General features: G+C 71.1%; 334 protein-coding genes and 20 pseudogenes. 184 read left to right on the plus strand and 170 right to left on the minus strand.

Features of this window, described 5'->3' with window-relative positions:
• From ACZ4UU_RS26555 to ACZ4UU_RS26565, 3 genes and pseudogenes are all read right to left on the minus strand, one after another.
• Window positions 1–104, minus strand: a pseudogene (locus tag ACZ4UU_RS26555) (MarR family transcriptional regulator); the annotation flags it as partial.
• A gap of 124 nt (window positions 105–228) precedes the next feature.
• Complete coding sequence (locus ACZ4UU_RS26560; RefSeq protein ID WP_471905867.1) at window positions 229–1,233, minus strand: helix-turn-helix domain-containing protein; 1,005 nt, start codon at window positions 1,231–1,233, stop codon at window positions 229–231.
• A gap of 85 nt (window positions 1,234–1,318) precedes the next feature.
• A complete protein-coding gene (locus ACZ4UU_RS26565; protein ID WP_471905868.1) occupies window positions 1,319–2,296 on the minus strand; it encodes an alpha/beta hydrolase in 978 nt (325 codons plus the stop codon).
• 234 nt (window positions 2,297–2,530) lie between these two features.
• Here ACZ4UU_RS26565 and ACZ4UU_RS26570 point away from each other — a divergent pair, with 234 nt between their 5' ends.
• Both ACZ4UU_RS26570 and ACZ4UU_RS26575 read left to right on the plus strand, forming a co-directional pair.
• The gene (locus ACZ4UU_RS26570; protein ID WP_471905869.1) at window positions 2,531–3,499 is read left to right on the plus strand and encodes a TerC family protein; all 969 of its coding nucleotides are present in this window, start codon (window positions 2,531–2,533) and stop codon (window positions 3,497–3,499) included.
• Window positions 3,500–3,588: 89 nt separating this feature from the next.
• Window positions 3,589–4,470: an LLM class F420-dependent oxidoreductase gene (locus ACZ4UU_RS26575; RefSeq protein WP_471905870.1), complete on the plus strand. Its 882-nt coding sequence runs from the start codon at window positions 3,589–3,591 to the stop codon at window positions 4,468–4,470.
• Between the two features lie 21 nt (window positions 4,471–4,491).
• Here the strand turns inward: ACZ4UU_RS26575 and ACZ4UU_RS26580 are convergent, their stop codons facing one another.
• Window positions 4,492–4,722 carry a hypothetical protein gene (locus ACZ4UU_RS26580; protein ID WP_471905871.1) on the minus strand — a complete coding sequence of 77 codons (231 nt, stop codon included), beginning with the start codon at window positions 4,720–4,722 and terminating at the stop codon, window positions 4,492–4,494.
• 129 nt (window positions 4,723–4,851) lie between these two features.
• Between ACZ4UU_RS26580 and ACZ4UU_RS26585 the strand changes: the two genes are divergently transcribed.
• The gene (locus ACZ4UU_RS26585; protein WP_471905872.1) at window positions 4,852–5,757 is read left to right on the plus strand and encodes a LysR family transcriptional regulator; all 906 of its coding nucleotides are present in this window, start codon (window positions 4,852–4,854) and stop codon (window positions 5,755–5,757) included.
• Window positions 5,758–5,841: 84 nt separating this feature from the next.
• On the opposite strand, the gene ACZ4UU_RS26590 is transcribed toward ACZ4UU_RS26585, so the two are convergent.
• On the minus strand, window positions 5,842–6,405 hold the full coding sequence (locus ACZ4UU_RS26590; RefSeq protein WP_471905873.1) for an NADPH-dependent FMN reductase: 564 nt from the start codon (window positions 6,403–6,405) through the stop codon (window positions 5,842–5,844).
• A gap of 98 nt (window positions 6,406–6,503) precedes the next feature.
• Between ACZ4UU_RS26590 and ACZ4UU_RS26595 the strand changes: the two genes are divergently transcribed.
• The 4 genes from ACZ4UU_RS26595 (at window position 6,504) to ACZ4UU_RS26610 (ending at window position 10,986) form a co-directional block, all read left to right on the plus strand.
• Window positions 6,504–7,178, plus strand: coding sequence for a TetR/AcrR family transcriptional regulator (locus ACZ4UU_RS26595; RefSeq protein WP_471905874.1), 675 nt, complete (start codon window positions 6,504–6,506; stop codon window positions 7,176–7,178).
• Between the two features lie 45 nt (window positions 7,179–7,223).
• The gene (locus ACZ4UU_RS26600; RefSeq protein ID WP_471905875.1) at window positions 7,224–8,270 is read left to right on the plus strand and encodes a LacI family DNA-binding transcriptional regulator; all 1,047 of its coding nucleotides are present in this window, start codon (window positions 7,224–7,226) and stop codon (window positions 8,268–8,270) included.
• Between the two features lie 69 nt (window positions 8,271–8,339).
• Window positions 8,340–9,518: a 4-hydroxybenzoate 3-monooxygenase gene (locus tag ACZ4UU_RS26605; protein ID WP_471905876.1), complete on the plus strand. Its 1,179-nt coding sequence runs from the start codon at window positions 8,340–8,342 to the stop codon at window positions 9,516–9,518.
• A gap of 31 nt (window positions 9,519–9,549) precedes the next feature.
• Window positions 9,550–10,986, plus strand: a complete 1,437-nt coding sequence (locus ACZ4UU_RS26610) for an aldehyde dehydrogenase family protein (protein WP_471905877.1) — start codon at window positions 9,550–9,552, stop codon at window positions 10,984–10,986.
• A 78-nt stretch (window positions 10,987–11,064) separates the two neighbouring features.
• On the opposite strand, the gene trxA is transcribed toward ACZ4UU_RS26610, so the two are convergent.
• Window positions 11,065–11,451 carry a thioredoxin gene (gene trxA / locus ACZ4UU_RS26615; protein WP_062715917.1) on the minus strand — a complete coding sequence of 129 codons (387 nt, stop codon included), beginning with the start codon at window positions 11,449–11,451 and terminating at the stop codon, window positions 11,065–11,067.
• A 131-nt stretch (window positions 11,452–11,582) separates the two neighbouring features.
• Between trxA and ACZ4UU_RS26620 the strand changes: the two genes are divergently transcribed.
• Entirely contained in the window at window positions 11,583–13,016 is a 1,434-nt protein-coding gene (locus ACZ4UU_RS26620; RefSeq protein WP_471905878.1) for a dihydrolipoyl dehydrogenase family protein, read from the plus strand.
• A gap of 7 nt (window positions 13,017–13,023) precedes the next feature.
• Here ACZ4UU_RS26620 and ACZ4UU_RS26625 read toward each other — a convergent pair whose 3' ends face one another.
• The 4 genes from ACZ4UU_RS26625 to ACZ4UU_RS26640 all read right to left on the minus strand — a co-directional run bounded on the left by ACZ4UU_RS26625 (window position 13,024) and on the right by ACZ4UU_RS26640 (window position 21,057).
• On the minus strand, window positions 13,024–17,709 hold the full coding sequence (locus tag ACZ4UU_RS26625; protein ID WP_471905879.1) for a caspase family protein: 4,686 nt from the start codon (window positions 17,707–17,709) through the stop codon (window positions 13,024–13,026).
• On the minus strand, window positions 17,706–18,611 hold the full coding sequence (locus ACZ4UU_RS26630) for an antibiotic ABC transporter ATP-binding protein (RefSeq protein ID WP_471905880.1): 906 nt from the start codon (window positions 18,609–18,611) through the stop codon (window positions 17,706–17,708). Before ACZ4UU_RS26630 ends, ACZ4UU_RS26625 begins: the two co-directional genes overlap by 4 nt.
• Before the next feature lie 45 nt (window positions 18,612–18,656).
• Window positions 18,657–20,249, minus strand: coding sequence for an ABC-F family ATP-binding cassette domain-containing protein (locus ACZ4UU_RS26635; protein WP_471905881.1), 1,593 nt, complete (start codon window positions 20,247–20,249; stop codon window positions 18,657–18,659).
• Between the two features lie 163 nt (window positions 20,250–20,412).
• On the minus strand, window positions 20,413–21,057 hold the full coding sequence (locus ACZ4UU_RS26640) for a peptide deformylase (protein WP_471905882.1): 645 nt from the start codon (window positions 21,055–21,057) through the stop codon (window positions 20,413–20,415).
• A 153-nt stretch (window positions 21,058–21,210) separates the two neighbouring features.
• Between ACZ4UU_RS26640 and ACZ4UU_RS26645 the strand changes: the two genes are divergently transcribed.
• Window positions 21,211–22,608, plus strand: coding sequence for a PepSY-associated TM helix domain-containing protein (locus ACZ4UU_RS26645; RefSeq protein WP_471905883.1), 1,398 nt, complete (start codon window positions 21,211–21,213; stop codon window positions 22,606–22,608).
• A 25-nt stretch (window positions 22,609–22,633) separates the two neighbouring features.
• Here ACZ4UU_RS26645 and ACZ4UU_RS26650 read toward each other — a convergent pair whose 3' ends face one another.
• Window positions 22,634–23,080, minus strand: a complete 447-nt coding sequence (locus ACZ4UU_RS26650; protein WP_471905884.1) for a MarR family transcriptional regulator — start codon at window positions 23,078–23,080, stop codon at window positions 22,634–22,636.
• The gene (locus ACZ4UU_RS26655) at window positions 23,077–23,586 is read right to left on the minus strand and encodes a MarR family winged helix-turn-helix transcriptional regulator (protein ID WP_471905885.1); all 510 of its coding nucleotides are present in this window, start codon (window positions 23,584–23,586) and stop codon (window positions 23,077–23,079) included. Before ACZ4UU_RS26655 ends, ACZ4UU_RS26650 begins: the two co-directional genes overlap by 4 nt.
• A 113-nt stretch (window positions 23,587–23,699) precedes the next feature.
• On the opposite strand from ACZ4UU_RS26655, the gene ACZ4UU_RS26660 reads away from it, so the two are divergent.
• The 4 genes and pseudogenes from ACZ4UU_RS26660 (at window position 23,700) to ACZ4UU_RS26675 (ending at window position 28,500) form a co-directional block, all read left to right on the plus strand.
• The gene (locus ACZ4UU_RS26660; RefSeq protein WP_471905886.1) at window positions 23,700–24,665 is read left to right on the plus strand and encodes a pirin family protein; all 966 of its coding nucleotides are present in this window, start codon (window positions 23,700–23,702) and stop codon (window positions 24,663–24,665) included.
• Between the two features lie 971 nt (window positions 24,666–25,636).
• Window positions 25,637–26,234: pseudogene (locus ACZ4UU_RS26665) on the plus strand (transposase); the annotation flags it as partial.
• A gap of 437 nt (window positions 26,235–26,671) precedes the next feature.
• Window positions 26,672–27,886, plus strand: a complete 1,215-nt coding sequence (locus tag ACZ4UU_RS26670; protein WP_471905887.1) for a tyrosine-type recombinase/integrase — start codon at window positions 26,672–26,674, stop codon at window positions 27,884–27,886.
• 125 nt (window positions 27,887–28,011) lie between these two features.
• Window positions 28,012–28,500 carry a hypothetical protein gene (locus tag ACZ4UU_RS26675; RefSeq protein WP_471905888.1) on the plus strand — a complete coding sequence of 163 codons (489 nt, stop codon included), beginning with the start codon at window positions 28,012–28,014 and terminating at the stop codon, window positions 28,498–28,500.
• A gap of 46 nt (window positions 28,501–28,546) precedes the next feature.
• Here the strand turns inward: ACZ4UU_RS26675 and ACZ4UU_RS26680 are convergent.
• Window positions 28,547–28,678 (minus strand): annotated as a pseudogene (locus tag ACZ4UU_RS26680) (ATP-binding protein); the annotation flags it as partial.
• A gap of 133 nt (window positions 28,679–28,811) precedes the next feature.
• Between ACZ4UU_RS26680 and ACZ4UU_RS26685 the strand changes: the two are divergent.
• Both ACZ4UU_RS26685 and ACZ4UU_RS26690 read left to right on the plus strand, forming a co-directional pair.
• Complete coding sequence (locus ACZ4UU_RS26685) at window positions 28,812–30,410, plus strand: TIGR03086 family metal-binding protein (RefSeq protein WP_471905889.1); 1,599 nt, start codon at window positions 28,812–28,814, stop codon at window positions 30,408–30,410.
• 64 nt (window positions 30,411–30,474) lie between these two features.
• Window positions 30,475–30,699: pseudogene (locus tag ACZ4UU_RS26690) on the plus strand (ATP-binding protein); the annotation flags it as partial.
• 17 nt (window positions 30,700–30,716) lie between these two features.
• On the opposite strand, the gene ACZ4UU_RS26695 reads toward ACZ4UU_RS26690, so the two are convergent.
• Entirely contained in the window at window positions 30,717–31,172 is a 456-nt protein-coding gene (locus ACZ4UU_RS26695) for a 2'-5' RNA ligase family protein (RefSeq protein ID WP_471906175.1), read from the minus strand.
• Here ACZ4UU_RS26695 and ACZ4UU_RS26700 point away from each other — a divergent pair.
• Window positions 31,055–31,558, plus strand: a complete 504-nt coding sequence (locus ACZ4UU_RS26700; protein ID WP_471905890.1) for a hypothetical protein — start codon at window positions 31,055–31,057, stop codon at window positions 31,556–31,558. The two genes, ACZ4UU_RS26695 and ACZ4UU_RS26700, sit on opposite strands and share 118 nt — an antisense overlap.
• Here the strand turns inward: ACZ4UU_RS26700 and ACZ4UU_RS26705 are convergent.
• Window positions 31,515–32,012 (minus strand): transposase, encoded by a 498-nt coding sequence (locus ACZ4UU_RS26705; protein WP_471905891.1) that lies wholly within the window; start codon window positions 32,010–32,012, stop codon window positions 31,515–31,517. The two genes, ACZ4UU_RS26700 and ACZ4UU_RS26705, sit on opposite strands and share 44 nt — an antisense overlap.
• Window positions 32,005–32,304: a transposase gene (locus ACZ4UU_RS26710; RefSeq protein ID WP_471905892.1), complete on the minus strand. Its 300-nt coding sequence runs from the start codon at window positions 32,302–32,304 to the stop codon at window positions 32,005–32,007. Before ACZ4UU_RS26710 ends, ACZ4UU_RS26705 begins: the two co-directional genes overlap by 8 nt.
• Before the next feature lie 580 nt (window positions 32,305–32,884).
• On the opposite strand from ACZ4UU_RS26710, the gene ACZ4UU_RS26715 reads away from it, so the two are divergent.
• The 6 genes and pseudogenes from ACZ4UU_RS26715 to ACZ4UU_RS26740 all read left to right on the plus strand — a co-directional run bounded on the left by ACZ4UU_RS26715 (window position 32,885) and on the right by ACZ4UU_RS26740 (window position 39,601).
• Window positions 32,885–33,337, plus strand: coding sequence for a peptidoglycan-binding domain-containing protein (locus ACZ4UU_RS26715; protein ID WP_471905893.1), 453 nt, complete (start codon window positions 32,885–32,887; stop codon window positions 33,335–33,337).
• 84 nt (window positions 33,338–33,421) lie between these two features.
• On the plus strand, window positions 33,422–35,860 hold the full coding sequence (locus tag ACZ4UU_RS26720; protein ID WP_471905894.1) for a glycoside hydrolase domain-containing protein: 2,439 nt from the start codon (window positions 33,422–33,424) through the stop codon (window positions 35,858–35,860).
• Window position 35,861: 1 nt separating this feature from the next.
• A complete protein-coding gene (locus ACZ4UU_RS26725) occupies window positions 35,862–36,548 on the plus strand; it encodes a hypothetical protein (RefSeq protein ID WP_471905895.1) in 687 nt (228 codons plus the stop codon).
• A gap of 96 nt (window positions 36,549–36,644) precedes the next feature.
• Window positions 36,645–37,847 (plus strand): annotated as a pseudogene (locus tag ACZ4UU_RS26730) (IS3 family transposase).
• 204 nt (window positions 37,848–38,051) lie between these two features.
• Window positions 38,052–38,216, plus strand: a pseudogene (locus ACZ4UU_RS26735) (pirin family protein); the annotation flags it as partial.
• Between the two features lie 785 nt (window positions 38,217–39,001).
• Entirely contained in the window at window positions 39,002–39,601 is a 600-nt protein-coding gene (locus ACZ4UU_RS26740; RefSeq protein WP_471905896.1) for a GOLPH3/VPS74 family protein, read from the plus strand.
• A 74-nt stretch (window positions 39,602–39,675) separates the two neighbouring features.
• Here ACZ4UU_RS26740 and ACZ4UU_RS26745 read toward each other — a convergent pair.
• Window positions 39,676–40,041: pseudogene (locus tag ACZ4UU_RS26745) on the minus strand (DsbA family protein); the annotation flags it as partial.
• A gap of 114 nt (window positions 40,042–40,155) precedes the next feature.
• Window positions 40,156–42,387 (minus strand): alpha-L-fucosidase, encoded by a 2,232-nt coding sequence (locus ACZ4UU_RS26750; protein WP_471905897.1) that lies wholly within the window; start codon window positions 42,385–42,387, stop codon window positions 40,156–40,158.
• A 455-nt stretch (window positions 42,388–42,842) separates the two neighbouring features.
• Between ACZ4UU_RS26750 and ACZ4UU_RS26755 the strand changes: the two genes are divergently transcribed.
• The 12 genes from ACZ4UU_RS26755 to ACZ4UU_RS26810 all read left to right on the plus strand — a co-directional run bounded on the left by ACZ4UU_RS26755 (window position 42,843) and on the right by ACZ4UU_RS26810 (window position 54,524).
• On the plus strand, window positions 42,843–43,907 hold the full coding sequence (locus ACZ4UU_RS26755; RefSeq protein WP_471905898.1) for a sugar ABC transporter substrate-binding protein: 1,065 nt from the start codon (window positions 42,843–42,845) through the stop codon (window positions 43,905–43,907).
• A 48-nt stretch (window positions 43,908–43,955) separates the two neighbouring features.
• Entirely contained in the window at window positions 43,956–45,521 is a 1,566-nt protein-coding gene (locus ACZ4UU_RS26760) for a sugar ABC transporter ATP-binding protein (RefSeq protein WP_471905899.1), read from the plus strand.
• Window positions 45,514–46,557 carry an ABC transporter permease gene (locus ACZ4UU_RS26765; protein WP_471905900.1) on the plus strand — a complete coding sequence of 348 codons (1,044 nt, stop codon included), beginning with the start codon at window positions 45,514–45,516 and terminating at the stop codon, window positions 46,555–46,557. The genes ACZ4UU_RS26760 and ACZ4UU_RS26765 overlap by 8 nt, the downstream gene beginning before the upstream one ends.
• A 94-nt stretch (window positions 46,558–46,651) precedes the next feature.
• Window positions 46,652–47,977: an L-fuconate dehydratase gene (locus tag ACZ4UU_RS26770; RefSeq protein WP_471905901.1), complete on the plus strand. Its 1,326-nt coding sequence runs from the start codon at window positions 46,652–46,654 to the stop codon at window positions 47,975–47,977.
• Window positions 47,970–48,872 (plus strand): amidohydrolase family protein, encoded by a 903-nt coding sequence (locus tag ACZ4UU_RS26775; RefSeq protein ID WP_471905902.1) that lies wholly within the window; start codon window positions 47,970–47,972, stop codon window positions 48,870–48,872. The genes ACZ4UU_RS26770 and ACZ4UU_RS26775 overlap by 8 nt, the downstream gene beginning before the upstream one ends.
• Window positions 48,863–49,300, plus strand: coding sequence for an RbsD/FucU domain-containing protein (locus ACZ4UU_RS26780; protein WP_471905903.1), 438 nt, complete (start codon window positions 48,863–48,865; stop codon window positions 49,298–49,300). The genes ACZ4UU_RS26775 and ACZ4UU_RS26780 overlap by 10 nt, the downstream gene beginning before the upstream one ends.
• Window positions 49,297–50,340 (plus strand): zinc-dependent alcohol dehydrogenase, encoded by a 1,044-nt coding sequence (locus ACZ4UU_RS26785; RefSeq protein ID WP_471905904.1) that lies wholly within the window; start codon window positions 49,297–49,299, stop codon window positions 50,338–50,340. The genes ACZ4UU_RS26780 and ACZ4UU_RS26785 overlap by 4 nt, the downstream gene beginning before the upstream one ends.
• Window positions 50,337–51,098, plus strand: coding sequence for an SDR family oxidoreductase (locus ACZ4UU_RS26790; protein ID WP_471905905.1), 762 nt, complete (start codon window positions 50,337–50,339; stop codon window positions 51,096–51,098). The genes ACZ4UU_RS26785 and ACZ4UU_RS26790 overlap by 4 nt, the downstream gene beginning before the upstream one ends.
• Window positions 51,095–51,727, plus strand: a complete 633-nt coding sequence (locus ACZ4UU_RS26795) for a bifunctional 4-hydroxy-2-oxoglutarate aldolase/2-dehydro-3-deoxy-phosphogluconate aldolase (RefSeq protein WP_471905906.1) — start codon at window positions 51,095–51,097, stop codon at window positions 51,725–51,727. The genes ACZ4UU_RS26790 and ACZ4UU_RS26795 overlap by 4 nt, the downstream gene beginning before the upstream one ends.
• Complete coding sequence (locus ACZ4UU_RS26800; RefSeq protein WP_471905907.1) at window positions 51,724–52,761, plus strand: PfkB family carbohydrate kinase; 1,038 nt, start codon at window positions 51,724–51,726, stop codon at window positions 52,759–52,761. Before ACZ4UU_RS26795 ends, ACZ4UU_RS26800 begins: the two co-directional genes overlap by 4 nt.
• A 36-nt stretch (window positions 52,762–52,797) precedes the next feature.
• Window positions 52,798–53,811 (plus strand): aldo/keto reductase, encoded by a 1,014-nt coding sequence (locus ACZ4UU_RS26805; protein WP_471905908.1) that lies wholly within the window; start codon window positions 52,798–52,800, stop codon window positions 53,809–53,811.
• Window positions 53,802–54,524, plus strand: a complete 723-nt coding sequence (locus ACZ4UU_RS26810; RefSeq protein WP_471905909.1) for a FadR/GntR family transcriptional regulator — start codon at window positions 53,802–53,804, stop codon at window positions 54,522–54,524. Before ACZ4UU_RS26805 ends, ACZ4UU_RS26810 begins: the two co-directional genes overlap by 10 nt.
• A gap of 77 nt (window positions 54,525–54,601) precedes the next feature.
• Here the strand turns inward: ACZ4UU_RS26810 and ACZ4UU_RS26815 are convergent, their stop codons facing one another.
• Window positions 54,602–55,708 carry a ricin-type beta-trefoil lectin domain protein gene (locus ACZ4UU_RS26815; protein ID WP_471905910.1) on the minus strand — a complete coding sequence of 369 codons (1,107 nt, stop codon included), beginning with the start codon at window positions 55,706–55,708 and terminating at the stop codon, window positions 54,602–54,604.
• A gap of 376 nt (window positions 55,709–56,084) precedes the next feature.
• Between ACZ4UU_RS26815 and ACZ4UU_RS26820 the strand changes: the two are divergent.
• Window positions 56,085–56,309: pseudogene (locus ACZ4UU_RS26820) on the plus strand (oxidoreductase); the annotation flags it as partial.
• Between the two features lie 140 nt (window positions 56,310–56,449).
• On the opposite strand, the gene ACZ4UU_RS26825 reads toward ACZ4UU_RS26820, so the two are convergent.
• From ACZ4UU_RS26825 to ACZ4UU_RS26835, 3 genes and pseudogenes are all read right to left on the minus strand, one after another.
• Entirely contained in the window at window positions 56,450–57,865 is a 1,416-nt protein-coding gene (locus ACZ4UU_RS26825) for a non-reducing end alpha-L-arabinofuranosidase family hydrolase (protein ID WP_471905911.1), read from the minus strand.
• 160 nt (window positions 57,866–58,025) lie between these two features.
• A complete protein-coding gene (locus tag ACZ4UU_RS26830) occupies window positions 58,026–60,332 on the minus strand; it encodes a beta-L-arabinofuranosidase domain-containing protein (RefSeq protein WP_471905912.1) in 2,307 nt (768 codons plus the stop codon).
• A gap of 408 nt (window positions 60,333–60,740) precedes the next feature.
• Window positions 60,741–61,046 (minus strand): annotated as a pseudogene (locus tag ACZ4UU_RS26835) (non-reducing end alpha-L-arabinofuranosidase family hydrolase); the annotation flags it as partial.
• Between the two features lie 43 nt (window positions 61,047–61,089).
• On the opposite strand from ACZ4UU_RS26835, the gene ACZ4UU_RS26840 reads away from it, so the two are divergent.
• From ACZ4UU_RS26840 to ACZ4UU_RS26855, 4 genes are all read left to right on the plus strand, one after another.
• Complete coding sequence (locus ACZ4UU_RS26840) at window positions 61,090–61,404, plus strand: glycosyltransferase (RefSeq protein ID WP_471906176.1); 315 nt, start codon at window positions 61,090–61,092, stop codon at window positions 61,402–61,404.
• A 235-nt stretch (window positions 61,405–61,639) separates the two neighbouring features.
• The gene (locus ACZ4UU_RS26845; protein WP_471905913.1) at window positions 61,640–62,956 is read left to right on the plus strand and encodes a ferredoxin reductase family protein; all 1,317 of its coding nucleotides are present in this window, start codon (window positions 61,640–61,642) and stop codon (window positions 62,954–62,956) included.
• A gap of 183 nt (window positions 62,957–63,139) precedes the next feature.
• Window positions 63,140–63,925, plus strand: coding sequence for an indole-3-glycerol phosphate synthase TrpC (gene trpC / locus ACZ4UU_RS26850; protein ID WP_471905914.1), 786 nt, complete (start codon window positions 63,140–63,142; stop codon window positions 63,923–63,925).
• A gap of 476 nt (window positions 63,926–64,401) precedes the next feature.
• Window positions 64,402–65,412, plus strand: a complete 1,011-nt coding sequence (locus ACZ4UU_RS26855) for a LacI family DNA-binding transcriptional regulator (RefSeq protein WP_471905915.1) — start codon at window positions 64,402–64,404, stop codon at window positions 65,410–65,412.
• Window positions 65,413–65,479: 67 nt separating this feature from the next.
• Here ACZ4UU_RS26855 and ACZ4UU_RS26860 read toward each other — a convergent pair.
• From ACZ4UU_RS26860 to ACZ4UU_RS26870, 3 genes and pseudogenes are all read right to left on the minus strand, one after another.
• Window positions 65,480–65,596, minus strand: a pseudogene (locus ACZ4UU_RS26860) (RICIN domain-containing protein); the annotation flags it as partial.
• 12 nt (window positions 65,597–65,608) lie between these two features.
• Complete coding sequence (locus tag ACZ4UU_RS26865) at window positions 65,609–66,013, minus strand: RICIN domain-containing protein (RefSeq protein ID WP_471905916.1); 405 nt, start codon at window positions 66,011–66,013, stop codon at window positions 65,609–65,611.
• Between the two features lie 81 nt (window positions 66,014–66,094).
• Window positions 66,095–68,548, minus strand: a complete 2,454-nt coding sequence (locus tag ACZ4UU_RS26870; protein WP_471906177.1) for a SpoIIE family protein phosphatase — start codon at window positions 68,546–68,548, stop codon at window positions 66,095–66,097.
• A gap of 618 nt (window positions 68,549–69,166) precedes the next feature.
• Here ACZ4UU_RS26870 and ACZ4UU_RS26875 point away from each other — a divergent pair.
• The gene (locus ACZ4UU_RS26875) at window positions 69,167–70,846 is read left to right on the plus strand and encodes an extracellular solute-binding protein (RefSeq protein ID WP_471905917.1); all 1,680 of its coding nucleotides are present in this window, start codon (window positions 69,167–69,169) and stop codon (window positions 70,844–70,846) included.
• 44 nt (window positions 70,847–70,890) lie between these two features.
• Complete coding sequence (locus ACZ4UU_RS26880; protein ID WP_471905918.1) at window positions 70,891–71,157, plus strand: hypothetical protein; 267 nt, start codon at window positions 70,891–70,893, stop codon at window positions 71,155–71,157.
• Here ACZ4UU_RS26880 and ACZ4UU_RS26885 read toward each other — a convergent pair.
• Window positions 71,109–73,760: an RICIN domain-containing protein gene (locus tag ACZ4UU_RS26885; protein WP_471905919.1), complete on the minus strand. Its 2,652-nt coding sequence runs from the start codon at window positions 73,758–73,760 to the stop codon at window positions 71,109–71,111. The genes ACZ4UU_RS26880 and ACZ4UU_RS26885 overlap by 49 nt on opposite strands.
• 166 nt (window positions 73,761–73,926) lie before the next feature.
• Window positions 73,927–74,892, minus strand: a complete 966-nt coding sequence (locus ACZ4UU_RS26890; protein WP_471905920.1) for a glycoside hydrolase family 6 protein — start codon at window positions 74,890–74,892, stop codon at window positions 73,927–73,929.
• A 108-nt stretch (window positions 74,893–75,000) separates the two neighbouring features.
• On the opposite strand from ACZ4UU_RS26890, the pseudogene ACZ4UU_RS26895 reads away from it, so the two are divergent.
• Window positions 75,001–75,183, plus strand: a pseudogene (locus ACZ4UU_RS26895) (cellulose binding domain-containing protein); the annotation flags it as partial.
• Window positions 75,184–75,336: 153 nt separating this feature from the next.
• On the opposite strand, the gene ACZ4UU_RS26900 reads toward ACZ4UU_RS26895, so the two are convergent.
• Genes ACZ4UU_RS26900 through ACZ4UU_RS26915 form a run of 4 tightly spaced genes read right to left on the minus strand, consistent with a single transcriptional unit; the run spans window position 75,337 to window position 81,939 of the window.
• Window positions 75,337–77,112, minus strand: a complete 1,776-nt coding sequence (locus ACZ4UU_RS26900; RefSeq protein WP_471905921.1) for a cellulase family glycosylhydrolase — start codon at window positions 77,110–77,112, stop codon at window positions 75,337–75,339.
• Window positions 77,113–77,167: 55 nt separating this feature from the next.
• The gene (locus ACZ4UU_RS26905) at window positions 77,168–78,685 is read right to left on the minus strand and encodes a glycoside hydrolase family 43 protein (RefSeq protein ID WP_471905922.1); all 1,518 of its coding nucleotides are present in this window, start codon (window positions 78,683–78,685) and stop codon (window positions 77,168–77,170) included.
• Between the two features lie 40 nt (window positions 78,686–78,725).
• The gene (locus ACZ4UU_RS26910; RefSeq protein WP_471905923.1) at window positions 78,726–80,858 is read right to left on the minus strand and encodes an alpha-galactosidase; all 2,133 of its coding nucleotides are present in this window, start codon (window positions 80,856–80,858) and stop codon (window positions 78,726–78,728) included.
• A gap of 16 nt (window positions 80,859–80,874) precedes the next feature.
• Window positions 80,875–81,939, minus strand: a complete 1,065-nt coding sequence (locus tag ACZ4UU_RS26915) for a beta-galactosidase (protein ID WP_471905924.1) — start codon at window positions 81,937–81,939, stop codon at window positions 80,875–80,877.
• A gap of 855 nt (window positions 81,940–82,794) precedes the next feature.
• On the opposite strand from ACZ4UU_RS26915, the gene ACZ4UU_RS26920 reads away from it, so the two are divergent.
• The 6 genes and pseudogenes from ACZ4UU_RS26920 (at window position 82,795) to ACZ4UU_RS26945 (ending at window position 88,519) form a co-directional block, all read left to right on the plus strand.
• Window positions 82,795–83,199, plus strand: coding sequence for a hypothetical protein (locus ACZ4UU_RS26920; RefSeq protein ID WP_471905925.1), 405 nt, complete (start codon window positions 82,795–82,797; stop codon window positions 83,197–83,199).
• 68 nt (window positions 83,200–83,267) lie between these two features.
• Window positions 83,268–84,314 (plus strand): LacI family DNA-binding transcriptional regulator, encoded by a 1,047-nt coding sequence (locus tag ACZ4UU_RS26925; protein ID WP_471905926.1) that lies wholly within the window; start codon window positions 83,268–83,270, stop codon window positions 84,312–84,314.
• Window positions 84,315–84,502: 188 nt separating this feature from the next.
• Window positions 84,503–84,676, plus strand: a pseudogene (locus ACZ4UU_RS26930) (pirin family protein); the annotation flags it as partial.
• 776 nt (window positions 84,677–85,452) lie between these two features.
• Entirely contained in the window at window positions 85,453–86,409 is a 957-nt protein-coding gene (locus ACZ4UU_RS26935) for an acyl-ACP desaturase (RefSeq protein WP_471905927.1), read from the plus strand.
• Between the two features lie 264 nt (window positions 86,410–86,673).
• Window positions 86,674–87,735, plus strand: a complete 1,062-nt coding sequence (locus ACZ4UU_RS26940) for an NAD-dependent epimerase/dehydratase family protein (RefSeq protein WP_471905928.1) — start codon at window positions 86,674–86,676, stop codon at window positions 87,733–87,735.
• Window positions 87,728–88,519 carry a methyltransferase gene (locus ACZ4UU_RS26945; RefSeq protein WP_471905929.1) on the plus strand — a complete coding sequence of 264 codons (792 nt, stop codon included), beginning with the start codon at window positions 87,728–87,730 and terminating at the stop codon, window positions 88,517–88,519. The genes ACZ4UU_RS26940 and ACZ4UU_RS26945 overlap by 8 nt, the downstream gene beginning before the upstream one ends.
• A gap of 84 nt (window positions 88,520–88,603) precedes the next feature.
• On the opposite strand, the gene ACZ4UU_RS26950 is transcribed toward ACZ4UU_RS26945, so the two are convergent.
• The 4 genes from ACZ4UU_RS26950 to ACZ4UU_RS26965 are packed head-to-tail and all read right to left on the minus strand — an operon-like array spanning window position 88,604 to window position 92,394.
• Window positions 88,604–89,830: a beta-ketoacyl-[acyl-carrier-protein] synthase family protein gene (locus ACZ4UU_RS26950; RefSeq protein ID WP_471905930.1), complete on the minus strand. Its 1,227-nt coding sequence runs from the start codon at window positions 89,828–89,830 to the stop codon at window positions 88,604–88,606.
• Entirely contained in the window at window positions 89,827–90,099 is a 273-nt protein-coding gene (locus tag ACZ4UU_RS26955; RefSeq protein WP_471905931.1) for an acyl carrier protein, read from the minus strand. The genes ACZ4UU_RS26950 and ACZ4UU_RS26955 overlap by 4 nt, the downstream gene beginning before the upstream one ends.
• Window positions 90,083–91,312 carry a hypothetical protein gene (locus tag ACZ4UU_RS26960; protein WP_471905932.1) on the minus strand — a complete coding sequence of 410 codons (1,230 nt, stop codon included), beginning with the start codon at window positions 91,310–91,312 and terminating at the stop codon, window positions 90,083–90,085. The genes ACZ4UU_RS26955 and ACZ4UU_RS26960 overlap by 17 nt, the downstream gene beginning before the upstream one ends.
• On the minus strand, window positions 91,300–92,394 hold the full coding sequence (locus ACZ4UU_RS26965) for an aminotransferase class I/II-fold pyridoxal phosphate-dependent enzyme (protein WP_471905933.1): 1,095 nt from the start codon (window positions 92,392–92,394) through the stop codon (window positions 91,300–91,302). Before ACZ4UU_RS26965 ends, ACZ4UU_RS26960 begins: the two co-directional genes overlap by 13 nt.
• 444 nt (window positions 92,395–92,838) lie before the next feature.
• Here ACZ4UU_RS26965 and ACZ4UU_RS26970 point away from each other — a divergent pair, with 444 nt between their 5' ends.
• Window positions 92,839–93,681 (plus strand): phosphatase PAP2 family protein, encoded by an 843-nt coding sequence (locus ACZ4UU_RS26970; RefSeq protein ID WP_471905934.1) that lies wholly within the window; start codon window positions 92,839–92,841, stop codon window positions 93,679–93,681.
• Between the two features lie 17 nt (window positions 93,682–93,698).
• Here ACZ4UU_RS26970 and ACZ4UU_RS26975 read toward each other — a convergent pair whose 3' ends face one another.
• Window positions 93,699–95,843 carry an MMPL family transporter gene (locus ACZ4UU_RS26975; protein WP_471905935.1) on the minus strand — a complete coding sequence of 715 codons (2,145 nt, stop codon included), beginning with the start codon at window positions 95,841–95,843 and terminating at the stop codon, window positions 93,699–93,701.
• Between the two features lie 877 nt (window positions 95,844–96,720).
• Here ACZ4UU_RS26975 and ACZ4UU_RS26980 point away from each other — a divergent pair.
• The gene (locus ACZ4UU_RS26980) at window positions 96,721–97,140 is read left to right on the plus strand and encodes a hypothetical protein (RefSeq protein WP_471905936.1); all 420 of its coding nucleotides are present in this window, start codon (window positions 96,721–96,723) and stop codon (window positions 97,138–97,140) included.
• A 319-nt stretch (window positions 97,141–97,459) separates the two neighbouring features.
• Here the strand turns inward: ACZ4UU_RS26980 and ACZ4UU_RS26985 are convergent, their stop codons facing one another.
• Entirely contained in the window at window positions 97,460–97,756 is a 297-nt protein-coding gene (locus tag ACZ4UU_RS26985; RefSeq protein ID WP_471905937.1) for an ATP-binding protein, read from the minus strand.
• Window positions 97,757–98,305: 549 nt separating this feature from the next.
• Between ACZ4UU_RS26985 and ACZ4UU_RS26990 the strand changes: the two genes are divergently transcribed.
• The 5 genes from ACZ4UU_RS26990 (at window position 98,306) to ACZ4UU_RS27010 (ending at window position 103,152) form a co-directional block, all read left to right on the plus strand.
• Entirely contained in the window at window positions 98,306–98,740 is a 435-nt protein-coding gene (locus ACZ4UU_RS26990; protein WP_471905938.1) for a hypothetical protein, read from the plus strand.
• A gap of 56 nt (window positions 98,741–98,796) precedes the next feature.
• Entirely contained in the window at window positions 98,797–100,032 is a 1,236-nt protein-coding gene (locus ACZ4UU_RS26995) for a CaiB/BaiF CoA transferase family protein (RefSeq protein ID WP_471905939.1), read from the plus strand.
• An 89-nt stretch (window positions 100,033–100,121) separates the two neighbouring features.
• Window positions 100,122–101,297: an acyl-CoA dehydrogenase family protein gene (locus ACZ4UU_RS27000; protein WP_471905940.1), complete on the plus strand. Its 1,176-nt coding sequence runs from the start codon at window positions 100,122–100,124 to the stop codon at window positions 101,295–101,297.
• Window positions 101,298–101,323: 26 nt separating this feature from the next.
• Entirely contained in the window at window positions 101,324–102,106 is a 783-nt protein-coding gene (locus ACZ4UU_RS27005) for an electron transfer flavoprotein subunit beta/FixA family protein (protein WP_471905941.1), read from the plus strand.
• Between the two features lie 38 nt (window positions 102,107–102,144).
• Window positions 102,145–103,152 carry an electron transfer flavoprotein subunit alpha/FixB family protein gene (locus tag ACZ4UU_RS27010; protein WP_471905942.1) on the plus strand — a complete coding sequence of 336 codons (1,008 nt, stop codon included), beginning with the start codon at window positions 102,145–102,147 and terminating at the stop codon, window positions 103,150–103,152.
• A gap of 264 nt (window positions 103,153–103,416) precedes the next feature.
• Here ACZ4UU_RS27010 and ACZ4UU_RS27015 read toward each other — a convergent pair whose 3' ends face one another.
• From ACZ4UU_RS27015 to eno, 6 genes are all read right to left on the minus strand, one after another.
• Window positions 103,417–104,298 carry a 3-hydroxybutyryl-CoA dehydrogenase gene (locus tag ACZ4UU_RS27015; protein WP_471905943.1) on the minus strand — a complete coding sequence of 294 codons (882 nt, stop codon included), beginning with the start codon at window positions 104,296–104,298 and terminating at the stop codon, window positions 103,417–103,419.
• Between the two features lie 219 nt (window positions 104,299–104,517).
• On the minus strand, window positions 104,518–105,447 hold the full coding sequence (locus tag ACZ4UU_RS27020) for a LysR substrate-binding domain-containing protein (protein ID WP_471905944.1): 930 nt from the start codon (window positions 105,445–105,447) through the stop codon (window positions 104,518–104,520).
• Window positions 105,448–105,510: 63 nt separating this feature from the next.
• Entirely contained in the window at window positions 105,511–106,611 is a 1,101-nt protein-coding gene (locus tag ACZ4UU_RS27025) for an alcohol dehydrogenase catalytic domain-containing protein (RefSeq protein WP_471905945.1), read from the minus strand.
• Window positions 106,612–106,659: 48 nt separating this feature from the next.
• Window positions 106,660–107,211 (minus strand): carboxymuconolactone decarboxylase family protein, encoded by a 552-nt coding sequence (locus ACZ4UU_RS27030; RefSeq protein WP_471905946.1) that lies wholly within the window; start codon window positions 107,209–107,211, stop codon window positions 106,660–106,662.
• Window positions 107,212–107,243: 32 nt separating this feature from the next.
• Window positions 107,244–108,248, minus strand: a complete 1,005-nt coding sequence (locus tag ACZ4UU_RS27035) for a VOC family protein (RefSeq protein WP_471905947.1) — start codon at window positions 108,246–108,248, stop codon at window positions 107,244–107,246.
• Window positions 108,249–108,308: 60 nt separating this feature from the next.
• A complete protein-coding gene (gene eno, locus ACZ4UU_RS27040) occupies window positions 108,309–109,619 on the minus strand; it encodes a phosphopyruvate hydratase (RefSeq protein WP_471905948.1) in 1,311 nt (436 codons plus the stop codon).
• 505 nt (window positions 109,620–110,124) lie between these two features.
• On the opposite strand from eno, the gene ACZ4UU_RS27045 reads away from it, so the two are divergent.
• Window positions 110,125–110,691 carry an NADPH-dependent FMN reductase gene (locus tag ACZ4UU_RS27045; protein ID WP_471905949.1) on the plus strand — a complete coding sequence of 189 codons (567 nt, stop codon included), beginning with the start codon at window positions 110,125–110,127 and terminating at the stop codon, window positions 110,689–110,691.
• An 89-nt stretch (window positions 110,692–110,780) separates the two neighbouring features.
• Here ACZ4UU_RS27045 and ACZ4UU_RS27050 read toward each other — a convergent pair whose 3' ends face one another.
• Entirely contained in the window at window positions 110,781–111,812 is a 1,032-nt protein-coding gene (locus ACZ4UU_RS27050) for a LacI family DNA-binding transcriptional regulator (RefSeq protein ID WP_471905950.1), read from the minus strand.
• A gap of 184 nt (window positions 111,813–111,996) precedes the next feature.
• On the opposite strand from ACZ4UU_RS27050, the gene ACZ4UU_RS27055 reads away from it, so the two are divergent.
• A complete protein-coding gene (locus tag ACZ4UU_RS27055) occupies window positions 111,997–112,776 on the plus strand; it encodes a fumarylacetoacetate hydrolase family protein (RefSeq protein WP_471905951.1) in 780 nt (259 codons plus the stop codon).
• An 89-nt stretch (window positions 112,777–112,865) separates the two neighbouring features.
• On the opposite strand, the gene ACZ4UU_RS27060 is transcribed toward ACZ4UU_RS27055, so the two are convergent.
• Entirely contained in the window at window positions 112,866–114,050 is a 1,185-nt protein-coding gene (locus tag ACZ4UU_RS27060; RefSeq protein ID WP_471905952.1) for an MFS transporter, read from the minus strand.
• An 833-nt stretch (window positions 114,051–114,883) separates the two neighbouring features.
• On the opposite strand from ACZ4UU_RS27060, the gene ACZ4UU_RS27065 reads away from it, so the two are divergent.
• The 3 genes from ACZ4UU_RS27065 to ACZ4UU_RS27075 are packed head-to-tail and all read left to right on the plus strand — an operon-like array spanning window position 114,884 to window position 117,526.
• Window positions 114,884–115,888, plus strand: coding sequence for a C-terminal binding protein (locus ACZ4UU_RS27065; protein WP_471905953.1), 1,005 nt, complete (start codon window positions 114,884–114,886; stop codon window positions 115,886–115,888).
• A complete protein-coding gene (locus ACZ4UU_RS27070) occupies window positions 115,885–116,949 on the plus strand; it encodes a phosphotransferase family protein (RefSeq protein ID WP_471905954.1) in 1,065 nt (354 codons plus the stop codon). Before ACZ4UU_RS27065 ends, ACZ4UU_RS27070 begins: the two co-directional genes overlap by 4 nt.
• A gap of 46 nt (window positions 116,950–116,995) precedes the next feature.
• Window positions 116,996–117,526, plus strand: a complete 531-nt coding sequence (locus ACZ4UU_RS27075; RefSeq protein WP_471905955.1) for a cupin domain-containing protein — start codon at window positions 116,996–116,998, stop codon at window positions 117,524–117,526.
• A 67-nt stretch (window positions 117,527–117,593) separates the two neighbouring features.
• Here the strand turns inward: ACZ4UU_RS27075 and ACZ4UU_RS27080 are convergent, their stop codons facing one another.
• From ACZ4UU_RS27080 to ACZ4UU_RS27090, 3 genes and pseudogenes are all read right to left on the minus strand, one after another.
• On the minus strand, window positions 117,594–118,721 hold the full coding sequence (locus ACZ4UU_RS27080; RefSeq protein ID WP_471905956.1) for an alpha/beta hydrolase family protein: 1,128 nt from the start codon (window positions 118,719–118,721) through the stop codon (window positions 117,594–117,596).
• A 162-nt stretch (window positions 118,722–118,883) separates the two neighbouring features.
• Window positions 118,884–121,872, minus strand: a pseudogene (locus tag ACZ4UU_RS27085) (carbohydrate binding domain-containing protein).
• Between the two features lie 212 nt (window positions 121,873–122,084).
• On the minus strand, window positions 122,085–122,444 hold the full coding sequence (locus ACZ4UU_RS27090) for a hypothetical protein (RefSeq protein WP_471905957.1): 360 nt from the start codon (window positions 122,442–122,444) through the stop codon (window positions 122,085–122,087).
• Window positions 122,445–122,564: 120 nt separating this feature from the next.
• Here ACZ4UU_RS27090 and ACZ4UU_RS27095 point away from each other — a divergent pair, with 120 nt between their 5' ends.
• From ACZ4UU_RS27095 to ACZ4UU_RS27115, 5 genes are all read left to right on the plus strand, one after another.
• Window positions 122,565–122,813, plus strand: coding sequence for a hypothetical protein (locus ACZ4UU_RS27095; RefSeq protein WP_471905958.1), 249 nt, complete (start codon window positions 122,565–122,567; stop codon window positions 122,811–122,813).
• 257 nt (window positions 122,814–123,070) lie between these two features.
• Complete coding sequence (locus tag ACZ4UU_RS27100; protein WP_471905959.1) at window positions 123,071–124,273, plus strand: carboxylate-amine ligase; 1,203 nt, start codon at window positions 123,071–123,073, stop codon at window positions 124,271–124,273.
• A gap of 150 nt (window positions 124,274–124,423) precedes the next feature.
• On the plus strand, window positions 124,424–126,208 hold the full coding sequence (locus ACZ4UU_RS27105) for an N-acetylglutaminylglutamine amidotransferase (RefSeq protein ID WP_471905960.1): 1,785 nt from the start codon (window positions 124,424–124,426) through the stop codon (window positions 126,206–126,208).
• Window positions 126,181–128,427 (plus strand): S9 family peptidase, encoded by a 2,247-nt coding sequence (locus ACZ4UU_RS27110; protein WP_471905961.1) that lies wholly within the window; start codon window positions 126,181–126,183, stop codon window positions 128,425–128,427. The genes ACZ4UU_RS27105 and ACZ4UU_RS27110 overlap by 28 nt, the downstream gene beginning before the upstream one ends.
• Before the next feature lie 89 nt (window positions 128,428–128,516).
• Window positions 128,517–130,646 (plus strand): SpoIIE family protein phosphatase, encoded by a 2,130-nt coding sequence (locus tag ACZ4UU_RS27115; protein ID WP_471905962.1) that lies wholly within the window; start codon window positions 128,517–128,519, stop codon window positions 130,644–130,646.
• Between the two features lie 41 nt (window positions 130,647–130,687).
• On the opposite strand, the gene ACZ4UU_RS27120 is transcribed toward ACZ4UU_RS27115, so the two are convergent.
• Window positions 130,688–130,909 carry a DUF6480 family protein gene (locus ACZ4UU_RS27120; protein ID WP_471905963.1) on the minus strand — a complete coding sequence of 74 codons (222 nt, stop codon included), beginning with the start codon at window positions 130,907–130,909 and terminating at the stop codon, window positions 130,688–130,690.
• 35 nt (window positions 130,910–130,944) lie between these two features.
• Window positions 130,945–131,367 (minus strand): CBS domain-containing protein, encoded by a 423-nt coding sequence (locus ACZ4UU_RS27125; RefSeq protein ID WP_471905964.1) that lies wholly within the window; start codon window positions 131,365–131,367, stop codon window positions 130,945–130,947.
• A gap of 220 nt (window positions 131,368–131,587) precedes the next feature.
• Here ACZ4UU_RS27125 and ACZ4UU_RS27130 point away from each other — a divergent pair, with 220 nt between their 5' ends.
• The 10 genes from ACZ4UU_RS27130 to ACZ4UU_RS27175 all read left to right on the plus strand — a co-directional run bounded on the left by ACZ4UU_RS27130 (window position 131,588) and on the right by ACZ4UU_RS27175 (window position 142,309).
• Complete coding sequence (locus tag ACZ4UU_RS27130) at window positions 131,588–131,956, plus strand: hypothetical protein (RefSeq protein ID WP_471905965.1); 369 nt, start codon at window positions 131,588–131,590, stop codon at window positions 131,954–131,956.
• An 89-nt stretch (window positions 131,957–132,045) separates the two neighbouring features.
• Window positions 132,046–132,726 (plus strand): DUF6766 family protein, encoded by a 681-nt coding sequence (locus tag ACZ4UU_RS27135; protein ID WP_471905966.1) that lies wholly within the window; start codon window positions 132,046–132,048, stop codon window positions 132,724–132,726.
• A gap of 89 nt (window positions 132,727–132,815) precedes the next feature.
• Window positions 132,816–135,275 carry a molybdopterin oxidoreductase family protein gene (locus tag ACZ4UU_RS27140; protein ID WP_471905967.1) on the plus strand — a complete coding sequence of 820 codons (2,460 nt, stop codon included), beginning with the start codon at window positions 132,816–132,818 and terminating at the stop codon, window positions 135,273–135,275.
• Window positions 135,272–135,763, plus strand: coding sequence for a hypothetical protein (locus tag ACZ4UU_RS27145; protein WP_471905968.1), 492 nt, complete (start codon window positions 135,272–135,274; stop codon window positions 135,761–135,763). The genes ACZ4UU_RS27140 and ACZ4UU_RS27145 overlap by 4 nt, the downstream gene beginning before the upstream one ends.
• Window positions 135,764–135,797: 34 nt before the next feature.
• Entirely contained in the window at window positions 135,798–136,544 is a 747-nt protein-coding gene (locus ACZ4UU_RS27150) for an SOS response-associated peptidase (protein ID WP_471905969.1), read from the plus strand.
• Window positions 136,545–136,691: 147 nt separating this feature from the next.
• On the plus strand, window positions 136,692–137,645 hold the full coding sequence (locus ACZ4UU_RS27155; RefSeq protein ID WP_471905970.1) for a metal ABC transporter solute-binding protein, Zn/Mn family: 954 nt from the start codon (window positions 136,692–136,694) through the stop codon (window positions 137,643–137,645).
• A complete protein-coding gene (locus tag ACZ4UU_RS27160; protein WP_471905971.1) occupies window positions 137,642–138,481 on the plus strand; it encodes a metal ABC transporter ATP-binding protein in 840 nt (279 codons plus the stop codon). The genes ACZ4UU_RS27155 and ACZ4UU_RS27160 overlap by 4 nt, the downstream gene beginning before the upstream one ends.
• Complete coding sequence (locus tag ACZ4UU_RS27165; RefSeq protein WP_471905972.1) at window positions 138,478–139,350, plus strand: metal ABC transporter permease; 873 nt, start codon at window positions 138,478–138,480, stop codon at window positions 139,348–139,350. Before ACZ4UU_RS27160 ends, ACZ4UU_RS27165 begins: the two co-directional genes overlap by 4 nt.
• Before the next feature lie 46 nt (window positions 139,351–139,396).
• Window positions 139,397–141,376 (plus strand): heavy metal translocating P-type ATPase, encoded by a 1,980-nt coding sequence (locus tag ACZ4UU_RS27170; protein WP_471905973.1) that lies wholly within the window; start codon window positions 139,397–139,399, stop codon window positions 141,374–141,376.
• A 93-nt stretch (window positions 141,377–141,469) separates the two neighbouring features.
• The gene (locus tag ACZ4UU_RS27175; protein ID WP_471905974.1) at window positions 141,470–142,309 is read left to right on the plus strand and encodes a class I SAM-dependent methyltransferase; all 840 of its coding nucleotides are present in this window, start codon (window positions 141,470–141,472) and stop codon (window positions 142,307–142,309) included.
• A gap of 32 nt (window positions 142,310–142,341) precedes the next feature.
• Here ACZ4UU_RS27175 and ACZ4UU_RS27180 read toward each other — a convergent pair whose 3' ends face one another.
• From ACZ4UU_RS27180 to ACZ4UU_RS27195, 4 genes are all read right to left on the minus strand, one after another.
• Entirely contained in the window at window positions 142,342–143,409 is a 1,068-nt protein-coding gene (locus ACZ4UU_RS27180) for a LacI family DNA-binding transcriptional regulator (protein WP_471905975.1), read from the minus strand.
• A 100-nt stretch (window positions 143,410–143,509) separates the two neighbouring features.
• Window positions 143,510–145,879: a beta-galactosidase gene (locus ACZ4UU_RS27185; RefSeq protein ID WP_471905976.1), complete on the minus strand. Its 2,370-nt coding sequence runs from the start codon at window positions 145,877–145,879 to the stop codon at window positions 143,510–143,512.
• Window positions 145,876–147,642: a beta-galactosidase gene (locus tag ACZ4UU_RS27190; protein WP_471905977.1), complete on the minus strand. Its 1,767-nt coding sequence runs from the start codon at window positions 147,640–147,642 to the stop codon at window positions 145,876–145,878. The genes ACZ4UU_RS27185 and ACZ4UU_RS27190 overlap by 4 nt, the downstream gene beginning before the upstream one ends.
• Window positions 147,643–147,679: 37 nt before the next feature.
• A complete protein-coding gene (locus ACZ4UU_RS27195; RefSeq protein WP_471905978.1) occupies window positions 147,680–148,852 on the minus strand; it encodes an MFS transporter in 1,173 nt (390 codons plus the stop codon).
• A gap of 142 nt (window positions 148,853–148,994) precedes the next feature.
• Here ACZ4UU_RS27195 and ACZ4UU_RS27200 point away from each other — a divergent pair, with 142 nt between their 5' ends.
• From ACZ4UU_RS27200 to ACZ4UU_RS27210, 3 genes are all read left to right on the plus strand, one after another.
• Window positions 148,995–149,723, plus strand: coding sequence for a helix-turn-helix transcriptional regulator (locus tag ACZ4UU_RS27200; RefSeq protein ID WP_471905979.1), 729 nt, complete (start codon window positions 148,995–148,997; stop codon window positions 149,721–149,723).
• Window positions 149,720–150,697 carry a pyridoxal-phosphate dependent enzyme gene (locus ACZ4UU_RS27205; protein WP_471905980.1) on the plus strand — a complete coding sequence of 326 codons (978 nt, stop codon included), beginning with the start codon at window positions 149,720–149,722 and terminating at the stop codon, window positions 150,695–150,697. Before ACZ4UU_RS27200 ends, ACZ4UU_RS27205 begins: the two co-directional genes overlap by 4 nt.
• A 157-nt stretch (window positions 150,698–150,854) precedes the next feature.
• The gene (locus ACZ4UU_RS27210; RefSeq protein WP_217215213.1) at window positions 150,855–151,217 is read left to right on the plus strand and encodes a cupin domain-containing protein; all 363 of its coding nucleotides are present in this window, start codon (window positions 150,855–150,857) and stop codon (window positions 151,215–151,217) included.
• Between the two features lie 24 nt (window positions 151,218–151,241).
• Here ACZ4UU_RS27210 and ACZ4UU_RS27215 read toward each other — a convergent pair whose 3' ends face one another.
• Window positions 151,242–152,216, minus strand: coding sequence for an NAD(P)-dependent alcohol dehydrogenase (locus tag ACZ4UU_RS27215; protein WP_471905981.1), 975 nt, complete (start codon window positions 152,214–152,216; stop codon window positions 151,242–151,244).
• Window positions 152,217–152,397: 181 nt separating this feature from the next.
• Between ACZ4UU_RS27215 and ACZ4UU_RS27220 the strand changes: the two are divergent.
• Window positions 152,398–152,611: pseudogene (locus ACZ4UU_RS27220) on the plus strand (SDR family NAD(P)-dependent oxidoreductase); the annotation flags it as partial.
• A gap of 100 nt (window positions 152,612–152,711) precedes the next feature.
• Here the strand turns inward: ACZ4UU_RS27220 and ACZ4UU_RS27225 are convergent.
• Window positions 152,712–154,076 (minus strand): vWA domain-containing protein, encoded by a 1,365-nt coding sequence (locus ACZ4UU_RS27225; RefSeq protein WP_471905982.1) that lies wholly within the window; start codon window positions 154,074–154,076, stop codon window positions 152,712–152,714.
• Window positions 154,073–154,930 (minus strand): AAA family ATPase, encoded by an 858-nt coding sequence (locus tag ACZ4UU_RS27230; RefSeq protein ID WP_471905983.1) that lies wholly within the window; start codon window positions 154,928–154,930, stop codon window positions 154,073–154,075. Before ACZ4UU_RS27230 ends, ACZ4UU_RS27225 begins: the two co-directional genes overlap by 4 nt.
• A gap of 245 nt (window positions 154,931–155,175) precedes the next feature.
• Between ACZ4UU_RS27230 and ACZ4UU_RS27235 the strand changes: the two are divergent.
• Window positions 155,176–155,367: pseudogene (locus ACZ4UU_RS27235) on the plus strand (hypothetical protein); the annotation flags it as partial.
• A gap of 260 nt (window positions 155,368–155,627) precedes the next feature.
• On the opposite strand, the gene ACZ4UU_RS27240 reads toward ACZ4UU_RS27235, so the two are convergent.
• Window positions 155,628–156,938 carry an FtsX-like permease family protein gene (locus ACZ4UU_RS27240; RefSeq protein ID WP_471905984.1) on the minus strand — a complete coding sequence of 437 codons (1,311 nt, stop codon included), beginning with the start codon at window positions 156,936–156,938 and terminating at the stop codon, window positions 155,628–155,630.
• A 3-nt stretch (window positions 156,939–156,941) separates the two neighbouring features.
• On the minus strand, window positions 156,942–157,733 hold the full coding sequence (locus ACZ4UU_RS27245) for an ABC transporter ATP-binding protein (protein WP_471905985.1): 792 nt from the start codon (window positions 157,731–157,733) through the stop codon (window positions 156,942–156,944).
• 82 nt (window positions 157,734–157,815) lie between these two features.
• Between ACZ4UU_RS27245 and ACZ4UU_RS27250 the strand changes: the two genes are divergently transcribed.
• The gene (locus ACZ4UU_RS27250; protein WP_471905986.1) at window positions 157,816–157,956 is read left to right on the plus strand and encodes a hypothetical protein; all 141 of its coding nucleotides are present in this window, start codon (window positions 157,816–157,818) and stop codon (window positions 157,954–157,956) included.
• A 287-nt stretch (window positions 157,957–158,243) separates the two neighbouring features.
• Window positions 158,244–159,782: an FAD-dependent oxidoreductase gene (locus ACZ4UU_RS27255; RefSeq protein ID WP_471905987.1), complete on the plus strand. Its 1,539-nt coding sequence runs from the start codon at window positions 158,244–158,246 to the stop codon at window positions 159,780–159,782.
• A 10-nt stretch (window positions 159,783–159,792) separates the two neighbouring features.
• Here ACZ4UU_RS27255 and ACZ4UU_RS27260 read toward each other — a convergent pair whose 3' ends face one another.
• The 6 genes from ACZ4UU_RS27260 to rhaI all read right to left on the minus strand — a co-directional run bounded on the left by ACZ4UU_RS27260 (window position 159,793) and on the right by rhaI (window position 167,558).
• Entirely contained in the window at window positions 159,793–160,446 is a 654-nt protein-coding gene (locus ACZ4UU_RS27260) for a LutC/YkgG family protein (RefSeq protein ID WP_471905988.1), read from the minus strand.
• A complete protein-coding gene (locus tag ACZ4UU_RS27265) occupies window positions 160,443–161,921 on the minus strand; it encodes a LutB/LldF family L-lactate oxidation iron-sulfur protein (RefSeq protein ID WP_471905989.1) in 1,479 nt (492 codons plus the stop codon). Before ACZ4UU_RS27265 ends, ACZ4UU_RS27260 begins: the two co-directional genes overlap by 4 nt.
• Window positions 161,918–162,673 (minus strand): (Fe-S)-binding protein, encoded by a 756-nt coding sequence (locus ACZ4UU_RS27270; RefSeq protein ID WP_471905990.1) that lies wholly within the window; start codon window positions 162,671–162,673, stop codon window positions 161,918–161,920. Before ACZ4UU_RS27270 ends, ACZ4UU_RS27265 begins: the two co-directional genes overlap by 4 nt.
• A gap of 88 nt (window positions 162,674–162,761) precedes the next feature.
• A complete protein-coding gene (locus tag ACZ4UU_RS27275; RefSeq protein WP_471905991.1) occupies window positions 162,762–164,225 on the minus strand; it encodes a rhamnulokinase in 1,464 nt (487 codons plus the stop codon).
• Window positions 164,222–166,261, minus strand: a complete 2,040-nt coding sequence (locus tag ACZ4UU_RS27280) for a bifunctional aldolase/short-chain dehydrogenase (RefSeq protein WP_471905992.1) — start codon at window positions 166,259–166,261, stop codon at window positions 164,222–164,224. Before ACZ4UU_RS27280 ends, ACZ4UU_RS27275 begins: the two co-directional genes overlap by 4 nt.
• 136 nt (window positions 166,262–166,397) lie before the next feature.
• Window positions 166,398–167,558, minus strand: coding sequence for an L-rhamnose isomerase (rhaI, locus tag ACZ4UU_RS27285; RefSeq protein WP_471905993.1), 1,161 nt, complete (start codon window positions 167,556–167,558; stop codon window positions 166,398–166,400).
• A gap of 293 nt (window positions 167,559–167,851) precedes the next feature.
• Between rhaI and ACZ4UU_RS27290 the strand changes: the two genes are divergently transcribed.
• From ACZ4UU_RS27290 to ACZ4UU_RS27325, 8 genes are all read left to right on the plus strand, one after another.
• The gene (locus tag ACZ4UU_RS27290) at window positions 167,852–169,369 is read left to right on the plus strand and encodes a sugar ABC transporter ATP-binding protein (protein WP_471905994.1); all 1,518 of its coding nucleotides are present in this window, start codon (window positions 167,852–167,854) and stop codon (window positions 169,367–169,369) included.
• Window positions 169,366–170,406: an ABC transporter permease gene (locus ACZ4UU_RS27295; protein WP_471905995.1), complete on the plus strand. Its 1,041-nt coding sequence runs from the start codon at window positions 169,366–169,368 to the stop codon at window positions 170,404–170,406. The genes ACZ4UU_RS27290 and ACZ4UU_RS27295 overlap by 4 nt, the downstream gene beginning before the upstream one ends.
• Complete coding sequence (locus ACZ4UU_RS27300; RefSeq protein ID WP_471905996.1) at window positions 170,399–171,385, plus strand: ABC transporter permease; 987 nt, start codon at window positions 170,399–170,401, stop codon at window positions 171,383–171,385. Before ACZ4UU_RS27295 ends, ACZ4UU_RS27300 begins: the two co-directional genes overlap by 8 nt.
• A gap of 126 nt (window positions 171,386–171,511) precedes the next feature.
• A complete protein-coding gene (gene rhaS, locus ACZ4UU_RS27305; RefSeq protein WP_471905997.1) occupies window positions 171,512–172,594 on the plus strand; it encodes a rhamnose ABC transporter substrate-binding protein in 1,083 nt (360 codons plus the stop codon).
• 17 nt (window positions 172,595–172,611) lie between these two features.
• Entirely contained in the window at window positions 172,612–172,932 is a 321-nt protein-coding gene (locus ACZ4UU_RS27310) for an L-rhamnose mutarotase (protein WP_217215229.1), read from the plus strand.
• 49 nt (window positions 172,933–172,981) lie between these two features.
• Complete coding sequence (locus ACZ4UU_RS27315; RefSeq protein ID WP_471905998.1) at window positions 172,982–174,412, plus strand: BNR repeat-containing protein; 1,431 nt, start codon at window positions 172,982–172,984, stop codon at window positions 174,410–174,412.
• A gap of 74 nt (window positions 174,413–174,486) precedes the next feature.
• Window positions 174,487–175,512 carry a LacI family DNA-binding transcriptional regulator gene (locus ACZ4UU_RS27320; RefSeq protein WP_471905999.1) on the plus strand — a complete coding sequence of 342 codons (1,026 nt, stop codon included), beginning with the start codon at window positions 174,487–174,489 and terminating at the stop codon, window positions 175,510–175,512.
• Between the two features lie 101 nt (window positions 175,513–175,613).
• Window positions 175,614–176,915: an alpha/beta fold hydrolase gene (locus ACZ4UU_RS27325; protein ID WP_471906000.1), complete on the plus strand. Its 1,302-nt coding sequence runs from the start codon at window positions 175,614–175,616 to the stop codon at window positions 176,913–176,915.
• 38 nt (window positions 176,916–176,953) lie between these two features.
• Here the strand turns inward: ACZ4UU_RS27325 and ACZ4UU_RS27330 are convergent, their stop codons facing one another.
• Window positions 176,954–178,057 carry a tryptophan 2,3-dioxygenase family protein gene (locus ACZ4UU_RS27330; RefSeq protein WP_471906001.1) on the minus strand — a complete coding sequence of 368 codons (1,104 nt, stop codon included), beginning with the start codon at window positions 178,055–178,057 and terminating at the stop codon, window positions 176,954–176,956.
• Between the two features lie 189 nt (window positions 178,058–178,246).
• On the opposite strand from ACZ4UU_RS27330, the gene ACZ4UU_RS27335 reads away from it, so the two are divergent.
• From ACZ4UU_RS27335 to ACZ4UU_RS27345, 3 genes are all read left to right on the plus strand, one after another.
• A complete protein-coding gene (locus tag ACZ4UU_RS27335) occupies window positions 178,247–178,990 on the plus strand; it encodes a PIG-L deacetylase family protein (protein ID WP_471906002.1) in 744 nt (247 codons plus the stop codon).
• The gene (locus ACZ4UU_RS27340) at window positions 178,987–179,880 is read left to right on the plus strand and encodes a sigma-70 family RNA polymerase sigma factor (RefSeq protein ID WP_471906003.1); all 894 of its coding nucleotides are present in this window, start codon (window positions 178,987–178,989) and stop codon (window positions 179,878–179,880) included. The genes ACZ4UU_RS27335 and ACZ4UU_RS27340 overlap by 4 nt, the downstream gene beginning before the upstream one ends.
• A 73-nt stretch (window positions 179,881–179,953) precedes the next feature.
• Entirely contained in the window at window positions 179,954–180,784 is an 831-nt protein-coding gene (locus tag ACZ4UU_RS27345; RefSeq protein ID WP_471906004.1) for a pentapeptide repeat-containing protein, read from the plus strand.
• Here the strand turns inward: ACZ4UU_RS27345 and ACZ4UU_RS27350 are convergent.
• Entirely contained in the window at window positions 180,746–182,269 is a 1,524-nt protein-coding gene (locus tag ACZ4UU_RS27350) for a cytochrome P450 (RefSeq protein ID WP_471906005.1), read from the minus strand. The two genes, ACZ4UU_RS27345 and ACZ4UU_RS27350, sit on opposite strands and share 39 nt — an antisense overlap.
• A 108-nt stretch (window positions 182,270–182,377) precedes the next feature.
• Between ACZ4UU_RS27350 and ACZ4UU_RS27355 the strand changes: the two genes are divergently transcribed.
• Together ACZ4UU_RS27355 and ACZ4UU_RS27360 are read left to right on the plus strand one after the other, a co-directional pair.
• Complete coding sequence (locus tag ACZ4UU_RS27355; protein ID WP_471906006.1) at window positions 182,378–182,986, plus strand: TetR/AcrR family transcriptional regulator; 609 nt, start codon at window positions 182,378–182,380, stop codon at window positions 182,984–182,986.
• Window positions 182,987–183,088: 102 nt separating this feature from the next.
• Complete coding sequence (locus tag ACZ4UU_RS27360; RefSeq protein WP_471906007.1) at window positions 183,089–183,814, plus strand: DUF2470 domain-containing protein; 726 nt, start codon at window positions 183,089–183,091, stop codon at window positions 183,812–183,814.
• On the opposite strand, the gene ACZ4UU_RS27365 is transcribed toward ACZ4UU_RS27360, so the two are convergent.
• The 3 genes from ACZ4UU_RS27365 to ACZ4UU_RS27375 form a co-directional block, all read right to left on the minus strand.
• Complete coding sequence (locus ACZ4UU_RS27365) at window positions 183,782–184,999, minus strand: lactonase family protein (protein WP_471906008.1); 1,218 nt, start codon at window positions 184,997–184,999, stop codon at window positions 183,782–183,784. The genes ACZ4UU_RS27360 and ACZ4UU_RS27365 overlap by 33 nt on opposite strands.
• 112 nt (window positions 185,000–185,111) lie before the next feature.
• The gene (locus ACZ4UU_RS27370; protein WP_471906009.1) at window positions 185,112–186,170 is read right to left on the minus strand and encodes a hypothetical protein; all 1,059 of its coding nucleotides are present in this window, start codon (window positions 186,168–186,170) and stop codon (window positions 185,112–185,114) included.
• A gap of 45 nt (window positions 186,171–186,215) precedes the next feature.
• The gene (locus ACZ4UU_RS27375) at window positions 186,216–187,469 is read right to left on the minus strand and encodes an FUSC family protein (RefSeq protein ID WP_471906010.1); all 1,254 of its coding nucleotides are present in this window, start codon (window positions 187,467–187,469) and stop codon (window positions 186,216–186,218) included.
• 269 nt (window positions 187,470–187,738) lie between these two features.
• On the opposite strand from ACZ4UU_RS27375, the gene ACZ4UU_RS27380 reads away from it, so the two are divergent.
• Window positions 187,739–189,073: an erythromycin esterase family protein gene (locus ACZ4UU_RS27380; protein ID WP_471906011.1), complete on the plus strand. Its 1,335-nt coding sequence runs from the start codon at window positions 187,739–187,741 to the stop codon at window positions 189,071–189,073.
• Between the two features lie 8 nt (window positions 189,074–189,081).
• Here ACZ4UU_RS27380 and ACZ4UU_RS27385 read toward each other — a convergent pair whose 3' ends face one another.
• Window positions 189,082–189,576: an FBP domain-containing protein gene (locus ACZ4UU_RS27385; protein ID WP_471906012.1), complete on the minus strand. Its 495-nt coding sequence runs from the start codon at window positions 189,574–189,576 to the stop codon at window positions 189,082–189,084.
• An 84-nt stretch (window positions 189,577–189,660) separates the two neighbouring features.
• Here ACZ4UU_RS27385 and ACZ4UU_RS27390 point away from each other — a divergent pair, with 84 nt between their 5' ends.
• Window positions 189,661–190,581 (plus strand): DUF3626 domain-containing protein, encoded by a 921-nt coding sequence (locus ACZ4UU_RS27390; protein ID WP_471906013.1) that lies wholly within the window; start codon window positions 189,661–189,663, stop codon window positions 190,579–190,581.
• Here ACZ4UU_RS27390 and ACZ4UU_RS27395 read toward each other — a convergent pair.
• Window positions 190,512–191,108 carry a PAS domain S-box protein gene (locus tag ACZ4UU_RS27395; RefSeq protein WP_471906178.1) on the minus strand — a complete coding sequence of 199 codons (597 nt, stop codon included), beginning with the start codon at window positions 191,106–191,108 and terminating at the stop codon, window positions 190,512–190,514. The two genes, ACZ4UU_RS27390 and ACZ4UU_RS27395, sit on opposite strands and share 70 nt — an antisense overlap.
• 189 nt (window positions 191,109–191,297) lie before the next feature.
• On the opposite strand from ACZ4UU_RS27395, the gene ACZ4UU_RS27400 reads away from it, so the two are divergent.
• The 4 genes from ACZ4UU_RS27400 (at window position 191,298) to ACZ4UU_RS27415 (ending at window position 197,193) form a co-directional block, all read left to right on the plus strand.
• Window positions 191,298–194,471, plus strand: coding sequence for a cytochrome P450 (locus ACZ4UU_RS27400; protein ID WP_471906014.1), 3,174 nt, complete (start codon window positions 191,298–191,300; stop codon window positions 194,469–194,471).
• A gap of 34 nt (window positions 194,472–194,505) precedes the next feature.
• Window positions 194,506–195,468, plus strand: coding sequence for a phosphotransferase family protein (locus ACZ4UU_RS27405; protein ID WP_471906015.1), 963 nt, complete (start codon window positions 194,506–194,508; stop codon window positions 195,466–195,468).
• A gap of 68 nt (window positions 195,469–195,536) precedes the next feature.
• Window positions 195,537–196,826, plus strand: a complete 1,290-nt coding sequence (locus ACZ4UU_RS27410; protein ID WP_471906016.1) for an ROK family protein — start codon at window positions 195,537–195,539, stop codon at window positions 196,824–196,826.
• A 127-nt stretch (window positions 196,827–196,953) separates the two neighbouring features.
• Window positions 196,954–197,193: a hypothetical protein gene (locus tag ACZ4UU_RS27415; RefSeq protein ID WP_471906017.1), complete on the plus strand. Its 240-nt coding sequence runs from the start codon at window positions 196,954–196,956 to the stop codon at window positions 197,191–197,193.
• A 7-nt stretch (window positions 197,194–197,200) separates the two neighbouring features.
• Here the strand turns inward: ACZ4UU_RS27415 and ACZ4UU_RS27420 are convergent, their stop codons facing one another.
• The 5 genes from ACZ4UU_RS27420 to ACZ4UU_RS27440 all read right to left on the minus strand — a co-directional run bounded on the left by ACZ4UU_RS27420 (window position 197,201) and on the right by ACZ4UU_RS27440 (window position 202,610).
• Entirely contained in the window at window positions 197,201–198,229 is a 1,029-nt protein-coding gene (locus ACZ4UU_RS27420; RefSeq protein WP_471906018.1) for an SDR family oxidoreductase, read from the minus strand.
• Between the two features lie 80 nt (window positions 198,230–198,309).
• Window positions 198,310–199,272 (minus strand): SDR family NAD(P)-dependent oxidoreductase, encoded by a 963-nt coding sequence (locus ACZ4UU_RS27425; protein ID WP_471906019.1) that lies wholly within the window; start codon window positions 199,270–199,272, stop codon window positions 198,310–198,312.
• A gap of 310 nt (window positions 199,273–199,582) precedes the next feature.
• The gene (locus ACZ4UU_RS27430) at window positions 199,583–200,815 is read right to left on the minus strand and encodes an aromatic acid exporter family protein (RefSeq protein WP_471906020.1); all 1,233 of its coding nucleotides are present in this window, start codon (window positions 200,813–200,815) and stop codon (window positions 199,583–199,585) included.
• Complete coding sequence (locus ACZ4UU_RS27435) at window positions 200,812–201,513, minus strand: HAD family hydrolase (RefSeq protein WP_471906021.1); 702 nt, start codon at window positions 201,511–201,513, stop codon at window positions 200,812–200,814. The genes ACZ4UU_RS27430 and ACZ4UU_RS27435 overlap by 4 nt, the downstream gene beginning before the upstream one ends.
• A gap of 50 nt (window positions 201,514–201,563) precedes the next feature.
• Complete coding sequence (locus ACZ4UU_RS27440) at window positions 201,564–202,610, minus strand: PHP domain-containing protein (RefSeq protein ID WP_471906022.1); 1,047 nt, start codon at window positions 202,608–202,610, stop codon at window positions 201,564–201,566.
• 141 nt (window positions 202,611–202,751) lie between these two features.
• On the opposite strand from ACZ4UU_RS27440, the gene ACZ4UU_RS27445 reads away from it, so the two are divergent.
• On the plus strand, window positions 202,752–202,991 hold the full coding sequence (locus ACZ4UU_RS27445) for a hypothetical protein (protein WP_471906023.1): 240 nt from the start codon (window positions 202,752–202,754) through the stop codon (window positions 202,989–202,991).
• A 29-nt stretch (window positions 202,992–203,020) separates the two neighbouring features.
• Here ACZ4UU_RS27445 and ACZ4UU_RS27450 read toward each other — a convergent pair whose 3' ends face one another.
• Complete coding sequence (locus ACZ4UU_RS27450) at window positions 203,021–204,253, minus strand: RICIN domain-containing protein (protein WP_471906024.1); 1,233 nt, start codon at window positions 204,251–204,253, stop codon at window positions 203,021–203,023.
• Between the two features lie 174 nt (window positions 204,254–204,427).
• On the opposite strand from ACZ4UU_RS27450, the gene ACZ4UU_RS27455 reads away from it, so the two are divergent.
• Window positions 204,428–205,207: a sulfite exporter TauE/SafE family protein gene (locus ACZ4UU_RS27455; protein WP_471906025.1), complete on the plus strand. Its 780-nt coding sequence runs from the start codon at window positions 204,428–204,430 to the stop codon at window positions 205,205–205,207.
• Here ACZ4UU_RS27455 and ACZ4UU_RS27460 read toward each other — a convergent pair.
• Window positions 205,204–205,833 carry a VanZ family protein gene (locus ACZ4UU_RS27460; protein WP_471906026.1) on the minus strand — a complete coding sequence of 210 codons (630 nt, stop codon included), beginning with the start codon at window positions 205,831–205,833 and terminating at the stop codon, window positions 205,204–205,206. The two genes, ACZ4UU_RS27455 and ACZ4UU_RS27460, sit on opposite strands and share 4 nt — an antisense overlap.
• A 227-nt stretch (window positions 205,834–206,060) precedes the next feature.
• Here ACZ4UU_RS27460 and ACZ4UU_RS27465 point away from each other — a divergent pair, with 227 nt between their 5' ends.
• From ACZ4UU_RS27465 to ACZ4UU_RS27490, 6 genes are read left to right on the plus strand one after another with little or no spacing between them, the layout of a single operon-like run.
• Window positions 206,061–206,243 (plus strand): hypothetical protein, encoded by a 183-nt coding sequence (locus ACZ4UU_RS27465; protein WP_471906027.1) that lies wholly within the window; start codon window positions 206,061–206,063, stop codon window positions 206,241–206,243.
• Entirely contained in the window at window positions 206,240–206,692 is a 453-nt protein-coding gene (locus tag ACZ4UU_RS27470; RefSeq protein WP_471906028.1) for a monovalent cation/H+ antiporter complex subunit F, read from the plus strand. Before ACZ4UU_RS27465 ends, ACZ4UU_RS27470 begins: the two co-directional genes overlap by 4 nt.
• Entirely contained in the window at window positions 206,685–206,936 is a 252-nt protein-coding gene (locus ACZ4UU_RS27475) for a hydrogenase subunit MbhD domain-containing protein (RefSeq protein ID WP_062715839.1), read from the plus strand. Before ACZ4UU_RS27470 ends, ACZ4UU_RS27475 begins: the two co-directional genes overlap by 8 nt.
• On the plus strand, window positions 206,933–207,673 hold the full coding sequence (locus ACZ4UU_RS27480; protein ID WP_471906029.1) for an MnhB domain-containing protein: 741 nt from the start codon (window positions 206,933–206,935) through the stop codon (window positions 207,671–207,673). The genes ACZ4UU_RS27475 and ACZ4UU_RS27480 overlap by 4 nt, the downstream gene beginning before the upstream one ends.
• A gap of 7 nt (window positions 207,674–207,680) precedes the next feature.
• A complete protein-coding gene (locus ACZ4UU_RS27485) occupies window positions 207,681–208,031 on the plus strand; it encodes a sodium:proton antiporter (RefSeq protein WP_471906030.1) in 351 nt (116 codons plus the stop codon).
• The gene (locus ACZ4UU_RS27490; protein WP_471906031.1) at window positions 208,031–209,791 is read left to right on the plus strand and encodes a complex I subunit 5 family protein; all 1,761 of its coding nucleotides are present in this window, start codon (window positions 208,031–208,033) and stop codon (window positions 209,789–209,791) included. Before ACZ4UU_RS27485 ends, ACZ4UU_RS27490 begins: the two co-directional genes overlap by 1 nt.
• 15 nt (window positions 209,792–209,806) lie before the next feature.
• Here ACZ4UU_RS27490 and ACZ4UU_RS27495 read toward each other — a convergent pair whose 3' ends face one another.
• Together ACZ4UU_RS27495 and otr(A) are read right to left on the minus strand one after the other, a co-directional pair.
• Window positions 209,807–210,469 carry a DUF4230 domain-containing protein gene (locus tag ACZ4UU_RS27495; protein WP_471906032.1) on the minus strand — a complete coding sequence of 221 codons (663 nt, stop codon included), beginning with the start codon at window positions 210,467–210,469 and terminating at the stop codon, window positions 209,807–209,809.
• Between the two features lie 72 nt (window positions 210,470–210,541).
• Complete coding sequence (gene otr(A), locus ACZ4UU_RS27500; protein WP_471906033.1) at window positions 210,542–212,443, minus strand: tetracycline resistance ribosomal protection protein Otr(A); 1,902 nt, start codon at window positions 212,441–212,443, stop codon at window positions 210,542–210,544.
• A gap of 197 nt (window positions 212,444–212,640) precedes the next feature.
• Here otr(A) and ACZ4UU_RS27505 point away from each other — a divergent pair, with 197 nt between their 5' ends.
• Complete coding sequence (locus ACZ4UU_RS27505) at window positions 212,641–213,594, plus strand: ribose-phosphate diphosphokinase (RefSeq protein WP_471906034.1); 954 nt, start codon at window positions 212,641–212,643, stop codon at window positions 213,592–213,594.
• Window positions 213,595–213,699: 105 nt separating this feature from the next.
• Here the strand turns inward: ACZ4UU_RS27505 and ACZ4UU_RS27510 are convergent, their stop codons facing one another.
• Together ACZ4UU_RS27510 and ACZ4UU_RS27515 are read right to left on the minus strand one after the other, a co-directional pair.
• Window positions 213,700–214,080: an anti-sigma factor antagonist gene (locus ACZ4UU_RS27510; protein WP_471906035.1), complete on the minus strand. Its 381-nt coding sequence runs from the start codon at window positions 214,078–214,080 to the stop codon at window positions 213,700–213,702.
• 175 nt (window positions 214,081–214,255) lie between these two features.
• Window positions 214,256–214,693 (minus strand): MarR family winged helix-turn-helix transcriptional regulator, encoded by a 438-nt coding sequence (locus tag ACZ4UU_RS27515; protein WP_471906036.1) that lies wholly within the window; start codon window positions 214,691–214,693, stop codon window positions 214,256–214,258.
• A gap of 103 nt (window positions 214,694–214,796) precedes the next feature.
• Between ACZ4UU_RS27515 and ACZ4UU_RS27520 the strand changes: the two genes are divergently transcribed.
• Window positions 214,797–216,248 carry an aldehyde dehydrogenase family protein gene (locus ACZ4UU_RS27520; protein ID WP_471906037.1) on the plus strand — a complete coding sequence of 484 codons (1,452 nt, stop codon included), beginning with the start codon at window positions 214,797–214,799 and terminating at the stop codon, window positions 216,246–216,248.
• A gap of 25 nt (window positions 216,249–216,273) precedes the next feature.
• Window positions 216,274–217,380, plus strand: a complete 1,107-nt coding sequence (locus tag ACZ4UU_RS27525; protein WP_471906038.1) for an NAD(P)-dependent alcohol dehydrogenase — start codon at window positions 216,274–216,276, stop codon at window positions 217,378–217,380.
• Window positions 217,381–217,402: 22 nt separating this feature from the next.
• Here ACZ4UU_RS27525 and ACZ4UU_RS27530 read toward each other — a convergent pair whose 3' ends face one another.
• The gene (locus tag ACZ4UU_RS27530; RefSeq protein WP_471906039.1) at window positions 217,403–218,353 is read right to left on the minus strand and encodes an NADP-dependent oxidoreductase; all 951 of its coding nucleotides are present in this window, start codon (window positions 218,351–218,353) and stop codon (window positions 217,403–217,405) included.
• 72 nt (window positions 218,354–218,425) lie between these two features.
• Here ACZ4UU_RS27530 and ACZ4UU_RS27535 point away from each other — a divergent pair, with 72 nt between their 5' ends.
• Window positions 218,426–219,466 (plus strand): GlxA family transcriptional regulator, encoded by a 1,041-nt coding sequence (locus tag ACZ4UU_RS27535; protein WP_471906040.1) that lies wholly within the window; start codon window positions 218,426–218,428, stop codon window positions 219,464–219,466.
• On the opposite strand, the gene ACZ4UU_RS27540 is transcribed toward ACZ4UU_RS27535, so the two are convergent.
• Both ACZ4UU_RS27540 and ACZ4UU_RS27545 read right to left on the minus strand, forming a co-directional pair.
• Entirely contained in the window at window positions 219,424–221,058 is a 1,635-nt protein-coding gene (locus ACZ4UU_RS27540; protein ID WP_471906041.1) for an amidohydrolase, read from the minus strand. The genes ACZ4UU_RS27535 and ACZ4UU_RS27540 overlap by 43 nt on opposite strands.
• Window positions 221,059–221,076: 18 nt before the next feature.
• On the minus strand, window positions 221,077–222,582 hold the full coding sequence (locus ACZ4UU_RS27545) for an APC family permease (protein WP_471906042.1): 1,506 nt from the start codon (window positions 222,580–222,582) through the stop codon (window positions 221,077–221,079).
• A gap of 140 nt (window positions 222,583–222,722) precedes the next feature.
• On the opposite strand from ACZ4UU_RS27545, the gene ACZ4UU_RS27550 reads away from it, so the two are divergent.
• From ACZ4UU_RS27550 to ACZ4UU_RS27560, 3 genes are all read left to right on the plus strand, one after another.
• Window positions 222,723–223,481 (plus strand): TetR/AcrR family transcriptional regulator, encoded by a 759-nt coding sequence (locus ACZ4UU_RS27550; RefSeq protein ID WP_471906043.1) that lies wholly within the window; start codon window positions 222,723–222,725, stop codon window positions 223,479–223,481.
• Window positions 223,482–223,496: 15 nt separating this feature from the next.
• Window positions 223,497–223,961 (plus strand): pyridoxamine 5'-phosphate oxidase family protein, encoded by a 465-nt coding sequence (locus ACZ4UU_RS27555; protein WP_471906044.1) that lies wholly within the window; start codon window positions 223,497–223,499, stop codon window positions 223,959–223,961.
• A gap of 77 nt (window positions 223,962–224,038) precedes the next feature.
• Complete coding sequence (locus tag ACZ4UU_RS27560) at window positions 224,039–224,431, plus strand: VOC family protein (RefSeq protein WP_471906045.1); 393 nt, start codon at window positions 224,039–224,041, stop codon at window positions 224,429–224,431.
• A 37-nt stretch (window positions 224,432–224,468) separates the two neighbouring features.
• On the opposite strand, the gene ACZ4UU_RS27565 is transcribed toward ACZ4UU_RS27560, so the two are convergent.
• Window positions 224,469–224,774, minus strand: a complete 306-nt coding sequence (locus tag ACZ4UU_RS27565) for a DUF4235 domain-containing protein (RefSeq protein ID WP_471906046.1) — start codon at window positions 224,772–224,774, stop codon at window positions 224,469–224,471.
• Between the two features lie 22 nt (window positions 224,775–224,796).
• Window positions 224,797–225,810 carry a glutathione S-transferase family protein gene (locus ACZ4UU_RS27570; protein WP_471906047.1) on the minus strand — a complete coding sequence of 338 codons (1,014 nt, stop codon included), beginning with the start codon at window positions 225,808–225,810 and terminating at the stop codon, window positions 224,797–224,799.
• A gap of 120 nt (window positions 225,811–225,930) precedes the next feature.
• On the opposite strand from ACZ4UU_RS27570, the gene ACZ4UU_RS27575 reads away from it, so the two are divergent.
• Window positions 225,931–226,902 carry a cation diffusion facilitator family transporter gene (locus ACZ4UU_RS27575; protein WP_471906048.1) on the plus strand — a complete coding sequence of 324 codons (972 nt, stop codon included), beginning with the start codon at window positions 225,931–225,933 and terminating at the stop codon, window positions 226,900–226,902.
• A 77-nt stretch (window positions 226,903–226,979) separates the two neighbouring features.
• Here ACZ4UU_RS27575 and ACZ4UU_RS27580 read toward each other — a convergent pair whose 3' ends face one another.
• On the minus strand, window positions 226,980–227,429 hold the full coding sequence (locus tag ACZ4UU_RS27580; RefSeq protein WP_471906049.1) for a nitroreductase family deazaflavin-dependent oxidoreductase: 450 nt from the start codon (window positions 227,427–227,429) through the stop codon (window positions 226,980–226,982).
• 80 nt (window positions 227,430–227,509) lie between these two features.
• The gene (locus tag ACZ4UU_RS27585; RefSeq protein WP_471906050.1) at window positions 227,510–228,136 is read right to left on the minus strand and encodes a LysE family transporter; all 627 of its coding nucleotides are present in this window, start codon (window positions 228,134–228,136) and stop codon (window positions 227,510–227,512) included.
• Window positions 228,137–228,465: 329 nt separating this feature from the next.
• Between ACZ4UU_RS27585 and ACZ4UU_RS27590 the strand changes: the two genes are divergently transcribed.
• A complete protein-coding gene (locus ACZ4UU_RS27590) occupies window positions 228,466–229,674 on the plus strand; it encodes a cytochrome P450 (RefSeq protein WP_471906051.1) in 1,209 nt (402 codons plus the stop codon).
• 12 nt (window positions 229,675–229,686) lie between these two features.
• Window positions 229,687–229,917, plus strand: coding sequence for a ferredoxin (locus ACZ4UU_RS27595; protein WP_471906052.1), 231 nt, complete (start codon window positions 229,687–229,689; stop codon window positions 229,915–229,917).
• A 76-nt stretch (window positions 229,918–229,993) separates the two neighbouring features.
• Here ACZ4UU_RS27595 and ACZ4UU_RS27600 read toward each other — a convergent pair whose 3' ends face one another.
• The gene (locus ACZ4UU_RS27600) at window positions 229,994–230,545 is read right to left on the minus strand and encodes a TetR/AcrR family transcriptional regulator (RefSeq protein WP_471906053.1); all 552 of its coding nucleotides are present in this window, start codon (window positions 230,543–230,545) and stop codon (window positions 229,994–229,996) included.
• A gap of 109 nt (window positions 230,546–230,654) precedes the next feature.
• Here ACZ4UU_RS27600 and ACZ4UU_RS27605 point away from each other — a divergent pair, with 109 nt between their 5' ends.
• The 3 genes from ACZ4UU_RS27605 (at window position 230,655) to ACZ4UU_RS27615 (ending at window position 232,723) form a co-directional block, all read left to right on the plus strand.
• On the plus strand, window positions 230,655–231,113 hold the full coding sequence (locus ACZ4UU_RS27605) for a nuclear transport factor 2 family protein (RefSeq protein ID WP_471906054.1): 459 nt from the start codon (window positions 230,655–230,657) through the stop codon (window positions 231,111–231,113).
• Between the two features lie 22 nt (window positions 231,114–231,135).
• Window positions 231,136–231,681, plus strand: coding sequence for a flavoprotein (locus ACZ4UU_RS27610; RefSeq protein ID WP_471906055.1), 546 nt, complete (start codon window positions 231,136–231,138; stop codon window positions 231,679–231,681).
• Between the two features lie 73 nt (window positions 231,682–231,754).
• Window positions 231,755–232,723, plus strand: coding sequence for an aldo/keto reductase (locus ACZ4UU_RS27615; RefSeq protein ID WP_471906056.1), 969 nt, complete (start codon window positions 231,755–231,757; stop codon window positions 232,721–232,723).
• Window positions 232,724–232,740: 17 nt separating this feature from the next.
• On the opposite strand, the gene ACZ4UU_RS27620 is transcribed toward ACZ4UU_RS27615, so the two are convergent.
• Entirely contained in the window at window positions 232,741–233,547 is an 807-nt protein-coding gene (locus tag ACZ4UU_RS27620; protein ID WP_471906179.1) for a phytanoyl-CoA dioxygenase family protein, read from the minus strand.
• Between the two features lie 90 nt (window positions 233,548–233,637).
• On the opposite strand from ACZ4UU_RS27620, the gene ACZ4UU_RS27625 reads away from it, so the two are divergent.
• Both ACZ4UU_RS27625 and ACZ4UU_RS27630 read left to right on the plus strand, forming a co-directional pair.
• On the plus strand, window positions 233,638–234,570 hold the full coding sequence (locus tag ACZ4UU_RS27625; RefSeq protein ID WP_471906057.1) for a helix-turn-helix domain-containing protein: 933 nt from the start codon (window positions 233,638–233,640) through the stop codon (window positions 234,568–234,570).
• A 343-nt stretch (window positions 234,571–234,913) separates the two neighbouring features.
• Window positions 234,914–237,055, plus strand: coding sequence for a ricin-type beta-trefoil lectin domain protein (locus tag ACZ4UU_RS27630; protein WP_471906058.1), 2,142 nt, complete (start codon window positions 234,914–234,916; stop codon window positions 237,053–237,055).
• Window positions 237,056–237,063: 8 nt separating this feature from the next.
• Here the strand turns inward: ACZ4UU_RS27630 and ACZ4UU_RS27635 are convergent, their stop codons facing one another.
• Window positions 237,064–237,735 (minus strand): DUF4232 domain-containing protein, encoded by a 672-nt coding sequence (locus ACZ4UU_RS27635; RefSeq protein ID WP_471906059.1) that lies wholly within the window; start codon window positions 237,733–237,735, stop codon window positions 237,064–237,066.
• Window positions 237,736–237,782: 47 nt separating this feature from the next.
• On the minus strand, window positions 237,783–240,161 hold the full coding sequence (locus ACZ4UU_RS27640; RefSeq protein ID WP_471906060.1) for a SpoIIE family protein phosphatase: 2,379 nt from the start codon (window positions 240,159–240,161) through the stop codon (window positions 237,783–237,785).
• A 188-nt stretch (window positions 240,162–240,349) separates the two neighbouring features.
• On the opposite strand from ACZ4UU_RS27640, the gene ACZ4UU_RS27645 reads away from it, so the two are divergent.
• Window positions 240,350–243,457 (plus strand): glycoside hydrolase family 2 TIM barrel-domain containing protein, encoded by a 3,108-nt coding sequence (locus ACZ4UU_RS27645; RefSeq protein WP_471906061.1) that lies wholly within the window; start codon window positions 240,350–240,352, stop codon window positions 243,455–243,457.
• Between the two features lie 219 nt (window positions 243,458–243,676).
• The gene (locus ACZ4UU_RS27650) at window positions 243,677–245,920 is read left to right on the plus strand and encodes a glycoside hydrolase family 9 protein (RefSeq protein WP_471906062.1); all 2,244 of its coding nucleotides are present in this window, start codon (window positions 243,677–243,679) and stop codon (window positions 245,918–245,920) included.
• A 51-nt stretch (window positions 245,921–245,971) separates the two neighbouring features.
• Here ACZ4UU_RS27650 and ACZ4UU_RS27655 read toward each other — a convergent pair whose 3' ends face one another.
• From ACZ4UU_RS27655 to sigJ, 3 genes are all read right to left on the minus strand, one after another.
• Window positions 245,972–246,751, minus strand: a complete 780-nt coding sequence (locus tag ACZ4UU_RS27655; protein ID WP_471906063.1) for an acyl carrier protein — start codon at window positions 246,749–246,751, stop codon at window positions 245,972–245,974.
• Between the two features lie 154 nt (window positions 246,752–246,905).
• Window positions 246,906–248,387, minus strand: coding sequence for a cytochrome bc1 complex cytochrome b subunit (gene qcrB / locus ACZ4UU_RS27660; protein WP_471906064.1), 1,482 nt, complete (start codon window positions 248,385–248,387; stop codon window positions 246,906–246,908).
• Window positions 248,384–249,313 carry an RNA polymerase sigma factor SigJ gene (gene sigJ, locus ACZ4UU_RS27665; RefSeq protein ID WP_471906065.1) on the minus strand — a complete coding sequence of 310 codons (930 nt, stop codon included), beginning with the start codon at window positions 249,311–249,313 and terminating at the stop codon, window positions 248,384–248,386. Before sigJ ends, qcrB begins: the two co-directional genes overlap by 4 nt.
• A gap of 208 nt (window positions 249,314–249,521) precedes the next feature.
• Between sigJ and ACZ4UU_RS27670 the strand changes: the two genes are divergently transcribed.
• The 3 genes from ACZ4UU_RS27670 to ACZ4UU_RS27680 all read left to right on the plus strand — a co-directional run bounded on the left by ACZ4UU_RS27670 (window position 249,522) and on the right by ACZ4UU_RS27680 (window position 252,287).
• Complete coding sequence (locus tag ACZ4UU_RS27670) at window positions 249,522–249,767, plus strand: hypothetical protein (protein ID WP_048578995.1); 246 nt, start codon at window positions 249,522–249,524, stop codon at window positions 249,765–249,767.
• A 3-nt stretch (window positions 249,768–249,770) separates the two neighbouring features.
• Window positions 249,771–250,148, plus strand: coding sequence for a toxin Doc (locus ACZ4UU_RS27675; RefSeq protein ID WP_128435748.1), 378 nt, complete (start codon window positions 249,771–249,773; stop codon window positions 250,146–250,148).
• Between the two features lie 522 nt (window positions 250,149–250,670).
• Window positions 250,671–252,287 (plus strand): ricin-type beta-trefoil lectin domain protein, encoded by a 1,617-nt coding sequence (locus tag ACZ4UU_RS27680; RefSeq protein ID WP_471906066.1) that lies wholly within the window; start codon window positions 250,671–250,673, stop codon window positions 252,285–252,287.
• Between the two features lie 87 nt (window positions 252,288–252,374).
• Here the strand turns inward: ACZ4UU_RS27680 and ACZ4UU_RS27685 are convergent, their stop codons facing one another.
• From ACZ4UU_RS27685 to ACZ4UU_RS27700, 4 genes are all read right to left on the minus strand, one after another.
• Window positions 252,375–253,385 (minus strand): 2-hydroxyacid dehydrogenase, encoded by a 1,011-nt coding sequence (locus tag ACZ4UU_RS27685; RefSeq protein WP_471906067.1) that lies wholly within the window; start codon window positions 253,383–253,385, stop codon window positions 252,375–252,377.
• Window positions 253,382–254,551, minus strand: coding sequence for a lactate 2-monooxygenase (locus ACZ4UU_RS27690; protein WP_471906068.1), 1,170 nt, complete (start codon window positions 254,549–254,551; stop codon window positions 253,382–253,384). The genes ACZ4UU_RS27685 and ACZ4UU_RS27690 overlap by 4 nt, the downstream gene beginning before the upstream one ends.
• Before the next feature lie 73 nt (window positions 254,552–254,624).
• On the minus strand, window positions 254,625–255,320 hold the full coding sequence (locus ACZ4UU_RS27695; protein ID WP_471906069.1) for an alpha/beta fold hydrolase: 696 nt from the start codon (window positions 255,318–255,320) through the stop codon (window positions 254,625–254,627).
• Window positions 255,321–255,419: 99 nt separating this feature from the next.
• Window positions 255,420–255,971, minus strand: a complete 552-nt coding sequence (locus ACZ4UU_RS27700) for a hypothetical protein (protein ID WP_471906070.1) — start codon at window positions 255,969–255,971, stop codon at window positions 255,420–255,422.
• A gap of 324 nt (window positions 255,972–256,295) precedes the next feature.
• On the opposite strand from ACZ4UU_RS27700, the gene ACZ4UU_RS27705 reads away from it, so the two are divergent.
• On the plus strand, window positions 256,296–256,730 hold the full coding sequence (locus ACZ4UU_RS27705) for a subtilase-type protease inhibitor (RefSeq protein WP_471906071.1): 435 nt from the start codon (window positions 256,296–256,298) through the stop codon (window positions 256,728–256,730).
• Between the two features lie 181 nt (window positions 256,731–256,911).
• On the opposite strand, the gene ACZ4UU_RS27710 is transcribed toward ACZ4UU_RS27705, so the two are convergent.
• The 6 genes from ACZ4UU_RS27710 to ACZ4UU_RS27735 form a co-directional block, all read right to left on the minus strand.
• Window positions 256,912–257,163, minus strand: a complete 252-nt coding sequence (locus ACZ4UU_RS27710; protein WP_471906072.1) for a CDGSH iron-sulfur domain-containing protein — start codon at window positions 257,161–257,163, stop codon at window positions 256,912–256,914.
• Window positions 257,144–257,821 (minus strand): HemK2/MTQ2 family protein methyltransferase, encoded by a 678-nt coding sequence (locus tag ACZ4UU_RS27715; RefSeq protein WP_471906073.1) that lies wholly within the window; start codon window positions 257,819–257,821, stop codon window positions 257,144–257,146. The genes ACZ4UU_RS27710 and ACZ4UU_RS27715 overlap by 20 nt, the downstream gene beginning before the upstream one ends.
• Window positions 257,822–258,853 carry an iron-containing redox enzyme family protein gene (locus ACZ4UU_RS27720; RefSeq protein ID WP_471906074.1) on the minus strand — a complete coding sequence of 344 codons (1,032 nt, stop codon included), beginning with the start codon at window positions 258,851–258,853 and terminating at the stop codon, window positions 257,822–257,824.
• Window positions 258,854–258,919: 66 nt separating this feature from the next.
• The gene (locus ACZ4UU_RS27725) at window positions 258,920–259,102 is read right to left on the minus strand and encodes a hypothetical protein (RefSeq protein WP_471906075.1); all 183 of its coding nucleotides are present in this window, start codon (window positions 259,100–259,102) and stop codon (window positions 258,920–258,922) included.
• A gap of 77 nt (window positions 259,103–259,179) precedes the next feature.
• Window positions 259,180–260,187: a Ppx/GppA family phosphatase gene (locus ACZ4UU_RS27730; protein ID WP_471906076.1), complete on the minus strand. Its 1,008-nt coding sequence runs from the start codon at window positions 260,185–260,187 to the stop codon at window positions 259,180–259,182.
• Window positions 260,188–260,342: 155 nt separating this feature from the next.
• The gene (locus tag ACZ4UU_RS27735) at window positions 260,343–261,848 is read right to left on the minus strand and encodes an MFS transporter (RefSeq protein WP_471906077.1); all 1,506 of its coding nucleotides are present in this window, start codon (window positions 261,846–261,848) and stop codon (window positions 260,343–260,345) included.
• Window positions 261,849–262,016: 168 nt separating this feature from the next.
• Here ACZ4UU_RS27735 and ACZ4UU_RS27740 point away from each other — a divergent pair, with 168 nt between their 5' ends.
• The gene (locus tag ACZ4UU_RS27740; protein WP_471906078.1) at window positions 262,017–262,358 is read left to right on the plus strand and encodes an ArsR/SmtB family transcription factor; all 342 of its coding nucleotides are present in this window, start codon (window positions 262,017–262,019) and stop codon (window positions 262,356–262,358) included.
• A gap of 5 nt (window positions 262,359–262,363) precedes the next feature.
• Window positions 262,364–262,894 (plus strand): SRPBCC family protein, encoded by a 531-nt coding sequence (locus ACZ4UU_RS27745; protein ID WP_471906079.1) that lies wholly within the window; start codon window positions 262,364–262,366, stop codon window positions 262,892–262,894.
• 16 nt (window positions 262,895–262,910) lie between these two features.
• On the opposite strand, the gene ACZ4UU_RS27750 is transcribed toward ACZ4UU_RS27745, so the two are convergent.
• The 5 genes from ACZ4UU_RS27750 to ACZ4UU_RS27770 all read right to left on the minus strand — a co-directional run bounded on the left by ACZ4UU_RS27750 (window position 262,911) and on the right by ACZ4UU_RS27770 (window position 270,007).
• A complete protein-coding gene (locus ACZ4UU_RS27750) occupies window positions 262,911–265,727 on the minus strand; it encodes an NHLP bacteriocin export ABC transporter permease/ATPase subunit (RefSeq protein WP_471906080.1) in 2,817 nt (938 codons plus the stop codon).
• A 1-nt stretch (window position 265,728) separates the two neighbouring features.
• The gene (locus tag ACZ4UU_RS27755; RefSeq protein WP_471906081.1) at window positions 265,729–267,954 is read right to left on the minus strand and encodes an NHLP family bacteriocin export ABC transporter peptidase/permease/ATPase subunit; all 2,226 of its coding nucleotides are present in this window, start codon (window positions 267,952–267,954) and stop codon (window positions 265,729–265,731) included.
• Window positions 267,951–268,757, minus strand: coding sequence for a hypothetical protein (locus ACZ4UU_RS27760; protein WP_471906082.1), 807 nt, complete (start codon window positions 268,755–268,757; stop codon window positions 267,951–267,953). Before ACZ4UU_RS27760 ends, ACZ4UU_RS27755 begins: the two co-directional genes overlap by 4 nt.
• 144 nt (window positions 268,758–268,901) lie before the next feature.
• Window positions 268,902–269,117 (minus strand): type A2 lantipeptide, encoded by a 216-nt coding sequence (locus tag ACZ4UU_RS27765; RefSeq protein WP_383442906.1) that lies wholly within the window; start codon window positions 269,115–269,117, stop codon window positions 268,902–268,904.
• Window positions 269,118–269,593: 476 nt separating this feature from the next.
• A complete protein-coding gene (locus tag ACZ4UU_RS27770; RefSeq protein ID WP_471906083.1) occupies window positions 269,594–270,007 on the minus strand; it encodes a PaaI family thioesterase in 414 nt (137 codons plus the stop codon).
• A 188-nt stretch (window positions 270,008–270,195) separates the two neighbouring features.
• Here ACZ4UU_RS27770 and ACZ4UU_RS27775 point away from each other — a divergent pair, with 188 nt between their 5' ends.
• A complete protein-coding gene (locus ACZ4UU_RS27775) occupies window positions 270,196–271,611 on the plus strand; it encodes a S1 family peptidase (RefSeq protein WP_471906084.1) in 1,416 nt (471 codons plus the stop codon).
• A 98-nt stretch (window positions 271,612–271,709) separates the two neighbouring features.
• Here ACZ4UU_RS27775 and ACZ4UU_RS27780 read toward each other — a convergent pair whose 3' ends face one another.
• Entirely contained in the window at window positions 271,710–273,860 is a 2,151-nt protein-coding gene (locus tag ACZ4UU_RS27780; protein WP_471906085.1) for a SpoIIE family protein phosphatase, read from the minus strand.
• A gap of 204 nt (window positions 273,861–274,064) precedes the next feature.
• On the opposite strand from ACZ4UU_RS27780, the pseudogene ACZ4UU_RS27785 reads away from it, so the two are divergent.
• Window positions 274,065–274,688, plus strand: a pseudogene (locus ACZ4UU_RS27785) (LuxR C-terminal-related transcriptional regulator); the annotation flags it as partial.
• On the opposite strand, the gene ACZ4UU_RS27790 reads toward ACZ4UU_RS27785, so the two are convergent.
• The 4 genes from ACZ4UU_RS27790 to lanKC all read right to left on the minus strand — a co-directional run bounded on the left by ACZ4UU_RS27790 (window position 274,611) and on the right by lanKC (window position 281,223).
• Window positions 274,611–276,581 (minus strand): ATP-binding cassette domain-containing protein, encoded by a 1,971-nt coding sequence (locus tag ACZ4UU_RS27790; protein WP_471906086.1) that lies wholly within the window; start codon window positions 276,579–276,581, stop codon window positions 274,611–274,613. The pseudogene ACZ4UU_RS27785 and the gene ACZ4UU_RS27790 overlap by 78 nt on opposite strands.
• Entirely contained in the window at window positions 276,578–278,311 is a 1,734-nt protein-coding gene (locus tag ACZ4UU_RS27795) for an ABC transporter ATP-binding protein (protein WP_471906087.1), read from the minus strand. Before ACZ4UU_RS27795 ends, ACZ4UU_RS27790 begins: the two co-directional genes overlap by 4 nt.
• Window positions 278,312–278,405: 94 nt before the next feature.
• Window positions 278,406–278,516: a SapB/AmfS family lanthipeptide gene (locus ACZ4UU_RS27800; protein WP_217206794.1), complete on the minus strand. Its 111-nt coding sequence runs from the start codon at window positions 278,514–278,516 to the stop codon at window positions 278,406–278,408.
• 46 nt (window positions 278,517–278,562) lie between these two features.
• Complete coding sequence (lanKC, locus tag ACZ4UU_RS27805; protein ID WP_471906088.1) at window positions 278,563–281,223, minus strand: class III lanthionine synthetase LanKC; 2,661 nt, start codon at window positions 281,221–281,223, stop codon at window positions 278,563–278,565.
• Window positions 281,224–281,411: 188 nt separating this feature from the next.
• Here lanKC and ACZ4UU_RS27810 point away from each other — a divergent pair, with 188 nt between their 5' ends.
• The 5 genes and pseudogenes from ACZ4UU_RS27810 (at window position 281,412) to ACZ4UU_RS27830 (ending at window position 286,660) form a co-directional block, all read left to right on the plus strand.
• Window positions 281,412–283,868: a SpoIIE family protein phosphatase gene (locus ACZ4UU_RS27810; RefSeq protein WP_471906089.1), complete on the plus strand. Its 2,457-nt coding sequence runs from the start codon at window positions 281,412–281,414 to the stop codon at window positions 283,866–283,868.
• Between the two features lie 264 nt (window positions 283,869–284,132).
• Window positions 284,133–284,259, plus strand: a pseudogene (locus ACZ4UU_RS27815) (glucose-1-phosphate thymidylyltransferase); the annotation flags it as partial.
• On the plus strand, window positions 284,256–285,245 hold the full coding sequence (gene rfbB / locus ACZ4UU_RS27820; RefSeq protein WP_471906090.1) for a dTDP-glucose 4,6-dehydratase: 990 nt from the start codon (window positions 284,256–284,258) through the stop codon (window positions 285,243–285,245). The pseudogene ACZ4UU_RS27815 and the gene rfbB, both read left to right, overlap by 4 nt.
• Window positions 285,242–286,126 (plus strand): dTDP-4-dehydrorhamnose reductase, encoded by an 885-nt coding sequence (rfbD, locus tag ACZ4UU_RS27825; RefSeq protein WP_471906091.1) that lies wholly within the window; start codon window positions 285,242–285,244, stop codon window positions 286,124–286,126. The genes rfbB and rfbD overlap by 4 nt, the downstream gene beginning before the upstream one ends.
• Window positions 286,127–286,135: 9 nt before the next feature.
• Window positions 286,136–286,660 carry a metallophosphoesterase family protein gene (locus ACZ4UU_RS27830; protein WP_471906092.1) on the plus strand — a complete coding sequence of 175 codons (525 nt, stop codon included), beginning with the start codon at window positions 286,136–286,138 and terminating at the stop codon, window positions 286,658–286,660.
• A gap of 19 nt (window positions 286,661–286,679) precedes the next feature.
• Here ACZ4UU_RS27830 and ACZ4UU_RS27835 read toward each other — a convergent pair whose 3' ends face one another.
• Window positions 286,680–287,804: an XdhC family protein gene (locus tag ACZ4UU_RS27835; protein WP_471906093.1), complete on the minus strand. Its 1,125-nt coding sequence runs from the start codon at window positions 287,802–287,804 to the stop codon at window positions 286,680–286,682.
• A gap of 357 nt (window positions 287,805–288,161) precedes the next feature.
• Here ACZ4UU_RS27835 and ACZ4UU_RS27840 point away from each other — a divergent pair, with 357 nt between their 5' ends.
• On the plus strand, window positions 288,162–288,515 hold the full coding sequence (locus ACZ4UU_RS27840) for a hypothetical protein (RefSeq protein WP_471906094.1): 354 nt from the start codon (window positions 288,162–288,164) through the stop codon (window positions 288,513–288,515).
• A gap of 55 nt (window positions 288,516–288,570) precedes the next feature.
• Here the strand turns inward: ACZ4UU_RS27840 and ACZ4UU_RS27845 are convergent, their stop codons facing one another.
• Both ACZ4UU_RS27845 and ACZ4UU_RS27850 read right to left on the minus strand, forming a co-directional pair.
• On the minus strand, window positions 288,571–289,281 hold the full coding sequence (locus ACZ4UU_RS27845) for a cation diffusion facilitator family transporter (protein ID WP_471906095.1): 711 nt from the start codon (window positions 289,279–289,281) through the stop codon (window positions 288,571–288,573).
• Window positions 289,281–289,616, minus strand: coding sequence for an ArsR/SmtB family transcription factor (locus tag ACZ4UU_RS27850; protein ID WP_471906096.1), 336 nt, complete (start codon window positions 289,614–289,616; stop codon window positions 289,281–289,283). Before ACZ4UU_RS27850 ends, ACZ4UU_RS27845 begins: the two co-directional genes overlap by 1 nt.
• A 369-nt stretch (window positions 289,617–289,985) precedes the next feature.
• On the opposite strand from ACZ4UU_RS27850, the gene ACZ4UU_RS27855 reads away from it, so the two are divergent.
• The 5 genes from ACZ4UU_RS27855 to ACZ4UU_RS27875 all read left to right on the plus strand — a co-directional run bounded on the left by ACZ4UU_RS27855 (window position 289,986) and on the right by ACZ4UU_RS27875 (window position 302,779).
• Window positions 289,986–290,669 carry a nucleoside deaminase gene (locus tag ACZ4UU_RS27855; protein ID WP_471906097.1) on the plus strand — a complete coding sequence of 228 codons (684 nt, stop codon included), beginning with the start codon at window positions 289,986–289,988 and terminating at the stop codon, window positions 290,667–290,669.
• Between the two features lie 71 nt (window positions 290,670–290,740).
• Window positions 290,741–298,795: an SDR family NAD(P)-dependent oxidoreductase gene (locus ACZ4UU_RS27860; RefSeq protein WP_471906098.1), complete on the plus strand. Its 8,055-nt coding sequence runs from the start codon at window positions 290,741–290,743 to the stop codon at window positions 298,793–298,795.
• Between the two features lie 57 nt (window positions 298,796–298,852).
• On the plus strand, window positions 298,853–300,715 hold the full coding sequence (locus ACZ4UU_RS27865; protein ID WP_471906099.1) for a cellulase family glycosylhydrolase: 1,863 nt from the start codon (window positions 298,853–298,855) through the stop codon (window positions 300,713–300,715).
• Window positions 300,716–300,788: 73 nt separating this feature from the next.
• A complete protein-coding gene (locus ACZ4UU_RS27870) occupies window positions 300,789–301,577 on the plus strand; it encodes a MerR family transcriptional regulator (protein WP_471906100.1) in 789 nt (262 codons plus the stop codon).
• On the plus strand, window positions 301,574–302,779 hold the full coding sequence (locus ACZ4UU_RS27875; RefSeq protein ID WP_471906101.1) for a glycosyltransferase: 1,206 nt from the start codon (window positions 301,574–301,576) through the stop codon (window positions 302,777–302,779). The genes ACZ4UU_RS27870 and ACZ4UU_RS27875 overlap by 4 nt, the downstream gene beginning before the upstream one ends.
• Here the strand turns inward: ACZ4UU_RS27875 and ACZ4UU_RS27880 are convergent, their stop codons facing one another.
• A complete protein-coding gene (locus ACZ4UU_RS27880) occupies window positions 302,780–304,033 on the minus strand; it encodes a YncE family protein (protein ID WP_471906102.1) in 1,254 nt (417 codons plus the stop codon). It lies immediately after the preceding gene.
• A gap of 169 nt (window positions 304,034–304,202) precedes the next feature.
• On the opposite strand from ACZ4UU_RS27880, the gene ACZ4UU_RS27885 reads away from it, so the two are divergent.
• Window positions 304,203–304,865 (plus strand): TetR/AcrR family transcriptional regulator, encoded by a 663-nt coding sequence (locus ACZ4UU_RS27885; protein WP_471906103.1) that lies wholly within the window; start codon window positions 304,203–304,205, stop codon window positions 304,863–304,865.
• Window positions 304,866–304,901: 36 nt separating this feature from the next.
• Here the strand turns inward: ACZ4UU_RS27885 and ACZ4UU_RS27890 are convergent, their stop codons facing one another.
• Complete coding sequence (locus ACZ4UU_RS27890; RefSeq protein WP_471906180.1) at window positions 304,902–306,113, minus strand: glycosyltransferase; 1,212 nt, start codon at window positions 306,111–306,113, stop codon at window positions 304,902–304,904.
• Window positions 306,114–306,310: 197 nt separating this feature from the next.
• Between ACZ4UU_RS27890 and ACZ4UU_RS27895 the strand changes: the two genes are divergently transcribed.
• Window positions 306,311–308,272 carry a ricin-type beta-trefoil lectin domain protein gene (locus tag ACZ4UU_RS27895; RefSeq protein ID WP_471906104.1) on the plus strand — a complete coding sequence of 654 codons (1,962 nt, stop codon included), beginning with the start codon at window positions 306,311–306,313 and terminating at the stop codon, window positions 308,270–308,272.
• Between the two features lie 146 nt (window positions 308,273–308,418).
• Here ACZ4UU_RS27895 and ACZ4UU_RS27900 read toward each other — a convergent pair.
• The 3 genes and pseudogenes from ACZ4UU_RS27900 to ACZ4UU_RS27910 all read right to left on the minus strand — a co-directional run.
• Window positions 308,419–308,530, minus strand: a pseudogene (locus ACZ4UU_RS27900) (hypothetical protein); the annotation flags it as partial.
• A complete protein-coding gene (locus tag ACZ4UU_RS27905) occupies window positions 308,517–308,648 on the minus strand; it encodes a hypothetical protein (protein ID WP_471906105.1) in 132 nt (43 codons plus the stop codon). The pseudogene ACZ4UU_RS27900 and the gene ACZ4UU_RS27905, both read right to left, overlap by 14 nt.
• Window positions 308,645–309,691, minus strand: a complete 1,047-nt coding sequence (locus ACZ4UU_RS27910) for a YihY/virulence factor BrkB family protein (RefSeq protein WP_471906106.1) — start codon at window positions 309,689–309,691, stop codon at window positions 308,645–308,647. The genes ACZ4UU_RS27905 and ACZ4UU_RS27910 overlap by 4 nt, the downstream gene beginning before the upstream one ends.
• Window positions 309,692–309,998: 307 nt before the next feature.
• On the opposite strand from ACZ4UU_RS27910, the gene ACZ4UU_RS27915 reads away from it, so the two are divergent.
• A complete protein-coding gene (locus tag ACZ4UU_RS27915; protein ID WP_471906181.1) occupies window positions 309,999–311,174 on the plus strand; it encodes an alanine--tRNA ligase-related protein in 1,176 nt (391 codons plus the stop codon).
• Between the two features lie 92 nt (window positions 311,175–311,266).
• On the opposite strand, the gene ACZ4UU_RS27920 is transcribed toward ACZ4UU_RS27915, so the two are convergent.
• Complete coding sequence (locus ACZ4UU_RS27920; protein WP_471906107.1) at window positions 311,267–311,632, minus strand: nuclear transport factor 2 family protein; 366 nt, start codon at window positions 311,630–311,632, stop codon at window positions 311,267–311,269.
• 169 nt (window positions 311,633–311,801) lie between these two features.
• Between ACZ4UU_RS27920 and ACZ4UU_RS27925 the strand changes: the two genes are divergently transcribed.
• Window positions 311,802–312,044: a hypothetical protein gene (locus ACZ4UU_RS27925; RefSeq protein ID WP_471906108.1), complete on the plus strand. Its 243-nt coding sequence runs from the start codon at window positions 311,802–311,804 to the stop codon at window positions 312,042–312,044.
• Between the two features lie 89 nt (window positions 312,045–312,133).
• On the opposite strand, the gene ACZ4UU_RS27930 is transcribed toward ACZ4UU_RS27925, so the two are convergent.
• The 9 genes from ACZ4UU_RS27930 to ACZ4UU_RS27970 form a co-directional block, all read right to left on the minus strand.
• A complete protein-coding gene (locus ACZ4UU_RS27930; RefSeq protein WP_471906109.1) occupies window positions 312,134–313,333 on the minus strand; it encodes a type III PLP-dependent enzyme in 1,200 nt (399 codons plus the stop codon).
• A complete protein-coding gene (locus tag ACZ4UU_RS27935) occupies window positions 313,330–315,075 on the minus strand; it encodes an IucA/IucC family protein (protein ID WP_471906110.1) in 1,746 nt (581 codons plus the stop codon). Before ACZ4UU_RS27935 ends, ACZ4UU_RS27930 begins: the two co-directional genes overlap by 4 nt.
• Window positions 315,075–316,268: an MFS transporter gene (locus ACZ4UU_RS27940; RefSeq protein ID WP_471906111.1), complete on the minus strand. Its 1,194-nt coding sequence runs from the start codon at window positions 316,266–316,268 to the stop codon at window positions 315,075–315,077. The genes ACZ4UU_RS27935 and ACZ4UU_RS27940 overlap by 1 nt, the downstream gene beginning before the upstream one ends.
• On the minus strand, window positions 316,265–317,917 hold the full coding sequence (locus tag ACZ4UU_RS27945; RefSeq protein ID WP_471906112.1) for an IucA/IucC family protein: 1,653 nt from the start codon (window positions 317,915–317,917) through the stop codon (window positions 316,265–316,267). Before ACZ4UU_RS27945 ends, ACZ4UU_RS27940 begins: the two co-directional genes overlap by 4 nt.
• Window positions 317,914–319,089, minus strand: a complete 1,176-nt coding sequence (locus ACZ4UU_RS27950; RefSeq protein ID WP_471906113.1) for an ATP-grasp domain-containing protein — start codon at window positions 319,087–319,089, stop codon at window positions 317,914–317,916. Before ACZ4UU_RS27950 ends, ACZ4UU_RS27945 begins: the two co-directional genes overlap by 4 nt.
• Window positions 319,090–319,180: 91 nt before the next feature.
• Window positions 319,181–320,203 (minus strand): ABC transporter substrate-binding protein, encoded by a 1,023-nt coding sequence (locus ACZ4UU_RS27955; RefSeq protein ID WP_471906114.1) that lies wholly within the window; start codon window positions 320,201–320,203, stop codon window positions 319,181–319,183.
• Window positions 320,204–320,231: 28 nt separating this feature from the next.
• Entirely contained in the window at window positions 320,232–321,053 is an 822-nt protein-coding gene (locus ACZ4UU_RS27960) for an ABC transporter ATP-binding protein (RefSeq protein WP_471906115.1), read from the minus strand.
• A 196-nt stretch (window positions 321,054–321,249) separates the two neighbouring features.
• A complete protein-coding gene (locus ACZ4UU_RS27965; protein WP_471906116.1) occupies window positions 321,250–322,299 on the minus strand; it encodes a FecCD family ABC transporter permease in 1,050 nt (349 codons plus the stop codon).
• Window positions 322,296–323,288, minus strand: a complete 993-nt coding sequence (locus tag ACZ4UU_RS27970) for a FecCD family ABC transporter permease (RefSeq protein WP_471906182.1) — start codon at window positions 323,286–323,288, stop codon at window positions 322,296–322,298. The genes ACZ4UU_RS27965 and ACZ4UU_RS27970 overlap by 4 nt, the downstream gene beginning before the upstream one ends.
• Before the next feature lie 206 nt (window positions 323,289–323,494).
• Between ACZ4UU_RS27970 and ACZ4UU_RS27975 the strand changes: the two genes are divergently transcribed.
• On the plus strand, window positions 323,495–324,340 hold the full coding sequence (locus ACZ4UU_RS27975) for a (2Fe-2S)-binding protein (RefSeq protein ID WP_471906117.1): 846 nt from the start codon (window positions 323,495–323,497) through the stop codon (window positions 324,338–324,340).
• A gap of 132 nt (window positions 324,341–324,472) precedes the next feature.
• Here ACZ4UU_RS27975 and ACZ4UU_RS27980 read toward each other — a convergent pair whose 3' ends face one another.
• Window positions 324,473–326,227, minus strand: a complete 1,755-nt coding sequence (locus tag ACZ4UU_RS27980) for an ABC transporter ATP-binding protein (RefSeq protein WP_471906118.1) — start codon at window positions 326,225–326,227, stop codon at window positions 324,473–324,475.
• Window positions 326,228–326,255: 28 nt separating this feature from the next.
• Entirely contained in the window at window positions 326,256–326,387 is a 132-nt protein-coding gene (locus ACZ4UU_RS27985) for a hypothetical protein (RefSeq protein WP_471906119.1), read from the minus strand.
• Between the two features lie 38 nt (window positions 326,388–326,425).
• On the opposite strand from ACZ4UU_RS27985, the gene ACZ4UU_RS27990 reads away from it, so the two are divergent.
• Window positions 326,426–327,025 carry a transketolase gene (locus ACZ4UU_RS27990; RefSeq protein ID WP_471906120.1) on the plus strand — a complete coding sequence of 200 codons (600 nt, stop codon included), beginning with the start codon at window positions 326,426–326,428 and terminating at the stop codon, window positions 327,023–327,025.
• On the opposite strand, the gene ACZ4UU_RS27995 is transcribed toward ACZ4UU_RS27990, so the two are convergent.
• The gene (locus ACZ4UU_RS27995) at window positions 327,018–327,650 is read right to left on the minus strand and encodes a rhodanese-like domain-containing protein (RefSeq protein WP_471906121.1); all 633 of its coding nucleotides are present in this window, start codon (window positions 327,648–327,650) and stop codon (window positions 327,018–327,020) included. The two genes, ACZ4UU_RS27990 and ACZ4UU_RS27995, sit on opposite strands and share 8 nt — an antisense overlap.
• A gap of 82 nt (window positions 327,651–327,732) precedes the next feature.
• Here ACZ4UU_RS27995 and ACZ4UU_RS28000 point away from each other — a divergent pair, with 82 nt between their 5' ends.
• Window positions 327,733–328,020: a metal-sensitive transcriptional regulator gene (locus tag ACZ4UU_RS28000; RefSeq protein WP_217206829.1), complete on the plus strand. Its 288-nt coding sequence runs from the start codon at window positions 327,733–327,735 to the stop codon at window positions 328,018–328,020.
• Window positions 328,021–328,055: 35 nt separating this feature from the next.
• On the opposite strand, the gene ACZ4UU_RS28005 is transcribed toward ACZ4UU_RS28000, so the two are convergent.
• Complete coding sequence (locus ACZ4UU_RS28005; RefSeq protein WP_471906122.1) at window positions 328,056–328,805, minus strand: TSUP family transporter; 750 nt, start codon at window positions 328,803–328,805, stop codon at window positions 328,056–328,058.
• Entirely contained in the window at window positions 328,802–330,481 is a 1,680-nt protein-coding gene (locus tag ACZ4UU_RS28010; protein ID WP_471906123.1) for an MBL fold metallo-hydrolase, read from the minus strand. The genes ACZ4UU_RS28005 and ACZ4UU_RS28010 overlap by 4 nt, the downstream gene beginning before the upstream one ends.
• Before the next feature lie 208 nt (window positions 330,482–330,689).
• Between ACZ4UU_RS28010 and ACZ4UU_RS28015 the strand changes: the two genes are divergently transcribed.
• The 3 genes from ACZ4UU_RS28015 (at window position 330,690) to ACZ4UU_RS28025 (ending at window position 333,431) form a co-directional block, all read left to right on the plus strand.
• The gene (locus ACZ4UU_RS28015; protein WP_471906124.1) at window positions 330,690–331,778 is read left to right on the plus strand and encodes an S-(hydroxymethyl)mycothiol dehydrogenase; all 1,089 of its coding nucleotides are present in this window, start codon (window positions 330,690–330,692) and stop codon (window positions 331,776–331,778) included.
• Entirely contained in the window at window positions 331,778–332,407 is a 630-nt protein-coding gene (locus tag ACZ4UU_RS28020; protein ID WP_471906125.1) for an MBL fold metallo-hydrolase, read from the plus strand. The genes ACZ4UU_RS28015 and ACZ4UU_RS28020 overlap by 1 nt, the downstream gene beginning before the upstream one ends.
• Window positions 332,408–332,516: 109 nt before the next feature.
• Window positions 332,517–333,431 (plus strand): SDR family oxidoreductase, encoded by a 915-nt coding sequence (locus ACZ4UU_RS28025; RefSeq protein WP_471906126.1) that lies wholly within the window; start codon window positions 332,517–332,519, stop codon window positions 333,429–333,431.
• Here ACZ4UU_RS28025 and ACZ4UU_RS28030 read toward each other — a convergent pair.
• Window positions 333,422–333,970: a hypothetical protein gene (locus tag ACZ4UU_RS28030; RefSeq protein WP_471906127.1), complete on the minus strand. Its 549-nt coding sequence runs from the start codon at window positions 333,968–333,970 to the stop codon at window positions 333,422–333,424. The two genes, ACZ4UU_RS28025 and ACZ4UU_RS28030, sit on opposite strands and share 10 nt — an antisense overlap.
• 50 nt (window positions 333,971–334,020) lie before the next feature.
• Between ACZ4UU_RS28030 and ACZ4UU_RS28035 the strand changes: the two genes are divergently transcribed.
• Entirely contained in the window at window positions 334,021–334,818 is a 798-nt protein-coding gene (locus tag ACZ4UU_RS28035) for an SDR family NAD(P)-dependent oxidoreductase (protein WP_471906128.1), read from the plus strand.
• Between the two features lie 73 nt (window positions 334,819–334,891).
• Here the strand turns inward: ACZ4UU_RS28035 and ACZ4UU_RS28040 are convergent, their stop codons facing one another.
• From ACZ4UU_RS28040 to ACZ4UU_RS28050, 3 genes are all read right to left on the minus strand, one after another.
• Window positions 334,892–336,352, minus strand: coding sequence for an amino acid permease (locus ACZ4UU_RS28040; RefSeq protein WP_471906129.1), 1,461 nt, complete (start codon window positions 336,350–336,352; stop codon window positions 334,892–334,894).
• A 226-nt stretch (window positions 336,353–336,578) separates the two neighbouring features.
• A complete protein-coding gene (locus tag ACZ4UU_RS28045; RefSeq protein ID WP_471906130.1) occupies window positions 336,579–338,237 on the minus strand; it encodes a PucR family transcriptional regulator in 1,659 nt (552 codons plus the stop codon).
• A gap of 74 nt (window positions 338,238–338,311) precedes the next feature.
• Window positions 338,312–339,724: a pyridoxal phosphate-dependent decarboxylase family protein gene (locus tag ACZ4UU_RS28050; RefSeq protein ID WP_471906131.1), complete on the minus strand. Its 1,413-nt coding sequence runs from the start codon at window positions 339,722–339,724 to the stop codon at window positions 338,312–338,314.
• A 121-nt stretch (window positions 339,725–339,845) separates the two neighbouring features.
• Here ACZ4UU_RS28050 and ACZ4UU_RS28055 point away from each other — a divergent pair, with 121 nt between their 5' ends.
• On the plus strand, window positions 339,846–340,547 hold the full coding sequence (locus ACZ4UU_RS28055; RefSeq protein ID WP_471906132.1) for a L,D-transpeptidase family protein: 702 nt from the start codon (window positions 339,846–339,848) through the stop codon (window positions 340,545–340,547).
• Window positions 340,548–340,590: 43 nt separating this feature from the next.
• On the opposite strand, the gene ACZ4UU_RS28060 is transcribed toward ACZ4UU_RS28055, so the two are convergent.
• From ACZ4UU_RS28060 to ACZ4UU_RS28075, 4 genes are read right to left on the minus strand one after another with little or no spacing between them, the layout of a single operon-like run.
• Window positions 340,591–341,793: a Gfo/Idh/MocA family protein gene (locus ACZ4UU_RS28060; RefSeq protein WP_471906183.1), complete on the minus strand. Its 1,203-nt coding sequence runs from the start codon at window positions 341,791–341,793 to the stop codon at window positions 340,591–340,593.
• A gap of 14 nt (window positions 341,794–341,807) precedes the next feature.
• A complete protein-coding gene (locus ACZ4UU_RS28065; protein WP_471906133.1) occupies window positions 341,808–343,151 on the minus strand; it encodes an ABC transporter substrate-binding protein in 1,344 nt (447 codons plus the stop codon).
• Window positions 343,152–343,161: 10 nt separating this feature from the next.
• On the minus strand, window positions 343,162–344,112 hold the full coding sequence (locus tag ACZ4UU_RS28070; RefSeq protein WP_471906134.1) for a carbohydrate ABC transporter permease: 951 nt from the start codon (window positions 344,110–344,112) through the stop codon (window positions 343,162–343,164).
• Window positions 344,113–344,130: 18 nt separating this feature from the next.
• On the minus strand, window positions 344,131–345,096 hold the full coding sequence (locus ACZ4UU_RS28075; protein WP_471906135.1) for a carbohydrate ABC transporter permease: 966 nt from the start codon (window positions 345,094–345,096) through the stop codon (window positions 344,131–344,133).
• A 168-nt stretch (window positions 345,097–345,264) separates the two neighbouring features.
• Between ACZ4UU_RS28075 and ACZ4UU_RS28080 the strand changes: the two genes are divergently transcribed.
• The gene (locus tag ACZ4UU_RS28080; protein WP_471906136.1) at window positions 345,265–346,425 is read left to right on the plus strand and encodes an ROK family protein; all 1,161 of its coding nucleotides are present in this window, start codon (window positions 345,265–345,267) and stop codon (window positions 346,423–346,425) included.
• 100 nt (window positions 346,426–346,525) lie between these two features.
• Entirely contained in the window at window positions 346,526–346,711 is a 186-nt protein-coding gene (locus ACZ4UU_RS28085) for a hypothetical protein (RefSeq protein WP_471906137.1), read from the plus strand.
• A gap of 116 nt (window positions 346,712–346,827) precedes the next feature.
• On the opposite strand, the gene ACZ4UU_RS28090 is transcribed toward ACZ4UU_RS28085, so the two are convergent.
• Entirely contained in the window at window positions 346,828–348,198 is a 1,371-nt protein-coding gene (locus tag ACZ4UU_RS28090) for a S1 family peptidase (RefSeq protein ID WP_471906138.1), read from the minus strand.
• A 177-nt stretch (window positions 348,199–348,375) separates the two neighbouring features.
• Here ACZ4UU_RS28090 and ACZ4UU_RS28095 point away from each other — a divergent pair, with 177 nt between their 5' ends.
• The 4 genes from ACZ4UU_RS28095 to ACZ4UU_RS28110 all read left to right on the plus strand — a co-directional run bounded on the left by ACZ4UU_RS28095 (window position 348,376) and on the right by ACZ4UU_RS28110 (window position 352,923).
• Complete coding sequence (locus ACZ4UU_RS28095; RefSeq protein WP_471906139.1) at window positions 348,376–349,554, plus strand: MalY/PatB family protein; 1,179 nt, start codon at window positions 348,376–348,378, stop codon at window positions 349,552–349,554.
• Window positions 349,555–349,611: 57 nt separating this feature from the next.
• A complete protein-coding gene (locus tag ACZ4UU_RS28100; RefSeq protein WP_471906140.1) occupies window positions 349,612–350,022 on the plus strand; it encodes a PPOX class F420-dependent oxidoreductase in 411 nt (136 codons plus the stop codon).
• Window positions 350,023–350,217: 195 nt separating this feature from the next.
• Window positions 350,218–352,041, plus strand: a complete 1,824-nt coding sequence (locus tag ACZ4UU_RS28105) for a serine/threonine-protein kinase (protein ID WP_471906141.1) — start codon at window positions 350,218–350,220, stop codon at window positions 352,039–352,041.
• 87 nt (window positions 352,042–352,128) lie between these two features.
• Window positions 352,129–352,923 carry an FHA domain-containing protein gene (locus ACZ4UU_RS28110; protein ID WP_471906142.1) on the plus strand — a complete coding sequence of 265 codons (795 nt, stop codon included), beginning with the start codon at window positions 352,129–352,131 and terminating at the stop codon, window positions 352,921–352,923.
• 74 nt (window positions 352,924–352,997) lie between these two features.
• Here ACZ4UU_RS28110 and ACZ4UU_RS28115 read toward each other — a convergent pair whose 3' ends face one another.
• The gene (locus ACZ4UU_RS28115; RefSeq protein ID WP_471906143.1) at window positions 352,998–355,766 is read right to left on the minus strand and encodes a hypothetical protein; all 2,769 of its coding nucleotides are present in this window, start codon (window positions 355,764–355,766) and stop codon (window positions 352,998–353,000) included.
• Window positions 355,767–355,922: 156 nt separating this feature from the next.
• Between ACZ4UU_RS28115 and ACZ4UU_RS28120 the strand changes: the two genes are divergently transcribed.
• A complete protein-coding gene (locus tag ACZ4UU_RS28120) occupies window positions 355,923–357,293 on the plus strand; it encodes a Gfo/Idh/MocA family protein (protein WP_471906144.1) in 1,371 nt (456 codons plus the stop codon).
• Here the strand turns inward: ACZ4UU_RS28120 and ACZ4UU_RS28125 are convergent.
• Together ACZ4UU_RS28125 and ACZ4UU_RS28130 are read right to left on the minus strand one after the other, a co-directional pair.
• Window positions 357,275–357,697: a Zn-ribbon domain-containing OB-fold protein gene (locus tag ACZ4UU_RS28125; RefSeq protein WP_471906184.1), complete on the minus strand. Its 423-nt coding sequence runs from the start codon at window positions 357,695–357,697 to the stop codon at window positions 357,275–357,277. The two genes, ACZ4UU_RS28120 and ACZ4UU_RS28125, sit on opposite strands and share 19 nt — an antisense overlap.
• Window positions 357,698–357,856: 159 nt before the next feature.
• The gene (locus ACZ4UU_RS28130) at window positions 357,857–358,663 is read right to left on the minus strand and encodes a TetR family transcriptional regulator (protein ID WP_471906145.1); all 807 of its coding nucleotides are present in this window, start codon (window positions 358,661–358,663) and stop codon (window positions 357,857–357,859) included.
• Window positions 358,664–358,904: 241 nt separating this feature from the next.
• Here ACZ4UU_RS28130 and ACZ4UU_RS28135 point away from each other — a divergent pair, with 241 nt between their 5' ends.
• The 3 genes from ACZ4UU_RS28135 (at window position 358,905) to ACZ4UU_RS28145 (ending at window position 362,066) form a co-directional block, all read left to right on the plus strand.
• Window positions 358,905–359,996 (plus strand): substrate-binding domain-containing protein, encoded by a 1,092-nt coding sequence (locus ACZ4UU_RS28135; protein ID WP_471906146.1) that lies wholly within the window; start codon window positions 358,905–358,907, stop codon window positions 359,994–359,996.
• Between the two features lie 100 nt (window positions 359,997–360,096).
• Complete coding sequence (locus ACZ4UU_RS28140; RefSeq protein ID WP_471906185.1) at window positions 360,097–361,155, plus strand: HAD family hydrolase; 1,059 nt, start codon at window positions 360,097–360,099, stop codon at window positions 361,153–361,155.
• A gap of 77 nt (window positions 361,156–361,232) precedes the next feature.
• Window positions 361,233–362,066 (plus strand): ATP-grasp domain-containing protein, encoded by an 834-nt coding sequence (locus ACZ4UU_RS28145; RefSeq protein ID WP_471906147.1) that lies wholly within the window; start codon window positions 361,233–361,235, stop codon window positions 362,064–362,066.
• Window positions 362,067–362,291: 225 nt separating this feature from the next.
• Here the strand turns inward: ACZ4UU_RS28145 and ACZ4UU_RS28150 are convergent.
• Window positions 362,292–363,976 (minus strand): annotated as a pseudogene (locus ACZ4UU_RS28150) (polysaccharide lyase family 8 super-sandwich domain-containing protein); the annotation flags it as partial.
• A 188-nt stretch (window positions 363,977–364,164) separates the two neighbouring features.
• Between ACZ4UU_RS28150 and ACZ4UU_RS28155 the strand changes: the two are divergent.
• On the plus strand, window positions 364,165–364,980 hold the full coding sequence (locus tag ACZ4UU_RS28155; protein ID WP_471906148.1) for a cellulose binding domain-containing protein: 816 nt from the start codon (window positions 364,165–364,167) through the stop codon (window positions 364,978–364,980).
• Between the two features lie 75 nt (window positions 364,981–365,055).
• Here the strand turns inward: ACZ4UU_RS28155 and ACZ4UU_RS28160 are convergent, their stop codons facing one another.
• The 5 genes from ACZ4UU_RS28160 to ACZ4UU_RS28180 form a co-directional block, all read right to left on the minus strand.
• Window positions 365,056–365,427 (minus strand): hypothetical protein, encoded by a 372-nt coding sequence (locus ACZ4UU_RS28160; protein ID WP_062720457.1) that lies wholly within the window; start codon window positions 365,425–365,427, stop codon window positions 365,056–365,058.
• 366 nt (window positions 365,428–365,793) lie between these two features.
• On the minus strand, window positions 365,794–366,717 hold the full coding sequence (locus ACZ4UU_RS28165; protein ID WP_471906186.1) for a MurR/RpiR family transcriptional regulator: 924 nt from the start codon (window positions 366,715–366,717) through the stop codon (window positions 365,794–365,796).
• A gap of 86 nt (window positions 366,718–366,803) precedes the next feature.
• The gene (locus ACZ4UU_RS28170; RefSeq protein WP_471906187.1) at window positions 366,804–368,561 is read right to left on the minus strand and encodes an ArnT family glycosyltransferase; all 1,758 of its coding nucleotides are present in this window, start codon (window positions 368,559–368,561) and stop codon (window positions 366,804–366,806) included.
• 94 nt (window positions 368,562–368,655) lie between these two features.
• Entirely contained in the window at window positions 368,656–370,575 is a 1,920-nt protein-coding gene (locus ACZ4UU_RS28175) for a phosphatase PAP2 family protein (protein WP_471906149.1), read from the minus strand.
• Window positions 370,576–370,764: 189 nt separating this feature from the next.
• Window positions 370,765–371,643 (minus strand): N-acetylglucosamine kinase, encoded by an 879-nt coding sequence (locus ACZ4UU_RS28180; RefSeq protein WP_471906188.1) that lies wholly within the window; start codon window positions 371,641–371,643, stop codon window positions 370,765–370,767.
• A gap of 342 nt (window positions 371,644–371,985) precedes the next feature.
• Here ACZ4UU_RS28180 and ACZ4UU_RS28185 point away from each other — a divergent pair, with 342 nt between their 5' ends.
• From ACZ4UU_RS28185 to ACZ4UU_RS28210, 6 genes and pseudogenes are all read left to right on the plus strand, one after another.
• Complete coding sequence (locus ACZ4UU_RS28185; protein ID WP_471906150.1) at window positions 371,986–373,113, plus strand: ROK family protein; 1,128 nt, start codon at window positions 371,986–371,988, stop codon at window positions 373,111–373,113.
• Between the two features lie 275 nt (window positions 373,114–373,388).
• A complete protein-coding gene (locus tag ACZ4UU_RS28190) occupies window positions 373,389–374,711 on the plus strand; it encodes an extracellular solute-binding protein (protein WP_471906151.1) in 1,323 nt (440 codons plus the stop codon).
• Window positions 374,712–374,833: 122 nt separating this feature from the next.
• On the plus strand, window positions 374,834–375,745 hold the full coding sequence (locus tag ACZ4UU_RS28195) for a carbohydrate ABC transporter permease (RefSeq protein ID WP_471906152.1): 912 nt from the start codon (window positions 374,834–374,836) through the stop codon (window positions 375,743–375,745).
• Entirely contained in the window at window positions 375,742–376,644 is a 903-nt protein-coding gene (locus ACZ4UU_RS28200) for a carbohydrate ABC transporter permease (RefSeq protein ID WP_471906153.1), read from the plus strand. Before ACZ4UU_RS28195 ends, ACZ4UU_RS28200 begins: the two co-directional genes overlap by 4 nt.
• A 2-nt stretch (window positions 376,645–376,646) precedes the next feature.
• Window positions 376,647–378,360: pseudogene (locus tag ACZ4UU_RS28205) on the plus strand (hypothetical protein); the annotation flags it as partial.
• Complete coding sequence (locus ACZ4UU_RS28210) at window positions 378,358–380,193, plus strand: hypothetical protein (RefSeq protein ID WP_471906189.1); 1,836 nt, start codon at window positions 378,358–378,360, stop codon at window positions 380,191–380,193. The pseudogene ACZ4UU_RS28205 and the gene ACZ4UU_RS28210, both read left to right, overlap by 3 nt.
• A 4-nt stretch (window positions 380,194–380,197) precedes the next feature.
• Here the strand turns inward: ACZ4UU_RS28210 and ACZ4UU_RS28215 are convergent, their stop codons facing one another.
• Window positions 380,198–380,956 (minus strand): nucleoside/nucleotide kinase family protein, encoded by a 759-nt coding sequence (locus ACZ4UU_RS28215; RefSeq protein WP_471906154.1) that lies wholly within the window; start codon window positions 380,954–380,956, stop codon window positions 380,198–380,200.
• A gap of 129 nt (window positions 380,957–381,085) precedes the next feature.
• Between ACZ4UU_RS28215 and ACZ4UU_RS28220 the strand changes: the two genes are divergently transcribed.
• The 3 genes from ACZ4UU_RS28220 to prcB all read left to right on the plus strand — a co-directional run bounded on the left by ACZ4UU_RS28220 (window position 381,086) and on the right by prcB (window position 384,453).
• Window positions 381,086–382,582 (plus strand): hypothetical protein, encoded by a 1,497-nt coding sequence (locus ACZ4UU_RS28220; RefSeq protein ID WP_471906155.1) that lies wholly within the window; start codon window positions 381,086–381,088, stop codon window positions 382,580–382,582.
• On the plus strand, window positions 382,579–383,523 hold the full coding sequence (locus tag ACZ4UU_RS28225; RefSeq protein ID WP_471906156.1) for a lysylphosphatidylglycerol synthase transmembrane domain-containing protein: 945 nt from the start codon (window positions 382,579–382,581) through the stop codon (window positions 383,521–383,523). Before ACZ4UU_RS28220 ends, ACZ4UU_RS28225 begins: the two co-directional genes overlap by 4 nt.
• Before the next feature lie 75 nt (window positions 383,524–383,598).
• Window positions 383,599–384,453 carry a proteasome subunit beta gene (prcB, locus tag ACZ4UU_RS28230; RefSeq protein WP_471906157.1) on the plus strand — a complete coding sequence of 285 codons (855 nt, stop codon included), beginning with the start codon at window positions 383,599–383,601 and terminating at the stop codon, window positions 384,451–384,453.
• On the opposite strand, the gene ACZ4UU_RS28235 is transcribed toward prcB, so the two are convergent.
• Together ACZ4UU_RS28235 and ACZ4UU_RS28240 are read right to left on the minus strand one after the other, a co-directional pair.
• The gene (locus ACZ4UU_RS28235; protein WP_471906158.1) at window positions 384,454–385,413 is read right to left on the minus strand and encodes a hypothetical protein; all 960 of its coding nucleotides are present in this window, start codon (window positions 385,411–385,413) and stop codon (window positions 384,454–384,456) included. It abuts the gene before it with no gap.
• An 11-nt stretch (window positions 385,414–385,424) separates the two neighbouring features.
• Window positions 385,425–386,897 (minus strand): APC family permease, encoded by a 1,473-nt coding sequence (locus ACZ4UU_RS28240; protein ID WP_471906159.1) that lies wholly within the window; start codon window positions 386,895–386,897, stop codon window positions 385,425–385,427.
• 312 nt (window positions 386,898–387,209) lie between these two features.
• Between ACZ4UU_RS28240 and ACZ4UU_RS28245 the strand changes: the two genes are divergently transcribed.
• Window positions 387,210–387,716, plus strand: coding sequence for a DUF5709 domain-containing protein (locus tag ACZ4UU_RS28245; protein ID WP_471906160.1), 507 nt, complete (start codon window positions 387,210–387,212; stop codon window positions 387,714–387,716).
• A gap of 24 nt (window positions 387,717–387,740) precedes the next feature.
• Here the strand turns inward: ACZ4UU_RS28245 and sthA are convergent, their stop codons facing one another.
• Entirely contained in the window at window positions 387,741–389,144 is a 1,404-nt protein-coding gene (gene sthA / locus ACZ4UU_RS28250; protein WP_471906161.1) for a Si-specific NAD(P)(+) transhydrogenase, read from the minus strand.
• A gap of 157 nt (window positions 389,145–389,301) precedes the next feature.
• On the opposite strand from sthA, the gene ACZ4UU_RS28255 reads away from it, so the two are divergent.
• Window positions 389,302–390,486, plus strand: a complete 1,185-nt coding sequence (locus ACZ4UU_RS28255; protein ID WP_471906162.1) for a sulfite oxidase — start codon at window positions 389,302–389,304, stop codon at window positions 390,484–390,486.
• Window positions 390,487–390,493: 7 nt separating this feature from the next.
• On the opposite strand, the gene ACZ4UU_RS28260 is transcribed toward ACZ4UU_RS28255, so the two are convergent.
• Window positions 390,494–390,700 carry a hypothetical protein gene (locus ACZ4UU_RS28260; RefSeq protein WP_383444094.1) on the minus strand — a complete coding sequence of 69 codons (207 nt, stop codon included), beginning with the start codon at window positions 390,698–390,700 and terminating at the stop codon, window positions 390,494–390,496.
• 208 nt (window positions 390,701–390,908) lie between these two features.
• Window positions 390,909–392,120, minus strand: coding sequence for a beta-1,3-glucanase family protein (locus ACZ4UU_RS28265; protein ID WP_471906163.1), 1,212 nt, complete (start codon window positions 392,118–392,120; stop codon window positions 390,909–390,911).
• A 471-nt stretch (window positions 392,121–392,591) separates the two neighbouring features.
• Between ACZ4UU_RS28265 and ACZ4UU_RS28270 the strand changes: the two genes are divergently transcribed.
• Together ACZ4UU_RS28270 and ACZ4UU_RS28275 are read left to right on the plus strand one after the other, a co-directional pair.
• Window positions 392,592–393,488: a GNAT family N-acetyltransferase gene (locus ACZ4UU_RS28270; protein WP_471906164.1), complete on the plus strand. Its 897-nt coding sequence runs from the start codon at window positions 392,592–392,594 to the stop codon at window positions 393,486–393,488.
• 125 nt (window positions 393,489–393,613) lie between these two features.
• Window positions 393,614–393,916, plus strand: a complete 303-nt coding sequence (locus tag ACZ4UU_RS28275; protein ID WP_471906165.1) for a hypothetical protein — start codon at window positions 393,614–393,616, stop codon at window positions 393,914–393,916.
• A 110-nt stretch (window positions 393,917–394,026) separates the two neighbouring features.
• Here ACZ4UU_RS28275 and ACZ4UU_RS28280 read toward each other — a convergent pair whose 3' ends face one another.
• Window positions 394,027–394,911 (minus strand): Gfo/Idh/MocA family protein, encoded by an 885-nt coding sequence (locus ACZ4UU_RS28280; protein WP_471906166.1) that lies wholly within the window; start codon window positions 394,909–394,911, stop codon window positions 394,027–394,029.
• A 277-nt stretch (window positions 394,912–395,188) separates the two neighbouring features.
• Here ACZ4UU_RS28280 and ACZ4UU_RS28285 point away from each other — a divergent pair, with 277 nt between their 5' ends.
• Window positions 395,189–396,046 carry an aldo/keto reductase gene (locus tag ACZ4UU_RS28285; RefSeq protein ID WP_471906167.1) on the plus strand — a complete coding sequence of 286 codons (858 nt, stop codon included), beginning with the start codon at window positions 395,189–395,191 and terminating at the stop codon, window positions 396,044–396,046.
• A 115-nt stretch (window positions 396,047–396,161) separates the two neighbouring features.
• On the plus strand, window positions 396,162–397,931 hold the full coding sequence (locus ACZ4UU_RS28290) for an ABC transporter ATP-binding protein (RefSeq protein ID WP_471906168.1): 1,770 nt from the start codon (window positions 396,162–396,164) through the stop codon (window positions 397,929–397,931).
• Between the two features lie 52 nt (window positions 397,932–397,983).
• On the opposite strand, the gene ACZ4UU_RS28295 is transcribed toward ACZ4UU_RS28290, so the two are convergent.
• From ACZ4UU_RS28295 to ACZ4UU_RS28315, 5 genes are all read right to left on the minus strand, one after another.
• A complete protein-coding gene (locus ACZ4UU_RS28295) occupies window positions 397,984–400,455 on the minus strand; it encodes a CBM35 domain-containing protein (protein ID WP_471906169.1) in 2,472 nt (823 codons plus the stop codon).
• A gap of 136 nt (window positions 400,456–400,591) precedes the next feature.
• Entirely contained in the window at window positions 400,592–401,422 is an 831-nt protein-coding gene (locus ACZ4UU_RS28300) for a carbohydrate ABC transporter permease (RefSeq protein WP_471906170.1), read from the minus strand.
• A complete protein-coding gene (locus tag ACZ4UU_RS28305) occupies window positions 401,419–402,339 on the minus strand; it encodes a carbohydrate ABC transporter permease (RefSeq protein WP_471906171.1) in 921 nt (306 codons plus the stop codon). The genes ACZ4UU_RS28300 and ACZ4UU_RS28305 overlap by 4 nt, the downstream gene beginning before the upstream one ends.
• Window positions 402,340–402,341: 2 nt before the next feature.
• The gene (locus ACZ4UU_RS28310; RefSeq protein ID WP_471906172.1) at window positions 402,342–403,673 is read right to left on the minus strand and encodes an ABC transporter substrate-binding protein; all 1,332 of its coding nucleotides are present in this window, start codon (window positions 403,671–403,673) and stop codon (window positions 402,342–402,344) included.
• 207 nt (window positions 403,674–403,880) lie between these two features.
• Window positions 403,881–404,918 (minus strand): LacI family DNA-binding transcriptional regulator, encoded by a 1,038-nt coding sequence (locus ACZ4UU_RS28315; protein ID WP_471906173.1) that lies wholly within the window; start codon window positions 404,916–404,918, stop codon window positions 403,881–403,883.
• 70 nt (window positions 404,919–404,988) lie between these two features.
• On the opposite strand from ACZ4UU_RS28315, the gene ACZ4UU_RS28320 reads away from it, so the two are divergent.
• Window positions 404,989–407,127: a glycoside hydrolase family 36 protein gene (locus tag ACZ4UU_RS28320; RefSeq protein ID WP_471906174.1), complete on the plus strand. Its 2,139-nt coding sequence runs from the start codon at window positions 404,989–404,991 to the stop codon at window positions 407,125–407,127.
• Window positions 407,128–407,259: the final 132 nt, after the last annotated feature.

The raw sequence follows: 407,259 nt of genomic DNA on the forward strand, positions 1-407,259 counted from the left end.
GCCTGGAGGGCGCGCTCGATGTGCGCCTCGATCCTCCCGTGCAGCAGGGAGAGAGCGCACCAGCCCTGCGCGAGGGCGGTGAGCGCGGGGTCCGTGGCGGTCATGGCGCCGGTGTCCTTCGTCCCGATGTGATGTGACATCCAGGATAGGCCATCCGCGAAATATACGGCTATGGCATGTATGGCGCGTCCGCAAGTAGTTGCTTCTTACCGAAGCCCGCCTTCCGGTCTACCGCTCTCCCTGGTTCCGCACCAGATGCCGCATCGCCAGGGCCAGACTCAGCCTGAACCGGCCTTGCGGAGTGCGCAGCGGCCAGCCCAGCAGGTGTTCGGCGTGGGCGAGACGTTCCTGGAGTGTGGAGTGGTGGACGTTGATCTCGGACGCCGCCGCCCGCAGGCTCACCGTCGTGGCGACGGCGTGCAGCGTGGTGAGCAGCCAGGGCGCGGCTGCCGCGGCGGCCTCCAGGGCCCGTACGTCGGGCGGCGGTTCGGCGCCCGGTGCGACGAGATGGGCGAGGAGAGCGACGTCGCCCAGTTCGTCGGCGTGCACGACACCGGGGCCGGGGTCCCGCGCGGTGCCCTCGGCGGTGAACCGGAGTGCGACGCGGGCCTGCTCCCAGGAGCGCGGCAGATCGAGCACGGGCACGACGGGGCCCACCCCCACGCGGCCGACCAGCGGTTCGGGGTCTCCCTGTGCGGGGGCGATGCGGGGGCGGCCGTCGAGCGGGGCGAGGACGCGGGCCGGTGCGGCGGGGTCGAGCCCCAGCCGACGGGCCGCGTGCAACCGTGCCGCCTGCGGGGCCGTGGCGTCGAGGGCGGTCTCGACGAGCGCCGGATCGTCGGCCGGCGCCCGCCCGCGCGTCCGGTCGAGAACGAGCCGTACGGCACCGGCGGCCCGCTCCAGGATCACCGCGTCCACGACGCTGGGCCGCGCCGCATGGGCCCGCTCCAGCCACAGCGCGGGAGCGCCGCCCGGCGTCAACGCCGTGTACGGCCAGCCGGGGTCGGGCGCCAGGTCGTTCTCCCGCCGGGTCCCGTCGGCCTCGACCCGCACCTGCACCCGCCGCTCCGCGTCCACCAGCCGCGCCGGTACCCCGGCCAGCACGGCGGCACCGCGCACCAGCGCCTCCAGCCCGGCCCGGCCCTCGGAGAGCCGGTCGAAGTAGGCGATGACGCGCACGGCGTCCCCGGCATCCGGATCCAGCGCGGTGAGACGTCCGGCCAGCTCTTTCATAGGTCAATGGTGCGGTACGCCGTCAAGGACCGGGGCTGTCGGCGCCACTTGCTCGTGAAACGCCGGGCAGGGCGGCTGCCCTCCGTCACCGGCTCAGCAACCGCCGCAGCCACTCCACATGTGCCGCCCGACAGGCCTGCGACAGCGCCGCCTGCGGAGCGAACCCGTCGAAGCCGTGGAAGCCGCCGGGCCACACATGCAGCTCGGCCACCCCGCCCGCCTGCCAGATCCGGGACGCATAGGCGACAACCTCGTCACGGAAGGTCTCCGCGGAGCCCACGTCCAGGAAGGCCGGGGGCAGCCCCGACAGGTCCTCGGCCCGGGCGGGCGCCGCGTACGCCGGGACGTCGGGTCCGCCACGGAGATCGCCGAGCAACGCCGTCCAGCCCGTCTCGTTCGCCGTACGGTCCCAGATGCCGAGGCCCGCCATCTGGTACGTGGACGGGCTGTCGTTGCGGTCGTCCAGCATCGGGCACATCAGCAGCTGGCCGATCAGCTGAGGGCCGCCGCGGTCCCGGGTGAGCAGGGCCAGCGCAGCGGACAGCCCGCCGCCGGCGCTCGCCCCGGCGACGACGATCCGCTGCGGGTCGGCGCCCAGCTCGGCGGCGTTCTTCGCCGTCCACTCCAGGCCGGCGTACACGTCCTCGATCGGCGCCGGGTGCGGGTGCTCGGGCGCGAGCCGGTACTCCACGGACACCACGACCGCGTCCAGCTCCTTCGCCCAGGCCAGGGCGGCGTCGACACCGACGCGGTTGTTGCCGATGACCATGCCGCCGCCGTGCACGTGGTAGATCACGGGCCGCGGGTCCGCCTGCGCGGGCCCGGCCGGCCGGCAGATCAGCAGGGAGATCTCGGGTGCCCCCTCGGGGCCCGGCACGGCACGGTCCTCGACCTCGAAGAACCCGTCCAGGGTCAGATCCAGCTCGGCCAGCATCTGGATGCCCGCACCCTGACGGACATCGGCTATCTCGTCCATCGTCAGGCCGGGGGAGATCACGTCCTTGATGAGCTCCAGCGCGGCGGCGAGCTCGGGATCGAACGGGGGCGGCGGGGCCTGGGTCATGGGTTCTCCTCACACAGGGGCACGCGAGTGCCCGGCGGCTCTGCGCTCATGATCCGCGCACCGGCCCCGGCCGGGGGGCCGCCGTCCGGCGGAACCTGCCCGCCGTCCGGCGGGTGGCCGGTTCGTGACCAGGAGCTTGCCAGGACATGACCGTTTGTTCACCTGCCGTGGGTGGAACGGAGGGCCGGTGGCGACGACGCTGGCCGGGCCCCACCTGCATCAGGAGTATCACCCGTGAACGTCTCCCTCTCCGTCTGGTCGCTGACCGTCGTCGCCCTGTGCGCGCTCGTCGCCGTGGACTTCTTCATCGGTCGCAAACCCCACGACGTCTCCCTCCGGGAAGCGGGGACGTGGACCATCGTCTGGGTCGTGCTGGCCTGTCTGTTCGGCGTCGGGCTCTACTTCTACGGCGGAGGCGGGCCCACGGGCGAGTTCTTCGCCGGCTACATCACCGAGAAGTCGCTCAGCGTCGACAACCTCTTCGTCTTCGTCCTGATCATGGCGAGGTTCGCGGTGCCCTCGCAGTACCAGCAGCGGGTCCTCATGGTCGGCGTGATCGTGGCGCTGGTGCTGCGCGCCGGGTTCATCGCGGCGGGTGCGGCGATCATCTCGGCGTTCTCCTGGGTGTTCTACCTCTTCGGCGCCTTCCTGATCTGGACGGCCTGGAAGCTGATCCAGGACGCCCGCAAGGAGGAGCACGAGGAGGAGTACCAGGAGAACAAGCTGCTGAAGATGGCGGAGGAGCGGTTCGGCGTGGCCGACCGGTACCACGGCACCAAGCTGTTCATCACCGAGAACGGCAAGCGGATCATGACGCCGATGCTCGTCGTGATGCTCGCGATCGGCTCCACCGACGTCCTCTTCGCCCTCGACTCCATCCCCGCCATCTACGGGCTCACCCAGGACCCGTACATCGTCTTCACCGCCAACGCCTTCGCGTTGATGGGCCTCAGGCAGCTGTACTTCCTCATCGGCGGTCTCCTCAAGAAGCTGGTCCACCTCAGCTACGGCCTGTCGATCATCCTCGGCTTCATCGGCGTCAAACTCGTCCTGCACGCCCTGCACGAGTCCGGCGTCCACGTCCCCGAGATCAGCATCCCCTTCTCCCTCGGCTTCATCGTGCTCGTCCTGGCCGTCACGACGTTGACGAGCCTGCGCGCTTCGAGGAAGCAGGAGCAGGCAGAGACGGAAGGCGTGGCGTAGTGGGCGACTCGCCGTCCCCTTGACTTCGAGAACGCTCGAAGACCTAGCGTCGCCAGGGTCGTTGAAGGTCCGGTGAACGGAGACGGGACATGCGGGTCGGCGTGCACATCAATCGGTTCGACCACCCCGGAGGGGGCCAGGTGCTCGGGGCCGAGCTCGCTGCCGCGGGTGCCGCGGCCGAGGCGGCCGGGGTGAGTTGGCTGTCGGTGATGGACCACTACTTCCAGATGGAGTTCAACGACCGCGCCGAGGACCCCATGCTGGAGGCCTACACGACCCTCGGCTACCTCGCCGCCCACACCTCCACGGTCCGACTCGGAGCCCTGGTCACCGGCGTGACCTACCGCCACCCCGGCCTGCTCGCCAAGATCGCCACGTCGCTCGACGTGCTGTCCGGCGGCCGGGCCACCCTCGGGATCGGTGCCGCCTGGTACGGGCGGGAGTACGAGGGCCTCGGTGTGCCGTTCCCGTCGGTCGCCGAGCGGTTCGAGCGACTGGAGGAGACCCTGCGGATCTGCCTGCGGATGTGGGACCCGGGGGCGAACGGCCCCTTCGAGGGCAAGCACTACCGGCTGGCCGAGACGCTCTGCGTGCCGGCGCCGATCAGTGCCCCGCACCCCGAGATCATGATCGGCGGGGGTGGGGAGAAGAAGACGCTGCGCCTGGTCGCCCGGTACGCCGACGCCTGCAACCTGTTCGCCACCTCGCCGGACGAGGTCCGCCACAAGCTGGATGTCCTGCGCGGCCACTGCGACACAGAGGGCCGCGACTACGACGAGATCCGCAGGACGGTCGTGTACACGGGTGAGGCGGTCGGCACGGGCGATCTCGACGCCTTCACCCGGGACGTCGCGGGCTACACCGGCCTCGGCATCGACACCGTGATCCTCGGCCCGGGCACGGGCGAACCGGCGGCGTTCATCGAGAACTTCGCCGCTCCGGCCGTGCGCCGCCTGGCCGGGCTCGACTGATCCGGACGGTCACGGTCACGGTCACCGGCAGGGCGAGTCGGCCGCCCTGCCGGTGTGCGTCGCGGAGGGCCGGCTGCGCGAGACGACCCGCATCCCGCGGGCGTCCACGCTGCGGACCTGGAGCGAGCCGCAGGCGCACCGCGTCCACACCGTGCTGCCCGCCGCCGTGCCGTGCCGGGACACCACCTGGTAGGGCTCGGCGCCGTCGGGCCACCCGCAGTGCGGGCAGACGGTACCGGTCATGCTGGTCATGGCGACTCCTCGTACGTCGATCGGGGGGCTCGTCGGGTTGTTCGACCGTCGCGACACAATCAAGGGTGCGGTGCAGCTTCGTACACGTCCAGGTTGACTTTCCGGACGTCACCTTGAAGCGTTGACTTCATGATTGATCTGCGCCGACTGCACGTACTGAGGGCCGTGGCGCACTACGGCACGGTCACCGCGGCCGCCCGCGCCCTGCACTTCACCCCGTCCGCCGCCTCCCAGCAGATCCGCCAGCTGGCCCGCGACCTGGGCGTCGACCTCCTCGAACCGCAGGGCCGCGGGGTACGTCTGACCGCGGCCGCCGAGAGTCTGCTCGCACACGCCGACGCGATCGCGGAGCGCTGGGAGGAGGCCGAGCTCGACCTGCGCGCCGAGTACAGCGCACCCGCCGGGCAACTGCGCGTCAGCGGCTTCCCGATGTCCGTGCCGGTACTGCTCGCGCCGATGGCCGTACGGCTGCGGGAAAAGCATCCGCGGCTGACCGTACGGATCCGGGAGACGGGTGTGCCGGAGAGCTTCGACCAGCTCTTCGAGGGGGAGGCCGACCTGGCCGTCGTGGAGGTCACGCCGTACAACCCGCCGCTCGGCGACGCGCGCTTCGACCAGCAGCCGCTGCTGGACGACCCCTACGACCTCGTCGTCCCCGACGACCATCCGCTGGCCGGTCGCGGGAGGATCGACCTCGCGGAGGCGGCGCACGAGGACTGGATCGCGCCGGTGCCGGACAGCCCCTGCCGGCCTCGTGTGATGTCGGCGTGCGGAGCGGCCGGGTTCACCCCCGACGTGATCCATCACGCTCTGGACTGGAACGTCATCGCCCACCTGGTCGCCCACCGGCTCGGCGTCGCCCTGGTCCCGAGGCTGGCCCAGCTGATGCCGCATCTGCCGATCACCCGGGTGCGCTGTGCGGGCGACCCGCACCGCAAGATCCTCACCTGCACCCGCCGGGGCTGCCGGGAGCGTCCGGCGGTGGCGGCGGCGCTGCGCGAGCTGCGGGAGCTGGCGCCGACGGCGGTGGCCTGACAAGTGGGGCGACAGGGTCGGCCCGACGCACGAGCAGGGGCCGGAGCGCTCGGCTCCGGCCCCTGCTGAGGGACTCGCGTCCAGTCAGGCCGCGACGGCCTCGCCCGCGTGCCCGTGGACGCGCGCGATGACCTCGGTCAGCTGCGCGGCGACCTCGGCGTCGTCGACCGGGTGTGTCTCGGCGAAACGAGTCACGGAGCCGGGGATGGACAGCTTGACGTCCTCCAGCACCTTGCCGCCGGCGATGCCGACGGCCTTGCGGGTCTCGTCCTGCGCCCACACGCCGCCGTACTGGCCGAAGGCGGTACCGACCACGGCGACCGGCTTGCCGCCGAAGGCACCGGAGCCGTACGGGCGGGACAGCCAGTCGATGGCGTTCTTCAGCACGGCCGGGATCGTGCCGTTGTACTCGGGGGAGAAGAGCAGGAACGCGTCGGCGGACTGCGCGGCCTCGCGGAGCTTGGCGGCGGTGGCCGGGACGCCACCCTCGACGTCGATGTCCTCGTTGTAGAAGGGGATCTCGGCCAGGCCCTCGAAGAGCACGACCTCGGCGCCCTCGGGGGCGAGCTTGACGGCCGCCTCGGCCAGCTGACGGTTGTGCGAACCGGCGCGAAGGCTGCCGACGAGCGCGAGGATGCGAACAGACATGCGAACTCCAAGATGCTGAAACACTGCCGTGACGATCCGGACCGGGGTCCGCTTAATTTCTAGCACCTTAACCGGACCGCGGTCCAGTTTCATTCCCGATGCTTTACGCTGGCCTCATGTCCGCCGTTCTGCCGCCCTTCCCACCGCCACCGGAGCCCGTCGACAAGCCACAGCTGCTGGAGGTCGGTTCCGCCGCCGACGCGCCCTGCCTGCGCGCCGACGCGGCCCGCAACCGGGCCCGGCTGCTGGAGGCCGCCGCCCGGCTGATCGCGGAGCACGGCGCGGCCGGGGTCACCATGGAGGCCGTGGCCGCGGAGGCCGGCGTGGGCAAGGGCACGGTGTTCCGCCGCTTCGGCGACCGCACCGGTCTGCTCACGGCGCTGCTGGACCACTCCGCGCGGGGGCTCCAGGCCGACTTCCTCGGCGGCCCGCCGCCGCTGGGCCCCGGAGCGCCCCCGGTCGACCGGCTCCGCGCGTTCGGCGTGGCGGTCCTGTACCGCTCCGCCGAGCAACTGGACCTTCAGCTCGCCGCCCAGCCGGACCCCACCCGCCGCTACGCCCACCCCTCGGTCCGGGCGCTCCACACCCACGTCACCATGCTGCTGCGCCAGATCCTGCCGGACGCCGACTGCGACCTCCTCGCCCAGCCGCTCCTGGCGTACCTCGACCCCGCTCTGATCAACCACCTGACCAGGCAGTGCGGGATGCCCATGGAGCGACTGGAGAAGGGCTGGCTCGACCTGGTCGAGCGCCTGACGCGCACCGCGGCGTGAGCGGGCGGGGACCCAACCCGAGCCAGGTTCACAGGTTCTGCAAAGATGCCGTACGTCATGGTGCAGATACCGAAAACGCCCGCGCCCGCTCTGCCCGCACAGCGCTCGGTACCGACGAGCGCCGATGTGGCCCGCCTGGCCGGCGTCTCGCGCGCGACCGTCTCCTACGTCCTCAACAACACCAGCGCCGTCCGGATCAGCGAGCCCACCCGCCGCCGTGTCCACGAGGCCGCCAAGGAGCTCGGGTACGTCCCGCACGCGGCGGCCCGCAGCCTGCGCGCCGGGCACAGCCGCATGGTCCTCATGCCCGCCCCGAGCTTCCCCGTCGGCCCGCTCTACAGCCGTTTCCTCAGCGACCTCCAGCTGGCGCTCGGCCGCCTCGACTACACCGTCGTACAGCACGGCAGCGTCGGTCTGCAGGGCGACGAGGCCGCCCGTGCCTGGGCCGAGCTGCGCCCCGTCGCCGTCCTGGTGTCCGGCTCCGGCCTCGGCCCGAAAGGCGTGACGGTGCTCAAGCGCTCCGGCGCCCGGGCCGTGGTCTCGCTCGGCCCCGACTCCGTCGAGGGCGCCCATGCCCTGCTGATGGACTACGAGGCCGTGGGGCACTGCGCGGGCCGCCATCTGTACGACCGCGGCCGGCGCCGGATCGGCGTGGTGGTGCCGCAGGAGTGCGGCCTGGAGTCCTTCTCCGCGCCCCGCCTCGAAGGCGTGCGCCGCGCCCTGCGCGGCACCGACGCCACCCTGACCGAGCTGCCGCTGGCCTACACGGAGGAGTCCGCCGCCCGGCTCGCCGCCCGCTGGCCCGACCTCGGCCTCGACGCCGTGTTCGCCTACAACGACGAGTACGCCATGCTGCTGATGCGCGCCCTGCAGGACGAGGGCGTCCGCGTCCCCGCCGACACGGCCGTCATCGGCGCCGACGACCTGATGCTCGGGCGCCTGCTGCGGCCCAGGCTGAGCACCGTCCACATCGAACTGCCGTCCGGCCGCGACCTCGCGGAGCTGGTCGACCGCGCGGTGCGCGACCCCGGCACCGCACCCGAGACCCACAAGGTGCTGGGAGCGACGGTGGTGCACCGCGAGTCCAGCTGAGGCGCGGCGCGGCCGTCCGAGGCGGCGCGCGTCCGGCCGACGTACCGTCGAAGCCAGGGAGGCGTGGACATGCGCACGACGGTCGGCATCATCGGCGGGGGTCCCGCCGGGCTGCTGCTCGCCCGGCTGCTGCACCGCGCGGGCATCGACTGCGTGGTCCTCGAGGCCCGGACGCGGGAGTACGTCGAGCAGCGGCAGCGGGCCGGGATGCTGGAGCAGGGCACGGTGCACGCGTTGCGCGAGGCCGGCGCCGCCGAGCGGCTGACGGCCGAGGGTCTGGTCCACCAGGGCGTCGAGCTGCGCTTCGACCGGGAACGCCACCACATCGACTTCCCGGGTCTCACCGGCGGCCGCACGGTGACGATCTACGCCCAGACCGAGATCGTCAAGGACCTGGTGGCGCTCCAACTCGCCGAAGGCCCACCGCTGTTGTTCGAGGCGGAGGCGCTGGCCGTAGAGAAGCCGGAGAGCGACCGGCCCGTCGTGCGGTTCCGGCACGAGGGCCGCGAGCAGACGCTGACCTGCGACTGGGTCACCGGCTGCGACGGCTTCCACGGCGTCTCCCGCGACGCCTTCCCGGTCGGGGCCGGCCGCTCGTACGGGCACGAGTACCCGTACTCCTGGCTCGGCGTGCTGGCCGAAGTGCCGCCGTCCTGCGACGAGTTGATCTACGCGCGCGGCGATGGCGGCTTCGCCCTGCACAGCATGCGCTCACCGGCTGTCTCCCGGCTCTACCTCCAGGTCCCCAACGGCACCGACCCGGACGACTGGCCCGACGACCGGGTCTGGGACGAACTCGCCGCCCGCTTCGCGATCGACGCCGACTGGACCCTGAACCGCGGACCCATCACCGCCAAGTCGGTGACCACGATGCGCGCCTACGTCCACGAACCGATGCGCCACGGCCGGCTCCTGCTCGCCGGCGACGCCGCCCACATCGTCCCGCCGACGGGCGCCAAGGGCCTCAACCTGGCCGTGTCCGACGTACGGGTCCTGGCCCGCGGCCTCGTCGAGCTGCACCGCACGGGGAGTACACAACTTCTCGACAGATACTCCGAGTTGTGCCTTCAACGTGTGTGGCAGGCGAGCCGTTTCTCGGATGACATGACTAAGATGTTGCACGCTCAACCAGATGGGGATGCGTTCGACCACCGGATGCAGCTCGCACGTCTGCGCCGCATCACCGCATCCCGTCACGCGGCCGCCGAACTGGCGGCGAACTACGCGGGACTCCCGCTCCCCCTGTGAGTCCCACCCGGTGATCGAACGGAGAGTCGCAATGCCGTTGCTCGACCCGAAGGCCTGGCAGTCCAGCTCCCTGTCGGGACAGGAGTACGCCGTCACCGAGCCCGCCACCGGCGACACGCTCGGCACCCTCACCCTGGCCGGCGCCGAGGACGTCGCCCCGGCCGCCGAGGCCGCCCGTGCCGCCCAGGCCGAGTGGGCGCGCGTCCCGCACTTCGTGCGGGCGGCGGTGCTGCGCAAGGCCGGTGACCTGTTCGCCGCGCACGCCGACGAGCTGCGCGAATGGCTCGTCCGCGAGTCCGGTTCGATACCCGGCAAGGCCGACTTCGAGCTGCACGTCGCCGCCCAGGAGTGCTACGAGGCCGCCGCCCTCGCCTCCCGCCCGGCCGGACACATCCTGCCCAGCGAGGCGCCCCGCCTGTCCTACACCCGCCGGGTCCCCGTCGGTGTCGTCGGCGTGATCGCCCCGTTCAACGCCCCGCTGATCCTCTCGATCCGCTCCGTCGCCCCGGCCCTCGCGCTCGGCAACGCGGTGATCCTCAAGCCGGACCCGCGCACCGCGGTCTGCGGTGGCCTGGCCCTCGCGGCGATCTTCGCCGAGGCCGGTCTACCCGAGGGGCTGCTGCACATCCTGCCGGGCGGCCCGGAAGCGGGGCAGGCACTGGTCGCCGACCCGCGCGTGCCGGTCATCTCCTTCACCGGGTCCACCGGCGCGGGCCGGGCCGTCGGCGAGGCCGCCGGACGCCATCTCAAGCGCGCGCACCTGGAGTTGGGCGGCAACTCCGCCCTGATCGTGCTGGAGGACGCCGACATCGACGCGGTGATCTCCACGGCCGCCTGGGGCTCCTTCTTCCACCAGGGCCAGATCTGCATGACGACCGGACGCCATCTCGTCCACCAGTCGCTCTACGAGGAGTACGTCGAACGCCTCGCCGCCAAGGCCGACTCCCTCGCCGTCGGCGACCCGCACCGCGCCGAGGTCCACCTCGGCCCGCTCATCGACTCCGGCCAGCTGGACAAGGTGCACGGCCTGGTGCAGGCCAGCCGGTCCGGGGGCGCCAAGCTCGCCGCGGGCGGCACCCACGAGCAGCTGTTCTACCGGCCGACCGTGCTCGCCGGCGTCGACGACCAGACCCCCGCGTACGCCGAGGAGGTCTTCGGCCCCGTCGCGCCGGTACGCCCCTTCGCCACCGCCGACGAGGCCGCCGTCCTCGCCGCCGCGAGCTCCTACGGCCTCTCCCTGGGCATCGTCACCGGGGACGCCGCCCGGGGCCTCGACCTGGCCGAGCGGATCCCGACCGGCATCGTGCACATCAACGACCAGACCGTCAACGACGAGGCCGTCGCGCCCTTCGGCGGCATCGCCGCCTCCGGCACCGGCGCCCGGTTCGGCGGCGAGTCCAACCTGGAGGCGTTCACCGACGTGCGCTGGACGACGGTGCGCGGCGACGTGGCGGCGTACCCCTTCTAGACCCTCCGGACCTTCGGGTTCTAGACCCTCCGGACCTTCGGGACCTCCAGGGTCTTCAGGATCCTCCGGATCCCGGCCCTACTGGCCGTTCTGCTCGGCCTGCGCCTGCTGAGCGGCCACGGCCTTGTGGACCTCGTCCATGTCCAGCTTCCGGGCCTGCCCGATGACGTCCGTGAGGGCGGCCTCGGGCAGGGCACCCGGCTGCGCGAACACGGCGACACGGTCCCGGACGATCATCAGCGTGGGGATCGACTGGATACCGAAGGCCTGGGCCAGTTCCGGCTGCGCCTCGGTGTCGACCTTGCCGAACACGAGGTCGGGGTTCTCCTCGGCGGCCTTCTCGTAGACCGGGGCGAACTGACGGCACGGCCCGCACCACGACGCCCAGAAGTCGATCAGGACGAACTCGTTGTCCGTGACCGTCTCATCGAAGTTCTCCTTGGTGAGCTCCACGGTGCTGCTCATGGCGAATTCCCTCTTCCTGGTGTCGGGGCGAAGCCGTCGGCGACAACACGACCGTACGACCGCGTATTCCGGCGTATCTCCGCGCGCGTACCCGTGTGGCCACGCCGCACACCACCCGTAAGACTGACCCCATGACGGAAACGGATTCCATCGCGTACGACGTCGTGGTGCTCGGGGCCGGGCCGGTCGGGGAGAACGTCGCGGACCGCACCCGTGCGGCCGGCCTCTCCACCGCGGTCGTGGAGAGCGAACTGGTCGGCGGCGAGTGCTCGTACTGGGCGTGCATGCCCAGCAAGGCCCTGCTGCGCCCGGCCATCGCCCAGGCCGACGCCCGCCGCCTGCCGGGCCTCGCCCAGGCCGTACAGGGCCCCCTCGACGCCGCCGCTGTCCTCGCCCGGCGCAACGACTTCACCTCCGACTGGCACGACGACGGCCAGGTCCAGTGGCTCACCGGCATCGGCGCCGACCTCTACCGCGGCCACGGCCGCCTCACCGGACCCCGCACCCTGGAGGTGACCGGCCCCGACGGCGAACGGCAGGTGCTGACCGCCCGGCACGCCGTCGCCGTCTGCACCGGCAGCCGGGCCGTCCTGCCCGACCTGCCCGGACTCGCCGAGATCAAGCCGTGGACCAGCCGCGAGGCCACCGGCGCCCAGTCCGTTCCCGGCCGGCTGGTCGTGGTCGGCGGGGGAGTGGTCGCCACCGAGATGGCCACGGCCTATCAGGCCCTCGGCTCCCGGGTCACGCTCCTGGTCCGCGGCAAGGGCCTGCTGAACCGCATGGAGCCGTTCGCCGGCGAACTGGTCGCCGAGGCCCTCACCGAGGCCGGCGCCGACGTCCGCACCGGCACCTCGGTCGAGTCGGTGACCAGGGAGAACGGCACGGTCGTGGTCGTCACCGACCACGGCGACCGGATCGAGGCCGACGAGATCCTCTTCGCGACCGGCCGCGCCCCGCGCACCGACGACATCGGCCTCGACACGGTCGGCCTCGCGCCGGGCTCCTGGCTGGAGGTCGACGACAGCCTCCGCGTCACCGGCAGCGGATGGCTGTACGCGGTCGGCGACGTCAACCACCGCGCCCTCCTCACCCACCAGGGCAAGTACCAGGCCCGCATCGCGGGCGCGGCCATCGCGGCCCGCGCCTCCGGCGTCCCCCTCCTGGAATCCGACCCCTGGGGTGCCCACGCCGCCACCGCCGACCACGCCGCCGTCCCCCAGGTCGTGTTCACCGACCCGGAGGCGGCTGCCGTCGGACTCTCCCTGGCCGAGGCGGAACAGGCCGGCCACCGCGTCCGGGCCGTCGACTACGACCTCGCCTCGGTCTCGGGCGCCTCCCTGTACGGCGACGGCTACCGCGGCCGCGCCCGCATGGTCGTCGACCTGGAACGCGAGATCCTCCTCGGCGTCACCTTCGTCGGCCCCGGCGTGGGCGAACTCATCCACTCGGCGACCGTCGCGGTCGCCGGACAGGTGCCGATCAGCAGGCTGTGGCACGCCGTCCCGTCGTATCCGACGATCAGCGAGGTGTGGCTGCGGCTGCTGGAGTCGTACCGCGACAACTGAGGTCCGCTCAGCCGAAGCCGAGGCTGTCCCGCCATGCCCGGGACAGCCTCGGACGCAGGAAGACCACGCCCTGCTGGGTGCCGACGGCGAGGTCGAGCACTGGGCTCGCGGGCAGGGCGGTGAGCGAGGTGACGAGCGCGGGCAGCGGGGCTGACCACACCTTCTCCCCGCTGGGCAGATGACACAGGGCCACGCCGTGCTCGTCACTGACCGCCACCAAGGCGTCGCCGCTCGGGGCGCGGCCTGTCCAGAGCAGGCGGCAGGCGGGGACGGAGAGGTGGCGCGTGGAGTCCGGGTCGGCGGCGTTCCAGACGGTGACCGGGGCCGCGTGGGCATCGTCGGAGGCTTCGGGGTCCAGGAGGAGCAGGACGGCGCTGCCGTCGGACAACTCGGTCCAGTGGATGAAGTAGTCGGTGCCCGATACGAGGGTGCGGAAGGGGGACCCAACGGGGTTCGTGGCCGGTCTGCGGCCCCGCACGACATGGTGGCGGGCGGTCGACAGATCGATGACCTCAGTAGTGCCGTCCCGGCCCTGCTGTGCAACCCATCGTGTTCCCGCGTCGGCGTGGTGAGGCCGCAGGAGCCAGACGTCGTCGAGGAGTTCCACCGGTGTGCCCTGACCGGGTGTACGCGTCGAGACATCCCACAGTCGACCGTCTGCGGCGCGTGGCGCTTCGTCCGCGGGGGGTCCGTCATCCTCAAGAAAGAGCCGGGGAGGACGGCCACCCACGCTGCCTTCCTGGAGCCGTGTTCCGCGAACGCCGGTCATGAGTACGGTACTTCCGGACGGCGTGGTGAACGCGGCCGAGCAGACCCAGTCCTCATCGGGATCGAGTGGCCAGGTCAGGTCCGTCCAGTCCAAGTCCGCGTCGGGTGTGGCCAGGAGTCCGACGCGGCCTCGGACGGCGTCCAGCCCCAGGATCCGGGTGTGCGGATGTGCGTCGGTCGGCGGCAGGAGATGCGCGTGTACTTCGAAGCGGGTGTCAGCGTGCAGCCCGGTCAGTTCGGTGGCCTCGGCGCGTCCTCCCGGAGAGATGCGGTGCCAGACCGGGTAGGAGAACGACGTGGACGAGAGCCGGTCCGGCAGGTCCGAGTGGCCGTCCTCGGGCCTCCTGAGGTGGGCGTACTCCCACAGGAGCAGGTGCAGGGTTCCGGCACGGTCGACGGAGCACCTCTGTTCGGTGATCCCGTCCGCTTTGAGTCCGTCGACCAGAGAGACCGTCGTGCCGTGATCCGGATCAGGGGCTGGAGCGACGTATCGGCAGACGCGGCCGGACACGGCGATGACCCCGACGGAGTCCTGAGGCCAGGGGACCAGCGCCTCGATCTCCGGGGCGGACAACTCCGCGAAGGGCGACCGCGGCTCTCCGGGCCGCTTGTGGTCGTCCCACCGCCACAGCCTTGCCGTTCCGTCGTTGCCGATGGCGAGGATGTCAGGTCCCGCGTCCCCTGACGAGGGCAGCAACTGCAGGCTGCACACCGCCCCTTCGTGCCCGTGCAGTGGCGAGCCCTCAACCTCCGCGGTTGCGCAGTCCATGACCCTTACGAGGCTTCCATAGCCGACCGTCGCCGCATACAGCCCGTGGGGCAGGAGGACGGGCGCCATGAAGCTCGCATGGCCGCCCGGCTTGCCGCGGGCGGCGATCCGCTGTGGCGGAGCGTCGAGACTCGCGACGAGCAGATCTTCACGGTCCTGCGCCACGAACACGGGAGACTCCTCGCTGCCCAGCGCGAAGCCGTTCTCCTGCCACGAGAAACCGCTGAACCCGATGGGTACGGTCCGCCCGGATCCGGGGTGCAGCAGGGTCAGGCTGGAGCGGGGCTCGTAGACCGCGGCGACGGTGCCTCTGCTGCCTCGGATGTGATCGGCCAGGACGGGCTGCGCCATGCCGTCGAGCAGCACGGTGACGTCGCCGTCCCCGTCGAGAGAGTGGAGGGTGACCCGGCCGCGAACGCCGTCACACAACAGGAGGCGAACCTGTCCGTTCTCGAAGTGGGCGAGGCAGGCGGACGGACCGACCTCGTCGAGGCCCTCCTGTGGGATCGTCGTGCAGGTCACCTCGACGAGCGGCTCCAGGAGCGGCAGGGTGCACACCATGACGCGTTCGGCGTCCCCGTACACGAGCAAGGGCGTGCCGTCGCCGCGGAACCCGGCATCCAAGAGCAGCGTGGCCCCGCTCGGAATCGTGTGCGTCAGCGTCTGGTCCGCCACGTCCCAGATCCGGATGTCGGCCTTGGCGTCAAGGGTGACGGCCCGCGCCCTGCCGGTGCCGTCGTCGAGCAACGCGAGGCCGACGACGCCCGCGGCGTGCGGCAGGATCGTCGACTGCGACGGATTGTCGAGGCGCCAGGCATGTACATGGGAGGCGAGTGGCTGGGCCGCCAGCACGACCCGGCCGCCGTCCGGCAGGACCGCGTGCTTGATCTTCCAGTTCCGGATGTACGAGCGTGTCGCATAGGCGTCCCCGTCGTGCCGCCCCACGACCCGGTGCGGCGTGATCTCACGGGGCTCCACGAGGATCCGTTCCAGCACACCCGACATCTCCTGAGCCTGCCGGGAGACCGCGTGCTCTCCGTACGTCCCCGCGACGAACGCGAGCAGCGCCGGCCGGTCGACCAGAGTGGCGTTGGTGTCCGTGACGAGGTACGCGTACCGTTCGACGGCCATGGCGAGCGTAGGACGGCGCAGCGCCTGGCGCACCGCCGGAAGCAGGGTCGCCGGCTCGGCGTGGACGACGAAGGACGCGTCCTCGATGAGGTCGTCCAGCTCTCCCGAGGCGGCCGCGTGTGTCGCCAGATGCGCGCGAACGTAGGGATGGGCGCGCGACCAGTCCCGCTCGGGCACGAGTTCTCCCAGCGCCTCGACAAAGCAGCCCTGAAGGTCAGCCAGGTCACGGTGGTTCAGTGCGCGCCACTTGAGATGGTCCGTCAGTTCCTGGTGGTACAACCGGAAGTGCTTCGTGCCGTCCGCTTCCGCCTGCGCCAGGTAGGAGCCGTCCTCGTCCAGCAGCAGATCGACGTCCGCCTGGACGAGAGCGATGCCTGACAACCGCGTCGCCACCCGCACCCACAACCTGCGCGGCAGGCCGTTGCCCTCTCCGAAGGCGACGGCGGTGAGCAGCGCCATGGTCTTCGCATGCCGTTCCTGCGGCAACCGCTGGAGGTAGACCTCGAAGGCGCCCCCCACATCCGAGGGCAGTTGTTCGGCCCAGCCGGCCGCAGCGGTGTCGACGACCGAGCCCCGCAGCAACGCGCTCGCCGTCATCCGCGCGACCAGGAAGCACCGCCCGGCCCGGCGGGCCACCTCGTGCGCGACCTGGCGGGCGACCTCGGGGCAGTGCTCGTACGGCGCCCCCGCGTCGCCGAGGATCTTCCGCACGTACTCGGCCGTGTCCGTGTCCCGCGCGTACGCGCTGTCGTCGAGGTCGACCACCGGCACCTGGCTGCCCAGATGGGGGAGCAGTTCCCGTCGGGAGCCGACCACGAGCCGGACGCAGGTCACGGCGGCGAGCGGACGCAGCAGTTCCCAGGCGATGCGCCGGGCCTCCGCCTTGTCACCGGCCGAGCCGGCCTCGTCCAGCGAGTCGACGACGATCCGGAACGGTCGTTCTCGGCCCGCGAGCGCCGTGCACAGGGCCACCGGCGTGGCGGCTCTGACGTCCGCCGCGGCCGCGATCCGGCCCACCAGCGCCTCCAGCGTCTGGTGGTGCGCGTTGACGGAGGCGTCGGCGCAGCCCTCCAGCACCAGCCTTCCCAGTACGGCGGACTTGCCCGAGCCCGGGTCGGCCGTCACCACCAGGACGCGTCCCTGTCCGGTGGCGTCGAGGTGCGCCCGGGCGGCCCGCAGGGCCCGCTCACGGCCGGTGAAGTACGAACCGGGATCGTGCACATGCTCCACGCCACGGCCGCGCGGCTCGAAATGCGACGAGACGTCCGACGCGTCGCCGCCGGCCAGGCCCTCGCCCGTGATCTCGGCGTGCGGCTCGAAGAAGGGGTTCCCGAAGAACGGGGGCCGCTCGGACTGGTCGACGGACGAGCACGCGGCGCGCTGGGCCAGTCCCGCCGCCACGAACGCACGGTTGATCCGCTCGGTGAGCGTGCTGGGCGCCAGTTGACGCTGTGACGGGCCGTCACCTTGGGCGCAGGCCTTGGCCAGTTCGGAGACGAAGGCCCCGTCCACGGCCAGATCGCGGTGGCGGGCCGAGGCCAGCAGCCAGGTGCCCCCGCCGAAGGCGTCGGCGCGCCCCCGGCCCGCGACGATGGTGTCGGTGATCGTGCCGATCTCCGCCGTGGCCGCCGCCGCGTGACAGGCGTCCACGACGAACAGGACGTTGCGGACCGGCGAGGTCGCCAGGATCTCGGCCAGGTTCGGCAGTGACAACCACGAGCGCGGACGCCCGGGTTCGCTGTCCGCCGCGGCCAACCTGTACTGACCGGCCGGCGACCGGTCCCCGTGCCCGGCGTAGTACACGACCACGACGTCGTCGGCGTCCAGTCCAGGGGTGCCGCACCAGTCCGCCAGGGCGTTCTCGAAGGACTCGGAGTCGGGGTCGTAGGACACGTCGGTCAGGACGCGTTCGTACCCCATCGACGTGAACAGCTCCGCCGCCCGTTCGACATCCTCGTGGGCCAAGGGGAGTTCGGCGGCCTCCCGGTAGTGACGCGTGCCGGCCGCGACGACGTAGCGCTTCATCCGGCCTCGGCCTCCGGCAGCAGCCCCGCCCCGATGGCACGGCCGGTCTCCACCGCCGTCAGATAGCGCGTCGCGTCGTGCATATGGCTGCCGTTGTGCACGGCCACGTCGGTCACCAGGTCGCCGAACGCGGGACGGAGTTCCCGCACCACGGAGACGATGTCCGTGGCGTCGGCGATGTTGGTCCACGACCGGAGAGTCTTCGGCCACACCGCCCGCCCGTGCTCGGCCGCGGGGTCGAGCCGGTCCAGGACGAGCGCGCGCATGCCCAGCGGGGACCCCAGCGTGACGAGTGCGCGGACGTCCCAGTCACCGTTCAGCGCGGGGTCGCAGAGGGTCTCGTAGGCGACGACGGAACCCAGCGAGTGCGCGACGACGACCCTCGTCGCGGGGCTCACGCGGGCGGCCAGCCTGGACCGGGCCGCGCGCCGGACGGTGTCGTCCGTGAGGTACCCGGTCAGCTGCTTGAGGCTGCCGATCAGCGCCCGGTCGAGGACGCCCCGCAGACAGCGGGCGCCGGTGAGGGCGTCCAGCGCGGCCCGCACGGTGTTCAGCCGCAGAGCGCGCGAGCCGGCCCAGCCCACCGGGCCACGGGTGCCGGCCTGGTCCGGTCCCGGCACCCCGGGGTCGACGCGCGCCGCCTGCGCCCACCACGCCATCAGCAGGGCGAACTCCTCGTCGGTCTCGATGTCGCCCTCGTCATACGGTGGTTCGATCCCGGCGCGCATGCCCTTGGGGCGGAACAGGTCGCCGTAGAACGCGACGCCGACCTCCTCGGGGGCGGGCACCGGACCGCCCGCGAGGCGTACACCGCCGAGGAGTTCGGGCACGACGTCCCGTCCCAGGGAGTCCTCGCTCAGATACTGCTTGCCGACGCCGTGCACGAAGACGACCTTGCTCAAGTGCCCCTCCCCGAATGAGAGAACAAGGTTACGCGCGCTGCGGCATCACAGGTGCGGGGAGGCGACCAGGTCCAGATACTCCTCGTCCCACAGGTCCTCGTCGGCCTCCGGCAGCAGCAGCACCCGGTCCGGTCGCAGCGCCGCGACGGCACCCGCGTCATGGGTGACCATGACGATCGCGCCGGGGTAGGTGCCCACCGAGGCCAGGACCTCGCCGCGGGAAGCCGGGTCGAGGTTGTTGGTCGGCTCGTCCAGGAGAAGGACGTTCGCGCCCGAGTGCACCAGGCCCGCGAGCGCGAGACGGGTCTTCTCGCCGCCGGACAGGGCACCGACGGGCTTGTCGGCGTCGTCGCCGGTGAACAGGAACGAGCCGAGCACGCGCCGTACTTCGCCGTGACCGAGATGCGGCGCGGCGCCGGCCAGGTGCGCGCCCACCGTCAGATCCGGGTCCAGGGTGTCGTGTTCCTGGGCGAAGTAGCCCAGCCGCAGCCCGTGTCCGTGCACCACCCGGCCATTGTCCGGCTCGTCCTGCCCGGCGAGGATGCGCAACAGGGTCGTCTTTCCCGCTCCGTTGGGGCCGAGCACGACCATACGGCTGCCCCGGTCGACCGCCAGGTCGACGCCCCGCAGGACCTGATGCCCGCCGTACGACTTGGTCAGGCTGACGGCGCCGAGCGGTATCCGGCCGCAGGGCCGGGGTTCGGGCAGCCGGATCCTGGCCACCTTGTCGGCGCGCCGGGCCGGTTCGAGGGCGGCGAGCATGCGGTCGGCGCGGCGGTCCATGTTCCGCGCGGCCACGGCCGTCGACACCCGGGCGCGCATCTTCTCGGCCTGGGCGCGCAGCGACGCCGCCTTGCGCTCGGCGCTCGCCCGCTCGCGAGTACGCCGCCGCTCGTCTGCCTCCCGCTGGACGAGATAGGCCTTCCAGCCGGTGTTGTGCACGTCGATCGTGGTGCGCCGCGGGTCCAGGTGGAACACCCGGTTCACCGTGGCGTCGAGCAGGGACGTGTCGTGGCTGATCAGCACGAGCCCGGCGTGATGGCTCGTCAGAAATGTGCGCAGCCAGGCGATCGAGTCCGCGTCCAGGTGGTTCGTCGGCTCGTCCAGCAGCAGGGTGCCGTGTTCCGCGAACAGGATCCGGGCCAGCTCCACCCGGCGGCGCTGCCCGCCCGACAGCGCGCCCAGCGGCTGGTCCGTCAGGTGGGCGGGAAGTCCGAGGCCGGCGGCCACCCGAGCCGCCTCGGCCTGCGCGGCGTACCCTCCGGCGGCCTGGAACCGGGCCTCGGCGCGCACGTAGGCGTCCATCGCCCGAGGCGTGCCGTCGGCCATGGCCTCCTCGGCACGTCGCAGGGCGCGTACGGCCCGGTCGAGGCCCCGCGCCGACAGGATGCGGTCGGTGACGGTGACCGTCGGGTCCGCCGCGCGGGAGTCCTGGGGCAGATGGCCGATCTGGCCGGTGCGGGTGACGGTCCCGGCGGCCGGAGGCAGCGTGCCCGCCAGGGTGTTCAACAGGGTGGTCTTGCCGGCGCCGTTGCGGCCGACCAGGCCGATGCGGTCGCCGGGGGAGATGTGGAAGGAGATGCCGGACAGCAGCAGACGCGCGCCGACGCGCACGTCGACACCAGTGACGGTGATCATGAGAAGACGCTCCGAACAGGCAAGAGGACACACGGGTGGCGTGGAAGCGGGTCCTCAGCTAGGAAATTCGGGGCGTCGACATACGGTCAGGGTAGCGAGGGTGCCATGTCGGGCGCCGCTGATTTATCGACGGCGCCGTCCGGCAGGGCGGCCGGACGCCGGGTCACGACAGATCGAAGCCGAGGGCCCTCGCCGCCTCGTCCGGTACCGGCTGGGCCCAGTACTCGGCGATGGCCTGGTTCGAGGAGAGGGAGCGCAGTTCGGCGCGGTCCAGGTAGAGCATGCCGTCGAGGTGGTCCGTCTCGTGCTGCACGATCCGGGCGGGCCACCCCGTGAAGACCTCGTCGACCGCGCGCCCCTGCTCGTCCTCACAGGTCAGCCGCACCTCGGCGGCCCGGGCCACCACCGCCTGATAGCCCGGGACGCTCAGACAGCCCTCGAAGAACGCGGCACGCTCGCCGCTCACCGCTTCGTACGACGGGTTCACCAGCACCCGGAACGGCAGCGGCACCCGTCCGCGAGCCAGCCGTACCTCCTCCGGCACCGGCGCGGGGTCCTCGATCACCGCGATCCGCAGCCCCACCCCGACCTGCGGCGCGGCGAGACCGACGCCGGGCGCCGCGTGCATCGTGATCCGGAGGGCCTCGACGAAGCGGGCCAGCAGCGCGGGCTCCAGCTGGCCGTCGAAGGGCTCCGTGCGGCGCCGGAGCACCGGGTCGCCGGCCGCCACGATGGGCAACGGGCCCTCGGTGGACAGGAGTTGCTCGACCTGTTCGGCCAGGGGCGCGCGATCGTTCGGGAGTGCCATCGCGCCAGGATGCCACGACCCCCGCACCACCGCCGGACTTCCTTGTGACGCACGTCACTTGAGATGACCGGAACTCGACGGCTGCTCCGTCCGACTACTGGACCGCTGCAGCACACAATCGTCCCCGCTCCCCACTCCCCGGAGAACCAGCCGATGTCGATCGCTCCCTCGACCACCCCGGAGGAGGCGACGCAGCCCGACGCCCCCGCGTCGCCCCGCAGATGGGCACCCCTGCGCCCGCTCGTCCTGCGTCTGCACTTCTACGCCGGGGTGCTCGTCGCGCCGTTCCTGCTGGTCGCCGCGGCCACCGGCTTCCTGTACGCCGGGGCGTTCCAGGCCGAGAAGCTCCTGTACTCCCACGAGCTGACCGTCCCGGTCGGCGACGCGAAGCTGCCGATATCCCAGCAGGTCGCCGCCGCACGCGAGGCCCACCCCGAGGGCACGGTCTCGGCCGTACGCCCCTCCCCGGAGGCCGGCGCGACGACCAGGGTGATGCTGTCCGGAGTCAAGGGCGTCGACGCCGACCACACACTGGCCGTGTTCGTCGACCCGTACACCGCGAAGGTGCGTGGCGCCCTCGAACAGTACGGCTCGACCGGCGCCCTGCCGCTGCGCACCTGGATCGACGAGTTCCACCGCGACCTGCACCTCGGCGAGAACGGCCGCCTCTACAGCGAGTTGGCGGCCAGCTGGCTCTGGGTGATCGCGGGCGGCGGCCTGGTGCTGTGGTTCTCCCGCCGCCGCGCTCTGCGCAAGGTGCGGGGCACCAGCGGGCGCCGCCGCACCCTGGGTCTGCACGGCACCGTCGGCGTCTGGGCCGCGATCGGCTTCTTCTTCCTCTCCGCGACGGGCCTGACCTGGTCCGCGTACGCCGGCGCCCACATCGACGAGCTGCGCACCTCCCTCGGCCAGGCCACCCCGTCCGTCTCGGCGTCGGCCGGCGGCGACCACGGAGGTCACGGCGGCGCCGTCGGCACGGGCGGGAGCGGCGAGCACGGCGTCGGCCTCGACAAGGTCCTGGCGGCCGCGCGCGTCGAGGGCCTGGGGGATCCCGTGGAGATCGTGCCGCCCACCGACTCCTCGTCCGCGTACGTGGTGCGTCAGGTGCAGCGCAGTTGGCCGTCGAAGCAGGACGCGGCAGCGATCGACCCGTCCACGGGCGCGGTCACCGACGTGGTGCGGTTCGAGGACTACCCGGTGCTCGCCAAGCTGACCCGCTGGGGCATCGACCTGCACACCGGTGTCCTCTTCGGCCTGGTCAACCAGATCGCCCTGATGCTGCTGGCGCTGTCGTTGATCGTGCTGATCGTGTGGGGCTACCGCATGTGGTGGCAGCGCGGCCGCGCCTCCGCCTTCGGCCGGCCCGTACCGCGCGGTGCCTGGCAGCAGGTGCCCCCGCAGATCCTGGTCCCGCTGGTGGCGGTCGTCGCCGTGGTCGGCTACTTCGTACCGCTCCTCGGCATCTCACTGGCCGCGTTCGTCGTCGTGGACGTGGTCCTCGGCGAGGTGGCCCATCGCAGGGGGCGGCGGAAGCCCGCGGAGGCGAGCTGACGGCTGCTCGGCCGCTCGCGTTCCGTCACTTGGTCAGGGCCGCGAACTCGGCGTCGGCCCGCTCGGTGATGAGGCTCAGCACGCGTCCGGCGACAGCGAGGTCCTCGGCGGGGATGCCGGCGTAGACCCGGGCGGTGATCGGGGCGGTCTCGGCGGACGTCCGCTCGTACAACTCCCGTCCGGCGTCCGTGATCCGCACCAGGGACGGTCCCTGAGCGGCCAGCGCCCCGGCGGTGATCAGCTCGTCGACCACGCGGTGCGCGTCCACCGCGTCGATCTTGAGCGCGCCGACGACACCGCCGACGAGCTGCTCCCGCTCGACCGGCTCGTCGGCGACGGCGACGAGCCGGAGAGTGACGGACTGCTGGAAGGTCGCGCCATGGCGGTCCAGCACGTTCTCCAGGAGCGCTCGGCTCGCGTAGTGGGCCAGGGCTATGACGCGGGGGTTGAGCGGGGGAGTAGTGGTGGTCATGACTGCTCCTTGTCGGACCCGCCGTCCGGGACGGACGGGTCGAGAGAGGCGGACGGGTCGAGGGACACGTCGAGCAAGGCGGCCAGCTCGCGCCGGAACTCCCGGGTACGCGCGCTGTCCAGGCCACCGAGCGGCGCCAGCAACTGCCCCAGCAGCCCTTGCACGACCTCGATCGCCTGCCGGGTCCGCTCTCGGCCCGGCTCGGTCAGCGCCAGCTGCACCGCGCGCGGGTCGCGGGGATCCCGGCTGCGCTCCAGGAGGCCGGCGCTCTCCAGGGCGCGCGCCAGCTTGGAGACGTACAGCGGTTCCAGCCCGGTGTGGTCGGCGAGGCGCCGCTGACTGGGGCGCTCTCCGCTGCGCTGCATGCCGTACAGCGAGGCCACCAGCGCGTATTGCGCGTGGGTGAGCCCCAGCGGGGCCACGGCGCGGTCGACCGCGACCCGCCACTTCGTCGACAGGCGCCACACCAGGAAGCCGGGTGAGGCGCTCTCGGAACCCTTGCTCATGATGAATACCGTACATGGCTACTATATACATGGCTACTATTTTCCGGTGCGCATCGAGACAGCCCCGGGTGACGGACTGACGTGGCGGCCCCGGCAGGGCTAGTTTGGGCGGCATGAGCAATCTTGATCGCGAGGCGGTGCCCGCCGTCTGCGGCGGCCGCGGGTTTGTCGTGGCAGAGCCCGTACGCGAACTCCTCAGCCCTCGCCGGGTCCAGCTCGGCGAATCCACCGAAGTCCGCCGCCTGCTGCCCAACCTGGGCCGGCGCATGGTCGGCGCCTGGTGCTTCGTCGATCACTACGGCCCCGACGACATCGCCGACGAGCCCGGCATGCAGGTGCCGCCGCACCCGCACATGGGCCTGCAGACGGTGAGCTGGCTGCACGAGGGCGAGGTGCTGCACCGGGACTCGACGGGCAGCCTCCAGACGATCCGTCCGCGCGAACTGGGCCTGATGACCTCCGGTCGCGCGATCAGCCACTCCGAGGAGAGCCCGAAGTCGCACGCCCGCTTCCTGCACGGCGCCCAGCTGTGGGTCGCCCTCCCGGACAGCCACCGTCACACCGACCCGCACTTCGAACACCACGCCGAGCTGCCGGTCGTCACGGCGCCGGGCCTGCGGGCCACGCTGATCCTGGGCGGCCTGGACGGCGCCGCCTCGCCCGGCACCACGTACACCCCGCTCGTCGGCGCCGACCTCTCCCTCACCCACGGCGCCGACGTACGCCTCCCACTGGACCCGGACTTCGAGTACGCCGTCCTGTCCATGTCCGGCGAGGCCCACGTGGACGGCGTACCGGTCCTGCCCGGCTCCATGCTCTACCTCGGCTGCGGCCGCACCGAACTCCCGCTGCGCGCCGACTCGGACGCCGGTCTGATGCTTCTCGGCGGCGAGCCGTTCGAGGAGGAGCTGATCATGTTCTGGAACTGGATCGGGCGGACCCAGGAAGAGATCGTGCAGGCTCGTCGGGACTGGATGGAAGGGGCGCGGTTCGGGGAGGTGAAGGGGTACGACGGGGCTCCGCTGCCGGCCCCAGGGCTGCCGGTGACCCCTCTGAAGCCACGAGGAAGAGTTCGCTGACCTGCGCAAACGGCTGGTTGGTTGGCGACGGATGGGCGAGTCGACCGCCTGTGTTGTCTGCCGCCCTTCCATCGCGTCGGGGAGGGCGGCTGGGGGTGCTGCATGCCCGGTGTGCGGTGCTGTGGCATCCCGGTATCTGTCCGTCTGTGGCTAGCTGTGGCAGGACTCTTGCTAACCCTTTGCTAACTCTACCGACGCGTCATCAGGTCGCGTGTGGGGGCTCGTGTCGCGCCTTCTTGGCGCTACAGCGGTCACTGCAGGTTGGGGGTCACCGGACGAGGCTGAGCTGGCGCGTGGCGGAGTTGCACGTTGGCGCAGGGACTCGGTACTCGCCCGGTGTCTTATGGGAATCCGACAAGGTGTAAATGGCCGTAGTGATGAGTGAGCCTGGTTCTGCCTCTTGGAGATGCCAAGTCGGAGTGGAGGCAGCAGGTTCTTCGTCTGCTGGTGGTCCACAGTTGATAGGGCTCTGAACAGTGCGCATACGTGCCAGGAAGGGCAAGTACTGAACTCTGGCCCGCGTATGGTCCGCATCTTGGTCGAAGGGCGAATCGGTCGGGCGGATGGCCGTAACAGGCCGATCGAGATTCGCGCAGGCAGAGGCGGAGAGATCTTCTTGAAGTCGTCTACCAGGCTGCCCTGGCCTGCGGTGATATGGCTGAACTGGTCTCCGACCTGGGCTGATACCTCTTTCTGGATCTTTCAGATTCCTGTCCTGTTGCGCAGTCGATTCCCCCCACGGGGTCCCCAACGCCGCTCGTACTCCCCAGATTCTCCCCAGAAATGGCGCGCGGCGTCCCGTTGCAGCGAGGGGGAGACTAACCCAATGGAGACACTGGAGCAGTCGCACTGAGCGAGCTCTTTCAGCGTGGCCACTGATCGGGTGACGGGATCGATGCCCGCAACGCACGAGGCTCCCGTGCCGTTGGGGGAGGTGTTCAAAGTCTCAGCCCACAGGCACAGGAGCCGCGTTGGTTCCGTATTCTGCCGCACTCGACCTGCCCCCGCCCTGGTCGAGTGGGTCACCATGCTCATCGTCACCCGCGAGGGTGACCGCCGCTGCAAGCTCCCGCCGCACCAGCGTGCCCTGGTCGGGCTGGTGTACCTGCGCCGGCACGACACCCTCGCCCAGCTCGCTGCCGGGTTCGGCATCTCCGTCGGCACCGCCCACGCCTACACGACAGCCGTCGTCGACCTGCTCGCCGACCGCGCACCTGGCCTGCTGCGCGCCCTGCGCGAAGCGGACCCGGACTACGTCCTGCTCGACGGCACCCTCGCGGAGTGCGACCGGGTCGGCGACAGCAGGGCCGACTTCTCCCACAACACCGCCGACACGGGGTAAACGTGCAGCTGGTGACCGACCCCGTTGGGCAGCTGCTGTGGATCTCGCCGACGCTGCCCGGCCGCGCGCACGACCTCACTGCGGCCCGCACCCACCGGATCATCCGGATCTGCGAACGCCAGAGCGTCCCGGGCCTCGCCGACCGCGCCTACATGGGAGCCGGCCCCTGGGTGACAACACCCCTCAGACGCCCGCCGGGCCGCGACCTCACACCGACCCAGCAAACCGATGCCACCTCTGTGACCAGCGGGCTGAGATGGGCAAGAAACAACGCGACTGCGTCACCTGCGGTGCCCCCGTCGGATATCTCGACCGCCAGCACTGCTGCCGTTGCTGGCGCCGGCTGAACGAGCAAGCCGCCAAGGCCGTTTGCCCCAGCTGCGGCCGCGACCGCGTCCTGCGGCAGGACACCGGCCGGTGCATCATCTGCTCACGCGTCTGCGAGGAATGCGGCCACCCCATCCGGTCATCGCAGAACCGACTTTGCCGCGACTGCTGGCGCAAGGCCGAACAGCGGGCGGCCCAACAGACCTGCCCGCGCTGCAGCAGGCCCGGCTATCTGCGCGAGACAACCGGCTGGTGCGGCCACTGCTCACGGCCCCGGCAGGAGAAACAGCCTCCGAGGACCTGCCGCGAGTGCGGCCGGGTGCGGCGACACGCCGGATTGGGACTGTGCTCGGCCTGCTGGCAAAAGCACCCCGGCCGTCCCTTCATCCGCGGGGAACACCTCCGCGACCGGCTCGACGATCCGCCCTCCTGGCTGGGGGACTTCGTCGCTCATGTCGCCGCCCGGCACTGCACCGCCAGAGCCTGCGGCTTCGTCACAGACCTCGGCCGACTGCTGGAAGACGGGCACTCCACCTCGCCCCAGGCCCTGCTGGAAAGATCCCGCAGGCCCGGACGGTCGATGGGCTCCTTCGCCCGCGCACTCGAGGACTTCTTCACCCTCCACCACCTGGCCTTGCCCACCGACCAGGCCGAACGGCTCGCCGCTGGCCGACGGCAACGACGCATTGAGGCAGTCCCCGAAGCGTTGCGGCAAGCCGTCGCCGCCTTCAATACCTCCCGGATGCGGGCCCAGGACCGAGCCCGCCGAGCGGGCACCCGTCCTCGCAGCAATCACACTCTGGAGACGGCCCTGGCCACCCTGCGTGACCTGGCTCTCTTCCTGGTCGACGAACGGGACAAGAACGACTGGGCACTCGTCGATGTGCACGACGTCGAAGCCTTCCTGTCCACCCTGCCCAAGGGACGCAAGCGGCGGATGACTGTGCTGCGGCAGTTCTTCCGCTTCGCGCGGTCCCAGAAGATGCTGCTGGTCGACCCCACCCGTCAGATGGGCGCGAAGGAGACGAACGGCTTCCGCGGCCAGACCCTCGCCCTCGACCAGCAACGTGAGCTGTTCCGGCGGTGGACAACCGACAAGCACGTGCACCCGCATGAAGCGGTGGTGGGCATGCTCGCTCTGCTGCATGGCGCCTCCAGCTCCGAGGTGCGGATGCTGAGGATCGACGACATCGACCAGCAGGCCCATACTGTCCGGCTGGGGAAGCGGCCCCATCCCGTCCCCCTGGACCCCGCTTCCTGGGCGGTGCTGCAGCGGTGCCTGGCCCACCGTGAAGAATGGCGGACGGACAACCCGCACGTCATGGTCACCAAAGGAACGAAGGCCGGGCGGAGCCCGGCCTCAACTGCCTATCTCTCCCACGTCCTTGACGACTGCGGCTTCCCACCCCGCATGATCCGCAGCACCCGTCTCGTCGACCTGGTGAACACCATGGACCCCAAACTCGTCGCCGCGGCCTTCGGCATGGACCCGCAAGCCACTTGGATCTATCTCGCCGATCATGTCGACCCCGGGCGCCTGCCTGATCGATGAGCGCTGGCCGGCGATCGCCAGAGAGTCCGCTGGTCAGCAGACTCGTCATCCCTCAGACTCGGATGTGTGCGAGGGGCCCTCGGCGATCAGTGCAGGGAACCCGTAACCGAAGGAAGGGAACGAGGATGGCCCACCTGCGACTCGCCTGGGTCCTGTCCGGACGTGGTTGGGCCGAATGCATCGTCAGCGACCACCAGGCGGAGGCCGAAGTCACGGCCTCCTATATCACCGCTGCCCCCGAAGATCTCTTGACGGCAGTGACACGTCTGATCGCCAGCGAGACCGAATGCCGAGCACAGTTCGAGGCCGAGCCCACCGCCTTCCGATGGATCTTCTACCGTGAAGGCACCAATGTGTGGATCCGCCTACTGGAGCTGGCCCACGGCAGTGACCACGACAACACTGGGACCGAGATCTGGTCCACCCAGCAGAACATTGACGTCGTTGCCCGAGCAGTGATCCGTTGCTTTGACGAGGTTGTGAGGGAGTACGGCGAGAGCGCATACCGCGGCAAGTGGGGTGAGCACTTCCCCCGCACCGAACTCGAAGCCCTCAGGACCGCGTGGCGCGAACATCGAGACGACTGGGAATCCTCAACACCATGGAACCCGTGAAGTTTCGGCAGCACCTGGCACGGGTTCGCCGGAACATGTGCGCTTTGCTGAAGGATTCGTTGGAAGCGATGGCGACGCTGTTCTTCTCCTCCCGCTCGGTCAGCACCTGAAACAGCAGCTCAGCGCCCCGCCGGTCGAGTTCCATGTAGCCGAGTTCGTCGATGCAGAGGAGGTCGACGAACTCGGCTACATGGAACTGGACCGCCGTGTCGGCGTACGACTGTTTGTGTCCAGCCGCGTACACCGAAACGTCCCCGTGGAATCCCGCGGCGAAGGGCGGCGGAAGCCGGGTGCCTGTTGACTCTCCCTCCATGGGAGACCCAAGGGTGGAGCGCATGCACGTCGGTGCCAACACGCTCTGGAGTATCGGGGAAGTCGCGCGGAAGACCGGGCTGTCGGTGAAGCTGATCCGGCACTGGTCGGACGCCGGGGTCGTTCACCCGGCACGTCGGACTCCGGCCGGCTACCGGCTGTACGGCACCGAGGCACTGGCCCGGCTGCAGCTGGCGCAGACACTGCGAGGGCTGGGCCTGGGGCTGGCGACGATCCGGGACGTACTGGAGTGCGAGAGCACTCTGTCAGGCGTGGCCGCGACGCACATCGACGCGCTGGAGAAGCAGATCCGCACGCTGCGAACGCAGCAGGCCGTGCTGCGCTCCGTCACCCGCCGCAACACCACTGCCGAGGGGCTCACCACCATGACCGAGCTGGCGCGCATGTCCGCCGCCGAACGCCGTGCCATCATTCAGGACTTCGTCACCGACACCCTGGGAGAACTGGACGTACCCACCTACCGACGGGGCCTGCTGGCGGCCACCCCTGACCTGCCCGCCGATCCCACCGACGAGCAGGTCGACGCCTGGCTTGAACTAGGCGAACTCGTCAGGAATCCGGCTCTGCGCGCCAGTGTGCGCCGTATGGCCCACTACGCCGCCGAACACCACCCAGGCGAGCACGACGACAGCGCGTTGCGGTACGCAGAGCAGGTGACAGACGACTGGCTGCGGCGAGTGGAGACAGCGACGGCGCAGGGAATTGCCCCGGACTCGCCGGCAGCCGATCCCGTCGTCACCGCCATCGTGGCGACCTGGATCCCCACGCAGTCTGCTCCGGACGGAAAGGAGCTCGTCGACAACGCGCAGGCCAGAGGTCTCCTCCTTGAACAGCTCGAAGTCGCCTCCGACACGCACGCGGAGCGGTACTGGCAGCTGCTGTGCATCATCAACGGCTGGCCCGTCCGGCCCAGCATGGCGGCAGCCGGCCGATGGCTGACCACGGCACTGCGGACGCATCCTGAACCCGGTGTGCGAGCTGCGCGACTCGGCGAGATGTACGACGCCGGGGAGGACGCGTGGGAACCGACCGGCGTGCTCCAGGCCTGTGAAGAGGTCCTGGACGCCGTCGGCATGCTCGTCTCCGCGGTGGAGCCGGGCCAGTTCGACCGGCCGACGCCCTGCGCCGACTGGGACGTTCGCGCCCTCCTCAACCATCTGGTCTGGGAGAACCTGCTGTGGGCCGGTCTGGCCAACGGAACTCCCCGCTCCGACTTCACCGCCGACCACATCGGGGACGATCATGTCGCGGCCTTCCGTACCGCAACCCGGGCCGTGCGGTCGGCCTTCGCGCGCCCCGGCATGCTCGAGCGGCGCTACGGGCCCGCCCCCGGTCGACGGCTCGTCGAGCAGTTGGTGATCGAGATGCTGGTCCACGGCTGGGACCTGGCCCAGGCCATCGGGCACCCCTACGACACCGTTCAGCACGTCGCTGAGACGGCGCTCCCCGTCGTACGCGAGATCTACGGCGATCTGCCCCGTACTGCCGCCGGTTCCTTCGCTCCGCCGCAGCCGGTCCCCGATGACGCCGACCCTCCCGACCGTCTGGCCGCCTACCTGGGCCGCACTGTCACGTGACGAACGGCCAGCGCGACCACATTCCCGTGTACCCGCTTGAGTACGTTCGCGTGTACGCCGACACCGCCGCGGGGCTGAACTGCTGGGCCAGGTGTTAACCGAGCGGGAGGAAAGGGCGTCCGTGGCCATCGCCTCGAACGAGTCGTTCGGCGGCTGGACGAAGACCTTCACCGATCCCCGACTCTGCGCGGCGATCGTGGACCGGCTCACCTTCGGCGGCAACATCGTCGAGACCGGGACTGACTCCTACCGGCTCGCACATGCCAAGACCCAGCAGGGCAGCAGCTGACCAGTCACCAACCGGGCCTACCCCAGCGGGAAAGAGGCCCGCTGCCGCCACCGCGTCCCGTCGTGGACCAGCAAGTCGACCGCCGAGACCTGCGCGACGATGGGAAGAGCGGTGAGCAAGTCGGCCTCAGCCTTCTCCACGACGGCCTCGTCCTGGCCCTGGGCGACGGTCAGATGCGGGGCAACGTCATCGAACTGCCCACCGAACGGCGGGTTTTCCGGCCATCGCTCCGCGATCGCCTCAGTAGCTGTTGTCGTTCCGAACCTGAGGGCGGTGTTGCCGCTGGTCAGGCATAGGGCGGGTGAATCGGTGGGAGTGGTGGCGTGTTGTGTCGTCGCTCCCCGGGAGGTTGTGGATGCCGTCGGTCGTCGGACTGCTGGAAGAGTACGTGCTCGCTGCTCGTCGTCGGGTCGACGGGTTGAGTGAGGATGCCGATCGCATCCAGGCCGAGTTGGCCGCGGCCGAGCAGGAATGGCAGGAGTGGGTGATCGCTCGCCGGCGAGTGGGCACGGTCCTGGCTCCGGACGGCGGCGGCATCGCTGATGAGAAGGCCGCGCCCGGACAGGCGGCGAAGGCGAAATCGCAGGTGCCGGTGTGGCGTGAGGGACTGGCCTGGTCGGTGCTGTCGGTGGACCATCAGCGCATCCTTGAGGCTCTGGCGGACCGACACCGGCTCCATCAAGGGCCGCTGACCTGCCAGGAGTTGGCCGTGATGTTCGGTCTGGACGCGGTGCCGGCCAAGGTGGAGGCGCTGCCATCGAAGGCGAAACGCCTGGTCGCGCGGGGCTGGTTGGCCGAGCGGCAGCCGGGCCGGTTCACCCTCGCCCAAGGTGTGGCCGGGCAAGGCGGCGCGTCATGAGCAGGGTCATCGACCAGTAGATCATCGCCTCGGCGCTGGTGGTGCGGCGCTCAAAGTCGCGTGCCAGGCGGCGGGTGCGCATCAGGTGGGCGAAAAGGCGCTCGACGATCCACCGCTTGGGCAGCACCACGAAGCCGCGCATGTCGTCGCTGCGTTTGACGATCGCGAGGACCAGGGCGAGCATGGCCAGGCAGTACTCGACGAGGGGGCCGGTGTAACCGCCGTCGGCCCAGACCAGCTCCAACTGGTACTGGGCGGCGGCGACCTGCCCGAGCAGGACCTGGGCGGCGGCGCGGTCGCCGGTGTCCGCGGCGGTGACCATCACGCCCAACAGCAGACCGAGGGTGTCGACCACGACGTGCCGCTTGCGCCCGTTGATCAGTTTGCCGCCGTCGAAGCCGCGACTGTCCGATCCGACGACGGCATCCGCTTTGACGGACTGCGAGTCAATCACGCCGGCCGTCGGCTCCGTGTCGCGCCCCTCTCTCGCGGATCCTTGCGCGCAGCCGGTCGTGGAACTCCTTGACCAGGGCGTGGTCACGCCAGCGGCGGAAGAATGCGTATGCCCGGTCCCACGGCGGGAAGTCGGCGGGCATCGCCCGCCACTTGATGCCGTTGTCGACGAGGTAGCGGATCGCGTCCAACATCTGCCGGTGGCAGTACGCCTCCGGCTGCCCGCCCCGGCCGCGCAGCCAGCCGGGCACCGGCAGCAGCGGCCGGACCACGGCCCACTCCGCGTCCGTCATGTCCGAGGGATACCGCCGACCACGTTCCGGGTGATCGGCTGCGTTTCCGAACCGGTGAGCGACACAATCACACGTCGGTGCAGCCGAGTTGAAGTCCACCGGCGCGAGCGCGTACAACTGCGGCAACAGGGTCTCCTGGATCTCGGTTGGCTTCGCAACCCCGAGCTACCAAGAGACCCTGCCTTCATGCCCGCGACCAGCTGCGATCACCCGATCGAGACTCCCGTTCGACACACATCCCTCAAGATCGGAACGACAACAGCTACTCAGGCGAACCGTCCCGACATCACCCAATCAAGTTCAGTAGCGAGGCCATGGCCCCTCCGTAGGGGTGGCGGTCAGCGGGATGATGGCGCCCCATTGGGTGGGGTAGGACGCGATGACCTTCCCGACGATCCGATCAGGCATGAACGAGTGACCTGGGAAGCGATCCAGGCGGGTGTGCACCGGTGATGTCGAGCAGTCCAGCATCACACCCTGAAAAGTTCGAGGTTCCGAGCAGTCAGCTTTGCCGCGACATTCGACAGGCATCAGCCGTCGGTGGCACGACAAGCGCACCGCTCTACGGGGAGGGACCTCCATGAACTTCCGTACCACGCGCGCCTGTTTCGCCACCGCCGTGATCGGCGCGCTCGCCGCCGGCACGCTGGCGATCGGCACGTCACCCGCCGCCGCGTCCACGAGCAGCTGCAACTCGACGTACACCAGCTCCAAGAGCTTCATCGAGTGGCGCGGCGAGGCGCGCATCCCCGCCTGGAGCAACGGTACCTATCTGAGCCTCAACTGCACGATGCAGCAGGGGTCCTCGGGCTCCGAGGTGAGAGCCCTGCAGACGACCCTCAACAAGTGCTACGGCCAGTCCCTGGACGTGGACGGGGAGTTCGGTGCTCTGACGCGGGACGCGCTCAAGCGGGCCCAGGACAGGGAGGACATCGGCGTGGACGGCATCTACGGTCCGCAGACGCGCAGCGCCCTCCTCTGGTACTACAAGCCCGTCACCGCCATGGGTTCAGACGAATGCAGCCGCCTCTGATGCGATAACGCTCCCCCGCCGACGACCCGTCGCCCACCGCCACACCCCGTGACGGTGGGCGACGCACCGAACCATGGAGGACGCATGTCGGACCCGAACATCCGGGCCGTCCAGGACTGGGTCAACGCGACCTACGCGAACGCGCCCGGCTATGTGCCGTGCACACCAAACGGCAGAACGGGCTGGGAGACGGTGGACTGCCTCACTCAGGCACTCCAACACGAACTGGGGATCTCCCCGACCGTGAAGAACTTCGGGCCGGGCACGCTCGCTGCGGTGCGCGAGCGCTACCGGTTCCCCGCCAAGGAGACCAACGCCAACATCGTCCGTATCTACAGCTCCGCCCTTTGGTGCAAGGGCTATTACGGCACGGTCGATCCCGCCGTGTGGGACGCGAGGGCCCAGGACTCCCTGTCCGACGCCCTGTTCGACCTGGGCATCATTTCGACCTTCGCGGACATCGACGCCGACCTGTGGGCTCGTTTCACCCGCTCGCTGCTGCGCATGGACCAGTTCCTCCTCGTGCCGGGCGGCAAGCTCATCACCAAGCAGATCCAGCAGTACCTGAACAGCAAATACGTCAAGGAGGAGCGCATTCCCGCGATGAACCTGGTGCCGTCCGACGGCATCTACTCGCGCGATGTGCAGCAAGGCCTGATGCTGGCCATCCAGTTCGAGCTCGGCCTGGACAAGAACACCATCAACGGACACTTCGGGGACGGCACGAAGGCGGCCCTCAAGTCCTATGGCACCGGCATCCGCCTGACGGAGCCGCTGGAGCTGCTGTTCCGCTTCGCGTGCTGGTTCAACTCCCCCACCTGGGACAGCGACGGCAACGCGGTCCATTTCAACGAAGACCACGTGTTCAGCAACCAGAACGCGGCGGTCCCCACGACCTGGGTAGACGCCTTCCAGGAGTTCTCACAGCTACCCACCGGGGGGCTCGCCGGCACATTCAACTACACGACCTGGGCCCAATTGCTCGTCTCCTGCGGCGACTCCACCCGCCCCGCGCAGGGCTGCGACACCGCCGCCTACACCAGCCCCGAGCGCGCCACGGCGCTGCGGGCCGCGGACTACCGGATCATCGGCCGGTACCTGGACGAGCATCTGGAGCCCGACGACCCGTACTACATCGGCAAGGCCCTCAAGCCCGGTGAGGCGCAGGCCATCATCGACAGCGGGATGCGCCTGTTCCCGCTGTTCCAGTACAACGGCACCGTGCTGGACAACTTCAACGAGGCCAAGGGGTACAACCAGGGGCTCAAGGCCGACGAGAAGGCCAGGGAGCACGGCCTCCCGCTCGGCACCTGCATCTACTTCGCCGTGGACTACGACGCCCAGGACGAACACATCACCTCGCACGTCGTGCCCTATTTCGACGGCGTCCGCAAAGCCCTCTCCCAGAGCGGCTCCCGCTATGTCTTCGGCGTGTACGGGACCCGCAATGTCTGCGAACGCGTCTCGCGCGAGGCCGGCGCCCGCTGGTCGTTCGTCGCGGGCATGTCCTGGGGGTACTCCGGGAACCTCGGCTTCCCGATGCCGCACAACTGGTCGCTCAACCAGATCCGCGAGTACCAGTTCCAGGAAGGCTACGGCCTCGACCACAACGTCTGGCGGATCAACAGCGACGAAGGGGTGTCCAGCCTCAACTGGACCGGCCCCAACGATGAGAGCCTGCAGAAGTACATCGACTACGTGAAGCGCGTCGAGGGCGCCATCTCCGCCATGGGATCCGGACCTCCCGGGCACGCAGTGATCGACAACACTCTCGCCTTCCTGCGCTGGGGCGAACCCAATTACCGCACAGCGATATGGCAGATCGTCCTCGGCGACCCCTGGCAGGAGGTCCTGGACGCCTGCGCGGCCGCGGGCCTCGAGCCGGGCGACATGCCCACCTACTACGACCCGCGGGCGAACCACCCCATCACCCTCGCGCACTTCGGCGCCGCCACCGAGGGCCACTACGCCTACCCCGGCGGCAGCGGCACCGACGTGACGATCGGAGAAGGCTGCGGATGGGCGGGGGACATCCTCAACGCCTACACGCAGTGGCGTGAGAACCACCGCTCGATGTCCGGCAAGGACTTCTGCATCCAGGTCGTCGGATCCGCCACGGTGGAATCCCGGTTCGGCAGTGACAACCTCATCGCCGACGTCGACGCCTACAACATCTCCCAGTATCTGCACGGCACGGACGGCGAGAACGGCAGCAACGACGACGACAGGCTGCTGTCCGACGCCCTGTTCACGTATCACTTCTGGGATGGACCGAACCGCTCGGCGAAACGGTTCACCCACTTCTTCGAGAACCGGTTCGGCAACAGCCCCAGCGCGTTCCGGACGACCGTGCGGAACATCCTGCTGGATTCCCGCTGGTCCGGGTCCGCGTTCGACTTGGGCAAGGGCAATTTCCTGCCCGCGGACAAAGAGCAGTGGCCGGACAAGATTCCCTCGGACGAGCTCACCTCGTTCATCGAGGGAATGCTCACCGTGTTCGTCAAGCGTATAGAAGGGGAATAGCATGCGCCGCACCCTCACCCGCCGGGGTGTCCTCGCCGCCGGCGCAGGCGCCGTCGCCGCTTGGATCGGACAGACCGCGTCGGCCGCCGCCGCGCCCCACGCGCCGTCCGCACAGCAGGCCGCGTGGACCAAGGAGAGATCCGCGAACGGCTGGACCATCGATCCCGGTGCCGTCAGCAGGCATCAGGTGGAGGGGTCGTCGGCTGCCGTGGAGCTGCGGGACGGGCCCGTGGCCGCTGTGCTGCTGCACGTAGCGCGCCGCTGGCACTACGAGATCGCGCCCCTCGACACCGGGGAGGGCGGCGGTGTCAGCGGGCACACCACACGGCGGGCAGTCGCCGCCGCGTATGAGTCGAACTATCTCTCAGGGACGGGCCTGTGCCTCCATCCCTCCGCGTACCCGCTCGGCGGGTCCGAAGGGCTGTGGCCGCACCACGAGTTGATCGTGCGGGACATTCTCCTGGACTGCGAAGGCACGGTCGTGTGGGGTGGGGACCTCTCCCCCGTGAAGCCGTCCCACTTCCACGTCGCCGTGGGGCCGAAGAGCCCGGAGCTTGCGCGGGTCGCCGAGCGGCTGTCGCCACCGCCCGGCGCCCTGCGGGCCGCTGTGGCGGGGGCGGCCGAAGATCCCGCCAAGCCCGCCCGGCGCGTCAAGGCACGCCGCCTTGAACGCGCCCAGAACAACTGACCCAAGCACGGGGGAGATCAGTCGGGCCATCACCCCTGATCTTGGACACTCGAGATAGTGGATCTTGAGGATCTGAGAGATGGACGTGTCGTGGTCATGAAGCACTACCCGCCGGAGTTCAAGGCGGACGCGGTCGCGCTGTACGAGTCGCGGCCCGAGGCGACGATCAAGCAGATCGCACCGCGGATCTGGGGGTCAATCTGGAGACGCTGCGGAACTGGATCCGGGCGGCCGGAGCCGGCCGCCCGCGGGGCCGTCGGGCGGCGGATCCGCCGGCAGTTCCGGTGGTCCTGTCGGCGCTGGAGGCCGAAGTCGCCGCCTTGCGGCGGGAGAACGCCGAGTTGAAGAAGGAACGCGAGGTCCTGCGCAAGGCGGCCCGGTATTTCGCCTCGGAGACGGGCTGGTGAACCGCTGCCAGTTCGTTGAGGATCATCAGCGTCGTTACGGCGTGAAGCGGTTGTGCCGCATCCTGGGAATCGCTCGCTCCAGCTTCTACTACTGGCGGCGGACCGCACCCGCCCGCGCGGCCCGCCGGGCAGCCGACACCCAGTTCGCCGCCCGGATACGCACGATCCACCGGGCTTCGGACGGCACTTACGGCGTTCCCAGGATCACCGCCGAACTCCGCGAGGACGGCGAGCGCGTGAACCACAAGCGCGTCGCCCGAGTCATGAAGGCGATCGGGCTGGCGGGGCTACGCCTGCGCAGGAAGCACCGCACCACCATCCCGGACCGCGCCGCGGCGAAGATGCCGGACCTGATCGGCCGCGACTTCACCGCGGCCCAGGTGAACCGCAAGTACGTTGGCGATATCACGTATCTGCCGCTGGCCGGTGGGAAGTTCCGTTATCTCGCGACCGTGATCGATCTCTGCTCGCGCCGCCTGGCGGGCTGGGCGATCGCCGACCACATGCGCGCTGACCTTGTCGTCGAGGCTCTGAACGCGGCGGAGCGGACCCGCGGCAGCCTCGTCGGCGCGATCATGCACACGACCACGGGGCCCAGTACTGCAGCCGGGCCTTTGCCGACGCCTGCCGCCGGGCGGGCGTTACCCAGTCCATGGGCACCGTCGGCAGCAGCGCGGACAACGCGCTCGCCGAGTCGTTCAACGCGACCTGCAAACGCGAGACCCTCCAGGGCCGCCGGGCCTGGGACACCGAGCGCGAGGCCCGCCTGGACCTCTTCCGCTGGCTGCACCGCTACAACACCGTCCGACGCCACTCACATCTCGGGCACCGCAGCCCCAGCGCCTACGAACGAGCACTCCGAACAACAACTACGCTGACCGAAGCCGCATAACCCGTGTTCAGGATCAGGGGTCAAGGCCCGACACCTCGACCACCGCGACCGCGGATGCTCACACTCCTTGAAAACGAACCCATCCCACGAACCAGGGCAGTGGAACTCACGGTTGCAGACTCCTTCAGGACCGATGCTGACAGTTTGCTAACCGTCAGCGGTCCGGAACGCTGCTGACCTGCGCTAATGTGCGCAGGATCCGCTATGTTCTGGAACTGGATCGGACGGACCCAGGAAGAGATCGTGCAGGCTCGTTGGGACTGGATGGAAGGGGCGCGGTTCGGGGAGGTGAAGGGGTACGACGGGGCTCCGCTGCCCGCACCGGAACTGCCGCCGGTGCCGTTGAAGCCACGGGGGAGAGTGCGCTGACCTGCGGAAACGCGTCAGTGTTGGTGGTCGCAGGGCGGAAGGTGGTCGGTAATTCTCACCGTCTTCCACCTGCTTGCCGGGAGGCGTCCAAAACGGCCGGCTGGCTCAGGCCGGTGCGGTTGGCAATTCCACGGTGTGGCTGTCTGTGGGCGGCTGTGGCAAGACTCTTGCTGACCTAATGCTGACTTTGCTGACACCTCGTCAGGCTCGGGTGAGGGGATCTTTTCCCAGCTTCGGCGCTTGCGCAGGCGTTTGCAGGTTCGGTGGTGCCGGGACCGATGCTGACCTGGCTGGCGGTGGAGTCAGGCGTTGCGGAGGGACGGCGTCGCTCACACTGCTGCCTTGTTGAGGTTCCACAAGATTCCGTTGTCGCCGCTGTCTCTCGGCAGCGCGGCAGCGGGCTGACGTCGAGTTGGTGCGGGCTGCTGAGCACTTTCCCGTTGCCGACGTTCGCCGTGACGTCGCCGCTGGGAAGTCGGTACGCACGACAAAGGCTTCCAACGTGCACGGGAGTTGGTCCATACGCGGACGGTGCCGCCCACCCGGTGACCGATCCGGCCCGGGCGCGGGGCCACCACCAAGGGCGTGTGCGCCTGCCGGTGGAAGGCGTACGCGTCCTGTCCGGACAGGGGCGGTCTCGGGCCCTGCGGGGAAGTCCGCGCCACGGCGGGCGTCCGGGCACCGGACGCCGTGGACGGGAGATACTCGTGCCGACGAGCCGCTCCCGGCCGCGAGCCCCGGCCGGCGGGCCGGGCCACAGTCGATATCTCCGAGGGGAGCCGTTCATGACAACGGCGAAAGACCTGTTCATCATCGCCATGGACCTGGAACGTTCCGTAGGACAGGGCGACCTGTCCCTCGCTCTCGCGGGAGCCGAGCTGATCGATCTCATCGGCGCGGGGACGGTCGCCGTGGATGGCGACCGCATCGTGCCCGGTGGACCACCGACACCGGACGACCGCCTCATGGGCGAGGCCGCCGCCGCGCTCACTCGGCAGGCGCCCTACGAGCGGATCGAGGACTGGCTGTGGCGCCGGGGCCGTAACCTCTCGGACGCGTACCAGGCCGCGCTGGAGGAGAACGGTGAGCTGAAGCCGCAGCGAAGCGGCCGGTTGTCCTTCGGTACGAAACGCGTGGAACCGGTCGACACACCCGCGCGCCGGCGTGCGGCCGAGCGCTGGGACCAGCAGGAACCCGTGCTGGCTGCCCTCGCCGCGGTCGTGGGCGTCGGCGAGGAAGAATCCGACGACGAGGCCGGCTTCGACGATGAGGCGGTGACGACCGTGGTCGCCGCCGTCCACGACGCGGTGATGGAACTGGAGGCCGTACGCCAGAGGCGGACCATCGAGAGCTCGGCCTTCGCCAATCTCTGGCGCGGACCGTGAGCCCGGCCCGTTCTCGTCTCGTGTCCTCATGGCGGAACGGCCTCGGGTTCTGACAGCGTCATACGGTCGTCGCCCTACTGTCGGCCACCCACCTGGGCCCGTTCGCGCGCGGCGCGCACCGAGGCGGAGAGGCTGTCGATGTCGTACGCGCCGTGGTGACGCCGCCCGTTGACGAAGAAGGTGGGCGTCCCCGCGACACCGCTGAGGTCGGCCGACTCGACGTTCTCGGCCAAGCCTGTCGCCCCGGTCCGGGCCCGCAGGTCCTGTTCGAAGCGCTCGACGTCCAGCCCGGCGCCGGCCGCGTAACGACGGAGGTCGGCAAGCAGCAGGGAGCCCTGGTGGGTGATGAGCAGATCGTGCATCGGCCAGAAGAGGCCCTGTGCGGCGGCCGCCTCGGCCGCCTCGGCGGCGAGCTGTGCGACCGCGTGGTCGACGAAAGGACATCGAGCACTGGGACGTCGTCGCCGACGGGCAGCAGCCCGGGCGGCAGGGTGACAGCGGCTGCGCCGGCGTACGAGGAGTGCGCCGACGCAGCCGCTCGCGCGTCCCCAGGGTCAGACGGCCGTGACGGTCCACAGCAGGTTGGTGCTGCTGCCGTACGTCCACTGCTTGGTGACGGAGCCCGAGTCGACGTTCCCTCCGCCGTCGAGGACGAGGCCGGTGGTGCGGTTGGCGATCGAGTAGCGGTCACCGCCCCGGTGGACAATGGTCCATTGCTGGTTGGTGCCGCCGTTCCAAGGGGCTTGTCGGGCCGGAGAGCCGTCGGAAGTGGCGCCCCAGCCGTCGGCGACCATGCCGTTCGTTCGGTTGACCAGCCTGTAGTAGCCGCCCCCGACCGCCTCCGCGTGCCACTGCAGGTTGGGGCTGCCGTCCCAGGTCCACTGCTTGAGGTTGGACCCGGAGTCCACGTTGCCGCCACTGTCCAGGGCGAGCCCGCTGGTGGCGTTGGTGATCCGGAAGTACGTCGCCGGGTTGAACTGGACCCTCAGCGACGTGATCCGGTCGTTGTTGCCGGTGACCCGCAGGTCGGGGTTCTCGGTGGTGAAGGTCCAGGAGGTGCCCGTGAAGTTGTCTCCGGAGTAGCCGATCAACTGGTAGCCGGGCGCCGGCCGCAGGGAGGAGAGCGTGCCCGCGCCCAGTCCGGCGGCGGTCAGGTCGGCCGCGGTGTGGTCGCCCACGGCGAACACGCCGGCGTTGCCGGTGTAGTTGACGTCCGTGAACGCGACGGCTCCCGCGAGCGGCCGCAGCGCCGGGATCGTGCCGGAGAAAGCCAGCTTCAGGACGTAGGCGTTCGCACTGTACGGCGCCGAGGAAGGCAGGGTGACCGTGAGGCCGGAGGAGTTCTGGGCCGGTGTGGGCAGGTCGATGTAGGTGCCGGCGGTGGTGCCGAGGAGCTTCACCGAGGTCAGCGAGGAGAGGTTGATCCGCTCTGAGCTCAGGGTCTTGATCGACAGCGAGCTGCCCGGCCAGCCCAGGACGGTGGCGTACAGGACGGTGTTCGCCTTGTCACGGGTGAAGCGGATGTCCTGCGCGGTGCCGGCCGTCGGATTGGTGAAGGAGCCGCCGCCCATCTTCGTCGGGCCCTCGCCGTACGCCGTCCAGGCGCGGGTCGAGTAGATCGACTCGCCGAAGCGCTTCAGGTGGTCCCCGATGCCGAGCAGGATGTCCTTCTGCGCCTGGGGGATGGTGCCGTCCGCCATCGGCGCGATGTTCAGCAGCACGTTGCCGTTCTTACTGACCCGGTCGATGAACGAGTGCAGCATCTGCTGGATGCTGTAGTAGCCGATGCCCTGGGTGTAGCACCAGCTGCTGTTGGAGATGCTGTCGTCGGTGAGCCAGTACGGGGTGGTGAGGTCGGCCGGGCCGCCGCGCTCGTAGTCGAAGACCTCGCCCTTGCCGTTCATGCCGTCCTTGTAGGTGGCGACGACCTCACGGCCCCAGGCATTGGCCTGGTTGTAGTAGTACGCCAGGAAGTTCAGGCGCTGTTGCTCGTCGACGGCGTCCAGGTTGAAGTCCTGCCACAGGATGTCGGGCTGGGCGCGGTCGACGACCTCCTTGAGCTTGTCGAACCAGAGCTGGTTCGCCGCGGTGGGCTCCAGCTGTCCGTAGAGTTTCTTGAGGCTCGGGTCCGTCTGGGCGGGGGCGTGTTCGTAGAAGCCGGTGAAGTTGTACGCGTGGTGCATGGCCACCAGCAGCTTCAGGCCCTTCGCGCGGATGGCCGTGGAGAAGAGCTTCAGCAGGTCAAGGCCTGGGCCCTTCTTGGCCGAGTTCCACTCGTTGACCTGGCTGTCCCACATGGAGAAGCCGTCATGGTGCTCGGCGACCGGGCCGGCGAACCTGGCGCCTGCGTCGACAAAGAGCTGCACCCACTCGTCGGGGTCGAACTTCCCGCCGGCCGACTTCAGCTTCGGCGCGAACTGCACGAAGTTGCCCGCCAGGTCCTGAGCGCCGTTGATGAAGTTGTGGTACGGCCATGCCGAGGGCTGGCCGTAGGTCGCGATGTGGTGCTGGTTGGCGTTGTTGCCTGCCTCGTACATGTTCCGCGGGTACCACTCGTTGCCGTAGGCGGGGACGCTGAAGACGCCCCAGTGGAAGTAGACGCCGAACTTGGCGTCCTGGAACCACTCCGGGGCCGGCGGGTGCTGGTCGACGGAGTTCCAGTCCGGCGTGTAGGTGCTGGGCGCCGCCTGGGCTAGGCCGGCGCCGAACCCACCTCCGGCAACGGCCGCCGCGGCGACGCAGGTGGCACTGGCCAGGAAGTGGCGTCTGTTGAACGAACTCGGCATGGAGACATCCCTGGTGCAGAAGGGGACAGGGGAGCGCGGGAGGACACGAGTCGGCGTGGCTGCTGTGCATGGGGCGCCGCTTGTTACGCATGAAGGTCCGCCATGTCTCCATGGGATGTCAACTGGTGCGCAGGGATGAAAAGCGTCGCTGGTTCAGGGAATTCATAAGGCTTTTAACCTATTTGTGACGGTTTTTGGCTAGCCAAACATGGCATGTCTGTCGAGTCCTCCTGGCTGATTACGTCTGTCCGGTGGCGATGATTGATGGGATGGATCTTGCCCGTGCCTGCCCTCGCTGGATGAAGCGAGCTGGTATTTCGTTGCGAGGTCCGGCAAAGGACTGGACAGTGTACTCGGATCGGGCCTATAAACATCCCATCTCTGCTGTGCGGCGATACGCAGATGTCGTCGAGGCGAAACATCTCCCTGTACGGGACCGGCGCGAGGAAGCACCGATGAGACTCAGAACCGCCCTCTGTTCCGTCGTCTCCACCCTGTCCGCTCTGGCGCTGGTCAGCGCGTGCGGTAGCGGCTCCACCACCGCGGGGTCATCGAGTGGCGCGCCGCTGGTCGGCGTCGACTACCCGCGCTCCGACACCGACTTCTGGAACTCCTACATCAAGTACACGCCCCAGTACGCCAAAGAGCTGGGCCTGGACCTGAAGACCACCAACTCGCAGAACGACGTCGCCAAGCTCACCGCCAACGCGCAGACTTTCATCAGCCAGGGCGTCAAGGGCCTCGCGATGGCCCCGCAGGACACCGCCGCCATCGCCCCGACCCTGGCGCAGCTGGAGGCGAAGAAGATCCCGGTCGTCACCGTCGACACCCGCCCTGACACGGGCAAGGTGTTCATGGTCGTACGCGCCGACAATCGCGCCTACGGTGAGAAGGCCTGCCAGTACCTCGGGACCAAGCTCGGCGGCAAGGGCAAGGTCGTCATGCTGCAGGGCGGCCTGGACTCCATCAACGGCCGTGACCGCACCGAGGCGTTCAGCGACTGCATGAAGAAGAACTATCCGGACATCAAGGTGTACGGCGAGGCCACCAACTGGGACGGCGCCGTCGCCGCGCAGAAGCTCCAGACGCGGCTGACCCAGCACCCGGACATCAAGGGCGTCTACATGCAGTCCAGCTTCGCCCTGTCCGGCACGCTGCAAGTCCTGAAGCAGAAGGGTCTGTTGGTGGACCCGAAGGACAAGAAGCACGTCTTCGTCGTGTCCAACGACGGCATCCCCGAGGAGCTGAAGTCCATCGCCGAGGGCAAGATCGACGCCACGGTGTCCCAGCCGGCCGACCTCTACGCCAAGTACGCCCTGTACTACCTGAAGGCCGCGATCGACGGGAAGACGTTCAAGCCCGGCAAGACGGACCATGACAGCACGATCATCCAGGTCCGCGACGGCCTGCTCGAGGACCAGCTCTCCGCCCCGCTCGTCACCGCCGACGGCGGCACTTACGGCGGCGTGCCCAGCGTCAAGAGCGACGACAAGTCGCTGTGGGGCAACAACCTCGGCTGACAGCCCTCGCCCCGGAACCCAACGGCTATCCAGCACAAGGCGGTTGAGATGAGCGACGGGGAGCGAACAGTCACCCCCGCGCCCGCCCCGGCGGACGACGGACGGGTCCACTCGGGCCTGCCCGTCGTCGAGGCGGCGGGCATAGTCAAACGATTCGGTCCGACGGTGGCCCTGAACGGCGCCCGGATCACCATCAGGCCCGGTGAGACCCACGCGCTCGTCGGCCGCAACGGCGCCGGCAAGTCGACCCTGGTGTCGGTCCTCACCGGCCTCCAGGCCGCCGACGAGGGAACGGTGACCTTCGACGGCAGCCCCGCACCACGACTCGCCGACCGCGACGCCTGGCGAGAGCGTGTGGCCTGCGTCTACCAGAAGTCGACGATCATCCCCACGCTGACCGTGGCCGAGAACCTCTTCCTGAACCGGCACGACCGCGGCCGCGGCCGGCTGATCAGCTGGCAGGGTGTGCGCCGGCGGGCACAGGAGTTGCTGTCGACGTGGTCGGTGAACGTGGATCCGCAGAGCCCGGCCGGTGATCTGAGCGTGGAGCAGCGGCAGTTCGTGGAGATCGCCCGGGCGCTGTCCTTCGGCGCCCGGTTCATCATCCTCGACGAGCCGACCGCCCAGCTCGACGGGGCGGCCATCAACCGCCTCTTCGACCGGATCCGCGACCTGCAGCGCCAGGGCGTGACCTTCCTGTTCATCAGCCACCACCTCCAGGAGGTCTACGAGATCTGCGACATGGTGACGGTGTTCCGGGATGCCCGGCACATCGTGACCGCCCCGGTCGCGGAACTGCCCCGCACCGAACTGGTCGCGGCGATGACCGGCGAGGCGGCGGCCGACCGGCTGCAGGAGCGGCCGAGTTCCCTCGACACCACCGTCATGCCCGTGCTCTCCGTGCGCGCGCTGGACAGTGGCGCCACCTACGGCGATGTCAGCTTCCAGGTGGGTGCCGGGGAGATCGTCGGCCTCGCGGGGGCCGCCGGCAGTGGGCGGACCGAGGTCGCCGAGACCGTCGTAGGGCTGCGGGCGGCAGTGGCGGGCGCCGTGGAGATCGCCGGCAACCGGCCCCGTCCCGGCAGCGTGCCCGCCGCGCTCGCCGCCGGCGCTGGATTCGTCCCCCAGGACCGGCACCACCAGGGCTTCGTCCCCGACATGTCGATCGCGGACAACGCCACCCTGTCGGTGCCGGGGCGGCTGGGCCCGAGCGGGTTCCTGAGCCGCAGCCGACGGGACCGGCTCGCCGAGGACATGATCGAGAACCTGGCGATCAAGACTCCCGGACCCGACCTGCCCGTCTCCGCCCTGTCCGGAGGCAACCAGCAGAAGGTCGTCATGGCCCGTGCCCTCGCCGACGACCCGAAGCTCTTGGTCCTGATCAACCCGACCGCGGGCGTGGACGTGCGCTCCAAGGAGTTCCTTCTCGGCAAGGTCGAGGAAATCGCGCAGACCGGCACCGGAGTGCTCATCGCCTCCGACGAACTCGACGACCTGCGCATGTGCGACCGGGTCCTGGTGATGTTCCAGGGCCGTGTGACATCGGAGATCGCCCGCGGCTGGCACGACCACGACCTCGTGGCCGCGATGGAAGGAGTGGACCTCGATGCCTGAAACCGCCCTCGCGGACACACCCGCCCTCAAGACGGAAGAGGCCGGCCCCAGGCGGACCGCTCTGCTCGGCGGCCGGATACCCCTGGCCCGGCTGCGCGACCTCGCGCTCGTCCCGGCCATCGTGGTCATCGCCGTCGTCGGACAGGTCGTCAACCCGGTCTTCCTGCAGGCGGACAACCTCATCAACGTCCTGCAGACCATGGCCGAGATAGCCTTGCTGGTCCTTGCCCAGACGATGGTCCTGATCGTCAAGAAGATGGACCTGTCGCTGGAGTCCACCATGGGCCTCGCGCCCGGCGTCGCGGCCTGGCTGGTGGTGCCGGTCGGCGCGGGCCACGGACTCGGACTGCTTCCCGGCGCGTGGGCCATCCCCGTCACCCTCATCGTGGGCGCGCTCGTCGGCGTGATCAACGCCCTGCTGATCATCCGGTTCGGGCTCAACGGCTTCATCGTCACCCTCGGCATGCTCATCGTGCTGCGCGGCGTCCTCACCGGCATCTCCGGCGGTCAGACGTTCTTCCAGCTGCCGCCGTCGATGCTCTACCTCGGCACCGCCGAGTGGCTCGGGATGCCCGCGTCGATCTGGATCTGTCTGGTGCTGTTCGCCGTCGCGATCGTGGTGCTCGGCTGGACCAGCTTCGGCCGCTCGCTGTACGCCATCGGCGGCAACGTCGACGCGGCGAAGGCGGCCGGTATCCGCACCGACCGGGTGCTGTGGATCGTCATCGTCCTCGGCAGCGTGCTCGCCGCGCTCGCCGGCCTGATGCTCTCCGGGCGCCTGGCCTCGGTCGCCTCGGCGCAGGGAAACGGCTACATCTTCACCGTCTTCGCCGCCGCCGTCATCGGCGGCATCAGCCTCAACGGCGGCAAGGGCACCATGTTCGGCGCGTTCTGCGGCATCCTGCTGCTGTTCATGATCCAGAACGTGCTCACGCTCGGCGGCGTCCCTGCCCAGTGGATCGGCGCCCTCAACGGCCTGATCATCCTGGTCGCGCTCGCCATTTCCCGCATCACCGGCGGCAAGGTCCAGGAGTGACCCGGGCGGCCGTCGCCGGCCGCCCGACCTCCGCCGCGTTCACGTCTCGTCGCAAGGGGCCGATCCCTCCTTGCCCCTCACAGGAGTTGCCGCCATGTCCTCCACCGTGCCCTCATCCGCCCGCATCACCGCCCTGGACGTCCTGGACGTGCGGTTCCCCACCTCCGAACACCTCGACGGCTCGGACGCCATGAACCCCGAACCCGACTACTCCGCCGCTTACGTCGTCCTGCGCACCGACGCAGGCGACGGACTGGAAGGCCATGCTCTCGCCTTCACCACCGGCCGTGGCAACGACGTGCAGGCCGCCGCCATCGCGGCCCTGTCTCCGCACGTGGTCGGCCTGTCCGTCGAGGAGATCTGCGCCGACCTGGGCGCGTTCTCCCGCTCCCTCGTGCACGATCCCCAACTGCGCTGGCTGGGACCGGAGAAGGGCGCCATCCACATGGCCACCGGCGCCGTCGTCAACGCCGCCTGGGACCTGGCGGCCAAGCGGGCCGGGAAGCCCGTGTGGCGCTTCCTCGGGGAGATGCCGCCCGAGGAGCTGGTCGCGCAGATCGACTTCCGCTGGCTCTCCGACGCCCTCACCCCCGAGGAGGCCCTGGAGATCCTGCGCCGCGCCGAGCCCGGCCGCGAGCACCGCACAGGGCGCCTGCTCGACCAGGGCTACCCCGCCTACACCACCACCCCCGGCTGGCTCGGCTACTCCGACGAGAAGCTGGCCCGCCTCGCCCGCGAGGCCGTCGCCGACGGCTTCACCCAGATCAAGCTGAAGGTCGGCGCGGACCTGGAGGACGACGTACGGCGCATGCGGACCGCCCGCGCGACGGTCGGCGACGGCATCCGCATCGCCGTGGACGCCAACCAGAGATGGGACATCCAGGAGGCGATCGACTGGATGAGCACCCTGGCCCCTTACCAGCCGTACTGGATCGAGGAACCCACGTCCCCCGACGACATCCTCGGTCACGCCGCCGTCCGCGAAGCGGTGGGTCCCATCAAGGTCGCCACCGGCGAACACATCGCCAACCGGGTCGTCTTCAAGCAGCTCCTCCAGGCCGGCGCGGTCGACATCGTGCAGATCGACTCCGCCCGGGTCGGCGGCGTCAATGAGAACATCGCGATCCTGCTGCTCGCCGCGAAGTTCAAAGTGCCGGTCTGCCCGCACGCAGGCGGGGTCGGCCTGTGCGAGATGGTCCAGCACCTGTCGATGTTCGACTACGTCGCGGTCTCCGGCACGACCGAGGACCGTGTCATCGAGTACGTCGACCACCTGCACGAGCACTTCGTCGACCCGGTGCGCATCGTCGACGGCCACTATCGGGCACCGACGTTGCCCGGGCTGAGCGCGCAGATGCACCCGGACTCGCTCAAGGAGTACGCCTACCCCGACGGCCCCGTCTGGAACGTTCGTGTCTGATGTCCAGAGCCTCGTCGACGCCCACCACCATGTGTGGGACCTGGACGTCCGGCCGCAGCCCTGGCTGGACGAACCGGGCCACGGGCCGATCCGCCGCAGCTTCAGCTCGCACGCCCTGCGATCGGCCGCGAACCGGCCGATCGCCGGTCGCCGACTGACGCGCACCGTCGTCGTCCAGTGCACCGCCTCCGTACCCGAGACCCGCGACCTCCTCGCCCTGGCCGGCAGCGACCCGCTGATCGGCGCCGTCGTCGGCTGGGCGGACCTGACGTCCCCCGCGATCGGGGACGTACTCGATGACCTGCGGACCGGGCCCGCAGGCCGCTACCTACGAGCCGTACGCCACGTCGTGCAGGGCGAGTCGGACCGGCACTGGCTCCAACGGCCCGACGTCGAGCGCGGGTTGCGGGCGGTCGGGCAGCGCGGGCTCGGATACGACGTGCTGATCCACAGCCACCAGCTCCCACAGGCGATCCGCCTCGCGGAACGCTTCCCCGAGCTGCCGCTCGTCCTGGACCACGCAGGCAAGCCCCCCATCGCGCGGCGGGAACTGACCGACTGGGCACAGCAGTTGCGGACGCTGGCCCGGCATTCCCAAGTCCGCTGCAAGGTTTCGGGTCTCGTCACCGAGGCCGACCACGAGAAGTGGACGGTCGACGACATCCGCCCGGTATGGGACGTCCTGCTCTCCACCTTCGGTCCCGACCGGCTGATGTACGGCTCCGACTGGCCGGTCTGCGTCCTCGCCGGCGGCTGGAACCGCTGGGCGGCAGCCGTCGCTGAACTCCTGGACGGCTGCTCCGGCTCCGAGATCCACGCGGTGCTCGCCGGCACCGCGACCACCTTCTACCGCCTGACCCCCGCCCCCACGAAGGAGGGGACAGCATGCTCCTGACAGAACTGCTCCACCCCGGCATTCTCGAATCCCTGGCCGGAGCCGGCCACGGCGCCCGAGTCCTGCTCGCCGACGGTCACTATCCCGCGAGCACCGCCACCGGCGAGCGCGCCAGGACCGTTCACCTCAACCTGACCCCTGGCCTACTGGACGTCACCACCGTGCTCGACGTCCTGCTGCGCGCCCTGCCACTCGAGGCAGCCCATGTGATGGTTCCGCCCGAGGGAGAACCAGAACCGCCCGCCATCGCTGAGTACCGCTCGATGCTGGCGCCCGTCCCGGTCGACACGCTCGGCCGCTTCGAGTTCTACGACGCCGCCCGCTCGCCCGACCTGGCGCTGGCGATCGTCACCGCCGACACGCGTACCTACGCCAACCTGCTGCTGACCATCGGCGTCCGCGCTGAAGGGACCCTGACGACACGATGACACTGGCCGTCCGTTACACAGCTGCCCGCACCCTGGACACGGCTCCCGCCGCGCCCTCCGCTCCCGGTCCCGGCGAGGTGGAGCTCGCCCCCGCCTTTGTCGGTATCTGCGGCACCGACCTGCACATCTTCCACGGCGACATGGACGCCCGGGTCGCCGCACCCGCCGTCCTGGGACACGAGATGTCCGGTCGCGTCGTACGCGTCGGCCCCGAGGTGGAGGGCTGGCAGCCCGGCGACGCGGTCACCGTGATGCCGCTGCGCTGGGACGACACCTGCCCGGCCTGTCAGGTCGGCCAGCAACACATCTGCCAGCACCTCGACTTCATCGGCATCGACTCTCCGGGTGCGATGCAGCAGCGCTGGACCGTGCCCGCCTCGACACTCGTCCGGCTGCCCGCCTCGCTTCCCCTGGACCGGGCTGCGCTCGTCGAGCCGACGGCGGTCGCGGTGCACGACGTGGGCCGGGCCGAGGTCGCCGAGGGCGAGAAGGTGGTCGTGGTCGGCGGCGGCCCGGTCGGCATCCTCATCGCGCTGGTCGCACGAGCCGCGGGCGCCGAGGTCCGGGTGGTGGAGCTGCGCGCCCACCGTCGGCTGCTCGCCGAGGAGTTGGGACTGACGGCGTGGAACCCGGCCGACGTCGACGTGCCGGCGCTGGTCACGCAGTGGACCGCGGACGCGGGTGCGGACGTCGCCTTCGAGGTGTCCGGCGCCGCGGGCGGCGTGAACACGGCGCTCGACGTGCTGGGTGTGCGCGGCCGTCTGTGCCTCGTCGCCATCCACCCCCACCCGCGCGAGGTCAACCTCCATCGCTTCTTCTGGCGCGAACTCACCCTGGTCGGTGCCCGGTTGTACGACCGCGGCGACTTCGAGCGCGCCGTGGCCCTGGTCGCGGACGGCACGATCCCGGCCGACCGGCTGATCAGCAAGGTCGTGCCGCTCACGCAGGCGCCGGCCGCCTTCGAGGCCTTGGAGGGCGGCGGCGACGTGATGAAGATCCTCGTGGACTGCACCGACGACGCCCAGGGAGCCACCGTATGAGCGCCTTCGATCTCACCGGCAAGCTGGCCGTCGTCACCGGTGCCCGCCGCGGTATCGGCCGGGCCATGGCACGCGCGCTCGCCGGGTCCGGCGCGGACGTCATCGGAGTCAGTGCGTCGTTGGAGGAGTCCGGCAGCGAGGTGGAGAAGGACGTTCTCGCCGTCGGCCGCACGTTCGAGGCGATCCGGACCGACTTCGCCGATGCCGAGGCCGTACGGGCTCTGGGCGCCGAGCTCGCCGGGCGCGAGCGGCCGGTGGACATCCTGGTCAACAACGCGGGCACGATCCGCCGTGCTCCGGCCGCAGAACACAGCGACGCAGACTGGGAGTTGGTGCTCCAGGTAAACCTCAACGCGCAGTTCGCGCTGACCCGTGCGGTGGGCGCGTCGATGGTGGCCCGCGGCCAGGGGAAGGTCATTTTCACGGCGTCACTGCTCAGCTTCCAGGGAGGCATCACCGTCCCGGGCTACACGGCCGCCAAGCATGGCATCGCCGGGCTGACCAAAGCGCTGGCCAACGAGTGGGCCTCACGTGGGGTGAACGTCAACGCCATCGCCCCCGGCTACATCGCCACCGACAACACCCAGGCACTGCAGGACGACCCCGTACGCAGCAAGGCGATCCTGGACCGCATACCGGCCGGACGCTGGGGTGATGCCGACGACCTGGCGGGCGCCACGGTGTTCCTGGCCTCGGACGCCGCCGCCTACGTCCACGGCGTCGTCCTGCCTGTCGACGGCGGATGGCTCGGCCGATGAACGCCACCGACCTGGCCTCCGTACTGGCCGGAGCCCGCGTGCTGCCGGTACTGACGGTTCGGCGCGTCTCGACCGCCGCCCCGCTGGCCGACGCGCTGGCGGCGGGTGGTGCCCGGTGCGCCGAGGTCACCTTCCGCACACCGGAGGCCGAGCAGGTGCTCAAGGAGATGGCCGCCCACGGGGGCCTGGCCGTCGGCGCCGGCACGGTCCTCACCCCCGAACAGGCAGAGCGGGCCGTGGCGGCCGGGGCTCGCTTCGTGGTCTCGCCCGGCTTCGACGAGGAGGTCGTCGCGAAGTGCCGCGAGCTGGGGGTGTCCGTGGTGCCCGGCATCGCCACCGCCACCGAGCTGATGCGCGCCCTGAAGGCAGGCCTCGACACCGTCAAGTTCTTCCCCGCCGAGCCGCTCGGCGGCCTGCGGATGCCGCGTGCGCTAGCGGCTCCCTTCCCCGGGGTGCGTTTCGTGCCGACCGGTGGGATCGACGCCTCCCACCTGGCCGCCTACCTCGCCCACCCGGCGGTCCTCGCCGTCGGCGGCAGCTGGATGGCCACCGCCGACCACCTGGAGCGCGGCGACTACGACGAGATCCGCCGACTGACCGCCGATGCGGTGGAGAGGAGCATGACGTGACCGACGTGGTGGCCCTCGGTGAGGTGATGCTCCGCTTCGACCCGGGCGAGGGACGCATCCGCACCACCCGTACCTTCCAGGTCTGGGAGGGCGGCGGCGAGTACAACGTCGTCCGCGGCCTGCGCCGCTGCTTCGGTCTGCGCACAGCCGTCGTGACCGCGCTCGCCGACAACGCGGTGGGCCGGCTCGTGGAGGACCTGATCCTCCAGGGAGGTGTCGACACCTCGCTGATCCGCTGGGTGCCCGACGACGGCATCGGCCGCGCCGCCCGCAACGGCCTGAACTTCGTCGAGCGCGGTTACGGCATCCGCGGCGCGCTGGGCGTCAGCGACCGCGCGCACACCGCCGTGTCCCAGCTGCGCAAGGGGGACGTCGACTGGGACGGCGTGTTCTCGGCCGGGGTGCGCTGGTTCCACACCGGCGGCATCTTCGCCGGCCTGTCCGACACCACGGTCGATGTCGCTGACGAAGCGATGGCCGCCGCCCGCCGCCACGGCGTCACCGTCTCCTACGACCCCAACTACCGCCCCAGCCTGTGGGTCGGCCGGGGCGGCGCCGAGGCGGCCCGCGAGGTCGACCTGCGGCTCGCCCGGCAGGCCGACGTGGTGGTGGGCGCCCTGGGCCTGGCCGGGATGTTCCCGGGCGACGTGCGGGTCAGTGCCGACGAGGTGCCCGACGCGCTCGCGTCCGTCGCTGTCCTGCTGCCCGACGCGAAGGTCCTGGCGACGACTCTGCGCGAGGTGCCCTCGGCCGGGGTCAACGACTGGTCCTCAGCCGCATGGTCCGCCGAAACGGGGTTCGTCACGGGCCCCCGCATGCCCGGCCTGCACGTCCTGGACCGCATCGGCTCCGGCGACGGGTTCGCCGTCGGCCTGGTCCACGGACTGCTCAGCGACGCCGGTCTGGAGCAGGCCCTGGCCTACGGAACCGCCCACGGCGCGCTCACCATGACCACGCCCGGAGACGTCTCCATGGCCTCGCTCGCCGAGGTCGAGGCACTCATCGCGGGCGGCTCGGCCCACGTCAGACGCTGACCGGCGCCCCCACCGCCCGTAGCCCAGGAGCACGACTTGCAGCAGCGGAAGATCCAGAACACGTCCGTCGCACTCACGGAGCTCGGCTTCGGGGCGTCCGTGATCGGCAACCTCTACCGCGTCACGCCGGTGGAGGACGCGACAGCCGCCGTCGATGCGGCCTGGGAGGCCGGCCTGCGGTATTTCGACACCGCACCGCACTACGGCCTCGGTCTCTCGGAGCGCCGTCTGGGTGCTGCCCTGCGAGGGCGCCCGCGTGACGAGTACGTCATCTCCTCCAAGGTGGGCAGGCTGCTGGTGCCCAACGAGGAACCGCGTGGAGTCGACACCTGGGGCTTCGTCGTACGGGACGACCTGCGCCGGCAGTGGGACTTCAGCCGCGACGGCGTGCTCCGTTCCATCGAGGACAGCCTGGAGCGCACCGGCCTGGACCGGCTGGACATCGTCTATCTGCACGATCCGGACGACCACTGGCGGCAGGCGGCCGAGGAGGCCATGCCCACGCTCGCGGAGTTGCGCGACCAGGGCGTGATCGGCGCGATCGGCGCCGGTATGAACCAGTCGGCCATGCTCGCCCGTTTCCTGCGCGAGACCGCCGCCGACGTGGTGATGCTGGCCGGGCGTTACACGCTCCTGGACCAGTCGGCGCTGGACGACGTCCTGCCCGCCGCGCGGGAACTCAGCAAGAGCGTGGTGGCGGTGGGTGTCTTCAACTCGGGACTGCTTTCCCTCGACCGGCCCGCCGAGGGCATGAAGTACGACTACCGGGACGCCCCGCCGGAACTGGTCGCCCGTGCCCGGGCGATCGCCGAGGTCTGCGCGGCGCACGGGACCACCTTGCCAGCCGCCGCGGTCGCCTTCCCGCGGACGCATCCCAGTATCATCAACGTCACCCTCGGCATGCGGACCCCGGAACAGGTCGTACGGAACGTGAAATTCCAAGATCAGCGCATACCTGACGGTCTCTGGCAAGATCTCCGCGCTCAGGGGCTGATCAGGTCGGACGTGCCCGCGGGGCACGGTGGGGGGAGGGAATCGCAGTGTCTCTGACGGACAAGGCCATCGAGCAGATCCGTGAGCTGATCCGGACCGGCGCCCTGCCGCCGGGCTCGAAGTTGCCGCCGGAGCCGGACCTGGCGGCCCAGCTGGGCCTGTCGCGCAATCTCGCCCGGGAAGCGGTCAAGGCACTGGCCGTCGCGCGGGTCCTGGAAGTCCGGCGAGGCGACGGCACATATGTGACCAGCCTCCAGCCGAGCCTGCTGTTGGAGGGGCTCGGCGGTGCGGTGGAGCTGTTGCAGGGCGACTCGGTCGCCCTGCAGGACCTCATGGAGGTACGGCGGCTCCTCGAACCGGTCGCCACGGCGCTTGCCGCCACCCGGATCTCCGATGAACAGCTGGCCGAGGTGAAGCGGCACCTGGACGCCATGCGCGAGGCCCGCGACGACGTGGAACGGCTCAACGCCCACGACGCCGCCTTCCATCGCGCCGTCGTTTCGGCCACGGGCAACGAAAGCCTCCTCACCCTCCTCGAAGGGATCTCCGGCCGCACCCTGCGCGCCCGCATCTGGCGCGGTCTGGTCGACGACAAGGCCGCGGGCCGCACCCTCGCAGAGCACGAGGCGATCTTCAACGCCCTGTCCACTCGCGACGCCGCCCTCAGCCAGGCCGCCGCGCTACTGCACGTGAGCAACACCGAGCAGTGGCTGAGGGAACACCTGCGCTCGGGCGATCCCCTGCCCTTCGGGACGACAGTGCAGAAGTGACGGGCGGGTGCCGCCCGTGCGGAAGGAGTCGGCGCACACGCGGGGCCTGAGCCGGGCTCGGGCCCCGGGCGCGGGGTTCATCCGGCGGTCAGAGTGGTCCACTTCTGGTTGGAGCCGCCGTTGCAGTCCCACAGCTGGAGTTGCGTGCCGTCGGCCGTGGAGAATCCCGGAACGTCGAGGCAGCGGCCGGAGGTGGGGTTGCGGTAGCCGCCGTTATAGGGCTGCCAGACCTGGTTGGCGCCGCCGTGGCAGGACCAGAGCTGCACCTTGGTGCCGTTGGCGGTGGCCCCACCGGCCGCGTCCAGGCACTTGCCCATGGAGCGCAGGGTGCCGTCGGTGTAGGCGGACCAGTACTGGTTGGCACTGTCGCCGCAGCTCCACGTCTGGACGGCGGTCCCGTCGGTGGTGCCGGCGCCGTTGACGTCCATGCATTTGCCGGCGATGCCGGACTGGACGTGTGCGGGGGCGGGGGCGGGGTTCCTCAGCCACCCTGCGCTGTCCGCGGCCTGGACGCCGCGGTGGAAGGCGTCGGCCATCTTCTGGTAGCCGGCGTCGTTGGGATGCAGGGGGTCGGCCAGGTCGGCCGTGGTCAAGCTGCTCATGTCGACGAATGCGACGCGTTTGCCCGCGGCCTGTGCGTCGCTGACGATTTGGCGGACGGCCTGGTTGTACGTGCCCCGGTGCTGCTCCTCCGAGGGGCTGGTGGACACGACCAGGGAGGCGACGAGGACGGTGGCGTCGGGGACGTCGGCGGTGATCTGGTTGACCAGCGACCTCAGCCGGGTGATGGCGGTGTTGGCCTCGGAGGCCCCTTGAAGGTCGTTGGTACCGATGTGCAGTGTCACGACGTTGGGCCGGTAGCGGGTCAGCGAGGCGTCGGCGAGGGCGGCGATCTGGTCGATACGGTATCCGGAGTGGCCTTCGTTGTCGGGGTCGGACATCGACCCGCCCCGCACCGTGCCGACGAAGTCCAGCGGATGGCCGTCCGCCGCAAGCTGGTTCCACAGCGGGGCCCGGTAGCCGTTGCCCGTACTGCTTCCCACACCCCAGGTTATGGAGTCACCCAACGGCATGACCCGCAAAGGGGTGTTGGGGGCGGCGGAGGCAGGGGCCTCACCCGCCGCTGTCACCCCGAGCGTGGCAGCGACAAGCGTGAACAGGGGCAGGATCCAGGACTTTCTCATGCAGGCGTCCTCTTTCTGCGAGTGGTGGCTGAATCAGCGGGCCTGATCGCCGTTCGTGTCAGCAGCTCGGTCGCAGCGCCTTCCTTCGGCTTGGCGGCCGCCTCACGTACTGGCAGAACGGGGTGGGGTGGGGGCACGCAGCGAGCGGGTCGGCTCGAACCCCTCTCGCAAGCGCATCCGTATAGATACCACGATCACGGCTGTAACATCCCATGAATGGCGGAAATCGGGGATCGTTGGCACAAGGCGGGTCCTGCGCACCTTCGGGCTGAGGGCGCTGCTGGGGCGGGCTTGCTCGCCGCTCCGTCCCGCGCTGATAGACCCGTGAACATCCCATGTCTGACATTGCCGGTGTTAGGTGAGCACGAACCAGATCAAGGCGGTCGGCAGCACCGGTGCCTGTCTGCGGCATGTCCCGGTCGGAAGCCGTGCGTGCGTCGAGGGGCCGTACGGGGCATTCACCTCGTTGCATCGAACGCGGCCCGGCGCACTGCTGATCGCCGGAGGGGTGGGGATCACGCCGGTTCGCGCCCTGCTGGAGGAGGAACCGGCCGGCGACGTCGTGCTCTACCGGGTGCGCAGCGAGAACGACGCCGTGCTGGCGTCAGTGCGGTGGCTGTGAGGAGACGCAGCAGTCGTCTGTGTACGAGGACCAGGGGGCTTCCTGGGAGACAAGGTGGAAGCCGCTTGTGATCGTGCCTGACAGGCACGATCACAAGCTTCTGGTCGTGTGCCCGCGGGTCAGCGCTGCAGGGTGAGCAGGCCCGGCCGGTACGGCAGTTGCACGTAGGGGGTGCCCGACGGTGTGTCGGGGGACAGGCCCTGGTACAGGAACTGCAGGTTGCAGGGGTCGATGGTCATGGTCTGGTCGGGGTTGTTGCGGACCAGGTCACCGTGGCTGATGTCGTTGGTCCAGGTGGCACCGCTGTTGGCCTTGCCTGCGAAGGGGTTGGACTCGGTGGCGGCCTGCGGGGTCCACGGACCGTTCAGACTGGAGGCCGTGAACGAGCGGAAGAAGCGGTGCTCATTCGCACCCCTAGCCTCAACGATCATGAGGTACTGATTCTGGCCCTGGACCTTGTAGACCTCCGGCGCCTCGAACAGGTTCTTCACCGTGTCGCTCATGATCGTCGTGTACGACGAGCCGAAGCTTGCCGGGAAGTTCCCGATCGGCATGGTCGACTTGTAGATCTTGCCGTTGTCACCGGCGAAGAACATGTGCATGGACTGGTCGTCGGCGATCAGGGTCGGGTCGATCGCGCTGCCGTCGGGGAGGCTGCCGGTGAACAGCGGCTGTGGCGAGGACCAGCCGTTGGGATCGGTGGGGTCGCTCGACGTGCGGTAGACGAAGGGCCATTGGGTACCCCACCCATTTGAGGCCAGCACCCAGATGTTCTTGGGTGCGAAGTAGAACAGTTTGGGAGCCACCGCGCCCTGGCTCATCTGGGTCTGGCCAGCCGACGCCATGTCCGACCAGTTCGTGAAGGGACTGAACGCCATCGATTTCCACGACGATCCGTCAGAGGCGGTCGCGTAGACGAGGTGCTTGCCGTTGTACGTCACGGTGGTGAAGTCCTTCAGCGAGGCCCACCCGTTCGCCGGCTGCGCCAGGGGACCGGTCGAGGACCACCGGTACGTCGACGGAAGAGAACACGTGTCGCCCGGCGGTGCGGACAGGCCGGTCCACTTCTGGTTGCTGCCGCCGTTGCAGTTCCACAGCTGCACCGCCGTGCCGTTGGCCGTGGCGCCGCCGCTGACATCCAGGCACAGCCCGGACTCCACGGCGACGATCGTGCCGTCGGCGTTCACTCGCCACTGCTGGTTGGTACCGCCGTTACAGGACCAGATCACCGGCCGGGTACCGGCCGTGGTGGCGTGGCCCGGTACATCCAGGCACTTGTTGCCGTACACGGTCAGCTGGTTGTTGTCCGTCAGCGTCCACTGCTGGTTGGTCCCGCCATGGCAGTCCCATATCTGCAGGTTCGTGCCGTCGGCCTGGTTGGCGTTCGGCACATCGAGGCACCGGCCGGAACCGACGCCGCGCAAGGCGCCGGTGGTGGCCGCCTGAGCCGGGTTGGCGACGAGCGTCGCCGCCGAAGCGACCAGAGCCGCGAGCACCACGGTCAGATGCCTGCGGCTGAAACTACCTCTGCGCATGGGGCCTCATTTCTTGAGTAAGCGGTTCCCGTTGCCCCGATCAGGGGCTGGCTGGACTGGTGATGCGCTGTGACCCGTGAGGTTCGTCATGTCGAACGAAGGTCGAAGTGACGAGCAAGCGGGAGAGTGGAGAGCGACCACAATCTGCTTCCGGGGGGCCTCAGTTCCTCACGATGCGCCATCGGCTGCCGGCGTTGCCGTTGTCCGACTCCTGGACGGCGAACGCGCCGACGGCGGTGGAGCTGTTCGCGATGGCGAGCAACTTGCCGCTGTTCACGTTGCGGATCTTGTAGGTGCCGTCTCCCTGGTCGAGCAGCGTCCATCGGTGGTCGGCGGTGCCGTTGTCCGTCCACTGCAGAACGGTCGCGCCGTCTGTCGTGGCCATGTTCAGGACGCCGAGCACCTTGCCGCTGTGGGCGTTACGGAAGCGGACCGCGTTTCCGTCGGTGATCATTTGCCAGTTGTGGTCGGCGGTGCCGTTGTCCGTCCACTGCAGAGCGCGGCCACCGTCGGCCGTGGACATGTTCTGGATCCCCAGCAGGAGACCGCTTCCCGCGTTGGCGAGACGGACGGTATTGCCGGAGGTGTTCCAGTAGACGGTGTAGTTGTGGCCGTGCGCGTCGTGGAACGGGCCGAGGTTGACGGTGGAGCCGTTGGCGGTGGCGGTGAAGGCGAGTGACGTGCTGCTGGTCCGTTTGATCGAGGACGTGTTCAGCGACGGGAGGGAGCTGAGCGAGGTGTCGCCGTAGTTGCCGGACAGGACCACCGGGCCGTAGGTGATCGCGGAGACGTTCGGGTTGTCGTTGGCCGGTCGCATGACGATCCGCATGGGCAGGCGGACGGTGACTGTGTCGCCGGAGGTCCAGGACCGGGTCAGGGTGGCGTAGCTGCCGGGCGTGGTGGTGATGTTCAGCGCCGTGCCGTTGACGCTGATGGTGGCCCCGGTGGTCCAGCTCGGGATGCGGATGCGCATCGCCCAGGTTCCGCTGACGTTGCCGGTGACCTGCAGGGTCGTGGTGTCGCCGGCGGGGTATGTCGTGGTCTGGGTGACCGTGATTCCGCGCTCCGACCAGTTGAGCACCGAGGGCACGAACATGTTCACGATCAGCGTGTCGTCACTGCGGAAGTAGATGGAGTCCATCAGCCTGGTGTGCATCTCCAGGCCCGTGCCCTGGCAGCACCAGAAGGTGCCGTAGTCGGTGCTCCAGGTGCCACCGCCCCACGCCGGGCCCACACCTCGCCGGCCTCCCGGGTTGAGCGAGGTGAAGTAGGTGACGTGGCCGTGGTCGTCGGCGGGGTTCTGCTGGCCGATCATCTGGTTCAGCCACGCCCGCTCGTAGTAGTCGAACAGCGCGACTCGGTTCGGGTCCAGGGCGAACAGTTCCCGGGTGAGGGTCAGCATGTTGAAGGTGTTGCAGCTTTCGCACGTGTCCTTGTTCAGGTAGGCGGCGATGGCGTTCGGGGCGCGGAAATGCTCCGCCTGGCTGTTGCCGCCCATGGCATAGGTGTGCGAGTTGACGGTGATGTTCCAGGCGTTGGTGGCGATGTCCCGGTAGCGGGTGGTGCCGGTGGCCTTGTACGCGCGGGCGGCCCCGATCCACTTGGGTACCTGGGTGTTGGCGTGCAGTCCGTTGAGCTGGTCCTGGCCGGACGCCAGGGGGTCGAACACCGCGGCGTGGTCGAACCGCTGGGCGACGGTGAGCCACCGCGCGTCGCCTGTCTGCTGGTAGAGGTCGGTCAGCACGGTGTTCATGCCGCCGAACTCGGTTTGCAGCATGGCCTGCATCTGCTGACCGGTCAGCCTGCCGGTTCGCCAGTCGACCCATCCCGCCAGGGCGAGCAGCATGTCCCGGGCCTGTGTGCTGCCGATGTGGCGCCATACGTCCAGCAGGCCGGCGAGGGTCTTGTGGATGGTGTAGTACGGCACGTTGCCGTTGTTCAGGGTCCGCTGCTCGAGGGCGGTGAAGTCGGACTCGGGGTAGCCGGAGAGGTACCCGGGGTTGAAGCCGGCGGCTCTGTTGTTGGCCTGGCATTTGGCCAGCTCCGCGACCATGTAGGTGGCCTTGTCACGGCAGGTGGTGTCCCCGGTGAGGGCGTACAGCTGTGCCCATGCCGTGAGGAAGTGCCCTTGGACGTGGGTGCGGAAGGGGAACGTCGGCGCGTCCCAGCCGCCCGTGGCGGCCGCGCCGTTGGTCGACAGCCGATGGTTCGCGCGGAAGTTGTACACCAGCCGGTCGACATCGACGAACCGCAGGTAGTTCCGCGTACGGTTCTGGTTGTCCAGCCACCGGCTCGCGGTGAGCCGGACCTGGCCGAGAGCGAACGGGTGCGCAGAGACCCCGATATCGGCCCTTGCGGGAGGGATGGCGGCGCGGGCGGGAGATGCGCCGATGAAGGATCCGGTGGCAGAAGCGGCGGCGGCCCCGACTACTTGCAGGAGGCGCCGTCTGCTGACGGAAGAGGACATCTTGCACCTTTCGTTGAGGAGAGAGAGCGACCGCGTGGTCGATGGTGTGTGGGTTCATATCTCCCGCGGTCGGCTGCAGCACGTCCCGGGCTTGTCTGCTGCCGAAGTGGCGCCATACGTCCCGCAGGGCGACGACATCGCAGCCTGGCTGCGCAAGGAGGCCCGGGGCGACAGGAATCTCGGTCCCTTCGAGTCTCGGCCCATCGGTCCTCTCCACTCATACATGGGATGGATTAACGGATATGAACGTTGCCTCTGTCTAGTCTTGCGACACGAAATGCTCGGCTGCTGCCGGATGTATGTCCGACCGGCGCCCTGACGTCGAGCCAGACATTGGATGTACGAGAGCGTCGTTGGCCGTCCTGTAGCCGCGTGCGGAGCGAGTGAAGGCCGAGCCGCCGCGGGTCGGTACGACGAGCCGAAACTGCCCGGGAAGTTCCCGATCGGCATGGTCGACTTGTAGATCTTGCCGTTGTCATCGGCGAAGAACAGGTGCATGTTCTGGTCGTCGGCGATCACGGTCGGGTCGATCGGGACGGACTCGGGGAGCCTGCCGGTGAACAGCGCCTGCGGTGCGGACCAGCCGTGGGGGTTGGTGGGGTCGCTGGACGTGCGGTAGGCGAAGGGCCAGGCGGTACCCCACCCATTGGAGACCAGCACCCAGATGTTCTTGGGTGCGAAGTAGAACAGTTTGGGCGCCACCGCGGCCCCGCTGTCCAGTAGCAGCGAACCGACCGGCATGTCCGTCGTGGAGGCCATGAGCTGCGGGCTCCCGGTGGTCAGCACCGACTGCGACCACGCGCCCCGCGAGATCATCACGCATGGCGAGGACGGGCTCCTGGTCCCGGACCATGGGCCGGGCGAGGACGCGCTCGCCGACGCGCTCTGCCGCCTGATCGAGAACGTTCGCGTCAAGTCCGCTGCACCTGCGGTCGGTTGGCTGCAGTCCCTGACGGGTACCGGCCCGCGGATCCGATGTCTGCCGCGGAGCCGAGCGTGGGATGCCGTCAGACACGCGAGCTGGTCATGTGGACCCCAACAGCCCTGTGATGGCTTGTGGTTAAGGCCTTAATCACTCAACCTACCCAGCGATGGCAGCCGGGACCGCCGCCGGTTGAGGAGTGATCAGATGCCGGATGGCCCCGGTCGACGCCCTATGCGTCAAGTTGGGTCGAGTTCCGAATTCTTGCCGCGACCGGGGCTCTCTCAGGTGAGGACGCTGGCAGACTCCTCGCGACCTCGCGGATGCCGAGCGCGAGTGCGTCACATGGACAAGAGGGGAAGCGGTGGAGGCGACGATTTCACAGGTGCGGCAAAGCACCATACCTCCAGTCGTCGCGGCGCGGTGGGCGCTGTGGACGTTTGTCATCGCCAACTTGGTGATCGTCGAGGTTCTGTTCCTCACCGCCGGGACCAGCAAGAACGGGGTGCTCGCGGTCGCCAAGTTCTTCGGCCTGCACGCCGCCGTGCTGATGCTGTTCCAGTTGCTGCTGGTGGCCCGGCTGCCGTGGCTCGACCGTCGTATCGGCATGGACCGGCTGACGGTGTGGCACCGGTGGGTCGGTTTCACCCTGCTGTGGACCATCCTCACCCACGCCCTGCTGGTGGTGCTGGGCTATGCGAGGCTCGATGACGCGTCGATGACGAAGACGTTCTTCGCGCTGGCCGGAGTGCCGGCCTCCCTGCTCGGGATGCTGGCCGCGGCGATCGTCGTCGTTGTCGCCGCGGTCTCCGCCCGGTATGTGAGGCAGCGGCTGCGATACGAGACCTGGCACGGCCTGCACCTGCTGCTGTACCTGGCGTTGGGGCTGGCGTTCGTCCACCAGTTGCAGGAGACCACGACCTTCAGCTCTTCCGCGGCCGGGATGATCTACTGGTGGGCCCTGTGGCTGTTCGCCTTCGGTGCCCTGGTCGCGGGCCGGATCGTCATGCCTCTGTGGCGCAACGCCTATCACGGATTCCGGGTCGCGGAGGTGGTGGCGGAATCTGACGACGTGGTGTCGGTGCGCGTCACCGGCCGCCACCTCGACAAGCTGCCGGCCCGGGCGGGCCAGTTCTGCATCTGGCGGTTCCCCGGACGCAACCACTGGTGGCAGGCGAATCCGTTCTCGCTGTCGGCGGCACCCGACGGCCGCACCTTGCGCCTGACCGCCAAGGCGGTCGGCAGCACCAGCGCCGGCCTGCGGCAGGTCCCGGTCGGGAGCCGCGCGTTCGTCGAGGGGCCCTATGGGGCGTTCACCTCGTTGCATCGCACGAGGCCCGGCGCCCTGCTGATCGCCGGAGGCGTGGGGATCACCCCGGTTCGAGCCCTGCTGGAGGAGGAACCGGCCGGCGATGTCGTCGTGCTGTACCGGGTACGCAGCGAGAACGACGCCGTGCTGGTCGACGAGGTGCGAGCCCTGGTCGCGGCCCGCGGCGGGCGGCTGCACCTGCTCACCGGCCGCACGGGGGAGGGGAACCCGCCGTTCGAGCCGGACAGCCTGCGTGCCCTCGTTCCCGACATGGCCGAACGCGACGTGTATGTCTGCGGCCCACCCGCGATGACCTCGGCCGTGCTCGACGCTCTGCGCAGGCTGAAGGTCCCTCGCCGGCAAGTGCACGCCGAGCGGTTCGGCCTGGCCTGATCCCCGCCTGCGGCGGTATCCGGCTCGAGAGCGAGGGGAGCGGGGAGGGCGTGGCCGGGCGAGCCCAGGGCTTCGCCGCCATGCTGCTGGTCGCGCCCGCGTCCGCACGGATGACCGCCAGCCGGCAGCCTAGGCCGTCCCGGACACGACACGTCATGGCAGACAATCGACAGGGAGACGACGATGAGCGTTCTTGACGGGATCCTCGCCGGAGTCCGCGAAGACTTGGAAGAGCGTAAGCGTGCGACGCCGCCCGCGGAACTGCGCTCCCGGGCAGCGGACGCGGCACCCGCGATCGACCCGCTGCCCGCGTTCCGGGCGCCCGGGGTGTCCGTCATCGCCGAGGTGAAGCGAAGGAGTCCCAGCAAGGGTGCGCTGGCAGAAATCCCCGACCCCGCGTCCCTCGCGGTCCAGTACGCGGCCGGCGGTGCCGCCGCGATCAGTGTGCTGACCGAGGGAAGGCGTTTCGGCGGCTCTCTCGCCGATCTGGACGCCGTACGCGCCCGGGTCGACGTGCCCGTCCTGCGCAAGGACTTCATCGTCGACCCCTATCAGCTGTGGGAAGCCCGCGCCCACGGCGCCGATCTTGCGCTTCTCATGGTCGTGTCGCTGGACGACGGCCAGCTCGCCGACCTGATGGGACTGTGCAAGGAGTTGGGTCTCACGCCGCTCGTGGAGGCGCACACGGCCGACGAGGTGCGGCGCGCCGCTGCCGCGGGAGCCGAGCTCCTCGGCATCAACGCGCGGGACCTGACAACGCTGGACGTGGACCGAGGTGTGTTCGCCGACCTCGTGACGGCCATCCCGGAAGGCACGGTCAGGGTCGCGGAATCGGGAGTGACGGGCCCGAAGGACGTGGCGGAGTACCACGGTTGGGGAGCCGACGTGGTCCTGGTCGGTGAGGCACTGGTCCGCTCGGGTCACCCGAGCACCGCCGTGCGCGAGTTCATCGAGGCTGCCGCGGCTTGACGGCGTCCGGCTCGGTCAGCCGCACGCGGGAGATGCCGAGCCGGGCCACCCGGCTGATTCGGCTCCGGTGGAAACCTCAGGCGGACGGCGTTCTGGGCTTGCTGCGGGTACCGGCCCGCGAGCCATGCGGTGTCCCTGGACGAACCCGCCGCCACAGCCCGTCGGCCGACGGTGAGCGGGCCATGACCTGCGCCTCGAACTGTTGGCTCACGGGGTGGGCCTGTTCCGCCTGGCTCCGCTCGGCATACTCGCCTGAGCCGGCTGACGAACGTTGCCCCCTTGCCCGGGCGTCTTGGTGGGCCCTACAAGGGTGTCGTCGATGACATCTGATATTGATCACCCTTCACCCGATGGCCGGTCCGCGCCGACGTCGACCGGTACGCTGGGTGATCGACTCCTCAACCACAAGCGACCACCTGGCAGTTGGGGTGCCCATGGCGAGTTCACGGGTCTGGCGGCGTCCCACACTCGGCGCCGTGGCCGAACGGGCAGCAGTGTCCACGGCCACGGTGTCGAATGCGCTCAACGGCACCGGACGGCTGTCCGAGGCGACCAGGCAGCGCGTCCTGGCCGCCGCACGCGAACTCGGTTATGCCCCGGCCAGTACGGCCCGTGCGCTGGCCCGCGGGGGCACCGGAGTACTCGGCCTGACCATGACGACGTACGGTGATCTACCCGTCCCGTACACCGCGATTCCGTACTACGCGGAGCTGACGCTGGGCGCCATGGCGGCGGCGCACGAGCGTGGCTGTCTTCTCCTGGCCATGCCGAGTTCCATGTCACCGTGGATGTGGCTCAACACGCCGATGGACGGCGTCATCCACGGCGGACCGCGCGCCGACGACCCGGTGCGTGCCATCCTGCGGGAGCGTGGGATACCGATGATCAGCGAAGGCAGGCCGCCCGAGCCGCATCGGTGCGACGCATGGGTGGACGCGGACCACGAAGCCGGCCTACGCCTGCTGCTCGACCACCTCGCCCAGTCCGGCGCCCGGCAGATCGGGCTCTCCCTGCCCCTCCACGACGACGCGTACCCGCGCCTGATCGCGCACGCCTATCGGTCCTGGTGCGACGAACACCGCATGCCCGCCCTCGTCGAGGAGTACGCCTCGCTGCCCGACTACTTCACGGCCGAACAGGACGCGGTCAGCCGGCTGCTCCACCACGAACCGCGACCGGACGCCGTCATCGGCGTCTACTCCGACTCCGGCCACAACATCCTCGCCGCCGCTCACCGCCAGGGCCTTCGGGTGCCGGAGGACCTGCTGGTGGCGTGCATCAGCGAGGATCCGGACTACGCGACGACGACCCCGCCCGTCACCACCGTCAGCCTCCGCCCGGACAGGGTGGGCGCCGAAGCGGTCGACCTGCTGATCGCCGTCATCAACGCCCGCGGCGGCGTGGACCGGCGTCGGCTCGTGCAACCGGTGCTGCTCCCTCGCCGGTCCACGCGGCGCGCGGTGCTGCGGAGGAACGGCAGACCGTGACCGCACGGCCCGGAACGCCGGACGATCCGGGCCGAACAACCTCTCCCTCACCGAGCGTCCCGGCGGCTCACACCGCTAGGATCCGCCAGTCCTGGTTGGACCCGCCTGTGGAGGGCCACTGTCTGACGGCGGCGCCGTCCGCGGTGGAGGCGCCCTTGACGTCGGCGCACCAGCCGTTGCGGACGTTGGCGAGCCGCTAGTAGCCGCTGGTCCGGGAGGGCACCAGTTTCCATGACTGCTTGTCGCCACCGTCGTCGGCCCACTGGGTCAGTCCGTCGCCCCGGGCGGAACCCCCCGGACTCTGCAGAACCTTGCCGCTGCGGGCGTTGGACGGCCGGTAGGAGCCGTCGGTGTTCGGCAGCAGCTTCCACTGCTGGTTGGTGCCACCGCTCCACGGCCACTGGATGACGGCGCCCCCGTCGGCGGTCGAGGCGTCACTGACGTCCAGCACCTTGCCGCTGTTGCGGTTCACCAGGCACACGGTGCCGGCGTCCGCGCTGAAGGGACGGTCGTAGACCTCCAGGCCGCGGATCGAGACGCAGGCGCCGGAGGGAAGTCCGGTGACCGTCACCCGTACATACCGGGCCTGAGCGCGGAACACGGAGACCTGCACCTGACTGGTAGGGCTGTGACCGTGCCCTGCCCCTGCCGCACGGCCGGCGACGGTCCGTGGGCTCGGATCTCAGTGCCGTTCGGTCTGGGGGAGGGGCTGCGCGCACCAGATGGTCTTGCCGTTGGTGGTGTGCCGGGTGCCCCACCCTTGGGTGAGCTGGGCGACGAGCAACAGGCCTCGGCCGCCCTCGTCGAAGGCGCGGGCCCGGCGCAGGTGCGGAGCGGTGCTGCTGGCGTCGGAGACCTCGCAGATCAGGGAGGTATCGCGAATCAGCCGCAGCTTGATCGGCGGCTCGCCGTATCTGATGGCGTTGGTCACCAGCTCGCTGACGACCAGTTCGGTGACGAACGCCGCCTCCTCCAGGCCCCAGCCGTCCACCTGGTCGACTGCGAACTTCCTGGCGCGCGGCACCTGCGCGGGGTCGGGCTCGACGTCCCAGTCGGCGACGTGGTGGGGGTCCAGCGCGTGAGTGCGCGCGAGCAGCAGGGCGGCGTCGTCGGTGCGGCGTTCGGAGAGCATGGCGTCCATCACCGTGTCGCACAGGGCCTCCAGTGAGGTGGCCGAGTGGTTCAGGACCAGCTGCAGTTCCGCGATCCGCTGGTCGACGTCGTGCTCGCGGCTTTCCACCAGTCCGTCGGTGTAGAGGGCGAGGAGGCTGCCCTCCGGCAGTTCGAGCTCGGTGGCCTCGAATGGCAGACCACCGATGCCAAGCGGCGGTCCCGGATGGACGGGTACCGGGGTCCTGGTGCCGTCCGGGGAGGTGATCAACGGCAGGGGATGGCCGGCACTTGCCAGCGTGAGGCGTCGGGAGACCGGATCGTAGACGGTGTACAGGCAGGTGGCGCCGGACTCGCCGGTCGGCTGGAAGTGGCCGGTGGGCTGGAGGTCGCTGGCGAGGTGCAGGACCAGGTCGTCCAGGTGGGTCAGCAGCTCGTCCGGTGGCAGGTCGACGTCGGCGAGGGTGCGTACGGCCGTACGCAGTCGGCCCATGCCGGCCGACGCGTGCAGGCCGTGGCCGACGACGTCGCCGACGACCAGGGCGACCCGGGCGCCGGAGAGCGGAATGACGTCGAACCAGTCGCCGCCCACTTCGGTGCCGGTCCCGCCGGGCAGGTAGCGGGATGCCACCTCGACCGCCTCCTGGGTCGGCAGCCCCTGCGGCAGCAGGCTGCGTTGCAGGGTCAGCGCGGTGGTGCGCTCGCGCGAGTACCGGCGGGCGTTGTCGATGGCGACGGCTGCCTTGGCGGTCAGCTCCTCGGCGAGGATCAGGTCGTCGGCGGTGAATGCCTCGGGCCGGTCGCGGCGGGAGAACACGACGACGCCGAGGAGCGCAGCGCGTGCCCGTAGCGGCACGGTGATCCGCCCCGTCAGCCCGTCCGCGGCGATGGACTCGTCGACCACCGGGTTGCCCGGTGGCCAGTGGGCCGGGTCGGCGGCGAGCCCGGGCCCGAAGGCCCACTCGCCGCCCTGTCCGGGCTCCGCGGCGAGCTCGACCGTGGACCTGCCGGTGGCCATGCAACGGGCGGCTACGGAGCCGGCAGGGTGACCGACCGGTGTCGCGGGCCCGGCAGCCGGGTCGGCGCCCTCCTTCGCGCTGTGCTGGGCGGCACGGCTGAGCGTGATCGTGTCGTCGGGGTTGAACGCGGAGACGGTGGGCGGTTCCTCTCCGCGCAGCACCTCGTCGAAGAGATCCACGCTGACGAGGTCGACGAATCCCGGCACCGGGGTCATGGCCAGTTCCTGGGCGGTGCCGATCACGTCGAGTGTCCGGCCGATGCCCGCGCTGGCCTTGTTGAGGATGAGCAGGCGCTGCCGAGCCCAGTACTCGGCGCTCATGTCGAATCCCCAGTTGGCGATCGCGCGCACCCTGCCCTCGGCATCCCGGACGGGCCAGATGCTGGTGGCCCAGGCGTTGGCGTAGTCGCTGCCGCGCGGGCGGAAGACGGTGATGAGACGCGTGGGCTCGCCCGTCCTCGCCACTTGGGCGAGCGCGTCGGTGTAGGGCTTGTCGTCCCTTTCGGGAAACAGCGTGCGGTCGTATTCGGGCAACACCTCGCGGTACTTCTTACCGAGCACCTGCTCCTCGGAGTGCGCGATCACCCGGCCCGAGGAGGCGTTGATCCACAGGAACCGCAGCTCAGGGTCGTAGACGCCCAGAGCGAAGGGGGACTGCTCGAAGGCCCGGTCGGCGATCACCGGGCGGCGTCCCCAGCGCTGGACGGTCACCACGTGGCCCAGCGCCCGCCCGTCGGGGCCGAGCAGCGGGTGAGTCGTGATCACGGCGTCCACCGTGGAACCGTCCCGGTGGCGCAGGGGGATGAACCCCGTGGGGTCGGGGCCGGCGCCGTAGCCCGCGGGGAAGCCGGGGGGCGGGGGATCGACCAGCAGGTCGGTCACGGGGCGCCCGACGGTGTCCTGCGCTGTCCAGCCCAGCAGCAGCCGTCCCCCCTCGCTCCAGCCGCTCACCATGCCGTCCGGGTCCACCACGGCAACGGCAGTGGGGGCGTCCTGCTTGTCGGCCATCTCCACGCGCCCTGCCTCCGTCCGGACGGCCGTGCCCGTCAGGGCTGGTTTCCAGCGGCTGCTTCCAGCCTAGATCGGCCCTTGCTCCACGGCGCTCCGGCCGTGCGTTCGAAGGTGCCAGGCGTGTCCGAGGGGGGAGGGGGCACTTCGCACACCGCTCGACGCCACCCGCGGCGGTCCGCCGGGTGGGCCCGGCTCCGTGCCTCACGGGGACTGGTCGGGGCTCGACGGCGGGCGCGAGCCGGTGCGGGAATCCGCTCTTCTCGTCGAGTGGGTGCGGTTTGCGTACTGATACATGGGATTCTTGGCGATGTTTCGATAAGAAACTTCGAAGCGCTTCGGTCCGCCGAGCGTCAGGGGAGTGCCAAGAGATCAGCCCGCGCTGCATCAAACAGTGTGGGGGAGTAGCCAGGCCCCTTCGGTGCGTCAAGGAATCTTGGAAGCGACCCTTGTGCCCCTATGGGCGCTCACCTAACCTCTCAGCACATCGAAGCGCTTCGACAGCACATCGCGTTGCAGTAATGGGATGTCTGCTTCCAGCTCAGCCAATTCCAGTTACGACACCGCAGCCGACGGCCCGCCGCCGGGTATCCAGGTGCGCCACGAAGGGTTGACGCCATGACACCGAACGCTGCCTCCACCTCCTCAGGACCCAGCCGGAGAAGCTTCCTAGCCTCCACTGCGGTCGCCACCGCAGCGGTGGCCGGTGGAATGCCGCTGATCACCGCCTGTGGCGGGTCGGACAGCGGGGCGCGCGAGGGGACCACCTCGGGCAAGGCCGCCGACAAGCTGCTGCCGACGTACGTCGCCAGCAAGGTGGCCCAGCCGGACCTTCCACCGAAGAACGGTTCGGCGGCCGGCTACACCGGCAAGGTCGATCTCGCCGCCCTCGCCGCCTCGGTCCCGGACAAGCTCGGCACCGGCGCTCCCTTCCGGATCATGTCCCCGTTCTGGGGCTCTCCGCCGAAGCCCGGGAACCCCTACTACACGGCGGTCGACGCCGCTGCCGGCACCAAGGTCACCTGGCAGAACCAGGACGGCAACACCTACGGCGAGAAGCTCGGCGCCGTCCTGGCCTCCAGCTCCATGCCCGACATGGTGGTGGTGCCGAGCTGGGAGCTGGTCGGCAAGATCGCGAACGCGCTGACCGCGAAGTTCATGGACCTCGGCCCCTACCTGGCGGGCGACAAGGTCAAGAAGTACCCGAACCTGGCCGCGATCCCCTCCGACGCCTGGCGCATGTCCATCTTCGGCGGCGCGCTGCGCGGCATCCCGATACCCTCCGCCGCCGCGACCACCATCGTGCCCTATTACCGCAAGGACGTCTTCGACGAGAAGGGCTGGTCCGTCCCCAAGTCACCCGAGGAGTTCCTCAGCTGGGCCAAGGACGTCACCAGCGCCAAGGCCAAGGTGTACGCCTGCGGTGACATGAGCTGGAGTTCACAGGCCATCTTCGGTGTCCGCCCGGCGGGGACGCTCGGCTGGAACATCGAGGACGACGGCAAGGTGACCTACCGCATCGAGCATCCCGAATTCCTCGAAGGGCTGGAGTGGGTCCGCAAGCTGTTCGCCGCCGGCGTGGTCCACCCCGACGACAAGGCGCGCTCCGGCGACGCGAGCCAGCGGTTCACCGCCGGACAGATCCTGGTCTACAACAGCGACATGTCCGCCTGGCACGGGAAGACCTCCGAACAGGCCCAGTCCAACCCGGACTTCCGGATCGAGGCCATGGACTACTTCGGTGCCGACGGCGGCAGCCCGACGCTGTACGCGTCCCAGCCCGCCACCATCTGGTCGCTGATCCGCAAGGGCGCCTCGAAGGAGACCGTGGAGAACGCGCTGGCCGCGGCGAACTTCGCGGCCGCGCCCTATGGCACCAAGGAGCGGATGCTCGTCGACTACGGCGTCGAGGGCACCCACTACACGGTCAAGGACGGTGTCCCGGTCAAGAACGACCTGGGCAACTCCCAGGTGGTCAACGCCTGGTCGATGCTGGCGGCCCCGGCTCCTTACTTCGCCCACCCGGACTTCCCCGACGTCGCCCGCAAGCAGGTGGAGTGGCAGCAGCGGATGGGTGCCTTCATGAAGAAGACGTCCACGTTCGGCATGAACATCGTCGAGCCGTCCCGCTACGCCGGCCTGGTCAGCCAGTTCGAGCAGCTGGAGATCGACTTCGTACGCGGCAACCGGAAGCTGTCCGACGTGCAGCAGGTCATCTCCACCTGGAAGTCCTCCGGCGGCGACAAGCTGCGCGACTGGTACAAGGAGCTCATCGACAAGAACGGCAGCGGCAACTGATGTCTCTCACGGCCGGGAGCAGGCCCGACGGGACTCGTCCCCCCGTGGCCGTCGAGGAACCGACGGCCGCGGTCGCCACCGCGGTGGCGAAGGACCGGGTGCCGCGCAAGGCGGGCAGGGCGGGCAGGATCGCCCAGGCCGGCGCGGTTCTCGTCGCTCAGGGCGGGTTCCTGGCCTGGCGCATGGCCTACGTCTCGGGCGAGGTCCCTCAGCCATGGCGGGGCCGCGGGCCGTTGTGGCTGCGGCCCCGCTCGGGTGTGGGTCAGGACGGGTCGCCGTACTGGAGGCCGCGTCCGTTGGTGCCGACGTAGACGCGGCCGTAGGTGTCGGGGTCGCCGGTGATGACGCCGACGCCGCCGATGGCGCCCCACTGGTGGGCCTTGTCGTTGACGCGGAGCCAGGTGGCGCCCTTGTCGGTGGAGCGGAAGACTCCGGTGACATCCTTGACGGTGCCGATCAGGTACAGCGCCTGGTAGCCGGTGCCCGGTTTGGCCTTGCCGAACCCGAGGGCGGAGGCGGACTGCACCGACCTGAGCGTGGTGAAGGTCCGGCCGCCGTCGGTGGAGTGCAGCAGTCCCTTGTCACCGCCGGCGATCCACAGGTCCCCGGCGATGCCGGGGACGGCCGTGAGCCGGCCGGCGGGCAGGTTGCCGGCGCGGGCGGTGAAGGTCGCGCCGCCGTCGGTGCTGGCGTAGAGCGTGCCGCCGGACAGGGAGTAGAAGGTCCTGGCCGAGGAGCGGTCGGCGACGACCACGGCGCCGGTGCCCAGGCCGCCGACCCTCGACCAGCTCGCCCCTTTGTCGGTCGAGCGGTACGGGGCCTGACCGGCCTGGGTCCAGACGATGGTGGAGCCGTCCGCCGAGAGCGCGATGTGGCCGTCCTGGGCACTGGCCACCGGCTCCGCCTTGAAGCCGTTCCAGCTGCTGCCGCCGTCGGTGGAGTAGGCGCCGTCCTGCGCGCCGCCACGGCCGGCGCGGACCATCATCGAGGGCTTCGACTGGGCGAAGTCGATGTCGGTGCTGTTGGACATCATCGGGTTCTTCAGCCGCCCGGAGGGCACCTTGGTCAGGGAGTCGTGCCGGAAGCCGCCCTGGTCGCCCATGGAGGTGATGACGGTGGCGCCGCCGGGCGGGGCGATCGCGTCCAGCAGCGCGGTCTCCTCCAGCCCTCGGGCGCCCATGCTCCAGTGGCTGGTGCCGCCGCTGTCGGAGGCGTTGGCGTCCTTGCTGCGCAGGATGCCGTTGCCGGTGCCGTACAGCACGTGCCCGGAGTTGAAGGGATCGATGGCCAGGGCGGTCATCCAGTGCCCGGTGTGGGTGCCGACGTAAGGAGCGGCGGAGGCGTTCCGCTTCGACTTGTCGGCCAGTGCCTTCCAGGTCGCGCCGCCGTCGGTGGTCCGGTAGATTTCGTCCTCGGGCCACCAGCGGCCGAGGGTGGTGACCATCACCGTGGAGGGCTTGCGTGGGTCGACGGCCAGACCGGAGAACCCGTAGTTGCCCTGGGACGGGGAGATGTTCTTCCACGCCCCGCGGGCCGGCGCGTACTTCCACACCGAGCCCGCCGTCACGCCGTTGGGTCCGAGGTTGTTGGTGTACGTCAGGTACAGCGACCCGTCACCGGAGAGGACGCCGTGCTGTGGCAGCTGGCCGGTGGGCTGCCCGGAGACGGCCTGCCAGGTGCTGCCGCCGTCGGTGGAGCGGTAGAGGGAGGTGGACCTGTCGGCGACGCCGACGTAGATCGTCTTGCTTCCGGCCGGGCCGTACGTCACGAAGGAGATGCCCGCGCCGCTGCTCGCGCCGTCCTTGACGGGGAACGAGGAGACCTGACGCCATGTCACGCCGTAGTCGGTGCTGCGCCACAGGCCGTTCTTGCGGGTGCCCAGGAGCAGGGTGCCGTTGTCCGCGGGGTTGATCGCCAGCCGCTCGCCCGCCCCGCGGCCGTCCTCGTTGCCGCCCAGCTTGAAGGGCAGATCGGTGCGCTTGAAGGTGCGGCCCCGGTCGGTGGAGCGCAGGATCGCGCCGTTGCCGGCCCACTCGTTGGTGTAGGTGCCCGCCCCGAGGTAGAGCCGCTTGGGGTCGACGGGGTCGGTGGCCACCGAGTCGATGCCCAGCAGGTTCCAGTCCTTCTCACCCAGCCAGTCGGTCAGCGGGATCCACTGCTCGGCCCCGGTGTCCCAGCGGTAGGCGCCGCCCATGTCGGTGCGCGCGTACAGCAGGCCCTTCTCCCGCGGGTTGAACACCAGCCCGGTGACGTAACCGCCGCCCACCACCTGGGCGTTCTTCCACACATACGGTCCGGCCGCGGCCGTGGTCCGCGTACCGCCGGTCCCGGACGCCTGGGTCTCGGCCGTCTTCACCAGTCTCCACTGCTGGTTGGTGCTGCCCCTGCCGGGGTACTGGATGACCGCCGCGCCCTGGGCCGTGAGGCCCCCGGAGACGTCCAGGACCTGGCCGCTCCCGCGGGAGGTGAGCGTGACGGCGTCGGAACCGCTCACCTCGTCGATCCGCCACTCCTGCGAGGTTGCGGAACTGTCGGTCTGCTGCTCGGCGGCGGCCCCCTGGGCGGTCGAGTTGCCCGCGATGCCCAGCACTTTGCCGCTGTTGCGGTTGACGAGCTCGTAGTAGCCGTCCCCGGCGGGCTTCAGCCGCCACTGCTGGTTGGCGGTGTTCTGGTCGGTCCACTGCTGGATACGGGTGCCGTCGGCGGTGGAGAAGCCGTCGACGTCCAGCACCTTGCCGCTGCGCACGGAAACCAGCCGATAATAGGCGTCGCCGTCGACCGTCGCGGCCTGCGAGTCCTCCTGCGCGTACAGGAGATACGGCACGAGAACGGCGGGCACGCCGAGCAGCAGACCGGTGGCGGTCCAGCGGCGGCGGTGACGCCCGCGGCGCCCGCCGTTCGTGGGGTTGTTCATGGGGAGGTGTTCTCCTTGCGTACTGCTCAACAACGGAAAGCAGGATCCCGGCCCCGGAACTGGCCGGATCCGCTTCCTTGTCGTCACAGGTTCCGCACAGGTTGCCGCGAGCCGGGACCTTTTTCGGATCACCTCGTGGCGCGGTAGGCGCTGATCAGCGTCTGGATCAGTAGCCGTAGATCATCTTGTAGGCGACCTCCGGGAGGAACTGTCCGGCCGTGGAGCCGGTGCCCACGCCGCAGTTGCCGTCGGACTCGCCCGGGACCTTGATCCACAAGAGCATCTCGGCACCTCCGCCCAGCTGGCTGGGGGTGCCGATACGGCGGCCCGAGGGATTGCACCACTGGCCGTTGGAGCCGTTGCCATTGCGGCTGGTGTCCACGACGAACGGCTTGGTGTAGCCGTACCGGGCACCGAGTTCCCGGTTGACGGCGTTGCCGTACGCGGTGTTCTCGGCCGTGGTCAGGTAGTTGGAGACGTTCAGCGAGAAACCGTGGGCCTGCCGCAGGCCCGCTTCGTGCAGGCGCCGGGCCATGGTCGCCGCGCTCGCCCAGGCCGGGTTGCCGGCGTCGAGATAGACCCAGGTGTTGGGGGCCTGACGGTTGAACTCGGCGAGCGCGTTGGTGAGCACGCCTTCGCGTTCGTCGATCTGGTCCTGGTTCATGCAGCCGTAGTCCCCGAGGGAGTCCGGTTCGAGGATGACGACGGCCGGGCGGCCCGCGATCCCACCCGCGAACTGGGCGATCCAGTTCGCGTAGGCGGACGGCGAGGAGGCTCCGCCCGCTGAGTGCCCGCCGCAGTAGTCGCGGTTGTAGATGTTGTAGGCGACAAGGATGGGCAGCTTGTCGCGGGCGTCCGCGGCGCCCACGTACGCGCCGGTGGCGGTGCCGATGGTGCCGCTCCAGGAGCCGAACCAGCGGGCCGTCGGTGTGTTGGTGATGGAGGCGTTGATCGATTGTGCCCGGCCGTCACCGGGGTTGGCGGCGACCCATCGTTTCGCGCTGGAGTCGGGGTCCACGTAGAACCCGTTGGTCATGGTCGTCGGGTCGGCCGCGTGGGCGGACGGCGCGGCGGCGAACGTCAGCGGCAGCGAGGAGAGCGCTGCCACCAGGGCGAGGAGTTTGCGGCGCATGACGGGTACCTCGGCTTTCCGGCAGGGGTGTGTCCGAAGGTTGGCGGTGAGGATGGGGAGTGCTCCCACCGGGAGGGCGCCTCTACCATCCGTGGCGCTGGGAGTTTCAAGGCGGACCTGTGCGTCGACACGACACAGCGCTTCGGCACGGGCTTCAGCTACGGCGGCGCCATGTCGTACGCGCTCGCGTGCTCCCGGGCGACGGTCTTCCGCGCGGTCGCGGTCCTGGGCGGCGGACAGCTCAGCGGATGCGGCGGCGACACCCAGCCGCTCGCCTACCTCGGCGTGCACGCCTCAGGGACAGGTCGACATCGGATTCCAGGCAGCCCGCACCGGCAATTTGGCGCCCCCCGAGCTCCTATCCGGGAGAGCCGCCGGCTGTTCGGCCCACCCGCCCGGCGCGGCGAAGGCGCCGCGCCGGGTGCCCTGGAATCCGAAAGTCGGTCAGGACGCGGGTGTGACGCGAGTGCCGGTGACCGAGTCTCCGGACTTCTTGACGTGATACATGAGCTTTTCGCCGCTGTAGAAGTGGAAGGTCAGTGTCACCGGTTCGCCGTCGCGCAGCGCGTCCAGGAACTCGGGGGTCAGGATGATCGTGTTGTTCGGGTAGTCCGGTTTGAAGGACTTGTTGAACTCCTGGTACGGAGTCCAGTCGGTCTGGCCGGCGTTGCTGCCGTCGCCGTACCTGGCCTCCATGGTTGCCAGCACGTCACCCTTGTACTGGGTGGGGATGGTGAACGCGTCGGTCGTGCCCGTGGCGTCGGACAGCACCGGTTCGTCGGAGGTGACCACCTCGATCTGCCAGGGCAGTCCGCGGGAGAACCGGGCCTGGAGCGTGGCGTTCACTCCGTACTCGCGGTCGCCCGTCAGCCGGGTCAGTGTGCCGGCCGTGAGGACGAGCCGCGTCTTGTCCCACAGGGTGTAGTCGCGTCCCTCGACGAGCTCCGTCTTGCCGTGCCACAGCCCCCGGAACTTGGTCCCGTTCAGATTCAGGGTGACCCCCTTGGCCGTGATCGGTTCCGACTTGGGCACGAAGACCTTGTCGAAGGAGGCCGTTCCCGAACGGGTGGTCCAGCTGGACTTGATCCAGGCGATCAGGGCCGGGTCCGTCCACTTCAGGGTCTCCCGGTTCAGGTAGGCCCAGGTTCCGGGGTCCCACAGCGCGGTGGTGACTCCGGCGAGGCGTGCCGCGTGTCCGAAGTGCTCGTAGTACTTCAGCGCCTCGCCCCGCTCGACACGGGCAGGATGGTTGTGGTCGGGGTAGCCGAGCAGGCCGTACTCACCGAGGTAGACGGGGATGTCCCTGGCGACGAAGGTGTCGCGCATGCGGGTGAAGGCGTCGTTGAGGTCGTTGCGGGCGACCTCGTCGTAGTGGGTCCCGCCCGCGATGTTGACGCTGAACGGATACCAGCTGTAGTAGTGCACGGTGGCGATCAGATGGCGGTCGTTCAGCGACTTGATCGTGGTGTGCAGGTCGTCCATGAATGTCTGGGAGGGCGTGCACCCGTCCGTGGGCAGCACGAGCAGGCGGTCGGTGTTCCCGCCGCCCGAGGAGCGGACGATCTTGTGGAACGAGGTGTTCAGCTCGTGCAGGAGCTCGGCCTTCCGCTCGGCCGTGGCGTTCTCGAACTGCGGCTCGTTGACGCTCTCGAAGAGCAGGGTGCGCGGCTCGTCGCGGAACGTTCTGGAGATCTGGGCCCAGGTGGAGTTGAAGCGGGCCAGCACTCCTTCGTGGTCGGCGGGCATCTTCTTGATCCACTGCCAGGAGTCGTGGTGGACGTTGAGCACGACGTACAGGCCCTCGTCGAGCGCCCAGTCGACGACCTCCTTGACGCGGCTCATGTAAGTGGCGTCGACGGTGTAGGGGGCGGTGGCGGACTGGTGGTCGGACCAGGTCACCGGGATCCGGACGCTGCGGAAACCCTCCCCGCGGATGGTGGTGAACAGGTCCCGGGTGACCTTCGGGTTGCCCCAGTTCTCCTCGTGGGGAATGGCGTCCAGGGTGTTGCCCAGGTTCCAGCTGGGCTGCATCGCCGCGACGGCGTCCATGGCGCGGGCCGGAACTCTGATGGCGGACCGTGTCGGCTCTGCCGTGTCGTCGGGCGCGGCGGTCGATGTGCCGCCGGCCAGACCCAGCATGACGGCGAGGACCAGGAACAGGGAGGCCAGGCGGCTGGGGCCGCGGCTGTGGCGGTGCGCGGGTTGCCGTAGGTCATGCATGTGTGGGCCCTTTCGGTTGGTCGTGCCCTTCGGTCGGTCGTGCCGTTCGGTCGGTTCAGCCTTCGAGGGGCTCGTAGTCGAACCAGTCGAAGTGGACGGTGCCTTCGGCGGCGTACACGCCGATGACGCGGCCGGTGAAGCCGCCGGCGACCTCGGTCGACACGTAGCGGCCGTCGAGGGCCGCGAGCTCGGTGAACGTGCCGTCGGGTTCTTCGATGCCGAGGGAGACGACATCGGGACCGGTGCAGGGTCCGTGCGGAGGCGGTGGGTCCGTGATCGTGATGGCGAGGACCAGTGGCCCGGCGGGTACGGAGTGTTCGGCCACGACCGTGCGCAGCGAGCCGACGCGCGCGATCACCCGTACCTCCGTACCGGACGCCTCGATCGCGTAGTGGTGCCGTTCGTCCAGCCGGACGGCGAGGCCGCCGCGCCCCTGCTCCGGGTCGACCAGAGTGCGGGCCCGGCAGGTGAGGTGCTGCTGGCGGCGGCCGGTGAACACCACGTCGGTCTCGTCCAGGGAGCCGCCCCGCGCGCGGAGCGTCAGCCATCCCGGGCGCTCCTTGGTGGTGCAGAGCTCGGCGGGGCGGTCCCGCACGGAGATCCAGGCCGGCCCGAGTTCGCTGTGCTCGAAGTCCTCGCGCGGTTCCTCGGCGGGAGCGGGGACGGGGGACAGCGGCCAGGGGAGAGCGGACAGGTCCAAGGCGACCTCGCCGACGTCCGGCCAGCCGTCCTCCCAGATCACCGGAGCCAGGAAGGTCTCCCGGCCCAGCACATGCCAGCCGGGCGTGCCGCCGCGCGGCCGTACGCCGAGGAAGACCATCCACCAGGAGCCGTCGGGGCCCTGGACCAGGTCCGCGTGCCCGGTGTTCTGCACGGGGTGGTCGGTGCCGCGGTGGGTGAGGATCGGGTTGGCCGGGCACGGCTCGAACGGGCCGGTCGGCGTGAGGCCGCGGGCGATCGACACGCCGTGGCCGCGCTCGGTGCCGCCCTCGGCGATCAGCAGGTACCAGTAGTCGCCTATCCGGTACAGGTGCGGCGCCTCCGGGGCCTTCGCGCCGGGGCCGCCGGACCAGAGCCTGTGCGGTGTCCCGTACGTCTCGCCGGTGGACGGGTCGAGGCGGACCTGCGAGACTCCCGCGACCGTGCTCCAGCAGGTGCCGTCCTCGTCCCAGGCCAGGTCGGGATCGATGCCGGGGACGCCTGGTGCCGGGATCGGATCCGACCATGGTCCGGCCGGGTCGGTGGCCGTGACGATCAAGTTGCCGCCGCCCTCGCTGCAGTTGGTGACGATCAACCAGAAACGGCCGTCGTGATGGCGCAGGGTGGGGGCGTAGATGCCGCCCGATGACGGCATGGAAGCCGGCAGGCGCAACTGCTCAGGCCGGTCCAGTGCGTTGCCGATCTGCCGCCAGTGCACCAGGTCACGGCTGTGGAAGAGGGGTACTCCGGGGAAGTACTCGAAGCTGGAGCAGGCGAGGTAGTAGTCGTCGCCGACCCGGCAGATGCTGGGGTCGGGATGGAACCCTGGGAGCACGGGGTTGGCGGCGCGGGCGGGCTGGTTCTGGGCGGGCACCCTGGTCGTCCTTTCGTCGGGCGGTCGGCAGGGCCGGCGCTCAGGGAGCGTCCGGCTCCGTGCGGGTGATGCGGAGCAGCGCCGCGGAGGGCGCGGTGGGCAGGGTCACGGTGAGGTCGGCCGTGTCCGGGTTCCAGGCGGCAACGGCCTGACTTGCGACGGGGTACAGCACCTCGACACGGGCCGCGCCGCCGTCCGCCCGTTCGGGCAGCCGGAGGGTGGTGGCCGCAGCGCCTGTGCGGCGCCAGACGGTGAGATAGGTGGTGGCGGGCGTCCGCAGGGCGAGAGCGATCCACGGGTCGTCCCAAGCGGGAAGGCCGAGCGGCCAGGAGGGCACGGCCCGGGGCAGGTCGGCGCGGATGGCCTTGTATACGGTGATCGCCTCGTGGACCAGGGCGCGGGCCTCGGGCCCGAGCTCGGGCAGGCGGCCGGAGAGGTGGATGCGGCCGAGGAGGGCGCCGGCCATGGTGAAGGCGACCTCGTCGAGGGAGTCCTCCGGTTGCGGGTAGGCCCAGACGGCGCCCTGCTCGGGAGTGACGGCGGTGGGCGCCGAGGCTGCGATGGGCGGGTAGAGGTGGAGGTTCTGCTGGTCGCTGGTGGACTGCAACTGCAGCCGGGACAGCAGGGCGTGGTCCCAGCGCATGCCGCCGGAGGCGCAGTTCTCCACCACCAGGTGCGGGTACCGGTCGAGGACGCCGTCGAGCCAGTCGAGGTGCGCCCGGTTGTGGCCGAGCAGTCCGGTGCCCGGGGTCTCGCCGGGGTGGGCGCTGGTGCCGGCGCCGGGGTCGATGTTGTGGTCGAGCTTGAGATAGCCGACGCCCCATTCGCCGACCAGGCGGTCCACGACCTGGTCCAGGTGGGCCCGGGCGGCGGAGTGGCGCAGGTCCAGGTGGTGCCGGCCGGTCTCCGTGACGCGGACGCCGTCGCGGCGGAAGAACGCCTCCTCGGGCAGGGACTTGGCCACGGGACTGTGGACGCCGACGACTTCCGGCTCCAGCCACAGGCCGGGCACCATGCCGCGTTCACGGATGCGGTCCAGCACCTCGTGGATCCCCTTCTCGCCGGGGAAGCGGGAGGCGGCCGGTTCCCAGGCGCCGACGCTGGTCCACCAGCCGTCACTGTCGTCGTACCAGCCCGCGTCGATGACGAAGTACTCGGCGCCGGCCTCGGCCGCCGCGTCGATCAGCGGCAGCAGCTTGTCGGTGCTGGGGTCTCCCATCAGGCAGTTCATGTAGTCGTTGAAGACGACGGGCAGACTTCGGTGGTCGGGATGCGGGCGGCGGTGGGCGCGCCGGTAGCGGGTCAGCGCGGCGAACGCGGCGTCGGGGCCGCCGTCGGAGCTGAAGGACAGAGCCACGGGTACGGTGCGGAACGCGGCGCCGGGTTCCAGGTGGTGCCGCCAGCCGTGGTGGGTGTCGGTGGGACCGAACAGTGCCACGTAGGCGGCCCGGTCGTGCTCTTGGCACTCCCAGCGCCAGCCTCCACCGTTGTGCTCGATCTGCCACACCCAGGTGCGGCCGGTGCGCCGGTCCGTCAGGCCGCCCATGGGCAGGTGTCCACAGCTGGACCAGGTGCCCCGTCCGGCCAGTTCGAAGCCGGCCTTGCCGTGCCCGTACTTCACGCGTCCGCTGTGGGCGGGTATGGCCCGGCGCATCGGCTGTCGCTGCCAGCGGCATTCGGCGAGCCAGTCGTTGTCCGCCCACAGCAGGTCGGCGGCGTCGAGGGCCGCCGTGTCCTGCGGGGTGAGGCAGCCCACCGCGAGCGAGCTGACCGACTCCAGGTGCACTGTGGTCCGGCCTTCGTTGCGCAGGGTCACTTCGCTGCGCAGCACGGGGATGCCGTCCGGCGACCGGTAGGTCACCTCCGCGACCAGCCCGGATTCCGGGTCCTGCAGGTGCACGGTCAGCGTGTGCCAGTCACCGTCGCGGGCCGCGCGGTGGGACCGGTGCCGCAGCCGCCCGCCGAGAGCGGTCCCGATCAGGCGGCTGCCCGACCAGTCGCGGCCGTGACCCGCGGCCGTCACCTCCACCAGAGGCAGGGAGGCGCCGGGTGCGCTGCCCGCTTCGCCGGGCGGTCCGAGATGCGTCAGGCGAGCGCTGCCGTCGTCGCCGAGGGCGAACTCCAGATGCAGGGCCTCGTGGCCCCAGCGCAAGCCACGCTGTTCGTTCTCCATGGTGTCCTTTCCCAGGTCAGTGACCGCGCAGGACCGCGCAGCCGCCGGGCGGCAGTTCGTGGGCCGTGGTGCTGGTGAGCAGGTCGTGGACGGGCTCCGGCAGGGGCACGGTGTCCGTGGTGTGGTTGATGAGGACGTCCCAGCGGCGGCCGTCGGCGGCCCGCCGGGTCACGGCTTCGACACCGGCGGGCAGGCCGGGTACGTCCCGTTCGACACCGGCTTCCTTCAGCAGGCGGCCGACGAGAGCGCCGTAGTCGGCTTCGTCCAGACGGGTGGAGACATACCAGCCCTGGCCGGGCTGAAGCGATGCCGGGTGAGCGCGGGGCTGTCCGAGAGCATTCCGTGGGCGTAGGCGGCGACGGTCTCCGCGCCCTCGGCGCGCAGGGACTCGCTCCAGACCGTGCCCTGCGTTCCGTCCGACAGAGCGATCCGTTCGTCCGTCCGCGGAGGCCGGTGCTCCTCGACGCGAATGCCCAACGCCTCGCGCAGCGGCCGCGTAACCGCCGAGCCGGGCGTGCATGAGGCCGTCGACGTATCCGGTGGCGTGCTGGACGAGGAGCGTCCCGCCGCCCTCGACGTAACGGCACAGATTCTTAGCGCCCTTGCCGGACAGCAGGAACAGGGACGGGGCGATGACCAGCCGGTAGCGGCTCAACTCGTGCTCGGGGTGGGCGAAGTCGACCGTGACACCCGCGTCCCGCAGCGCGCGGTGCGCCTCGGCGAGCGGTGCGTGGCAGTCGAGGCGGGCGGAGGGCAGGCAGTCCACTTCGAGCGCCCACATGCCGTCCGGGTCGTCGAGTACGGCCACCTGCGCGGTGACCGTCGACCCCGCCAACTCGCCGAGCCGGGCGACCGCCTCCCCGGTCCGCGTGACCTCGCGGAAGATACGGCTGTCGGGGCCCGCGTGCGGGAGCATCGCCGCGTGCCAGGTCTCGGCGCCGGCCCGGGACTGCCGCCACTGGAAGAACAGGGCGCCCTCCGAGCCGCGCGCGATGTGGCCGAGACTGTGGCGCGGGATCTCCCCGGGCCCCTTGCCGATCACCTGCTCGCCGTCGTAGACGGTGCTGGTGCCCTGCTCCATCACGCTCTGCTGTCATTGACGCTCCTTGGCGGAGAGAGCCGCGTTGCACTGCCCTGTCGGGCAGTCGGATCCGGTCGCGGACTGCCCTGTTCGTGCACATCCGACTCGTCCCGCCCCTGGGCGGTCAGCCGTCGGAGCACCGTGGTGCCGGGGCGGTCGGCGAAGATGCCGGTCAGGGTCGAGGCGGTGGCTTCGTACGCGTCCTGGCAGGGTTGGTGCAGGAAGGGCACCCGCCGCTGTGCGGCGCGCTCGCCGCCACGCGCCGCACTCCCTCGGGGCCTTCGTCGGTCACGAGCAGGACGTCGTAGCCTGCCGCCGGTTCTCGCCAGGTCCGGGTGCCGGGATCCGGCCAGCCTGCCGACATGGAGCCGGCTGTTCCACCAGGTCGGTAGCCGCACCCAGTCGGACGGACGCTTCGCCGCGCTCATCGTCGGGATGGTCGTGTGGTAGTCGTCGCGGCGCCGACGGCGGTGAGCTCCGCGGATCTGCGGTCCACAGAGGTACTCATGGCGATCAGTGACCCTTCTGTCACGCGGCGAACTCTGACAGGGAGACAGAGTCTCCAGCACGAATCGATGCGCTTCGACGAGCGTTAACGCTAACTCTGGGTTCCGCCCCCGACAAGTGGTCGGACGCGACTCCTCTTTCTTCTGCGTCACACCAGGTGCCGACCTGTCCAGTCATCAGCGTTACCCGATATACGGGCAGTTGAGGCGGACTGGGCGACGGCGCGATGATCGCTTGCTGATTGACAGTCGTTGACTGCATGTCGTTTTCGAAGCGCTTCGACAACCGTGCTGCCGCCACGCCTTGCGGACCGTTGGCGGAAGCCGTCCGGGGTACTCCGAGGACCCGATGCGCACCGCGCGGCTCGCCGAGGCGTACCGCCGCGGCCGGGCCGGGGACCACCCGAAGTCATTGCGCACCGCCACCGGCGCGACGGCCGCCTACGACCTGGTGAACGGGCTCCCCTGCGACGTCACTCCGTTGATCGAGGCGGAGCTGCGGCGCTGGGCGGAGCCAACGGGCAACGAACTCCCCGTGGGCAGCGAAGCCGAGGCGCAGTCCCATCTGGCCGACCTGGAGCCCCGCTTCGCCCACCACGCCGAGTCCCACGCCGCCGCGCCGCGGGCCGGGATCGACAGCTTCACCGACCGCGGATACATCGAAGGTGGCGTGCCTCTGCCCGGATGGTCGGCGCGCCGGCGCCCGGACGACCTGGAGCAGGCGATGGCCGTCATGTCGACAGGGCTAACCTGATCTGTCAGGCCTGATCTCATGGACGACAGGCTTGACCGCATGGATGAGATGACACCCGCGGGAGTGTGATGGACCCGACCGCCGATACCCAGGCGCGTCCGGTGGTGCTCAGCGACCTCGCCGAACGCCTCGGCGTCTCGACGATGACGGTGTCCCGGGCGCTCAATGACCAGCCCGGGGTCGGCGCGGTGACGCGCAGCAGGGTTCTGGCGCTGGCAGCCGAACTCGGGTATCGCCCCAATGCCTCGGCGCGCGCTCTGGTGACCGGTCGCAATTCGGTGGTGGGGATGATCGGTTCTGACATCCCCTACCACGGCCCCGGCTCCGTCCTTGACGGGGTGGGACAGGCCGCCCGACGACTCGGCTATTCGCTCCGTTTGGCGACATTGAACTCCAGCGACAGGGAATCTCCGGGCGAGCTGACGGAACAGCTGGTCAGTGAGGGCGTCGCCGGTCTGATCATCGCCGCCCCGCACCGGTGGACGGCGCTGGCGCTCAAGCGTGTGCCGCCACAGATGCCGACCGTCGCCATTGACGTCGAGCGCGCGCAGCGGCTCGCACCGGTCGTCGGGTTGGCGCAGGCTCCGGGCGCCAGGGCAGTGACCGAACACCTGCTCGCTCTCGGTCATGGAAGGGTCTGGCACCTTGCCGGGCCGGCCGACTGGGACTCCTCACACCTGCGCGAGCGAGGCTGGCGGGAAGCCCACACCAACGCCGGGCTCACACCGCCGCGGGTGATGAGGGGCGACTGGACTGCTCGTTCCGGCTACGAACTCGGCCGACGGCTCGCAGCGCGACCGGAGGTGACAGCCGTCTTCGCCGCCAACGACCAGATGGCCATCGGCGCCCTGCGCGCCCTGCGCGAAGCGGGCCGGGACGTGCCCGGTGACGTCAGCCTCGTCGGGTACGACGACATACCCGAAGCTGCCTACCTCTGGCCGCCGCTGACCACGGTACGCCAGGACTTCGGCGCAGCGGGCCGCCAATCCCTCGACCTGCTGGTGTCCCAGATGAGAGGAGCACTGCGCAACCCGCAAGTCACCCTCATCGACACTGAACTCGTCGTCCGGGAAAGCTCCGCGCCACCACCACCGGCACGGCCGGGCGCCGGTTGAGTGGCGGCACAGCGGGCGGCGACGCGATGAGGCATGGCGGGGGCTCGTCGTGCATCGGCCCGGTCCGGCGCGCCGCCGCAGCGGTTCGGCTCGGCGAAGCGACGGATCCTGGCGCTGTTCGCATCGTCTTGGGTCGCGAACCCGCGGATGCCCGCACTCCTTGTCGCTGCCGTGCGTAAAAGCGGGCAGAGTCAGCTACGTTCCGCAACTGGATCGGGCGATCTCAGGAAGAGATCGCACAGGCCCGTCAGGACTGGACGGAAGGCTCCCGGCTCGGAGAAGTGAAGGGGTACGACGGGGCTCCACTGCCCACACCCGAACTGCCGCCGGCACCGTTGAAACCGCGGGGAAGGGTGCGCTGACCTGAAGGAATTCCTGAAGTCACGCGGTTGGCGAGCGGGAAGCGGTCGGGCCCTGCTGCCCGCTCTTGGATCGCTGGCGGGAGCGCGGCAAAGCGGGTGTCGGAAGTGGTTCCGGGTGGTGAACGATTCCACGGTGTGGCTGTCTGTGGGCGGCTGTGGCAGGACGTTTTGCTGACCTGACACTGACTTTGGGAGTGGGTGTGGTCTCGCCTGGACGGAGGCGCGAGGCCCTCTCCGTGTGACGTTGTAGGGAGATGACGAGACTGCGCGATTGCCGTAGGGCGCTTCTCGAATGGACCGGTCAGTCTCCGAAGAGAAATAGGTCGCGAGACAACTCAAAGGCTTCCTGGATGTCAGGCGGCCAGAATGTGCATGATCACGTGCTGTGAGACAAGGGCGTCTGCGTGGGATCACCTCAAAGAGGCAAACCGTCGATCATGTTGTCCGCCTGTTGGTGGGCTACCGAGTGCGCATTGTCGGGGCACTGCGGTTCCCGCAGGTGAGGGCCCCGGGGAAGAGTCATTCGTCTGGGTGGTGATCGGGGCCTGAGCGGCCTTCGTTGCGCTGAACGGGGGATGCGCCCTCTAGCGTGCAGGCGTGACGACTTCCTACGGCGCCGCAGGTATCACGAGGCAGTCCGTCGGCTGACGCCTCGGTCACAGGGAGGCGGATCCAGCCCCGCCTGCCGGTCGACCAGTCCAGCCCCGAGCTCGAGGAGCCAGGACGGCTCTGCGATCAGCCCGAGACGGCGCCCAGCAACCCTCCAGGAGATCACTATGACTGACACCGTCCCAGTGACGAGTGACCACGAGCCTGGCTGGCTCATTGACTTGGAACCCGTTGTCGAGCAGTTGCTCGGCCGACACCTGCGCACTGCGCGGGAGTGGTTCCCGCATCAGTATGTGCCGTGGGGGCAAGGGCGGGACTTCGACGGCCCGCTTGACGGCATTCCCTGGCAGGAAGCCCACTCGGCACTGTCGCCCACCGCGCGGTCGGTCCTGATGCTCAGCATCCTCACCGAAGACAATCTTCCGTCCTATTTCCAAAGCCTGGGGTCGATCGGGCAGGCTCCGGCCTGGCGTGAATGGGCGCACCGGTGGGCGGCTGAGGAGGACCGGCACGCCACGGTCATGCGTGCGTACGCCCACGCCACCCGGGCACTCGACCCGGTGGTCCTGGAGCGTCTGCGCATGCAGCACATGGCGACCGTGGCACCGGAACGGCCGACACAGGAGGAGGGGCTGGCCTATGTGATGGTGCAAGAACTGGCGACCCGGGTGGCCCACCGCGCCACGGCAGCCAACTGCGGCGAGCCCGTCTGCGAGCGTCTCTTCACCAGAGTCGCCCAGGACGAGAACCTTCACATGCTGTTCTATCGCGACCTGTTCCGCGCACTTCTCGACTTCAGACCAGAAGCCGCGATGAACGCCCTGTCGCGCACCGTGCGGCACTTTGCCATGCCGGCGCGGAACCTTCCCGAGGTCGCGAGGCTGTCCAACGAGGTGGCTGCCGCAGGCTGGTACGACCTGAAGACTTACCGGGACGATGTTCTGAAGCCGCTCCTGCGATCGCTGGGCGTCATGGACCGCCCGAACCTCAGCTCGTCCGCCGAGCAGGCCAGAGAGCGCATTGCCTCGATGATGACGTTTCTGGATCGCACTGTCCGCCGTATGGAAGACCGCAGGGCAGCCGTGGACGAGGCGCGCCCTGACAGCCGAACTCCCTCGGTCTAGCGGCGTGTTCGGCAAGGCGCATGTACCAGTTGTCCGAACCGACCTGACGCGTGACGGCATCTCTGGTCCGGTGTCGTGTCCTGCTTCGGCCTCACTGGTGTGTTTCCACGTGGTGGGTTGTGGGTGCCATGCGGGCTGTGTGAGGCGCCTTCGGTGATCCTGGCTGGTCAGGACCCATGGATGGTGTCATTCGTCTGGGTGGAGATTGCGCTATAAGAAGCCTTTATTGCGCTGAATGGGGGATGTGCCCTCTAGCGTGCAGGCGTGACGATCTCGATCAACCCACCTTGCGAGGCAGAGCGGCCATTCGTGCGGCCGGACATGAGCGGAATATGCGTAGCGGTCACGGGGGCCACGGGGTTCGTTGGCCGACACCTGTGCCGGCGGATCGTTGAGTGCGGCGGCCGAGTCCAAGCACTGGTGCGGCCGCAGTCCGATCGCCGGGTGCTGGACGGCTGTCCGGTCGATTTTGCCGTGGCGGATCTGCTCACAGGCTCAGGGGTCGCGGGGGCGGTCTCGGACGCGGATGTGGTGATGCACCTGGCGGCGGCGGTACGGGCCGGATCACATGCCGGCTTCCGACTGGCCAACACGGTGGCAACGGGTGTGCTGGCAGGCGTTCTGGCGACGTCGGGAGCGCCGCCGCGGCTGGTCGTGTGCTCGTCGCTGGCGGCTGCTGGTCCGGTCCTCGGTCAGGGGCGGGCGCGGCGTGAGGAGGACCCGCCCTGCCCGGTGTCGTCGTACGGGGCCAGCAAGCTGGCCGGGGAGCGGGAGGCGCGGCGCTTCGCAGAGCGAGTGCCGACCGTCATCGTGCGCCCGCCGATCGTGTATGGGCCGGGTGATGTGGCGTTCGTACCGCATCTGGCTGCGACGGCCCGGTCGCGGGTGGCGGTGCGGCCAGGCCCGGCGGCCCGTGTCTACTCGGTGCTGTACGTGGACGATCTGTGCGACGCGCTGATCGCCGCGGGCCTGCAGGGGCGTACCGCCGGTCCCGATGAGCCCCACAGCGGTGTCTATCACCTGTGCGACGGCGTTGAGTACACCCTGGCTGACCTGGTGCGGACGGCTGGTGCGCTGCTGGGCGGCGGCAGGCCGCTGGTGCTGCCCGTGCCGTCGGCCGTGGTGCGGGCGGCCGGTGTGCTGAGCGAGGCGGTCGGACGGTTGCGGGGCGAGGTGCCGGTGTTCAACCGGGACAAGGCACGCGAGGCGGTGGCCGGGTCATGGACCGCCAGTTCGGACCGTGCGTACAGGGATTTCGGGTTCCGGGCCCGGGTGGGGCTCGAGGACGGACTGCGAGAGGCTTTCAAGGAGATGCTCCATGGCTGAGACCACCGAGCTGGCGCCGGCACCTGCGGGCGCGCCGTCGCTTCACGCGGCACGGAGAGGGCTGGGGCGGCTGGCGGTCGCGGTCATCGGTATGTCCGGGCTGCGCGTGGACCAGCCCGAACGCCGTGTGCTGCGCACCGCGGTGTGGGCGTGTGTGGTGGCTGCCGGGTTCGCGGCGGAGGAGCAGTTCCGCACAGCTGCGGGCAGCGGTGCGGTGCGATGGGCAGCGGTCGGGTACGCGGTGGTGATCGCGGTCCTGTACTACGGCGGCCTGATCGCTGTGCTGGACACGGCGGTTGCCCGCCGCTTCACCCATGCCGTCGGTGAGGCGCGGGCGGTGGGAAGGTTCGACTTCGTGCTGGGGCTGCTGTTTCTGCAGCAAGGCTTGTGCCAGGGGTTGCTGATGGCGGCCTTCCCCGGCCAGTTGCCCGAGGTGGGCGTCGACGGTCTGTGGGTGGTGCTGGGCGTGGTGCTGGGCATCGTGGGCTTCGGCACCAAGCTGTGGGCGACCTGGCTGACCGGCCTGAACACCTACTACTGCCGGGACATGTTCCTGGGCCGGGCCACCGCGTCGGACGGCTACGTCGTCCGCGGGCCCTACCGCTGGCTGCGTAACCCGATGTACGGGGTGGGCAATCTGCATGGCTACGGCGTGGCGCTGTGCTACCGGTCGGTGGCAGGACTGGTGTGCGTGGCCGTGTTCCAGGTACTGATCTACGTCTTCTACTTCGTGCGGGAGAAGCCGTTCATCGTCCGCACCTACCTCGGCGGCACCGCCGCCTGAAACACGTTGTGGGGCCGCCCCGCTGGCCGGGGCGGCCCCACAACGATTTTTCCCCTCTGGTGTGGACCAGACTGCGGTCGCGAGTCAGGGGGCCCGCAGGATGAGTGCGGCGTTGGCTCCGCCGAATCCGCTCGCCGTGGTCAGCACGGTACGCACCCGCGCGGACCTGGGGGCCTTGCGGACGATGTCGAGGTCGATGGCGTCGTCTTGATGGTCGAGGTTGGCTGTGGGTGGGATGGCCTGATGCTTGAGGGTGAGCAGGGCGCTGGCGGCCTGGATGGCGGCTGCCGCCCCCAGAGCGTGTCCGAGCGAGCCTTTCAGAGCCGTGACGGGCGGAGGCGCGGCGGAGAAGATGCTGTTCAGAGCGCGTGCTTCGGCGATGTCTCCGGCCGGAGTCGAGGTCGCGTGGGCACTGGCGTGATCGATGTCGGCCGGCGTCATGCGCGCATCGGACAGGGCTGTCCTGACGGCCTGTTGCAGGCCACCTCCATCGGGGTGCGGGTTGACAGGGTGGTGGGCGTCGGCAGAGGCGCCGTAGCCGGCGAGGATGCCTTGCAAGACGGCACCGCGGGCGCGGGCATGGTCGAGGTTCTCGAGCACCAGGACGGCGGCACCTTCGCCCAGGACGAAGCCGTCGCGGTCACGGTCGAAGGGGCGGGAGGCCCCGGCTGGATCGTGCAGGCGGGTGGACAGCGCCCCCATGCGGGCAAAGCTGATGGCAGTGACAGGGGAGCGGCCGGATTCCGCGCCGCCGGCCAGCACGATGTCGCAGGTACCTGAGCGGATGAGGTCACGAGCGACGCCGATGGCGTGGCCGCCGGAGGCGCAGGCACTGGTGACGGTGAAATTGGGGCCGCGGTAGTCAAGGTGAGCGGCAATCTCTCCGGCCGCCATGCTGGGCAGGATCCGCGGCAGGAACAACGGGGACACCAAGTGGTGTTCACCGTTCCGGAGACGGTCGCAGAGCTTGTCCATGCCAGTGAAACTGTTGGAGGCGACCCCCAGGACGACGCCGATGCGGGTGAGGTCAGCCGTCGTTGGTGTGAGGCCGGCGTCTGAGGCGGCCTCTTGGGCGGCGGCCAGCGCGAAGTGGGTGAAGGCATCGGTACGCCGCACCGTCCGCCGTGGTAGGTGATCGCAGGCGTCGAATTCACGAACGGGGCAGGAGAGGTCCACCGGCAGCCCTGTCAGGACCGGATCGTGGGCGGAGCTGAAGGACTGTCCTGAACACAGGCCCTGCCAGGTCGCGTTGGCGCCGACGCCGGCTGGCGTGATCATTCCGATGCCGGTGACGGCGACATCGCGGGTCACTGCGCGGCCGTGGTGGACGGGGTGGCCGCAGCGTTCGAGGATTGCTCGGCCAGTGCTTGCACGAGGTCGGCGATTGTGGAGTCCTGTGTGAGGTCCAGGTTGTCCGCCAGGTCGATTCCGTGGCGCTCTGCGAGGACGACGGCGAATTCGACCAGGAGCAGGGAGTCCATTTCGATGTCCAGCAGCGTGGTCTGCGGGGTGATTTGTTTCTCGTCCGTCCCGGTGACTTCGGCGAGGATCGAGATCACGGTGTCATGCGTGAGCGGCACGGGCAGCCTCCTGTGCAGTGTGGGTGAGAGCGGTCAGACATGAGCACGGTTCGCTGTGTCGCACGCAGCGCGCGTACAGGCGGTGGCGTTTGTGGACCGTGGCGCCGAGGGCGGCCAGCGGCTTGTTGGCGGCCTGGTTGTCCTCCAGGACCCAGGACACGTCGACCTCGTTCCAGCCGCGCGTGAGGGCGCTGGCCACCGCGTCGGCGACCAGGACGAATGTGGCTCCTTGGGCACGGCTGCCTTCGCGGACTCCCAGCGCCATCACGCGGCCCCGGGTGATGGCGCGTTGGCCCCGCCACACGCGCCAGGCTCCGACCGGCCAGCCATGACGGGTCAGGTGCCCCCGGGCGCACGCCAGCGCCTGGTTGAAATCGGGCAGCAGGATGCTGAAGCCGACGGGGGTTCCCTCGTGCTCGACGATGCGGACGCCCGATAGGGCGAGCAGCCGGATCTGTCGAGCCAGGTAGGTGAACTCCGCGTCGGTCGCCGGTGTGAAGCCCCAGTTGTCCTGCCAGGAGGCGTGATACAGCTCCCGCACGAGGTCGGACTCGCTGCGGAAGCGGCGCCGGTCTGCTGCTCGCACCGTCAGGCCGCGCTTGCGCCGCAGCATGTCACCGTAGCCGGCCCACTGCTTGAGCTTGGGGTTGGTCGGGGACAGCCGCCACGACAGCAGGTCCTTGACCGGGGTGAAGCCGCCCGCGGTGAACAGGTCCGAGTAGTAAGGAGGGTTGTAGGGCATGCCGATGCGGGGGGCGTCGTCGAAGCCGTCGACCAGCAGTCCGCACTCGTGGTGCATGTTCGGGTTCATCGGGCCCGTCACGGTCTGCACGTCCCGCTCCCGCAGCCAGGCAACCGCCTGTTCCCACAGGGCGCGGGCCACGGCAGGGTCTTCGGTGCACTCGAAGAAGCCCACGCAGCCCTGGCGTTGGCTGGCCGGGCCGTCCGGGCCGATGATGGTCGCGACCCGGCCCACAGGTACCCGGCCGCGGCGAGCCAGGAAGTAGCCGACGTCGCTCTGGCGCAGGTAGGGGTTGCGGCGCGGGTTGAGGAAGCGGCGCCGTTCCACTTCCAGCGGGGCGACCCAGTGCGGGTGCGCCCGGTACAGCTGGTAGGGCAGCCTGATGAAGTCATCCATGTCGGCGCGGCTGCGGACCGTCACGATGTCGGCAGCGCCTTGCGGGGGCCGGGGAGCGCGCATCAGGCGGGACATGGGATCGGCTCCGCTGTCACGCCAGTCGTGCCGACGGCCGGCAGGAGTTGGCCCACGACCTCCAGGATGTGGTCGATGTGTGCTTCAGTGTGGGCTGCGGTGACGGACAGCCGCAGCAGGGACTGTCCCGTCGGGGCGGCCGGCGGCACGAACGGTGCAGCGAACACACCGGCCTCCAGCATCGCCCGCCATGTGTGCAGGCACTGGTCGGCGTCGCCGGCCGGAAGCGTGACGATGGGGCTGGCCCAGTTGGGACGTGCGTATCCCAGCTCGGCCAGTCCGTCGTGCAGACGGCCGGCCAGGCGTGCCAGGACGGCGCGCTGTTCGGGCTCGTCCCGGATGATGCGCAGCGCGGTGAGCGCCGCTGCGGCGATCGGTGGTGGCATGGACGCCGAGTACATGGTGGCCCGTCCGACCAAGCGGCAGTACTCGATGAGTTCGGTGCTGCCGGCGATGTATCCGCCACCGGCCCCGAACGCCTTGGAGAAGGTCCCGGACAGTACGTCAATGTGCTGCTCGCAGCCGAGGTGCTCACCGGCTCCGCGCCCCGACGGTCCCAGGATGCCGATGTCGTGAGCCCCGTCGACGATGAGCATCCCCTCATGACGTCCGGCGAGATCGGCGATCTCCGGCAGTACGGCCAGCTCCCCGCCCAGCGAGAACGCTCCCTCGGTCAGGACCACCGGCGACAGGCCTTGTCCCGAAGCCTCCTCCAGCAGCCGCGCCAGGTGGCGGGGGGTGTTGTGCCGGAACCGGCGGTACTTGGCAAGGCCGAGCCGCAACGCATCGACGAGAGAGGCATGGATGTGCCGGTCCGCGATGACCGCACGGTCCCCGCCGAAAAGACAGGCCAGGGTGAGATTGGCCTGGTATCCCGTGGTGGCCAGCAGCACCGCTGGCCGGTGCAGGAAGTCCGCCAGTTCCTCAGCCAGTTGCGCGTGCACCGACCAGGTGCCGATCACTACGGGGGACCCCGAGCAGGAGGCGCCCAGCTCGCGCGCCGCAGCAGCCGCCGCCTCGCGTACTCGTGGATCCGCCGCCAGGCCCAGATAGTCACCGGAGGCCGCGTTGATCGCACGCATGCCCTCGACGAAGACTTCTCCCGGACCCGGCTGCCCCGTGATCCGGCGGAAATACGGATAACCACCCGTTAGCCGCGCCCTGTTGAGGGCGGCCAAGGTAGCGGCCGGCCCACTCACATCTGACATCGCTTACCTGCCCTGTCACGGTGTGCACTCCAAGATCGCGGCAACCGTAGCCCATTGGAGTCATGTGATGACAAGCTGTAATTGTGAGTGCCTCCTATCCGGAAACCTGACACTCAACGCAAGGACATACCAGGTCCCTTGACCACATCTGATCAGCGGAAACCGTCCCAGTGCCGAGGGCCTCACCAGGCGTCGGCACCCGCCCGCGCCGTGCGGGGAGGGCCCTCCATCCCCGCACAGCTATCACCCGTTCGGATCACATCGCGTCTCGTCCGCCACCCCCGCCCTCACCCTGCAGGCAGGCCCCTGCTGAGGGCCGTGGAGAAGGTGACCCTCGGGTACCTCTTCTTCGCTGCCACGGCAGTCGTCCTGAGTCGCGAGGCGGTACCGCACGCCGCGTGGCTGACGGGGACCTACGCGGTCCTGACCGGGTTCGTCCTCGGCTGCGCCGCGGCACACCGCCACTGGGCATCGCCGGCCCTGGCACACGTGCGCGCGCTGTACCCGCTGGCCTGCGCGCCGCTGCTGTTCTCCGCGTCCGGCCCCCAGTCGCTCGCCCTGCATGGCCGCCTGCTCGACGACACCATGCTGGCCTGGGAACAGCACCTGTTCGGCGCCTATCCCAACCTCCTGCTCGGCGCCCTCGCCTCCCGCCCCCTCACCGAGGTGCTCAGCCTCAGCTACAGCTCCTACTACCTGTACTTCGTGCTGCCCCCGGCCTACTTCCTCGCCAAAGGCATGCACCAGGCCCTGCACCGCTACGTCCTCGTCCTGTGCCTCGCCCTCTACCTGTGCTTCCTCGGCTTCATGCTGCTGCCCCTCGCCGGCCCCATCGCCGCGCTCGCCCCGGCGTTCACCCCCGGCCAGTTGCACGGCTACCTTGCCCAGCCCCTCCAGGCGCAACTGATGGCGAGCGCCGACCCACCCGGCACCTGCTTCCCCTCCTCCCACGTCGCAGGCGCCTGGGCAGCGGCGCTCTCGGTACGGGCCGCCCCCGTACCGCGCCCCGCGAAACGGCTGATGATCGCGGCCACCGTGCTGCTCACCGTGTCCGTGGTGTACTGCCGCTACCACTACGTCCTCGACGCTGCCGCGGGAATGGCCACCGCGGGACTGGCTCTCGCCCTCACCAGGTGGCTCACCCGCCACGACAGCAACTGACCGCTGCACCGCGGAGTTCAGCGAGCCGCAGACGCCTTCGTGGAAGTCTCAGCCACCATGTCCTGCCCCTGCTGCGGGGCATCGGCTCCCCGCGGGGCAGATCGTTTGACCCATGCCGGGGCCCACCAGTTGGCCCGCCCGGTCAGCTGCATGAAGGCCGGCACCAGGATGCCGCGCACGAGCGTGGCATCGATCAGGACCGCCACCCCCAGTCCCACGCCCATCATCTTCAGTGTCGTGATGGCGGAACTCGCCAGTCCGGCCATGCTGATCGCGAAGACTCCGGCAGCCACGGTGATGAGCCGGCCCGTGCGGGAGATGCCCTCGACGACCGCCTCCCGGTGATCCCCACCGGCGTCGTAGTGCTCCTTGACCCGGGCCAGCAGAAAGACCTCGTAGTCCAGCGACAGCGCGAACGCGATCGCACACAGCAGCGGCGGAATCGTCATGTCCAAGAAACCCGTGGTGGTGAAGTCCCCTACCAGCCACCGCAGATGGCCCTCCTGGAAGATGTAGACCATGCTGCCCAGGCTGGCCGTCAGGCTCAGCGCGGCCATCGCGACGGCCTTCAGCGGAATCAGCACCGACCTGGTGTACAGCAGCAGCGCGGCGAGCGTCGCGGCCGCCATGAGAAGTACGGCCCAGGGCACCCCGTCGGCCAGAGCTGTCTTCGCATCGACATGCCGGGCGGGCGAACCCCCCACCCAGTGCGGTCCGGGCGCGCGCAGCTCCCGCACCCGCTCCACCAGGCGTGCAGCCGCCGTCGACTGCGGATCCAGCCCCGTCGATGCCTTCAGCCACACTGCCTTCGCCCCATCCGGAACCGCCTGGACGACTGCGGTGCGATGGCGGTCGTGGTAGCGGCCCGTCGGGGCGGTGACCTGGACGACGCCGGGCACCGCACTGATGCGCCGCGCGTAGTCGTCCACCTTGCGGTCATCGGGCACCGGGGCCAGCACGACGATGAGCTCGCGGTCGGGCTGGGCAGGGAAATCGGCGCGGAGGCGTTCGGTGAACTCCCGGGCCTGTGAACCGGCGGGGAGCGCACGTTCGTCGGCGAAGCCCCACTGGGCCTGACCGAACGGCCACACCAGCGCGGCCATCAGCACCGCGCAGCAGACCGCCCACGGCCACGGTGCCCGGGTCACCCACCGGGCGAGCCGCCGCCAGGCAGGACTCGACGCCGCCCGGCGGTGCCCGATCCGGGAACCCAGCATCGCCAGCAGCGCCGGCAGCAGGACGACACTCGCCGTCGCCGCCAGCAGCACCACCGCGATCCCCGCCACGGCCATCGACCGCAGCCACGGGAACGGGAACACCCACAGCGCGGAGAACGCCAGTGCCACGACGCCGGCAGATACGAGCACGCTGCGCCCCGCAGCCCGGGCCGCCTCAACCGCGGCATCCGGCACCGCCAGCCCTCGCGCACCTTCCTCACGGAAGCGAGTCACCACCAGCAACGCATAGTCCACGGCCAGCCCGAAGCCCAGAGCGGTCGCGATGTTCAGCGACATCGCCGACACCTCCATCACACCACCCAGCAGACGCAGGAACGCCCACGCCCCCGCCACCGCCAATGCCCCCACCAGCAGCGGAAACAGCGCCGCAAGCCACGATCCGAAAGCGAGGACCAGGCACCCGAAGACGACCGGTGCGATCACCAATTCCGCCCGCACCAGGTCCCGTTCACCCAGTTCCGCCGCCTGGATCCCGCCCCAGATCCGGCCGCCCGGCGACACCCGCAGCACGCCCTGGCGACCCGTCACCCGGGGCACGAGCCGCGACGCGGCGCGCGCCTGCGCCGCCTCGTCACCCTTCAGCGCGACACCGATCAGCGCCGACCGTCCATCGTGCGCTCGCATCGCGGGCGAACGAGACGTCCAGTACGACTCCACCGCGGTCACTCCCGGCTGAGCAGCAACCCGCCGTGCCAGCGCCGCCCCGTCCGAACGCGCCTGAGCCGAGTCGACCGACTCCTCCGACCGGACCCGCAGTACCAGCCCCGGGTCAGCCCCCCTGAACTTCCGCAACAGCGCATCAGCATGCGCGGACTCCGTTCCCACGGAGTTGAATCCCCCCGTCGACAGGGCAGCCGTGGCGCCAAGCGCGGCCACACACACCACAGCCACAGCGCACAGCACCGCCGCCCACACGGTGCGCATCGGAGCCCTGACACTGCGACAGGCCAGTCGGCACAGCAATCCGCTTCTGCCGGCACCCACGCCCGCCTCCGGTCCGCCCCGCTCCGCTTCACGGCCAGTCGGTGCACGATCGTCCCGTGGCTTGCAAGTACCACGGCCATCGCGCGCGGAACTGATCGTCACGAGAGTCCCCCTGCGTCGGCGGGGGCTGGATGCACGGCAGCAGGAGCGATCAAAATGGCGGCTGTAGCGCCAACGGTGCGGGGCAGACACACGAGCGGGGTTCCCCTCGAAGATCACGGACAGGTCGGCGATCTTCGTATCGAGCGTCCCCTCTTGCAGTACGAGGATTGGCCGCCGCCTCACCCACTTGGGCGGTAATTCACATCATCGACAGGGATGGTTCGACCGGCTTTGACTAGGCTCGTACCTCGCCGTCAGCGGCGACAGGACCCTGCGTTGACACGGGGCCCATGGCGCCCAATTCAGCCGGGAGACCCCGCGTGCACCGGCAGCCTGAGCACTCGAAGCAAGGACGCTGTGACGACCCGAGTGCTACGGCCGATGCGCAGCACGCGACATGGGAAATCCCCGCGACGAACCAACTCGTAGCCCTTCGCTCGGGAAAACCCAAGTGCCCTGGAAGCGTCCTGGACGCTCCCCGTTCCGCTCCAGGTGGCGCTGCTCGGGGCAGTCGATTTGATTGAAACTGTGGGAGACATCTGGGCCTACCAGCGATGGAGGGTACGTGGGCCCCGGCGTCTCTCGCAGTCGGCCTCACCCAAGTCGTGACACGACTCGGCCGCCGGGGCATCAGTGAGCGAGCGGTCGCGCTGCGTATCTCGAAAGACCCGCAGCGCGACCGGGACCTATACCTCGGGGGCTGGAGCTGATCCCTGTGGCTGACGAAGACACGGTGATGCTCACCCCGCAGGCGCGCCGGGCCTGGCGTACTCATGCGCACGCCACCGGTCAGACGACCGCCGTCCGGCGAAGCAAGAATGTGCGCGCCATCGTCGAGCAGCTCGCCCACCTCGCGGCCAGCTTCAAGCAACGGCGCGCCGCTCAGCTCGTCCTCGAGGAAGGGGAGCGGACCGGGCGGATCGACGTGAACAGACTCATGTCCGTCCTCACGGAGTTGTCCTCGCCCTGGCCAGCCCAGCCCGGCGTGCCGATGATCGTACGGGCCCATCACCGTCCAGCACCACATCGCGATGTGGAAGGCCAGACGACAGACGATCCGCCGTCTTCGGCACGAGGAGGTCGACGAACCCGAGCCCGACCGGGTGTGCGCCGCCCATCGGTCGATGTGGGCTGACCACGAGGCCCAACGGTCCGTCGTGGCGGCTGGCGGCGCCGAAGAGTCCGCGTCGTACTTCGCTCGCCCGTCGCAAACTGGCGCGCTGGCGGCCCCGCCTACGCCCGACGCGGCCCCACGCCTGCTGCTGCAGGCTGGCCTATGGTGCGTTGACGGTCCGCAGGACATGCGATGCGCGGATGGATCTGGATCGTGGAGCGCTGCAGCGAGCGCGGGCGCCGGGATGGTAGATCCCCTGCAGCTCCGATGCTGACATTTTGGTGTGGCCACACTCGGCACCCTGTACCTCGCGCCTCGCGGCGTCGCGCACGGGTCGGACCTACGCCGCCGACGCTGTCCCCTCGTTCTCGGGACTGGTGTCGTCCCGAGCGGGCGTCGGCGGTCTGGTCAGCTCGAACCAGACCGACTTGCCCCGGCCGCCGGGGGAGTTGCCCCAGGATGTGGCAAGGGCATCGACGATGAGCAGTCCCCGGCCGTGTTCCGACTCGTTGTCCGTCTCTCCGGATGCGAACACGGGCGCTGGAACCGGTGGCCGCGGATCGGAGTCGCGGACGTCCACGCGCAGCCGGTCGGGGTACTCGCGGAGCCGGACCTCGACCTCGCTGTCGGCGTGCACCAGGCATACGGGAACGGCATGGCCGGGCGGACACCGCGGGGTGTCTCACCCCGGACACGGACACATTGGCGGCCGGTGCGATAGGCGACGGCTCCGGCGTATCGGTCGTCGTCGACCGGGTGGCGGTCCGCCACGGTGAAGACCGACAGAGGGCCCCCCACCACGACGACATTGGCCAGCGTCCGACCGTCCCGCAGAGGGACCATGGCGGTGGCCGTGGTCGCCTGAAGCTCGTGTACCGCGCGCTGGAGTGTCGCGGCGAGCGTTCTGTCCTCGGTGCCGAGAGCCGTCACGGGGCTGGCCGCTCTCACGAGATTTCCCTCGTCTCCCATTGCCGCTCCAGAGGGGCCGATCCGCTCGTTCGAGGCTATACCGCAATGCCAGCGTAGCGCCGAGCACCCGCTCTGACCTCGGTGGATGAATCGCTTTCCACGCACAAAGATGCGCGGACCCGTCGTTGACCGGCCCTCCGCGGCAGGGCCAGGGTGAAGAGGACATCGGATTCCGATCACCTGTTTCCGGTCACCGAACTGCGTGCAGGAGGCCGCGATGCTCCAGACAGAGAGCCGCGAACACAACGAGATCAGGCGGGACGCCGAGGCGGCTGCCGCCGACACCACACCGACGATTGCGCAGCCCCTGCCGGCGATCCACCGTGACGTCTTCTTCCAGCGGTGCCTCTGGTGCGGCACTCCGGCCTACCGGCGGTCGTTCTGCCGGGCTTGCGGGGCCAGTGCGTTCAAACGGGAGCGCAGCACCGGTGCCGGGGTGCTCGTTCGCCGTATCGGCCAGGTTCCGCTCAACACGTGGTACGTCGCGATGGACGAGGGCTTCAACCTGCTCTGCCAGGTCACCAGGACGGAGCCGGTCGTGGTCGCGGTCGGGGCGAGGGTACGAGTCGTGCGGGCCGTGCCTCCCCTCGACCAGGGGCTTCCCCTCGTCGAACTCACCTACCGGGCAACGTCCTTGGACCGCGGGTGGTGACAGCACCCGGCCCGGCCGGAGTCACGGTCGGCCGGGACGATCAAAGAGGAGAGTGCGTGAGCAACCAGCACGACGTGCCGGACGGACGGGCCGACGATCCCGATGCGTCGGGAAGGGGTGCGCTGGACGGTCTGCGCATCGCTGACTTCTCCCGGGTTCTCGCCGGGCCCTACGCCACCATGCTCCTCGCCGACCTGGGCGCCGACGTGGTGAAGGTCGAACGGCCGGGCATCGGGGATGAGACCCGGGCCTGGCACCCGCCGGCGGACCACGACGGTACGTCGACCTACTTCCTGAGCGTCAACCGCAACAAGAGGTCGGTCGTCCTCGACCTGAACACGGAGGCCGGCCGCGCGCGGGCACGCGCCCTGGTCGCCGAGTCCGACGTGCTGGTGGAGAACTTCCGACCCGGCACGATGGAGCGGCTGGGCCTTGGCCACAAGGAACTCCGTGCGCTGCACCCGGAGCTGATCTACTGCTCGATCAGCGGTTTCGGCAGCGGCGCGGGCGCGGCGATCCCGGGATACGACCTGCTGGTGCAGGCCGTCGGCGGCCTGATGAGTGTGACCGGGGAGGCGCACGGGGAGCCGGTGAAGGCCGGCGTGGCCCTCGTCGACGTGATCACCGGACTGCATGCCTCGACCGGCATCCTGGCGGCCCTCCGGCACCGGGACGCCACCGGCGAGGGGCAGCTCGTCGAGGTGAATCTGCTCGGGTCGCTGCTCTCGGCCATGGTCAACCAGGCGTCGGCGTTCGCCGTCGCCGGGGTCGTCCCGGGGCGTATGGGTAACGCGCACCCGAGCATCGCCCCGTACGAGACCCTTCCCACCGCCGACCGACCGCTCGCCCTCGCGGTGGGCAACGACCGGCAGTTCGCGGCGCTCGCCGAGGCCGTCGCAGACCCCGGCCTCGCTCTCGACGACCGTTTCCGCACCAACGCCGACCGAGTCGCCCACCGCACCGAGCTCCGGGCCATCCTGACCCAGCGGCTCGGCGTCGCGGGCGCCGACCATTGGTCGACCGTCCTGCTGGCCGCCGGGGTGCCCGCCGGACCTGTCAACACGCTCGACGAGGCCTTCGCCTTCGCCCACAGGCTCGGCCTGCCCGGCATCGTCGACCTCCCCACCGCATCGGACGACGGGGAGGAAGGCAGGCCCTCCCGCCAGGTCGCGCACCCCATCGCGCTGAGCAGGACTCCCGCGCAGTACCGCCTGCCCCCGCCCGCCCTGGGCCGGCACACCGCGGAGATCTTCCACGGCTCGTCCGAGGGGTCCGGTGACACCTCCGCGTGACGTGGCGTACTCACCCGACCGCTCGTAGCGCCGGCACCGTGACCGAACCGACCACCCGATTTCCCATCCCTGATGACAAGGAGCTCCCTATGAACGGCAAGCCGCTGAAGGATCCCCTCGACCTGCTCGACATCGACTCCGTCCTCACCGACGAGGAGCGCGAGATCAAGGCCACCGTCGCCAAGTTCCTCGCCGACCGAGTGCGCCCGCACATCGGCGAGTGGTTCGAGAACGCCCACTTCGCCCGTGAACTCGCCCCTGAGCTCGGCAAGTTGGGCGTGCTCGGCATGCATCTGGAAGGCTACGGCTGCGCCGGTACCAATGCCGTCAGCTATGGTCTGGCCTGCCTGGAGCTGGAGGCGGCCGACTCCGGTTTCCGCAGCTTCGTCTCCGTGCAGGGCTCGCTGTCGATGTTCTCCATCTGGAAGTGGGGCTCCGAGGAGCAGAAGGAGGAGTGGCTGCCCCGGCTGGCCGCCGGTGAGGCGATCGGCTGCTTCGGCCTGACCGAGCCCGACTTCGGCAGCAATCCCGCCGGCATGCGCACCAGGGCCGTCCGTGACGGTGACGACTGGATCCTGAACGGCTCCAAGATGTGGATCACCAATGGCGGCATCGCCGATGTGGCCACCGTCTGGGCGCAGACCGAGGACGGCATCCGCGGCTTCCTCGTGCCGAGCGGCACCCCCGGCTTCACCACACAGGACATCAAGCAGAAGATGTCGCTGCGTGCGTCCGTCACCTCGGAGCTGTACTTCGACAACGTCCGGCTGCCGGACTCCGCAAGGCTGCCGCTCGCCGAGGGCCTGCGCGGCCCCCTGTCCTGCCTCAACGAGGCGCGCTTCGGCATCCTGTTCGGCGCGGTCGGCGCCGCCCGCGACTCGCTCCAGGCGGCCATCGACTACGCCGACTCCCGTGTGCAGTTCGACAAGCCGATCAGCGCCTTCCAGCTCACCCAGAAGAAGCTCGCCGACATGACCGTCTCCCTGGGCGGCGCCGCACTGCTCGCCCTGCACCTGGGCCGTCTGAAGGACCAGCACCGCATCCGGCCCGAGCAGATCAGCGTCGGCAAGCTGAACAACGTCCGGGAGGCGATCGCGATCGCGAGGGAGTGCCGCACCATCCTCGGCGCCGGCGGCATCTCCCTGGAGTACTCGCCGCTGCGCCACGCCAACAACCTGGAGTCCGTCCTCACCTACGAAGGCACTGGCGAGATGCACACCCTGGTCGTCGGTCAGGCGATCACCGGCTATCCGGCGTTCCGCTGACCACCGAAGCACGAAGGAAGACGACCGTGAACATCGTCGTACTCGTCAAGCAGGTCCCGGACACCGCCGCCGAACGCACCCTGTCCGAGGCCGACCACGCCCTTGACCGTGAGAACGCCGATCTCGTCCTGGACGAGATCAACGAGCGGGCCGCGGAGGAGGCCCTCAGGCTCAAGGAGGCGGTGGGCGCCGAGATCACCGTCGTGTCCATGGGGCCCGACACCGCGCTCGACGCCATCCGCAAGGTCCTGGCCATGGGCGCCGATCGAGGCATCCACATCTGTGACGACAGGCTTCAGGGCGCCGATGTCGTAACCACCGCGAAGGTGCTGGCGGCCGCCGTGCGGACGGTGGAGGACGTCGCCCTGGTGCTCGCGGGCAACGCGACGACCGACGGACAGGCGAGCGCGGTCCCCGCCGTCGTCGCGGACCTGCTCGGCCTGCCGCAGCTGACGCACGCGCGGGAGCTGACCGTGGATACGGGACGGGTGCGTGCGGAGCGCGAGACCGACAACGGTGAGGCCACGCTCGACGCACCGCTGCCCGCGCTCGTAAGCGTCACCGAGAAGATCAACGAACCGCGCTACCCCTCCTTCAAGGGGATCATGGCCGCCAAGAAGAAGCCGGTCGAAACGGTCGACCTCGACGACCTGTTCCCCGACGCGGACGGTGCCGGGTTCCTCCTGACCCGCACCCGTGTGTTGGAGGCCGTGCCGCGTCCGGCGCGGGCCGCCGGGATCCGGGTCATGGACGACGGCTCGGCGGGCCGGCAGCTCGTCGAATACCTGATCGCCCAGAAGCTCGTCTGAACCGCCCCTCCCCAGCAGCACGACAGAAGCAGGCACCCATGCCCGATGTCCTCGTCCTCGTCGACCACGACGGGGAACGCGTCCACAAGTCCACCTACGAACTCCTCGCCGCCGCAAGCCGGTTGGGCGACCCGGCCGCAGTCGTCGTCGGAAGCCCCGGCACTGCGGCACGCCTCAAGCCGTCCCTCGCCCGCCATGGCGCCACGATCGTCTACGCGGCCGAATCCGCCGAAGCGGACGAGTTTCTCGCCACGCCGGCCGTCGACGCCTTGGAACTCGCGGTGCGGTCGGCCTCCCCGGCCGCCGTTCTCGTCTCCGCGACGCCCGACGGCAAGGAGGTGGCCGGGCGACTCGCCGCGCGGGTGGACGGCGGGCTGCTTGTCGACGCGGTCGACGTGGACTCGTCCGGCGTGGCCACCCAGGTCGTCTTCGGCGGTGCGTACACCGTGCGCGCCCAGGTCACCCACGGTCTGCCGGTGATCGCGGTGCGGCCGGGCTCCATCGAGCCGGGGGAGCGGCCCGTGGAGCCCGGGATGCGGGAGCTCGCCCTGCCGCCGGTCGACCCTGCGGCGTCCGCCCGCGTCACCGCCCGTCGCGCAGTGGTCGCGGGTGACCGGCCGGAGCTCACCGAGGCGACCGTCGTCGTCTCCGGCGGGCGCGGTGTCGGCGGGGCGGACGGCTTCAGGGTGGTCGAGGACCTGGCCGACGCCCTGGGTGCAGCGGTGGGTGCCTCACGCGCCGCGGTCGATGCCGGCTACTACCCGCACCAGTTCCAGGTGGGGCAGACCGGCAAGTCGGTCGCCCCGCAGCTGTACATCGCCCTGGGCATCTCAGGGGCCATCCAGCACCTCGCAGGGATGCAGACCTCCAAGACGATCATCGCGGTCAACAAGGACCCCGAGGCGCCGATCCTCGACCTCGCCGACTACGCAGTGGTGGGCGACCTGTTCGCCGTGGCCCCCCGGCTGACCCAGGAAGTGGCCGCCCGCCGGGCGTGCGGCAGTTCGTCAGGATCGGGCCGGGCCGTTTCCGGGATCAGTTCGTGATCGACCGCACTTCTGAGCTGGAGGAGGAGATCGTGGCCTCCCGGCTCGCCGAACTCCGTACGAACATCGAGGCCACCTTGCGTGGCATCAAGGCGCTTGCCGAACAAGCCGACTGAGCGCTCGGCCGACGCCGGGGACTACGACGCGGAAGCTCCCGACACCTGTCACAGACACAGAGGTGTCGGGAGCTTTCGCGTCGGCCGCCGAACAGTCACGGCCGGCTCAGCGATGAAACAGCGTGAGCTGGGCAGCTCCTGACGTGCCTCAGGCCGCCCGGTAGTCGGCCGCCCGGTACTCGAAGAACCCCTGCCCCGACTTACGGCCCAGCAGTCCCGATTCGACCATGCGGCGCAGCAGCGGGGGAGGGGCGTACAGCGGTTCCCGGTACTCCTCGTAGAGTGCCTCGCCGATCGCCGCCACGGTGTCCAGCCCGATGAGGTCGGCCAGGCGCAGCGGGCCCATGGGGTGAGCGCAGCCGGCGGTCATCCCCGTGTCGATGTCCTCCGCGGTCGCCGTGCCGGAGCCGACCATGCGTACGGCCGCCAACAGGTAGGGAACCAGCAGGGAGTTCACCACGAAACCGGCCCGGTCCTGCGCGACGATCGTCTGCTTGCCCAGGATCTCGCTCGCGAAGGCGCGCACACGCAGTTCCGTTGCCTTCGAGGTGTGCAGAGAGGGGACGACCTCGACGAGCGGCATAACGGGAACCGGGTTGAAGAAGTGCAGGCCGACCACCGCTTCCGGGCGCCCGGCCGCGGCGCCGAGCCGCGCGATGGGGATCGACGAAGTATTGCTCGCCAGCACGGAAGCCGGGTCCGTGACCACCTCGCCCAGTTGCCGGAACAGCGCCGTCTTGGCCCGCTCGTCCTCGACGGCCGCCTCGATGACCAGGTCGGCCCCGCACAGGCGGGAGAGGTCGTCGGTGACCGAGATCCCGGCAAGGGCGTGTGCGCGGTCCTCGGGCGCGATGGCGCCGCGCAGCTCCGCCTTCAGCAGGGAGTCCGCCACGCCCGTCAGACCGGCCCGGGCCCTGTCCTCGGTCACGTCGCACAACGTGACGTGCAGTCCTGCCCGGGCGCACACCTCGGTGATGCCCCGGCCCATCTGCCCCGCGCCTACGACGCCCACGTGTTTGATCGATGTCATGTGCTGTTCGCCTGCCTCTGCGTCGGGCGGCCGTCGACCGACGCCGCCGCGGTGGGTGCTGCCGCGTTGAGCGTAGGCCGGAAAACAGCCTCTGACCTGCTTGAACAGTGCGGAATCCGCGTACAAACCTGCGTCGGTTCGAGGCTGACCGGAGCAGGTGACGGACGGCATGCTGACGAGGCGTCAGGCTCGCGCCGGACGCCTGCCGCGGTCGGTGCTTCAGGTGGTGGCCGTGGCGGCGGCGGCTTCCCGGAGGCGGCGGATCACTCCGCGCACCGCGGGCGAGGCCTCCCCCTTGCGATAGGCGCCGACCAGCCGGGTCGTCAGCGCCACGTCCGCCAGCGGCCGGTACGCCACTCCCGGGATCCGTACGCGGCGCAGCGAATCGGGGACGAGGGCCACCGCGAGACCGCCGCCCACCAGCGTCAACGCCGCGATGAAGTCCCGCACCGGGGGAGCGCATCGCGGGCTGAAGCCCCCTTGCTCCGCCACTTCGAGGATCTGGTCACGGCAGCCGTACTCCTCGTCGAAGTGCGGGGCCACGAAGCACTCGTCGCGCAGCCGCGCCGCCGGTACCGCCTCGTACGCCGCCAGTGGCGCGGCGGCCGGCAGCGCGAGAACCACCTGCTCGGTGAGCAGACAGGTGGTCGCGACCTCTGGTGGGTACTCCGGTCGCCAGCGCAGGAAGCCGACGTCGATGTCCCCGCAGGACAGAGCCTCCAGCTGGGCCGGTGTCTCCAGCTCGCGGACCTGCACGGTGAGTTCGGTGCCGGGGGCCGCGCAGCGGGTCAGGACGTCGGTCAGTACGCCGGAGAAGGCGGCCGAGGCGACGTACGCGATCTGGGCGTGCCCCAGTTCCCCGCGCCCGGCACGCCGGCCCACCGCCTCGGCCCGTGCGGCCTGTGCGAGGGTGAGCCGCGCCTCTTCGAGGAAGAGGCGCCCGGCGCTGGTCAGGGAGGGCCGGGTGCGCCGTCCGCGGTCGACGAGCCGTACGCCCAGGTGTGACTCCAGGGCTCTGATCTGGGCGCTGAGCGCCGACGGTGCGAGATGCAGCCGGTCCGAGGCCCGCGCGAAGTGCAGTTCCTCCGCGACGACGACGAACGACTCCAGCCAGCGCAGTTCCATCGTCTCCTCCGTCTGCTGGGACACCCCGCGGCGGCGTCAGGGCAGAACAGGGCCGCCGCGGGGTGGGTGTGGGGTGGATCGGCGGGTTCAGGGGATCACGACGTAGTTGCCGAATCCGCCGTCGAGGTCGGCGGCGCGTCCCGAGATCGCCTCGTTGACCTCGGCCAGCGGGAAGGGCTTGGTGATCAGATACGACAGGTCCAGCGTCCCGGTCGCCACCATGTCGGCGACCTCCTGGCCCTGTGCGGTGGTGAACCAGTTGGAGCCGATCAGCTGGACCTGCTCGTCCATGAGCCACTTCACGTCAACGGGCAGCCGGTCGGCCACGCCGCCGACGTTGACCACCCTGCCGCCGCGGCGCACGCCCTGCATGGAGTCCAGCATCGTCTCCACCGGGGCTTTGGCACCGAGCGCGCTGATGACGAAGTCCGCCCCCTCGCCGCCGGTGCGGGACTTCGCCCACTCACCGGTGGACCCTTCGCCCAGCCGCATGACCTCGATCCGGTCCGGGGCCAACTCCTTGACACGCTTGAGGAGTTCCTCGTTGCGACCCGTGCCGAGGACCCGGGAGACACCGGAAGCCAGCGCGAGGAGCGTGGAGGCGACGCCGAGGGTGCCGGTGATCCCGTCGATCAGCGCGACCTGGCCGGGACCGGCCGCGGCGTGCTTGAGGGCTCCGTAGGAGGTGCCGATGTAGCCGAGCTTGCCGGCCTGCTCGAACGTCATGTTGTCGGGGATGTTGACGATCGAGTACTGCGGCGCCGTCATGTATTCGGCGAACCCGCCGTAGGGGTAGAGGTCGAAGATGCGCTGGCCGTCGCGTGACGTGCTGAAGTAGCCGTTCAGGGTGAAGTAGCGGCACCGGCTGAGCTCACCGCCCCGGCACACCTGGCAACTGCCGCAGGATCGCAACGGGCTCACGTAGACCCGGTCGCCGGGCTTGGTGTTGAGCACCGCCTCGCCGACCGCCTCGACCACGCCCGCCGGATCCAGACCGAAGATCGCGGGGAGCTCGGGCAGCGGCTGGTGCGGGTACCAGGTGGGCCAGTTGTTGATCACATTCGCCATGTTCGGCACGATTCCGCATGCCTTCACCCGCACCAGCACGTCGGTCGGCCGCGGCGCGGGCACGTCGATCGTGTCCACCGACATCGGCTCACCGAGTCGGTGCAGTCGAGCAGCGAGCATTTTCGCCATTGAAATACTCCTGAATTTATGGCCGTACGGTGCCGATGGCTACGAATTGATGAACGGGTTCGGGTAGTTGTCCTCAAGGTCGATGTCCAGCAGCCCCATGATGCGGACGCCGGAGTTGTACCAGGCGATGGACAACGACAGTTCGACCATCTGCCGGTCCGTCAGGTGGCGGGCGGCCTCGCGCCATGTCTCCTCGGAGACGTCGACCTGGAGCGTGGACTCCTGGGCGAGGCGCATGACCGCCTTCTCCGTTTCGTCGAACAGGTCGGACGCCTCGAAGTCGGCCACCGCCGCGAGCTGCTGCTCGGTGAGCCCGGCCCCCAGCCCGTGTGACTGGTGGTGCGCGACCTCGTACACGGACCGGGTGGCGTGACCCACGGTCAGGATCGCCAGCTCGCGCAACTTCGGACTGAGATCGGCGGCCCGCAGCGAGTTGGCGTAGGTGAGGAAGGCGTCCAGCTGGGTGGGCGCATTGGTGAGGGCGAGGAAGATGTTCGCCGTCGGTACCTTGCGTTCGGTCTCCAGCCGGTCGTACAGCGGCTTCAGCGACTCGTCCGCGTCCTCGCGGCTCAGATAGGGAACTCGTGCCATGACGTCTCCTTGGGGACGGGGTGAACGGAAGGTCAGGGGAGGGGCTGCTCGAGCAGGAACCGCTCCAGCGACATCGGCTTCGGCGGCTCGGCCGGCGGGATCCGCGGCGCGCCGACGAAGGGCGACGCCTCGAAGTACCACTTCTCCAGGGCCGGGAGGCCCCAGCGCGCGTTGGTGCTCAGCGATGCCGCGTCCCAGCGCACCGGCTCGATCTCGGTGTCGATCGTCTGGTAGTGACTGTTGAAGACCTCCACCCGGTGGCCGTCGGGGTCGCGGAGGTAGGCGAAGAGCATCCCGCCCGGACCGTGCCGTCCCGGGCCCCGCTCCACGCCGTCGCCGTAGCCGAGGATGCCCGCCCAGTCGCAGGCGCTGAAGATGTCACGGCTCTCGGAGACGGTGTAGGCGAAGTGGTGCAGGGCGGGCCCGGTGTTCTCGACGATCGCGAGGTCCAGGCAGGTGCCCTTGCGGTACATGAACGCGCCGAGCAGTTTGTCCCCGTGCTCCAGGTACTCCGAGTTGCGAAAGCCCAGCTCGCTGTAGAAGGCGCACAGCTCGTAGGTGTCGGGCGCGAAGATCTGGTAGTGGTCCAGCCGCTGTCCGTGGGCGCCCCGGTACTGCGCGAAGTCGATGTGCAGCCGTGGCCGGGTCTCCATGTGTGCGCACAGTTCGAGCGGCGTACCGATGGGGTCGCTCACATGCAGAGTGCGGCCCTGGTACGGGGCGTCGACCCACTCGGCGGGCAGGCCGCGCTCCCGGAACCAGGCGTATGCGAGGTCGAGGTCCTCGTCGAAGAACACCCGGAAGCCCATCCTCCGGCAGGTGCCCGCATTCTCCTCGTCGAGCTCCAGGACGAGGCTGTGGTGGCAGGCTTCGGCCAGGCCGCGAAGGTAGCAGGTGCGCTCGTCCTCGTCGCTGACGACGAGACCCAGCGCTTTCACGTAGAAGTTCCGGCTCTCGGCCAGGTCGGCGACGGTGAGCCGGACATGGCTGGAGCGGGTGATATTGAAACTCGGGCGCAGATTGACGGGTGGCAGCATGCTGGTCTCCGTGCTCCGATCGGCTCTCTATTTCGGTGACTTTAATACTTCGAGGTGGATTTACGGCTTGGTCGCGGAAGGCCCGGATTCGGGGAAAGTGAGGGCGGACCATCCGCTGAATTCCGCCGATCCACCGAGGGACTCCTCGATGCGCAGCACCTCGTTCCACTTGGCCATCCGCTCGGAGCGGGTGAACGAGCCGACCTTCAGCTGACCCGCGTCCCAACCGACGCTCAGGTGGGCAATGGTGATGTCCTCGGTCTCACCGGACCGGGCCGAGACGATGGTGCCGAAGCCGGCGTCCTTCCCGGTGCGCAGGGCCTGGAACGCCTCTGTGATCGTGCCGGCCTGGTTCGGCTTGACGAGGACGGCGTTCGCCGCCCCGCTGGTGGCCGCCGCCGCCACCCGCTTGGCGTTCGTGACCAGGTAGTCGTCGCCGATCACCTGACAGCGGTGCCCGTGACGCCGGGTGAACTCCACCATGCCGTCGGTGTCGTCCTCGCCCACCGGGTCCTCGACGGACAGGATCGGGTACTGCTCGATCCAGTCGCCCAGCATGTCGATCAGTGCCGCGGTGTCCAGCGTGCGGTCGTCCAGGGCCAGCCGGTACCGCCCTCCGGTGCCGAACTGCGAGGCCGCGACGTCCAGCGAGATGCCGACCTGGGTCGAGGGGGCGAAGCCCGCCGCCTCGATGGCCCGGGTCAGCGTCTCCAGCGCTTCCTCGTTGGAGTCGAACGCCGGCCAGAAGCCGCCCTCGTCGGCCACACCCTGGGCCTTCCCGGCCCGGCGCATCAGACTTCCCGCCGCCCGGTAGATCTCAGCGGTCCAGTCCAGGGCCTCGGAGAAACTGCCGGCCGCTGGGCACATCACCATGAAGTCCTGGACGTCGACGCGGCGGTCCGCGTGGGCGCCGCCGCCGAAGATCTGGATCTCCGGCAGCGGTATGCGGACCGGCCGGCCGCCCGCCAGGTGCCGCCACAGCGGGACGCCCGCAGACGCGGCGGCGGCGTGCAGGACAGCCATGGACGTGGCCACGATCGCGTTGCCGCCGAGACGGCCGCGGTCAGGGGTTCCGTCGAGGTGCACCAGGAGCCGGTCGACGGCCTCCTGGTCGGTCGCGTCGCGGCCCAGGAGGGCGGGCGCGATCTCCCGGTTCACCGAGCCGACCGCGCGGTGCACGTCGAGTCCGCCGAAACGGCTGCCGCCGTCGCGCAGGTCGAGGGCCTCGCCCTGCCCCGTCGACGCGCCCGCCGGTGCGATGGCCCGGCCGATCGCGCCGTCCGCGACATGGACCTCGACCTCCACGGTCGGTCGCCCGCGTGAGTCCCACACCCTGCGGCCGTGGAGCTTGGCGATCCGCGTGTCTGTCATGGCGGTGCAACCTTTCGGAGTTCGGGCGATCGGGGAGCCGCGCGGCGCCCGCGCCTGTCACCAGGGGAGGGGTGTCCCCCACAGCAGGAGGCGTACGGACGGTCCGCCGTGAACCGGAGCGGCGTCAGGTCGAGGGGCCGGTGCCCGAAGGGCGGCGGCGACCTGGGCGCGCGTGACATGGAGAGAGCCAGACACTCTCGTCCGTTGCGGCTCCCACAGTGCTAACGATAGCGCAATCGTGCGAGGGGATGGTGGTCCTGTCAAGGGGGAGCAGAGGGCTCCGGCTCCGGGTTGAGTTGCCTGTTTCGGCTCTTCTTGGTGTGCCGGAGCGCGAGTGCTATCGTTCGCACAATCCATAGCGCCACCTATGGCGCTATGGCAGGCACTCCGGCGAGCCCGTGCTTCCCTGGACGGACGGACAGCACAGGCAGCGTGGGTTCGCCGGGCCCGATCGCGGCCGACCGGAAAGCGAACCGACATGACACCCGAGCCCCCTGTGGCACCCATGACCCTCACGACAGTTGTGGCCAGCACTCGCCCTGGGCGCGTGGGCCGGTCCGTCGCGGACTGGTTCACCGCCCGGGTCGCGGAGCACGAGCAGTTCGAATCGCATCTGGTCGACCTGCGCGAACTCGCCCTCCCGTTCTTCGACGAGCCGAATCCGCCCGCTCAGCAGAGGTACACGAAGAGCCACACCCGAGCATGGAGCCGGATCGTCGACGCGTCGGACGCGTTCGTGTTCGTCACCCCCGAGTACAACGGAGGCTTCCCTGCCCCCCTGAAGAACGCGTGGGACTTTCTCGTCGTGGAGTGGCAGCACAAGCCGGCCGCGTTCGTCAGCTACGGGGGCGTCTCGGCGGGCACCCGCGCGGTGCAGATGGCGAAGCAGGTCGTGGCGAATCTGAGGATGCTTCCGATCGCTCCGACCGTGAGCATCCCGTTCGTCAACGAGCGCGTCGAGGACGGCGCCTTCCGGCCCGGCAAGATCCATGAGGCCGCGGCCGAGCAGATGCTCGACGAGCTCGTGCGCACCGCGGCCGTCATGCGTCGGCTGCGCGGTGAAACGTACTGACCCGGTAGCCCCGTGGCGGGAACGTGAAGGCGCCCGGAGCGTATGGCTCCGGGCGCCTTTTCGCTGTCGTGGCCGAGGTCGCCCATGCCTCAGGTGGACCTCGACTGAGCCTTTCCGTCAGGTGGCGCCGTGCTGCCGCGCAGGACCAGCGACCCGGGGGAGACCGACGTGTACGGGCCGTCGTTGGTCGGCTTGGTCTTGAGGCGACGCATCATCCACAGTGCGCAGCCGGTGGCCATCTCCTGGATGGGCAGGCCGATCGTGGTCAGTCCGGGCCCCCACCAGGAGAACCCGGGCTCGTCCCCGAAGCCGACCACGGACAGCTCCCCGGGCACCTTGACGCCCTGCTGGGACAACTCCTCCAGGACACCGAGGGTGAGCTGGATCGATCCGAGCACGAGCGCGGTGGGCGCATCCGGCCCGTTCAGTATCCGGCGCACCGTTTCGCGGCCGTGGTCGATCGACGAGGGCGGCCCCAGCTCCGCGCGTCCGGCATCGTCCGGCAGACCGCCCTCGCGCAGGGCGCTGCGGAAGCCGCGCAGACGCTCCGCGCCCGTGGGCAGCTCTTCGGGACCGCCGAGGTAGGCGATGCGGGTGTGGCCCTGCGCCACCAGGTGGGCCGTGGCCTGGCGCAGGGCCTCGTGGTCGTCCACACCGAACCACTGGGAGCCGAGCGACGCGTGGCGGCGCAGCAGCTGCAAGTGCGGCAGGGTGCGCAGGAGTTTGACGGACTCGCTGTGCGGGCGCGCGGTGGGCACGATGATCACGCCGGCCACCCGGTTCGCGGACAGCTCACGCAGATGGCGCAGTTCCGCCGTCCGGTCGTCGTCGGTTTCCGAGAGCATCAGCTGGAAGCCCTCGGCCTCCATGTTCTTGGACAGCTCGTGCGCGATCGTCGAGTAGAAGCTGTTGCGGATGTCCGGGATCACCAGCGCGACCACGTTGCTGGACGCTCCGCGCATCATCCGGGCCGCGCGATTGCCGACATACCCCATCTCGGAAGCGGCCTGCCTGACTCGGAACTTGGTCTCCTCGCTGATGCGCGGATCGTCGGCGAGCGCCCGTCCCACCGTCGACACGGAGACGCCGAGACGCTCGGCGATGTCCCTGGTCGTGATCACGTAAGGAATCCCCTCGACTGTCTGGTCCGGTGCCGTCACTTTCCGTGTGCCAACGATAGCACCGTCGTCGCGCTCCGTGGTCGGCGAGTGAATGGCGCCGGGCTTGATCATGGGTGTGTGCTAACGTTAGCACTGCTGAATGGGCCGTGCAGCCGCCCGTGGCTGCCCAGTTGCGGAGGTGTCCGTGCGGATCGTCAGGTATGCCGTCGGCGGTGTGCGTCACTACGGCGAACTCGAATACGGTGACGCAAGCATCGTCAGATTCGAGGGCGACCCCTTCACCGGGTTGTCCCCCACAGGGCGCATCGACCGGGTCGACGACGTCGTCATTCTCCCGCCGGTCGACCAACCCCGGATTTTCGGGTTCGCCTACAACTACGCCTCACATGTCGACGAGACCGACCGTGATATTCCCGAAGTTCCGGTGTGCTTCATGAAGCCGAGTACGGCGGTCGTGGGGCCGGGGGATTCAATCGTGTATCCGGCGGACGGTGAACTGATCCATTTCGAGGGTGAGTTGGTCGTCGTCATCGGAAAGGAAGCCCGCCATGTGAAGCCCTCGGCGGCCCATGAGTTCATCCTCGGATATACGTGCGGGAATGACGTCAGTGACCGCATCGTTCAGCGCAAGGAAAGCAAATACGGAACGCTTCTGATCGGGAAGGGCCAGGACACCTTCGCTCCTATCGGGCCGGTCGTCGCGACCGACCTCGACCCTTCGGGGCTGTCCCTGACGACCCGTGTGAATGGCGCCGTCCTGCAGTCGGCGAGCACGGCTGACCTGCTGCTTCCGGTTCCGGACATCGTCAGCTACCTCAGCCGTCATCTGACGCTGCTGCCCGGAGACGTGATCATGACCGGCACGCCTTCCGGTGTCGGGCCGATCCGCCCCGGGGACGAGGTGGAGGTGGAGATCGAGGGAATCGGCGTTCTGCGCAATCCGGTCGTGGCCGAGAGCCGTTGACCGGCGGACGGCCGCCGGCTTCCGCCCCGAAGGGGCCTGCCCACCGTACAGAGGTGGGCAGGCCCCTTTTCGGTGTCAGCGGTGTGCCGTCAGTGGGCCGCGTTGTTGAACAGTGCGGGACGGACGAAGGCCAGGGCGGCGACGCCGACCAGCGGGAGGAACGTGACCTGGAGCAGACCTGCCTGGCTCCAGCCGAAGGAGTCCACGAGGGCGGCGAAGAGCAGTCCCGAGAACGCCGCCGGTCCGTAGTAGCTCGTGACGAAGAGCCCTGAGGCGCGTCCGATCTGCCCGGGACGGACGGCCCGCTGCATCGCGCTGTTCGTGTTGGGGTAGACGAAGCCCAGCCCGAACGCGCCCATCAGGAAGGCGAACACGCACTGCACGCCGACCTGGGCCTGCGTCTCGTAGATGCACACGCTGATGGTGGAGACGGCCAGCAGGCTGATTATCAGCAGGTTGCGCTGGTTGACGCGGTCGCCGAGCCAGCCGCCGAGCACAGCCGTCATGCCGCCGAAGCCGAGGAAGCTCATCGCCAGCGCTGCCTGTTCGGCGGAGTAGTGGAGCGAGGTGATGAGGTACGTCGGGTAGAGCCCGAGGAACCCGTAGATGGCCACACCGCTGACGACGGCGTGGACGGTCAGGGCGACCGTGTTGCGGTTGTAGGCGGAGGCCGGCATCTGGTCGTAGGTCTTGGTCGAGACGACCTGCTCGGTGGAGTGCTCGGTCAGACCGGCCTTCACGAGGAACAGGCAGGCGGCGGCGATCAGAAGGCCCGCCGTGCCGAACAGGTAGAAGGGCGAGTGCCAGGTGCCGTGCAGGCCCATGAGGTGGACGCCGATCAGCGGGGCGATGAACACGCCGACGGAGTAGCCCATGCCGATGATGCCGAACGCGAGGCCGCGCCGCTGGACGAAGAAGGCGCCCATCGCCGCGAAGATGGCGGCGGACTGCATGCCCTCACCGAAGCCGGACACGACCCGGTACAGGGTCATGTCGGCGAAACCGGTGGCCAGCGGCGTGGCCATCGTGCCCAGGGAGTAGATCACGATGCTGGCCAGCAGTACCGTCTTGCGTCGGAATCGGTCCAGGAGATAGCCGGCAGGCAGCCCGGCCAGGGCCATGCCGAGGGTGAAGTTGGTCGCCAGCAGTCCGCCCTGTTCCAGCGAGAACCCGTACTCCTCACGGATGTTGGGCAGCAGGGGAGGGAAGACCTGGCGGTCCATCGCATTGACCATGTAGGAGAGGACGATCAGGAGGAATCCCACGCCGATCATGGGCCGGGAAACAGGCGGACGGGTGTTTTCCCGATGAGTTCCGTCGGCGGGAACTGCATTTGTGTCGACTTGCGCTGCGTGAGTCATAGCGGCTCCTGAGGAGGAATGGGCCACGGCAGGCCGCGGTGGAGGCATCGCCGGCACGGGGTCGTGCGGGCGGTGACGAGTGGCGGTGAGCTGAACACGGACTCGGTCGAGCCGTCGACGGCGATACGGCCGCCGACCGGCGGAAAGGGCGATGGGGTGCCGCGCGGTCGCATGCCGCATGCGGAACTCGGCCGTATGTCGCCCGTCGGGGACGTCCGTGGCTATGGCGTCTTCGACAGCCGGACCTCGTGCGGCCATTTCGTCGGGTCACACGGTCGGCGTTTGCCAGAACCATGAACGGAAGTCCGTGGCGCGTCAAGACGTGAACAACGGATTTCTTCGGTGGTCTTTGTTTTTCCCGTGGTGGGCGGGTCTCCTGGCCACCGACAGGGCCTTCCCGTGCGGGATCGACGGCCGGGCTGTTCGTCGCGCTCTTGACGGGTGCGAGCCCGTGAGTGCTATCGTTAGCATCACGTGGCTGTGACAGAGTGATTCGACGTGCCCCGGCGTCTCGTGACCCGTTCCAGGGGCCTGGCGCGGCGCCCGAACCGACCACAAGTCGGCGAGCGCCGACAGTCACCCCAGCCCAGTGACCCTCTCCGCCCACCCATGGCGGCCCCAGGACACGGTCGGACGTGACACGGCCGCCCGTTCTGGATGACGATCAAACCTGCTGACCGGATGCGACCCGGGCGGGACGCCCGGCCGTCCGCTGCGGCCGTACGATTCTGCGAGGACGACCTGCCATGAAACCACCGAGCCGCCCAGGCACCGTGCTGCTCACCGACCACGCCTGGCCCGACGACTCCGTCGAGCGATCGGTCATCGAGCAGGCGGGCCACACCCTGGTGACCGGCCCCGCCGAGCCCGCCTCCGCCGAGGTGATCGAGGAACTGGTCGCCGAGCACCGGCCCGCCGGGATCCTTACCTGTTGGGCGCCGGTCTCCGCCACCGCGATCGACAGCTCGCCGGCACTTCGCATCGTGGCCAGGCTCGGGGTCGGCCTGGACAACATCGCCGTGGACGCCGCCACCGAGCGGGGTGTGTGGGTCACCAATGTGCCGGACTACTGCGTCGAAGAGGTCTCCGACCATGCCGTCGGGATGGTGCTGGCCTGGACGCGGGGCCTGGCCGTGTTCGACCGGGAGGTCCGCGCGGGCCGGTGGGACCCCGCGAGCGCACGGCTGCGCCGACTGTCCGCGCTGACCTGCGGCGTAGTCGGTCTCGGGCGGATCGGACGCGCCACCGCGCGCAAGCTCGGCGCGTTCGGTTGCCGAATCCTGGCCCATGACCCGCACTCGCCGAGCGACGTCCCCGGGGTGGAGATGGTGGGTCTGGACGAACTCCTGCGCCACAGTGACGTGGTGATCCTTCACGTGCCGCTGACACCCGGCACACACCACATCATCGGGTCCGAGCAACTGGCGCAGATGCCGCCGGGCGGCCTGCTGGTGAACGTCAGCCGGGGCGGCCTGGTGGACACGGACGCCGTGATCAAGGCGCTCGACAGCGGGCACCTGGGCGGTGCCGCCTTCGACGTGCTGGAGTCGGAGCCCGAGGTCCCCGCCGGGCTGTCGGCCCAGCCGGGGGCGCTGCTCACCCCGCACGTCGCCTTCTCCTCCGACGCGTCGGTCACGGAGTTGCGCCGCCGTGCCGCCGAGGAAGTCGTACGGATCCTGGCCGGCGGGAGCCCGGCCCACGCGTGCAACAGCCCTCGTGGACTGTCCGCCGGGTCGGGTGACCAGCGATGAGCCCGACCTCGGCGCAGGCGGGCCCGGGCCCCACGCCCGACACCACGCTGACGGACTTCCTGATCGCGCAGGGGCTCGCCGAGCCCGCTGCGGCCGCTCGCTGGACGCCGCTGGCCGGCGGCGTCTCCTCGGACCTGTGGCGGGTGGACCTCCCAGGGCGCTCGCTCTGCGTCAAGCGCGCCTTGCCCAGACTGAAGGTCGCGGCCGACTGGCAGGCACCGGTGTCGCGCAACGCCTATGAATGGGCGTGGATGCGATTCGCGTCCCGGCACCGCCCGGACAGCGTGCCCGACCTGCTGGCCCACGACCCCGAAGCCGGCCTCTTCGCGATGGCGTACCTGCCCCCCGAGCGGTACCCGATGTGGAAGGCGCAGCTCCTCGACGGCGAAGTACGCGTGGCGACTGCCGCGGCCGTCGGCGAACTGCTCGGCGGGCTGCACGCGGCGAGCGCGGGTGACGCCGCCGTCGCCGAGGAGTTCGCCACGGACGACAACTTCCACGCGCTGCGCATCGAGCCGTACCTGTTGGCGACCGCAGCAGCACATCCAGGCCTGAGCGGCGTACTCCAGAGCCTGGCCGATCGCACGGCCACCACGCACCTGGCCCTGGTGCACGGTGATGTCAGCCCCAAGAACATCCTCGTCGGTCCGTCGGGGCCCGTGCTGCTGGACGCCGAGTGCGCCTGGTACGGGGACCCGGCTTTCGACCTGGCCTTCTGTGTCAACCATCTGCTGCTCAAGAGCCTCGTGGTGTCCGGACGCCGCTCCGAACTCCTGCGCTCCGCGCGGGTGCTGACCGGGGAATACGTGCGGCACGTCGACTGGGAGCCCCGGTCAGCCCTTGAGGAGCGGGCCGCGACCCTGCTGCCGGCGCTGCTGCTGGCCCGCGTGGACGGCAAGTCCCCGGTCGAGTACCTCACCGACCACCGGCACACGCTCTTCGTACGCACGGTGGCGACTGCCCTGCTGCGGGCGCCAGCTCCCACGGTTTGGGACGTCGTGGACGCCTGGGAAACCGCCCTCACTTCCCCGACCGAGCCCGGCAGCGTCCGGCCCTACTGATCCCACCGATGCGACGGTCCCGGCGGACCCGACCGAGGAGAGCCTCATGCGCAGAGTCGTCACCGGACATGACGAGAACGGCAAGTCGATCGTCGTCAGCGATGGCCCGATCCCGCGTAGCCGGGACTTCACCACTCTGCCCGGCTGGGTGTCCCGCCTGCCCTGGGCCACTGACCCCGGCGCACGGGTCGGCAGGACAGGGGAGGACCCCACACCGAAGGTCACCAGCCTGCTGCCGACGCCCGGCGGCACACGGTTCATCGTGCTGACCTTCCCGCCGGAATCCGCGATGGCCGACCCGGCGTTCGACCCTGTCGCCTTCGACCGGGAGCAGCGGGCCGACTCACCCGGCATCGCTGAGCTCATCGAGCCCGACGGCATGCACGCCACCCCGACCGTGGACTACTGCATCGTGCTGCACGGCGAGATCGTCCTGGAACTCGACGACGGCCATTGCACCCAGCTCTCGGCGGGGGACATCGTCATACAGAACGGTACCCGGCATGCCTGGCGCAACCGCAGTGGCCAAGCGGTCACCATGGCCTTCGTCCTCATCGGCGTGGAGCACGACGACTGAGGGGCTGGGGCCGTCTGGGAGAAGCGGTGAGCCCTTCCCGTCTCGTGCGGTGTGCCTGCCTGGTCTTCTACCGCAGATGAAAACGCACTTCCGGGAAGCGTGCCGACGGGCCGTTCATCAGGGGTGTGTTCCTGCCCCGTAGGTGTGTGTCGAGGAACGCGGCGACATAGGCGCGGGTTATGGCGTCGGCGCGATCACCGTCCAGGCTCTGGAGCGGGATGCCGAGTTGCTTGGCCAGGGGCGCCAGGTCGGTGAAGGAGAGGTGCTCGGTGCCGTCGACGCTGAACCAGCGCTTCCATCCGGTCAGTTCGCTCCAGGTCTCGTCCCATGTCGGGTCAGGGCCGGCGGGTACGTGGCTGGGCTTGCCCAGCATCATGACGGGTCGCTGCAAAGGGGTGTCGTTGGGGAACCGGAAATTGCCGTCCATGTTGGCCCCTGCCTTGATGCGCGGGTCCCGCAGCATGGCCGGAATCGTGCTGAACCCGCCGGCTGAGTGCCCGACCATCGCGATGCGGTCGGTGTCGATGAGCGCACCGTACTTCCAGGCAGGTCGTTCCGAGGTGAGTTCGTCGAGCAGAAAGGAGATGTCCTCGGCTCGGACGGCGCCGACCTTGGGGTAGTCCGTGTTCTCGCACGCGATGCACGGGGTCGTGCGCCCGTCGGGGAACGAGATGCCGTCGGCCTCGTAGTTGTGTCCTGTCCCGGCGACGGCGTAGCCACGGCTGGCGAGGTCCTCGGCAAGACCGGTGAGAGTGGCACGGGGCATGCCGAACCCGGGCGACAGCACGACCAGGGGAAGCCCGCCCCGGGCTCTCGCCGGCTCGGCGTCCACGGTGGAGTGGGTCGTCACTTTGCTGAACAGGTCCGGGGGCAGGGCCAGTTCGTTGGCCTCGACGTACTGCCTGGACTCTTCGGGAGTCATATAGGGCGCAGGTGTGTCCGAGGGCCGAGCGGCCGGGTACCACACGGAGACCATCAACTCCCGGTCGGTGGAGGGGACCCACGGATCGGGCCGTCCCTCGTCCTTGAGGTGCACAGTCGTCCTGCCGACCGGATGGTGCCCGGACGGCTTGGGCACCACTGGTTCCGCGCTGGTCGGTTGTACCGCGTGGGTGTCGGCATGGGCGGTCGCGGTGCAGAGAGTTCCTGCCAGAGCCATGGCGACGGCAGCACCCACCAGGGATATACGTCCCACCGGATTCCTTTCGCTGAAGTCTCGTCGCGACTGAATGCCACGAGCTCATTCCTCAACGCTATGAACGGTGGGTGCGTCTGCCATCAACCCGCGGATCCACATCCGCGCCCGCCATGCATCCCTCGGTTTACATCCCTGGGAGGAAATGCCCCCATGGCCCGCCTACTTCAGGTAGGGCCCGTCGGCTCCGATCTTTCCGGGTCCGTTCAGTACGTACACCCGCAGGTTGCCCTTGCCCGGCGCCGGCACGGAGAGCGTGCCGTTGGAGACGGCCTTCACGTCGCCGGTGACGGCGTCCCGGTAGGTGCCGTTCGGGATGCCCGTGTAGGTGGCGTCCCCGGTGACCGTGACGAGGGCGAAGCTGTCGGTGGTGCCGTTGGTGTAGCGGCGCTTGAAGGCCATCGAGCCGCTGATGCCGTCGGTCGAGTACTGGCCCGTCTGGAGGGCCGGGACGGCTCGGCGGATCTGGTTCAGGCGCTGGAGGTGCTTCACGAGCGGCTGGGCCAGGGTGGTGGCGACCGCGCCGGTGGCCGAGTCCGCCGTACCGAACTCGGAGGCCGTGACGGTGCCCTGGAGGTGGTCGCCGTAGTACGCGCGGCCCGTCGACGCGAGCGGGCAGCTGGGGCCGCAGTCGATCCGCCTGCCCTTCTGGAACTCGATCTCCGAGCCGTAGTACAGGGTGGGGATGCCGCGGAAGGTCCACATCAGGGACATGTTCTCGGCCCAGGCGTCGGTGCCGCCGGTGTTAGCGGGTGCTCGACTTGTTGGGGCCGTAGTCGTGGCTGTCGACGTAGACCACGTTGTACGTGGCGTCGTTGACGCTGTCGTCGGAGTCCTTGCCGTTGCCGAAGGCGTTCTGCGCGTCGCTGAAGTTCATGTGCATGCGCATGTCGATGATGTTCATGCCGGAGAACCGGCTGCGGTCAGGGGTGTGGTAGCTGTTGCCGTTCAGGAAGGCGTTGGTGGAGGTCGGCTGGTTGCCGGTGCCGAGGTTGTTCTCGTAGGTGAACTGCTCGATGGCCGCCGTCTCGTCGTCGGCGCTGTACTCCTTGCGTTCCTTCCAGGTGAAGAACTGCGCGGAGTGGTTCACCGACCCACGGTTCCACTTGTCGTTGACGAAGGCGCCGACCTCGCCGAAGACGAAGAAGTTCCGCGCCGCCGTGGCGCCGAACCTCTGGGCGACGCGGTCCTGGATCGCGGGCAGGAAACGACGGTTCCAGGTGACGCGCGGTATGTGTACGGCCGTGTCGACCCGGAAGCCGTCCACGCCCATGTCGATGTACTTGTTGTAGGCGCCGATCAGGTAGTTCTGCACGGGTGTCGACTCGGTGTCGAAGTCGGCCAGATCCTCGTGCAGCCAGCAGGAGCGGGAGTCCTCGCCCTCCCAGTTGCCGATCCAGCACTGGTGGTAGTAGGCCTTCGGGAACATGCCCGAAGTGGGGCTCGGCCACTGGCAGTTGTAGAGCGTGTAGCCCTCGGCGCTCTTGCCGCCCGTCGGCTTGCCCCAGTTGACGCAGGTGTTGCCGGTCGGCTCGGCCGTGGACCACAGGTCGCCGTTGTAGTACGACTTCCCCGACTTGGGCTCGACGGTGAGGCCGTCGTACTCGAAGCCCTCGTTCCGCTCGTCGTAGTACCAGCTCCACTGGGAGTCGCGGACGCCGTAGACGGTAGGCGTGTACAGGCCCTTGGCGCCCCAGCGGGAGCTGTGGTTGTACACGACGTCCTGGTAGATCTTCATGCCCTTGGCGTGCGCCGCGTTGATGAGGTCCTGGTAGGTGGCGCCGGCGGACTCCAGGCGCGGGTCGACCTTGTAGAAGTCATAGCCGTGGTAGCCGTGGTAGTCGTAGTCCGAGCGGTTGAGGACGACCGGGGTGATCCACACCGCGGAGAAGCCGAGCGCCTTGATGTAGTCGAGTTTCTCGACCAGGCCCTTGAAGTCACCCCGGAACATGGGGTCGTTGTTCGCCGCGTTCCCGGACTTGGTGTGCTGGCTGCCGCCGCGGTTGTTGGAGCTGTCGCCGTCGTGGAAGCGGGCGGTGAGGACGAAGTAGATCGGGTCCTTGCGGGGATCCGTGCCGAGCGGGCTGCCTGCGGCGGGCGCGGGGGCCGTGTCGCCGGTCGTCGCGGTCGCCTCGGCGGAGGCGGGCGAGGTGTTGCCGGCCGCGTCGACGGCCTTCACCGTGTACGTGTAGGCGGTCCTCTCCTCAAGCCCCGTGTCGGAGTACACGGTTGAGCCCACGTCCGTGACGACGGTGCCCTTGGTGCCGCCGGTGCGCGTGACCTGGTACTTCGCGACACCGACGTCGTCCGTGGCGGCGTCCCAGCTCACCACGATCGAGGTGTTGGTGGCGTCGGCGGTGACCCGGGCCGGAGCGGTCGGTGCCTCGGTGTCGGGTTCCTCGGTGGCGCAGGGGTCGGCGGCGTCGGTGGTGACCGTCTTGTCCTGCACGGTCGTGGTGCCGGTCGGGATCGTGTAGTCGGCGCTGTTGTTGTTGTCCCAGACGCCGTTGCCGTTGTTGAAGGCCGCCTTCAGGGAGGTGGCGGTGCCGATGTCGAGGGTCTTCTTCCACCAGCCGGTGCAGGCGGACTCCATGCCGACGCCGGGCGCGGTCGTCCATGATCCGCCCGTGGGGGCGTAGTGGATGTTCGCCGTGGTCCAGCCGGAGGTGGCGGTGGAGTAGTAGACGGTGGCCTGGTTGCCGCTGCCCGTGCCGGTGTCGGCGCACGGGTCGCTGTGGGCGATCACGCCGTCCTTCACGGTGATGGTGCCGGTGCCCAGCGCGTAGTCGTTGCCGCCGTTGTTGTCCCAGGTGCCGCTGCCGTTGTTGAAGGTGGCCCGCAGTCCCGCCGCCGAGCCGAGGTCGACCGTCTTCTTCACCCAGTCCGCGCAGGCGCTCTCCATCCGCGTGCCGGGCACGGTCGTCCAGGAGCCGCCGTCCGGCGCGTAGTGCAGGTATGTCGACGGCCAGTTCTTGGTCTTCGTGTAGTAGAAGACCGTCGCCGTGCCGGCCGTATCGGCCGTATCGGCCACGGGCTGGAGTGGAACGGCCGGGTCTGCGACCGAAGTTGTGGACACCAGCCCGAGCAGCCCGGCCGTAGCCACGAACGCCACGAGGTGGCGTCTCGGCCGGCGCGGAGGTGCGGATCTCATGGCGACTCCCTTACGGCGTGGATCCGGCGTGGATCGTGCGTGGTCCGAGTGCTCCGCGGCCTGCAAGCGCGGCCGGAAAGTTCCTGAAAGTTCTTGCAGCGCGGAAGCTACAGGGACATGTCAGTCGCGTAAAGGGGTTCCGGGGAAAGGGAGTCAGGGAGTGGTGGCCGGCTTCAGTCGACTACTCCCTGACGAGCGCCGTGCGTTGAGATCTACGAGGCCGCTACGGCCGCGCCGGGCACCGAGTCGCCCGACCTGGTGACGTGGTACGTCACCGCGGCGCCGCTCCAGAAGTGGAAGGTGAGCGTCACCCGGGAGCCGTCCCTGAGCGAGTTGACGAAGTCGGGGGTGAGCTTGATGGCGTCGTCGGTGTACGCCGTGAAGGAGGCGTCCCCTTGCTGGAAGTCGGCCCAGTCCGCCGGGCCGGCGTTGCTTCCGTCGTCGCACTTGGCCGCCGTCGTCGCCAGCATGTCCCCGCGGAACCGGGTGGGTATGGTCATGCCGTCGCTGCTCCCGGTGGTGCTCGACAGGGCCGGGGTGTCGTAGGTGATCACCTGGATACGCCACGGCACACCGCGGGAGAACCTGGCCTCCAGTGTCGCGTTGACCCCGTACGCCCGGTCACCGGCCAGTTCGGTGAGTGCGGCGGGTGTGATCGTGCATGTCCGGGACCAGGAGCGTGCGGCGCTCCTGTGCCCGCTGCTGGAACGGGGAGCGGCCCCGGTGCCGAGCTGAACGACGCGGAGCTGACGATCTTCGACGCCACGCCGACGGACTTCCCGTCCCCGAGACCCTGCGCCGACTCATCCACGCCGTTCTCGAGTACCACGAGCGTTCTCCGGGAGGATGTCACCGTCCTGCTCCGCGAATGGATCGGCCCGCGGATGGAACCCGCCCGGGCGGCGGCCGACCCGACCGGGCCGCTGCCGCGTCAGGGCTGATCCGGAGGGTGTCAACTGGCTGCTGCGCGGTCTCTCCCCCATCCTGGAGACGACGATCGTCCACGAGCAGGGCCGTGGCCCCGAGGCCGCGGCGGTCGGCCGGCCCGTCCTGCTCATCTGTGAGACCCGCGGCTCAAATGCGCAAATGGAGCTTACCTGTCCGAAAGGTGGGAACTCAGAAAGCACCACAAGCCGCCGCATCTCCCCGGGGCCGGGTGATCCCCACCCCGCGGGCTCTCGGATCCCTAGGAGCGATCGTGACCGTGTGCATCGGAGTGGAGGAGGAGTTCCACGTCCTGGAGGTGGAGAGCGGAAGGCTAGTCCCGCGTGCCGACGCGGTGCTGCGACGGCTTCCCAGACGCACCTTCACGACCGAACTGCATCAGTGCACGGTGGAGTCGAACAGCGCGGTGCACGCATCCCTGCACGACCTGTACACCGACCTCACCAGCACCCGACGGCAACTCGACGCGGCAGCCTCCTCGTTGGGCCTCGCCGTCGTGGCGGCCGGCACGGCCCCCCTGGCGCCCGCCGCGCTGGCACACCTCACCCCCGGGGCGCGCTACCGGCACATGGCCGACGAGTACCGGAAAGTCGCTGACGAACAGCTCATCTGCGGCGCCCAGGTCCATGTGGACGTACCCGACCGCGACACCGCCGTCCGCGTCATGTGCGAGGTCTCGCCCTGGCTGCCCGTGCTGCTGGCCATCTCCGCCAGCTCACCGTTCTGGCAGGGCGCCGACACGGGGTACGCCAGCTGGCGCACCCTGCTGTGGCAGCGCTGGCCCACTGCCGGACCGGTCGGCTGCTACCCGAACGCGGCCGAGTACGACGCGGCCGTGGACGAGCTCGTACGAGCCGGGGTCATCAGCGACGCGGGGATGATCTACTACGACGTCCGCCCCTCCGCCCATCTGCCGACCCTGGAACTGCGCACCTGCGACGCCTGCCCCCGGCCGGAGACCGTCGTCCTCCTCGCCGGGCTCTTCCGCGCCCTGGTCACCGAGGCCCGCGAGCGACTGCGCACGAGCGGATCCCCCGGGTGCGCGGGTCGGCACGATTGGCTGCGCGGCGCGTCATGGCGCGCCGCCCGCTCCGGGCTCGAAGGCACCCTGGTGGACCCCGAGACCCACCAGGAGGCGCCCGCCCACCAGGTCGTGCGCGAACTGCTCGTCCGGCTGCGGCCCGCGCTGGAGACCCACGGGGACTGGGACGCCGTACGGGAGCTGACCGAGGCGGCCCTCGCGGACGGCAGCGCCGCCCAGCGCATACGCCGGGCCGCGCAGAAAGAGGACCTGCTGGGCTGTGTCGACATGCTGATCGCCGAGACCCGCGGCGAACGCGGACACCGCAGGCCGGTACGGCGCCGTCGCCACGACCGTGTGCTCTCACCGGTCGTCGTCACGCGCCGTTCGCACGCCTCCGCCGACCCGGCCTCGCCGGACGGCATCGGAGGCTGATGTGCCGGTGAACATCACCGGGGCACCCGGAAGGGGCTTCGTGCTGTCTCGCACCACCGCCCGGATCCACACGAACCCGGCAGGCGGACGCGAGCCGGCACTCCCGTGGAGTTGCGTCAACGCAGAGGCGTGGAAGGGAGGCGGGCCGTCATGTGCGGTCTGACTGGGGAGATCCGCTTCGACGGTCGGCGAGCCGACCGGGCGGCGGTCGGCCGGATGACCGACCGGCTCGCCGACCGTGGGCCCGACGGCCAGGGCACCTGGGCACGGGGCCCGGTCGCGCTCGGCCACCGGCGACTGAAGATCATCGACCTGTCGGACCGCGGCGCCCAGCCGATGACCGACGCCCGCGCGGAGATCACCGGGGTCTTCAACGGCTGCGTGTACAACCATCCGGAGCTGCGCGAGGAGCTCCGCGGGCTCGGGCACCGGTTCGAGTCGACCTCCGACACCGAAGTGGTGCTCAAGGCCTACCAGCAGTGGGGCACCGCCTGTGTGGAGCACTTCCTCGGCATGTTCGCCTTCGCGATCGTCGAGCACCGCACCGGCCGGGTCGTCCTCGCCCGGGACCGGCTCGGCATCAAGCCCCTGTACCTGGCGCGGACACCCGGCCGGCTGCGGTTCGCCTCGACGCTGCCCGCGCTCCTCGCTGCCGGGGACATCGACACCTCACTCGACCCGGTGGCCCTCCACCAGTACCTGAGCTGGCACGCCACGGTCGCCGCACCGCACACCGTCCTCAACGGCGTGCGCAAGCTGCCGCCCGCCACCGTACGGGTCGTCGAACCGGACGGCACCCACCGCGACCACTGCTACTGGCAGCCCTCCTACACCCGCCGGGCCGAACGCGCCGGCATGGGCGCCGACGAATGGCGGGACGCCGTACTGGACGCCCTGCGCACCGCCGTACGCCGCAGGACGGTCTCCGACGTGGAGGTCGGCGTCCTGCTCTCCGGCGGCCTCGACTCCAGCCTGATCGTCGCGCTGCTGGCCGACGAGGGCCAGCGCGACCTGATGACGTTCAGTGTCGGATTCGAGACGGAGGGCGGCGAGAAGGGCGACGAGTTCCGGTACTCGGACCTGGTGGCCCGGGAGTTCGGGACCGTCCACCGGCAGCTGATGGTGCCCTCCGACCGGGTCTCCACGGCCCTGGACGGGGCGGTCGCGGCGATGAGCGAGCCCATGATCAGCCACGACGTGGTCGCCTTCTACCTGCTGTCCGAGCAGGTCTCCAAGGAGGTCAAGGTCGTCCAGTGCGGCCAGGGCGCCGACGAGGTCTTCGCCGGCTACCACTGGTACCCGCGGCTCGCGGAGGTCTCCCGCGAGGAGGAACCGGAGCGCTACGCCGCGACGTACTTCGACCGCTCGCACGCCGATCTCGCCCGGGTCCTGCGGCCGGACATGATCCCCCACGAGGACGTCTCCGGCCGCTTCGTCGACCGGCACATGGCCGTACCCGGAGCGCAGACCGCGCTGGACGCCGCCCTTCGGCTGGACACCCACGTCATGCTCGTCGACGACCCCGTCAAACGGGTCGACAACATGACCATGGCCTGGGGCCTGGAGGCCCGGGTGCCCTTCCTCGACCACGAACTGGTGGAGCTGGCGGCGGCCTGCCCGCCGGAACTGAAGCTGGCCGACGGCGGCAAGGGCGTACTGAAGGAGGCCGGCCGCAAGCTCCTGCCCCGCGACATCGTCGACCGGCCCAAGGGCTACTTCCCCGTCCCGGCGATCCGCCACATGGCGGGCCCCGTTCTGCAACGCGTGCGTACGGCACTCGAGGCACCGGAGGCCAGACGGCGCGGTCTGTTCCAGGAGTCGTACGTGTCCGAGCTCCTCGCGGCACCCGACGAGCACCGGACCAGGCGCGGCGCCAACGCCCTGTGGCAGATTGCTTTGCTGGAGATATGGCTGCAGACCCACGGCATCAAGTGACCGAGGACGGGGAGACGCGGGCGGCACACGCCCCCGCGCACGTGCTCGCTCGTCCCGGGGCCGTCGATCCGGCTCGCGCGCAGCCCCCCGACAGCCGGACGGGGGACCTGCACGACACTGCCCGCGCGGCCCCGGAACCGGTGCCGCTGCCCGAAGCGGGTGGCCCGCGCGACGCCGTGACACGGCTGCGCGCACACGGCTGCTGGTACCCCTCGGCCAACGCCGACGGCACCGAGACGGCCTTCATCTGCGACCGGGGCGGCGTGCCGCAGCTGTGGGCCGGCTCCGTCGGCACCGACGACGTACGGCTCCTCGACTCCTCACCGGATCCCGTCAAGGAGGTGCTCTGGTCACCGGACGGCCGCTGGATCGCGTACACCACCGCGCCGGGCGGCGGTGAGCACACGCGTGTGCTGTGCGTGCGGCCCGACGGCTCCGGCCGGCGTCTCCTGGCCGGCTCCGACCCGGCCAGCTCCGCCTATCTGGGGTGCTGGGCGCACGACAGCTCGGCCGTCGCCGTCACCTTCGCGGCGCCGCCCACCCCCCGGTTCGAGGGATTCGCCGGGCACGCCGTGCCGGACACGGACGTGGAACCCGTCGACGGCCACCCGCTCGGCACCCGCCTGACGGCCGACTGGGCGGACCGGGACGGTCATCCGACGCTCCTCGGCCCGGCCGCCCACGACGCGGCACCGGGAAGACAGCCCCTCGGCACGGCCATCGACGTCGCGGCTCCCGCGGCTCCCGTGGTCCGGCCCGACGGGGGGTTGTCGCTCTACCTGATCGACCCGGACGGTCTGGCGTCCCCCGTGCTGCTCACCACGGAGACCCACGCCGCCTCCCTGAGGTTGTGCGATCTCAGCCGCGACGGCGGCCTCGCGCTGCTGCGCCGGGGCCCGCGCGGCCGGCGCGAGGCGGTCGTCCGGCGCATCGCCGACGCGGAGAACACCTTCACCCTGCCGGTCGCCGACGGCGACCCGTGGATCGGCCGGTTCTCCCCGGACGGGCGGACCCTGTGGCTGCGCACCAACACCGCGCGGGAGTACGCGGCGCTCTTCGCGGTCGCCCTGGACGGCGGCGGCGAAGCACGCGCCGTGTCGGTCGTGGCGGAACGACAGGGCAGCGACCTCGAACTCCTCGCCCTCGCCCACGACGGCCGCACCGCCGCGCTGGCCTGGAACGTCCAGGGAGCCAGCGAGCTGGAACTCGTCGAGACCTTCCCGGCCCGGCGGGCCCCCGACCGCACCGGCCCCGCCCGGCCCGTCCCCCTGCCCCACGAGGTCGTCACCCGTATCACCGCCGCCGGCGCCGGACGACTGATGCTCGCCCTGTCCGGATCACAACGCCGACCCGGTATCTGGTGGGCCCACGAAGGCGTGTCCATGCTCCGCACCCCCTGGTCCTCCCAGGACGAGGACGCCGTCCCGCCCGGCCGCCCGCCGGTACGCCCCGTCCCGCTGCGTCTGACGGCGCGGGACGGGCTGCCCCTGAGCGGCTGGTACTACCGAGCGCCCGGCCGGGCCTACGACGAACCGGCACCTTGTGTGATCCATCTGCACGGCGGCCCCGAGGAACAGGAACGTCCGGTGTTCCACCCGCTCTACCACGAGCTGGTCGGACGGGGCCTGGACGTCTTCGCCCCCGACGTCAGGGGCTCCCTCGGGCACGGCCGTTCCTTCGTCGACGCCGACCTGGGCTCCGGTCGCTTCGCCGCGTTCGACGACGTCGCCGACTGCGCGGGCCACGCGGTCATGGCGGGCCCCGCCGACCCCACCCGGCTGGCGGTGATGGGGCGCTCCTACGGCGGCTATCTGACGTTCGCCTCCGTCGTATGGCACCCGGAGCTGTTCCGCACCGCGGTCGCGGTCTGCGGCATGTCGGACTTCCTCACCTTCTTCGCCGGTACGGAGCCCTGGATCGCGGAGTCGGCGGCGCACAAGTACGGCCACCCGGAACGCGACCGGGAGCTGCTGAACGCCCTGTCGCCGATGAGCCGCATCGACGCGCTGCGCGTCCCCCTGCTCGCCGTCCACGGCGAGCACGACACCAACGTGCCGCCGGGGGAGTCCCAGCAGTTCGTACGTGCCGCGCGGGAGCGGGGCATCGACGCCGAACTGCTCACGCTGCGCGACGAGGGCCACGACTTCCTGCGCGCGGAGAACCGGCGACTGTTCCGCCGGGCCGCCGCGGACTGGCTGGAGCGACACCTCCACCTGTGAGCCCGGGCCGACCCGGACCGGCCGACGGGCCGGGTCGCGGATGCGGTCGGCCACGTGCCAACCGCTCTCCTGGGGCGTAGCGTCCTGGTATGGGCGGCGTGACCGGTACGGGCGATCCGTCCCCGGACGCCGAGGCGCTGGACGCCGCGTTCGCGGAGACGGTGCGCCGGACCGGTGCGTCCATAGGCGCCCTGTACCTGCTCGCACCGGACGAGCGGCTGCTCCGGCTGGATCTGCTGTGCGGGGCTCCGGTCGAGTTCGCCGCACCGTGGACCGCGGTCCCGCTCGCCTCCCCGGCACCCGTCGCCGACGCCGTCCGCGAGGACCGGCTGGTGTGGGTCGGGAGTCAGGAGGAGCTGGTCCGCTCCTACCCGCGCACCGCGCTGGTCCTGCCCTACCCGTTGGCGCTGGTCGCCGCGCCGGTCGACGGCGTACGGCGGTGGGGGTCCCTGCTCCTGATGTGGCCTGCGACACGCCCGCCGTACATGACCCGACGGGAGCGGGGCAACATCACGTCGAGTTGCCGCCGGCTGGCCCGGCTGCTGGAGGAGACGGCCGGGACGACCGGCCTCCCCGCCCGGCGCGAACAGCCGCGTGCCGTCCCGGTCGGAACCGGCCGCCGCTCGGCGAGCCCGCAGACGGCGCTGTCCGACTTCGTCGAGCGGCTGCCCGGCGGCAGCTGCGCACTGGACCTGGAAGGCCGTTTCACCTACGTCAGCTCCGGCGCCTGTGAACTGCTGGGCCGTGATGCCGGTCAACTGCTGGGCACCCAGCCGTGGCAGTCCCTGCGCTGGCTGGACGACCCCAGCCACGAGGACCGCTACCGTGCGGCGGTGATCAGCCGGGAACCCGTCTCGTTCACCGCGTGCCGCCCGCCCGACCTGTGGCTGGACATTCAGCTGTACCCGGACGCCAGCGGCATCAGCGCCCGTATCGTCCCCAGCGGCGCGCACCCGCCGCCCTCACCGGCGCCCCGCCGACCCGCTCGCGCCCCCACCGCGGCCCGGACCGGTCGGCTCTACCAGCTCCTGCACCTGGCCGCCGCGCTCACCGAGGTCGTCGGGGTGCAGGATGTCGTCGATCTCGTCGCCGACCAGATCATGCCCGCCTTCGGCGCCCAGGGCCTGGTGCTGTCCACCGCCGACGCCGGCCGGTTGCGGATCACCGGCCACCGCGGTTACCCCTCGGAGACCATCAGACGCCTCGACGGCCTGCCCCTCGACACGACCTTCACCCCGGCCGGGCAGGCCCTCGGCAGCGGGATCCCCGCGTTCTTCGCCGACCCGGAGGAGATGCGGCGCAGCTATCCCGAGGCGCCGCTGATCAGCGGAAAGCAGGCCTGGGCCTTCCTCCCCCTGATCATCTCCGGCCGGCCCGTCGGCGTCTGCATCCTGTCCTACGACAGCCCCCACGCCTTCCCCGCCGAGGAACGCGCCGTCATGACGTCCCTCGCCGGACTCATCGCCCAGGCCTTCGACCGCGCCCGCCTCTACGACACAAAACACGCGCTCGCCCACGGCCTCCAGCAGGCACTGCTGCCACGCGGCCTGCCCCTGATCGCCGGGCTGCGGGTCGCCGCCCGCTATCTGCCCGCCACCCGGGGCATGGAGATCGGCGGCGACTTCTACGATCTGATCCGGCTCGGCGACACCGCCGCCGCGGCCGTCATCGGCGACGTCCAGGGCCACAACGTCGCGGCCGCAGCCCTCATGGGCCAGGTGCGCACCGGCGTCCATGCCCACGCCACCCTCGGTACACCCCCCGACCAGGTCCTGCACCGCACCAACCGGCTCCTCACCGACCTCGGCCCCGACCTGTTCACCAGCTGCCTCTACGCCCACCTCGACTTCGCCCGCGGACGCGTCGCCCTCGCCAGCGCCGGGCACCCGCCGCCCGTTCTGCGCCTCCCGGACGGGGGCACACGGCCCGTCGCCGTCCCGCCCGGCCCACTCCTGGGCATCGACCCCGACGCCGTGTTCCCCGTGACCGAGATCCCGCTCACCACCGGGACGCTGCTCGTCCTCTACACCGACGGCCTCGTCGAGAGCCCCGGCGCCGACCTCGACGACTCGATCGCCCAGCTCGCCCACCGTCTCGCCGGCGCCGACGACCGGGACCTGGACATACTCGTCGACACGCTGCTCGGGAAGGCCGCCACCACCGGCCAGCGCACCGACGACATCGCCCTGCTCGTACTGCAGCGCGCACCGCGCCCCTGAACGGCCGAGGGGTGCACGGCCGCCGCGGCGCCGCTACGCGATCAGAGAGCCACGACCATGGCGATCAGACCGATCGCCACCAGCGCCACCACCAGCATGATCAGGACGAGCGGAGCGGCTCCCCAGCCCCTGCGCAACTCGTTCTGCGGATAGGAGATACCGGCCGTGCTGTCCGCCTCGGCGGGCGGGGTCTCACCAGGTGGTACGCCGCTGCCGGGTTCGAGACCGGGAGCTCGGGTCGGCTCGGGATCGGGGTTCGTCATGGCGCACCCTCCTCTCCAGGACGGGTTGCCGCGGCTCACCTGTTGGGGCGCGCGGCACTGATGTCGCCGAGAGCGGACCCGGGGTCGCGTTCGATGGCCAGGTCACCGATGGAGATGATGCCCACCGCGTGATCTCCCTGGTCGACGACCGGCACCCGGCGAATGGAATGCTCGCGCATCACCCGCACCGCGAGCCCCAGGTCGTCGTCGGGCTTCACCGTGACCAGGTCCTCGCTGCACGCCTCGGCGACGGTCGTGCGGTCCGGGTCCCCGCCCTCGGCCATGGCGCGGATCACCAGGTCACGGTCGCTGACCAGGCCCCGCAGATGCTCGCCCTCGGTGACCAGTACGGCACCGATGTCCTCGTCGCGCATCATGCGCGCCACCGTCTGCACCGAGGTCAGCGGTTCGACGGTCATCGGGTCGGTCGTCATGACGTCGCGGACATGTTGAGTCATGGGAACGTCCCTCCGTGGAGTGGGGCGGTGCCGCTCACCGCCGTGCGGCCACCGAGTACCCGTGGACGCCCTTCTCCCACGTGACCCGAGTGGGTGTCTCCCACCGTGCGCCCCGTCGGCCCGTCGCCGATGCTGGTCCTCCACGCCACAGGGATCGGGACGTGAGCGGATGCGATGCGCGAGTGCGATCAGGAGAGCGTGCCGCGGTGTTGTGCCGGCCGTGCTCGCCGTGACGGCCGGCTGCGGTGCCGCCGACTCGCGCGAGGATGCCGCGTCCGCCGCCGCGACCGGGTTCACGGCCGCCCTGCAGCGGTCCGACGGCCGGCAGGCGTGCGCCCTGCTGGCGCCGAGAACGCTCGACGAACTGGAGCAGTCCGAGCAGACGTCCTGCGACCGTGCGGTGATCCAGGAGCGGCTGCCCGCCGGGGACAGGGTCCGCGACGTGGACGTGTACGGGGACCAGGCCCGGGTGGTCCTCACCGACGACACGCTGTTCCTGGCCCACTTCCCGACCGGCTGGAAGGTGACCGCCGCCGGGTGCGCGCCCCGTCCTGAACAGCCGTACGACTGCACGGTCAAGGGCGGGTGAGGGCGTCCGATGCGGACCATGTTCACCCTGTGCCTGGTGCTCGTGATCGGGGGACTCGCCTACTTCACTACGCTGGGACTGATGCACCGATGAGCCCGCGCCGCTTCCTGCGCGAGAACGGCCTGAGCCTCGCGTTCGGGATCGGCTTCCTGCTGGCGCTGTGCGGACAGGCCGTCGCGGGACACGCGGACTTCAACAACACGCTGGTCACCGACGGGATGCAGCCGATCGGCCTGGGCGCCTATCTGACCTCGTCGGACTTCGCCGTCGACGTGACGGAGAACTGGCAGTCCGAGTACCTCCAGTTCTTCCTGTACATCTTCGTCACCGTCTGGCTGCTCCAGCGCGGCTCGCCGGAGTCCAAGGAACTGGGCAAGGCGGGCCCCGAGTCCGACGAGGACCAACTCGTCGGGGAGCACGCCCCGGCCGACGCGCCCCGCTGGGCACGGGCCGGCGGCTGGCGCCGGGCGGTGTACTCCAGGTCCCTCGGCCTGGTGATGGGCGGCGTGTTCCTGCTGTGCTGGCTCGCCCAGTCCGTCACCGGCACCGCTGCCTACAACGAACAGCAACTGCGCGACCTCCAGGCGCCGGTCAGCTGGGCCGAGTACCTCACCGCCGCCGACTTCTGGAACCGCACCTTCCAGAACTGGCAGTCCGAGCTGCTGGCGGTGGCCTCGATGGTCGTCCTGTCGATCTACCTGCGCCAGCGCGGCTCCCCGGAGTCCAAGCCGGTCGGCGCCGCGCACACCGCGACGGGCGTGGAGGGCTGACTGTGGCACGGCGTTAGGCAGCAGTGGTCAGGGGTACCGGGGACGCACGGCGCGCCCCGGGCGTCGTCGCTGGTCTTCGGGAGGTGGGCGTGGACGCTTCGGTGGACAGGATCGCGCGGCCGTGGGGGAGCCGTACGCCGTACGGACGACACGAGGAGTGGCCCGAGCGGGTGGACACCTGTCTCGCGGACGGCGTCGACGCTGGCGGGGTGCAGCGGTGGGTGCAGGCCGCGTCGATCCTGCACTCCGACGGGGACGCCATGGACATCGCGGTCGCCGACGGACGCATGGTCGGGGTGCGCGGCCGGGCGCAGGACCGTGTCAACCGGGGCCGGCTGGAGCCGAAGGACCTCTTCGCCTGGCAGGCCAATGCCTCGCCCGACCGGCTGACGAGGCCGTTGGTACGTGAGGACGGGCACCTGGTGGAGTGCGACTGGCCGACCGCCATGGACCGGATCGTGGCTCGCTCCCGCGACCTGCTGGCGGACCGCGGGCCCGGGTCGATCGGCTTCTACACCAGTGGACAGCTCTTCCTGGAGGAGTACTACACCCTCGCCGTGCTCGCCCGGGCCGGCATCGGCACCAACCACCTGGACGGCAACACCCGGTTGTGCACCTCTACCGCCGCCGAGGCGCTGAAGGAGTCCTTCGGCTGCGACGGGCAGCCCGGCACCTACGACGACATCGACCACGCCGACGTCATCGCGCTGTTCGGCCACAACCTCGCCGAGACACAGCCCGTGCAGTGGATGCGGATCCTGGACCGGCTGGAGGGCGCCGCCCCGCCCCGCCTGTTGTGCGTCGACCCGCGCCCCACGCCGGTGGCCCGCAGGGCGACGGTGCACCTGGCGCCCCGCATCGGCACGAACGTGGCGCTGCTCAACGCCCTGCTGCACGAGATCATCCGTACCGACCGAGTCGACCACGACTACGTCGCCGCCCATACCGTCGGCTACGAGGAACTGGCGTCCCGGGTGAGGGACCGCACCCCGAAGTGGGCGGCGGCGATCTGTGACGTGCCCGCCGCCCGTATCGCCGAGGCCGCCGAACTCCTGGGCTCGGCCGACCGGTTGCTGTCCACGGTGCTCCAGGGCGTCTACCAGTCCCACCAGGCCACCGCGGCCGCCGTCCAGGTCAACAACCTCCATCTGATCCGCGGCATGCTCGGCCGACCCGGCGCCGGCGTCCTGCAGATGAACGGGCAGCCCACCGCCCAGAACACCCGCGAGTGCGGCGCCGACGGCGACCTGCCCGGCTTCCGCAACTGGCAGAACGACGCGCACGTCGCCGAACTCGCCGACGTGTGGAACGTCGACCCGAAGACGATCCCGCACTACGCGCCGCCCACCCACGCGATGCAGATGTTCCGCTACGCCGAACAGGGCTCGCTGCGCATGCTGTGGATCACCGGCACCAACCCCGCGGTATCGCTGCCCGAGCTGTCCCGGATCCGCTCGATCCTGGCCCAGGAACGCCTGTTCGTGGTCGTGCAGGACCTGTTCCTCACCGAGACCGCGCAGTTGGCGGACGTGGTTCTGCCCGCGGCGACCTGGGGCGAGAAGACCGGCACCTTCACCAACGCCGATCGCACCGTCCACCTGTCCGACAAGGCCGTCGAACCGCCCGGCGAGGCCAGGCCGGACCTGGACATCCTCCTCGACTACGCCGCCCGCATGGACTTCCGCGACAAGGACGGCGGCCCGCTCGTCACCTGGCACGACCCCGAGTCCGCGTTCGAGGCCTGGAAGCGGTGCAGCGCCGGGCGCCCCTGCGACTACACCGGCCTCACCCACGCCCGGCTGCGCGGCGGCACCGGCATCCAGTGGCCCTGCAACGACGAGGCCCCCCAGGGCACGCCACGTCTCTACACCGACGGCATCACCTGGGCCCACCCCGACGTCTGCGAGTCCTACGGCAAGGACCTGGTGACCGGCGCGACGGACGACGTCGTCGAGTACCGCTCGCTCAACCCCGACGGCAAGGCCGTCATCAGGGCGGCCGCCTATCTGCCGCCGCACGAACAGCCCGACGACGACCACCCGTTCCAGCTGACCACGGGCCGCACGATCTACCACTTCCACACCCGCACGAAGACCGGACGCGCCCCCCAGCTGAACGCAGCCGCCCCCGACGTTTGGGTGGAGGCCGCCGCATCCGACGCGTCCGCGCTGGGACTGGAGGAGGGCGACCTGGTGGACGTCACCACACCGCGCGGCGCGGTCCGCGGGCGGCTTCGGGTGACGGACATCCGGCCGGGGCTGCTGTTCATCCCGTTCCACTACGGCTACTGGGACACCAAGGCCGGGCACGCGCCGGACGGCGAGACGGCGGGCCGCGCCGCGAACGAGACGACCATCACCGACTGGGACCCGGTCTCCAAACAGCCCCTGTTCAAGACCGCCGCGGCCGCGCTGCACCGCGTCGAACGCGGAGACGGCCACCCCGCGCCCGCGCCGACGACCACCGCGTCCGCACCTGCCCGCCCCGACGCGGCACGGGGCACCGCCGGCGGCTCCGCTGCCCTCGTCCGTGAGGAGGTCGCCGAGTGAACGGCATCGAGCTCACCCTGCGCACCCTCCACCACGGCGAACAGCGCCTGGCCGACGAGCTGACGGCCGTCGCGGAACGCCACCGCACCGAGCACGAGGTCCACCACGTCGCCACCGACCTCGCCCAGTGGTCCCGCGACCACGTCCGACGCCTGGCCGACACCGGCCGCGACCACGGCCTGCACCTGGGCGCCCCGTCCGGGACCGGCACCCCCGGACTGCTGTCCACGCTCGGAAAGAAGGCGGTCGAGGCGGTCGGCCGGCGCCCGGAACCGGGCCTCCTCCTGCTGCGCGACCTGCGTGAACTGCACCTCGACGCCACGGAGAACTCGCTGTACTGGGAGATGCTCGCCCAGGCCGCACAGGCCACCAAGGACGACCGGCTGCTCGCTCTCGCCACCGGGTGCCATCCACAGACGCTGCGGCAGCTGCGCTGGACCAACACCATGATCAAGAATCTCTCGCCCCAGATCCTGGCCAGCCTGTGAGGACGTGCCCACCGCGCCGTGGCACAGTGGCCCCATGTGCGGCCGCTACGCCTCCACCCGCAGCCCCCAGGACCTCGCCCAGCTGTTCCAGGTTGCCGAGTGGCATCCGGAGGAAACCCTGGCGCCGAGCTGGAACGTGGCGCCGACCGACGAGGTGTGGGCCGTACTGGAGCGCGCCCCGCGCGGCGCCGACGAGGGCGAACCGGCCCGGCGCCGGCTGCGGCCGCTGCGCTGGGGCCTGGTGCCCTCGTGGGCCAAGGATGTCAAGATCGGCGCGCGTCTGATCAACGCCCGGGTGGAGACCGTGCACGAGAAGCCCGCCTTCCGTCAGGCCTTCGTCAAACGCCGCTGTCTGCTGCCGGCCGACGGCTTCTACGAGTGGGACGCGGTCAAGGACCGCACGTCGGGCAAGGTCCGCAAGCAGCCGTACTTCATCCACCCGGAGGACGGGCAGGTCCTGGCCCTGGCCGGGCTGTACGAGTTCTGGCGCGATCCGGAGATCAAGGATGCCGACGACCCCGCCGCCTGGCTGCTGACCTGCACCATCATCACCACCGAGGCCACCGACGCGGCCGGCCGCGTCCACCCCCGGATGCCGCTCGCCCTCACCCCCGAGCACTATGACGCCTGGCTCGACCCCGACCGCCGGTCCACCGACGACCTGCGCGCCCTGCTCACCCCGCCGGCCGACGGCCACCTGGCCGCGCGCCCGGTCTCCCCGGCCGTGAACAGCGTCCGCAACAACGGCCCGCAGCTGCTGGACGAGGTGCCCGCCCCCTGACCTGGCGGAAGGTGAGTTCTCGGTAAGGGTTGCCCTTACGGACGGCCGAAAGACGCTTTTGACATCCGTTTTCATCTAGCGTGGGCGTGGCGCCGGCCCGAACGGACCTCGGCGCACCATCCGCTTTCCCCTGCCCCGGAGGAACCCATGCCCGCGCCCTCGCCCCGACTCCTCGCCCCGCTGATAGCCGGCACCTGCCTCGTCCTCCTCACCGGCTGCGGCGGTTCGTCCGGCTCCGGAGACGGCTCCGGAAGTGCTGACAACGATGCCGCGCAGAGCCCCGCCGCGTCGTCCGTCATCCCGGTCGTCGCCTCGACGAACGTCTACGGCGACCTGGTCGAGCGGATAGGCGGCGGCAAGGTCCAGGTCACCTCGATCATCAGCGACCCCGACCAGGACCCGCACTCCTACGAGGCCAACACGCAGAATCAGTTGGCGCTCTCCAAGGCCAAGGTCGTCATCGAGAACGGCGGCGGCTACGACGACTTCGTCGACCGCATGCTGAAGAGCGGCGACTCCTCCGCCGAGGTGATCAACGCGGTCAAGGTCTCCGGCAAGACCGCCCCGGCGGGCGGGGAGCTCAACGAGCACGTCTGGTACGACTTCCCCACGGTCGCCAAGCTCGCCGACCGCATCGCCGCCGCCCTGGCCAAGGCCGACCCGGCCGACGCCGCCACCTTCACCGAGAACGCCAAGGACTTCGAGGACAAGCTGAAGCCGCTGGAGCAGAAGGAAGCCCGGATCAAGGCCGACCACGGCGGCGAGCAGGTGGCCATCACCGAGCCCGTGCCGCTGTACATGCTCCAGGCCGCGGGGCTGAAGAACGCGACGCCCGAGGAGTTCAGCGAGGCCATCGAGGAGGGTGACGACGTCTCCGCCCGGACCCTCCAGGAGACCCTGGCTCTCTTCACCGGCAAGAAGGTCAAGGCGCTGGTCTACAACGAGCAGACCTCCGGCCCGCAGACCGAGAAGGCCGAACAGGCGGCCAAGGCCGCCGGGATTCCCGTGGTTCCCGTGACCGAGACCCTGCCCCACGGCAAGGACTACCTCGGCTGGATGACCGCCAACGTCGACGCGCTCGCGAGCGCGCTGGCCAAGTGAGCCCGTCCACCGGGGCCGACGGCTCCGCGCTGATCAGCCTGCGCGGTGCGGCCCTGTCCTACGGCGAGCGCGTGCTGTGGCAGGGCCTCGACCTCGATGTGCGGCCGGGCGAGTTCCTGGCCGTGCTCGGCCCCAACGGGGCGGGCAAGACCAGCTTCGTGCGGGCTCTGCTCGGTCAACGGCAGCTGTCCGCGGGCACGTTGACGGTCCTCGGCCGTCCGCCCCACAAGGGCAGCCGGCACATCGGCTACGTCCCGCAGCAGGCCACCCTGTCCGCGCAGGCGCTGCTGCGCGCCCGCGACCTGGTCCGCTTCGGCATCGACGGGCACCGCTTCGGACCCAGGCCGCGCGGCGGCGCCGTACGCCGCCGCGTCGACGAGGTCCTCGCCTCGGTCGGGGCCACCGCCTACGCGGACGTCCCCGTCGGCCTGCTCTCCGGCGGCGAACGACAGCGCGTACGCATCGGACAGGCCCTCGTGACCGACCCGCGCATCCTGCTCTGCGACGAACCACTGCTCTCCCTCGACCTGCACCATCAACGGGCCGTCACGGAACTGGTCGACGCCCGGCGCCGCTCCCACGGCACCGCGGTGGTGTTCGTGACCCACGAGATCAACCCCGTGCTGGCACTGGTGGACCGAGTGCTGTACCTCGCCCGCGGCGGCTACCGCGTCGGCGCCCCCGACGAGGTGCTGACCTCCGAGGCCCTGTCGCGGCTGTACGGCACCCAGGTCGACGTCATTCGCGTCCGGGACCGTGTCACGGTCGTCGCCGTACCCGACGAGGCGGCACAGGAGCCGCACCACCCCGAACTGCCGCACGGAGTACGGCCATGACCCTCGCCGACGGGATCTGGCAGCAGATCTTCACCTTCGACCACTACGGCGAACTGCTCGCCCTGGTCCGCAACTCCCTCATCGCCGGCGCCGCGCTCGGTCTGGTCGGCGGCCTGGTCGGAGTGTTCGTGATCATGCGGGACCTGCCGTTCGCGGTGCACGGGATCAGCGAGTTGTCGTTCGCCGGCGCCTCGGCAGCGCTGCTGCTGGGCGTGAACATCGTGGCCGGCTCCATCGTCGGCTCGATCCTCGCGGCCGGGACGATCGGGCTGCTCGGCTCCCGCGCCCGGGACCGCAACTCCGTGATCGGCACCATCATGCCGTTCGGCCTCGGCCTCGGCGTGCTGTTCCTCGCCCTCTACAAGGGCCGGGCGGCGAACAAGTTCGGCATTCTCACCGGGCAGATCGTCGCCGTCGACACCCCGCAGATGTCCTGGCTGCTCGGCACGTCGGCCGTGGTGCTCGTGGCGCTGGCGGTGATGTGGCGGCCGCTCGCCTTCGCCAGCGCCGACCCGGAGGTGGCCGAGGCGCGGGGCGTGCCGGTGCGCGCGCTGTCCTTCGCCTTCATGATCGTGCTGGGCCTCGCGGTCGCGCTGTCCGTGCAGATCGTCGGCGCGCTGCTGGTCCTCACGCTCGTCGTCACCCCGGCGGCCGCCGCGGCCCGGATCACGGCCTCTCCGGTGCTGCTGCCCGTGCTGAGCGTGGTGTTCGCGGTGGTCTCCATCGAGGGCGGGATCCTGCTGGCCCTGGGCAGCTCCATCCCGATCAGCCCGTACGTCACCACGATCTCGTTCGCGATCTACCTCGTGTGCAGGGCGTTCGGTACCCGCCGGGCGCGGAAGTGGGGAGCCGTACGAGCGACCGCCTGACATGAAGGTATGAATGAGTCTTCATTCTTTCCTTTATCGTGGGGGCATGACTTCCACGCTCACCCCACCGTCGGCCGACGCCGCCGCGTCCGCGCGAGCCACGGCCGCTCCCCGGCGGCGCACCCGGCTGCTCGCGCTGCCGGAGGTCCGCTGGGCCGTCGCGGCCACCGCGCTGTTCCTGCTCGCGCTGCCCCTGCAACTCGCCGGAGCGCCCGCGTGGACATGGGGCCCGCTGTACGCGCTGGCCTACGCCACGGGCGGCTGGGAGCCGGGCTGGGAGGGACTCAAGGCCCTCAAGGACCGGACGCTCGACGTCGATCTGCTCATGGTCGTCGCCGCGCTGGGCGCCGCCTCCATCGGCCAGGTGATGGACGGCGCCCTGCTGATCGTCATCTTCGCGACCTCGGGCGCCCTGGAGGCCCTCGCCACCGCCCGCACCGCCGACTCCGTACGCGGTCTGCTCGACCTCGCCCCCGCCACGGCCACCCGGATCGCCGAGGACGGCACCGAACAGACCGTCCCCATCGAGGAGTTGACGATCGGCGACACGGTCCTCGTACGCCCCGGCGAACGCGTGGGCGCGGACGGCCGGGTGCTGGACGGCGCCAGTGAGGTGGACCAGGCGAGCATCACCGGCGAACCGCTCCCCGCCGCGAAGGAACCGGGCGACGAGGTCTTCGCAGGCACCCTCAACGGCACCGGCGCCCTGCGCGTCCGCGTCGAACGCGACGCCTCCGACTCCGTGATCGCCCGGATCGTACGGATGGTGGAGGAGGCGTCCGAGACCAAGGCGCCCACGCAACTGTTCATCGAGAAGGTCGAACAGCGCTACTCACTGGGCATGGTGGCCGCCACGCTCGCCGTGTTCGGCGTCCCGCTCGCCTTCGGCGAGGAGTTCTCCGAGGCGCTGCTGCGCGCCATGACCTTCATGATCGTGGCCTCGCCCTGCGCGGTCGTCCTGGCCACCATGCCGCCCCTGCTGTCCGCCATCGCCAACGCAGGCCGGCACGGCGTGCTGGTGAAGTCGGCCGTGGTGATGGAACGCCTCGGCCAGATCGACGCCGTCGCCCTGGACAAGACCGGCACCCTCACCGAGGGAACGCCACGGGTGGTGGACGTACGGCCGCTGCCCGGCTGCGGCCTCGGCGAGGACGCGTTGCTGAGGCTCGCCGCGGCGGCCGAGCACGCCAGCGAACACCCGCTGGCCCGAGCGGTGGTGGACGCCGCGCGGGACCGGCGCCTCGACCTGCCCACCGCGCAGGACTTCGGCTCCGCCCCCGGCGTCGGAGTGAAGGCCGTGGTCGACGGCCGCACCGTCGAGGTGGGCGCCCCGGCCCGCCTGCTCGACGACCCTGACGGCGAGGTCGTGGCGCTCGCCGAGGAACTGGAGGCGTCCGGCCGTACCGCCGTGGTCGTGGTCGTCGAGGGCACCCCCGCCGGACTGCTCGGCATCGCGGACCGTCTGCGCCCCGACGCCGCGGCCACCGTCGCCGCCCTCACCACCCTCACCGGCACCGCTCCGACCCTGCTCACCGGCGACAACCCGCGGGCCGCCGCCCACCTGGCCGCCGAGGCCGGCATCGAGGACGTGCGTGCCGGGCTGCTGCCCCAGGACAAGCTGGCCGCCGTCAAGGAACTGGAGTCGGCGGGCCGCAAGGCGATGGTCGTCGGGGACGGCGTCAACGACGCGCCCGCCCTGGCCGCCGCCCACATCGGCGTCGCCATGGGCCGGGCGGGCTCCGACCTCGCCCTGGAGACCGCCGACGCGGTCATCGTCCGCGACGAACTCGCCGCCGTCCCCACCACGGTCGCCCTCTCCCGCCGCGCCCGGAAACTGGTCGTGCAGAACCTCGTCATCGCCGGCGTGTTCATCACCGGCCTCGTCATCTGGGACCTCGTCGGCACGCTGCCGCTGCCGCTCGGCGTCGCGGGCCACGAGGGCTCCACGGTCCTGGTCGGCCTGAACGGCCTGCGGCTGCTGCGGGACACGGCGTGGGAGCGGGCGGCGGCGGACGGAACGGGCTGACCGCCGTGTGGTCGACGGGCGTGTGGAGGACGGGTGCCCGGCTCCACCGATATTCCCTCGCCGGTGCTGCCCACCGCGCCTAGCGTGCTCCACATGCCCGACGACACCACTCAAGCACAGCGCGACGACATGCCCGAGGAGTCCCGGCGGGTGCGCCTGAGCCGGACATTCGACGAGGACGCGGAGCTCTACGACCGGGTCAGGCCCGGATATCCGGCGGAGCTGTACGACGACCTCGCGGAACTTGCGGTGGCCGGCCCAGGCCGCCGGGTACTGGAGGTGGGCTGTGGGACCGGTCAGGCGACGGTGCCGCTGGCCGCGCGGGGCTGTCGGATCACGGCCGTCGAGGCGGGACCGAGCATGGCCGCGGTCGCCCGGCGCAACCTGGCCGGAGCCACGGCCGTGGACGTGGTGAGGGCGGAGTTCGAGAGCTGGCCGCTGCCGGAGGAGTCTTTCGACGCGGTTGTCTCGGCCACGGCGTTCCACTGGATCGACCCGGCGGTGCGGGTGTCCAAGGCCGCCGACGCGCTGCGTTTGGGCGGGGCGCTCGCCGTGGTGCGCACCCAGCATGTCAGGGGCGGCACCGAAGATTTCTTCATCGAGGTCCAGCACTGCTACGAGCGCTTCGACCCGGAGACCCCGCCCGGATCGCGGCCTCCCGCGGCCGCCGACATCGACGGGGCGGAGCACGCGCAGGAGGTGGCGCGAAGCGGCCGGTTCGGCCCCACGGTCTTTCGTCGATACGAGCGGGATCTCACCTACACCACGGCGGAGTATCTCGAGCTGTTGCGGACCTACTCCGGCCACCGAGCCCTTCCGGACGCCGCCAGGGACGGACTGCTGGGGTCCATCGGCGACCTGATCGACCGGCGGTACGGCGGCCGCGTGACCAAGCGCTACCTCAACGAGCTGGGAGTGTCGTACAAGCGGTGACGCCGGCGACGTGCCGTCGCGCCAACGGGGCGTCAGCGCCCGGGCGCCGGTCCGCTGCTGCGGCGCAGCACCAGGTCGACCGGGACCAGGGAGTCGACCGCGGGCGGCTCGGTGGCGCCGTCGAGGCGGTCCAGGAGCAGGCGCAGCGAACGGGTGCCGATCTCGGCGAAGTCCGTGCGGACGGTGGTCAGCGGGGGAAGGAAGTGCGCGGCCTCGGGGATGTCGTCGTACCCCACGACGCTCACCTCGTCGGGCACGCGACGGCCCGCTTCGTGCAGCGCGTGGAGCACGCCGAGGGCCATCTGGTCGTTGGAGGCGAACACCGCCGTGACATCCGCGCGCCGGGCGAGCTCCCGGCCGAGTTCGTAGCCCGAGTCGGCGCTCCAGTCGCCGATCAGCGGAGCCGGGGCCTCGGCGCCCGCCGCCTCCAGAGTGGCCTGCCAGCTGCCCAGGCGATGGTCGGCGGAGGTCCAGCCGGTCGGCCCCGCGATGTGCCACACGGTGCGGTGGCCCAGCCCCAGCAGATGCTCGGTGGCCTTGCGGGCACCGGTCCGGGAGTCGCCGGTGACCTGCTGGGTGTCGGCGTCGAGGCCGTTCTCCAGCACCACCAGCGGGGTGTCAAGCCGGGTGTCCGCCAGCGCCTTGCCCACCCACAGCTGCGGGGCGATGGCGATCACTCCGTCCGCGCCCTCCGCGGACAGGCGGTTCACCGCCTCCACGACCGTGTCCGGCTCGGCCGTGTCCAACGCGATCGAGCTCAGCAGATAGCCGGCCTCCTGCGCCGCCGTGTTGATCGCGGTCAGGATGGCGGCAGGCCCGTAGCGGGCGGCGTCGAACGAGATCACGCCGACCATCCGGGTTCTGCCGCTGGCCAGCGACCGGGCACTGCGGCTCGGCCGGTAGCCCAGCGTCCGCATCGCGGTCAGCACCGTCTCCCGGGTCTCGGGCCGCACCGACGGATGGTCGTTGAGGACACGGGAGACGGTCTGCTTGGAGACCCCGGCCAGCCGGGCCACGTCGTCCATCACCGGCCGCGCGCCCGCGAAGTTCCGTCTGCTGCGCCCCCTCGGAGCGTCGTCGTCGGCGGAGCTTGGGGTCATGGTGGCGGTTTCCTCGACGTCGTCACGGCGGTGGTGTCCCGCCCCGGCAGAACCCCAGCATAGGCAGGGACACGGAGCGGGAACCCCCGAGACCGGCGCCTCATGCCGACCGAACCGCCCAGGCACGGCGGACGACCCACTCGGCCCGCGTCACGGCCGCCGTGCGCGCCGCCTCACCCGCCCCGTCCGGCACATGGACCCGGGCCTGCGCGTGCAGCGGCAGCACCCGCACACACAGCGCCGCTCCCGTCGGCAGCCGGCCGATGTCCCAGGCCCGCCCCGCGAAGAACTGGTCGGCGACCAGCGCGTCTCCCACGTACGCCCGCCCCACGTCCCCGGTCCAGTGCAGCCGCAGCACGGCCCCGTCGGGGAGATCGTCGGGCACGTCGACGCGGTACTCGGCGGCCACCGTGTCGAAGTACTTGTCCGCAGGCACGCTCGCCCGCCCCAGCACCCCGGTCGCGGGCTCGGGCGCCGGACCGGCGGGCCGGACGAGGGTGAGCCGCGGAGCCGCTGGACCATCGTCGGCGCCGCTCACGATCCCGTAGCGGGTGAAGATCCCGTCCGCCTCGCCGGCCACCGTCTCCCCGTTCACCAGCAACGCCCGCTCCGGCGCGGGCAGCACGGCGAACGACGACTGCCCGGCCGTGCTGTGCACCCGCATCTTCTCGCCGCCGTCGAAGACGACCCCGTCCGCGCACAGCACCAGCCGCTCGGCGCCCCAGGCCTCGCCCCGGTAGACGGTCCGAGCCGTAGCCGCGTCCAGCACCAGCAGACCGACCCGCCCGCCGTCCGCCGTCTCCACCTCGACCAGCGCGTCGGTCCCGGGCCGCAGACCGGTCAGCAGGATCCGGCCGTCGACGTCGGTGACGTCCCCGGACGGCGCGCCGACGCACCGCACCGTGCCCGCGTCCAGGGCGACTTCGGGCGCGATGCCGTCGACAGCCGCGAGCACCAGGACCGTACGGCCGTCCAGGGCGACCGTGCACACCGGCTGCGCGGTCGCCCACTCCAGCCGCACACCGGCCACGTCGAGCCGCAGAGGCCAGCAGAAGTAGGCTCCGGCGGGCACGTTCACCGGGGAGCTGGGCAAGGCCAACTCGCAGCCCTCGCCCGGGAATTCGACCGTGAAGGAGCTGTCCGGGCGGTCGGGCAGCGGCTCGTGCGGCTGGTGGTTGTTGACGAAGAGGAAGCCCGAGGCGCCGTCCGTGCGGACCGCCCACCGCAGGCTGTCCCGGTCGTTCTGGCCTTGCGGCCGCTCCTCCGGCAGTACGGACTCCATCGGCGCGATCAGATGCCCGAAGTCGGCCAGCAGCAGATGCTGGAGGCGGAGTTCGTCGTACGAGGGCCGGTACTGGCCGTACTCGCCGAGCGGGGCCTGGAAGTCGTACGTCAGGACGGGCAGGTCGTTGGGGTAGCCGGTGGCGTGGGACTCCTGGAGCGTGGACAGCTCCCCGCGCGGATTCGTACCGCCGTGGAACATGTAGTAGCCCTGCCACACCGAGCCGCAGCCGATCTTGGTGAGCCCGAGGGCGCCGATGTCGGCGGCGTCGAGGCGTGGCCGCCGGTGGTAGGCCACCGCCATGCCGCCGCCCAACTCGCAGGTGGCCCAGGGGAACCGGTCCGCGAAGGCGTCCGGGTCACCGCCGCGGACGGTGGTCGGGCGCAGGTCGGCGCCGATGCCCTCGTCGTCGCGCTGGTGGGTGAAGAAGAAGTGCTTTCGGCAGGTGTCGGGCCAGCCGCCGTCGGCCTCCGTCCAGAACGCCTCCGGGTAGCCGCCGTACAGCGGGAACAGTTCGTCGCCGGGGAGCTGGACGCCGCCCCACGCGGTCGACGTCCACAAGGGCGCGTCCAGGCCGGCCTCCTGGGCCATCTGCTTCAAGGTCAGCAGATGGCCGGGCTGGTCGTAGAGCTCGTTCTCGATCTGGATCCCGATGACCGGGCCGCCCCGGGCGCGGTCGAGGCCGCGCAGCTGCTCGGCGACGGCCGCGAACCAGCCGCGTACGGGCTCCAGATACGCGGGGTCGTCGGTACGGGGCGTGCAGTCGCGGGCCAGGAGCCAGTCGGGCAGGCCGCCGCCCCGTACCTCGGCGTGGGACCACGGCCCGATACGGGGGATGAAGTCCAGGCCGTGGAGGGCGCACAGCTCGGCGAAGCGGCGCAGGTCGCGGTCGCCGTCGAAGCGGACGCGCCCCTCGATCTCCTCGTGGTGGATCCAGATCGCGTAGGACGCGACGGCGGTCACGCCGCCCGCCTTCATCTTCAGCAGTTCCTCCGCCCACTCCGCGGCCGGGTAGCGGGAGTAGTGGAACTCGCCGGAGACCGGGAACCAGGGGCGGCCGCCGCGGGTGAGCCAGCGGCTGGTCACCTCGACGGGGTCGGGTGCGTCCGGCGCGTCGGCGAAGGGGAGGTGGCCGGTCAGCGGGGGTGCGGCGGTCGCGGGGACGCGCAGGCGGTGCGAGCGGGTCACCAGGTGTTCTCCGGTCCGAGGTCGGCGGTGTCGGTGAGGTGGGCGCGGGTGCCGGTGGTGGCGTGCAGTTCCAGCACGACGAGGTCGTTGGCGCCCGGGCGCAGGATCGGCGCGGGGACGTACAGCGTGTGCTGCGGGCCGCGGTTCCAGTAGCGGCCGAGGTGGAAGCCGTTGATCCAGGCCTGGCCCTTGGTCCAGCCGGGCAGGGCGAGGAAGGTGTCCGCCGGGGTGGCCACCTCGAAGGTGCCCTGGTGGAAGGCCGGTCCGGCGGCCGTGGTCGCCTCGGACGGCTCGAACGGCACCGCGTCCAGGGTGTCGAGGGACAGTGGGTGGCAGTCCCAGCCGTGCAGCGGGGTGCCGTCGAGGGTGACGGGGCCGAGGAGGCCCTTGGGGGCCCCGATCCGGGGACCGTAGTTGACGCCGCCCATGTTCTCGACGAGGACGTCCAGCGTGGCGCCTTCACGGGGGACGCGGACGGGCAGGGTCTCGTCGTGGCGTTCGCGCTCCAGTACGCCGACGGGGGCGCCGTCGACGAATACCTGGGCGCGGTCGCCGACACCGCCCGCGAAGTGCAGCAGACCGTCACCCGCCGCATCGACGGTCGTGCGGTACAGGACGTAACCGGCGTGCAGGTCCAGGTCGTTCATGGTCGCCGGGTCCTCGGTGCGGACCGGCTCGGCGAGGGCGGACGCGTGGGGGAGGAGCGGGGCGCGACGGTCCAGCTCGACCGTGGTGACCGGCAGTTTGGGTGCCGGCGCGGGGGCGGGCTCGTCGGGGACCGGGGCATGGCGGGCGATGACCTCGCGGAAGGCGTGGTACTTCGGGCCGGGGTCGCCGCATTCGGTGAGCGCCGCGTCGTAGTCGTACGACGTGACCGTGGGCTCGTAGGCGTGCTTGTGGTTGGCGCCGTTGGTGAAGCCGAAGTTGGTGCCGCCGTGGAACATGTAGATGTTGACGGAGGCACCGCTCGACAGCAGCCGGTCCAGGTCGGCCGCGGCGTCGGCGGCGTCCCGCACATGGTGGGGACCGCCCCAGTGGTCGAACCAGCCGATCCAGAACTCCGCGCACATCAAGGGCCCCTCGGGCTGGTGCCGGCGCAGCTCCGCCAGGTTCTGCTCGACCCGGCTGCCGAAGGTCACCGTGGCCATGACACCGGGCAGGGAACCGGCCGCCAGGTGCTCGGGGTCGGCCTGGTCGCAGGTGAAGAGCAGTTCCTCGACGCCCCGGGAGCGGAAGGCCTGTTCGAGGTGCTTGAGGTAGGCGGAGTCGTCGCCGTACGCCCCGTACTCGTTCTCCACCTGTACGGCGATCACCGGGCCGCCCGCCGCGGCCATGTGCGGCAGCAGCGGGGGCAGCAGCGCGTCGAGGTAGCGGTCGACCGCTCCGGTGAAGCGGGGGTCGCTGGTGCGCAGCCGGATCTCGTGGTCCGAGATCAGCCACGCGGGCAGACCGCCGTCGTCCCACTCGGCGCAGATGAACGGACCCGGGCGCAGCAGGACGTGCAGGCCCTCGTCGCGGGCGAGGCTCAGATAGCGGGGCAGGTCGAGGAATCCGTCGAGGACGAGCGGTCCGGCGGGGTCGGGCTGGTGCAGGTTCCACGGCACATACGTCTCCACCGTGTTGAGCCCCATCAGCCGTGCCTTGCGCAGCCGGTCCGCCCACTGGTCGGGATGGATCCGGAAGTAGTGCATCGCACCGGAGATGATCCGCAGCGGCTCGCCGTGCAGCAGGAAACCGTCGGGGGACGTCGTCAGAGCGGACATGCGGAAGATTCCCTTCGCCAGGAGGTGGACGGCGCTTTCAGCGCGTGCGGGTGCTGCGGATCAGCCAGAGCGTGGCGGCCAGGCACAGCGCCGAGATGCCGGACAGCAGAAGCGGGACCGCGCGGATCCCGGACCACTCGATGGCCTTGCCCAGTGCCGGACCGGCCACCACGCCGCCGACCATGGACGCGGCGATGACCACCGCCCCCGCTCTGCGCGCCCGAGGGGCCGCCCGGTTGAGCCAGGGCAGCCCGGTCGGGAAGATCGGGGCGATGAACAGACCGACACCGGCGTACGCGTACGGGGCGAGCGCCGGGACCGAGGCGAGCAGCAGACAGACCGTCATGCCCGCGCACGAGACCGTGATGATGGCCTGGGCGGAGAAACGCAGTGCGATCGGGGCGACCAGGAAGCGGCCGACGGTCATCATCAGCCAGTACACGGACGTCGCCGTGGCCGCGAGTCCGGCGCCGTAGCCGACGGTCTCCAGATGCGTCGGCTCCCAGCCGCCGACGCCGGCCTCGATACCGACGTGCAGCACGTACAGGGCGACGAACACGGCGAGTACGGAGCCGAGACTGCGGGCGAGGACCTGCCCGTCGTAGGACTCACCGGCCGCGTCGGCCGGCTGCGGCGCCCGGTCGCGCACGCCGCGCAGACACAGCAGCAGCGGCAGGTTGGCCAGCGCGAAACCGAGGAACACCGCGGGGTAGTGGGCGGAACCGACGACGCCGATCAGGGCCGGTCCGAGGATCGCGCCGATGCCGAAGTGGGCGTGGAGGATGTTCAGCATGGCGGTCGAGCGCTGCCCGAAACCGACGGCGAACAACTGGTTGAGGCCGTAGTCGATCCCGCCGAAGCCGAGCCCGGCCAACAGGGCCATGGCCAGCGCGGCCGGCCAGTTCGGCGCCAGCGCGAATCCGGCCGCGCCGCCCGCCATCAGCAGATACGAGGCACCGAGGATGCGCCGGTTGCCGACCCGGCCGTAGAGCCGGTCGAAGAGCAGCACCCCGGCCACCCCTCCGACGAAGTGCGCACTCAGCCCGAGCCCGGCAGCCGACGGCGACAGCCCGAACTCCTCACGGAATGCCGGAATCGCCGGCCCGTACAGGGCTTGGAGGGCACCCATCAGCACGAAGCCCCCACAGGAGGCGACCACTGCGGCGGGGCTGAAGACCCGGGGGTGCGGGGGTGCCGACGTCACGGTCATGGCTGGATGTTACCGGTAACATCACGCGCGGCGTCAAGATCCGGGTCGCACTGTTCGAGGTCCCTCAGTCGCTTTGGACTGTCAGTACAGAATTTGGACCTGTAGTCTAGGGAGGGCCCAGTCCGGAGAGCGGGAGCAGGCGATGACGTCCGAGCACACCCTGCAGGCCGAGCGGGACGCAATCGTCACCGCCCTCAGACCCGTCGTCGACGGCCTCGCGGCCACGTTCGGCCCGATGTGCGAGGTGGTCCTGCACGACTACCGTCACCCCGACCGCTCCGTGGTCGCCGTGGCCGGCTCGGTGACCGGCCGGACCGTCGGCGGGGCGATGAGTGAGATCGGTATGCGGATCGTCGCGCGCGGCGACGACGCGGGCGACGAGCTGAACTACGTCACCCGCACCCACAACGGCCGCCTGGTCAAGGCGTCCACCATGGTGCTGCGGGACTCGACGGGCACCGTGTTCGGCGCTCTGTGCGTCAACCTGGACGTCACCGCCGTGAACGACGCCCAGGCGCTGCTCGGCGCCCTCGCCGGCGTCGGCGCTCCCGGAAGCAGCGGCAGCGCCGACGTGCCGGTCACCGCCTTCGGCAACGACATCGACTCCGTCGTCGACGCCATCCTCGACGCCCACCAGCTCCGGCAGAACGGGAGTTGGGCCGGGCTCGACCGCGCACAGCGCCTGGAGCTGTTCCGCGGCCTGGACGACCGGGGCGTGTTCGCCGTGCGCCGCGCGATCGAGCAGGTCGCGGCACGGCTCGGCATCTCCCGCGCGTCCGCCTACAGCTATCTCTCCCAGGCACGCGCCGGTACCGGATCGGCGAAGGACAAGGCCGCGACCGACACGACAGCCCCTGGAGGACACGCGTGACGACCACCACCCCGCCGGTCACCCTCGACGACGTCCGCGACGCCGCCGCACGGCTCAAGGGCGTCGCCCACCGCACCCCGGTGCTGCGCTCGCGCACGCTCGACGCCCTCGTCGGCGCCGAGGTCTTCCTCAAGTGCGAGAACTTCCAGCGCGTGGGCGCCTTCAAGTTCCGCGGAGCCTACAACGCTGCCTCCCGCCTCACCCCGGAGCAGCTCGCGCGCGGTATCGCCGCCTACTCGTCCGGGAACCACGCCCAGGCCGTCGCCCTGGCCGCCCGCGAACTCGGCACCACCGCGGTGATCGTCATGCCGGAGGACGCCCCGCCGTCGAAGCGCGCCGCCACCTACGGCTACGGCGCCGAGATCGTCACCTACGACCGCTTCACCGGCGACCGTGTCGCCATCGCCGCGGCCCTCGCCGCCGAACGGGGCCTCACCGTCATCCCGCCCTACGAGCACCCGCACATCATGGCCGGACAGGGCACGGCCGCCCTCGAACTTCTGGAAGAGGTAGGGGAGTTGGGCGCGATGCTGGCGCCCGTCGGCGGTGGCGGGCTCATCGCGGGGACCTCCACGGTGGCCAAGGGGCTGCACCCGGGCATCCGGGTGATCGGCGTCGAACCGGAGGCCGGGGACGACACCAAGCGGTCCCTGGAGGCGGGTCGGCGCATCAGCATCCCGGTGCCGCACACCATCGCCGACGGCCAGGCCTTGCACACTCCCGGCGAGCTGACCTTCTCGGTCAACCGGCGGCTCGTCGACGAGATCGCACTGGTCGGCGACGACGAGATCCGGGACGCGATGCGGTTCGCCTTCGAACGCCTGAAGATCGTCGTGGAGCCGAGCGGCGCCACCCCGTTGGCCGCCCTGCTCACCGGCCGAACGGGCGCGCTGCCCCGCCGGGTCGGCGTGATCGTCTCCGGCGGCAACATCGACGCGGAGCGCTTCGCCGAGCTCTGCGGGAAGCGGGACTGAGGATCGGTTCTCGGAGCGCGTTTCCCTCGGTTGGCGGCCCCGGGTGGACGGGCGGACGATTGAGTAGTAGGAGACCGGCCACCGACGGCGGTGTCCAGGGCCGCCGGGGCGACCGGCCCCCCGGCCGTGCTGAGGTGCGGCCGGAAGGGAGCGCGTCATGTTGGAAGTGAAGACGCTCGACAAGCCGGACGAGCGGCGTGATTTCCCCCACGGCCACATGGAAGCCGTCCACATGTCGGATCTCGACTTCGCCGTGGCAACCTTCGAGCCCGGCTGGCGCTGGACTCAGGACGTGGCCCCGATCGCGGGCACGGACACCTGTCAGATGCACCACAACGGCTACGTACTCCGAGGCCGTATGCGCATCCGCATGGACGACGGTGGTGAGAGCGAGGTCGGCCCCGGCGACGTCTTCGTCGTCTCACCCGGACACGACGCCTGGGTCCTGGGCGACGAGCCGGTCGTGGTCTGTGACTTCCAGGGGCAGACGGCGAGGGAGTTCGCGAAGAAGAACGACTAGCCCGGGCCGGCCCGCGCCGGCACCTCACACCGTGACGACGACCTTCGCGCGCGCGTGCTCCACCTCCACGTACCGGATCGCCTCGGCCGCCTCGCTCAGGGGATACGTCCGCTCGACGACCGGGGTGATCTTCCCGGACTCGGCCAGCTCGCGCAGCGCCGCGAGGTTCGCCCTGCTCTGCCGGGCCGGAAGTTCGAGCAGCCGCTGGCGGGCGAAGGGCGCTGCCAGCCGCCGCCTGAAGAACAGCCCCATCGGTCCGACGACGCTGCCGCCCTCGTACACGCCGCCACCGGAGAGCACGAGCGTGCCGGTGGGTGTGAGCGCGCGCCGGAACCCTGCCAGTGAGTGGTTGCCCACGAGGTCCAGTACGACGTCGTATCGGCGGCCACCGCGGGTGAAGTCCTCCACCTTGTAGTCGATGACCTGGTCCGCGCCGAGGGAGCGGACCAGGTCCACGTTCCGCGTGCCGCACACCGCCGTCGCCTGCGCGCCGTAGACCTTGGCGAGCTGCACGGCGAACGTGCCCACCCCGCCCGAGGCGCCGTTGACCAGGACCGTCTGGCCGCTCCGCACCCGGGCCACGTCCCGCAGGCCGATCAGTGCGGTGTTCCCCGCGAGGGGTATCGCGGCAGCCTGCTCGAAGGTCAGGTTGGCCGGCTTCGGGCCCACCATGCCGTCCTTGGCGCACACGTACTCCGCGAACGCGCCGTCGGCCTCGCCGTACACCTCGTCACCGGGCCCGATCCCCGTGACCCCGGCCCCCACCGCCTCCACCACCCCCGCGAAGTCCCGGCCCCGCACGGGCGCCTTGGGCCTGCGGAACCCCATCATGGTGCGCCCGATCACCGGGTCGCCGTGCATGAGGTGCCAGTCGTACGCGTTGACCGAGGCCGCGCGCACCCGCACCAGCACCTCGTCGGCCGCCGGCACCGGCCGGTCGATGTCCCTGAACTCCAGGACGTCCGCCGAGCCGTACCGATTCTGCATCACTGCCTTCATGGGATCCCCCTCCGCTCCCGCCGAGCGTAGGAAACCCACGTCCTGCCGACCATCGGGGACGAACCCTGATTTTCGCCGGGGTCCGGCCCTCCCCTCACCCTGAGGAGACCGATCGGTTCACCCCTCCGGTCGCGGGAAACCGATCAGTTTCCCGCGTGTCGGGCTGTGAGGGAGATCTGCCGTGAACGCCATCGAAGGTTCCGTCGCCCTGGTCACCGGCGGCAGCCGCGGCATCGGTCGCGCCCTGGTCGCCGCCCTGTACGAGGGGGGTGCGAAGAAGGTGTCCGCCGCCGCCCGCGACCCGCGCACCGTCACACACCCCGACGCCGTGCCGCTCGCCCTGGAGGTGACCGACCCCGCGTCCGTCCGCGGCGGCCGCCGAGCGTGCCCAGGACGCCGACGACCCCTCACGGCAGGTCAAGGCGGGGCTGGCGGCGGACCCGGCCGGCCTCTACCCGCAGGTCTCCGCCGCCTGACCACCTCGACGGCACACCGTCACACCGGCAACAGCCGCGCCACCAACGCACTGAGCTGCCGGGCCGTGCGGCACTCGTGCATCTCGACCAGCTCGGCGTAGTCGGGTGCGGCGGAGTCGCCCGTGCCCCAGCGCGAGCACTGCTCGGGGTTCAACCAGTAGACACGGCGGGCCCGTTCGGCGATCTGCCGCACGGCCGGCAGGTTCGGGTCGCTCATGTTGGTACGGGCGTCGCCGAGGACGAACACGGTCGTGCGCGGTCCGACGGCGTCGCCGTAGCGCTCGGCGAACTCGCCCAGTGCCATGCCGTAGTCGCTGCTGCCGTGATAGCCCGTGAGCGTGGCCTCCGCATCGATACGGGCGCCGAGCCCCTCCGGGTCGGCCGCGCCGTGTTCGAGCAGCTGGGTCACCTCGTCGATCCGGTTGACGAACGCGAACACCCGCACCTTGCTGAACTGGTCGTGCAGCGCCTGCACCAGCAACATCGTGAAGTCCGAGAACCCGGACACCGAGCCCGACACATCGCACAGCAACACCAGTTCGGGACGGACCGGACGACGGCGGCGCAGCACCGGCTTCATCGGCACCCCGCCCGTCGACAGCGACCCGCGCAGGGTCCGCCGTAGATCGATCGAGCCCCGGGAGGCACGGCGGCGACGGGCCGCGAGACGGGTCGCCAGCTTGCGGGCCAGCGGCGCCACGGTCCTGCGCAGCTCGGCCAGTTGAGCCTTCCCGGCGAACAGGAACTCCAGCCGGTCGGCGGTCGGCGCCACCGCCCGCCGGGCGATCTCGTCCCGGCCCCGCCGCTCGGCCACCCGACGCCGTGCCTCCGCCGCCACCAGCGTCCGGAACGTGTCGATACGCCGGCGGATCTCGTCCTCCAGCAGCCGGTCGGTGAACCCGGAACTGCCGCCCTGCCCACGGATGTTGTCGCGGACGCGGGCGAACAGGGTCTGCGGACGCAGCCGTTCGAGCGTCTGGTACGACGACCAGCCGTCCGACTCCGGCGAGGAGCCGTATCCCCCGAAACCGTCGACCGCCTCGACCGCCAGCCGCGCCATCGTCGCCCGGTCGTCGGCGCTCAGGGCGTCCGCCAGCCGGTCGCGGAGATCCTCCCGGCCGGCGCTCCCCCGCTCCGGACCGCCGACCCCGCGCGGAAAGTACAGGTCGAAGACCGGGTCGTACACCGGCCGTTGACCGGGGCCGTGCAACAGGGTCGCCGCCAGCCCTTCGCGCAGCAGCTCCCGGTCCGCGAGGCCGAGCGCCTCGACCGCCCGCGCCGCGTCCACCGTCTCGCCGGTACCGATCCGGACGCCGTGCGCGCGCAGGGCCGCGACGAACGACGTCAGCCGCTCGGCGACCCCCGCCTCCGCGGGCGTGGTCACAGGGCGTCCAGGTCGAGCTTGGCGGAAGCCTTGAGGACGTCGTCCTGGTGCTTGAGGAGGACGCCGAGCGTGTCCCGGACGACGGTCTCGTCCAGGGTGTCGGCGCCGAGCGCGAGCAGGGTGCGTGCCCAGTCGATGGTCTCGGCGACCGAGGGCACCTTGCGCAGGTCCATCGCCCGCAGCGCGCCCACGACCCGGACGACCGAGCGGGCCAGCGCCTCGTCGAGGCCCGGCACCTTCAGCCGTACTATCCGCCGCTCCAACTCCTCGTCCGGGAAGCCGATGTGCAGGAACAGACAGCGGCGGCGCAGCGCCTCGGACAGCTCCCGGCTCGCGTTGGAGGTGAGGACGACGAACGGGCGGCGCGTCGCGCTGATCGTGCCCAGCTCCGGCACGGTGACCTGGAAGTCGCTGAGCACCTCCAGGAGCAGGCCCTCCACCTCGACGTCCGCCTTGTCGGTCTCGTCGATCAGCAGCACCTTGGGGTCGTCGCCCCGGATGGCCGTCAGCAGTGGCCGCGTGAGCAGGAACTCCTCGCTGAAGATGTCCGTGCGCGTCTCGTCCCACGTCTCGTCGCGGCCCGCGCTGATCCGCAGCAGCTGCTTGGCGTGGTTCCACTCGTACAGCGCCCGGGACTCGTCGACTCCCTCGTAGCACTGCAGCCGTACCAGCTGTGCTTCCGCCACCTGGGCCACGGCCTTCGCGAGCTCCGTCTTGCCGACCCCGGCCGGGCCCTCCACCAGGAGCGGCTTGCCGAGGCGGTCCGCGAGGAAGACGGTCGTGGCGACGGCGGGCGAGGCGAGATAGCCGGTCTCGGCCAGACGTGCGGAGACGTCGTCGACGGAAGTGAACAACGGGGCCTCCAGCTCGGCGGCTACGGTCGGGCGCTCAGGACGCGTGCATGTCTAAGCGCTTGTTCACCGATGATGTCACGGAGGTTCCGTGGACCGGAAGGTGGTAGACCGATCGGTTTCCCCGCGGTCGCGGCGCGGGGAGCCTCGCGGGTACGGCCACCACAGGCAAGGCGTCCACCAGGGACCGGCTCCTCGACGCGGCCGGCGAGCTCTTCTACCGCGAGGGCGTCTGCGTCGGCGTCGAGGCGTTGTGCCGGACGGCCGGGGTCTCGAAGCGGGCCATGCACCAGCTCTTCGCGAGCAAGCGCGAGCAAGGACGAGGTCCTCGCGGCGAGCCTGGAGCGACGGCTGCCGGTCTACGAGGCCCGGACGGCGTCCGCAGCGCAGGGCGCCGGCACACCCCGCGAGCCGATCCTGCGCGTCTTCGAACGGCTTGAGCAGGCGTCCATCGAGCCCGCCTACCGGGGCTGCCCGTATCTCGCCGCGCTGGTCGAGCTGAAGGATCCGGACCACCCGGCGAGCGTGGTCGCCCGTATCGAGACCTTGGAGGGGCCGGCCACGGTGACGGTGACCGGGTTGTCGGATGTGGCAGGCGTGAAGTAGGGGTGGGGCCGTGGCGGAGGCCGTCGCTTGCCGCCGTCGCAACGACGGCGGGGAGCGGCCGCCGCAGCAACCGCCCCCGCCGTACCGGTCGTTCTCAGCTCGCCACCGCGACCGCCCCCACCGCCGGCGTCCGCAGCATCCGCCGTGCCGTGGCCAGGCTCGTCCCCAGCGTCACCGTCGCCGCCACCGCGATCACCGCGACCCCGATGCCGTAGACCTCGCCCGGGAGCACTCCGTCGGTGCGGACCGTCGTGAACGGGACGATGCCGGCCAGTGCGGCCGCCATGCCGAAGAGGACTCCGGTGACCGTCAGGACCAGTGTCTCGGTGCCCACCGTCCCGAGCACCTGACCGGGGGTCGCGCCCGCCAGGCGCTGTTGCCCGAACTCCCGCGCCCGGTAACTGGTCGCCGCGTACAGCGAGTTGATCAGCATCACGCAGACGAAGACCACGATGATGCCGACGACCGTGAAGTTGAGCGTCTCCAGGTTCCTGGCGTCGACCGACTTCTTCAGGCCCGAGGCGGCCACGGCGTCGCTCTCCACCGCCTGCATGGTGAGCGTGGCCGTGGCGACCGCCGTGAACAGGATCAGCGACATCAGGATCCCGGCCAGATGACCGGCCCGCTCGCGCAGGTTCCGCACCGCCAGCCAGCCGCTCGCGCCGTGCAGCGGCAGCCGGTCCAGCACGGCCTCCAGCAGGCGCGGTGCCATCAGCGCGCAGCCCACCGACAGCAGGATCGCACCGTAGGCGGGCGGTGCCATCAGGGCCGCGTCCGTCGCCGAGAACACGAAGGTGGAGGAGGCCGACGCGGCCCCGGCGAGCAGCGCGGCGTACGCGAGGAGCTTCCGGACCCCGCCCCGACGTTCCTGCCCGCGCGTCGCGCGCCGTACGGCGAGGAACGCGGCGCCGGCCGACGCGAGCAGCGTGATGTCGATGCCCGTCGCGAGCGCGATCGGGCCGAAGGAGAAATCGACGGACTCGGCGACCTGGCCGCTGTCCTGGAACACCTCCAGCAGGGCCCGGCCGCCCAGCAGCGCCGGGCCGATCGCCAGCGCAGCGCCCACCAGGGCCACGACCACCGCCTCGCCGACCACCATCCGCCTGAGCTGCGCGGGAGTCGCTCCCGAGCGGCGCAGCAGCTCCAACTCGGCGGCGCGCTGCCGGACGTTGACCGTCAGGGCGGAGGCGACGGCGAAGAAGACCAGCAGGGTGCCGTAGCCGCCGACGACGCCCGCCGCGGTGGTCAGGGTCTGCGCGCTGGTCGGGTCCACGCCGTCCTGTGCCGCCGTGTCGTGCATCGAGTTGAACGTCATGATGATCACCGCGCCCAGGAACGCGGACAGCAGCGTCGCGAGGAACCGCCCGGGACGGTGCCGGATCGACCGCATGGCCAGCAGGAACATCGCTCACACCCCCGTCGTGGCGTTGTCGCCCAGGTGCGCGAGGCGTTCGGCCACCGCGTCCGCCGTCGGCGCGTCCATCCGGCCCGCCAGCCTGCCGTCCGCCAGGAACAGCACCGAGTCCGCGTAGGAGGCGGCGACGGGGTCGTGGGTCACCATCACCACGGTCCGGCCGTGCACCCGCACCGCTCGCTGGAGCAACAGCAACACCTCACGCGCGCTACGGGTGTCCAGGGCGCCCGTCGGCTCGTCCGCGAAGATCACCCGGGGCTCCGTCACCAGCGCGCGGGCGATGGCCACGCGCTGCCGCTGCCCGCCGGACAACTGGCCGGGGCGGTGCCCGAGCCGGTCGCCGAGGCCGACCGAGGCCAGCACCTCCCGGGCACGCCCGCGGTCGACACGCTGCCCGGCGAGCTTGAGCGGCAGCACCGTGTTCTGTGCGACGGTGAGCGTCTCCAGCAGGTTGTACTGCTGGAACACGAACCCGATCCGACCGCGCCGGAACCTCGTCAACTCGGCCTCACCACCCCCGGTCAGCTCGGTGCCGTCCACGCACACGATGCCGCTGTCCGGCCGGTCCAGACCGGCCGCGCAGTGCAACAGCGTGGTCTTGCCGGAACCCGAAGGCCCCATCACCGCGGTGAACGTGCCCCGCCCCAGCCCGAGGGTGACCCCGTCCAGAGCGGTCACGGCACTGTCCCGCGCCCCGTAGGTCTTGCTGACCTTGACCAGCCGGAGCGCCTCGGCTGCCGGTCCCTTGTCGTGCGTCCGTCGCGAGCCCGCGCGCCACATCGTCATCACTCCCCGTCCGGCACTCCCTGTGCCCTGCCGAAGAAGCTACGGAGCGGACGACTCGACCACATGGGGCGCAGGACCCGTAATGCCAGGTGTACTTGACGACACCCCCGGCCCCGGCGCGCACGGCTTCGGCTGGCGCACGGCGTCCTCGGGGCGCGGTCGCCGCCAGTCGGCGTACCGGATCCTGGTCGCGACCGCACCACCCGCCACCACTGGACGGTGACGGTCTGGGACGAGACCGGCCTGCTCGGCACCGACGGCACGGCAGGCTGGGACGGCGCCCGCTGGATCACCATGGCGGGCAAGCGGCCCCACACCCGGCGCCCCACTGCTGCGGACGCCCGCACCGGGCCGTGGTCCCCGCGAACAGTACGGCGACCCTGCGCATCCCCACGGCCGACCCGGACACGGTGCGTGAGAGCCGGACACCCCGCCGCCACCAGGTGACCTGCGCTCTGGGCTGACCTGCGGTCCTCGTGTGACGGAGCCGGTCCGGGGAACTCGGCCGCCATGGACGAGCCGACCCGCACCCACCCGTCGTACTGGATCGAGACGGCACCGCCCGGCGACCTCGCACCTCCGCCGCCCGGCGACCTCACGGTCGACGTCGCCGTCGTGGGTGCGGGCATCGCCGGGATCGCCACCGCCTGGGAACTGGCCCGCCGGGGGCACGGCGTCGCCCTGCTGGAGGCGGACCGGGTCGCCACCGGCGTCACCGGGCACACCACCGCGAAGCTCACCGCCCAGCACACCCTGATCTACGACCGTCTCCGACGCACCCGCGGCAAGGACGGCGCCCACCTGTACGCGACCTCCCAGACGGACGCGATCCGGCACGCCGCCGAGGTCGTGGACGAGCTCGGCATCGACTGCGACTGGGAGGAGGCGTCGGCCTACACCTACGCCGAGGACGGCGACCGTACCGACGAACTGAGGGCGGAGGCCGACGCGGCCCGGGAGGCGGGCCTGGCCGCCGAGTACGTCACCGACACGGACCTGCCGTATCCGGTGGCGGGCGCGGTGCGCGTCGCGGGGCAGGCGCAGTTCCACCCCCGCAAGTACCTGCTGGCGCTGGTCGCCGATCTGAAACGCCTGGGCGGTCAGGTGTACGAGCACACACGCGTGGTCGGTCTGTCCGAGGGCGAACCCTGTGTGCTGACGACCGAGGACGGGGTGAAGGTCCGGGCCGAGACCGTCGTGGTCGCCACCCACTACCCGATCTTCGACCGCGCGCTGCTGTTCACACGCCTGTCGCCCCGGCGGGAACTGGTGGTCGCCGCTCCCATCGACGCGGCCGCCGCACCGGACGGCATGTACATCACCCCCGAGCAGAACACCCGCTCGGTGCGCACGGCGCCCTACGCGGACGGCAAACGGTTGCTCATCGTCACCGGCGAGCACTTCACCCCGGGCACCGGCGGCGATGTCGAGGCACGCTTCAAGGACCTGTCCGACTGGGCGACGGACCGCTTCGGCGAGCTCGCCTTCACCCACCGCTGGGCCACCCAGGACAACGACTCCACCGACTCCGTACCGCTCGTCGGCCCCCTGCACCCCGCGAGCCGGTACTGCCACGTGGCCACCGGCTTCGGCGGCTGGGGACTCAGCAGCGGCATCATGGCGGGCCGGCTGCTCTGCGATCTGGTCACCGGCCGGGAGAACCCGTGGAGCGAGCTGTACGACCCGCGCCGGGTGATGTCCGTCGTCCGCGAGGGCAAGGACTTCGTCAAGCACCAGGCCGACGTGGCACGCCACTTCGTAGGCGACCGGCTCCAGCACCTGCCGGGCCCCTCGGCCGGCTCGGTGGACGACATCGCCCGCGGCGACGGCGCCATCGTCCACGTGGCGGGCAAACGCTGCGCCGTCCACCGTGACGAGGACGGCGCCGTGCACGCCGTCTCCGCGAAGTGCACCCACCTGGGCTGCCTGGTCGCCTTCAACCGCGCCGAGCGGGCCTGGGAATGCCCGTGCCACGGCTCCCGCTTCGACCCCGACGGCCGGATCGTCCAGGGCCCCGCCGTACGGCCGTTGGAGCGGCGCGACATCTGAGCCGGCGCGCTCAGCCGCCGACGAGGACCACCTCCAGCGTGCGCGGGCCGTGTACCCCCTCGACCCGGTCCAGCTCGATGTCGCTGGTCGCCGACGGGCCGGAGATCCAGGTCAACGGGCGGGTGGGATCCAGGCGTTCGAGGGCCTGGGGGACGGACGACACGACCTGCTCGGGGACCCGTACGACACAGATGTGGTGGTCGGGGACGAGCGTGATGCGGCGGCGGCCCTGGTCGGGGGAGCCGTCGAGGACGATGGTGCCGGTCTCGGCGATGGCCACCGCACACGCCGTGACCACGCTGTCGACCCGGTCCAGCTCCTCCGGGGTGCTCTGCGCCCGATCCGCGATCCGCTCGGCGTCGGTCGCCGCGAGCCACTCGGACTCCAGCCCCGGCGGCACCAGCACCGTCTTCGCCCCCCGCGCCGCCAGCATCCCGGCGATCGTGGCCGCGAGATCGGCGGGAGTACAGCGGTGCACGATCGCCCGGTAGTCCGCCAGGTTCTCGGCCAGCAACTCGACCGTCTCCGCAAGGCTCCGAGACCCGTGCTCACGCAGATACTCCCGCGGCACCGCCCGCTCGTACGCCGTCGCGTCGCGTTCCCTGTCCGGAACATCGGCCAGCGCCCGCCGCACCCGCCCCAGGATCCTTTCCCTGCTGCTCACTTGGCACCGCCCTTTCCGCCCTGCGTCCGCTGCCACCAGTCCCGGAACGGCTCCGCCGGCACCGCCGGCAGGTCCCGCGTCCCACTCCACGCCTTGCCGGGGCCGGGCAGCGTCCGCGGATGCAGACGGCGGGTGCGCGAGGCGAGCCGCTGCCCGGTCCGCAGGGCCCCCGGGTGGCTGAACGCCCAGCGTGCCGCCCGCATCGCGGCCCGCTCGGCGGCATGCCCCTTCGCGGGCTTCAGCACCACCTTGTTGCCGTTCGCGGTCACCTGGCCGCCCTCGACGACCCGCTCCCGCAGATGCACCAGCACCTCGGGGATGTCGATGGCGACCGGGCACACCTCGTAGCAGGCGCCGCACAGCGACGACGCGTACGGCAGCGAGGCGTCGATCTCGCTTGTCACGCCCCGGAGCTGAGGGCTGAGGATGGCGCCGATCGGGCCCGGGTAGACCGAGCCGTAGGCGTGCCCGCCGGCCCGCTCGTACACCGGGCAGACGTTGAGGCAGGCCGAGCAGCGGATGCAGCGCAGGGCCTGGCGGCCGACCTCGTCGGCGAGGGTGTCGGTGCGGCCGTTGTCGAGCAGGACCAGGTGGAAGTTCTGCGGACCGTCCTCGTCCGTGGTGCCGGTCCAGGTCGAGGTGTACGGGTTCATGCGCTCGGCGGTGGAGGAGCGGGGGAGGGTCTGGAGGAAGACCTCCAGGTCCTGCCAGGTCGGCACGATCTTCTCGATGCCGACGACGGAGATCAGCGTCTCGGGCAGGGTCAGACACATCCGCCCGTTGCCCTCGGACTCGACGACGACCAGCGTGCCGGACTCGGCGACCATGAAGTTGGCGCCGGAGATGCCGACCTTGGCCCGCAGGAACTTCTCGCGCAGGTGCAGCCGAGCCGCCTCCGCCAGTTCGGCGGGCGTGTCGGTGAGCCCATCGGGAGCCGGGCGACCCCACTCGCTCATCTCACGCTCGAAGATGTCCCGGATCTCGCCCCGGTTGCGGTGGATCGCCGGGACGAGGATGTGCGACGGCCGGTCCTTGCCCAACTGCACGATCAGCTCGGCGAGATCGGTCTCGTAGGCGCGGATGCCCTCCGCCTCCAGGGCCTCGTTGAGCCCGATCTCCTGGGTGGCCATCGACTTGACCTTGACGACCTCGGACTCGCCGGTCATCTTGACGAGGTGGGCCACGATCTCGTTCGCCTCGTCGGCGTCAGCGGCCCAGTGGACCGTGCCGCCCGCCGCCGTGACCGACTCCTCCAACTGGACGAGATACCGGTCGAGATGACGCAGCGTATGGTCCTTGATCCGCTTCCCGGCCTCCCGCAGCTGAGCCCAGTCGGACACCTCCGCGACCGCCTTGGCCCGCTTGCCGCGGATCGTGTGCGTGGCGTGCCGCAGATTGCCGCGCAGGGTCGTGTCGTGCACGGCCTCGTGCGCGGCCTTCGGAAACGCCGGCATCCCGAGATACGTCCCACTCATGCCGTCGGCTCCTCCTCCGTGCTCGCCAGGATCTCCGCGATGTGCACCGGGCGCATGCCCGTGCGCAGCCGTGCCATGGTCCCGCCGATGTGCATCAGACAGGAGTTGTCCGCCGCGCACAGCACGTCGGCGCCCGTCGACTCGGCGTTGCGCACCTTGTCCGCACCCATCGCCGCCGAGACATCGGAGTTCTTCAGGGCGAAGGTGCCGCCGAACCCGCAGCACTCGTCCGCCCCCGGCAGCTCCGCCAACTCCAGTCCCTTGACGGCCTGGAGGAGCCGCCGGGGCCGGTCGGCGAGGCCCAGCCCGCGCAGACCGTGACAGGTCGGGTGGTACGTCACCCTGTGCGGGTAGTAGGCGCCCACGTCCGTCACCCCCAGCACGTCCACCAGGAACTCCGTCAGTTCGTACGTCTTCGGCACCACCGGTGCCAGGGTCGCGGCAAGGGAGTCCCCGCGCCCCTCGGCGCGGGCCCGCTCACCTATCCTGGGGTAGAGCTCGCGCACCATCGCGCCGCACGAGCCGGACGGGGTGACGATCGCCTCGTACTCCCCGAAGACATCGGAGAAATGCCGGGCGAGCGGCTCGGCCTCATGGCGGTAGCCGGTGTTGTAGTGGGCCTGGCCGCAGCAGGTCTGGGCCATCGGGAAGTCGACGTCGACGCCCAGCCTGGTCAGCAGTTTCACCACGGCGCGCCCGGTGTCCGGATAGAGCGTGTCGTTGACACAGGTCAGGAACAGGGCGACACGCATCGCGGCTCCTTGTGATCGATCATCGGATGAGTGCAGGGTAATGCGGGCACGCGGCCCGGGGGAGACCCCGCTCACCGTGGGGTGAGATTCACCCTCGGGTGAGCCGGGCCTCCGCCTCGCTCCAGCGCGCCGCGTCCCCCCGCGGCTCGTACCGGGTCAGCGGCTGCGTACGGGTGAGCAGGCGCCGCCCGTCGGCGAGGTCGCCGACCAGCCCGTGGGTGCGCGCCTGGACCAGGACGTTCCCCAGCGCTGCGGCCTCCGTCGGGCCCGCCACCACCGGCAGCCCGCACGCGTCGGCGGTCAGCTGGCACAGCAGGGCGTTGCGGGTGCCGCCCCCGACGACATGCACGACGTCGACCGGATGGTCGGCCAGCCGCTGAGCGTCGGCGATCGCCCTGCGGTGGGCGAGGGCGAGCGAGTCGAGGATGCAGCGCGTGATCTCGGCGGGCGAGGCGGGCACCGGCTGCCCCGAGACACGGCACGCCTCGGCGATCCGCTCCGGCATCCGCCCCGGCGCCAGGAACGCCGCGTCCCCCGCGTCCACGACCGACCGCAGCGCCGGCACCTTGGAGGCGTCCAGCAGCAGCCCGCCCAGTTCGGGCTCGCCCCACGCGCGCACGCACTCCTGGAGCAGCCACAGCCCCATGATGTTCCGCAGATACCGGACCGTGCCGTCCAGCCCCAGCTCATTGGTGAAGTTGGCGGCCCGGCTCTCCTCGCTCAGCACGGGGGCGTTCAGCTCAAGGCCCGCCAGCGACCAGGTGCCGGTGCAGATGTACGCGAACCGCTCGCCCTCCGCCGGGACGGCGGCCACCGCCGACGCGGTGTCGTGCGACCCGACCGCCGTCACCGGCACCGGCCCGCTCAGCCCGGTCTCCTCCAGCACCTCACCGCGCAGCACCCCCGCGAAGTCGCCGGGCTGCCGCAGCGGCGCGAACAGGTCCAGATCGACACCCAGCCGCGAGGCGACCTCGTACGACCAGTCCCGCGTCCGCGGATCGATCAGCTGGGTGGTGGAGGCGTTGGTGAGCTCGGTGCCCTGCTCGCCGGTGAGCCAGTACGTCAGCAGGTCCGGTACGAGCAACACCCGCTTGGCATGAGCCAGTTGAGCGGAGCCTCGGGCGGCCGTCAGCTGGTACAGGGTGTTGAACGGGGCGTACTGCAAACCGGTCGCGGCGTACAGCTCCGCCGCCGGGACGCTCGCCCACACCTTCTCCGCGACCCCCTCCGTGCGGGAGTCGCGGTAGTGCACGGGGTTGCCGAGGAGGGCCCCGTCGGTGTCCAGCAGTCCGTAGTCCACGGCCCAGCTGTCGATGCCGACGGAGTCGAGTCGTCCACCGCAGTGGGCGCCGGCCGCCCGCAGCCCGTCCAGCACCCCCGCGTACAGCCCGAGCACGTCCCAGCGCAGCCCTTCCGGTACGCGCACCGGCCGGTTCGGGAAGCGGTGGGCCTCGCTCAGCTCCAGCGAGTCCGGGCCGACGCGGCCGACCATGACGCGCCCGCTGGAGGCGCCCAGGTCGACCGCGGCGTACGACTTCACGCTCGTGCTCATCGCAGGAAGGCGGCCGCGACGCCGGCGTCGACCGGGATGTGCAGCCCGGTGGTGTGCGTCAGGTCCCCGCCGGTCAGGGCGAACACGGCGTTCGCGACATGGTCCGGGAGCACCTCGCGCTTGAGAATGGTGCGCTGGGCGTAGAACTCACCCAGCTTCTCCTCCTCGACCCCGTACACGGCGGCCCGCTTGGCTCCCCAGCCGCCGGCGAAGATGCCCGACCCGCGCACGACACCGTCGGGGTTGATCCCGTTGACCCGGATGCCGTGCTCACCCAGCTCGGCGGCCAGCAGCCGCACCTGGTGAGCCTGGTCGGCCTTGGTGGCGGAGTAGGCGATGTTGTTGGGACCGGCGAAGACGGCGTTCTTGGAGGCGATGTAGACGATGTCGCCGCCCAGCTCCTGGGCGATCATCACACGCGCCGCTTCCCTCGACACGAGGAACGAACCGCGCGCCATGATGTCGTGCTGCAGGTCCCAGTCCTTGGCCGAGGTCTCCAGCAGCGGCTTGGAGATGGAGATGCCGGCGTTGTTGACGACCAGGTCCACACCGCCGAAGGCGAGCACGGCCGCCTTGAAGGCGTCCGCGATCTGCTCCTCGGACGTGACGTCCACTGCCACCGCGACGGCCTTGTCCGGTCCGCCCAGCTCCTCGGCGACGGCCTGGGCGTTGTCGGCGTTGAGATCGGCGACGACCACACACGCACCTTCGGCGACGAGCCGCTGTGCGATGGCCTTCCCGATCCCGCTGCCGGCCCCGGTCACCAGCGCGACCCGCGTCGCGAGCGGCTTGGGCCTCGGCATCCGCTGAAGCTTGGCCTCCTCCAGCGCCCAGTACTCGATCCGGAACTTCTCGGACTCCTCGATGGGCGCGTAGGTGGAGACGGCCTCGGCCCCGCGCATCACATTGATGGCGTTGACATAGAACTCACCCGCGACCCGCGCGGTCTGCTTGTCCTTGCCGAAGCTGAACATGCCGACGCCCGGAACCAGCACGATCGCCGGGTCGGCGCCCCGCATGGCGGGGGAGTCGGGCAGGGCGTGCCGCTGGTAGTAGGCGGCGTACTCCTCGCGGTACTCGGCGTGCAGTTCCTTGAGCCGGGCGATCACCTCGTCGAGCGGAGCGGTCGGCGGCAGGTCGAGGACGAGCGGCCGCACCTTGGTCCGCAGGAAGTGGTCCGGGCACGAGGTTCCCAGGGCCGCGAGCCGCGGGTGCTCGGCGCTCGCGAGGAAGTCGAGGACGACGTCGGAGTCGGTGAAGTGACCGACCTGCGGGCGGTCCTGGGAGGCGATGGCGCGGACGACCGGCGCCAGCGCCGCGGCCCGCTCCCGCCGCTCGACGGCGCCGAGCGCCGCGTACCCCTCGATCACCGGCCCGAAGGGCTCCGGCTTGCCGCGCTCGGCGAGAAACGCCTCGGCGGTGCGGATGATGTGCAGCGAGTTGCGCTCGCACTCCTCGGAGGTGTCACCCCAGGCGGTGATCCCGTGGCCCCCGAGAATGCACCCGACGGCCTGCGGATTGGCGGCCTTCACAGCGGCGATGTCCAGCCCGAGCTGGAACCCCGGCCGCCGCCACGGCACCCACACCACGCTGTCCCCGAAGCACTCGGCGGTCAGCTTCTCCCCGTCGGCGGCACAGGCGAGCGCGATCCCGGAATCGGGATGCAGATGATCGACATGCGCCGCCTCGACCAGCCCGTGCATCGCGGTGTCGATGGACGGAGCGGCCCCGCCCTTGCCATGCAGGCAGTAGTCGAAGGCGGCGACCATCTCGTCCTCACGCTCGACGCCCGGGTAGACATCGACCAGTGCCCGCATCCGGTCCAGCCGCAGCACCGCCAGCCCCGCCTCGGTGAGCGTCCCGAGGTCACCACCGGACCCCTTGACCCACATCAGCTCGACGTCACCCCCGGTGACGGGGTCGGTGTCGGTGCCCTTGGCGGACGCGTTGCCGCCGGCGTAGTTGGTGTTACGGGGATCGGAGCCGAGCCGATGGGAACGGGCGAGGAGGGCGGCGGCTTCGGGATGGGTTGCCATGAACTTCAATCCTTCTTGAGGAGGGGGAGTGTTCCTACCTGGGGGCGCGGGGCTGTATCGATATGCGGCTCCGCCGCGTGGGCGCGACCAGCCACATACGGCCCGCAGCCCGCGTACGACAGATCAGGGCAGACGCCTACGCCCCCCACCCGGCCTGCTCCCCACCAACCCGCTCGGCCACGATCTTCTCGGCCCACCCGGACCGGCGGTACGCAGCGATGGGATCGGCGTCGAGACCCATCTCGCCCCGAACCTCGGCAAGCAACGGCCGCACATCCGTGTTGTACGCGTCCATCAGCACGGCATTCGCCTCGAGCACATCCCCCGAGGCCTGCGCCGCACCCAGAGCGACCCGGTCGACCAGCAACGCCTTCGCCGTGGCCTCCTGCACATTCATCACCGACCGGATGATCGCCGGAATCTTCGCCTCGATGTTGTGGCACTGGTCGAGCATGAACGCGACGTCGGACGAGAACCCACCCCCGCGCACGACCTCGTACATGATCCGGAACAACTGGAACGGATCCGCGGCCCCGACCATCAGGTCGTCGTCCGCATAGAACCGCGAGTTGAAGTCGAACCCGCCGAGCTTCGCCTCCCGCAGCAGCGTGGCGACGATGAACTCGATGTTGGTCCCCGGCGCATGGTGCCCGGTGTCGACCACGACCTGCGCCTTCTCGCCGAGCTTCAGACAGTGCGCGTACGCCGTCCCCCAGTCCGGGACGTCCGTCGAGTAGAAGGCGGGCTCGAAGAACTTGTACTCCAGCAGCATCCGCTGCCCGTCCCCGAGCCGCTCGTACACCTCGGCCAGCCCCTCGGCCAGCCGGTCCTGTCGCGCCCGGAGATCGTCCTGCCCGGGATAGTTCGTGCCGTCCGCGAACCACAGCTTCAGATCGCGCGAGCCCGTCGCATCCATGATGTCGACGCACTCCAGCAGATGATCGACGGCCTTGCGCCGCACCGCCGCGTCCGGATGGCAGATGCTGCCCAGCTTGTAGTCGTCGTCCTGGAAGGTGTTGGAGTTGATCGCGCCCAGCTTCACGCCACGCTCTTCGGCGAACTTGGCCAGCGCCGCGTAGTCGTCGACCTTGTCCCACGGGATGTGCAGGGCGACGGTCGGCGCTACACCCGTGAACGCGTGCACCTGGGCCGCGTCCTCCAGCTTCTCCCGCGGTGTCCGTGGCACGCCCTGCTGGGCGAACACCTTGAACCGCGTCCCCGAGTTCCCGTACGCCCACGACGGCGTTTCGACTGCCTGGGTCTTGAGTGCGGCCTTCACCGCGGCGAGCTCGGTCACTGAGGGCTCCTGTGACGTCGGGACGGAAGTCGGAAGGTGGTCGGACGGTCACCGTCCGAGTCGCTTCGCTGTGAAACGATTCAAGACGGGAACGTATGAGCCGCCCGCAGGAGTGTCAACCCCTGTGGCCCGGACCGTTTCCCGTGACTCGGCCGTGACCTTTGTTCATCGAAATATTTTCGACACGAACCCATTGACGTGACATGGCGTCCGTGCCTAACGTCCCGGCAACCAAGTTGAAACCTTTCACGACGCCGAGAGGGCCGTCCCGCCGGCGTCGTCGAGGAGCCCTCATGACCCACCCGTCCACCACGGGTCCGGCCCCGGTTCTGGCGCTCAGGGACATCTCGAAGTCCTTCGGCGCGGTCCGCGCCCTGCGGGACGTCTCCCTGGAGCTGTTTCCCGGGGAGGTGCATGCCCTCGCCGGAGAGAACGGCGCGGGCAAGTCGACCCTCATCAAGACCCTCGCCGGAGTGCACCGGCCGGACGCCGGCCAGGTGCTGCTCGACGGTGAGCCGGTCGTCTTCCACGGCCCCGGCGACGCCCGCGACGCCGGCATCGCCGTCATCTACCAGGAGCCGACTCTCTTCCCCGACCTGTCGATCGCCGAGAACATCTTCATGGGCCGCCGCCCACGGCGCGCCCTCGGCCGGATCGACCACAGGGCGACGCACGCCGCGACCCTGGCCCTGATGCAGCGTCTCGGCGTCGACCTCGACCCCGACCGACCCGCGCGCGGCCTGTCCATCGCCGACCAGCAGATCGTCGAGATCGCCAAGGCGCTCTCCTTCGACGCCCGCGTCCTCATCATGGACGAGCCGACCGCCGCCCTCACCGGCAGCGAGGTCGCGCGCCTCTTCGGAGTCGTCCGCACCCTGCGCGAGCAGGGCGCCGCCGTCCTGTTCATCTCGCACCGCCTGGAGGAGATCTTCCAGATCTGCAAGCGGGTCACCACCCTGCGGGACGGCGCCTGGATCGCCAGCGAGCCGCTGGCCGGCATGACCGAGGACGACCTCGTACGCCGGATGGTCGGCCGTGACCTCGACGAGCTCTACCCCAAGCAGGACGTGCAGGCGGGCGAGGTCGCCCTGAGCGTGCGCCGGCTGACCCGCGAGGGCGTCTTCACCGACGTCTCCTTCGACGTACGGCGCGGTGAGATCGTCGGCCTCGCCGGACTGGTCGGCGCCGGCCGCACCGAGGTCGCGAGGGCCGTGTTCGGCATCGACCGCTGGGACGCCGGCGAGGTCGAGGTGGACGGCCGCAGGCTCACCAACGGCGCCCCGTCCACCGCCATGGCCTCCGGCCTCGCCCTGGTCCCCGAGGACCGGCGCGCGCAGGGCCTGGTGATGGACATGTCCATCGAGCGCAACATCGGCCTCACCGGCCTTCGTACGACCGTCAGGGCCGGCCTGATGGACCGCGGCGCCGAACGCAGCCGCTCCCTCGACTGGGCCGTCAAGCTCCAGGTCAAGTACGCGCGGATCGCCGACACGGTGAACACCCTGTCCGGCGGAAACCAGCAGAAGGTCGTCCTCGCCAAGTGGCTCGCCACCGGCCCCAGGGTGCTGATCGTCGACGAGCCCACCCGTGGCATCGACGTCGGCACCAAGGCCGAGGTGCACCGGCTGCTCAGCGAGCTCGCCGCCGACGGAGTGGCCGTCCTGATGATCTCCTCCGACCTGCCCGAGATCCTCGGCATGGCCGACCGCGTGCTCGTGATGCACGAGGGCCGCCTCACCGCCGAGATCCCCCGCTCCGAAGCCACCGAGGAAACCGTGATGGCCGCAGCAACCGGGAGGGCCGCCGCATGACGGTGACCACTCCCAACGAGGCCCCTGTCACCGAGGTGCCCAAGTCCAGCGGCACCCGCCTCGTCGACCGCGTCTTCAAGATGCGCGAACTCGCCATCCTGGCCGTCTTCGTGGTGATGATCGTCGTCACCCAGATCGGCAACAGCCAGTTCCTCACCGAACAGGGCATCAAGGACCTGCTGCTCAACGCGACGATCCTGGTCCTGGTCGCCACGGGCCAGTCCCTGGTGGTGATCACCAGGAACGTCGACCTCTCCGTCGGCTCCACCCTCGGCATCAGCGCCTTCGCCGCCGGCACGTACCTCCAGGGCGGCGGCAACCCGGTGGTCGCCGTGCTGCTGGCGATCCTGATGGGCGTCGCCTTCGGTCTGCTGAACGGTCTGCTCGTCAGCCTCGGCCAGGTGCCCGCGCTCGTCGTCACCCTCGGCACGCTCTACATCATCCGCGGCATCGACTCCATCTGGGTCGGCTCCCGCCAGATCACCGCGGCCGACCTCCCGGACGGATTCGTCGACTTCGGCTCCGGCGGCATCTCCGCCGTGCCCTGGCTGGCCCTGATCGCCGTCGCCGTCCTGGTGGCCACCGCGTACTACCTCAAGCACTACGGCAGCGGCCGCGAGCTGTACGCCCTCGGCTCCAACCCGGAGGCCGCCCGCCTCGCCGGCATCCCCGTCCGCAAGCGGATCCTCGCCGCGTACACCTTCTGCGGCGCCCTCGCCGGACTCGCGGGCGCCATGTACCTGGCCCGCTTCGGCAACGTCGACTCCGGCACCGGCAACGGCTACGAACTCACCGTCGTCAGCGCGGTCGTGGTCGGTGGCGTCGTCTTCACCGGCGGCTCCGGCAGCGTCTACGGCGCCGCGCTCGGCGCGCTGCTGCTGACCTCCATCAACAGCGTGCTGCCCGCCCTCGGCGTCAGCTCCGTCTGGGTCCTCGCCATCAACGGCATCCTGCTCATCCTCGCCATCGCGGTCGACCGGATCGTCGCACTGCGCGTGGCCAACGCCCTGAAGAAGAGGAACGCCCGCCATGGCTGACTCGTCGCTCGCGCGCGCCGTTCGCTGGGACACGGTTGTCGGCGCTCTCCTGATCGTTGTGCTCCTGCTGTCCTTCAGCACGGTCGACGGCTTCGGAAACGCTCTCAACCTGTCGTTCCTGATCGGAAACACCCTTCCGATCGCGATGATCGCCCTGCCGATGACGCTCCTGGTCGTCTCGGGCGAGATCGATCTCTCGGTCGCCTCCACCGCCGGTCTCTCCGGCGCCGTGATGGGCGCCCTGTGGAACCAGGGCATGACGATCGAGACGATCATTCCGATCTGCCTGGTGCTCGGAGTGGTGTGCGGACTGATCAACGGTCTGCTGGTGACCAGGCTGGGACTGCCGTCGCTCGCCGTCACCATCGGCACCCTCGCCGCCTACCGCGGTATCGCGCAGATCGTGCTCGGCTCCGACGCGGTGACCGACTTCCCCACCCAGTACCTGGACTTCGCGGCCGGACGCATCGGCGACACCTTCATCCCGTACGCCTTCCTGCCCTTCCTGGTCCTGCTCGCCATCGCCGTGGTCGCGCTGCACGCCACCCCGTTCGGGCGGTCGCTGTTCGCGATCGGGGCGAGTGAGGAGGCGGCGCGGTTCGCCGGGATCCGGGTGAAGCGGCAGAAGCTGATCCTGTTCACGGTGACGGGGCTGATGGCTTCGCTCACCGGGATCTTCTGGGCGCTGCACTACGCGAGCGCTCGCTATGACAACGCCACCGGGCTCGAACTCTCGGTTGTGGCGGCCGTGTTGCTCGGTGGTATCGACTTCGACGGCGGCAAGGGCACGCTCGGCGGTGCGATCGCGGGAGTCTTCCTGCTCGGTGCGCTGCAGAACGTGATGAGCCTCCAGGACGTCTCCGCCCAGTCGCAGATCGTCGTCACCGGCGTCCTGCTCGTCCTCTCCGTGCTCGGCCCCCGGGTCGCACGGCAGATCTCCGTCGCAAGGGCCGGGCGCAGAGCGCAAGCGCTGCGTTAGCAAGGCGGTCTTCGAGCTTCCGGCCGTATGTGGCTGGTCGCGCCCACGCGGCGACAGCCGCATATCGAAACAGCCCCGCTCCCCTTTCAGGGGCGCTCCACCTCACCTCGTAAAAAGGAACCCAGCATGCGCAAGGCATCCATCCGCCGTACCTGCGCGGCCCTCGCCGCCGTCACCTCACTCGCCCTGGCCGCCACCGCCTGCGGAGGTACCACCAAGGAGGACGTCAAGAACGAGGGCGCCTCCGCCGCCACCGGCGGTAAGGCCGACCCGAACGCCGAGCTGAAGAAGGGGCTGACCGTCGGGTTCCTGCCCAAGCAGGTCAACAACCCCTACTTCACCTCCGCCGACAAGGGCGGCGAGGCGGCCCTGAAGGAACTGGGCTCCAACTACAAGGAGGTCGGTCCCTCCAGCGCCACCGACACCGCCGGGCAGGTCTCGTACGTCAACACGCTCACCCAGCAGCAGGTCGACGCGATGGCCGTCTCCGCGCAGGACCCGGGCGCCCTGTGCACCGCGCTCAAGCAGGCCATGAAGAACGGCATCAAGGTCGTCACCTACGACTCCGACACCACTCCGGACTGCCGCAACGCCTTCGTCTCGCAGGCCTCCGCCGAGGACCTCGGCCGCACCGAGGTGCAGCTGCTCGCCGAGCAGATCGACTACAAGGGCGAGATCGCGATCCTGTCCGCCGCGCAGACGGCGACGAACCAGAACATCTGGATCGACTTCATGAAGCAGGAGCTGAAGGACCCCAAGTACAAGGACATCAAGCTCGTCAAGGTCGCCTACGGTGACGACGACGCCCAGAAGTCCTTCCAGCAGACCCAGGGCCTGCTCCAGGAGTACCCGAACCTGAAGGGGATCATCTCCCCGACCACCGTCGGCATCAAGGCGGCCGCCCAGTACCTGTCGGGCTCCAAGTACAAGGGCAAGGTCAAGCTGACCGGCCTCGGCACCCCCAACGACATGCGCAAGTACGTCAAGAACGGCACCGTCGAGGCGTTCGAGCTGTGGGACCCGGCGAAGCTGGGCGAGCTGGCCGCCCGTACCGCGGTCGCCCTGTCCTCCGGGCAGATCACCGGCAAGGAGGGCGAGACCTTCAAGGCCGGCGACATGGGCGAGTACACCATCGGCAAGGACGGCGTGATCAGCCTCGGCAAGCCGACCGTGTTCGACGCCAAGAACATCGACCAGTTCAACTTCTAGGATCTGGAGGGTTGTTGATGCAACGCGTGTGCTTCCTGCTGAAGGTCCGCCAGGACCGCCTGGACGAGTACCGCGAGCGGCACGCCGCCGTGTGGCCGGAGATGCTCGAAGCACTCTCCGCCACCGGCTGGCACAACTACTCGCTCTTCCTGCGGGAGGACGGCCTCCTGGTCGGCTACCTGGAGACCGAGGACTTCGCCGCCGCACAGGCCGGCATGGAGGCCGCCGAGGTCAACGCCCGCTGGCAGAAGGAGATGGCGCCGTTCTTCGAGTCGCTGGACGGCGCCCGACCCGACGAGGCCATGAAGCCGCTCACCGAAGTGTTCCACCTCGCCTGACCCCCGCGTTGCCCCTCCCCGCCCCTCGCCGACAATGGAGTCCCCCGAGATGAAGAGACGTACGCTGCTGGGCGCCGCCCTGGCCGGAGCCGTGATGACCCCCGCCCTCGGCGCGGGCACCGCCCGTGCCGCTGACCCCGGCCCGTCGGTGACCCTGACCGGCACCACCACGCTCGACACCCAGGCCATCTTCTTCGTGTCGTACGACGGCCTGGTCAACAACAACGCCTTCCAGAAGAACGGCCTGCTGACCTACAAGGGCTACCAGTACGCCGTCTGGTACACCGCCGACCGCAACGCCGTCGTCGGCCGGCGCAAGTTCGGTTCCAGCACCTGGTCCACGGTCAAGGTCGGCCACACGCTCCGCTACAACGACTCCCACAACGTCATCTCGATGGGCCTCTCGAAGGTCGACGGCCGTCTCCACCTCAACATGGACTCGCACAGCGACGGCTTCACCTACGTCAAGTCGGTCGCCGGCCTCATGGACAACCCGGACGGCCTGAGCTGGACCGCGAGCCGCTTCGGCGCACCCCAGTCCACCCTGGACGGACTCGCGCTCACCTCGCAGTTCACCTACCCGCAGTTCGTCTCCACCCCCGACGGCAAGCTCCAGCTCAGCTACCGGGTCGCCATCTCCGGCAACGGCCGCAACGCCCTGGCCGAGTACGACGGTTCGAAGTGGACCAACCTGGGCGAGTGGAGCAGCTCCACGGGGACGTACACCAGCGAGCACGGCTCCTCGACCGCCCGCAACATGTACCTGCACGGCATCGACTACGACCGCAACGGCCGGCTGCACTCGTTCTTCACATGGCGTGAGCAGAACGGCGCCGTGATGTGCAACGGCGGCGGCATCAGCAACCACGACACCGGCTACGTCTACTCCGACGACCGCGGCCGCACCTGGCGCAACAACGCCGGCACCGTCGTCGGCGTCACCGGCGGCTCCGACAAGGTCGCCGTCACCGACAGCGGCCTGGTGATCGACCCGCTCAACCCGGACCACTCCCTGATGAACCAGGAGAGCCAGTTCACCGACTCCGCGGGCCTGCCGCACGCGATCATCAGCTACGTCCCCGGCCGCTTCGGGCAGTGCACCACGAACTACGTCGCCGACCGCACCGCCAACGGCCGCGCCTTCCACGTCCGAAAGAACTCCTCCGGCACCTGGCAGAAGACCGAGATCCCGGTCCCGCTGAACTCCAGCCAGCGCACCAAGCTGATCCTGGACAAGTACGACAACGCGTACGCGATCTTCCCGTTCTGCCGGATAGCCGGAGCCTCCAAGGCCTCCGGATACACGGACTGGACGGTGCTGTACGACGGCGTCACCGCCGGACTCAACGCCTTCGGAGAGGTCGTGATCGACGAGACCCGCGTCGCCCAGGACAACTTCCTGTCGATCATGTACCAGGAGAAGTCCAGCGGTACGACGCCCTCGGCGCTGCGCAACCTCAACTTCCGTCTGCCCGCCTGACCACAGCCGTTGTGGGCGGCATGACGGTAATGTGCCTTCCCGCCGCCCCTCGTCTCCCTGGAGGTCCCTGCCCGATGACCCAGTCGGTGGGTATCAAGGACGTCGCCCGTGCCGCCGGAGTCTCCGTCGGCACGGTCTCGAACGTCATCAACCGCCCGGACGCGGTCGCGGCCGAGACCCGGGCGCGCGTGCAGTCCGCGATAGACCGGCTGGGCTATGTCCGCAGCGAGTCCGCGCGCCAGCTGCGCGCGGGCCGCAGCCGCATCATGGGGCTGCTCGTCCTCGACATGGGCAACCCCTTCTTCGTCGACGTGGCGCGCGGCGCCGAACGCACCGCGCGCGACGCCGGGCTCGGCGTGATGGTCTGCAACAGCGCGCAGAGCGCCGGCGAGGAGGCCGACTACCTGTCGCTCTTCGCCGAGCAGCGGGTACGCGGCGTGCTGCTGACCCCCGCCGACGCCACCGGCCGCAACATCGAAACGTTCCGGCGGCACAACATCCCCTTCGTCCTCGTCGACCGCGTCGCCGAGGGCACCACCGAGTGCTCGGTCTCCGTCGACGACGTCGCGGGCGGCGCGCTGGCCGTGCGCCACCTCGTCGACGCCGGGCACCGCTCCATCGCCTACGTCAGCGGCCCGCCCGGCCTCAACCAGGTCCGCGACCGCCGCACCGGCGCCCTGCACGCGCTGGAGGAGGCGGGCCTCGGCCCCGAGAACCTGCGTGAACTGCCCACCGAGCGGCTCGACGTCGCCGCCGGCCGCGACGCCGGCGCCCGCCTCCTCGGCCTCGCCGACCGCCCCACCGCCGTCTTCTGCGCCAACGACCTCCTCGCCCTCGGCGTCCTCCAGGCCATGTACGCGGCCGGGATAAAGGTCCCCGACGACCTCGCGATCGTCGGCTACGACGACATCGAGTTCGCGGCCGCCGCGGCCGTCCCCCTCACCTCCGTACGGCAGCCGGCCGTCACCATGGGCACCCTCGCGGCGGAGATGCTGCTGGAGGAGACGGAGGAGGAGACCGGGGCGAAGAAGCACGAGCACCGCAGGGTCGTCCTCCAGCCGGAGCTCGTGGTACGGCGATCCAGCCTCGCCGCCCGCTGATCGGCCGTTCAGTACGATTTCATGATCCTGGGGGTCGGTCGACGGACGAACATGTGCTGAACTGGGACGCGGCCCGAAAACCATCCGTCCCGGGAGCCCTGTTGACCGTCAGCTACCGCCAGCCCGGCGTCGTCCTCACCGACCGCCACTTCACCGTGCCCCTCGACCACGACGCCCCGAAGGGCGAGACGATCGAGCTCTACGCCCGTGAGGTCGTCGCCACCGACAAGGCGCACCAGGACCTGCCGTGGCTGGTCTACCTTCAGGGCGGCCCCGGTTTCGGCGCGAACCGCTTCGTCGGCAAGGGCGCCTGGCTCAGCCGCGCGCTGAAGGAGTACCGCGTCCTGCTGCTCGACCAGCGCGGCACCGGCCACTCCACGCCCGCCAACCGCCAGACACTCCCACTGCGCGGCGGCCCGGCCGAACAGGCCGACTACCTCACCCACTTCCGCGCCGACTCGATCGTCCGCGACTGCGAGGCGATCCGCCGCGACGTGACCGGCGGCGCCACCTGGACCGTCCTCGGCCAGAGCTTCGGCGGCTTCTGCACCGTCAACTACCTCTCCACCGCCCCCGAGGGCCTGACCGCCGCCGTCGTCACCGGTGGCCTGCCCTCCCTCGACGCCCACGCCGACGACGTCTACCGCGCGGCCTACCCGCGCATCGAGCGCAAGGTCGCCGCGCACTACGCCCGCTACCCGCAGGACGTCGAGCGCGCCCGCCGCATCGCCGACCACCTCCTCGGAGGCGACGTGGTCCTGCCGAACGGCTACCGCCTCACCGCCGAGGCCTTCCAGTCCCTCGGCATCGTCCTCGGCGGCAGCGAGGGCAGCCACCGTCTGCACTACCTGCTGGAGGACGCCTTCGTGCGCACCCCGGGGGGCCAGGCCCTCTCGGACGCCTTCCAGGAGGAGGTCCAGGGCCTGTTGTCGTACGCGAGCCACCCGCTGTACGCCCTGGTCCACGAGGCGATCTACGGCCAGGACACGCGCCCCACCAACTGGTCCGCCGAGCGCGTGCGCGCCGAGTTCCCGCAGTTCGACGCGGCCAAGGCCCTCGCCGGCGACGGGCCGTTGCTGTTCACCGGCGAGACCATCCACCCTTGGATGTTCGACTGCGACCCGGCGCTGCGCCCGCTGCGCGAGACCGCCGAACTCCTCGCCGCCCGCACCGACTGGACCCCGCTGTACGACCCGGCGCGCCTCGCCGCCAACGAGGTGCCGGTCGCGGCGGCCGTCTACCACGACGACATGTACGTCGACACCGCCCACTCCCTCGCCACCGCCCGCACGATCCGCGGGCTGCGCACCTGGGTCACCGACGAGTTCGAGCACGACGGTGTTCGGGCCGGCGGCCCCCGTGTCCTGGACCGGCTGCTGGCACTCACCCGTGACGAGGCCTGACGGGGGCGGGACGGCGGGCATCAGGGCGCGGGCCGGGCTCATCGCGCGCTGAGCTGCCAGAACAGCCGATTCTCCAGACATTTGGTCAGGTAGGGAACGCCGTCGGTGTAACCGGAGCCGTGCGCATTGCCGAGCATGCGCACGGCAATGCTGCGGTGGGTGGACTTCCAGCGCTGGTGCCTGGTCTCCAGCCTGCCGAGTGCCGCGTCGAGCAGACGCCACTCGTCCTGGCCGAATGCGCCCGCGCCGCGGAGGTCGAGATATGCCTGAGCGACGGTGTCCCGCACAGGATTCTCCGCCTCGTCCCGCACGGCGGGCACGCTCGTGAAGGCGGCCGAATGCAGGCGCGGGGCAGGCGGACGGCCGCACAGAATCTCGAACCGCTTGTACTGTTCGGACTGAATGGCACTGGCCCCCTGCGTGAATTGCCGGAACGTGGAGAACTGATCGGCCCGCATCGTCGCAATGATCCGGAACAGTATCGCGGCGCGCTCGAAAGTCGCGGTCGCGTGATCTATGCGCTCCACGCCCGCTTCCAGTCGCCCGTCACGCAGCGCTCCGATCGCTGCCCGCATGTCGGTCGAGATCGCCGTGAAGAGCATTTCGTGGGTCTGGAGGAGGCGGATGAAGAAATATTCGTCATGCAGCACGTACACGGGATGGACGGTGACGTCGAACCACCGGCCGGCATCGGTCGCCGGAGGCCTGGGCAACCGGTCGACGAAGTCCTCCAGGTCCACGGCGGCCGTCCCGCTGAGATCGGCGCCCAGGAAACGCACGGCATGCCGCAGCCGCTTGGCCAGCGTCAGGGGATCCGGACGGCCGCGGGAAGGCGGCTCGAAGGACCCGCCCGCCGTCTCCAGCTCGAACCGCATGGCGTCGGACACCAGCAGGGTGGACAGGTGGTCGGGGCTCAGCTCGGAGTGCTGGTCGTCCAGGAGGAGCTCCAGGAGCGGCAGCGCAAGATAGGTCCGGTTCCAGTAGCGCCCCTCGTGTTTGTCCAGCAGGCATTCGAGAAATGCGTCGAAAAACGGACAGCGCTTCGCATGCCGACCTCGAATACTGCTCAACTCGGTCAGCATGCGTTCCGACAGGAAATGCTTTCCGGTCTGCCGTACGTGTTCCGTGACCACGCGGGCCATGGAGAGTCCGTCGAAATTATCCCCAGAATTCATTGCCGCTGATCTCCATCCGTGTCGTTGTGGGGTGCTGGGATCAACTAGGCATGATCGAAGTCCCGCACGTCATGTCTCGAAGATTCGGGTCTTGACAAAGCGCGGAGCGCTGAGAACGCACTGAGGAGAGCGCGGATCATGTCCTAGGCTGACCCCATGACGGAGCCGACGATCACTCAGCTGAAGTCCATGCCGGCCGACTGGCAGCGCGCGCTCGCCGTCGTCGCCCACCCGGACGATCTCGAGTACGGCTGCTCGGCGGCGATCGCTGCCTGGACCGACGCCGGTCGTGAGGTCACCTATGTCCTGGCGACCCGCGGCGAGGCCGGCATAGACACCCTGGAACCCGCGAAGTGCGGCCCGCTGCGGGAGCGCGAGCAGCGGGCCAGCGCCGCGGTGGTGGGCGTGTCGGCGGTGGAGTTCCTCGACCACGAGGACGGCGTGATCGAGTACGGCCTCGCCCTGCGCCGCGACATCGCCGCCGCGATCCGCCGGCACCGGCCCGAGCTGGTGATCACGCTCAACCACCGGGACACCTGGGGCGGCGTCGCCTGGAACACCCCGGACCATGTGGCCGTCGGCCGTGCCACGCTGGACGCGGCCGGGGACGCGGGCAACCGCTGGATCTTCCCGGACCTCGTCGAGCAGGGCCTGGAACCCTGGGACGGTGTCCGCTGGGTCGCCGTCGCCGGATCCAGCACACCCACGCACGCCGTGGACGCGACGGCGGGGCTGGAGCGCGGGGTGCGCTCGCTGCTCGAACACCGCACCTACATCGAGGCGTTGACGGACCAGGACCCGGAGACGTACGCCCGCGGCTTCCTCACCGGGAACGCCGAGGCGACGGGGAAGCGGTTCGGCGGGAAGCCGGCCGTGGCGTTCGAACTGTTCAGCCGGTGAGCGACACGAACCTGCTGGCGGACCGCTTCGAGGAGCACCGCGGCCGTCTCCGAGCGGTCGCCTACCGCATGCTCGGCTCGTCGGCCGAGGCGGAGGACGCCGTCCAGGAGGCATGGCTGAAGCTGAGCCGCGGCGACGCGGACACCATCGAGAACCTCGGCGGCTGGCTGACCACGGTGGTGGGCCGGGTCTGCCTGGACCTGCTGCGCTCGCGCACCCGCCGCCACGAGGAGCCGCTGGACGACACCTTCGTCCCGGACCCCGTGATCAGACCGCTGTCGACGATCGACCCGGAGCAGGAGGTGCTCCAGGCGGACTCTGTCGGCCTGGCCCTGCTCGTGGTGCTGGAGACGCTGGAGCCCGCCGAGCGGATCGCGTTCGTGCTGCACGACATGTTCGCGGTGCCGTTCGACGACATCGCGCCGATCGTGGAGCGCTCCTCGGCCGCCACCCGGCAACTGGCCAGCCGCGCCCGGCGCCGGGTGAAGGGCGCCACTCCGTCCACCGAGCCCGACCTCGGCAGACAGCGCCGGGTACTCGACGCCTTCATGGCCGCCTCCCGGGCGGGGGACTTCGAGGCGCTGCTCGCGGTCCTCGACCCCGACATCGTGCTGCGGGTCGACTCCGGACCGCTGATCGGTGGCGCGGCGGCGTCCAAGGTGGTGCGCGGTGCGCGGCCGGTGGCCGAACAGGCCATGCTCTTCCGGCAGTTCGCGCGGTACATGCGGCTCGTGTCCGTCAACGGCACGGTCGGGGTGCTCAACGCCCCCGAAGGCCGACCGCAGTCGGTCATGGGCGTCACCGTCGTCGGCGGCCGGATCACCGAGATGTACATCCTGGCCGACCCCGAGCGGCTGGCCGCCCTCGATCTGCCGGACCTCGCCGGCTGAGGGAGGCAAGCGGAAGGCCGGTCGCCGCGCAGGGCACGCATCGGTACGTCGTCTGTTCCGTATGCTGAACGGTATGCAAGATCAGATGTTCGACCGGGCCGACCTGCGCGGCGACTGCGCCAGCTGCTTCGGACTGTGCTGTGTGGCGCTGCCCTTCGCCGCCTCCGCCGACTTCGCGGTCGACAAGGCGGCCGGGAAGCCCTGCCACAACCTGCGCGACGACCACCGGTGCGGCATCCACGACCGGCTCCGGCAGACCGGCTTCACGGGCTGCACGGTCTACGACTGCTTCGGCGCCGGCCAGAAGGTCGCGCAGGTCACCTTCGGCGGCCAGGACTGGCGGACGGGCTCCCGGGAGCGCGCCCGGCAGATGTTCGACGTCTTCCCGGTCGTCCGTCAGCTCCACGAACTGCTCTGGTACCTCACCGAGGCCCTCACCCTGCCCGCCGCCCGCCCCCTCCACGGCGAGCTGCGTCAGATCCTGGACCGGACCGAGGCGCTCACCCGCCAGGCCCCGGACGAGCTCGCGGCGCTGGACGTGGCCGCACACCGCCAGGACGTCAACGTCCTCCTGCTCAAGGCCAGCGAACTGGCCCGGGCCGGATTCGGCGGCCGCAGGAAGAACCGCCGGGGCGCCGACCTGATGGGCGCCCGACTGGCGGGCGCCGACCTGCGCGGCGCGAACCTGCGCGGTGCCTACCTGATCGCCGCCGACCTCACCGGCGCCGACCTGCGCGGGGCGGACCTCATCGGCGCCGACCTGCGCGACACCGACCTCACGGACGCCGACCTGACGGGTGCCTTCTTCCTGACCCAGCCCCAGCTGAACGGGGCCCGCGGCAGCGCGGGCACCCGGCTGCCCGCCTCAGTCGGTCGCCCGGTGCACTGGACAGCGGACGTCTGACGCAGCCGCCTCGGCGGTGCCGGTCGGGGCAGGCGCCGTAGGGGCCGCGCCGGGCGCCCGCCGCTCCAGACGCAGCCGCAACCCTTCCGGCATCAGTGTCAGCCGCTCCGTCACCCGCAGCCGATAGTCCGGGTCGCTCCCGAACTCGTACCGGCGCAGCAGCAGGCCCAGCACCAGCGTGGCCTCGTGCAGCGCGAACTGGCGCCCGATGCAGGCCCGCGCCCCCGTCCCGAACGGTTTGAAGGTGTGCGGCGGACGCGTCCGTACGGCCTGCGGGTCGAAGCGGTCCGGATCGAACCGCTCGGCGTCCGCGCCCCACACCTCGGGATCACGGTGCAGCATCGCCGTGAGCACCAGCGCCCAGGCGCCCCGCCGCATCGGGTGGGCCCCGCCGAGCACGGTGTCCTCGCGGGCCTCCCGGGCGAAGGCCGGCGCGGTCGGCCACAGCCGCAGCGACTCGTCCAGGATCCGGCGCACATACCGCAGCCGCGCCACCTGGTCGTAGCCGGGCGTCGTCGTGTCGCCCCAGACACGGTCGACCTCGGCGCGGGCGCGCTCGGCGACCTCGGGGTGCCGGGAGAGATGGTGCAGGGCGAAGGAGAGCGCACCCGAGGTGGTCTCGTGGCCGGCCACCAGGAAGGTGATCACCTGCCGGCGGACGTTCTCGGGGGACAGTCGCTCCCCGGTCTCGGGGTGGGCCGTCTCCAGCATCCGGCCCAGCAGGTCACCGCCCCCGCCGCCGCTCGCCGTACGGGCGCGGACGAGATCGTCGACGGTACGGTTGAGGCGGGCGATGTCGTCCTGGTTGCGCCGCGCGGCGCGCCGGAGCAGGAACGGCGTCGGCACGGTGTTGAGGCGCTGGGCGTAGGTGAGCGTGCCGACCATCGCCGTCACGAAGGGATGCGGACGCGCCCGTTCGAAGGAACCGAAGTCATGGCCGAACCCGGTGCGCGCGATGGTCTCCAGGGTCAGCTTGGTCATGTCGCCCGGCACGTCCACTGTCCGGCCCGTCACCACCGCGCGGTCCCAGTGGTCCATGAGCCGGTCGGCCACGGCCAGCATCATCGGGTGGTAGCCCGCCATGGCCTCCCGGCTGAAACCCGGCGCCAGTACGTCGTGCGCCAGCTGCCAGTTCGGCTCGTGGTTGTACGCCGTGAACAGCCCGTCCCCGACCACGGGCCGCAGATTGGCTATGCCGAGCCCCACGTGCTTGGCGAACCGCGCCTCGTCCGCCATGTCGGCGGCGAGTTCGGCGCCCCACACGAACACGAACTCCCGGTTGAACGCCCTGCGCCGGAAGATCGGCCCCAACTGCCGGGCGTACCGCAGGGAGTCCTGGAGCGGCGTACGCCTGCCGGCGCCGAGAACATCGCCGAGCAGCGGCAGCCGGCGCGGGGGATGCGGGATGCGGGACAGCTCCGGCCAGCCCTGCTCGGCGCTGCGGAACCCCTTCGGAAGTCCGGATCCGGTCGTTGCCTGCGCCATGACGCGATCTCCCTTGATCCAGCGGCACGTTGAGCTCGTTGTACGTGAGTTCAATAACGCGTTTCAGTCTGGTCCCGCTGTTGAATCCACGTCAAGTAAAGTGCGGGCATGGCCGCGGACCAGGGTGAGCGCACACGTCGCCGGCTCAGCACCGAGGAGCGCCGTGAGCAGCTCCTCGCCGTCGGGGCGCGGCTGTTCTCGGAGAGCCCGTACGACGAGGTGTGGATCGAGCAGGTCGCCGAGATCGCCGGTGTCTCACGCGGGCTGCTCTACCACTACTTCCCGACGAAGCGGGACTTCTTCGCGGCCGTCGTGGAGCGCGAGAGCGAGCGCATGCTGCGGATGACGGCCGCCGTGCCGGGCCTCCCGGTCCGCGAGCAGCTCGCCGCCGGACTCGACACCTATCTGGAGTACGTCGAGGCCCACGCCCACGGCTACCGGGCCTTTCATCGCGCCGACGCGGCCGGCGACCAGGCCGTGCGCAAGGTCTACCAACGGGCCCTGGCCCGCCAGGAGCGGCAGATCCTGGCGGCGATGGCGGCGGACCCCGAGTTCGGCCCGGTCTTCGAGGGGCGACCCGATGTCCGGCTCGCTGTGCGGGGTTGGCTGGCGTTCACCACCGCCGTCTGCCTGGAGTGGCTGCGCGGCTCGGACCTCTCCCGGGAGCAGGTGCGCGACCTGTGCGCCCGCGCCCTGCTGGGTGTCATCACGCCCTGAGTGCCGGGCGCCCGCAAAGACATCGCGCGGGAAGGGCGTGGCTGGTTGGCGTGCGGCTCGATCTTCGATAGGTTAGGCAAGGCTTACCTAAGGAGGAACGGGATGGGTGACAGCCAAGCCTGGACGGCGGCACCTTCCGCGGCGGAACGGGCCCGGTCGGTGCTCGCCGGTGCGTGGTCCTGCGGGGTGACCGCGGAGAGCTGCCGGGAGGAACTCGTCGGCGCGCACACGGTGACCGAGGACGGCGCTGTCCTGCTGGACGTGCCGGAGGACAGCGTGCTCGTCACGGCGACGATCTGCGCGCCCCGCGGCGAGCCGTCCGCCGTCCTGGAGTTCGCCGATGTCGCACCCGTGCCCGTGCGGGGGCGGATCCGCACGCGGCTCTGGATGTCCGGCTGGTTCACCCCCGAGGACGGCAGACTGGCCTTCCGGGCGACCCGCGTGGTGCTGCGGCAGCCGTCCGGCGCCGTGGTCGTCGGCCTCGACGAGTTCGCCGTCGCCGCGCCCGACCCGCTGGCCACCGCCGAGGCCCGGCTGCTCACCCACCTCGCCGACTGCCATCCGGACGCCGTCGAGCGCCTCACCCGCCTCGTCGACTCCGACAGCCTGCACGGCGCCGTCCGCGTCCAGCCCCTCGCCGTCGACCGGCACGGACTGACCCTTCGCATCGAGCGCGCCCGCTCCGACGGTGACGTACGACTGCCGTTCCACCGGCCCGCCGACGACGTCGCGCAACTCACCGAACGCATGCACGTCCTGCTCGCCCAGGCCAGCGCCGCCTCCTGCCCCCGCGCCCTACAGCGGCAGCGCACAGACGGCGACGGGTGACGCGAACGGATCGCCCGCGAGTCGCAGTTCACCGCTCTTGTCGTCGACGAGGAAGACACTCACGGTGCTCGACCGCTGGTTCGCCGCGAACAGCAGCGCGCCGTCCGGCGAGAGGGCGACCTGCCGGGGGAAGTCCCCGGACACCGGCACCGTGCCGAGCAGTCTGAGCCGGGCGCCCTTCGCCTCCACCGCGTAGCGCGCGAGGCTGTTGTGGCCCCGGTTGGCGAGATAGGCGAACCGGCCGTTCGGCGTCACCACGATCTGCGCCGGATAGCTGGTGCCGGAACCCGTGCCCGTCTCCTGCTCCTCGCCGATGGTCACCCGGCCCGTGCCCGGGTCGTAGGCGCAGACCGCGACGGTGTTGTCGACCTCGTTGGCCAGATACGCGTACCGGCCGCCCGGATGGAAGGTCAGATGGCGCGGGCCCGCGCCCGGCTTCGTCCGCGCCCGCGCGACCTCGGTGAGCGTGCCGGCCTTCTGGTCGAGGCGATAGGTGTACACCGTGTCCGTGCCCAGGTCCACGGCGAGGACGTGGCCGCCGTCGGGGCTGGTGATGATCTGGTGGGCGTGCGGGCCGTCCTGGCCGGGGCCGGGCGCCGGACCGGAGTGCGTGACCAGGTCGGTGCGCTCGCCGAGCGCGCCCGAGGCGTCGATCGGGTGCACGGCCACGCTGCCCGTGCCGTAGTTGGCGCTCAGCAGCCAGCGCCCGCTCGGATGCACCGACAGATGGCAGGGGGCCGCACCCCCGGTGCTCCGGCTCCCGAGCACCTTGCGGTCGGCCAGGCGCACGGCGGTGACGGCTCCGTCCTCGCGCTCATTGACCGCGTACAGCGTCCGGCCGTTCGGGTGCGGCGCCAGATAGGACGGGTCGGGGACGTCCGTGATCGTGCCGGTGCCGGTGATTCGGCCCGTCACCGGGTCGTACGTGGCGAGACCGATGCCCTTGCCGCCGCCCTCGACGGAGGTGTAGGTGCCGAGGTGGAGCGGGCGCGGTCCGGACGGCTCACGGCTCTCGGTCTGGGCGCTCGGACGGGCCTCGGTGCCGGTCTTGGAAGTGGCCGCGTCCGCCGTTTCCGTGGGAGCGGGCGCGGCGTCGCACGCCGTGGCCGCCGGGAGCGTCACCCCCGCGGCCGATCCCGCGAGGGTTCCGACGAATCGGCGCCTGCTCAGCCCACCACTGCCCATGTCCACACCTCAGGTAGTCGGTCGTCGTGGTCGCGACAGCCACCTTGGCGTGGATCACCCGTCGAGCGCAAGAAGAGCAACGGACGTTGCGCAGGATGCAATGGGGTGCTGTCTACCAGTCCCCGTCCGCCACCGGTTCGCCCTGCGCGTCCTTGAGCGGCTTCACCTGGCCCGGCGTGGGCGCCTGCCAGGGCTCATGATCGTCGCCGAGCCAGTCCCCGACCGGCTTCACCGCCCCCAGCGTGTCCGTCGGCGCGAGATCCTCGGCGTCCTGGTCGTAGTAGTCGAACCAGGGCAGCCCCGCCCTGGTGTACGCGGCCCGGTCCACCGGCGACGGCGGGGGAGCCTCACCGGTGATACGGCGCCACTCCGGAGGCGTCACCAGATGGACGAAGACCCGGCCGCCCGGGCGCTCGGCCCAGTCGGAGAGCGGCCGGTCGTCCTCGTAGACCTCCTGCCGCATCGAACCTCCGACGCCCAGGCCCATCGCCGCTGCGGCCCGACGGGCCCGGCCGTCCGGAGCGGCGGCGGGTGCCGGGACCGCGCCCGGTGCGGGCGGTGCGGCCATCGGCATCGCGGCGCCGTAGCCGCCGAACTGCGGCATCGCCCGCGCCCGCTCCGCCCGGAGCCGCTCCTCCTCGCGCCAAGCGGCGAGCAGGGGCTCCCGCAGCGCGAAGGACTGCAACTGGACACCGCCCCAGACCTCCTCGCCGGTGACCTGGCCCTCGACGGTGGCGCCCAGGCCCAGCGGCACCGCCACGAACTGCCGGACCGTGCCCTTCCCGGAGTTGATGCCGTCCAGCCACGGCTGGCGGGGCAGGACGACGTAGTTCTGCGGCTTGCGCGACAGGCGGTCGCTCCAGGGCTTGCCCGAGACGGCGCACACCTTGCCCACGCCGACCTGGAGGGCGGCCGGCTCGGTCGTGCCGGAAAAGCTCAGCCACATGGCCTCGCGCAGATACACCGGCAGCATCACTCCGCCGCGCGCCAGCCACTCCTCGGGGACGGTGTCCGGATAGTCCGCCACCCGCCGGACGGGGAACTCGCCGAGCCCCGGCGGCAGCGGATGCGTGCCCTTCTCCGGCAGCCGCAGCGTACGGATGAACCGCACCGCCACCCCGCCCGGCAGCCGCAGCGTGCCCCCGTCGATCCGTACCGTCGCCTCGGCCATCGGCCCGCTCCCTCGCTCAGCGGCGCCGGCCCCGTCCGGCGCTCCCTATCGAGAACGTCCGCCCATCCCCGTACGGTTCCGCCACAGCTGTTCCTGAACGCCCATGCGCTCGCGGATCCGGTTCAGACGCGGGATCCGTACCCGCTGTTCCTGCGACACCCGGTCCAGTTCCTCCAGCAGACGCCGCGAGCGGTGCTCGGTGTCGAGCTCGTCGATGATGCGGTTCACCTCGGTCAGTACCGCACCCAGCAACTGCCAGTGCCGGCCCTCGCGCTCGGCCTCCTCGCGCAGCAGCACGGCGAGCCGGTCGCGGGTGCCGGCCGCCGTGCGCAGCTCCGCCGACAGCCGGGACTCCGCCGATTCGGCGTTGCTGCTGACGTGCGTGGTGACCAGCACCGAGAAGCTGACCACCGCGTCGCCGATCTCGGACAGCAACTGCTCGACGACGGCGCCCGTCTCCTTCTCGAACAGCGGCTCCGGCTCACGCTGCTTGGCGAGATCGGTGAGGGTGCGCGCGAGCACCCGCAGCACGACCGTGCAGATCTCCAGCGTGTCCAGCCCGGTGCGCAGCACCACCCGGTGCAGCAGGCTGTCGCGCACCCGCGGATTGAGCCGCAGGCTGTCCTCGGCCTGCCGGAGATCGGCGTCCACCTCCACGATGTCGTGATCGAGCCGGCGCGCCTCGTGCAGCCGGGCCGCCGCCTGCTCGACGGGTTGTCGTCCCGCGGCCTCCTCACCGATGCGCAGCATCAACTGCCGCAGCCGGCGGGCCAGGGCCTCCATCGACTCACCGGCCTCCTCCACCCACACCGGCGGCGCGAGCAGCAGATTGAAGCCGAGCCCGACCACCGCGCCGATCAGCGTCTCCACGACCCGCGCCCACGCGGTGTCCCCGACGGTCGTGACCCCGAGGACCAGCATCGCGCTGATCGCCACTTCGGGCACGTACTCGTTCACGCGCACCAGATGGCCGACCGCCAGCGAAGCCACGATCAGCAGGGCGAGGCTCCACCAGGTCAGACCGACCAGGAGGCTGAAGGCGATGGCCACCAGGACGCCGGCCACCACCGAGTTCACGCGGCGAATGCCGTTGGTGAGGGTGGCGTAGAAGGTGACCTGGACGACCAGCAGCGCGGTCAGGGGTGCCGTCAGGGGCGCCGCCTCCGGGCTCAGGCGCAGCGCGATGACGTACGCGATCGTCGCCGCGGCCGCCGAACGCAGCGTCTGGACCACCACGGGGTCCCGGCGCAGCTTCGCCAGCCGCTCCCGGACCGGCGTCCCCTCACGTGCCTCTCGCATCCTCGGGCTGTTCCCTTTCCACCGATGCTTCCCACCCACCATTTGCGGAACGTGCCGGTCCGCAAGGAACCCCAGATTGATCGCCACTGCCGTGCTACGGCAAGGGGCTGGGCTGGTGATCGTCGACACCCGCGCGGGACGGAGCGGGCGGGCGGCAGTCCGGGTCCGTGCGGGGGAGACCCCCCGCCGTCACCCCGGGGGCTGTCCGCAGCCGGGTACGGAGGACCGCCGGATGGCCCCCGCACACCCGGCGCCGCGAGCCTTGGATGATGAAACGGCACCGGACCGGATCAGTACTGACCCTGTTCATCATCCTCGCCGCCCTGACGACCGGCATCCCGGCCACGGCGGCCCAGACCCCCACCACGGTCGGCGGAGCCCTCGACCGCGCCGCCCACCGGCTGCGCACCGTCGAGCCCGGTGGCGACACCCGCGATCTGCGCCCCCTGGACCGGATGATCGGCGGCGCCGACGTCGTCGCCCTGGGCGAGGCCACTCACAGCTCGCACGAATTCTTCGCCCTCAAGGACCGCGTCTTCCGCCACCTCGTCCAGGAGAAGGGCTTCCGAACCTTCGCCCTGGAGGCCCCCTGGAGCACCGGCCTGCGTCTCGACGACTACGTCCTGTACGGCAAGGGCGACCCGCGGCGCATCATGCGCGAGGAGTTCCAGCGGGACTACCTGTGGTGGAACAACACCGACTACCTGCGGCTCGTCGAGTGGATGCGCGCGTACAACGTCCGCCACCCCGGCGACCCCGTCCGCTTCATGGGCGACGACATTTCCTGGACCGGGCCGGAGGTGTACGACACCGTCGAGGACTACGTGGCCGCCGGGCACCCGCAGCTGAGCGCCCGGATCGCCGAGTTGTACCGCGGGCTGCGGCCCACCGTGCCGACCGGCGCCTACATCGAGCGGTACCTGAAGCTGCCGTACGCGGAGTGCGTGGAGCGGACGGAGCGCACGGCTGAGGCGCTGCGGCTGCTGCGGCGGCAGGCTCCGGGCGCCGACCGCGAGGCGTACGACCGGGCCGTCCAGGCGGCGAGGGTGATCGACCAGACCGCCGGACAGTACGCCTTCGACGTGGCGGATCCCGCCGAGATCGCCGCGGCCATGCGCTACCGCGACGCGGCGATGGCCGCGAACGTGGTGTGGTGGCAGCGGCACACCGGCACCAAGGTGCTGCTGTCGGCGCACGACAATCACGTCGGCCATGTGCCGGAGGACCCCGCGCAGTATCCCAAGGTCCAGGGCGCGTTCCTGCGCGACAGTCTCGGCGCGGGCTATGTGAGCGTCGGCCTGACCTTCGGCCGGGGCTCGTTCAACGCCACCGGCCCGGACGGCGGCACCGTCCGCCGCTGGACCCTGGGCCCGGCTGGCCCGGGCACCAACGAGCGGACCCTCGACCGGGTACGGCACCGGGACTACGTGCTCGACCTGCGGACCGTCGGGGCACCGGCCGACGACTGGCTCCGCCGGGCCCGGCCGACACGCACCATCGGCACGGCCTACCCGGACGGTCCGTACGACATCGCGCTCGCCCGGACTCACGACGTCCTGATCCATCTGCACCAGGTGGAGGCGGCGCGCCTGCGGGACCGGTAGGGCGGGCGTCAGGCGTGCAGCTGGTCGAGGAAGGAGGACAGATTGCCCGTCGTCCGGGCGATCTGCTCCTCCGTCGTCAGGCTCTCCTCGAAGCGTCCGCCCGACCGCGCCGTCTTCTTGCCGCGGACGTAGAGGGAGCACGCGAGGTCGGTGCACATGTACAGGCCCACCGAGTTGCCCTCACGCCCCGCCGCGCCCGCCTTCCGCGCCGTCATCAGGGAGACCCCGCCGCCCGGATGGGTCGTCAGACACACCGAGCACATGCTGCGGTGCAGGAACCCGCGCCGCGAGGACGGGAAACGGAGGCTCATGCCCATCGGGCGCCCGTCCCGCTCGGCCACCAGGTAGCTGCGATCGGGCGCTCCCGGATCCCGCCAGCCCAGGAAGTCGAGGTCGTCCCAGGGGCGTTCGTCGAGATCGCGGGGGAGGGGCAGCCGTCTGGCCTCACCTTTCGAGCAGTTGATAAATGAGTTGCGGATGTCCTGCTCGGCGAGTGGCCTCATGGGGAGCCTCCTGGGAGTCGGTCTGTGAACCCTAGGGATCCTAGGTTCAAAGCTAGAGTAGGCAGGCGGAATGAAGGGGAGCCAGTGGATTTCGGAGATCTCGGGGCACGGGCCCGGGCGGCACTGCGGCACGTCGCGGCCTTCTCCGCGGGGCCGCCCCTCGACCCCGCAGTGCGCATCACCCTCAACTTCCATCCGGACCGGCTGGTGCGGGGCGTGCCGATCCTGCGCGCCCTGGCCGACGACGGCACCTACCACTCGCAGTTCGTCACCGGCACCAGCAACGGCGGCCTCACCGCCCACCTCGGCGGCGACCGCTGGCGCTGGGAGAGCCGGATCTTCGGCGGGGCGTACGACGACGCGAACCCGCCCGAGCGGCCTGTGTACGGCGCGCTGAACTTCCGCGGCCAAGTCGTCGGCGCCGCCCCGCGGTTCGGCTCCTCGCACTTCCGTCTGAGAGGCGAGGCCCTCGCCCGCGCCACCTTCTGCTACCCCGACAGCGCCGCCGAACCGACCGACTTCGGCATCGCCACCGGCCTGCATCTCCTCGCCCTGGCCGAGACGGGGGACCGGGACGCCCTCGACGACTACGTCGAGGCGCAGATCCACGGCGGAGTCGTCCTGGCCCGGGACGTGGAGGCCGTGGTCCTGGACGCCGGATACCGCGGCACCCCGGTCGAGATCGCGGCCCGCCTGCTGCCCTGCCCCGTCGAATGGCACCCCGGCTACCGCCTCAGCGTGTCCGAACTGCGTCGCCACGCCGGCTTCCGGGGGCAGGAGTACGTCGACCTGGGGGCACGGATCGCCGAGGACGGCCATGTCGACCCGCGTGTCATTGGGGAGGCCGCGCGGAGCGGACGTCACGAGCTCCAGGACCTGAAGAAGGTGTGGCACACCCTGGCACGGTTCGGCGCCCCCGAGGGCGCGGGCACGGCCTACGCCGACCCGGCCCCGGCCGTGGACGCCGGCGGCCACACCCCGGCGGCGAGCACGCCCAGCGCATAGGCCCGGGCGACCAGTTCCGTACGGTTCGCCGCCTCCCACCGTGCCGACAGGCGTCGCAGGTGGTAGTTCACGCCGTCCACCGTCAGCCCCGTCTCCCGCGCGGCCCGCGCCGTCGTGGCACCCCCCGCGAGGAGGGCCAGGATGCGGGCCTCGATCGGTGCCACCTGGGCGCGCCTGTGCTCGGGTGCCTCGCGGTCGCCGAGGACGCGCAGCATCACCAGCAGCGTCGGCGTCTCCTCCACCGTGTCGCTCACCGGGTCCGCCGTCAGCTCGCCGTACCGCTCCGTCCCGTCGGGTGCCTGCCAGCGCACCGACACCTGGTACCGCGAGCGGTGCCGCAGCCGCAACGCCTCGGCGATCCGCTCCACCTGGGTCGCCTCCTGCGGCCGGAACAGCTCCAGCACGTCCCGGCCGCGCAGCCGCCCCGGCGTCGTACCGCACTCCGCCGCCATCGCCGGATTGGCCAGCAGGACGGCGCCGTACACGTCGCAGACCGCGATCGGCACGGAGACGCGGTCGAAGACCATCAGCGCGCGGTTGCGCCACACCACCGCCTCCGGGTGCAGCCAGTCCACGAGCACCTCCTCTGCCTCGGCGCAAGAGCGCCGTTCCGCCCGGCACTACACAATCATGTAGTGCCGGGGCGCGGGCGGCCGGTGTCCTTCGATCACGCTTGATCGCAGGAACTCCGTACCGCGAAAGGCAGTTGTCGCGCCATGCCCCCCACCGCGTCGCACCCGCAGACCACGGACACCCTCCCCGGCGTCCCCGTCGTCGACATCACCTCCGTCGGACCCGGCGGTACCCCGATCCAGCAGGCCATGGCGCTGATGCGGGAGCACGGGCCGGTGTTCGTGCGGCGGCTGTACGGGCGGGACACCCTGTTCGTGGGCGACCTGGACATGGTGGCCGAGCTCGCCGACGAGCAGCGGTTCGCCAAGCACATCGGGCCCGGTCTGGAGAACGTCCGCGAGTTCGCCGCCGACGGCCTGTTCACCGCGTACAACGACGAGCCCAACTGGGCCAAGGCGCACGACATCCTGATGCCCGCCTTCGCGCTGGGCTCGATGCGCACCTACCACCCGGTCATGCTGAAGGTGGCCCGCCGACTCATCGACTCCTGGGACCGCGACGCCCGCGCCGGACGGCCGGTGAACGTCCCCGACGACATGACCCGGATGACCCTGGACACCATCGGGCTCGCCGGATTCGGCTACGACTTCGGCTCCTTCGAGCGGCCCGAGCCGCACCCCTTCGTCGAGTCGATGGTCCGCTGCCTGGAGTGGAGCATGACCCGGCTCGCCCGGGTCCCCGGCCGGGACTACTCGGCGGCCGACGCGGCCTTCCGCGACGACTCCGCCTATCTCGCGCAGGTCGTCGACGACGTCATCGCCGCCCGCAGCGGCACGGACCAGAGCGCCGCCGAGGACCTCCTCGGCCTGATGCTCACCGCCGAGCACCCGGCGGACGGCACCACCCTCGACACCGCCAACATCCGCAACCAGGTCATCACCTTCCTGATCGCCGGCCACGAGACCACCTCCGGCGCGATGTCCTTCGCCCTGTACTACCTGGCCAAGCACCCGACCGCGCTTCAGCTCGTGCGGCGCGAGGCCGACGAGCTGTGGGGCGACCGGGCCGACCCCGAGCCGACCTACGACGAGGTCGGGAAGCTGGCATACACCCGCCAGGTCCTCAACGAGGCGCTCAGGCTGTGGCCCACGGCGGCCGTGTTCTCCCGGCAGGCCCGCGAGGACACCCTGCTCGGCGGGCGCGTTGCGCTGCGCGCCGGACAGGCCGCCCTGGTGCTGACGCCGATGCTGCACCGGCAGCCGGTCTGGGGCGACAACCCCGAGCTGTTCGACCCCTCGCGGTTCACACCGGAGGCCGAGGAGACCCGGTCCGTGCACGCCTTCAAGCCCTTCGGAACCGGTGAACGGGCCTGCATCGGGCGGCAGTTCGCGCTGCACGAGGCGACCATGCTGCTCGCGATGCTCGTCCACCGCTACCGGCTGCGCGACCACGCCGACTACCGCCTCACGGTCAAGGAGACCCTCACGCTCAAGCCCGAGGGCTTCACCCTCACCCTGACCCCGCGCACCACCGCCGACCGCGCACACACCCCACTGCCGGGCGCCACCCCCGCCGCGCAGGCCGAGTCCGCCACGGCCGCGCTCCCCGCCCGCGTCCGCCCCGGCACCAGCGCCCTGTTCCTGCACGGCAGCAACTACGGCACCTGCCGCGACTTCGCCGCCCAGCTCGCCGACGAGGCCGCCGCGATCGGCTGCGCGACCCAGGTGGCACCCCTCGACGACTACGCCGGCGGCCTGCCCACCGACCGCCCGGTGGTGATCACCGCCGCCTCCTACAACGGCCGCCCCACCGACGACGCCACCGCCTTCGCCGCCTGGCTGGAGGAGGTCCCCGACGCCGAGGACGTCACCTACGCCGTCCTCGGCGTCGGCGACCGCAACTGGGCCGCCACCTACCAGCACGTCCCCACCCGCTTCGACGCACGCCTCGCCGACCTCGGCGCCACCCGCCTCGTCGACCGCGCGGCCGCCGACGCCTCCGGTGATCTCACCGGCGCGGTACGGGACTTCACGCGCCGACTCCGCACGGCGCTGCTGGAGCGGTACGGCGACCCGGACGCCACCGCCCCCGCCGACCCCGAGCCGACCACGGCCTACGAGGTCCGCACGCTGACCGGAGGCCCGCTGGACGCCCTCGCGAAACGGCACGGACTCGTCCCCATGACGGTCACCGAGGCCCACGACCTCACCGCCCTCGGCCACCCCCGCCGCAAGCGTTTCGTCCGCGTCGCCCTGCCGGACGGCGTCACCTACCGCACCGCCGACCACCTCACGGTCCTGCCCGCCAACGCCCCCGCCCTGGTCGAGCGAGCCGCCGCCGCGCTCGGCGTCGACCTCGGCACCGTCCTGGACATCCGCGCCACCCGCCCCCGCCGGGACGGCCTCGCGGTCGACCGCCCGGTGACCGTACGCCAACTCCTCACCCTCCACGTCGAGTTGCAGGAGCGCCCGAGCGCCGCCCAGCTCTCCGCCCTCGCCGCCGCCAACCCGTGCCCACCGGAGCGCACGGCCCTGGTGAACCTGACCGACGACCCCCGCACCCTGGTCGAGGTGATCGAGGACTTCCCGGCCCTGCGCGGCGCCCTCGACTGGCCGCGACTCCTGGAGATCCTCACCCCGCTGCGCCCCCGCCACTACTCCATCTCCTCCTCGCCGGCCGTCCACCCCGGCCACGCGGACCTGATGGTCTCCCTGCTGGAGGCCCCTGCCCGCTCGGGCAATGGCCTCTACCGGGGGACCGGCTCCGGCCACCTCACCCGCGTCGAGCCCGGCGACACGGTGTACGCCCGCGTCCAGCCCTGCCGAGAGGCCTTCCGGATCGACGCCGGCAGGCCCGTCGTCATGGTCGCCGCGGGCACCGGGCTCGCCCCCTTCCGGGGCGCCATAGCCGACCGCACGGCGGCACTCGCGACCGGCGCCGAACTCGCCCCCGCCCTCTGCTACTTCGGCTGCGACGCCCCCGACGCCGACTTCCTGCACGCCGACGAACTGCGCGCCGCCGAGGCAGCCGGCGCCGTCTCGCTCCGCCCCGCCTTCAGCGCCGCCCCGCAGGACGGAGCGGCCTTCGTCCAGCACCGCGTCGCCGCCGAGGCCGACGAGGTCTGGGAACTGCTCGGGGCGGGCGCCCGGGTGTACGTGTGCGGGGACGGTTCGCGGATGGCGCCGGGTGTGCGCGAGGCGTTCCGTACGCTGTACCGGGAGCGCACGCCGGGCGCCGACGACGCGGCGGCCGGGCGGTGGCTCGACGCACTGATCGCGGACGGGCGCTACGTCGAGGACGTGTACGCGGCCGGCTGACCGACGGGGACCGAAGGGGCGGGGTGGGCGCACGGTGGCGGACTCCTGGGAACGGGCCCGGCAGATCCTGGACGCGGCGGGCATGGCGCCGGACCACCTGGCCCACCTCCGTCCGCTGGCGGGCGGCACCTACAACACGGTCGAGGAACTCCTCCTCACCGACGGCCGCCGGTACGTACTGAAGGTGCCGCCGCCGTCCACCGTCCCGGGACTGAGCCACGAGAACCGGCTGCTGGAGTCCGAGGTGGAGTTCTACCGGAGGGCCGCCGAGGCGGACGTGCCCGTACCGCGTGTGGTGGCCGACGGGGACCTGCTGCTGATGACGGCCTGCCCCGGCGAACCCTGGAACGGCGAGCTCACCGACACCGAACGAACCGCCCTGCGCACGGAGTTGGGCCGCCAGGTCGCCCGACTGCACCGGGTGACCGGACCGGCCTTCGGCTATCCCTCCGGCGCCCTCGGCCCGCTCGCCCCCGACTGGCGCACCGCCTTCACCGGAATGCTCGACGCCGTCCTCGACGACGCCCGCCACTACCGGGCCGCGCTGCCCCGCCCCGCCGACGCCGTCGCGGACACCCTCCGGGCCGGCTACGACGCCCTCGACGCGGTCACCGTCCCGTGCCTGGTCCACTTCGACCTGTGGCCGGGCAACATCCTGGTGGACCGGGCGTCGGGCCGGGCCCGGATCGGAGGGCTCATCGACGGGGAGCGCATGTTCTGGGGCGACCCGCTCGCCGACTTCGTCTCCCTGGCGCTGCTCGACGACATCAAGCGGGACGACGCCTTCCTCGCCGGATACCGGGAGGCCGGGGGGCGCGCCGACTTCGACGCCCCGGCCCGTCTCCGCCTGGCCCTCTACCGCTCCTACCTCTACCTGATCATGCTCACGGAGACGGTCCCCCGGGCGGCCGACGCCGCACAGCACCGCTGGGTCCAGGACACCGTCGCCCCGGAGCTCGTGGCGGCACTGGCCGAGATCGAGGACCTGACCTCGTAGACCGGCTCGTGGTCCACAATGGGGAGCGTTCGAGCAGGTGGGGAACAGGCTGGTCGGGAGGGAGCCGCATGGCGGGGCGGAACGGGCGCACGGTACGGGACCTCAGGCGGGGCAACCGTACGGCCGTGCTGCAGCGCCTCTACTTCGACGGCCCCCTCAGCCGCTTCGAACTCGGCCCGGCGACCGGACTGAGCTCCGGTTCCATCAGCAATGTCGTCGCCGAGCTGATCGCCGACGGCCTGGTCGAGGAGGCCGGCAGCGTCGACTCCGACGGCGGCCGCCCCCGCATCCTGCTGCGCGTCGCCCCCACCAGCGGCCACATGATCGGCGTCGACGTGGGGGAGACCCGGGTACGGATCGGGCTCTTCGACCTCACCCTCACCGAACTCGCCCGCGCGGAACGCCCGTTGACACAGCGGCGGTACGAGGTCGAGGGCATCGTCGGCCATGTGCGCGACGGCATCGCCGAGGTGCTCTCGGCCGCCGGCATCGCACCCGAGCGGCTCCTCGGCGTCGGCATCGGAGTCCCCGGGATCGTCGAACACACACCGGGCCCCGGCGCCGTCGTGCACGGACAGACCATCGGCTGGGACGCCGTACCGCTGGAACAGCTCCTGCGTGCCGGCTCACCGCTCCCGGACAGCGTCCCGTACTTCATCGACAACGGCGCCCGGACCCTCGGCCAGGCCGAGATGTGGTTCGGCGGCGGACGCGGCGCCCGCAACGCGCTCGTCGTGCTCTTCGGCTCCGGCGTCGGCGCCTGTCTGGTCACCCCCGAGGTGGAGCACGGGCGGGCCGTCGAGTGGGGGCATCTGACGGTACGGGTCCGGGGGCGCCGTTGCCGCTGTGGTGCCCTCGGCTGCCTGGAGGCCTACGCGGGCGCCGAGTCGCTGCTCGCGCGCTGGCACGAGGAGGGCGGGAGCACGCCGGCGGGCGCCGACGAGGAGACCGCGCTGGCGGCGATGCTGGCCGGCGCGTATCCGCCCGAGGGGCGGGCCGCGGACCCGGTGGCGCTCGCCATGCTGGAGGAGACGGCCGAGTACGTGGGCGCGGGCCTGTCCGACCTGATCAACCTCTTCCAGCCCGAGCGCATCCTGATCGGCGGCTGGGCGGGCCTCCAGCTAGGCGCCCGCTTCCTGCCCGCCGTACGCCGGTACGCCGCCTCGTACGCCCTGCGGCACCCGGCCCAGAAGGTCACCGTCGACCTGGGCCGGCTCGGTCCGGACGCGGTCACCGTGGGCGCCGCGATCCTGCCGCTCGCCGACTTCTTCGCGCGGGGCGGCCGACGCGCCGAACCGGCGGCGCAGGGGCCCGGGCCCGGCTGGCCGACGGCTCCCTCGGAGCGCGTGCCGCACTGAGGTTTCGCCGCTCGCGGTAGCGGTACTCGCGGTGCCCTGACCTAGGGGGTGTTGTGAAAGTCCCGAACAGCACCCGCGGCGCCCGGGACTTTCACTACATCCCTGCACGACGCGCAGGAGGTGCACCATGGCCGACGACCGTCGCGAGGCGCCGGAGCAGAACGGCGGGCCGGTTCCACGAGATCTGCCGGACCAGCAGGCGAACGAGGGGGAGGACCCCTGGGAGGTGTCGGTCGAGCCCGCCGACGAGGCGGGCGAGGACGACGACGTCCCCGACACGGACGAGGCGGGCACCAGCCGGCAGGGCGCGTCCCCGTCGGGTGCGGTCCATCCGGAACATCCGGCACCCGAGGAGCCGCCCGGCTGAGCCGGGCTCAGCCGACCTTGCGGCCCCGCATCGGCTCCGTCGGTGCGCCTTCACCGCGCTGGAGGCCCTGGAGGAACTCCTCCAGCACCTCTGTCGCCGTACGCTCAGGCCGCCAGCCCAGTTCCGTCCGGGCCCGTGTGCAGTCCATCAGCGGCAGCCGCAGCACCGCGTCGAAGAGGTGCGGGGAAGCGGGCAGCAGGTGCAGCCCCCACGCGGCGGCGATCGCCGAGCGGGCCGCCGGACGGGGCAGCCGGACCGGGCGTGCGCCGAGCATCTCGCCCAGCAGCCCCGCGTCGACCGGCGGGTCGGCCGCCAGGTTGAACGCGCCCCGGACATCGGACTTCACGGCGAGCCGATACGCCGCCGCCGCGTCGTCCGTGTGCAGGGCCTGGACCCGCAGTCCCGGAATGTCCGGCAGGACCGGCAGCAGCTCGGGCCGGGCCAGCGGACCCGGCAGGAACCGGCCCCCGAAGATACGGCGCTGCTCGCTCGCCGACTCCCGCTTGAACAGGAACGCCGGCCGCATCCGCACCACCCGCACCCGGGGATGCGCCCGGTCGAAGGTGTCCAGCGTCCGCTCCAGATAGGCCTTCTCCCGGCAGTACGCGGCGTCGGGCCAGCCGTGGGTCGGCCATGACTCGTCCACGGCGTGGTCCTTCGGCCCCGGCGAGTACGCGCCGACCGACGACGCGTGCACCAGCGTGGGCACCTTGGCCGCGGCGACCGCCTCGAAGACCCGGATGCCGCCCAGCACGTTCGTCCGCCAGGTCCGCGCCGGGTCGTGCGTCGGCTGGAACGCCCAGGCCAGATGGACGACGGCGTCGGCACCCGCGAAGATGCCCGCCAGGGCGGCCTGCTCGGAACCCAGGTCGACCGCCGTCCAGTCCGTCTTCGGCGGCGACCAGTCGGGGATCCGGCGGGCCAGCCCCAGCACGGAGCCGACCTCCGGATCCTCCGAGAGCAGCCGCACCACACTCGTACCGACATTGCCCGTGGCACCGGTGACCACGATCCTGCGGGCCGCTTCGCTGCTCACCTGCGGCTCCTTACGAAGAGTGGGGACGCGGAGCGTCCGAGTACCCCCTACGAGGCGCTCGCACGCTCCGGGCCGCCGCACTACGAGGCGAACGCGTCCACCCCGGTGAGCTCCGCCGAGAGGGTCCACAGCCGCGCCGCCTGCTCCGGGTCCACCGCCCAGTCCTTCACGCCGGCGCGCTCACCGTCGGCCGGGGCGGGCTCGGCGATGTCGCAGTCCTCCAGGTAGACGCCGCCCATGCCGGTCAGCTGGGGCGAGGTCGCGGCCCACACCTGGGTCGCGGCGCCCTGCTGGGGCGTCTTGAAGCCGTCCTGCGGGATCGGGTTGCCCTCCTCGTCGATCCAGCCATGGGCCACCATCTCCTCCTTCGGCAGATGCCGCTGGAGAGGGGTGAGGATGCCGCCGGGGTGGAGCGCGAAGGCCCGTACGCCACGGTCCGCCGCGAGCCGGTCGAGCCGGACGGCGAACAGGACGTTCGCGGTCTTCGCCTGACCGTAGGCCTGCCACTTGTCGTAGCCCTGCCGCCAGTGCACGTCGTCCCAGCGGATGCCGGAGAAGTGGTGGCCGCGCGAGGACACGGACACCACCCGGGCGCCGCCGGGCTCGATCGCCGGCCAGAGCCGGTTGACCAGGGCGAAGTGACCGAGGTGGTTGGTCGCGAACTGGGCCTCCCAGCCGGGCCCGACCCGGGTCTCCGGGCAGGCCATGATCCCGGCGTTGTCGATCACGATGTCGATCGTGCGCGCCGTGTCCAGGAAGCGCTCGGCGAAGGAGCGCACGCTCTGAAGGTCTCCGAGGTCGAGCGCGTCCACCTCTGCACCGTCCACGCCGTCGAGGGCCGCCCGCGCGGTGTCCGGCCGACGCGCGGGTACGACGACCCGGGCGCCCGCCTCGGTGAGGGCACGCGTGGTCTCCAGGCCGAGCCCCGAGTAGCCGCCGGTGACGATCGCGAGCTTGCCGGAGAGGTCGATGCCGTCCAGGACGTCGTCGGCGGTGCTGTGGGCGCCGAAGCCCGAGCCGATCTTGTGCTGTGCAGTGCTCATGTCCGGAACGCTACGAATTGGAGTGCTCTCGAAGTCAAGCCGACCCGGCGGGGCGCGCCCACCGGCCGGCTGCGCCCGCAAAAGGAAAGAGCCCCGACCGGGACGGGGGAACCACGGTCGGGGCGGTCTGTGGTGGGTGCGGATGGCGGTCGCCTCTCGGCGAAAGGCTCCACAGGGCTTCAGCCGAACGATGGTCCCTGTGGGCAAAAGGTGAGGCCCGGGGACACTGTCCCATCCGCACCCACGTGTTGTTCAACGGGCAACCACCCTCCGGTGTTCCAGCGTGGAGGCCGATGTCAGGTGATCTGTGTCACCCTCGCTGACCTGCTGAAACGGTCTCGCTCCACACGTTCTCGGCCTGCAGCAGCAGGGTCCCGAGCACCGTCGCGCGAACCGCGCCCTGCCCGGCGTGCTCGCGCAGCCAGTCCTGGAGCTCGCGTTGCAGCCGCAGCATCGTGGCCTCGGCCCGGTCGTCCGGACCCGCCCCGTCCTCGGCGTCCCCCAGCAGACGCCCGCTCTCCACCTGGCACGCGTCGCCGATCAGGTCCAGCAGCCCGGCGTACGCGTGCAGCGCGGGCCCGTCGGGCGGCAGGGGAGTGCGCTCCTCGTCGGCCGCGACGGCCAGCGTCCGGGTGAGCGCCCTGATGTGCCCGGTGACACGGCTCCAGCGCTCGTCCTCCTCCTCAGGCGGCGCCGGCCTCGAAGCGCGCCGCACCCGCAGGGGCCCCGCGGTCAGCCGCAGGCTCTCCCGGCTCCAGCCCCGCGCCGAGCGCAACGTCTCCAGACGGCGCTCCAGTCGCGCCGAGGCACTCGACCACCCGGCCGCGCTCTGCGCGTTCCACTCGGTGTCCCGCAGATCGGCGGCCACGGTGTGCAGGAGATCCCCCGCCTCCTGGGCCAGCGCCGCGAGGTTCTCCCGTACGTCCCGCAGATGGATCGGCGGCAGCACCAGCGCGTTGACGGCGACCCCGATCACCGCACCGAGGGCGGCCTGCCCCACCCGGTGGCCGACGGCGGACGCCCCGGCCGCGCCCGTGGCCAGGGTGAACAGCGCGGTTGTCGCGCCGAAGACGCCCTGGTCGCCGAACCGCCGCCAGTTGGCCAGCAGCATCAGCAGGGGGATCGACAGGGCCAGCGCGCCCAGGGTGCTCCCGGTGAGCGCCAGCGCGGCCGAGGCGAGCACGGTCCCGGCGCAGATCGCCGTGAACTGCCGCGCGGCCTGGAGCAGCGAGCTGTACACGGTGGCCTGCACCAGGATCAGCGCGACCCAGGACGCCATCAGGGCCATCGGGTCGCCCAGCCACACGCTCCCCACCAGCCAGGCCAGCAGCGCCGCGGCCGCCGCCTTGAGCGACTGCACGACCAGGTCCCGCTCCCGGCCGGGCCCGGCCCAGGCGGCTTGGGCGGCCCTGCCGACGGAGTCCGCGTCCCGTCGTAGCGCGTTGATCACGCGGGTGCCCCCGTCGGCCCGATGTCGTGCCGATTCCGTCGCCCGGGTGACCCGGTGTGCGGGCCGAGGTGCCCCCTCCGTCGCTCGCGTCATCCGGTGTGCGTGTGCGTGTGCGTGTCCGGGCCGCCCGGCACGTCGGCCAAAGGGCTGTCCGCCAGCGTCGCCAGCAGATGGGCCGGGTCGTCGTAGACCGCCTGGGCGCCCGCGTCCAGCAGGTCGACGCGGGGGATGCCGCCACACAGGACGCCCACACAGCGCACCCCGGCCCGGGTGCCGGCCCGCATGTCCCACACGGTGTCGCCGACGAAGACCGCCCGCTCGGCGGGCACCCCGGCCAGTTCCAGGGCGTGCTCGACCGGCTCCGGCGCGGGTTTGCCCTCGTCGACGTCGTCGGCGCTCGCGGTGGCGTCGATCGCGTCGTCCGCGGAGATCGCCCGGCGCAGCGCGGAAAGCTCCGCGCCGCCTGCCGAGGTCGCGAGGACGACGCGCCAGCCCTCGCGGGCGAGCCGGCGCAACAGCCGGTCCGCGTCGCGCAGCGGGGGCAGCCGGTCGAAGTACTGGCCGTACAGGGCCTTGTGCGCGGCGCTCAACTCGGCGTCCCGGTCCTTGTCCCGGTCGTCGCCGAGGAGGTGGGCGATCAGATCGGTCGAGCCGAGTCCGACGGCCCGGTGGACGGCGTGCATGGGCACCCGGTGGCCGGCCTGGCGGAAGGCTTCCCACCAGGTCGTCACGTGGAGGTGATTGGTGTCGACAAGGGTGCCGTCGACGTCGAACACCGCCGCCCGTTCCATGGACTGCCCCTTCCTGGCGCGAACCGTTGCTTCGCCGGTCGAGTACCACGTCAGACGCCCGCCACTCGGGCCGGTGTCCGGCCCTCGTGGGTCCAGGCCAGCAGTTCGTCCAGGCCCCAGGTGGTCACCACGCGCTCGGCCGGCACCTCGCACTCCTGCGCGCGGGCGCACCCGAGGATCTGCCAGTCCAGTTGTCCCGGCGCGTGCGCGTCGGTGTCGATCGAGAACAGCACGCCCGCGTCGGCGGCCCGGCGCAGCAGCCGGCGCGGCGGGTCCAGCCGCTCCGGCCGGCTGTTGATCTCCACCGCAGTGCCCGACTCGGCACACGCCGTGAACACCTCGTCCGCGTCGAACTCCGACTCGGGCCGCCCCCGCCCGGTCACCAGCCTGCCCGTGCAGTGCCCCAGCACGTCGGCGTGCGGATCGCGTACGGCGGTCACCATCCGCCGGGTCATCGAGCGGGCGTCCATGCGCAGCTTGGAGTGCACGGACACCACCACGACGTCCAGCCGGTCCAGCAGCTCCGGCTCCTGGTCCAGCGAGCCGTCCTCCAGGATGTCGCACTCGATGCCGGTGAGCAGCCGGAACGGTGCCCAGGTCGCGTTCAGCTCCGCCACCACGTCCAGCTGCCGCAGCAGCCGCTCGGGGGACAGACCGCGCGCCACGGTCAGCCGCGGCGAATGGTCGGTGAGCGCCGCCCACTCGTGGCCCAGCTCCGCCGCGGTCCGGCCCATCTCCTCGATCGGGCTGCCGCCGTCGGACCAGTCGGAGTGCAGATGGCAGTCCCCGCGCAGCAGCGCCCGCAGCCGCCCGCCGGGCCGGTCGTCGGCCCCGGCGGACTCCCCGGCCTCGCTCTCCAGCTTCTCCAGATAGCCCGGCGTCCCACCCGCGAGTGCCTCGCGGACCACCTGGGCCGTCTTCGGGCCGACGCCCTTGAGCGACTCCAGTGACCCGGCCTCCGCGCGCTCGCGCACCTCGCCTTCGGGGAGCGCGGCGAGCACGCGGGCGGCCGTCCGGAACGCACGGACGCGGTAGGTCGGCGCCAGGGCCCGCTCCAGCAGGAAGGCGATCCGCTCCAGGGCCTCGACGGGGTCCATCGCCACCTCCTCCTCCAGAGTTCCCCAGGCTCCCCGGGGCCGCACCCCCGGGACTGCCGGCAGGGGCCACCGGACGCCGGCCGAAGGAAATGTCGACGGCTCAGGGACCCGCCGGAGCGAGTAGCGCTTTACGCTCTATTCATGACCGAAAGCATGAGCCCGCACATGTCACACCCGCGGATCATGGTGCTCGGGGTTCAGCCGGGTACGCCTCCGTTCCGCATCATGGAGATCGACGGCATGGTCGTCGGTCAGGCGAGGACCATCACCGACGTCCTGGAGTATGCCGCCGCGTTCGGCATCACGGTCCATGACCTGGACGACCCGGACGTGGTCCGCTGGGTCGGCGGGGACAAGTTCACCTGGCACCACCACTACTAGGCCCTGTCCGAGAGCTGGACCGGCCGGGGTCAGCCGACCGTCCATTTCTGGTTGCCGGCGCCCGTGCAGCTCCACAGCTGCAACCGGGTGCCGTTGGCCGCGTCGTTTCCGGTCACGTCGAGGCACTTGTCGGCCTGCGGATTGACGATGTCGTGCGCCCCGGTGACGGTCCATCTCTGGTTGGGGCCGCCGGTGCAGTCCCACAGCTGGACGGTCGTGCCGTCCGCGGTGCCGTTGCCGGTGGCGTCCAGGCACTTGCCGAGCGCGCGGAGCGTGCCGTCCGAGCCCGCGGTCCAGCGCTGGGCGGCGGTGCTGTTGCAGTCGTAGAGCTGGACGGGCGTGCCGTTGGCGGAGTTCGCCCCGGCCACGTCCGCGCACTTTCCGGCCAGCCCTCGGATCGGGGCGCCGCCGGTCGGGCTGTCGCCGGTGGCCACCGAGACGTGGTCCACCACCAGTTGCTGCGGAAAGACCGTGGAGCCGTCCGGGTCGCCGGGCCAGTAGCCGCCCACCGCGAGGTTGAGGATCAGGAAGAACGGCTTGTTGAAGACCCACTGCCTGCCGCCCAGGTCGGCGGGTGTGCGGCGCTGGTAGACGTTCCCGTCCACGGACCAGGTGATCGAGTCGGGCGCCCAGTCGACGGCGAAGGTGTGGAAGGCGTCGGCGAAGGCCTGCCCGTTGGGAAGCGAGTAGGCGGCGCCTATGCCGCCCGAACCGGAGTAGCCGGGACCGTGGATCGTGCCGTGCACGGTCGAGGGCTCGAAGCCGACGTTCTCCATGACGTCGATCTCGCCGGAGTCCGGCCAGTTGACGGGCGTGCCCAGCATCCAGAACGCGGGCCACATGCCCTGCCCCCGCGGCACCTTCAGCCGCGCCTCGACGTGCCCGTACTGCGCGGTGAACTTCCCGGCGGTGTTCAGCCGGGCCGAGGTGTACTGGCAAGTGCCGTACCAGCACCGGTAGTCGGCGGGGTTCTCCCGCCGGGCCGTGATCACCAGATGGCCCTGGCCGTCGAGGGCCGCGTTCTTGTTACCCGAGGTGTAGTACTGCCGCTCGTGGTTGTTGACGTTGTCTCCGGTCTCGATCTGCCACTTCGACGAGTCGACCGCGGCGCCCGCGGGCCCGTCGAAGGTGTCGGAGAACGCCACCGCCGCCGCCGAGACGTCCGGTTGGTCGGCCCGTGCGGGGCCGATCGCGGCTGACGCGACCAGGACGGCCGACAGGGCGGTGAGAAGAGCGGTGCGGAGCAGGCGTGGGGAGGCCATCGTGCTCCCTTCCGTGCGGCGGCCCGCGGGGCGGGGTGCGCCGACCGAGGTGGGGGGGAAGGTGTCGCCACTTGATTTAAGGAGTGAGATAAGAGCCCGTCAATACCTTGGTACGGACCAGGATTTCCCATCCTTCGTCCATCGCCGAAGTGTTGCGTTCCTAGGCTTCTCACCATGAACGCCGCACACATCGGTGAGCTGCTCGCGATCCTGGGCGCGGGCACGGCGGCCGGGGCCGTCAACGCAGCCGTCGGGTCGGGGACGCTGATCTCGTTCCCGGTCCTGCTCGCCACGGGCCTGCCGCCGGTCACCGCCACGGTCTCCAACGCGCTCGGACTGATCCCGGGCTCGATCAGCGGAGCCGTCGGATACCGCGCCGAACTGCGTGGCCAGCGCCGCCGCATCCTGAAGTGGAGCGTCGGCGCCCTGCTCGGCGGGCTCACCGGAGCCGCGCTGCTGCTCGCCCTGCCCGCCTCAGCGTTCGAACGGATCGTGCCGGTCCTGGTGGGACTCGCCCTCGTGCTGGTCGCCCTCCAGCCGCTGATCGGCAGGAGGCTGAGCGCCCGCCGGGCACGCGAGGAGCGCTCCACGCGCCCCGACGGCGGCCCCCTGCTGCTCGTCGGACTGACCCTGGCCAGCGTCTACGGCGGCTACTTCGCAGCCGCCCAGGGCATCATCTACGTCGCCCTGATGGGCATGCTCCTCGACGACGGCCTGCAACGCCTCACCGCCGTCAAGAACGTGCTCGTCGCCGTGGTCAACTCCGTCGCCGCGCTCTTCTTCCTCGTCGTCGCCGACTTCGACTGGACGGCCGTCGCCCTCCTCGCCGTGGGGTCCGCAGTCGGCGGCCATCTCGGAGCCACCGTCGGCCGCCGACTGAGTCCAGCGGTTCTGCGCACGTTCATCTTGGTCGTAGGCACGGTGGCCATCGTCCAGCTGGTCCTGCGGTTCTAGGAGGTCTTGCTCTGCGCCTTCGCGGAGCGCGACCCCCGCGCGTGCACGGCGCGGCTCAGCCGCCGCCCCAGCAGCAGGTAGCCGATCAGGGCACCGGTGGTGTTGAGGATGACGTCGTCGACGTCGAAGGCGCGCCCTGTGACCAGGGCGCCCTGGGCGAACTCGACGAGGAGCATGACGGTCGCCGTCAGCAGGAGCACGCGCAGCACGCCCCGCGTCCTCGGGGCGACGACCGGGACCAGGACGCCGAACGGCACGCCCAGCAGCAGATTCCCCCCGATCTGCCGGACGGCGTCGCGCAGTTCGGGCTGGTCCAGATAGGCCCGCAGCGAACGGCCGGGCCGCAGGTTGGTGTGCGTCAGGGCCTCCGACGCGGGAGACGGCTCCAGGGTGAGCCTCGCCAGGACGACGGCGAAGGCGACCATGAACGCGAACGCGCACACCATGGCCAGCAGCCGGGCGAGCAAGCGCAAGGGATGCCGCTCGGATCGCGGGGACGGCTCGGGCTCGGCGGACTTGCGAGCGCGCCCGGATTTGGCAGTGCGCCCGGATTTGGCGGCGCCTGCGGACTTGGTGGGAGTGCCGGGGTGCAACGCGGCACGCGAACGTGGGGTTCCACGGGCCATGCGGTCCTCCAGTCTTCAACTTCCCTTCGTAGTAAGGGGATTACCCCGGACCGGGTGCACGATGCCCACCGTGCGGATCCCGGCCCCGGCCGCCCGCGGTTTCCCTTCACGCTGTCGGGGCACTCCGGGCGGAGACCCGCGCGCGCCGCCGCCTCTGTCACCCGCGGCGGTGTTTGGATGACGCGGAACGGAAGTAACGGACATCTGGCCCGCGGAGGTGACCCAGCATGGACCGGCGTACGACGCTCGTCGCCACGGCCGAGTTCCTGGCCTGGTGGGCCGCGCTCGCCGTGCTGTGGCTGATCCTCATCAGCGTCGTGGACACCCTGGAACTCGCCGTCGGCGTGGGCGTCGCCGCCGTGGCCGCGCTCGCCGCAGTCGCCGCCCGCCGGGCGGTGGCCGGACGATGAACGGCTGGCTCCTCGCGGCCATCGCCGTGCTCGGCGGGGGAGTGGGCGCCACCCTCTGGGGCGTCGCCACCGGACCGCTCCGGCGCCGGGTGGTGGCACAGAACCTGTCCACCGCGCTGGCCTGCCCCGCACTGCTCCTCCTCGCCCAGGGCTACGACCGCCCCGCATACGTCGATCTCGCCCTGGTCCTCGCCCTGCTCGGCCCCGTCGGCACCCTCGTCTTCGCCCGTCTGCTCACCGACGAACTCGCCGGCGACCCGCCCCGCGCCTGGGGCGTGACCTGGGCCGCCGCCGGGCTCGGCGCGGGCGTGGTCGCGGCGCTGTGCGCGGCGGTCGGACCGAGCCGGGCCATGGCCAAACTCCTCCTCGTCGGCGCGCTGCTGATCGGCGGGAACGTCGTCGCCTCGCGTGCGCTGTCCGGCGGAATCGCGGGGGTGCGCGGTGGCTGACGCGGTCGTCGTCGTCGCGCTGCTGCTGGTCGCCGGCTCCGCGACCGTGGCCGTACTGGTCCGCGACCCCGTGCGCCAGGCCCTCGTCCTGGCCGTCCTCGGCGTCGTACTCGCCGTGCTGTTCACCGCCGTACAGGCACCGGACGTCGCCCTGTCGCAACTGGCCGTCGGCGGTGCCCTCACCCCCCTGTTGCTGCTCCTCGCGGTCCGCAAGGTCAAGCGGCGCAAGGGGCGTGAGCGATGAACCCGCGTACCCGGCTCGGGCTCGTCGCCTTCGGTGGCGGCGGCCTCGCCGTGCTCCTCGTCGCCGCCTGTCTGCGGCTGCCCGACTTCGGCGGCGACAACCACCCGTACGGCGACCGCGCGGTACGCGAATCACTCGCCCGGCACACCGCCAACACCATCGCCTCCGTCAACTTCGACCAGCGCGCCTTCGACACCCTCGGCGAGATGACCATCCTGTTCGCCGCCGTCGTCGGCTGTGTCGTCCTGCTGCGCCGGACCCGCGACGAACACCGCGCCCGCCCCGAGCCCGCCGACGTGGCCCCGCCGGTGCGCCGATACGCCCTGATCGTCCTGCCGATCGCCCTGGTCACCGGCCTGTACGTCATCGCGCACGGCCAGCTCAGCCCCGGCGGCGGCTTCCAGGGCGGTGTCGTCGCCGCGACCTCCCTGCACCTGCTCTACCTCGGCGCCGACTACCGCGCCCTGGAACGCGTCCGCCCGGTCGGCCTGTACGAGGTGGGCGACGCCGTGTCGGCCTCGGCGTACGTCGTCACCGGCCTCGCGGGCCTCGTCGGCGGCACCGCGTTCCTCGCCAACACCCTGCTGCCGTACGGCACCTTCAACACCCTGTCCTCCGGCGGCACCGTGCCGCTGCTGAACGCGGCCATCGGCATGGAGGTCGCCTGCGCGGTCGTCGTGCTGCTCGCCCGCTTCCTGGACCAGGCCGTCGAGATCGAGGAGGAGAGCGGGAAGTGAGAGCCCCGTGACGGACGTCCTGCCCTACCTCGTCGCCGTGTGGATCTTCCTGGCCGGCTGCTACGGCCTGGCCACCAGCCGCAATCTGATCCACGCCGTCGGATGTCTGTCCGTGTGCCAGTCCGGCACCTACGTCCTGCTGCTGGCCGTCGGCTACCGCGACGACGCCACCGCCCCCGTCTTCTCCGACATCGAGCCCGGCTCACGCCCCGTCGTCGACCCGGTCGTGCAGGCCCTCGCCCTGACCGACGTCGTCGTCGGCGCCACCGTCACCGCGCTCCTGCTCGCCCTCGTCATCCAGGTCGCCAAGCGGCACGGCACCGTCGACCCCGACGAACTCTCCGAGCTGCGCGGCTGATGAACGACCTGCTGCCGCTGCTCGTCGCCGTACCGCTCCTCGGGGCCGCCTTCCTCGTCGCGGGCGGACGCCGGGTGCCCCGTGTCCTCGCCGAGTCCGTGGGCTGTGCCGTCTCGGCGGGCACGGCCGGGCTGGCGATCGTGCTGTTGCTGAACTCCTCGCCGCCGATGACCGAATGGGTCGGCGGCTGGACACCTGTCGACGGCCGCAGCGTGGGCATCGTCCTGGTCGGCGACGGCGCGGGGCTCGGCATGGCGGCCCTGGCCTGCCTGCTGACCCTCGCGGCGCTGGCGTACTCCTGGCACTACTTCGAGGAACCCCCACGCCGCCACGCCGGCTCCTTCCCCGCGCTGATGCTGCTCTTCCAGGCCGGGATGTGCGGGTTCTCGATCGCGGGCGACCTGTTCAACGCGTTCGTGTGGTTCGAGCTGATGAGCGTCGTCGCCTACGCGCTGACCGGCACCCGCGTCGAGGAGGCCAAGGCCGTCCAGGGCGCGCTCACCTTCGGCGTCGTCACCTCGCTCGGCGCGTACGCCATGCTGATGGGCATCGGGCTGCTCTACGCCCGCACCGGCGAGCTCGCCATGACGCAGATCGGCCGCGGCCTCGACGCGCACGGGCCGCCGGACGCCCTGGTCCTCGCCGCCTTCGTCCTCGTCCTGACCGGACTGCTGGTCAAGGCCGCCGCCGTCCCCTTCCACCTCTGGCTCCCGGACGCCCACGCCGTCGCGCCCACGCCCGTGTGCATGCTGCTGTCGGGAGTCATGGTCGAACTCGGCGTGTACGGCGTCTGGCGGGTGTACGGCACCGTCTTCGCGGGACCCGGCGGCATCCCGGCCGCCGACCTGGAACGCGTGCTCCTCGTGCTGGGCTCGGTGACGGCGGTGCTCGGCGCGGTCATGTGCTGGTACCAGCGGCACGTCAAACGACTGCTGGCGTACTCGACGGTCGCGCACACCGGGCTGTTCCTGATCGGCATCGGCGCCCTCACGCCCGAGGCCGACGACGCCGTCGCGCTGTACGTCCTCGGACACGCCGGTGTGAAGGCCGCCCTGTTCGCCTGCACGGGCATCCTCCTCGACCGGTACGGCACCGTCGACGAGCACGCGCTGCACGGACGGGCACGGGAACTACGGGGCGTCGCCGTGCTGTTCGCCGCCGCCGGACTGGCACTGGCCGGGCTCCCGCCCTTCGGCACGGCGTTCGGCAAGGCCGTCACGGAGGAGGCCGTCGGCGGCCCGGTCGTCGCGCTGTACGTCGCCGTGAGCGCGGTCACCGCCGGGGCCGTACTGCGGGTGGCGGCGCGGGTGTTCCTGGGGCTCGGCCCGACACCCGAGGACGACGCCGAGTACGAGACGACCGGCGCCGGGGAGCGCCCCGAGACCCGGCACCGGCTCAGCCGCGTCCCCGACACCATGACCGCCGTCCCCGCCGTGCTCCTCGCCGGCTCGCTCGCCGTCGGTGTGGCCCCCGGCTTCGGCGAGGTCGTGGCGCACGCCGTCAACGAGGCCGGGTCCGGCGGCGCGGTGGTCCCCGCACCGCATTGGAGCCCGGCCGGTGTGCTGCTGGACCTCGCGTCCACCGTGCTGGCCCTCGGTTTGGCGGCCCTCGCCGTCACCCGGCCGACGCCCCTCGCCGCCCCGGACGGCGCGCGCCCGCTGCGACGCCTGCAGTCCGGGCACGTCGGGGACTACGTGGCCTGGGTGCTGGTGGGCGCCACGCTGCTCGGCGCGCTGGCCCTGCCGGGACTGCTGCCCTAGCCAGGACCGCGGGGCTCACGTCCCGTACGTCACCTTCACCTCCTTGAAGCCCAGGGAGTGGAGCAGGCCTTCGAGCATGCCGGTGGTGTTGGTCTCGGCGCGTGCGGTCAGGCCGCTCTCCTTCGCCGCGTCACCGATGTGCTTCACCGCCAGCTTCTGCACGGCCTGTTCGCTGTTCGGGTTGTCCGAGAAGAGATCGCCGAGGCGGTCGAGGAGGCCGCGCTCCTTGGAGACGGCGTAGGAGCGGTCGGGGTCCAGGGCCGGCTTGCCGAGGGCGGCGTGCGGCAGCCGGAGCGTGGCGGACGTACGGTCGTCGTTGACCGTGACGTCGTCCTCGTCGACCTTTCCGAGGTCGACGTAGGCGTCCACGGTGCCCGCGCCGACGTACAGCGTGCGGGTGCCGCGGATCGCGTCGGGCAGGAACTTGGCGTCCTTCTCCAGATCCACGACGATCTGGAAGTTGCCGGAGGCGGCGTCGTAGCGGCTCATGTCCTGGATGGACTGGAGCAGCGCGGGACCCGAACGGTCGTTGGTCTCGGTGCCGAACAGGTCCTTCAGGCCGGGGATCACGCTCAGCCGGATCCCGGCGAAGAAGACGACGAGCACCAGGATCAGGGCGCTCACCGCCTTCGCCCAGCCGGGCATGCGCTTGTCGATGCGCTTGATGGGAGTCGTCATGGCGACGTTTCTCCTTCCCTCTTCAACCAAGTACCCCCAAATCCCTTGCCGGACCTGTCCGTTGGCCGTGTGTCAGTGCCGCTTCAGCTCCCGGTCCCCGGACACCCGCGACCACCACACCCCTTCACCGTGCGTGAGCCCCGGCAGCCGCAGCTCGACCTCCCGGACCCGACGGGCCGGCAGCTCGCCGGTGATCAGCCAGGACGTCGACCCGCCCGTCGTGCCCGTGAACTCAGCTCCGCATGACGCGAGTTGGGCGGACACGGGCGACAGGGCGTCCAGCGGGACCTCCGTCTCGAAGGCGTGGTAGGGCTCGTACAGCCGTGTCCTCGCCCGCTCCAGCGCGCGGCGCAGCACGAGCGGGGTGAGCCCGCGGAAGTCGGCGGCGGTGCTGATCGGAGCGCTGTAGCCGGACCGGGTCAGCGTCACCCGGTAGTCGGTCACCGGCACGCCGGACGGCCCCGTCTCCATCGTCGTGTGGACCGTCTCCTCGATGGCCTGGTGGAAGGCGCGGGGCAGTGCGCCGAGTTCCGTCTCGTAGGTGAACACCCCGCCCGAGCCACGCGGTCCCGGTTCGACCCGCAGCCCGATCGTCGCCCAGTACCTGGTGTGGTCGTGCCAGGGCATCTGAGCGCAGGCCTCGCCGACGCCCCGCGGCCGCTCCAGCAGGCGCACCCGGCCCGGCTCGAAGTCGGCCTCCACACCGAAGTCCTGGGCGAGGGTCGCCGCGAGCACCTCCATCTGGACCTCGCCGTACAGCAGCAGCGCGGTGGCGCCGGTGGGTGTGGGGCGGGCATGGAGCAGCGGGTCCTGGTCCGCCAGGGTCAGCAGCGCCATGCGGAGCGGGGCCGCCTGGGCGGGGTTGCGGGCCCGGACCAGGGTCTGAAGCGTAGGCGGCGCGAACTGCGCGGCCCGGTCGTCCAGTTCGCCGAGCCGGTCGCCGACGCGGATGCCCGGGAAGCCGGTCAGCGCGGCGATGTTCCCCGCGGTGCGGGTCTCGGCGCCGCCGATCACGTCGAGGTGCGTGGCCCGGCCGGTGACCTCGGTGGTCCGGCCGTCCGCCTCGCGGCGCAGGAAGGTCAGCCGCCGGCGCCGCGCCACCTCACCGTCGTACAGCCGCAGATACGCCGTCCGTTCACCGCCGGGGCCGGGGCGTACGGCGAACACCGTGCCGCGCGGTGCGCCGGTCCCGGACGCCGGGGCCGGAGGGACGAGCCGGGTGAGGCCCTCGACGAGGTCCGGGACGCCCTGGCCGCCGAGCGCCGAGCCGAAGAAGACCGGATGGAAGGAGCCGTCGGCCGTCCTGGCGGCGAGGGACCTTTCCAGCTCTTCCGCGGTCGGTTCGGGGCCGTCCACGACCGCTGCCAGGATGTCTGCGTCCACCTCGGCGAGCGCCTCGGCAAGGCCGGCGCGGACCCGGGGGTCCTCCAGCGAGTGCGGTCGCACTCGGGCGTCCGCGGTGCCGAGTCCCGTCACCGAGTTCAGCGGCGCGACGGTGGGCGTCAGCCTGCGGCGGATGTCGGCGAGCAGGTCGTCCGAGCGGGCGCCCGGCCGGTCGATCTTGTTGACGAACACGACCGTGGGAAGGCGCAGCCGGCGCAAGGTGCGCATCAGCACCCGCGTCTGCGCCTGCACGCCCTCCACGGCGGACAGCAGCAGCACCGCACCGTCGAGGACCTCCAGGGCGCGCTCGACCTCGGCGATGAAGTCGGAGTGCCCGGGGGTGTCGATCAGGTTGACGTGGGTGTCACCGACGGTGAACGCGGCGACGGCGGAGCGGATGGTGATGCCGCGCTGCCGCTCGATGGCGCCGTCGTCCGTGCGGGTGTCGCCGCCGTCGACGCTGCCGAGCCGGGGGATCGCGCCGTGGTCGAAGAGCAGTCGCTCGGTGAGGCTGGTCTTACCGGCGTCGACGTGGGCCAGGATGCCGATGTTCAGGATGGTCGGGGTGTTCGGTGTGTTCGGGATGTGCATGTGGGGTCGAGTCCTCGATGACCGTGGGCCGGTAGGGGCGCTGGGTGCTGTCGAGGAGTCGGCGCATGCGAGGGATCCTGACGTGAGGGAACACGGACGGAGTCATCATGGCGCGACCCCGGAGGAGGAGGGCAAGCGAATTTCGGGTCCCCGTAGCATGACCCCGGCAGCAGAAACGATCATGCGAGGAGCCGAGCGTGCGAGAGATCGCCGTGTTCAGCGGCAGTGCCCACCCGGAGCTTGCGGCGGAGGTCTGCGCCCAACTGGGGGCGCCGCTCAGTCCCACCAGGGTCAGCCGGTTCGCCAACGACTGCCTTGAGGTCCAGCTTCAGGCCAACTGCCGGGAACGGGACGTCTATCTGATCCAGCCGTTGGTCCGGCCCGTCCAGGAACACCTCGTCGAGCTGCTGCTGATGTGCGACGCCGCACGCGGGGCGTCCGCGCGCCGGATCACCGTCGTCATGCCGCACTACTCCTACGCCCGCTCCGACAAGAAGGACGCGCCCCGCATCTCGCTCGGCGGCCGGCTCGTCGCCGACCTGATGGTGGCGGCCGGCGCGAGCCGCGTGCTCGCCATGACCCTGCACGCGCCCCAGGTGCACGGCTTCTTCACGGTGCCGGTCGACCACCTGCACGCGCTGCGTGAACTCGCCGCGCACTTCCGGCAGTACGACCTCTCCCGTACCACGGTCGTCTCGCCGGACCTCGGCAACGCCAAGGAGGCCGCCGCGTTCGCACGGATGATCGGCGCCCAGGTGGCCGCCGGCGCCAAGCAGCGGTTCGCGGACGACCGGGTCAGCATCAGCTCGGTCATCGGTGAGGTCACCGGCCGGGACGTGATCATCCTGGACGACGAGATCGCCAAGGGCAGCACCGTACTCGAACTCCTGGACCGGCTGCGGGAGTTGGGGCCGCGCTCGATCCGCGTCGCCTGTACCCACGGCCTGTTCGCGGCCGGCGCGCTCAAGCGGATCGGCGAGCAGCCCGACGTACTGGAGATCGTGTGCACCAACACCGTGCCGATCCCCGCGCAGGAGCGCACCGAGAAGCTGCGCGTCCTGTCCATCGCCCCGGCGCTCGCCGAGGCCGTGCGCCGGATTCACAACGGGGAGTCCGTAAGCGCCCTGTTCGACGCGCCGGGAACCGAATAGACAGGGGGGACGTCGAGCGCGGGCAGGCCGTCATCAAGCCCGGCTGGGTCAGCCCGCACACGGAGTTCGAGGCGCGGGCGTACACCCTGTCCGGCAGCGGGCGCCTCATGACGTGCCGGACGTGGCCTCGGGCTGGTTCAGGGCCGCGTCCAGCGTCGGATGCGGGGGCAGCAGCCGGGACAGGCCGGTGATCCTCAGGACGCGCAGGGTGAGCGGGTGGGTGCAGACCAGGTGCAGCTGCCCGCCGTGGTCGAGCGCCCGGCCGCGGGCCCGGTAGAGCAGGCGCAGCCCGGAGCAGTCGAAGAACTCGATCCTCCGCAGGTCGATCACGATCCTGGCGTCGGGATGTGCCGTCACCCGGTCCAGGTATGGCGCGATCTCGACCGCGGCCGCGATGTCGATCTCGCCGTGGAACTCCAGCACCGTGTGACCGCGGTGCCGGTGGACGCGCAGATGCCGACTGAACGGCGCAGGATCCTGCTGCACGACGACATCGCCTCCAACCTGCTCACTTGCGGTGGGCTGCTCAAATCCAGCCCCCGCACTGCAAGTTACCCTCGAACGACCGAATTTGAGCATGTTCGATTGACATATGTCTTCGAATTGCGACAGTCGGTTCGCCAACTGCCGTGCGGAATACGGGAGATGTGCGGGGGCGTGACTACGACAACGCGTGCCAGGACTTGCTGAGGGCCTGGCGGAACTGCTCGGCCTGGTGGGTCGTGAGGTCCCGCACCATCCGCTCCTCCAGTTCCCGCACCGGCCCCGCGTGGCGTGCCAGCAGCTCACGGCCGGCGTCGGTCAGCAGGATCAGCAGCTCCCGGCGATTGCGGGGATTGCGCTCCCGTCGGACCAGCCCACGGCTCTCCAGCGACCGTACGAGATCGGCGATCGACTGGGCCGTGACGAAGGAGTCGCGGGCCAGCTGTGCGGCCGACAGTCCGTCGTGCCGCTCCAGGACGGTGAGCGCCGTGTACTGCAGGGCGGTGATCCCGGACGGCTTGACCAGCTCGTCGAGGTGGGAGCGCACGACCAGCTCCACCTGCTTCACCATGTAGAGAAGCGACGGAGCTGCCTTGGTCACCTGGGCGTCGAGCATGAGTTCAGCCTAGAGCATTGACAGGAAACCTGTCTGTAAAGAGACTGCGAACCAACAGGAATCCTGTTGGTTGAAATCTTGGCGATGGAGCTGGGGAGTGGCGATGACCACCTTCGAGATCGAACCCGGTCGGCTGTTCATCGGGGGCCGGTGGCGCGAGGCCGCCGACGGAGCGCGCACCGAGGTGGTCGACCCGTCCAACGGCACGGTCCTCACCACGGTCGCGGACGCCGGTGTCGCCGATGTGCACGAGGCCGTGCGCGTCGCGCGGGACGCCTTCGACGACGGTGCCTGGTCCGGGCTGAGCGGCCGCGAACGGGGCCGGGTGCTGCACCGGGTCGCCGAGCTGATCCGGGAGAACGCGGACACGATCGCCGAGCTGGAGAGCCGCGACGTCGGCAAGCCGATCACGCTCGCGCACGCCGTCGACGTCACCAACGCCGCCAACGACTACGAGCACTTCGCCGCCCTCGCCCACTCCCTCGACGGCTCCGTCCGGGACACGCCCATGAACGCCCTCGCCTACGTCCGGCGCCGGCCGATCGGCGTGGTCGCGGCGATCACCCCGTACAACTTCCCGCTGATCCTGGCCGGCTCCAAGATCGCCCCGGCGCTCGCGGCGGGCAACACGGTGGTGCACAAGCCGGCCGAGGAGACCCCGCTCAGCGCGCTGTACATGGCCGACCTCTTCAAGCGGGCCGGTGTCCCCGACGGGGTGGTGAACGTCGTCACCGGCGGCCCCGCGGCCGGCGAGGCGCTGCTGCGCAACCCCGGTGTCGACAAGGTCGCCTTCACCGGCTCGACCGGGGTCGGCAGGAAGGTCGCGGCCATCGCCGGTGAGTCGCTCAAGCCGGTCACCATGGAGCTCGGCGGCAACGCGGCCCACGTCGTCTTCGAGGACGCCGATCTGGAGAAGGCCGTCGGCGCGGTCATCAAGGGCTTCGTCTTCAACACCGGGCAGTTCTGCATGGGCGGACCGCGGCTCCTGGTGGCCCGGCAGGTCTACAGCACGCTGCTCGGCATCCTCGCCGACGCCGTGCCCGGCGTACCGCTCGGCGACCCGCGGGGGCCCGAGACCGTGATCGGCCCGATGGCGGGGGAGCGGCATCTGCGCAAGGTCGAGGAGTACGTCGAACTCGCCCGCAAGGACGGGGGCCGCATCGTCTGCGGCGGTGAGCGTCTGGACCTGGACGGCGGCTTCTACTACAAGCCCACCGTGATCGCCGACCTGCCGAACGACTCCAGGGTGATCCAGGAGGAGATCTTCGGCCCGGTCCTCAGCGTCCAGCCCTTCGACTCCGAGGACGAGGCGGTCGAGCTCGCCAACTCCACGCCGTACGGCCTGGCCGCGGGCATCCAGACCGGCAACCTGGCCCGCGCCCACCGGGTCGCCGACCGCCTTCAGGCCGGGATCGTCTGGGTCAACGACTGGGCGATGCTCGACCCCGCGGTCCCCTTCGGCGGCGTCAAGGACTCCGGTTTCGGCCGCGAGTACGGGCCCGAGGCGCTCGACGCCTACACCACGACCAAGTCCGTCGTCGTCTCGCTCGACTGAGCGCCCCTGCCTAGGAGTTCCTGCGATGTCCATCCCCACCCGCGCCGCCGTCGTCGAGTCCGGCGGAGCACCCTTCACCCTCTGCGACGTCGAGCTCGCCGAGCCCGGACCGCACGAGGCCGTCGTCCGCATGGTGGCGACCGGCCTGTGCCACACCGACCTCGGCGTGGCGAGCGGCGGACTGCCCTTCCCGCTGCCAGGCGTCCTCGGTCACGAGGGCGCGGGTGTCGTCGAGGCCGTCGGCCCCGCCGTGACCGGCGTCGCGCCCGGCGACCATGTCGTACTGTCCTTCACCTCCTGCGGGGACTGCCGCAACTGCCGCGGCGGGCACCCGGCGTACTGCGCGACCTGGCTGCCGCTGAACCTCATCGGCGGCCGCCGGGCCGACGGCACCGGCACGCTCAGCCGGGACGGCGAGGAGCTCGGCGGCCACTTCTTCGGACAGTCCTCCTTCGCCGAGCGGGCGCTGGTGGACGAGCGCAGCCTGGTCAAGGTCGACCCGGAGGTGCCGCTCACCTCGATCGCCCCGCTGGGCTGCGGTGTGCAGACCGGAGTCGGCGCAGTCTGGAACGTGCTGAAGCCGGTCACCGGCAGCACGGTCGTCGTCCTCGGCGCCGGAGCGGTCGGCCTGTCCGCCGTCATGGCAGCCGCGCTGACCCCCGCCACGAACATCGTCGCCGTCGACCGCGTCGGCGAACGACTGGAGCTGGCGAAGGAGTTGGGCGCCACCCACACCGTCGACGCGGCCGAGGCCGACCTCGGCGAGGCGCTCGCCGGCATCACCGGCGGTCAGGGCGCCGACGGCGTCGTCGAGACCACGGGCAACGTCGGCGTCCTGCGCAAGGGCGTCGACGCGCTCGCCGCCCGGGGCACCCTGGTCGTCGTCGGCGCCCCGCCGTTCGGCACCGAGGTCGCCCTGGACGTCAACGGCCTGCTCGGCGGCAAGCAGGTCGTCGGCCTCACCCTCGGTGACGCCGAGACGCAGACCTTCATCCCCGCCCTGGTGCGTCTGGTGAAGGAAGGGCGGCTCCCGCTGCACCGCCTGATCAGCACCTACCCCTTCGCGGAGATCGACCAGGCGGTGCGGGACATGGGCGCGGGCAAGGCGATCAAGCCCGTGCTCACCTTCTGAGTCAGTCGACCGCCAGGCTGACTCAGTCGACCGTGAGGACCAGCTTCCCCGTGGTCCGGCCGGTGTCGCCGAGCGCGTGTGCCTCGGCGGCATCGGCCAGCGGGAAGGTGCCGGCGATCTCGACGCGCAGCTGTCCCTTCTCGACCAGGTCCGTGATCGCCCGCAGGTCGGCGCGATCGGCGTCCACGAGCATCCGCACGGCCCGCACGCCGAGCCGCTCGGCCTCCTCGTGGAACTCGGCGGACCCGACCGGCAGGATCGAGACGACGACGCCGCCCGGGCGCAGCACCTTCAGCGAGCGCACCGAGGTCTCACCGCCCAGGGTGTCCAGCACCACGTCCACGTCCTTCACCGCCTCGGCGAAGTCCGTCTCCCGGTAGTCGATCAGCTCGTCCGCGCCGAGGCCCCGCAGGAACTCGTGCTTGCCCGCGCTCGCCGTGCCGATCACATACGCGCCCCGCGCCTTGGCGATCTGCACGGCCACGTGCCCGACCCCGCCGGCCGCCGCATGGACCAGCACCCGCTGTCCCGGCCGCACATCGGCGTACTCGACGAGGGCCTGCCACGCGGTCAGCGAGACCAGCGGCAGCGCGCCCGCCTGCGTGTGGTCGATCGAGGCCGGCTTGGGCGCGAAGGCGCGGGCCGGCGCGGTGACGTACTCGGCGTGCGAGCCGTGGCCGAACGGGTAGGACAGCATGCCGAAGACCTCGTCGCCGGGCCGGAAGCGGGCGACGCCGATGCCGACCGCCTCGACCACGCCGGAGACGTCCCAGCCCAGGACGAAGGGCGGCTCGCCGAGGAATCCGCCGTTCGCGCGGTGCTTCCAGTCGGTCGGGTTGACGCCGGCGGCGCGGACCCGCACCAGTACCTCGTTCGGGCGCGGCGTCGGGCGCTCCAGCTCCACTTCCTTCAGAACCTCGGGACCGCCGAGGACGTCCTGGCTGATGGCTCGCATCGTGTTCACAGTGCTCATGGTGAACCAGCCTGCCGGGGGCCGCCCGCTCCGGGAAATGGCACGATTGCCAACCTTCGATAAGATCGTGCCATGCATGGTGAACGACAGGTGGAACGGGCCGAGCGGGTCGTGGTGCTGGCCCTGGACGGCGTCTACCCCTTCGAGCTCGGCATCCCCAGCCGGATCTTCGGCGCGGCCGACGGCCGGTACGAGGTGCTGACCTGCAGCGTCGACGGACAGCCGGTGCGCAGCAACGCGGACTTCACGATCGGCGTCCAGTACGGCCCGGAGATCCTCGCCACGGCCGACACCGTGGTGGTCGCCTCCATGGCGCCTTCGTACATCCCCACGCAGCTGACCGCCGAGGTCTCCGCCGCCCTCGCCCTGATCCGCCCCGACGCCCGCATCGTGTCGATCTGCACCGCCGCCTTCGTCCTCGCCGCGGCAGGCCTGCTGGACGGACGCAGGGCCACCACGCACTGGCAGTCGACCGAGGCGTTCCGACGCCTCCACCCGCGCGTCGAGCTGGACCCCGACGTCCTCTTCGTCCACGACGGCAGCATCCTCACCTCGGCCGGCGCGGCCTCCGGCGTCGACGTCTGTCTGCACATCGTCCGCGTCGACCACGGCCACGAACTGGCCAACGCGGTCGCCCGGCGCTGCGTCGTGCCGCCGTTCCGGGACGGCGGCCAGGCCCAGTACATCGAGCAGCCCGTCCCGGAGAGCGGCGCCGCCGACACCGCAGCGACCCGCGCCTGGGCCCTGGAGAACCTCGGCGAACCCCTCACCCTGACCGACCTCGCCGCCCACGCCCGGATGAGCCTGCGCACCTTCGCCCGCCGCTTCCACGACGAGGTCGGCCTCAGCCCCGGCCGCTGGCTGATCCAGCAGCGCGTCGCCCGCGCCCGGCACCTGCTGGAGTCCAGCGACCTCCCGGTCGACCGGATCGCCGGCCAGGTCGGCTTCGCCACGGCCGCCTCCCTGCGCCAGCATCTGCACGCCGCGATCGGCGTGTCACCGCAGGCGTACCGCCGCACGTTCCAGACGACGGCCGACCGTCAGCCGCGCCGAGCACGAGGGGCCACCGCTCACGCCTCCCCAGCCGCGTACACCCGCTCACCTCCCACATAGGTCATCGCGACCCGCGTCTGAGCGATCGCCTCGGGCGGCCCGGCGAACGGATCGCGGTCCAGGACCACGAGATCCGCGAGCGCGCCGGCCCGCACCTCGCCCGTGTCGTCGAGGTGGTTCACATACGCCGAGCCCGCCGTGTACGCGGTCAACGCCTCGGCGAGCCCGATGCGTTCGCCCGGCAGGAACACCGGCGTGCCGCCGGCGTCCGGGGTCACGCGGTTGACCGCCACATGGATCCCGTGGAGTGGATCGGGGCTGCTCACCGGCCAGTCGCTGCCCGCCGCGAGCCGGGCGCCGGAGCGCAGCAGCGTGCCGAACGGGTACTGCCAGGCGGCCCGTTCGGGCCCCAGGAAGGGAATCGTCAGCTCGTCCATCTGCGGTTCGTGCGCGGCCCACAGCGGCTGGATGTTCGCGGTGGCCCCGAGCCGGGCGAACCGCGGCACGTCGGCGGGCTGCACGACCTGGAGATGGGCCAGGTGGGGTCGCGTGTCGCTCGGCCCGTTCGCCGCGCGCGCCGCCTCGATCGCGTCCAGCGCGTCGCGTACGGCCCGGTCGCCGAGGGCGTGGAAGTGACACTGGAAGCCTAGGGCGTCCAACTCGGTGACGTACTTCGGTAGTTGCCCGGCGTCGATGAAGCTGGTGCCCCGGTTGGCGGTGGCGCAGCCGCACTTGTCGAGGTAGGGGTCGACCAGCGCGGCCGTTCCGGTCTCGGCGACGCCGTCCAGCATCAGTTTGACGCTGCCCGCGCTGAACCGCCCCTGGCTCAACGCGGCCCGCCGCTCGACCAGTTCGGGAATCTGCTCGGCGCCCCGCTCGCGGTCCCACCAGAGCGCGCCGACGACGCGGGCGGTGAGCGAGCCGTCCCGCGCGGCCGCCAGATACGCGTCCGCCGGGTCGTCCATGCCGAGGAAGTCCCCGACCAACGCGTCCTGCCAGGCCGTGATGCCGAGCGCGTGCAGATGACGTTGGGCGTGCAGCAGCGCCGCCAGCCGGTCGGCCGGGGTGGCCGACGGGGTGAGCCGCCCCACGAGCTGCATCGCCCCCTCCTGCAAGGTCCCGCTCGGCTCACCCGAGGCGTCCCGGTCGATCCGCCCGTCGGCCGGGTCGGGCGTGTCCCGCGTGAGACCGGCGAGCGCGAGGGCACGGCTGTTGACCCAGGCCCCGTGATGGTCGCGGTTGGGCAGATACACCGGCCGGTCGGGCACCACCGCGTCCAGCAGCTCCTTCGTCGGAGTGCCGCCCGCGAAGGCTTCCATCGACCAGCCGCCGCCCGCGATCCACTCCCGCTCCGGGTGCGCGGCGGCGTACGCGCGCACCGCGGCGAGGGTCTCGTCGGCCGTCCTCGCCCCGGTCAGGTCGCACTGGGAGAGTTCCAGCCCGGCCGGCACCGGATGCACGTGCGCGTCCTGGAATCCCGGAAGCAGCAGCCGCCCGGCGAGGTCCACCACCTCGGTCCGCGGTCCGGCGAGATCGTGCACCTCCTGGCGTCCTACGGCTGTGACGCGGTCGCCGGTGACGGCCACGGCGGTCGCGGTGCGGCCCTCGGGGGTGAGGACGGGGCCGCCGGTGAAGAGGAGATCTGCGTGCATGATCCGTTTCCTGGTCGGTTATCGGGAGGTGGCGAGAAGCTGCGGCGCCTCGGCGTCGGTGCCCTTGCCGGTGCGGAAGTACGGGGATCTGCGCACCCACCTGGCCCACGCGGCGGCCACGAAGCCGGAAGCGATCATCGCCAGCGGGGTGACCAGCAGGAACCAGCCGTTGTCCGCGCTGACTTCGAAGTGGTCGGCGGAGGTGTAGAAGGACCAGCCCAGGTAGCCGCCGAGGCCGAGGAGCACGGCCGCGCTCAACGTGGGCAGGACGACCGCGCGCACCCCCTGCCGCCAGTCCTCGCGCAGCAGCGCCCGGAACCGGACGGCGGCCGCGAGCGCCGTGAGCGCGTACGACAGGGCGACCACGATGCCCACCGCGCTCACCGTCGCCATGATCATGTCGGCGAGCCGGGGAATGACCAGCGCCAGGCCCGCGACACCGGCCGCCAGCGCGCCGATCAGCACCGTGCCGGCGGCCGGAGTGCCGTACCGGGGGCTGACCTTGGACCACACCGGCCCGAGCGTACGGTCCCGGCTCATCGCGAACATCGCCCGGGCCGTCGGGATCACCCCGGCCTGGAGCGAGGCGACCGCCGAGAACATCAGGGCGATCAGGGGCAGCGCCGCCCACGGCTGGGACGCCAGCCGCTCGCCGAAGAAGGCCAGCCCCTCCGCGCCGTGACCCGCCAACTCCTCCTCGGACAGCACCCGTTGGAAGGCGACCGAGCCGAGCAGGAACAGCCCCAGCATGGTGAACAGGGTGGTGATCCCGGCCCGCGACGCGTCACGCGGGTCACGGACCTCCTCGTTGACGCTGAACGCCGATTCGAAGCCCCAGTAGCAGAACACCGACAGCAGCATGCCCTGCGCGAGAGCCGTCGGCGACGGGATCGCGAACGGGTCGAACCAGCTCAGACTGAAGTCGTGCGGGCCGGTGACGATGCCGTAGCCGCAAAAGCCCAGCAGGACGACGTACTCGAAGACCAGCAGCCCGAATTGGAGGCGGGCGGCGGTGCGGATGCCGGTGACGGCGGTCAGCGTGACCGCCACCAGGACGAGGATGCCGAGCGCGGTCGTCTGCGCGGTCGAACCCGGGTCCAGCACGAGACCGCCGATGCGGTGCAGCCCCGCGTCCCCGGCGAGCTGGAGCAGGGCGGAGCCGGTCACCGCCGTGGTGTACGCGAGGAACGCCACCACGGCCACGATGTTCACCCAGCCGACCATGAAACCCAGCCAGGGCGTGAGCGAACGGCCCACCCACACATAGCCGTTGCCCGCGTTCGGCTCGACCTTGTTGAGCCGCGAGTAGGCCCCCGCGATACCCAGGACCGGCAGGAACGCCAGCAGCATGATCGCCGGCAGATGCAGGCCGACCACGCCGGCCGTGACGCCGAGCCCGATGCCGATGCTGGTGGTCGCGGCCGTGCTGGACGCGGCGATGGCGACCCCGTCCAGGACACCCAGGGACTTGCGCAGCTCGGGCCGCGCTGGAGGGTCGACGCTGTAGGACTGCTCGTCGGGCATGGCCGGTCTCCGCTCGCACCGGGGGCCTGGACGGCCCCGATGAGCGGACATGAAACTGTCCGGGGGGTTAACAGGTCAACGGTGTTGTCATAAGGTGCGGGGCACCCGGCCCGAGGGAGACCGTCCAGGGGAGGCAGTCCATGAGCGAGCGCGTCGTCCCGCCCGCCGCCCGGCAGCGCAGGCGCCCCACCAAGCAGGGCGTCGTCCTGTCCGAGGCGCTCATCGTCGACACGGCCCTGCGCCTCATCGAGGAACACGGCGCCGACGCCCTCTCGGTCCGGCGCCTGGGCCGGGCCCTCGGCGCCGACCCCAGCTCGCTCTACCGCTACTTCCGGCACACCGACGACCTGATGCTCGCCATCGCCGACGAACTCATCGGCCGTACGCTGTGCACCTGGCGCCCCACCGGCGACTGGCGCGCCGACCTGCGCGACCTCGGCCTGCGGATGCACGCCGGGGCCCTCGCGCACCCCCGCGCCGCCGTGCTCAGCTCGTACCGGGTCACCGGGCGGACGTACGAGATCCAGGCCGTGGAGACCATCCTCGGCGTGCTGCGCGGCGCCGGCTTCCCGGACGCCGATGCGGTGCGGATCTACCACGCGTTCGTCGACCAGGCCCTCGCCCACGGCGCCCTCGACTCGGCGAGCGCGGCCATGCCGAAGGCCGCGCGGGAGGCGGAGACGGCCGTCTGGCGGGCGACGTACGCACGTCTGCCAGCCGACACCCACCCGCACATCGCCGCCACCGCCCGCCACCTCGTGGCCGACATGGCGCGCAGCTCCTATCCGGCGGCACTGGAACTGCTCCTGGGCGCGGCGGCGGGCCGACTGGCGGAAATCCGCTCCGGGTCCGGACTCCGGACGGCCACACTGGACCCGTCCGTCAAAGACGTTCCGTGAGGAGAGAGTTCGCCGATGGCCCCGTCGCCCGCACGCCCCGCCGAGCAGCGCAAGAAGGACACCCTGCACCGTCTGGAACACGACGAGGACGTATGGGTCGCCACCGCCGACGCAGGCGGAGGAGTGCCGTTCCTCGTGCCGCTCTCCTTCCTCTGGGACGGCTCGACCCTGCTGCTGGCGACACCCGCCACCAGCCCCACGGGCCGCAACCTTCAGGCGACCGGCAGGACACGTCTCGGTATCGGTCCGACCCGCGACGTCGTCATGATCGAGGGCACGGTCGAGACGATCGCGCCGGCCGAGCTGTCCGAGGAGGAGGGCGACCGCTTCGCCGCGAGGACCGGCTTCGACCCGCGTCGACTCAGCACGCCCTACCTGTACTTCCGTGTCCTGCCGACCCGGGTACAGGCCTGGCGCGAGGCCGACGAGCTGGCGGGGCGGGAGCTGATGCGGGACGGGAAGTGGCTGGTGGCGGACTGAAACCGCTTGACCTGGACACCCGTCGGGGGCAGGGCGCGGGACGCTCCGTCCCGCGCCCCGGACCCTTCGGAGGAGTCATGCCACTGGTGACAGCGGGTTTCGTGGTGCTCGACTGTGCCGAGCCCGAGAAGCTCGCCGTGTTCTACAAGGAACTGCTCGACGGCGAACAGACGGAGGCGACCGCCAACCGTGTGGAGATCAGGGGCGCCGACGGCACCCGGCTCGCGTTCCGCCGCGACATCAACGCGACGCCGCCGAGCTGGCCGCGCCCCGAGAACTCCCTCCAGGCCCACCTGGACTTCGTGGTGGACGACCTGGACGAGGCGGAGCGCAGGATCGTCGGGCTCGGCGGCCGGCCGCTGGAGGCGAAGGACACGGCCGGCCCCTACGAGGCACGCGGCTACTCCGACCCGGCCGGCCACTCCTTCACCCTGCGCCGCACGGCCCCCACGGCACCGAAGCAGGGCTGAACCGCCTCGGTGCCGGCACCTTGGCCGGGGCGGCCGCTCAGTCCCGGCCGCCCTTCTCGCTGACCGGCCACACGCCCGTCGACCGCTCGATCGCCTTGGCGCCCGTGCGGTCGGCCAGGCTGCGCGCCATCGCGAACAGGGCGCCCTGGACCGCGGCCGCCAGCAGGATCTCGCCCCAGCCACGCTCCCGGTCCAGCGCGTCGGGGGCGTCCTCCTCGTGCCGTATCGCCATCCACGTCTTGCGGAAGGCGAGCCCGGCCAGCGCGCCGCTCGTCCAGCCGAGAGCGAATCCCAGCGGCTTGTAGGCGAGGGGGAGCTTCGCCTTCTTCTGCTTCTTGGCCATGTGCCTGTGCCTCCTTCGTAGGTCAGGGTCGTCCGTGCGCCGGGACCCGCTCGTCCTGCGCGGGCGGTCCGGGCGGGGTCCCGTCGCCGAACGGCCTGCCGCCCAGCTCCTGCCGGTGGTGCGGGGTCAGCCAGCCCGACAGGTCCGGCCCCAGGGGCACGATGCCGGTCGGATTGATGCCGCTGTGCACCTGGTAGTAGTGCCGCTTGATGTGGTCGAAGTCGACGGTGTCACCGAATCCGGGCGTCTGGTAGAGGTCGCGGGCGTACGCCCACAGGACCTGATGCTCCGTCAACTTCCAGCGATTGCACTTGAAATGACCGTGATAGACGGCGTCGAATCGGACCAGAGTGGTGAACAGCCGGATGTCCGCCTCGGTGATCGTGTCGCCGACCAGATAGCGCCGCCCGGCCAGTCGCTCACCCAGCAGCTCCAGCCGCCGGAACAGTCGCGCGCACGCCTCTTCGTACTCCTGCTGGCCGGTGGCGAACCCCGCCCGGTACACACCGTTGTTGACGTCCTCGAAGACCTCCGCCATCACGGCGTCGATCTCGTCCCGCAGCGGTTCGGGGTAGAGATCGGGCGCCCCCGCGCGGTGCAGGGCCGTCCACTCGGTGGCGAGGTCGAGCGTGATCCGCTGGTAGTCGTTGGTGACGAGCCTGCCGCTGGGCACGTCCACGATCGCGGGCACGCTGACGCCGCCCGGGTAGTCCGTCTCCCGCCGGTCGTAGGCCTCACTGAGGAAGCGGATGCCCAGCACCGGGTCGCGGTCGTCGGGGTCCAGGGTGAAGCGCCAGCTGCGGTCGTCCTGGAGCGGATCGGGGATCGCGAGGGACAGGGCGTCCTCCAGGCCGAGCAGCCGCCGGGACACCACCGCCCGGCTCGCCCACGGACAGGCACGGCTGGCCACCAGACGGTAGCGGCCGGCCTCCACCGGCCAGCCCTCCCGGCCGTCCGCCGTGATCCGGTCCGTGAAGTGGGCCTTCGACCGCTGGAACGACTTCCTCCCGTAGGCGGTGTTGCCCCCGCCGCTCATGACCCGGCTCCTCTCTGCCGTACGTCCCCGTCCCGTGCGGGGGTCCCTGATCCCACCGAGTCCCCCGATTTCCGCCGACGGCACGGTGTGAGCCGGATCGACCGGGGCAGTCGGTGGAAAATGAGCAGTACGCCCAACACGCCGAAGGCGGACCGCAGGACCCGGATCACCGTCCTGGTGGCTCTCGCGGCCAATCTCGTCATCGCCGTCGCCAAGGCCGTCGGCGGAGTCCTCGCCCAGTCGCCGGCGCTGCTGTCGGAGGCCGCGCACTCCGTGGCGGACAGCATGAACGAGATCTTCCTGCTGGCCGCACTGCGCCGCAGCCGACGCCCCGCCGACGCCCGCCATCCCTTCGGCTACGGCAAGGAACGCTTCTTCTGGTCGTTGCTCGCGGCCGTCGGGATCTTCGTGATGGGCGGGTGCTTCTCCTTCTTCCAGGGCGTCGAGGCGCTGCGCGGGGGCTCCGAGGAGAAGTTCGGCGGCTATGTGGCGGGCATGATCGTGCTCGGCGTCGCCTTCGTCGCCGAAGGGCTGTCGCTGGTGCGGGCGCTGTACCAGGTACGCCGGCAGGGCGGCGTCGCGAACGGGCTGCGCGATCCGGCCCTGCGCACGGTCGTCGCCGAGGACGCCACGGCGGTGCTCGGTGTGACCCTCGCCCTCGCGGGCATGGCACTGCACATGGTCACCGGGCAGGTCGTCTGGGAGGCCTCGGCGTCGCTCGCGATCGGCGCGCTCCTCGTCTGCGTCGCCTACCGGCTGGGACGCGACGCCCGCGACCAGCTGATCGGGGAGGCCGCCGACCCCGAGGCGGCCGGCCGGATCCGCGCGCTGCTGCAGGCCCAACCCGAGATCGACAGTGTGGAAGCCCTGTTCACGATGAAGACCGGCCTCGAAACGGCCCTGGTGGCGGCCCGGGTCGATCTGGCGCCCGGCCTCGACAGCGAGGACGTGGAGGAGGTCGCCGTCCGCATCAAGCGGTCCATCTCCCAGACCGTGGCGGAGGCCGACCAGATCTTCCTCGACGTGACCGAACGCTCCGCGCGCGAGGCACAGGGAAGCCCCGCCGCGACGGGGGAACGCGGCGGGGCCTGACGCACGTGTGCCCGGCGAAGGGGGGTTCATGCGTCCGTGTGGAGAAAAGTTTTCCTCAGGTCCGTCCAGTCGTCGTCTCAGCCCTCGTCGAACGGCTCCAGCACGAAGACGGGGATCACCCGGTCCGTCTTCTTCTGGTAGTCGGCGTACGGCGGATACGCCGCCACGGCCCGCTCCCACCACTCGTCCTTCTCCGCACCGGTGATCTCGCGGGCCCTCATGTCCCGCTTGACCGGTCCGTCCTGGAGCTCCACATGGGGATCGCCCTTGAGGTTGTGGTACCAGACCGGGTGCTTGGGCGCCCCGCCCAGCGAGGCCACCACCGCATAACGCCCCTCGTGCTCCACGCGCATCAGCGGAGTCTTACGGATCCTGCCGCTCCTGACACCTCGGGTCGTGAGCACGATCACCGGCCTTCCCGTGTTCAGGAGGGTCGTCCCCCGGGTGCCGCCGGAGCTTTCGTACAACTCCACCTGGTCGCGGACCCACTTGGTCGGGCTGGGCTCGTACTCACCGTCGAGAGGCATGGTTCGGTCCCGTCGTCGTGTCCTGAAGCCGGCTGGCTCCACCCTTCAACAAGGGCACAGCCGGAAATCATCCTGCCGCACTACGCCACCGTCCCCACGGCCAGCGCCAGGATCACGCCGCTCGACACCAGCGCCGTCACCAACCGCCCCCGACGCCCCGTCAGCATCCGCCCCAACAGCGCCCCGCCCCCGGCGAGAAGCACCTGCCAGCTCGCCGACGCGACGAACGCGGCCAGGACGAAGACGCCCTGCTCAAGGGGTGCCGCCGCGTCCGTCGTGCGCGTGCCGAGGACGAGGGCCGCGAAGTAGACCACGGTGGTCGGATTCAGCAACGTGATGCCGAGCAGCGCCAGATAGGCGCGCGCCGGGGTCGGGGGAGAGGGGGGAGCGGAACGGGCGTCCAGGGGTCGGTCGCGGTGGTGGCGTACGGCGATGACGGCGCCCCGTACCGCGAGGGCCGCCAGCACCAGGGCGGAGGCCCAGCGCAGCGGGACCTGCATCGGGCGCAACGCGCCGGCCAGCGCGGACCCGCCGAGGGTGGCCCCGAGGGCGTAGAGCCCGTCGGCCGTCGCGACGCCCAGCGCGGCGCAGACCCCGGTCCGCAGCGAGGTACGGGCGGTGAGGGAGACGAGGTAGGTCGCGACCGCGCCGACCGGGACGGCGATGCCGTAGCCCGCGATCAGCCCCGCGACGAGCGCGGCGGTCACGACGTGGGAAGCGTCGGCCTCCATGGACGGCCGGACTGCTGCTGGAGCGCCACCGGACGGACGGCGGCGGTCAGCGGCAGGAAGGCACGGGTCGTAGGCATGGCCGGATTCTGTGGTCGGCGGTCACCTGCCGACAAATGATTTTCCGGCGGTCGGCCCGGCGAGAGCGGGCGCGAGGGGGCGAACGCCCCCGTGACCGAAGCTCTGTGCGACGATCCCCGGCCAGATTGCCCGGCCGGCTGATCTGGCCGAACTTGGCGTCGCCCGCTAGGTGCCTGAGGCATCTAATGAAGATCGGCACGACGCACTCTTCGTCTGCGAGGTCTTCCATGACGGACATGACGGAACCGCACACCGTCACCTTCCCCCAGAGCCGGACCTGCCCCTACCACCCGCCCACGGCATACGACCCCCTGCGCGAGACCCGCCCCCTGGCCCGGATCAGCCTCTACGACGGCCGTCCGGTCTGGCTGGTCACCGGGCACGCGCTCGCCCGCACTCTGCTGGCCGACCCTCGGCTGTCCTCCGACCGCACCCGGTCCGACTTCCCCGCGCCCACCGAACGGTTCGCGGGACTCCGCAACCGCAAGGGCGCGCTGCTGGGCGTCGACGACCCCGAACACCGGGTCCAGCGGCGGATGATGGTCCCGAGCTTCACGCTGCGGCGCGCCGCCGAGCTGCGCCCCGAGATCCAGCGGATCGTGGACGAACGGCTGGACGCGATGATCGCCCGGGGTGCGCCCGCGGAGCTGGTGAGCGCCTTCGCCCTGCCCGTGCCCTCCATGGTCATCTGTGCCCTGCTGGGCGTCCCCTACGACGACCACGACTTCTTCGAGGAACAGTCGCGACGCCTGCTGCGCGGCCCCACCGCCGCCGACACGATGGCCGCCCGCGACCGGCTGGAGGCGTACTTCGCGGAGCTGATCGACCGGAAACGGAAGCAGCCGGAGCCCGGCGACGGCGTCCTCGACGAACTCGTCCACCAGCAACTGCGCGTGGGCGAGCTGGACCAGGAGGAGGTCATCGCCCTCGCGACCATCCTGCTGGTCGCCGGCCACGAGACCACCGCCAACATGATCTCCCTCGGCACCTTCACCCTTCTCCAGCACCCCGACCGGCTGGCCGAGTTGAGGGCCGACCCGACGTTGCTGCCCGCCGCGGTCGAGGAGCTGATGCGGATGCTGTCGATCGCCGACGGCATGCTGCGCGTCGCCGTCGAGGACATCGAGACGGACGGCGGGACGATCCGGGCGGGCGAGGGCGTGGTCTTCTCGACCTCGGTCATCAACCGCGACGAGTCCGTCTACCCCGACCCCGACACCCTCGACTGGCACCGCTCGGCCCGCCACCACGTCGGCTTCGGCTTCGGCATCCACCAATGCCTCGGCCAGAACCTGGCCCGCGCCGAGATGGAGATCGCCCTGCGCACCCTCTTCGACCGCCTGCCGACGCTGCGCCTTGCCGTCCCTGCGGAGGAAATCCCGTTCAAACCCGGCGACACGATCCAGGGGATGCTGGAACTCCCCGTGACCTGGTAAGAGGCTCCGGTCATGCACAACGAAACGCACGAATCAGACAACCTGCACATCGACATCGACCACGCCCTCTGCATCGGCGCCGGCCAGTGCGCCCTCGCCGCGCCCTCCGTCTTCACCCAGGACGACGACGGCTTCAGCGCCCTGCTCCCCGGCCGCGAGAACGGCGGCGGCGACCCCATGGTCCGCGAGGCCGCCCGGGCGTGCCCGGTCAGTGCCATCACCGTGTCGGAAACGGGGAGTTGACGCCAGGCACGAACGCCATCCGGCGCCCATAGCGGCGGGCGGGCCCGGCGGCCGGTGCCGGGGCCGCCCGCCGACCTCAGCGCGCCGCCATCAGCGACCGCGCCGCCTCCCGCGCCTCCGCCGCCGGTCGCGTACCGCCCACTATCCCCGCCGTCACCATCGCGCCCTCGGCCAGCAGATACAGCGGACCCGTCAGCGCGTCGGGCAGCCCTGCCGCCGTCACCAGCGAGGCGAGGTAGTCGCGGAACGCCTGCTTGTGGGAGCGGACCTGGTCGGCCACCCGCTCCGACCGGGCGCCCAGCTCGCCGTACGAGTTGATCCAGGCGCACCCGCGGAAGCCGTCCTCGCCGAACCACTCCTCCAGCCAGTCGTAGACGGCGAGGATCCGCCGCCCGGGGTCCGCGTGCCGCTCCACGTGAGCGGCGAGCTGTCCGCGCCAGCGCACGTCGCGCCGCTCCAGATACGCCTCGACCAACTGCTCCTTCGCGGGGAAGAGCTGATAGAGCCGCTTGAGCGAAACCCCTGACGTGCCCCGGATGTCGTCCATGCCGACGGACTGGATGCCGCGCCCGTAGAACAACTTCTCCGCGGCGTCCAGCGCCTGCTCCCGGGCGGTTGCGCTGTCCATGTACGACCTCTCCTTGACGCGAGAACGAGCGTTCTCCCACGGTAGCAGCCAGGATGGAGAACGCACGTTCTCCGTCACCGTTACCCCCATTCCGGCTCCGGAGGATGACATGACCGACCGCCCGCCCCTGCCGCCGTTCACCCGTGAGACCGCCGCCCGGAAGGTGCAGGCCGCAGAGGACGCCTGGAACACCCGCGACCCGCACAAGGTGGCGCTCGCCTACTCCGAGGACTCGGTGTGGCGCAACCGCGACACCTTCGTCACCGGCCGCGCCGAGATCGTCGAGTTCCTGACCGCCAAGTGGGAGCGCGAGCTGGACTACGCCCTGCGCAAGGACCTGTGGGCCTTCGACGGCAACCGCATCGCCGTCCGCTTCCAGTACGAGTGCCACGACGCCGACGGTCAGTGGTACCGCTCCTACGGCAACGAACTGTGGGAGTTCGACGAGCACGGCCTGATGACCCGCCGCGAGGCCAGCATCAACGACGTGCCGATCGAGGAGAAGGAGCGCCGTGTCCTCGGGCCGCGCCCGGAGAACGAGCGCGGGTTGTCGTTCCCGCTGCGCTAGACCGTTTGAGTAGGGTTCCCGGATGACCGAACAGGCCGTGACCGAACAGGCCCGGAAACCTTTCCTCTACGTCGTCGTCTGCGCCGCAGGCATCGCCGCGGACGTCAGCAAGCTGATCACCGCCGCACAGGAGCGGGACTGGGAGGTCGGGGTCATCGCGACCCCGGTCGCCATGAACGGCTTCTTCGACACCGCCGCCGTCGAGGCCCTCACCGGCCGCCCGATCCGCTCCGCCTGGCGTGCGCCCGCCGACCCGCGCCCCTTCCCGCCGCCGGACGCCGTCGTCGCGGCGCCGGCCACCTTCAACACGGTCAACAAGTGGGCCGCCGGCATCGCCGACACCCTCGCCCTGGGCACCCTGTGCGAGGCGTACGGCCTCGGCGTCCCCATCGCCGTCCTGCCCTGCGTGGCCGACGCGCTGGCCGCCCATCCCGCCTACCAGGACAGCCTGATACGGCTGCGGGGCATGGGCGTGCGCTTCGGGGAGCCGTACACCGGCGAGGTGGCGGAGGGCGGCGGACGGCCGGACTTCGGCTGGGAGCGCGCCCTGGACCTGCTGGAGCGATGACCGGACCGGGCGCCCCCGCACCCGACGGCATACGCTCCCCTGGTACCCCACTCCGAAGGCAGGAGCAGTAACGATGCAGTACGTGAAGCTCGGTTCGACGGGCCTGGACGTGTCGCGGATCTGTCTGGGTTGCATGACCTACGGCCTCCCCGACCGCGGCACGCACGAGTGGACCCTCGACGAGGAGGCCTCACGACCGCTGATCCGGCAGGCGCTGGACGCCGGGATCAACTTCTTCGACACCGCCAACGTCTACTCCGACGGCACCAGCGAGGAGATCGTCGGCAAGGCGCTGCGCGACTTCGCCCGCCGCGACGACATCGTCCTCGCGACCAAGCTGAACGGCCGCATGCGGCCCGGCCCCAATGGCGCCGGCCTCTCCCGCAAGGCCGTCATGACGGAGATCGACCACAGCCTCACCCGCCTCGGCACCGACTACGTCGACCTCTACCAGATCCACCGCTTCGACCCGCACACCCCGGTCGAGGAGACGATGGAGGCGCTGCACGACCTGGTCAAGGCGGGCAAGGTGCGCTACATCGGGGCGAGTTCGATGTACGCCTGGCAGTTCTCCAAGATGCAGTACACGGCCGAGCGGCACGGCTGGACCAAGTTCGTCTCGATGCAGAACCACTACAACCTCCTCTACCGCGAGGAGGAGCGCGAGATGCTCCCGCTCTGCGCGGACCAGGGTGTCGGCGTCCTGCCCTGGAGCCCGCTGGCCCGCGGTCGCCTCACCCGGGACTGGGGCACGGTCACCGACCGCAGCGCCACCGACAACTTCGGCAGCGGCCTCTACGCCGACAGCGACCGCGTCGTGGTCGAGGCGGTCACCCGCGTCGCCGACGACCGCGGCGTCCCCCGCGCCCAGATCGCCCTCGCCTGGCTACTGCACCAGGACACGGTCGCGGCCCCGATCATCGGCGCTGCCAAGCCGCACCACATCGAGGACGCGGCGGCGGCGGTCGAACTGAAGCTCAGCGACAAGGAGTTGGCAGAACTCCAGCAGCCGTACACCCCGCATCCGATCATCGGTCACTGATCGGCTTCGCCGAGCGCTCAGTGCGGCCCGTGCGGTGCGAACTCCGTGCCGCACGGACCCGCGCCCTCGCTCTCCGGCAGGGGGACGCGGTCGCCGCTCATCGACAGCGTGCGGTAGTACTCGCCGATCCGCTCGGCCGAGCACCCCACGTAGTGCCCGATGAACGACCGCCGAAAACGATCCCGCGTACGGTTGGGCTGCGAGCCGTGCACCAGGCTGCCGTTGAAGAACAGGACGTCCCCCGGTTCCATGTCGACGGGTACGGCCAACAGGCCGGGCGGCGGCGGGACGTACTCCCGGGCGAAGGACACCTCGGCGTCCGCCGTCTCCGGGCAGAACAGGTCCATCTCGTGAGTGCCGGGGACGACTTCGAGCCCCCCGTTGTCCCGGTCGATCACATCGCAGGCCACCCACGCCGCCACACACGTACCCGGCTCGACCCGCAGATAGAAGTTGTCCTGGTGCAGCGCCTGCCCCCGAGCCCCCGGCGGCTTGAAGTAGAACATGCTCTGCGCGGCCAGCACCTCCTCCCCGAGCAGCACCTCCAGCACGCCACGCAGCCGCGCGTCCAGCAGCACCCGCAGCGCCAGTTCGTCGATCTCGTGCGGCTGCATCACCCTGGGGTACGCGTGCAGCGGGTCGCCGTCCGACGGGCGCGGCTCGAAGTGCCCGGGTACGGGCCCGGCCGCGTGCAGCGCCGCGAACCGGTCGCACAACCGGTCGATCTCGTCGTGCCCGAACAGCCCGCGTACGACCGTGAAGCCCTCCTCCTGGAACTGGCGCAGCCCGCGCTCGGGCAGGATGGGTGCGGCGGCGTTCCGCATGTCCGTGGCTGTCGTGTCGGCTGTCATGTGTCCGCTCCTCGGTCGGGTGTCCTCGCCCGACCACGCTAGGCCGACGCACGTCCCAGGAGGATGACTGTGAGCGCTGACGGATTGCCCGAGGCTGCTGCGCCCGGCGTTCCCGCCCCGCCGCCCGGACTGGTGGTCGTCGGGTACTTCGACCAGCCGCCGACGTACGGGATCAACCGGCCGCGCGGCGCGGACAGTTGGCTGTTCACCTGGACGACCGGCGGCCGGGGCCGACTGCGGCACGGGGGCGCCGAGACGCGGGCCGGGGCTGGGGACCTGGTGGTGCTCGCGCCCGGTGTTGCGCACGGCTACGGGGTCGAACCGGGCGCCCGGCACTGGCGGTTCTGGTGGGTGCACTGCCAGGCCCGTCCCTCCTGGCGGTCCTGGCTGCGCCCGTACGACGCCGGTGCGGGGATGTACGTCGTCAGGCCGACGCCGGACACGGTGCGCGGCCGCGTCGAGGCGGCGTTTCGCCGGATGCTCACCGACGCCCGCTGGACCGGCACGGACGCGCCGCCCACGACCGCGCCGGGCGACGCGCCCGGGGACGAATCGGTCGCCGTGGCCCACGGCACCGCCGCCCGTGAACTCGCCCTGTGCTCGCTGGAGGAGGTCGTCCTGCTGACCGCCGGCACCGTGCGGGCCCAGCCGCCCCGGCCCGGCATCGACGCCCGGGTGCGCCGGGCGGAGGCGCTGATCGCGGCCGACCCGGCCGCACCGCACACCGTGCGCTCTCTTGCCGAGCAGGTCGCTCTCTCGCCGTCGCGGTTCGCCCACCTCTTCACCCGCCAGATCGGGCAGTCACCGATGCGCGCGCTGCGCGAGGCCCGGCTGCGGCACGCCGCGCGACTGCTGGAGTCCACCGACCTGTCCGTGGAACGCGTGGCGGCCGCCTCCGGGTTCGCCAGTCCTTTTCACTTCAACCGGGTGTTCCGTGAACGGTACGGGAGGCCGCCGGGGGCGTACCGGGGGAGCGGTCCAATGGTTGGCGCATGACTTGTGAAGGCGAGGTGAAGGTCCGTACGTCCGTATGACCAGGCATGAAAGTCGGAGATCGGCCGTTCAATGGTTTGCGCTCGCGCGCGAAGTCGGCTGAGTGGATACCGTTTCCAATTATCTTGCCGAGGTGCCGCAATCGCCTTGCGGGGTTATTGACCAATCGTCAAACAGTGACGGTCGCATACGCAATGCACAAAAACTGGAATCGCTTGTTCTCTGTCCCTGACCTGTGCAAAGGTGTGCCTCGCTCCCCAGTGCCCAGACTTCACGAGAGTCGCGCCCGGAGCATACTCGTTGGTATGGACCTTCAATGCCGAAAGCCCTCCGGAGGAATGCCGTCGTGCCTGACGCAGGCCTGTCGAATTCGCCTGACGACGACCGACTCTTCGATGTGACGGACGCTCAACTGAGCGCCGAACTGAAGAAGTGGACGGGAGTGTCGCCGGCGCTGCACCCCGTCGGTGAACTCCTCGACCGGCACTGGGAAGCGGGCTTCGCCTACGCACGGCTGTGTACCGCCGACGCCCGATCCGCGGGAATGCTCACCACCGCGGCTTTCACCCGGCTTTTCGGCGAAACACTGCGGCAGACCGGACCGACGGCCGCCTGGCGTCCCCAGCTCCTCGTCACCGTGCGGCGTATCGCCGCGGAATGGGACAACGACCGCAGTCGCGAACTGCTCCACCCCGAGCTGCGGTCCGAGACGGAGGGCGCGGAGCGCGTCGCCGCCCGACTGCTGCCGCCCGCCGACCGACGGCTGCTGTCCGGCGCCTTCCAGCGGCTTCCCCAGGCGGCCCGCTGTCTGCTGTGGCACACCGAGGTCGAGGCCGAACCGCTGGCCGTACCGGCCGGACTCCTCGGCCTCGACGAGGAGTCGGCCCGCATCGAACTGGGCCGGGCCTGCGAGCGGTTGCGCGAGGAGAGTCTCCAGGTCCACGGCGAACTCGCCCCCGAGCACGAGTGCCGGCAGTACCTGCGGATGCTGGACGTCACCTACCGCCGCGGCGGCGTCGACGTCGACCCGGACCTGCGCGAACACCTGAACCGCTGCGGGCACTGCGCCGACACCGCCGCCCAGCTCCTCTTCTTCAACGAAGGGCTCGGCGTCGCACTGGCCGAGGCCGTGCTCGGCTGGGGCGCGAGACCCTACCTGGAGGCGAGAGCACGTCAGGCCGAGGAGCCTGCCGAGGCGAGGACCGAAGCGGCCGCGGCGCCGGTGGCGACAGCGCCGATCGTGGGGGAGTCGTTCTTCGCCGACACCGCCGACACCGCCGACACCGCCGACTTCGTCTACCCGGCAGAGGTCCCCGCTCCGCCCGCGTACGCCCCTGCCCCCGGCGGCGAGGAACTCGCCACCGTCGCAGCGACGGCCGCCCCCGCGGCAGCCCCCTTCGCCCCCACGGGCGAGCCCTTCGCCGCCGCGACCGCGGTGTCCGCCTCCTCGCCGAGCGGTCCCCGGGCCGCACGCCGTTCTGCCCGTCGTAGCCCCCGCCGGAGCGACCCCACCACCGCCCCGCAAGCCGGCGAACCCCGCACCTGCACCGGCCGCGCGGCCCTCAAGGCCGCCCGCCGTGCCGCGCGGCGCCGCAACCTCACCGCGGCCGTGGCGACCGTCAGCGCCCTCGTCGTCCTCCCGCTCGTGCTCTGGTCGGTCGGCGGTTCCGAGGACACGCCCGCTCCGGCCACGAACGACCGCCCCACCGGGACACCCGACTCCGACGCGGGCGCCGCCACCAGCAACCCGTCCTGGGCGGGCGCCGCCGAGGCCGCGAAGGGCGAACTGCGGGGCCGGCTGCACAACATCGGATCCGGGCTCTGCGTCGGCATCGTCGGCGAGAAGGCCGTCAAGGACGCGGAGACCGAACTCACCAAGTGCTCCTCGGCACCCGGCCAGCAGTGGTCGTACGAGACCGACGGACTCGCGCGCAGCGCCGCGAACCCCGATCTCTGCCTCGACTCCCACCTCGGCTACTCGGTCCGGCTGGCCCCCTGCACGAACGCCGCCGACTCCGAGACCAAGAACGTCCGCTACGACTTCACGCTCCAGGGCACCCTGGTGCCCCGCTTCAACCAGGACCTGGCCCTGAGCCCCGCCGCCACGGACGGCTCGGGCGCTCTCGTCCTCAAGAGCCGCGAGGACGACGACAACGCCCAGCACTGGGTGATCGACACCTCGAAGACGGAACCCCAGCTGGAGGTGGTCAACTGGGACACGGAGGCCAAGAAGGCGAAGCCACCGGCCCCGACGCCGACCACCACCCCGGAACCGCCCAAGGCCCCGGCACCCACGCCGACACCGTCCGCGACCCCGTCGACGTCGCAGCCGACGGCCACGAGCCCGACCCCGACCGACGCGTCCTGTTACTACAACCCGTACTCCTGCTCCTGGGGCGGCCAGAACGGCTGGTCCGGTGGAGGGTACGGGTACGGGTACGGAGGCTATGGCGGGGGCTATGGCGGTTACGGCGGCGGTCGCCGCTGACCAGCGGCTCAGCCTCCGGTGCCGGGCTGGACCACGGTCAGCCGGACCGAGGACTCGTTCCCGGCCACCGGCACCTCACCGGCCGTCCACGTCACCTTCAGCGGCTCCCGCTCGTCGGGCGGCGTCACGAGCAGCGCCGCCGGCCGGGCCGTGCGGGCCCCGCTGATCTCGGGACTGGCGAAGGACAGCCCGGCCCAGGCGCTGCGGCCCGGGTTCAGCGTGACGGTCGTCGGTGTGTCGGGGGAGCGCTTCGGGTCGGGGCCGAGCTGCTTGCCGGACGCGTCGACGAAGGCGGCACCCGGGTAGCCGCGGACCGTGCAGGTGCGGTCGGTCTTGTTGGTCAGCACGATCGGGAAGTTGCGCTGCCCGGCCCCCGGGCTCGGGCGTCCGATCGACGCGCGCAACTCGGAGGTGTGACAGCGCGGTGCGGCGCCGCCCGACTGGGTCACCGGGCTCTCGGTTTCGGCGATGCCTGGTCCCGTCGTTCCCGGCCCGTTGGTGGGGCTCCCGGTGTCGGTCGTGGCCGGTCCGGTCGTACGGCTGCTCGGGCCGGCCGGTGTCCGTGCGGCTCCCGTGGAGTCGGCGCCGTCGGCGCACGCGGTAAGCAGGCCCAGCAGCGCGACGGCGGTCACGACGGGAGTCGCCCGGTGTAAGGAGTGGAGTGTCCGTGCACGTCCCATGTCTGTCACGACTCCCCGTTTTCCCGCGGAGTACTCACCGCGCGTACTCACTCCGCGTCGAGGAGCCCGATCTCGGCCCAGATCGTCTTGCCGTCAGCCGTGTGCCGGCTGCCCCAGCGCTGGGTCAGCTGAGCCACCAGCAGCAGCCCGCGGCCGCCCTCGTCGAAGATCTTGGCGCGGCGCAGATGCGGTGCCGTGTGACTGGTGTCGGACACCTCGCAGATCAGCGTCTGCGCGTCGTGGATCAGCCGGAGCCGGATCGGGTGGATGCCGTAGCGGATGGCGTTGGTGACCAGCTCGCTGACCACCAGCTCGGCGGTGAAGGACGCCTCGGTCAGGTTCCACACGCTGAGCTGTTCCAGGACCTGCTTGCGGATGGGCGCCACGAGCGCCGGATCCGCCGGGATGTCCCAGGTGGCGACCCTGGAGGACGGCAGTCCCTGGGTGCGGGCCAGCAGCAGGGCCACGTCGTCCGCGGCGCCGCCCGGCGGGAGAAGGGCGTGCAGCACACGGTCGCAGGTCTCGTCCAACGAGTCGGAGAACGCCGACAGCGCGTCGCACAGCAGCGCGTGGCTGGCGTCGACGTCACGCTCACGCGTCTCGATCAGCCCGTCGGTGTAGAGCGCGAGCACCGTGCCCTCGCGCAGCTCGACCTCGGCCGACTCGAACGGCAGCCCGCCCAGGCCCAGTGGCGGCCCGGCAGGCACCTCGATCTCGCGGGGCGCGCCGCCGGGCGGCACCATGACGGGCGAGGGGTGCCCGGCCCGGGCCATCGTGCAGCGCCGGGAGACCGGGTCGTACACCGCGTAGAGGCAGGTGGCGCCGACCTCGCCGGAGACACCGTCGGTGCCCGCCTCCTCGGACAGCCGGACGACCAGGTCGTCGAGGTGGGTGAGCAGTTCGTCGGGCGCGAGGTCGATGTCGGCCAGGGTGCGCACGGCCGTACGCAGCCGGCCCATCGTGGCCGAGGCCTGGATGCCGTGTCCGACGACGTCCCCGACGACCATCGCCACCCGCAACCCGGACAGCGGGATCACGTCGAACCAGTCACCGCCCACGCCGGAGCGCGCCGCCGGGAGATAGCGCGAGGCCGCTTCGAGGGCGGCGGTGCGCGGCAGCGTACGGGGCAGCAGGCTGCGCTGTAGGGCGAGGGCGGTCTCGCGTTCGCGGGAGTAGCGGCGGGCGTTGTCGATACAGACGGCCGCGCGGGCCGTGATCTCCTCGGCCAGCAGCACGTCGTCGGGTGTGAACGGCTCGGGGTTCTTGAACCGGGTGAGCACGGCGACGCCCAGGGTGGTGCCGCGGGCCTGGATCGGCACCGACATCGTGGTGTGGATGCCGTACTCCCGGATCCGCTCCGCGCGGGCCGGGTCCCAGGAGAGCCACTGCGCGAGGTCGTCGGTCGCGGTCGAGGCGACGAGCGTGTGGCCCGCCAGCAGCGCGTCCGCCTGCGGCGACGGGGTCGGATAGACGTCCACGTGGCCCGGCTTGACCACGGCTTCGGGGCTGCCGGCGTTGACGGACCGGTGGGCGGTCCGGCGCAGGGTGAGCGGGGCCGCCGGCCGGCCGGTGGGCGCCTCGCCGCCGTGTTCCGGCGGGTCCAGCAGATCCACGCTCATGAAGTCGGCGAGTGCGGGGACACAGATGTCCGCCAGCTCCTGGGCGGTCCGCGTGACATCGAGGGTGGTGCCGATCCGGACGCTGGCCTCGTTCACCAGCTGGAGCCGCTCCTGGGCCAGGTACTGCTCGGTGAAGTCGTGCGCGGCGACCGACACTCCGCGCACCCGTCCCCTGCCGTCGGTGATCGGGGCCATCCGGGCCAGCCAGGCGTGCGTTCTGTCCCCGCCGACCGGCACATACGTGCGTACGTCGGTGCCCCGGCCCGTGGTGAGCACGCGCAGGAGCTGCCGCTCGATGTCGTAACTCTGCGCCCGCCCCGTCAGTTCGGGCGCCCGCAGGCCCCGCACATGCTCCTCGGAGAGGTGGAGCACCTCCGCCATGACGCCGTTCATCCTGCGCAGCCGCAGCCGCTCGTCATAGATCGCGATGGCGCACGGTGAGGCGAGGAGCCCGACCTGGTCCAGCGGATCGTCGGGCAGCCGGGGGCCGTCCCCCTCCAGCGGGGTGACCACGAGCCAGCGGTGGGTGCCCTCGCCCTGGGGGCGCAGCCGGTGGGCGAGCAGCCACACGGCGAGTGTGCCGCCGTCGCGGCGGCGCAGCGTGAGGACGCCGTCCCAGCGGTCACCCTCCGGGGCGCCGCGTCCCCGCTCGTCGGCCAGCAGCTCCGCGGCCGGGCGTCCGACGACCTCGGCGGCCCGGTGGCCCAGCAGTCGCTCGGCGCCCGCGCTCCACTCGACGAGCACGCCGCTGTCGTCGATGACCGCCCGGGCCGTCGCGGCCTCGTCGAACGGATACTCCGGGCTCATGCTCGCCACTCCAACGCGCACACTCACGGTGATCAAGCGTGACACTCGCGCTCAAGCCTAGTGCGTCGGGCCGGTCCGTACCGGAACTCCCTGGCACACTCTTGACTCTTCCGCGCACCTCCCCGTCAGAATCTGTTTGTTCGCGATCAGTTGTGAGTACTTCTGGGCCCTGATGAGGGAGAGTCACCATGACAGTCACTCGAAGATCGTTACTGCTCGCCTCCACGACCGCCCCGGCGACCGGAGCGCTGCTGAGCACCCCGCCGGCACGGGCCGCGGAGCTCGCCGGTACGGCCGGTGCCGCGTCCGGCCGCCGCACGGTCCCGCTGCGCGACGGCTGGCGCTTCGCCCTGGTGAACCCCGGCGGCATCACCGACCCCACCGGGGCCTACGCCGACGCCGCCGAGCCCGGCCACGACGACTCCGGCTGGCGCCAGGTCGCGGTGCCGCACGACTGGAGCATCGAGTTCGCCCCGACCACCGAGCACGGCACCACCAGCGGCACCGGCTTCTTCCCCGGCGGCCTCGGCTGGTACCGCCTCGCCTTCACCCTGCCGCCCGGCCTCGCGGGCAAGCGGATATCGGTGGAGTTCGACGGCGTCTACATGGACTCCTACCTCTACTGCAACGGCACGGAGGTCGGCCGCCACCCCTACGGATACACCGGCTTCGCCTTCGACCTCACCGACCTGGTGCACACCGACGGCGCCACCGAGAACGTGCTCGCGGTCAAGGTGCAGAACCGTCTGCCCAGCAGCCGCTGGTACTCGGGCAGCGGCATCTACCGCGAGGCGCGCCTCGTCGTCACCGAACCGGTGCACGTGGAGCGCTGGGGAACGTACGTCACGACGCCGGAGATCACCGAGGAGCGGGGCGTCGTCCGCGTCCGGACCTCGGTCGTGAACGCCTCCGCCGGCGGCACGGACGTCGAGGTCGTCTCGCGGATCGTCGATCCCCACGGCCGCACGGTCGCCCGGACGTCCTCCACGATCCCCGTCACCGACCGCGCTACCGCCACCCACGAGCTCACGGTCCCAAGGCCCGAGCTGTGGGACTTCGAGACCCCGCACCACCGCTACACCCTGTGCACCGACCTGCGCGTCGGCGGCAGGACGACCGACACCTACCGCACGCCCTTCGGCTTGCGCACCTTCCGTTTCGACCCCGACGACGGCTTCCACCTCAACGGCGTCCCCGCCAAGATCAAGGGCGTCGACCTCCACCACGACCTGGGGGCCCTGGGCGCCGCCGTCAGCATCGACGCGATCCGGCGGCAGATGACCATCATGAAGTCGATGGGCGTCAACGCCTTCCGCACCTCCCACAACCCGCCCTCCCCGGAGATGATCCAGGTCTGCGAGGAGATGGGCATCGTCATGCTGGTGGAGGCCTTCGACTGCTGGCGCTCGCCCAAGACGCGCTACGACTACGGCCGCTTCTTCGACGAGTGGGCCGACAAGGACATCACCGAGATGGTGCTGGCCGCCCGCAACTCGCCCGCCGTTCTCGCCTGGTCGATCGGCAACGAGGTCTCCGAGTTCACCTCGGCCTCCGGCCTCGCCATGGCCGACCGGCTCATCGCCGCCCTCAAGGCCGCCGACGACACCCGCCCGGTCGTCATCGGGTCCCACCGCCACCGCAGCGTGCCCGCCCCCGGCTCACCCGGCGACCTGATCCTGGCCAAGCTCGACGGCCTCGGCCTCAACTACAACACCGCCAAGTCGGTGGACGCCCTGCACGCCCGCTACCCCCACCTGTTCCTCTTCGAGTCCGAGTCCTCCTCCGAGACCTCGACCCGCGGCGCCTACCAGGAGCCCGAGCGCCTCAACACCGGCGAGAACCACACCCCGGGCAAGCGCGCGACCTCCTCGTACGACAACAACCTCGCCTCCTGGACGATGAGCGGCGAGTACGGGCACAAGAAGGACCGGGACCGCAAGTGGTTCGCCGGGCAGTTCCTGTGGTCGGGCATCGACTACATCGGCGAGCCCACGCCGTACGACGTCTTCCCGGTCAAGGCGTCCTTCTTCGGCGCCGTCGACACGGCCGGCTTCCCGAAGGACATGTACCACCTGTTCCGGAGCCAGTGGGTCGACGAACCGATGGTCCATCTGCTGCCGATGACCTGGAACCACCAGGAGGGCGACACGGTCGAGGTGTGGGCGTACTCCAACGTCGACACCGTCGAGCTGTTCCTCAACGGCAGGTCCCTGGGCGCCCGCACCTTCGACACCAAGAAGACCGTCGACGGCCGGACCTACCTGGAGACCACCGAGGCGACCGGCGACGACAAGACCTTCACCGACGGCCCCTACCCCGGCAGCTACACCAGCCCGAACGGCAGCGCGGGCAAACTCCACCTCACCTGGAAGGTGCCGTACCGGCCCGGAGAGCTGAAGGCGGTGGCCCGCAGGGGCGGCAAGGCGGTCGCCACCGACGTACTGCGCACGGCCGGCGCACCGAAGTCCGTACGGCTCACCGCCGACCGCAAGTCCCTTGCCGCTGACGGCCGTTCACTGCTCTTCGTGACCGCCGAGGTCGTCGACTCCCGAGGGACGGTCGTGCCCGGTGCCGAGAATCTGATCACCTTCGACGTGACCGGCGGCTCGCTCGCCGGACTCGACAACGGCCGCGAGGAGAGTGCCGAGCGCTATCAGGCGACCACACGGACGGCCTTCCACGGCAAGGCGCTGGCGATCGTACGGTCCGGCACGAAGGCGGGCACCCTGAAGGTGACCGCACGGGCCGAGGGACTGCGGACGGGCAGCGTGACCGTGCGGACGACCCACGCCCGATCCGCCGCGCTCACGCCGGGTCCGCAGTTCGAGCCCGACTACCCAGCGCCCACGAGCTACCCCTGTGCGGACGCCAGTTACTCCGGCCGCCCGGACACCCTCCCCGCCGCCATGCTCGACGGCGACCCGTCCACCGGCTGGTCCAACGGCTTCCTCAAGGCGGCCACGGCCCTGCTGCCGGCCTTCGACGGAGCCCGCCCCGAGGACTGGGTGAGCGTGGACTTCGGCCGGGCGCGGACCTTCGGCCGGGTGGAGGTGTCGTTCACCGTGGACGCGTCCCACACCCTGCCCGCGTCGGTCGCCGCCGAGGTCTGGGACGGCCGACGGTACATGCCGGTCAAGGACGCGTCCGTGGACTGGGCCACCGCCTCGAACGTACCGACCGTCATCACCTTCGACGCGATACGAGGATCCGGTCTGCGTCTGACCCTGGCCAGCTCCCACCCGGGGGAGCCCCGAGGCGCCCTGCGCATCAGCAAGCTGGAGGTACCCGTCACCTGATGGTCGGCCGGTTCGTCCGCGCCCCCAAGGGGCGCGGGGCTGTATCGATTTGCGGCTCCGCCGCGTGGGCGCGACCAGCCACGACGGAGCCGCAGTCGAAAGCAACCCCTCCGCACCGTTGACGGGCTGTCATGTCGCCAACAAGCATGGGCCGCGTCCGCATCTGGGAGCGCTCCCACCCCGAGCGTAACCCGCCCCTCCCTCCCGAGGAGCCCAGACGTGAAACGACGCAGAACCACCCTGCTGACCCTGACGGCCCTGCTGGCCGCAGGCCTCACCGCCCTGCCGACCACCCAGGCCGCCGCCGAAGAGGTCGAGCAGCTCAAGAACGGCACCTTCGACACCACCACCGCCCCATGGTGGACGAGCAGCAACGTCACCGCGGGCCTGTCCGAAGGACAGCTCTGCGCCGACGTGCCCGGCGGCACCGCCGACCCCTGGGACGCCGCGGTCGGCCAGAACGACATCACCCTGGTCAAGGGGGAGTCGTACCGCTTCTCCTTCACCGCGAACGGCTCGCCCGAGGGGCACGTCGTACGCGCGATCGTCGGCCTGTCGGCGGCCCCGTACGACACCTACTTCGAGGTGACGCCGCAGCTGAGCGTCTCCGGGAACTCCTACGCGTACACCTTCACCTCGCCCGTCGACACCCCGCAGGGCCAGGTCGCCTTCCAGCTCGGTGGCAGCGACGACGCGTGGCGCTTCTGCATGGACGACGCCTCGCTGCTGGGCGGTGTCCCGCCCGAGGTGTACGAGCCCGACACCGGCCCGCGGGTCCGTGTGAACCAGGTCGCCTACCTCCCGGCCGGGCCGAAGAACGCCACGCTGGTCACCGACGCCACCGGGAAACTGCCCTGGCGGCTGAAGAACGCGTCCGGGACGGTCGTCGCGCACGGCTGGACCGTGCCGCGCGGCACCGACGCCTCCTCCGCGCAGAACGTCCACTCCATCGACTTCGGCGCCTACCGCAGGCAGGGCGAGGGGCTGACCCTGGTCGCCGACGGGGAGGCGAGCCGGCCCTTCGACATCGGGACGGCCGCCTACGAGAGGCTGCGCCTGGACGCCGTGAAGTACTACTACACGCAGCGCAGCGGCATCGCGATCCGCGACGATCTGCGCCCGGGCTACGCCCGACCTGCCGGGCATGTCGACGTCGCGCCCAACCAGGGCGACGGCGACGTGCCCTGCCAGCCCGGCGTCTGCGACTACACCCTCGATGTGACCGGCGGCTGGTACGACGCGGGCGACCACGGCAAGTACGTCGTCAACGGCGGCATCTCCGTGTGGGAGCTGCTGAGCACGTACGAACGCGAACTGCTCGCCCGCACCGGGGAGCCGAGGAAGCTCGGCGACGGCACGCTCGCCATCCCGGAGAGCGGCAACAACGTGCCGGACATCCTCGACGAGGTCCGCTGGGAGCTGGAGTTCCTGCTGAAGATGCAGGTGCCCGCGGGGCAGCCGCTGGCCGGCATGGCGCATCACAAGATCCACGACGAACAGTGGACGGGCCTGCCGCTGCTGCCGAGCGACGACCCACAGAAGCGGGAGCTGCATCCGACGTCCACCGCGGCGACCCTCAACCTGGCGGCGACGGCCGCGCAGGCGGCCCGCCTGTACAAGCCGTACGACAAGGAGTTCGCGGCGAAGACGCTGCGCGCTGCCCGCACGGCGTGGGCGGCGGCGCTCGCGCACCCCGACCGGTACGCCTCCGAGAGTGACGGCATCGGCGGCGGAGCGTACGCGGACAACAACGTCACCGACGAGTTCTACTGGGCGGCGGCGGAGCTGTATCTCAGTACCGGTGAGAAGGAGTTCGCGGACCACGTCCTCGGCTCGCCGGTCCACACGGCCGACGTGTTCGTCCCCCTCGGCTACGACTGGGCCAGGACCGCGGCAGCGGCTCGTCTCGACCTGGCGACCGTGCCGAGCGGACTGCCCGGCCGGGACAAGGTGCGCCGGTCCGTCATCAAGGGCGCGGACCGCTACCTGGCCACGCTGAAGGCACAGCCGTACGGCATGCCGTACGCCCCCGAGGGCAACCTCTACGACTGGGGCTCCAACCACCAGATCCTGCACAACGCCGTGGTCATCGCCACCGCGTACGACATCTCCGGCGCCTCGAAGTACCGTGACGGGGCGCTCCAGAGCATGGACTACCTCCTCGGGCGCAACGCGCTGAACATCTCGTACGTGACCGGCTACGGCGAGGTCAACTCCCGTAATCAGCACGCCCGTTGGTACGCCCACCAGCTCGATCCGAGCCAGCCGAACCCGCCGGTCGGCACGCTCGCGGGCGGGCCGAACTCGAGCATTCAGGACCCCTACGCACAGAGCAGACTCCAGGGCTGCGTCGGCCAGTTCTGCTACATCGACGACATCCAGTCCTGGTCGACGAACGAGCACACGATCAACTGGAACTCCGCCCTGACCCGGATGGCCTCCTTCGTGGCCGACCAGGGATAGGCGCCGGTGAGCCCGCCGTCGCGGCGTGCGGCGGCGGGCTTCCGGTCGTGGCTACTGCGTGATGTTCCTGACCGGGAGCTCCTTGCTCGCGCCCGCCAGGTAGTAGTCGTCGGGGGCCGAGAAGAGCACGAAGTCGTGGTCGTACGCCCGGACCTTGGTGTGGATGGTGAAGTCGCCGTCGGCGTCCGTGGTGGTCCGCGCGTTGTACTGGCTCTCGAAGTACTGCCGCAGGAACACCCGGGTCCCGGCGACCGGGCCGTGCCCGGCGGGCCAGGTGACCTTGCCGGTGACGGTGAGGCCGGCGCCAGGGTGCACGACGACCCTGCTGACCCGGTAGGACAGGGAGCTCGCGAGGGGCTCGACCTTCACGGCGGTGCCGGCGAACGCCATTTGGCCGTCGCTGGGGTCAGTGTCGTACATGGCGCGGAACAGCACTTCGTGGCGGGGAGTGAGGTAGGGGCTGGGCCGGTCGTCCCAGCGGTCGGCCGGGACGTCGTCCAGCGTGAACCGTCCCTCGGCGTCCGTGCGGACGGTGCCCAGACTCCGGGTCTCCCATTCGGTCGGGTCGATGGGGTCGCCCCACGGGTTCCAGGTGTCGAACAGGACGGACTGTTCGAGCTGGACCGGGGTGTCCGCGGCGGGCGTCCCGTCCGGCCGGGTCAGCGTGCCGGCCAGGTCGACCGCGCGGTGGTCGAAGTCGGTGGTGGCGGTGCTGCTGGTGAGGGTCATGGTGAAGTCGCGGTCCGCCGCGTGGGCGGACGGGGCGACCAGGACGCCGGTGAGCAGGACGAGGGCGGCGGCCGCGGTCGATCCGGCGGCCAGTAGGCGCATGCGCACGTGAACTCCGTTGGTGGTGAGGTCCGTTGTCGTGCCGGAGCGGTGGGTGGGGTGCCGGCATGGGGTGTGACACCCGGGACGTCACCGGGGGTTGTAGGGCGGGGCAGGAATACATGGCCCGGGCACCTGGTGTTGGGTGCCAGGTCGCCTACTCGATGCTTCGTGGCTCGTGCTCCACGAGTCGGCCCGGTCGTTCGTGGGCGGTCAGGGTGTGCAGCGCCGCCCGGTCCAGCGGCTGGTGCACCTCGACGTACTCGCCGTGCGGCAGCCGCTTGATCAGGCCGGTCTCCCGGCCGTGCAACACGCGTTCCCTGTCCTGGAGCTGGAGACCCAGGCAGATGCGGCGGGTGACGACGAACACCAGTACCGGGACGAGCAGGGCCGCGATGCGTATCGTCCATGTCACCGCGTTGATCGACAGATGCAGGCGGGTCGCCACGATGTCGTTGCCGCCGCCCGCCAGCAGGATCAGATAGAGGCTGATCCAGGCCGCTCCGATCCCCGTGCGGACAGGGCGGTTGCGAGGGCGGTCGAGGAGATGGTGCTCGCGCTTGTCGCCCGTGACCCAGGCCTCCAGGAACGGATACACGCCGATGAACACGAGCAGCAGCGGGAAGACCACGACCGGGATCAGCACACCGAGCACGAGGGTGTGGCCCCACAGGGTGATCTCCCAGCCCGGCATGACCCGGACCAGCCCCTCCGCGAAGCCCAGATACCAGTCGGGCTGGGCGCCGGTGGAGACCTGGTCGGCGCGGTAGGGGCCGTAGGACCAGACCGGGTTGATCGAAGCGACCGCCGCCATGAACGTGAGCGCGCCGAAGACCAGGAAGAAGAAGCCGCCCGCCTTCGCCAGGTAGACCGGTATGAACGGGGCGCCGACGACATTGCGTTCGGTGCGGCCGGGCCCCGCGAACTGGGTGTGCTTGTGGTACACGACCAGCAGGACGTGCGCCACGACCAGCGCCGCCATGATGCCGGGGATCACCAGGACGTGCAGGGAGTAGAAGCGGGCAACGATGTCATGGCCGGGGAACTCCCCGCCGAACAGGAACATCGACAGATACGTCCCGACGATCGGCACCGACAGCAGCGCGCCGTTCACGAACCGCAGGCCCGTCCCCGACAGCAGGTCGTCCGGCAGCGAGTAGCCGAAGAGGCCCTCGAACAGGCCGAGGAACAGCAGGGACCAGCCGAACAGCCAGTTGATCTCCCGAGGCTTGCGGAACGAGCCGGTGAAGAAGTGCCGCATCATGTGCGTGAGCATCCCGGCGACGAAGACCAGCGCCGCCCAATGGTGCAGCTGCCGGATCAGCAGCCCGCCGCGCACGTCGAAGCTGATGTCCAGCGTGGAGGCGTACGCCTCGGACATGCGGACTCCGTTGAGCGGCGTGTAACTGCCTTGGTACGTCACCTCGTTCATCGACGGATGGAAGAACAGGGTGAGGTACACACCGGTCAGGACCAGCACGACGAAGCTGTACAGGCAGATCTCGCCGAGCAGGAAGGACCAGTGGTCGGGGAAGACCTTGCGCAGGTACTTCCGGCCGAGGGTGTGGATGCCGAGCCGCCCGTCGAACCAGTCCGCGACCCGCTCGCCTCTCCCGGCCGGCACCTCCCGGGCACTCACGCCGCCCCCCGGGGCACATGCGTCAGCTTGTCGGGGTTGCTCACGACGTAGACACCGCAGACCCGGTCGCCGTCCGGCGTGAGATCCAGGACCAGCACGGCGTACGGCTCCCCGCCCTGGAACAGCACCACCGCGTCGTCGCCGTTCACGCGCCGGTGGCGCAGCTCCAGACGGCCCGCACCACCCTTCTTCCCGTACCCACCGAAGAACCGCAGCGCCTTGTCGCGGCCGTGCACGGGACGCAGCGCGGCCGGCTTGCGTTTGCCGCCGGCGTCCGTCCACACGGTGACGTCCGGCGCGAGGACCTCCATGAGCTCGGCGATGTCGCCGCCCACCGCGGCCCGCACGAACCGTTCGGTAGCCTCCCGGCGCACCCGCGGATGTGCCTCGTACTGCGGCCGCCGCGCGTGCACATGGCCTCGCGCGCGATGCGCCAGCTGCCGTACGGCCGCCGGGTTGCGGTCGATGATCTCCGCGATCTCCGTGTGCGCGTACCCGAACACCTCGTGCAGCACGAACACCGCGCGTTCCAGTGGCGACAGCGACTCCAGCACGACCAGCATCGCCAGCGACACGGACTCGGTGCGCAGGGCCGGGTCCTCGACGCCGTCGCCCTCGTCGACCGCGACCAGCGGCTCGGGCAGCCATGGGCCGACGTACGTCTCCCGGCGACGGCTGATCGCGGCCCTCCGGGTCAGCGCGTGGTTCACGGCGATCCGCACGAGATACGCCCGCGGGTGGTCGACCCCGTCGAGCGGCGCGCCCCCGCCCCGCGCCGTCCAGGACAGCCAGGTCTCCTGGAGGACGTCCTCGGTGTCGGCGACGCTGCCGAGGATGTTGTAGACGACGCCGAACATCAGCTCGCGGTGCTCGACGAAGACGCCGGTCGCGTCGTCGGCGGTGACGGGTGCGGGGGTGTCGGACATGCGGTGGCCTCCCAGTGCGCGCTCACTACTGCGAGGGCCGGCGGAGGCCGGAATGTGACATCCAGGGGTTGAATGTGACCCACGTCTCGGATTTCCGGGTGGGCGACAGCGGGCGGCGCAGGGCGGTCCGTAGCCGCCTGGTACCGGCGTGCATCACACTTGACCTGCACGTATTTACGCGTGAGTACCCGAGCGGTACCGTGAAGCCATGCCAGCTCTCAACGTGGAGTTCAGCGACCGCGAGCTCGAGGACCTGCGGCAGATCGCCAAGGAACGCGGTACGTCGATGAAGGCGCTCGTGCGCGAGGCCGCGGCGGCCGACATAGCCCGGCACCGGGCACTTCAGGAGGGCGCCGAGGCGTTCCGCCGGTTCTTCGCGTCGCACGCCGACGAGTTCGCGGCCGCCTTCCCGGACGACGAACCGTCCGCCAAGGGCGAGGGGCGGGCCGCCTGACCCATGGCACCCGTCATCCATATCGACGTGCCCTGGCTGCTGCAGCGCCACGAAGAGGTCCTGCCGGACCAGCCCACGATCAACGACTTCAGCGCGTTGGTCGCCGCCGTCGCCCGCCATCGCGTGGATCCGCCCCGGCTGGGCGTCGACTCCGACCCGGCCTGGCGGGCCGCCGCGCTGCTGCACACCCTGGCCCTGCTCAAGCCGCTGCCCTCGGCCAACGCCCGGTTCGCCTGCGCGTCCGCGGTGGCCTACATGTTCGTCAGCGGCGTCGGCATCGACCCGCCCTACGGCGCCCTCGTCGACCTCGCGCGCGACCTGATCTCCGGAAAGGTCGACGTGTACGGCGCGGCCGACCGGCTGCGCTCCTGGCAGATCTGAATCGGGCCGCCCCGCCACACCGCCGCCCCGGGGCGTTCCCCGTCCCCGCCGCCCTGGGGCCGCCGACCGAGGGCGGGAGGAACGGGGTCGGCGGCCCATGACGCGCAGGAGAGCCGCCGTCCCTGCGCGGGGCCTTCCGAGAGGGCCGCTTCCAGTGGACTACACGGGCGTGCGCGCCGGGGAGCGTGCGTGGTGCGGCGGCGTGGGCGTGCGTTTCACACGGGGCGCATGGAATGTCGAAAGCTCGCGCGCGTGCGGTGAGTTGCCGCCGAATCTGACTTTCTTTCAAAGGTGCGGATGTTGCCCAAGTGTCTTGTTGGCCATCCGTGTGCTGTGCAAGGGTGAACTACCGGTGGGGGGTGGAAAAGGCCGGGTCTCATGCGTTCCGTGAGGAACCGGGGCGGATGGACGTGGGCGAATTCCTGCTCCCCCCGCTCGTGCCGAAGAGGTACACACCAAGTCGCTCGGTCCTTTTCGGCGAAGGGAACTTCCGTGTCGTGAGCGTGGGAAGGAATCCGTTCAGTGCCCACCCCCCACCCCCCTCGCCCTCCTTACCCCCCGCCCGGCGGGGAACCGGAGGAATCCGACGAAGGCCTCGCCGCCCGGTTGCGGGGCCGTCCGGACGGCGAGGCGGCTCCGTCCGTCGCGCTCCTCATGGCGCGGCACTGGCAACCGGTCCACGCGTACGCGCAGATCTGCCTCGCCTCCCCGGAGACGGCCGCCGACATGGTCACCGCCGCCGCGTTCCATCAGGTCCTCGACCGCCTGGCGCTCGGTGAACCGGCCGCCGCGCTGCGCCCCCGGCTGCTCGTGGCAGTCCGGGACGCGGTCCGGCAGTGGTCGGCGGACGACCGAATAGCGGGTGTTCTGCCGGAGCTGGGGAAACCCGCGGGCGGTCGCGGTATGCGGACCGCGAAGTCCATGACGCCGGAAAATCGCAGGCTCGCCGATCGGTCATTTCAGTCGCTTCCGGGACTTGCCCGCTGTCTGCTCTGGCATACCGAGGTCGAAGCCGAGCCGTTAAGCGTGCCCGCCGGTCTGTTGGGCATGGATACCGTCACCGCCTCGGCCGCTCTCGAACAAGCGCGTGATAAATTCCGCGAAGGTTGTGTACATGCCCATCGGGAACTCGCGCCGACCAAGGATTGCCGGTTCTACAACCGCCTCCTCGACGTTCCGATTCGCCGGGGCGGGGCCTTGCTGCCGGATGTCCAGCAGCATCTGACGCAGTGCCGCTACTGCCGTAACGCCGCCGAACAACTGAGCCATTTCGAGGGCGGGTTGGGCGTGCTCATCGCCGAGGCGGTGCTCGGCTGGGGCGCGCGCCGCTACCTGGACACCAGACCGGGCCGTACGCGGTCCTCCGCACCCCGCGCCCGCGGCGCCGCCCGGCACGGCGCCGCACGACGTCACCTCATGTCCCGGATCCCCGCGCAGATCCGCCGGACACCCGGCGGCCCGCGCTCCTCGCGGACGCTGCTCACGGGCGTGGGCGTGGCCTCGGCCGGACTGGTCGCGATCATGCTCGCCGCTGGTCTGCTCTCGGACGACGACGGGGTCGACCCGGCCGCCTCCGCCACCGGCGGCAACACCGCCTCCCAGTCACCCCCCGCGGCGTCCACCTCCCCACCGGGCGCCGCCCAACTCCCCAACGCACCGCGCCGGGCCGGCTTCCGCAACGCCGAAGCCGACCTGTGTCTCGACGTCCGGGGCGAGCCGAAGGCCGGTGCCGGGACCGAGCTGGCGGAGTGCTCGGACGACGAGACCCAGCAGTGGTCGTACGAGAAGGACGGTCTGCTGCGCAGCGTGGCGGCCCCCGAGCTGTGCCTCGACTCCCACAAGGACGCCGGCGTGGTGATCCTCGGCAAGTGCGCCGACGAAGACTCCGAACGGGCCGACGACGTGCGCTACGACCTCACCGTGCAGGGCGAGTTACTGCCCCGCTGGGACAAGAGACTCGCCGTCGCCCCTACCATCGCCGACAAGTCCGCGGACATCGTGGTCAAGGTCCGCGACGACTCGGACTCCCAGCGCTGGCTGACCGACCCGTCGGCGTCGGCGAGTCCCGGGTCGCTCTCGAATGCGGAGATCGAGACGCCCGGGGTGCGGGCGGTACGGGTGAGGGAGGAGAACGCCTAGGAGGTGAGCTGGAGGTGGTGTGGTCGCGCGGGGCGACTGTTCCGGAGCCCGCCCTCGAGACCGCCGGCCTAGGGTCTGTTGTTTGGATCATGCCGACCCGAACGACAGGCCCTGGTTCACCACGTCCCGAGGTGCCTCGCCCGACAGGAAGGTCGTCACGTTCTGGACGGCTGCCAGCGCGATGCGGACCAGGGTCTCGCGGGTGACGCCGCCGGCGTGCGGGGAGAGCACCACGTTCGGGGCGCGCAGCAGGCGCAGGGCCGGGGTGGGGGGTTCGGGGTCGAAGACGTCGATGCCCGCACCGGCCACCGCGCCCTTCTCCAGCGCGTCAGCGAGGGCGTCCTGGTCGATCAGGGCGCCGCGGGCGGTGTTGATGACGAACGCCGTCGGCTTGAGGAGCGCGAGGCGCTCGGCGTCCAGCAGGTGCCGGGTCTCGTCGGTGAGCGGGGCGTGCAGGGAGACGTAGTCGGCGGTGCGCAGCAGTTCGTCGAGTGGGACGTGGCGGGCGCCGCCGAGGGCGGCCTCCGTCTCCGGGGGCTGCCGGCGGCGGCCGGCGTAGACCACGCTCATGTCGAACGCCGTCGCGCGGCGGGCGACTTCACGCCCGATCTGCCCCAGACCCACGATGCCGAGTGTCTTGCCGGACAGTTCGGTCAGGGAGTGCTGGAGCCGGGGGAGTGCCCAGTCGGCCTCGACCAGCGCGGTGTGGGCGGCGATCAGCTGCTTGGCCAGGGCGAGCATCAGGGCGAAGGTCTGCTCGGCCACGTTCTGCGCCTCGGCACCGCTGGAACCGATGTTGCACACGCTCACCCCGCGCTCGCGCGCCGCCGCCATGTCGACGTAGTCGAAGCCGTGGCTCGCGCACTGCACCAGCTCCAACTCCGGTGCGGCGGCGAGGTGTTCGGCGGTCACCGGGGCGAGCGCGGTGATCACGGCGTGCGCGGCGCGCAGCGCGACCGGGTTCTCGTCGGCCGCCTCGACGACGGTGACGTTCGCACTCCCCGGGAACAGCGTGGCGAGCCCGGCGCCGATCTCACGGCCGCCCACGTGCGGCGGGATGACGGCGAGGACGTTCTTGGTGGCGTTCGTGGCGGTCATGCGGACTCCTCGATGAGGTCGGCGGGGCCGATCGTGGCGGGAGTGGCGTGCCCGGACAGGGCGAGGGTGAGGTCGAGTTCGGCGAGCAGACAGCGGATCACGTGCTCGACGCCGGCCTGGCCGTCGAGGCCGAGCCCGTACGCGTACGGCCGTCCGACGAGCACCGCCCGCGCGCCGAGCGCGAGGGCCTTGAAGATGTCGTCGCCGGTGCGCACGCCGCTGTCGAAGAGGACGGTCAGCCGGTCGCCGACCGCCTCGACGACCCGGGGCAGGGCGTCCGCCGCGCCGACGGAGCCGGCCACCTGTCGGCCGCCGTGGTTGGAGACGACGATCCCGTCCATCCCGGCGTCGGCGGCCGCGCGGGCGTCGTCCGGGTGCAGGATGCCCTTCAGCACGATCGGGCCGTCCCAGTTCTCCCGCAGGAAGGCCAGGTCGGGCCAGGTCTTGGCGGGGTCCGAGAACATGCCGACGAAGTGCATCACGGCCGCGTTCGGATCCTCGTGCACCGGCTTGGCCAGGCCCGCCCGGAAGGCCGGGTCGGAGAAGTAGTTGGCGGTGCCCACGCCGTGCAGGAACGGCAGATACGCCTGGTCGAGGTCGCGAGGCCGCCAGGCCAGCATCGGTGTGTCCAGGGTGACGACGAGCGCGGTGAACCCGGCCGCCTTCGCCCGGCCGAGGAAACTGCGGGCCACCTCCGGGTCCTTCGGCCAGTACAGCTGGAACCAGCGCTCGGCGTCCCCCATCGCCTCCGCGACCTGCTCCATCGGGGTGCTGGACGCCGAGGAGAGGATGAACGGCACGCCCTGCGCCGCCGCGGCCCGGGCGGCCGCGCACTCCGCGTCCGGGTGCATGATCGACAGCACGCCGACGGGCGCGAGGGCCAGCGGGGCGGGCAGGGCGCGGCCCAGCACCTCGACGGACAGGTCCCGTTCGTGCACGTCCCGCAGCATGCGCGGCACGATCCTGCGGCGCCTGAGCGCCGCCCGGTTGGCGCGGGCGGTGCTGCCGTCGCCCGCGCTGCCCGCCACATAGCCGACGGGGCCGGGACCGAGGCGCTGCTCGGTCAGCTCCTCCAGCCGGGTCAGATCGGTGGGCAGCCGGGGCACGGCCCCCGTGATCCCGTTCAGATAGATCTCGTACTGGAAGTCCGCCCAGTGCTTGCCCATGCGTACGCCCCGCCTCTCGTCAGTGAGAACGCGCTGTACGCCGACCATACCGACCGGTAGGCGGGGGAGTGGATCAGGGGGAGGCCACCGACTCGTGCAGGATGCGGGCCAGTTCGTGCGGCTGGGAGAACATCGGCCAGTGGCCGGTGTCCATGGTCACCAGCTGCCAGCGGTCGCTCTTGAGGAGTTCGGCGACGTCGTCGCTCGGCTCGGGCCAGTCCAGCAGACACTTGACGTAGGTCGACGGCAACTCGGCGAGCGAACGGGGCACGACGGCCGGTTCGGTGAGCGAGGCGCCGGGGTGCGGCGTCGAGTCGCGGACGATCCGGGCGATCTGCTGGTCGGTGAGGTCCTGGTCCGCCAGGTCCTCGGCCGAGAAGGACGGCCAGAAGCCGTCGTTCCCCTCGATCGCCGCCCGCACCCCGTCGCTCGGCCAACCCCACAGGAACGACTTCCCGTCGGCCGGGACGCTCGCGTCGACGTACACCACCCGTGCCAGCCGGTCACCGATGCGCTCGGCGGCCTGCCCGACCGGTATGCCCGAGTAGCTGTGCCCGACCAGTACCACGTCCCGCAGGTCGAGACGCTCCACCTCCTCGACGATGTCCCGCACATGGGTCTGCTGCCCGGCCGGCGTGCCCCGCTTCTCGGCCAGCCCGGACAAGGTCAGCGCATGCGCCCCGTGCCCGGCCGCCCGCAACCCGGGCACCACCTCGTCCCAGGCCCACGCACCCAGCTTCGCACCCGCCACCAGAACGAATTCAGTCATGAGGGCAAGCTAGCCGACGGCACTGACAGTGCCCTCCGGCCCGTATGCGCCCGAAGTTCGGGGAAGAGCCTTCGGTGCCGGCAGCGGACGAAGCCTCCGTCACTCGGTGTCCTCGGGCGCCTCCTCCGATTCCGCGTCCGGCCCCTGCGCCCGCACCCGCTGCACGTTCTCCAGGGACTCGCGCAGTTCGGTGAGCCAGTCGTCGGTGTGTCGCTGGACCAGTCGTACGCACCAGGCGAGGGCGTCGCTGCGGCTGCGGGCGACGCCGCCTGCGATCAGGGTGTCGAGGACCTGGCGTTCGGGCTGTCGCAGCCGGGTCATCACGGGGGCGGCGACATGGGTGAACAGGGCGCGCTCGGTGCCGCACTCCACGCCCCAGGAGACCTTCCGGCGGAACCGGTGTTCGGCGTCCCGGGCCACGGCGATCCGTGCCTCCCGGGTGCGCTCCCGGAACTCCTGGATCCGGCCCTCCACGGCCGCCTCGCGCTCCGCGGCCGAGACGTCCTCGCCCAGGTGGGGTGCGGGGATGCGGCCGATCACGGTGATCTCCTCGCGGTCGACCGTCACCTCGGTCAGCTCCTCGAAGAGGTCGTCCGGCACGCGGCCGGCGAGCCAGCCGCGCAGCTTCTCTCGTTGCTCGCTCGTAATCATGTAATGACGATTACTCGGACTCTCCATGAACACAAGGGGGTACGGACGTGTCCGCCGAGGGCTCAACCGGAATGTTTCAGGCCTATTAATCAGCGTGCGAGATCCGGCCACTCGACGGCTTGGAACGATCAAGAACCGCCAAGTTCCGGCGTTGGAACGTTCGAACTCCGTTACTTCACGCCACTGATTCAATACGCAAGGTTACTGAAACACGTGGTGTCGATGTGACCTTCCGTCGCGGACTCGGCAGACTCCCGCTCGTCGCTCCGGCACCGATCGCGCCGGAGCCGGCACACCCCCGAATCAAGCGGAAGGATGCACACAATGCGGAACACCGCGCGCTGGGCAGCGACCCTCGCTCTCACGGCCACCGCCGTCTGCGGACCCCTGACCGGATCCGCCCTCGCCGCCCCGGACGCCGCCCCCGCCTCGCTCTACGCCCCGTCGGCGCTGGTGCTCACCCTGGCCCACGGCGACGACGCCACCCTGACGACGCCGGTGCGCGCCGTCACCCTGAGCTGCGCCCCGACGCCCTCGGGTACCCATCCCGATGCCGCCTCCGCGTGCGTCGAACTGCGCAGTGTGGGCGGGAACTTCGACGCCCTGAGGAGTAGAGACGGCGTGCTCTGCACCAAGCAGTACGACCCCGTGATCGTCACGGTCGACGGGGTCTGGCAGGGCCAGCGCGTGTCCTATCAGCGCACGTTCGGCAACGAGTGCGTGAAGGGCTCCTACACCACGAGCCTCTTCGCGTTCTGAGGACCGGGATCGCGGGTCCCGTGCAGTTCGGCAGCGGCTCGCGGATGGGGAGTGCGAGTGCTGCCGAGGGCCCCTTGCGATCTCGCACCGGGGGTCGGCCAGGCGGAGTGGGGCCGCCTGGCCGGCACCTCGGGACCGCCCCGGCACGTGAGGAGGCCGACTGTCCCGTGGACATCCGAAGTCAGCTGTCCCGTGGGCAGGTTGTCTCCTCCGGCGTGTTGTGCGGCGGACGGTTCTTCGCACGGTCGCGGTGGCTGGTGTCGCACCACGGGTAGCGGCGACTGCGACGACAGGTGCACAGGGCGACGCGGAAGCGGTCGGAGGCGACGACGGTGCCGTCCTCCAGCTCCACCTCGACCGGCCCCTCCACCAGGACGGGGCCCTGGCGCTGGACCTTGATCCGGCGCGGTTCGTCAGACGGGGAGTTCGGCACGGACGACCACCAGCTCTTCCCTCCGATCGGTGGCTGCCACCAGACGGCGCTCCCGCAGCCAGCCCTCGCGCGAGCGCAGCACCGGCCCGAACGGGATCACGCGACGCCGCGTCACGGACGCCTTCAGCCCCGCCCCGCGCAGGTGCGTCAGCGTCCGGTCGGGACAGCTGAGCGCCGAGTGCACGACCAGCAGGACACCGCCGGGGCGCAGCAGGGCGGGGGCCTCCCGGCAGATCCGGTCGAGGACGAGCCGTCCGTCCCGTCCGGCGTCCCAGGCGCGGGCCGCGCCACGCGGCGAGTGGGCGGACTCGGGCGCGGGCACATAGGGCGGATTGGCCAGGATGAGGTCGAACGACTGCCCCCTGACCGGGGCGAAGAGGTTGCCGTGCCGGATGTGGACCTGGCGCCGGGCCAGCCGGGCGTTCAGCCGTGCCGTGCACACCGCCCGCCAGGACACGTCCACCGCGGTCACCCGCGTACCGCGGCGCCGGGCGGCCTCGATCGCCAGCGCGCCCGAACCGGTGCCCACGTCGAGGACGGCCGCGCCGTCCGGCAGCGGCTCGTCGCGCAGGGCCCCTGCCAGCAGGTCGGTGTCTTCCTGAGGGGCGTACACGCCCGGTGGTACCAGTGTTTTCACCGGCCCCGGGTACCCCGGCATTCAGGAAATAAGGGGAATTACGGACCTAGGGCCCTGGTGCAGCGACGTCCGTCCCGCGCGCCAGGCGCCGAGCAGCCGGTCGGCGAAGCGGTCCTCCAGATGGCCGGTGACCTCGATCCCGAAGGCCACGTCCGCAGCGAGAAGCGGCTCCTCGGCGAGCAGGCCGCCGATGACCTCGTGCCGTACGACCTGTTCGTGCACCGCGTCGGCCTCGACATGCTCGTCGTAGAAGTGCTCGGCGGCGGGCCCGGCGCCCGTGCGGCGCATCGCCTCGGCCAGCCGCCGCGAGGCGGGCGACGAGGTGATCTCGACCGCGGCGAAGTGGCCGACGAGCGCTCCGCGCAACGCCCGGTGCAGACCGAGCAGGGACATCAGGTTGACCGTGGCCAGGGCCTGAGCGGTGCCCTCGTCGAGATAGTGCCCGTACGTCGTGACCAGCCCGAGGTCGGTCATCAGGTCGGCGAAGAGGCGCGCGTGGACGCGGTCGGGGCGGCCGCCGCCGTACTCGTCGAACTCCACCGCCGCCATGCCGGCCTTGGCCCTGCCCCACAGCCTCGGCAGCACCCAGGCGTGCGGATCCGCCTCCTTCAGGTGGTACAGGGAACGCTGGGCCGCGTACTCGCGTACCTGCCACAATTCGCCCTCGGCGGACAGGTAGTGGCTGACGCCGCCGCCGTCGACGGGCTCGATGAGGAGGTCGGCCAGCGCGTCCTCCACGCTGTCGCGGGCGGGGACGTCGGCGCGCAGGGCGGTCAGGAAGCGGTGCTCCAGCGCCGCGCGGACGCGGAGCAGGTCCGGGTCCCACTCGTAGGACTCGGGCACGCCGGCGAAGCCGCGGTAGTGCAGCTCGTAGCAGAGGTACAGGGCCAGCTGGAGATCGTCGCCGTAGCCGGACGCGCTCGCGACGTCCTGGCTCCGGGGTGGCGGGCCCGTACCCCGCAGATACTCCTCGACGGCGGCGGAGAGGGGGCCCCGCGCGGACGGCAGCCGGGGTCCCTGGTCTTCCCGCGCGCTGTGGACGTCGTGTGCCATGGCCGCCGAGTACCCGGGGCACGCCGGGCCACCCGCCCGGAGTGCCGCCCGGCGGCGCGTGGCCCGTCACTCGCCCTCGGACTCCTCCTGGGCCCGTTCGTTCGGGGTGATCGCCTCACCGGCCTCGCCCCTGCGTCGGCGCCGATCGGCGGAGTCGTCGGTGCGGTGGGCGGCGTCCGACATCTCCTTCAGCACCTCCTCCAGCGCCGTCTCCGGCTGTTCCTCCCGCGGCTTCCTCTCGTCGGACACGGGTCTCTCCTTCGGTCGTCGGCCAAGTCGTGCGAGGTGTGCGGGCGCCCGCGCTCGGCCCCTGCCGTCGGTGGCGGTCAGCTGGTCGCGGGCGCGATCCGCAGCGGTACCGGCTCGGCAGGGGTGGCCTCCTCGTCGAGGCGGGACACCTCCGCCCACCAGGCGGCTCCGTCCTCTATGTGCCGCAGCATGACCCCTTCGCGGATCGCCCACGGACAGATCGTGACCCCGCGCACGCCGATCAGCTTCATCGCGGTGTGCGCGACCACGGCGCCGGCCAGGCTCTGTGCGGCACGCGGGGCGGAGATGCCGGGAAGCAGGGCGCGTTCGGCGGCGGGCAGCAGACAGAGGCGGCCGACGGCCTCGCGCAGGTCCGAGCGCGCCAACTGCCGTTCCACGAACGGCCCGTGACGCCCCGCCGCCGCCCCGCATAACCGGCCCAGCTGCTGGAACGTACGCGAGGTGGCCGCCGCCGTGCGCGGGCCCTCCCAGCGGATCCGGGCCGCGACGTCCCGCAGTTGGTGGCGGACCTTGCGGCGCAGTGCGCGTACCCGCGTGGTCGTCGGCGGATCCTCGCCCTCGAAGAACTCATGGGTCAGCCGTGCCGCGCCGAGCGGCAGCGACGCCACGAAGTCGGGCAACCGGCCGCGTCCGAAGGCCACTTCGAGCGAGCCGCCGCCGATGTCCAGCAGCGCGAGCGGCCCCGACCGCCAACCCATCCACCGCCGCGCCCCGAGAAACGTCAGCTCTGCCTCCACCTCGCCCGGCAGCGTGCACAGGGGCACGCCCGTCCGCGTCCGCACGGCGCGCAGCACGTCCCGGCGGTTCGGGGCGGCGCGTACCACGGCGGTCGCGAAGGCCAGGGGTGAGGTCGCGCCCCACCGGAGCGCGGTGCGGTCCGCCGCCGAGACCGCCTGGACCAGCCGCTCGATGGCCTCCTCCGGGACGGCCTCCCCGGGTCTGACCTGTTCCGACAGCCGTAGCCGCCACTTGGCGGTGTGCACCGGAAGCGGCACCCCGCCCTCCGCATCAGCCACCACCAACCGGACCGTGTTCGACCCCACATCCACCACGCTGATTCGCATACGTCCGCGAGTACCCGTTTCCCGGTCGGGCCAACGGCGTCAGCCCCTGTGCGCCGCCCGCATGACACAAGCGCCGGACCCGGACAGGGAAGAGGGGCCACCGTCTCCCTGCGGACGGCGGCCCCTCGGACCTGGGGGTCAGGCGGTCAGGCGGCTCACATGTGGACGACCGGTGCGGCGGACTCGTCCTGCTGCGGCACGCCGGGGCGGAAGAGCACGAAGGCGATGAGGGCACCCGCGGCGAAGAAGCCCGCCGACCACCAGAAGGCGGTCGTGTAGCTCTCGATCGTCGCCTGGGCCTGCACCAGCTTGCTGGTGGCGTCCCGGCCCGACAGGTAGTCCGTGGCCGCGCTCGCGGCGAGCGTGTTCAGCAGTGCCGTACCGATCGAACCGCCCACCTGCTGCATGGCGTTGACCGTCGCCGAGGCCACGCCCGCGTCCTCGGCCGCCACTCCGCCGGTGGCCAGCTGCATCGCGGGCGGCATGACCATACCGAGGCCCGCACCGACGATGATCAGCTGCGGCAGCACCGCCGTCGCGTAGTCCGAGCCGATGCCGATCCCGGTCAGCCAGGCCATGCCGGCGGTGGCGATGGCGAAGCCCAGCGGCAGGACGACCTTGGGGCCGAGCCGTGGTACCAGGACCGTGGTGCCGACCTGCGCCATCACCATCAGCGCCGCGACCATCGGCAGGAACGCGACCCCTGTCTTCGTCGGGCTGAAGCCCAGGTTGATCTGGAGGTAGTAGGTCAGGAAGAGGAACACACCGAACATTCCGGCGCCGGTGATCAGCACCGTCAGGAAGGAGGCGGCGCGGCTGCGGTCGAGCAGGATCCGCAGGGGCAGCAGGGGGTGCGCGGCCCGGGTCTGCCACCAGGCGAACGCCGCCAGCAGCACACCGCCGGCCAGCAGGAAGCCCCAGGTCTCGGGCGAACCCCAGTCGTGCGTCTCGGCGTTGGAGAAGCCGTAGACCACGGCGAACAGTCCGGAGGCGACCAGGATCGTGCCCGGCACGTCCAGCTTGGAGTTCGCGGCGTCCCTGTGGTTACTCAGCAGCAGCCAGCCGCCGACGAAGGCGAGGGCCGCGATGGGCACGTTGACGTACAGCGTCCAGCGCCAGTCCAGGGCGTCGGTCAGCACACCGCCGAGCAGCAGGCCCACCGCGCCACCGGCACCGGCGATGGCGCCGTAGACGCTGAACGCCCTGGCCCGCTCCCGGGCGTCGGTGAACGTCGTGTTGAGCAGCGAGAGCGCGGCCGGTGCGAGCAGCGCGCCGAAGGCACCCTGGAGGGCACGTGCGATGACCAGCATCTCGAAGCCGGTCGAGGCGCCGCCCAGGACGGACGCGCCCGCGAAGCCGACGACGCCGACGAGGAAGGCGGGCTTGCGGCCGAAGAGGTCCGCTATCCGGCCACCGAGCAGCAGCAGGGAGGCGAACGCGAGCGCGTAGGCGGTGACGACCCACTGCCGGTTGCCGTCGGAGAAGCCGAGGTCGGCCTGGGCCGAGGGCAGGGCGATGTTCACGATCGTGGCGTCCAGGACCACCATCAGCTGCGCGACGGCGATGATCGCGAGGATCCACCACCGCTTCGCCGAGGCGGCCGCGGACGGCGCCTCGACGGCGCCCGCAGGGGCGCGGTCCGTCAGGGTCTTCTGGGGCATCGGGACTCAACTCCAGGGAAAGCCGGGCGAAGGTAATGAGTACGTAAACGAAACGGTTTCGTTCACTTCGCAAGAGGTTAGACCCTCGCGGGCGAAACGGCAACGTTTCGAAACGGACCCGGCTCGTATCCCTTGACCGGCATATAACTGCCGAGGCATATTGGCTCCATGGCCGACGCCTCGCTCTGGACCGCCCTCGCCGATCCGCATCGACGGGCCATCGTCGCGCTGCTTCTGCGGCGGCCCTTGCCCGTCGGGGAGATCGTGGAGGCGTGCGGGCTGAGCCAGCCCGGCACCTCCAAGCACCTCAAGGTGCTGAGGGAGGCGGGCCTGGTGCGGGTCCGGCAGGACGGGCAGCGCCGCGTCTACGCTCTGGAGCCCGCCCCCATCGCCGAACTCGACGCCTGGCTGGCCCCGTACCGCAGGCTCTGGAACACGAGCCTGGACGAACTGGGCCGCCGACTCGACGAGGCGTCGGACGATCCCGAGGAACCCGTCACGAAGGACTGATCCCCATGACCGCCGACCTCACCGGCACCTACCTCATCCTGGACGACGGCCGCCCGGCCGTCCGCTTCAGCCGGACCTACGACCATGCCGTCGAGCGCGTCTGGCGATTCGTGACCGACGTCGACGAACTCGCCCACTGGTTCCCCTCCCGCGCCGAGATCGAGCTGCGCCCCGGCGGCACGATCAGGTTCGGCGGCGACCCGAACATGGCGGACTCCACGGGCCGGGTCATCGCGGTCGACGAGCCGCGCCACCTCTCCTTCGAGTGGGGCGGCGACGAACTGCACTTCGACCTGGAGGCCCTTGACGAGGGACGCACGCGATTCACCCTCACCAACGTCCTCGGCGCCGAGAACACCGCCGCCCGCAACAGCGCCGGCTGGGAGGTCTGCCTGACCGCCCTCGACGCCCACGCGCGCGGGGAACGTTTCGAGGGGCCGCACGCCGGGGCCGAGGCGCCGTGGAAGGGGCTCTACGACGGCTATGTCGCCGCCGGTTTCCCCTCCGGCGCCCCGATCCCGGGCGTGGACGCCTGACGGATCGGCCTGACGGTCAGGCCATCTGGCGTCGCACCAGCTCGTGCAGGCGCCCGCCCGTGTCCGCGAGCAGCTGCGCCGGAGGCCCCTGCTGAGCCACCTTGCCGTCCTCCATCACGATCACGCGGTCGGCGTCCAGCACCGTGGACAGGCGGTGCGCGATGACGATGCGGGTGGCGTTGAGGGCCTTGGTGGACTCGATGACCGTGCGCTGCGTCTCGTTGTCGAGGGCGCTGGTCGCCTCGTCGAAGAAGAGGATGCGCGGGCGGCGGATCAGCGCCTGGGCGATCATCAGCCGCTGCCGCTGACCGCCGGAGATCGCGCCGCTGCCCGAGACGATGGTGTGCAGCCCCATGGGCATCCGCTTGATGTCCTCGGCGAGCCCCGCCATCTCGGCCGCCGCCATCGCCTCCTCCGGCGTGTACGGCTCGGTGCCGCAGATGACGTCCAGGATGGACCCGGTGAACGGCTGGGCGTGCTGGAGCACCACCCCGCACTGCCGCCGTACGGCCGACTGGTCCAGCGCCGACAGGTCCTGGCCGTCGTACAGCACACTGCCCGAGACCGGCCTGTCGAAGCCGATCAGCAGCCTGAGCAGTGTCGACTTGCCGCAGCCGCTGGGGCCGACGATCGCCACGAACTCGCCCGACCCGACGTCGAAGGACACGTCGTCGAGGACCAGGGGGCCGTCGTCGGAGTACCGGAAGGACAGCCGGCGCGCCTCGATCGCCCCGGTCAGCGGGCCCGGCCGGGTGCTCGCCGTGCGCACCTCCGGCGTGGCCTGAAGCACCGGCTTGATCTCCTCGAACAGCGGCAGCGCGGCCACCGCCGACACGAACGAGCCGGTCAGCTGGGTGACCGAGGTCAGCAGCATCGTCACCGAGGTGTTGAAGGTGAGGAACGCGGCCGCCGACATCGTCCCGCGCGCCGGACCCGCCAGCAGCATGAACATCAGCAGCGTGCATACCGGCAGATAGACCGCGCCCATCACCGTGGTGAGGTTCTTGATCCGCCCCACCCGCTGCTGGAGCTCACGGCTGCGCGCGAACTGTGACGCCCAGGAGGCGTACGCGTAGTTCTCGGCCGCCGCGACCCGCAGCTTCGGTAGCCCGCGCAGCGTCTGGAACGCCTGGTTGTTCAGCTTGTTGCTGAGCACCACCAGCCGCCGCTGCCAGCGCACCTGCCACAGCCCGAGCCCCAGGAACACGGCCGCGATGACGACGAGCATGCCGATCGCCGCCATGGCCATCGGCACGCTGTACCAGAACAGCAACGCCAGATTCATCGCGCCGACCGTCACCGACGACGCGACGACCGGGCCGACTCCGGCCATCAGGCGGCGGATCGCGCTGATGCCCATGGCCTGGCTCGCCAGCTCGCCGGTCGAGCGCTCGGTGAAGAACTTCGTGGGCAGCCGCAGCAGCCTGTCCCACAGGGCCGGTTGCAGCGTCGCCTCGATCCGGCCCTCAAGACGCAGGATCGTCAGGTTCTGCAGCAGCATGAAGGCCGCCGCCACGACACTGCTGATCATCACGGCCAGACAGAACTGCACGATCAGCCCGGTCTGCGCCTTCGGCACGAACTCGCCGAGCACCTTGCCGGTCGCGATCGGGACCAGCGCGCCGATCGCGACGGTGATCAGACCACTGATCAGGAGGTTGGTCAGATCCCCGCGGGTGCCCCGCATGCTGAACCGCAGCAGCCTCAGCGGGCTCAACGCGCGGTCGGGCAACGGCCGGTAGAACATCACCGCACGCGGCTCGAACTCCTCCGCGTTGGCCTTCTCGATCGGCGTCTCACGGCCGGTCGCCGGATGCACGGCCACATAGCCGCCGCGCCGCCACAGCAGCGCGACCGGCGCACCGGACAGCGCCCGGTGACCGACCAGCGGTCCCACGTTGTCCCGCCACCATCGCCCGTCCAGCCGTACGGCCCGGGTGCGCACCCGGGAGGCGATGGCCACCCGCTCGACCGGGTCGAGCCGGTCGCTCTCGGTGCCGCTCTGCGCCGGCTCGGCCAGCGTGATCCCGGCTGCCTCGGCGACCAGCTTGCAGGCCGCGTGACTCGCGTCCGCGTCGGCGGCCGTCGTCCGCTTGTCGCCGCGCTTGCCGATGGACGCCAGCAGCGTCCGGTCGGCCTGCGCGCGCACCGCCTCGCCGGCCTTGATGCCCTCGGCGGTGCGTGACTCGTGGGTGCGCTCAAGCTGCTCGATCCAGCGGTCCAGCGTGGTCAGCAGCCGGTACTGCTGGTCGACCATGGACTGCCAGACCGCAGGGTCCATCAGCAGGTCGGCGGCCGCCTCCGCGCCGTACAGCGAGCCGTACTGCACGCTGCCGGGCGGCACCTGCATCCAGAAGACGTCGTCGTCCGTCACCTCGGCCGCCCGCTCGGTGGCCATCGGTGCCTGGAAGAGGATGGAGAGGCTGCGGCCGACGCCCAGGGCGAGGGCGTACTCCAGGGGGCTCGTCTGCGGCGGTACGTACTGCGGGTTGCCGTACTCGTCGTAGGACCAGGTCTGCGTGTTCGCGGGCTGGTACAGCTCGCGCAGCCCTATTCGGTGTACGACGCAGTCCCTGAGCGGTCGCGCCACCAGCGTGTGCTGCGGTCCCGCGACCGGGCCGAGCAGCAACGAGCCCGCCTCCAGGCGGCCCAGGTGGTGCCAGTGGCCCTGCTGCCCGGCGTCGACCGCGAACAGGTCCACCGCACCGGACGCGACCAGCCACAGCACCTGCGGGCCTTCGAGGTCGAGCCGGTTGTGCCCGGCGCAGTCGATGCGCGTGCCCATCTGCCCGAGCGCGTTGAGAACGAGGTCACCCTCGTGGACGGAGGTCATCTCACCGCTCCTTGACCAGCGCCGCGTACGCGCCGCCGCGCGCGACGAGTTCCTCGTGCCGCCCGCGTTCGACGATCGTGCCGTGCTGGAGTACGACGATCTCGTCGCTGTCGCGCACGGTGCTGAGCCGGTGCGCGATCACCACACAGGCACAGCCGCGCTTGCGCAGGTTGTCCATCACGACCAGCTCGGTCTCCGCGTCCAGCGCGCTCGTCACCTCGTCGAGGACCAGGATGCTGGGGCGGCGTACCAGCGCCCGCGCGATCTCCAGACGCTGGCGCTGCCCGCCGGAGAAGTTGCGGCCGTCCTGCTCGACCTTGCTGTGGATGCCGCCGGGGCGGCGCATCACCACGTCGTAGAGCGCCGCGTCGCGCAGGGCTTCCACCACCGCGTCGTCCGGGATCGACGGGTCCCAGAGCGCCACGTTGTCGCGGATGGTGCCCTCGAAGAGGAACACCTCCTGGTCGACGAAGGAGACGGAGGCGGCCAGCGCGCCGCGCGGGATGTCCTCGATGCGCTGGTCGTCGATGCGGATGACGCCCTCCCAGGGGGCGTACAGGCCCGAGATCAGCCGGGAGACGGTCGACTTGCCGCTGCCGGAGCCGCCGACCAGGGCGACCTGCTGGCCGGGCCCGACGGTCAGGTCGAAGCCGGTCAGCAGGGGCTTGTCGAGGGGGCTGTAGCCGAAGGTGATGTTCTGGAGCTCGACGTGGCCGTGGAGGCGGCGCGTCGAGTCGCCGGTGCCGGGGCGGCCGTAGAGCGGGTCCGCCTCGAAGTTCTCGACGTCCTTCAGCCGGGCCACGTCGGCGGCGAAGTCCTGGATGCGGCCCGCGACGCCGTTCAGGCGGGTGATCGGGGCGGTGAACCGGGTGACCAGGGCCTGGAAGGCGACCAGCAGGCCGACGGATATGCCGCCCTCGACCGCGCGCATGCCGCCGATCCAGAGGATGAGCGCGCTGTTGAGCGTGGCGAGCGTCGGCGCGACCACGCCCAGATAGGCGCTCGGCACGCCGAGGCGCTGCTGTTCCTCCAGTGTGGTGGCGTGCTGTCCGGCCCACTTGCGGAAGTAGCCGTCCTCGCCGCCGGTCGCCTTCATCGTCTCGATCAGCTGAAGGCCCGTGTAGGCGGTGTTGGTGAGGCGGGCGCTGTCCGCGCGCAGCTTGGCGGTGCGGGTGGCGCGCAGGCGGATGACGACGCGCATGGCGACCACGTTGAGCAGGGCCACGCCTATGCCCACGAACGTCAGCTGCGGGTCGTAGGTGTAGAGGAGGATCGCGTAGAGCACGACGACCACCGCGTCCACGCCCGCCGCCGCGAGGTCGCGGGCCAGGGTCTCGGACACCGCGTCGTTCGACTGGAGGCGCTGCACCAGGTCGGCCGGGCTGCGCTGGGAGAAGAACGTCACCGGCAGCCGCAGCAGATGCCGCAGGAAGCGGGCGCTGGACAGGGTGGAGGAGATGATGCGGCCGCGCAGCAGGTTCGCCTGTTGCAGCCAGGTCAGCACGAGGGTGAGCGCGACACAGGTCCCCATGGCCGCGAACAGCACACCCAGCAGGGAGGTCTGGCCGCCGATGAGGAACATGTCGATATAGGTGCGGCTCAGCGCGGGCACCGCCGCGCCGACCACCACCAGGAGCAGGCTCGCCAGGACGGCGGCGGGCATCGTGCCCGCGGTGCCGCGCAGCCGGGCCGGCATCGCGCCCAGCACACCCGGCTTGCGGCCGCCCTTGCTGAAGCCGTCGCCGGGCTCCATCACCAGCACGACACCGGTGAAGCTGCCGTCGAAGTCCTCCATGGGCACGAAACGACGGCCCTTGGCGGGGTCGTTGATGTAGACACCCCGGCGGCCGAAGCGGCGGCCCATGCCGTCGTAGACGACGTAGTGGTTGAACTCCCAGAACAGGACGGCCGGCGTCTTCACCTCGGCGAGGGCGGCCGTGTCCATCTGCATGCCCTTGGCCGTCAGACCGTAGCTGCGGGCCGCCTTGAGCAGGTTGCTGGCGCGCGAGCCGTCACGGGAGACGCCGCACGCGATGCGCAGTTCCTCCAGCGGGACGTGACGGCCGTAGTGGCCGAGCACCATCGCGAGGGAGGCGGCGCCGCACTCCACGGCCTCCATCTGGAGCACGGTGGGCGTGCGGACTGTCTTCGACCGGCCCTTGGGCACGGGGCGCTTCGGCGGGGTGGCGCGGCGCCTGCTGCCGCGGGTCTCCTGTGCGGCGCTCACGGCAGCAGCCAATCGACGGGACGTTCGTCGGCCAGCCGGATCGAGGCGTCGGCCATGGTCATGGAGGTGAGCGAGAACGGCGGCCCGTCCGCGGACGACCACTTGTAGCCGCTCTTGGTGCTCGACTCCTTGTCCAGCTTCACCAGTACGGCCACCGGCCTGCCGTCCTTGGTGAACTGTTCGCCCAGCTGGTTGTCCCCGAGGAACGCGGCGATCTGCTGCGCCGACTGCGCGGAGCGGTCCACCGACTTCACATGGCCGCGCAGGACGCCGTACTCCTGGGTGGGCACGGAGGAGACCGTGAGGTCGACGGCGGCCTTGTCGGGGATGGAGGCGGCGTTCTCGGCGGGCACGTAGACCGTGGCGTACAGCGCGTCCTCGGCGTGGGCGACCTTCTCGACGGCGGCGACGTTCGCTCCGGTGGAGATGATCTGGCCGATGGTGGCGGCGAGCGCGGTGACGCGGCCCGCGGCGACCGTGCGCACGACCGTCTCGCCCTTGGCCGTACGGACCTTCAGTACGGGCGAGTTCGCCGGGAGCCGCCGGCCCTGCTCGGCGAGGACCGCGGTGACCTGGCCGGCGACCGGGCTCTGGAGGATGTAGCTGCCCTGGCCGTGGGTGAGGACGGCGGGCGCGCTCACCGTCGAGGCGACCGAACCGGTCACCGCCCACACGGAGGCGGCGGCCATGACGATCACGGTCACGGAGAGCACCAGCCAGCCCTGGGGGCGGGCGAAGCGCACCGGAAGGTCGAGCTCCTCCGGTGACTGGAGCTTGGCGAGGGCCTGTTGGCGGAACTGCACGGAACTTCCCTCACCTGAGGATGAGTGGAGACCGGCGCGCGGGGGCCGGTCGTGGTGCGGGGCGGTGCCTGTCTGTTTCGAGGCACCCGAAGAGCCCCGGAACCGGGGAAGGGTTCCGGGACTCAGCGGTGACGAAAGGTGCGATCAGAGACCGGCGACCAGGCCCGAGACCGGGGCGGTGTTCAGGCCGGTGACACCCTCCACGGTGCCGACGACCGTGTCGACCAGGCCGGAGACCGGGGCGATGCCGTTGACAGCGTCGAGGGCACCGTTCACGGCGTTGACCTGCAGGCCGCCGGAGACGTTGTCGAGCTCGGCGTCGGAGATCTCGACGGTCTCAACCTGGGGGGTGGAGTTCATGATGGAACTTCCCTTCCTAATGGATATCTCACAAGGGGGAGCGGCCCCCTCTGGGGACAGATGACGGCCGCGACCGCAGGCACCCGGCGCCCGTTTCCGGAAGCCGTCGACGGCCCCTGCGGTGCGATGGATCAAAGCACGCTGCGGGTACGGGCTTCCAATCAAACTCTGGGCTCACCAGGGCACTTTCGACTCAGCCGCGGCGATCCGTGCAGACGCGTGCACGTCTCGTCGGCGACTTCTTCACATGCGTCACAGCATCGGCTCGGACGGGCTGTTGCCTCCGCCGGGCGGGCCTCGGGGCGATGCGGTGGCGAATCCGACACTCCCGCCTCAAGGGGGTGACCACCGGTAGCTCCCTTGTGCAGAACCTCCGTCCACGGTGACTTCGTTGAGTATTGAATGTGCAGATTCCCTGAAGCCTGGATTCCGCTCGGGATTCTCAACCGACCGTTACTGATCAGTGGCAGATCGTGTCAGCCCAGAAGCGCGTACACCGTGCTCGCACGGGCGGAGATCTCGCCCGAGCTCTCATCGGTCATCGCGATGTCGGCGAACGCCATACGGCGGCCCAGCTTGGTGACGACCGCCTCGATCAGGACATCCGAACCGAGCACCGCGCGCTGGAACGACGTGGACTGCTGCACCGTCGTCATCGGCCCGTACGCCCCGCGCGCCGCCGACACGGCGATCACGGTGGCGGTGTCGGCGGCCGCCATCAAGGCCTGGCCCGACAGGGCGCCGCCCTCCCGGGCCAGCCCGTCCGACCAGGGCAGTCGCAGGATCGCGCGCCGGTCCTCCACCGCCTCGACGGACAGGCCGAGGGCGAGGACCCAGGGGGCGAAGTTGGCGGAGAGGATCTTGTCGGCTTCGGCGGTCGTCATCGTCATATGGGGGATTGTTCCCGCCGCCGGAACCGCAGGCGCGGTCCTTGGCCGATTCGGTGTTTCGAGCAAGGCGCGCGCAAACGGAATTGAACGCACCGTGGGACCCGTGCGTACCAACTGCCAACCAGGCGCCCCGAACAGCTGCCGCAGAGACGGCGGCACAGACCCCGTCCCCCAGGAGGTCGAGAAGTTTGAGTCACAAGCGAATTCCGAAGCGCAAGGCCGCGATAGCCGCGGGCGGCGTGGTGGCGCTCGGAGCGGCCGCGATCCTGCTGCCGAACGCCAACGCGTCACAGGACGGCGCGGCGGACGACGCCGCAACCGCCAAAACCCTGAAGGCGGCGGACGCGTCGGATCTCGCCTCGCAGCTCGCGGGACTGCTCGGCGACGCCTTCGCCGGTTCGTACTACGACTCCGAGAGCCAGCAGCTCGTGGTCAACGTCATCCCCGGCGACAACAACAACGTGATCGTCCAAGCGAAGAAGGCCGGCGCGAAGGTCCGCGAGGTCGAGAACAGCCTGACCGAGCTCGCGTCCGGCGCGCGGACCCTGAAGTCCGAGGCGACCATCCCGGGCACGGCCTGGTCGGTCGACCCCAGAACGAACAAGATCCTCGTCACCGCCGACTCCACCGTCACCGGCGACAACTGGGACCAGCTGGAGTCGACCGTCGACAGCCTCGGCTCCGGCATGGCGACCATCAAGAAGTCGGCCGGCACCTTCAAGACGTTCCTCTCCGGCGGCGACGCCATCTTCGCCGGCGCCTCACGCTGCTCCGCGGGCTTCAACGTCACCGCCGGCGACGGCACCCCGGCCTTCCTGACGGCCGGTCACTGCACGCTCGGCGGCAACGAGTGGTCGGACACCGAGGGCGGCCAGCCGATCGCCACCGTCGACCAGTCCACCTTCCCCGGCGACGGCGACTTCGCCCTGGTCAAGTACGACGACCCGGCGACCGAGGCACCGAGCGAGGTCAACCTCGGCGACCAGACCCTCGCCATCAGCCAGGCCGCGGACGCCGAGGTCGGCCTCCAGGTCTTCCGGATGGGCAGCACCACAGGACTGAACGACGGTCAGGTCACGGGGCTCGATGCCACCGTGAACTACCCGGAGGGCACCGTCACCGGCCTCATCCAGACGAACGTCTGCGCCGAGCCCGGCGACAGCGGTGGCTCCCTGTTCACCCAGGACGGCCAGGCCATCGGCCTCACCTCGGGCGGCAGCGGTGACTGCACGGTCGGCGGCGAGACCTTCTTCCAGCCGGTGACCACTGCCCTGCAGGCGGTCGGCGCGACCCTCGGCGACGCCGCCGGCGGTGGCGCGGGTGCCGGTGAAGGGGCCGGTGCCGGTGAGGAAGCCGGTGCGGGTGAAGAGGCCGGTGCGGGCGAGGAAGCGGGTGCCGGTCAGGAAGCCGGTGCGGGCGAGGAAGCGGGTGCCGGTCAGGAAGCCGGTGCTGGTGAAGAGGCGGGCGCCGGTGAGGAAGCTGGAGCCGGTCAGGAAGCTGGAGCCGGTCAGGAAGCCGGAGCCGGTGAAGAGGTCGGCGGCGGCAACGCCGACGGCACGGGCAACGGCCTCGGTGAGATCGTCGGCAACGGCGTCGGGAACTGACGCCCCGACACCGGCACGCGGATCCCGGTGATCCGTAGCGACAAACGTGGTCCGGCCCTCCGGCGGGAGGGTCGGACCACGTTTCGTCCCCCGGGCCGTCAGTCCCGCGCCCGCAACAGCAACAGCGCCACGTCGTCCACCCGCTCCCGCTGTGCCGCGCTGTGCTCGACGAGCAGATCGGCCAGCTCGTCCAACGGACGTTCCCCGGCCTCGGTGAGCAACTGGCCGAGGTCGGCGAGCGCGTCCTCGATGTCGACGCCCGGGGACTCGATCAGCCCGTCGGTGTAGAGGACGAGCACACAGCCCGGCGCGAGTTCGACCTCCGTCGTCGGATACGTGGGCGAGCCGTCGATGCCCAGCAGCGGACCGCCCGCGAGGTCGAGCACCCGCACCCGCCCGTCCGGCCGTCTCAGCAGGGGTGGCGGATGCCCGGCACGAGCCATCACCGCCCTCCCGCGCGCCGGATCGAGTCGCAGATACAAACAGCTGGCGAACAGGTCGGAGCCCAGGTCGAGCAGCAGCCGGTTGGTGCTGCGCATGACGTCCTCGGGTGCCTGGCCCACGGTCGTGTACGCCCGCACCGCCGTGCGGATCTGACCCATCAGGCCCGCCGCGGTCACGTTGTGTCCCTGGACGTCCCCGATCACGGCCGCCGTCAGACCCTCCTCCGTCGGCACCAGGTCGTAGAAGTCGCCGCCGATCTCCATGCCCTGGGTGGCGGGCAGATAGCGTGCGGCCGCCTCGATGCCGGCCAGCGGCGGCAGCGAGTGGGGGAGCAGGGCGGCCTGCAGTCCGTGCGCCAACTGGTGCTTGGCGTCGTAGAGCTGGGCCCGCTCCAGCGCCTGCGCGATCAGCCCGCCGAGACTGGTCAGCACCGCACGCTCGTCCGCCGGGAACTGATGCGGCTCGGCGTAGGCGAGGACGCAGGTGCCCACCGGTCGCCCCGAGGCGATCAGCGGCAGATACGCCCAGGCCGCGAAGCCGTCGGGCGTCGAGTACCGCACCGGGTACAGCCGCTCCAGCTGCTGCTGCGAGTCGAAGAACGCCGGGACCCCGGTGGTCAGGGCATGGGCCCCCGGGGTCTGCTCGGTCAGCGGCAGCCCGTCGAACCGTTCCACGATCTGCGGATCCGGATAGCCGCGGTGGCCCAGCACATGCAGACGGCCCGCCCGCGATCCCAGGACGACGAGGCCCTGGCTGCCGACAGCCGGGACGATCTCGTCCGCGACCAGCTGCACCACGTCCTGCACACCCGCCGCCTCGGTGAGCGCGCCGGCCAGGCTCAGCACCTGGGAGATGGTCACCAACCGGCCCGGCGGGTCGTCGGGCCGCGGCCCGCTGCGCCCCATCTCCGCCACCGCGCGGGCCCGGCTGATCCGCACGCTCAGACCGGTCGTGCTCGGATACATACGGAACGACAGCCAGTCCCCGGGCGGGCGCAACGCCACGAAGGAGGTGGTGTGCTGGCTCATCAGCGCGGCCCGGTACCGGTCCTCGTACACCGGGTCGTTGAGCCAGGGCACCGACGCCCACAGCTGGTTGCCGAGCAGCCGGTTGACCGGCACGCCGATCAGCTCGGCCGCCGCGGGGTTGGCGAAGCTGATCCGGCCGTGCAGATCGAGCGAGCACAGCCCGTACGGCAGCCGCGACACCATCCGCGCCGCCTCCACCGTGCCGAGCGTGCCGGCCGCGCCGCTGAACGCCGGCCCGGCGACCAGATCGGGCTCCGGCAGCGGTGGACGGCTCTGCGCCATGGCACGTTCCAGCCGTACGGCCAGCCGTCGGCAGGCGGCGTTCAGATGGTCCCGCTCCCGGTCCGACAGCTCCGGGGGGTGTGCGCCGGGCCAGGTCACGAAGATCGCGCCGTAGGCGTTCGACTCGGTGGCCACCGGCAGTGCCGCCAGCGCGAACGGGTAGGGCAGAACGAGGGCGATCCGCGGATACCGGGCCGCCATGTCCTCCTCGCCCCCGACCCAGACGAGCCGGCGCTCACGCACCGCCTCCGCGACCGGGATCGGCGCGCTCAGCCCGACCCGCTCCCACGGCGCCGCGAACGCCCGGGGCAGGCCCGCCATGACCGCCATCTCCAGCACGGGTTCGTCGGCGGCCAGCAGATACACGGCACCGGAGTGCGCGTCCACCTCCTCCATCATCGAGGCCAGTGCCAGCGACAGCAGCGGTCGGCCCACCCGCGTCCGCGCGGCCGCCGGCGCCTGGGCGGACGTCTGCCCGTCGGACACGCCGACCACCTCCTCCGCTGGGCCGCGCGACAGGTCCCAGGGCTCAAATCTCCCCCCTCGGGGCTGCTCGCGCACGGCGAGCGGGACCGGGACCGACCGCTCACACCCGCCGCCGTGAGGGGACGCCCGTACCCCCTGACCGCGCGCTCATGCCCCCGCAGTCGATGCGCGACCACGGCGTACGGGCGCCTCAGTGCGCCCCCGCGCACCCTGATGGCCGGTTCTTCGCGCCCGCAGACGGTCACGGACGCCAACAATGGGGCACGCGCTCAAGACCATGGAAGTGACGAACGGCGGGCTGGAGGGGGAGCAGTGATCCGGGTCCTTGTGGTGCATGACACGTCTCTGGTGAGGTCGGTGCTGGCCGAGTGGCTGCACCGGGAATCCGACCTGGAGGTGTACGACGCCCCCTGGCGCGGCGCGCCCGCCCGGGTGCGGTCCGTGCGACCGGACGTCTGCGCGGTGGATCTGGACTGCTCGGACGCGTACGGCATCCCGCCGCTCGCCGACCTGCGCGTGCGGGACACGGGTCGCACGCCCCCGCATCTTCTGGTGCTGGCCAGTGTGAACCGGCCGGGGCTGCTCAAGCGGGCCCTGGAGGCCGGTGCGCTCGGCTACGTCGACAAGGAGGGTTCACCCGACCGTCTGGTGCGCGGCATCCGGCGGGTGGCCGAGGGGGAACGTTTCGTCGACGACTCGCTCGGCTTCGCCTTCCTCAAGGCCGCCGAGATGCCGCTGACCCGGCGTGAGCTCAGCGTGTTATCCCTCGCGGCGGAGGGGGCGTCCGTCGCGGAGATCGCGGGCAGCCTGCACCTGTCCCACGGGACCGTGCGCAACTACATGGCGGCCATCACCCGCAAGACCGGGGCCCGCAACCGCGTCGACGCGATCCGGATCTCCCAGGGCGAGGGCTGGCTGTGACGGCGTCCCGGGCACGGGTGTCCAGCCGCCGACGAGCTCGCGATAGCGCGCCGAGCACCGCACGAGCTCGTCATGCGTCCCGTACGCCGTGTCGCGACCGTCCATCATCAGCACCCGGTCGGCGCGGCGGGCCGAGCTGACCCGGTGGGCGACGACGACCAGGGTGCCGCCGGGGCGGCTCGCGAAAGCGCGCTCCGCGCGGGCCTCGGCCTGCGGATCGAGGTGACAGGTGGCCTCGTCGAGCAGCGCGAGCGGGGCGTGCGACAGATGGGCCCGGGCCAGCGCGATCAGCTGCCGCTCACCCGCGGACAGCGCCGTGGGATCCACCCGGCCTCCGAGTCCGCCCAGCGCGTCGAGCAACGGCGCCAGGCCCACCGCCTCGGCGGACGCGAGCATCTCCGCCTCGGGAACGGGGTCCGGTCGCAGATGGGCGAGGTTCTCGGCGAGGCTGCCGGTGAACACGTAGGCCTCCTGCGGGATGAGCACCCGACTCGCGCGCGCCCGCGGTGTGGGTGCGGGGTTTCCGTGTACGCGGATCGTGCCGGAGCGGGGCTCCAGCAGACCGGCGATGAGTGTGGTGAGCGTGGACTTGCCGATGCCGCTCGGTCCTACGACGGCGAGGTGGGCGCCGGACGGGAGGGTGAGGTCGAGATCCTCGATCACGGGGGCCGCGGTGGGGCCGTAGGCGAAGGTGACGGAGGAGAGGGTGAGGGCGCGCCGCTCTGCGGGGGGCGCCGCGATGTGTCGTTCGGCGGGTGCCTCGCCGTCGTGGCCGGTCGCACCCGCGCGGCGGAGCCGCACATTCAAGTGCAGCCCCGCGCCCCTCGACGGCGTTGCCGGGCCGGAGTCGACACCGCCCCCGGTGGCCCCCGTCGGCGCCAGCCGTCGCAGCACCACCGCCAGGCGGGAGCCGCTCGTGCCCAGGCCGTGGACCAGGTTGTGCAGAGCGGGGAGCAGGGACTGGGTGACGTAGGCGAGGGCGCCGAGGAGGGCGCCCGGGGTCACGCCCTGGCGGAGCAGCCAGGGCGCGGTCGCGAGGAGCAACACGATCGGGAGGTGCCCGCCCAGGGCGAGGGCGGCCACGCGCAGCACGCCGAAGCGGGCCAGGGAGCGGGCGGCCCGCAGTTCGGCGTCCACCAGGCCCCCGGTGTCGGCGGCCAGCCGGTCCTCCGCGCCGGATGCGGTGATGTCCCGTAAGCCCGGGCAGATGGTTCCCAGCCGGTCCGCCAGCGCCTCGTCGGCCACCAGGAACGCCTGCTGTCGGCGGGCCAGCGGGCGTAGCGTCGCCGTGAACAGGCCCACCCCGGCGGCCAGCGGGGGCAGGACGACGAGCAGCAGCAGCGGGGCGAGCGAGAACAGGCCGGCCAGCGCGCCGACCGCGGTGAACACGAACGACCGCGACACCATCACCAGCCCCGCGAAGGTGTCCCGAGCGATCTCCACCTGCTGGGTGAGCCCGGACAGCGCCCCCCGGTCCGCCTCTCGCACCCCCCGCTCGACCACCCGCGTCACGAGCCGGTCCCTGAGCGGTTCGACGAGCGCCGCGACGGCCGCGTACACCCGAGCCGTGCCGTACGCGCCGAGGACGACCCCGAGACCGGCGACCGCGAGCCAGCCGAGCCCGACCTGCGTCCGGCCCTGGAGGAACCCGTCGTCCAGGGCGCGGGCCGGGGCGTACCCGATGAGGAAGCTCTGCCCCGTCTCCAGCACGGACCAGAAGCCGAGCCGCACGAGAACGGGCCACCGGGACCGCAGGAAGCGCAGCCCGCGCCGGCCCAGCCGGTCCGCCGTATCCGTCCCGCCGCTCATGGGCACGCCTCTTCCGTCGAGGCGGTATCGGCCGTTCCTGTGAACGTCTCCCGGTACTCCGCCGTCCCCCACAGCTCCTCGTGCCGCCCCACCGCGCGCACCCTCCCGCCGTCCAGCCAGGCCACCGCGTCGGCGCGGGCCGCCGTGGCCGCCCGGTGGGCGACCAGGAGACGGGTGGCGGACGTGGCACCGCCGGCCAGCGCCGCGGTGATACGGGCCTCGGTCACCGTGTCGAGGCTGGACAGCGCGTCGTCGAGGATCAGCAGACGGCCGCCGTGGGCGAACGCCCGGGCGAGTCCGAGCCGTTGGGACTCGCCGCCGGAGCGCGGGGCGTCGGCCAGGGCGGTGGCGTAACCGTGCGGCAGGCGGCGTACGAAGTCGTCCGCGTCGGCCGTGCGGGCGGCCTCCCGGACGGCCGTGGGGGAGGGGGCCGCAAGTCCGAGCCCGATCGCCTCCTCGACGGTGCCGCCCAGCAGGGCGGGGCGTTCGAAGGCGTAGGCGATCGCGCGGCGCAGGTCGTCGTGGGTCAGATCGCTCAGCGGGACGCCGTCGAGCAGGACCTCGCCGTCGTCCGGGTCGGCCAGCCGCCCGGCGAGCGCGGCGAGCAGCGACTTGCCCGCGCCGGAGCGGCCGACCACGGCGAGGGTGGTGCCGCCGGGGACGACCAGGTCGATCCCGGCCAGCACGGTGTGACTCCCGCGCCGGGCGGTCACGCCGCGCAGCTCCAGCCGGCCGGGGCCGGGCGGCAGCCGCCGGCGGCCGTGGGCGGGGGCGGGGGCGGAGGCGATCTCGCCGAGCCGTCCGGCCGCCGCGCGGGCCCGGGCCACGCCCGCGAGCTGGGCGACCAGCATGCCGACGCCGGTCGCCAGCACGGCGTAGCGGGACGCGGCGAGCACCTCGCCGACGGACAGCCGGTGCCGGGCGAGCAGGACTCCCGCCACGGCGAGCACACCCAGTTGCAGCAGCGGGGCCACGGCGACCGCCCGGGCCGCGGCCCGGCCCTGCACCTGCCACATACGGTGCCCCGCGCGGGAGAGCCGGGGCAGCGGCCGGAGGATCCTCGTCGTCTCCCGGTCGGCCGTACCGGCCGCGCGGATGGTGCGGTGGCCGTCGACGGCCTCGGCGAGCGCGGCCGCGATCGTGCCCTGTTCCTGCTGGTACCGCGTCACGCACCGGGAGGTGTCGCGGGCGAAGACCCGCAGCAGGGCGGCCAGTACCGGCGCCCCGGCGAGGAACACGACAGCGAGCCGTACGTCGATCAGGCCCAGGGCGACGATGCCCCCGACCGGTCCGGCGAGCGCGGCGAGCAGCGCGGCACGGGCGGCCGGGGCCGTGCCAGCTTGCGCTGCGTTGCCGACGAGCCGTGCGACCAGGTCGCCGGCCCGGAAACGGGCCGTGACCGCCGGGCCCACCGCCAGCACGTGCCGGGTCAGCCGCTCGCGCAGCCATGCCGTCGTCCGGGCGTCGACGGTGCCGACCAGAACGCTCTGGCAGCCGTCGAGCAGGACGAGCAGCAGAGTGAGCCCGGCACAGCACCACACCCAGCCCGTGGCCGGGGCCCGCGCCAGCAGGAGGTCCAGGGTTCGGCCGAGCGCGGCGGGCAGCAGCAGCCCCGCGCCGGTCGCGGCCGTGCTCACCAGGCACAGGGCCGCGGTACGGCCCGCGCTGTGCCGGGTGGCCGCGCGCAGCAGTGCTCGGGAGGTGTCGTTGTCAGCAGTCGGCGTCGTCATACGGCCGCGGCCCCGCTCCCTCCTCCGGGCAAGGGCCCCGGGCCCCCTCCCGTGCGGGGAGGGACTGCCCGGGGCCGCGAGTGCACTCGGTCCGTCAGAGACAGAGCGAGATGCTGGCCTGGCTGGCGCACAGCAGCAGGCTCGCGACGCTGCCGCCGCCGGTGTGCTCCTCGGTCTCCATCGTCTGCAGGTCGAGCAGTGCCATCTCGTTGTCCTCTCATTCCGTGGGGACGGGTTGTGTCACGACTCCGTCAGACTGCGAAGCCGCGTTCTCGGGGCCGCCGTGGCGGCGGGAGGAAGGGCAGGTGCGCCGGGGCCGCGCCGCCCGCGTCGGCGGCGAGGGCCGCTCCGAGCGCGAGCAGGCATCCGGCCGTCCCGGTGCCGAGGTCCATGGAGAGCCGCATCATCTGGTGCCCGGGGAAGGCCAGTTGGCCCTGGTAGGACATCGCGTACCAGCCGAGCCCGGCGACCTGCCCGGCCAGCCGGTCGCCGCTCGCGTCCGGCGCCGTGGTGCGGCTGAGGTGAAGGATCATCCCGGCGCGTCCCTGGAAGAGGCCGGGCTGGGCGTAGAAGCGGGAGCCGGCCGCGGTGAGAATCCCGGAGCGGGCCTGCTCGAAGGCGCCGACGGCGTCACCCGCGTGCGTGAGGTAGTCGTCGAGGACCATCCCCACGCCCACGCTTCCGTCGCCCAGATACGGCATCGTCCGCCAGCCCTCGTCGACCTCCAGCGAGCCGCCCTTCTGCTCCACGCAGCACGCCAGGTCCCGGCGCAGCGCCTCGCCCGCGGCGTCCAGCAGCCGGCGGTCGCCGGTCCGTTCGTACTGCCGGAGCAGGAACAGCGCGGGACCGCTCGCCCCTCGCATCAGCCCGGCGCGCGGTCGGGGCCCGGACGGGGGCGGGGCCGTGAGACGGTCCACGAGGATGTCCGCGGCCTCCGCCGCCCGCTCGCGCAGCTCCGGCTCACCGGTGGCGTCCGCCAGACCGCCCAGGACGAGCCCCACTCCGGCCAGCCCGCCGCGCAGGTCGGAGGACAGACGCTGCCACCGCTCGGCGAGGATCGTGTCGACGAGGTCCAGGGCGCGCCGGCGGTGGCCGAGCAGGTCCAGGACGTGGGCCACGCCGGCGAGTCCGTCGTACAGGCCCAGCGCGCTGCCGATCGGCGGCGGGTCGGTGCGGTCGAGCAGCCAGCGCTCTCCCTCGTCGTAGCGCTCGGCGCCGGTCGCGGCCAGGGCGTACAGCACGCCGGCCGCGCCGTGCGCCAGGCCCAGCCCGCCGCCGTCGGAGAACTGGGCGACGTCACCGGGAAAGAGCCGGTCCGCGCGTTCCGGGGTGGCCGAGGCGAGCAGCGCCTTCACCATCGAGTCGCGGCTGTAGGGCCAGTCGCCGGGCTCCACGAACGACGCCGAGCCCGAACGGGCCGCCGCTCCCCGGGGCTCCGCGGCCCCGTCCACCTGGGCCGCTGCGGTGCGCGGGGACCGGCAGATCTCGGCGACCGCCTCGTCCAGGAACTGCCTCGGTACATCAGGGAAGAGACCCGCGATCACGTCCGCCAGATGCGCCGCCTTGCCGCGGTCCACCACGAACAGGGAGGTGACGGGAAGGAACATCGCCAGCCGCAGACAGGCCAGCGCATAGCGGTCGACGTCCACGCCCCTGCGGTCGGCCGGCGCCAGGAAGCCTGGGTGGGCGACGACCTGACGGCCCCTCTCGCCGACCGGGGCCGCCGCCTCGAAGTCGAGCAGGAACACCGACTCGTCGTCGGGGGCGACCATGATGTTGAAGACGTGCAGGTCGTTGAAGACGATCCCGCGCGCGTGCACCGTCTCCACGGCACGCTCGACGGCCCGGTGGATGCGCAGCGCCCAAGCCGTGTAGTCGGCCACGGCGCACGGATCGGGGTCGGGGCCGATCAGCGGGTGCCGTTCGGCGAAGAAGGAGTTGAGGGGGCGCCCCTCGATGAAGTCCATGACCAGGAAGCTGTGGTCGCCGAGCCGGAACCAGTCGCGCACCTCGGGCACCACACCGGTCCCCGCCAGCCGCTCCAGCGCGGGCCGCTCCCGCTCGAGCCGGGCCACGGCGTCCGCGCCGTCCGCGGCGAGCCCCGCGTGCGGCCGGCCCTCCTTCAGGACCACCTTGCGCCCGTCCCGGGTGTCGGTGCCCGCGTACACCCCGCCGCCGTTGGAGAAGTGCAACGCCTTCTCGATGCGGTACGGCAGCTCGCCGACCGTCGTGGAGTTGCGCGCCGCCAGCTGCGGCGCGAGGAACGCGGGCAGCGTCACCCACTCCGGGACCTGGAAGGACGGCGTCCGCAGGTCCGGCACCAGCTGCCCCGCGCCGTCCCGCACCGCCGGCACCAGCGAACCGCGCTCGTCGACGACGAAGAGGCGGGCGAACGCACCGTAGCGGACGTACAGCGGGCCCTCGTCCCAGCGCAGATCGGTGAGGATGTACGGCCCCTCGAACCCCTCCAGCAGCCGGCCCAGCTCGCGCAGCACCAGGTGGAGCTGCTCCTCGTCGGCCGGGTAGACGGTGACGAACTTGCCGCTGGCGTCGCGGCCCGCGTACTTGGCGTTGCGCAGGTGCAGCAGTTGGGGGCCGGGCACGAACTTGAACGGAACGGCCCGCGGCACGCAGTAGTCCCACACGATCCGCGCGATCTTCTCCGCGTTCGCCAGGGTGGCCGAGACATGGATCTTCCAGCCCTGAGCCGGACCGGGCGACGGGGCGCCGTCCGGGCCGGCCGGCGTCAGCGTCAGCCAGTCGCCGATCCGCGCCGCCCGCCAGCCCTCGGGCACCTCGCGCCGCGCCGTCTCGTACAGGCGTCCCGTTCCCCACCCGTCGGCGGACAGCCGGTCCGGCGTCTCGTAGAAGTGCGGGTCGGCGAGCGCGTACACCTCGTAGCGCCTGTCCATTCGTCCCCCTCCGCTGGCTCGGCACAGAGACTTCCAGCGATGCGGTGGACACGGACAGTCACGCCTGTCACGAGATCACCGTGCGATACGCATGAGTCAAGACATGTTCGGTGCCTTTCGAGCAGCACACTGCTCGCCGCTCCACGGAACGGTCACAGGGGCTGCGCAGGTGTCTCATAAGCGCTGTAATGGCGGACGTGGTCGGTGAGGGCGCTGCGGAACGCGGAACGCGGCCCCTGCGTGCCGAAGTGGCCCTCAAGACGGTCGCCGCCGACCCCGACTCGCCACAGCGGCTGCGCCGGGTGCTGGAACAGGCGCTCGTCTTCAGCGGAGCCACGCTCGCCGCCGTGTACGCGCCCGGCGAGGACGAGGACCTGCTGTGCCTGGTCGAGTCCGCCGGAGTACCGCGGACCCTCTACGGGCTGCGTGACAGCTACCCGCGTTCCGGCCGGTCCGCGACGGCCGACGCCCTGCGCACCGGCCGCCCGGTGTGGCTCGGCCCGGCGGAACTCGCCGCCGGCGCGGAGTCCCGACGGGCACCTGCCCGGGACTTCTTCGTGGCCGCCCTGCCCACCCACGACGGCGGCGACGGCGGCAGCCTGCTGGCCGTGAGCGAGCGCCCGGGCGGTTTCGACGCCGACGACCGCGCGTGCCTGGAGCTGATCGCCGAGGCAGTCGCCCTCCCCACCCGGCCCGCGGCCGCGGACGGGGGCGAGCCGCCGGCCAACGCGTTCAGCCTCGCCATGGACACCGGCCGCGTCGACGTCGGCGACGACATCCTGACGCTGTTCGGCCTCGGCCCCGACGACTTCGACGGCAAGGTCGAGACCCTGCTGGGCCGGACCGTCCCGGAGGACCTGCCGTCGCTGATGTCCGTCGTCGAGGCCGACCACATGTCGCTCGGCGACCGTGAGCTGGAGTTCCGGGTCCTGCAACCGGCCGGCCCGCCCAAGTGGCTCCGGCTGCGCGGCCGCCTCCTGCCCGGCGGCGAGGGCCTGCCCGCCCGTCTCGTCGGCACCGTCGCCGACGCCTCCACCCTGCGCGCCGAGATCACCGACGTGGCCCGCGTCCAGCGCCTCGCCGCCGCTCTCGCAACCGCCGGCACCGTCCGCGACGTCAGCCACGCCGTGGTCACCGCCCTGCGGGCGCCGCTGCGCGCCGACCGCATCGCCCTCGCCGAGCTGGAGAACGACCGCCTCGTCGTCACCGTCCTCGACCCGCCCGAACCCGAGTCCTGGCCGGAGCTGTGGCGCCTGGAGTGGCGCACCGAATGGCCGGACGCGCCGGTACGCGCCATGCCCACCCTCGGCGCCGCCCTGCGCGAGGGCCGCGCCCAGATCTGGCCCGCAGGCACCCCGCTGGAACCCGCCCTCGCCGATGTCGGCCCCGGTGGCCTCGCCGTCCTGCCGCTGCCCGCGGGAGGCCGCATGGCCGGCGCCTGTCTGATCGGCTGGGACACCCCGCACGACTTCGGGCCCGACGAGCGCGCCCTGCTCACCGCCTCCGCCGGTCTCGCGGGACAGGCCCTCTCGCGCGCCCAGGCCTTCGACGCCGAGCACGAACTCGTCGGCATGCTCCAGCGCCAGCTGCTGCCGCGCCGCCTGCCCCGGCTGCCCGGCGCGGAAGCCGTCGCCCGCTATCTGCCGACCACGGCCGGACTTGAGGTCGGCGGCGACTGGTACGACGTGATCCCGCTGCCCGACCACCACGTGGCCCTCGTCATCGGCGACGTCCAGGGCCACAGCGCGGCCGCCGCCACCCTCATGGGCCAGATGCGCACCGCGCTGCGCGCCTACGCCGCCGAAGGGCACCCCCCGGATGTCGTCGTCCACCACGCCAACCGCCTCCTCATGGACATGGAGACCGACCTCTTCGCCACCTGCTGCTACGTCGACGTCGACCTGGAGGAGGGCACCGCCTGGGCCGTGCGCGCCGGCCATCCCCCACCCGTGCTGCGGCACCCGGACGGCAGCACCGAGATCGCCGAGGCTGAGGGCGGCCCGCCGCTCGGCGTGCTGCGGCAGGCCGACTTCCCGATGAGCCCGCTCGGCCTCAGGCCCGGCACCGTCCTCGCCCTCACCACCGACGGCCTCGTCGAGTCGACCGACGCCGACATCGACACCGGCATGGACCGGTTCGCCCACGACCTCGCCCGCTCCGACCCCGCCCACCTCGGCCTCGTCGCCGACGCCCTGCTCGTCGGCGCGCGCCGCAGCGACGACATCGCCCTGCTCCTGATGCGCTACGACGGCATGGCCGTACGCCCGCTCCGCGAGAGCTGGACGGTCTGGCGCGTCCCCGAGGCCGTCGGTCACGCCCGCCGCTTCACTCGGCGCACCCTGCGTACCTGGGGTGTCACGCCGCCGGACGCCGACGCCGTCCTGCTCGTCGTCTCCGAACTCGTCACCAACGCCCTCGTGCACACCGACGGCCGGGTCCGCCTCGACCTCACCCTCGTCCACCACCGGCTGCGCGTCGCCGTCGCCGACTCCTCGCCCCGCACGCCGGTCAAGCCGGCCGGCATCAGCTGGGAGGCCACCGGCGGCCGCGGCATCCTCCTCGTCGAGGCCATGGCCGCGGAGTGGGGAACGGTGCCTGTCAGTGGCGGAAAACAGGTGTGGAGCGAGATTCCGCTCAGCGGATGAGGCCGGATTCCGACGCGGGTGAGGCCGCATCTCGGTGAACGGCCGGCCGCGCAGCAGCGGCGAACAAGCCGATCCCGAACCGTCAAATAGGCGGAATCGGGGCTAAGGTGAACCGATGAGCGTGATGTACCTCGGCGACGACTTCATCGCCGGCGGAATCACCGGCCACGTCCAGGACCCCCGCTCCTTCGGCGTCGCCGAATTCGAGGAGCGCGCCCTCGCCCTGGTCGGCGTCCATGCCTCACGCGCCGCATCGACGGCGACGTCGACGAGAACTGCCGTATCACCGACAGCGAGTTGGAGTCCTCGCTCATCGGCCGACACGCCCAACGTCCCCAGCGCCCACCGACTCCTCCTCGGCGACCACAGCAAGGTGCAGATCCACCCATGAACCTCCTCGTCACCGGCGCCGCCGGCTTCATCGGCTCGACCTACGTGCGCACCCTGCTCGCCCGCGACGCGCCGGACGCTCCCGATGCACCCCGGATCACCGTGCTGGACAAGCTCACCTACGCCGGCTCCCTCGACAACCTCGAACTCGGCCACCCCCGGCTGCACTTCGTGCACGGCGACATCTGCGACGCCGGACTCGTCGACAAGCTGACGGCTGAGGCCGACCAGGTGGTGCACTTCGCCGCCGAGTCCCACGTGGACCGCTCGATCACCGGCGCCGGAGACTTCGTCCTCACCAACGTCGTAGGCACCCAGACCCTGCTGGACGCGGCTCTGCGCCACCGTGTCGCGCCCTTCGTCCACATATCGACCGACGAGGTCTACGGCTCCGTCGAGTCAGGTTCGGCCACCGAGGAGGCACCGCTGCGGCCCAGCTCGCCGTACGCCGCCTCCAAGGCCTCCGCCGACCTGCTCGCCCTCGCCTACCACCGCACCCACGGCCTCGACGTCCGCGTCACCCGCTGCTCCAACAACTACGGCCCGCACCAGTTCCCGGAGAAGGTCATCCCGTTGTTCGTCACCAACCTCCTCGACGGCCGGCAGGTCCCTCTGTACGGCGAGGGCCTCAACGTCCGCGACTGGCTGCACGTCGAGGACCACTGCCACGGCGTCGACCTCGTCCGCACCCACGGCCGCCCCGGCGAGGTCTACAACATCGGCGGCGGCACCGAGCTGAGCAACAGGGACCTCACCGCCCTGCTGCTGAAGGCCTGCGGCGCCGAGCCCGACCGGGTGCGGCACGTCGAGGACCGCAAGGGCCACGACCTGCGCTACTCCGTCGACTGGACCAAGGCCCGCACCCGGCTCGGCTACCGGCCCCGCCACGACTTCGCCGCCGGCCTCGCCGCCACCGTCGCCTGGTACCGCGACCACCGCGACTGGTGGGAACCACTCAAGCGGCGCGTCGACGGGGAGCAGGGATGAGGTGGCTGGTCACCGGCGCGGGCGGCATGCTCGGCCACGACGTGGTCCACGAACTACGCGCCCGCGGTGAGCAGGTGGCCGGCCTCACTCATGCCACCCTCGACGTCACCAGCCCGGACTCCGTCGACCGCGCCTTCGCCGCGTACCGCCCCGAGATCGTCGTCAACTGCGCCGCGTACACGGCCGTCGACGACGCCGAGCAGGACGAGAGCCGGGCCCTGCGCGTCAACGGCGACGGCCCCGGCCTCCTGGCGCACACCTGCGTCACATACGAGGCCCGCCTGATCCAGATCTCCACCGAGTACGTCTTCGCGGGCGACGCCGACGCCCCCTACCCGGAGAACCATCGCCCCGCCCCGCGCACCGCCTACGGCCGCACCAAACTCGCCGGCGAGCGGGCCGTACTGGACGAACTCCCCGCCGCGAGCGCCGTCGTGCGCACCGCCTGGCTCTACGGCGTCCACGGCCGCAGTTTCGTCCGGACGATGATCGAGCGGGCGGCGGGCCGGGACACCGTCGACGTCGTCGACGACCAGCGCGGCCGGCCCACCTGGAGCGCCGACGTCGCCTCGACGATCGCCGACCTCGGCCCCCGCGTCGGCCGCGACGCCACCGGCGTGCTCCACGCCACCAACGCCGGCGAGGCGACCTGGTACGACCTGGCCCGCGAGGTGTTCGCCCAGCTCGGCGCCGACCCCGACCGGGTGCGCCCCGTCACCAGCGACGCCTTCCCCCGGCCCGCGCCCCGCCCCGCGTACAGCGTCCTCGCGCACGGCCGCCGGCAGCGGCTCGGCCTCCCGGCACCGCGGGACTGGCGCACCGCCCTGCATGAAGCACTGCCCCGGATCGAGAACCGGCCGGAAGATCCTCCACACCGGTAGCCTGACGGCGTGCGCCTGCTGCTGATGTCCGACACGCACCTGCCCAAGCGTGCCAAGGTGCTGCCCGAGGGCCTGCTCGCCGAGCTGCCACGGGCCGACGTGGTGTTCCACGCCGGGGACTGGGTCGACACGGCCACGCTCGACCTGCTGGAGCGCCTCAGCGCCCGGCTCGTCGGGGTGCACGGCAACAACGACGGACCGGACCTGCGCGCCCGGCTCCCCGAGGTGGCGTACGTCGAGCTGGGCGGCCTGCGCTTCGGCGTGGTCCACGAGACCGGGCCCGCCCAGGGCCGCGAGGCGCGGTGCGCCGCCCGCTTTCCCGACCTCGACGTGCTGGTGTTCGGCCACAGTCACATCCCTTGGGACACCACGGCCCCCACCGGCCTGCGCCTGCTCAATCCGGGTTCCCCGACCGACCGCCGCCGCCAGCCGCACTGCACCTACATGACCGCGACCGTGACCGACGGTCGACTGACGGACGTGGAGCTGCACCGGCTCCCTCCGCGTCACCCCGCCGCGGCTGACCCGCCCTGATGCGGGCCGCTGCGGGCGTTCAGCCCCGGGCCGACGAGGCCCGCGCTCCCCGCGGATGAATGGCGCCCGCGGTCACCGTCAGCGGGGTGCCGCTGCCGCCCCAGCGCAGGGCGACGATCTCGGCGGCGACGGACACGGCGACCTCCTCGGGCGTACGGGCGCCGAGGTCGAGCCCGACGGGAGAGCGCAACCGGGCCAACTCGCCCTCGCCCAGCCCGGCTTCGGTCAGCCGGCGCATGCGCTCGTCGTGGGTACGGCGGCTGCCCATCGCCCCGATGTACGCCGCCGGGCGGCGCAGCGCCTCTTCGAGGAGCGGGACGTCGAACTTCGGGTCGTGGGTGAGCACGCAGATCACCGTGCGTTCGTCGGTGTCGGTGCCGCTCAGGTAGCGGTGCGGCCAGTCCACGATCACCTCGACGCCCTCGGGGAAGCGCTTCGGCGTGGCGAAGACCGGGCGGGCGTCGCACACCGTGACCCGGTAGCCGAGGAAGTCGCCGATGCGGGCGACCGCGGCCGCGTAGTCGATCGCGCCGAACACCAGCATGCGCGGCGGCGGTGCGAAGGAGTGCAGGAAGACGCTGACCTCGTCCTCGCGGCGCTCGCCGTGCGGGCCGTAGTGCCTGAGGTCCGTGACGCCGAGGGCGAGTTCACCGCGCGCGTCGGCGGTCACCGCCACGTCCAGGCCGGAATCGCCGAGGGTGCCGGTGACCCGGTCCGGCCACACGGCGAGCGTCGCCCCGCGCGGCGCGGGCCCGTCGGTCACCGTCGCCACGGTCACCGGCCGGCCCGCAGCCACCGACTGCGCGACCTCGCCGAAGGAGGGGTCCGAGCCGGCCGTGACCGGACGCACGAGCAGGGTGATCTCGCCGCCGCAGGACAGCCCCACCGCGAACGCGTCCTCGTCGCTGTACCCGAAGGTCTCCAGCCGCGCCTCGCCACTCGCCACCACCTCCTGCGCGAGCTCGAACACGGCCCCCTCGACACACCCGCCCGACACACTGCCGACGACCTCGTCACCGGGGCCCACCGCCATCGCGGCCCCTGGGCCACGCGGGGCGCTGCGGCTGGTGGCGACCACCGTGGCGAGCCCGAACGGCACGCCGGCCGTGTACCAGGGGGCGATCAGCGGCAGGATGTCACGCATGCTCGTGGGTACTTCCTGGTGAGGCTGGCAGAACCGGTGCCGGCGGTCCTGATGCTGACTCAATGCTGACTTTGATGACGCCTCGTCTGGTATCGAGGGTGTGCCGGAGACGGCTCGGCGGGAACGCTGTCATCGCCAGTATCGACCTTGCGGAAGCGAAGGGCACGTGCGCGGACGCTCCTGGGCGTGCCCGGGTACTTGCGCGGGGCCGCTGGTCGCACCACGCCCAAGGACTTCTCCGAGTACGCCCGCGACGTGGCGGCCACCGGCATCTGGAACGTCTGACGATCGCTCGCCGAGGTGCCTGCGCGGCGATCTGGCTCAGGCGCCTTCCTGCCGAATGCGTCTTCTCGGGACGTGTCGTCCATCCGGCTGTGCGTCCCGGCCGCCGAGACCCTGCCCGCGCACGTCCGGGAACGATGCCACGACCTGTACGGGCCGACGATCCTGGACGGCGTGGACAACACCGAGCGGGCCCTGCGCCCCGGCTCCTCCGGGAGGGCTGTGCCCGGCTACCAGATCAAGCTCGTCGACCCCGACGGTGGAGTCGTCGGCCTCGCCGCCCTCGCAACCGCCGAGGGCGGCCCAGACCTGTCGTACGGGGCGGTGTTCCTGGCGACGGCGCCTGTGTGCGCGAGCGTTGCGGTGATGGCCTTGCTGCTGCCCGCGCCACAAGAGGGCCAGGACGAGTCCGCCGCCGTGCGGCGATGAGCTCCCGGGTGTTTGAGACCGACCGTTGACCGCTTGCTGAGCCCCAGGACGGCAGTCAGTTGCAGCAGGTGCGGCCGGGCTTGCAGCCGTCGGCGTCGGTCTCCGCGGCGGCGTTGGTGCCGGCTATGGGGACGGGGCCGCAGCAGGCGTCTCCGCGCCAGGCTTCACGGCCTTCCTTGACGGCGACGCCGGCGATGACGAGGGCAGCGATCGGGTCGGCCCAGGACCAGCCAAAGAGGCTGTTGGCGACGAGGCCGACCAGGAGGACGGCGGAGAGGTAGGTGCAGAGCAGAGTCTGCTTGGAGTCGGCGACGGCAGTCGCGGATTCGAGTTCGCGTCCGGCCCTGCGCTGAGCGGCGGACAGGAACGGCATGACCGCCAGCGACAGCGCGGCGATGACGATGCCGGGGGTGGAGTGCTCGGCCTCACCGGTGCCGGTCAAGGCCCGGATGGCGTCGACAGTGACGTAAGCGGCGAGGGCGAAGAAGGAGACGGCGATGATCCGCAGAGTGCGCTTCTCCCGGGCTTCGCGGACGTCGTGCTCTGTCGCGGAGAACTGCCAGGCGACCGCAGCTGCGGAGGAGACTTCGATCACGGAGTCGAGTCCGAAGCCGATCAGCGCGGTGGAGGAGGCGAGGGTGCCGGCAGTGATGGCGACGATCGCCTCGATCACGTTGTAGGTGATCGTCGCGGCGACCAGCAGGCGTATTCGCTTGGCAAGGACGTCACGGCGGGCCGGGGACGGTCCGAGGGATATCGCTGTCATCAGCAGCAGCCCTTCTCGTCCGCATCGACGCACGTCCGGTCGGTTTCGACGGCGACGACCGCGGTACGAAGGTCGTCCAGCGCGTGACCGAGCCGGGGGTCGGCGAGCTCGTAACGGGTACGGCGGCCGTCGGGGACGGTGACGACCAGGCCACAGTCACGCAGACAGGCCAGGTGGTTCGACAGCCTGGTCCGCGAGACACCGATCTTGTCGGCAAGGTCGGACGGATAGCCGGGGGCATCCCGCAGGGCCAGCAGCAGCTGGCAGCGGATCGGGTCAGCGAGGGCACGGCCGAAGCGCGCGAGCACTTCGACGTCGGAGGCGACGGTCAGCACTCTCCGACAATACAAGAATCCCTGGATTCAGGAAATCCTGAACTAATGTGGGTGTGGTCGGCGGCTGCCGTGGGTTCCGATGCGAGGGACACAGGTGGCAGCTTCGAGCTGCTGCTTGCGGCATTGCGGGGAACGAGCAGGTCGTAGTGGCTGGCTGGCGTTGTCGGTTGTGGGTGTACTGGTGCGGGCGCCGTGCTGCACCTCCTCCTGAGCCGCGCGGTCGACCTCAAGATTGCTTGCGCGTGCGCATCGTGGCGCGATATGGGTGACCGACCGTCACACATGCGCATGAGCCGAGCCCGCCATGGACACGATCTGTCACGATTCGGCTTCCTTGCGGAGCCGGCGGCGCAAGGTGAGGAGACGCGTATGGATTCGGGAAGGCGCCGGTTCCTCGGCAGGTGCACAGGAGTGGCGGCGGGAGTCGCGGCGCCGTTCGCCCTGCCTCCGCGGGCGGCCGGAGCGCGCCAGGACGCCCCGGGCATCGGCCCGGGTGCGGGCCCCGCGCCTGACCGGCGCACCGGCACCGGTCACGAGCGGTTCATGTGGCTAGCCGTCGAGCAGGCACGGCGGAACCCCAGGTGGCCGTTCGGCGCGGTGATCGTCCACACGCGGACCGGCGAGGTCCTGGGGCGCGGGGTCAACACCGGGGACGACAGTCCGCTGCTGCACGGCGAGGTCGTCGCCATGAACGACTACGTGCGCCGGCAGGGCAACCGGGGCTGGGCCGACACCACCCTCTACACGACGGGTGAGCCCTGCTCGATGTGCATGAGCGCGATGGCGTGGGCGAATCTGCGGCGCGTCGTCTGGGCGAGCTCGATCGACGAGATCCGCCGCACCGGCATCATCCAGATCGACCTCACCGCACACGAGGTGGCCGCCTCCGCAGGCTCCTTCTACACCCCGGAACTCCTCCTCGGCGGCGTGCTGGCGGACCACACCGACCACCTCTTCCGGGAAGCCCAACGGCTGCGGGAGAGGTTCCCGGAGCAAGTGAAGCCGCGACCGGCGAGCCGGGGCACCCGTGTGACCCACCGCGTGCTGTCCTGAGCCGGAGCGTGAGCCGCGCGTCCAAGTAGGCTCAACATCGCCGCACGGCAAGGGACTTCGAAGGCGGGGGCATGAGGCGTGACGAGCTGATCCGGCCGGTGCCGGAACTGTTGAAGGAGCACGCCGGGTCGGCGGCGCAGCGCATCGCGTACGCCGACTCCTCGCGCAGCGTCACCTACGCCGGGCTGGAGCGCCGCACCCGCGCGCTGGCCGGGTATCTCACCCGGACGGGACTGCGGCGCGGCGACCGGGTCGCGATCTGCCTCGGCAACCGCGTGGAAGCGGTGGAGAGTTGCCTCGCGGTGCTGCGGGCCGGAATGGTCGGCGTCCCGCTCAATCCGCGGTCCTCCGACGCCGAGCTGGCCCACTTCCTCCAAGACAGCGGCGCCGCCCACGTCATCACCGACACCGCGCACCTCGCACAAGTGCGGCGCCTGGGACGGCCGTACGACGGGCTGGGTGTGCTGGTCACCGGGGGCGGCCCGACACCGGACGGCGACACCCAGCTGTTCGAGAGCGCGGCCGAGAGCGACGGCGGGTCCGCGGGGATCGACCTGCTCGGGCTCGATGATCCGGCCTGGATGCTGTACACGTCCGGCACCACCCACCGGCCCAAGGGTGTGCTGTCCACGCAGCGGGCGGCGCTGTGGTCCGTGGCCGCCTGCTACGCCCCGATCCTCGGCCTCTCGCCCGACGACCGGCTGCTCTGGCCGCTCCCGCTGTTCCACAGCTTCAGCCACTCGCTGGCCGTCCTCGGCGTGACGGCCGTCGGCGCGAGCGCCCGCATCGCCGGTGACCTGCTGCCGCCCGGCGGTCTGCGCCGGGAACTGGCCACGGCGCACGAGGGACTCGGCGGGCCCTTCACCCTGCTGGGCGGCGTGCCCACGACGTATCACCGGCTGCTCGACTCGCCCGGCGAGCCCCCGCAGGCCCTGCGCCTGTGCGTCGTGGCCGGTGCGCCGAGCGGTCCCGCGCTGCGCGCGGCCGTGGCGGACACGCTGGGGGCGCCGCTGCTCGACGCGTACGGCAGCACCGAGACCTGCGGCGTGATCGCGGTCAGCCGCCCCGACGGACCCGGGGGCGACGGTACCTGCGGGCCGCCCGTGCCCGGCGTGGACATACGGGTCGTCGAACCGGGCAGCGGCGAGGACACGCGGGACGGAGACGAGGGCGAGGTCTGGGTGCGTTCGCCGGGCCTGATGACCGGGTACCACCGGCAGCCCGAGGCGACGGCCGCCGCGCTGCGGGGCGGCTGGTACCGCACCGGCGACCTCGGCCGCCGCGTCGAGCACGGCCATCTCCGGCTCACCGGCCGGGTCAGCGAACTGATCATCCGCGGCGGCGAGAACATCCACCCGACGGAGATCGAACAGGTCCTGGCGGAGTGTCCCGGCGTGTCCGACGCCGTGGTCGTGGGCGTGCCGCACGACGAGCTCGGCGAGGTCCCCGTCGCCTTCCTCGTGCCGGGTCGGGACGGGATCGACGCGCGGCGGGTGCTCGCCGAGTGCCGTAGCCGGCTGGCCGACTACAAGGTGCCGGCCGAGATACACGAGATCGCCGCCGTTCCGCGCACAGCGTCCGGCAAGATCGCCCGACACGAGGTCGTCGTCCCCGCTCCGGCCGCCCCGGTCGCGGCCGCCACCACTCCCGCCGCCACCCCCCTGCGCGAGAGGCTCCTCGCCCTCTCTCCCGACGACCAGGAGCGCGCGCTGCGTGCGACGGTGCTCGCCGAGACCGCTGACGTCTGCCGGCACCCACCGGGCGATCAGCCGGACGCGGACAGCCCGTTCACCGATCTCGGCATGACCTCCGTCGGCGTGGTCGAACTGGTCGACCGGCTCGGCACGCTGACCGGCCTGACCCTCCCGGCGACGCTCGTCTTCGACCACCCGACACCGGCCGAGGCGGCCCGGCACCTGCGCGCCGCGCTCTTCGAGAGCGAGCCCGAGACCCGCCATCAGACCTGCGGCGGACCACACCGGCCGTCCGACGACGATCCGATCGTCATCGTCGCCATGGGCTGCCGGTATCCGGGCGACGTCAACTCCCCTGAAGACCTGTGGGAGTTGGTGTCGCGGGGCCGCGACGCGATCACCGAGTTCCCGACCGACCGCGGCTGGGACCTGGACGCCCTGTACGACCCCGATCCCGACCGGATCGGGACCTCGTACACGCGGCACGGCGGGTTCCTGCACCGGGCCGCGGAGTTCGACGCCGGGCTGTTCGGGATCTCCCCGCGCGAGGCGCTCGCGATGGATCCGCAGCAGCGGCTGCTCCTGGAGACGTCCTGGGAGGTGTGGGAACGGGCCGGGATCGACCCGGAGTCGGTGCGCGAGAGCGACACGGGCGTCTTCGTCGGCGTGATGTACGACGACTACGCCACCCGCATCACCCGCCCCCACGAACTGGAGGCGCATCTGGGCCTGGGCTCGACGGGCAGCGTGGCCTCCGGGCGGATCTCCTATGTGTACGGCCTGCGCGGTCCCGCGATCACCGTCGACACCGCCTGCTCGTCCTCGCTGGTGGCGCTGCACTGGGCGGCGCGGGCGCTGCGCTCGGGCGAGTGCTCGCTGGCGTTGGCCGGCGGGGTCACGGTGATGGCGACGCCCCAGTCGTTCCTCGCCTTCAGCCGGCAGCGCGGGCTGTCGGCGGACGGGCGCTGCAAGTCCTTCTCGGCGGCGGCCGACGGCACGGCCTGGGGCGAGGGCGTGGGACTCGTCCTGCTGGAGCGGTTGTCCGACGCGCGACGGTGCGGCCACCCGGTCCTGGCCGTACTGCGCGGCTCGGCCGTCAACTCCGACGGCGCCTCCAACGGGCTCACCGCGCCCCACGGACCGGCCCAGCAGCGGCTCATCACCCAGGCGCTGGCGGACGCGGGACTGCGCGCCGGTGACGTGGACGTGGTGGAGGCGCACGGCACGGGGACCCGGCTCGGCGACCCCATCGAGGCGCAGGCACTCCTGGCCACGTACGGGCAGGACCGCACCCGGCCGCTGTGGCTCGGGTCGGTCAAGTCCAACCTCGGGCACACGCAGGCGGCGGCCGGAGTCGCCGGCGTCATCAAGACGGTGCAGGCCATGCGGCACGGCGCCCTGCCCCGGACCCTGCACGCCGACCCGCCCACACCGCACGTCGACTGGTCCTCGGGCCGGGTCGAACTGCTCACCGAGCCCCGGCCCTGGCCGGCCACGGACCGGCCACGGCGAGCCGGGGTCTCGGCCTTCGGGATAGGCGGGACCAACGCTCATGTGATCCTGGAGGAGGCACCGGGGACCGACACGGGGACGGAGGCAGCCCCCCAGGACAGGGCCCCCGTCCCGCCCGTTCCGTGGCTGCTCTCCGCCGCCGACGAGTCCGCCCTGCGCGCCCAGGCCCGACGCCTGGCGGCCGAAGCGGCGAACGGGCCGCCCCTGTCGACCGCGTCGACCGCCGACATCGGGTACGCGCTCGCGGTGTCGCGCTCCGCCCTCGCCCACCGGGCGATGGTGCCGGCCGGCGACCGGATGCCGATGCTGGACGCGCTGACCGCGCTCGCGCAGGGCCGCGACGCGCCGGGAGTCGTCCGAGGACTGGCGGACCCGGCGATCCGTACGGCCTTCCTGTTCACCGGACAAGGCGCTCAGCGCCCCCGGATGGGCGCCGAACTGCACGCCGCCTTCCCCGTGTTCGCCGCGGCCTTCGACGAGGTCTGCCGGTACCTGGACGACCGTCTCCCACAGCCGCTCAGCGCGGTGCTGTCCGCCGAGCCGGGGTCACCGGACGCGGCACTCGTGGACCGTACGGACTTCACACAGGCCGCACTCTTCGCCTTCGAGGTCGCGCTCTTCCGGCTGCTGGAGTCGTGGGGCGTTCGGCCCGACCGGCTCGTGGGCCACTCCGTCGGCGAACTGGCCGCCGCCCACGTCGCCGGTGTACTCGACCTCCCCGACGCGGCCACGCTCGTCGCCGCCCGCGGCCGGCTGACGCGGGCACTGCCCGAGGGGGGCGCGATGGTGGCGCTGGACACGACCGAGGAAGAAGTCGCCGCCGCGCTCGCGGAGTTCGGGGCGCACGTGGCCCTCGCCGCCGTCAACGGCCCCCGCTCGGTGGTGATCTCGGGCGAGCGGGACGCGGTGCTCGGGGTCGCGGCACGCTTCGAGGCAGCCGGCCGCAGGGCCGTACGACTCCGCGTGAGTCACGCCTTCCACTCACCCCTGATGGAGCCGATGCTCGACGAACTCCTGGGAGTGGCGCGGCAGTTGACCTTCCGACCGCCGCGCATTCCCGTCGTCTCCACCGTGACGGGCAGACCCGCCGAGCCCGCCGAGCTCTGTTCACCCGAGTACTGGACGCGGCACGCCCGGTTCCCCGTACGCTTCGCCGACGCCGTGCGGCGGCTGGCGGACGACGGGATCTCCGCCTACCTGGAACTCGGCCCCGGGCCCGCGCTCACCGCCGCGGCCACCGACTCGCTGACCGACGCGCCCACGAGCGGCACCGTACTCGCGGCGGCCACACGAGGCGGTGCGTACGAACCGGAGACCGTCCTGGCGGCCGTGGCGCGGCTGCATGTGGCCGGGGCCGCGGTCGACTGGCGGGCGGTGTACGCCGGGTCCGGCGCGCGGCGCGTGGATCTGCCCACGTACGCCTTCCAGCGGCAGCGGTACTGGCTGGACGCACCGCCCCCGGCGGCCGACGCCGGTCCGCTGCTGGGCCCGGCGTTCCCGGTGCCGGACACCGAGCGGACCGTGCTGAGCGGGGTGCTGTCCCTCGCTGCGCACCCGTGGCTCGCGGATCATGTCGTCGCCGGAAGGGTGATCGTGCCGGCGACGGTGTTCGTGGAGATGGCCGTGCGGGCGGGCGACGAGGTGGACTGCGCCGCGGTCGACGAGCTCGTGATGCTGACGCCACTGGCCCTGCCCGGTTCCGCGGCGGTGCGGGCGCAGGTCGTGGTGGGTGCGCGGGACGATCGGGGACGACGGTCGCTCGACATCTACTCCCGGCCGGAGGATTCCGACGAGGACACCCCGTGGACCCGGAACGTCACCGGCCGACTCGGCCTCGGGCGTGCGACGGCGGAGAGCGGATCGGAACCCTGGCCGCCGCGGGACGCCGAAGCGGTGGACCTCACCGACGCGTACGCCGCGCTCGCCGATGCCGGGCTCACCTACGGGCCCGCGTTCCAAGGGGTCGGCGCCCTCTGGCGGCGCGGGGACGACGTCTTCGCGGAGGTCCGGCTGCCCGCCTCGCAGGCTTCGGATGCGAGCCGCTTCGGGCTCCACCCGGCGCTGTTCGACGCGGCCTTGCACGCACCTCTCCTGGCAGGCCCCGCTGACTTGAGCACGCTGCGAGTGCCGTTCGAATGGAGCGGTGTGAGCCTGTACGCCTCGGGGGCCGCTCGGTTGCGGGTCAGGGTGACGTCGACGGGCCCGGACACGCTCTCGGTGACGATGGCCGACCCGTCCGGCCGGCTCGTGGCACGCGTGGACTCGCTGGTCACGCGGGAACTCCCGGCCGGCCAGGCCGACACGACCGACAACGACGCGGACGACGTCGTACGAAGGGCTCTGCTGCGCCCTGACTGGGCCGCTCTCGAACTCCGGGGCGGTGCGGATGACCGCGCCTGGGCGGTGTGCGGCCCGGACGAGTTGAACCTCGCCGAGTTCCTGCCCGAGCCCGACGGGACGGCCCCCGAGTTCGTCGCTGTCACAGCCGTCACAGCCGTCACAGCCGTCACAGCCGCCGACTCCGCCACCGGCCGCGATCCACTGTCCGACGTGCACGAGTTGACCGGCGGCGTGCTTCAGGTGCTCCAGGACTGGCAGGACGATCCGGACACGGCGGGCTCACGGCTGGTCGTGGTCACGCGGGACGCCACCGGTCCGGTGCCGGATCTGGCCGGTGCGGCGGTCTGGGGGCTGGTGCGGGCGGCGCAGTCGGAGCTGCCCGGCCGGGTCGTGCTGGTGGATGTGGACGGGCGGCCGGAGTCGCTGCGGGTCCTCACGGCGGCCGTCGCCACCGGGGAGCCGCAACTGCGCGTACGGGACGGGCGGGTGACGGTTCCGCGACTTGCCTTGGCCGGCGACACCCCGGACACCGAGGTCGCCTTCGGCGCGAACGGCACGGTGCTGGTCACCGGAGGCACCGGTGCGCTGGGCGCGGAACTGGCCCGTCACCTGGTCCTCGAACACGGCGTACGGCATCTGCTGCTGACCGGTCGCCGTGGGCCACAGGCACCCGGAGCCCGGGAACTGCGCGGCGAGCTGGAGGAGTTGGGCGCGCGGGTCGGCATCGTCGCCTGTGACGCCGCCGACCGAGCCGCGCTGACCGAGGTCGTCCGGGGCTGCGAGCCGCCGCTGAGCGCGGTGGTGCACGCCGCCGGGGCGCTCGACGACGGAGTGCTGGACTCGCTGACGCCCGAACGGATGGCGGCCGTGCTGCGGCCGAAGGCCGACGCGGCGTGGCATCTGCATGACCTGACCCGTGACATGGATCTTACGGCGTTCGTCGTGTTCTCCTCAGTCTCCGGCCTGCTGGGCCGGGCGGGCCAGGGCAACTACGCGGCCGCGAACTCCTTTCTCGACGCCCTCGCCCACCGCCGCGCCGCCGAAGGACTGCCCACGCTGTCGCTGGCGTGGGGGCCGTGGGAGCACAGCGGCGGCATGGCGGCCGGGCAGTCCCGACAGCGCTCACAGGGAAGGGAGTTGTTCCTGCCGCTGTCCACCCGGCAGGGGCTGGCCCTGTTCGACGCGGCCGTGCGTTCGAGGGAGCCGGTCCTCGCGCCGCTTCTGCTGGACCGGGCTGCGCTGCGTTCCGGTGCCGAGCACCTGCCGGCACCGTTGCGCGGCCTCGTCCGTCCCAGCAGGCCGAGCGCCACGGCCACCGCCTCCGGCTCCGCCGGTTCTCCCGGGCAGACGGCCGAGCCGGGGGAGTGGCGGAAGCGGCTGGCCCGGACACCACCGGGTGAGCGGGAGGCGGCGCTCGTGACGCTGCTGCGGGCCGACGTGGCCGCGGTGCTCGGCTATCCGCACGCCGACGCGCTTCCGGCCGGCAAGAGCCTCGCCGACCTGGGGTTCGACTCCCTCACCGCCGTACAGATCCGCAATCAGCTGAGCATGGGGCTGGGGCTCCGGCTGTCGGCGGCGGTCGTGTTCGAGCATCGCACGGCCGAGGGACTGGCCCGCCATCTGCTCGGCCTGCTGGACGACGAACCGGCGGCCACGGACGCCCCTGGGACGACCGAGGCGGAGCGGCAGGCGTACACCCTCTCCTCGCTGTTCCGCACGGTCAGTGCCTCCGGAAACCCGGTGGCGGCGATGCACCTCCTCGTCACGGCGTCCTGGGCGCTGCCCACCTTCCCGGCCGTCCGAGGCCGCGAGCACGCACTGCCCCCGATCCGCCGCTGCCACGGCCGGCCCGGCTCCAAGAGCCCGACCATCGTGTACTTCCCGGCCTACCATCCGTCGCTCGCCTCGGACGGCGGAGAGTACCCGCGGTTCCACCGCGCCTTCGCGAAGGACCCCGACCCCCTGGAGGTCCTGGAGTTCCCGCACCCGGGCATCGGCGCCGGCGCCGCCGTCCCGGAGGACCGTGCGGCGCTGGCGCGGACGCAGGCCGAGTGCGTGCTGCGGCACGTCGGGGACGGGCCCTTCGTGGTCGTGGGGCGGTCGGCAGGCGGCAATGTGGCGCACCTGGTGGCGCGGGAACTGGAGGGTATGGGTCGGCCGCCGACGGGACTGGTGCTGCTGGACACCTACCACATCACGCCCGACAACAGCGGCAAGGACTGGCTGTTGTCCCTCGCCGCCCCACTGCCGCAGGACACCGGACGGCCCGTCCTCACCGGGGACGACGACACCGCCCTGGCCGCGCTGGGCGCCTACAACCGCATCTTCCTGGGCTGGGATCCCGAGCCGGTCCGCACGCCCACGCTCCTGGTGCGCGCGCTACGGCCCACGCCCGCGATGGCGGCCTGCGCGGACGCGGACGACTGGCGGACGTCCTGGCCCACGGAGCACGACGTCGTCGACGTCCCCGGCGACCATCTGACGATGATGCGGGAACACGGCGAGACGACGGCATCGGCGGTCCGTGCCTGGATCGGGACGATCACGAAGGGTGAGGCCGGCGTGATGGCCGAGTCTTAACTTACTCCAGAGTCAGGGGTGTTGACGGTGTCCTGATATCACCGGACTGTAGTGGACATGCCGAACATCCGGACGCGTCTGCTCGTTGTCCTGGTCGTCCTCTTCGGATCCCTGTCGGTGGCGGGCCCCTCTCCCGCCACCGCCGCCGCACTCCCCGACTCCCTCTGGTTCGACGAAACGCCCCTCACCGTCCACAACGGCCGCTTCACCGACGGAAACGGCCGTGAGGTCGTCCTGCGCGGCTACAACGTCTCCGGTGAGACCAAACTGGCCGAGAACAAGGGCCTGCCCTTCGCCTCGGTCGCCGACGCGAAGAAGTCCGCGACCGCGCTGCGCGCCCTCGGCGGCGGCAACTCGATCCGCTTCCTGCTCTCCTGGGCCTACGCGGAACCCGTACGCGGCCAGGTCGACACCGCGTACCTGGCCGCCGCCACCGCCCAGATGCGCGCCTTCCTCGACGCGGGCGTCCGCGTCTACCCCGACTTCCACCAGGACCTCTACTCCCGCCACCTGTTCGACCCGGACAGCTGGTACACGGGCGACGGCGCCCCCAAGTGGGCCGTGGACCTCGGTGACTACCCGGACGAGAACTGCGGGATCTGCCTGTTCTGGGGCCAGAACATCACCCAGAACGAGGCCGTGAAGCAGGCGTCGTACGACTTCTGGCACGACGAGTACGGCCTTCAGGACGCCTTCCTGACCACCGCCCAGAAGACGATGGCGTACGTCAAACAGAACCTGAGTGCCGCCGCGTTCGCGGGCGTCGTCGGCTTCGACCCCTACAACGAGCCGCACGCCGGCGTCTACGACTCCGGCCAGACCAGCCGCACCTGGGAACGCGACGTGCTGTGGCCGTTCTACGAGAAGTTCCGCTCCCGCATGGACGCGGCCGGCTGGCAGGACAAGCCGCTCTTCGCCGAACCGAACCTGTTCTGGAACGCCAACCTCGACTTCCAGAAGCAGGAGGGCGGCCTGCTCGACGCGGGCACCCTCGGGCCCCGCTACGTCTTCAACACCCACTTCTACGACCAGAAGGCCATCTCGGGCGTCTTCATGTGGGGCAAGGCCGAGGACGGCCAGTACGCCGGTGACTTCGGCACCGTCCGCGACCGCGCCGCGGCCACGAACACCCCCGCGATCATCAGCGAGTTCGGGCACCCGCTCGCCGGATCGGTCTCCGACAAGGCACCCACCGTGCTCAAGGCGATGTACCAGGCCCTGGACTCCCGTGTGCCGGGCAGGAGCTGGTGGTCGAACCCGGCCGGCTCCGGACCGGTGCTCTCCGGCTCGCAGTGGCAGTGGGACATCTACAACGGACGCCACCGCGAGCTGATGAACGGCAACTCCGACAAGGTCCTCACCGCCGGTGACGCCTGGAACGACGAGGACCTGTCAGCCGTACGCCTCGACGACTCGGGAACCCCGGTGCTGCGCCAGGACGCCCGACTGCTCGACCGGATCTACCCGAGCGCCACGTCCGGCACGACGGTCGCCTTCACCTACGAGGACCGCTCCCGTGACGGCGACACGACCCTGACCTGGAACCCGGTGCCCAGCTCGCTGCCGAACGTGGCGCAGCTGGTGGGCTCGGGACAGTACGGGCTGCTGATGTGGCGCTCGAACAGCGGCACGGCACCGACCGAACTGCACCTGCCCGCGTCGTTCCCGACCGGGTCCAACACGGTCGTCTCCGACCTGGGCACGGCGTACGCCCCGCCCTCGTACACGGCGGCCACCCCGATCGGCGTGGCCGCGGAACCGGGCGGCACGGGCAGCCGCCGCCTGCTGCTCACGGACTCGGACTCCGGCGTCCTGCACTACGCGCTGGTGACGAACGGGGCGAGCAGCCCCACGGCCGCCGTGCTGAACGCCGCACGGTCCGAGCTCTCCGCGTGGGCCGCGCGGACGGTCGGCCAGTAGCCGGGCCGGACATCTGGTTTGACCCTGCCCTTACGTCAGGCTGCACGCTGTACCCCGACGAAAGGGCAGGTGAATGAGCTACTCCGTGGGGCAGGTCTCGGCCTTCGCCGGGGTGACCGTGCGCACGCTGCACCACTACGACCGGGCGGGCCTGCTCTCGCCCAGTGGCCGCAGCGGCGCCGGTTACCGGCTGTACAGCGACACCGACCTGGTCAGGCTCCAGCAGATCCTCTTCTACCGCGAACTCGGCTTCTCCCTCGACGAGATCGCCGAGATCCTCAAGGACCCGCAGGCCAACGCCTTGGAACAGCTCCGGGCCCGGCTGCGGGAGTTGAGCGAGGAGATCGGCCGGCTCCAGCGGCTGGCCGAGGTCGCCGAACAGGCCATCGAGGTCCGGCAGACCGGCGTGGAACTGACGCCCGCCGAACGCTTCGAGGTCTTCGGCGAGATCGGCTTCGACCTCAGCTACGCCACCGAGGCCCAGCTCAAGTGGCAGGACTCGCCGGGGCAGAAGGAGTCCATGGCACGGGCCGCCGCGCACACCAAGGAGGACTGGCGCCAGCTCATGGGCGAGGCCGCCGCCTGGCGCGCGGAACTGCTGGCGGCCTTCGACGACGGGGAGCCCGTCGACGGCGAGCGCGCCATGGACCTCGCCGAGGAGCACCGGTTGCACATCGCCCGCTGGTTCACCACCTGTCCGCCCGACATGCACCGGCGCATCGCGGAGGACTTCGCCACCGATCCGCGCGCCTTCGCGCTCGTCGTACCGCCGTCGCAGCAGCGGCCGGGCCTGGCCGCCTACCTCTGCAAGGCCGTCCACGCGAACGCGGCCCGCCGGGCATACCCCGAGGAGGACAGATGAGGATCCTGATCGCCGCCGCCGGATCACGCGGCGACGTCGCGCCGTACGCCGGCCTGGGGGCGGGCCTGCACGAGGCCGGGCACGACGTCACCTTGGCCACGACCGACGCCTTCGCGCCCCTGGTGAGGGAAGCGGGCCTGGCGTTCCGGAGCCTGCCGACGCGCCCGCAGGCCCGGGGTGGGGTCGCGAACCGACGTGAACTGTTGCGCACCGCGGCCGAGTTCGTCACCGAGCTCGGCCGGGGCTTCGCCGACGCGGTGAGTCAGGACACGGACACGGATCTGTTCCTGCTGTCGACGACCACGGCCCCGCTCGGCCTGCACGTCGCGGAGGCCATGGGCATCCCGACGGTCGGCGTCCCTCTCCAGCCCACCGCCCCGACCGGCGACTTCCCGCCCACCGTCATGGGCACCCGCTCCCTCGGCCGGCTCGGCAACCGCGTCGCCGGACGCTTCGCCCTGCGTATGGCCGACCGTGTCTACGCCGAGGCCGTCACAGACCTGCGTCACCGACTCGACCTGCCACCCATGACGCCGTCCGAGACCCGTCGGCGACAGGAGCGCGTGAACCGGCCGGTCCTGCACGGCTTCAGCACGGCGCTGGTGCCGCGCCCCTCCGACTGGCGCGCGGGACTCGACGTCGTCGGGACCTGGTGGCCGTACCTCGCCCCCGACCGTCGGCTGCCCGCCGAGGTGGAGGACTTCCTCGCGGCCGGAGCGCGCCCGGTGTTCATCGGCTTCGGCAGCATGGCGGGCGGTCACGGGGAGCGGCTGAGCGGGATCGCCGTCGAGGCGCTGCGCCGGGCCGGGCTGCGCGGCATCCTGCAGGCGGGCAGCGCCGGGCTCGCGGCCGACGGCGACGACATCCTGACCATCGGTGACCTGCCGCACGCGCTGCTCTTCCCGAGGGTGGCCGCGGTGGTGCAGCACGCCGGGGCCGGCACCGCGGCCGCCGCCCTGCGTGCCGGGGCGCCCTCGATCCCGGTGCCGGTGACGGCCGACCAGCCGTTCTGGGCGGGACGTCTGGCCGCGATCGGCGCGGCCACCGACCCGATCCCCTTCGCGTCCCTCACCGCCGAGCGGCTCGCCGACGCGGTGGGGCAGGCCGTGCGGCAGCAGACGTACGCCCGTGCCGCCTCGGTCGCCGCGCGGCACATGGCGACCGAGGACGGGGTGGGCGCGGTGCTGAAGGCACTGGGCTGATCAGCCGGTGGCCGGACTCGTCCAGCCGGCCTCCACGTGGCCGAGGCGGACCCGCTGCGGGTGGTCGCCGACCGGGACGGACACCTGCTTGCGACCGGTCGCGAAGTCGATGGCCGTGACCTGGTCGGTGCCGCTCTCGGAGATTACGCAGGACTTGCCGTCACCGCTGACCGTGGCCCAGTAGGGCTTGGCGGCGGTGACGAGCGGGCCCTCCTGGAGGGTGGTGCGGTTGACGACGGTCGCGTAGTCGTCCATCGTGCCCGCGACACACAGCTTGCTGCCGTCGGGGCTCATCGAAATGCCGTGATGGCGTGAGTCGTTGACGAAGGTGGTGCGGTCGTCGCTGGTCGCCGGGTTCTTCGGCAGGGTCTTCGTGCGGGTGATCTTCTCGCTCGCCAGGTCGTACTCGAAGAAGCCGTTGAAGAACGACACCTGGAAGTACAGCTTCGACTCGTCCGGCGAGAGCACCGCCGGCCGGACCGCGTCGGAGTAGTCCTTCAATCCGAGCGCGTCCAGCTTCGGGCGCATGTCGATGACCTTGACCTGCTGGTATGTGTTCGCGTCGACGACGGTGATCCGCCGGTCGCCCTTCGTCCAGTCCAGCCAGGGGGCGTCGGTCTGTGTGTTCACGTCGCCGATCGCCATGTTGTAGATGTACTTGCCGTCCTGGGTGAAGATGTTCTCGTGCGGCTTGTCGCCGGTGGCGAACTTGCCGAGTTCCCTCCCTGTGTCGATGTCCAGCACATGCACGGTGTTGGAGGTCGAGGCCGACACCGCGACCCGCCTGCCGTCGGGGGAGACCGCCATGTGGTCGGCGCGGTAACCGGACACCGGGAAGCGCCAGTTGACGTCCCCGGTGGCGAGGTCGAGGGACACGACGTCCGCGAAGCTGGGGCGCGAGACGACCACGGACCTGCCGTCCGGCGTGGAGTACATGTCGTCGACGAACTGGTCGTGGCCCTCACCGACGCTGTTGCGGATCGCCATGAAGTAGATCCACTTGATCGGATCGGCGTTGATCTCCGCCATCCGCTCGTCCTTGTCGGGGATGACGTCGATACGGCCGATCTTCCCGAAGTCCCCGGCGGACTTGATGACATCGGCGGTGCCGTCCCAGTTGTTCCCGACGAACATCACTTCGCGCAGGGCGGCGGCGGAGGGGTCGGCGGCGGTGGCGGTGGTCGCGGGGACGGCGGCGGTCAGGGCGAGGGCGGCGGCCACGGAGCACAGGTGCCTGGGGCTGATGGCAGGCATGACTGCTCTCTTCCTCTGAGATGGGAGTCCTCCGAGAGGGGAGGGGGAATCTGAACACGCGTGCTTTCAGAATCAACTTACTGAAAAGTAAGGAGGGGGTGCCCTTCTTCACAAGACTGCGTACACGACAAAATTGGCCGTCGGGTCGGCAAGGTGCTGGGAGGACAGCGTGACGGGCAGGATCAAGGCGCCCACCGGCCGCTACGGCGGCAAGTCGGCCGAGCAGCGACAGGCCGAGCGGCGGCGACGCTTCCTGGACGCGGCGCTCCGGCTCTTCGGCGACGCTCCCGGCTACCGGGGCACGACCGTCGCGGCACTGAGCGAGGCCGCGGGTCTGTCGACCCGTCAGTTCTACGAGGAGTTCCGCGCTCTGGAGGACGTGCTGGCCGCCCTCCACCTCGAAGTCAACGCATGGGCCGAGGCGGCCATGCTGAGCGCCGTGGCCGAGGCGCAGCACCTCCCGCTCGCCGAACGCGCCACCGCGATCTTCCGCGCGTACGCCGCGAACGTCACCGCCGACCCGCGCCGCATCCGCATCGCCTTCGTCGAGATCATCGGCGTCAGTCCACGGCTGGAGGAACAGCGCCTCGCGCGCCGTGCCCGCTGGGTCGAGCTGGTCTGCGCCGAGGTGGCGTCCGCCGTGGCGCGGGGAGAGGCGGCGCCGCGCGACTACCGGATCGCCGTGACCGCGTTCATCGGCAGCGTCAACGGGCTGCTGCACGACTGGAGTGCCGGGTGGGTGGACGCCACCCTCGACGAGGTCGTCGACGAACTGGTCCGCATCCTCCTCGGCATCCTCCAGCCGAGGGACGCAGGGCTGGCCGGAGCCTGAGGCGAAACCGCCGGTGACGTCGCCGCCCCGTGCGGTTCAGCCGCCGAGCCGGTTCACCGCGTCGAGGACGGGCGCGAAGCCGTCCTCGGCCCGCAGCCCGTCGGCGATGTCCCGGGCGCGGCGGCCGTAGGACGGGTTGGTCGTCGCCCGCCGTACGGCGTCGGCCAGTGCGTCGGCAGTGAACTTCCGCAGTGGCACGGCTCGCGGCGCCACGCCCAGGGCGACCAGTCGGCCGGCCCAGAAGCCCTCGTCGAACTGGATCGGCACGGGCACCGCCGGCACCCCGGCACGCAGCCCGGCCGCCGTCGTGCCCGCACCGCAGTGGTGGATCACGGCGGCCATCCGCGGGAACAGCGCGGAGTGCGGCACCTCGTCGATGGTCAGGACGTCGTCCCCGGCCGCCTCCAGGCCGCCCCAGCCCCGCTGGATCACCGTGCGCAGCCCGGCCCGGCGCAGAGCGCGCACGACCTCGCCGCTCAGCCGCGCCGGATCCGGTACGGTCGCGCTGCCCATGCCCACGAAGACCGGCGGCGGGCCCGCATCGAGGAACTCCCGCAGGTCGGCCGGAAGTCGGGTGTCACCGTCGTACGGCCACCAGTACCCCGTCACTTCCAGGTGCGGCGGCCAGTCGCGCGGCCTGGGTACCACCAGGGAGCTGTAGCCGTGCAGCGCGCGGGCCTTGCGCGGGGTGCGTGACCTGCCGCGCGGGAGTCCGAGGCGGGCCCGCGCGTCCGGTACGGCCGCCGAGAAGACACGGTGGATGGCGAGGCTCACGCCGTGTCCGGCGACCCGGTTGCCGACGGGTCCCCAGGAGCCGCCCCCGAGCATCGGCGGCCCGAACTCCCGGGTGGGCGCGAGTGGTTGCAGAGGGACATCGATGGTCGGGAGAGAGAGGCCGTCGGCGATGGCGTGGCCCAGCGGTGTGGTGGCGCCTGCCAGGAGCAGGACGTCGCTGTTGCGTGCCGCGGCCAGCATGTCTTCCGTCAGATGGCCGGCCAGCGCCCGCGCCATCCCCACCACGCGGACGAGCTTGCCCAGACCGGTCGCGCTGCGGTGCAGGTTCCGACCGCGCTCGGACTCCAGTTCCGCCCGCGGATCCAGCGGCATCGGATGGAAGCGCACACCGGACCCCTCGACCAGCCGCTCGAAGCAGCCGTGCGTGACCAGGGTGACCTCGTGTCCGGCCCGGGACAGGGCGTGCCCGAGTCCGGTGTAGGGGGCGACGTCGCCCCGGGAGCCCGCCGTCATGATCGCTACGCGCACCTTGTCAGTATGGCGGCCCATGGCTGTCGCGGCCGTCAACCGGCCGCATGAACCAGCGACTTCAGGTCTGTCCCATCCGTTGACTTCCCCCTCGCGTGGCTCTAATTTCAGCGCGCACGTTCGGATTTCCGAATGTCGTTCGACATTACGAACCTCATGTCTTCCCCGCATGAAGGAGCCACATGTACCCCCCTCCCCGCAGGAACTTCCTGCGCCGCCGCAGATCCACCGTCACCCGCGCCCTGGTCCTGGCGTTGGCCGCGACAACCGCCCTGCTGTTCGCGGGACCCGCTCCCGCCCAGGCGGTCACGACCCGTCATACAGCGGTGCCCGGTGCGCCCATGGGCTGGGCGTCCTGGAACGCGTTCGCCGCGAGGGTCGACCACGACGTCATCAAGCGGCAGGTCGACGCGTTCGTGGCGGCGGGGCTGCCCGAGGCGGGCTACGAGTACATCAACATCGACGAGGGCTGGTGGCAGGGCACCCGGGACAGCGCCGGCAACATCACCGTCGACGAGACGGAGTGGCCGGGCGGCATGAAGGCCATCGCCGACTACATCCACAGCAAGGGCCTCAAAGCCGGCATCTACACCGACGCCGGCAAGGACGGCTGCGGCTACTACTTCCCCACCGGCCGCCCCGCCGCGCCCGGCTCGGGCAGCGAGGGCCACTACGAGCAGGACATGACGCAGTTCTCGAAGTGGGGCTTCGACTTCGTGAAGGTCGACTGGTGCGGCGGTGACGCCGAGGGCCTGGACCCCAAGGCGACCTACCAGGCGATCAGCGACGCCGTGGCCGCCGCGACCGCCACCACGGGCCGCCCGCTCGCCCTCTCCCTGTGCAACTGGGGCTACTCCAACCCCTGGAACTGGGCCCCGGGCATGGGCCCGATGTGGCGGACGAACACCGACATCTTCTTCCACGGCGGCACACCGTCGTACAACAACGTCCTGACCGCCTTCGACCGCAACCTCCACCCCACGGCCCAGCACACCGGCTACTACAACGACCCCGACATGATGGTCGTCGGCATGAACGGCCTCACCGCCGCCCAGAGCCGCTCCCACATGAGCCTGTGGGCGATCTCCGGCGCCCCGCTGCTCGCCGGCCTCGACCTCACCACCCTCACCCCCGAGACGACGAGCATCCTCACCAACCCCGAGGTCATCGCCGTCGACCAGGACTCGCGCGGCCTCCAGGGCGTCAAGGTCGCCGAGGACACCAGCGGCCTCCAGGTGTACGGCAAGGTCCTGGCCGGCAGCGGCAATCGTGCCGTCGTCCTGCTCAACCGCACGTCGACCCCGCGGAACATGACCGTCCGCTGGTCCGACCTCGGCCTGACGAACGCCTCCGCGACCGTCCGTGACCTGTGGGCCCGCCAGAACGTCGCCACCACCGGCACGAGTCACACCACCGGCGTCCCGGCGAACGGCTCGGTGATGCTCACGGTCACCGGCGGCACCGAACAGTCCGCGAGCACCTACAGCGGCACATCGAACTTCTCCGGCGTGGTCGCCGGAAGCGCCGGCCTGAAGACGGTCGAGGTCTCCTACACCAACAACACGTCCACCGCCCGGACCGCCACCCTCACCGTCAACGGCCAGACCTCCACCAAGGTCTCCTTCCCGCCGACCGGGGCCGGCGCGGGCAACATCTCCGTCCACGTCTCCCTCGCCAAGGGCAGCACCAACACGATCTCCTTCTCCGGCGCCCCGACCCTCGACGGCATCGTCGTACGGCCGCTGCCTGGACGGAACGGCACGCTGATCACCGGTAGCGGGTCCGGCCGATGCGCCGACATCAACGACAACACCATCGCCAACGGCACCGACGTCCAACTGTGGGACTGCACCGCCGGCCAGAACCAGGTCTGGCAGTACGACAGCACCCGCAAGGAACTCGTGGCCTACGGCAACAAGTGCCTCGACGCCTACAACCGCGGCACCGCCAACGGCACCCGGGTCGTCATCTGGGACTGCAACGGCCAGACCAACCAGCAGTGGAACATCAACGGCGACGGCACCCTCACCAACGTCAACGCCGGGCTCTGCCTCGACGCGTACGGCGCGGCCACGGCCAATGGCACGAAGCTGGTGCTCTGGACGTGCAACGGCCAGAACAACCAGAAGTGGACGGTGAGCTAGCCAGGCCCGCTGATCGGCCGTCAGCCAGTACGACGGCGCGCTGAACCTGATCACGGCCCCGGTCACCGGGGCCGTCACACCCCGAGTTGCCGGGCGGCCGCGTCCACCGCCTGCTCCAGCAGCGTGGCGATCGTCATCGGACCGACGCCGCCCGGCACCGGCGTCGACGACGACGGCTCCGGGCTTGATGTCCTGTCCCCGGATCAGTCGGGCCCGGCCCACGGCGGTGACCACGATGTCCGCCTCACGCACGGCCACGGGCAGGTCCGCGGTACGGGAGCTTCATACGGACGTGCGTCACGGAGGCGGGGGCCTCGCCGACCAGCACGGAGGCGGCGCAGGCCGCGGACAGCGCCTTGCGTACGTCCGCCGTCATCGGCCTCTCAGGCGGCGCCGGTCCTGTTCGTCCCAGGCGCGGGTGTCGCGCGGTGTCGCATAGGGCTCGTCGTCGGGTGGGTGGCCGCCGGCGATGGCCCGCTGTCGTGCGGCTTCGGCGTCGAACTCCAGGCCGAGCAGGATGGCGAGGTTGCCGACCCACAGCCAGACCAGGAAGACGATCACGCCCGCCATGGTGCCGTAGGTCTTGTTGTAGGAGGCGAAGTTGGCGACGTAGAACGCGAACCCGGCGGAGGCGAGCAGCCAGATCACCAGGGCGAGGCAACTGCCCGGGGTGATCCACCGGAAGCCGCGCACCTTGGCGTTCGGGGCCGCCCAGTACAGGATCGCGATCATGGTGGTCACCAGGACGGCCAGGACCGGCCACTTGGCGATGGACCAGACCGTCAGGGCCGTGTCGCCGATGCCCAGGGTGGAGCCGACCTGCCGGGCCAGGGAGCCGGTGAAGACGACGATCAGCGCGCTGAGCAGGGCCAGCACCATGAGGGCGACGGTCACCCCGAGCCGGATCGGCAGGATCTTCCACGTCGGGCGTCCCTCGGGGATGTCGTAGACGGCGTTCGAGGTGCGGATGAAGGCCGCGACATAGCCGGAGGCCGACCACACCGCGAGAACCAGGCCGACGAGGGCCATGACGGAGCCGAGACCGCCGTTGCCCTGCAACTGCTCCACCGCGCGCGTGAGGATGTCCCGCGCCGAGCCGGGCGCGAGTTCGTTGATGTTCTCCAGGACCTTGTCGGTGGCCGACCGGCCGACCAGACCCAGTACGGACACCAGCACCAGCAGGGCCGGGAACAGTGACAGCACGCTGTAGTAGGTCAGTGCCGCCGCGCGGTCGGTCAGCTCGTCGTCCTTGAACTCCCGCAGCGTGCCCTTCAGCGCCGCCCACCACGATCGTTTCGGCAACTCGGTCGGCGTGTCCGGCGCCTGCCGCTCCACCTGCGGATCCGGGCCGAAGCCCGGGGACGCCGGATCGTGCGGCGCCGGTTGATCCTTGTGCCTGGATCTGAGTAGTCGGGTCATGGCCCCCGGGTATCCCGGCCCCGGCCCGCTCAAGCGCGATCCGCACATGCGTCCGGGGCGGCGGAAAACCAGCCGACGGTTTCGACGCGGACTGTTACCGTCGAGCCCATGAAGGTCATCAGGCACAGTCACACCGCAGCCGCGCGAGCGCCCCGCTCGACGGCTGCCGACGCCTGATCCCACCCCTCCCCGGCGGCCGGAAACGGACCGCCGGTGTACGTGCGCCTTCTCCCTCCCGGTCGCACCCGTCCCGCGGCTCTTTCCGGTCCCACGACCGAAGGAACCCGCGATGGACACGATGAGCACGATGGACACCGACCGGATCGTCCGCACCTTCACCGACTACTTCCGTGAGCGCGGACACGAACTCCTCACCGGCGCCACCCTCCTGCCCCCACCCGCCGACCCCGTGCTCTTCACCACCTCGGGCATGCACCCGCTCACGCCCCATCTGGAAGGCCGCCCGCATCCACAGGGACGACGCCTGGCCGGTGTCCAGCGCTGTCTGCGCACGACCGATCTCGACGAGGTCGGCGACCGCACCCATCTGACCGTGTTCGAGATGCTCGGCTCCTGGTCCCTGGGCGACTACGGCCATACCCGCAGCCTGCGCCTGGGCCACGAGCTGCTGCGCGACGGATTCGGCATCCCGCCGGAGCGGATGTACGCCACCGTCTTCGGCGGAGACGACCAAGTGGGCCCCGACGACGAGTCGTCGGACACCTGGCGCGAGCTGGGCGTGCCCGTGGAGCCGACGACCGGCGACGAGAACTGGTGGTCGCACGCTCCGGTCGGCCTGTGCGGCCCCGACTCGGAGATCTTCGTATGGACCGGCGACCCGGGCACCCCGCCCCAGGGCAGCCCGACCACCGATCCACGGTGGGTGGAGGTGTGGAACCACGTGAGCATGCGCTACCTGCGCCTGGAGGACGGCGGCCTCCGCCCCCTCCGCCGGCCCAACGTCGACACGGGCATGGGACTCGAACGCCTCGCCATGGTCCTCCAGGGCCACGACTGCGTCTACGACAGCGACCTCTTCGAACCGTGGATGCGGCTGGTGCCACCGCTGTGGAAGCTCGACGAGCCGTCGCTGCGCCTGGTCTGCGACCACCTGCGCTCCGGCATCGCCGTGATCGGCGACGGCGTACGACCGTCCCACACCGGCCGCGGTTACGTCCTGCGCCGGCTGACCCGCCGCGTCCTCACCACGCTCTGGCGCGACGACCCCTCACGCACCCTGTCCGACCTGCCGGCCGAACTCCTCGGGCACACCCTGGACCGCTTCCGGCAACCCGGCGGGACAGAGCTGGTGCACCAGGTGCTGCTGGACGAGGAGCGGCGGTTCGGCAAGCTCCTGGAGCGAGGGCGCCGTGTGCTGGGCAGGTCGCGGTTCGACGGCCCGTTGAGCGACGAGGACTACCGGTACCTCCATGACACCCACGGACTGCCCCGCGACCTGGTCATGACGCTCCGCACGCCCTGACACCGGGAAGGTCCAGGCCCGCCACCGCCGGCCTGGACCTTCGGCTGCTTCCTCTCCTCCTGGTCCCTTCCTGCTCGTGCTCTCCTGCTCCGCTACTCGTCCCATGCCTCGATGATGATCTGCTGGGAGATCTTGCCGTCGCGCAGCGTGATCATGGACTCGGACAGTACGCGCACCCCGTCCGCGTACTCACAGGACTCGCTGTAGGCCGCGCGGTCACCCTGGACCACGCATCCCTCCAGCTTGTGCGTCATGTCGCGGCTGTAGACATCGGTGAGCATGTCGGCGATCTCGTCGCGGCCGTGCAGCACCTTCGGATGGCTGGGCTGGGCGTTGCGGTTCACGACGCGGATCTCCGCGTCGTCCGTGTACAGCGACAGAAGTGTCTCCGGGGTGCGTCCTTCCACGGCCCGGCGCAGTATGTCGGTGCCGAACGAGGGGCGTGCGGCAGTGCCCATGGTGACCTCCTTCGAGGCCCGCGGCAGGAAGAGGGGCGGCCGCGAGGGCCTCACCTTCGAGAGTCCTCCGCCGCGCCGGAGCAGGCAAGCGCAGCGGGAGCGCTGGGCCTGGTGGGTGAGCGCCACCGCACAGCCGTGTCCGGCGGCGGACGCCCGCGTTGCTGAGGACATGATCTCAACACGACGTATCGTCGCGGCCGTTGGTCTCGCCGCCGGTCTCACCGGCCTCACCGCACCCGTGGCGCGGGCCGCCGAAGTGGACGCCCCGATCGCCGGCCGGATCGATCCGGTCGGCACGCTCGACTCGCTCGCCGCGAGCGGCATCCCCGAGCGGCACAAGCACCGGGTTCCGCCCGTCTCCCAGCACCTGGACCACCTCGACCAGGTCAAGAGCCTGAGCCGGCTCGGCTAGGCCGCTTCCCTCGCTCCCGCGAGTGTTGCTCCAAGGGCCGCCGGATCGATCCGGCGGCCCTTGCGCGTGTACCGAGAGTGACGTGCCGTCTACCCGGTGGTGTCCAGGAAGTGGAAGCCGGGCCGGGGGTGCATCAGGAAGTCGTGGTGCGAGATGTTCCACGCGTACGCCCCCGCCAGCGCGAACGCCACCCGGTCCCCGGCCCTCAGCCCGGGTGCCGGGACCCGGCGGGCCAGGAGGTCCTTCGGGGTGCACAGCTGTCCGGCCAGCGTGACCTGCTCACTCTCGGCGACCGGCCGCGCCCAGGGGTGCGGCCAGGTGTCCACCGGCAGGACGGAGCACGGCTGGTCGTGCCCCTTGGTCGCCGGTGTCCGCAGATGGTGCGTGCCGCCCCGGACGACGGCGAACTCCTCGCCGTGGCTGTGCTTCACATCCAGCACCTCGGTGGCGTACCAGCCGCAGTACGCCGTGAGCGCCCGGCCCGGCTCGATGCGCAGGGTCAGCTCCGGGTGCCGCTCGGTGAGCCGGGCGAGCCCCTCGCCGTAGGCCGCCCAGTCGAAACGGCGCTCCGGGTCGGCGTAGTCGACGTGCATGCCGCCGCCGACGTTCACCTCCTCAAGCCGGACCCCGAGGCCCGTCGCCCAGGCGACGACGGACTCGGCGACCGCCACCTGCGCCGGGGCTTCCAGGCCGCTGGCCAAGTGGGCGTGCACACCGCGCAGTTCGAGCTGCGGATACGTGCCGTCCGTGAGCGCCGCGAACACCGGCCCGACCCGCCCCGGATCCATGCCGAACGGGGTCGGCCGGCCCCCCATCGCGAGCGAGCTGCCCGCCAACGACCCGTCGGCCACCGGCACGTCGACGCGCGGCAGCACCGCCACCCGCCGCTCCGGCGCCACCCGCCGCGCCAGCTCGGCCAGCATCCGCAGCTCGTACTCGCTCTCCACGTGGAAACGCTCGGTGCCCGCAGCCAGCGCGGCCGTCACCTCCTCCGGAGTCTTGCCAGGACCGCCGAAGGCGAGCGGGCGCCCCGGCACCGCCCGCGCGACATGGGCGAGTTCGCCGCCCGAGGAGACCTCGTAGCCGTCGACGTACGGGCCCAGCGCGGCGAGGATCTCCGGTTCCGGGTTGGCCTTGGCGGCGTAGTACAGCTCCACCCGCTCGGGCAGGGCGTCCCGGACGGCACAGGCGTGGTCGCGCAGCGCCGCCAAGTCGTAGACGTACGCGGGCAGTCCGGTCGAGGACAGGGACAGGACCCGGTCGCGGACCGCGGGTGTCGGCCGGGTCATCGGGTGCCTCCGGTCGTGTCACGCTGGATGTCCTCGGCGAGCGGCGACGGCAGCCGGACGTAGCCCGCCTCCCGGTCGGCCTTGCGTTCCCAGCGGGTGAGGAGGTTGGCCTTGGCCGGCAGCGGCACCCCGGCGAGCAGGGCGGCCAGCCGCGGCGGGCAGCCGAACCGCTCGGAGTACGCCCGCAGCGTGTCACGCACCCGGCCCCACAGCGCGGCCTCCGCCCGGGGGTGCAGGTCGGCGAGGGCGGCCAGCATCTCGGCGACATGGTTGACCAGCAGGCAGTACACGACGCGGTCCCAGCCGCGCTGCGCGTCGTACGTCATGGGGCCCGCGACCTCGGGCGGCAGCGCGCCGAGGGTGTCCTCGTGGTGGTCGGGGACCAGCTTGGTGCCCTCCAGGTCGCGGAAGAGCACCTGGACGGGCCGGCCCGAGCCGTCGACGCAGATCAGGACGTTCTGGAGGTGGGGTTCCAGGACCAGTCCGTGGTCGAAGTAGGCGGCCAGGACTGGTGGGAGCAGCAGGTCGAGATAGGCCGCCCACCAGTCGAGGGCCGTCTGTTCGTCCGCCCCGGCGAGGAGACGCGAGAGGTGCGCGGGACCGGTCGGGTACTCGTCGGCGACGGCCGCCGCCAGCAGGGCAGTGGTGCCCGGTGCCAGCCGCCGGGGCAGGCCCTCGCGGACGATGACGCCGAAGCCCTCGAACAGCGCGCGGTCAGGGGTGCCGTCGGGGCCGGGGAGGGCGAGCGTGCGGTAGGCGGGCTCGCGCAGCATGTCGTTGCCGGGGAAGCGCTCGGCCAGGTCGGCCAGTGCCGGGGCCAGGACGCGGGTCAGGGCGACGGCGCCGGACAGCTCGTAACTGCTGTTCTTGCGCAGGCAGTTGGTGATCCGCACATTCAGGCTGAACTTCAGGAACGTCTCCCCGTCGTACAGCGTGCGCACCGAGGCGGTGGCGGCGAACGGCTGTCCGCCCGGGCCGAGGTCAAGGACGTCACCGCGCTCCAGCGCGGCGCGCAGCAGCGGGTGCTCGCGGAGCGTCTCGTACTGCCAGGGGTGGGCGGGCAGCAGGCGGTAGCCGTCCGGCACGTCCGTGCGCTGCCGGTCCAGCGGGGCGAGGGCCGACGGGTCGGCGTACTCCTCGGCGATCAGGTCGGCGCGGACGGCGAGATGCCGCAGCGGGAAGGAGGCGGCGGCCTCGGGGGCGTACGCGGACCAGGCGCGCGGGTCGCCCGTGCGGGCCTTCGGCGTGGGGTGGAAGCGGTGGCCGAAGAGGAGGGACTGCTCCGACCTCATGTAGGTGGAGAGACGGTCGTCGGTGGGTCCCGTCGGGCGCGGGGCGGCGAGGGCCGTGTCGACGGCCTCGTGGCTGGAGGCGATCTGCTCCAGGAACTCCTCGTTGCGCACCCCCGTGCGCAGCGCCAGCTCGTCGTGGGTGTACTCGGCGAGGCGCCGCCAGTCCACCTCGGCCCACGCGCCGCCGCGCTGTTCCTCCACCGGACCGGTGAACCGGTGCGCGCCGAGCAGCGACGTACGGCGCAGGGCGACCCGCAGCAGTACCCCGCGGCGGGGCAGCCGCAGCAGCAGCCGGCCGTCCGCTACGACGGACTGGTGCTCGGGCGCCGACACCTCGCGCAGCAGACAGTTGAGGAGGGTGTGGGCCACCGCCTCGTCGGCGGTGGGCAGGCCGGCGCGGGTGGCGGGGGTACGGCCCTGCTCATGGAGCGAGTCGGTCAGGGAGGGCATCAGTGGCTCCAGCGGGTGCGCAAGTGCAGTGTGGGAAGGAGGGCGGCGGTGACGGCGGCGGCCGCACCGCCGATCAGCACGGGTGCGGCCGGACCGTAGCGGGCAGTGCCCGCCGCCGCGGTCACGCCGGCGGCGACCGCGCCGGCCTTGGAGAAGAGCTCCAGCGACCCGAACATCCGGCCGGGGGAGCGGCCCTTGGCACAGTCGGCGGCCAGCACCGACAGACAGACCAGGCCGAGGGTGAGCCCCGCACCCAGCAGCAGTCGTACGGCGATCAGCGTGGGCAGCGAGTCGGCGATCCCGTGCCCGGCGAGTCCGAGCGCGATACAGGCGAAGCCGAGCGCGAGCCCGGCCCGCGGACGGTCCCGGAAGCCGGAGTGCACCGTGAGCGCGGACACCAGGTAGCACAGGTGGGGCAGGGCGAAGAGGACGCCGGTCACGGTCGGCGAGGTGCCGGGCAGACGGTCGTCGACGAGCTCGATGAGATAGGGGAAGGAGATGACCGTGGAGAACACGAAAGCGAACTCCAGCGCGAACAGACCCCTGAGCGACACCCGCGCGGGCGCCTCGCTCACCGCGGTCTCGGGCTCGCGGCGCGGCTGCCGGGCCGGGGCCGGTTCCGGCAGCGCGGCCAGCAGCAGGGCCGCCGTCAACGGCAGTACGGCGAGCAGCGCGTACTGCCGGTGCGGGGACAGCCAGCCCGACAGCGAGCCCACCACGATCGGTGCGGCCACCAGCGCCGCCCGTGCGCTGCCCTGCATCAGGGTGAGCGCCTTCGACAGGGCCGGGCCCTCCAGGGCCGCGCCCAGATAGCCGTTGGAGGCGGCGAACGTGCCGCCCAGGATGCCCTGGAGGACCAGCGCCACCGTGAAGGTGGCCAGCGAGTCCGCCCAGCCCGCCAGCAGGAACGACACCGCGAGCCCCAACTGGGCGCGCAGCAGCAGCCGTTTTCGGCCGAAGCGGTCCGCGAGCCGCCCCCACAGCGGCGCCCCGAGCGCACCGAACACCGTCGGCACGACATAGAGCACACCGGCCCAGCGGGCGTCCCGGTCGCCGAGCTCCGGCAGGATCTCGGTGAGATACGGCGGCAGCCCCAGCGCGGCGAACGACGCCACGAAGTAGCAGCCCGCCACCGCGTGCACATGCCCGCGCCCGAACTCCGACCTCGGTATCCGCAGTGCCTGCGCGCTCATGCCGAACTCCAAGTAGCCAGAAGGTAGTTGGGGCCGCTCGTGTAGTGCTTGTTGATGTCGGCGGCGCCCGACCGCTCCTTGGACAGCAGCGTCCCGGCCGACACCATCGCCTTCACCGGCAGCTCCGCCGCCTCCAGCACGCGGGCCCGCAGCACGTCCGCCGCGTCACCGCCGAGCCGGTCGACGGCCTCCGTCAGCCGGGCCCGGACGAGATCCAGCAGCGCCCGCCGGTACTGGGGGAGCCCGAACGCGTAGGCGCCCGCGCACAGATGCACGGTGATGGTGGTGAACACGTCGGTGACCGGACCGTCGTCCGTACCGAGGATCCGCGCGTCGTCGAAGGCCCAGGGGCCCGGCAGCCGGGCGTCCAGCCGTGCGGTGTTGACGCGCGGCCCGTCGTTGTCCTTGAACAGCAACCGCAGACTGCCGGGCCGCAGCACCAGCGAGACGTTCTGCTGGTGCGACTCCAGGGCGATGCCGTAGCCGAACAGTGTGGTCTGCCAGTCGAAGAGCAGGGTGAGGGCCGCGTCCAGCAGGGCGAGCGGGTCACCGCCGTAGAAGCGGTCGGCGAGCCCGTCGATCACCGGGCGTCCGTCCGGCGCCTCGGCCAGCAGCGCCGCCAGCGGCACCACCGTGCTGTCGTCGAGCCCGGCCGGGTAGCGGCGGCACAGCACGGCCAGCAGCTCGTGCCCGGCGTGGGCGTACGTCGTCTCGTCGGCGTGCAGGACCGTCTCCCGGAAGCGGGGCTCGCGGGCGATCACCGCCTCCAGCAGTCGCTGGCCCACCGCTCCGTCGACCAGCGTGCCCGGCTTGACGGTCCGCTTGTTGCGCAGCCCCAACGTCGCGGTGGCCAGCGGGAGCTTGAGGTGCACGGAAGGGTCGGCGACCGTGGCCACGGTCCGCATGGACAGCGTCGGTACGACGTCCAGACAGGCGCGGTCGGCCACTACGGTGCCGGCGGGCAGGGCGTCGACGGTGAGCGGATGCACGGGCAGCGTGACATGCGTGTCCCGCAGACCGGACAGGCCCAGCGTGTCGGGCGTCGGCCAGAACTCCGGCAGCTTGCCCGCGAGGACGACCTCGTCCCGGGGCACGGCGAGCCAGCGCAGCGCGAAGCGCGGGCGGAACTCCGGTGCGTACGCACGCAGTTGATTCTCCGTCAGCCCCGAGCGGCCGCGCGCCGTCGGGTAGACGGGATGGTCGTGGCGGGCGGCGAGCGTGTCGTACACCAGGCCGCCGCCGAGACCGGGCTCGTCCGTGAGCCGGGTCAGGACCTCCGCCCGTGTCGCCGCGTGCAACCGCACGGTCGCCAGCGTCTGCCGGCACTCCTCGGCGAACGCGTCGAAGCCGCCCCGGTCCTCGGGATCGGCGAGCTCACGCAGGGCGCCCAGCACGCTCTCGTACGAGGTCAGCTCCGCGCCGTCCGACTCGCGCACGAGGACGGGCCACCGGGCGGCGTACACGCACTGGAAGCCGTCCTCGGTGACCGGCAGCAGCAGGGCGTCCCGTCCCGTGGAGAGCCGCAGCCAGGGACCGTCCGCTTCGTGGACCGGTGTGCTCCGGGTGCGCAGGCCGACCACGTCCTCGCGCAGGAGAGCGCTCAGCACACGGGTGAGGAGTTCCGCCTCGGAGATGTCCGGCGCGGTCACGGCTGGATCTCCCAGCGCCGCTCGGCCAGGAAGTCGGCCACCACGCGGTCCACGGTCGGCTGGTCGTCGCCGGTGGCCCGCAGGACGCCGAGGTAGTCCCGGTTGGTGCGGTACAGCTCGTGCCGCTCGCCCACCGAGCGCAGCGGACGGTACGTCAGACGCACACCGTCGATGACGAGGTCCGTGGCCTCGGGCGCGCCCACGAGCGTGCCGGCGCGTTCGGCGCACGGGTACTCCAGACGGGCCGCGCCGTCCACGCGGGCGCCCAGGTCGGCCGGGAGCGGCTCGCCGAGGTGCGTGCGCAGGATGTGCTCGAAGAGCGGGATCCGAAGCAGCCGGGCGAGCAGCAGGTCGCACTGGTCGCCGATGGCACGGTAGTTGACCTCGATGATCCGTGCCCGCCCCTCGTGCACCACGAACTCGGTGTGACACGCCCCGAACCCGACGCCCAGCGCGTCCAGCTGCTCCAGGACCTGCGCGACGACCGGCTCGGGGTGGGCGGGGACGAAGGTGAGACGTTCCTCGATGAAGTACGGCGGCGGCGACAGCTCGGTGTGGAAGCCGCCGAGGACATGGCGGGCCTGTCCGTCGCCGAGGGTCTCCAGGGTGAAGAGGTCGCCGGGCAGGTACTCCTCGACGACGAGGACCGCTCCCGGGCGCCGGTCCAGGATGTCCTTGGCGTGCGCGACCAGCTCTTCGGGGCCGTGGACGAGGACGACGTCCTCGCTGGCCACGCCCTCGCGGGGTTTGACGACACACGGGTACGGCGCGTCGCCGGGCGCGACCGGCTCGGTCAGCTCGGCCGACCACACGCTGTCCACGCCGGCCGCGGCGAGCCGGCGGCGCATCTCGGCCTTGTCCTTGCAGCGCAGGGTGGCCCGCCAGTCCTTGCCTGGGAGGCCGAAGTAGGCGGCGGCCAGGGCGGCCTGGGTCTGGAGGTGGTCGCTGTTGGTGAAGACGGCGTCGGGCCGGTGGTGGGTCGAGACGCGGGTGATCACGGCCCGGAAGTCACGGACGTCGCACTGAATGATCTCGACGTCCGGGTAGCGGCCGCGGTGGGCGTCGGGCTGGTCGGTGAGGACGGTGACGTCCAGGCCGAGCCGGGCCGCGGCGGGCAGGAAGCCCTCGGTGACGGCGTCGGTCGGGTTGAGGGCGAGCAGGTACAGGCGCATGCCGGATGAGCAACTTCCGCTAGCGGATGGGGGGTTGAGGGGCGGGCCGGCCCGGTCGGGCACGGCCCGCCCTCTGAAGGGTCAGCGGCCGCTACTTCGCCGGGAGCTCCACGCCGGTGGCCTTCGCCACGTCCTTGAGCATCTCCTCGGCGGCCTGGACGCCGATGCCGGACATCCACGTCTCGTCCGGGACCTCGAAGACCTTGCCGTCCTTCACGGCCGGGAGGTCCTTCCACACCGGGTTGGAGACGACCTGCTTCTTCTGGGTCTTGTCCTCGGCGTCGGCGGCGGTGACGAAGATCAGGTCGGCGTCGGCCTGGTCGATCTCCTCGGGGCTGACGTCCTTCATCGTGACCTCGGGGTCGTTCGAGATCTGCGACTTGGGCCGCTGGAAGCCGATGTCGTCCAGGACGACGCCGCTGTAGGAGTTGGTCTGGTACAGGCGGGTCGGGCCGGCGATGAAGCGGACCACGGACACGGTCGGCATGGCGTTGCCGTCCTTCTTCCTGACGGCCTCACCGAGCGCCTTGGCCTGCGTCTCGTACGCCTTGAGCTTGGCCGCGGCCTCCTTCTCCAGGCCCAGCGCCTCGGCGTGAACCTTCAGGTTCTCCTTCCACACACCGCCCGTGGTCTCGGTGAACACGGTCGGGGCGATGGCGCTGAGCTTGTCGTAGACCTTCTCGTGCCGGACCTTGGACGACAGGATCAGGTCGGGCTTGAGGGAGGCGATCTTCTCCAGGTTCGGCTCCAGCAGCGGGCCGACGTCGACGGTGTCCTTCAACTCGCCGTCCAGGTACGTCGGGAAGCCGCCCGACGTCTTGAAGTGCGGGGCGACCGCGCCGACGGGGTCGATGCCGAGCAGGGTGACGTCGTCCAGCTCACCGGTGTCGAGCACGACGACCCGCTTGGGCTGGGACGGGATCTTCACCTCGCCCATGACGGTCTTGAGCGTGCGAGGGAAGGCGGAGCTGTCGCCCGCGGCCTTGGCCGTGTCGCTCTCGGCGGAGGAGGAGTCCTCGCTGCCGCAGGCGGCCAGGACGGCCGTACCGAGCACGACGGCGAGCAGCACGGCGATCAGCCGGCCGATTCCGCGCAGGGGAGATCGGTTGAACATGAGGGGTCTTTCTGTTGGAGGGGACTGATCAGGCGGTCGCGGCGGATGGTCGCCGTGCCGCGCTGCTCTTGGGGACGACCAGCGGGGTGCCGGTCTCCGGGTCGGGAATCACCCGGCAGTCCACGTCGAACACGGACTTCACCAGCTCCGCGTCCAGGACGTCGGCCGGGGCGCCGGCGGCGGCGAGGCGGCCGTCCTTGAGGACCACCATGTGGTCCGCGTAGCGGGCGGCCTGTCCGAGGTCGTGCAGCACCATCACCACGGTGCGGCCCGCCTCGGCGTGCAGGGCGGCGACCAGGTCGAGTACGTCGAGCTGGTGCCGCAGGTCGAGGAAGGTGGTGGGCTCGTCGAGCAGCAGCAGCTCGGTGTCCTGCGCCAGCGCCAGCGCGATCCAGGCGCGTTGCCGCTGACCGCCGGAGAGCTGGTCGACGGGGTGGTCGCGCAGGGCAGCGGTGCCGGTGCGGTCCAGGGCCTCGTCGACGGCCTTCTGGTCGGCGGCCGACCAGGGGCTCAGCAGCCGCTGGTGCGGATACCGGCCCAGCCGGACCAGCGCCTCGACGGTGATCGCCTCCGGCGTCACCGGCTGCTGCGGCAGCAGACCCATCCGCAGCGCCAGCGACCGCGCGGACATACGGTGGATGTCCGCACCGTCGAGGGTCACGCTGCCGGCGGCCGGAGCGAGCAGCCGGCTCAGCCCGCGCAACAGGGTCGACTTCCCACAGGCGTTGGGCCCGACGATCGCGGTCACGGCTCCGCCGGGGAGCGTCAGATCGAGCCCGCCGACCACGAGACGGTCGCCGTAGCGCAGATCGAGGCCTTGAGTGGAGAGCTGGTTGGTGGTCGCGGTCATGTGCGGTTCCTGAAGGCCGGGGAGTGTTCGTACGGGGTGCTGAGCGGGCTGGATGAAGTGGGCGCCGGTGCGGCAGCGCCGCCCAGGGGCGCGGGGCCGTATTGCACATGCGGCTTCCGCCGCGCGGGCGCGGCCAGCCACGACGGCGCGACGGACTCACGACAACACGACGCGGCACTACCAGCGGAGCGCATCGTCATCCACCGCCCCTCTGAACAGGCGAGCTCTGCCGCAGCATCAACACCAGCAGCCAGGGCGCGCCCAACGTGGCCGTAACAGCCCCGACGGGCAGTCCCTCGACCGGCAGCAGGTGCTGTACCACCAAGTCAGAAGCCAGCAACAGCACGGCCCCGGTGAGCCCGGCCAACGCAAGCGACGCGGCGGTCGGCGGCCCAGTGACGAAACGCACGACATGCGGCACGGCAAGCGCCACGAACGTCACCGGCCCGGCAAGCGCCGCCGCCAGCGAGGCCAACGTGACGGCGACAAAGAGCAGTTGGAGCCGTGCGGAGGACGTGCGCAGCCCCAGCGCCCCCGCCGAGTCGTCCCCGAGGTCGAGCACGGCCAGCCGCCGGTGCATGAGGAGCGCGGCGGCGAACGCGAGCACCATGGCTCCGCCGGCGCCCCACACCTCGGTCCACGTCCGCCCGTACACGGAACCCGTGGTCCACTGCAACGCCGACCCGGCGAGCTCCGCGGGAAACCGCACGATCATCAGGTTCACCGCCGCCGCCAGACCCGCCTGCACGGCGAGTCCGGTGAGCACCAGCCGGGTCACCGCGAGCCCCGAGCGCCAGGCGAACACGCCGAGCAGCAGGGCCGAGAGCAGCCCACCGCCCAGCGCCCCGACGGGGATCAGCGCCTGCGTCGCACCGGCCGCGATCAGCGCGACCGCGCCCAGCGAGGCCCCGCCGGTCACGCCCATGACGTCGGGGGAGGCCAGGGGGTTGCGGAACAGGCGTTGCAGCACGCACCCCGCAGCGCCGAGCCCGGCGCCGGCGACGATCGCCGCCACCGACCGCGGCGCCCGGAACTGCTGCACCACCAGCACGTCACCGGGATCCCCGAGCCCGACCAGCGCGCGCAGCGCCGTGCCCGCCGGCATCGGCATCTCACCCGTCGTCAGGGACACGGTGAGCAGTACGAACAGCAGGGCCAGACCGGTCCCGGCGAACAGCAGGACGCGGCGCCGGACCCGGGCACGGGACGTGGACTTCGTACGCATGGAGACGACCGCGGCGCTCATCGGGCCGCCCTCCGGGCCAGCAACGCCAGCAGGGGCGCGCCCAGGAACGCGGTCACGATGCCGACCTCCAGTTCCGAGGGCCGGATCACCATCCGGCCGAGCACATCGGCGGAGAGCAGCAGCAGGGGACCGGCGATCAGGCAGCCGGGGACCAGCAACCGGTGGTCGCCGCCGAGCAGCGGCCGTACGAGATGGGGGGCGGCCAGTCCGATGAAGGCGACCGGGCCGGCCACCGCCACCGCCGATCCGGCGAGCAGGACGACCGCGATGCCGCCCGCCAGCCGGATCCGGGCGACCGGCACACCGAGCGCCTGGGCCGAATCGTCGCCAAGGGCAAGGGCGTTGAGTGCGGGGGAGACGGCCAGTGCGACGACCAGACCGAGCAGCAGGGTCGGCAGGACCGGCCACAGGACGTCGAGGGTGCGCCCGGACAGGGACCCGGCCAGCCAGAAGCGGGCCTCGTCCAGGGTGCGCTGGTTCATCAGCATCACGGCCGATGTCCAGGACAGCAGCACGAGTTGGAGCACGGTGCCGCCGAGCGCCAGCCGTACCGGGTCGATGTCCCCGGCGCGGCGGGCCAGCGCCTGCGCGAACAGGGCTGCTGCGGCCGCGCCGGCGAACGCGAACCACACGTACTGGACGGGGCTGTTGAGCTTCAGCGCGAAGATGGCGACGACGACCGCGAAACCGGCGCCCGCGTTGATGCCGAGCGTGGTCGGCGAGGCGAGGGGGTTGCGGGTGATGCCCTGGGCGACGGCACCGGCGACCCCGAGCGCGGCGCCGACCGCGAGGCCGATGACGGTGCGCGGCAGACGCAGCCCGGTCACCACCAGGGCCTCGCGCCCGTGAACATTGCCGAGGAGCGCGTCCACCACCGTGCCCAGCGGTACGGAGCGGGCGCCGAGGGCGAGGCTCAGCGCGGTGCACAGAGCCAGGGCGGCGAGGCCGGTGAGGAAGAGCGGTATGTGCCGGAGGGCACGGAAGGGCACACCGATGGGTGCGCCCCGTTGGGTCGCAGTCACAAGCCGTGAGCTTAGGTTAGGCTTGCTTTATGTTTCAACTGCTGTGAGATCACTGTGATGAGCGCGATAGTGGATCACTGGTGCCGAGCCCACCTGGCATTTTCACTTGATCGCGAGTGTAAGGTAAGCCTTACCTGTCTGGCCTTTCGCTGCAACCCCGCCCAGGAGCGCCGATGCCCGTGGCCCTCACGACCCCGCCGCCCGGCGCCGTCGCGCGTACGCTCCGTCACGACTTCACACGGCTGACCGACCTCTGCGACGTACTGGCCGTGCGGGTCACCGCGCCAGGTGCCGAGGAGACCGGTGCGGGCGTGTCGGCGGCGGAACTGGTGAAGGACGCGGCCGTGCTCGACGCGTTCGTGTCGGCGGAGGCGGCCCGGATTCACGATCGCCACGGGACCGTTCCGCGTCGCGACGTCGCCGCCTCCCGTGCGCTGCACGACTACGCCTGGTCCGTCGCGCTCCTCATGAGCGGACCCTGGTACCTGGCGCGCCGTGTACCCCGGATCCGGCCCGAGGACCTGCGTCTCGACCTCGCCACGGCCGAGTTCAGCCTGACGCCCGGCAGCGACCTCGCCTGTCTGGCCGACGACCCGGCCGCCACGCTCCCCGGTGTGCTGACGGTGCCTCACGAGGAGGCCCTGCGCGCGGAGTTGCGTACCGCCGTCGCCGATCACATGGGTCCGCTCCTGGACGCGATCGGCCCGGTCGCGCGACGCCGCTCACGCGCCCTGTGGGGCATGGTCGCCGACGACCTGGTCTCCGGCATCTGGTACCTCGGCCGGACGCTGGGCCGCGAGGACGACGCCGTACGGGCGGCCACCGAACTGCTGCCGAAGAGTGTCGCCCCCTACCCGGGCGGCGCCGACTTCCGCCACCTGACGACGGCCGACGGCCACCGGCACCCCACCCGCACCCGTGCCGGCTGCTGCATGTACTACACGATCCGCCCGGCCGAGGCATGCTCCACCTGCCCCCGCACCTGCGACACGGAACGGCTGCGCAGGCTCCAGGGCTGAACCGGCCGATCGGCAGCGCCGCCCCAGGGGGCGCGGGGCTGTATCGATATGCGGCTCCGCCGCGTGGGCGCGACCAGCCACGAAGGCGCCGCGGACGAAAGACGACTCATCGCGGCACTACCAGCGGAGCGCTCAGTCGGCCGTCGCCAGGAACTGAGTCGCCGCCAGCTCCGCGTAGAGCGGGTCGGCTGCCACGAGTTCGCGATGCGTGCCCACGGCGCGCACCCGGCCCGCGTCCATCACCACGATCCGGTCGGCCATCGTCACCGTCGACAGCCGGTGCGCGACGACCAGAACCGTGGTCGTACGGGCGACGTCGGCGACGGTGTCGCGCAGCGCCGCCTCGTTCACCGCGTCCAGCTGCGAGGTGGCCTCGTCGAGGAGCAGCAGCCGGGGGCGGCGCAGCAGGGCGCGGGCGATGGCGACACGCTGACGCTCGCCGCCGGACAGCTTGGTGCCGCGATGTCCGACGAGTGTGTCCAGACCGTCGGGCAGCCGCGCGACCAGGCCGTCGAGGCGGGTCGTCTTCAGCACGCGCGTGAGGGCTTCGTCGTCCGCCTCGGGGTTGCCGAGCAGCAGGTTGTCCCGCAGCGAACCCGACAGGACCGGGGCGTCCTGCTCCACATAGCCGATCGCGGACCGCAGCTGCGGCAGCTCCCAGTCCGCGAGGTCCCGCCCGTCGAGGGTGATGGTGCCGGCCTCGGGGTCGTAGAACCGCTCGATGAGGGAGAAGACGGTGGTCTTGCCCGCGCCCGACGGCCCGACGAACGCGGTCATGCCCTGTGCGGGCACGGCGAACGTCACCCCGTGGTGGACGTACGGCAGATCGTCGGCGTACCGGAAGCGGACGTCCTCGAAGGCCAGCGCGGCCGGCTCCGCCCCGGTGGCGGGCAACGGCGCGGGCGCGGCGGCCGGTTCGGCGGGCAGCCGCAGCGCCTCCTGGATCCGGGCGAGCGCCGCCGAACCCGTCTGGTACTGCGTGATCGCGCCGACCACCTGCTGGATCGGCGACATCAGATAGAAGACGTACAGCAGGAAGGCGACCAGCGTGCCGACGTCGATCGCCCCGGTCGCCACCCGCGCCCCGCCCACCGCGAGCACCGTGATGAACGCGATCTGCATGGCGAGCCCGGCCGTGTTGCCCGCGGCGGCCGACCACTTGGCGGCCCGCACGCTCTGCCGCCACGACTCCTCGGCCGCCTCGTGCAGCGTCCGTTCCTCCCGGTGCTCGGCGCCCGACGCCTTCACCGTGCGCAGCGCGCCGAGGATCCGCTCCAGCGAGGCGCCCATCACGCCGACCGCGTCCTGCGCCTGCCGGCTGGCCCGGTTGATGCGCGGCACGATCACGCCGAGGATGGTGCCGGCCGCCAGGATCACACCGAGTGTGACCAGCAGCAGCACCGGATCCACCAGGCCCATCATCGCCACCGTCGCCACGAGCGTGAGCCCTCCGGTGCCGAGCCCCACGAGCGAGTCGGTGGTGACCTCGCGCAGCAGCGTCGTGTCCGAGGTGATGCGGGCCATCAGGTCGCCCGGCTCGCTGCGGTCCACGGCGGTGATGCGCAGCCGCAGCAGATACGACGACAGGGCGCGCCGCGCGCCGAGCACCACCGACTCGGCGGTGCGCCGCAGCACGTACGAACCCAGCGCACCGAGCGCCGCGTTCGCCACGACCAGCCCGGACATGATCAGCAGCGCCCCGGTGATGGCCCGGTCGTGGGACAGGTCGTCGATCAACTCCCGGGCCACCAGCGGCAGCAGCAGTCCGGTCGCGCCCGTGACCAGGGAGAGCACGGCACCCGCCAGCAGGGTCCACCGATGCGGGCGCACGTAGCCCAGGAGCAGCCGCCAGGTGGGCGGGGCCGGTTCGGTCGCTGCGATGCTCACGGGGCTCCTCCGAGGTGGTAAGGAGCCTTCAGGCTACGTCGGCCTCCTCCCGCGGAGCCCGCCAGTTCCGTGCCACGGCGAGCGTCAGGGGCCGTTCGGCCCCCTCGGGCAGACACTCGTCCAGCATGCGGGTCAGGACGTCACCCGGGCCGAGCTCCACACAGACCGTCACACCGTCGCGCCCGAGGAGGATTCTCCATGCACCCCGACATGCTCCGGGCCGCCACCGAGTCCCTGCCCGCCGCCCGCCCCGACGCCCCCGCCGGGCACGGCAGCGGCACCGTCCTCGTCGGCTACGGCGCCGTGGAGGAACTGGCCCGCTTCGCCACCGACCCACGCTGGACCGTCCATGTCCCCGGTCATCCGGACGAGGTGCGGCGCGCGATCCGGTCCGCGGTGGGGCGCGGCGAGCGGGCCTTCGTGCATCTGTCCGGCGACCGCAACGCCGAACCGCACGGCCTGTCCGAGGGCTTCGAACTCGTCCGGGAAGGCCTCGACGGCATTGTCCTCGCCGTCGGCGCCACCCTCGCCCCGGTGCTGCGCGCCACGGCAGGCCTCGACCCGACCGTGCTCTACGCCGCCACCGTCCGGCCCTTCGACGAGGTCGGCCTGCGCACCGCCGTCCTGGCCGCCGCCCACGCCGACGTCGTGCTCGTCGAACCCGGGCTGCCCGGCCTGTCGGCCCGGCACGTCGCCGAGACCCTGGTCCACGTACCGCACCGGCTGCTGCCGTTGGGCGGCGCGGACGGCCTGGACGAGGACGTCGTCGCCCGGGCCGTCCGGGACTTCCTCAGGTGACCGGCGCCTGACCGCGCCGTGCCAGGGCGTCCAGGGTCGCGTCGAGGTCGGCGGCGCGCGGGCGGTTGTGCGGCAGCTTCGACAGCAGGGCGGCCATGCCGCAGGTGTTGCTGAGCGCCGAGAAGACGAGGCCGCCCGCGACGCCGGCGGACAGCAACTGCCCGGCCGGGTGCAGGAGTCCGACTCCGAGACCCACCAGGACGATCGAGCCCGCGGTGAAACGGACCTGGCGCTCCATGGACCAGGTCGCGCGCGGGCTCGACGCCGGCCGGTGCAACTCGTGCCCGCGCTGCGCCCAGCCCTGGGTGCCGCCCGTGAGGGTCATGGCCTGGATCCCGTGCTCGGCGAGGACACGGCAGGCGTTCTCCGAGCGGGCCCCGGAGGCGCACACCACCAGGAGCTGCCCGTCGGGCATCCTGCGGAGCGCCGGCAGGGCGCTGTCGAGACGGTCCAGCGGGACGTTCAGTGCGCCGGGCAGATGACCGGCGGCGTACTCGCCCGGCGTGCGGACGTCGACGACGGTCAGCTGGGCCGACTCGGTCGATCCAGCCGACTCGATCGAATCGGTCACCCGGGCGTGGGCCTCCTCGACGTCGAGCGCCAGGGAGCTGTGGGGCGGTGTCATGGGGAATGAGATCCTTTCCGGAGTGGAGGTAAAATACCCCCAAGGGTATGCAGTGGTGTAGCGGGGTAGGCAGGGAGTGATCGTGGAGTTGCAGTTCGAGGGCGACGACCTCAAGTCGGTGCTGAACCGGTTGCGCCGGGCGCAGGGGCAGATCTCCGGAGTGATCAAGATGATCGAGGAGGGCCGCGACTGCGAGGACGTCGTCACTCAGCTCGCCGCCGCCTCCCGCGCCCTGGACCGGGCCGGCTTCGCGATCATCGCGACCGGGTTGCAGCAGTGCCTCACCGACGTCGAGCAGGGCCGGCGCGACGGCGAGACGGTGGGCCAGATGAAGGCACGACTGGAGAAGCTGTTCCTGTCGCTGGCGTAGCGGGCCGGACCGGGCGTCCCGGGGGCGTCCGGCCGTCATACGACGGCGTCGGCCAGCATGAAGACGGCCACCGCCAGCAGGACGTATGCGAAGGTCCGCTGCAGCGTTCCGCCGGAGATCTTCCCGGCGAGCCGCTTGCCGTCCCACGCGCCGAGCACGGCGGCCGCGGCGAACGGTCCGACGGCGGCCCAGTCGACGCTCGCGGCCGAACCGGCCCGGGCCGCCAGTGCCACCAGCGAGTTGACGGTGATCACCAGCAGGCTGGTGCCCACGGCGACCCGCATCCGCAGCCCCACCACGCTCACCAGCGCCGGTACGGCCAGGAATCCGCCACCCACGCCCAGCACCCCGGTCACGGCACCGAGCCCGGCCCCGACCCGGACGACCCGCCCCGGACGCACCGGCACGTCCGCGCGCCGTACGGTGGCCGAAGGACGGAGCATGCGCAGCGCGGCGACAGCCGCGGTCACCGCGAACGCCCCGGTGAGCACCCCCGCGGGCAGCCGCCCGGACAGCGCGCCACCGGCCGCCGCCGGCAGCAGACCCGCCGCCGCGAACAGCGCCCCGGCACGCCAGCGCACCGTGCCCGCACGGGCGTGCGCGCCGAGCGCGGTGACCGAGGTGACGGCGACGACGACCAGACTCGCCGTGGCAGCCGCCGCGGGCGTGAAACCGAGCAGGTACATCAGCGCCGGTACGGCCAGCACACTGCCGCCGCCGCCCAGCGCACCGAGCGAGAGCCCCGTGACGCCACCGGCGAACAGGCCCAGGACGAGGGCGCTCACGTGGGGTCACTGGGGGTGGTACAGGACTCGGCCACCACCGGAAGCCCCGCCTGGGCCCAGGCCCGCATGCCGCCGATGACGTCCACCGCATCCGCTCCGCGTGCCGTGAGCAGCGCCGCGGCCTCGCGGGAGCGCCTGCCGGAGCGGCAGATCGCGACGACCGGGCGGCCCTGCGCGGTCTTGGGAAGCGTCTGACCGGACGTCAGCGCGGAGAGCGGCGCGAGGACCGCGCCCGGGGCGTGCCCCGCGGCCCATTCGTCGGGCTCGCGGACGTCCACGAGGACGGCGTCGGCGTCCGCCCGCGCCCGGGCCTCGGCCGGGGTGACACGGGCCATCGGGAGACCGGCGTCGCGCGCAGCCGCGAACCCGTCGTCGACCGCGACGACGTCACGTCCCACCGCGTCGAGCAGAGAGGCGGCGATGGCCGCCCGCATCCCGCCGGCACAGTGCACCCACACGGTGCCGTCCGGTATCTCCGCGAGACGGTCGCGCAGTTGGTGCACCGGTATGTGCACCGAACCCCTGATGTGTCCGATGCCACGCTCGGAGTCCCGCCGCACGTCCAGGATCACCACGCCGTCCTGCGCGGCCAGTTCGGCGAAGGTGCCACGCGGGAAGGAGCGGGACCGCTCACCCGGGCGGATCCAGTCGGCGGGGGAGCCGGTCGCCGCTGCGGCCGGCCGGTCGATGCCGACGCGGACGAGTTCCCGCTGGGCGGCGGCCAGTTGGGCGGGTGTCTCGGCGAGCAGCGTGACCGGCTTGCCCCACGGCAGCAGCCAGGCCAGATAGGCGGCGAGCTGCCCCTCCGCCTCGAAGTTGAACGACCCGGCGACATGCCCTTCGGCGAACGCGACCCGGTTGCGCAGATCCACCACCCACTCCCCGGCGGCCAGCCGCGCCGCGATCTCCTCGGCGTCGGCCGGTCGGGGCGGCGTCAGGTCCACGGGGGCCGGGCCCTCGACGTTCACCGGGCCCATGTGGGTGTAGTACGCCGGGATGTCGTCGAGGCCGGCCAGCAGGTCGGCGACGAACGCGTCGACGTCCTTCACCAGGGCCTCGTTGACGACGCGCTCACGCCCGATCGTCGTCGTGTCCCCGCCCGCGGCCTGGGTGGCGGAGCAGAAGCTGCCGAAGCCGTGCGTCGGCAGGACCGCCGTCTCGTCCGGCAGCTCCGCGGCCAGCCGGCGCGCGGAGTCGTACTGCGCCCGCGCCAGGTGATCCGTCAGCCGGGGCTCCACCAGGTCTGGCCGCCCCACCGTGCCGATCAGCAGCGAACCGCCGGTGAACACGGCCACGGCGCGTCCCGCCTCCTCCAGGACGTACGACGTGTGGTGCGGGGTGTGCCCGGGAGTGGCCAGGGCGCGCAGCACCAGGCCGTCGTCGATCTCCGTACGGTCCCCGTCGGCGACCGGCACCCGCTCGTAGCCGACCCGCGCCGCGGCCGGCACCAGATAGGCGGCCCCGGTGAGCCGGGCGAGTTCCAGGCCGCCGGTCACGTAGTCGTTGTGCACATGGGTCTCGACGACCTGGGTGATCCGCACGCCCCGCAGCGCCGCGGCCGTGATCACCCGGTCGATGTCCCTGGGCGGATCGACCACCACGGCGCTGTGCGCACCGCCCGCCAGATAGCCGCGGTTGCCCAGCCCCGGCACGTCGATGGTGTCGACGAAGTACACGGCGGCACTCCTCTCCTGGTGAAGCCTGTGGGTACCCACGGGAGGAAATTACCCCCGGGGGTATGCGAACCACACTATCAGGTACCCCCGGGGGTATTTTTGGAAGGTGACCGGAAGCCGATGTGAAGGCCGTCGCTCCGTGCCTTTACCGATCAGTCACGTCTAGGGTCGGAAGTGGACGGAGCCGCCGAGGAGAGGGTTCAGCACCATGGCGCAGGAAGTACGGGGCGTGATCGCACCGGGCAAGGACGAGGCCGTGCGCGTGGAGAGGATCGTCGTGCCGGACCCGGGGCCGGGCGAGGCCGTCGTACAGATCCAGGCCTGCGGGGTGTGTCACACCGACCTGCACTACAAGCAGGGCGGCATCAGCGACGACTTCCCCTTCCTGCTGGGGCACGAGGCGGCCGGGGTGGTGGAGTCGGTCGGTGAAGGGGTCACGGAGGTCGCTCCCGGCGACTTCGTGATCCTCAACTGGCGTGCGGTGTGCGGGAACTGCCGGGCCTGTCTGCGCGGCCGGCCCTGGTACTGCTTCGACACCCACAACGCGAAGCAGAAGATGACCTTGGCCTCGACCGGTCAGGAACTCTCCCCGGCGCTCGGCATCGGCGCCTTCGCGGAGAAGACGCTGGTCGCGGCCGGACAGTGCACCAAGGTCGACGCGTCGGTCGCCCCGCAGGTGGCCGGTCTGCTGGGCTGCGGCGTGATGGCCGGAATCGGCGCCGCGATCAACACCGGCAACGTCGGCCGGGGCGACACGGTCGCGGTGATCGGCTGCGGCGGCGTCGGCGACGCGGCGATCGCCGGGTCGAACCTGGCAGGGGCGGCGAAGATCATCGCCGTGGACATCGACGACCGCAAGCTGGACAAGGCCCGCACCATGGGCGCCACCCACACCGTCAACTCCCGCGAGACCGACCCCGTCGCGGCGATCCGCGAGCTGACCGGCGGGTTCGGCGCGGACGTGGTGATCGAGGCGGTGGGCCGCCCGGAGACGTACAAGCAGGCCTTCTACGCCCGCGACCTGGCCGGCACGGTCGTCCTGGTCGGTGTGCCCACCCCGGAGATGAAGCTGGAGCTGCCGCTGCTCGACGTCTTCGGCCGCGGCGGCGCGCTGAAGTCGTCCTGGTACGGCGACTGCCTGCCGAGCCGCGACTTCCCGATGCTCATCGACCTGCATCTGCAGGGCCGCCTGGACCTGGAGGCGTTCGTGACCGAGACCATCCAGCTCGACGAGGTGGAGAAGGCGTTCGAGCGCATGCACCACGGCGACGTCCTGCGCTCGGTGGTGCTGCTCTGATGGCCACCCGCATCGAACGCCTCGTCACCTCCGGGCAGTTCACGCTCGACGGCGGCACCTGGGACGTCGACAACAACGTGTGGCTCGTCGGCGACGACCACGAGGTCGTCGTCATCGACGCCGCCCATGACGCCGACGCCATCGCCGAGGCCGTCGGCGACCGCCGCCTCACCGCGATCGTGTGCACCCACGCCCACAACGACCACATCGACGCCGCGCCCGCCCTGGCCGACCGCACCGGCGCCACGATCTGGCTCCACCCCGACGACCTGCCGCTGTGGAAGCAGACCCATCCGGACCGCGACCCCGACGCCCACCTCGTGGACGGCCAGATCATCGAGGCCGCGGGCGCCGACCTCACGGTCCTGCACACCCCGGGACACGCTCCGGGCGCGGTGTGCCTGCACGACCCCGGCCTCGGCGTCGTCTTCACCGGAGACACCCTCTTCCAGGGCGGCCCCGGCGCCACCGGCCGCTCCTACTCCCACTTCCCGACGATCATCGACTCCATCCGCACCCGCCTCCTCGCCCTCCCGTCCGACACCAAGGTCCTCACCGGCCACGGCGACCCGACGACCGTCGGCGCCGAGGCGCCCCACCTCCAGGAGTGGATCGACCGCGGCCACTGAAGCCGGCCGGGTGACGGACCGGCAGGATCAGTAAAAGGCGACAGAAGATGTCCGGCTTACCCGGCACCCTCAAGAGCGACAGTGCTCGCAGAGGGTCGGGAGGCCGGACATGTCACAACCGCTCAAGGACAAGGTCGCACTGGTCGCCGGGGCGACACGAGGAGCCGGACGCGGCATCGCCGTGGAGCTCGGGGCGGCCGGGGCCACGGTCTACGTGACGGGACGCAGCACGCGTGCCCGACGCTCGGAGTACGACCGGCCCGAGACGATCGAGGGCACCGCCGACCTGGTCACCGAGGCGGGCGGCAACGGCATCGCCGTACCCACCGACCACCTCGAACCGGCCCAGGTCCGCACTCTCGTCGACCGCATCGCGGACGAACAGGGCCGCCTGGACGTCCTCGTCAACGACGTCTGGGGCGGCGAGAAGCTCTTCGCCTGGGACAGCCCCGTCTGGGAGCACGACCTCGACAAGGGGCTGCGGCTGCTCCGGCTCGCCGTCGAGACCCACGCCATCACCAGCCACCACGCCCTGCCCCTGCTTCTGCGCCACCCGGGCGGACTGGTCGTCGAGATGACCGACGGCACAGCGGACTACAACCGCGTCAACTACCGCGCCTCCTTCTTCTACGACCTCGCCAAGGCCTCCGTCCTGCGCATGGCCTTCTCCCTCGGCCATGAACTCGGACCGCGCGGCGCCACCGCCGTCGCCCTGACGCCCGGCTGGCTGCGCTCGGAGATGATGCTCGACGGCTTCGAGGTGCGCGAGGACAACTGGCGCGACGCCCTCGAACGCCTCCCGCACTTCGCCATCTCCGAGACCCCGCGCTACGTGGGCCGCGCCGTCGCCGCCCTGGCCGCCGACCCCGACGTGTCCCGCTGGAACGGCGAGTCCCTCTCCAGCGGGCAGCTCGCCCAGGTCTACGGCTTCACGGACCTCGACGGCAGCCGGCCCGACGCCTGGCGCTACCTCGTCGAGGTCCAGGACGCGGGGAAGCCGGCGGACCCGAGCGGTTATCGCTGAGGCGGCACCGGGTCGGCAGGGAGGATCGGCCAGCGCGCCGAGTGGCCGGGCGGCAGGCCGAGGTCCTCCCGCACGGCCGCGTAGTAGGCATCGCGTCCGGCGCGCTGCCTCTCCAGCAGCGCGCGCCAGGTCGCCGTGTCCTGCTCGGACTCGCGGACGAACCGCTCCATCTCCATCGCGGTCACGACCCAGGCCCGTCCCTTCTCCACCACAGTGCGGCTGCCCAGCATGATCAGCGCCTCACCCGACGGATCCCTCGTGACGTTCGCCTCGGCGAGCAGAGGTCTGGCCTCGTCGGGGGTGAGGGGATCCGGGTGCGTCCCGTGGCCGAGCTGTGCGGCGACCCGGTACGTCAGCGTGATCGTCTGCTTCACCGACCGCGCGTAGTCGGCGTACACCGCCAGCCGCCGCTCCTCCCAACGCGCCGCCTGATCCCGCCGGAACCTCGCCTGATCGCCCCGCACGACCACCACATACGAACCGAGCGCGCCGATCACGACGCCTATGAGCGCGGGGAGTTGCTGTATGAACGCGGACATGGACGCACGCTATCTGCCCGGATGATCGTCCCGGCACTACCGTTCGGCCCATGACGGACACAACGCGCTTCGCAGGTCACGGAGTCCTGATCACCGGCGCGGCCCGCGGTATCGGCGCGGCCACCGCACGCCGGTTCGCGGAGGAGGGAGCGAGCGTCCTGGTGACCGACCGGGACGTCCCCGAGGCCGAGCGGACGGCGGCCCGGCTCCGCGGGCACGGGCTGGCGGCGGAGGCGCTGGCCTGCGACGTCGCCGACCGCGAGTCCGTCGAGGCGGCCGTCGCCCACGCCGTCGACACCTTCGGCTCCCTCGACGTCCTGGTCAACAGCGCCGCCTCCTGCACGCCGGACACCCCGTTCTTCGAGGACGGCCCCGACGAGGCCTGGGCCCGCGACCTCGACATCACCCTGACCGGCAGCTACCGCTGCTGCCGCGCCGCCCTGCCGCACCTCGCCGCCACCGGCCACGGCGCCATCGTGAACATCGGCTCCGTCAACGCCCTCCAGGACTTCGGCAACCACGCCTACAGCGCCGCCAAGGCCGGCCTCGGCTCCCTCACCCGCACCCTCGCCGGGCACGCCGCCGCCCGCGGGGTCCGGGTGAACCTGGTGACGCCGGGCACGGTGCGAACCTCGGCGTGGGAGGGACGGGACGCGGAACTCGACGCGATCCGCCCGCTGTACCCCCTGGGCCGGGTCGGCGAACCCGAGGACATCGCCGCCGCGGTCGCCTTCCTGGCCTCCCGCGACGCGGCCTGGATCACCGGCACCACCCTCACCGTCGACGGCGGCCTGACGGCGGTCAACACGGGGTTCCGCAGGGGGACACGGGTTCGGGGAAGCGCATGAACGCCACATGACACAGGACGGCTCCCCGCCCAGGTGGCGGGGAGCCTGGAAAGCCGTAGGGCAGTCGCGGTGACTACCGGGGCGTGACCTCTTCCTTGGTGCCGCTACGCCGGATCCGCTCCCGTACCACTGAGATCGCGATCACCAGGGCGGCGACGAGTACGGAGAGCAGGACCTGACTCCGTCCACCGCCCTCGCTGTCGTCGGTGAGCATGTAGACGAGCACGAACGAGATCATCCCGATCGTCGCCCACGTCAGATAGGGGAACAGCCACATCCGGACCACGAGCTTCTCCGGGCTCTCGCGCAGGATGATTCCCCGCATCCGCAGTTGCGAGAAGCAGATGACCAGCCACACGAAGAGCGCGATCGCGCCCGAGGAGTTCAGCAGGAACTGGAAGACGGTGTCCTTCCACAGGTAGTTGAAGACGACCGCGACGAAGCCGAAGGCCACCGAGGCCAGGATCGCCGCCTGCGGGACACCGCGGGAGTTCGTGCGGACGAAGGCCTGCGGCGCGTCGCCACGCTGGCCGAGGGAGAAGGCCATGCGGGAGGCGGTGTAGAGGCCGGAGTTGAGACAGGACAGCACCGCCGTCAGCACGACGACGTTCATGATCTGCCCGGCGTGCGGGATGCCGATCGAGTCCAGGGCAGCCACGTACGAACCGTGCTTGGCGATCGAGGGGTCGTTCCACGGCAGCAGCGAGACCACGACGAGGATCGAGCCGACGTAGAACACGCCGACCCGCCAGATGACGCTCCTGGTGGCCTTGGCGACCGCCCGGCGCGCGTCCGGGGACTCACCGGCGGCGAGGGTGACGATCTCGCTGCCCATGAAGGAGAAGACGACCAGCAGGATGCCGGTGAGGATCGCGCCGGGCCCGTTGGGCAGGAAGCCGCCGTGCTCGGTGAGATTGCCGAAGCCGGTCGCGGCGTGGTCGGAGCCGGGCAGCACCCCGAAGATCGCCAGGCCGCCGAGGACGATGAAGCCCGCGATGGCGACGACCTTGATGCCGGCGAACCAGAACTCGAACTCGCCGAAGGAGCCGACCGAGGCCAGGTTCGTGGCGGTGAGCACCACCATCACGATCAGCGCCCACGCCCACTGCGGTACGGCCGGCACCCACCCCTCCAGGATCACGGCACCCGCGGTCGCCTCCACGGCGAGCACGACGACCCAGAAGAACCAGTACAGCCAGCCGATGGAGAACCCGGCCCAGCGACCGAGCGCCCGGTCCGCGTAGGCGGAGAAGGAGCCCGAGGACGGATTGGCCGCGGCCATCTCGCCGAGCATCCGCATCACGAAGACGACCAGGGCGCCGACCAGCACGTACGACACCAGGATGCCGGGTCCGGCGGCGGCGATACCGGAGGCGGAGCCCACGAAGAGACCGGCGCCGATCACCCCGCCGATGGCGATCATCGACAGATGGCGGTTCTTGAGACCGGCCCGCAGACCTGCCTGCTCCGGGGGCCGACCACCGGTGGGCGGAGCGGTGTCAGGGGCCAGGGAATCAGGGGGACGTGTAGTCATGTCGACATCCGTTGTGTGGTGGGGAGGAACCAGATGTGGGGAGGACCATGGGGGGGCGAGCATGCCGGGACGTCCGCGGGCCGCCCTGTCTCCTTGTGGGAGGTGAGCCGCATCACTTGCGGATAAGGATTTGCGTCAGCGTACGGGGGGCCACGGGGCGAGGTGTTTGTTCCCGCGGACAGATTCGCCCACGATGCCTGTCCGGTCGGCCAATGCGGAGTCGGGGTCAGCCGGTGCGTGGCAGCCGCAGCTGCAGCATGGCCAGCAGACGCTGATCGGGACGGCTCAGGTCGAGACCGGTCAGCTCCTCGGCCCGGCGAAGGCGGTAGCGCAGCGTGTTGGGGTGCACGTGCAGTTGGGCGGCGGCCTCCCGGACGTCACCGAAGGCATTCAGGTAGGCCAGCAGGGACTCGGCCATGCGGCCCTGGTGCCGGCCGTCGTGTGCCACCAGGGCGGTCAGCCGTGGATCCCGGATGTCGGGGTGGGCGGCGAGCAGCGTCAGCAACTCGCTGACCAGCACTTCCGCCTGGATGTCGGGCAGGGCGGCGACCGCGGTGGGAAGGCCGGCGCCCAGCATGGCGTCGAGGATGCGGTCGGCCTCGCGGCGGGACTCGGGGACGTCGCCGAGCCCGGACACCAGGCAGCCGACCGAGCCGCGCAGCGGCAGGCCCAGGTGGCGGCGCGCCGCGTCGGTGATCTCCTGGCACCAGCCGCGCAGCGTGTCCGTGTCGATGCTGCGCGGCAGCTGGGGCAGGAGCACGTAGATGCGGGGGTCCAGCTGGGTGACCAGCGCGCTGCGGTGCCGAGCGGCGATGTGCACCGAGATCAGGTTGGTGACCTCGGTGTGGGTGAGCTCCGGCGCGGCGCCGACATGGCTCGTCTCCGGCGCGGCGACGACCTCACCGGTTCCGTACGAGAACCCCAGGACGGCGGCCGGGAGGCCGGCGTCGTATCCCAGGTGGGTGGCGAGCGGCTGCGGCCCGGTGCTCCCCTCCAGAAGTCCGGCCAGCAGGGTCCGGGTGAGCGTCAGGCCCTCGGAGAGTTCCCGGCGGCGGCGTACCAGGTGGTGCGCGGCGACCCGGGCGGCGCCCAGAAGTGCCTGCTCCGAGTGGCCGGACAGGGGCGTCGAGCCCTCTTGCACCCAGATGGTGCCCAGCTGCCGGTCCCCGGACCGTATCGCCACCGCGAGCCGGCGGCGGATCCCCAGCTCCGGGTGGCTGTCAATACCGATGACCTGGTCACTGGAGTGCAGGTGCTGGAACACGCCCCACGCGCGCAGCTTCGCCAGATACGCCTCCGGCCCCTGCCAGCCGAGGATGGAACGCCGCCGCAGGTCGTCGATCTCGTCGGAGTCGGTGGAACGGGAGTAGGCCAGCACCCGGTTGGCCGCGTCCTCGATGCTGACGATGCCATGGGTGAGGACGGCGGTGGTCTGGGCGAGCGAGAAGAGGTCGCCTTCCTCGGCCCCTTCGCCGGGGTGGCCCGGAGAAGCGTCGTCGAGGGCGGCGCGGGCCAACGCGTTCACCTGCTCCCAGCGCGCTTCGCTGCGCAGCGAGAGCAGGGCCACCCCGGCCTCGGCGGCGGTCTCGCCGAGGGCCGCGGCCTGACCGGGACCGTCCAGTTTGATCACGGCGGCGGCGGCTCCGTCGCGGGCGGCGGCCCGCAGCGCGGGAAGGGCGGCGCGGCCCCGGGCGCCGATGACGAGGACCAGCTCGCCGGGCTGGGCCGTCGGAGGGTCCTCGGGGTCGAGCAGGGCGACGCCCCGGATCTCGACGTCGAGCCCGGCGGGAGCGGCCTGCACCTCTACCAGGGTGTCGCCCAGGGCCATCAGCAGGTGGCGCAGGCTGATGCCGACTGGGGGCGGAGACGCTGCGGCCGGATCCATGAACGGGGATCGTACTGGGGCACGGCGGTCGGCCCGCAAGCAGCGTCCAGGCATCGTCGCGGGCTGTCCGCCTGTCAGGGCCTCTCGACGCCCCGCACGCTGTCGAGCCCGGAAGCGATCGCGGCGAGCACGCGGTCCGTGTCGGTTTCGGACGTACGCCAGTTGCTGAACGCCGCCCGCAGCGCGGGAGTGCCGTCGTACACGGTCGGTGTGAGGAACGTCTCGCCGGACGCGGCGACGGCCTGGGCCAGCGCGTCGACCCGCTCCCGGGTCGGCTCCTCGGCGAGCGTGAAGCAGACGACGTTGAGCCGGACCGGCGCGAGCAGAGTGAGCCCGGGGAGGCCGGCGATGCGCTCGCCGAGGCGCCGGGCGAGAGCGACGGTGCGCTCGATGATCTCGCGGTGCCCGGCACGGCCGTATGCCATCAGTGAGAACCAGGCGGGCAGCGCCCGCAGCCGGCGTGAGCTCTCCGGCGTGAGGTGGAGGAAGTCGGGGTCCTTCGTGGGCAGCCCGATGTACGGCGACGCGTTGTGGAAGACGTTCACCTGGAGGTCCTGTCGGCGGGTGAACTGGACCGCCGCGTCGTAGGGCACGTTGAGCCATTTGTGCAGGTCGACGCAGATCGAGTCGGCCGCGTCGAGGCCGTCGACGAGGTGCGCGTACAGAGGGGAGAGGGCGGCGAAACCGCCGAAGGCGGCGTCGACGTGGAGCCAGAAGTCGTAGCGCTCCTTGAGCGCGGCCACGGCCCGCAGGTCGTCGAAGTCCACGGTGTTCACGGTCCCGGCGTTGGCCACGACGATCGCCGGGCGGCCCTGAAGCGCGTCGAGGGCGTCGGCAAGCCGGTCGACGTCCACGGCCTCGCGGTTGCCGGCCAGCACCGGCACGCGCCGGAGCCGGTCCCGGCCGATGCCGAGCACGGCCAGCGCCTTGAGGACGGTGGAGTGGGCGCTGCCGGACAGCACGTCGACCGGGCCGAGGGCCGCGAGCCCGTCCCGGGCGACGCAGACGCCGCCGCGCTCGCCCAGCCACTCCCGGGCGATGGCGAGCCCCACGGTGTTGGACGCGGTCGCACCGGTCACGAACGCCCCGCTGTGCGCATCGCTCAGCCCGAACAGCTCCCGCAGCCAGCTCACCGTCTCCCGTTCCAGTGCCGTCGCCCAGGAGTCGGCAGCGTTGATCACGTTCTGGTCGTACGTGCTCGTCAGCCAGTCCCCGGCGAGCGCGGCCGGTGTGGCACCGCCGGTGACGAAGCCGAGGTAGCGCGGACCGGCCGAGCCGGAGAAGCCGGGCGCCCACCGTTCGGCGAACCGCGTGAGGGCACCCCCGGCCCCGACACCCTCGGCCGGGAGGTCCTCGCGATCCGGAGCGCTGTCCAGGCGTACGACCGGCCGCTCGGCCAGGCCGGCCAGCTCCCGCGCGGCGAGGTCGCGGGCGGACCGCAGGATCTCGGGGAGGCGGGAGAGATCGTCGGCGAGTGTGGAGTGCATGAGCAGCAGCGTAGGCACAACTTCACCGTTCGGTCACAGACCTGCCGGCTCGCACAACCGAGCTCCCGGCGCACCGGTCTAGCCAGCAGAGACCACACGAACGCAAGGGAGAGGCCCGGCCATGGGGGACATACGCAGACGGCGCGCCGTCGCACTCGGCATCACGTCAGGACTCGTCGCACCGCTCGCGCTGACGCTCGGCGCCGCACCGGCGCAGGCCGCGCCGAGCTGCACGACCCAGACCGGGCCGTATCAGAAGAAGGTCGAGAAGTTCCTCGGCCGGCCGGTCGACGGCAAGCAGTCCAGCGCCGACTGCAAGGCCGTCCGGGCCTTCCAGACAAAGCACGGCATCACCCCGAACGTCGGCTACGCGGGCCCGGTGACCTGGGGCGTGATGGACCTGATGCTGAAGCAGAAGGCCGTCGGCAAGAACCCCAACAAGGACGGCAAGTGCCCTGTCAACAAGGGCCGCATCGCCTGTGTGAACCTCACGCTCCAGCTGAGCTGGATCCAGGACGGCAAGAAGCTGGTCTACGGCCCGGTCCCGGTCCGCACCGGCCGTAACGGCTACGAGACGCGCACCGGCCTGAAGAAGATCTACTGGCGCAACATCGACCACGTGTCGAGCATCTACCACGTGCCGATGCCGTACTCCCAGTTCTTCGACGGCGGCCAGGCGTTCCACTCGGTCGGCGTCAGCATGTGGAACCCGCCGGGCTCGCACGGCTGCGTCAACATGACCAAGACCGACGCGAAGAAGTACTGGTCGCTGCTGAAGAACGGCGACGACGTCTACGTGTACGGCCGCAAGCCGGGCACCTGAGTCAGGACAGGCACCCGGCTCGCGGGTCGAGGTCGGGGAGACGTCACGCCTCGGGCGCGTCCCCGAAGTCCGGGATCTCCAGCCTGACCCCGCCCTGCCGCGCCGACTCGTGCGCGACGATGCCCGGCAGGGTGTAGCGGGCCGCCACCCACGCGTTCACGGACGGCAGGGTGCGGCTGTTGACCGCGGTCACGAAGTCGTCCACCAGGAAGTGGTGGCTGCCCTCGTGACCGTTGTGCAGGTTGTCGAACTCCCGGGGCAGCCGGGAGCGGTCGTGCACCGGCGCCGAACCCGAGGTGAAGGCGGCCCGCAGCTCCGGCGCGATGTGCTGGAGCGACGGGTCGTCCGGGGACAGGGTCGGCTTGGGCTCCAGCAGCTCGCTGATGTCCTTGACGCCCTTCTTGTCCTGCCACAGGGCCACGGTGGCCAGCTGCTCCATGCTCGCCTCGGTGCCGAAGAACCGGAACCGTGACTCCCGTATGTGCGACGGGTAACCCACCCGCCGGAACTCGTTCGTACGGAACGAGCCGCCGCCCGCGACCTCGAACAACGCCGTCGCGTTGGACACGTCGTTGCCGAACTGGCTGACGGACTTGTCGAAGACGCCGTCGCCGCGGTCGTCCACGACCCCGATCGCCGACACGCTCACCGCGTGCGTCCGCCACGCCCCCAGCACCCCGCCCACCGCGTGGGTCGGGTAGAGCAGCGGGGGATAGCTGGCGGTCGCCTTCCAGTTCTCGCCGCCGCTGTACTGGTACGCCTCGTAGAACCCCAGGTCCATGTCGTGGACGTAGTCGCCCTCGGCGTAGAACAGCCGCCCGAAGGCGCCCTCGGCGATCTGGTTGCGGGCGTGCACCGTCGCCGGGTTGTACTCGCTGGTCTCACCCATCATGTAGGTCAGTCCGGTCGCCTTGACGGCGTCGATGATCGCCGCGATCTCCTCGGTGGTGATCGCCATGGGGACCGCGGAGTAGACGTGCTTGCCGGCGTTCAGGCCCTGGAGGACCAGCGGGCCGTGGGTCCAGCGCTGAGTGAAGATCGCGACCGCGTCCACGGCCTTCGACTCCAGCATCGCCTCGTACGAGGGGAAGGTGCCGGCCAGTCCCTGTGCGTCGGCGAGCTGCTCGGCCCGCTCGGGCAGCAGATCGGTGACGTACACGTCGCTGACACCGGGGTGGGCCTGGAACAGCGTGGCGAACTGGCCGGAGAACTGGCCGGCGCCGACGATGCCGAGGGAGAACGTCATGGAGGGTGTGCCTTTCACTGGCCGAGGATCAGGTTGATCTGGTCGTTGGTCTTCTGGAGGCTGCTCACGGGTTTTCCGTTGCCGTAGATGTCCTCCATCGCGGGCGTCATGAGCGCCGTCATGTCCGCCGAGTAGCTGGCGATCGGATAGGAGAAGGTCCGGAAGCGCTTCTTGTCGGCCACGGGTTCGGTGAAGGCCGACACGTCGATGCCCTTCTTGTCGTAGGCGGCGACGGCGGCCCTGGTCCCGGCCGGAGTGGCGGGGAAGACGACGCCGTACCTGCCGACGACGGTCTGGCACTCGTCGGAGGCCAGATACGCCACCCACTTGCGGGCGCCCGCCTTGTTCTTGGCGGCCTTGGTGATCGAGTCGGCGAGACCGTTCATCATGGTGGCCCGTTTGCCGGTCGGGCCGACCGGTGTGAGCGCGGTCTTCATGTTCATGCCCTTGAAGCCCGCGTAGGTGGAGATCATCCAGGCACCGTCGAACGCGGCGGCGGCCTTCCCCGCGGCGACCTGGGTGTTGGCCTGGTTGGACTGGATGTTGTAGTCGGACAGCGGGGGCATGTAGCCCTTCTTCGCCAGCCCGAAGTACCACTGGATGACCGACTGGAAGGTCTTGCTGCCGTACTGGTACTTGGTGCCCCAGCGCGGCTTGTCCAGATAGCTCCAGCCGGCGGAGGCCGCGAAGTTGCTCCACTGGGTCTGGCCGTCGCCGAAGCCGCCGCCGTTGCTGGCCAGGCCGTACACCTCGACGTTGTTCTTGTCGAAGCCGGGCTCGTCGCCGCGCCTGCCGTTCTTGTCGATCGTCAGACGGGCGACGGCCTTCTCGAAGGTGCCGCCGTCCTTCGGGTTCCAGGCCAGGTTGTTCAGCTGCTCGGCGGTCAGCCCGGCGTCGTTGGCCATCTTCTCGTTGTAGAAGAGCGCGACGGTGTCCCAGTCCTTGGGAGCGCCGTACCGGTGGCCGTCCTGGCCGATCCAGTTGGCTGCGAGCCCCGGCTGGTAGTCGGAGTCCTCGATGCCGAGGTCGTCCAGCGGTTCGAGGACCTTGAGATCGGTGAACTGGCCGAAGTTCTGGATGTGGTCGGTGAACACGTCCGGCTGGGTGCCCGCGATGAAGCCGGCGGTCAGCTTGGTCCAGTAGTCGCTCCAGCCCAACTGGGTGATCTTCACCTTGAGTCCGGGGTTCTCCTTCTCGAACCCCTTGGCGCAGGCCTGGTAGGCGGGCAGCTGGTTGGCGTCCCACAGCCAGTACGTCACCGTGTTCGCGGACGTTCCGGCCGAGCCGCCGTTCGCGCAGCCGGTCACCAGGGACAGTGCCAGCGCTCCGGCGAGCGCGGTCAGCGTACGAAGTCGCATGCTCGTTCCCTCACTTGATCCCGGTGAAGCCGATGGAGCTGACGATGCGGCGGGCGAAGCAGGCGAACAGCACCAGCATCGGCAGCGCGGCGATGAGCGTCGCCGCCATGAGCCCCGACCAGTCGACGCCGGTCGCCGGCGTCTGTGCCCGGAAGACCGCCAGCGCCACGGTCAGCACGCGCGAGCTGTCGCTGTAGGAGACCATCAGCGGCCAGAAGTAGTCGTTCCAGGAGGTGATGTACGTCAGCACGCCCAGCGTGGTGATCGGCGTGGACGCCATCGGGAGGACGACCCGGAAGAAGATCCTCACCTTCCCGGCGCCGTCGAGCAGAGCGGCCTCCTCGACCTCGCCGGGGATGTTCATGAAGAACTGCCGCAGGAAGAACACCGCGAACGGGGTCATGAACAGGCTCGGCAGCGCGATGCCCAAGAGGGTGTCCACCAGGTGGAGTTGCTTGATGAGCACGAAGTTGGGCAGCAGCGTGAAGATGGTCGGCACCATCAGCCCGGCCAGGAACAGACCGAACACCTTGTCGCGCCCGCGCCAGCGCAGTCGGGAGAAGGCGTACGCGGCCATCGCGGAGAAGAAGAGCTGGCAGCCCGTGATCAGGGTCGAGACGATCACCGAGTTGAGCAGATAGCGCCAGAAGTCGAGCCCGCCGCCCGCACCGCCCTGCGCGACCGCCTCCTCGGCCGACTGCAGGCCGAGGGCCCGCTGGAAGCCGGTGCCGGTGACATCGACGGGCAGCGGGTCGGTGGGGTCGGCGCTCAGACCGGCGTTGGTGGAGAGCGCGGTGCGCAGGATCCAGTAGAACGGCAGCAGGGTGATGAGGACGATGAGACCCATCAAGGTCCAGGCGGCGGCCCGCCCCGGGGAGAACCTGCGCCTGACCGGCCGTACGGTCTTCGTGGTCGTGGTCGTGGTCGTGGTCGTGGTCGTGGTCGTTGTCACGGCAGCCATGTCGGTGTCTCCCTTCCGTCAGCCGAGGTCGGTCTGGCCGGCCCTGGTGAGCCGGTACTGCAGGACGGTGATCGCGCTGAGCACGATGAGCAGGGCGACGGACATCGCCGAGGCGTAGCCGAACTGGAAGCGGCCGAAGGCGGAACCGTAGATGTAGTACTGGAGCACGTTCGTCGCGTTCGCCGGACCGCCCGCGGTCGTCACCGCGACCGTGTCGAACACCTGGAACGAACCGATCACCGTCATGATCAGAACGACCGCGAGGACCGGACGCAGCAGCGGCATCGTGATCCGCCAGAACATGCGCCACTCGCTCGCGCCGTCCACCTTCGCGGCCTCGTACATGTCGTTCGGGATCGCCTGAAGACCGGCGAAGAGCAACAGGGCGGTGTAGCCGACGTGCCGCCAGACGTTGATCAGGGCGATGGTGGGGATCGCCCAGGTCTCGTCGGCGAGGAACGGTATGCGGTCCACACCGACGGCGCTGATGATCTCGTTGCCGATGCCGAGCTGCGTGTCGAGGATCCACAGCCAGACCAGGCCGGCCACGACGTTCGACATCAGGTACGGGGTGAGCACGATGCCCCGCAGCAGTGCCGACTGGGTCAGCCGCTGGAGCAGGACGGCGATGGCGAGCGCCGCGACCGTCTGGACGCCGATGTTGATGAAGACGTACTCGACGGTGACCGTCAACGAGTTCCAGAAGATCGGGTCGTTGACCATGCGGACGTAGTTGTCGAACCCCACCCACTCCGCCGGTGTGAGCAGGTTGAACCGGGTGAAGCTCAGATAGATGCCCCGCAGCGTCGGCCAGAGCAGGAAGACCAGGAAGCCCAGCAGCGCCGGAGCGATGAACACCGCGGCGAGCCGCCCGTCCCCCTGGTTCTCGCGGGAGCGGGCCCGCCGTGTCCTCGACTTGGTCCCTGCCCCCTGCGCGCCGCCGAGCGGCAGACGCGACGGAGGGCTGCTGGAGGCGATGGTCATCGGGAGACTCCCTCGTCTGCGGCGGCTCATCCTCGGGAACTTACTTTTGTGGCGAAAGAATCCAGCCGTCAAGAGGCAGGCGAACATCTTCTTCGAGCCGGTCCTGTGGCCCTAGAATGACCGTGTTGGTTTCATGAAGAAAAAAAATCATGTGGGAGTCTGACGACCATGACCCCAGTAGCCGCCAGCTGGCTTCCGCTCAGCCCCGGTGAACGCTCGGTGGCGATCGAGGTGCTCCTCGGTGGTCCCCTGTCCCGCACCGAACTCGCCCGGCGCCTCGACCTGTCCGCGGGCAGCCTCACCCGGCTGACCAAACCGCTGATCGAGTCGGGTCTCCTGGTCGAGGTCACCGAAGCGGGGGTCCAGGCGGAGACGCGTCAGGGCCGGCCCTCCCAGCCGCTGGACGTCGTCGCGGAATCCCGCTCCTTCATCGGCTTCAAGGTCACCGAGGACATGGTCTACGGCGTCGTCACCACCCTCAGGAGCGAGATCGTCGCCCGCTACGACCGTCCGCTCGCCAGCCGTGAGCCGGCCGCGGTGGTGGAGGTGCTGGGGGAGATGGCCGACACGCTCGCCGCCGCTCACCCGCGGCTCGCCGGGATCGGTATCGGCGTGGGCGGCCTGGTCGAGGACCGGTCCGTGGTCGCGGAGTCACCGTTCCTGAACTGGCGTGACGTACCGCTCGCCGACCTGGTCGAGGAGCGCACGGGAATGCCGGTCGTCGTGGAGAACGACGTCGCCGCCCTCGTCGAGGCGGAGACCTGGTTCGGCGCCGGCCGCGGCCTGGAGCGCTTCGTCGTCCTCACCATCGGCGCCGGCATCGGCTACGGGCTGGTGCTGGGCGGCAAGCGGGTGCCCTACGCCGAGGAGGACCGCGGCTTCGGCCGCCACTGGATCGTCGACCCCAACGGTCCGCTCACTCCGGACGGGGCGCGTGGCAGCGCCGTCTCCCTGCTGACCATCCCCAACATCCGCTACCAGGTCCATGCGGGCACCGGCCGCGACCGGACGTACGAGGAGATCCTCGAGCTCGCCGCGGCCGGCGAGCCGTTGCCGGCCCGCGTCATCGAGGAGGCCGCCCGGGCGCTGGGCACCCTGGTCGCACAGATCGGCAACTTCGTGCTGCCGCAGAAGATCCTTCTCGCCGGCGAAGGAGTGGGCCTCATGGACGTCGCCGGGAAGACCGTGACGGAGACCATCCGCGCCCGGCGGCACCCGCTGGCCGCTCCGATCGACCTGGAGACCAAGGTGTCCGACTTTCACGACTGGGCCCGTGGGGCGGCTGTTCTCGCGATCCAGGTCCTGGTGCTCGGGGCGGCGGACGCCTGAACTCCGCGATCTCCGTTGACAGATGGAAGTGATCAGCAACACGGTCCGTTTTGCCCGTATTGTGCGACCTTACTCACAGCGCCTTCACCTACGGAGCCGTATGCTTCACAGCATGTCCACCACTGTTGAATTCGCCTCCGAGCGATCGGCTGACGAGGTCAACGAGGAGATCCGAGCGCTGTGGCGCCGGGCGGGCGGGACACTGAGCGGCGAGCAGCGCGAGGAATACCAGCGCCTTGTCCTGGAGTGGGCCGCCGCGGCCCCCCAGCCGGCGAAGGCGGCCTGAACACTCGCCTCGGCGCAGCCCCGGGCATCCTCCTCCTCGACCCACCACTTCGTGACCGGCCCGGCACCCGGGCCGGTCGCTCCGCGCGGTCACAGCCGGCCCGGCGCCCAGCCCCGTCACCCCCAGGTCGCCGAGTAATACCGCCGATACGCCTTGCGGTCCTGTTCCGCGCGGATGAAGCGGGTCGCCGCCAGCGCGACCAGGCTGCCCGCGATGACCAGCAGGCCCGGCCCGACGTTCTTCGGGTCCGCCAGCCGGGACAGCAGCGTCACGGCGTCCGCGCCGGTCACCGGGGCCGACGAACCGGGCGACGCGTCACCGGGCGAGATCGCGCCCTGCGGTGCCGACGCCGACGGCGCCGGCGAGGCGCCCTGACCGGACCCGTTCTGAGCCGCCACGAGCAGCTTCACGTCCAGCGCGGCCAGCGCCTTGGTCACCGGCTGGAAGAACGTCGTACCCCCCGCGTTGCAGTCGCCGCTGCCGCCCGAGGTCACACCCAGCGCGACGCCCTCCGAGAACATCGGGCCGCCGCTGTCGCCGGGTTCGGCGCACACGTTCGTCTCGATGAGCCCCGTGACCGTGCCCTCCGGGTAGTTGACCGTGGCGTCCAGCGCCGTCACCTCGCCGTCGCGCAGCCCGCTCGTGCTGCCGCTGCGGAACACCCGCTGCCCGACCGCGGGATCGGCCGCACCGGTGATCCGTACGCCCTTGCCCTCACCGATCGACACGACGTCCGCACCGGCACCGGCATCCCCGCTCGCGTACTGGACCAGCGAGTAGTCGGCGCCCGGAAAGTTCTGCTTGATCGTCTGTCCGATCTGCTGCGTGCCGCGGTTGTCGGCGAACCACACGGAACCGTCGGGCCCGCAGTGTCCCGCCGTGAGGATGAAGTCACGCTGCCCGTCGGTGACGTTGAAACCGGCCGAGCAGCGCCCGACGGTCGACAGCAGCGGCAGCGCGCCGTTGAGCCGCGTCGTGAACGTGCCCTCGGTGCGCTCCATGCGCACAAAGCCGCCGATGCCGTCCGCGACCTCCGTCATCCGCGACCAGTCGGCCGCCGACACGGTGCTGTCACCCCGTACGACGACCTGGTTGGACCGGTAGTCCATCACCCACGCCGTACCGGTCACCCGGGGCGCCGAACGCAGCGTCGACGTCGCCGACTTCAGCTCGTCCATGCTGTGGTCGACCATCTTCGCCTCGGCACCGGCCTTGCGCACCTCGGCGGCCGCCTCCTCGTCGGTGACCGCGACGACCGGCTTCCCGTCGGCGCCGATCCAGCTGCCGGCCGTACGGGAAGCGCCCAGCCGGGCGAGGAGATCACTGCCGGTACCGGCGGCCGAGGCGGCGTAGGTACGGGGGACGGACGAGGTGTCGGGGGGTTCGCTCGCCACCGCGCGGGTGACCATCGTTCCTCCGAGGAGGAGTCCGCCGACGGCCGCCAGCCGTGTCACTCGCCGGACGAGACGTCGTCGTGCGTGCCTCATGCAGGGCTCCCGAACCAGTACAGCGCGGCATCAACGCCGCGGGGCCCTCCCGTAGTTGAGCACCCTCACTCCATACGTGGCCCGCTCCGCCCGTGTTCACCGCACAGCTGATCATTCCCACGCCGCCGCCCTCACCAGCAGTTCCCGCCCACCGTGCGGCCGCCTATCTTGTGGCCCATGACCACGAGCCCGCACACGACGTCCGGCGAACCGAATCCCCTGCACGCCCTCACCCTCGACCGTCTGCGATGCCGCACGAGCATGAAATGGCGCACCTACCCCGCCGACGTGCTGCCGATGTGGGTGGCCGAGATGGACGTCCCGCTGGCCGAACCCGTCGTCCACGCGCTCAACGAGGCCCTCGCGCTCGGCGACACCGGATACCCGGCGGGCACCGGATACGCCGAGGCGCTCGCCGGATTCGCCGCGAAGCGCTGGGGCTGGGACGGGCTCGCCGTGGAACGGACGGCGATCGTGCCCGATGTGATGCTCGGTGTGGTCGAAATGCTCAAACTGGTCACCGGACCGGGCGATCCGGTCGTGGTGAACCCACCCGTCTATCCGCCGTTCTACCAGTTCGTCGAGCACATGGACCGACAGGTGATCGAGGCCCCGCTCGGCGCGGACCTGCGCATCGACCTCCACACGCTGGACGAGAGCTTCCGGCACGCGGCCGCGGGCGGCAGGCGCGCCGCCTTCCTGCTGTGCAACCCCCACAACCCGACCGGCACCGTGCACACCGCCGACGAACTGGCCGCCGTCGCCGCCCTCGCCGACCGCCATGGCGTGCGGGTCGTCGCCGACGAGATCCACGCCCCGCTCACCGCGGCCGGCGCCGAGTTCGTGCCGTACCTGACCGTCCCGGGCGGCGAGAGCGGACTGTCGCTGATGTCGGCGTCGAAGGCCTGGAACCTGGCCGGCCTCAAGGCGGCCCTGGCCATAGCGGGCCCCGCGGCCGCCGCCGACCTGGCCCGGCTGCCCGAAGAGGTCAGCCACGGCCCCAGCCACCTCGGCATCGTCGCCCACAGCGCCGCCCTGCGCGACGGCACCGCCTGGCTCGACGCCCTGCTCGCCGGCCTCGACGACAACCGGCGCCTCCTCGCCGACCTCCTCGCCGAACATCTCCCCGCGATCACCTACCGCCCCGGCGACGCCACGTACCTCGCCTGGCTCGACTGCCGCGCCCTCGACCTCGGCGACGACCCGGCGGACGTCTTCCTGCGGCGCGGGCGGGTCGCGCTCAACTCCGGGATCCCGTTCGGCACCGGGGGAGCGGGGCACGTACGGCTGAACCTCGCGACCTCGCCCGAGCTGATCACGGAGGGCGTACGGCGGATGGCGGCGGCACTCGACTGAGCCGCGCGGTGGGGGCGCCCCTCGGCGCCCCCACCCACGCTGCCTACACTTCCGGCCATGGACGATTCGTCGCTGGAGACGCAGGAGCCGCTGGAGTCGCTCGGCGCGGGCAAGTACCTGCTCATCACCAGCTACCGCAAGAACGGCACCGGCGTCCCCACCCCGGTCTGGGTGGTTCGCGACGGAGACGCGCTTGGCGTGTGGACGGTCGCCGACTCATGGAAGGTCAAGCGCATCCGCGTCCGCGGTGACGTCCTCGTCGGCCCCTGCGACCTGCGGGGCAGGCCGACCGGCGACCAGATCCCCGCCACCGCCGAGATCTGCGACGAGCCGACCAGTGCCCGCTACCGCGGGCTCATCGCCCGCAAGTACGGCCTCACCGGCCGCCTCACCCTCCTCGGCAGCCGACTGCGCCGTGGCGCGAACGGCACGGTCGGCATCCGCGTGACCCTGACGCCGGCCGGCTGACCTTCACCTCGCCGCACAGGCGATGTTCGGCGCCCAACGCATGCGGTGTCCGCGGGCGACCGCGCCAGGCCCCGACTGCCCGCGCTTCGGGAGGGTTCCCGACCGGGTCGGGTGAGCATGGCCGGCGGGGCGTCCCGCGCACGGCGCGCCCCAGGCGTCACAGACGCCCATCGCGCACAGAAGGGGCGAGAGCTGGTGGCTGGGGAGCGGATCATCGCCGGGCGTTACCTGCTGCGGCAGCGGCTGGGCTCCGGGGGCGGCGGCAGCGTCTGGCTGGCCGAGGACGACAGGCTCCGGGCCCAGGTCGCCGTCAAGGAGATCGACGTACCGGACGAGCCGGACGGCGGACTCGGCGACGCCGCCGACCGGGGGCGCAACGAAGCGCTGAAGGCGGCGCAGCTGCGCGAGCACCCGAACGTGATCACGGTGTACGACGTCGTGGAGGACGACGACCGCCCGTGGATCGTCATGGAGTACCTGCCGGGCACCCGCGACCTGCACGCCGTGATCAAGGACCGCGGGCCGCTGTCGAGCGAGGAGACGGCCCGCATCGGAGCGGCCGCCCTCGACGGACTGCGCGCCGGGCACCGGCTCGGCATCGTCCACCGCGATGTGAAGCCCTCCAACATCCTGCTCGCGCCCGACCATTCGGGCACCGCGGACGGCCGGGTCCTGCTCACGGACTACGGCATCTCGCTGCGGCCCCGCGAGACCCGGATCACCCAGAGCGGCATGGTCGTCGGCACCCCGGGCTATGTGGCACCGGAGCGACTGGCCGGCGGCGAGGCGACCGCCGCCTCCGACCTGTTCTCGCTCGGCGTCACCCTCTACCTCGCGGTCGAGGGCACCGCCCCCTTCGAACGGGACACGCTCGACGCCAGCCTCCTGGCGGCGCTGAACACGGAACCCTCCGTACCGGAACGAGCCACCGCCCCGCTCACCCGCGCCATCATGGGACTGCTGACGAAGGATCCGCTGAAGCGGATGCAGGCGGCCCGGGCGGCCGAACTGCTCGCCGAGGCCGCGGCGGACAGCACGCCCGCCCCTTCGCCCGCCCGCTCCGCCCCGGCCCGGCACGGCAGCCCCACCGCCACCCGCCGTACCCCGCTCGACGCCCTCCCCGCGCCGGTCCGCCGACTGCCCGTGCTGCTCACCCTCGCCGCAGTGCTCGCCGGGGGCGGCGGCTTCGGGCTGGGCGCCCTCACCTTCGACGGCGCGGCCGAGGGCACGCGGAACCCGGAGGTCAGGGCGAAACCCGTGGCCACCCCGTCCGCCCTCCCGTCCCCGACCGTGACCCGCGGCGCGTACCCGTACGGCAGGCAGGTCGGCCTGCGTGACGGCCTCGGCGCCGGCCAGTGCGTCGACGCCGACTGGAAGGGCGAGGACTTCCAGGGACGGCCCGGCCTGAAGCTCGTCGACTGCCGCGACGACGACCCCCAGGGGCAGGTCATCGCGACCGTACCGGCCGAGCGGCACGCGTCGGCGACCGACGCGGACGCCGTACGGGCCGAGTGCACCCGGCGCACCGCCGCACTGCGGGCCACCATGCCCGACCCGGTGCTGTACGTCCTCACCCCCGAGTCCGGCCAGAGCGAGCCGCCCCCCTCGGCCTGTCTGCTCTTCCTCAAGCACGCCACGCTCGGCGGCCCGCTCGGCGACTTCCGCAGATTCGGCGACGAGGTCTACATCACCCAGCTCGGCCCGGGCGACTGCATCAACTCCGAGGAGGACGAGGACGGTTCGTCCACCGAGACCCTGGTGTCCTGCGACGAACCGCACGACGAGCAGGTCGCCGGCTGGACCTGGGCCTCGGGCGAGGGCTCCTCCGACAGCGTCGACACGGGAGGGCTCTGCGAGGAGAAGTACGGCGTCGACTGGGCTCGTGGCAAGGGGCACGAGATGTGGGGCTGGTCCTCCACGGACGAGGAGTGGGACGCCGGCTTCCGCCACGTGATGTGCAGCGTGGCCCGCGAGGACGGCAAGAAGCTGCCGGCGGGAGGAATGAAGCCGGCCTACTGACCGCAGGCTTGTGGTGGGGAGGGGTCCCGCGGCGGGTGCGGGATCCTGCTGACCGCGGCAACCATGAACAACCGAGGGAGACCAGCGATGCCCCTGTCCGCCAGCCTCGCGCGCGGTGTCGCGCCCACGACACCCGGAACCCTGCACGCCCGCACGGTGACCGGCGATCTCACGGCCCCGCCGCGGCCGGGCCTGACGGTGCGCTTCGGGCGGGGTGACCGGCCCGACGTGGACCTGGGGGTCGGCGTGGACGATCTGCGGGTGAGCCGCCGGCACGGCGAACTGACGTACCAGCAGGGGCAGTGGTGGCTGCGCAACACCGGACAGCAACTCGTCCGGCTGCCCCGTGGCCGGATGATGCACACGGCGACCGAACCGATGCCGCTCGCCACCGGCTACACCCCGTTGTTCGTGAAGGGCTCCGGCTACCGGGAACACCTGGTCGAGTTGTATGTGGCCGGACATGACGATCAGGGCCCGGTCGCCCGGCGCAGGGCGGAGACGGTCCGACCGGAGATGTGGCCGCTCGACGACGACGAACGGCTGCTGCTGGTCGTCCTGGGCCAGCGCTACCTGCTCTACGAGGAGGACCCCCGCCCCCTCAGCTACGCCATGGCCGCCCGGCAACTCGCCTACCTGCGGCCCGACGCGGGATGGAACGAGCGCAGGATCGAATACCGCGTCGAGGACGTACGCCGTCGGCTGGACCGCACCGGCTTCCGCTACCCCCTGCTGCACGACAAGTCGCAGGGCCGCCCCGGCGACAACCGCCTGCTGCACAACCTGCTGCGGGGCCTGGTGGAATCCACGACGCTCGTTCCGCCGGACCTGGACCTGTTGGAGGACGACGACACGATCTCCCCGGATCACGAACCGCGCTGACGCGAACGTGCCCTCGCGAGCGGGCATCCGGCATCCGGCGGCCGACAGCCGGGAACCCGCCCGCGAGGCGTGTCTCACGACGCGTCGACCACCGTGCCCGTCACCACCGGTGCACCCGGCACCGGCTCACCGGAGTCGTCGGCCAACCGCAGACGCACCGACTCGGCCGGCTCGGCCACCGCGTCCGTGCGCGTCGGCACCAACACCTCCGCGCTCGTCCGGCCCGCGGGGACGGACACCCACAGCGACAGCCCCTCCACCTCGGACAGCGGCCGCTCCGGATCCGGCGAGGCACCGGAGGCGTCCTGGAGCCAGGCCGGGTCGACGTCCTTGCTGGACAGCTCCCGGCCCTCCGTGACCGCAACCACGGCGAGCATGCCGCCGACTTCGACGTCGGCCGCGGCGGACAGGGTCACCCGCCACTTCAGCGGCATGCCCTCGGTCACCCGGTCCGCGACCGGGCTCACACCGATCGTGGGGACCGGGTCGTCGTTCTCCGCGGTCACGCCGCCGAGGTGCGAGCCGACCACGCTGCCGCGGACCGCCTTGACGAAGACGTGGTGCGCGAGGTCGTCGCCGTAGCGGGTGTTGCCCCGGACCTTCACCGGTACGTCGATGCCGTGCGCACCCGGCCGTACCGTCACCAGCCGGTCCGTGACCCGGTCCGTGGCCGGGTCGGTGACGAACAGCCGTACCTGGCCGCCGCCCCGGCCCGAGACCTGGACCGGAACCCGGTACGTCCGCTCGCCCGAGTCCCCCTCCTTGACCGTCAGCCGGCCCACGTCGACGCGGGCCAACGGAGCCTCCCGCACCGGCGGCGTACCCGGCCGCCAGGCCCAGGCGTCCATCAGCCAGGCCCGCCCGGACCTGGTGCGCGGCGTCAACTCCAGTGACTTGACGTGCCCCAGGTCGACCGCGGCCGCGTCGTCGGCGCCGATCGGCACCCGCACCTCGCGTGCCCAGTACGACGCGGTCCGGTCCGTCCCCGGCAGCCCGTCGACTTCGACGCGGCCCAGCGTCCGGCGCCGTCCGGCGGTGTCGGTGACGGAGACGTCCAGGCGCGTACCGGTGCTGTTAGGGGGCACGATGACGCGCAGCGCCAGCGCCTTGGCGCCGGCCAGGGACAGTGACCGCTCAGGACGTACCCGTACGGGAGAGCCCGCCGCGGACCAGCGCAGCGCGACCGCGCGGCGGCCGGGCTCGCGGTCGGTCTCCCAGCGTGCGAAGTGCGGTGACATACCGGCCGTCTCCGACGCCAGACAGGCGGCGGCCGACGACGGATGCACCGCCGAGCACAGCCGGCCCCCGCTCACGGTGACCTTGCCGTCCGGCAGGAAACCGGCGCCGCGCCGCGCGCCCACCGCATGGGTGAGGACACGCGCGGGATCGGCCGAGGGCGCGCGCCGGCCCGAGCCGTCGAGCAGCGGGCGGACCCGGTCGTCCCCGGCGACGAACAGCCGCGCCGCCGCCGCGATGTAGGTCGCGCCGGCCCGGTGCTGCTGGTCCGCGGTAAGCCGGGTACGGGTGCCGGGGGAGCAGACCGGGTCGGGCTCCTCGTCGTCGTGCCAGAAGTCGTCGTCGGCGGGCGCCACGGCCTGCCCCGGCGTCCACTCGGTGTTGAAGTAGTTGTGGTTGGCGCCGACCATGTACACGGCACTGTGCAGCGCGGCACCACGGCTGACCTGCCGGGTTCCGTCGACGTACACCTCGCCCTGGAGGTCGGAGACATCGCCGTCACAGCCCGGCAGGATCGTCATCGACGGCACGTCCGGCACCGGGTTCTGGCCGAAGATCGTCGGGCCGATGAGCACGGTGCCGCGAATGTGCCAGCGCACCGGGCCGCGATACCCGTCCTGCGGCGCGGGCGGCGGGTAGAGGCTGTCCATCGCCGCCCGGTTCACGCCCTCGCCACCCCGCGAATGCCCCACCAGCAGCACCCGGGACAGATCGGCCCGGGGCGCCTTGCGTACGACCGCCGGTGCCGTGCTCGGACGGGCGGACCAGCCGGCCCAGCGGGCGAGATGCTGCCGTACCAGCGAGGAGCGGGCCTGCGCGCCGCCGTCCTCGGCCCTCCAGTCCTGGCCGTTGATGCCGTTGGCGGAGATCGACACCGTCACATAGCCCTGGGACGCCAAAAGCCGCTGGTCGCGCAGATAGCCCCGATGGCTCGGGATGGGCCTGGCGCCGGTGGCGCAGGGCCACTCGCCGCCTGTCTCGCCCTGCGGGGTGTAGCAGGTGGAGTGGCGTCCGTGGAGGAACAGCGCGAGCGGACGGCGACCCTGAGCGCCTTTGGGCGCCACCACGACGGCCTTCATCTCGACCGGCTCGGCGAATCCGGGCAGCCGCACCGGGTCGAGGCCGTACTCGCCCGTCACGGTCCCGTACGCGCCCGGCTTGCCGGGGTCGACCGGGTTCGCGGGTAGCCGCCGCGGCACCGTCACCGGCGAGCGCGAGCCGCCGGACGCCGGCTCGGGCACGTCCAACCTGCGCCCCGCCGCCCGTACTTGCAGGTCCTGTGGGGAGTCCAGCGGGACACCGTCGAGACCGAGCCGGAACGTCCGCCCGTCCTTCGCCGGCGCCGGACGGCCGAGCAGCCGGTCACCGGCGTAGAACTCGACCCGGGCGTCTCCCATCGGGACGCGTTCGTCGGAGCGCCACACCAGCTTCCGCGCGGCCCCCTCGCCGGTGATGCTCCAGTCCGCCGGCAGAGAGTCACCGCCGTCGGCAGACTTCGCCAACGGCGGTAAGTCGGACGCCTGTCGGGCCTGAGCCCACCCTGGCGACGCCCCCGCCACCGTGAGCACCGCCAGCGCGGTGACCCATATTCTCCGGGCACGGATCACGTGCCCCTCCTTCCGTTCGCACCGGGACGGCCCCGGGCCCCTCACCCGGAGAGGACGGAAGGCGGGACTTGTGCGTTGCCTGTGCAGGGAGGGAAGAGCGAGGGCGCTTCTGCGCGCAGAGGACTGGGCGGACGTACGACGGGAAAGGCCACCCCAATGAGCCGAACTCCCCAGCACCGCACCGCCGTTGTCGGCACCGGCCACCGCGCCCAGACCTTCACCCGGGCCCTCGCCGAACGCCCCGGCCACCGCGTCGCCGCCCTGTGCGACCCCAGCCCCGCCCGCATGGCCTTCCACAACCGGCTGCTGGCCGAACGCGGCGAACCCACCGCCACCCAGTGGGAGCCGGGCCGCTTCACCGAGATGCTCGCCAAGGAGGACATCGACGAGGTCGTCGTCACCACCGTCGACGCCGAGCACGACCGCTACATCCTCCCCGCCCTGAAGGCGGGCTGCCGGGTGGTCACGGAGAAGCCGATGACGGTCGACGCGGACCGCTGCGCCCGCATCCTCGACACCGTCCGCGACACCGGCAACTCCCTCACCGTCGCCTTCAACTACCGCTTCAGCCCCGTGCACGAGACGGTCCGCGCGCTGCTCGCCGACGGCGCGATCGGCGAGATCCTCTCCGTCCACTTCGAGTGGCTGCTCGACGTACGCCACGGCGCCGACTACTTCCGCCGCTGGCACCGCGAGAAGGACCGCAGCGGCGGGCTCATGGTGCACAAGTCGGGCCACCACTTCGACCTGGTCAACTGGTGGCTCGCCGACGAGCCGAGGGACGTCTTCGGCTACGGACGGCTCGGCTTCTACGGCCGTGCGGCGGGCGAACGCCACGGGCTGCGCCGGGACTACGACCGCGCCCACGGCGCCGACCAGGCCGCCGACGACCCCTTCGCCCTGGACCTGGCCGCCGACGACACCCTGCGCGCCCTCTACCTCGACGCCGAACCGGACAACGGGTACGTCCGCGACCGCAACGTCTTCGACGGGCCCGTCACCATCGAGGACGACATGGCCGTCCTGGTGCGCTACGCGCGGGGCGCGACCATGACGTACCACCTCACCGCGTACTCACCGTGGGAGGGCTACCGGGTCATGTTCAACGGCAGCGCCGGACGACTGGAACTCGAGGTCGAGGAGAGCCGCTGGCAGCCGCCCCGGATCCGGATCGCGTCGAGCAGCGGGGCGCTGCACGGAGACACGGCCGCGGAACACGCGGGCGGCGCACGGCTCACGCTGCGCGCGCTGTGGCGGCCTCCCGTGGACGTCCCGCTCGTGGCCGCCCACGAGGCCCACGGCGGGGGAGACCCGCGCATGCTCGACGCCTTGTTCGGCCCCGTCGATCCCACGCGGGCGGCCGACGCGGGGACGGCAGTCCGTACGGCGGCGCATCCCACGGCCACGGAACGCGACGGCGCGCTGGCCCTGGCGGTCGGGCTGGCCGCCAACCGGTGCTTCGAGACGGGGCGGCCCGTGGAGGTCCGGGAACTGATCCCCGGGCTTACTCAGGTCCAGGCGCGGTAGGGCTCGTCCACCAACTGGAACACCGGCTCGCCGCGCACCGGGTCCTTGGCCGTGGACAGCCGGACCCGGTCCCCGCTGTGGATGCCGATGGGCGGGCCCATGACCCGGCCGCGCACGACGAATCCCTCTGCCATCTCGACGAGGGACACATTGCGCGCGGCGGGGGTGTTGCGGTGCACGATCGTGGAGTGCCGGACGGTCCCCAGACCCTCGCTGCGCTCCGTCCGCAGATCGCTGCCCTGACAGACCGGACACAGCAGCCGGTGGTACATGGCGGTGCCGCACCAGGTGCACCGCTGGAAATGGATGGCTTCCCGGTCGGCGGCCGTGGACGCCGCGGGGTCGAGGACGCCGACCGCGGAACCGGCGATCTGACGAGCAACGCTTCCTGAGTGGTGGTACACGCTGGTCAACTCCCTGCGCTGGGCCGGAATCCCACGTGCGCGGGTCACCCGTGCACGGACGTGCCCGGTTCACCGTGCCACCGCGCACGGCCTCAGCGTATGGCACTCAGTGCCACTCGTAAAGGCACTGCGTACCCCGAATATGAGTAGGGCGCAGAGTCAGTCGCGTCCGAGTGTCGTCTCGATCTCCTGCACCACCCGCCACAGTGGCGCGCCGCGCCGGGACACCACGACCACCACGTCCTCGGCCCGCTCGTCGGCAGGTTCGTCGGCGGGTTCCTCGGTGGGACGCGGGGGAGGGGCGACGCCGAACGCGGACTGCACATACCCGAGGGCGTGGTCCACCTCGGTGCTCGCATCGCCCTGGCCGTCCGAGCGCAGCCAGGAACGCAGCGCGTTGTTGTGCGCCGCGACCACGGCGGCGGCGATCACATCGGCCTGGAGGGTCCCGTCGCGTCGGCCGCGGAAGCGTCGGCGCAGGTACTCGGCGAGGGCGCGCTCGTACCGCCACACGACCGACAGTTCGTAGGCGCGCAGTCCCGGCACCTGCTTGGTGAGGCGGTAGCGCTGCACCGAGAAGGTCGGGTTCTCCGCGTACATGCGCAGCACCAGGCGGGCCGCGTCGCACACCCGGCGCACCGGCTCGGGCTCTTGTCCCTGTCCCCGTCCCTGTCCCCGTCCCGGCTCCTGCCCCTCCTCGCCGCTCGCGGCGAGGAACGCCGTCATGTCGGCCAGGCACCGCTCGTGGTCCGGGAAGACCACGTCCTCCTTGGACGGGAAGTAGCGGAAGAAGGAGCGCCGTCCGACACCGGCGAGCGTCACGATGTCGTCGACGGTCGTCTGCTCGTAGCCCCGCTCCAGGAACAACTGGAAGGCCGCGGCGACCAGCGCCTCCCGCATCGGGGGCTTCGCCGCCACGGCCTCTGCCTTCTCGCCGCGACCGGGCGTCGCACTGCTGGAGCTCATGAACGGGAACGTAGCACCAGAGCGAGGGCGATGGCACTCAGTGCGCTGCTCAGGGGGTACTGAGTGCTGTCCTGTGCTGTCCGTCGTGCGGTGGGTCGGGGGCGGCGGTCACGGCGAGCAGCTTGATGATCGTATCGATCGCAAACGATCGATACGATTGTGGGCGTAGAGTGTGCAGCTCGGGATCACGCTTCGCGTGAGCTCGTGGAACGTTCGACCGGCCTTGCCCCAGGGGGAACCGATGCGACTGCACGTCGACCAGCGTCATGAGCGGGTGCTCGAACTCGTCCGGGAGCGGGGCAGCCTCCGGGTCTCCGAGCTCGCCGCCGAACTCGGCGTCACGGCGGTCACCCTGAGGCGTGACGTGGAGTCCCTCGCCGCGCAGGGCCGGGTGCAGCGGTTGCACGGCGCCGTGGTCTGGCCGGGGGGCACGGCCGGCGAGGTGCGCGAGCGCCCGGAGAGCGCCGAGGGCGCGGTGGTCGGAATGATCGTCCCGACCACCAACTACATCTTCGCGAACATCGTGCGCGGCGCCCGCGAGGCCGTCGCGGCCCAGGGCGGCCGACTCGTCCTCGGCGTCTCCGGATACGTCGACACCGAGGACCCCGTCCAGGCCGAACACCTCCTCTCGGGCGGCGTCGAGGGTCTGCTCGTCGCCCCCAGTTGGTTCGGCGGGATCCCCGAGGACGGCCAGGAGAAGTGGCTGCTGGAGCACGACGTCCCCGCGGTCCTGGTCGAACGCTCCGCCCCGCCCGGCAACCCGGCCGCGGTGCTCGACCGGGTGCGCACCGACCGCGCCCACGGTGCCGCCGTCGCCGTCGGTCATTTCGCGGGCCTCGGACATCGCAAGATCACCGCCGTCCTGCAGGAAGGCCCGCACGCGGCCCAGATCACCGCCGGCTACCAGACGGCCGTGCGGGCGCTCGGGCTCGACGTCGACAAGGGCGCCCCGACCGTGCGGGAACACGGGGACTACGAGGCCGGCGTCGACTATCTCGTCGAGGCGGTGAAGAAGCGTGGCGTGACCGCGGCGCTGGTGCACAGCGACGAGGACGCGATCGTGCTGGTGCCGCGGCTCCAGGCGTGCGGCATCCGGGTCCCGGACGACCTGGCGCTGATCGCGTACGAGGACGAGGTCGCCGGTCTCTCCGACGTACCGCTCACCGCCGTGGCGCCGCCCACGCGCTCCGTGGGAGAACTGGCCGCCAAGCTGCTGCTGGAGCGCCTCGCGGAGCGCCGCGGGGGAAAGGAGCCCGGGCCGCGCCAACACCTGGACCTGCTCCCGGACTTGAGGGTTCGCTCGTCCTGCGGAGCTGAACCGATCACCGGATGAGCGATTAGCGATCGTTTTGATTGTTTCGCGCGAACACTCTTGACTCTGATCGTCTGTACACAAAAGATGCCCCGAAGCCTGGGAACACTGCGACGACCGCATCACCGACGTGGCGGTACGCGCGCTGGCCGACCCCGGCCACGACCCCGCCGACGACGCCGTGGCGTCGTTCGTCTACCTCGGCGCACCCGACGAGACAGCGCACGTCCTGGGCTGCGGCGCGACCTACGAGGCCGCGATCCGCCGCGCCGACGCCCGCCTCGGAGGCCTGCTCGCCGCCGTACGCTCCCGGGCCTCCTACGCCGACGAGCAGTGGACCTTCCTCGTCGTGACCGACCACGGCCATGTCGACGCGGGCGGCCACGGCGGCCGTACGCCCGAGGAGCGCACCGCGTGGGTGGCCGCGGCGGGCCCCGGCATCGGCCCGGCACCGCGTCCGCTGCGGCACGCCGACATCGCGGCCCAGGTGTTCGCCGTCCTCGGCCGCCACCCCGACCGGCACTGGACGCTGGACGGCCGCCCCTTCGCCGCCGCCCCGCACGCCGTACTCCTCGACATGGACGGCACGCTCGTCGACACCGAGTCACTGTGGCTGCGCACGGTCCGCGATGCCGTGCCCCGGATCGGCACCGACGACCTCTTCGACGTCCTCGGCCGCTCGGCCACCGAGACCGCCACCCGCCTCCGGCCCCTTACGGGCGGCGACCCCACACCCTGGCCACCGACCTGGAAGCCCGCTTCCTGGCGGCCGTCCAGCGCGAGACCGTGCCGCTCCCCGGCGCCCCTCGAACTCCTCGACCTGCTCCGGGAGTCGGGCATCCCGGCAGCGCTCGTGTCCGCGTCGTCGAGGCCGGTCTTGGACGCCGTACTGAAGACCCTGGGCGCCGACCGGTTCCGCACGACGGTCGCCGAGGGGGAGACACCCCGCACCAAGCCGGCCGCCGACCTCTACCTCGCCGCCGCCCGGGCCCTGGGGGTGGACCCCGCCGCCTGCCTGGCGGTCGAGGACTCGCCCACGGGGGTGGCGGCGGCCGAGGCGGCGGGCTGCCGCGTGCTCGCCGTCCCGTCGTACGCGCCCATCGAGCCCGGCCCCCGGCGCACCGTGCGCCGTGGCCTGGAGGGGATCGGCAGGCGGGAGCTGTGGTCGGCGGGGCTGTGACCTCGGCCTACCCGACGTTTGTTCGGTGAGCGGCGGTCCGCATACGATCGGCTGCCGCCGCAGCCGAGGAGCCCCGCATGCCGCCCGCCCGACCCCGCGTCCTGTACGTCACCGACCTGGCCTACCCGGCGCGCGGGCGGCGCTACTGCGACGAGGACATCTTCCTCACCTCGCGGCTGCGCGCCGACTTCGACCTCGCCCTGTGCCACCCCCGGGACGCGGTGGCGCTCATGGCCGCCTTCGACGCGGTCGTCGTCCGCAACAGCGGTCCCGTACTGGACTACCAGGACGCGTACGACGACTTCCGCCGCCGCGCGCTCGCCGACGGGACGCGCGTGTACAACCCGCTCACCGGCAGGGCCGACATGGCGGGCAAGCAGTACCTGATCGACCTGACCACGGCCGGACAACCGGTCATCCCCACCGTGGACAGCGCCGACGACCTGCACCTCCTGCCCGAGGCCGACCGGTATGTCGTCAAGCCCAAGACCGGCGCCGACTCCATAGGGCTGCGGATCGTTCCGGCGGACGGGGTGCGCGAGCCGGTCGACGGGGACGTCCTGATCCAGCCCTGCGTCGACTTCGCCTACGAGGTCTCCTTCTACTTCGTCGACCACGACTTCCAGTACGCCCTGTACGCGCCCCGCACCGACCGGCGCTGGCAGCTGGAGCCGTACCAACCCACCGACGGCGACCTGGAGTTCGCCCGGCGCTTCGTGGAATGGAACGGCATCAGGCACGGCATCCAGCGCGTAGACGCCTGCCGCGCACCGGGCGGTGAGCTGCTGCTGGTCGAGTTGGAGGACCTCAACCCGTACCTTTCGCTGGACGCTCTGGACGACACGGGCACGGACGCCTTCGTCGCCGCGCTGAAGGCGTCCCTGCACCGCTTCCTGGCCGCCGAGGCCTGAGCCCGACCGGAGCCGACGGCGGTGTCCGCGCGCTCACCCCAGCCGGACGGTGATCTTCTGTGTGGCGCCCATCGTCGTGCTCAGATCGCCGAAGGTGAGCCTCAGCGCGGAACCGGTCGTCGCCGACGTCACCGTGGACGGTTTGGAGATCACCGCGGACACGGCCCGGTTCCAGGTGAGCGTCAGGATCGTCTGCATCCGCATCGGATCGCTGACGCAGATCACCGCCGTACCGTCCGACCTTTCACTGATCATCACGCAGCACGGACTGCTCGCGACGAGAGGCCCGACCGTGCCGCCGAACCAGAAGTTGACGCCGGTGCGGCGGCACGGGCCTGCGTCTGAGCGGCCGTCGCACCCGGCATGAGCAGATAGGCGTAGGTGCCGTCCGTCGGGTTCGTGCCGTGGTCGACGTACATCGTCAGGTACTTGCGATTCAGTACCGTCGTGGAGCCGCCCTTGTTGATGTCGCTCCACCGGCCGTCCCGCGCGTCCCGCAGCGCCTTGACGGTCGCTCCGCCGGGGAACACATAGCCGCCGTGGCCGCCGATGTGCGCCCAGGCGGCACCGGTGAGCGTCGCCGACCAGGGGTAGCCGGCAGGCTTGGTGGCGCCGTCGACGACGAAGGGGGCGCCGCCGGTGGGGCCGAGGTTGCGGTTCTCGACCGTCGTCTCCACAGCCGTGCCGTCGGAGCACTTGATGCCCGCGCCGAGGCAGACGACGGTGGCGGGCTGTAGTAGTCACGTTGCAGCCACCCCTTGACCAGACCGCGCCAGCGCGCGTTCTCCGCGGCACTCGCGCCCTGGCCGAGCAGAACGATCGACGCGAGGATCGGATGACCTCGCAGGTGATCGTTCTGCTGGATCTGTTTCGTGTCGGGCGCCGACAGGCCCCGGCTGATCGCCCGGCCCGCCACACCGTCCATCACCAGCCCGTTGTAGAGGAACGGCTCCCACGCCTTCTCCACCGCGTCGAACACGATCTGCCGGTTCGCGTCCGTGACCTCCCAACCCGACCCGGCCAGCAGCGCGAACAGCATCCCGAGCCCGCCGAGCAGCACCGAACCGTAGGAGCCGGTGTACGGCACGGTGGTGTGCTGGATGAACGACCCGTCCGGGTAGAGCCCGTCGCCACTCGTCACATAGGGGAAGACGGGGGAGAGGGCATCCCGCGCCAGCGCCACCTAGGCGGAGTCCGCACCGACGATCCCGCGCAGCGCCAGGACCCGGCACAGGTCGACCCGGTTGGCCCCGGTGCTGGTCCCGCTGTAGTCGGCGACCGCCGAGTCGGGCACGAAGTGGTCAACGGCGGCGCAGTAGTCGTCGATCCGCTGCGCCGACAGCTGGTCGTACATCAGCACACAGACGTCCAGCAGGGCCTGCGGAGCGCCGATCTGCCAGCTGTAACCAGTTGCCGTAGCGGGCCTGGCCCGCGTGGTAGACCTCGGCGTGCAGGTGGTCCAGCCCGGTGAGGATCGCGTCCCGGAGGCCGGCGCTGCCCGTCAGCCCCGTGCCCTGCTGGCGGTACGCCTGCGCGAGCGTGTTGAGCCGGCTGTAGCTGGAGTTCAGGTTGCCGGAGTAGCCGTACGACTCCTGATCGGTGTCGGGCTCCGGATCGGCGTACACGAGATCCGGCCACAGCGAGCCGGCTGTCGGAGCCATGGAGGACTGCAACTGGCTCGCGGTACTGCCCAGTTCGGCGAGCCGGCTCTTGAAAGGTTCGGCGGTGGGGCTGAACCCCTCGCCCAGGATCAGCGTGCGCCACTTCGCCCGCAGGGTCGTGAACGCGTCCACCGCCGCGGCCGATACGGCGGACGGAGACGCGGCGCTCGCCCGCGGGGGCAGACCGAGCGCGACAGCGGTGCCGGTGCTTGCGGCCAGAAAGCCGCGACGTGACCAACGAGTTGTCATGACGGCGCTTTCTAGCAGGGGAACGCTCAAACGCTCGACATTTGATACCGAATTGATCGTATCGATCGATTCAGGGAGGCTGGTCGGCGGTGGCGACCGGGGTGCTCGCTGAACCGGAGGGACCGCAACCCCGTATCACTTCCCGGGGAATGGCGGATCCCGTGAAGACGGGACGGAAGGAGAGCGGCGTGCCCACACGGCCCGACCCCGAGCAGTCCGACGAAGGCCCGGCCCTGGAACCGATCCGCGTCCTGCGCCCGCGCCGCACCGACGCCCTCGCGGAACTCTTCAAGGAGTTGGAGCGGGACAGGAACGGCTACGAGGCCGTGCCCGTGCCCCCGTCCCTGTCCGGAACCGAGGACGCGACACAGGAACTCCCGCCCGTCGCCGACGGGACGAGGATCGCACCGCTCGGCAGCGGCGCCCGCCCCCGTCCGGCCGTGTCCGGCGGCCCCGGGTTTCGCAGGACCGCCATCGCGGTCGCCGTCACGGCGGCGGCGGTCGTGGGGTTCGGCGGGGCGCTCCTGCTCTCCGGCCGTGGCGACGACGCGGCGGCCGGAGCCCGGGACACGAACCCGACCGCGAGCGCCTCGGCATCGGCCGAGCCGGCCCCGAACGCACCGGGTGGACCTGGCGCCGACGACTCGGGTGACTCCGGTGACTCCCGTGGCGCCGGGGGCTCTTCCGCCTGCACCGCGTCATTCCGGACCGTCAACAGCTGGCAGGGCGGCTACCAGGGTGAGGTGACCGTCACCAACGCGCCCGCCACCTCCGTCTCCGGCTGGACCGCGACGGTCGTACCGGACGACGGCGCCCGCCTCACTCAGGTCTGGGACGGCACCCTCACCACGACGAGGGACGGCACCGCGACCGTCGCCAACGCCTCGTGGAACGGGAGGCTGGCGCCCGGTGCGAGCGTCACGTTCGGGTTCATCGCCGACACCTCGGAGTCCGGCGCGCCCTCGGCGCAGGTCACCTGCGCGGCGACGGCCGGCTCGTCCTGACGCCCGACTGGTCCGGTGACGCCCCATGGCGCCCTACGGCGCCCCATGACGCCGATAACGGCCGGTGGCGACCGGTCAGCGCCGGTCGACCAGCGCCTGGGACACCGCGCGCACACTGCGGGCGATGTGCTGCAACTGCATGACCTCCGCCGCGTACATCTTGATGGTGAGCTCGATGACCGACTCCGGCATACCGAGGGCCGGCAGGTCGGCCCTCGCGGTCTGAAGTGCGGTGCGTGCGACCCGGATCTCGTTCTGGACCTGGATCTGCGCATGGCGGGCGAGCAGCACGGGATGACGGATCAGTGCCGGATAGCTGGCGTAGCGGGCCGGCACCAGCTCACGCAGCCACTTGGCCGCCGAACGTTCCCAGTCGTAGGAGCCGGGGGTCTTGACCTGGCACGGCCAGTCCGGGCTGATGCGCGTCGTCGTCAGGGTCATGGTCATCGCTTCCGGGTGTGCGGCGTCGTCTGGGGTGTCCGACGGAGTCGGGGCGGCCCCGGCCTAGGGGATGACCGGGGCCGCCGCCACGGGCGCTCGCGCAGGCGATGCCCGACCGAACAGCGCGAGCGCCGACGCGGGTAGGAGACGGCGGCAACCGCTGTTCGTTGAGGAGCCCGCCGGGGCAGCCGACATGTGCACGACGGATGGGGTGAGGTGCGCATGAGCGGACCGGCTGCTTTCGGCGGGCGGATGGTGCGTGTGAAGTATTTATATATGCCGTCTGCTTTTCAAGGCGCATGAAAACATTCATGCGTGATTTGAATGGAAAGGCACCGTCCTGTGGCGGTTCGGCGGCCGGTTCCGGCGGGGTCAGTCCCGGAGGAAGAACTGGTGCTGGTCGGAGATGTGCTCGTAGTCCTCGAGCCGCGCCTGGGTGCGCTCCGGGTCGGCGTCGGTCATGGCCTGGAGCAGCGCGGCGGCCATCACGCCGGGCGCGGCGTAGGAGTCGAAGACCAGCCGGGACCCGGTGCCGGTGGCGAAGACGACGTCGGCGGTGTCGGCCACCGGCCCGAGCGCCAGGTCGGTGACCAGGGCGACCTTCAGACCGGCGCTGCGCGCGACCCGTACGGCGGTCAGGGTCTCCTGCGCGTGCCGCGGCATGGAGAACGCCAGCACCCAGGTGCCGCCGGCCTCGCGCGACTGGAGCAGTGCGTCGTAGGCGACGCTGCCGCCGCGGGTCACCAGCCGCACATCGGGGTGGATCCGGCGCGCAGCGTAGGCGAAGTACTCGGCGAGGGAGGCCGAGATACGCAGCCCGAGGATGGTCAGCGGGGTCGACCGCGACAGTTTGCGGCCGATGTCGATCACCTGGTCGGGGTCGGCGAAGTCGCGCCGCAGGTTCTCCAGGTTCTCGATCTCGGCGTCCACGGCGGACTGGAGCTCGTTGGCGCCGTTCTCCTCCGCAGCCGCGGGGCCCCCGGCAAGGCTGCCCAGGGCGATCGCCTGGAGCTTCTCCCGTAGCGCCGGGTAACCGCTGAAGCCCACCGCCCCGGCGAAACGCGTCACCGAGGGCTGGCTGACACCGACCCGCTCCGCGAGATCAGTGATCGAAAGGAACGCCGCTTCGGTGATGTGCTCGATCAGGTACTGCGCGATACGCCGCTGTCCGGGGGACAGACGGGGCTGGTCGAAGAGCGTCCTGAGCTGGGAAGTCGGGGATGCCTCCACTTCCGGAGCGGTTTTGCCCGAAGTGATCGCGGATGCCTGCGCGCGCGCCTGCTGCGGCGATGGCAGGGCGCCTCCTTTGTCTTCCACAGTGCTTCAACATAGCTCACACACCGTGGTGACCAGGGTTGGTGCGAGAGTTGCGAACGGTGCGCTCACCGCCGATAGATGGTGATCGAATGCCCGACCGTATCGATCGGACGACTGCTGTCGATCAATTCGGCCAGGCGGCCGGTCGCTTTGGCCGCCGCGGAGTCCGACACGACGAGCAGTCCGCGCACTTCACGCGCGGGCGCCCTGCGCGGATCGGCCGCGCGGAGTCCGTAGAAGGACGGCACACCGCTGCCCTTGTAGACGAGCCACACCCGCTCGCCCGGATACCGCTCGCGCAGCCGGTCCGCGAGCCGGCCCAGGTCCTGGCCCCAGTCCACGTTCGAGTCGTGCAGCCGCAGCCGCGTCTTCGCCGGACCGCCGAACGCCTCGTTGGAGTACGGCAGGTAGTAGGGATACGTTCGCAGCGAACTGACCGCGACGAACAGCACCAGTGCCCCCACCGCGACCGGAGCCCACCGCCACCGAACCGCGACCACACACCCCGCGGCCACTGCCAGGAACATCGGCACGAAGACGGCGTACCGCGTGCCGAAGTCCCGCGAGCCGAGCATGGCCGAGGCGAGCAGCACCGCGGTCGGCACCAGCAGATAGGGCGCCGCCGGCCGCAGCCGCCGCACGGCCACCAGCGCCACCGCACCCGCCGCCCACAGGACGAGCATGCCGAGAGGTGTCTTCACCAGCAGCGCGGCCGGCAGGTAGTACCAGACAGAGCCCGTGTAGAGCCGGCCGAACAGGAAGCCCTGCCACGGGTGGTTCTCGAAGCCGAACTGGATCCGCATCCCGTCCCGGTACGCCTCCGGCAACGGCAGCAGGTCCACCCCGAGTCCCCGCAGCCCGTGCACGACCGGCACATGCTGCTGCGGCGCCCACCGCAGCCGTGGATCGACCACCAGATACGTGGCCCATACGACGCCGACGGCGACCAACACGACGACGCAGGCGCCCGCGACCGCCCGTGCGAGAGTCCTGCGGCGGGGCTCGGAGGGCTCGGAGGACTCCGAGGGCCCGGCGGACGCCCTCGCACACCACACCGACCAGCCCGCCAGGGCCGCCACCACGGGGACCACCGCCAACGCGCTCATCTTCGTCGCCAGGGCCGCGCCGAGCGCCACCCCGGCGAGCGGTACGTGCCACCGCGGCCGGTGACGGGCCCGCCACAGCAGCCAGACCGACGCCAGCACGAACCCGGCCGCCGGAACGTCCAAAGTGGCCAGCGAGCCATGGGCGATGACGTCGGGGGAGAAGGCGTACAGGCCGAGCGCCGCCAACCCGCCCACGGGACCGGTTAGTTCACGAGCGAAGGCGAACACGATCAACCCGAACAACAGGGTCAGGACGATCACCGGGACCCGCGCGAACAGCATCAGCCGCCACGGGTCGTTCCCGGACTCGTACAGCAGATGCCGGCCCAAGCGGCCCTGATCGCCGGTGAAGGCGCGATCGACCTGCGGATCGGACAGCACCACGCCGGCCCCGATGACCAGCTTGCCCAGCGGCGGATGCTCGGGGTTGTGGACCAGACGGTGCTCGTACAGATACTCGGCAGCCGCCCCGACGTACACGGGTTCGTCGATCGTCGGAGTCTGCTGCACGGCGGTCGTCACCATCGCGACGGCCATCTGGCCCAGCAGCACGACCGCGAGGAGCGGGACCAGCCAGCGCCTCCGGGGCGATGCCGAGGGCGGTGCAAAGCGCCTGCGTTGCGCCGGCGGCGCGTCGGATGCGTCCGCAAGCGCAGGTGGTGCCGGGGCTGACAACCGTTCAGGTGTCGTGGCCGAGTGCCGTTCGAGCGCCATCATCCGCTCCGCGGCGCCGTCGGCCCCGCGGCGGCGGGAGCTGATCCGGAGCCGGCCCATGGGCCTACTCTGCACCAGCCCCCCGCCGGGGACGGCGTTACCGCCTCAGGAGTCGTACCGACAGACCGTCTGCCGTGTAGACGGGTACGGCTCGCAGCTTGTCCGAGTTCAGCTCGATCCGGTCGAACTGACCCCGCAGCCGCTGCGCCTCGATGACGGGAAGGATCGTCCCCGCGACCGGCGGCCGCTCGGTGTCGAGGCGCAGCGACAGCACACTGCCCCGGCCCAGCACCACCCGGCTCGACACCTCCAGCGCCGGACCGTGGTTCTTGCGCAGCGGCAACTCCAGGATCGCCCCGCCCTCCTGGACGTAGGAGCCGCGCACCCGCAGCACCTTGTCCGCGCGGAGCACGCCGCCCTTGACCCGCACGTCACCCTGCCCGAGAGCGTTGGCGGACCCGGCGACCAGCGTGCCCGCCTCGACGACCGTGCCACCGTGGTACCGGTTGTGCCCGGTCAGCGTGAGCGCGCCGGTACCGCGCTTGGTCAGGCCGCCCTCGCCGCGGATGTCGTTGCGCCAGATGTCTGCCGCGCCGAAGCCGCCGGCCGCCGCGTCGAGCGTGACGGTCACGTCGGAGTCGAAGGCGCCGTAGCCGTCCGCCGCCGTGAACAGGTCGAGCCGCCCCCACTGCTCGAAGCCGTCCAGCAGGACGTACCCGGCGGGCAGCGCGGTCGTGCGCAGCACCTCACGGCGCTGGGCCGCGCTCAGGTACGGCTGGCGCGTCTCCAGCAGCACCTCGGCGCCCTTCGGCACGGTCAGGGACTCGTCACGGCCGCGCCGGGTCAGCACATAGGTCAGCTTGGGCTTGACGGTGCGGGCGTTGGCGTCGCGGTCGGCGTACGGGTCGCTGTCGGCGTCGGCCGAGTGGGCGTAGGCGTACAGCGTGTCGGCCGTCGTGCCGGTCCGCTCCGTGAAGTACGCGAGCGCCTGCGCCCGTGCGGCGGCCTTGAGGTCCGCGTTGGCCGGGTCGGCGAGCGCGGCGGCGGCCAGGGCGGTGGCCATGATGCGGCCGCCGAGGACGTCGACCGTGGAGTGCATGCCCGAAACGATGCGGGTGTGGCTGAGCTCGAAGGCGCGGGTCACCATCTCCTGGAAGCGCTCCGGTACGGCGTAGGCGTACGCCAGGGCCGCCAGGTGCAGGGCGTTGGTGTGGCCGCTGGGGAAGCCGCCGTCCTCGGCAGCGTTCTCGCTGCGCTGGCGCAGCAGCTGCGGGGCGACGGCCACCTTGGAGTCGTAGACGGGAAAGCCGAACTCGTCCTTCTCGCCGGTGTCGACGACCTCGCTGTCCTCGTTCATCCGCCATGGACGCGGGTACTGGAAGGCGAACTTGGCCGGGTTGCCGGAGGCGAACGGGCCACGCACGGTGTCGACCAGCCTGGCCACCTGGCCGAGGTCGGAGTCGTACGACCCGGCGCCGATCGCGGAACCCGCGGGCGCGTTGGCCGGCAGGGCGTCGCTGATCTTCCCGGCAGGGGTCCCGTCCGGCGCGCTGGTGATCGAGGTGACCGCCTTGGCGCCCGACTTGTACAGGTCGGTCAGCGGACCCAGCCCGGCGATCACCGAGTAGCTCTGGTGCTGACGGTCGACGATGAACGATTCCTTCGCCTGAGCGTCCGTGCGCATGGCGGTGATCCGGGCGCAGTAGCGCATGTTGGCGCGCAGCACCTCGGGGGCGAGCGGCGTGCCGGTGTTCCAGGCGCCACCCGTCTTCCACACCTTCGCGAAGCCGCCGAGGATCCGGACGACCGCGTTGGTCTCGGGTGTCTGGTTCGCCACGACGTTCGTCTTGTAGTCATCGACGAACGCGGCGGGGTGCACGGCCGCCTTGGCGTCCGCGGCGGGCAGCCAACCGGCGAGGGCGGGAACGGCCACCAGTGCCGCCCCGCCGCCGACGGAGGCCGTCAGAAAGCGCCTTCGGTCAAGGGACGGGGTGGCGTGGCCGGCGGATGACGGCATATGGGCCTCTCTCGAGTTCTTCGGCCGTACGGCCGGAAAGGAGATCGAAATGATCGACTCGACCGTCTGGCGCACGAGACGCCCAGGAGACGCACCCGCGGTGCAGGAGGTGCGGGGGATCGAGTCTTACGAGCGAAGATCTACGGGCGAGTTGTGTCGGACTCGGGATCGTCCGGAGTCGGGCAGGTGTCACACAAGTGAACGAGCGAGCGCCAAGGCGCCGTCGACCGGCGGCACCCGGAGGTGCTGCGGCCGGGCCCCCGGCACCCTGTCGGCCAGCGCGGAGACGAACGCCTCGTACAGGACGGGCTGGGCGAGAATGGTGCTGCCGGCGACGACGACGTCGTCCACGGCGACCCCGCGCGAGGCGAGTTGTCCGACCAGCGCGGCCAGCGACCGGCCGCCCTCGTCGATCACGGCACGGGCGAGCGGCGAACCGGCCGTGGCGGCCGCGAACACCACCGGCGCGTGCCGGCCCCACTCCGCCGAGGCGCTCTGGGCCCCCTCCAACGCCGCACCCAGCCCGGGCACTTCGGTGACACCGAACGCGTCGAGGAGCCCGCGCGCCAGTGCGTCGGGCTCCTCGCCGAGGTCGTGCGCCGCCCAGACGGCCCGCGCCGCCTCGCGGACGAGACCGGCCGAGCCGCCCTCGTCGCCGAGGACCGCGCCCCATCCGCCGACCTGGACGGGCGTGCCGTCGGCCAGCCGGCCGACCGCCACGGACCCCGTACCGGCGACCAGGCCGACCCCCTTGTCCAACCCGGCGGCGGGGACGAGCAGCTCGGCGTCACCGACCACCAATGCGGGGGCGTCGAAGTGGAGTTGGAGCGCGGTGCGGATCTGTGTGCACTGGCGAGGCGTCTCGCACGCGTGCCCGCCCACGGCAAGGGCGGACGGCCGCACACCCGCGGGCAGGGCGCCGGCGACCAGTGTGGCCAGCCAGCCTGCGGCGGCCACCGGATCGTGCGGCCGCCAGCCGCTGCTCGGGCGGACGTGATCGGCGACCAGGACGTCCCCCGCACGGGCGCGGAGATGTGTCTTGGTGCCGCCGACGTCGATGCCGACCATCAGCGGGCCGGACAAAGGGGTGACCTGCACGGATTCTCTTTCGTCGGTGCGCTGTGTGTGCTGCGACGGCGGGCGAACCGTGCCGGAGGGCAAGACAGTTCAAAAGCTAGGGAAGCCCCGGGACGGGCCTCTGGACGGACCACGGCAGGCGAGTACCGTGACGTTCGTTAGGAAGTTAACTAACGAAGTACAGTGCCTGTCAATAGGCGTCGCGCAGTCGGCTTCCGGGACCCTCGCCCCGGGGTGAGAACGCGCGCCGCCAGGGCAACCCATCGCCGCCTCCCGCCGAGCCGATCGGCCCGGGAGAGCAGCCTGTCACCTGGGGGAACTGTGGAGAACGACGTGGTAAGAGCCCCCCGTCTGACCGAGAGCGCGAGGCACGTATTCGTGGTGCTGGCCCAGGCCGGCACCGCGACCCGGCCGCAGCTCGCCAGCCTTGCGCGGCTGTCCAAACCGACGGTCTCCGCCGCCGTCGCCGAACTGGAGGGCGTCCGACTGGCCGCCCACTCCGGCACCGCCTCCAGCGGCACGGGCCGCAACGCGGCCGTCTACCGGCTCGGCCCGGCCGCCGGTGCCGTACTCGCCGTCGACCTCGGCCCCGCGCTCACCCGGGTCCGCGGCTGCGGCCTGGACGGCACCCTGCTCGCCGAGGCCACCGGACCCCGGGCCGAGGCGGCCGACGTGGTGCGCGACGCGCTCCGTGCGCTGCCCGCCGACGCTCCGCTCCGCAGCATCGTCGTGGCCGTCGGTGATGTCACCGCCCGGGCCGAGGAGGGTATGCGCCCGGCGACCGCCAAGGCCGGACCCGTCTTCGACGCGGTGACCGTGGCGCTGCCGCCCGGGGTGCCGGTCCACCTCGAGAACAACGTCAACTGCGCCGCGCTCGCCGAACTGCACGAGGGCGCGGCACGTGGCCGGCACACCTTCGGCTACCTGCGGATCGGCGTCGGTATCGGTCTCGGCATCGTCGTGGGGGGCCAGGTGCTGGCCGGGGCCAACGGGGCGGCCGGAGAGCTCGCCCGGCTGCCCTACCCCTGGGACGACGACCTGGAGCCCCGCCACGAGGCCCTGGAGGAGTACATCGGCGCCCGCTCCCTGCTGCGCCGGGCCGCCGAGGCCTGGCCGGCATCCGACGGTTCCTGCCCCCGTACCGCCGAACGGTTGTTCTCTCTGGCCGGCGAGGGCAGCGCCGCGGCCCGTGCGATCGTCGACCGGCACGCCGTGGACGTGGGCCGGCTGGCCGCCGCCGTGACCGCCGTACTGGACCCCGGGCTGCTCGTCCTGGGCGGCAGCACCGGCGCGTTTCCGCAGCTCCTGCCCGGTGTGCGGGCCGAGCTGGAGCGGCTGAGCTGGCCCACCGAGGTGGTCAGCAGCCAGGTCGGTGATCTCGGCACCGTCGTGGGCGCGGCACGGCTCGCGGTCGCCAGAGGAGTCCAAAACGTGACCGAGGCGGCGCGGATGAAGGATTGACGGTTTCGGACCCGGTCTGCCAATGTCCGGACAAGCGCTTTCTAAGTCGGCCGGGACGCCGGCTTGGGGCGAGCGTCCCGCCCGTACTCGACGTACGGCAACCGCACGAGGGCGTGCCCGTGCGGTGACGGCCTGGACGGCCGGGGATCTCGCCCCGCGTGGATGACGCGGCCGGGCGAGGCCGCGCCCCCGGAAAGCGAACTTTCCTGCAAAATGCACCAGTGCCGCCTCGGTCGGCGCCGTGCTCCGTCCCCTACGACGAAAAGGGATCGAAGATGACCACTGTGGGTGTGCGGCGCTCCCGCCGACTCGGCCGCGGCGGCATAGGCCGCCTGGTCCCCCTCGCTGCCGTGGCCACGGCAGGTGCCCTGCTGCTCTCGGCCTGCGGGTCGGGATCCGACTCCGGCGGGACCTCCAAGTCGCTGACGTTCTGGATCTCCACGGTTCCGGGGCAGGACGCGGGCTGGAAGAAGATGGTGGCGCAGTACAAGAAGGAAACCGGCGTCAACCTCAAGCTCGTCAACATCCCCTATGACGGCTACACGACGAAGCTGCACAACGCCGCGCAGGCGAACTCCCTGCCCGACGTGGCCGCCGTGCCGGCGCTGGACCCGATCTGGTCGAACAAGCTGATCGACCTCAGCGACATCGCCAACAACAAGAGCAACAAGATCAACGCCAACTTCGTCGCCAAGGACTCGTCCGGGAAGGTGCTGGCCATCCCCTCGGACGTCACCGCGTCCGGCCTGTTCATCAACAAGTCGCTCTTCGAGAAGGCCGGCGTCTCCTTCCCGACCTCGCCCCAGAAGACCTGGACCTGGACCGACTTCATCAAGGCCGCGAACGAGGTCCGGGAGAAGACCGACGCCAAGTACTCCCTGACCTTCGACCAGTCGCCGTCCCGGCTGCGCGCCATGGTGTACGAGATGGGCGGCAAGTACGTCCACGCCGACGACTCCGGCAAGTTCTCGGTGGACGCGGCGACCAAGAAGGCCGTGAACACCTTCGTCGGATGGAACGACGACAAGACCATGCCGAAGTCGGTGTGGACCAGCGGCGCCGACCCGTCGGCCATGTTCCAGAGCGGCGACGTGGTCGCCTACTGGTCCGGCGTGTGGCAGGTTCCCGCCTTCGCGGAGAGCATCAAGAAGTTCGAGTGGGCGAGCGTCCCGACTCCCGCCCAGCCCGTGCAGGCCAGCGACGTCAACAGCGGCGGCATGACGGTCGGCTTCAACAACAACGCCGACGCGGCCACCGCCGCGACGAAGTTCCTGACCTGGCTGTACGAGCCGGCCCACTACCAGGAGCTGTGTGAGACGTCCGGGTTCCTGCCGGTCGAGAGCGGGCTGAACCCGAAGTACCCCTTCACCTCCGAGGCGGCGCAGGCGGCGTTCAAGCTGTACAACGAGTCGATCCCGCTCTACGCCCCGATCTCCGGCTACTTCAACACCGCGCAGACGAACTGGGTGCTGAAGGGCAAGAGCCTCACCGAGGACCCGACCAAGACGGAGCTCGGCAAGGCGATCAACGGCCAGCAGTCGGCCGACAAGGCCCTGGAGAACATCGTGGCCGGCTACAACCAGCAGGTCGGCGGCTGAGCGTAGGCCCACAGGCCCGGGCGGCGGTGTCCCGACCCCGCCGCCCGGCCTCGGGCCCACGGCATGCCGGGCTCACGGCCTGAGCCCACAGGAACCCATTCCACCAGCACGGAGTCAGGAAGATGACCAAACGCGCCTCGGACGTGTCCGTGAGCCCGCCCAGGAGACGCAGTAAGTACACCCTTGCGCCGCTCGTCCTCATCGCGGCCAACGTCGTGCTCTTCGCGCTGTTCTTCGTCTGGCCGGCGGTGATCGGGCTCGTCTACTCCTTCACGAACTACACGGGTGTGGGGGCGTTCCAGTTCGTCGGACTGGACAACTACAGCAACCTGTTCGGGGACTCCACCTTCTTCGACGCGCTGACCCGCACGCTGCTGTACACCGTGCTCTTCGTTCCGCTGAACTTCGTGTTCTCGCTGCTCATCGCCAATGTGCTGGTGAGCAAGCACGCCAAGGGCGTGTCGGTCGCCCGCGTCTTCTTCTTCATCCCGTGGCTTCTGTCGCCCATCGTCGTGGGCGTCCTGTGGCGGTGGCTGTTCGGTGAGAACTTCGGCCTGGTCAACTACCTCATCGAGAAGGTCGGCGGCAGTGCCGTTCCGTGGCAGTCGAACGCGGACCTGTCGCTGCTGGTGGTCGTGGTGGCGGCATCCTGGGCCTGGACGGGCTTCTCGATGCTGCTGTTCATCGCGGCGATCAAGAACGTACCGCAGTCGTACTACGAGGCGGCCGCGCTCGACGGCGCCGGTCCGTGGCGCCAGTTCATCAGCATCACACTGCCGAGCATCGCGCCGACTTCCTTCATCGTCATCCTGCTCAACACGATCCACGCGATGAAGGAGTATCCGCTGTTCGCCTCCCTCAACAACGGCGGACCCGGAACCTCGAACAACCTGCTTGTCCAGTACATCTACCAGACCGGCTTCAAAACGGGCCAGATCGGCTACGCGAGCGCCGCGTCGTTCGTGCTCATGCTCATCCTGATGGCCGTCGCGATCGTCCAGATGATGGTCAACCGGCGGGTGGAGAACCGATGACAACCACAGACATGCCACGCAAGGTCGACGCCGGGCCGGGACGGGCTGCCCGCAAGAAGCGGCCCAGCGGCGCGGCCAGTGGAGGGCTCCGGCGCGCGGTGCCCGCGACGACACTGCTGTGGGTCCTGGCGGCCCTCTACGGAGTGCCGGTGCTGTGGTTCGTCCTCAGCTCCTTCAAACCGGCGGGAGACCTGTTCTCCCTTCCGCTGACGCTGTTCCCGCACAACCCCACCGTGTCGGGTTACAAGGCGGCGTGGGAGAGCGCCAACTTCTCCCAGTACTTCATCAACACCACCATCGTGTGTGTGATCGCGACGATCCTCACGGTGGGAGTCAGCTGCTGCACGGGGTACGCGCTGGCCAAGTACGACAACAAATGGCTCAAGGTCTTCTTCGTCGGCATCCTGGCCACCACGATGCTGCCGTCCGAGGTCATGCTCGCCCCGCAGTTCCTGGTGGTCCGCGACCTCGGCCTCTACAACTCGCTCGCCGGCATCATCCTCCCGGCCGTGCTCACCGCGACCGGCTGCTTCATGTTCCGCCAGTTCTTCCTGACGGTTCCGGACGAGCTCATCGAGGCCGCCCGCATCGACGGGGCGCGTGAGCTGTCCATCTTCCTGCGGATCATGGTGCCGATCTCCCGGCCCATCATGCTGACGCTCGCCATCCTGTCGTTCCAGTGGCGGTGGAACGACTACATCTGGCCGCTGCTGATGCTGAACGACCCCGAGAAGTTCACCGTGCAGATCGGCATCCAGAGCCTCGTCGGGGCGCAGAACATCAACTGGTCGGTGCTGCTCGGCGGATCGGTCATCTCCATGATCCCGCTGATCGTCGTCTTCCTGGTGTTCCAGCGTTACGTCATGAACGCCGACATCAACGCCGGACTGAAGGACTGATCTTGCCCACCCCGCTCGACCACGAGTTCGTCCGCGCGGCGGCGCTCGCCGCCGACCGGTCGGCCGCCCCGCTCGCGGCCGACCCGGACGCGGAACCCACCGGCCTGCCACACCGTGTGCTGGCCCGCCGGGTGAAAACCCTGATCGCGGCGTACCGTTCCCCGGACTCGGCATTGCACGGCAGCGCACAGGCGGTCGCCGCCGCGATGACCCACCTGCGCGCCCTGCGGGCCGTGCAGACGCCCTCGGGCCTCTTCGCGGGCGGCGACAACGTCCAGTCACCGCCGGACTCCGCGTTCACCGTCAACGACGTGTGCGACGCGTACGTCCTCGCCGCCGCCGCGGGAGCGGAACTGGCCGAGGTGACGGCCGGGCTCGCCGAGATCGCTGGCGCCGCCACCGCCAGTCTCCTGACCGGCGGCGTGCACACCCCGAACCACCGCTGGGAGCTGAGCGCGGCCCTCGCCCGGCTGCACCGGTCCTTCCCCGACGACCGACTCCTCGACCGCGTCGAGGAGTGGCTCGCCGAGGGCGTCGACATCGACACGGACGGCCTGTACTCGGAACGCAGCGCCGTCTACGCGTCCATCGTGACCAACCCGGCGCTGCTCCTGCTGGCGGAGGCGCTCGGCCGGCCCGACCTGTCGGCCGCCGTCGAACGCAACCTCGCCACCACGCTGGACCTGATCAGACCGGACGGCACGGTGGAGACCCTCCACTCGCGACGGCAGGACCAGAAGCTCGCGTTCGCCCTGTGGCCCTACCTGCCGCACTACCGGCTCCTCGCGATCCGCACCGGCCGGGGCGACTTCGCCCGGGCGGCACGGCTGGCGGCCGTCGGCGGCATCGACGACCCCGACCTGCTCGCCCAGACCCTCCTCACCCCGGACCTGAGCCGCGAACTGCCGTCCCCGAACGCGGAGAAGCTCCCGCGCGAGCGGTACCTCAGCACCGCACGCCTCGCGCACCACGCCTCGGCCACCGCGCACACCGTGGTGTACGGCGGCTCCGACGTGCCCGAGCACCGGCGCATCCGCTCGGGTCTCGCCTGCAACCCCACCTTCCTGCGCCTGTTCGCCGGCGCCGCCGTCCTCGACGCGGTCCGCCTCTCGCGCGGCTTCTTCGACCTGGGCCCGTTCCGCGCCGCCGACATGGAACGGCTCGCCGACCACCGGTACCGGCTCACCCAGAGCCTCACAACCGCCTACTACCAGCCGCTCCCGAAGGACCACAGGCGCGACGACGGCGCCTACCGCCTGGTGGACGAGGGCCGCTTCTCCGCGGCGATGGCCTTCCCGGACCGCCCTCAGGACGAGGTCCTTCACACGACCCGAGTCGAGGTCGACCTGCGGGAGGACGGAGCCGACCTGCGGATCGACATCAGCGGCCCGCCGGTGCCGTGGGCCCTCGAACTGACCTTCCGGCCGGGCGGCGAGCCGCAGGGCGCCGTACCGCTCGGCGACGGACGCTGGTGCCTGACGACCGGGCCGATGACCTACCGCGTCGGCGACGACGAGATCCGGATCGAGACCGACGTGCAGGCGGGCGAACCGCTCGCCGGGCCCGACCGGAGCGAGGTACTGCGGTACGACCCGGGGCAGGACTACACCGTGGTGGGCGGCACCGACGCGACGACCGGGAACCGCGTCTACATCGGTGGACTCGGCCCGCACACACTGACCGTCGCCATCTCAGGCACGAAGGGCTGAACCCGTGCATCTCCCTCGCCAGCTCGGCGCCCTGCACGACCTCCCCGACACCCCGGAGGCGTACGACGCCGTCCTCGCCGACGTCGTCGAGCAGGCCCTGGCCCGGCTCACGCCGGAGGGCAACCTGGAGCATCCGGACTGCGTCGACGACATCGGCGACACGTCCCTCGGCATCACCTCACTCCTCGCCCTCGCCTGGCAGCGCGGCCGGGACCCGCGCCTGCCGGAGGCGGTGCGCCGCAGCCTCGCCTTCCATCTGCGCGAGCGGGTCTACACCGAGGACAACCCCGGCTACCCGAACCTGAAGGCCCGCCACTCGGCCCTGCCGTACGCCCGCTACACCCTCGCCTCCGGCGCCCACCCCATCGGCGACTGGCCGAGCACGGTGTGGGCGCTCCTGCAGGCCGTCAACGTCCTGGACCTGGCGGAGGGGCTCGTCGAGGGCGAGCAGCGCGCCGAACTGCTCGACGTGGCGCACGGCTACTGGCGCTGGCTGACCGAGGCGACCTTCTTCAATCCGCAGGAGGCCGGGAACCAGGCCATCGGCTGCGTCGTCGGCGGGCTGATGCTGGCCCGCCACCTCCCGCCGGGCAAGGGCGAGCAGGTGCGGGCGTGGGCCCTCGCCCTGTACGCCGACAAGATCCGCGCCCACCGCGTCGCGGACCGGGGCGCGCTGCTGCCGCCCGAGCACGGCGGCGCCTACGACAACAACTACGGCCCCATCTCCCTGTCCTTCCTCGCCCAGGCGCACCGGGTCAGCGGCGAGCGGATCTTCGCCGAGGACGGCGACGCGCTCGCCCGCTACATCGACGCCCGCCTCACCGGCGGCGGCTTCGACAACGGCGGCTCGCGCTACAGCGAACAGCACAGCGGCTTCGAGTCGGTCCTGGGCCTGCGCTACTTCAGCCGGCGCGTCCGCTGCGACCTCGGCCGCTACCGGGGCGACACCCGATGGGGCCGGCACGCGGTCAAGGCGGACGGCGCAGTCGACGGTCACTTCGCGTGGATGCTGGTCTGGCAGATCCAGGACACGACGCGCTGGCACCGGAGCCCGTCGCCGCTCCCGGCCCGCCACCAACTGCGCGCGGGCACGGTCTCGGTGGCCTTCGACGACCGTATGACCCCGTCGCTGGTCGAGGCGGCCGGCACGTACTACCTCGCGGCGGCGGTGAACCGGCAGCACGGCTTCGGCCCGGTGGCGGACGGCTTCCTGTTCTGCCGCCCGATGGGCGAGGTCCGCGTCCGGGACGTCCGCGCCGACGGCCTCACGGCCAAGCTCGTCACCAAGCCGGTCGTCGGCCGCGACCACGTCCTGCGCCATGTGCGGTCCCTGTACGTCACCGACGGCACGCGTCTGTGGCTGACCGTCGCCGTGGAACGGCTCCCCGGCACGCCGTACCTGCTCGCCGGGCTGCCGTACGCCGCCGACGACGGCGACCGCGTGCGCAGGACGGCGGACGGTGACGTCACCTCGGCCGGCGCACTGCGGCTGACGCACCCCGAGTCGGACGCCGTGGACCACTTCGACGCCCGCGCGCATCGGACCCAGGAGGAGGCGGCCTTCGCCCTGGCGGCCGACCCGCGCGGCTACGGCAACCCCGACGAGGGCTGGCGGCACCTGGTCGGCTCGACTGCCCTGGAAGCCGAACCGGCCCCCGGCGGCCCGGAGGACCTGCACGTCTTCGCCGTACGCTACGGAGATTCCGGGCCGTTCGGCGCACTGACCGTCGAACACGACGGTCCGCGGCTGAAGGTCCGCACCGAGGCCTTTACCGCCGTGCTCGGCGAGGCGGCGGGCGACGCACACGGGGAGCCGGAGCTCACGCTCAAGGCGTCATAGGCGCTCACGGCTCACCACGGCGAGGCCGAGCGGCTCCCACCTCCGCTGCTCGGCCTCGCCGCTCTTCACCAGCCCTGTCCGGCCATGTTCCCGCGCGAGCGGCCGGCGGCTTCTGCGGGACGGGCAGGGCGGAGGCCGGCACCACAAGGTCGGCCCGGTCCCGGGTCGCGGCGACCAGTTCCGCGTTGCGCTGGTCGGAGCCCAGCACCCAGGCCACCGCCTGGTCGTGCGGCTTGCCGAACTCCTCGTGACGGGCGATCAGCCGCCGGACCCGCTCCTGCTCGTCGGCCTCGCAGAACCACACCTCGTCCAGCTGCGGCCGCACCCGGGCCCACGGCCCCGTGTCCAGCAGCAGATAGTTCCCCTCGGTCACCACCAGCCGGGCGGCCGGCTCCACCGGGACGGCACCGGCGATCGGCTGCTCCAGCACCCGCTCGAAGCCGGGCGCGTACACGATGTCGCCGTCGGCCTTCTCACGCAGACGCCGCAGCAGTGCCGCGTACCCCGCCGCGTCGAAGGTGTCCGGCGCGCCCTTGCGGTCCCGGCGTCCGAGCCGGTCCAACTCGACGTCGGCGAGATGGAAGCCGTCCATCGGCACATGCGCGACCCACGGGTCCCCGGAACCGTTCAGTTCCCGCACGAGACGCTCCGCGAGCGTCGTCTTTCCCGCGCCGGGGCTGCCGGCGACACCGAGGACGGCACGACGGCCGTCGCGGGGGAGGGACCGGGCGCGGGCGAGGAGATCGTCGAAGGTCAGGGCCACCCGCAGAGTGTGTCACCCCTCGGTCAGGCACCTGGCCGAACATCACACTGCACGCCTGTCCCATGCGGGTTAGCTTGTCCGTGTTTTCAATCTTTTCATCGCTTTCTTGGGTTCCCAGAGGGGCGGACGATGGCGCACGGCACGAAGCCCATGATCGTGAGCATGGGCCGGCGCGACGAGACGTTCCTGTCCGGCCGGTCGTGGCAGGCGCGCGGCCACGGCCTGCTCGCGGCGGTGGCCGGCGCCTTCACGCTCGCCCAACTCCTGCTCGTGAGGCCTTCCATCGGCCTCGGCTGGGACGAGGTGGTGTACGTCAGCCAGGTCGGCGGCGACGCTCCGGCCGCGTTCTTCAGCGCACCACGCGCGCGTGGCGTCCCGCTGCTGGTGTGGCCCGTCGCCTCCTGGTCGTCCTCCACGCCGCTGCTGCGCGTCTATCTCGCCGTCCTGTCCGGACTCGGCCTGTACCTGGCCCTGCGCGCCTGGCGCGGACTGTTCCCGCCCCGCGTCCTGGCCGGCGCGGCAGCCCTCTTCGCCACCCTGTGGGTGACCCTCTTCTACGGCCCGCAGGCCATGCCCAACCTCTGGGTCGCCTTCGGCGCCCTGATCTGCGTCGCCTGCTCCCTGCGGGCTCGCAGGGACCGCTTCGACCGACGGGCCCTGTGGGGTGTCCTGGCGGGGGCCGCGCTGATGGCCTGGATGCGGCCCACCGACGCCGTCTGGGTGGCGCTGCCGCTGCTCGTGCTCGCGGTGGCGGGACGGCACCGGCGGCTCGGGGGCGCCCTCGCGGCGGGCCTGGTGGCCGGTGGCGTCCAGTGGGTGATCGAGGCGTTCGTCAGCTACGGCGGACTGCGTGAGCGGCTGAACCAGGCTTCCCGTATCCAGGGCGACCTGGGCTGGAACTTCGCCGTCGACGACCAACTGCGCAGCCTGGTCGGCAGCACCCTGTGCCGGCCCTGCGACGGGGAGATGCCGCCCCCGGTCGTATACGCCTGGTGGTTCGTGCTCCCGCTGCTCGCCGTCTACGGACTGGCGGTCGCGGTCCTGGCCGGCCGCACCACCCGCACCCTGGTCACCCTGGCCTGCGCCGCCACGGCCGCCTTCCCGTACCTGTTCATGATCGGATACGCGGCGCCCCGCTTCCTCCTGCCCGCCTACGCACTCCTCGCCATCCCCGTCGCGGACGCGCTGCTCCACCTGGCCACCAGGCCGAACGGCCGCTGGCGCCCGGTGCCGGCCGCCGTGATCGCGCTCGGCCTGGCCGGACACCTCGCCGTGCAGTACGTCGTCCTGGACCGCACAGTGGACCGCACCACCGCCAACCGCGAGGCCTGGTCGCGCTCCGCCGCCGCACTCCACCGCCTCGGCGTGCGCCCGCCCTGCCTGCTCACCGGGCACGAGGCCATCCCCGTCGGCTACTACACCGGCTGCGACTCCGGCGCGGTCAGCGGCCACAACGCCAACACCACCAAGGCTGACATCCTGCGCACCGCCCGCACGATTCCGGTCGGCGCCCTCACCGACCCCGGCGGCACACCGCCCCGGTACGCCCGCGACTGGCAACTCCACCGCCTCGACGGCCTAGAGGTCCGCATCGCCCCGGCGCCGGGCGCGGGCGGACCGGAATGACGTCGGAGCACCTCCTCGACGGACCCCAGCGCCGACGGGCGTACTGGCATGGCGCGCTCACCCTCGTCGTCCTGACAGCCGTGGTCTGCCTGGCCCGGCGGCACTGGCCGGTGCTGGAGACCGGCGCGGTGCGGCTCGCCGTCGCCGACCGGGGCTGGCTGCTCGCGGCCGCGCTGGCCACGCTCGCCACCTGGCCCTGCTCGGCGCTCGCCCAACAGGGCGCGGTGCCCCGCCGGCTGCCGCCCGTCCGGCTCGTGGCCGGGCAGTTCGCCGGCTCCGCCGCCAACCACGTGCTGCCCGCCGGTCTCGGCGCCGGCGCGGTCAGCCTGCGCTTCCTCATACGCTGCGGCATACCGGTCGCCGACGCGGCCACCGCGGTCGTGGTCAAGGGCACGGTCGGCGCGCTCGTGCGCGGCGCCCTGATCGTCGTACTCTTCGCCGCCTGCCCGGGCATCCTGCACGTCCCGCGCATCGGCGGGGGATTCCTGCTCGCCTCGTGCGCGCTGACCGTCGGCGCGCTCGTGCTGGTGGCCGGCCCGCCGCGGGTCTGGTGCCGACGGGCCCTGGTGGCCGTTCGGGCGTATGTCGGAGCCCTCCACGCGCGACCGGCGCGGGCCGCCGCCCTATGGGGCGGATCGCTGGCCTACGTGACGCTGCACTGCGCCGTGCTGATCGCGGTGACCCGGGCGGTCGTCCTGCCCCTCCCGCCGGCCCGGGTCGCTCTGCTCTACATCGCCGCGAGCACCGTGGCCGCCCTGCTGCCCACCCCGGGAGGCCTCGGATCCCTCGACGCCGTCCTCGCCTTCGCGCTCACCACGGCCGGCGCACCGGCCACGGCGGCCGCCTCCGCCGTGCTCGGCTACCGGCTGCTCACGGTGTGGCTGCCGCTGGTTCCCGGACTGGTCGTGCTCGGGATCCTCGTACGGCGCCGGGCGCTGTGAGCGTGAAAGGCGTTTCCCCGCCGCCCGGTTCAGGTAGGAGTCCGGTTGTCGGCCGCACGCAGGAGGGGGAGCGCCATGACGAGCAGTGAGCACGACGGGCGGTTGGGTGAGGAGTTCTTCACTCCGGGATCCTCGTCCTTCACCGAGTTCCTGACGGCACACCGGCCAGCCCTGCTGCCCATGCGCCGCCCCTTTCCCGACGGCGTCCGCGCGGCCCCCCATCGCTTCCCGCACGGTACGACGGTCCTGGCCCTCACCTACCGCGACGGCGTACTGATCGCCGGCGACCGCAGGGCCACCATGGGCAACCTCATCGCCCAGCGCGACCTGGAGAAGGTCCACCCCGCGGACGAGTACACCGCGGTCGCCTTCGCGGGCACCGTCGGCCTCGCCCTGGACATGGTGAAGCTGTACCAGGTCGAGCTGAAGCACTTCGAGAAGATCGAGGGCATCCCCATGACCCTCAAGGCGAAGGCGAGCCGTTTGGCCGGCATGATCCGCCAGAACCTCGGCCAGGCCATGCAGGGCCTCGCCGTCGTACCGCTCCTCGTCGGCTACGACGCCAAGGCACCCGAGGGCGCACGCGGACGCATCTTCGACTTCGAGGTCACCGGCGGACCGTACGAGAAGTACGACTTCCACGCCGAGGGTTCCGGCTCGCCCTACGCCCGCGGCGCCCTCAAGAAGCTGTTCCGCGCGGGAATGCCCCGGCACGAGGCGGTGCTGGCCGCGCTGCACGCGCTGTACGACGCGGCCGACGACGACTCGGCGACCGGCGGACCGGACATCAACCGCCGTATCTTCCCGACCGTCTCGGTCATCACCGAGGACGGCTTCGAGCGGCTGCCAGAGTCGGAGACCGAGGAACTGAGCCGCGAGATGGTCGCACAGCGCCGCAGCCGGCCGGACGGACCGAACGCCGTGCCGTGATCAGCCGTGCACCCCCACCTCCTTGCGCCACCTGACGAACTGCTTGTCCGGATCGCCGGTGTAGGCCCACGGAGCCCGTGTGGCCCGGCGTCCCATCATCCGGAAGAGTGCCGCGGCGATGTCGTGGGCCCCCGCGTAACAGGCCGCGTGCGCCAGGTGGTTGACGTCGCGCAGCTCGCCCGGGGCGATGCCGTCGTCCGTGCGGCCGGCGATCCAGCGCTCCCAGGTGCGGCGGACGTCGCTGACGGCGCCGTCGTTGCTCCAGTGCTGGCCCAGCCCCATCGAGGCGTGCCGGCCCCTGGCCGCGTCCAGGGCGTAGCGGAACTCCTCGACCCGGGCGTACTGCACGAGCACCGGCAGCGGGCAGCCCGACGGTGCCACGCCGGCCGTGTCGCGGGCGAAGTCGTACATCAGACCGTGCGTGCCGTGCCAGCGCGCCGAATAGTAGTGCAGCACCTGCAGATGGCCCTCGACGCTGTACGGGTCACGCTGGTGCAACTCGTCCCACCAGCGGGCCAGTTCCTGTCGCCGTACGCCCGACGGGTACAGCCGGGCGACGGAGATCAACGAGATCCACGGGGTCGGGTCGTCCGGGTAGGAGTCGGCGGCCCTGAGACACGACAGCACCGCGCTGTCGATGCGCTGCCGGTCGATCGGCACGCCCCGGCCCGCGGTGATCGCCAGGTTGAACGCCCGGGCCGTCTCCGTGGCCGCCCGCAGCACCAGCGCGTCGGCGCTGTGCGGCTCGGCGGCCAGCCACGACTCCGACGTCGAACTGCTCGCACAGGCCTGGGCGAGCAGCCGGGTCCGGTGCCCGCGGACCAGCCAGTTGGGACCGGTGACCCGCAGCAGATCCCGCACCCCCTGCCAGCGGCCGATGACGATGTCCTGCCGGGCGCAGGTCAGCGCGGCGTCACCGCAGTCCGGGTCGAAGTCGGGAGCGAAGCGCTCTTTCGCCATCGAGGGCTCCCTCAGAAGTCGGTGGGAAGACCCTCGTGGACAAGGGAGTTGCTGCCGCCCGAGCCGGCCGGCACGTAGTCGGCCTCGACGGTCCGGGCCGCGTCCAGCTTCGCCGGCCGGTAGTAGTCGCTGCCCTGCCGCCAGTACCAGAACATCGGGATCAGCCCGGCCGCGAGACCACCGACCCCGATCGCGATGGCGGAAGCGCTCAGCTCGCCCAGTGACTCGACGAAGATCCAGAACATGAACAAGGCCCCGAACAACGGCCACAGACCGCCGAAGACGAAGTTCGCCACCGACTTCAGCAGCATCCTGCGGTAGGCGACGACCACCGCGAGCCCCGTCAGCCCGTAGTAGACGGCGATCTGGAGCCCCATCGCGGAGATGGCGTCGGAGAGGATGTCGCCCACCGTGCCCAGGAAGTTGGAGGCGAGGAGCATCGCCAGCGCCACCACGCCGACCACCGCGACGGCCACCCACGGCGTGTTCCACCGGCGGTGCACCCGGCCCAGCGCGGACGGCATCGTACGGTCCCGGCCCATCGCGAACAGCGAACGCGTGACCTGGATGAGCGTGGTCTCCAGGGTGGCGATCGTGGACAGCATCACCGCCACGATCAGCAACTTGCCGCCCCAGCCCGGCCAGATCTCCGCACCGAGCACGGCCAGCACGTTGGCGTCGTTGTCCTGGATCTGCTTCGTGGACAGGATGACGTTCACCGCGATCGTGAACACCTCGAAGAGAAGGAACACGATGCCCACCCCGATGAGCCCCGCGAGGCCGGTCGTACGACGGCTGTTGCGGGTCTCCTCACTCAGGTTGCTCGTGACGTCCCAGCCCCAGTAGTAGAACGCCGCGATCAGCGCTCCGGACGCGAACCCCGACACCCCGTCGAAGTGCCCGAAGCCGAGCCAGGACCAGTCGAACGCCCGGGCGTTGTCGGAGTGGAGAAGGGCGAGGACGGCGAACAGGGCCAGTATCGCCAGCTCCACACCGGACATCACCAGCTGCGCCCGCACGGTGAGCCGTGCGCCGCCCAGCACCACCGCCAGCATGATCAGGAACCAGCCGGCGCCGACCAGCGTCGACAGCGCCGTGTCGTCGGCGAGTTCCTCGTCGAACAGGGAGAGCGTCATCGCCCCGGCCGGCAGCGAACCCGCCACCATGAAGATGGTCGCCGAGATCACCAGCGCCCAGCCGCTGATGAACCCCAGAAAGGGATGCAGCGTACGCCCCACCCAGGAGTAACTGGCGCCCGCGTTCACGTCGATACGGCTGAGATAGCTGAAGGCCAGTGCGATGCCCAGCATCGGTATCGCGCAGTACAGCAGCGTGGCCGGACTGGCCAGTCCGACCGCCGAGACGAGCACCGCCGTGGTCGCGGTGATCGAGTACGCGGGGGCGCTGCCCGCGACCGCCATCACCACCGTGTCGAACGTACCGAGGGCGTTGGCCTGCAGCCCTCTGCCCCTGTTCTTGCTCATGGATGCGCTGCTTTCCGTCTTGCACGACGCGGGACCGGCCCCGACGACGTAAGGAGGGGTGGGGGGTGAAACAACGCCACGAACCGGGGAGGGATGACCTCGGGTCAGGGGCGGCGGAGCGGAACGGGTGGCGGACACTGTACGCCGTTGTGTTGTCGTGCAGTCACACCGTGTGTGCGAGTGATGATAGCCACACTCCTTGATGCTTCAAGAGCCGCACGATCTTCCGGGGTTGGACCACGCGCAACGGGAAACGCGGTTCAGGACACGCAGCAGCGCAACCAGCCGACCGCGCGAGCGAGGGAGGCAGTCATGGGCACCGAACACACGCCCGCAGAGCCGATGGCCGACGACGCGTACCAGCCCACCGGAAGCAACGAGGAACAGCAGGACGCGGCGCCGCTCGACCTTCAGGACGCCGTGGACGAGCGGACCTACGACGACACCCTCGACGAGGGCTACTCCCCGCCGGAGAAGCCGCTCGGCGTGACCAAGCACGGCACCACGGCCGCCGAACAGCACGACGGCGAGACCCTCGACCAACGGCTCACCCAGGAGGTCCCCGACGTGACCGGGCCCGTCGGCGACGGCGTCGGCGACCTGCCGGGCGGCGAGGGCGAACCCCTCGACCCCGAGGCGGGCACCGAGCGCGCGGGCCGCCTGGTCGCCCCGGACCAGGGGACCGGCCCGGACACCACGAAGGAGGAGATCGCCTTCGACCAGGGCATCGACGGCGGAGCGGCCGGCGCGGAGGAGGCCGCGATGCACGTCGTCGAGGACGACTCCCGGCTGCCGGAGGGCGGCCAGGAGACCCCCTGACACGCGAGATCGGGTCCCGCCGCCTCAGTCCCCGATGTGGTCGATCTGCCGCAGCCGGTTCGTGGCGTCCAGGGCCGCGACTTTGTACGACTCCGCGAGCGTCGGGTAGTTGAACACCGCGTCGACCAGATAGTCGACCGTGCCGCCGCACCCCATCACCGACTGCCCGATGTGGATGAGTTCCGTCGCCCCCGTACCGAAGCAGTGCACCCCGAGCAGCGTGCGGTCCTGCGGCGAGACCAGCAGCTTCAGCATGCCGTGGGAGTCACCGATGATCTGTCCCCGGGCCAGCTCGCGATAGCGCGAGACGCCCACCTCGAACGGCACCCGGTCCTCGGTCAGCTGGTCCTCGGTCCGGCCCACGAAGCTGATCTCCGGGATGGTGTAGATGCCGATCGGCTGGAGGTTGTGCATCCGGCCGACGGGCTCCCCGAAGGCGTGGTACGCCGCCGCCCGGCCCTGTTCCATCGACGTCGCGGCCAGCGCCGGGAAGCCGATGACGTCGCCGACGGCGTAGATGTGCGGCACCTCGGTGCGGTAGTGCTCGTCGACCGTGATCCGCCCGCGCGCGTCCGCCGTGAGCCCGGCCTTGTCCAGGTCCAGCTCGTCGGTGAGCCCCTGCCGGCCCGCGGAGTACATCACCGCCTCGGCCGGGATCTTCTTGCCGCTCTCCAGAACGGTCAGCGTGCCCCGGGGGTGCTGTTCGACCGCGGCGACCGTCTCCCCGAAGCGGAACGTCACGGCCAGGTCCCGCAGGTGGTACTTGAGCGACTCGATCACCTCGACGTCGCACATGTCCAGCATCCCGGCGCGCTTCTCCACCACGGTGATCTTGCTGCCGAGCGCGGCGAACATCGAGGCGTACTCCATGCCGATGACCCCGGCACCGACGATGACCATGGAGCGCGGCACCCGCTCCAGCGCCAGGACGTTGTCCGAGTCCATGATCGTCCGCCCGTCGAACTCCACACTGGCGGGCCGCGCGGGCCGGGTGCCGGTGGCGATGACGACGTGCTCGGCGGTCAGCAGCCGTTCATGGCCGGTGACCTCGCGCAACGCGACCGTGTGTGGATCGACGAAGCGGCCGGTCCCGGCGTACAGGTTGACGTGGTTGCGGGAGAGCTGGCTGCGGATGACGTCCACCTCACGCCCGACCACGTGCTGGGTGCGGGCGGTCAGGTCGGCGACGGTGATGTCCTCCTTGAGCCGGTAGCTCTGGCCGTACAGATCGCGCTGGGTGAGGCCGGTCAGGTACAGCACCGCCTCACGCAGGGTCTTGGAGGGGATGGTCCCGGTGTGGATGGAGACGCCGCCCACCATGTCGGGGCGGTCGACGACGGCGACCCGGCGGCCCAGCTTGGCCGCGGCGATGGCGGCCTTCTGGCCACCCGGACCGGATCCGATGACGAGCATGTCGAAGTCGGGCACCTTCAGGAGTCTGACAGCCGTGCGCCCCCTTTCGAAAGGGTGAGCCGGAAACCATTGCCCGGGTGAAGTGACCGAGCGGGAGCGGAAGTTGTGCCGTCCGCAGAGGAGGTCGAGACCGCCCGGCGCGGAGCGGTGCATATGGGTCGATAATGCCGGTATGGGGCATAGGTATCGACTCGTCGACGCGAGTGCGCCGGCCCGGCTGGCCGCCCCCGACGAGGGCATCGGCCGGGACGAACTGGCGCTCGCCACCCGCAACCACGGCCTGCCGCTCGAGGCCCTGCGCTACGACCTCACCCCGCCAGGACTGCACTACGTCCTGACCCACTACGACATCCCGTACGTCCCCGACGACACCCCCTGGCATCTGACCCTCGGCGGCCACGTCCACCGCCCGCTGCGTCTCGGCCTGGCCGACCTGAGAGCGTTCCCGCAGGTCACCACCAGGGTCACGCTGGAATGCGCGGGCAACGGCCGGGCCCTGCTGACACCCCGGCCGGTCAGCCAGCCCTGGCTCGTCGAGGCGGTCGGCACCGCGGAGTGGACGGGCGTACCGCTACGGCTGCTGCTCGCCGAGGCAGGAGTCGGGGCGGACGCGGTCGACGTCGTCTTCACCGGCGCCGACCACGGGGTCGAACGCGGCGTCGAGCAGGACTACCGGCGCGCGCTCCCCGTGGACGTGGCCACGGACGACGACCCCGAGGTGCTGGTGGCCTACGCGATGAACGGCGCCCCGCTGCCCCCGCAGCACGGCCGGCCGCTGCGGCTGATCGTGCCCGGCTGGTACGGCATGGCGCACGTGAAGTGGCTGCGCGAGATCACCGTCGCCGACGAGCCGTTCCGGGGGTTCCAGCAGGCCGTGGCGTACCGGCTGCGCCAGGATCCCGAGGACGAGGGCGAGCCGGTCACCCGCATCGCCCCCCGCGCCCTGCTCGTCCCGCCGGGCTTCCCCGACTTCATGTCCCGGGCCCGCGTCGTGCGGCCCGGCCCGGTGGCCCTGGAGGGACGTGCCTGGTCCGGGCGGGCTCCGGTGGCACGCGTCGAGGTCAGCACAGACGCGGGGCGCGCCTGGCAGGAGGCCGCGCTGGAGCCGGACGGCGGGCACCGGTGGGCGTGGCGCCGGTGGCGGCACAGTTGGACGGCGGTGCCCGGCGAGTACCTCCTGAGCGCCCGGGCCACCGACGCCGAGGGCCGGACGCAGCCCCTGGAGCCGCCCTGGAACCGCGGTGGCTTCGCCAACAACCTCGTACAGCGGGTTCCGGTGCTGTGCGTGGAGGCGCGCACGGCCGCCCCGGGTGCCGACACGCACCCCGGGGCGACTCGTGCGGATTCCGGACGGTGAGGCCGGGCTAGGGCAGCAGCTTGTCGAGGGCGGACGGACCCTCGTCCGCCAGCTTGCGCTTGGCCCATTCCAAATTGCGGGGGGTGAGATCCTTGCCTGAGGCAAGCACTATGTCCTCGGGCGACACATCGGTGCCGGTGCGGGCATGGAGCAGGTCGTCCGGGGTCACGCGCTCCCCGGACGGCCCGGACGCTTCGGGCTGGGACGTCGGCATCATCTCTGCTCCTCGGATCCGGGTGACTTCCTTCGGGCCCGGTGCGGTCATCGGGTCTGTTAACACCATTCAACGCCGGAGCGGACCCTGCATCCGGAGGCGCCGAAAGCCCGTTGAACACCTGCCGGTCCCTGGACACCCGGAGTACCTCTCCGGCCTCGCGGCGAAACCGCCAGCCCCTGTCCTCGACGCGGCCCGAGGCCAGGGGTCAGCTCTCGAACGGCGTGAGCGTCAACCGGATCCCCGTCGGTGCCGTGTCCTGGATGTACGAGGCGAAGTCGGCCACGTCGTCGAAGGCGAAGCCGTACGCCTTGCCGTCCTCGGTGGCCGAGTGCATCGCCTTGGCGTAGTGGTTGGTCAGGTCGGTCCGGTAGAAGGTGGCGGCGTCGGTCGTCGGCTGGGCGGGATGGCTGAGCAGCGTCGAGCGGTTGAAGCCGGCGCCGAGGACGGCGGCGACCGGGCCGGTCGTGCCGTCGTTGGGGGCGGCGAGATTCCCGTCGCAGAACAGCACGTCCCGGGTCGACGGCTTGGCGAAGGACACCTGCGCGGGCCCGTCGAAGGTGAACCGTTCACCGCGCACCCGCCCGGTGAACGTCCCCGCGTTGGTGGTGACGGTGAGGTCCCGTCCGGTGTACGTGCTCCACACCTCGTCGATGTACGGCGCGAAATAGTCCTTGGCGAACAGTCCCGCGTCCAGGCCGTGTCCCGGGGCGATCACGCGCGTGTCGTCCACGACGAGTCGCGCGAACTCCGCGACCTGCCGCACCGCCGCGAACGCGGCCGCGCGCCCGCCGGCCCGCAGCCGGCCCGCCGTCTGGTCCTTGGCGCCGGTCAGCCGGATGCTCAGCGGCACGCTGAACATGTCGACCATGGTGGTGTTGCAGAACATGCCGGCGGCGTTGTACGTGAACTCGGCACAGTCGTGCAGCACCGGGTAGTTGGGGTCCGACGTCACCCAGCCGGCCGGGTACTGGAGCGCGGCGTTGCCGTTGCCGTCCGTGACGGCCTTGAACTTGAGCTTCTCGCCGAGCGACACATAGATCCGGCCGGACATCTGCGGCAGCGACAGCCGGGTCTCGCCGCTGCCGGCCAGGCTGATCGCGTAGTCGGTGAAGCCGTCGGGTCCATTGTCCGACAGTGCGATCGGCGCGAGGGCGCCGTCGGGCGTGACGCGCACCTGGCGGCCGTCCTGGTTGCCGACGATGTAGACATGGACGTTCGCGTTGCCGAAGGAACCACTCTCGTTGACGATCGTCAGCGGCAGCGCGGCCGCCGCCGCGGCACGGGCGTCGCCGTCCTCGGGAGTGCCCGCGAGGGCGTACGGAGCAACGGCGGCCGCGGCGGGGACGGCCACCGCCGTGCCGCCGAGGGCGAGAAGAAGCCTGCGTCGACCGAGTTGGCGCTGATGGCGGGAAGTCATGTGGGGGTCTCCCGAGTACGTGGTGTGTGGGGGACTGGGCTGCACCAGCGGCGGTAACGTCGACCATCGCTCTGAGAGCGCTCTCGAACTGTGCGTCACAGCCGCCGATGGGCCCTGATGGTACGCACCAGCCCGGCAGGGGCCAATGGGTCTGCACCAAGTCCAAACTCCCTGAAACCGCGGGAACTTGAAGGACCACACAATGCGCGCGACGGCTTAACCCTCTTTAAGCCACGTCGGGACATGAGAGCGCTCTCCGACATCCGCAGGAACTCGCCCAGGACCTGCGAGAAACCCGTGGACGGCGCTGACGAAGATCGCGTACGGTGTGGCTCCACGCCCTGAGACGGACGGAAGGAGGCGAGTGCCGTGCGGTTCACCCCGATCCAGCGCTCCTTTTCCCGTTGCCCCGGCGTGTCGCGTCAGATCTGACCGGGAGCGCTCCAAGCAGCCCTCATCCCGGAGGAATCCGTGACCGATCCGGTCATCCGCGCGCTCTCCGCGAGCGACGCCCATCTCTTCGACGCCCACCCCGACCCGCTCGGCGCCCGTGAGGGCCACCGACGGACCCGGTTCCGCCCCGACTGGAAGCGCGTCGCCCTGCGCGACGGCACGGTCGTCGCTCGCGGCGCCTGGTGGGGCGGCCCCGACGACTCGGAGCCCGTCAACATCAACTGGTTCGACGTGGCCGAGGGCGAGGAGGAGGCCGGTGCCGAACTCCTGCGCTCCGCCCCCTGGCAGGTCGAACTCGAGATCAACCTGCCCGGCGGTTGGCGGGACGAGCCCGCCCTGAAGGCGGCCGCGGACGCCCGCTTCAACGCAGCCCGCGCGGCGGGCTACGAACCCCTGGTGGAACGCTTCCTCTACCGCTGGACCCCCGAACTCGGCCTGCCCGAGCGCCCCGGACGCCTGCGCTTCGGCCCCGAACCCGACGACGCGGTCTTCTTCGACGCGCTGCGCCGCATCCACTCCGCCACCCTCGACGCCCACGCGCTGCGGGCCGTCGAGGAGGGCGGCCTCGACCAAGCCGCCCAGGAGGAGCTGGACTTCTTCCACTGGTGCCCCTCGCCACGCGAGTGGTGGCAGGTCGCGCACACACCCGAGGGCGACCTGGCCGGCATCCACATCCCGGCCCACAACCCCTCCGGCCCGACCATCGGCTTCATCGGAGTCGTCCCGGAACAGCGCGGCCACGGCTACGCGTACGACCTGCTCGCCGAGTGCGCCCACTTCCTCGCCGAGCAGGGCGCGGAGTTCATCAGCGGCGCGACGGACCAGGGCAACTTCCCCATGGCCGCGAACTTCGCCAAGGCGGGCTTCCCCGTTGTGAGCGAGCGCATCAACTTCCGTGCGCCGAAGCCGGCGTAGCGAGGTTCGGGCGTGCGGCGGGCAGAACCTGCCTATAAGGTTGCAGGTTCCCCGTGGTTCACCGCACTGCTTGGGTGGTTGCGTCACAACGTGACGGATTGTTCGCACGGGGAAGGTTTCCGCACATGTCCTTGATCAAGAAGACCGGTGTCGTGGGGACGGCACTGTTCGTCGCCATGCTGTCCTCCGTAGCCACCGCCCCCGCCGCGCAGGCGGCGACCACGGCACCCGCCTGTATCGACCGGTACTACAACTACGACGGGGGCAGCCTGTACGTGAACCTGACGAACGAGTGCAGCACGACCAAGAAGGTCAAGGTCGACATCAAGTTCGGCAACGACAGCCCGTGTTGGACCATCAAGCCGGGGAAGAGCAAGTACTGGTTCTACGACGGCATCGGCAGCTACCGCAAGACCGTGCTGTGCTGACCTGAAGCCGTCATGCAGGAACCACCGGGCGAGGCGCGCGCCGTAATCCTCGGCGCGCGCCTTCCGTCGAGGCACCTTCGGGGCCGGTCCCGCCCGACCCCGGTGGCGAGTCAGGCGTCGCCGCTCAACAGGGCCTCGGCCGCCGCGAGAATCTCGGTGACCCGCAGACCGAACGCCGCGTCGCACGCATGCGGCCGCCCCGTACGGGAGGCCGTCAGCAGGGCGTCCGCGGCCCGGACCAGGGCGGACACCGCGCTCTCGGTGCTCTCCGGCAGCAGCGTCACCCCGGCCGAGCCCCGCAGCTCCACCGCGGCACCCGCCGCGGCGGGCGGTGCCGTGAGGCTCAGGGCCAGGGTGCTCGACGCGCCGCCGAGGTGGTCGAGGACCAGGTGGACGGTGTCGCCGGGGCCGGGCGCGGCCGCCGTCACGCGTCTCATGTCACCCAGGATCGGCAGCAGCACCGACAGCGCGTGCGGGCCCACGTCCCACAGGGCGCCCTTCTCCCGCCGCCACGGCGTGGCGAACGGGTTGGCGTCCTCGCTGAACACCGCGCCGAGCCACTGCGCCCGCCCCGTGAACCAGCCTTCCACCGCGGCCTGTTCGGTGATCCACGCCTCGGTCTCCGGCTGGAAACGCGCGGTGAAGAAGACGACCGAGGCCACACCGGTCTCCTCGACGGCCTCGGCGACCGCCCTCGCCTGCTCCACCGTCGGCGCGAGCGGCTTGTCGAGCAGCAGATGGCGGCCCGCCCGCGCGGCCCGGACCGCCAAGTCGGCCTGGACGGCAGGAGGCAGCGCCACGGCGACCGCGTCCACGTCGGCGAGCAGCGCGTCGACCTCGTCGTAGGCACGCACGCCGTAGCTGTCGGCCAACTCCTTGGTGGGGGCCGTACGGCGGCCCCACACGCCCACGAAGTCCAGTTCGCCGTGCCGGCTCAGGGCGGGGGCGTGGGCCATCTGGGCCCACGGGCCGGTGCCGAGCAGTCCGATGCGCATGCTGCCGCCTTTCATGGTGCCGAGCCGTACCGAGCTGTGCCGAACATCGCCGAACGTTGTTCAGCGGGTCGGTCGAGGGTGAGCGTGTCACACCGACCAGGAGGCCACGCAAGCGGTCCGGCGGCCGATCTCGGCAACGGAGATTCAGCGGCGCCGTCACTGAATGCGTTCTCTTTCTTCTATTGGACCTTGCGCGACGCGGCGGCCAGGCTGGTGTCGCTCCGGTTCCCGCACGACAGCCGAGAACACGACAGCCGAGAAGAGGGGTCACGAGCCCATGCACACCCGCCGCATCGGGGACGTCGAGGTCAGCGCGATCGGGCTGGGCGCGATGCCCATGTCCATCGAGGGCCGCCCGGACGAGGCACGCTCCCTCGCCACCATCCACGCCGCGCTCGACGCCGGCGTGACCCTGATCGACACCGCGGACGCCTACCACCGGGACGCCGCGGAGGTCGGTCACAACGAGACCCTGATCGCCAAGGCCCTCGCCTCCCACGACCTGGGCAAGGACGTCCTGGTCGCCACGAAGGGCGGCCATCTGCGCCCCGGCGACGGAAGCTGGACGCTCGACGGCAGCCCCCGGCACCTCAAGGAGGCCTGCGAGCAGTCCCTGCGCCGGCTCGGCGTCGAGGCCATCGGGCTCTACCAGTTCCACCGCCCCGACCCCCGGGTGCCGTACGCCGAGTCGGTCGGCGCCGTACGCGACCTGCTCGACGAGGGCAAGATCCGGATGGCCGGGATCTCCAACGCGAACCCGGACCAGATCAGGCAGGCGAACGACATCCTCGGCGGCCGGCTGGTCTCCGTGCAGAACCAGTTCTCCCCGGCGTTCCGCTCCAGCGAGCCGGAGCTGCGCCTGTGCGACGAACTCGGTGTCGCCTTCCTGCCCTGGAGCCCGCTCGGCGGCATCTCCCGGGCCCGTGAACTGGGCTCCGCCTACGCCCCGTTCGCGCGGGTCGCCGAGGCCCACGGGGTGAGCCCGCAGCGGGTGTGCCTGGCCTGGATGCTCGCCAAGTCGCCCGTCGTCGTGCCGATTCCCGGATCGAGCCGGCCGCAGACCGTCCTGGACTCGCTCGCCGCGACCGAACTCGTGCTGACCGCCGAGGAGCTCGCGGAGCTGGACGCCGTCTGAACCATCCCCGGGATCCGTTCCAAATGCGCTTGTACTCCCCTTCGGGACGAGGTAGGAAAGCGCTTGCTATGCAGGTTTCTGCATCTCATCCGGAACCCTGGGAAGGACAACGCCGATGGCGTCGTCACACGAGAGGCCGCTCGAGCACCGCTACCGCGGTGAACACCCCGTACGCACCCTCGCCTACCTCTTCCGCGCCGACCGCCACCGCCTCGCGGCGGCGGTCGCCGTGTTCACCGTCAAGCACAGCCCGGTCTGGCTGCTGCCGCTGATCACCGCGTCCATCATCGACACCGTCGTCCAGCACCAGCCGATCAGCAGGCTCTGGCTGAGCACCGGCGTCATCATGCTCATCCTGCTGGTCAACTACCCCCTGCACGTGCTGTACGTCCGTCTGCTCTACGGCAGCGTGCGCCGGATGGGCACCGGCCTGCGCTCCGTGCTGTGCACCCGTATGCAGCAGCTCTCGATCGGCTACCACTCGCGCGTCAGCGCCGGTGTGCTCCAGGCCAAGGTCGTGCGCGACGTGGAGACCGTTGAGCAGATGGTCCAGCAGACGGCGGAGACAGGGCTCGGCGCGGGCACCGTGCTCATCGGCGGCCTCGTCATCATCGCGATCCGCACACCGGAGTTCGTGCCCGTCTTCCTCGTGATCGTGCCCGCCGCCGCACTCGTCGTCGCCCGCCTGAGGGCTCGCCTGCGCACCCACAACGAGCACTTCCGCCACGAGGTCGAGACCCTGTCCTCCCGGGTGACGGAGATGACCCGCCTCATCCCGGTCACCCGCGCCCACGGCCTGGAGGGCAAGGCGCTGCGCCGCATGGACGGCACCCTGCACCGGCTGCTGACCTCCGGCATGCGCCTCGACCTGGTCAACGGCCGCTTCGGCTCGCTCGCCTGGGTCGTGCTGAACGTCGTCGGCGTCCTCGTCCTCGCCGGCGCCGCGCTGATCTCGTACTACGACGTCTGGGGCGTGACCGCCGGTGACGTCGTGATGCTGAGCGCGTTCCTGACCACCCTCACCAACTCCACGACGACGTTGGCGGGCCTGGCCCCGGTCATCACCAAGGGCCTGGAGTCCGTCCGTTCCGTAGGCGAGGTGCTCCAGGCCCCCGAACTGGAGGACAACGACGGCAAGGCGGAACTCACCTCGCTGCGCGGCGCGGTGACCTTCGACAACGTCGGGTTCGCGTACGAGGAGAACGGCCGGCCCGCCGTTCGGGACTTCAGCCTCTCCGTCACCCCGGGGGAGACCATCGCCCTGGTCGGCGCGTCCGGGGCCGGCAAGTCCACCGTGCTGAACCTCGTCATCGGCTTCATCCGCCCGACCTCCGGCCGGCTGGAACTCGACGGCACCGACATGAACACCCTCGACCTGCGCACCTACCGCCGCTTCGTCTCGGTCGTGCCGCAGGAGTCGATCCTCTTCGACGGCACCGTCCGGGAGAACGTCGCCTACGGCATGGACGACGCCGACGAGGAGACGGTGCGCGCGGCGCTGCGCGACGCCAACGCGCTGGAGTTCGTCGACCGGCTCCCGCAGGGCCTCGACACCCTGGTCGGCGAGCGCGGGGCCCGGCTGTCCGGCGGACAGCGGCAGCGGCTGGCCATCGCCCGGGCCCTGATCCGGGACCCGAGGGTGCTCGTCCTCGACGAGGCGACCTCGGCCCTGGACACCCGGTCCGAGGCGCTGGTCCAGCAGGCCCTCGCCCGCCTCCTGCACGGTCGTACCACCTTCGTGGTGGCACACCGGCTGTCCACCGTGCGCGGCGCGGACCGGATCGTGGTCATGGGGGAGGGCCGGATCCAGGAGATCGGCACCCACGAGGAACTCCTGCGCCGCAAGGGGGCGTACACGGCCCTGCACAGCGGGCAGGTCGCCTGACGCATGTGTGCCGCCCGCTCCACCTTGCGAGGGAGCGGGCGGCACCGCGCGGCTACCGCCGGTCGGTCACCCGGCCCAGCTCGATCCGGTCGATGTCCGGCGCCCAGGCCGTCGCGTTGCCGAACGTCACCTTGTTGGAACCCTTCTCCAGGTCGACGGGGACGCCCAGCGTCCAGTAGTCGTCCGAGCTCCACGTGTTCTTGAAGGTGACCTTCACCGGCGCCGCGTTCCCCACGGTGATGTCCGCGGTGCGGGACATGATGTCCGTGTTGTAGGCGTGGCCGTTGTCCCGCCGGTCGTTGTGCGCGTAGTGGACGACCAGCAGATAGCGGCCGGAGCTGGGCGCCCGCACGGTGAACTCGGCGGTGCTGGACGGGCTGTTGCCGAGCTTGCCGATGTAGGAACCGGCCGAGGCGTGGACGGAGTCGACCAGTTCGGCCCCGCCCTTGAGGACGGCCGCCCGTCCCTCGTAGGAGAGGGTGCCGGAGCTCGATCCGGCGCCCGAGACCTCCAGCGAGCGGACGGCGGCGTGCCGGGCGGTCACCGTGACGCGGTTGTTGCCCGCCATGAGGTACAGCCGCAACGGCCGGCCCGGCGCGGCCGCCACCGTCTCACCGTGCAGGGAGAGGTTCACCGCCGCCGACGCCCGCGGCACCACCGTGAAGTAGCCGTCGCGCGGCGCGTACACGTCGAAGACCGCCTTGTCGCCGGAGCCCAGTACGAGGGCGCCCGTGCCCACTCCCGCCGAGGACGAGTAGTCGTACGACGGACTGCCGCCGATGTCCGCCAGCGTGGCCTCGTACGACGCCGAGGGCGCCCCCTTGCGGGCCGTCAGGTCGATCCGGTCGAGAGTGACCTCGGCGTCGCCCTTCGCCAGCGTCAGCACATGGGTGCCCGCCTTGAGCCTGACCGTGACATCCCGCTTGGCGCGGTAGGTCCAGTTCTCCGTTGAGGGGTAGGTGACGGTGGCCGCCTCCGCGCCGTCGATCGACAGCTTCTGGGTGGCCGGGCCGCCGGACTGGTTGCCGTACAGGATCGCCAGGTCGTACGCCCCGTCGCGCGGCACCGTGACCGTGAAGTCGACCCTGCTGGTGGCCTGGTTGAGCGAGCCGACGTCCTTCGTGCCGGAAGCCGCGTAGCCGTTGGCGTTCTCGACGGTGCCCTGGGTGTAGACCTTGCCGTCGGTGATGGCGGCCGACTCGGCCTCGTACGACGCCGACCAGGGGACGGAGACGGGGGAGGGGCTGCCCGTGCCGCCGGGCGTCAGGACGATCCGATACGCGGACATCTTCCGCATGCCGCGCAGCGGGACGGTCACCGAACCGTCCTCCGCCACCTTCACCTTCGTACGGGCGAGGACCTGCGGCGTCGCGTGCTGCCCCTCGTAACCGGACCAGGCGGCCTCGGCGACGGTCGCGGTGACCGTGCGGCCGAAGACGGAACGGGGCACGTTGCGGACGACGACGTCGGAGTCGCCCGCCGAACCGCCGAGGAGCACCTGCGCCTGGCGCCGGCCCGGGTCCACGGAGGCCAGGCCCTGGAGGGTGTCGATGGTGTTCGGCCGCGCCGGGGTCACCTTCACGGTGTCACCGGTCATCCCGGCGTACCAGCGGAAGAACCACCAGCCGCCGTTGGGGATGTTGGAGCGCACGACCTGACCGCTGAGGTTGCCGGCCGCGTCCCAGTACGCCATGTTCGCGTACACCTTGTTCCGCTCGAACATCGAGACCCACTGGACGAGCTGGCCCGGGACGGAGAGGTCGCGGCGGTTGGCGTACTCGTCGATGTTGATCTTCAGCGGGGCGATGCCCGCTTCGCGTTCGAGCTTGCGGTAGTCGTCGTAGTGCGCCTGGAAGTCGCGCAGCGAGCCGGAGCCCAGCTCGTGCCAGGTCATCACCTGCGGCAGGACGTTCTCCCGCTTGGCGAAGGCGAGGAAGTCCTTGAGCAGCCGGGAGTGGTACGCGGCCTCGTTCGGGCCCGCGATCCTCGCGTCCGGGTCGATCGCGCGGATGCGCTCGTACACCGTCTTCCAGTCCTTGAAGAACCGGTCCCGGTTGGCCTCGTACTGGGCCTGGTCGGCGACGCCGAGCTTGTACCAGATCTGATCGGGCTCGTTGAACGGGATGTACACGAACCGCTCGCTGTTCGGGTCCGCCGCCACCTCCTTGGCGATCTTGTCGACCTTGGGGAGGTAGTCGTCGATGCCGAGGTCCTCGTACGGCCACTTGGCGTAGATGTCCTGCATCATCACGTTGATCTCGCCGCCGCCGTTGCGGAAGAACGACTTCGAGACGGTGAGCGCGTCGCCGTTGGGATGCTGGGCGCCGCCCTCCGGCTTCTGCGAGACGCTGGTGACCTTCAGCGGTGCCAGCGCGGCGTCGCTGGGCACCCCGTCGTCGCTCAGCCCGTACAGCGCGCCGTTGGCGCCGAGCATCACCGGCCCCTCGGAGGCCGACAGGTCGACGGTGAGGCGCTGCGGGTCGGCAGCGGCCGCTGGGCCCGCGGCGGGGAGAGTGGCTGCCATGGTGGCTGCTCCAAGTGCGGCTGATATCAAGGCGGTTCTGGCACGCGATCCCGTACGGAATCTCGTACGGGGTCGGGTACGGAGTCGGTCGAGGGTTCGTGTGCGGGCGGGGGTGATCACTCTGCTGGACCTCCGGTCACTTGACGGCTCCACTGGTGATTCCGGACACGATCTTTCGCTGGCCGACGAGGAACACGACGACCATGGGCAGGCTCATCACCACGACGTACGCGAAGACGAGATGCCAGTTGTTGAGGTAGAGCTGGGCGGAGGCGACCTGGTAGAGGTTGAGCGGGAGGGTGGCACGCTCGCCGCCGCCGAGGACGAAGAAGGCGTAGAAGACGTCGCTCCAGGCGTACAGCATCACCATGATCGTCGCGGTGGCGATCACCGGGCGCAGCAGCGGCAGGACGATCCGCCAGAAGATCCGCGACGGCGTCGCCCCGTCCATCCGGGCCGCCTCCTCCAGCTCCAGCGGGATGGCACGGATGAAGCCGGTCATGAAGAAGATCGACGTCGACAGGTACATGCCGGTGTAGACGGCGATCATGCCGGGCCGGGTGTTGGACAGGCCCAGCTGCCGCAGCTCCATCACGATGGTGATGACGGCGGGCGGCAGCAGCAGTCCGCTGATGCAGAGCGCGTACGCCGCCGACACCAGCTTCGACTTGCGGCGCGCGAAGACCCAGGCGGCACCCGCCCCGAGGAGCAGGACGAGGAGGACCGAAGGCAGCACGACCAGCAGGGAGTTGAAGAAGCCGCGGAGCATCTCGCCCTGGCTGACGGCGTCGGCGTAGTTGTCGGCGGGCTGCCATTGGCGCGGCAGGTCGAGGTTGGGCCTGATGGCCTCCGCCTGCGGCTTGGCGGAGGTGACGACGACCAGCCACAGCGGTACGCCGACGGCGAGCCCGGCGAGCAGCAGCACCAGGGCAGGGCGGCCGTACCGCCACGCGACGGACGGGTTCACAGCAGCTGCTCCCTTCGCCGCAACCCGACGACCAGCGGGATCGCCACCGCGACCACGACCAGGAAGAGGACGAGGCTCATCGCGGAGGCCTGGGCGTACAGGCCCTGTCCGAAGATCCGGAACATGTAGATGTTGAAGACCTCGGTGGAGGCGGCGGGCCCGCCGCCGGTCGTGGCCTGCACGATGTCGAAGGTGTTCATCGAACCGATCAGCGCGGTGGTCACGTTGAAGGTGACGGCCGGCGCGAGCATCGGCCAGCGCACCGACCAGAACGTCCGCCACGGCCCGGCGCCGTCCATCCGGGCGGCTTCGAGCATGTCGCCGGGGATGCCCTTGAGCCCGGCCAGATAGATCAGCATGGACAGGCCCATCCACTTCCAGCCGTGGATGAGGGTGACGACGACCAGCGTCCAGGTCGTCGAGCCCAGCCACGGAATGTCCGTCCCGAGCACGGAGTTGACGGCTCCGTCCTGGTCGAGGAGCGCCTGGAAGACGTAGCCGGTGGCGAGCGCCGAGATCAGCACCGGCAGGAAGAACACCGCGCGGAAGAACCGGTTGAAGCGGCTGTCGGCCTCCAGCAGCAGCGCGAGCCCCAGCCCGAAGCCGTTCTGGAACAGCGCCGCCAGCAGGGCGTACAGCAGGGTCGTCCGGATCGCGCGGAGCAGTGAGCCGTCGTCGGCGATCGTCTTGAAGTTGTCCAGGCCGGTGAAGGCGATGTCCGCGTGGTACGAGGACCAGTCGGTGAACGGGTAGTAGAAGTTCAGCAGGTTCGGCACCAGGAAGAAGCCCGCGAAGACGACGATCGCGGGGAGCGCGAACCACCAGGGGTGGTGCACGGCGGCGCGCGGCAGCCGCCCCACCTTCCTCGGCGGGCCCGCCGCCGACTTGGGCTCGGCTCGTACGGCTGTGTGAGTCATCGTCAGAACCCGGACGCACCCTGGGCCTTGGCGACCTGCGCGAACTGGTCCTGGATCGCCTGGGCGACCTGCTGCGGGTCCTTCTTGTCGAAGATCATGTCAGCGAGGTAGAGGTGGGTGTCCGGTGCGACGATCGCCTTGGCCTGGAAGACACCGATGGCGGTGGGCAGCGCCGCGACCTGCGCCTTGGACGTCTGCGGCAGCCCGTCGGGGGTGGGCACGGACGGCTGCACGGACGGGATCTTCATCGCCTTGATGTAGTCGGCGTAGTCCGGGCCGAGCCAGAAGGCGAGGAACTGCCGGGCCGCGTTCTGCCGCTTCTCGTCACCCGTCTTGAAGGCGACCACACCGTTGGTCTGGTCGGGCGAGTACATGCCGGTGGCGGCCGAGTTGGCGATCGGGAACCAGCCGATCCTCTCGTCGATCTCGGCGGTGGAGTACTTGGCCTGCAACTGGCTCTGGAAGGAGGTGACGTTGAGGACCATGCCGGCCTCGCCCTTCCACAGTGCGTCGGCCTGTCCGGTGAAGGTGCCGGTCCGGTAATTCTTCTGGGCGAGCCCGGCGTCGAGCAGCTTCTCCTTGTACTTCTTGATCGCGCCTACGACGACCGGGTCGGTCCACTTCTCCTGATTCTTGTTCAGCCCGTCCCACCACTGCTGGTCGAGGTCGGTGAGCTGGACCTGCATCTGCCACTGAAGGGGCCACTTGTCGCCGCCGGCCTCGTAGAAGGCGGCCGCGTCCGACTTGTCGACCACCTTGTGGCCGAGGGCGAGCAGCTCGTCGTACGACTTCGGGAAGTCCTTCTCGGAGAGCCCGGCACGCTTGAAGACGTCCTTGTTGTAGTAGACGCCGAGCATGGCGGGGCTGGTGACGATCGCCGCGTACCGCTTGCCGTCGATCATTCCGAGTGACTTCTCGGTGTCGCCGAGCTTGGCCTCCCACGGCTCGCCGTCCAGGGTGAGGAGGTTCCGCTGCGGCTGGACGAACGGCAGCGTGGAGATGGACGGCTGCCAGAACATCAGGTCCGGGCGGTCGCCGGAGGCCAGCTTGGTCGGCACGTTCTGCTCGTACAGGTCAGGGATCGCCTGGGTCTCCACCTTCGCGCCGGTCGCCTTCTCGAAGGCGTCGATGACCTGCTTCGGCGCGTTGACCGTGTTCTGCGCGGTCCACATCGTCAGCTTCACGCCGTCCAGCCGGGCGGTCGGGTCGACGGCCGTCCGCTTCCCGTCCGTGCCGGAGTCACCGGAACCGCCGGCCGTGGGGTCGCTGCACGCGGTGGCGGCGAGGCCGAGGGCACATATCAGCGCCAGGGCGGGGAGAGCTCTTGTCTTCATCACGTGCCTTTCGCGAACGGGTGGTTCAGGAAGCAGGAATCAGAACAGCGGTGCTCGTGCGATGCGTTCGGGACCGTCCGGCGCGAGGGCGGACCGTGCGACGCGGTCAGGGGGCGTGCGATGAGTCGAGGGGGTGTACGGCAACTTGTGGGGCCGTGCGGCGAGTCGACGGGCTGGGCGGCGAGTCGTTGGACCGCGGCGGCGCGTTCAGGCGCTCCCCGGTGGCGGCCCCGAGCTCTCCCGCACCACCAGCTCCGGCACGGACACGGGATGCGGGGCGATCTGCGCGGCCTCTTCCAGCACCCCGTGCAGCAGGGCGAACGCCGCCCGACCGAGCCCGGTGAAATCCAGCCGTACCGTCGTCAGGGACGGCGTCAGATACGCGGAGTGCGGCGCGTCGTCGAACCCCGCCACGCTCACCTCGCCGGGGACGGCGCGACCCGCCTCGTGCAGCGCCCGCAGCACGCCCAGCGCGAGGTCGTCGTTGCCGCACAGGATCGCCGAGACCGCCGGGTCCCGTGCGAGCTTCCGGCCCGCCGCATGACCCTCCGCCGGACCCCAACTGCCCTGCACCGGCCGGGGTTCGGGCGCTCCGGCCTCGCGCAGCGCCTGCCGCCAGCCGCTGGTACGGGCGCTGGTGCGCCGGGTGCTGGACGGGATGGCGACGTAGTGCACGGTCTCGTGGCCGAGGGAGAGCAGATGGCGGGTCGCCTGGTAGGCGGCCTCGCGGTCGTCGGTCCACACCCAGGGCCGGCCGGGGTCGGGGGTGCTCGCGGGGGTCTCGACCACGCCGACGACCGGCAGTTCGGCGGGGACGGCGCCGAGTGCCTTCACTCCGGCCGGGTCGTAGGCGATCACGATCAGTCCGCCGCCCGCGTCCGCCGCCCGCCGCACCTCGGCGGCGACGGCCGCCTCGTCCGCCGACTCCAGCACGCCGATCCCGACCGCGTAGGACTCGGCTCGGGCGGCCTCCTCGATGCCCTGGAGGATCGAGGCGTAGCCGTAGTGCGTGGTGTTCGCGGTCAGCACGGTCACGGCCCTGCTGCGTCCGCTGGCCAGGGCGAGCGCGGTGGCGCTGCGCCGGAAGCCCAGCTCGTCGATGGCGGCGAGCACGCGCTCCCGGGTGGTCGGCCTGACGCTGGGATGGCCGTTGATCACCCGGGAGACGGTCTGGTACGAGACGCCGGCGGCCGTCGCGACGTCCCTGATGCTCGCCGGGCGCCTTGTGTGACCGGTCACATTCATGCCAGGATTGTGACCGGTCACATGGGGACCGTCAAGAGACCGTAACGAGGGATTCACTAAGGGGAGCACCTTGACCGGTACGGCCGGCGCGGAACTCAACGGCACACAAGGCACCTTCACTTGGGGGCACGTGGCCCTGGAGGCCGAGTTCGCCACAGCGTCCGACGGGAGCCTGCGGCTGGTCCGGCTCGGTGACGGCGAGCCAGTCCATCCGGAATCCGCCCTCCCCCTCGTCGAGCTCACGGCCTTCGGGCACGGCAGTGCCTGGTCCGGCCCGCGCTTCACCGGTTCGGCCCTCGGCGCGCGGCTGAAGTACCGGGACCGGCACAGTGGGCTACGGGGCGATCAGGAGTGGCTGACGCTCGAACTCCACGACCCCACCACCGGGTTGACGGCGTTCGTCGAGTTGACGTCCCCCGGTGGACTGCCGGTGCTGCGCTCGCGCGTCCGGCTCCGCAACGACGGCCGGGAGCCCCTCGTCGTGCAGTCCGTCAGCAGCCTGCTCCTCGGGGGTCTGCCCGCACCGGACGCCCTCGACGTGCACCGGGCCCGCAACGACTGGCTCGCGGAGTGCCGTTGGTACAGCGAGCCGCTGCGGGACACCGTCGCCGACATCAACGTCGGCGCCCATCAGCACGACAGCCGGGCCGCCCTCGTGCTCGCCGGGCGCGGCAGCTGGCCCACCGACGGTCACCTGGCGATGGGGGCGCTGACGGAGCGGGGGAGCGGCCGGACCTGGCTGTGGCAGATCGAGTCCCCGGCCGGCTGGCGCTGGGACCTGGGCGAGAGCGGCGGCGGCACCTGCCTGGCGCTGAACGGCCCCACGGACGCGGCGCACCAGTGGCGGGTCCGGCTGGCGCCGGGCGAGGAGTTCACCACCGTGCCGGGGGTCCTGGCCCTGGGCGCCGGGTTCGACGAGGCCGTGGGCGCGCTGACCGCGTACCGCCGCGCCGTACGCCGCCCGCACCCCGACCACACCACGCTCCCGGTCGTCTTCAACGACTACATGAACACGCTCATGGGCGACCCGACCACCGAGAAGCTGTTCCCGCTGATCGACGCGGCGGCCCGGGCCGGCGCGGAGTACTTCTGTGTGGACGCCGGCTGGTACGACGACTCCAAGGACGGCGACTGGTGGGACACCGTCGGTGCCTGGCTGCCCTCGGCGCGGCGCTTCCCCGACGGCGGTATCCGGGCGGTCCTGGACCGGATCCGGGAGCGCGGCATGGTGCCCGGGCTGTGGCTGGAGCCGGAGGTCGTCGGAGTGCGCAGCCCGGTCGCCGCGGCCCTGCCGCCGGACGCCTTCTTCCGGCGCGACGGCGTACGCCTCACCGAACAGGGCCGCCACCAGCTCGACCTGCGCCATCCGGCGGCCCGCGCACACCTCGACAAGGCGGTGGACCGCATCGTCGGCGACTGGGGCGTGGGCTACCTCAAGCTGGACTACAACATCGTGATCGATCCCGGCACCCTCGCCCCCGGGGACCTCGCGCCGGGCGCCGGGCTGCTCGGCCACGCCCACGCCTACCTGGACTGGCTCTCCGAGGTACTGGACCGGCACCCCGACCTGGTGATCGAGAACTGCGCCTCGGGCGGCATGCGAATGGACGGGGCCACCCTCGCGGTCACCCAGCTCCAGTCCACCAGCGACCAACAGGACCCCCTGCGCTACCCGCCCATCGCCGCCGCGGCGCCCACCGCCGTACCGCCCGAGCAGGGCGCGGTCTGGGCCTACCCGCAACCCGGCTACGACGACGACCTGATCGCCTTCACCCTGGGCGGGGCCCTCCTCGGGCGGATCCATCTGTCCGGCCATCTGGACCGGATGTCACAGCGTCAACTCGGCCTCGTGCGGGACGCGGTGACCACGTACCAGGCGATCCGCCCGGAGCTGGCGCGTAGCGTGCCGTTCTGGCCGCTCGGATTGCCCGGGTGGACGGACGAGTGGCTGGCGCTCGGGATGCGGTCGTCCGACGACCGTACGTCGTACCTCACCGTCTGGCGGCGCGGCGGCGAGCCCGAACTGCGGCTACCGGTAGGGCACTTGGCGGGCCGGGAGGTCCATGCGGAGATCCTGCACCCGTCGCCGGCGCCCGGTGCGGCGGCCGGTTCGGCCCTCTGGGACGGGGACGGCCTGCGGGTGTCGCTGCCGCGCACGCCCGCCGCAGTGCTGGTCCGTCTCGTCGCGTGCTCGCCGAGCGGGGCGTGACCCGCAAGACAACAGAGATATAACAACAGGCAACTAAGAGCTCGTAACACGATCTTGTGATGGGGTGCTGGCGGGCGTGTCCGGTGTGACCGTTCGGCCGTTCGTGGGTGTGTGAGCAACAAGCCGTGGATC

The sequence above is a fragment of the Streptomyces sp. NPDC028907 genome, from assembly GCF_055564995.1.

What these genes read in the sequence shown, in the direction of transcription:
- ACZ4UU_RS27480 (WP_471906029.1), top strand. Translation starts at nt 206,933, where the DNA reads ATGAACCCGCGTACCCGGCTCGGGCTCGTCGCCTTCGGTGGCGGCGGC.
- ACZ4UU_RS27115 (WP_471905962.1), top strand. Translation starts at nt 128,517, where the DNA reads ATGGGCGGCGTGACCGGTACGGGCGATCCGTCCCCGGACGCCGAGGCG.
- ACZ4UU_RS27935 (WP_471906110.1), bottom strand. Translation starts at nt 315,075, where the DNA reads ATGCCCTCCCTGACCGACTCGCTCCATGAGCAGGGCCGTACCCCCGCC.
- ACZ4UU_RS27025 (WP_471905945.1), bottom strand. Translation starts at nt 106,611, where the DNA reads ATGCTCGCTGCTCGACTGCACCGACTCGGTGAGCCGATGTCGGTGGAC.
- ACZ4UU_RS28080 (WP_471906136.1), top strand. Translation starts at nt 345,265, where the DNA reads ATGACCCCAGTAGCCGCCAGCTGGCTTCCGCTCAGCCCCGGTGAACGC.
- ACZ4UU_RS27045 (WP_471905949.1), top strand. Translation starts at nt 110,125, where the DNA reads ATGACCCTCACGACAGTTGTGGCCAGCACTCGCCCTGGGCGCGTGGGC.
- ACZ4UU_RS27965 (WP_471906116.1), bottom strand. Translation starts at nt 322,299, where the DNA reads ATGAGCGCCGCGGTCGTCTCCATGCGTACGAAGTCCACGTCCCGTGCC.
- ACZ4UU_RS27410 (WP_471906016.1), top strand. Translation starts at nt 195,537, where the DNA reads ATGGCGGGGCGGAACGGGCGCACGGTACGGGACCTCAGGCGGGGCAAC.
- ACZ4UU_RS27065 (WP_471905953.1), top strand. Translation starts at nt 114,884, where the DNA reads ATGAAACCACCGAGCCGCCCAGGCACCGTGCTGCTCACCGACCACGCC.
- ACZ4UU_RS27460 (WP_471906026.1), bottom strand. Translation starts at nt 205,833, where the DNA reads ATGGCCCGTGGAACCCCACGTTCGCGTGCCGCGTTGCACCCCGGCACT.
- ACZ4UU_RS27265 (WP_471905989.1), bottom strand. Translation starts at nt 161,921, where the DNA reads ATGAGTGGGACGTATCTCGGGATGCCGGCGTTTCCGAAGGCCGCGCAC.
- ACZ4UU_RS26840 (WP_471906176.1), top strand. Translation starts at nt 61,090, where the DNA reads ATGAGCTGCGGGCTCCCGGTGGTCAGCACCGACTGCGACCACGCGCCC.
- ACZ4UU_RS28195 (WP_471906152.1), top strand. Translation starts at nt 374,834, where the DNA reads ATGACCAAACGCGCCTCGGACGTGTCCGTGAGCCCGCCCAGGAGACGC.
- ACZ4UU_RS27555 (WP_471906044.1), top strand. Translation starts at nt 223,497, where the DNA reads ATGGCCCCGTCGCCCGCACGCCCCGCCGAGCAGCGCAAGAAGGACACC.
- ACZ4UU_RS28120 (WP_471906144.1), top strand. Translation starts at nt 355,923, where the DNA reads ATGAGCCGAACTCCCCAGCACCGCACCGCCGTTGTCGGCACCGGCCAC.
- ACZ4UU_RS27530 (WP_471906039.1), bottom strand. Translation starts at nt 218,353, where the DNA reads ATGAGCACTGTGAACACGATGCGAGCCATCAGCCAGGACGTCCTCGGC.
- ACZ4UU_RS26945 (WP_471905929.1), top strand. Translation starts at nt 87,728, where the DNA reads ATGGCTGAGACCACCGAGCTGGCGCCGGCACCTGCGGGCGCGCCGTCG.
- ACZ4UU_RS26715 (WP_471905893.1), top strand. Translation starts at nt 32,885, where the DNA reads ATGAACTTCCGTACCACGCGCGCCTGTTTCGCCACCGCCGTGATCGGC.
- ACZ4UU_RS27570 (WP_471906047.1), bottom strand. Translation starts at nt 225,810, where the DNA reads ATGAGCGGCGGGGGCAACACCGCCTACGGGAGGAAGTCGTTCCAGCGG.
- ACZ4UU_RS27920 (WP_471906107.1), bottom strand. Translation starts at nt 311,632, where the DNA reads ATGGGCACTGCCGCACGCCCCTCGTTCGGCACCGACATACTGCGCCGG.
- ACZ4UU_RS28240 (WP_471906159.1), bottom strand. Translation starts at nt 386,897, where the DNA reads ATGAGCAAGAACAGGGGCAGAGGGCTGCAGGCCAACGCCCTCGGTACG.
- sigJ (WP_471906065.1), bottom strand. Translation starts at nt 249,313, where the DNA reads ATGTCCGACACCCCCGCACCCGTCACCGCCGACGACGCGACCGGCGTC.
- ACZ4UU_RS27365 (WP_471906008.1), bottom strand. Translation starts at nt 184,999, where the DNA reads ATGGGCAGTGGTGGGCTGAGCAGGCGCCGATTCGTCGGAACCCTCGCG.
- ACZ4UU_RS26825 (WP_471905911.1), bottom strand. Translation starts at nt 57,865, where the DNA reads ATGCGCAGAGGTAGTTTCAGCCGCAGGCATCTGACCGTGGTGCTCGCG.
- ACZ4UU_RS27450 (WP_471906024.1), bottom strand. Translation starts at nt 204,253, where the DNA reads ATGGCCTCCCCACGCCTGCTCCGCACCGCTCTTCTCACCGCCCTGTCG.
- ACZ4UU_RS27800 (WP_217206794.1), bottom strand. Translation starts at nt 278,516, where the DNA reads ATGGCACTGCTCGACCTGCAGACGATGGAGACCGAGGAGCACACCGGC.
- ACZ4UU_RS27300 (WP_471905996.1), top strand. Translation starts at nt 170,399, where the DNA reads ATGGCTGACTCGTCGCTCGCGCGCGCCGTTCGCTGGGACACGGTTGTC.
- ACZ4UU_RS27535 (WP_471906040.1), top strand. Translation starts at nt 218,426, where the DNA reads ATGCATGGTGAACGACAGGTGGAACGGGCCGAGCGGGTCGTGGTGCTG.
- ACZ4UU_RS26765 (WP_471905900.1), top strand. Translation starts at nt 45,514, where the DNA reads ATGCCTGAAACCGCCCTCGCGGACACACCCGCCCTCAAGACGGAAGAG.
- ACZ4UU_RS26795 (WP_471905906.1), top strand. Translation starts at nt 51,095, where the DNA reads ATGAACGCCACCGACCTGGCCTCCGTACTGGCCGGAGCCCGCGTGCTG.
- ACZ4UU_RS26685 (WP_471905889.1), top strand. Translation starts at nt 28,812, where the DNA reads ATGGGAGACCCAAGGGTGGAGCGCATGCACGTCGGTGCCAACACGCTC.
- ACZ4UU_RS27520 (WP_471906037.1), top strand. Translation starts at nt 214,797, where the DNA reads ATGACCACCTTCGAGATCGAACCCGGTCGGCTGTTCATCGGGGGCCGG.
- ACZ4UU_RS27075 (WP_471905955.1), top strand. Translation starts at nt 116,996, where the DNA reads ATGCGCAGAGTCGTCACCGGACATGACGAGAACGGCAAGTCGATCGTC.
- ACZ4UU_RS27150 (WP_471905969.1), top strand. Translation starts at nt 135,798, where the DNA reads ATGTGCGGCCGCTACGCCTCCACCCGCAGCCCCCAGGACCTCGCCCAG.
- ACZ4UU_RS28035 (WP_471906128.1), top strand. Translation starts at nt 334,021, where the DNA reads ATGACGGACACAACGCGCTTCGCAGGTCACGGAGTCCTGATCACCGGC.
- ACZ4UU_RS27215 (WP_471905981.1), bottom strand. Translation starts at nt 152,216, where the DNA reads ATGAAGGCAGTGATGCAGAATCGGTACGGCTCGGCGGACGTCCTGGAG.
- ACZ4UU_RS26645 (WP_471905883.1), top strand. Translation starts at nt 21,211, where the DNA reads ATGTCGATCGCTCCCTCGACCACCCCGGAGGAGGCGACGCAGCCCGAC.
- ACZ4UU_RS27685 (WP_471906067.1), bottom strand. Translation starts at nt 253,385, where the DNA reads ATGACCGCCACGAACGCCACCAAGAACGTCCTCGCCGTCATCCCGCCG.
- ACZ4UU_RS27960 (WP_471906115.1), bottom strand. Translation starts at nt 321,053, where the DNA reads ATGACCGCGACCACCAACCAGCTCTCCACTCAAGGCCTCGATCTGCGC.
- ACZ4UU_RS27675 (WP_128435748.1), top strand. Translation starts at nt 249,771, where the DNA reads ATGGCACCCGTCATCCATATCGACGTGCCCTGGCTGCTGCAGCGCCAC.
- ACZ4UU_RS27605 (WP_471906054.1), top strand. Translation starts at nt 230,655, where the DNA reads ATGACCGACCGCCCGCCCCTGCCGCCGTTCACCCGTGAGACCGCCGCC.
- ACZ4UU_RS27465 (WP_471906027.1), top strand. Translation starts at nt 206,061, where the DNA reads ATGGACCGGCGTACGACGCTCGTCGCCACGGCCGAGTTCCTGGCCTGG.
- ACZ4UU_RS28245 (WP_471906160.1), top strand. Translation starts at nt 387,210, where the DNA reads ATGGGCACCGAACACACGCCCGCAGAGCCGATGGCCGACGACGCGTAC.
- ACZ4UU_RS27435 (WP_471906021.1), bottom strand. Translation starts at nt 201,513, where the DNA reads ATGGAACGGGCGGCGGTGTTCGACGTCGACGGCACCCTTGTCGACACC.
- ACZ4UU_RS27270 (WP_471905990.1), bottom strand. Translation starts at nt 162,673, where the DNA reads ATGCGTGTCGCCCTGTTCCTGACCTGTGTCAACGACACGCTCTATCCG.
- ACZ4UU_RS28190 (WP_471906151.1), top strand. Translation starts at nt 373,389, where the DNA reads ATGACCACTGTGGGTGTGCGGCGCTCCCGCCGACTCGGCCGCGGCGGC.
- ACZ4UU_RS27590 (WP_471906051.1), top strand. Translation starts at nt 228,466, where the DNA reads ATGACGGACATGACGGAACCGCACACCGTCACCTTCCCCCAGAGCCGG.
- ACZ4UU_RS27975 (WP_471906117.1), top strand. Translation starts at nt 323,495, where the DNA reads ATGCCCGTGGCCCTCACGACCCCGCCGCCCGGCGCCGTCGCGCGTACG.
- ACZ4UU_RS27490 (WP_471906031.1), top strand. Translation starts at nt 208,031, where the DNA reads ATGAACGACCTGCTGCCGCTGCTCGTCGCCGTACCGCTCCTCGGGGCC.
- ACZ4UU_RS27345 (WP_471906004.1), top strand. Translation starts at nt 179,954, where the DNA reads ATGCAAGATCAGATGTTCGACCGGGCCGACCTGCGCGGCGACTGCGCC.
- ACZ4UU_RS27690 (WP_471906068.1), bottom strand. Translation starts at nt 254,551, where the DNA reads ATGGGCAAGCACTGGGCGGACTTCCAGTACGAGATCTATCTGAACGGG.
- ACZ4UU_RS27955 (WP_471906114.1), bottom strand. Translation starts at nt 320,203, where the DNA reads ATGTTCAACCGATCTCCCCTGCGCGGAATCGGCCGGCTGATCGCCGTG.
- ACZ4UU_RS28170 (WP_471906187.1), bottom strand. Translation starts at nt 368,561, where the DNA reads ATGATGGCGCTCGAACGGCACTCGGCCACGACACCTGAACGGTTGTCA.
- ACZ4UU_RS28260 (WP_383444094.1), bottom strand. Translation starts at nt 390,700, where the DNA reads ATGCCGACGTCCCAGCCCGAAGCGTCCGGGCCGTCCGGGGAGCGCGTG.
- ACZ4UU_RS27320 (WP_471905999.1), top strand. Translation starts at nt 174,487, where the DNA reads ATGACCCAGTCGGTGGGTATCAAGGACGTCGCCCGTGCCGCCGGAGTC.
- ACZ4UU_RS27735 (WP_471906077.1), bottom strand. Translation starts at nt 261,848, where the DNA reads ATGCCCCAGAAGACCCTGACGGACCGCGCCCCTGCGGGCGCCGTCGAG.
- ACZ4UU_RS28040 (WP_471906129.1), bottom strand. Translation starts at nt 336,352, where the DNA reads ATGACTACACGTCCCCCTGATTCCCTGGCCCCTGACACCGCTCCGCCC.
- rfbD (WP_471906091.1), top strand. Translation starts at nt 285,242, where the DNA reads ATGAGGTGGCTGGTCACCGGCGCGGGCGGCATGCTCGGCCACGACGTG.
- ACZ4UU_RS26890 (WP_471905920.1), bottom strand. Translation starts at nt 74,892, where the DNA reads ATGCGCCGCAAACTCCTCGCCCTGGTGGCAGCGCTCTCCTCGCTGCCG.
- ACZ4UU_RS27495 (WP_471906032.1), bottom strand. Translation starts at nt 210,469, where the DNA reads ATGACGACTCCCATCAAGCGCATCGACAAGCGCATGCCCGGCTGGGCG.
- ACZ4UU_RS28025 (WP_471906126.1), top strand. Translation starts at nt 332,517, where the DNA reads ATGTCACAACCGCTCAAGGACAAGGTCGCACTGGTCGCCGGGGCGACA.
- ACZ4UU_RS27290 (WP_471905994.1), top strand. Translation starts at nt 167,852, where the DNA reads ATGACCCACCCGTCCACCACGGGTCCGGCCCCGGTTCTGGCGCTCAGG.
- ACZ4UU_RS27890 (WP_471906180.1), bottom strand. Translation starts at nt 306,113, where the DNA reads ATGACGGCGGGCTCCCGGGGCGACGTCGCCCCCTACACCGGACTCGGG.
- ACZ4UU_RS26990 (WP_471905938.1), top strand. Translation starts at nt 98,306, where the DNA reads ATGCTCCAGACAGAGAGCCGCGAACACAACGAGATCAGGCGGGACGCC.
- ACZ4UU_RS26915 (WP_471905924.1), bottom strand. Translation starts at nt 81,939, where the DNA reads ATGGAGCAGGGCACCAGCACCGTCTACGACGGCGAGCAGGTGATCGGC.
- ACZ4UU_RS28070 (WP_471906134.1), bottom strand. Translation starts at nt 344,112, where the DNA reads ATGGCTGCCGTGACAACGACCACGACCACGACCACGACCACGACCACG.
- ACZ4UU_RS26660 (WP_471905886.1), top strand. Translation starts at nt 23,700, where the DNA reads ATGAGCAATCTTGATCGCGAGGCGGTGCCCGCCGTCTGCGGCGGCCGC.
- ACZ4UU_RS28275 (WP_471906165.1), top strand. Translation starts at nt 393,614, where the DNA reads ATGTCCTTGATCAAGAAGACCGGTGTCGTGGGGACGGCACTGTTCGTC.
- ACZ4UU_RS28065 (WP_471906133.1), bottom strand. Translation starts at nt 343,151, where the DNA reads ATGCGACTTCGTACGCTGACCGCGCTCGCCGGAGCGCTGGCACTGTCC.
- ACZ4UU_RS27895 (WP_471906104.1), top strand. Translation starts at nt 306,311, where the DNA reads ATGTACCCCCCTCCCCGCAGGAACTTCCTGCGCCGCCGCAGATCCACC.
- ACZ4UU_RS26640 (WP_471905882.1), bottom strand. Translation starts at nt 21,057, where the DNA reads ATGGCACTCCCGAACGATCGCGCGCCCCTGGCCGAACAGGTCGAGCAA.
- ACZ4UU_RS28175 (WP_471906149.1), bottom strand. Translation starts at nt 370,575, where the DNA reads ATGCCGTCATCCGCCGGCCACGCCACCCCGTCCCTTGACCGAAGGCGC.
- ACZ4UU_RS27120 (WP_471905963.1), bottom strand. Translation starts at nt 130,909, where the DNA reads ATGACGAACCCCGATCCCGAGCCGACCCGAGCTCCCGGTCTCGAACCC.
- ACZ4UU_RS27070 (WP_471905954.1), top strand. Translation starts at nt 115,885, where the DNA reads ATGAGCCCGACCTCGGCGCAGGCGGGCCCGGGCCCCACGCCCGACACC.
- ACZ4UU_RS26900 (WP_471905921.1), bottom strand. Translation starts at nt 77,112, where the DNA reads ATGCATGACCTACGGCAACCCGCGCACCGCCACAGCCGCGGCCCCAGC.
- ACZ4UU_RS26925 (WP_471905926.1), top strand. Translation starts at nt 83,268, where the DNA reads ATGGACCCGACCGCCGATACCCAGGCGCGTCCGGTGGTGCTCAGCGAC.
- ACZ4UU_RS26600 (WP_471905875.1), top strand. Translation starts at nt 7,224, where the DNA reads ATGCCGTACGTCATGGTGCAGATACCGAAAACGCCCGCGCCCGCTCTG.
- ACZ4UU_RS28045 (WP_471906130.1), bottom strand. Translation starts at nt 338,237, where the DNA reads ATGGATCCGGCCGCAGCGTCTCCGCCCCCAGTCGGCATCAGCCTGCGC.
- ACZ4UU_RS26965 (WP_471905933.1), bottom strand. Translation starts at nt 92,394, where the DNA reads ATGCGTGCGATCAACGCGGCCTCCGGTGACTATCTGGGCCTGGCGGCG.
- ACZ4UU_RS28015 (WP_471906124.1), top strand. Translation starts at nt 330,690, where the DNA reads ATGGCGCAGGAAGTACGGGGCGTGATCGCACCGGGCAAGGACGAGGCC.
- ACZ4UU_RS27335 (WP_471906002.1), top strand. Translation starts at nt 178,247, where the DNA reads ATGACGGAGCCGACGATCACTCAGCTGAAGTCCATGCCGGCCGACTGG.
- ACZ4UU_RS27950 (WP_471906113.1), bottom strand. Translation starts at nt 319,089, where the DNA reads ATGCGCCTGTACCTGCTCGCCCTCAACCCGACCGACGCCGTCACCGAG.
- ACZ4UU_RS27200 (WP_471905979.1), top strand. Translation starts at nt 148,995, where the DNA reads ATGACGTCCGAGCACACCCTGCAGGCCGAGCGGGACGCAATCGTCACC.
- ACZ4UU_RS27375 (WP_471906010.1), bottom strand. Translation starts at nt 187,469, where the DNA reads ATGCGAGAGGCACGTGAGGGGACGCCGGTCCGGGAGCGGCTGGCGAAG.
- ACZ4UU_RS27010 (WP_471905942.1), top strand. Translation starts at nt 102,145, where the DNA reads ATGCCCGATGTCCTCGTCCTCGTCGACCACGACGGGGAACGCGTCCAC.
- ACZ4UU_RS27865 (WP_471906099.1), top strand. Translation starts at nt 298,853, where the DNA reads ATGCCGAACATCCGGACGCGTCTGCTCGTTGTCCTGGTCGTCCTCTTC.
- ACZ4UU_RS27835 (WP_471906093.1), bottom strand. Translation starts at nt 287,804, where the DNA reads ATGCGTGACATCCTGCCGCTGATCGCCCCCTGGTACACGGCCGGCGTG.
- ACZ4UU_RS27180 (WP_471905975.1), bottom strand. Translation starts at nt 143,409, where the DNA reads ATGACCCCAAGCTCCGCCGACGACGACGCTCCGAGGGGGCGCAGCAGA.
- ACZ4UU_RS27635 (WP_471906059.1), bottom strand. Translation starts at nt 237,735, where the DNA reads ATGGGACGTGCACGGACACTCCACTCCTTACACCGGGCGACTCCCGTC.
- ACZ4UU_RS27210 (WP_217215213.1), top strand. Translation starts at nt 150,855, where the DNA reads ATGTTGGAAGTGAAGACGCTCGACAAGCCGGACGAGCGGCGTGATTTC.
- ACZ4UU_RS27240 (WP_471905984.1), bottom strand. Translation starts at nt 156,938, where the DNA reads ATGTTCCTGCTGGCCATGCGGTCGATCCGGCACCGTCCCGGGCGGTTC.
- ACZ4UU_RS27030 (WP_471905946.1), bottom strand. Translation starts at nt 107,211, where the DNA reads ATGGCACGAGTTCCCTATCTGAGCCGCGAGGACGCGGACGAGTCGCTG.
- ACZ4UU_RS26815 (WP_471905910.1), bottom strand. Translation starts at nt 55,708, where the DNA reads ATGAGAAAGTCCTGGATCCTGCCCCTGTTCACGCTTGTCGCTGCCACG.
- ACZ4UU_RS27640 (WP_471906060.1), bottom strand. Translation starts at nt 240,161, where the DNA reads ATGAGCCCGGAGTATCCGTTCGACGAGGCCGCGACGGCCCGGGCGGTC.
- ACZ4UU_RS26785 (WP_471905904.1), top strand. Translation starts at nt 49,297, where the DNA reads ATGACACTGGCCGTCCGTTACACAGCTGCCCGCACCCTGGACACGGCT.
- ACZ4UU_RS26770 (WP_471905901.1), top strand. Translation starts at nt 46,652, where the DNA reads ATGTCCTCCACCGTGCCCTCATCCGCCCGCATCACCGCCCTGGACGTC.
- ACZ4UU_RS27990 (WP_471906120.1), top strand. Translation starts at nt 326,426, where the DNA reads ATGCACCCCGACATGCTCCGGGCCGCCACCGAGTCCCTGCCCGCCGCC.
- ACZ4UU_RS27610 (WP_471906055.1), top strand. Translation starts at nt 231,136, where the DNA reads ATGACCGAACAGGCCGTGACCGAACAGGCCCGGAAACCTTTCCTCTAC.
- ACZ4UU_RS28095 (WP_471906139.1), top strand. Translation starts at nt 348,376, where the DNA reads ATGACCACGAGCCCGCACACGACGTCCGGCGAACCGAATCCCCTGCAC.
- ACZ4UU_RS27750 (WP_471906080.1), bottom strand. Translation starts at nt 265,727, where the DNA reads ATGACCTCCGTCCACGAGGGTGACCTCGTTCTCAACGCGCTCGGGCAG.
- ACZ4UU_RS27645 (WP_471906061.1), top strand. Translation starts at nt 240,350, where the DNA reads ATGACAGTCACTCGAAGATCGTTACTGCTCGCCTCCACGACCGCCCCG.
- ACZ4UU_RS26655 (WP_471905885.1), bottom strand. Translation starts at nt 23,586, where the DNA reads ATGAGCAAGGGTTCCGAGAGCGCCTCACCCGGCTTCCTGGTGTGGCGC.
- ACZ4UU_RS28220 (WP_471906155.1), top strand. Translation starts at nt 381,086, where the DNA reads ATGGCGCACGGCACGAAGCCCATGATCGTGAGCATGGGCCGGCGCGAC.
- ACZ4UU_RS27860 (WP_471906098.1), top strand. Translation starts at nt 290,741, where the DNA reads ATGAGGCGTGACGAGCTGATCCGGCCGGTGCCGGAACTGTTGAAGGAG.
- ACZ4UU_RS28200 (WP_471906153.1), top strand. Translation starts at nt 375,742, where the DNA reads ATGACAACCACAGACATGCCACGCAAGGTCGACGCCGGGCCGGGACGG.
- ACZ4UU_RS27700 (WP_471906070.1), bottom strand. Translation starts at nt 255,971, where the DNA reads ATGATTACGAGCGAGCAACGAGAGAAGCTGCGCGGCTGGCTCGCCGGC.
- ACZ4UU_RS28295 (WP_471906169.1), bottom strand. Translation starts at nt 400,455, where the DNA reads ATGGCAGCCACTCTCCCCGCCGCGGGCCCAGCGGCCGCTGCCGACCCG.
- ACZ4UU_RS27245 (WP_471905985.1), bottom strand. Translation starts at nt 157,733, where the DNA reads ATGACGATGTGGCGCGCGGGCTCGCGACGGACGCACGACAAGGGACCG.
- ACZ4UU_RS26610 (WP_471905877.1), top strand. Translation starts at nt 9,550, where the DNA reads ATGCCGTTGCTCGACCCGAAGGCCTGGCAGTCCAGCTCCCTGTCGGGA.
- ACZ4UU_RS27620 (WP_471906179.1), bottom strand. Translation starts at nt 233,547, where the DNA reads ATGCGGAACGCCGCCGCACCCATCCTGCCCGAGCGCGGGCTGCGCCAG.
- ACZ4UU_RS26565 (WP_471905868.1), bottom strand. Translation starts at nt 2,296, where the DNA reads ATGACCCAGGCCCCGCCGCCCCCGTTCGATCCCGAGCTCGCCGCCGCG.
- ACZ4UU_RS28280 (WP_471906166.1), bottom strand. Translation starts at nt 394,911, where the DNA reads ATGCGCATCGGACTGCTCGGCACCGGCCCGTGGGCCCAGATGGCCCAC.
- ACZ4UU_RS27000 (WP_471905940.1), top strand. Translation starts at nt 100,122, where the DNA reads ATGAACGGCAAGCCGCTGAAGGATCCCCTCGACCTGCTCGACATCGAC.
- ACZ4UU_RS26885 (WP_471905919.1), bottom strand. Translation starts at nt 73,760, where the DNA reads ATGAACAACCCCACGAACGGCGGGCGCCGCGGGCGTCACCGCCGCCGC.
- ACZ4UU_RS27385 (WP_471906012.1), bottom strand. Translation starts at nt 189,576, where the DNA reads ATGAGGCCACTCGCCGAGCAGGACATCCGCAACTCATTTATCAACTGC.
- ACZ4UU_RS27565 (WP_471906046.1), bottom strand. Translation starts at nt 224,774, where the DNA reads ATGGCCAAGAAGCAGAAGAAGGCGAAGCTCCCCCTCGCCTACAAGCCG.
- ACZ4UU_RS27995 (WP_471906121.1), bottom strand. Translation starts at nt 327,650, where the DNA reads ATGACACCGCCCCACAGCTCCCTGGCGCTCGACGTCGAGGAGGCCCAC.
- ACZ4UU_RS27190 (WP_471905977.1), bottom strand. Translation starts at nt 147,642, where the DNA reads ATGTCCGCTCTGACGACGTCCCCCGACGGTTTCCTGCTGCACGGCGAG.
- ACZ4UU_RS26790 (WP_471905905.1), top strand. Translation starts at nt 50,337, where the DNA reads ATGAGCGCCTTCGATCTCACCGGCAAGCTGGCCGTCGTCACCGGTGCC.
- ACZ4UU_RS28255 (WP_471906162.1), top strand. Translation starts at nt 389,302, where the DNA reads ATGGGGCATAGGTATCGACTCGTCGACGCGAGTGCGCCGGCCCGGCTG.
- ACZ4UU_RS27715 (WP_471906073.1), bottom strand. Translation starts at nt 257,821, where the DNA reads ATGCCGGGGTACCCGGGGCCGGTGAAAACACTGGTACCACCGGGCGTG.
- ACZ4UU_RS26590 (WP_471905873.1), bottom strand. Translation starts at nt 6,405, where the DNA reads ATGTCTGTTCGCATCCTCGCGCTCGTCGGCAGCCTTCGCGCCGGTTCG.
- ACZ4UU_RS27855 (WP_471906097.1), top strand. Translation starts at nt 289,986, where the DNA reads ATGGATTCGGGAAGGCGCCGGTTCCTCGGCAGGTGCACAGGAGTGGCG.
- ACZ4UU_RS26700 (WP_471905890.1), top strand. Translation starts at nt 31,055, where the DNA reads ATGCCGTCGGTCGTCGGACTGCTGGAAGAGTACGTGCTCGCTGCTCGT.
- ACZ4UU_RS27165 (WP_471905972.1), top strand. Translation starts at nt 138,478, where the DNA reads ATGACCCTCGCCGACGGGATCTGGCAGCAGATCTTCACCTTCGACCAC.
- ACZ4UU_RS28055 (WP_471906132.1), top strand. Translation starts at nt 339,846, where the DNA reads ATGGGGGACATACGCAGACGGCGCGCCGTCGCACTCGGCATCACGTCA.
- ACZ4UU_RS28110 (WP_471906142.1), top strand. Translation starts at nt 352,129, where the DNA reads ATGCCCCTGTCCGCCAGCCTCGCGCGCGGTGTCGCGCCCACGACACCC.
- ACZ4UU_RS28130 (WP_471906145.1), bottom strand. Translation starts at nt 358,663, where the DNA reads ATGAGCTCCAGCAGTGCGACGCCCGGTCGCGGCGAGAAGGCAGAGGCC.
- prcB (WP_471906157.1), top strand. Translation starts at nt 383,599, where the DNA reads ATGACGAGCAGTGAGCACGACGGGCGGTTGGGTGAGGAGTTCTTCACT.
- ACZ4UU_RS26580 (WP_471905871.1), bottom strand. Translation starts at nt 4,722, where the DNA reads ATGACCAGCATGACCGGTACCGTCTGCCCGCACTGCGGGTGGCCCGAC.
- ACZ4UU_RS27415 (WP_471906017.1), top strand. Translation starts at nt 196,954, where the DNA reads ATGGCCGACGACCGTCGCGAGGCGCCGGAGCAGAACGGCGGGCCGGTT.
- ACZ4UU_RS26625 (WP_471905879.1), bottom strand. Translation starts at nt 17,709, where the DNA reads ATGAAGCGCTACGTCGTCGCGGCCGGCACGCGTCACTACCGGGAGGCC.
- ACZ4UU_RS26650 (WP_471905884.1), bottom strand. Translation starts at nt 23,080, where the DNA reads ATGACCACCACTACTCCCCCGCTCAACCCCCGCGTCATAGCCCTGGCC.
- ACZ4UU_RS27625 (WP_471906057.1), top strand. Translation starts at nt 233,638, where the DNA reads ATGACTGTGAGCGCTGACGGATTGCCCGAGGCTGCTGCGCCCGGCGTT.
- ACZ4UU_RS28030 (WP_471906127.1), bottom strand. Translation starts at nt 333,970, where the DNA reads ATGTCCGCGTTCATACAGCAACTCCCCGCGCTCATAGGCGTCGTGATC.
- ACZ4UU_RS26725 (WP_471905895.1), top strand. Translation starts at nt 35,862, where the DNA reads ATGCGCCGCACCCTCACCCGCCGGGGTGTCCTCGCCGCCGGCGCAGGC.
- ACZ4UU_RS26720 (WP_471905894.1), top strand. Translation starts at nt 33,422, where the DNA reads ATGTCGGACCCGAACATCCGGGCCGTCCAGGACTGGGTCAACGCGACC.
- ACZ4UU_RS26585 (WP_471905872.1), top strand. Translation starts at nt 4,852, where the DNA reads ATGATTGATCTGCGCCGACTGCACGTACTGAGGGCCGTGGCGCACTAC.
- ACZ4UU_RS27400 (WP_471906014.1), top strand. Translation starts at nt 191,298, where the DNA reads ATGCCCCCCACCGCGTCGCACCCGCAGACCACGGACACCCTCCCCGGC.
- ACZ4UU_RS27720 (WP_471906074.1), bottom strand. Translation starts at nt 258,853, where the DNA reads ATGGCACACGACGTCCACAGCGCGCGGGAAGACCAGGGACCCCGGCTG.
- ACZ4UU_RS28290 (WP_471906168.1), top strand. Translation starts at nt 396,162, where the DNA reads ATGGCGTCGTCACACGAGAGGCCGCTCGAGCACCGCTACCGCGGTGAA.
- ACZ4UU_RS27515 (WP_471906036.1), bottom strand. Translation starts at nt 214,693, where the DNA reads ATGCTCGACGCCCAGGTGACCAAGGCAGCTCCGTCGCTTCTCTACATG.
- ACZ4UU_RS27370 (WP_471906009.1), bottom strand. Translation starts at nt 186,170, where the DNA reads ATGGCCGAGGCGACGGTACGGATCGACGGGGGCACGCTGCGGCTGCCG.
- ACZ4UU_RS27880 (WP_471906102.1), bottom strand. Translation starts at nt 304,033, where the DNA reads ATGCCTGCCATCAGCCCCAGGCACCTGTGCTCCGTGGCCGCCGCCCTC.
- ACZ4UU_RS27330 (WP_471906001.1), bottom strand. Translation starts at nt 178,057, where the DNA reads ATGGCCCGCGTGGTCACGGAACACGTACGGCAGACCGGAAAGCATTTC.
- ACZ4UU_RS28310 (WP_471906172.1), bottom strand. Translation starts at nt 403,673, where the DNA reads ATGAAGACAAGAGCTCTCCCCGCCCTGGCGCTGATATGTGCCCTCGGC.
- ACZ4UU_RS28020 (WP_471906125.1), top strand. Translation starts at nt 331,778, where the DNA reads ATGGCCACCCGCATCGAACGCCTCGTCACCTCCGGGCAGTTCACGCTC.
- ACZ4UU_RS27845 (WP_471906095.1), bottom strand. Translation starts at nt 289,281, where the DNA reads ATGACAGCGATATCCCTCGGACCGTCCCCGGCCCGCCGTGACGTCCTT.
- ACZ4UU_RS27910 (WP_471906106.1), bottom strand. Translation starts at nt 309,691, where the DNA reads ATGACCCGACTACTCAGATCCAGGCACAAGGATCAACCGGCGCCGCAC.
- ACZ4UU_RS27440 (WP_471906022.1), bottom strand. Translation starts at nt 202,610, where the DNA reads ATGGACCCCGTCGAGGCCCTGGAGCGGATCGCCTTCCTGCTGGAGCGG.
- ACZ4UU_RS28180 (WP_471906188.1), bottom strand. Translation starts at nt 371,643, where the DNA reads ATGGTCGGCATCGACGTCGGCGGCACCAAGACACATCTCCGCGCCCGT.
- ACZ4UU_RS27445 (WP_471906023.1), top strand. Translation starts at nt 202,752, where the DNA reads ATGACCGAAAGCATGAGCCCGCACATGTCACACCCGCGGATCATGGTG.
- ACZ4UU_RS27350 (WP_471906005.1), bottom strand. Translation starts at nt 182,269, where the DNA reads ATGGCGCAGGCAACGACCGGATCCGGACTTCCGAAGGGGTTCCGCAGC.
- ACZ4UU_RS26960 (WP_471905932.1), bottom strand. Translation starts at nt 91,312, where the DNA reads ATGTCCCGCCTGATGCGCGCTCCCCGGCCCCCGCAAGGCGCTGCCGAC.
- ACZ4UU_RS26575 (WP_471905870.1), top strand. Translation starts at nt 3,589, where the DNA reads ATGCGGGTCGGCGTGCACATCAATCGGTTCGACCACCCCGGAGGGGGC.
- ACZ4UU_RS26605 (WP_471905876.1), top strand. Translation starts at nt 8,340, where the DNA reads ATGCGCACGACGGTCGGCATCATCGGCGGGGGTCCCGCCGGGCTGCTG.
- ACZ4UU_RS27355 (WP_471906006.1), top strand. Translation starts at nt 182,378, where the DNA reads ATGGCCGCGGACCAGGGTGAGCGCACACGTCGCCGGCTCAGCACCGAG.
- ACZ4UU_RS27060 (WP_471905952.1), bottom strand. Translation starts at nt 114,050, where the DNA reads ATGATCGGCGTGGGATTCCTCCTGATCGTCCTCTCCTACATGGTCAAT.
- ACZ4UU_RS26760 (WP_471905899.1), top strand. Translation starts at nt 43,956, where the DNA reads ATGAGCGACGGGGAGCGAACAGTCACCCCCGCGCCCGCCCCGGCGGAC.
- ACZ4UU_RS27550 (WP_471906043.1), top strand. Translation starts at nt 222,723, where the DNA reads ATGAGCGAGCGCGTCGTCCCGCCCGCCGCCCGGCAGCGCAGGCGCCCC.
- ACZ4UU_RS27380 (WP_471906011.1), top strand. Translation starts at nt 187,739, where the DNA reads ATGAAACGGCACCGGACCGGATCAGTACTGACCCTGTTCATCATCCTC.
- ACZ4UU_RS27540 (WP_471906041.1), bottom strand. Translation starts at nt 221,058, where the DNA reads ATGCACGCAGATCTCCTCTTCACCGGCGGCCCCGTCCTCACCCCCGAG.
- ACZ4UU_RS27470 (WP_471906028.1), top strand. Translation starts at nt 206,240, where the DNA reads ATGAACGGCTGGCTCCTCGCGGCCATCGCCGTGCTCGGCGGGGGAGTG.
- ACZ4UU_RS27670 (WP_048578995.1), top strand. Translation starts at nt 249,522, where the DNA reads ATGCCAGCTCTCAACGTGGAGTTCAGCGACCGCGAGCTCGAGGACCTG.
- ACZ4UU_RS28135 (WP_471906146.1), top strand. Translation starts at nt 358,905, where the DNA reads ATGCGACTGCACGTCGACCAGCGTCATGAGCGGGTGCTCGAACTCGTC.
- ACZ4UU_RS27545 (WP_471906042.1), bottom strand. Translation starts at nt 222,582, where the DNA reads ATGCCCGACGAGCAGTCCTACAGCGTCGACCCTCCAGCGCGGCCCGAG.
- ACZ4UU_RS28265 (WP_471906163.1), bottom strand. Translation starts at nt 392,120, where the DNA reads ATGACTTCCCGCCATCAGCGCCAACTCGGTCGACGCAGGCTTCTTCTC.
- ACZ4UU_RS28060 (WP_471906183.1), bottom strand. Translation starts at nt 341,793, where the DNA reads ATGACGTTCTCCCTCGGCATCGTCGGCGCCGGCCAGTTCTCCGGCCAG.
- ACZ4UU_RS26910 (WP_471905923.1), bottom strand. Translation starts at nt 80,858, where the DNA reads ATGGAGAACGAACAGCGTGGCTTGCGCTGGGGCCACGAGGCCCTGCAT.
- ACZ4UU_RS27790 (WP_471906086.1), bottom strand. Translation starts at nt 276,581, where the DNA reads ATGAGCGGCGGGACGGATACGGCGGACCGGCTGGGCCGGCGCGGGCTG.
- rhaS (WP_471905997.1), top strand. Translation starts at nt 171,512, where the DNA reads ATGCGCAAGGCATCCATCCGCCGTACCTGCGCGGCCCTCGCCGCCGTC.
- ACZ4UU_RS27930 (WP_471906109.1), bottom strand. Translation starts at nt 313,333, where the DNA reads ATGACCCGGCCGACACCCGCGGTCCGCGACCGGGTCCTGTCCCTGTCC.
- ACZ4UU_RS27250 (WP_471905986.1), top strand. Translation starts at nt 157,816, where the DNA reads ATGCCAGGTGTACTTGACGACACCCCCGGCCCCGGCGCGCACGGCTTC.
- ACZ4UU_RS27925 (WP_471906108.1), top strand. Translation starts at nt 311,802, where the DNA reads ATGATCTCAACACGACGTATCGTCGCGGCCGTTGGTCTCGCCGCCGGT.
- ACZ4UU_RS28315 (WP_471906173.1), bottom strand. Translation starts at nt 404,918, where the DNA reads ATGAATGTGACCGGTCACACAAGGCGCCCGGCGAGCATCAGGGACGTC.
- trxA (WP_062715917.1), bottom strand. Translation starts at nt 11,451, where the DNA reads ATGAGCAGCACCGTGGAGCTCACCAAGGAGAACTTCGATGAGACGGTC.
- ACZ4UU_RS27915 (WP_471906181.1), top strand. Translation starts at nt 309,999, where the DNA reads ATGGACACCGACCGGATCGTCCGCACCTTCACCGACTACTTCCGTGAG.
- ACZ4UU_RS27275 (WP_471905991.1), bottom strand. Translation starts at nt 164,225, where the DNA reads ATGAGCACGAGCGTGAAGTCGTACGCCGCGGTCGACCTGGGCGCCTCC.
- ACZ4UU_RS28235 (WP_471906158.1), bottom strand. Translation starts at nt 385,413, where the DNA reads ATGGCGAAAGAGCGCTTCGCTCCCGACTTCGACCCGGACTGCGGTGAC.
- ACZ4UU_RS27170 (WP_471905973.1), top strand. Translation starts at nt 139,397, where the DNA reads ATGACTTCCACGCTCACCCCACCGTCGGCCGACGCCGCCGCGTCCGCG.
- ACZ4UU_RS28160 (WP_062720457.1), bottom strand. Translation starts at nt 365,427, where the DNA reads ATGACCATGACCCTGACGACGACGCGCATCAGCCCGGACTGGCCGTGC.
- ACZ4UU_RS27125 (WP_471905964.1), bottom strand. Translation starts at nt 131,367, where the DNA reads ATGACTCAACATGTCCGCGACGTCATGACGACCGACCCGATGACCGTC.
- ACZ4UU_RS28145 (WP_471906147.1), top strand. Translation starts at nt 361,233, where the DNA reads ATGCCGCCCGCCCGACCCCGCGTCCTGTACGTCACCGACCTGGCCTAC.
- ACZ4UU_RS27705 (WP_471906071.1), top strand. Translation starts at nt 256,296, where the DNA reads ATGCGGAACACCGCGCGCTGGGCAGCGACCCTCGCTCTCACGGCCACC.
- ACZ4UU_RS28085 (WP_471906137.1), top strand. Translation starts at nt 346,526, where the DNA reads ATGCTTCACAGCATGTCCACCACTGTTGAATTCGCCTCCGAGCGATCG.
- ACZ4UU_RS27135 (WP_471905966.1), top strand. Translation starts at nt 132,046, where the DNA reads ATGAGCCCGCGCCGCTTCCTGCGCGAGAACGGCCTGAGCCTCGCGTTC.
- ACZ4UU_RS27295 (WP_471905995.1), top strand. Translation starts at nt 169,366, where the DNA reads ATGACGGTGACCACTCCCAACGAGGCCCCTGTCACCGAGGTGCCCAAG.
- ACZ4UU_RS26635 (WP_471905881.1), bottom strand. Translation starts at nt 20,249, where the DNA reads ATGATCACCGTCACTGGTGTCGACGTGCGCGTCGGCGCGCGTCTGCTG.
- ACZ4UU_RS27430 (WP_471906020.1), bottom strand. Translation starts at nt 200,815, where the DNA reads ATGACGCGAGCGACGGAGGGGGCACCTCGGCCCGCACACCGGGTCACC.
- ACZ4UU_RS27795 (WP_471906087.1), bottom strand. Translation starts at nt 278,311, where the DNA reads ATGACGACGCCGACTGCTGACAACGACACCTCCCGAGCACTGCTGCGC.
- ACZ4UU_RS28050 (WP_471906131.1), bottom strand. Translation starts at nt 339,724, where the DNA reads ATGCACTCCACACTCGCCGACGATCTCTCCCGCCTCCCCGAGATCCTG.
- ACZ4UU_RS28285 (WP_471906167.1), top strand. Translation starts at nt 395,189, where the DNA reads ATGCACACCCGCCGCATCGGGGACGTCGAGGTCAGCGCGATCGGGCTG.
- ACZ4UU_RS27255 (WP_471905987.1), top strand. Translation starts at nt 158,244, where the DNA reads ATGGACGAGCCGACCCGCACCCACCCGTCGTACTGGATCGAGACGGCA.
- ACZ4UU_RS28075 (WP_471906135.1), bottom strand. Translation starts at nt 345,096, where the DNA reads ATGACCATCGCCTCCAGCAGCCCTCCGTCGCGTCTGCCGCTCGGCGGC.
- ACZ4UU_RS26620 (WP_471905878.1), top strand. Translation starts at nt 11,583, where the DNA reads ATGACGGAAACGGATTCCATCGCGTACGACGTCGTGGTGCTCGGGGCC.
- ACZ4UU_RS27110 (WP_471905961.1), top strand. Translation starts at nt 126,181, where the DNA reads ATGGCTGCAGACCCACGGCATCAAGTGACCGAGGACGGGGAGACGCGG.
- ACZ4UU_RS26780 (WP_471905903.1), top strand. Translation starts at nt 48,863, where the DNA reads ATGCTCCTGACAGAACTGCTCCACCCCGGCATTCTCGAATCCCTGGCC.
- lanKC (WP_471906088.1), bottom strand. Translation starts at nt 281,223, where the DNA reads ATGGACAGGCGCTACGAGGTGTACGCGCTCGCCGACCCGCACTTCTAC.
- ACZ4UU_RS27810 (WP_471906089.1), top strand. Translation starts at nt 281,412, where the DNA reads ATGGCGGACGTGGTCGGTGAGGGCGCTGCGGAACGCGGAACGCGGCCC.
- ACZ4UU_RS27425 (WP_471906019.1), bottom strand. Translation starts at nt 199,272, where the DNA reads ATGAGCACTGCACAGCACAAGATCGGCTCGGGCTTCGGCGCCCACAGC.
- ACZ4UU_RS27105 (WP_471905960.1), top strand. Translation starts at nt 124,424, where the DNA reads ATGTGCGGTCTGACTGGGGAGATCCGCTTCGACGGTCGGCGAGCCGAC.
- ACZ4UU_RS27765 (WP_383442906.1), bottom strand. Translation starts at nt 269,117, where the DNA reads ATGAACTCCACCCCCCAGGTTGAGACCGTCGAGATCTCCGACGCCGAG.
- ACZ4UU_RS27740 (WP_471906078.1), top strand. Translation starts at nt 262,017, where the DNA reads ATGGCCGACGCCTCGCTCTGGACCGCCCTCGCCGATCCGCATCGACGG.
- ACZ4UU_RS27940 (WP_471906111.1), bottom strand. Translation starts at nt 316,268, where the DNA reads ATGAGCGCGCAGGCACTGCGGATACCGAGGTCGGAGTTCGGGCGCGGG.
- ACZ4UU_RS27730 (WP_471906076.1), bottom strand. Translation starts at nt 260,187, where the DNA reads ATGCGAATCAGCGTGGTGGATGTGGGGTCGAACACGGTCCGGTTGGTG.
- ACZ4UU_RS26750 (WP_471905897.1), bottom strand. Translation starts at nt 42,387, where the DNA reads ATGCCGAGTTCGTTCAACAGACGCCACTTCCTGGCCAGTGCCACCTGC.
- rfbB (WP_471906090.1), top strand. Translation starts at nt 284,256, where the DNA reads ATGAACCTCCTCGTCACCGGCGCCGCCGGCTTCATCGGCTCGACCTAC.
- eno (WP_471905948.1), bottom strand. Translation starts at nt 109,619, where the DNA reads ATGACAGACACGCGGATCGCCAAGCTCCACGGCCGCAGGGTGTGGGAC.
- ACZ4UU_RS26710 (WP_471905892.1), bottom strand. Translation starts at nt 32,304, where the DNA reads ATGACGGACGCGGAGTGGGCCGTGGTCCGGCCGCTGCTGCCGGTGCCC.
- ACZ4UU_RS28090 (WP_471906138.1), bottom strand. Translation starts at nt 348,198, where the DNA reads ATGAGGCACGCACGACGACGTCTCGTCCGGCGAGTGACACGGCTGGCG.
- ACZ4UU_RS26875 (WP_471905917.1), top strand. Translation starts at nt 69,167, where the DNA reads ATGACACCGAACGCTGCCTCCACCTCCTCAGGACCCAGCCGGAGAAGC.
- ACZ4UU_RS27745 (WP_471906079.1), top strand. Translation starts at nt 262,364, where the DNA reads ATGACCGCCGACCTCACCGGCACCTACCTCATCCTGGACGACGGCCGC.
- ACZ4UU_RS28225 (WP_471906156.1), top strand. Translation starts at nt 382,579, where the DNA reads ATGACGTCGGAGCACCTCCTCGACGGACCCCAGCGCCGACGGGCGTAC.
- ACZ4UU_RS27875 (WP_471906101.1), top strand. Translation starts at nt 301,574, where the DNA reads ATGAGGATCCTGATCGCCGCCGCCGGATCACGCGGCGACGTCGCGCCG.
- ACZ4UU_RS27035 (WP_471905947.1), bottom strand. Translation starts at nt 108,248, where the DNA reads ATGCTGCCACCCGTCAATCTGCGCCCGAGTTTCAATATCACCCGCTCC.
- ACZ4UU_RS27360 (WP_471906007.1), top strand. Translation starts at nt 183,089, where the DNA reads ATGGGTGACAGCCAAGCCTGGACGGCGGCACCTTCCGCGGCGGAACGG.
- ACZ4UU_RS26975 (WP_471905935.1), bottom strand. Translation starts at nt 95,843, where the DNA reads ATGCGCACCGTGTGGGCGGCGGTGCTGTGCGCTGTGGCTGTGGTGTGT.
- trpC (WP_471905914.1), top strand. Translation starts at nt 63,140, where the DNA reads ATGAGCGTTCTTGACGGGATCCTCGCCGGAGTCCGCGAAGACTTGGAA.
- ACZ4UU_RS27195 (WP_471905978.1), bottom strand. Translation starts at nt 148,852, where the DNA reads ATGACCGTGACGTCGGCACCCCCGCACCCCCGGGTCTTCAGCCCCGCC.
- ACZ4UU_RS26830 (WP_471905912.1), bottom strand. Translation starts at nt 60,332, where the DNA reads ATGTCCTCTTCCGTCAGCAGACGGCGCCTCCTGCAAGTAGTCGGGGCC.
- ACZ4UU_RS26755 (WP_471905898.1), top strand. Translation starts at nt 42,843, where the DNA reads ATGAGACTCAGAACCGCCCTCTGTTCCGTCGTCTCCACCCTGTCCGCT.
- ACZ4UU_RS27155 (WP_471905970.1), top strand. Translation starts at nt 136,692, where the DNA reads ATGCCCGCGCCCTCGCCCCGACTCCTCGCCCCGCTGATAGCCGGCACC.
- ACZ4UU_RS26920 (WP_471905925.1), top strand. Translation starts at nt 82,795, where the DNA reads ATGCGCACCGCGCGGCTCGCCGAGGCGTACCGCCGCGGCCGGGCCGGG.
- ACZ4UU_RS26935 (WP_471905927.1), top strand. Translation starts at nt 85,453, where the DNA reads ATGACTGACACCGTCCCAGTGACGAGTGACCACGAGCCTGGCTGGCTC.
- ACZ4UU_RS27175 (WP_471905974.1), top strand. Translation starts at nt 141,470, where the DNA reads ATGCCCGACGACACCACTCAAGCACAGCGCGACGACATGCCCGAGGAG.
- ACZ4UU_RS27905 (WP_471906105.1), bottom strand. Translation starts at nt 308,648, where the DNA reads ATGACGGCGGACGTACGCAAGGCGCTGTCCGCGGCCTGCGCCGCCTCC.
- ACZ4UU_RS27580 (WP_471906049.1), bottom strand. Translation starts at nt 227,429, where the DNA reads ATGCCTCTCGACGGTGAGTACGAGCCCAGCCCGACCAAGTGGGTCCGC.
- ACZ4UU_RS27695 (WP_471906069.1), bottom strand. Translation starts at nt 255,320, where the DNA reads ATGACTGAATTCGTTCTGGTGGCGGGTGCGAAGCTGGGTGCGTGGGCC.
- ACZ4UU_RS27395 (WP_471906178.1), bottom strand. Translation starts at nt 191,108, where the DNA reads ATGGTCTTCGACCGCGTCTCCGTGCCGATCGCGGTCTGCGACGTGTAC.
- ACZ4UU_RS26675 (WP_471905888.1), top strand. Translation starts at nt 28,012, where the DNA reads ATGGCCCACCTGCGACTCGCCTGGGTCCTGTCCGGACGTGGTTGGGCC.
- ACZ4UU_RS27615 (WP_471906056.1), top strand. Translation starts at nt 231,755, where the DNA reads ATGCAGTACGTGAAGCTCGGTTCGACGGGCCTGGACGTGTCGCGGATC.
- ACZ4UU_RS27310 (WP_217215229.1), top strand. Translation starts at nt 172,612, where the DNA reads ATGCAACGCGTGTGCTTCCTGCTGAAGGTCCGCCAGGACCGCCTGGAC.
- ACZ4UU_RS27655 (WP_471906063.1), bottom strand. Translation starts at nt 246,751, where the DNA reads ATGCGCCTACTGGCCGCCGGATCGACCGCGGCCGCCGCCCTCGTCCTG.
- ACZ4UU_RS26595 (WP_471905874.1), top strand. Translation starts at nt 6,504, where the DNA reads ATGCTTTACGCTGGCCTCATGTCCGCCGTTCTGCCGCCCTTCCCACCG.
- ACZ4UU_RS27280 (WP_471905992.1), bottom strand. Translation starts at nt 166,261, where the DNA reads ATGGCAACCCATCCCGAAGCCGCCGCCCTCCTCGCCCGTTCCCATCGG.
- ACZ4UU_RS27525 (WP_471906038.1), top strand. Translation starts at nt 216,274, where the DNA reads ATGTCCATCCCCACCCGCGCCGCCGTCGTCGAGTCCGGCGGAGCACCC.
- ACZ4UU_RS27560 (WP_471906045.1), top strand. Translation starts at nt 224,039, where the DNA reads ATGCCACTGGTGACAGCGGGTTTCGTGGTGCTCGACTGTGCCGAGCCC.
- ACZ4UU_RS27600 (WP_471906053.1), bottom strand. Translation starts at nt 230,545, where the DNA reads ATGGACAGCGCAACCGCCCGGGAGCAGGCGCTGGACGCCGCGGAGAAG.
- ACZ4UU_RS26870 (WP_471906177.1), bottom strand. Translation starts at nt 68,548, where the DNA reads ATGGCCGACAAGCAGGACGCCCCCACTGCCGTTGCCGTGGTGGACCCG.
- ACZ4UU_RS28305 (WP_471906171.1), bottom strand. Translation starts at nt 402,339, where the DNA reads ATGACTCACACAGCCGTACGAGCCGAGCCCAAGTCGGCGGCGGGCCCG.
- ACZ4UU_RS27575 (WP_471906048.1), top strand. Translation starts at nt 225,931, where the DNA reads ATGAGCAGTACGCCCAACACGCCGAAGGCGGACCGCAGGACCCGGATC.
- ACZ4UU_RS27870 (WP_471906100.1), top strand. Translation starts at nt 300,789, where the DNA reads ATGAGCTACTCCGTGGGGCAGGTCTCGGCCTTCGCCGGGGTGACCGTG.
- ACZ4UU_RS27015 (WP_471905943.1), bottom strand. Translation starts at nt 104,298, where the DNA reads ATGACATCGATCAAACACGTGGGCGTCGTAGGCGCGGGGCAGATGGGC.
- ACZ4UU_RS27770 (WP_471906083.1), bottom strand. Translation starts at nt 270,007, where the DNA reads ATGACGATGACGACCGCCGAAGCCGACAAGATCCTCTCCGCCAACTTC.
- ACZ4UU_RS26740 (WP_471905896.1), top strand. Translation starts at nt 39,002, where the DNA reads ATGACAACGGCGAAAGACCTGTTCATCATCGCCATGGACCTGGAACGT.
- ACZ4UU_RS27595 (WP_471906052.1), top strand. Translation starts at nt 229,687, where the DNA reads ATGCACAACGAAACGCACGAATCAGACAACCTGCACATCGACATCGAC.
- ACZ4UU_RS27455 (WP_471906025.1), top strand. Translation starts at nt 204,428, where the DNA reads ATGAACGCCGCACACATCGGTGAGCTGCTCGCGATCCTGGGCGCGGGC.
- ACZ4UU_RS27315 (WP_471905998.1), top strand. Translation starts at nt 172,982, where the DNA reads ATGAAGAGACGTACGCTGCTGGGCGCCGCCCTGGCCGGAGCCGTGATG.
- ACZ4UU_RS28100 (WP_471906140.1), top strand. Translation starts at nt 349,612, where the DNA reads ATGGACGATTCGTCGCTGGAGACGCAGGAGCCGCTGGAGTCGCTCGGC.
- ACZ4UU_RS26560 (WP_471905867.1), bottom strand. Translation starts at nt 1,233, where the DNA reads ATGAAAGAGCTGGCCGGACGTCTCACCGCGCTGGATCCGGATGCCGGG.